Origin of the sequence: Rhodococcus sp. USK13, from assembly GCF_018343855.1 — a bacterium.
In the GTDB taxonomy this organism is placed as follows: Bacteria; Actinomycetota; Actinomycetes; order Mycobacteriales; family Mycobacteriaceae; genus Rhodococcus_F; species Rhodococcus_F oxybenzonivorans.
Genome location: NZ_CP069242.1, coordinates 6,259,933 through 6,716,163, shown reverse-complemented (window position 1 = coordinate 6,716,163; position 456,231 = coordinate 6,259,933). Strand labels below are relative to the sequence as shown.

Sequence of the window (456,231 nt, the reverse complement as noted above, 5' to 3'; positions counted from 1 at the left end):
CCGTGTTCTCCGATGGTGCCGGACAGCACCACCTTGTCGCCGGGCCGGACGAGGTCCGGCGACAACCGCCGACCGTCGGGGATCACACCGACGCCCGCCGTGGAGATGTACACGCCGTCGGCGGCACCCTTGCCCACCACCTTGGTGTCGCCGGTGACGATCTGCACTCCAGACAGAATCGCCGCCTCACTCATGTCGGCGACGATCTCCTTCAGCTCCGCGATGGGAAAGCCTTCCTCGATGACGAATGCCGCCGACAGCCACTGCGGCCGCGCACCCGACACCGCAAGGTCGTTGACCGTGCCATGGACGGCGAGGTGACCGATCGATCCACCCGGGAAGCGCCGCGGCTGCACCACGTAGGAGTCGGTGGAGAAGGCGAGCCGCTCACCGGAAGGCAGTGCCAGGGCCGCGGCGTCCCCGAGCTGTTCCAGTTCTTCGTTGCGGAACGCCTCCACGAAGACGGCATCGACGAGCGCGGCCGACGACTTGCCGCCTGCCCCGTGCGCGAGGGTCACCACCTCGTCCAGCAATCGCGGCCGACGCTGACGGAACTTGTCGATGCGTTCGAGTACGCGGTCTTCGCGCTGAGCCGAGGTGGCGGGTTCGGTGGTGCTCATGCATACGCTCCCGGTCTCGCGAGATGTTCCTGGGCGACGGACCACAACCGGTACCCGAGCATCGCGTGGCTTTCCTGAATGCGATGAATGCTCTGCGAGTGGATGGTGAAGCAATAGTCCAAGTAGTCGGCAACCGCCATCCGGCCGCCTTCGTGTCCCGCGAATCCGATGGTCAGAAGACCTCTGCTCTTCGCCTCGGTCAGCGCCGTCATCAGATCGTCGGAATTGCCGGAGGTCGACAACGCAATGGCCACGTCCCGATCCCGGGCGTGGGCGATGATCTGCCGCTTGAAGATCAGATCGAACCCGACATCATTGGCCAATGCGGTCACCACGGCCTGGTCGGCGGCGAGGGACCAGGCCGCGACGGGGCGTCCCCGCGCCGGACGACTGAACAGGGTCGCCAGGGTCGCGGCATCGGTGGAGCTGCCGCCGTTGCCGAACGTGTAAAGGCGGCCGCCGCGCCGAAACCTGTCGGCCATCTCGATGCCGGCCGCTGTCAGGCCTTCGCCGTACTCCTCGAGTGAGGCCCGTTGCAGCCGTGCGCTTTCGGCTGCTTTTCCACGCGCCGAGGCAGCCAGGTCGTCGAGGAGGCTCTTCGCGTCCGTCTCCTCGGAGTCGATGAAGGGGTAGAGAAAGTTGGTGCTCTCGGAGTCGTGCGTGGTCATCCTTCCCTCTCCTGCTCTGCTTGGCGGGGCTCTGTGCCGTCGAGTCGGGTGATAGCTGCGCCCGCATGGACGAGGACCAGGTCGTTCGGCCGCACGTCGGACAATACGCTGACGTCCACCCATTCCTCACCGGTGGCGGTGCGCACCAGGGCAGGGCCGAGTGCGTCAGCGGGCTCCAGCACCACTTCGCCGAGACGGCCCTCGTCGCTGCAGGTGACGCAGCCGGTCTGGGTGCACTCTTCGGTGGCGGGCTTCAGCAGCCCCGAGTGCTCGAAGCAGACGTGCGTGAGCTCCCACAACAGGTGGTACATCAGGACGAATCGCCCGGTGGCCGGGACCATCGGGTCGTCGGAATCGACCCACAGGATGTGGTTCGCCGCTCCGGCGGGTGGGCGCGGTCCCGCCCCGATCCACAGGGTTTCGACGCCCCACGCGGGGGCGCGGCGCATCGCGTCCACGACGGCCGGTTCGTCGGCCGACGCGACCGCCAGCAGGACGTCACCGGGCCGGCTCGCCACCCGGGACTGCGCCACGGGGTCGGGCTCGACGAGAGCGACCGACGGCAACGCGCGTTTTCCCATGATCACCGGGTGCACGAATTCGACCGCCACGTGGTGGGCGTGCGGCTCCCATTGAGGTGAGATGACCCAGAGCGTCGCACCGTCGTGGAATCTGCGCGCAAGGGCAAGTGATGCGGCGGCAAGGTCTGCCGACAGGTCCGTGTCGACGAGGTGGCCGCCCGCTTCGGTTGTCGTCATTGACTTCGCTCCCGTCCCCGGGCCATTCGGTCGGGGCTACCGACGTCACGGTCCGCGCATGGTCGCCGCGGCACCGATCACCGCCTGGCCGAGGGAGAGTCCTCCGTCGTTGGGAGGCACCCGGTGGTGGGTGAGGACTCGATAACCGCTGCTCTTCCAGTGTGCTCTCAACAGACCGAGGAATAAACGGTTTTGAAAGACTCCACCGGTCAGTCCGATCGTGGTAATGCCGGTGGTGGCGACGGCGAGGTCGACGAGCGTGGCGGTGGCCTCGGCCAGGGCATGGTGGAAACCGAGTGCCAGTTCCGCGGGAGGCGTCCCCCCGTGGACACCCGCGATCAGGCCCGACAGAAGTGAATGGATCCCGATCTGGTCGCCGTCCACGTCCATGGTGAGCGGGGCGGGGTGAGTGGTGGTGCGAGCGAGCGCCTCGAGTTCGATGGCGGCCTGCCCCTCGTAGGTGACGCGGTGACGAACACCCAGTAGGGAGGAGACCCCGTCGAACAGACGGCCCGCGCTGGTGGTCCTGACGCAGCCCCTGCCCGACACCAGTTGTGACGCGACCGCCGCGCGTTCTGCTGCCGGCAGCGCGTCCGTGCAGGGGAGTCCGTCGAGGTTCCCGATCCCGGCCTCGTGCAGGAGGGCGAGTGCCACCCGCGCCGGGTTGCGGACGGCGGCATCACCGCCGGGAAGGGAGAAGGGCTGTAGGTGTCCCAGACGCCGGGTGCTCAGCACTTCGGGGCCGACGCGGAGGATTTCACCGCCCCACACCGTGCCGTCGCAGCCGTATCCGGTGCCGTCGAAGGCCACACCCAGCACCGTTGTGCCCAGCAATCCCTGTTCCGCCATCAGTGACGCGACATGTGCGTGATGGTGCTGGACGGTGTGCAGAGGGGTGCCGGTCAGCTCGCTGTACCGCTGCGCCCAGTGATGGGTCGAGTATCCGGGATGCGCATCGGCGATCACTGCCTCGGGCGAGATTCCGTGGAGGTGCGTCAATTGCTGCACCGACGTCTCGAACGCCCGCAGACTTTCGAGACTGCCCATGTCGCCCAGGTGCGCCGAACAGAAGGCGTAGTCCTGCCGGGTAAGGCAGAAGGTGTTCTTGATCTCGGCACCGACCGCCAGCACCTCCGGACTGTGCTCCGGGAGTACGACCGGCAGTGGTGCATAGCCGCGGGATCGCCGGATCGGCAGGACGGTGTCACCGTCCACCGACAGCACCGAGTCCTCGCACGGCACGGCGATACGGCGGTCGTGCATCAGGAACACATCCGCGACACTCCGAAGCCGCGTGCGCGCATCGTCGTTGTCGAAGCACAGCGGTTCACCGCTGAGATTGCCGGAGGTCATCACCAGCGTCCGCGGTGGTGTCACCCGGCCGCCCGGGGTGCGCGCGAACAGCAGATGGTGCAGCGGCGTGTAGGGGAGCATCACACCGAGGTCGTCGATGCCGGGAGCGATGCCCTCGGACACGGAAGTCGAGTCGTGCTTGCGCAGCAGGACGATCGGCCGGGCCGGATGCTGCAGCAGGGCAGTCTCGAACTCGGAGATCCGGCACAGTTCCCGCGCCACGGAAAGGTCGGCCGTCATCACCGCGAACGGCTTGTCCGGCCGATGCTTGCGCTTGCGGAGGGTCGCGACCGCCGCGCTGTCGGAAGCGTCGCAGACGAGATGGAACCCGCCGAGACCCTTGACCGCGACGATTCTCCCGCCGTGCAGCGCCCGCTGCACGGCGAGCAGTACGGTGTCATCGCCCGTGAGACGTTCACCGTCCACTTCGGCGAACAGGTGCGGACCGCAGTCGGGGCAGCAGACCGGCTGCGCGTGGAACCGGCGATCACCGGGGTCGCGATACTCGGCCGAGCACCGCTCACACAACGGGAACTCGGCCATCGTCGTGTTGGGCCGGTCGTAGGGCAGGTCGGTGATCACGGTGAAACGAGGTCCACAGTTCGTGCAGTTGATGAACGGGTGGCGGTACCGGCGGTCCTGCGGATCACCCAGCTCGCGGAGGCAATCCGCGCACGTCGCCACGTCAGGTGAGACGAGCGTTCTCGCACCGGCGACGTGACGGCTGTCGATGATCCGGAACGAGTCGTCGCCCCGCAGCGGTACCGCTTCGACGGCCACGTCCACGATGACCGCCATCGGCGGCGCGTCCGCGCGGAGCCGGTGGGTGAACTCCGACAGCGACGCGGCGGGACCTTCCACCTCGATGAACACGCTGACGTCGTCGTTGCCGCAGTGGCCGCTCACACCGAGGTCATCGGCGAGGCGGGCGACGAATGGGCGGAACCCGACGCCCTGCACGACCCCGTGAACCGTGATGCGCGATCGTTCGACCGTCATCCTCGGATGATTCTCCGGTCGAGGTCCCGGGCGCAAGAGGCCTGCGTGGCGACGCCCGGCTACTCCTCTTCGGCGGCGCGAGCGCCGGTGACGATGTCGATCAACCCGTAGTCCCGCGCCTCGTCCGCGGAGAGGATTCGGTGTGCGCGCATGTCGTCGATCACCGTGTCGACGGGACGTCCACAGGATTCGGCGATACGACCCTGCAGTCGGCGTAGCTGCCGCGAGTGGTGTTCGGTGGCAGTGGCGATGTCCGATGCCGAGCCGGCACACGTGGTCCGCGGTTCGCGGAGGTGGAAGGTGGCATGAGGTGCTGCCGTCCGCCTCTCGGCGGGAGACAGGAGCGCGACCGCTACGCTCGCGACGGCGCCCTGGCAGTGGACGTGCAGCGGCACGCTCATCAGATCCAACGTGTCGAGCAGCGCGGCGGCCGCGTCGACATCGGCGTCGACGCTGCGCAGCCACACCTGTACCGGCCCGTCGTCGGATGCGTCGAGCAGGGCGAGTGACGCAGCAGCGCGGTTGGTGGCCTCGCTGTCGAGCCGGCCGGTCAACGTCACGATTCGTTGATCGAACAGGCGCTCGGTGAGCCAGTCGGAACTGGGAGCGGGGACCGACGTGACGTGCATCGGCGCGGGTGGCTGCCGCGGATCCGGTTGCCACGGTGTGTGGAACGGCGGGACGGGCGGCGGTGAGGGTGGTGGCCAGATCATGGTGATGACTCCCGTTGTGCAGAGATCGTCCAATCGACAGTCCGGCCGACGGCCGCTGCATACCGTTCGAGCGTCGAGAGCCGAGGATCGATGTCACCGCGCTCGAGGCGGGCTATCGCGGACTGCGACGTGCCCATCTGTGCCGCGATGTCGGTCTGGGTCAGTCCGTGCTCGAGCCGGGTGGCGACCAATTCGTCCAGGAGCGCTCGACGCCGGCCGGACAGGTGTTCCAATCCGGGAAAGGCAGTGCGCCGAGGTTCGGTCGACATACCATCGATGATATCTCGAATGCGGTATATGGAGGGGTGCTCATGGCGAAAGTTCGTGCGGCCGTCGTCGGCGGCGGCATCATCGGTCTGGCGGTCGCCCGGGAACTTCTGCACCGGATCGACGGCCTCGAGTTGACGCTGTTCGAGAAGGAGACCTGTGTCGCGGCCCATCAGACCGGCCACAACAGTGGAGTCGTCCACGCCGGTCTCTACTACACTCCCGGCAGCCTCAAGGCCCGGCTGTGTCTGCGTGGTGTCACCCTGCTCCGGCAGTATGCACAGGAGAAGGGTGTGCGCTACGAGGAATGCGGCAAAGTGGTGATCGCCCACGATTCCAGTGAGATCGCTCGTATGAACGCCATTTTCGAGCGTGCCGTTTCAAACGGGGTGCCGGACGTCCGGTTGCTCGACGGCGGCGCGATTCGGGACATCGAACCGCACGCACGCGGCGTCGCCGCAATTCATTCCCCGAGAACTGCGATCATCGACTACGTCGCGGTGGCGGAGGCGCTCGCCGGAGACGTCGGCGCGGCCGGTGGGCGGGTACGACTAGGGACCGAAGTGGTGGGGCTGGAAAGCCGGGCGCGGGAGGCCGTGGTCACCACCTCCCGCGGGACCGAGTCGTTCGATCTGGTGGTCACCTGCGCAGGCTTGCAGTCGGACCGAGTCGCGGTACTGTCCGGTGAGTCGCGATCACCGCGCGTGGTCCCGTTCTCCGGCGACTACTTCCTGTTGCAACCTGAGCGTTCGTCGCTGGTGAAGGGACTGATCTATCCGGTGCCGGATCCTCGCTATCCGTTCCTCGGTGTCCATCTCACGAAACGGATCGACGGCCGGATCATGCTCGGCCCGAACGCTTTCCTTGCACCCGGAAGGGAGGCGTACACGCGGCGGGACTGGTCGGTGCGCGATACCGCGTCGGCGATCGGATTCCCGGGGTTCTGGCGGTTCGCCCGAGGGAACGTAGCGGCAGCCGTGCGTGAAGCCCGCACCGTCCTCAGTGCGGAGGCGTTCGTGCGGGAGGCGCAGAAGTACGTGCCCGATGTGCGTCGCGCGGACGTCACCCGTGGTCCCCGGGGGATACGGGCCCAGGCCATGAACGCCGACGGAAGCCTCGAGGACGACTTCGTCATCACCGGGGCGCACCGCGTCATTCACGTCCGGAACGCGCCCTCCCCGGGTGCGACGTCCTCGCTTGCCATCGCGGAGTATGTCGTCGACGAGGCGCTCGCGCGCGCAACGGGGTGAGCTTGCCGGACCCTCCGATCGTCACACCGCGGCAGTCGGAGGGTCAGCGGCGTCGCAGCTGGAGCGTGAAGCCCTCGGGCATGAGGGTGAGCCGCTCGGCGATCTTCAACTGATAGTCCGGATCACCCACGATGTCATAGCGGCGCAGAATGGTCCCGAGAACGAGCACGGCCTCGTGTATCGCGAATTGTCTTCCGATGCAGGCACGCTCGCCGGTGCCGAAAGGCTTGTATACGTGCGCGGGACGCGACCGGATGCGTTCGGGCAAGAAGTTGTCGGGGTCGAAGGCCTCGGGATCGTCCCCCCAGACGGGGTCGCGGTGCAGCGCGGGGATGAGAACGAGGACCCAGTCGCCGACCTTCATCGGATACTTGCCGACGAGAGTGGTGTCGACGGTGGCCTCCCTGCCGTAGGCGGGCGCCGTGGGCCACAGGCGCAGTGACTCGTCGAGCACTCGTCGCACATATCGCAATTTGGCGATCTGCTCGAACTCCGGTGTCTCCTCGCCCCACACCTCGTCGACCTCGGCGCGGGCCTTCGCAAGCACCTCGGGGTGACGAGAGAGGTAGTAGAGGGCGAAAGACAGCGCGCCGGAAGTCGTCTCGTGTCCCGCGACGAGGAAGGTGACCACCTGATGACGGATGTTCAACTCGTCGATCTTGTCGGGGTGATCTTCCCTGGCCGCCCGCAACATCAGTTCGAGTAGGTCCTCAGGGCCTGCGTCGCCGCTGCCTCGGCGGGCCCGGATCACCTCGTCGACCACTTCGGCCAGATACTCCAGATTCCTCGCATTGCGGCGATCCGCCCGGCGCGTCAGGAGACGCCCGAGCGCGGACGTCTTCACGAACGTCGTCCGCTGCGAATGGCTGAGTGCGCCCACCATGGCCTGCACGAATGGGTGCGGACGTGGACGCTCGAACGAGTCGAACGAATAGCTGAAGCCCGTGCGGCCGATCGTCTCGAGGGTCAGCTTGGTCATGTCCGAAGACACGTCCACGGGTGTGCCGTCAGTGCGGCGGTCCCAGTACTGGGTCAACTCGTCGGCGACGTCGAGCATCGTACGGTGGTACGAGCGCATCGCCGGCTTCGTGAAAGCCGGCGCGAGCAGGTTGTGTGCCTTGCTCCAATTGGGCTCGTGGTTGTAGGCGGTGAACAGCCCGTCTCCGCCCAACTCCCGTAAGGAGGCGACGCCGGGAGCGAGGTGTTTGGCGAAACGGGACTCGTCCGACAGTTCCGCCACCATGTCAGCGCCCGAGGCGAACACGAAGCGGTTACCGAGGACGTCGCGTTCGAAGATGGGCCCGAGCGTCTTCCCGATCTCCATCGAATTCTGCAATGGAGTGCGGATGTTGATGCCGAGCACGTCACCGAGTACCGGTAGTCGCCAGCGGGGATGAGGAATGGCCGCGGTGTCGCGCTCGCGAAGTGATTCGACGCTCATATTGCCCCCGGTGTGTCACGCACTACTGAATTGATGTCTAGTACGCAAGGTACGCCTTACTGAATCGGTGTCAAGTAGTAGCGTGAGTCAGCATGACCAGTGCCCGCCGCCGCCTCGACCCCGAACAGCGGCGGACGCAGCTACTCGACATCGGCGCGCGTTTGTTCGCCGACCGGCCGTACGAGGACGTGTGGATCGAGGAGGTCGCCGAGCTCGCCGAGGTGTCGCGTGGGTTGATGTACCACTACTTCCCGACGAAACGAGACTTCTTCGCGGCCATCGTCGAGCGCGAGTCCGAACGGCTTCTGGCGGCCACTGCCCCCGACCCGTCGTTACCCGTCGAAGAGCAGGTGGCGGCGGGCCTCGACGCGTATCTCGAGCATGTCGCCAGCCATCGACACGGCGTGCGGGCGGTCAACTTCGGTGCCCTGTCGGCGGATGCCGACATCCGGGCCATCGTCGAGCGCGAACTCGACGCGCAGCAACGCCGGATCGTCGACGCCCTCGACCCACCGGCGGAGGACCGTGAGCTCATCGGTGTCGCGGTGCGCGGTTGGATCGCCTTCGTCCGGGCGGTGTGTATGGATTGGCTCGATCATCCGTCGATCCGCGAAAGCGAGCTTCGGGACCTCTGTCTGCGGTCGCTGACCGGCATGCTCGGTGGGAGGCCGGAATGAATCCCGTGATCATCGAGCGAGAATCGACTGTCGATGCACCCATGGACCGGGTCTGGGACCGGGTGGTGAGCCCCGAGGGCATCAACGACGAGTTGCGGCCCTGGTTGACGATGAGTCTGCCCCGCGGCGCCGGGTCGATCACCATCGACACTGTTCCCGTGGGCGACCCCATCGGCCGCGCCTGGCTCAGACTGTTCGGCATTCTGCCCTTCGACTACGACGCCCTGACCATCGCCGAGCTCGATCGGGGACGACGGTTCCACGAGAAGTCGACGATGCTCAGCATGCGTCGTTGGGAGCACGAACGCACTCTTGCTCCGTGCGAGGACGGTCGTACTCGGATTTCTGACCGGATCACGTTCGAACTTCGTACTCCGATGGCCGTGATGGCGCCCTTGATCGGTCGCGTGGTGCACGCCCTCTTCGGTCACCGGCACCGTCGCCTGCGGCGTCATTTCGACCGACCGATCACCAGTCGGTGAATCAGCCGTGCCGCGGTGCGTGCGGTGCGCTGGTCGATGTCGTAGACAGGATTGAGTTCGGCCACTTCGCAGACGGCGAGTTTTCCACTGACGGAAACGGTGTCGCAGATGAACTGCACCGTCTCGGCCGGAATGCCGAACGCGGCGGGCGCACTCACTCCCGGTGCGACTGCAGCGGGCAGAGCGTCGAGATCGATGGTCAGGTAGACGAGGTCCACGCCCGCCAGGAATTCGAGGACAAACGCTCGCAAAGCTGTCCGGTCGAACGAGTCGTCGTCCGACAGATAGCGCACACCGAGTCGCCGGGCGGTGTCGAACAGCGCTGTCGTGTTACTCGGCTGGGCGATGCCGATCACCGAGTACTGCACTGAGGTTCCGGCGGCACCTTCGCGCTCGAGTATCTGACGGAACGGCGTTCCCGACGTCGCCACTGGACCGGGGCGGAGATCGAAGTGCGCGTCCACGTTGAGGATTCCGATTCGCCGATCCGGGGTTCTCAGTGCGGACCGGGCCAGACCGAGGTACGTCCCGTACGCCATTTCGTGCCCGCCGCCGAGGACGACCGGGAAGTGACCCGCGTCGAGAACGGTGACGACGGCCGCCGCGAGCGCCTCCTGCCCGGCCTCGAGCCGATCATCGACGACTGCGATGGTGCCGACGTCGTACGCCCGAATCGGGTGGGGCAGCGCCATGGAGGAAAGTGCGGACCGCAACGCGTCCGGTCCGCCCGCCGCCCCCCGCCGCCCCTTGTTTCGTGCCACCCCTTCGTCACTCGCGAAACCGAGAAGCACGGTCGCCCCCGGTTCGGCTGCGGGATCGAACGGTGTGACCACCTGATGCCAGCGCAGGTGCTCCGACGTGGAGCCGTCCACTCGCCCCGACCAGGTCGGCGGGGGAGTGGACACCGGAATGGGCACGTTCACGGCCGGCACCGGGTGGCCGAGTATGCGAGGACGCCGCGGCGCCACACGTCGGTGACCAGGGGGACGCCCGGGCGATAGGCGAGATGCAGATACGACGGTGCATCGAGGGCCAGGGCGTCGGCACGGGCGCCGGGACGCAACACCCCGACGTCGTCTCGTCGCAGTGCCCGTGCACCCCCGGCTGTGGCAGCCCAGACGGCCTCGTCCGGTGTCATGTGCATGTCTCGCACCGCGAGGGCGATGCAGAACGGCAGGCTGGTGGTGTAGCTCGTCCCGGGATTGCAGTCCGCGCCGAGTGCCACTGTCACCCCGGCGTCGATCAGGGCGCGGGCGTCGGGGTACTTGTTCCGGGTCGAGAAGTCCGCTGCCGGAAGGAGAGTCGCCACTGTGGAACTTCCGGCCAGGGCGTCACGGTCGGACTGCGTGGTGTAGCAGACATGGTCGACGGACGCGGCTCCCAGCTCCACTGCCAACTGGACGCCCGGTCCCTGGCCGAGCTGATTTCCGTGTACCCGCGGGATCAGGCCTCTCGCCATCCCGGCAGTGAGGACCGCGCGTGCCTGGTCCCGGTCGAATGCCCCTCTCTCGCAGAAGACGTCGATCCACTTCGCCTCGCTTGCACACGCGTCGATCATCTCTGCGCACACCATGGTGACGTAGTCGTCGGTGCGCCCTTCGTATTCGGGCGGCGGCACGTGCGCGGCGAGCAATGTGACCTCGTCGGTGAGCGACGCCGCGATCCGGGTGCAGCGCAGTTCGTGTCCGACCGTCTGGCCGTACCCGGTCTTGCATTCGACGGTGGTGCTGCCCGACCGCAGCGCTTCGGCGAGAAGGCGACGCGAATTCGCCTGTAGTTCTTCGTCGGTCGCGGATCGTGTCGCTTCGATCGTGGTGCGGATCCCGCCCGCGGCATACGCGTGCCCGGCCATGCGCGCGGCGAACTCCTCGGCACGTTCGCCGCCGAAGACCAGGTGCGCGTGGCTCTCGACGAAACCCGGGAGGACGGCCCGGCCGCCGAGATCGTGTCCGGTATCGGCGCTCGGGGCGGTTCCCGAGGGCCCCACCCACGCCACTGTGCCACCGTCGAATACGACGGCCGCGTCGCGGATCAGTCCGAGCGGACCGGCTCCGGCGCCCGGGTCGTTGGTCACCAGCATGCCGATGTTGGTGAGGACCGTCGAGCGGGCGGCGTTCGTCGTCACGACGCACCCTCACCCTTCGGACATCGGTATGCGCACACCGCGCTCCCTGGCGATGTCGGCGGCGTGTTCGTACCCGGCGTCGACGTGCCGGACGATTCCCGTTCCGGGGTCGTTGGTGAGCACCCGCGTCAGTTTCTGCGCCGCCAGTTCGGTGCCGTCCGCGACACAGACCTGCCCGGCGTGGATGGACCGCCCCATCCCGACGCCGCCGCCCTGGTGGATCGACACCCACGACGCACCGGACGCAGTGTTGAGCAGTGCGTTGAGCAAAGGCCAGTCGGCGACGGCGTCGGAGCCGTCCGCCATCGCTTCGGTTTCGCGGTACGGCGAGGCGACCGACCCCGAATCGAGGTGGTCGCGGCCGATCACGATGGGCGCCGACACCTCACCGGAGGCCACCATCTCGTTGAACCGCACACCCGCGAGGTGCCGCTCGCCGTACCCGAGCCAGCAGATGCGGGCGGGCAGACCCTGAAAGGCCACTCGCTGCCCGGCCAGTGTGATCCACCGGCGCAGGTGCTCGTTGTCGGGGAAGAGATCGAGGATCGCGGAGTCGGTGACGGCGATATCTGCGGGATCACCGGACAACGCGGCCCAGCGGAACGGTCCCCGCCCCTCCTCGAACAGCGGCCGGATATACGCGGGAACGAATCCGGGGAAGTCGAATGCGCGGTCGTAACCGGCCTTGCGCGCCTCGTCCCGGATCGAGTTGCCGTAGTCGAACACCACGGCGCCCCGATCGAGAAACCCCACCATCGCGGCCACATGGCGGGCCATCGACGCCCTGGCGTCCTCGGTGAACGTCACCGGGTCCTTCTCCGCCATCCTCTTCATGTCACTGAAGTCCATTCCGAGCGGCAGATACGACAGCGGGTCGTGCGCGGAGGTCTGGTCGGTGACGATGTCGATCGGTGCCTTTCTGGCCAGCAACTCGGGGAGCACCTCGGCAGCATTGCCCTCCAGACCGATGGACAGGGGACGCCTCGCGTCGCGGGCTTCCACCGCGAGAGCCAGCGCCTCCGAGATGTCTGCGGCCTTGACGTCGAGGTAGTCGAGTGCGATCCGGCGATCGATGCGGGTGACGTCGCAATCGACGCAGATCGCCACGCCCTCGTTCATCGTGACCGCGAGCGGTTGCGCGCCGCCCATCCCGCCCAGGCCCGCGGTCAGGGTGATCGTTCCCGCGAGCGTGCCACCGAAGCGGGAGCGGGCCACCGCGCCGAAAGTCTCGTACGTGCCCTGAAGGATGCCCTGCGTGCCGATGTAGATCCAGGAACCCGCTGTCATCTGGCCGTACATCATCAGCCCGAGTGCCTCGAGCCGCCGGAACTCCTCCCAGTTGGCCCAGTCACCCACCAGGTTGGAGTTGGCGAGGAGCACCCGGGGCGCCCACTCGTGCGTGCGGAACACCCCGACCGGTTTCCCGGACTGCACCAGCATCGTCTCGTCCGACTTCAGGGTCCGGAGCGTCCTGACCATCGCCTCGAAGGCGTCCCAGCTGCGCGCGGCCTTGCCGGTCCCGCCGTAGACGACGAGGGAGTCGGGGTGCTCGGCAACCTCGGGATCGAGGTTGTTCATCAGCATCCGCAACGCGGCCTCCTGCGGCCAGCCGAGCGTGGTGAGTTCCGGCCCGCGGGGTGCCGACACCCGTCGTGGCCCGGCAGTCGAAGGCGTCGTCGTCACTGTCCACCCTCCAGCTTTCGATGGTCTCGAGTCAGTGTGGGTCTAGAAGCAGTGTGCTCCCGCTGGGCAACGAAGGGGACGGGTTTCTGCTGAGCGAGGCGGAACGCGCACGTGGCCGGAAGCGGGCATTTCGGGCGCCATCACCCTGACTTTGTCACGATTGAGTCACGGACCGCTACGGTAGGACATTGACGACGACGCCGATCATGAGAGAACAGATCCTTGTTACGAAGTGACTCGAAGTTCAGGACATATGGCTTTCACGCCGTCGCGGTCCTTGCAGCCGTCTTTTCGCTCGCGCTGGTGGCCTACCGCGAGTACGAGGCGGCGACGGGCTACCTCATGGATCTCTCCGTGTTCCGTGACGCCGGTTACGCATTCCTCAACGGCCTTCCGCTCTACTCTGCGGACTTCCCGAGCAGCTCCGGATTCCGATTCATCTACGCGCCTTTCGCGGCCATCCTCTTCGCGCCGATGGCAGAACTCGACCCGGCGGTTCTGCAGGTGCTGTGGTGCGCCCTGAATATCGGGCTCGTGTGGTGGATGCTGCGAGTGGTGTTCGCCAAGCTCGACATGCGGCGTCCGGACCTCCTCGCACTGATGTCGCTGGGTCCGGTCCTGCTGCTCGAGCCGATGCGCTCGAACTTCGGCTTCGGGCAGGTCAACATCATCCTGATGGCTTTGGTGGTCGCCGACTGCACCGGCGTGATCCCACGCCGATTTCGTGGCATCGCGATAGGTCTGGCGGCGGCTGTCAAGATCACCCCTGCGGCGTTTCTCCTGGTGCTCCTGGTCCGCCGGGATTACCGCTCCATCGCGCGTGCATTCGCTGCAATCCTCGCGACCATCGGCCTCGGCTTCTGGCTCCTCCCCCAGTCGTCGGTGTGGTTCTGGACCACCGAGTTCTTCGCTACCGGCCGCGCAGGCCCGCCGGACTTCTTCCGCAACCAGGCCCTCACCGGTCTGATCGCCCGGCTGGGAGTCGAGGGCCGGCTCGCCAGTGTCCTGTGGATGGCGTGCGTCGTCGTGGTGGTCGCAGCTGTCGCGTGGTCGGCTCACCGGTTCACCCGGTCGGGGGAACATGTGATCGCGTTGTCCATCGTCGCGTTGGGGTCCCTGCTCGCGGCGCCGTTCGCCGTCACTCATCACTGGGCGTACAGCATCCTTCTCATCCCGATCCTCGTCGCGCCGCGCTACCGCAGCTGGCGGCCGGTGGTCGGCACGGCAACCCTCGTCTTCTTGATCGGCCCGAATTACGTACTGCAGTCCTCGTCGTCGGGCTGGGTGGAGTCGGCCGTGCGTGAGGTGGTCGGAAGCTCGCAATGCCTCGCTGGGGTGGTCCTCCTCTGCGCCGCAGTCGTGGCGGCGCGGTCGCGTACCGCGGTCAGCCCGATCGCGACGGTCGAGCCCGCGTCCGAGGACGCGTTGGAACCCGCCCGGCCCTGAAGTCCCCTACCGACGGCGGGCGAATGTACCGTTCAGCGCCTCAGATGCGTCGAACGGTACATTCGCCCGGTGTCGAGGGCGCCGCGCTATCGTCGAAACATGTGCCGAAACATCACCGAACTGCGCGGACTCGAACCGGCAGCCACCGCGGAGGAGATCGAAGCGGCGGCGCGTCAATACGTACGTAAGGTCAGCGGGATTCAGAAAGTGTCGGACGCCAACCGCGAGCCCTTCGAGGAGGCCGTGGCAATAGTCACCGCTGCCACCACCACACTGTTGGCCGCGCTGCCACCTCGGAAGCAGCCGCCCCCCACCGTGCCGCCGCTGCGACGGCCGGAGGTCCGGGCGCGGATCGAGGCGAAGGCCGCGTCGGCCGGCTGATCCCTTCCCCCTTCACCTGCACGAACGGGACGTACGTTGCGTTGGATCGAACGAACGTCCCGTTCGTGCTGGAGCAGAGGCCGCCGCGTGCCGACGTCAGTAGCGCAGTGCGCCCAGGGCGTCGATGCGTTTGACGGCATCCGCAACGATGCCGTCGATGAGGTCCTTGCAGGTGGGCAGATCGTCCAGTAACCCCACTACCTGACCCGACGCCAGGACACCGGCGGCGGTGTTGCCGTCGACGAGCCCGGCCTTGAGCAGCATCGGCGTGTTGGCGGCCATGATGATCTGCTGCCAGGTGCGGTCGCTGGACTTCTTCATGGCGAGGCCGTCCTTGACGAGCGTCGACCATTTCATCCCGGTCATCGCCTTGAATCTGGACGCGTTGCGGGCTGCGGCCACGAGTCCGCGCACATTCCCGGAGTGCTCGAGGCTGTTGACCAGTTCGGTGTTGAGGACCCGGTGCGGCATGCCGTCGACCTTCCGCGACACCGTGGTGTCCTGCAGTCCCTTGGCCAGGTACTCCTGCTTCACGGAGTCGGGCACGGTCGATTCCTGGGTGAGGAGGAAGCGGGTGCCCATCGCGACCCCTGCTGCGCCGTAGGCCAGCGCCGCAGCCAGTCCGCGGCCGTCGTAGAAGCCGCCCGCGGCGACGACGGGGATGTCGACGGCGTCGAGCACCGAGGGCAGCAGCAGGGTGGTGGCGACCGGTCCGGTGTGGCCGCCGCCCTCACCACCCTGCACGATCACCGCGTCGGCGCCCCACGACGCCACCTTCTTCGCGTGCTTGGCCGCGCCGATCGACGGTATGACCACCACGCCGGCCGCTTTGAGCTTCGCGATCAGTTCCTGTTTGGGGGCGAGCGCGAACGACGCGACGCGCACCTTCTCCCGGATCAGCAGGTCGATGCGTTGCGGGGCGTCGGTGGCATCGGCACGGATGTTGACCCCGAATGGCTTGTCCGTCAACGTCTTGGTCTTGGCGATGGCCGCCTCGAGTTCCTCGTACGTCATGGTCGCCGACGCCAGAATTCCGAGTCCGCCGGCGTTCGCGGTACCGGCGACGAGCCGCGGTCCGGCCACCCAGCCCATCCCGGTCTGGACCACCGGATGTTCGACACCGACGAGTTCCGTCAACGCCGTTCGGAGCTTGCTCATACCGACACCTCCCGGTCGCGCAGGCTGCGAGGATCGAGGACCTCGCGGATCAGGTGCAGTTCTTCTTCGGTCGGTTCGCGCGTCACCCCGGCCTCGTCCAGTCCGGCCACCTCGAACGACGTGTTCTCCGCGACCTGGTCGGCGGTGACGCCCGGATGGAGGCTCAGCGCGCGGAACGTGTGGCCGGGTCCGCCGAAGTCGAACACGCCGAGATTGCTCACCACGCGGTGCAGGTGCAGGAAGCGGAACGCCGGGTTCTCGGGATCGACCCGGTCGTAGCCGACTCCGGAAACGATGTCGACCTTGTCGCAGAACACCCGGGACGAATGCTTGCCCACCCAGTAGCTCGTGGGGTGGTTGATGGTGTTGCCAGGTGCGCCGCGGACACCGAACATCTGGCGCGTGGGGTGTTGTAGCGGACCGAACGCCGACAGGTTCTGGTTGCCGTGCCGGTCGATCTGGTTGGCGCCCATGACGACGTGGCGTCGTCCGGATGCGACGACGTCGAACACCTTCCGGAACGGCATCCACCCCTCGATCGGAGCCTTGGCGCCGACAGCCGGAGTGTCGGCGAAGATCAGGGCTTCACCGTCGGTGATGAGCAGGTCGGGTTCGGTGGTGAGCCTGGCGAGCCGGGCCCCGATCAGTGGCAGCGTCGCCATGGGGCTGGCCATGATCTCTCCTGCACCGGAGAAGATTTCGGCGCAGGCGATGGCGCAGTATTCTGCGCGAGTCACCTCGGTGATCGTCTCGCTCATGCGTGTTCTCCAAACTTCTTCACGGCGGCCTGGTAGTCGTCCTCGCTGCCCGAGAGATAGGTCTCGACGAACTTCTGCCACGACTCCGGCGTTTTCGCCGATTCGGCGTAGTGCCGCTGGAACTTCTCGTCGCGCCCGTAACTGTCGCCGGCGAGCGTGAAGTGCGCACCGTTGGGTGCCTCGACGACACCGTCGACCATCATGCGGTTGAGGATGAGATTCTGCAGCGGAACGGTTTTCACCAGTTCCTCGGTTTCCACCACTCGCTCGACGGAGACGAACCGCTTCTCCGCCGCGGCGCAGTACAGGTCGTCGAAGTAGGGGTCGATACCGGTGTATGCGGCGTTGCCGTGCTTGTCGCCGAGATTCAGATGTACCAGCGCCGCATCGAGATTCAGTGCGGGCATCGCGATGAGGGTCTCGGACTTGCCCGAGGCGTCGGGGTAGGGGGAGGTGACGGTGCGTAATTCGTCGCCCCAGAAGGCGCGGACGTCGGAACCGAGACCCGCGCGGATCGGCAGAAACGGCAACCGTGCCGCCGCGGCTTCGAGACCACACTTGACCATGCCCTCGTCCATTTCCCGGACCTCGATCTCGCCGCTCGTGCGGGCCTTCGCGAACCAGGGGTCGTAGAACGGCGCCGAGTCGAGTGAGACGAATCCGTAGTACGCCTTCTTCACCTTGCCCGCTGAGCACAGCAGGCCGAGGTCGGGGCCGCCGTAGGTGACGATGGTGAGATCGGTGATATCCGAGCGAAGCAACGCGCGCACCAGAGCCATCGGCTTGCGCCGAGATCCCCAGCCACCGATGCCGATGGTCATTCCGCTGCGTAGTTCGCCGACGACGTCGTCCAGCGACACTCGCTTGTCACGCTTGGTGGCCATGTATCAGCCTTCCCTGTTGTTCGAGTTGGAGCGGGTCTTACCGGTCTCGACGAACTCGTCTCGATGTTCGTCGGAGACCCCCACCAGGTTGAGTTCGAAGGTGTAGCCCTGTTCGAGTCGATAACTGGTCTTCACGTCGACGGGGTCGATCCCGTTGATCGCCTCCTTGGCGCACCGGATCACGCGGGTGTCCTTGGCGGCGATCTTGCCGGCGATGTCGCGGGCGGCGGCGTCGAGCTTCTCGCGCGGTACCACCTCGTATACCGAGCCGAAGTGCTGCAGTTGTTGTGCCGTCACGTTCTGCGCCGTGTAGTACAGGGTGCGCATCATGTGTTGCGGGACGAGACGCGCCAGGTGTGTCGCGGCGCCGAGTGCACCGCGGTCGACCTCCGGCAGTCCGAAGACGGCGTCGTCCGAGGCGACGATCACGTCGGCATTGCCGACCAGGCCGACGCCCCCGCCGACGCAGAACCCGTTGACGGCGACCACCACGGGAACGGCGCAGTCGTAGACGGCGGCGAACGCGGCAGCGCACCCACGATTGGCGTCGACGAGGGCGTCGTAGCCGTCGGTGGCCTGCATCTCCTTGATGTCGACGCCGGCGTTGAATCCGCGGCCCTCGGCTCGCAGGATCACCACGTGCGTGTTCGGGTTGCGGCCCGCCGCCAGTACCGCGTCGGCCAGTTCGAACCAGCCTTGCGACGGGATGGCATTTACGGGCGGGTAGTCGACCGTCACTGTCGTGATGCCCCCGGGCTCGTCGTCAGTCCGGATTCCCATGTGTTTCCTCCATTTGAGCGGCCTCGCTACTGCACCAAGCAATTGCTTGGTAGGGTAACACGATGGAAACGCGTTTCACTATGGACAGAACGGTGGTGCTCGTGACCGGCGGCGTTCGCGGAGTAGGTGCAGGCATCAGCCGCACCTTCCTGCGCGCGGGCGCCACGGTCGTGACCTGTGCGCGGAGGCCGGCGGACGGCCCGGTCGAAGCGGACGGTCGCGTCGCGGAGTTCATCGCCTGCGACATCCGCGACCCGGAGCAGGTACAGGGCATGGTCGACCGGATCGTCGAACGGCACGGCCGCCTCGACGTTCTGGTCAACAATGCGGGAGGTGCGCCCTACGCACTCGCCGCGGAGGCCAGCCCGAAGTACCACTCCAAGATCGTCGAACTGAACCTGCTCGCGCCCTTGCTGGTGTCGCAGGTGGCCAACGCGGTGATGCAAAACCAGGATTCAGGCGGCGCGATCGTCAACATCTCGAGCGTCAGCGGTTCACGGCCCTCACCCGGTACGGCTGCCTATGGGGCGGCCAAGGCCGGTGTCGATCACCTCGGCCGCAGTCTGGCGGTGGAGTGGGCGCCGAAGGTGCGGGTCAATTCGATCGTCGTCGGGATGGTCCGCACCGAGCAGGCCCATCTGCACTACGGCGGTGAGTCGGGACTCGCGGCGGTTGCGGAGACGATCCCGCTGGGCCGCATGGCCTGCCCCGAGGACGTCGGCAACTGTGCGATGTTCCTGGCTTCACCACTGGCCGCCTACGTCAGCGGATCGACCTTGACCGTGCACGGCGGCGGCGAGCGCCCGGCCTTCCTGTCAGCAGCAGACCCCGATCCCGCCGGAGCGGCGGCGAATATCAACGAGGAGAGAACATGAGTGGACTGGTCGACGGTCGCGTCGTCATCGTGACGGGCGCCGGCCGCGGTATCGGACGCGCACACGCGCTGGCCTTCGCCGCGGAAGGTGCCAAGGTAGTGGTCAACGACATCGGCGCCGGACTCGACGGCTCGGCGACGGGAGAAAGTCCCGCCGAGCAGGTCGTCGCAGAAATTGTGGCCGCCGGCGGCGAGGCCGTCGTCAACGGTGACGATGTCGCGGACTGGGCCGGGGCGGAGAATCTGATCAAGGCCGCACTGGAGCACTTCGGCCGCCTCGACGTGCTGGTGAACAACGCCGGCTTCCTGCGCGACCGCATGCTCGTCGGGATGAGCGAGCAGGAATGGGACGCCGTGGTGCGGGTGCACCTCAAAGGTCATTTCGCCACCCTGCGGCACGCGGCCGCGTATTGGCGCGGTGAGGCGAAAGCAGGGCGTGCCGTGGACGCCCGGATCATCAACACCAGTTCCGGTGCCGGACTGCAGGGTTCGATCGGGCAGGGCAACTACGCGGCGGCGAAGGCGGGTATCGCGGAGCTGACCATTCAGGCGGCGGCGGAACTGAAGAACTACGGCGTCACCGTCAATGCCATCGCCCCGTCCGCCCGGACCCGGATGACCATCGGCGCCGGCGGGGCCATGGCCGAGGCGATGGCGGCGCCCGAGGACGGGTTCGATGCGATGGCCCCGGAGAATGTCTCCCCTCTGGTGGTGTGGCTGGGCAGCGCCGAGTCCAAGGACGTCACCGGGCGTGTGTTCGAGGTCGAGGGCGGCAAGATCACCGTCGCCGAGGGGTGGCGTCACGGTCCCACCCAGGACAAGGGCGCGCGGTGGGAGCCGAAGGAAATCGGCCCCGTCGTCACCGGCCTGCTCGCCAAGGCCGAAACCCCGGTCCCGGTCTACGGCGCCTGATCTGTAGCTGTACGAACGGGACGATCGTTGTGTCAGACGCAACGATCGTCCCGGTGCCAGCAGATCCGGAATCCTGTTTGGACACCTTGCTAAACAGGTGTCCAGAAGTTACTCTCCAAGAAGCAAATGCCTCCCGGCTTAGGAGATTTCGTGAAGTTCGGCATTACGTTGTTCACCAGTGATCGCGGAATCGGACCGGCCTCCGCCGCGCGGGGGGCCGAGGCCAACGGATTCGACTCTTTCTACGTGCCCGAGCACACGCACATTCCGATCAAACGTGATGCGGCCCATCCGCAGACGGGCGACGCTTCGCTTCCGGACGATCGCTACATGCGCACGCTGGACCCGTGGGTCGCGCTCGCGTCGGCCGCCGCGGTGACCCAGCGTATCGAGCTCGGGACTTCGGTGGCTCTGCCCGTCGAGCACGACCCCATCACGCTTGCCAAGACGATCGCCTCGCTCGACCATCTGAGCGGCGGCCGCGTCGTCCTCGGTGTCGGATACGGCTGGAATCTGGATGAACTCTCCGATCATCATGTTCCGCCGGGCCGCCGTCGCACGATGCTGCGCGAGTACCTCGAGGCCATGCGGGCCCTGTGGACGCAGGAGGAAGCCTCCTACGACGGCGAGTTCGTCACCTTCGGGCCGAGCTGGGCGTGGCCCAAGCCGACGCGTGTGCCGCCGGTCGTTGTCGGTGCGGCCGGCAACGAGAAGAACTTCAAGTGGATCGTGCGTTCGGCCGACGGCTGGATGACCACCCCGATCGAGCAGGACATCGACGATCGTGTCCGGTCTCTTCAGCGAATGTGGCGTGAGGCGGGCCGGGCGGGCGAACCGCGGATCGTAGTGCTCGACGGGAAGCCAGATGTCGACAAGCTGCACCGGTGGCGAGACCTCGGCGTCAGTGAGGTCGTCTACGGAGTTCCGGATCGTAGCGAGGAGGAGGTACTCGCGTACCTCGGGCGACTCGCCGGAAAGATCGAAGGTTTGCGCGAGTCGGCGGCGCTGCGCTGAGTAGTGCGGTTGGATAGGACGAGGACACTCAGATGTGAGAACGTGTTCTAGTATTGCCGTCTGCTGCTCGAGGAGAGGTCGGAGTCCGTGCGCATCGCACTCCTGTCGTATCGAAGTAAGCCCCACTGCGGTGGGCAAGGTGTGTACGTCCGTCATCTCAGCCGTGAACTGGTCGAACTCGGACACCAGGTAGAGGTGTTCTCGGGTCAGCCGTACCCGGATGTCGACCCCCGGGTCACCCTCACCAAGGTCCCGAGTCTGGATCTCTACCGCGAGCCTGATCCGTTCAGGACGCCGCACCCGCGGGAGTTCCGCGACAGCATCGATGTGCTGGAAGTGGCCACCATGTGGACGGCCGGCTTTCCGGAGCCGCTCACATTCAGCTTGCGTGCGGCGCGACTGCTGCGTGAGCGCGCCGACGAGTTCGACGTCGTGCACGACAATCAGTGCCTCGGCTACGGGCTGCTCCAGCTCCAGAAGGCCGGCCTGCCCGTCGTCGCGACCATTCACCATCCGATCACCCGCGACCGCGCACTCGACCTGGCGGCCGCCAAGTGGTGGCGCAAGGTCACAGTCCGGCGCTGGTACGGCTTCCTGAGTATGCAGAAGCGCGTCGCCCGCCGGATTCCCGTGCTGGTGACGGTGTCGCAGTCTTCGGCCGACGACATCAGCGCGGAGTTCGACGTGCCCGCTGCTCATTTGCGGACCATTCCGCTCGGCGTGGACACCGAGGTGTTCCAGCCGCGCGCCGATGCACGGGTCGCGGGGCGGATCGTGTGTGTCGCCAGCGCCGACATGCCACTCAAGGGCGTGTCGACCTTGCTCGAAGCCGTTGCGAAGGTGCACACCGAACGCTCCGTCGAGCTGGTTCTCGTCGCCAAACTGGCGGCCGGCGGGGTCACCGAGAAGCTGATCGACGAACTCGCCATCGGTGACGTGGTGCGCACGGTCTCGGGCATCGACGACTCCGAACTGGCTTCGCTGCTGGCCTCGGCAGACGTCGCCTGTGTCCCGTCCCTGTACGAGGGTTTTTCACTGCCCGCCGTTGAAGCGATGGCCTGCGGAACGCCGCTCGTCGCGAGTCGCGCCGGTGCCATCCCCGAAGTCGTGGGAACTCAGGAAGAAGCCGGTGTCCTGGTGACGCCCGGTGATCCGCAGGAACTGGCGGACGTGCTGGGCGCGCTGCTCGACGACCCGGAGCGGCGCGTCAGGCTGGGCGACGGCGGCCGTCGCCGGGCGCTCGAGCGCTACAGCTGGTCTGCGGTGGCGGCGAAGACCGCGGAGACTTATGCCGATGCCATCCAGCAGACCCGTGGAGGAGAACGACTGTGCTGACCGTGGACTTCGACCGGCTGGGCGTGAAGCCCGGCGACAAGGTGATCGACATCGGTGCGGGAGCCGGACGGCACTCGTTCGAACTGTATCGGCGAGGGGCGGACGTCATCGCCTTCGACCAGAACGCCGACGAGCTGGCCGACGTCGAGAAGATGTTCGTGGCCATGGCCGAAGTGGGGGAGGCGCCCGCGGGCGCCGACGCGCGTATTCAGGTGGGTGACGCGCTGAACCTGCCCTATGAGGACGGCACGTTCGACGCTGTGCTCATCTCCGAGGTTCTCGAGCACGTGCCCGAGGACGATCGCGCCATCGCCGAGTTGGTGCGCATCCTCAAGCCCGGTGGTGTTGCAGCAGTGACGGTTCCGCGGTGGTTGCCGGAAAAGGTCTGCTGGGCACTGTCCGACGCCTACCACGAGGTGGAAGGCGGGCACGTGCGGATCTATCGGGCCGACGAGTTGGCGGGCAAACTCACTGCGGCCGGGCTGAAAGTACAGGGCCGCGATCATGCCCACGCCCTGCATTCACCGTACTGGTGGCTCAAATGCGCGGTGGGAGTGGAGAACAACGACAATCCCCTCACCAAGGCCTACCACCAGGTGCTGGTGTGGGACATGATGAAAGCGCCCTGGCTCACTCGCACCGCGGAGAAGGTACTCAACCCCGTGGTCGGCAAGAGCGTGGTGTTCTATTTGGAGAAGCCGAACCGGCCGAGCGCGGTGAGGGCGCCGCGGTGAGAGCGGCCGACGTTCCGTCGGTGCCGAACGTGTTGTCGGAGAGCCAGGTACTGCAGACAGCGAAGTCGATCGCCGCTGCCCAGGAATCGTCGGGCGCGTTGCCGTGGTTCACCGGTGGTCACACCGACCCGTGGGACCACGTCGAATCCGCAATGGCGCTGGGCGCTGCCGGGTTGCGCGAGGAGGCGGAGGCCGCGTACGAGTGGTCGCGCCGTACTCAGCGGCCCGACGGTTCGTGGCCGATGGAGTTCCGGGACGGTGTGGTCCACAATGCCGACTCCGACAGCAACTTCTGCGCGTATCTCGCGGTCGGAGTGTGGCATCACTACCTGATCACCGGTAACCGGGACTTCGCCGTTTCCATGTGGCCCTCGGTGCGGGCAGGACTCGACTTCGTCGTAGAGATGCAGGAACCGAGTGGTGAAATTTTCTGGGCCCGGGGAATCGGCGGCGAAGCATGCCCCGAGGCGCTGCTGACCGGCAACTCCAGCATCCACCACAGCCTGCTGTGCGGGTTGTTGCTGGCGCGACTGGTCGACGACCCCCAACCGGAGTGGGAGTTCGCCAAATACACCCTCGGCCACGCGATCCGGCAGCATCCGGAGTCGTTTGCGCTCAAAGACGAATACTCGATGGATTGGTATTACCCCATTCTCGGGGGAGCCGTGCGGGGTGCGGCGGCGGCTGCGCGCATCGAGTCGCGGTGGGACGACTTCGTCGTCGAAGGTCTGGGCATCCGGTGTGTCGACCACCGGCCGTGGGTGACCGGAGCCGAGACGTGCGAGCTGGTGCTGGCCCTCGACGCGATGGGCGAGCGCACCCGCGCTCTCGAGCAGTTCGCGGCCATGCAGCATCTGCGTGATCCCGACGGGTCGTACTGGACCGGGCTCGTCTACAGCGACGGCAAACGCTGGCCGGTCGAACAGACCACATGGACGGGTGGAGCGATGATTCTCGCGGCGGACGCACTGTCGCGCACCACGCCCGGACACGGAATCTTCCGGGACGCGGCGGCGCCGGTGGGACTACCGATCGGTGCAGATCGGTGTGGCGACTACTGTCACGCCAGCGGGTCGCCCGTCTGACCGCCCACCCGTTCGAGAACGCGTAGTGACCCGGTGACGGACGTCTCCTTGAATTGACCTGTCGCCAGAGCACGTTCGTAGATCTCGAACGGCGGCCGTCCACCGTCCGCGGGGTCCGGGAACACGTCGTGGATGATGAGTGCACCGCCGACGACGACCCAGGGTGCCCACCCCTCGAGGTCGGCGTTCGCGGCCTCCGAGGTGTGTCCGCCGTCGATGAAGACGAAGTCGACGGGGGTGCGCCAGAATGTTGCCACCGTGGAGGAGCGGCCGAGCACCCCGACGACGTATTCTTCGAGCCCCGAGTCGGCCATGGTGTGGCGGAACCGGCCGACGGTGTCGAGCACACCGGTGTGGGGGTCGACGAAGGCCGGTTCGTGGTATTCCCAGCCCGGCTGGTGTTCCTCGGAGCCGTGATGGTGGTCGATGGTGACCACCCGAGCGCCTCGGGCCTTCGCGGCCGCCCCGAGGTAGATCGTGGAGCGACCGCAGTAGGTACCGATCTCGACTCCGGTCCCGCCCGGAGTCAGGTACTGCATCGCGGCCTCGTGGAGGGCGGTGCCCTCGTCCTCCGGCATGAAACCGGGCGTGGATTCGGCGAGTCGGAGAAGGTCTCGTGTCAGGTGTTCGGTGCTCATGTCGCCTCTGCATCCGGGGCGGCCGCTCTGGCTGCCTTCTTCCGCTTGTGTAGCACCCCACCGATCATGGCGTCGAGTTTCGTACCCAACGGCCACCCCACGTAGTGGCACAGAAACAGGGCGATCTCCCGCAACTGCTCCTCGTCGAGTTCCTCGTTGTGCAGGGCGGCGCCCACCTGAATCTCCGCGACATCGACCAGACCTTGCGCGGTGAGCGCACCGAGGAGGAGGAGCCTGCGGTCGCGGATGCTGAGCCCGGGCCTCGCCCAGATGTCGGCGAAGAGGTGGTCGGCGGTAACGGCGAAGTGCGCGCCGGGACCGTCCTGCATCTCGAATCCGTAGACCTTCTCCATCATGGCCAGGCCGCGGGTGCGGGTGTCGTCGGTCATCGCTGCTCCTTCGTCGCTGTGCTGTCCACGCCCAGCCCCGGCCCCAGTCCGGTCAGGGCGATCCGGGCGAGCGGCAGGGTGACGTCGAGGCGCTCGCCGAGGCCGATCGCCAGGAGAAGATCCTTCTCGCCGAGGTCTCGGACGTGGGACATGATCGGGTACCAGTTGTCGTTCTCGTCGAGGGCGGCGGTGTTGTCGCGGAGCATGATCGCGCCGACGCCACCGGTGATCGCGTCGGTGTGCCGGACCACCTTCCCGAGTTCGGTGATGTCGAGACCGGCGGCCTCGGCGAGTCGCTGCGCCTCGGCCGCGGCCGTGAAGGACACGAAGTGCAGCAGGTTGCGGGCGAGCTTCATGCGCGTACCCGCGCCCACGTCGCCCGCGTGCACGACGAGTTCCGCCCAGTGCCCGAACGGCTCCCGCACCTTCTCGAACGCCGTGTCACTCGCGCCGACCATCACGGCGAGCTTGCCTTTGTGTGCGCCCGGTGCGCCGCCGCTCACCGGGGCGTCCACCAGTTCGACGCCCTGCTCACCGCACAACTGCGCCAATTCGACGGCAGTGACGTCGCTGATCGTCGAATGCACCGCCACGACGGTGCCAGGCCGGGCCACCTCCAGCATCTGGACGACGACGTCCCGCACCTGTTCGTCGTTCAGCACGGTCACGGAGATAACGTCCGCGTACTCGGCCACCTCCCGCGGACTCGACGTCACCTTCGCGCCCGCCTTGCCGAACGGTTCCAGCGCCTCGGACCGGGTGTCGCACACGATGAGTCCGCCGGGGCGGTCCAGCAGCCGCTTCGCCATGGGCGCGCCCATGTTGCCGAGGCCGATGTAGCCGACGGACAGCAGGGCCGTGTTCTCCATCGCGCTCATGCCCGAAAAATCTGTCCGCCGTCGACGTTGAAGATCTGCCCGGTGATCCAGCTCGCCTCGTCGGAGAGCAGGAACAAACACGCCCCGACGAGATCTTCAGGTGTCCCCATGCGCTTGAGGGGCAGGGTCTTGACCATGTCTGCCACCATATTTCCTGGGGTGACGGTGCGGGTGGCTTCGGTGTCGATCGGTCCGGGCGCGATGGCGTTGACCCGAATGTTCATGCCACCCAACTCATGGGCGAGCTGCTGGGTGAGGCCGTTGATTCCGACCTTCGCGAGCCCGTAGAAGCCGGAGTACAACCAAGCCGCCGTGGACGATTGGTTGACGATGGAACCGCCGCCGCCGTTGTTCATGTGCGGCCACACCGCGCGGGTCACGTTGAGGGCGCCGTCGAAGTTCACGCTCATGAACTTCTTGTAGTAGTCCCACGGCACGGTAATGAGGAGGTCGAGTTTCATGCCCCCGTAGATGGCGGCGTTGTTGACCAGATAGTCGATGCCGCCGAACTTCTCGACGGTGAACTCGGCGAGTTGTTTCGCCGACTCCTCGTCGGACACGTCGACATCCTTGAATACCGCCGCCCCGCCGTCCGAGGTGATCTGTTTTGCCACGGTTTCGCCGAGTTCCGCGTTGAGATCCGCGACCACCACGTTGGCGCCCTCGGCTGCCAGCGCCCGGGCATATCCTTCGCCGATGCCCTGAGCGGCGCCGGTGACGATGGCTGTCTTTCCGTCGAAGCGTCCCATATCGTCTTGTCTCCCTGAGTTGAGTGCGGTGAAAGTGTGGTGATGGACTACAGGGCCGGTTCCGCGACCAGCTTGGTTTCGAGGTACTCCTCGAAGCCCGCGACACCCATTTCCCGGCCGATCCCGGATTGCTTGTATCCGCCGAACGGCGCATCGGCCGCGTACCAGATTCCGCCGTTCACGCCGAGCGTTCCGGTGCGCACTCCCTCGACCACGTGCTGCACGCGTGCGGGATCCGTACCCCAGATCGATCCGGACAGTCCATAGGGGGAGTCGTTGGCGATGCGAATGGCGTCGTCGTCACCGTCATGGGGGATGATCACGAGCACGGGACCGAAGATCTCTTCCCGTGCCACCCGCGCGCTGTTGTCGAGTCCGGAGACGAGGGTGGGTTCGATGAAGAAGCCGCGTTCGTGGTTGCCGGGGCGGCCGCCGCCGACCACGATGGTCCCGCCTTCCTCGACCGCGAGACGCAGATACGCCTCGACTCGCTCGCGTTGGCGTGCGGAGATGATTGGACCGCAAATGGTGCCGGGCTCGTCGGGGTCACCGGCAGGAAGACCGCGGAGGGTGCGCGCGGTGGCCTCGACTGCCTCGTCGTACCTTTCGCGCGGAACGAGTAAGCGGGTGGTGAGCGCGCAGCCCTGCCCGGCGTGGGTGCTCACGGTGAATGCCGCCATCGCGCAGGCGCCCGCCAGGTCGGCGTCGTCGAGCACGATGAAGGCCGACTTGCCGCCCAATTCGAGGAATACCTTCTTGAGGGTCTGGGCGGCGGCCGTCATGACGGCCTTACCCGTTTCGGTCGAGCCCGTGAAGGACACGAGGTCCACGCGGGGGTCGGTCGACAGCTGCGCACCGAGGGAGTGGTCGCTCGACGTCACGATGTTGACCACACCGGGCGGGAAATCGGTTTCCTGCGCGATCAGTGTGCCGACGAGCGCCGCGCACCAGGGTGTGTCGGGAGCGGGCTTGAGCACCACGGTGTTTCCCGCGGCCAGTGCGGGGCCGAGTTTGGCGAAATTGATTTGATGAGGAAAATTCCACGGCGTGATGGCGCCCACCACACCGACTGCCTCCTTCAGGACCCGCCTGTGCGACTTGATTCCCATCGTCGTCGACTCACCCAGGTCCTGTTCCCAGGAATAGCTGTCCGCCAGGCCCGCGAAGTATCCGAGATCGGCAACGGGTCCCTCGAGCTGCGGTCCGCTGGTGAAGAACCTCGGCGCGCCGACCTCGGCGATCGTGATCTCCCGGAATTCCTCGATGTGGGCGAGCAGGGCGTCGCGCAATTGCCGCAGGCACCGCGCCCGGAAGGCGTGGTCGCGGGACCAGGTCGTATCGTCGAAGGCTCGCCGGGCCGCGGCGATCGCGGCGTCCATGTCGGACGCGGTGGCGTCGGCGGCCCTCCCGAGTACCTCCTCGGTGGCCGGGTTGATCACCTCGAACGTGCCGCCGGAACCGGGAATCAGTTTGCCGTCGATCAGGAGAGCAGAGCTGTCGGTGGGGCGCAGAGTCATGGATTTTCGCTTCCGAATCGGGTGAGTGTCACAGCGATCCTAAAAACTGGACATGTGTCTGGACTATAGTTTGAACAACTGGATGCCGCAATGACAAGTTCGACGGAGGTGCGATGAATTCACGCGAGGAGAGACGGCTGGACGGGCGAGGCGCCGTCGTCACCGGCTCGAGCCGGGGGATCGGCCGGGCCGTCGCGCACGCGCTCGCCGCCGAGGGGGCCGGCGTGGTGGTCAACGGCCGTGATCCCGATGCGGCGGAGAAGGTGGCCGACGAGATCGTGCTCGGCGGTGGCCGGGCGATCGCGGTGGCTGGTTCGGCCGCCGCCGACGGCGTCGCGGAGGCGCTGGTCGACGCCGCGAAATGTGCATTCGGCCAGGTGGACGTGCTGATCAACTGCGCCGGCGTCGCGGAGCCTGCCGGGTCGTCCATCCTCACCGTCACCGACGAACAGTGGCGCGAACTCGTCGATGCGCACCTGACGGCGACGTTCCGCACGTGCCGGGCCGCGGCGCCCCTGATGGCCGAACGGGGGCGCGGAGCGATCGTGAACACGAGTTCGTTCGCGTCCCTCGGCGACTACGGCGGAACCGGATACCCCGCCGGCAAGGGGGCGGTCAACAGCCTGACCCTCGCCATCGCGGCCGAACTGGCCGAGTCCGGCGTCCGCGCCAACGTCGTGTGCCCCGGTGCCAAGACCCGCCTGTCCGTGGGAGCGGAGTACGAGCAGCACATCGAGGAACTGCACAGGCGCGGGATGCTCGACGACGCAACCCGCTACGGCTCGCTGCATCCGGCACCCGCCGACTATGTCGCCCAGCTGTACGTGTTCCTGGCCAGCAATCTCGCTTCCGGAATCACCGGCGGAATCTTCGCCGGATCAGGGTGTTTCGTCGGCAGATTCGACCGGCCGGCTCCGAAAGTCCTGGCCTACCGCGACCACGAGACCGAGCCGCCGTGGTCGCTCGACGAGTTGGCGGAGTTGGTGGGTTCGTCGCATCCAGGTAATCACACGAGCCACGACTTCGGCGTCGGGTACTCGTCGTAGTCGTCGGGCCAGTCGCTGGGGCCGACGGCGGCGGCACCCTTCGGCTCGGGTGGCGGAGCCGACGACGTCCAGAGCCAGGCGAAGTATCGCGAGTTCTTCAGTTCGGTGACTTCGGGCGGCAGCGGCCAGGCACGGTCGATCTCGGGCCAAGTGCATTCACCGTTGTAGACGCGTGCGGCGTACGTTTTCAGCTCGGGTGAGGAATGCGGCATCGCGGCCAACTCGAACATCAGGCCGTCGGTGACCGGGGTTGGTTCGTCGACAAGGTCTGCGACCTCTGTGCGTTCGGTACGGATGCGAACAAATTCCAGGCGATCGGCCGCGTCGGACAGCTTGCGGAATGCCGCTTCCACCGCGGGGTCCAGATCCCGTTCCTTCATACTCTTCCCCCCTGGCTGGATCGCGTAAATGATGTCGCAGCGTTACCGCGGCGCCGAAGCTTATCGTTACTTCCCTTGCTGCGGTATATGACTCGTACCGATGAGCGTTTCGTCTTGCGGTCACCCCGGCTGAGGCTGGGGACGTCGGGCAAACCCGTACAGGGTACCCTCCACCGGTGGTGGGATTCTTCAAGCTTCTCGAGAAGTACGGTGTGCTTAAACCGCTCAGGAACATCGTTCTGGCCGTCGCCGCGCTCGTTGCGGTCATGACCATCGTGATGTGGGTGGGCAACCCGTATGCCGACGACGCGCAGGCGACGGAAGAGGCGGCTTCGTCGTGGGCGCCGTCACCCCCGTCCGGCCCGAGCACGACGGTCGCGCCGCTACCGCCAGGCTTTCCGTCGATGGAATTCCCGCCGCCGATGATCGAAGCGCCCGACGGTCAGCCCCAACCGGTTCCCACCAAGTTCGGACTCACCTACACCGTCCCCGGCACCGACGACTGGCGTCCCAGCAACAGTTCGGTAATGAGCTGGAGCGACGACGATGGAACTATCGCCGGCTATGGAGCTGTCAGCGACTACGCATACAACTACTGCCCGGAGAACAAGGGTTCGACCTTGGCCGACGTGGGTGCTACCGGGCGAAACGGTGTCGGTCTCGATTCGGCTGCCCGTGATGCAGTCGGCAAGGCGGATCGGATCTTCTCGGACGAAGCCGACAACAAGCCGAAGGTTGAAATTCGGGGTCCTTTCAACTTCGAGGTCTCCGGCAGACCTGCCGTTCGTTACACCGCCACCGTCACCGACATCCCTCGCGACCACTCCTGCGACCCCACCCGAGCTGGGTTCGACGTCGTCGCCACTCCGGCCTATTCCACCGCAGAGGTGATGGTCTTCATGGTCAAGCACCACGTCGGACTGCCGAATTCCCTCTCCGAGAACGATGTCGACACGATCATCAAGTCAATGAACAAAACCGAATGACGGATGGGGGATGGAAAAGTCATGGGTGAGCAGCTCAAAGCAAGACCCGACCAGATCGCGGGTCTCGCCAAGTCTTTCGACGAGATCGGCGCGGACAGTCGGCGGATCGCCGACTTCGTCGGCAAGAACGGACCGCCGAGTGCGGACTTCTCGGGTGCGATCATCAGTTCCTTGCTGACTCCGTTCGGCGTACTTTCCGATGCCACCACAACGCGCATGGCCGATATCGCGCAGCAGAACGTCGACACCGGTGTCGAGCTGAACAAGGCCGCCTGGATGTACCACGACCAGGAAACGAGGAACTATGACGCGCTCAACGCCCACACCCGTTACGTAGGTGACGGAACGGTCGAATTCGGATCGTATGCCGAAATGCCCGGTATCACCGAGGCTTACGGTTCGCCGGTCAGTTACCCCCAGCCCGAGGAAGTCAAGCTGGACGATCCGGTGGCCAACAAGGAGGATGTCGGCGCGATCGTCACCGAGGCCGCGGGCTGGCTGGGGGATGTGAACGAATCCATCAAGAACGTCACCCGGATCGCCGGAAAGGAATGGAATCCGCTCGAGTACGTTCTGGCCCCGATCAGCGGTAACTGGAGCGAACTGAAACGAATCGGCGAGACGTACAAGATCGCCGGGAACGCTTTCGAAGCATCCGCCAGGAACATGGACGACGGGCTCAATCGCGTCGGTGAGTACTGGGACGGTAAGGCGGCTGTGGCATTCGACGACTATGCGCGCCTGCAGAGTACGGCGATGAAGTGGGAAGGCCCCGTCGGCCGCATCCTCGCCCTCGCCCTGGAGATGGTGGCCGACAAGATCAGGGATGCGGTGAGAACCGCGGTCGAGAAGCTGGCCGAGCTACTCGAGGCCGAGGTGAGCTTGGACGGTGTCTTGGACAAACTCAAATTCTTGGTGAAGAAGGTGCCGGTCATCGGCACTTCCGCGCAGGTCGCATCGATCGCACACACCATCTACAAGGTGGCCGATTTGGTGATGACTCTCGTGCGGGAGATCGAGGAGCTGACCAACCGGCTGAAGGAATACCTGGAGTTCTTGTCCGATCCCGCATTGAAGGCGAAGGAGAAGTTGGACGAGAAACTTTCCCCGATCACCAGTCGGGTCGACGACGCCACCAGGAGAACGGCCATCGCGAAAGACATGGTCGAGGTCGGTCAGGCCGACAAGACCCTGAACCGGCCGAAGCGCGGTTACGAGGTCGGGCAGGGAACCCAGCCGTGGCAGGACGCCTGACGGAACCGGACGTCGGGCCGTCGTCCGATCATGTTCAGGACGGTGTGCGCGTTCGCTCCGGCCACTCGATACTGGACAGTGCTCCCCGCAGCACGGATTCGTAGATCGAGTCCAGGTCCAGCTCGTCACCGAGGAAATCGGTATTCACCAGCATGACGAAGCCGTGCATGGCGGCGAAGATGCTGACAGCCGCATCGAGAGTGTCTTCGGGCGGCACACCGCACGACTCCAGCATCGTACGCAGTGCCATGTTGGCGTCGAGGGCTGCGGAGATGAAGGCGTCCCTGTCGACCGGGCTTGTGGTGAGTGTCCGGTACCGATGCGGGTGCTCGGTCGCCCAGGCGCGGTGCGCGTCGACGAGCGCCCGGAGGCCGTCGACACCGGTTCGGCCCATCGCGGTCTCGCGTAGGTGCGCGCCGAGTTCCGCCATGGTGCGCACCTGAACAGCGCCGCGGACGTCGTCGAGATTGCGGACGTGGTTGTAGAGCGACGCGGTGACGACCTCCAGTCGGGCGGAGAGGCTCGTCATCGACAGGGGGTCCCACCCGAGCTCGTCGATGATGTCGATCGCCGCATCCACGACCTTCTCGCGCGTCAGTGTGCGACGCCGGATCGGTTCTTTCTGCCCTCTCGCCATGGGTTCAGCATAAGGGCTTCCATAATAAATGAAAGTGTGTAGTTTGATACACATCACATTCATTTAGTCGATCGAGGAGCAGTGAATGACCGCGTCTCGGATTGATCTCAAATCCCCCGACCTCTACGCGGAGGGGGTGCCCTACGCATTCTTCGACCGCCTGCGTAACAGCGAGCCCGTCTACTGGCAGCCCGAGGAGGATGGCACCGGCTATTGGGCGGTGACGAAACATGCTGATGTAGTTGCCGTCTCGCGGGACAGCACCACGTTTTCCTCCGCGGTGGGCACCACGCAGATCGACGACTTCGACGACGAGACCCGGGCGAAGCAAGCGGCCATGCTCGTCAATCTGGATCCACCGGACCACACTCGGTTGCGTCAGTTGGTCAGCCGAGGATTCACGCCGCGCATGGTCAAGTCGCTGGAGGCGCACATCCGGGACATCTGCTCGCAGATTGTCGACGACCTACTCGACGCGGGAGAGGTCGATTTCGTGCGCCGCGCCGCGGCCCCCTTACCGCTCGAGGTGATCGCGGCCCTCCTCGGCGCGCCCTCGTCGGACGTCGACAGGCTCTACGACTGGTCCAACCGGATGATCGGCTTCGACGATCCCGAGTACGCCACCACTCAGGCGGACGGCGAGCTCGCGGCGATGGAGATCTTCCTGTACGCCAACGAATTAGCGGCCCAGCGCCGCATCGAACCGCGCGACGACATCATCACCAAGCTGGTCCAGCCGGACGAGAATGGTGACACCCTCACCGAGATGGAATTCAACATGTTCTTCGTTCTCCTCGTGGTCGCGGGGAACGAGACGACACGCAACGCCACCGCGGGCGGGATGCAAGCTTTCATCGAGCATCCCGAGCAGTGGCGCCGGTTGCAGGCCGAACCGGAACTTGCCGCGACCGCGGTCGAGGAGATCCTGCGGTGGGTCACGCCGGTGATGGACTTCCGGCGCACCGCCACCCGTGATGCAATGATCGGCGATCAACCGGTTGCCGCAGGCGACAAGGTGGTCATCTATTACCCGAGTGCCAATCGTGACGAGGATGTGTTCGACGCGCCATACCGTTTCGACATCGCCCGAACGCCCAACCCGCACGTCGCCTTCGGGGGTAGCGGAATCCACTTCTGCCTCGGCGCGCACCTGGCACGGCTGGAATTGCGGATCCTGTTCGAGACGATGGCCGCCCGCATCGATCGCGTGGAGCCGACCGGTCCCATAACGCGGCTGCGGTCGAATTTTATCAGCGGCATCAAGAAGATGCCCGTACGTATTCTCCCGCGCGAGCAGTAAATGCAGGGCTTTTCGTTGCCAGGCCGACCAAACTGTAGTAGCGTCCAGACACGTGTCCAGTAAGATGAATTTCGAGTCCACCCGCCGCCGTTTGACCGAAAAGCAGGCAGACACTGTCGAGCGTCTGACCAAGGCTGCAGTCGAGGTGTTGCGGGCAGAGGGATTCGCCGGTCTCACCGTTCGATCGGTGGCCGGACTCGCCGGCGTCGCCCCGGCAACGGCGTACACCTACTTCTCCTCCAAGGAGCACCTCGTCGCCGAGGTGTTCTGGCGCCGCCTCGCCGCTTCACCCGAGGAGGCGGACGCGGGTCTCGACCGGACCGGACGTGTGGTGGCCGTGCTGCGGCACATCGCACTGTTGGTCGCCGACGAACCCGAGTTGGCCGGCGCCGTCACCAGCGCACTGCTCGGCCGTGACCCCGACGTGGAGCACCTGCGCACGCGGATCGGCATCGAGATCCGGCAGCGACTCGCCGACGCGCTCGGCAGCGACCCGGATCCGGATGTACTCGAGGCGCTGGAGCTCTTGTACGCGGGTGGGTTGGTCCGCGCGGGAATGGGCTACGGGTCGTACACCGAATTCGCAGATCGACTGGAAACTTCCGCCAAGCTGATCCTGGAGTGAATGCACATGACCGCAGCGTCGATCCCCGGAGCGTCACTCGATCCGGTGACGTTCAATCCCTACGATTACGACTTTCATGAGGATCCCTACGTCACCTATCGCCGACTGAGGGAAGAGGCGCCGGTCTACTACAACCCGGAACTCGATTTCTGGGCTCTTTCGCGTCACGAGGACGTCGTTGCGGCGTTTCGGGACAGCACGCGGCTGTCGAGTGCCAATGGCGTGTCGCTCGATCCCGCGGCCTACGGACCGAAGGCGTACAAGACGATGTCGTTCCTGGCGCTCGACGATCCGCGGCACATGCGGATGCGCCAGTTGGTCTCCCGGGGATTCACTCCGCGGCGTGTCAATGAATTACACGGGCGTATCGAAGAATTGACGACGAAGTACCTCGACCCGGCCCTTGCATCCGGGGAATTCGACTGGATCTCGGAGTTCGCGGGCATGCTTCCCATGGACGTCATCTCGGAACTGATGGGTGTCCCCGAGACGGACCGTTCCGAATTGCGGCGACTGGCCGACCTGGTGGTGCACCGGGAGGAAGGGGTCCTGGACGTTCCCCAGGCAGCCATGGAGGCGTCGCTGTACCTCGTGGGCTACTACGCGGACATGATCGCCGAGCGACGTAAGAAGCCCGCGGACGATCTGACCTCGGCCTTGCTCGAGGCGGAGATCGACGGCGACCGGCTCACCGACGACGAGATCATCGCCTTCATGTTCCTCATGGTGGTCGCGGGCAACGAGACCACCACCAAACTGCTCGGCAATGCTCTGTACTGGGGTTCGAGGTTTCCGGACGAGGCGCGCAAGGTCCTCGGCGACCCGAGCCGGGTGCCGGAATGGGTGGAGGAGACACTCCGCTACGACACCTCGAGCCAGATGGTGGCGCGCACGGCGGCCGTCGACGTCTCCTTCCGCGACACGACCATTGCGGCGGGTGACAAGGTGCTCATCCTCATCGGTTCCGCGAACCGCGACCCCGCGGTATTCGAGGATGCCGACGAGTACCGGATCGGCCGAGACACCAGCAACAAGCTCGCCAGCTTCGGCGGCGGCACCCACTTCTGCCTGGGCGCGCACATGGCCCGTCTCGAAGCGAAGATCGCTCTGACGCAACTGGTCGAGAAGGTCGAAAGCTTCGAGGTGGACGAAAGCAGTTGTGTGCGTGTTCATTCGACCAACGTTCGAGGTTTCGCCTCGCTTCCACTGAAAGTGCAGGTCCGTCATGCCTAGGTTCGAACCCCATCCGCCGCGGCGTCCTGCGATCATCAGCGGTGCCTCTTCGGGGATAGGTACCGCCACCGCCTATGCGCTTGCGGAACTCGGTCATCCCGTGGCACTCGGGGCGCGGCGAGTGGCGGAATGCGAGGCCATCGCCGACAAGATCCGAAGTAGCGGCGGTGAGGCTTTCGCGCACTTCCTCGACGTCACGGACACGGCGTCCGTGAACGACTTCGTGACAGCGGCCGAGAGCACCTTCGGTTCGACGGAGATCGTGCTGTCCGGCGCCGGGGACCTCGAGTTCTCCACCGCCCACGAGATGGATCCGGATCAGTTCCTGAAGCAGGTCGATGTACACCTCGTGGGTGCGCAGCGACTCGCGCATCGGATCCTCCCCGGGATGATCGAACGCAAGCGCGGTGATTTCGTGCTGATCGGATCGGATTGCGCAGACTCACCACGGCCGCGGATGGGCGCCTACAACGCTGCGAAAACGGGCGTCGAGGCGATGGGCAGGCAGATGCGGATGGAACTGGAGGGCACCGGTATCCGTGCGTCGATCGTGCGTCCCGGGCCCACCCAGACCGCCATGGGGATGAACACCACCGAGGAGGTCATCGGACCCGTCCTCGAAGACTGGGCGAAATGGGGTTTCGCCCGCCACTCCTACTTCTTGCGTGCGTCCGCGATCGCTCATGCCGTCGTCGCCACCGTGAGTGTGCCCCGTGGAGCACATCTGGTGCTGATCGAGGTCCAGCCCGAGGCGCCACTGCGAAAGGATGCCTGATGAATCTGACTCAGCCGCCGAGGGTTTCCGGCGGAGAGCGCGAACACGGCCACCTCGAGGAACTGCGCACCGACCCCATCGCCCTGATGCGGCGGGTGCGCGAGGAGTGCGGCGACGTGGGCGCCTTCCAATTGGTGGACCGCAACGTCATCATGCTGTCCGGGGCGGAAGCAAACGAGTTCTTCTTCCGTTCGAGCGACGAGGACCTGGATCAGCAGGCGGCCTATCCGTTCATGAAGCCGATCTTCGGTGAAGGTGTCGTGTTCGACGCCAGCCCCGAACGACGCAAGGAGATGCTGCACAACCAGGCTCTGCGCGGCGAGCAGATGAAGGGGCACGCCGCCACCATCGCCCACGAGGTCGATCGCATGGTGTCGCGCTGGGACGACGAGGGCGAGATCGACCTCCTCGAGTTCTTCGCGGAGCTCACCATCTATACGTCCTCGGCCTGCCTCATCGGCAAGAAGTTCCGGGACCAACTCGACGGTCGCTTCGCGCAGCTCTACCACGAACTCGAGCAGGGAACGGACGCGATCGCGTTCGTCGACCCCTACGCAGATATCGACAGCTTCCGGCGACGGGACGAGGCCCGGGTGCAGCTGGTCGCCCTCGTCCAGGACATCATGACGGACCGGATCGCCCACCCTCCGCAGGGCAAGGAGGACCGGGACATGCTCGACGTCCTCGTCTCGATCAAGGACGAGAACGGCAACGAGCGGTTCAGTGCCGACGAGATCACGGGCATGTTCATCTCGATGATGTTTGCCGGCCACCACACGACTTCCGGCACAGCGGCGTGGACGCTGATCGAACTGCTTCGCCACCCCGACTACGCCAAGCAAGTCGTGGGCGAGCTCGACGATCTGTACGCCGACGGCTCCGATATCAGCTTCGGGGCGCTGCGGCAGATCCCGAAACTCGAGGCGGTGCTGAAGGAAACATTGCGTCTGCATCCGCCGCTGATCATCCTGCTGCGGGTCGCGCAGGCAGACTTTGAGGTAGGCGGATACCAGATTGCGCAGGGTGACCTCGTGGCCGCGACACCAGCGATCTCCAACCGCTTGGCCGAGGACTTCCCGAACCCGGACGCGTTCGACCCCGAGCGATACATCGATCCGAACCAGGAAGACATCGTCAACCGGTGGACGTGGATCCCGTTCGGTGCGGGCCGGCACCGCTGCGTCGGTGCGGCATTCGCTTTGATGCAGCTCAAAGCGATCTTCTCCATCCTCCTGCAGGACTGGGAATTCGAGATGGCGCAGCCGTCGGAGACATATCGCAACGACCACAGCAAGATGGTGGTTCAGCTGCAGCAGCCTTGTGCGGTGAGGTACCGGAAGCGCAGCAAGTGATGAAAGTCGAAGCCGACCTCGATCTGTGCCAGGGCCACGCCATGTGTGAGCTCGAGGCACCTGAGGTGTTCACCGTGCCGAAGCACGGGAAGGTCGAGATTGTGGATACCGCCCCGCCCGAGACGCTGCGCGCGAGTGTGGAGAGCGCCGTGCGCTTCTGTCCCACGCAGGCCTTGCGGATCGTCGAAGACAATGAAACTTCTGAAGGAGATTCCTGATGTCACAGTTCGATCGAAGGATCGACCCGGCGGTACAGTCCGATCGGAGGATCGACCCGGCGGTACAGTTCGATCGAAGAATCGACCCGGCGGTACAGTCCGATCGAAGCTCGGCGGTGCAGTTCGATCGCGCGGAGCTCGATGAGATGGTGCAGCGGTGGATCGACGAGAACAAGCGCTGCGAATCGCTCGGCGACTGGAAGCCGCTCGCCGAGATGTACACCGAGGACGCGACGTACGGATGGAACTACGGCCCCAAGGACGACTTCATGGCCGTCGGACGCGACGAGATTCGAGACCTCGCGCTCGGACAGGAGATGGAGGGGTTGGAGGGCTGGGAGTACCCCTATCAGAAGGTCGTCATCGATGACCGCAGCGGCGACGTCATCGGGTTCTGGAAACAGGTCTCCGATCGCACCCGCGAGGACGGCACCCACTACCAGGTGTACGGGATCGGTGGCAGCTGGTTTCGCTACGGCGGCAACTTCCAATGGTCCTGGCAGCGTGACTTCTTCGACTTCGGCAACGTCTCCGCCCTGTTCCTCGAGATGATCACGAACAACGCGATGTCCGACGGTATGAACGCGCGGATCGCGCGCTCGACCTCTGGCCGGCTTCCGGGGTGGTATCCGGTGGGTCAGGCCCCGGTTCCGTTGTGGTGAGTGCCGTGCGGGTCCCCACGTCGTTCGCGGACCTGTCCCGTGAAGATCTCGCGGTACTGGTGCCGGAACTGCTGCTGTGTGGTCATCTGATCGATCGCTCCGGCATGCCGCACCTGATCGGCGCGTTCGGACGCGAGGGGATGACGCAGGTCGCGATCGAGGAGTGGATGGCGGCGAGCCCGATCTACACCAAGCGGATGCAGCGCGCGCTGGCGTTCGAGGATGATGGCGTCGTGACCATCTTCAAGGGTCTGCAACTCGACATCGGCGCGCCCCCACAGTTCATGGATTTCCGCTACCGCGTGATCGACCACGATCACGGCGAATTCTGGCTGGACCACTGTGGGGCCCTCATGGACGTCGAACCGATGGGCGACGAGTACGTCACCTCCATGTGCCACGACATCGAGGACCCGACCTTCGACGCGACCGCGCTGGCCACCAACCCGCACGCGCAGGTGCGACCGGTCCACCGTCCGCCCCGGCGCCCGGCGGATCGCACGCCCCACTGCAAGTGGACCGTGACCATCGACGACGCACATACCCCACCGCCGGTGCCCGAGGGTCTGGTGACGCTGGGCAGGTCGAGGGCCGCGGCGGTCGAATTGTCGCCGATCGACACTCGCGGGCCCGGCCGCCACGACTACTCGGATGCGCTTCTGAGCGATCTGCGGTTCTCCGACTTCTCCCATTCGGCCCTCGTCCGGATGGCCGAGGAAGTGTGCCTGCAACAGCACCTGCTCACCCTCGGATTCCTGTTGGCAGTGCGGTCGCGTACCGATGAGGAGTCGGCGATGACCATTGCGCGCAGACAATTCACCGGTATCGCCGGACTCACCTCCGAGCGGATCCGGAACGCGCTCGGGCTGCCGGGCGACCTCGAGGGACTCGCAGCGGTGCTCGCCATCCACCCGGCGTTCAATCCTCGCCAGTACGTCGAGGTCACGACCACCCTCGTCGATCGCCTTTTCCTCACTATTCGGCGCGCCGGCGGTTCCGACGCGGACGGTGCCTGGCCCTCGATGATCGACGGCGCACATCCGGAACCGCTCGACGCACTGCTGCGCGGGGTATCGCCGCGGTTCTCCGCACGGGTGATCGAGGAGACGGACACGGCGCTCACCGTGGAAGTCGTCACGGGGGAGGCGCCCGCGAAGGAGGCGTCGGAGGTGGCGCTCACCCGATTCAGCACGGGTGCCGACTTCGCCTTCACCGACCGTGGCATACCGCTACCCCTCACTGTCGTCTGAAAGAGGACAAGTCCATGGCGTACAACCTTGCAGACCTCTTCGAACACTCCGTCGACGCCATGCCGGACCGGGTTGCGCTGATTGCGGCCGGACGGCGAATCACCTACCGCGAACTCGAGGACCGGGCCAACCGCTTGGCGCACAACCTACTCGAGGCCGGCCTGACCGCCGGCTCCCATATCGGTGTGCACCTGCATAATTCAATCGAGACGGTGGAAACACTGCTGGCCGCGTTCAAGATCCGGGCCGTTCCCATCAACATCAACTACCGCTACACCAGCGACGAACTCGCCTACGTCTACGGCAATGCCGACTTGGAAGCCGTCGTCCATCATCGGGTCTACTCGCCGCGGATCGCCGAAGTCCTGCCGTCGCTGCCGAAGATCCGGTACACCGTGGTCGTCGAGGACGACCTCGGCGGCGCCGGGGTGCACAGCGACTCGGTGCCGTACGAGGAAGCGCTGTCCGGCAGCGGCCGTAGGGACTTCGGCGAGCGCAGCAACGACGATGTGTTCATCATGTACACCGGCGGCACCACGGGACGTCCGAAAGGTGTCGTGTGGACGCACGAGTCGATCTGGCGAGTGCTCGCCGGCGGCCTCGACTTCTATACCGGTGAGGCCATCGAAGACGAATACCAGCAGTCCAGGGTGGGGTCCGACGGCGAGCCGACGTTGTGGTTCGCGTTGCCGCCGCTGATCCACGCCGCGGCGATGATGCCCACCCTCACCGCGCTGTTCAGCGGCAACACCGTGCTTTTGGAGTCGAAATTCGATCCGCACCGAACCTGGGAACTGGTCGAGCGCCACCGGGTGCAGATCCTCATCATCACCGGAGATGCGATGGGACGTCCCCTGATCGAGGCTCGTCAATCCTCGCGCACCGACACGTCGAGCCTCGCGGTGGTCGCGTCGGGTGCCGCGCTGTTCTCCCCGGTGATCAAGGATGCGTTCCTCGAGGAGTTCCCGAATCTGGTGGTGTCGGATTCCATCGGCGCTTCCGAAACCGGTTTCGGTGGAATCGGGTTCGCGACCAAGGGGCAGAAGCAAGTAGGCGGGCCGCGGGTACCCGCCGGACGTTATGCCATGGTGATCGGTGACGACGATCGCCCCATCGAGCCCGGATCCGGCAAGGATGGCTGGTTCGCCAAGGGCGGCTACGTCCCGCGCGGTTACTACAACGATCCCGAGAAGACGAGGGAAATTTTCCGGGAGGTCGACGGCAAGTCCGTCGTGGTCACCGGTGATCGTGCGCGCATCGAGGAGGACGGTTCGATCACCCTCCTCGGGCGCGGCAACATGGTGATCAACACCGGCGGTGAGAAGGTGTTCGCCGAAGAGGTCGAGAGCGCAGTGAAGGCATACCGAGACGTCTACGACGCCATCGTCATCGGTGTGCCGGACGAACGTTGGGGGCATCGCGTCTCCGCAGTCGTGCAGCCGCGCGACGGTGCCGGAATCGACTTCGACGGCCTCGAAGACCACGTGCGGCAGAGCCTCGCCGGGTACAAGATTCCGCGGCTCCTGTGGGTGGAAGACGCTGTGCAGCGAACACCCAGCGGCAAGCCGGACTACCGCTGGGCGCAGGGCGTCACCAAGCAGCGGGACCCCGACCACCGCGTCATGTCCGGCTGACCACGCGGATTGCGCCGAAGGTTTCCGGCCCGATGGTGGCACGGCGCGCGTGCGCGCTGTGCCACCATCGGTGCAGGGTCAGGCCGGTGCGCGAACCACCAGAACCGTGCCGGGGAACTCGGCGGCCAGTTCCTGCCTGCTGTGCTTCACGGCGGCGGTGCCGTACCCCTTCTTGCGGCACTCGGGTGCGACCCAGATGGCTACGTCGACTTCGCGTCCGGTGAGCTCACCGAAGACCAACCCGACGGAAGTATTTTCGGCGGTGTCCTCGCAGACGAACCACGCTGCGGACTCGTCGTCGATGCGCTTCAAACCCTCCGCGCGTTCCTTCTCGATCCGCTCCTGCGACCACGGAGTGCCGTCTTCCTCCTGTTCGGCGCAGCGGCGGCGGAACAACTCGGCGTCCTCGTCGGTGGGCGTGAACGGGCGCAGACGGAAATTGCGCCCGGTGCTCGCCGGGCGGTCGGACGCCGTCCACTCCAACTTCGCGTCGAGGTCTTCGAGTTCCGATTGGATGCGGAGGCGTTCCTCCTTGGTGAGGCGACGGAACGTCAGATTGAGGACGGCTTCCGCGTACGCCTCGGATGTGTCCAGGAGGCCGGCGACGGTGGTGAGCGCCTCGGCATGATCCTTGCTGTCGACGATGGCATCGAGGACTTCGTGTCGCCGTTCGAGCGCACGCAGAAGCGCTGCCGTGAGCTCCCGACGGTCGTGTATCCGATCTTGAACCTGTGTCGTCATATCTGCTTTCCTCGCCTCGGCCGTCGTACATCTTCCGTACGGGGTCAATACTGCAAGAAGTCTCCGGACATGGCATCCGTTACCCGGCGGTACATACAGTTTTATCGTGGGTTGCAGATGACGACGGGGATCGTTCGCTCGGTCCAGGCCTGGTAGTTGTCGAAATCGGGATACATGTCGACGAGCCGCGGCCAGAGTTGCGCGCGTTCCTCGGCGGTGGCCACACGCGCCGTCATCGGCAGCACGCGCGACTTCACCTGAACGGTGACCGCCGGATCGCTCCGCAGATTCAAGTACCACATCGGGTGCTTCGGCAGCCCACCCTGTGAGGCGACGAGGACGATGCGCTCGCCGTCCTCGAGGAACAGCAGTGGGTTGACCCGGGGTTCGCCGCTCTTGCGGCCGGTGGTGGTGAGCAGGCAAACGGGCAGTCCGCGCGGGAAGGCACTGCCCACCCGCCACTTGCTGCCCAGCCGCCCGCCGGTCCGCTGATACAGGACGACATTGGTCTTCGACATCCACTTGATGACGGAAACCGTCCACTTGGAGTCGAGGCCACGCGGTCGAGCTGGGGCAGGGGCAGGTGTGTTCATGGCTGATCCTAGATTCGCTCGATGATGGTGCCGGTGGCCAGCGCGCCGCCCGCGCACATCGTGATCAGTGCCGTCGACCCGTCGGTGCGCTCGAGTTCGTGTAGCGCGGTGGTGATGAGTCGGGAACCCGTGCTGCCCACGGGATGCCCGAGCGCGAGAGCGCCGCCGTTGACGTTCACCTTGTCCATGTCGGGACCGTGGACGGAAGCCCACGACAGAAGTACGGAGGCGAATGCTTCGTTCACCTCGAACAGGTCGAGGTCGCCGATTTTCATCCCGCTGCGTTCGAGCACGCGCGCGGTGGCCTGGACGGGACCGTCGAGGTGGAACTCGGGTTCCGACCCGACAAGGGCCTGGGCGACGATACGGGCGCGTGGTGTCAGTCCGAGCGCGCGCGCCCGGGACTCGTCCATCAACATCACCGCGGCCGCGCCGTCGGAAATTTGTGAGGACGTGCCTGCCGTGTGGATGCCGCCCTCGAGGACGGGCTTCAGCGTGGCCAGCGACTCCGCGGTCGTGTCCCGCAGGCCCTGGTCCCGGCTGACCACTCGGCTTTCGCCGGTGGCGTTGCCTTCCTTGTCGACGACGGGCGCCGTCATCGTCAGGACCTCGCGATCGAACCGGCCTTCGTCCCACGCCTGCTTGGCCCGTGCCTGCGAACGGACACCGAGTGCCTCGACGTCTGCGCGCGTGATCCCGCGGCGGCGGGCGATCCGCTCGGCTGCCTCGAACTGATTGGGCATGTCGATGTCCCAGTCGGCGGGTCGGCGGGGTCCAGCGTTCTCGCCGACGTTCGCGCCGAGTGGGACCTGGCTCATCGCTTCTATCCCGCAGGCAATTCCGACGTCGATGGTGTCGGTCGCGATGAGTCCGGCAATCAGGTGATTGGCCTGCTGCGCGGATCCGCACTGGCAGTCGATCGTCGTGGCGCCGACCTGCCAGGGCAGCCCGGCATGCAGCCACGCCGTGCGGGTGATGTTGTTGGACTGCGCACCGGCCTGGGTGACGCATCCACCGATCACTTGCTCCACCAATTCCGGGTCGATGCCGGAGCGGTCGAGGATTCCCCGCTGGACGGCCCCGAGAATCTCGGCGGCATGCAATCCCGACAGCCATCCACCACGCTTTCCGATGGGTGTACGCACTGCCTCGACGATTACTGGTGTGCCCACGGCGGGCTCCTTTCCTTGTCCTCAGAAAATAGAACAGGTTCTCCTATGGTGGCAAGGACCGGACCAGCTTTCCTTTGCCAGTCGCCTGGCTTGTGTTTCAATGTTAGTAGAACGTGTTCCACATCACGAAGTGGTGTATGGCCTAGGGCAGGAGACAGCAGTGGCGCAGCCCAATCTTCCAGAGGGTTTCGACTTCACCGACCCGGACATCTACGCAGAGCGCATCCCCTACCAGGAGTTCGCCGAGCTGCGTAAGACTGCGCCGATCTGGTGGAACCCGCAGCCGCCGGAGATCGGTGGCTTCCACGACGACGGCTACTGGGTGGTCAGCAAACTCGACGACGTCAAGGAGGTCTCGCGGCGCAGTGACGTATTCTCCACGCACGAGAACACCGCGATCGTCCGCTTCGCCGACGACATCCCTCGCGAGAACATCGATATGCAGCGGTTCATCCTCATCAACAAGGACGCACCCGAGCACACCAAGCTCCGCAAGCTGGTTGCCCGAGGATTCACGCCTCGCGCGATCAACAGCCTCCGGGACGAACTCACCGAGCGCGCCGAGAAGATCGTCAAGGAAGCCGCAGAATCGGGAGCCGGTGATTTCGTCACTCAGATCGCCTGTGAACTTCCCCTGCAGGCCATTGCCGAGCTTCTCGGCGTGCCGCAGGAAGATCGGCTCAAGGTATTCGACTGGTCGAACCAGATGACCGGATACGACGATCCCGAACTGGACATCGATCCCCAGGCAGCGTCGATGGAAATACTCGGCTACGCCTATCAGATGGCCGATGAGCGGAAGAAGTGCCCGGCCAATGACATCGTCACGACGCTGATCGAAGCGGACATCGACGGAAACGAACTCTCGCCCGAGGAATTCGGGTTCTTCGTCATTCTCCTGGCGGTGGCAGGCAACGAGACCACGCGCAACGCCATCACGCACGGCATGATCGCTTTCCTCGACCATCCCGATCAGTGGGAGCTCTACAAGAAGGAACGCCCGAAGACGGCAGCCGACGAGATCGTTCGCTGGGCCACCCCGGTCAACTCCTTCCAGCGCACCGCACTCGAAGACACCGAGCTGGGCGGCGTGCAGATCAAGAAGGGGCAGCGAGTCGTGATGCTCTACGGCTCAGCGAATTTCGACGAGGACGCCTTCGACAATCCCGAGAAGTTCGACATCCTGCGGGAGAACAATCCGCACGTCGGTTTCGGCGGAACGGGCGCACACTTCTGCCTGGGCGCGAACCTCGCCCGGCTCGAAATCGACCTGATCTTCAATGCCATCGCAGACCACTTGCCCGACATCAGTAGGCTGGGAGATCCGCGGCGACTGCGCTCGGGTTGGCTCAACGGAATCAAGGAGTTCCCAGTGGACTACAAGACGACGTCTGGCGGCTGCCCGGTCAAGCACTGACCCCCAAAAATTCAGCGGCGTCGGAGGGCACCCTCATCCTCTCCGACGCCGCTGTTCTATCTCCCGCTGTTTCCTAATTCGAATCGACGCACGACGAAGGCCCCGGTCCGTAGGTGAACCGGGGCCTTACGCGCGGGAAGTTCGAGCGTCAGAGTGTGCGCACAGTCTTCATCGCCCGCTCGACCTCCCAGAAGGCGCGGAGAGATGCGATCTTGCCTTCCTCGTTCACCCGGTAGATGATCACGCCCTCGGCGTCGATCTGTGCTCCGCCGACGACTGACCGTATCGTCCCGATGGTCACATTCTCGTTGCCGCACACCAGCGAGTCGGTGATGAGGAATTCGAGCGACTCGGTGGTCGCGATCGTCATGTCGTAGAACCGTGAGATCGCCTCGAGTCCACGATGCCCTTTGCCTTCGGGGTCGAAATGCGAGGGACCGACAGGGTCTTCCACGCAGGCGTCGTCGGCGAACAAGGCGAGCCACTCGTCCTTGCGTCTTCCGCTGGCGGCCTCTCGTGACGCTTGCCCCGCGAGGCGTGCCGGGTGGTCGGTGGTGGTGGTCATGTGCACCCCTAGTCGATGTACTGGTCGGCGAACTTACGCATGGAGTCCTGCTTGGCTTCGAGAGGTCCGTCGAACCCGATGCCGTCGAAGATCCACGGGACGACAATGGTGTCGGTCACTCCCGCCTCGGCCAGTTCCGCGTACCCCTCCTTGCCGAAGCGGTCGATGCAGACGGTCTGTATTTCGTACGGCAGTTCGGCCCGCCCGTACTCCTCGCGGAGTTCACGGAGGCGTGCGATCACCTGGACGAGATCGTCGAATTTGATCATTGCCGACGTCCAGCCGTCGCCCACCCTGGCAGCCCGGCGAAGTGCCACGTCGGTGTGCCCGCCGACGTAGAACGGCACCGGTTTCGTCGGGGCCGGGCTCATCTGCAGGCGGTCGAAGTCGTAGAACGCACCGTGGTACTCGACCATTCCGCCACCGAGTATCAATTTGATGACCTCGATCATCTCGTCGACGCGGGCGCCCCGTTTCGCGTACGGAACCCCGCACCATTCGAATTCCTCCGGAGCCCAGCCGATGCCGACCCCGAAGCCGAAGCGATTGCCGGTCAGATTCGCCACGGATCCCACTTGGCGGGCGAGAAGTACGGGGTTGCGGGATCCGAGTTTGAGGACCTGGGTGTAGAACTCGATCTTGGAGGTGACAGCGCCCATCGCCGCGGCGGCGATCAGTGGATCCACCCAGGGCGTTTCCTCGTTCCACATCCGCGAACCGTCCGGGGTGTACGGGTAGTCTGTGCTCTGCTTCTCCATGAAGAACAGCGAGTCGGGCAGCGCGATCGACGAGAAGCCACATTCCTCGGCGGTTTTCGCGAGGGCAGGTAGTTGGTCGAGGGGATTCATGGCAATGCCGACGGTGAATTTCATGATGGTGACCCCGCTATTGGTTGTCCGGCCGGTCGGATCCGACCACCCACATCGAGAAGTATTGAGAGCCGCCACCGTAGGCGTGGCCCATAGCCTTGCGTGCGTCTTTCACCTGGTGCTCACCGGCGCGGTGCATCACCTGCATGGCCGACTCGGCGAACCGGATCATTCCCGAGGCGCCGATCGGATTGGACGAGAGGACACCACCGGACGCATTGAGCGGAAGTCGTCCACCGATGGCCGTCTCGCCCGCTTCGGTCAGCTTCCACCCCTCACCCTCGGACACGAAGCCGAGGTTCTCGAGCCACATCGGTTCGAACCACGAGAAGGGGACATAGATTTCGGCGACGTCGATCTCGTCGAGGGGGTCCTTGATTCCGGCGGCCTCCCACAGGGCGGCGGCAGCATCCCTGCCAGCCTGCGGGTTCACCTGATCCCGCCCGGAGAACGTGGTGGGTTCGGTACGCATGGCCGTGGCGTGAATCCAGGCGACCTCGCGACCTTCTGCCGTCACCCGCTCCGCCGCCTCCTCGTTGCCGATCACCATGGCGCAGGCGCCGTCCGAGGACGGGCAGGTCTCGTCATATCGGATCGGATCCCACAACATCTGGGAAGCCTGCACGGACTCCAGGGTGATATCGGGTTGCTGCAGATGGGCGTACGGGTTGAGGCTGCCGTTGAGGCGGTCCTTCACCGCCACCATCGCGCCGATGTGCTCAGGCGCTCCCGACCGCCGAATGTAGGACCGGACGTGCGGAGCGAAATAGCCTCCCGCGCCGGCACCCACTGGCATGTTGAAAGGGATGGGGGTCGACAACGCCCACATGGCATTCGACTCGGACTGCTTCTCCCAGGCCACCGTCAGCACTCGCTTGTGTACGCCCGCCTTCACGAGGCTCGACGCCACGACAGCCGTGGATCCGCCGACCGACCCCGCGGTGTGCACGCGGAGAAGCGGTTTACCATTGGCGCCCAACGCATCCGACATCGCGAGTTCCGGCATCATCGAACCTTCGAACAGGTCGGGTGCCTTGCCGATCACGACGGCGTCGATGTCGTCCCAACCCACGCGTGCGTCTTCCATGGCGCGGTCGATGGCCTCGCGGACCAGGCCGGCCATCGACACATCGTGCCGCTTAGCCACATAGTGGGTCTGGCCGGTGCCGAGTACGGCGGCTAGTTGATTCGCCATCAGTTGCGTCCCTCCAAGACTGCGACCAGATTCTGTTGCAGCACAGCGCCACTCGTGGCATGCGCCAGCGTGCGCCCGGCGTTGCCGTCCATGATGGCCCTGGCTGCGTAACCTATGCGCTCCAGGCCCGCCGCGAACATCGGGTTCCCGCTGAGCGGACCTCCCGAGGGATTGATCGTCGTCGAATCGGACAGTCCGATGGCCTCGCGCAGGATCAGCTCCTGGTGGGTGAAGGGACCGTGCAGTTCGGCCACGTCTATTCCGCCGACGTCACCGCCGGTGGCGGCCCGGGCCGCCGACGTCGTGGAGGGCGACACCGTCAGGTCGCGGGCACCGAAGTTCGGGGAGTCGATCCGGTGTTCGATCCCGGTGATCCACGCCGGACGCTCACACAGCTCACGGGCACGGTCGCCGGCTGCCAGTACCACCGCGGCAGCCCCATCGGTGATCGGTGCGCAGTCGTGGGCGCGCAGCGGATCGGCGACGAACGGTGAGGCCAGCAACGTCTCGATGTCGACATGCCCGGACAGCTGGGTGTTCGGGTTGCTCTCGGCTGCCGCTCGACTGCGGGCCGCCACGGCCGCCATCTCCTCGGTCGTCCACTTTCCGGCATCGAGCCCGAGACGGGCCTGTAAGCCCGCGATCGACACCGAGTCGAGGGCGAGGGGTGTCACCAGATAGGGGTCGAGTTGCATCGACAGGACCTTGCGGAGATTGCCCGCCGACGACTTGCCGAAGCCGTACACGAGGGCGGTGTCGACCTCCCCGGTCATGATCTTGACCCAGGCTTCGTAGAAGGCCCATGCCGCATCCATCTCGACGTGAGATTCGTTGATCGGCGGAACCGCGCCGATCGAGTCGACCGCGGAGATGAACGAGAACGCCCGACCCGCCAGATAGTCGGACGAGCCGGAACACCAGAAGCCGATGTCCGACTTCGTGATCCCGAGTTGGTCGTACAGCTGCTGAAAGCAGGGGACCAGCATTTCGACGCCGTTGGTGGTGCCGGTGGTCTGACGCACGTGCGGTGCGTGCGCGAACCCGACGACTGCGATATCTGTCATTGTGCCGCGCCCTTACAGGTGGTGTTTGAAGGTGTCGTACTCGGCGTCGGGCTCACCCGTCGGCCTGAAGTACTCGATGTTCTCGAGGGTGTAACCCCACTCCTCGCGTGGTTTCCACTTGGCTTCCACGCGCATGCCCATCCGGACGTCGGCGGCGTCGCACTCGAGAATGAGGTGCAGGAATGCGATGTCGGCGCCGTCGAGCAGCACATACGCTGCGACGTACGGCGGCTTGATGCGCTGACCGAGGAACGGGACGTTGACGATGCAGAAGGTGGTGACGATGCCCCGGTCCGGCAGCTCCACCTGCTCCTTCGTCGGGATGCCGTCGGTGGGATTGGCGCTGCGGGGCGGGATGTACACCTTGCCGTCCGCGCCGGTGCGGCCGCCGATGAGCTTGCCTTCCTTCAGCCCTCGAAGGTAGTAGCTCTCCTCGGCCGACGCCGAATGCATGTAGTCGAGGTCGACCGGCGTCGTCACCATCGTGACCGGCTCCGAGTTCTCGGGCGTCCCGGCGTCGCCGGCCGACTCACCCGGTTCGAAGCACACGATGTCCTGAATGCGTCCGACGCGCTGCTCCGCCCACCGCGCCCGCACACGCATTCCCGTGCTCATCGCGGCGACGGAAGGCACGTCCACCGCGTGCACCAAGGCGGTGTCGGCGCCGTCCAACTTGATCAACGCCCACGCGAACGGCTCGGTGAGCGGCTGTCCGGCAATAGGATCCGGCATCCATGTCCAACTCACCACGGTTCCGGCGTCGGATATGCCGACGAAGTCGGTGAGCGGTTCCGCCGTGTCGGGGTCGAATTCGGGCGGCGGAACGTAGACCCGTCCGTCCGATCCGCGCGCGCCGATGACCTTGCGGTCGCGCAGCGCAGTCACGAAGGCTCCGATGGTCGGGCCCACCGACCGGGTGTAGTCGAATTGAAGTTTCAGCGGGGCGCTCAATGGAGTGTTCGAGAACTTTTCGGCCACCGCGCTCTTTCCCATGGTCACAACTTCGAGTAGAACAGGTTCTAGTGTTTGTGGCAAGGGTCACTTCTGACGACGGTCGATGCGGAGGCACACGATGAAGCTCGGGTTGCAACTCGGATACTGGGGCGCGCAGCCGCCGGCGAATGTCCCGGAGCTGATCGCCGCCGCCGAAGCCGAAGGATTCGACGCCGTCTTCGCCGCCGAATCATGGGGATCCGACGCCTTCACACCCCTCGCGTGGTGGGGCTCGAGCACCGAACGTGTCCGCCTCGGCACCTCGGTCGTGCAGATCTCGGCGCGTACCCCGACGAGCTGCGCGATGCACGCGCTCACCCTCGACCACCTCAGCGGTGGTCGGGCGATCCTCGGGCTCGGGGTGTCGGGCCCGCAGGTGGTCGAGGGGTGGTACGGCCAGCCCTTCGAGAAACCCCTGGCGCGCACCCGTGAGTACGTGTCGATCGTGCGCCAGGTGCTCGACCGTCGAGAGCCCGTCACCAGTGCCGGGCCGCACTACCCACTGCCGTACACCGGGCCGGGCAGCACCGGCCTGGGAAAGCCCCTCAAACCGATCACCCACCCCCTCCGGGCGGACATCCCGATCTGGCTCGGCGCCGAGGGTCCCAAGAACGTGGCGCTCACCGCCGAAATCGCCGACGGCTGGCTCGCGATCTACTACTCACCTCGCCTCGCCCCCATGTACAACGAATGGCTCGACGAGGGCTTCGCGCGGCAGGGTGCTCGTCGTACCCGAGAAGACTTCGAAGTGGCGGCCACCTGTCAGGTGATCATCACCGACGACCGTGCCGCAGCCATCGACGGACTCAAACCGATGACAGCGCTGTACGTCGGCGGCATGGGCGCACCCGAACTGAACTTCCACGCGCAGGTGTACACCCGCATGGGCTACGGCGAACAGGTCGAGGAAATCGGCCGGCTCTTCCGTGCGGGCCGCAAAGAGGACGCCGCCGCCGTCGTCCCCGACGACATGGTCACCGAGACCATGATCATCGGCAACGTCGACGAAGTCCGGGCCGACGTCAAACGCTGGGCAGACGCCGGAGTCACCACACTCCTCGTCTCGTGCCGCGACGCCCCGCACGTGCGGCAGCTCGCCTCCGCGGTCCTGGGCTGACCTCCCTGCCCCTGCCCCTGCCCCTGCCCCTGCCCCTGCCCTCGTCCCCCTTCCGCCGGGCGAATGTACCTTTCGGCGCCTCAGGTGCGTCGAAAGGTACATTCATCCGGCCGCTGTTTGCATCCGGACCTCCGGTCGGGGGCGGGACGACGCCAACTGGTAGTGGCTGCGGAGGTCGTCGATCACGCGGTCGGGGTGGTCGCGGACGGCACTAGGGAGCGTCGGAAGCACGATGATGCCGTGGTTCTGCATCCGGGTTCGGCGCTCGACGGTCGATTTGTAGGCCTTGGGCGCGAGATGCCAGTCGAGCGAGTCGATGTCCCAGGCGAACGCGACCTCGTCGATCCAACCGTCCGGCATGGCGATGAACTGCCCGTCGGCGTCGACGATCCTGCGGTTGAACACCATTCGGGGTAGGCCGCTCCGCGTCCACAAGCGGCGGGCTTCGGCTTCGGACACCGAGTGGACGTCGGCGCTCACCTCGCGTAGCACGGCACGGGGGAGTGCTGCGCCGCGGCCACTGCCCGCGTCCAACTCCGCGATGAGTTCCGGGACTCTCGCCCCGCCTCGCTGGATCACCTCGGCGATGAGGGATCGAGTGCTGTCCAGAGTGCGGCACCGTCGTGCCGCGTCGAGCAACGCGCGTGGAAGCGGGGCGCAGGGAAGCCCGTTGCGCATCACCGGCGCCGGCATCCGCGTCGTGCGTTCGACGAGGACGAAGCCCGTGGACTGGACACGCCGGTGCGTGGCGATCAGGACGTGGGCATCGCCGGAGTACGACGTTCCGTACCCGTACTCGTGTAGCGCTGCACGTCCGGTGAGGATGGCGTTGTCGCCGCTGAGCACGATCGCGGCCACAGCACGCTGACGTGCGGTCGGGTGGCCGTTGCCGAGCATCACGACGCCGGGAAGGATCCGTTGCCACGGCCCGCCCGGACGGCATCGGGCGTCGATCGCCGAGTTCGAGACTCCCCAATGCCTCAGTTCGGCGGTGCGGATGATCCCTGATCGGCTGATTCCGTACAAGTCTTCGAGCCGATGCCCCCATTGTCCCCGTCGCATGGACTCGATGATGACGCACCCGCTGCCAGCGGCAGGGTTGTTCACCAGGTGTTTTGGTGAGGCCTGTGGACAACTAGGGGTTGTGGATAAGCCTCACACCCTGGGGCGAATGTACCTTCCGGCGCCTCAGATGCACCGAAAGGTACATTCGCCCGGCTGGGGGTGGGTGGAGAGGTGAGCGGTGGGGTCGGGTCAGCGGCCCTCGAACTTCGGCGCACGCTTTTCGGCGAAGGCGCGGGGGCCCTCCTTCGCGTCGGCGCTGGTGAACACCGCGGTGCCGAGTGCGGCGTCGATCTGGAAGGCGTCTTCCTCGTGCATACCTTCGGTGTCGCGGATGGTCTTCAGGATGGCCTGGACGGCGAGGGGGCCGTTGGCGGAGATGAGGTCGGCGAGTTCGAGGGCCTTGTCGAGGGCGTGACCGTCGGGAACGACGTGTCCGATGAGGCCGATCTCCTTGGCTTCGGCGGCGGTGATGTGGCGTCCGGTCAGGAGAATGTCCGCAGCGATGGTGTACGGGATCTGCCGGACGAGGCGCACCGCCGAACCGCCGAGCGGGAAGAGCCCCCATTTCGCCTCGGACACACCGAATTTGGCGCTCTCGCCGGCGACGCGAATGTCGGTGCCCTGAAGGATTTCGGTTCCGCCTGCGATGGCGGGTCCCTCGACCGCTGCGATGAGGGGCTTGGTGAGGCGACGGCCCTTGAGGAGAGCCTCGATCTTCGACAGATCCCACGCCGGCTGGCTTCCCTCACCCCCTCCCGAGAAGGAGTCGCCTGGGTGCTGCACCGTCATGGCCTTGAGGTCTGCGCCCGCGCAGAAGGCTCCGCCGGCACCGGTGAGGATGGCGACGCGGATGTCCGGGTCGGCGTCGACCTGATCCCACGCGTCGCGCATGATCGCCATCATTTCACCGGACAGCGCGTTCTTCGCCTCGGGGCGGTTCATCGTGACGATCAGGACGTGCCCGCGCTTCTCGACGAGGCAGTGCGGCGACTGTGCTGAAACGTCGGATTTCTCGGTGGTGGTAGAGGACACTGAAGTCTCCCGAAGGGTGTGTGAGCTGGCTCTCAGATTGGGTCTTGCCAGAAACGGTAACACGTTCTACTTTGTTGACGTGGCCCTTAATATCGCAGACCTCGTAGAGCACGCAATCGACCTCGTTCCGGACCGCGTCGCGTTGGTGTCCGACGACCGGGAAGTGACGTACGCGCAGATGGAGGAGAGGGCCAATCGACTAGGCCATTACCTGCGCGAACAGGGTGTCCGGCCAGGCGACAAGGTGGGCATCTACAGCCGCAACACCCTCGAGGCCATCGAGGCCATGGTGGCGGTGTTCAAGATCCGGGCCGTGATGGTCAACGTCAACTATCGGTACGTCGAGAACGAGTTGCAATACATCTTCGAAAATTCGGACATGGTCGCGCTCGTGCACGAGCGTCGGTACGCCGACAAGGTTGCCGCTGTGCTGCCCCGCACGCCTCTGGTGAAGACCGTCGTCGTCATCGAGGACGGAACCGATCTCGACTACTCGTCGTACGGCGGCGTCGAGTACGAGACCGCGTTGGCGCAGGGTTCTCCGGAGCGCGACTTCGAGGAGCGCAGCAACGACGACATCTACATGCTCTACACCGGCGGCACGACAGGTAAGCCGAAGGGCGTCATGTGGCGTCAGGAGGATGTCTGGCGAGTGCTCGGTGGCGGTATCAATTTCATGACCGGTGAGTACGTCGAGGACGAGTGGGACCTTGCCAAGCAGGGTGCCGAGACCGCCGGGATGACCCGCTTCCCCATTCCGCCGATGATTCACGGCGGCAGCCAGTGGGCCACTTTCCAAAGCTTGTTCGGTGGCGGCAAATGCGTGATGCACCCGGAGTTCGACGGCCACGACGTCTGGCGCATCGTCGACCAGCACAAGGTCAATCTCGTCTTCATCACGGGCGACGCGATGGCGCGGCCCATGCTTGACGCCCTGATCGAGGGCAACCCGGCCACCGGTGAGCCGTACGACCTGTCGTCGCTGTTTCTGATGGCCAGTTCGGCGGCGCTGTTCTCGCCCAGTATCAAGGAGAAATTCCTGGAACTGCTGCCCAATCGGATGATCACCGATTCGATCGGCTCGTCCGAAACCGGCTTCGGCGGATTGAGTGTGGTGGAGAAGGGCAAATCGCACGGCGGCGGACCGACGGTGAAGATCGACGCCTCCACCTCGGTCATCGACGACGACGGGAACCCGGTGGAGCCCGGCTCGGGCAAGGTCGGCATCCTCGCGCGCAAAGGGCATATCCCGATCGGCTATTACAAGGACGAAGAGAAGACCAAGGCGACGTTCCGGGAGTATCACGGTGTCCGCTACTCGATCCCCGGCGACTTCGCGCAGGTGGAGGCGGACGGCACCGTCACGATGCTCGGACGTGGTTCGGTCTGTATCAACAGCGGCGGCGAGAAGATCTTCCCCGAAGAGGTGGAAGGCGCGCTGAAGTCGCATCCCGACGTGTTCGACGCCCTGGTGGTCGGTGTGCCTGACGAGCGATTCGGCCAGCGCGTCGCTGCCGTCGTCCAGACGCGCGGCGGGGCGCGTCCCGGCCTGCACGAGATCGCATCGGCCGCGCGTAAGGAAATCGCCGGATACAAGGTGCCGCGCAGCCTGTGGTTCGTGGACGAGATCAAACGTTCGCCTGCAGGTAAGCCCGACTACCGCTGGGCCAAGGAACAAACGGAATCCCGACCCGCCGACGACCACAACGGCAACGGTTCGGCCCAGAGCGACACCGTGACGAGCAAAGGCGCGTAATGCACACAGCTTTGAGTGAGAAGTTCGGCATCGAGTACCCCATCTTCGGGTTCACGCCGTCCGAGCATGTGGCCGCGGCTATTTCGCGGGCCGGCGGCCTGGGCGTGCTCGGCTGTGTTCGGTTCAACGACCCGGAGGAACTCGAGGACGTCCTGACGTGGATGGACGAGAACACCGACGGCAAACCGTACGGAGTCGACATCGTGATGCCGGCCAAGATCCCGACGGAGGGCACGTCGGTGGACCTGGAGTCGCTGATTCCGGCGGAACATCGTGCCTTCGTCAACCGCACCCTGGACGAGCTGGGTGTGCCGCCGTTGGAAACGGGCACCGAGCATGCGACGGGGGTGCTCGGCTGGCTTCACTCGGTGGCCCGCTCGCATGTCGATGTCGCGCTCAATCACCGTATCGCCCTGATCGCCAACGCACTGGGCTCGCCGCCCAAGGATGTCATCGATCAGGCCCACGCCAAGGGTGTTCCCGTGGCGGCGCTCGCCGGGGCGGTCGAGCATGCGCGCAGGCACGTTGCGAACGGGGTCGACATCGTCATCGCGCAGGGATATGAAGCGGGCGGGCACACCGGTGAGATCGCGTCGATGGTGCTGGTTCCGGAGATCGTGGACGCGGTAGGCGATTCCGCTGCTGTGCTGGCCGCCGGCGGCATCGGTAGCGGCCGTCAGGTGGCGGCCGCTCTGTCGCTCGGGGCATCCGGTGTCTGGATGGGTTCGTACTGGCTCACGACGTCGGAGTACAAGCTCGGCAGTGCGTCGGCAGACGGACCATCCGCAATCCAACGGGCCTTGCTCGGTGCGACTTCGGCTGACACGGTGCGGTCCCGCATCTACTCGGGTAAGCCCGCCCGCCTGCTGAAGACCAAGTGGACCGATGCGTGGTCGAAGCCGGAAGCGCCTGCGCCACTGCCGATGCCGTTGCAGAATCTGCTGGTCAGCGACGCTCATCAGCGGATTGCCGCTTCGGAGAATCCTGACGTCGTCGCGATGCCGGTAGGGCAGATCGTCGGCCGGATGAACGAAATCCGGCCCGTGTCCGAGGTGATGGACGAGCTCGTCTCCGGCTTCGAGGCGGCAGTGTCCCGGCTCGTTTCGTACAAGTAGCGGTACTGGGGTGGCGAAGTAGGCGGGAGCGTACTTCGCCACTCACAGGCGGGAGTAGCCGGTACCGTCGCGGACCCAGACAGGATCCGCGCAGTTCCATCGCTGCGCGCTGAGTGTGCGTGTGAGTACCTTGAACGTGGCCGTGCGGGGAAACTCGGAGCACACCCGCACCAAGGTCGGGCGCTGTTTCGGACCGAGATCGGCCTGAGCGTCGAGGAACTCCGCGAAGTCGACGGGATCGAATTCGCGGGTGGGCACGACTGCGGCCATCACCCGGTCGCCGACCTCGGCGTCGGGTACCGCATACACCGACACCTCCGCGAACCCGTGGTAGCGCAGCAGGATTCGTTCGATGGGCGCGGAGCCGAGGTTTTCGCCGTCCACGCGCAACCATCCAGTGCTGCGGCCGGCGAAGTACACGAATCCGTCGGCATCGCGGTAGGCCAGGTCGCCACTCCAGTACTTTCCGTCCCGGATCCTCTCCGCGTCGGCCTCCGGATTGTCGTAGTAGCCGGCGAAGGCGCCGGGACCGTTGACGTTGACGAGTTCCCCGGTGGCGGCCTCGGCGTTGACCAGGCGACCGGATGCATCGAATTCGGCAGGAGGGCAGGGCAGACCCGACTCCGGGTCGAGGATCGCGATTCCGTCGGGGAGCCGCCCGAGTGCGCCCGGCGGTGAGCCGGGAGTAGCGGAAATGGCCACTCCGCCTTCGGTGGAACCGAATCCGTCGACGACCTGCGTGCCGAAACGCCGGGAGAATGCGGCAACCGCGGGAGCGGATCCCTCGTTGCCGTACATCACTCGCAGCGTGTTGTCGGCGTCGTCGAGCTCCTCCGGCGTTGCCAGCACGTACGACAGCGGCTTTCCCACATAGTTGGCGTAGGTGACCCCGTACCGCCGGACCTCGGCGAGGAAGTGGGACGCGGAGAACCTGCGCCGCAACACGATCGAGCTACGGGCTGCGAGCGCCACAGACCAGGCGGCCATCATGGCGTTGGAGTGGAACATCGGCATAGACAGGTACACGACGTCGTCCGGTGACAGCGAGAACCGCTCGGCGAGCATCAGCCCGGGCCCGGTGATCTTCGCGTGCGTACAGCGCACGGCTTTGGGGTCGCCGCTCGTCCCGGAGGTGAAGATGAGCATGAAGAGATCGCCGGGCTCGGGCGTTACCTGTTGAAAAGATGGCCGCTGTACCGACAGCATGCCGGCCCACTCCGCGGAGTCCACGTTGATCACCGGGACCTCGAGCAGCAGTCCGTCGAGCAGATCCGAACGACTGTTCTCGGTGAAGATGACCTGGCAGTCGGCGAGCGCCGCATCGCGGGCCAGCGCGTCGCCGCGCCGGGTGGTGTTGAGGCCCACGAGGACTGCGCCGGAGAGTGCCGCCGCACCCGCGAGGAGCGAGAACTCGGGCACGTTGTCCATCAGGACACCGAAATGCCGCGGGCGTTCGGGATCGAGAAGATCATCGAGAACCGCGGCGCGCTGCAGGCTCGCCCGCAGGTGGTCTGACCAGGACAGGAAACGGTCCTCGAAGTACAGCCCCTCGGACTCGCTGTCGGCGACACCGCGAAGCAGGTCCGCCACCGTGCGTGCGAGTGTCGCCGTCATGCGGGGACGGTGGCCAGTTCGGCGCCGAGGGTCCGGAGCTGCCGGGTGGCGGAGCCGCGCCGGAACTCGAGGGCCTTTGCCGCGAGGAAGTACCGGTGCACGGGATGATCCAGGTCGAGCCCGACACCGCCGTGAATGTGAACCGCCGTGTGGGCCACCCGGTGACCGGCGTCGGACGCCCAGAATTTGGCGGTCTGGACGTCGCCCTCGCCGGGCAGTCCTTCGCTGAGCCGCCATGCTGCCTGCCACAGAGTGAGCCGGACGCCCTTGACGTCGATGTACGCGTCGGCGAGTCGCTGAGCCACGGCCTGGAAGCTGCCGATGGGCCTGCCGAACTGCACCCGTTCGCGGGCATAGGCGGCGGTCAGCGTCAGAGCCTGATCGAGAACGCCGTACTGGTACGCGCAGGCGCCGAGAGATCCTCGTTCGACGAGCCGATCGACGATCTCGCTGCCCTGCTCGACGGTGCCCAGGAGTCGATCGGAGCCGAGCACGACTCCGTGCAGCGCCACCTCGCCGGTGCTGGCGAAGTCGACGGTCTGCTGCCTGGTGACGGTCACCCCGTCGTCGTCGGGGCGGACGAGGAACACCGCCACGCCGTCCGGGGTCGTCGCCGGCACCAGGAACAACTCTGCCGACGGCGCCGCGTCGACGACGACCTTCGTGCCGTCGAGGGTCCAGCCGCCCGGCGCGGGTTTGGCGCGGGTGACCGGAGCGCCCGGGTCGTCGTTGAGTTCCTCGTCGAGGGCGACGGTGAGAATTTTTGCACCGGCCGCTGCGGGCGCCGCCCACTCCGCACGCTGTTGTTCGTTGCCGTATCGCGCGAGCGCATCCGCCGCCATGACGATGGACGAGAGGTAGGGGACCGGTGCGACGGCCCTGCCCAGTTCGACCAGGATGCTGCACTGCTCGAGAACGCCGAAACCGTCGCCGCCCACCGACTCCGGTAGTGCGGCGCCAAGGACACCGGACGAGCCGAGTGTCGACCACAGTTCGCGATCGAGGCGGTCTTCGGCCACATCGAGCTCCCGCAGGCGGTCGTTCGTGACGAGATCCGTGACGATGCTCCGGGTGAGACCGGCCAGATCCTGTTGCGCCTCGGTGAGGGTGAAATCCATGGTCGTGTCCTAACGCTTCGCAGGGGGCAGGCCGAGGGCCGTCATACCGATGATGTCGCGCTGCACCTCGTTGGTTCCGCCACCGAAAGTGAGGATGAGGGAAGAACGGTGCATCCGCTCGATGCGTCCGCGCAGCAGGACGCCGGGGGAGTTCTGCCGAAGCGTGGCCGACGGGCCGAGGACTTCCATGAGCAGTCGGTAGGCCTCGGTGGCGAACTCGGTTCCGTAGACCTTGTTGGCCGACGCCGCCTCCGGGCCCGGAGCGTGCGCTGAATCATCCCCTGTCGCTTCGCTTGCCCCGGTCGACGAGGCGATCTCCCAGTTCATCAACTTGAGGTACTCGGCCTTGGCATGGACCCGGGCCAGATTGATCTGAACCCATTCCTGGTCGATGACGCGGCGGCCGTCCGGCAACTTGGTGTTCTGCGCCCACTCCCGCACTTCCCGCTGTGCGGTGAGGATCGGTCCGGCCGAGGTGAGCGCGACACGCTCATGGTTGAGCTGGTTGGTGATCAACGCCCAACCACCGTGTTCGGGACCGACGAGTGCGGAGGACGGTACGCGCACGTCCTGGTAGTAGGTGGCGCTGGTGTCGGGACCGGCCATCGTGTGGACGGGTGTGTACGAGAATCCTTCGGCCGTGGTGGGCACGATCAGCATGCTGATGCCCTTGTGCTTCTTCGCCTCGGGGTCGGTCCGGCAGGCCAACCACACGTAGTCGGCGTATGCGATCAGGCTCGTCCACATCTTCTGGCCGTTGATCACATAGTCGTCACCGTCCTTGACGGCGGTGGTGCGCAGGCTTGCAAGGTCCGTCCCTGCCTCGGGCTCGGAGTATCCGATGGAGAAGTGCAGTTCGCCCGCGGATATCTTCGGCAAGAAGAACGACTTCTGCTCAGGTGTACCGAAGTGCATGATCGTGGGGGCTACGGAGTTGATCGTGAGGAATGGCACGGGGGCACCGGCGATGGCGGCCTCGTCGGTGAAGATCAGCTGCTCCATCGCCGAACGCTCCTGGCCGCCGTATTCCTTCGGCCAGCCGAGCGTCAACCAGCCGTCCTTGCCCATCTGCGCGACGACGTCGCGGTAGACGTTGCCCTCGCCGTACTCGCCGGTGGTGGCGGCGAGAGCCTCCCGCCGGTCCGGCGTCATCAACTGCGCGAAGTAGGCGCGCAGTTCTTCGCGCAGCGCCTGCTGTTGTGGCGTGTAGGTGATGTGCATCGAAATACCTCTCCAGTCCGAAGGCCCGGAACTCGTCTCAACTGGCACACGTTCCAGTCTCTACGGTGCGATGGCGGGGAGTCGGGCCCGACCGGCTGGGGAGCGCGCTCGGTGGGCCTGCTCGCAGTCGTGGAACGAATCATTGCACACGACTGGAACAGGTTCTAGTGTTATCGCAGGAACGGTGTGCGCCGCAGCCCGGCGGCGCCCGGGCCGACGAGCGACGTGACGAGGAGAAGTGAGGGTTGCCATGGAGGTCAGAGTCGATTTCGACCGGTGCGAGGCCAACGGTGTGTGCGTAGGGATTGCCCCCGACATCTTCGACCTCGACGACGACGATAATCTGCACATTTCGACCGCTCACCCACCCGCTGACCGGGAGGAAGACGTGCGGACTGCCATCGCGCAGTGTCCGAGGGCGGCGCTCACCGAACACCCTTGACCGTCGTTGCTCAAAACAAGAACACGTTCTACAGTGACGACGTCCACCGTGGCGCCGGGTGTGTAACCCGGCGGCGATTGCAGACGACCAGGAGTGCCGCTTCATGACTGATGTTGCTGACCGCGATGTGAACTTGGACGGCAAGGTAGGCGTCGTCACCGGCGCAGGATCCGGGCTCGGAAAGTCCGAGGCGATCGGTCTGGCGCGGGCGGGTGCGTCCGTCGTGGTCAACGACCTGGTGGCCTCCGATGACGTCGAAGAAACACTCGAAGAGATCCGAGGTCTGGGCGCCAAGGTCGAATTCGTCGCCGGCGACATCGGTGAACGGTCCACTGCCGACGCGATCATGGAAGCGGCGCGCGGCCAATTCGGCAGCCTCGACATCCTCGTCAACAATGCCGGGATAACGCGGGACCGCATGCTGTTCAACATGTCGGACGAAGACTGGGATCTGGTACTGAAGGTGCATCTGCGCGGGCACTTTCTGCTGTGCCGCTCCGCTGCCTCCTATTGGCGCGGAAAATCCAAGGAGGCGGGTGCGCCCGTGTACGGCCGCATCATCAACACGTCCTCGGAGGCAGGCCTGCTAGGGCCCGAGGGGCAGGCCAACTACGGTGCGGCCAAGGCGGGCATCACGGCTCTGACCCTCTCCGCCGCTCGCGGGTTGTCTCGCTATGGAGTACGGGCCAACGCGATCTGTCCCCGTGCGCGCACGTCGATGACGGAAAACGTCTTCGGTGAGGCGCCGGCCGAGGGGATCGACCCACTGTCGCCGGAGCATGTGGCGGCGTTGGTCACCTACCTCGCCTCGCCCGCGGCCGACACCGTCAACGGGCAGCTCTTCGTGGTCTATGGCCCGATGGTCGCGTTGATGGCAGCTCCGGTCGTCGAGCGCCGATTCGACGCGACGGACTCTCGATGGACGCCGGCGAGTCTGGCCGAGAGCCTCGGCAGCTACTTCGGTGAACGCGATCCGGCCGCGACGTTCTCCGCGTCGGCTGCCCTGCGTGAGCTGGGCTGAACGAGCCGTCGCGGCGCAGTCGACGACACATCCGGCGTTACCGCCCATTTTCCCAGGTAATACCCGCGTGATGGGCGATACTGGGTGAAAATACACAGCGACCGGCTGGGGTCGAGACGGTGCGACGGGGGAGGCAGCGATGTGCCTACACACGCTAGATCCTGTTCTAGTTTTACCGTCGATTTCGGCTTCGGCACCTCCATGGCGAGGGCTGAGTGACGTCCACGCAGCGGCGTGCAGGCGGCTCGGTCCGGGTTCGGTAGGGAGACGGCATATCGTGACCAAACATGCTGTGTGCTAACACTTTAGACGTACTCGATCGACGTTCGAGGTGGACGCATCGCGGCTCTTCTTTTGGACGAAAACGCCCTCCTCGAAGTGCTCGATGTGGGACGATTCTTGCTGATGATCGGCTATTTTTGACAGGTGAACACGTTCTAGTTAATATGACCTGAGTCACAGGCCGTTGGGGGGCTGGGCTCAATCAACAGTCGGTGCTGGGTGCGATCAGGGACGAGGAGGACGAATGGTAGACCTCCTCGAGGTGCCATTGCGCGCTGTCGGCGGGTTTTTCACGATGTCGGCCGAGACGCTCAGGGCGGTGTTCTCGAGGCCCTTCCAGCGTCGCGAGTTCGTGGACCAGGCGTGGTTCGTTGCCCGGGTATCGATGGTTCCCACGGTGCTGGTCGCCATCCCGTTCACCGTTCTGGTGAGCTTCACCATCAACATCCTCCTCCGGGAGATAGGTGCCGCGGATCTCAGTGGCGCGGGTGCGGCGCTGGGCACCGTGACCCAGGTCGGCCCCATCGTGACCGTGCTCATCGTGGCCGGGGCGGGCGCCACCGCGATCTGCGCAGACCTCTCGGCCCGCACGATCCGCGAAGAGATCGACGCGATGCGGGTGCTCGGTATCAACCCGATTCATCGGCTGGTCGTACCCCGCGTGCTCGCCTCGACCGTCGTGGCCCTACTGCTGAACGGCCTGGTCTGCACTATCGGGATTCTCGGTGGGTTCGTCTTTTCGGTGTACATCCAGGATGTGAATCCGGGGGCCTTCGTCAACGGCATCACCCTTCTCACGGGGTTCGGTGAGCTCGTGATCTCGGAGGTCAAAGCCGGTCTGTTCGGCATGATCGCGGGTCTTGTCGCGTCCTATCTCGGCCTCAACGTGAAAGGTGGCGCCAAGAGTGTCGGTGACGCCGTCAATCAGACCGTCGTGTTCTCCTTCATGGCGCTGTTCGTGGTCAACGTTCTCGTCACCGCCGTCGGCATCAAGCTGACGGCAGGGTGATCGACATGGTGGTGGAGTAGATGTCTCTCGCAGCGGCCGGGCGGTTTCCCCGCACACGCCGGCAATTCGCGTCGACGTCCCGTTCGATTGACCGGCTCGGCGAGCAGGCGCTGTTCTTTGCGCGCGCCATCGCCTGGGCCCCTCGTGCGGTGAGGCGGTACCCGAAGGAAACTCTGCGGCTCATCGCCGAGATCAGCATGGGCACGGGTGCGCTGGCGGTGATCGGTGGAACCGTGGTGATCGTCGGATTTCTGACGCTCTTCACAGGAGGCACCATCGCCGTCCAGGGATACAGCTCGCTCGGCAACATCGGTGTCGAGGCGCTCACAGGCTTCTTCGCCGCGTTCATCAACGTACGCATCGCGGCCCCGGTCATCGCGGGTATCGGACTCGCGGCCACGATCGGGGCGGGCTCGACCGCCCAGCTCGGTGCCATGCGCGTGTCCGAGGAGATCGATGCCCTCGAGACGATGGCGATCCCCTCGATCCCGTACCTGGTCAGCACCCGGGTGATGGCCGGAATGATCGCGATCGTTCCGCTCTACGCCCTTGCGGTGATCGCATCCTTCATCGCCAGCCGATTCGCCACCGTGGTTCTCTACGACCAGTCCGCCGGTGTGTACGACCACTACTTCTCGACCTTTCTGATACCGACGGACATTCTGTGGTCGTTCGCGCAGGCCATCGTCATGGCGATCGCCATCATGCTCATCCACACCTACTACGGCTTCACCGCGTCGGGTGGTCCCGTCGGAGTCGGCGTGGCCGTGGGCAACGCGGTGCGGTCGTCGCTGATAGCGGTGGTCACGGTTACCCTCCTCATCTCCCTCGCCATATACGGCGGTTCCGGCAACTTCAACCTTTCGGGATAGGAGTGCCGGTAGATGACTGATTCGGGCGGAAAGAAGAAGCTCGCGGCTCTCGTCCTCGTCGCGGGTCTGCTGGCGATCATCGCCTTCTCGCTGGCCATGTTCAACGGCGCTTTCACGGAATCGACACCGGTCACGGTCACCTCCGACCGGGCGGGCCTGGTCATGGAACCGGACGCGAAAGTGAAGCTGCTCGGCGTCGAGGTCGGTCGCGTCGGCTCCGTCGAGCACGTCACCGACGGTGCCGAACTGAAGCTCGACATGTACCCCGACATGATGTCGCTGATCCCTTCCAACGCCGCGGTGGAAATCAAGTCGACTACCGTATTCGGCGCCAAATATGTCAACTTCGTCATGCCGGAAGATCCCGCCACCACGCATCTCGAACCGGGCGCCGTCATCGCCTCCGACAACGTCACCGTCGAGTTCAACTCGGTCTTCCAGCATCTGACGGATGTGCTCGATCAGATCGAACCCGAGAAGCTCAACGCGACACTGGGGGCCATCGCCTCCGCGCTGCGCGGTCGCGGCGACGAACTCGGTGCACTGCTCGAGCAGAGCGACCGCTACCTCGCCAAGGTGAACCCCAGTCTCCCTCAGTTGCAGGAGGATCTGGCGAAGGCCGCCGTGGTTACGAACGTCTACGCCGACACCGCCCCGGAACTGCTGCAAACCCTCGACAACGTGACCGCCACCAGCCGCACGGTGGTCGAGGAACAGGACAATCTCGACGCAGTGCTGTTGAACGCCACGGGATTGGCCGACACGGCGAATACGGTGCTGACCGACAACGAGCAGGGGCTGACGGACACCCTCGACCTCCTGCTCCCCACCACGGATCTACTGGCGGAATATTCGCCGGAGATCTCCTGCTTCCTCGTCGGCCTCAACAACGTGATTCCCCTTGCCGAACAACTCATCGGCGGCAATCAGCCGGGAATCGCGTTGAGTGCGAGCTTCATGTATGGCCAGGAGCCCTACAGTTACCCGGAGGATCTGCCGAAGGTGAACGCGTCCGGAGGACCCAACTGCGCAGGCCTCCCGAATCCTGATCCGAACGTGCACGCCAAGTTCCTCGTCGCTGACACGGGTACTGTGCCGTTCGTGCCGTCGACCGAAGTACAGGTACACATGCCGAAGGTCTTCCAGATTCTGTTCGCCGGTGTCTACCCGGAGCCGGGTGGGCAGTGACCGTGAGAAGCACAACCGTCAAGCTGGCGATCTTCGCGACCGTGATGACCCTGATCTTCGTGGGTCTCGCAGTGGTGTTCAGCCAGTACCGTTTCAGCACGTCCAAGGACTACTCGGCGACGTTCGTCGATGTGTCCGGTCTCAAACCGGGTGACAAGGTGCGCATTGCCGGTGTGCCGGTCGGCGCGGTCAAGAACGTGAAGATCGACGACGACAACCTTGCCGACGTGGAGTTCGACGTGGAGTCGAAGTACTCGTTGTTCGAGGGAACGAAGGCTACGGTCCGATACGAGAACCTCGTCGGTGACCGCTACATGGAACTCCTCGAGGGTGCGGGGTCGGTGGAGCCGCTTCCGGAGGGCGGGTCCATCCCGGTGGATCAGACATCTCCCGCACTCGACCTGGACCTCTTGCTCGGTGGGTTCAAGCCGCTCCTGCGTTCGTTGAATCCGCAGCAGGTCAACGATCTCTCGGCGGCGTTGGTGCAGGTTTTCCAGGGGCAGGGCGGCACACTTGTGTCACTGCTGGGCAGTACCAGTTCGTTCACCAACACACTCGCGGACCGCGACCAGTTGATCGGTGAGGTCATCACCAACCTCAACGAGGTTCTCGGAACCATCAACAACCGCGGTGATCAGTTCAGGTCCACTCTCGATCAACTGCAGCAATTGGTGAGCGGCCTCGCACAGGACCGCGATCCGATCGGTGACGCCATCCCGAGGATCGCCGGCGGCACAGGAGACCTTGCGGAGTTGCTCGAAGGCGTCCGCCCGCCGTTGCAGAGCACCGTTGCGGAGGCGAATCGCACTGCAACGCAGCTGCAGATGGGCGAAGAGACTCTCGATTGGGTGCTCCAGAACCTGCCGGACGCCTATCGCCGACTCATCCGAATCGGCACGTACGGCAGCTTCTTCCAGATGTACGTGTGCACGGTCAAGTTCAAGTTCACCGGACCGGAGGGATCGGATCTGCTTCTCAACATGCCAGGCGGACAGACAGCGGGGAGGTGTGCACCGTAACCATGAGACAAGAACGCAATCCCGTCCAGGTCGGGCTGATCGGTGTGGCAGTCTCCGCCATGATCGTGATCGCCACCCTCCAGTACGACCAGCTCCAGTTCCTGTCGGGCGGAACACATTACAATGCCATGTTCGAGGACGCCGGTGGCCTGATGGCAGGTGACACGGTCACCCTGGCGGGGGTCGACGTGGGCAAGGTCTCCGACGTCGAGCTCGACGGGCAGCACGTCCTCGTCACCTTCACTGTCGAGGACGGCATAGCACTCGGTGATGTGACCGAGGCGGATATCAAGACAAATACCATTCTCGGCCGCAAGTCGCTTGCGGTCACTCCGCGAGGAACGGAGACGCTGCCGGTGGGATCGACGATCCCGCTGGACCGCACCAATTCGCCCTACTCGCTCAACGATGCACTCGGCGACCTCACCACGACGGTGTCCGAGCTCGACACCGATCAGGTCAACGACGCGCTGAACGCGATGTCGGGTGCGCTCGAGAACACCCCTCCGGAGCTGCGCACCGCGCTCGACGGGCTGACCCGGTTGTCGGAAAGCATCAATTCACGCGACGAAACGCTGAAGCAGTTGCTCTCTCGCGCCGAGAACGTGACGGGCATTCTCGCCGAGCGCAGCGGCCAGATCAACTCGCTGATCGTCGACGGCAACGAACTGCTGGGTGAACTCGACCGTCGCCGGGCCGCGATCAGCCAATTGATCGTGAACATCTCGGCGGTGTCGAGGCAACTGACGGGCCTGGTGCAGGACAACCAGGAGCAGATGAAGCCGACGCTCGACAAGCTGAACTCCGTGGTCGACATCCTCCAACGCAACAAGGACAACATTTCGCAGGCGCTCGACGGCCTCGCACCGTACGCGACTCAGCTGGGTGAATCTGTGGGGAGCGGGCCCTTCTTCATGGCGTACGTCTACAACATCGGCATCGGCAACCTGCTGCAGGGGCTGAACGACGCGATCCTGTGGCCGGAGCATCTGCCGAACGACCTGCAGGCCTACCTGCAGACCGGGCCGTCCCTCGAACTGAGGCCCCGATGACACACACAGAAGAAACCGGTGCGCGGAAGAAGTGGTGGATTCGCGGTGCGATCGCCGGCGTCGTGGTGGCCCTGATCGTCGGCGGCCTGGTCGTCTTTCTGCCGCGACTGTTCGAGAACACCGTCACCGCCTACTTTCCGACCACGACCGGCCTCTATTCCGGAGACGACGTGCGGGTGTTGGGCGTCAAGGTGGGCAGCGTCGGCAAGATCGAGCCGGGTCCCGACTTCGCCAAGGTCACCATGAGCGTCGACAAGAGTGTGGACATCCCCGCCGACGCCAAGGCGATCATCGTTGCGCCGAGCCTGGTGTCCGGCCGGTTCGTCCAGTTGACGCCCGTCTATGCCGGGGGCCCGACCATGCAGGACGGGGCAGATATTCCGGTGCAGCGCACCGCGGTGCCGGTGGAGTGGGACGAGATCAAGTCGGAGCTGAACAAACTGTCCGAAGCGCTCGGGCCGCAGGGCGCCGACCCGCAGGGATCGCTGGGAACGTTCATCGACACCGCAGCGAACAACCTCGACGGCAACGGTGAATCCCTGCGTAACACGCTGCGTGAACTGTCGGAGACCATGCGGACGCTGTCCGACGGACGGACCGATCTGTTCTCCACCATCCGGAACCTGCAAACATTCGTAGCAGCCCTCTCGTCGAGCAACGAGCAGATCGTGCAGTTCGAGGGCCGGCTCGCCTCGGTGTCGAACTTGCTCGCCACCAATTCGGACGAACTCGGCACCGCCCTGGTCGACCTGGATCTCGCACTGGGCGACGTCAACCGGTTCGTCGTCGAGAACAGGGCCGCGCTCACCGAGCAGGTCGGTCGCCTGGCCGATGCCACCCAGGTGCTCGCCGACAAGCGACCGCAGCTGGAACAGACGCTGCACGTCGCCCCCACGGCACTGGCCAACTTCAGCAACATCTACAAGCCGGCGCAGGGGTCCTTGGTCGGAGCCGTGGCATTCGCGAACTTCGGCAACCCCGTCAACTTCATGTGTGGGGCGATCCAAAGTTTGCAAGCCAACGATTCCCAGCGCAGCGCCGATCTGTGCACGCAATACCTGTCGCCGGTGCTGAACTCGCTCACGATGAACTACCTGCCCATTCTCAGCAATCCCACGACGGGTGTGAACGCGTTCCCGGATCAGCTTCAGTACAGTCCGCCGAGCCTGGCCGGATCGGTACCCCCGCGGTCCGCACCGCCGGCGACGGGTGCGCTGGCCGGAATACCGACCGTCGCGGTGCCGAGGGACTTGAACGACCTGTTGCAGCCGGGAGGTGGACGATGATCGGGTTCCGGGGCAGACGCGTGCGGGGTGGCGGGATCGCGGCCGGGGTGCTCGCCTTGTCGCTGACCATGACCGGCTGTGAGTGGGAGGGTCTCAATTCGCTTCCCCTTCCGGGAACGGAAGGCACCGGCGGTGACGCGTACACCGTCGAGATCGAGATGCCCAATGTCACCACTCTCTCGCAGAATTCACCGGTCCGCGTCAATGACGTCACCGTGGGAACCGTCACGGGAATCGACGTGAAGGACTGGCACGCGCAGGTCACCGTCTCGCTGAACAACGATGTCGAACTGCCCGCCAATGCGACCGCCAAGATCGGCCAGACCAGCCTCCTGGGCTCGCAGCATCTCGAGTTGGCGCCGCCCACCGACGCGGAGCCCCAGGGCAGGTTGGCGGAAGGGGACGTGATCCCGATCGAGCGTGCAGGGGCATACCCGACGACGGAGCAGACGCTGTCATCCTTGTCTGTGGTTCTGAACGGCGGAGGTATTGCCCAGATCCGGGACATCACCGAAGAATTGAACGCTGCACTCGGCGGGCGCGAGGCCGAGGTCCGTGACCTGCTTCCACAACTCGACCGGTTGGTCACGAGCCTGGACCAACAGCGCGGTGACATCATCGGTGCCATGGAGGGGCTCGATCGACTCTCCGTCACCGTCAACCAGCAGAAGCCCACGCTCGAGGCAGCGCTCGACGACATCCCACCTGGACTCGAAGTGCTTGTGGCGCAGCGTCAGAATCTGACGACGGCGCTGGTGGAGCTCGGCAAACTCAGCGACACCGCGACCCGTCTCGTCGACAGCAGCGGGGAAGAGCTGGAACAAAACTTGCGTAACCTCACACCGGTGCTCGCGGAACTCGCCAATTCGGGCAGCGCACTCACCGACGTCCTGACCCTGATGCTCACCTACCCGTTCCCGATGAGGACGATGGACAAGGCCATTCGAGGCGATTACGCGAACCTGATGATGACCGTCGACCTGAGTGCGGCGAGGGTCGACAGCAACTTCCTGACCGGTACGGCCCTGGGTGGATCACTCGGTGGAGTGGAAGGAGCTGTCGGTTCGCTCGCCGGTGTCGCCGGACAGTCCGGCGACCCGCTGCAGATTCCGCTGCTGCCCGCCCCGCCGCAGGCACCGAAACCCGCGCAGGCACCCGCTCTCCCCGGACTGCCGCAGATTCCCGGTCTCCCGCAGATTCCCGGCCTTCCGCCGCAACTGGGAGGGGCCCCGGCACCATGAGGAAATTCGTACGTATCCAGCTGATCATCTTCTCGATCCTCACGGTGATCGGCCTCGCGGTGATGTCGATCCAGTATGTGAAGGTGCCGGTCATGTTCGGCATCGGGCGCTACGACATCGTGGTGCAACTTCCGTCCACCGGAGGGCTGTACTCCCACGCCAACGTTGCCTATCGGGGAACCAACGTCGGTGTCGTCGATCGTGTCGCGCTCACCGACGACGGAGTCGAGGCCCAGCTGTCGCTCGACAGCAGCTACAAGATTCCAGCCGACGTCGACGCAGTGGTGAAGAGTGTGTCGGCCATCGGCGAGCAGTACGTCGACCTGATTCCGCGGACGTCGGAGGGCCCGGATCTCGCGGCAGGTGACGTCATTCCACTGGATCGGTCCGCCGTACCGCAGGATGTCGGCGAGATGCTCGATCAAGCCGACGTGCTGTTGGCCAGCATCTCCGATACTCGGTTACGTACCGTGATCGACGAGGCGTTCACCGCGTTCAACGGTTCCGGCCCCGACCTGCAGCGGCTCATCGACTCGGCCCGTCTGTTCGTCGAAGAGGCGGATGCCAACAGCGACGCGACGATAGACCTGATCGATCAGATCGGCCCTCTGCTCGATACGCAGACCGTCAGCAGTGACGCCATCCGATCCTGGACCCAGGACCTTGTCACCTTCACCGATCAGCTCCGGGCCAGCGATTCCGATATCAGGGGAGTGCTCGAGAAGGGTCCCGGGACGGCCGTCGAAGCCACCCAACTTTTCCAGGAGTTGCAGCCCACCCTGCCGATCCTGCTGAGCAACCTGGTGAGCGTCGGACAGGTCGGCGTCATCTACAACAAGAGTATCGAGCAAGTTCTCGTCATCTACCCACCGTTGACCGCCGCGCTCGTCACCGCCGCCAAAGGCGGACCGGTCGAGGACGGCGCGATCGTCGACTTCGCCCTGGAACTCCACGATCCGCCGGCGTGCACCACAGGTTTTCTGCCGCCGGATCAGCGGCGCACTGGCGATCAGACCGAACCTATCGCGACTCCGAACGATCTGTATTGCAAAGCGGCGCAGGATGATCCTTCGGTCGTCCGTGGTGCACGCAACCTTCCCTGCATGGAATACCCCGGCCGCCGGGCGCCGACCGTGCAGGCGTGCCGGGACGGGTGGGAGGCCGCGGGTAACAACCCGCCGTACGGGCCGATCATGCCGCCGGATGTACCCTCGTATACGGCCGTTCCTGTTATCCCCAGTTCCTACGAAGGATCACCGAGTGGGCCGGTCGCGGCCGTCCCGTACGACCCGGGAACGGGTAGCTTTGTCGGTTCGGATGGTAAGACGTACACCCAACCGGATCTGGCGTCAGGATCGCCGAGAAAGGACTCGACGTGGCAGACGATGATGACAGGTCAGCAGATTTGAGTTCATCGACACAAGAGCGTGCCGCTGACGCGGTGGGGGAGGCCTCCCCGGCACGGAAGGAGCGCAGCAGGCGGCGAGCGGTACGTCACGCAGGTCCACCGGTCGGTGAGACCGGAACGCCGCAACCGGTCGTATTGGCGAAGTCCAGCGACGCGCACCCTGCTACAGCGCCCCAGCCCGAGCGCGAACCGGTGGCAGAGACGATCTCGACGAAGAAGGCGGCCGCCGAGGGTGCCGTCAAGTCGGGCGGGGCGTTGCCACCGCCCGAAGACGAGAAGGGGACGCGTCGTTCGTGGAAGTCGCTGATCGGCTACGGTGCGGTCGCGGTCGTCGTTCTCGCCTTGGTCGTGGCCGCCGTCGTCCTGCTGCTCGACCAACGGTCGGCGCGCGAACGAGACGACCGGCGCCAGGCCTTCATCGACACGGCGCGACAGACCGTACTGAACCTGACGACGATCCATCCGGAGACCGCGAAAGAAGATGTCGACCGAATCCTAGCGGGTGCGTCAGGAGCCTTCCTGGCCGAATTTCAAGGCAGGGAAGACCCGTTCGTCGGTGTGGTCCGTGATGCAAACGTCACCACCGAGGGCGAAGTCCTCGAAGCGGGAATTCAGAGCGAGACAGACATTTCGGCCGACGTGCTCGTCGCGGCCCGCACCATGGTCACCAGCACCGAACAGCCGGAGCCGTCGCCGCGTGACTTCCGGATGCGGGTGACCGTCAGTGACGACAACGGGAAGTTGACCGCATCGAAGGTGGAGTTCGTCCCATGACCGACAACGACGTCGACACGTCCGCAGAACAACGGCGAAAGCTCCCGGTCGTCACCAAGGCGGCAGCGTTGAAGATCGTGACGGCGCTTGTGATCGTCGCCCTCGCTGTCGGCGTGGGATTCCTCTGGTACGGCCATCGCCAGGACCAATTGGCCGAACAGGCCCGCTCCGAGGCGGTCGACGCGGCGAGCAGGCAGGCCGTTGCGATGTTGGCGTACGACTTCGCCAATGTCGACAGCCAATTGGCTGCTGCGGCAGACGGAATCACCGGCTCCTTCCGCGACGACTACACCGCCCTGGTGGAGGAAACCATCGCCCCGGGGGCCAAAGAGAAGCAGCTGACGGTTCAGGTGACGGTGCAAGCAGCCGCACCGGTGTCGACCACTCCCACCGAGGCGGTGGTCCTGCTCTACCTCAACCAAACCACTACCAGTGCCGAAGCACCGGATGCTCGGACGTCGGGTAGCCGGGTGCGGGTCTCGCTGCAGAAGGTCGACGACCGCTGGCTCGTCGATCAGCTCACCCCTGTGTAGCGGTGTCGACGGCGTAGCGGTGATCCGCACCCGAGTCGCGCGGACCTTCACAAAGTGAAACATGTTCTAGTACTGTCGGGGCTTCCGGGCCGACTGCGACGCATCACGTTGTGTCGCAGGGCCACAACCGAACGGGGAGTCGTCGATGAAAGTTGCTGTAACCGGGGCCGCAGGATTCGTGGGCACCAATCTGCTCGATCTCCTGGTCCGATCCGGGCACGAGGTGACCGCCATCGACCGCATCCGTTCCGAGCACGCTCCCGGGGGAGTCACGTGGGTGAACGGCGACGTGCTCGACGTGGAATCGATGAAGAGGGCCCTGGACGGTGTCGAAGTGGTCTATCACCTCGTCGCCATGATCACCCTCGCGCAGAAGGACGACCTGGCGTGGACCATTAACACCAAGGGCGTCCGCACCGTGGCCGAGGCTGCGCTTGCCGTGGGTGTGCGGCGGATGGTGCATTGCAGTTCCGTGCACTCGTTCGATCAGAGCAACTGCGGCGGAGTGCTCGACGAGCAGTCGCCGCGATCAGTGGACGCGTCGATCCCCGTGTACGACAGGTCGAAATGGGCCGGTGAGATCGAACTGCGTGCGGTGATCGATACCGGTCTCGACGCGGTGATCTGTAACCCCACCGGGGTGTACGGCCCCGTGGACTATGGTCTCTCCCGCGTAAACAGCCTGCTACGCAACGCTGCTCGTGGCCGGGTGCCTGCCGCGGTGCAGGGAGCGTTCGACTTCGTCGACGTTCGCGACGTGGCCGCCGGGTTGATCGCCGCCGGGGAGAAGGGGCGGACGGGGGAGAACTATCTGATCTCGGGGCACATGCTGGGCATGCACGACGCCGTGCGGAAGGCCGCCCGAGCGGCAGGTCGGCGTGGACCGATGTATTCGTTCCCCCTCAGCGTGATCGAACGAGTGCTGCCCCTCGCGGAACCCATCGGAGCCAGGTTCGGTTCCGATGTGCTGTCCCGCTCGGCGATGGCGGCGCTGCTCGCGGCACCGGTCATCGACGGTGCGAAGGCGGCGTCCGAACTGGGGTACGTCCCTCGTCCCGCCGACGAGACGATCCGCGACCTCGTCGCGTTCCTGGTCACGTCGGGTCAGTTAGGACGCCGCAGTCAGTTGTCCTCGGTCGTGTAACCGGCCTCGTCGGCGTCGGTGATGTGGTCGGCGTACTCGGCCTCGTCGGCCTCGGCCGGCGCGATCAACGCCGGCCCGGCCGCACCGCTGTGCGACAGTGCGTCGAGGAATGCCTTCGCCCAGCGGTCGACGTCGTGCGCGAGCACCTGCCGACGCAGCGCACGCATGTGCCGGCGACCGCTTTCGTGCGGCTGGTTCAACGCCTGTTCCATCGCGTCTTTGACACCGTCGAGGTCGTGCGGATTGCAGAGGAACGCCTGCCGGAGTTCGGCCGCCGCCCCGGTGAACTCGCTGAGCACGAGGGCGCCGCCGAGATCGCTGCGGCACGCCACATACTCCTTGGCGACGAGGTTCATGCCGTCGCGCAGTGGCGTCACGAGCATCACGTCGGCGGCCACGAAGAAGGCGATCAGTTCTTCGCGCGGGATCGGGCGATGGATGTAGTGCACCACCGGCCGGCCGACCTCGCTGTACTCACCGTTGATGCGCGACACCTTCCGCTCGATGTCGTCGCGCATCTGGACGTAGCTGTCGACCCGCTCGCGGCTGGGCGTGGCCAACTGCACCAGCACGGTGTTCGCCGGGTCGACCCGGTGTTCGTCGAGGAGTTCGTGCAGCGCAGCAAGGCGGACGTCGATGCCCTTGGTGTAGTCGAGTCGATCGACGCCCAGCATGATGTGCTGCGGGTTTCCCAGTTCCTTACGGATCTGTCTCGCACGGTCGCGGATCGACTTGGAACGTGACTGTTCGTCCAGCTCGCCGGAGTCGATGGAGATGGGGAACGCTCCCACGCGGACCGTCCGGAAGCCGACCTGCACGACACCGAGCTTGGAGCGGACACCGACAGTGCCGCGCGACGTCGGCTGGCCGGCGAGGCGTCGAGCGAGGAACAGGAAATTCTGCGCACCACCCGGGAGGTGGAATCCGATGAGATCCGCACCGAGAAGTCCCTCGACGATCTCGGTCCGCCACGGCATCTGCATGAACAGTTCGACCGGCGGGAACGGGATGTGCAGGAAGAAGCCGATCGTGAGGTCGGGGCGGAGCATACGCAGCATCTTCGGCACGAGCTGCAGCTGGTAGTCCTGGATCCAGACGGTGGCACCGTGCGCCGCCGCCTTGGACGTTGCCTCCGCGAACCGCCGGTTCACCTCGACGTAGGCGTTCCACCAGTCGCGGTTGTACTCCGGCTTCACGATGACATCGTGGTAGAGCGGCCACAGGGTGGCGTTGGAGAAGCCCTCGTAATAGTCGCGGATTTCGGCGCCGCTCAGCGGGACGGGGTAGAGCTCGAGCCCGTCCTCGACGACCGGCTCCAGATCGGCGTCTGCGACACCCGCCCAGCCGACCCATGCACCCTTGTTACGGCGAAGGATCGGCTCGAGCGCGGTGACGAGTCCGCCGGGGCTCCGCTTCCACTTGGTGGTGCCGTCCGGCAGCCGCTCGAGATCGACAGGGAGTCGATTCGCCACGACGACGAAGGTGGCTTGCCCGGAGACAGGGTCAGATGTCGAACTCGATGACGAAACTGACGATTCCGAGCTGAGTGCCACGGGCTTCCTTCGCGGTCGAAGTGGATGAAATTATCAGTCGAGCTTGGCGGTGGGCCCGATTCCGAGCATCGAGAGCAGCATCCTGCACTCGTCGGCGTCCTCGGCGTATGCAGCGACAACGCGCTGTGCCTGGCGGGCGGTCTCGTCGGCCAAGGGTTCGAGATCCTCGTCCGCGATGTCGGTCTCGGCGGTCGTGTTCGCGGCCATTCTTGTCCTCTCGGGGCTTGCTGCTGCGTCAACGCAGTAGTTCGTATCGGCGACTCTATGAGAACCGGGCACGTCGACGCTAGTTGCCCTTCCGATAGTGTTCCTCTAGTTAGGGTCTGCTTACTTGTCGGGAACCGTCAGGGTGGGAGTTGTCTGCGTGAAGACTGGTGGCGCCGCAATTCTGCGTCGAGCTCTGGTGCGCAATCGTGTGCGCCTGGGTATCGGCACAGTTCTGGTCTGCCTGCATCAGGTGGCCGAAACGCTCGTGCCGATCGCAATCGGCGTCATCGTCGACCGCGCGGTGGCGACGGGCGATACGTCGGCGCTGGTGGTCTGGCTGTGTGCTCTTGCCCTGCTGTTTGTCGTTCTCACCACAGCGTGGCGGTTCGGTGCCCGATTCCTCGTGCTGGTGATGCAGAACGAGGGACACCGGCTGAGGATGGAGGTGGCGCACCGAATACTCGACCCCCGCGGCGTGCGCACCGACCTGCGCGCCGGGGAGTTGCTCTCGGTGTCCTCGACCGACGCAGATCGGTCCGCCTTCATCGCGGACATCGTGCCGCGCGCGGCCTCGGCCCTCACGGCAGCCGTCGGCTCGGCTGTCGCCCTGCTACTCATCGACGTCCCGCTCGGGCTTGCGGTCCTCGTCGGAACGCCCGTCATCCTGGGTCTCTTGCAACGTGCGGCCCCGCTCATCACCCGACGAGCCACCGACCAGCAAGCCGCGGTCGCGCGGGCCTCCGGCATGGCCACCGACCTGGTGAGTGGGCTTCGTCCCCTCCGCGGGATCGGCGCCGAGGACGCTGCGTCGCAGCGTTACCGCAGCGCGAGCCGGGATGCCCTCGACGCCACCCTCCACACCGCGCGAAGCTCGGCGGTGTTCACCGGCGTGTCGATGACCGTCAGCGCACTGCTCGCCGTCGGGATCGCGGGATTCGCGGGTTGGTTCGCTCTGGAAGGGCGGATCACGATCGGGGAACTGATCACCGTCGTCGGCCTCTCACAGTTCTTCATCGAACCGCTCGGCGTCCTGGCGGGTCTGCCGGGATCTCTCGCACTCACCCGGGCATCGGCAGATCGGGTGGCGTTGGTCCTGGACGCCGAACCGCTGTTGCCCGCGGGTTCCGGCCTCATCCCGGCCGGCAGCGAGCTGTCGTTGTCGGACGTGAGCTACCGGTCTCTCACAGCGCTGGACCTCCGGGTCGGTTCCGGTGAGTTACTCGGCGTCGTCGCCTACCGGCCGCAGGACGCCGAGGCGTTGGCCGCGCTGCTGTCCGGGCAGGTTCCGCCCGAGCGCTACCAGGGAGAGGTGACCGTCGGCGGCGTTCGACTCTCGGATGCCGAGCTGGGACACGCGCGACGGACTGTGCTGGTCGAACCCCACAACGGTGACCTGTTCTCCGGAACGGTGGCGTCGAACGTCACCGCAGGCCGGCCGGATGCGCCGGAAGCCGAGGTCCAGGCGGCCCTGCGGGCGTCTGCAGCGGTCGATGTCATCGATGCACACCCGGACGGTCTCGACCACGAGGTGACCGATCGCGGGGCGTCCTTGTCCGGCGGGCAACGCCAGCGCGTTGCGCTCGCCCGGGCGCTGATGAGGAGGTCTCCGGTGCTGGTGCTGCACGACCCTACAACGGCGGTGGACGCGGTGACCGAACACATGATCGCCGGAGGTATCGCCGACTCGAGGCACCGCGATTCCGCGGGAAGCGGCCAGACGACCATCCTCCTCACGAGCAGTCCTGCGTTGCTGTCGGTGACCGAACGCGTCGTCGTCCTCGACGAGGGAACGGTCGTCGCCGAGGGCACGCACGCACAGTTGGCCGCCGAGGACGCGCACTACCGGCGGGCGGTGCTGCGATGAGTGAACTGCTCCCCATCGCGTCCGCACGCGACACCTGGGTATGGCTGAGAACCGAGCTGGGCCGGCGGCGCGGACGAAGCCTGCTCACCCTGCTCGTGGCGGCCTCTGCCGCCGGGATGGCACTGGTGCCCGTCTACGTGTTCGGTGTCCTCGTCGACCGAGTGCAGGCCGGCGCCCCACCGTCGACGATCGGGGGGGTGGTCGCGGTGATCGCCTCGGCCGCTGTGATCGGCGGAGTCTGCGCCGGCTGTGCGTCGTTCCTCATCCGGAGTCTCGGGGAGGGGATCCTCGCGGACCTGCGGGAGCGGACCGTCGACCGGGCGCTACGGCTTCCGGTGCAGACGATCGAACGCGTCGGCAAGGGCGACTTGCTGTCCCGGGTGGGCGACGACGTGGCGGTGATCGGCAAGGCCGTGAGCGATGTGGTGCCCAACCTGGTGACGGCGATACTTCTGGTGCTGCTGAGCATCGTCACGATGCTGGGCATCGACTGGCGTCTCGGGCTCGCGGGCATGGTGGCCTTGCCGATGTATGCGCTCGCGATGCGCTGGTATCTCCCGCGGTCGGCCCCCGTCTACGCGAGCGAACGCGTGGCGATGGGCGAGCGCTCGCAAGCGCTGATCAGCAGCATGCAGGGTGCCCGCACGGTGCGGGCCTACGGTCTCGAAGACCTTCACCTCGGACAGATCGACGACGCCTCGCGGAAAACCCGGAATCTGTCCGTCGGCGTGTTCGCACTCTTCACCCGCTTCGCCGGTCGCGGCAACAGAGCCGAATTCGTCGGTCTGGCGACCATCCTCGCCGTGGGCTTCGCGCTGGTGCAACGCGACCTCGTGACGGTCGGACAGACCACCACCGCTGCTCTGCTCTTCCACCGATTGTTCAATCCGATCGGCATGCTCATGTACACCTTCGACGAGGTGCAGTCGGCGGGCGCAAGCCTCGCGCGGCTCGTCGGGGTGGTTGCTCGGCGAGACGAGGCCGGTGGCGTCGCAGGGGTCCCTGCTGCTGCCGAATCGACCCTCGAACTGGTCGAAGTCCGGCACACCTACGACGGCGAGCATGACGTGGTGCACGGCATCAGCCTGCGCGTCGAGGACGGCGAACGAGTCGCACTGGTCGGGTCGACAGGGGCCGGGAAGACCACTGTCGCAGCGATTGCCGCCGGGTCGATCGTCCCCACGTCGGGTTCGGTGCGCATCGGGGGCACCGCGCTGTCGGAGTTGTCGTCGCGCGAACTCCGCCGTCGGGTGGCCATCGTCAGCCAGGAGGTACACGTATTCGCGGGGCCTCTCATCGACGACCTGCGCCTGGCGGCCCCCGGTGCCTCCGAGGAGGACGCGGCCATGGCACTGAAGACGGTGGGTGCCGCCGACTGGGTGAACGCGCTCACCGATGGTGTCCGCACCGTCGTCGGCGAGGGTGGGCACGAACTGACTGCTGCGCAGGCACAGCAGTTGGCTCTGGCCCGCCTCGTCCTCGCTGATCCCGCGGTCGCCGTGCTCGACGAGGCAACTGCCGAGGCCGGCAGCGCCGGGGCACGGGACCTCGAGGCATCCGCCGAGGCTGCGACCCGCGGTCGGACCACGCTGATCGTGGCGCACCGGCTCACCCAGGCCGCCACTGCCGACCGCGTCGTGGTGCTCGAACACGGCCGGATCGTGGAGGAAGGACCGCACTCTGCACTCGTCGACGCAGGCGGCCGCTACGCGCAGCTCTGGTCGGCGTGGGAGGGGCGCTGACCCCCTGGAACATTACGGGCGAATGTACCTTTCGGCGCTCCTGAGGCGTTGAATGGCACTTTCGCCCTCGGATGGTGTCCGCGCGAGACGTTCAGCCCAGGTAGCCGCCGCCGTGGGGGAAGAACTCGGTGCCGGCCAGCTCGGTGCCGTCGTCGAGGCGGACGCGCCGGATCTTGAGTCCCTTGTTCCTGCCGGTGCGGGCGTCGGGTCCGGCGACGATGACCATGCCGTCGCCTTCGTGGATGAAGACACGCCCGGGGGTTCCGCCGTAGTTGCCCTCGGACACTGCGGCCTCGAGGATTCTGATGCGCTGGCCCTTGTAATGGGTGAAGGCGTTGGGATACGGGTCGGACTGCGCGCGAACCAGCCGCTCGATGGCGTCGGCCGGCCAGGTCCAGTCGATGCGACTGTCCTCGGGCGCCCGCTTGTGGAAAAAGGTGGCCTGCGAGCGGTCCTGCGGTGTCCAGTCGGTGCGGCCGGTCGCGATGAGGTCGAGGGCGTCGAGGGTGATCGGTCCGATCATGTCGACGGTGCGGTGGAACAGGTCGGTGACGGTGTCCGTGGGTCCGACCGGGGTGGCCCGCTGCAGGACGATGTCGCCTGCGTCGAGTTCCTCGTCCATGAGGTGCGCGGTGAGCCCGACCTCGTCTTCACCGTTGATGAGCGCCCAGATGAGCGGTGAGAATCCCGTGTACTTGGGCAGGAGGGAGTCGTGGATGTTGAGGGTGCCGTAGCGGGGCGAGTCGAACACGTCCCGCGGCAGCCATGTGCGCCAGTTGTTGGCGACGATGATGTCGGGGTCCGCTTGTTTCAGGGCCGCCTTGAAATCTTCGTCGGGCTTGTTCGCGATATGAACAGGGACGCCGTGCTCAGTGGCCAGATCTGCGACGGAGTCGGCCCACATCTGTTCGTAGACGTGCTCGCTCTTGGGATGCGTGATCGCAAGGACGACCTCGTGCTCCGACTCGAGCAGGGCCCTCAGGGTACGGTGACCCCAGGTTTGATATCCGAGTGTGGCGACTCTCAACGCGGTCCTCCTGGACGAGCTTGACGATCAGCGCCGCACAGAAGCGGCAGCAATGCGAGCTTAGGCTATCCAACCCAATTTGGGAGACCGCCCTTGGAAGGAAGGCAGACATGACGATCGCCACGATCAACGGAATATCCTTGAACTACCAGGTCAAAGGGTCCGGCGATCTCGTGGTACTCATCATGGGCACCGGCAGTCCGGGACGTGTGTGGGATCTCCACCAGACCCCCGCGCTCGTCGACGCCGGCTATCGTGTCTGCACTTTCGACAACCGCGGCATCGCTCCTTCCGCCGAGAGCGTGGAGGGCATCACGATGGATGACCTCGTTGCGGACACCGCGGCACTGATCGAACACCTCGGCGGCGGGCCCGCACGAGTTGTCGGCACCTCGATGGGTGCCCGGGTCGCCCAGGAACTCGCGTTGTCGCGCCCGGACCTCGTCTACAAGGCCGCCTTCCTCGCCGGTCATGCCCGCATGGACTACTTCCAGCAGACACTCACCGAGGGCGAGCGCGCGCTGCACGACAGCGGCGTCGAGCTTCCGGCCAAGTACCGGGCGGCGGTCACCGCGGTGATGAATCTGTCTCCGGCCTCGCTCGTCGACCCGCACACCGCCAGGGATTGGCTCGATCTCTTCGAGTTCAGTGGCGGCAGGACGTCCGCCGGTGTGCGCGCTCAGATGGAGATGGATCGCACGTTCGACCGCCGGCAGGCGTACCGGGCGATTACCACACCGTGTCTGTCGGTCGGGTTTGCCGACGATCGGATGATCCCGCCGTATCTCTCTCGTGAGGTCGCCGAGTCCATCCCGTCGGCTCGCTACTACGAGATCCCAGATGTCGGGCACTACGGCTACCTCGAGCAGCCCGAGGTCATCAACAAAGTTCTGCTGGAGTTTCTCGCGGACTGAGCGTTCCGGTCGACGTAGGGGGTTGAGCCGCCGGCGTTACAGTGATATTTGGCACCTGTGAAGAAACTGGGAATCGGTTGTTGCTGGTGGGTAGCCTAACCTAAACTCCGTCGGGTGCTGGTCGTGCGACGAGCACTCTCGACGGACGATCGGATCACCATGTCACCGGACCACTCGGCGGCTGCCCAGGCTCAGTTCCTCTCTGCAGAGAGCGCGCATACGTCTGCTTCTATGCCGACCGCGCTGCCCCTCACTGCCGCGCAGTCCGAGGTCTGGGTGGGGCAGGAGCTGCACCCGGGCAGCCCGGTGTACAACCTGTCGCTGGTCGTCGAGGTCGCTGGTCCGATTGATCTGAACCGCACGATCGCCGCTGTCCGGAAGACGGTCGAACGTGCCGAGGCGCTGCACGTGCGTTTCGAGCGGGGAGACGACGACGAGCTCCTGCAGGTGCCCACATCCCCCGACGATTGGTCCCTGAGCGTCGTCGACCTGCGCGCCGACGAGGATCCGGAGTCCAGTGCGCGTGCCTGGATGGACCGTGACATGCAGACCGTGGTCTCTGTAGGGAGCAAGGAGCCCTTGTTCCACCACGCCCTGCTGCGCACCGGGGACGAATCGTTGATCTGGTACCAGCGATATCACCACAGCATCATCGACGGCTATGGCATCACACGGCTGGTAGCGGACGTCGTCGAGCGCTACGACGACCCCGATCTCGAGACCGCCGCCGGCCCCTGGCCCCTCGACTCGCTGCTTGCCGCCGATCGCGAATACCGCGGGTCTGCGCAATTCGCAGCCGATCGCGAATTCTGGCTGCAGCAGGTGATCGACGCACCGGAACCCCCGCGGTTGCTCCCTCTTGTCGAGGACCGGTCGGAAGCACCGATTTCGGCAGTAGTCGAGATCGACGGGGAGGACGCCGACGCCCTCTACGCCTTTGCCGCCGACGCCGGAATCCGCCGCACGCGGCTCCCTCTCGCGATCCTGGTGGCGTACATCCACCGGATCACCGGCAGGCGCGACCTCACGTTGTCGCTGCCGATGGCGGCGCGGATTGGGCGCGACATGCGCCGGGTGCCCGGGATGGCCTCCACCATCCTGCCGTTGCGGATTCAGGTCGATTCCGGCATGACTGTGGGCGCGCTGGCCCGGCGAATCGACACGACACTCGTCTCGGTGCTGCGGCACGGCCGTTACCGCGGTGAAGATCTCGCCCGGGACCTGCGATCGATCGACCCGGACCGGCAGATTTTCGGACCAGGTATCAATTCGATGATGTTCGAGCATTCGCTCACGTTCGGCGGGTTCCCGGCGTGGGTGCGGAGTTCGGCCACTGGACCGGTATCGGACCTCGACTTCTCCATTCGCGGAGGACAGGATTCGGAAGCCATCGAAATCGATCTACGCGCGCCCTACGGCCTGGACGCCGAACTCGAGGAACACCGTCGCCGGCTCGAACACTTCGTCGGCCAGTTCGTCGCCGACCCTTCCGCGACCATCTCCACTCTCGACCCGTTGACCGAGGCCGAACGTCACCAACTGCTGACGGAATTCAACGACTCGGGGCGCGCACAGGAGTCGGCGACGATCCCCGAACTGTTCCAGGAACAAGTGCGACGCAGCCCGGATGCGGAGGCGCTGGTCGCCGGCGAGATCCGCCTCACCTATCGCGAGCTCGGTGAACGGGTGGCTCAGCTCGCCCAGCACCTGCGGCTTCGTGGCGTGGGATCCGAAGACGTTGTGGCCGTGGGGTTACCGCGCTCGGCCGAGATGGTGGTCGGGCTCCTGGCCGTGGTGTGCGCGGGCGGCGCCTTCGTTCCCCTCGACCCGTCGTGGCCGCAGGATCGTCGCGTTGCCGTACTCGAGGACGCGGGGGCGGGCCTCGTCCTCACCGGACCCGGCCGGGTGGCGGACGCCGGTGGCAGCGCCGTCCCGGTCGACCTGGCGGACTGGGCGTACGCGGGCTACTCCACCGACCTGCCAGCTCTCACCGTGCAAGGTGCCCGACTGGCGTACGTCATCTTCACCTCGGGATCGACGGGCCGGCCCAAAGGTGCGATGATTCGCCACGACGCGGTGTGCGCCCGCTTGCTGTGGCAGCGTGACGAAATTCTGCATTTCGGAACCGGGGACGCGTCGTTGTTCAAGGCCCCCTTGTCTTTCGACATCTCGGTCAACGAAATTCTGCTGCCCCTGGTGTCGGGTGGGCGGCTGGTGGTGGCCGAACACGGCGGGGAGCGCGACCCTCAGTACCTGCTCGACCTCATCGCGCAGGAGTCGGTGACGTTCGTCTACCTCGTCTCCTCGATGCTCGATGTACTTCTCGACCTGTCGCGGGGCACGGATCGGATGTCGGTACTGAAGCATGTGTGGTGTGGCGGTGAGGTTCTCACACCGGAACTGTTCGAACGTTTCCGCGCTCAGTTGTCGACGACGCTGTATCACGGTTACGGTCCGGCGGAAGCGACCATCGGTGTGTCTCACGTCGTGTACCGGGAAGACGCCGCACGGATCGCGACGTCGATCGGCCGCCCCAACCCCGGCACCCAACTCTATGTTCTGGACGGCCACCTGAACCCGGTACCGCTCGGTGCGAGTGGTGAGCTCTACGCGGGCGGATTCCTGCTCGGACGCGGGTATGTCGGAGCGTCGGCGCTGACGGCGGCACGCTTCGTTGCCAATCCCTTTGCCGCCGACGGTTCACGCCTCTACCGCACCGGTGACCTGGCCCGGTGGACCCCCGACGGTTCGCTCGACTTTCTCGGCCGCGCCGATAATCAGGTGAAGATCCGGGGGATGCGCCTCGAACTCGAGGATGTGGAGGCGGGACTCGCCGCGCATCCCGCCGTGCGGCACAGCGCCGTGGTGGTGCGGGAGACGCCGACCGGCGCCAAGTATCTCGCCGCCTACCTCGTGCCCGACTCCGGTTCGGCACTGGACGATTCCGAACTGCGGACGTGGGCGTCGTCGAGACTGCCCGAGTACATGGTGCCGTCGGCTTTCGTGATTCTCGACCGGTTTCCGCTCACGGCCAACGGCAAACTGGATCGGCGGGCCCTGCCGGAACCCGATTTCGGCGCGGCGGGGAACAGGGTCGCCCCGCGTACCGCCGTCGAGGAGTCGTTGTGCGCGTTGATGGCCGGAGTCCTCGGGGTGGAGTCGGTCGGGGTCACCGATGACTTCTTCGCCCTCGGCGGCGACAGTATCGTCGCCATCTCGTTGGTGAACCATGCCCGCAGGGAAGGGTTGTCGATCAGTCCGCGCGAGGTGTTCCAACTCCGCACCGCCGAAGCGCTCGCCCGGGCCGAGGCCGGACGCGAGGTGGCAGCGGTCGACACGGACGACATCGCGTTCGGCGCTGTCGCCGGCACTCCCATCCTCGCCCGCATCAGCGAGGCGGGGGACGAGATCACCCGGTTCCATCAGTCGGTGCTGGTGCAGACCCCACTCGAATTCGACGAACAGTGTGCGCGCGAAGCGCTCTCGGCCGTCGTCGAGCGGCACGATGCCCTGCGAGCACGGTTGGTTCGCGGGAAGCGGTGGGCACTGTCGGTGCCGCATTGGGATCCCTCCTCTGCACCCGACGTGCTGCGCGTCGTCGAGGTCGAGGGCAGGATGGATCAGCTCCTTTCCGAGCGGCTCGACGGCGAAACCGAGGCAGCTCTCAACCGGCTCGATCCTGACGCCGGCGTGATGTTGCAGGCCGTCCTCTTCCGGGCGGCCTCCGGTCCGGGCAGGCTGCTTCTGATCGGGCACCACCTGGTAGTCGACGGCGTCTCCTGGCGCATCATTCTCGAAGACCTGGCGCAGGCGGGAACTGCTCTCATCTCCGGTGCCGAGCCCGCCCTTGCGCCCGTCGGCACGTCGTTACGCCGGTGGTCTGCGCTGCTCGAAGAACGCGCACACACAGGATCTTTCGATGCCGAGCTACCGTTCTGGAAGGCAGTGACGTCGACTCCCGAACAGATGCTCGGATCCCGTCCACTCGACCCCGCGGTCGATCTGGCCGGTCAGGCCGAAACTCTCACGGTCGCACTTTCGCCCGAGTTCACCCGCCCGCTGCTTTCGGCCGTACCCGCGGCGTTCTCCGGATCGGTCAACGACGTGCTGCTCACCGCGTTCGCCGTGGCCGCTTCGAGGTGGCGGGCCGGTCGTCGAGCGGAGGCCGTGCCCGGTCCGGTCCTGCTCGATCTCGAAGGGCACGGACGCGAAGAAGACCTGGTGCGCACGCCCGGTGGACCGACGGTCGATCTGTCTCGGACCGTCGGCTGGTTCACCACGGTGTATCCCGTGGCGATCGACCCCGGTGGGGCAGACGGCGACGAGGCGCTGGCGTCGGCGCTGAAGGCCGTCAAGGAGCAGCTGCGCAGCATCCCGGGAGCCGGTTTCGGTTACGGGGCACTGCGTTACCTCGGTGACTCGGTGCCGGAACTCGGGCACGCGCCGACCCCTCAGGTGCTCTTCAACTACCTCGGCCGAGTCGCGGCCGGGGGAGAGGTCGACTGGTTGCCTCAGGCGATGGGCGGCGCCGACGACCCACGCATGCCGCTCGGGCACGTCCTGACTTTGAACGTGATTGCCGAAGACGGCGGGGACGGGCCGGTGCTGAGCACCTCCTTCACCTGGGCGCCCGGAATTCTCGGGCGGGACGACGTCGAGGCGCTCGCCGAAGAGTGGACCACGGCGTTGTCGGCCGTAGCCGGGATCGAACGCCTGGGCGGGCGCACACCCTCGGACTTCCCGCTGGTCGGATTGACACAGCACGACGTCGACGCGTTGTCGGGTCCGTCCGATGTGCTCCCGCTGACGCCGTTGCAGGAGGGAATCTACTTCCAGTCGGCGTTCGAGGACATGGATTCGGACCCCTACGTGGTGCAACAGGTCATCGAGCTGAGCGGCCCCGTCGACCCCAGCGCACTACACCGGGCCTTGCAGACCGTGGTCGATCGGCACGCTGCGCTGCGCACCGGAATCTCGTCCGTGTCGGACGGCCGGATCGTGCAGGTGATCCGCGACGGTGTCCGGGTACCGATGGACGTGCTGGACCTCACCGAAGTCGCGGACCCGTCCCAGCGGATCGAGGAGGTGCTTGCCGCGGACCGCTCTCGTGGCTTCGTCTTCGACCGGCCGCCGCTGCTGCGCTACACGCTCGCCCGACTGGAGTCGGAGAAGTATCTTCTGCTGCAGTCGATCCACCACGTGATCGCCGACGGGTGGTCGGTGCCGGTGATGCTGCGCGAGATGCTGGCCCTCTACAGCACGTCGGGTACACCGCCGGTGTTGCCGGCGCCCACCCCGTACCGCAGCTACCTCGAATGGCTGGCGGGGCGCGACCGGAACGCGTCCCTCGAGGTGTGGCGAGAAGCGCTCAGGGACCTACCGGAGCCTGTGGAGTTGCACCGCACCGCGTCCCCGAGCGAGTCCGGCATTCGCAGCGTGCAGGTGGCGTTGCCGGCCGCGGACACCGACGCACTCGTGGCCGTCGGCCGGGCCCGCGGACTGACCCTGAGCACGCTCGTGCACGGCACCTGGGGACTTGTCGTTGGCCGCCTCACCGGCACGGACGACGTGGTGTTCGGATCCACGGTGTCCGGGCGCGGCGGCGACCTGCACGGAATCGAAGCCATGGTGGGGTTGTTCATCAACACCGTCCCGGCGCGACTACGGTATCGGCCCACCGAAACGGTGGCCGAGGCGCTCACGCGATGGCAGGACGAGCAATCGGCGTTGCTCGACCACCAGCATGTCGGACTGGCCGAACTGCGCCGCGATGCCGGCTTGCACACCATGTTCGAGACACTCGTCGTCTTCGAGAACTATCCGCTGGGTGACGGCGCTGCCACCGACCCGTCCGGCTCCGTACACCTGACGAACGTGCGTTTCGACGAGCACCCGCCGTACCCGATGACGCTGATCGTCGTGCCCGGTGACACGGTGATCCTCGAGCTGAAATACGATGCCACACGCATCGATTCGGCGACAGCCGGCCGTTTCGCCGAATCGATGGTGGCTTATCTTCGCGAGGTCACTCGCGACGCCGACCAAGCAGTGTCGAGTGTGGTTCTGGCTTCACGTCGACCGGTCCACCCGGCCGTGCCCGATGCGCGTCCGGCGTTGCCCGACACGACACTCACCGCTCTTCTCGCGGAGCAGGCAGCCCGAACACCCGACGCGGTGGCCGTCGTGTTCGAGGACGAACAACTTACCTATGCCGAGTTGCATTCCCGGGCCAACCGTCTCGCGCGGCTGCTGATCGAGCGTGGCGTCTACCCGGGGTCCAGGGTGGCCGTGGCGTTGCCACGTTCACTCGGCCTGATGGTGTCGCTGCTGGCGATCGGCAAGGCGGGCGGAGCCTATGTGCCGCTCGACACCGGCTACCCCGCAGAGCGATTGGCATACATGCTCGAGGACGCGCACCCGGTGTGCGTGGTCACCGACAGCGGAACCGCCGCTCTCGTCACCGACGCAGGCGTTCCCCAGGTGCGTGTCAGCGAAGCGGACGACTACTCGTCGGCGCCGCTGCCCGAGACGGGCTCGCCGGGCCATCCCGCGTACGTGATCTACACGTCCGGTTCGACCGGTCGGCCCAAGGGCGTCGTCGTGCCGCACGCCGGTATCGTCAACCGACTGCTGTGGATGCAGTCGTTCCGGCCGATCACCCCATCGGACAGGGTGCTTCAAAAGACTCCGGCCAGCTTCGACGTCTCGGTGCCCGAACTCTTCGGCCCTCTCCTCGCGGGCGCTACCGTCGTACTCGCGCGGCCGGACGGACACAAGGATCCGGGCTATCTCACGGATGTAATCGTCGAAAAGTCGGTAACCAGAGTGCATTTCGTCCCCTCGATGCTCGAGGCGTTCCTCGCTGAGCCTGCCGCGGCCGGATGCACCGGGCTGCGGATCATCGCCTGCAGCGGTGAGGCATTGCCCGTGGCGTCGGCACGGCGGGTGGCCGAGGTGCTGCCGGGTGTGGAAGTGGACAACCTGTACGGGCCGACCGAGGCCTCCGTGGAGGTGAGCTACGCGGCGTCGGTGCAGAACATCGACGCTGCAGCGTCGTCGGTGCCGATCGGCTTCCCGACGTCGAACACCGGCTTGTACGTCCTGGATCGGTACCTGCATCCGGTGCCGCCGGGTGCATCGGGAGAGCTGTATCTGTCGGGTCCGCAGGTGGCCGACGGATACCTCGGCAGGGCAGCGCTGAGTGCGGAGCGGTTCGTCGCCGACCCGTTCTCACCTTCCGGTACCCGCATGTACCGCACCGGCGATATCGCACGGATCAATGCTGACGGAGCCGTCGAGTATGTCGGCCGAGTGGACGATCAGGTGAAGCTGCGGGGCTTCCGAATCGAGCTCGGCGAAATCGAGGCGCACCTGTCGGCCTGTCCCGGAGTGCGGCAGGCGGCCGCCGTCGTCCGTTCGGACCGGCCGGGCAGGCAGCAGTTGGTGGGCTACCTCGTGGGTGACATCGACCTCGACGACGTTCGTGCCCGGCTGAGTTCCGCTCTGCCCGAGTACATGGTGCCCGTCCTCTTCGTCATCCTCGACGCCTTCCCGCTCACCCCGAGCGGCAAGCTGGATCGCACCTCTCTTCCCGCGCCCGCCCTCCCGGCTCCGGCCGCGTCGGCACACGCCGGCGGCAACGACACCCCGGAAATGCTCGCCGCCCGTTTCGCCGAGGTCCTCGGGCTCGACGTGGTCGGGGTGGACGACGACTTCTTCATGCTCGGTGGAGACAGCATCCTGGCCATCCGGCTCGTCAATCTCGCACGGCGGGAGGGGTTGACGATCACCCCGCGCCAGATCTTCGAGCAGCGGACACCGGCTGCCCTCGCGAGGCTCGCAGGTGACACGCCGGCCGCCGTGGCCGAGGCCGCAGTGCCTGTCGAGTCGGGGACGGGGGCGCTGTTGCCGCTTCCCGTCGTCCACCGGCTGTCCGAGTGGAGCGGCGAGAAAGACCGCTTCAACCAGGCCGTTCTCCTGCACACACCGGCCGGCACCAGCAGCGACGTGCTCACTTCCGCGCTGCGCTCGGTGATCGCCCATCACGACGGGCTTCGCCAGCACCTGATCCGGCATGCGCCCGGAGTCTGGTCACTCGAGATCACGGAGACGGCGGAGGCGTCGATCCGCCGGGTCGACGCGACCGGACTCGACGACAAGGCACTGCGTCAGCTGGTGGCCGCGGAATCCGACGCCGCCACCGACCGGCTCGACCCCGACAGCGGGATCATGGTGTCGGCCGTCTGGTTCGACGCGGGACCGGACGAGCTCGGCAGGCTTCTGCTCGTCGCCCATCACCTGGTCGTCGACGGGGTGTCCTGGCGAATCCTCGTCGAAGATCTCGCCATGGCCTGGGTGGCCGCTGACAGCGGACAGGTCGCGGCACTCGATCCGGTGCCCACGTCACTGCGGAGGTTCTCGCGCATCGTCACGGAACAGGCGCACGAGCCGACACGTCTCGCCGAACTCGACCACTGGCTCGAGGTCACCGCACCGGGCGCCGACCTCGTCCCCGGTGTCTCCGATACCGCGGTGGTGAGCAGTGGCGCTCGTCGCACCGTGCGCCTGGACTCCGCGCTGACGAACGCGCTGCTGACCACCGTTCCCGCAGCGGTCGGCGCTGACGTCACGGACGTGCTGGTCGCCGCACTGCGGCTGGCCGTCGACCGGTGGCGCGCAGCGAGCGAACGCAACCAGGACCTCGTGGTGGACCTCGAACGGCACGGCCGCGAGGAACTGGTTCCGGGACTCGACCTCTCGCGCACGGTCGGCTGGCTGACCAACGTCGCCCCGGTGCGGTTGCCTAGCGCCGGCGGCCCACTCGACACCCTGAAGGCCGTCAAGGAACAGCTGCGTGCGGCGCCCGACGGCGGCATCGGATACGGCATGTTGCGGTACCTCAACGCGCGGACCGCTCGACTCCTCGGGTCGCGGTCCGAGTCCCAGGTGTTGTTCAACTACCTGGGCCGGATGCCACACGCGGTGTCCGGGCCGTGGACCCCGGCGGCCGAATCCGATTCCCTCCTCACGGACCCCGATTCCGATTTCGGCGCGCCCTACCGATTGGTGATCAACGCGCTCTGCGAAGACGGCGAACAGGGTTCGCAGCTGCACGCCGTCTTCGCCTGGTCGGGAGACGACCTGAGCGAGGACGACGCGATCGCGCTCAGCGAGGGTTGGGCGTCGGCTCTCGGCGAGTTGGCGGAGTCGGTATCCGAACATCGTGGGCCGGCGCTACTGACCCCGTCGGATCTGCCGCTGGTTCGCCTGACCCAGGATGAGATCGACCGCATCGCGGCGACCTGCCCTGCGGGCGTGGAGACGGTGCTCCCGTTGTCACCACTTCAGGAAGGGTTGTACTTCCAGGCAGGGTTCGCGGCAGGTTCGGACATCTACACGGCGCAGTTCTCGCTCGATTTCGCGCACCGACTGGACCCCGACCGCCTTGCCGCTGCGCTGCGCACCCTGCAACGACGCAACCCCACGCTCCGGGCGGGATTCGTCAGTGACGGGCTCTCGGCTCCGGTGCAATTCGTCAGCGCCGGGCTCGACGTGCCGATCACCGAATTCGATCTTCGGGATCTGGGTGACACCGAACGGGCCGACTACGCCGAGCATTTGGCCTCCCGCGACCGTCTGACGCCGTTCGATCTGACGGCTCCGCCGCTGTGGCGCGTGATGGTTCTCCATCTCGCCGACGATCACGACCGGTTGGTGGTCAACCGGCAGTTCCTGCTGTGGGACGGCTGGTCCAACGGCCTGGTGGTGAGTCAACTTCTCGCCCTCTACGATTCGGCGGGCGACGACTCGAGTTTCGGTTCCCCGGAGGGGACCTTCGAGGACTACCTGACCTGGCTGGCCGCACAGGACCCGGACGCAGCGCAGGCGGCATGGACGGAAGCCCTCCGCGGACTCGAGGAACCCACCCTGGTGGCCGCGGCAGCGGTGGACGACCCACAGCCGCCACAACGTCGGGACGCCGTGCTCGATGCGGACCTCAGTGAGCGCCTTCGTGCCGCCGCCCGCGGTGCCGGTGTCACCTTCAACGCCGTACTCAATGCGGCACTGGCCGTCGTACTCGGGATCGAAACGGGAAGAGCGGACCTGGTGTTCGGCACCACGGTGGCCGGCCGGCCCCCCGAGGTGCCGGGCCTCGACGCCGTCGCCGGCATGTTCCTCAACACGGTCCCGGTCCGCTTGACGTTGCGTCCCGGCGAGACCGTCACCGAGCTGCTGCGCCGGGCGCAGTCCGAGCGGCTGGCGCTGACCCCGTACGACTACCTCGGTCTTGCCTCGATTCAGCGCGTCTCGGACCATCGGCAGCTCTTCGACGTGCTGTATGTGCTGCAGAACTTCGTCGATGAGAAGCAGGTGTCGGCGCTCAACGCCGCCCACGACATCAGCGGCGGCGACAGCATCGACCACACCCACTACCCGCTGACCGTCGTCGTGACGCCGGGCGCCAGCGTGAAGGTGAAGTTCGAATTCCATCCTCATCGCGTGTCGCAGTCGCGGGTGGAAGCCATGCTGGCCCGCTTCGTGGACCTGCTCGCACAGTGGTCCACCGACATGTCCGGGATGGTGGGCAGTATTCCCGGTGGGGCCGCGGTCACCCCGCCGGCGACCAGAGCGTTGCCCGACGCGACCATCGCCGACCTGTTCGCGGACGCCGCCCGGCAGCGCCCGGACCACTCGGCTCTCGTCTTCGGGGACCGCACGGTGACGTATGCGGAACTCGACGCAGACATCAACCGCATGTCGCGGCTCCTGCTCGATCACGGCGCCGGCCCCGAGAAGATTGTCGCGCTGGCAGTTCCGCGGTCGGTGGAGATGGTCGTGGCGTTGTTCGCCGTGCTGCGCACCGGATCCGCCTACTTGCCGCTCGAACTGGACCACCCCGCCGAACGCCTGGTGGGCATGCTCGACGATGCACGCCCGGTCACCCTGGTGACCACCGCCGAGGTCGCGGGCACGCTGGCCGCGGCCCACGTCGACGTCCTCGCGGTCGATACCGCGCTTCTCGACACCGTGTCTTCGGAGCCGCTGTCCGATGACGAACTCGGAAGCTTCGTGCCGGGGACGCCGGGACGGCTGGACCATCCGGCGTACGTCATCTACACGTCGGGATCGACAGGCAAGCCGAAGGGTGTGGTCACCCCGTACCGCGGTCTGACCAACATGCAGTTCAACCACCGCGAGGCAATCTTCGAACCGGTGGTGAGCGCCGCGGGTGGCCGGCGTCTGCGCATCGCCCACACCGTCTCGTTCGCGTTCGACATGTCGTGGGAGGAACTGCTGTGGCTCGTCGAAGGCCACGAGGTCCACATCTGCGACGAGAACCTCCGCCGCGACGCCGAAGCCCTGGTGTCCTACTGCGACACCCATCGGATCGACGTCGTCAACGTCACACCCACGTACGCGCAACACCTGATCGAGGAGGGATTGCTCGACGACGGTGACGGACACCATCGGCCACCTCTCGTGCTGCTCGGCGGCGAGGCCGTGTCGGATTCGGTATGGAACCGTCTGCGGGACACCGAGGGAACGTGCGGTTACAACCTGTACGGCCCCACCGAGTACACGATCAACACCCTCGGGGCAGGCACCGGCGACAGCGTCACTCCGACGGTCGGAACCCCCATCTGGAACACCTCGGCGTATGTACTGGACGCCTGGCTGCGTCCGGTCCCGGACGGAGTTCCCGGTGAGCTGTACATCTCCGGTGTCGGGCTGGCGCGCGGCTACCTCGACCGGTTCGCGTTGACGGCGGAGCGGTTCGTCGCCGATCCGTTCGGCACATCCGTACGTATGTATCGGACGGGCGATCTGGTCCGCCGCCGTGAGGACGGGAATCTCGACTTCCTCGGCCGCACGGACGATCAGGTGAAGATCCGCGGCCACCGGGTGGAACTCGGCGAAATCGCGTCGGCGCTCGAAGCGTTGGACGACGTGCGCCAGGCCGCAGTGGTCGTCGATACCGGCCCGGGTGGTTTCAAGCGGCTCGTGGGCTACACCGTCCCCGTGAGTACTTATCAACCGCGGGATGTTAACAAGTACTCACGGGCGCTGCGCGCAACCCTGCCGGACTACATGATTCCGGCCGCGGTCATCGAGGTCGAGTCGTTGCCGATGACCGTCAACGGCAAGCTCGACGTCAAGGCGCTCCCGTCTGCGGAGGAGGTGCTCGGCGTCCACGCCGGTGCGCGCACCGAGCCGCGGGACACCACCGAACGGGTTCTGTCCGACCTGTTCGGTGACATCCTCGGCGTTCCGGCTCCGGGTGTCGACGACAACTTCTTCGACCTCGGCGGGCACTCGCTGCTGGCCACCCGTCTGATCAGCCGGGCCCGGGCCGCCCTCGACACGGACCTCGTCATGCGCGACCTGTTCGAGGCGCCCACCGTCGCGGAACTGGCCGACCGCATCCGGGGTAACACGGGGTCGACGCGTCCCGTGCTGACCGCGAGACCGCGCCCCCGAAATCTCCCGCTTTCGGCTGCGCAACAACGCTTGTGGCTTCTCCAGCAGATGGACCCGGGTTCGGCGGCCTACAACTTCCCGATCGTGCTGCGACTGCGGGACGGGCTCGATCCCGGGTTGCTGGCGCAGGCGCTGGCCGACGTGGTGGCGAGGCACGAATCGCTCCGCACCGTGTTCGGGGAGCACGACGGCGAACCGGTGCAGGTGATCCTCGGCGATGTGCGACCCGACGTCTGCGTGGTGGACGGCACGGATGCCGATCTCTTCCGACTGGTCGGTGACACGGTCGGGCGCCCGTTCGATCTGGCGACGGAGATCCCGATCCGAGCGGCCCTGATCCGGATCGGTGACGAGCAGGTGCTGGCGATCGTGTTGCACCACATCGCCACCGACGAATGGTCGGACCGGCCGTTCCTCCGGGACCTGATGACGGCCTATGCTTCCCGGGCGCAGAATGCGGCACCGGCATGGGAACCGCTCGACGTGCAGTACGCCGATTACACCCTGTGGCAGCGGGAGATGCTCGGCGATCCGCAGGACCCGTCGAGCCTGGTGAGCCGTCAACTCGACTACTGGGCGAAGACTCTCGACGGGGCACCCGAAGAACTGGTGCTTCCGGCCGACCGCACCCGCCCTGCGCGACCGAGCTTTTCGGGTGGTGCCATCGAAACGGTGCTGAACGCCGCCACCACGCGCTCGCTCCGTACCTTGGCGCGCGCCACCGGCACGACCATGTTCATGGTGATGCACGCGGCATCCGCGGCGTTGCTGCACCGGCTCGGTGCGGGGGACGACCTGCCGATCGGGGCACCCGTCGCGGGCAGAAGCGAGCAGGGTCTCGACGACTTGATCGGGTTCTTCGTCAACACCGTCGTGTTGCGGACGGACGTGTCCGGCAATCCGACGTTCGACGAGTTGCTGGGTCGGGTCCGCGGCATCGACCTGGCTGCGTTCGCGCACTCGGACGTGCCGTTCGAAGCGGTGGTGGAGAAGGTCAATCCCGGCCGCACCCTGGCCCGGAATCCGCTGTTCCAGGTGATGGTCGGCTACCACAGCCGGACGGCGGATGCTGCTCTCGCGCCTGGTCTTTCGGTGACTCCGGTGCAGTTCGAGGAGCGCACCGCCAAGTTCGACCTGGTGTTCAACTTCACCGAGTACCTCGACGAGGACCGGGTGGAACTGCGTCTCGAGTACGGCAGCGACCTGTTCGACCGCGACACCGCGGCGAAGATCGCACGTCGACTGATCTCCGTGTTCGACACGGTCGCAGTGCAGTCGGACGTTCCGGTCGGTGATCTCGACGTATTCCTCGACGACGAACGAGAACTGGTGGTGCGTGGGTTCAATGACACCGCGCTGCCCGTGGCGGAGGAAACGTTCTACGAGGCGTTCGCACGCCACGTGGATGCCGCTCCGCACGCCGTCGCTGTGGTCGACGAGCACGGTCAGGCGTCCTATGCGGAATTGAGTGCACGCGCCGACCGCATTGCGGCACTGCTGCATCGTCGCGGGGTGTCGGTCGAGAGCGTTGTCGGACTGGCTGTTCCGCGGTCGGCGGACATGGTGGCCGTGGTTCTCGCCGCACTGAAGCTGGGTGCCGCCTATCTGCCGCTGGACCTGAACCATCCGTCCGACCGCATCTCGTACATGCTCGCCGACTCCGGCGCGCAGGTACTCGTGACGACCGTGTCGGAGAGCCCGCGCATCGCGGAGGTCGACGGGCTGAGCCGCGTCCTCCTCGACGACGCATCGATTCTCGCCGAACTCGACACCGCGCACGGCGAAGATCTGCCGTGTCCGCCGCGAGGTGTGGACCACGCCGCGTACGTCATCTACACGTCGGGTTCCACCGGAAAACCGAAGGGCGCGATCCTCACCCACGACGGCATCCCCAGCCTGGTGGCCACGGCGCAGGAGCGGATGCGACTGGTGCCCGGTTCGGTGGTCATGCAGTTCGCATCGATCGGCTTCGACGTGGCGGTCTTCGAGCTGTCGATGGCCCTGTGCACGGGTTCACGTCTGGTCATCGTCCCGGACGACGCCAGGGTGGCAGGACCCGAACTCACCGACTTCATGGCCGAGCACGCGGTGACGCACGCGATCATCCCGCCGTCCCTGCTGGCGGCGCTTCCCGCAGGGTGCGTCGTCCCCGAGGGATGCACGGTGCTGGTGGGCACGGAAACGGTGCCGCCCGAGCTGATCGGCCGATGGGCGGAGAGGCTCAATCTCCTCGCCGCGTACGGGCTCACGGAGGCCACCGTCAACAACACTCTGTGGCAGGCCGAACCGGGCTGGACCTCGGCCGTGCCGATCGGCATCCCCGACCCCAATGAGCAGGCGTACGTGCTCGACGACCGCCTGCAGCCGGTCCCGCCCGGGGTGGCGGGGGAGTTGTACATCGCCGGGCGTGGGCTCGCACGTGGGTATCTGGGCCGGCCCGACCTCACCGCGGCACGCTTCGTGGTTTCGCCTTTCGGGGCCGCGGGTTCGCGGATGTACAGGACGGGTGACCGGGCGCGTTGGCGGGCAGACGGCAACATCGAGTTCCTCGGGCGTGTCGACGATCAGGTGAAGATTCGTGGATTCCGCATCGAACTCGGCGAGATCATCGCAGCGCTCGGGAGTCATCCGGGTGTCAAGCAGGCTGCTGTGGTGGCAGACAGAGAGGGCGACATCGTCCGGCTCGTCGGCTATGTGACCCCGTCGGAGGATTCCCTGTCCGACGCCGTGGACCCACGGGCCGTGCGCGAGCATGTGGCCACACGACTACCCGACTACATGGTGCCCACCCTGGTCGTGGTGCTCGACGGCGATCTGCCGTTGACGCCGAACGGAAAGCTCGACCGCAAGGCGCTTCCTCGGCCGGACTGGTCCGCGTTGACGGGGGACGGTACCCCCCAGACGCCGGAGCAGAAGGAGATCGCCGGGGCGTTCGCGGAGATACTGCACCTGCCGTCGGTGGGAATTCACGACAACTTCTTCGACCTCGGTGGAAACTCGATGGCGTCGATGCGGTTGGTGGGCAAGATCCGTCAGCGATTCGGCGTCGACATCGGCATCCGCGACATCTTCGACCGGTCCACGGTGGCCGAACTCTCGGCGATCGTGATCGCCGCAGGCGGAAGCGGGAGGCCGGTGCTCGCACCGGCGTACCCACGCCCGGACGTGGTGCCGTTGTCCGGGCCGCAACGCCGGTTCTGGAACCAGTTCCGCGCGGCTGGAAGCGACGCGACGGCCAGTCATGCACTGTCGCTGCAACTCCGCGGGACGGTCGATCCGGTGATCCTGGCGCAGGCGTTGGGCGATGTCGCGTCCCGTCACGAACCGTTGCGCACCGTGTATGTCGAGATCGACGGCACCGTGATTGCGCAGGAAGCGGTTCCGCCGACTCTCGACGTGGTCGACGTCGGCGACGGCGACGTGCATCGCACGGTCTTCGCGCTGGCCCAGAAGCCGATGGACCTCACCGAGGAGCCGCCGCTCCGTGCCCACCTCGTCGGCGGCGCGGACGGAACCCAGGCCCTGCTCCTCGCAATGCACTACATCGCGGTGGACGAGTGGTCGGTGGTGCCGTTGCTCGGGGATCTGCTGGGGGCGTACGCCTCGCGTTCGGACGGCAATGCCCCGGAGTGGGAACCGCTGCCGGTGAGTTACCCCGACTACGTCGTGTGGTCGCGGTCGCTTCTGGGCGACCCGGCGGACCCGGGCAGTCGGCACGCCCGACAGCTCGCGTACTGGCGGGAGCGGCTGGCCGGACTACCGGCGCAGTTGGAGTTGCCTTGCCCGGTTTCGCAGTCCGCGCCGCAGGCGGAGATCGTGCCCGTGGAGATCGACGCGGATCTGCACGCCGCGATCGATGCGCTGGCGAGCCGTACCGGAACCAGCCTCTTCATGGTGTTGCAGGCGGCGCTCGCGACCGTCCTGACGCGGCACGGTGCCGGTACGGACATTCCCATGGGTTCTCTGGTAGCGGGACGCCCGGAGGAGGCACTGGACCACCTGATCGGCTGCTTCTTCAACATCGTTGTGCTGCGGACGGACACGAGTGGAGAACCGGATTTCACGGAGCTGTTGCGGCGTATCCGTGCGAACAACCTCGATGCCCTGGACAATCAGGACATCGCCTTCGCCGAGGTCGTCGACGCCCTCGGCGAAGGCGACGCGAGGGTGATGCGTCCGCAGATCATGCTGGTGCATCACGAGCAGGCACGCCTGTCGCATCTCGGTGCGCTGGACGGGTTGATGCCGGTGCCGGTCGGAGTGCCGGATGCAGACCTGACTCTGAGCTTCTACGAGCCTGTCGGAGAGGGGGCGGTGCACGCCTACTTCTCCTTCTCCTCGGCAGTGCTGGAGTTCGACACCGTGGCGAGGTGGGCCGCGGAGTTGACGGCGCTCGTGGCGAACTGGAGCGGGGAGGTGGCATGACTTCACGTGATCCGGATCGCAGAGTCGGTGCCGAGATGGCTGTCCCAGAGGGGCTTTCTTCTTGGTACTGTGCTCGAAATAAGGATAGGCTTCACTACCTTCTAGGGCAGACGGCAGCTGGGTCGGGTGCGACGCGGCGTCGAGGACGGGACAGCGTGCTATGAACGATTCGCCGCAAATGGTCGATACGGATCTCCCAGTGCGAGATGTCGTGGGTGTCGGGTTCGGACCTGCGAATCTCGCACTGGCGATTGCCATCGAGGAACACAACGCGAACTGCGCGCCGGGGGAGCAGATCAGCGCGCAGTTCCTGGAGAAGCAGGATCGTTTCGGGTGGCATCCCGGAATGCTGCTCGACGGGGCGACGATGCAGATCGCTTTCCCCAAGGACCTCGTCACATTCCGCAACCCGCGCAGCGCGTACACCTTCTTCAACTACCTCTTCGAGCGCGGACGTCTCGTCGATTTCGTCAATCACCAGACGTTCTTCCCCACCCGGCACGAGTTTCACGACTACCTGCAGTGGGCTGCCGGACGTGTCGGCGCGGACGTCCGGTACGGCACGGCGGTGGAATCGGTGCGAGGAATCCGCAACAGCGAGGGAATGATCGACCGTTTCGAGGTCCGGGCGTCGGACGGCACAGCGGTGATCGCCCGCAACGTCGTGATGGGTGCGGGTCTGCGCGAGCGTATTCCGGAGTGGGCCACGCCCTCCATGCGGTGCTTCCACAATCATCAGTTCCTGTTCCGCATCGGTGAGTTGCCCACCCTCGCCCACCGGCGATTCGCCGTTCTGGGGGCCGGCCAGAGTGCTGCCGAAATTGTGCAGTACCTGCACGCCAACTACCCCGATGCCGAAGTCCACAGCGTCTTCTCGCGGTACGGCTACAGCCCGGCGGACGACAGTCCCTACGCCAACCGAATCTTCGACCCGGAGGCCGTGGACGATTTGCACGGCGCACCCGAGGTCGAGCGCCTGCGGCTGCTCGATGTCCATCGCAGCACCAACTATTCGGTGGTAGACATCGAACTCATCAACGAGCTGTATGCCAAGGAGTACCAGGAGCGGGTTCGTGGTCGCCGCCGCCTCTTCATGCGCCGCGCCTCCGAGATCGTCTCCGTCGAGGAAAGTTCGGACGGCATCGATGTTGCGGTACGCAGCGCCGTCGACGGCCTCACGGACACACTCGCCTGTGATGCGTTGATTCTTGCCACCGGGTTCACTCCGGCGCCTCTCGAACCGCTCCTCGGCGAACTCGCACCGGCTGTGCACCCGCCGCGTGAGGTGGGGCGCGATTATCGGCTGGCGGTTTCGCCGGACGTCACAGCGGGAATCTACCTTCAGGGCGGCACGGAGAAAACGCACGGAATCACGTCGTCGCTCCTGTCGAACGTTGCCGTGCGGGCGGGAGAGATCTTGACATCTGTCGTAACACGGCGTGGCCGGATCGGCACGCTTGCTAGTGTGAACGCACAGGACACGTATGCGACAAGCGAGGCGAGATGAGCACCAATCCATTCGATGACGAAGAAGGCCGCTTCTACGTGCTGGTGAACGACGAAGAGCAGCACTCTCTGTGGCCGACGTTCTCTGAGGTGCCGGCGGGCTGGCGTGTGGTTTTCGGCGAAGAGAGCCGCGCAGCATGCCTCGAGTACGTGGAGAAGAACTGGACGGACATGCGGCCGAAAAGCCTGCGTGAGGCCATGGAGGCCGACGAGAAGTCGGGTGGTCGTCACAGCGTCGACAAGAGCTGACCTGCTCGGAGCTGCACTGCGGTGACAGCTCACCGAGTCCACGACCGTTCGATCCGCCCCGGTTGGGACGGATCGAACGGTTCTGTGTCTTTCAGGCCGCCCTGGGCGTTTCCACGGGCTTCTGCCGCCTCGTCTTGATGACGGGGCGGCGGATGTTCTCTGTGTACCGCAGAATGCGCGGCCTCCGGAGGGTCCTGGCCAGCCATTCGCCGAGTGTGACGCCCGCCGCGAGTGCGCAGCCGATACCGAAGGCGGCGAGCAGTGAGCTCAGTCCGATCACTACCTCGTTGTTGAGCAGTGCATACAGCCCTCGATACAGCGAGAGGCCCGGAAGCAGTGGGGTGATGCCGGCCACGGCGACCACCAGAGGCGGTGTGAGCGCTCGGCGAGCCATCAGACCACCGGCAAAACCGACCACTGTCGCCGCGAGTGCGGAGCCGATGATGGGCCCCACTCCGAACTGATGCGCCACCATGTAGACCAGCGACCCGGCCGCACCGCCCATCCAGGCCGCCGTCAGCGCGCGCTGCTCGGCGTAGCAGGCGAGCGCGTAGAACATCGATGCGAACGCGCCCGACATGACCAGCACGGGCAGTTGGGTGAGTTCGTCGATCTCCACGTTGACCGGCGGAAGTGTGGAACCGAACAACCCGGTGACCCGCAGCGAGATGGCCACACCGGCGATGATGCCGCCGGTCATCATGACCACTTCGAAGAATCGGGCGGCCGCGGTGATGGGTGCGCCCGTGATGGCGTCCTGGACGGAGCCGACCAGTGACAATCCAGACAACAGCACCACCACGCCGGCCGCAATGATCTGCGACGGTCGAACTTCGACACCCAGCTGATCCTGGAACGTATAAAGAGTGGCGGCCGGGGCAGCGGCAACGAGACCGCCAGCCACCTGCTGGAAGAAGAACGGCAGCCCCACCCGGTTGAGGACGCGGTTGACCCGGTAGATCACCATCGTCGTGAGGAAGGCGACCGACGCCACCAGCACCCCACCACCCATCAACACGGAGATGGATGCGGCCATCGACGCCCACGCCAACGTCGCGATCCACCGGTTGTAGGGGTGCGGCGCCGTCGTGACAGCGGTGAGTGCCTCGTGGGCCTCGCTCGGAGTGACGGCCTCGCGGCGGATACGCCGAGTGAGGCGGTCGACCGCGGCGAGGCGGGTGAAGTCCATGGAGCGGTAGTGCACGATCCGCATCGTGCTCGCGGGGGGAAGAGTGGGCCCGCGGTAGGCGGAGAGGACGATCGAGTTGTAGGTGACGTCCACGTCGCACTGCGCGAGGCCGTAGGTCGCCGCGATGAACTGCACCTGTTCGGCGGTGTCCATCGCGCCCGTACCCGAGGCGAGCAGAACTTCACCGACCCGGACGGCGAGGTCGAGAACCTCGGCAACCACCGCGTCATCGGTGAGGTCGATCGGCTGGAGTGGTGTCGGCGCCGCCGTCACCGTGTCGACGGTGGCCCGGCGGTCGCCGGTCAAACGCTGGAGCGTGTCTGTGAGCTTTGCCATACCCTCTGTGAGCTTCGCCATACTACGTGTCTGAGACACGATCCTTCTCGGTCAAATCGGTTGCTTTCAACGCTGCATCGAGTGTCTCGTGGCGGAAAGTGGAGATGACCTGATCGTGGACTACTCGGAACGCGGACGCCACAATACTCGTCTCCTCGGGTGCGGTCGCCCACGTGGCCTGCTGTTCGACGACGATGACGCCGTCGTAGTAATACATTCGCTTCGGGATCAGCGTGATGTTCGCGGTCGACGCCCATTCCCGCAGCGGCGTCAGGCCCTGGGTCGCACCCTTCGGTCCACCCATCTCGATGTCGTCACTCGACAGCGACAGCAACGTGTCGATGTCGCCGGAGTTGAGGGCGTCGTGCCAAGCAAGGACAGTGGCGATCTCCGAGGTACTCATGGCATCAACGCTATCCAATATGGCCGGAGGACGACGGCGTTCTCCTTATGGATATGATGGGCGCGCGTGTCCGCCTCCTTAGCTCAGTGGTAGAGCACTCGCCTTGTAAGCGAGCGGTCGTCAGTTCAATCCTGACAGGAGGCTCTCCGACCGATCCTCGTGCCGAATGCGGCACGAGGATCCGGGGCCCCTACGGAATGAACGTGTCCCTCAGCAGGGCGGCGGGGTCGGCGCTTTCCCCTGAGTCCGCCGTCGACCCACGGTCGGGGCGGCTCGCGGTGTCGGTGAGGTCCTCGCGCCGACCACGTGCCCGGGCTCGTCCCTTGACCTTGTCGAGAAAATTGACCATCGGCACTCCTTTCATGTTGACCACAAATGCGTCATTCGAGCTTGGTTCGCAGATCCTTCAGTGTCTTGGCCAGCAGTCGCGAGATCTGCATCTGCGATACGCCCACCCGCGCGGCGATCTGTGACTGCGTCATGTTCCCGAAGAAGCGCAGCACGAGCACGGTGCGCTCGAGGTCCGGCAGCGCGTCCAGCAGCGGTTGGACGGTCACGTGATCTTCGACGCGGGACAACGCCGGATCGATATCACCGAGCGTCTCCGACAGCGGCCTTTCGTCGTCGGTGAGCGGGTAGTCGACCGACAGGGTGCTGTAGGCGTTAGCTACGCGCAGTCCCTCCAAAACCTCGCTCTTGTCGATGTCGAGTGCCTTCGCCAGTTCGCTTGCGGTAGGCGCCCGACCGAGCGTGGTGGTCAGTTGTTTGGTGGCTCCCGTGAGGGCGAGGTGAAGTTCCTGCATGCTGCGCGGCACGCGCATGGCCCACCCGGTATCCCGGAAGTGGCGGCGCACCTCGCCGGTGATGGTCGGGACCGCGAAGGACACGAAGTTCGCTCCGTAGCTTGCGTCGAATCGGTCGACGGCCTTGACGAGACCGAGCCGCGCCACCTGGATCAGGTCGTCCAGCGGTTCTCCGCGTTCGTGGAATCGGCGGGCGATGTGTTCGGCCAGCGGGAGGCAGCGTTCGATCAGCCTCTCGCGCAGCACTTCCCGGCGCGGATCCGAGGCGTCGAGCTGAGCGATGGCTTCGCATTGCGCCGGTACGTCACGGTATTGATCGCGGGCGCGGTGGGTGGTGTCCGGTGTACGCGCGGGGCGAGGATTCGGCGGGACATCGACGGAGGGCTGTGTCCGGGGCAGCTTCCGGCACGTCGTGGAGGAGATCGGGGTGGTGCGGCGGAGCTCGCGGGGTGCTTCGGCGAGCGGGATGGACATGGTCATGTACTCAGCCCTTCTCTGACCGGCCGGTATCAGCGGGAGCGCTGATGGTGTCGGCAAAAAGTCTTCGTTGCGGTGAAGCGGCGGTGCGGCCCTAGTCGACGAGTGCCGGGGAGTTGTCGACGTCCCGGGCCGCAAACATGGCCTCGATGCGTGCCTTGATCTCCTCGGTGCTCATCGCGCTCGCGCTCCGCCCGGCGGCGGATCGAGTAGGGGCGGAAAACGATGAAACAGTGGGCATGATCATGGCGTCCTGTCGTGTGGTCTGCATTGTTCTCATTCTCGAGCGGATCGGTGGGTAGCAGCGAAGAGGCCGGCGACCCCGAGGAGGGCTGTGCTGACCAACGCAGCAAGGGGAATCGAACCGGTCGCCGCGGCCGTGAACCCGGCAATGACCGACACTCCGATTACGCACTGGACGGCGACGGAGACGATCACGGACGGTCGCGTTATCACCCTGGTCTCTCTTTCGACGGCAATGTGAGTTGGTTCGAGTCGGGTCAGGTCGGAAGCGAATCGAGGACGGCGAGGGTGCTGAGGGCGAGCGTCGCGAGGAGGCCACTGACGATCGCTCCTCCGCTGCCCGCCCGAAGGACCAGAACCTCTCCGTCGTCGGGGGTCGCGTTCGCATGTCGGCTGGCCATCGTTTTCTCCTTTCCTCGCGCCCGGCAGTCTGTCGTGCGATGCCCGCTCGATGTCTGACCGAGAACTTATCTGCGTTGGTGAAGATAGATTTTGTTGTACAGCCCTGGAACTAGAAGTTCAAGCGAGCCGATCAGGAATTTTGTTCGTCGAGCGCCGCGGTATCTGCCGAGGAGGCTCGTCGGAGGATGGGGCGCACACGGTCTAATAGCGCGTTTAGCTGCGGTTATCGGCGAGATTGGGTGGTGCGGAACTTGCGGTCAGCGCAGACATGGGTCGCCCGAAAAAGTGGAATCCTGTCTAGCGGTTGCGGCGAGAGTGCGGGTCGTGAAGTTGTGTGGCACCGCGATCGTGACGAAGATTGTCGATGGTCTCCTCCACCGAGGGTCCACCTCGACCGAATTTGTACCCCCCGCGTCACATTGTGTCTGTCGATCCTTGATAGGATTGGTATTCCCTGAGAAGAAGGGAGATCCGGTGACGTCCTCTCAGATGCCACCTCGTTCGAAGCGAGGTGTCTACGGGATCTCGGTGACTTCGGAGCTGACGGGCATCGGGCCCCAGACTCTGCGGTTGTACGAACGGCGCGGATTGATCACGCCGACTCGTACCGGCGGCGGCACGCGCCGGTACAGCGAAGACGACATTGCGCGCCTCGACAAGATCACCGAACTCGTCGCCGACGGGGTCAATCTGATCGGTATCCGCCAGATCCTCGAACTGGAAGCGCAGAACGCGCTGTTGGCGGCGCGAAACGCCGAATTGGAACAGGCAGTCGAATCTCAGAACTCGCCCCACGCGGGGGTCTGAACACGCGTCACCCGCACGGCAGCTGCCGGCGGGTCACTTCTCGTCACGTCAGCTTGCGGTCTGATCGTCGTTCGTCGGGTTGAATTCGTCGTTCGTCGGGTTGAATTCGTCGAACGAGGCATCCGCAGCTTGCCACTTGCCGCTGGCACGAATGTCCGCGAAAGCGATGTCGAAAGCGTCGACCAGCCACGAATGCTCCGCGACCGCCAGCACTTCGTCGGCGGTGCCGTCGGCCGTACCCTGGTGGAGGCTCACCTTCCACAGAGCGGCGGCGTCGGTCTGGTCGACCAATCCGTCGGTTCCGTTCGATGCCAGCAGGTAGCGGTTGTACTCGAAATCGACGCGAATTGCGTAGCCTGCGCCGGTGTTGACGACGTTTGCCGGGCGCTGAGTTGCCGCAGCGAGCGCGGTGAGTGCGTCGCGATAACGTTCGGCGTGTTCCTGAGTGCGGGGCACCGTTCTCTCGTCTCTGGGCGCAGAGGCCGTGACACTCCCGGTCACGACACCTTCACGAACCTTTGCTCCAAGGCAAAGGTTCGTGTCGGTTCGCACCAAAGATTACGGCACTGGTTTCCCGGCCTGTCGCAGCCGGTCGGTCGATTGTCGACCCGTCGAGCGCGGCGAAGCTTCCTCGTAGGGTCCTGTCCCGTCAGTCGAGGAAGAGATCGAGCTGGGGGGCGTCCCCGCCGCCGTAGCGGGACAGGTCCGAGACGCCCAACTCCGCGAGCACGTCCGCATCGATGTAGCAGTGTCCGCTGGTCTCCTTCGCGGGCCGGGACACAATCTCGACTGCTGCGTCGGCCATGATCTCCGGACTGCGCGACGAGGAGAGCAGGGAGGTGCCGTCTTCCATGTTCGCGACCGCGGAGGTGGCGATGTAGGTCTGCGGCCACAGGCAGTTCGCTGCGATCCCGGCGTCGGCATACTCGGCCGCCCAGCCGAGCGACAGCAAGCTCATTCCGTACTTCGACAACGTGTACGACGGGTGTGCGCCGAGCCAGCGCGGGTTCAGGTTCACCGGAGGCGAGATGGTGAGCACATGCGGGTTGGGGGAGCTCCGAAGATAGGGAAGGCAGGCGCGGGTCAGCAGGAACGTCCCGCGGCAATTGATGTCCTGCATGAGGTCGTATTTCTTGGCTGACAGTTCCTCGGTTCCCTCGAGCGCGATGGCACTGGCGTTGTTCACGCAGATGTCGATGCCGCCGAACCGCTCCACCGCGGTGTCGGCGGCGCGCTGCACATCCTCCTCGCGGCGGACGTCACCGACCACGGCGACTGCTTTGCCTCCGACGGCCTCGATGTCCGCGACGGCGGTGTGGACCGTCCCTTGAAGGCGCGGGTGCGGCTCCGCCGTCTTGGCCAGCACAACCACGTTTGCCCCCTGCTTGGCCGCGGCGATCGCGATCGCCAGTCCGATCCCGCGGCTACCGCCGGAAACGATCATGGTCCGGTCATTGAGTGCGTTCTGCTGGCTGGACATCGTTCTCCCTGTTCCGACACTGTCGATCATTGCGTTCTCGACGATGATATTGGCATTCTCATTTTCTGCAAGTACTGTATCCATCGTGAACGACTTCGCTGAAACCTCTTCGGGCATCCCGCTGGAGCCGGTCTACGGGCCGACCGACAGGCGCGCAGAGCCGCCCGCCCCGGGCACCTTTCCCTTCACCCGCGGCAACTTCGCCTCCGGCTACCGGGGCCGGTTGTGGACGTTCCGCCAGTACTCCGGATTCGGCACCGCGGAAGAGTCCAACCAGCGCTATCGGTACCTGCTCGAACAGGGCGGCACCGGATTGTCGGTGGCACTGGACCTGCCCACCCAATGCGGTTACGACTCCGACGACCCCGAGGTCACCGAGGAAGTCGGCCGGGTCGGGGTCGCGGTCGACACCCTCGCCGACGCCGAAGTCCTCTTCGCCGACATCCCGCTGGACAAGATCAGCACCAGCTTCACCATCAACGGGACGGCGGCGATACTGCTGGCGTTCTATGTGGCCGCGGCCGAGCGGGCCGGCGTGCCGCGGGCGAAGCTCACCGGGACGATCCAGAACGACATCCTCAAGGAGTACGCCTCCCGGGGCACGTGGATCTGGCCGCCGGAGCCGTCGCTACGGCTGATTGCCGACACCATCGAATTCTGCGCGGCCGAGGTGCCGAGGTTCAACGCTATTTCGGTCGCCGGTGCGCACTTTCGCGACGCCGGAGCCACCGCGGTGCAGGAAATGGCCTTCACGCTCGCAGACGGAGTCACCTACTGCGACACGGTGGTCGAACGTGGGCGAATGACGATCGACGAGTTCGCTCCTCAGATCTCGTTCTTCTTCTATACGCACGGGGACTTCTTCGAAGAGATCGCCAAGTACCGGGCAGGACGTCGTCGATGGGCCACGATCGTGCGGGAGCGCTACGGTGCGGTGACGGACAAGGCGTCGATGTTCCGGTTCGGTTGTGTTGCCGGCGGCGCGTCCCTCTACGCACCCCAGGCACAGAACAATCTGGTGCGAGTGGCGTACGAGTCGATGGCTTCGGTGCTCGGGGGAGTGCAGTCGATGTTCACCGCGGCGTGGGACGAGCCGTTCGCCCTGCCCAGTGAGGAGTCGGCGACCCTGGCGCTGCGCACCCAGCAGGTTCTGGCCTACGAGACCGGAGTGACGCGTGTCGCGGATCCGCTCGGCGGCTCCTACTTCGTCGAAGCGCTGACCGATGCCACCGAGGCCCGCCTCATCGAGATCATGGACGATCTCGATCAGCACGGCGGCATGGTTCGCGCCATCGAGGACGGGTACCTGCAAGGCCTCATCGCCGACGAGGCGTACAAGCTGCACAAGGACGTCGAATCGGGGGAACGCCCGGTGGTCGGGGTCAACCGGTTCGTCTCGCCGGAGCCGCCGCCCGAAATCTCCACGTACGAGCTGAACGCCGAAGGGCGCGAGCTGCAGCTGAAACGGCTGGCGAAAGTGAAAGCCGAACGTGATCCCGAGGCGGTCAATGCCTGCCTCACCGCTCTGTCCCGCGCCGCGGAAGGAACCGAAAACCTCATGCACCCGTTGATCGATTGCGCCAACGCCTACTGCACTGTCGGCGAGATGGTATCCGCGCTCAAAGCTGTCTGGGGCGAATTCCAGCAGCCGGTGGTGTTCTGATGAGCGCCCGCATACTCGTAGCGAAGCCTGGACTGGACGGTCACGATCGCGGCGCCAAGATCGTCGCCCGCGCACTCCGCGACGCCGGTTTCGAGGTGATCTACACCGGTATCCGCAAGCGGGTCGAGGACATCGTGTCGATTGCCCTCCAGGAGGATGTTGCCGTCGTCGGTCTGAGCATTCTCTCCGGCGCCCATGTGGCGCTGACCACGCGAACGGTCGATGCGCTGCGCGCTGCGGACGCCGGTGACATCGCTGTGGTGGTCGGCGGCACGATTCCCCAGGAGGACGTTCCGCGCCTGCTGTCCGCGGGAGCTGCGGCGGTCTTCCCCACCAGCACCCCCCTGGAGGATCTGGTCACCGGAGTGCGCGCACTCACCGGCACTCCCACTCCCTCTTGACCTTTCGTCATAGAAGCCGAAAGGCGATTACACCGCGTCGACCACCCGGCCACGCGTGCGAGAACAATTTTCGGACCTGGAGGAACAGTGCGAATCGGAGTGATGATCGGGCCCGAGCGAGGGGACTCCGCGCGGAAGGTCGCCCGAATGCTGGACGACGTGGAGTGGGCGGAGAGCGCAGGGTTGGACTCCGTCTGGGTTCCGCAGGTCCCCACGGACTTCGACGCGCTGATCGCCGTGGCGTTGATGGGAACGAGGACGTCCCGCATCGAAATCGGCACGGCGGTAGTACCTCTGCAGGCGCAACACCCCGTCGCACTGGCGCGACAGGCGCTCTCCGCGCATGCCGCCACCGGAGGACGTTTGGCGCTGGGAGTCGGCCCCTCACACCACTGGATCGTTCAGGACATGCTCGGTCTCCCCTATGAGAAGCCGGCCGCGTTCACCCGCGATTACCTGGACGTACTGGACGCCGCGCTGCTCGCACCCGGCCCGGTCGATATCGAGAACAACACCTTCACCGTGCACAACCCGCTCGAGATCGGACCGGTGGCCCCGATGCCGGTCCTGGTAGCAGCCCTGGGCCCGGTGATGCTGACGATCGCAGGCGAGCGAACCGACGGGACCATCCTCTGGATGGCCGACGAGCGAGCGGTCGCCGACCATGTCGTCCCGCGAATTACCAAGGCTGCCGACAATGTGGGGCGTCCGGCTCCACGCATCATCGCGGGTGTCCCGGTCTGTCTTTGCCGGCCTTCGGAAGTCGACACCGCGCGTGAGCGCGCCAACCGGATCCTCGGGGAAGCGGAGATCTCCCCCAACTATCAGCGGCTCCTGGGATACGGCGACGCCGAGGACATCGGTGATCTGTGCGTCGCCGGAGACGAGGACGCCATCCTTGCGGGCTTCCGCCGATACGCCGACGCGGGGGTCACCGACCTGTCGATGCGCCTGCTGCCGATCGGCGACAACCGGGACGAGCTGATCGCTTCGAAGCGTCGTACCCGGGACGTCGTCGCCGAACTCGTCAAGGAGTTGCGGTGACTGCGGGGCCACTCGAGGGCATCCGGATCCTCGAGGTCGGCCATATCCTCGCGGGTCCGTACGCCACCATGATGCTCGCAGACCTCGGCGCAGAGGTCACCAAGATAGAACCACCGAGCGGTGACCTCTCGCGGCAGGTGAGCGACGCCTACTTCGCCAGCCTGAACCGGGGTAAGCGGAGTATCTGCGTAGACCTGACGACCGCCGAGGGACAGGCCCGTCTCGGAGAACTTGCGGCCGAATCCCATGCCCTGCTCGTCAACCTGAAGCCGTCCGCCATTCACCGGTACGGCCTGACCTACGACGCTCTGCGTCGATGGAACGACAAAATAGTCTGTGTCGCGCTCACCGGTTACGGTCTCGACGAGGGAGACGACCCAGCTTTCGACTACGTGATTCAGGCTGTCACGGGTGTCGCCGCACTCACCGGTGACCCGGCAGGGCCGCCGACGCTGCCCGGGTACTCCGCTGCCGACAACTCGACCGGAATGGCAGCCGCACTCGGATTGCTGGCCCAGATCATCTCCGGACGCGGCGGTCAAGTGGAGGTGTCGTTGCGCGACGTCATGCTGTCGCAACTCAACTACCGCGCGTCGGCGTATCTCAACGAAGGCACCGAGCCGCGACGTATGCCGTTCGGTGCCCATCCGTACTACGTGCCTGCGCAGTTGTTTCCGACTGCGGAGGGCCATCTCGCCCTGTTCATCACACATGACGCGTTTTGGCGGAAGTTCGCTACGGAAGCGGGGATCGAAGGATTTCCGACGATGGCCGAGCGCACGGAACGTCGTGACGAGGTCCTCGCAGTCGTGACCGCGGCTCTGGCGGCCGACTCCGCGACGGGCTGGGAGTTCCGGCTGCGACCGTTGGGAGTGCCTGCGGCAGCGGTGCGTTCACTGCCCGACGCACTCGCAGCCACACCGGAGATGATCGCCACTGCCGGTGACTTCCGGTTGGTCGGAAGCCCCATCCGCGTGGCCGGCTTCGACCCGGATTACGGGCCGCCGCCGCGCCTCGGTGAGCACGGCGGCCTGCCGGTTCACTCGTAGCGGACCTTGATCGACCCGGTGTCGGGCACGGCTTGGCAGGTGAGGACGTAGCCTTCGGCCACCTCGTCGTCGCTCAGCGCGTCGTTCACCCGCATGGTCGCGCTGCCCTCGGTCACGGTGGCGATGCAGGTGGCGCAGTTGCCTGATTCGCAAGAGAACGGTGGCGTGAGCCCGGCGCGCCGGGCGCTCTCCAGCAGGGTCTCGTTCGCTTTTCTGGGCACCGACACCTTTTTCCGTCCCAGAACGATCGAGACGGTTCCCTCGACCCCGGAATCGGGTGCGTCGGCCGATGGCGCCGTCGGGGCCGCGGCGCCGAACCGCTCACTGAAGATCCTGCCCGGCCCTGGCAAGGCCGACTCCACCAGAGCCATGAAGGGCTCGGGCCCGCACAGGTAGGAGTCGGCATCTCCTTCGGCGCCGACGAAGTGGCGTACGGCGGCAGCGTCGAGAAATCCGCCCCGGTCGTCGAGGTGCCGTACGAACGAGAACCGGTCGGGATAGCGCTCGGTGAGTTCGTTCAGTACCGCGTCGAACATCACCGATGCGTGGTCTCGGTCGGCGCACAGCAGCCGGACATGCCGGTCCGTGGTCGCCAGCGCGCTCTTCGCCAGCGACAGGATCGGGGTGATCCCGCTGCCACCGCTGAACCCGAGCAACGGCGCCGAGGTCGGACGCAGGCAGAAGGTTCCCGCGGGCCGTGTCAGTTCGACGGCGTCACCCTCGGCGACGTTGTCGTGCAGCCAGTTCGACACCTTGCCGCCGGGAACCCGTTTGACCGTCGTCATCAGCTCGCCATCGGTCTCCGGTGCGCTCGACATGGAGTAGGAGCGGAACAGCTCGGTTCCGTCCACGTCGACCCGGAATGTGCAGAACTGCCCGGCCCGATAGGAGAACGGACCGTCGTGCGGTGCGAGCACGAACGTGCGCGCGTCCGAGCTCTCCTTGACGATTCGCGTCACGGTCGCGCGCTGGAACAAGGGTGGTCTCGACATGCCCGTCGCCTCCTGATATTGAGATTCTAACTGTGAGAGAATATCATTCTCTCTAACGAGATAGGACTTCTCAATGGTGAATTCCCACACGAGAGACGGGGCAGGCATCGGATACCGGGCCCCCGACGAGGAAGAAGAAGCGACCGTGCTCGTGTTCGAGGAGCGCGAATACAGCCTCAGTGAACTCGACGCTCTGGCCGACGGGCTGGCTGCCGAAATGGCCGGTCGCGGCGTGAAGGCAGGTGACCGTGTTGCTCTGATGTCGTCGAACCGGCCGGAATTCGTCGTGGCCGTTCGAGCGATCTGGCGGCTCGGCGCCGCCGTCGTGCTGATCAGCCCGGCGTACAAGCATGACGAAGTCGCGCACGCGCTGGCGCTCACGAATCCGACGCTCGCGGTCGGGGACAGTCCGGTCCTGGCCGGACTTCTGCCGATGCTGAGCCTCGACGATCCGGTCGACCCCGCGCAATGCTCCTTTCCGCCACCCGATCCAATTGCCGAGGCCCTACTCGTGTTCAGTTCGGGCACCACCGGGATGCCGAAGGCCGTGCGGCACACGCACGCATCTTTCGGTGCCGCCGTGCGGCAGTGGTGTGACGCGCTGCAACTGTCGTCGGCGGACAGGATGCAGGTGCTTACTCCGCCCTCACACATCCTGGGCGTCCTCAACATCATGACGGCACTCGAGGTCGGCGCATGGGTGCGGCTGCACCGTCGGTTCGACGTGGACCGGATGCTGCGGCACATCGAGACCGATCGGATCACGGTGGAGATGGCCGTCGCGCCGATTGCGCTGGCCATTGCCCAGCATCCCGACCTCGAATCGTTCGACCTGTCGTCGCTGCGCTACATCATGTGGGGCGCCACTCCGGTCACGCCGAGCGTCGCCGAGACCGTCACCCGGCGCGCGGGGGTCGGCTGGGTACCCGCGTACGGCGCCAGCGAGTTACCGGTGATCGCCTGCAACCCGATCGAAGGGGCCCGTCTGGACAGTGTCGGACGCCCCGTTGCGGGCGTCAGCATCCGGGTGGTGTCGCTCGAGACCGGTGAGCCGCTGGGCGTGGGAGAACCGGGCGAGATTCAGGCTCGAGCGAATTCGCTTATGGCAGGTTACCTGCCCGAGGAGACGAATGCCGAGGCGTTCGTGGACGGGTGGTACCGGACCGGGGACGTCGGTTACCTCGACGAGGACGGCTGGCTTCGGCTCACCGACCGGTCGAAAGAGATGATCAAGGTCAAGGGGTTTCAGGTTGCGCCCGCCGAGATCGAGGCCGTGCTGCACGGGCACCCCGGCGTCGTGGACTGTGCGGTGTTCGGGGTCCCCGACCCGGTCAGCGGGGAAGCAGTGATCGCCGCGGTCGCACGGACCGGCACGACCGAAGCCGAAGAACTCATCACCCTCGTGGGAGACCGGTTGGCGTCCTACAAGCGGCCCAGCCGGGTGGTCTTCGTATCCGACATTCCTCGCCTGCCGTCCGGCAAGGTGTTGCGCCGAGAACTCAAGGAGCGCTATGGACGTACGTCTGACAAGTGAACAGCAACAATTGCGCGATGCCGCAGCCAAATTGGCCGACGATCTGGGACCGGGATCGGTCCAGGACCTCGCCGACGACACTCGGCTCGCACGGTTGGAGAAGGCGGTGGCCACAACAGGGTGGCGATCGCTTCGATCCGACGGGGCGTCGGGTGTGGAAGTCGCCATCGTCGCCGAGGAATTCGGCCGGGGCCTGGTCGATATTCCCTTCCTCGGACCCGTCCTCGCCGATGATTTACACCGGCACGTTTCCGATGATCAGCAGACATGGGCGGTGGCCCTCGACGGGGAAGCGACCGACGCGCGGGGACTCGAACGCGCCCTCGTTCTGAGCGGAAACCGGATCTCGGCCGGTCGAGTGGGAGCCGTTGTTCCGGGAGCGGACCTGACCAGAGGATTCGCGGACATAGTCGAGCCGTTCGAACCCCTCGGCGAACTGTCCGCCGAGCACGTCGAGCGCTGGCATGCCCTCGCCGTCCTCGTCACCTGCGCCGACCTGGTCGGCACGTCCCGCGGCGCCCAAGCGCTCGCCGTCGATTACGCAAAGATGCGCGAGCAGTACGGCAACACGATCGGTTCCTATCAAGCCGTGGCGCATCTGCTCGCGGAGAGTCAGGCGCTGATCGAGGGTTCGGTGAGCGTGCTCCGTCATGCAGCCTGGGCGCTCGACCAGCTGACTCCCGGCGAGGCGCAGCAGGCTGCGCGAGTCGCGAAGATCTACTGCGTGCGTGCTGCCCGAACCGTGTGCGAGACGGCGATTCAGGTACACGGCGGCATCGGCAACACCTGGGAATGCCTCGCGCACGTCTACCTTCGGCGGGCACTGACGTCCACCGAACTGTTCCCCGTACGCCTGGAGGAGATACACCGTGGACTTTCGTGACTCGCCGGAAGAAGCCGCCTTCCGGGACCGACTGCGGTCCTGGCTGGCGGACACGGCCAAGACGTTCCCGACTTCGGGTGACGAGTACTGGGAACGGCAGCCCGAATGGCACCGAGCGCTTTACGGCGCCGGGTTCTTCGGTTTGTCGTGGCCCGCAGAATATGGTGGTCAGGAGCTACCGCCCGTCTACGACGTCATCCTGGACGAGGAACTGGCCATCGCGGGCGCACCCGCCCGGCCGAGCCTCGGGTATCTGGTGATCGGACTCGGCAGGCATGGCAGCGAGAAACTCCGCCGCACCTTCCTGCCCGGAATGATCGACGGAACCGAGCGCTGGTGTCAGGGATTCAGTGAGCCGGGCGCCGGATCGGATCTCGCAGCACTCACCACCACCGCCACCCGTGACGGTGACAACTACGTCATTCACGGACACAAGATCTGGACGAGCTATTCGGATGTGGCCGATTGGTGTCTGCTGCTCGCCCGTACCGAACCTGACAAGCCCCGTCACCGCGGCTTGTCGGCGTTCATCGTCCCGATGAAGCAACCGGGAATCGAGCAGCGACCGCTGCAGATGATGAGCGGCGTCACCAAAGAGTTCGGTCAGGTTCTCTTCGACGGGGCTACGGTGCCCGCGGAGAACATGGTCGGTGCGCCGGGGGAAGGGTGGGCGCTGGCGATGACGGTGGTCGGGCACGAACGAGAGCCCTCCACGCTCGGTTTCGCCGCGAGGTACGACAAGCTCGTACGCGATCTCGTCGCCCGGTCGGAAGGGAGCCTCTCTGCGGAATTGGCATGGGCTGCAGTGCAGACGGAGATGCTGCGCCTGCATGTCCGTCGCAGGCTGTCCGAACAGCTCGACGGTGTGTCGCACGGTTCGGAGGGGTCGCTCGACAAGCTGCTCATGACCTGGGTCGAACAATCGGTCGGGCACGCAGCGGTGTCCGAGGCCGGCACTCGCGACACCGACATGCTGGGCGCCTACCTGTACAGCCGCGCACAGAGCGTCATGGGTGGAACGTCGCAGATTCAGAAGAACATCATCGCCTCGCGAATTCTTGGATTGGGAGTCTGACATGTACGACATGCCCGAGGAGATCGACGTCCGCTCGGACGGTGCCCTGCGCATCATCACGCTGAACCGGCCCGACGCGCTCAATGCCGTCAACGACGGCTTGCACACCGGACTGGCGCGGTTGTGGCCTCAGCTGAGCGAAGACCGGGATGCCCGCGCCGCGGTACTCACCGGAAGCGGCAAAGCCTTCTCTGCGGGTGGCGACTTCGCCTACCTCGCCGAGCTCGCGGCAGACCGCGAACTGCGCGCCCGGACCATCGCTCACGGCCGCGAACTCGTCCTCGGGATGGCACGCTGCCGTATTCCGGTGATCGCGGCGGTCAACGGACCGGCTGTGGGACTGGGCTGCAGCTTGGTTGCGCTCAGTGACATCGTCTACATGGCCGAGACGGCGTACCTCGCTGATCCTCATGTGCAGGTCGGGTTGGTCGCGGCCGACGGTGGACCGCTCACCTGGCCGCTGCAGATCAGTCTGCTGCAAGCCAAGGAATACGCCCTCACCGGCGCACGCATACCCGCGGCGAAAGCATGCGAGCTCGGATTGGCCAACCATATGGTTGCCGATCCGCTGAGCGAAGCCCTCGCTTGTGCCAAACGCATTGCCGAACAGCCCCGGCAGGCTGTCGAGAGCACGAAGCGGTTGCTGAACATGCATATCGAGCGGGCCGTACTCGCCACGCTGGACTATGCGATGACCGCCGAGGAGCTGACGTTCCAGTCCGACGACTTCCAGACCAACATCGCCCGGCTCACGGCGGGAAAGAGCTGAGAAGGGTATGGGCGACGACTTGGGAACCGGTGGCCTGCGGTTCGAGCGTGAGGGTTCGATCGGCTGGTGCGTCATCGATCGGCCGGCGGCGCGGAACGCGTTCACGCCGGCTATGTATTTCGGTCTGAAGCGGGCTGTCCGGCTGGTGAATTCCGATCCCGACCTTGCTGCGCTCATCATCACCGGTGTCGGCGACGTGTTCGCGCCGGGTGGTGATCTCGGCGGCCGAGCAGAGCCGGGCGACTCGCTCCCCGAGGGACTGGCGGGCAACGACGTGGTCCCGTTCCTCACGATCCGGGACAGTCGGGCACCGGTGATCGCGGCCGTCAACGGCATCTGTCAGGCGGGCGGTTTGGTGGTCGCGATGATGTCCGATATCGCGGTTGCCAGCGATCGGGCGACATTCCGGGTGCCCGAGCTCCTCCGCGGTATCCCCGATGCGACCTTTGCAGCGGCTCTTCCCGCGCACATCGGCATAGCCGCAGCGCGGGACCTCATGCTGTCCGCGCGCCGCTTCGATGCCGCCGAGGCGCAGCGCCTGGGGGTGATCTCCCGCGTGGTACCCCACGAGAATCTGCGGGCCGCCGCGTTGGAGGCTGCACGCGAGGTCCTGCAGACGTCCCCCGAGGCCCGCGCCCAAGTGAAGCGAATGTTGAACGAGCGTTACGGATTCATCGACTATCAAACGATGTTCGGTGCACTCGAAACTTCGCCGGAGCCTCGCGAGGGTATGCGGGCATTCATGGAGAAGCGCAATCCGAACTGGATCCCGGCGGATCTTCCGACCTGACTCGAGAGGAGGTCGGGGACCAGGCCTTCGTCGTGTGAGCCGTGACCCGGGAATTACCCGTCGGTGGTGGCCAGTTCTCGGAGAAGGTCCTTGGTGCGGCCGATCGACGCTTTCGCGTCGGGGCCGACGGGGAAGGCTGCAGCCCAGATGTCGGTGGCACCCGCGTCGAGGAGACCTTGCAGCTGGGTGCGCACCGACGTCTCGTCGCCGACGATGGCAACGTCGGCCGGGCTCGACGCACCGCCGACTTCCAGAATGCGTTGGTAATTCGGCATTCCCGCGTACATGGTGGCGGTTGCGGCAACGGCTTCGCGGGCTTCATCGGCGTCGTCGTGAACCGCCACGGGGAGCCCGGCGACAATCCGGGGAGTGGCACGGCCCGCGCCTGTCGCGGCGGCATGGATCGCGGGCGCGACGCGGGATTCGATCACCTTCGCGGAAGCCATCCACAGGATGGTGCCGTCGGCGTACTGCCCTGCCACCCGGAGCATGCGTGGTGACATGGCCGAAAGAAGGACGGGCACCTCGTGGACCAGGGGCACCATGCGGCCGGCACTCCGTGTGGTCCACTCCTGACCGCGGATGTCGACCTCTTCACCGTGGAGCAGTGCGGCGACGATCCGTATATATTCCTCGGTGTTCTGGCCGGGCCGCTCGTAGGAGAGTCCGTACACCTCGCGCACCAGGGACTCGTGTGAAGGGCCCAGACCCAGAGTGAATCCGCGACGGCCCATTGCTTCGGAAACGGCGGCTACCCGATTCGCCTGCAGGAGGGGGTGACACGGATAGGTCTGCAGGACAGCGGTTCCGAGTTCGATCGATGTCGTGGCGCGACCGGCAACCGTCACCGCCGCCAGCGGATCACCGGCGACGGTGCTGGCGTACCAGAGTGAGGTGAAGCCATCCGCCTCGGCTTGTACCGCTTGGTGCACGATCTTGTCGGTCGATGAGGCGCCGCCGGTCAATCCGATACGCATGTGAATCTCCTTGCCGCACGGCCCCAGCCGTGCCTTATGCCCTGTCGATCAAGTACAGATCTCTGTATGAGAGAACTGTAGTATCGAAATAGGAATATTGATAGCTTGATATGAGAATCATATTTCCAAGGAGGAACTGATGTTTGCCAATGTCACCCCCATCACCGATACCGTCGGTGTCGAAATCACGGGAATCGAGGGCAGCCGACTCGCCGACGCGCAGGCTGCCGCCCGGTGCCGAGCCTTGCTCGACATGCACGGTGTGGTGGTCTTTCGTGACGCCCACATCGCAGATGCCGACCTGGTAGCCCTGAGTCGCATGCTCGGCGACGTCGTCGTGGCGCCGGTAGGTGGTCAGGAGAACCACCCGGAAATCTCGGCCATCAGTCTGGATCCAGCCACCACTGTCCTGGCTTCCTACAACAAGGGCACCTTTCACTGGCACATCGACGGCGCCACTGACGCGGTCCCGCAGAAGTCGACGCTCCTCACCGCGCTCGAGGTATCAGAGGAGGGCGGTGACACCGAGTTCGCCAACACCTACGCCAGTTACGAAGCCCTTACCGAGGAAGAAAAGGCATCTTTCGCCGATCTGCGCGTGGTGCACAGCTTCGCAGCGGCGCAACTGCTGGCCAACCCTGATCCGTCGGACAAGCAAAGGGCAGCGTGGGCGCGGGTGCCGACGCGCGAGCACCCCCTGATCTGGACGCGTCGCAACGGACGGAAGTCGCTTCTGCTCGGCGCGACCGCCGCCCACGTGGTCGGCTGGCCCGAGGAGCAGGGGCGGGCACTTCTCGACCGTCTGCTCGACTGGTCGACGCAACCTCGATTTTCTCTGCGACATCATTGGCGTCGCGGCGACCTGGTCTTATGGGACAACACCGGAATGCTGCACCGCGCTGTCCCCTATGCGCCCACCTCACCCCGGTTGCTGCACCGGACCACCCTGATCGGCGAGGAAGCCGTCGCTTGAGCGCATGCAGCCGGCATGCATCGGCCACCATCCACACTCACCGGACCATCTTTGAAGGAGAGGCAGATGACCACCGACGATGTCGCAAGGCTCCAGCGTGACGTGCGGTACTTGATGGACCGCGGCGAAATCCTCGACTGCGTTGCCAGGCATTCTCGTGGCTGCGATCGCCACGATTCCGATCTCCTGTGTGGCACTTACCACGACGACGGAATCGACGAGCACGGCACCAGCACCAACAAAGGACCGGACTACGCGAACTGGGCGAATGCCGCACACGCGGCCACCTCTCTGGCGCATACACACAACATCACCACCCACACGTGCGAGATCGATGGCGATACCGCCCACTGCGAGAGCTACGTGTTGGTGGGATTACTCCTCAACGACGGGGTCACCGTGCAGCTACTCAACGGCCGCTATCTCGACCGACTCGAACGACGCGACGGTCGGTGGCGGATCGCGGTGCGGCGCTCGACCGTCGAATGGAGCGCGAAGGCAGACGCGTCGATGTTGCAATCGCGCTTCTTCACCGAGAAGGCGTTCCTGAGAGGCACGCGAGCCAAAGACGATCTGTCCTACCAGCGCCCGCTGCGCATCGACACACCGGCACCAGCACGCTGGTGACCGACGTGCGGCCGGAATGAGTGCGGCGGAGGTCTCGGGAACGACGGTTCCCGAGACCTCCGCCGCATTCGCACTTATTTCGGCGGGAATCGCAGGCCACCGTCGAGCCGGATGACCTCGCCGTTGAGATAGTCGTTCTCGACGATCGATGCGGCGAGAGTCGCGTACTCGGATGGCCGGCCCATCCGCTTGGGATGGGGAACCTGGGGCCCCCAGTAGGCCTCGAGTTGATCGCCGGCCTTGCCGTAGGCCGGAGTCAGGATGGTGCCAGGTGCAATCGTCACGACCCGGATACCGAGGGGGGAGAGGTCCCGGGCGGCCACGAGGGTCATGCCGACGATGCCGCCCTTCGCTGCGGAGTAGGGGAGTTGTCCGATCTGGCCTTCGTAGGCCGCGATGGACGCGGTATTGATGATTACGCCTCGGCCGCTGTCGTCGATCGGCTCCTGCTTGGCGATTGCGGCCGCGGCCAATCGCATGACGTTGAAGGACGAGATCAGGTAGGACTCGATGGTTGTCCGGAAGGCAGCAAGATCCATGGGGCTTCCATCCTTGCCGACGAGCCGCCCGCCCCCGGCTGGGCCGCCGTGTGTGTCCACCGAGATGCGCAGCGGCCCCAGCGACTCCGCCTCGGCGATCGCAGCCCCGACGGATTCCTCGTCCGAGGCGTCGGTACGCACGTAGCGGACTCCCAGCTCCTCCTCCAGTTCCTTGCCCTTGTCGTCGGCGACGTCGGCGACGACCACCTTGGCTCCCGCCTCATGGAGACGGCGAACGGTGGCTTGGCCCAACCCGCCCGTGCCTCCGACGACTATCGCGGAACAACCCATGATCTGCATCGCAATTTCCCTTCTTGCAAGTAAGCCTCTTGTACTGAGAGAATCATGTTCTCATGAACATCAACATGATTCTAGAGATGGCCGCGACCGACAGCGACAAGGCGGTTGTGACCGTCGACGAGCGCTCGTTGACCGCCGCGCAGCTCCTCGACCTCGCCCACCGCGCCGCCGACCGGTTCCGGGATCACCCGGCCGTGCTCTATCTCGGTGCCAATCATCTCGGCTATCCGGTCGCCCTGTTCGGTGCCGCCCTGGCCGGCGTCCCGTTCGTGCCACTCAACTACCGGCTCGGTGATCAGCAGTTGACTGCACTGCAGGATCGCCATGCCGGCGCCGTGATCCTCCGCCCCGAAGATCTCGACGCACTCGTCGATGTCGACGTGGTGCCGGACGCGCCCGCGGAAGCGCCTGCCGCGCAGTGGGACGGTGACAGCGTCGCCGTGATCATCTACACGAGCGGGACCACGTCCGATCCCAAGCCTGCTGTGCTGCGGCATCGGCACCTGCTGGCCTACGTCCTGAACACGATGGAGTTCGCATCCGCCGCGGACACGGATGCCGCGTTGGTGGCAGTTCCGCCCTACCACATCGCCGGCCTGACGAACCTCCTCTCGAACCTGTACACCGGGCGTCGCGTCGTCTATCTGGCCGGGTTCGACCCGACCGTGTGGCTTGACACCGTCCGGCGCGAGGGCATCACGCACGCAATGTTGGTGCCCACGATGCTGGCCCGCGTCGCCGCCGAACTGGGCGACGCCGACGCGGAAACGCCGACGCTGCAGAGCCTGGCCTACGGCGGATCCCATACTCCGAGGCCCGTTCTCGAGCACGCGCTGCGCGCATTCCCGGACACGGGGTTCGTCAACGCCTACGGTCTCACCGAAACGGCGTCGTCGGTGGCCGTTCTGTCCCCCGAAGATCACCGGGCGGCGTTCGCGACGAGCGATCCGGCTGTGCGGGACCGGCTCGGGTCGGTCGGGCGGCCGCTGCCCGGGATCGAGATCGAGGTCCGCACGGAAACCGGTGAGCCGGTCGCGGCAGGCGAGACCGGCCTGGTCTTCGTGCGGGGCGAGCAGATTTCCGGCGAATACGGCGGACGCAGTGTGCTCGACGCGGACGGCTGGTTCGCGACCCGGGACCTCGGTCACCTCGATGCGGACGGCTACCTGTTCGTCGAGGGCAGGGCTGACGACACGATCATCCGCGGCGGCGAGAACATCGCACCGGCAGAGATCGAAGACGTGCTGCTCCGCCACCCGGCGATTTCCGAGGCAGCAGTGATCGGAATACCCGACACCGAATGGGGACAGCGAATAGTCGCTGTTCTCGTCGGTGACGCCGACCCGGCCGAAATCAGGCAGTGGGTCAAAGACAGGCTGCGTTCCTCGAAAACCCCGGACACCGTCGTGTTCCGAGATGAACTCCCGAAAACCGAGACCGGAAAACTACTGCGCCGCACCCTTGTGGCCGAACTGGAGAACTCCCATGCCTGAAGCAGTCATCGTTTCCGCTCTGCGCACTCCCATCGGCACTGCCGTGAAGGGAACGTTGCGCGACACCACCGCTCACGACCTCGCTCACCACGTCGTCGCCGCAGCAGCGGAAGATATCGACCCGGGTCTGATCGACGATGTGATCTTGGGTGAGGGCCTGTACGGCGGCGGGGTGGTTGCCAGGCACGCCGCACTCACCGCAGGCCTGACCGAGGTTCCCGGGCTGGCGCACAACCGGCACTGCGCTGCCGGCCAGGCCGCGGTGCAGAGCGCGGCCGCGAGCATCCGGGCGGGTATGGACGAGCTGGTCATAGCCGGCGGAGTCAACTCGGCGTCCACCTCGCCGAAATCACTGTTCAAGGTGGACGGCGAGTGGGTGCCGTGGTTCCCGCCCACCCATCCCGAACAGGCCAACGCCCCCACCATGGATATGTCGATCACGGTCGGATGGAACGCGGCCGTCGAGGCGGGCGTGACCCGGCAGGAGATGGACGAGTGGGCATTTCGCTCACATCGCAACGCCGTACAGGCCATCGATGAGGGCCGGTTCAAGGAGGAGATCGTTCCCATCGACACGCCCCACGGACTCTTCTCGGTCGACGAGCATCCGCGGCGCGAGACGAGCTTGGAGAAACTCGCGTCACTGAAGCCGCTGCATCCGGAGATCGAAGGGTTCAGCATCACAGCAGGCAACGCGTGCGGTGGCAACGACGGCGCTGCCGTCCTGACGATTGCGAGTGACCGTCTCGGATTACCCGCGCTGGCCACCGTCCGGTCGTGGGCGTCCGTCGGGATCGACCCCGCACTCACCGGTCTGGCGCCGGTCAGGGCAATCCCGAAAGCCCTTAGCCGCGCGGGTATCTCCCTCGCCGATGTCGACCTGTTCGAAATCAACGAAGCTTTCGCCGCGATGTGCGTTGCCACTATCAAGCTGCTCGAGATCGAGCCGGACAGGGTCAATGTGAGCGGAAGTGGTTGTTCGCTCGGACATCCGGTCGCAGCGACCGGTGCCCGGATGCTGGTGACGCTGGTGCACGAACTGCGCCGCCGCGGTGGCGGTATCGGTGTGGCGGCAATGTGTGCGGGCGGGGGAATGGGGTCGGCGACGGTGATCGAGGTTCCAGCGCCGTGACTGTGAGCCGACCCGTCAGTGATTTCCTTGCGTCATCCAGTGTGTCGGACCTCGTCGCGGCAGCGCGTGCAGGATCCGTGCGTGCGGCGGGACGGTTGCTCAGCCTGGTCGAGAGTAACCGTCGCTCCGAAGTGCTCGACTCGCTGGCCGCGGTGGTCGACTCGCCGGCCGCGGCGCCCGCCCGGGTGGTCGGTGTGACGGGGCCGCCCGGTGCCGGAAAGTCGACGACCATCGGAGCCCTCGTCGCAGAGTATCGGCAGCGGGGCCTGCGGGTGGCGGTACTGGCGGTCGACCCGTCCTCGCCGTACAGCGGCGGTGCGCTACTCGGCGACCGAATCCGGATGGCTGCGCACATCAACGACCCGGGTGTGCTCATACGGTCGGTCGCAACGCGCGGCCACCTGGGCGGACTGGCCGCGGCGGTGCCCGCGGCCATCCGCCTGCTCGGGGCGCTGTCGTATGACCTCATCCTGCTCGAAACGGTGGGGGTGGGGCAGTCCGAGATCGAGATCGCGGCCATCGCTGACCCCACGATCGTGATACTCAACCCCGGTGCAGGTGACGCTATCCAAGCCGCGAAGGCAGGTTTGTTGGAGGTCGCAGACATCCTCGTCGTCAACAAGGCCGATCGCGATGGCGCCGACCAGACCGTGCGAGACCTCCGAGCCGAGTCCCACGTGCCGATTCTCACCCTCGTCGCCGCACGAGCCGAGGGCGTGTCCACGTTGGTGGAGGTGATCGAGGCCCACCGTCGCGCCGACACACTCGCGCGCCGGACAGCCCGGGCGCGGGCACAGGTGCTCTCCCTTGCACACACTCGCCTGCGGACTCATCCCGGCCTGGCGCACCTTGCCGCCTCGGTCGCGGCCGGCCGCCACGACCCCTACACGGCGGCTGATCTGTTGCTCGCTCCCGCGTCCGAGGCCGCCCACGACACACGGGTCTTCCGGTACGAGACGGAAGACCCGGCCTTCTGTGATGCGCGCGGATCAACCGAGTGAGGCAATGACCTGGGGAAGGTCGGTGGTCGAGCGGATTCCCGAGGCGGCAGCGCACACGAAGGGCACCGCGTTCACAGCGCGGTGTGCCGTGTAACCGGGCGCCACCGCACCCATCCGTTCGAGTGGCACCGGCATTGTGATGTCGATGTCGAGGGGTGCGTCCCCATCGACAGTGACATGCCAGCCGGTGGCGCGGACGTCCCAGGCCGGATCGACGTCGGCTGTGCAGTACCAGGTAGCGCGGAAGCGTAACAGTGCCCGGCCGCCCCGCATACCGGCGGCGGTAATTCGCTGGGCCGCCACCGTACCCGCCTCCAGGACCCCGGCGGCGATGTGGGTTCTGTGGCGGGCGGTGGCAACCTCGCCACTCGCCTCCACGGAATCGAGCGGCTGCCCGAGGGCGTCGGCGACGAGTTGGAGCGAGGGCCCGAAACTCGTTCGCGCATGTGATAACCGGGCTTCGCTGAAACCACCGGGAGCGCGTCCGAATCCCATGATGTTGAACAAGAGGTCGGGCGAATCCCTCTGCGACAGATCGGCATACTCGTCAATCGTCAAGTTGTCGAGCTGTCGCTGGATCGAGGTCAACACGAGCGGAACGGCTTCGGTGATGAAACCGGGACTGCTGCCGGTGCTGTGGATCGAGGTGTTGCCGAGCTCGCACGCGGCCTCGACCCGTGCGCGTACCTCGGGGTCCATGCCCGCCGGATAGTGGAACTCACCGCGGGTTGTCACGATATTGATCCCCGACGCCAGCAACCAGCACACTTCGTCGAAGTCGCACGCACGCGGCATGTACAGCACACAATCCGCTCCGGAGTCCACGACCTCCTCGATGCTCCGGGTGGCGGTGATGCCGGTAGCGGGCAGCCCGCACAGTTCGCCCGCGTCGCGGCCGATCTTGTCGTCTGCGTGGACGTACACACCGGCCAAGGTCAGCGTCGGGTGTTCGATCACCGCCCGGAGTGCACGGGTGCCGATGTTTCCTGTCGCCCATTGCACGACCCGATACGGCCGGGTGGCAAGAGTTGAGTCGACAGCGTTCTCGGACAAGGGATTTACACTCATGTCACACCTTTGATCGGTCGACGTGCCACCACGGAACGGGTGTCACGGGTGGATGCGGAGGAGGGCTTCTTGCGCATAGGACGCGACGAGGCTCCCGTCCTCGGTGAGAACATCGCCACGGCCGAAGCAGCGGCCGTGCGCCAGCAGTGGACTGTGCTGGCGAAGGAGGAGCCACCTGTCGGTGCGGAACGGCCGATGGAACCAGAGGCTGTGCGATGTGACGGCAGAGGTGAATGCCGTGCCGTTACCGAGTTGGCTGAGCCCGTGAAGTGGGCGCAGCGCCGTGCCGATAAGGTTCAGGTCGGTGGCGTATGCAGTGAGGGCCTGGGCCAGCTCGCCAGCGACTTCCGGTGTGCGCATCCAGAATTCGAAATCGGGTGTTGTGGCCGCCGTCGCGTTCAGGTCGGCGGCGGCGCGGGTTTCCCACGGGAGAAGGTCGAGGTGTACCCGGAATTCTTCCGGAAGGACGGCGGGAACCGCGGGGAGGCTCTGATGTTCGGGTCCGTCCTCACCGCAATGCAGGGAGATCGCGGCAGTCGCAACCACCCGTTCCGACTGCCGGGCGACGACCGCCACGGTTGCGAACGATCGGCCTTCGTGCTGAGTCGTGACCTCGTACCGGACCGGCTCGTCGGCGCGGCCCTCCCGTGCAAACAGCGCATGCATGGATTTGACGCTCTTGCTCGGACAGGTGAGACGAGCCGCCTCCAGGAACTGGCCCAGGATCTGTCCACCGAACAGTCGGTGGTAGTCCAGTTTCTGGTTGCTTCCCTCGAACACCGCGACCGTGGGGTCATCGGTGTCGGGTGGGTAGGGGCGCAGATCGAGGCAGGCGAGAAGGTCGTTCCATAACTCGGGCACACATCGACTGTAATCGATGTTTCTCTTGTTGAGAATACCGTTCTCGTCAGGAGTGTGCGAAACCCCGCGAGCAGAAAGCCCAGACCTCGTCGGCGGAAATGGGACGGACGGTTGCGTCGTCGTTGCCGCCACTCGACTGAGCGATGAACATGACCGTCTGCATCGTCATGGCGGCCATTCGGCGCGGGTTGATCTCGGCGCGCAGTTCACCTGCGGCTTCGGCCTGCTCCATCAGCTCGGTAAACAGCGAGAGCAGCGCCGAGTGCGCGACCTTCACCTCGGCGGGATGGGAAATCAGCAACTGTGGGGCAAAGTCGGTGAACAGCGGACGATGCGCCACCGGGTCGGGGCGGCACGACTCGAACAGCAACTCGACGGCGACGCGAAGCTGGTCGAGTGGGTCGGTCTCGTTGGCTGCCGCGGCGCGGATCTGATCGGCAGACCGGGTCAATGCTTCCTCGAACAGGGCGAGGAGAAGTTCGTGTTTGCCGTCGAATTGCAGGTAGAAGCTACGCAGCGACTGCTTGGACCGGTCGACGAGCTCCTGCACCGTGAAGTCGGTGCTGCCCTTTTCGGTAATGATCGCCTGCGCTGCATCGAGGAATTTCTGCACCCGCTGCTCGGCGCGGAGCTTGGCGGTTTTGATGGAGCGTTCGACTGCGCGCTGCTTCCAGGCCGGCTCTTCGCTGACTTCGGTCACCGCCGGACCCCCCCTCTGTGTGTAGCAAACATGTATCCACTGTACCGGAGAGGAGCATGACGTTGGGTCGCCAGCCTGCTGGCTTCGGGCAAAAGTGAAACTCTTACTTTCGTCTAGCGAGAATGTTATTCTCGCTAGACCATTCGCAGCTCTGGCAAGGAGGCAAGCCGGGATGCTTTTCGAGTTCGACTCCGATCAGCGGTTGTGGCAGAAAACCGTCCGAGAAGTCACGGCCAAGGAGTGCCCGCCCACCCTGATCCGCACGATCGTCGACGACGGCGGCGACCCCGGTCCTCTGTGGAAGGTGTACGTCGACCTCGGGTGGACCGAGCTGGCGGAAGCCGATGTCGCCGTCGAATTGGCGATCGTCCTGGAAGAGCTGGGCCGAGCTACCGATCCCACGCCCTACCTTGCGACGATGACCCAGTTCGCTCCTCTGGCCGTGGGGTGTGCCGATCCTGCGCAGTCCGGCGCGGCGGTATTCGACGGTGTGAGTGCCCACCGCGACGGTCGTGGCTGGCTCCTGAACGGCACCGCCCACCGAGTCATGGACGGAGATCGCGCAGATCTGCTGGCTGTGGTCACGGGCGCCGGCGTCTTCGTGGTTCCCGCGGAACGGGTGACCGCAACGCGCAGTCTGATCTTCGATCCCGTGTTGCACCTTGCCGAGGTGACCTTCAGTGGGGTTCGCGTGAGCGAAAGCGACCGCAGTGCCGCCGATCCGGAGCGCGCTCGTCAGCTGGCCCTGACCGGCATGGCGCTGACGATGGTCGGAGCCTGTCAGCGCATTCTCGACTCAGTGCTCGTTCATGTGAAGGGCCGCAATCAATTCGGTGCTCCGATCGGCTCCTTCCAGGCGGTCAAGCACAAAGCAGCGGACATGCACGTGGCCGTCGAACGTGCCCGCGTACTCGCCTACTATGCCGCCCTCACGATCGCCGCCGACGATCCCCGCCGCCGTGTGGCTGCGGCAATGGCCAAGGCCGCGGCAGGGGAGTGCCAGTCGCTGGTCTTCCGCAACGGCCTGCAGCTGTTCGGGGCCATGGGATTCACCTGGGAAAACGACCTTCAGTTCGCGCTCAAGCGCGCCAAAGCCGGCGAGCTCCTGCTCGGCGGCGCGGCCGAACATCGGGCGCTCATCGCCGAGGAGTACCGTGCAACTCAATTTTGATGCCGACGTCGAAGAATTCCGGGCCGAGTTCCTGGCTTTCCTCGCCGAACATCTGCCCGGCGAGGCCGAGGCGGGGGAACGACCCCGCTCCAGTGCGGATGTTCCGGAGTGGGCCCGCCGCTGGCAGCGGATGCAGTTCGACAACGGCTGGCTGCTCCCCGGAAACCCGCCCGAGTTCGGCGGCCGGAATGCCAGTATCCTGCAGCAGTACGTGCATCTCGAGGAACTTTCCCGGCGCCGGATCTATCACAGCTTCAATCCCCAGGGCCTCGGTATCATCGCCGCCTCGTTGTTGTCGTTCGGTACGCCGGAACAGAAGGAACGTTGGGCTGCACCCATTCTGCGTGCCGAGATCACTGCTGCGCTCGGCATGAGTGAACCCGGTGCGGGCTCCGACCTCGCGTCGTTGCGTACACGCGCGGTGCACGACGGTGACTCTTTCGTGGTGAACGGCCAGAAGGTGTGGACGTCCGGTGCCAACGAGGCCGACGTGTTGCTCACCTTCGTCCGCACCGATCCCGACGCTCCGAAGCACAAGGGAATCAGCGTGCTTCTGATTCCCACCGACACCCCGGGGGTCACGCGCCGTCCCTTCGCCTCCGTGTGTGCCGAGGACGACTTCGACTTCAACGAGGTGTTCTTCACGGACGTCAGGGTGCCCGCGGAGAACCTCGTCGGTGGGCTGAATCAGGGCTGGGGCGTTGCCAACGGTGCCCTCGGCCACGAACGCACCCTGTTGTGGCTGGGTTTTGCCGATCGACTGCAGGATCTCGTCGAGGATTTCCGGCCTGTCACGGCGCTCGACCGTGATCGCTATGCCACGCTCGCCATGGACAATCAGGCGCTGCGGCTGCTGGGCTCTGCGGCGCTGGCCCGTGCGGACCGGGGTGAGCAGGACGTAGCGGCCCTGTCGGTTCTGAAGATCCTGGGATCCGAGGCAGTGCAGACCGCTTCGGAGCACGCGCTGGACGGCGCCGGGTTCGACGGTCTGGTCCACCCCGCGCTGACGGCACCGTACACGCCCTGGAACAACGACCATTTCGCGTCGAGTTGGTTCGAACGCTATGCGCGGAGCTTCGCCGGCACCATTGCCGGCGGCACGTCCGAGATTCAGCGCACGATCGTCGCCGAGCGCGTGCTCGGCCTACCCCGAGGCTGAGGAGCCCGACATGTATATCGACTACGAGGTCGCCGACAAGATCGCGGCCATCACACTCAATCGCCCCGAGGCCGCCAATGCCCAGAACGGCGCGCTCCTCGATGAGCTCGACGCAGCCTGGACCAAGGCGGCGGAGGACCCTGATGTGGCGGTGATCGTCTTGCGTGCCGAGGGGAAACACTTCTCCGCCGGTCACGACCTCAACGATCGGTGGCCGGCTCCCGCGGAGATCACCCTGGAATGGATTTACGGGGCGGAGACCCGTCGCTATCTGGAGTACTCGCTGCGTTGGCGCAATGTTCCGAAGCCGTCGATCGCGGCCGTCCAGGGGCGCTGCATCGCGGGCGGACTGTTGTTGTGCTGGCCGTGCGACCTGATCGTCGCTGCCGAGGATGCTTCCTTCTCCGACCCGGTGGTGATGATGGGCATCGGTGGAGTCGAATATCATGGTCATACTTGGGAACTCGGCGCCCGCAAGGCGAAGGAAATTCTCTTCACCGGTCGTCCGGTGACGGCCGCGGAAGCCGAGCAGGTCGGCATGGTGAACAAGGTCGTGCCACGCGATCAACTCGACGCCGAGACTCGGGCACTTGCCGAACATATCGCCACGATGCCCTCGTTCGGGCTGCGCCAGGCCAAGCGCGCGGTCAACCAGACGCTGGACGTACAGGGCTTCTACGCTGCAATCCAGTCGGTGTTCGACATCCATCAGTCCGGACACGGCAACGCCTTGAGCGTCAGTGGCCACCCGATTCTGATGAAGCTGGACGAGATGAAAGCGAAAATTCAGTAAAAAGGATCCAGAAGAAGTGTCGACTCCGATGGTGGGTCCCGTAAGCGGGGCCCACCATCGGGCGGTAAGTCGTCAGACCTTTTTGGTTACGCCGCCGTCGACCCGGATGATAGCGCCGGTAGTGAAACTCGATGCGTCACTCGCGAGATGGAGTGCGAGTGGTCCGAGTTCCTCCGGCTTTCCCATGCGACGCAGCGGCACGAACGACGCTTCCTCACCTTCAGCCGGCGCCCACGACTTCGAGACGTCCGTCAGGAAGGGGCCCGGCAGGATCGCGTTCACCCGGACCTTCGGCGCGAACGCATCGGCCAGGCCGACCGTGAGTGCATTGACCCCTGCTTTGGCGCAGGCATAGGGCAACTGACGCGCGCTCGCCACCAGGGACCCCGCGGTACCGATATTGATGATGGAGCCACCGTCGTTTTCGGCCATGTGGGTGGCGGCTCGAACGGCGAGCCGAAATGGTCCCTTGAGGTTGACAGCGAACGTCTTGTCATACAGCTCTTCGGTGATGTCGTCGAGGTTCTCGTACAGCGGTGACATACCGGCGTTGTTCACCAGTACGTCGAGCCTTCCGAAATGTTCCAGGGTCTGTTCGATCAACTGGTCGCACTCGTCCCAGCGTCCGACGTGACAGGCTACGGGAAACGCTCGACTGCCGGTGGACGTCTCTACCTCCTTGGCCGCGAGCTCGCATGCGTCGAGCTTGCGCGAGGCGATGACGACGTCGGCCCCCGCCTCGGCGAGAGCCTGCACGATGGCTCTTCCGATGCCGCGGGATCCGCCGGTGACGACGGCAACCTTGCCGGTCAGGTCATGTAGGGATAGGGAAGCACTAGTGGTCATCCATGAATTATGCCCGAGTCGAGTGCCTTTGGAAAGAGCGTTCTGATATGCGAGAATCGCATTCTGCGGGCGGCGGAGTGCTTGTGTGGTGAGCTGGGTGCGGGTCCAATGAGCTTGTCGAGGGGTGAGGAACCACATGAATATGCAAGTGGTACAGGACAAGGCCGAGATTGCGGAGCTGATGTATCGGTACGCGCGAGCCGTCGACACGAAAGACTGGGCGCTGCTGACTTCAGTGTTCACGGAGGACGCTCACCTCGACTACAGCTCGGTCGGTACCCGCCCGGGCCGCGAGACGAGGTGGTCGCCCTTCTCCGGGATGCGCTGACCCAGGTTCCGCTGACGCAGCACTTCGTCACGAATATCGAGATCGATCTCGATGGCGCCACTGCGAAGGTGCGGGCAATGTTCTTCAACCCCATGCAACTACCCGGCGTGAGCGGCATGACCTACTGCGGGGGCAACTACCACCACGAAGTGGTGCGCACCCCGGATGGCTGGAGAAGCACCCGACTCCGGGAAGAGAGCCTCTGGTTCTCGAATCATCCCGGACCGAGCGGCCTTTGACGAGACCGCTCGGTCACAGCCGGCGTCAGAGCTGGACGAGGCGCGGCGCCGATCCTTCGGCCCGGATCATCGCGCCTGCTTCGCGGGTGAGTTCTCGCGCACTGCCGAGGAGGCCGTCGAGCACCAGCGCGCGCCGGATGTGCCGGTGTAGATCGTGTTCGGCCGTGAAACCTATCCCACCGAGCACCTGCTGGCAGTGACGAGCCGTAGTGAGCGCCGCCTGGCCGGCCGCAGCCTTGGCGAGCAGGGAGCCGAGGTCGTCGGTGGCGGCGGCCAGGGTTGCTTCGGCGCCCTCGATGGCGACGAGGGTCTCCGCGAGCCGATGCCGTACGGCCTGGAATGCGGCGACCGGCCGGCCGAACTGTGTGCGGCCCAGCGCGTGTGTTCGAGCAAGGGACAGCATGGCTCGGCTGGTACCGGTCAACCACCAACCGAGCGCTCGGCGGCCCGCAGCGAGCGGGACCGGACTCCCGGGGTCGACGATCGCCAGCGGTAGTTCACTGTCCAGTGCGCTGTGCTGCGGTGTGGTCGCCTTGTCGGTGCGGTCCCACAGAACCGAGGAGCCTCCGGTGTACGGCAGTGGGACGGCGCCACCGACGGGGAGTCCCGCCTCGTCCAGCACCACGTCATTGAGGAAGGGTCCGTGTGCGCCGGTCTCCCCGAGGAGCCGGAACACCATCGGCACTGCGAGGTCTGGCATTTCGGTGAGCATGTCGTGCCACCCGAGTTCGGTGAGGGCGGTATCGAGATCTGCACCCGATCGAATGGTCATCGTTTTGCGAAGTGTGTCCTCGAGGAGGGTGAGCTCCACGTCGTACACTGTCATTCCGCCCCCAGGTCGAGTAGCCGGCGCGCGATGATGTTGCGTTGTATTTCCGCGGTGCCGCCGTAAATGGTTGCGGCGCGGGAATACAGGAATTCCGTGCGCCACTCGTTCTCGCCGAGTTCGAGCACCCCGGGAAGCAGGTCTCGGGCGGTGTCGAACAGTCGCTGTTCGGCGGTGGCAAGCAATACCTTGTCGATGGAGGTCTCCGAGCCGAGTAAGGCTCCGTCCGCCAGCCGCTGCTGGGTGGCGTGGGAGCGGCACCGAGCGGTGTGGAGCGCAAGGTATGCCGCACCGAGATCGTCGTCGTCCGAAGCCTCGGCATCCGATTGCGTCAGCAAGCGATCGAGACGGGTGAACAGATAGGCGATTCGGTGCCAGAAGCAGGTGGACCGTTCGTGAGGGAGTAGGTCCATGGCCACCCGCCATCCGTCGCCCGGACGGCCGAGCATGCGATCCTCGGGAACGACCACATCGTCGAAGTACACCTCGGCGAACTCGTCGACGCCGTGCATCGTGCGCAACGGCCTCACGGTGATGCCTGGTGTGTTCATGTCGACGAAGAAGGCGGTGATACCGCCATGACCCGGCGCGGTGCGGGTGAGTAGGACACAGCGGGTGGAGTATTGGGCGAGGCTCGTCCAGACCTTTTGCCCGTTGATCACCCATGTGCCGTCACCGCGGGGGTCCGCGCGGGTGGTCAGCGACGCGAGGTCGCTCCCCGACCCGGGTTCGGAAAAGCCCTGACACCACTGCTCGCGGCCGCTGAGCAGCAAAGGCACCATCTCGGCCGCCAACTCCGGGCGCGCGTACGAGATCATGGTCGGAGCGAGCACTTCGATCATCGAATAGATTCCTGGCTCGGCCAGGTCGCGGGTCGCAACCTCCTCGCCGAGGACGGCGCGAAGCACCGCGGGCCCGCCTACACCGCCGACCTCGGTGGGCCAGCCGTAGCGCATCCAACCTGCGTCGTAAAGAGCGCCACGCACCCGGGCCAACTGCGCGACCTGTCCGTCGAGCGAATGATCGGGCCCGGCGGACAGGTCGTTGTCTTCGAGCCAGGCGCGCAGACCTGCCCGAAATTCTGTGACGTTCATGCGCCAGGACGTTCGAAGGCGTGCGGGCGCCCCGAATCATGCGCTCCACTACGGCGAATGAACGTCATGGCCCGTGTCCGAAGCCGCCAGCCGTCGGTGGTCCGGGCATAGGTGTCGTTGTAGTACCCGATTCGCATGTCGTGTGTCGCCTCGTCGACGAAGCACAGTGGTTGAGTCCCGGTTGCCGTGTCGCCGGACAACTCGATGAGGGGGGTACCGGTCATGAACAGGCCCTTGGGTGCTGCAGCAACCAGTTCGGGGAACTGATCGAGGGGAAATGCGTCACCGAAGGCGCTGTATGTGCCGTCAGCAGTGAAGACACCGACCACCCCCTCGACGTCGCCCTTGGTCATGTTCACCGCATAGCGGGCGAGCAACTGCTGAATTTCCATCAGGTCGTCATTTGTTGACATAGACTTTGCCGCCTTTCATGACGAACCGCACATTCTGGGTCACGGTGATGTCGTCCACCGGGTCACCGGGAACACCGATGATGTCGGCCAACAGGCCCTCCGCGAGCCGTCCACGGTCGGTCACGTCGATCAGATCGGCGGCCGTGGTGGTCGCCGCCTGCAGCACCGCCAGGGACGGCATACCTCGCTCCACGAGGGCGACGAGTTCGTCGGCGTTCTTCCCGTGAGGGATTGCGGGTGCATCGGTGCCGACGGCGATCTTCACGCCTGCCTTGTATGCCGCAAGCACCGAAGTGCGTGCGCGGGGGAACATCTCGGCGGCCTTGGCTTGCAGATCGGCAGGGGCGTGTGAGACGTCCATGGCATCCGCGAGCCGGGTGGTGGGCACCAGGTAGCTGCCGCGCTCGACCATGAGGTCGATGGCGTCGTCGTCGATGAGGAAGCCGTGCTCGATGCAATCGATGCCTGCTTCCACCGCCGCACGCACCGCATCCGCGCCGTGTGTGTGCGACGCGACGCGCAACCCGCGCCGATGAGCCTCGTCCACGATGGCCCGTAGTTCGTCATCCGAATAGTGCTGCGCACCGGGAAGTCCGGTATGTGACATGACCCCGCCCGAGACGCACACCTTGATCAGCTGTGCGCCGTGCTTGATCTGATAGCGGACGGCCTTGCGTACCTCGTCGACCCCGTTGGCGATCCCTTCCTCGATGGTGAGGTCCAGAACACCGGGGGCGAACGCCGCGAACATCGTGGGGTCGAGATGTCCACCGGTGGGGGTGATCGCGTGTCCGGCGGGCACGATCCGGGGACCGTCCACCCAGCCGGCGTCGATCGCCTTGCCGAGCGCGACGTCGAGTAGGTAGCCGCCCGTCTTGACGAAGAGTCCCAAATTGCGGACGGTGGTGAAACCGGCGTGCAGCGTGCGGCGGGCGTTGCCCACCGCACGCAGCATGCGCAGCGGAGGATCGTCCTGCACGGTGGAGTACACGGGCTTCTCTCCCCGTCCACCCATCAGGAGGTTGACCTCCATGTCCATGAAGCCGGGAAGGAGGATCAGGTCGCCGAGATCCAGTACCTCCCCTTCCACGTGGTCGCCGGCATTGCCGGCGTCAGAGCCGACACCGACAATGCGATCGTCCTCGATGCGGAGAATGCCGGGTCGGATGATCTCGCCGGAATCGATGTCGAGTAGCCCGGCCGCCTTCAGTGTCAGCATGATGTCAGACCACCGGTTCCTTGATGAGATCGACCCACGCCGCGCCGCTGTCGGGCACCCGGGCCTGCTTCCACACCTCGATCGGAAACGACACCATGACGAGCGACTGCATCAGGTGCACGAGGGAGCGGGCGTCGTCGGGCAGGTCGTCGAAGTCGAACTTGTCGCAATACGTGATCGCGTCTTCGAGGCGGCCGAACGCGGCGTCGTAGAACTCCTGCATCTCGGGCATGGTGGAGGCGAGGCGTTTTGCGTAGCGCTCGGGCTCGGTCTGCAGGGCCCAGCCGGCGTACGGCTCGAGGTCGGCGAACTCAGTTGGCAGAGCCATCACGGTACTCCTTGACGTAATCTTTGACGGTCTTGTGAAGGTGGCGGAGAAGAACTTCCTGATCGCAGAGCGGGAAGTCGGTGACGGTGCCGGTGGCAAGCATCGACTGGGTTGCCTCGAGGGTGTTGGCATCCTGGAGTGCGTACTCCTTGAAAGTCACCGCAGCCAGCTCCTGCGCGAGGCGTTCGCGCGTGTTCTTCGGGGGAACGAAGTAGAGGTTCGCCTCGAAGGTGTGGCGACCGACCTCTGTCGGCCAGTACTGGTACGTGAGGTACCAGCCCGGTGCCCAGAACAGGAGCGAGAAGTTGGGGAAGATCTCGAATTCGTCGATGCCCCATGGTTTTGCGCCGGCGGGGTTGATGCCGCGCGGCAACGGATCGAGGCCCTCGATGTCGGGACGATCCCACGGACCGAAGAGACCACTGCGCAGGACTCGCTCGATCGGCTTGACCATGTTGAGATCCTTCGGCGGCGACATGCCACCCCAGGAGGAGATCATCGAGTGGGGAGTCTGCAGCTCGTAGTGCAGTGCCTCGAAGCCGTAGCCGATGAGTTTGTCGGCCTCGTCCTTGGTTGCCTGCTTCTGGTGGAGCACAGGGGCGTGGTAGAACTCGGCAAACGCGTCGATGAACAGCTTCCAGTTGCTCGCGATGTCGGAGCGGTAGCTGTAGACCTCGGTCATCTCGTGGAAGGGGTAACCCTTGAGGCTCTGGCCGTAGTCGCCGAGGTATTCCTCCAGTGATACGGCTTCGGGATCGAGGTTGACGAAGATGAAGCCTTCCCAGACCTCGCAGCGCACGTCCTTGAGGCCGTAGTTGCTCTTGTCCAGGTCGAAGAACTCGCCCTCCTGCTGAACGAACGTGAGCTCGCCTTCGAGGCTGTAGCGCCACGCGTGGTACTTGCAGGTGAACTGACGGCAGGTGCCCGCCGTTTCTTCCTGCGGGAAGTCGTTCCACACCAGCTTGTTACCGCGGTGACGGCAGACGTTGTGGAAGGCGCGGATCGTGCCGTCGGCCCCCTTGACGATGATCAGTGAGGTGTCGGCGGCTTTCAGTTCTCTGGTGAAGTAACCACCGGTCTTCGGCACCTGTTCGACGCGCCCGACCAACAGCCAGGTGCGCTTGAAGATTGCGACCCGCTCGTCTTCGTAGAACTGGGGATCAGTGGAGTCGGTGTAATCGACCGGCTCGGTACCGAGTTGGGGGAAACTCTCTGTCCAGCTTCCCGCAGCTGGTTTCGCGAAGTGGGGCACGGGTCTACCTTTCCTGTTCGAGCTCTATGCCGAATGTGTTGAAAGCCATGGCCATCATGGTGTAGCCGCCGATCGTGAAGACCAGGTCCATTTGCTGCCGTTCATCGAGACGTTCACCGAGAGCGGCCCAGGTCCGGTCCGACAGGCGGGATGTCTCGTCGAGTTCGTCCACGGCCGCGAGCAACTTCTGCTCGAAGCCGTCGGCGGCTTCGCCGCGCTGCGCGGAGGCGATCTCGTCCTCGGACAGTCCTACTTCTCTGCCGAGTTCCGTGTGGTGTGTCAGCTCGTACGTGCAGTCGCGGCGATACGCGACCCGCAGGATTGCCAGCTCGCGCAGGCGTGCGGGCAGGGTCGACCGGTACAGCAGGTGAACGCTGAAGCCGAGAAATGCCTTTGTCAGGTCAGGGTGGCGAGCGAGTGTCGCCAACGCTGTGCCCGCCCCTTCCGGATTCTGCCGTTCCCTGGGAAGCATCCCGGCGAAGGCGAATCGTGCTTTGTCGTCCCAGCGGTCTGCGGGCAGCGGGGGCAGTAAGGGCATTCGTAACCTCCTCTCGATGAGAATAACATTCTCAAATATGAGCACTAGGTTTCCACGGGTTGCTCGGATAGTCAATCTCTGGCGTAAATTGCGCCGTCGGCCTCGGTCGTCGGCACGCCTCGCCGAGGGTCGGGCAGTGCGATCTCGGCTGACGTGACCGCCCGGCCGGCAGCTTCTTCGTCGAATGCATCCGACTGTGAATAGCTTGATTCTCTGTAATGGAGAGGATAGTTTCCAACTAGTAAGAGAGCGACCATCGTGGGGTGTCCCCGTCGGAAAGCGGAGACGCCCGGTGATGCTTCCGCTTCAAAACCTGCGGTCCCCATGTCCTCGACTTGCCCGCTGACCGCATCGTCGAAAGGGAGATTCATCGTGACCACATCAGCACCGCTGCGTCCCGGTGAGCAGCTCGCCAGTGCCGTCTGCTCCACTCGAGTGATCGTCGTGCGCGCCCCGGCCGAGGGTGCGCCGCTCATCGCCTGCGGTGGCACACCGATGCTCCCCGCTACCGGCGGCCGGCCTTCCACAGCCGGAATGACCGATCCCCGCACACTCCTCGGCAAACGTTATGTCGATGCGAGCGAGACCCTCGAGGTGCTGTGCACGTCCCCCGGCGTGGGAGAGCTGAGCTGCGACGGCGTCCCCATGACCATCAAGGCCGCAAAAGCCCTTCCCGCCTCCGACTGAGCGGAAACGGTCAGGGCACGCAGAGACGTGTTCGACGGTCCCGTCGGCGGTCGGCTGAAATGAGAGAGAGCAGAGTAATGGCTGTGCCCGGTGGCATGAGTTTCGAGCTGACCGAGGATCAGGAGTTGATCCGGAAATCGGTCGGCGAGTTGGTGAAACGGTTCGACGACCAGTACTGGATGGAAAAGGACCGCGCACACGAATTCCCCACGGAGTTCTACGACGCCATCGCGGACGGTGGATGGCTGGGAATGACGATGCCGCAGGAGTATGGCGGGCACGGGCTCGGCATCACCGAGGCAACCTTGCTGCTCGAGGAAGTCGCCCGGTCAGGCGGTGGTATGAACGCCGCGAGCTCCATTCATCTGTCGATCTTCGGAATGCACCCAGTTGTGGTGCACGGATCCGAGGAACTCAAGCAGCGGACGTTACCGCGCATCGCTTCCGGCGACCTCCACGTCTGTTTCGGGGTTACCGAGCCGGGGGCGGGGCTGGATACCTCGCGCATCTCGACCTTCGCGCGGCGGCAAGGCGACCACTACGTCGTAAACGGTCGCAAGGTATGGATTTCGAAGGCGATGGAGTCGGAGAAAATTCTCCTGCTGACCCGCACCCAACGCTACGACGACGTATCCAAGAAGACCGATGGCATGACGCTGTTTCTCACCGATCTCGATCGCAGCCGGGTGGACATCCGTCCGATCGCAAAAATGGGGCGAAATGCGGTCACCTCCAACGAGTTGTTCATCGACGATCTCCGTATTCCCGTCGAGGACCGCGTCGGTGAGGAAGGCATGGGCTTCAAGTATCTGCTCGACGGCCTGAACCCCGAGCGGATGCTCATCGCCTCCGAAGCGCTGGGGATCGGCCGGGTAGCGCTCGAAAAGGCAGTCAAGTACGGCAAGGAACGCGAAGTGTTCGGCAGGCCGATCGGAATGAACCAGGGCATCCAGTTTCCACTCGCCGATGCCTTGGCGCATCTGGATGCGGCCGAACTGGTTCTTCGAAAGGCCACCTGGCTCTACGACAACGGTCAGCCGTGCGGGCGTGAGGCGAACACCGCCAAGTATCTCTGCGCGGAGGCCGGGTTCGCGGCTGCGGACCGAGCGCTGCAAACCCATGGGGGAATGGGGTATTCGGAGGAATATCATGTCGCCCGCTACTTCCGCGAGGCCCGGCTGATGCGAATTGCACCGATCAGTCAGGAAATGATTTTGAACTATCTAGGATCACACACTTTGGGATTGCCGAGGAGCTACTGATGGCCGACAATATTGGGTTGTTCGATCTGACCGGACGGTCTGCGCTGGTAACCGGTGCCGCCGGGGGTATCGGTTCGGCAGTTGCGCAGGCACTCGCTACCGCGGGCGCTGCCGTGCTCGTCACGGACGTCGATGCCACCGCCGCCGCGTCTGTGGCCGAGAAGATTTCGGCGCGCGGAGGTAAGGCCGACAGCATCGCCTTGGACGTCCGCGACAAGGACTCCGCCGACGCGGCGGTGGCCAGGGCGGCCGGCTTTACCGAGGGTGTCCTCCACATACTCGTGAACAACGCCGGAGTGACTGCACCGGCCATGTTCGCCGATCTGCAGGAGGAGTCCTTCCAGCGGATGCTCGACATCCACCTGCTCGGAGCCTTCCACTGCGCCCAGGCAGCACTTCCGTTCCTTGCCACCGATGGAACCGGACGGATCATCAACGTGACCTCTTCGGCCGGAATCACCGGCACGCTCGGTCAGGTGAATTACTCCGCCGCCAAAGCCGGCATCATCGGCATGACAAAATCGCTGGCGCGTGAACTGGCCCGCAAGAACATCCTCGTCAACGCGCTGGCACCGCTCGCTGCCACCCCGATGACGGAAACCATACGTACGGACGAGAAGTTCGCCGCCCAGATGCTGAACCGCATCCCGCTGCGACGCTGGGCTGAACCCGAAGAGATCGCCGGTGCCTTCGTCTTCCTCGCCTCCGATGCCGCCTCCTTCGTCACCGGGCAGGTGCTGCCGGTGGACGGCGGCATGGTGATGTGATGGCCGAGCCTGCGGCGTCGGGCGGCCCACTCGAAGGCATCACGGTCGTCACGATCGAGCAGGCCGTGTCCGCCCCGATGTGCACCAAGACGCTCGCGGACTTCGGTGCCCGCGTGATCAAGGTGGAAAATCCGCGAGGTGGTGACTTCGCCCGCCACTACGACGACGTCGTCGGCGGCCTTGCGGCCCATTTCGTCTGGGCCAATCGCGGTAAGGAATCCGTGACACTCGACCTGAAAACCGACGACGGGATCGAGATGCTGCACCGGTTACTCGGCAATGCCGACGTACTGGTGTCCAACCTCGCGCCGGGGGCCACTTCCCGCCTCGGTATCGCGCCCGCAGATCTGGAAGGGCGTTACCCGGAGCTCGTCGCGGTCGAGATCGACGGTTATGGGTCGGGCGGGCCACTGTCGCACAAGCGAGCGTACGACCTGCTGGTGCAAGCGGAGTCGGGCGCATGCGCGGTGACCGGATTTCCGGGTGAGCCGGCCAAACCGGGTCCCCCGGTAGCCGATGTCAGTTCTGGACTGTATGCCGCGTTGTCGATCCTCGCTCTGCTGTGCGCGAAGGGGCGTCGCCCTGAACTGGGTGCTCGCTTCGGCGCGGTCACGGTCAGCATGTTCGACACGATGACGGAACTGATGGGCTACCCCCTCACCTACACACGGCACTCCGGGGTAGATCAGCAGCCGCTCGGAATGTCGTCGCCTGCGGTCGCGCCGTACGGCGCCTACCGGACGGCCGATGAACAGACCGTGGTACTCGGCACCACGAACGACGGGGAATGGCAGCGGTTGGCGCGGGACATACTGCAGCGCAGCGACCTTGCCGACGACGATCGATTCGGGACGAACTCCGGCCGGGTCACGCACCGTGCCGAGCTCGACGAGGCCATCGGTGCATGGTGTGCGCTCCACGACCTTGCCCACGTGCAGAAGATTGCCGACGCCGCGGGTATCGGCAACTCTCGGTACAACCTCCCGAGTGAGGTTCTGGGGCATCCGCAGCTCACTACGCGCGATCGCTGGCGGCAGATCGAGACACCGGCAGGGCCGATCCCCTCACTGCTGCCGCCGCCCATCATCGCCGGTTACGACCCTCCGATGGCGGCGGTGCCGGGTCTCGGGGAGCACACCGACTCCGTACTCACCGAGTTCGGGATCGCCGAAGCCCACCTTTCCCGGCTGCGGGAGCAGGGCGCCGTCGGGCCGGTCTACCGCTGATGTGCTCGTGAAGGGGAAACACTGTGACTGACAGTTCCATACTGTTGTGCCGGGACCGCGACGGCGTGCGAACTCTGACGCTCAACCGGCCGCAACGCAAGAACGCCATCAACGCGGAATTGTGGGCCGTATTGCGGGATGCGCTCGTCGCAGCCGGAACCGATCGTGCGGTACGTGCTGTGGTTGTCACCGGGGCCGGCGGGGCATTTAGCTCGGGCGCTGACATCGCTGTCCCGAGCGACGACCACCCGGCAGACAAGATGCGGCGCCTGACCGACGTAGCGATGCTGTTGCACGAGCTGCCGAAACCGACGATCGCCAAGGTGACCGGTGTGGCTGTCGGTGCGGGGTGGAACCTGGCACTGGGATGCGATTTCGTGATTGCCACGCCGGAAGCGAAGTTCTCCCAGATCTTTACGCGGCGTGGGTTGTCCTTGGATCTGGGCGGCTCCTGGCTGCTGCCGAAACTGGTGGGATTACAGCAGGCGAAGCGACTTGCCTTGCTGGCCGAGATGATCGACGCCGAAGAAGCACACGCCCTCAATCTCGTGACCTGGGTGGTGCCGGCCGCGGACATCGATGGTTTCGTCACCCACCTCGCCGAGCGACTGGTGGCAGGCCCGCCGGTTGCACTCGCGCAGAGCAAGGCGCTGCTCAACGAGGGAGCCGACCGAACGATGCGCGATGCGCTGGCGAACGAGGCCCGCGCGCAGATGGTCAATTTCGCCACCGCGGATGCTCCGGAGGCATACGCCGCTTTCGCAGAGAAACGCGAACCACATTTCACGGGTCGCTGGGCGGTCGCCCGTGCGCGCGACGCCACCGACCTTCGATCCATGGACAGACCGACAGTAGGAGAAGTCAATGCGTGAGGTAGTAATCGTCGAGGCGGTCCGTACCCCGGTGGGAAAGCGGAACGGCGGACTGTCCGGCGTGCACCCGGCAGACCTGTCGGCAATGGTTCTCACAGCGCTCGCCGAACGCACCCGGCTCGATCCGGGCATCGTCGACGATGTGATCTGGGGGTGCGTCTCTCAGGTCGGAGATCAGTCGAGCAACATCGGCCGGTACGCCGTACTCGCGGCGGGGTGGCCCGAAACCGTTCCCGGAACGACGATCAACCGAGCGTGCGGGTCGAGCCAGCAGGCGATCGATTTCGCGGTGCACGCGGTGATGTCGGGGCAGCAGGACGTCGTCGTAGCAGGCGGTGTCGAGGTCATGAGCCGGGTGCCGCTCGGAGCGGCGAAAGCTTCCGGCGCGCCGTACGGGCCCAAAGCGCTTGCCCGTTACGACAATTTCCAGTTCAACCAAGGTATCGGCGCGGAAATGATCGCCCAGAAGTGGGGTCTGTCCCGGAGCCGGCTCGACGAGTTCGCCAGTCTTTCACACGACCGCGCGGCAACCGCTCTGGACAACGGTGCCTTCGACACCCAGATCGTTCCCGTATCCACTGAGTCGGGCGTGATCGCCGTCGACGAGTGTGTGCGACGGGGAACCGACGTCGACAAGCTCGCTGCCCTGAAGCCGGTGTTCCAGGACGACGGTGTGATCCACGCAGGCAACTCCTCGCAGATCGCCGACGGGGCCGCCGCTCTGCTCGTCACGACACCGGACAGGGCGCGCGAACTGGGGTTGACGCCGATCGTGCGGTACTGCGCCGGTGCCGTCACAGGGGCAGATCCGGTCCTCATGCTGACCGGACCGATTCCGGCGACCGAGAAGGTGCTGAACAAGGCGGGCATCGACCTCCCGGAGGTCGGCGTTTTCGAGGTGAACGAAGCCTTTGCCTCGGTGCCGCTGGCCTGGCTCGCGGAGACCGGTGCCGATCCCGCTCTGGTCAACCCGTTGGGCGGCGCGATCGCGCTGGGTCACCCGCTCGGCGGATCGGGCGCCATTCTGATGACCCGCATGATTCATCACATGCGCTACAACGGAATCCGCTACGGCCTCCAGGCGATGTGTGAGGGCGGCGGCACCGCCAATGCCACCCTGGTCGAGCTGTCGGCGTAAGGGAAGGAATCGACATGCGCAGAGACGTTTTCACCGCAGACCACGAAGCTTTCCGAAAACTGGCCCGCGACTTCATCGAGAAGCGAGTGGTCCCCGACTATCCGATCTGGGAGAAGGCAGGGCGGATGCCACGTGCGGTCTTCGAGCAGCTCGGATCCCTGGGATTGCTGGGTACCGCCATCCCCGAGGAGTTCGGGGGAGCGGGGCTGCCCGACTACCGCTACAACGTCATCCTGCAGGAGGAGGCGGCCCGCGCTCTGGTTACGTTGAGCACGGTCCGTACCCAACTCGACGTCATCCTTCCGTATTTTCTCGCGTATGCCGACGACGCGCAGAAGAGCCGCTGGTTTCCCGGTCTGGCGGCAGGCACGTTGCTGACGGCCATCGCGATGACCGAACCGGGTACGGGGTCCGACCTCGCGGGGGTTCGCACCACCGCAGTGCGGGACGGCGACGAGTATGTCGTCAACGGTGCCAAGACGTTCATCACGGGGGGATTGCTCGCCGACCTCGTGATCGTCGTCGCTCGGACGTCGACCGATCCGGACAATCGGCGCGCGGGACTGACCCTGCTGGTCGTGGAGGACGGCATGCCCGGGTTCACGCGCGGTCGAATTCTCGACAAGATGGGCTGCAAGGTGCAGGACACCGTCGAGCTGTCGTTCGATGACGTCCGCGTTCCGGTGGCCAACCGGCTGGGTGAGGAGGGTGCCGCCTTCGGTTACCTCGGCCGAAATCTGCCGCAGGAGCGAATGACAGTGGCGGTCGGTTCGGTCGCCCAGGCGCGGGCGGCAGTGATGACGACGATCGAGTACGTCAAGGAACGTAAGGCGTTCGGCACGCCCGTCGCTTCATTCCAGAACACCAAGTTCGAGCTGGCGGCCATGTCCGCCGAGGTCGAGGCAGCACAGTCGATGATCGACCGGGCGGTGCTCGATCTCGTGGACGGCGAGTTGTCCGGTGCCGACGCAGCGAGGGTCAAGTTGTTCTGCACCGAGATGCAAGCGCGTGTCGTCGATCGGTGCCTGCAACTGTTCGGCGGCTACGGCTTCATGACCGAATACCCGATAGCCCGCCTCTACACGGATGCGCGCGTCGCCCGGATTTATGCGGGAACGAGCGAGGTGATGAAGGTAATCATCGCCAAGTCTCTAGGACTGTGACGACCGGATGTGACTGTAGCCACGCGTAACAACAAAAGAGATCCTTGTCACACCGGTCGAACTGACCTACTGTGTGTTCAGTAGGTTGGTCCAACGAAGGAGTCCGGTGTCGGAACCACGGCCGTATGACACGCTTCTGGCGAAGGGCGAGGATCGACGGCAATTGATCATCACCGCCGCTCAGCGGCTGTTGGCGCGGAACGGCTGGCGCAACACGACGTTGGCTCAGATCGCGAAGGCGGTCGGGGTCAGCCCCGCTGGACTGCTGCATCACTTCGAGTCGAAGGAGCAGCTGTTGCACGCGGTGCTCGACGCCCGCGATGCCGACGACGACGCTCACGCAGACCGCTCGGGTGATCTCATCGAGCAGATCGAGCGGGTCGCCGAGCGATTTGAGCGCTCACCGGAGCTGATCGGCATGTTCGCCGCCCTCCAGATCGAAAACCTCGATTCCAACGCGCCGCTGCACGACCGCCTACTCGGCAGAGCCAGGGCCTCTGTCGAGGCCGTGGCAGAAGGCATCCGGCGTGGTCAACGCGCCGGCCGATACCGAACCGATGTAGACCCGGCACTCAAGGCCGTAGAGATTGTTGCGTTTCTCAGAGGAATGGAGACCTCATGGCTACTCGACCCTTCGATCCCCGTGACCGACGTATTCAGGGAGTATGCACGATCGCTGACTCGACAGCTCGTGCCCGACAGCGGAGCCTGAGGTACCGGGTTGCTGTTGTCGCACCCAACGTGGTCGACGTAGTGAGGCTCGCCGGAGGGTGGCTGTTCGACCAGGCGATGGCAGGCTGGGATGTCTCGGCCATCGTCGCGGACCACTCGGACGCGCGGCCACTCCAGATTCTCGGAGCGATCACACTCGACCTGGAATCGGCGCTGGCTTCCCCTCACGGACCCTGTCCCCAGGTGATCGCAGTGTCGGCGGATCTGTACCAAACCGACTCCCGCGTGCGGCGGGGTGTACTCGACAACCTCGACGAGGGCCAGACCGAGGTCCTGTTGCTCGGCGATAGTTTCCCGGATGACCTCGACGAGAGATTCGGTGCCGGCAGCCACCGGTTGAGTATGGCCGCCAGAGCTTTCAAGGCTCATGCCCTCGCGGCGGCTACCGTTTCGGTCGATTCGATCGGTGCCACGGAGACCTTCCGCCACAACGAGCTGCTCAACTGGCCGTCCTGGTCGATATCCGACATAGCTTGACCGGCTGGGTTTTTGGTCATCGGTGTGACTCCTCCGACTGCATCGGAGGAGTCACACCGGACTACTGCTCGCAGTCGATGAGTACCTTGCCGATGGCTTTGCCGTCGGCGACGAGCCGGAGAGCGTCAGCCGTGCCCTCGAGCGGATAGGAGGCGCCGATGTGGGGGACTGCACGATTCTCGAGGAGCAGGTCGGTCAGTTCCTGTTCGTTGCGATGAAATTCGTCGGCTGGAATGTCCTTGAACTGGAATCCGGAAATGTGAATTCCTTTGACCAATACCAGATTGAGAGGGATGGACGGGATGACGCCGGAGGCGTAGCCGACCGTAACGAAGCGGCCGCCCGGGCGTAGCGCGCGGAGGGCGGGCTCGGAGAGGTCGCCTCCCACGGGGTCCACCACCACGTCTGCGCCCTGGGGAAGTGCCTCTTTCAGCCGGGTGCGCAGATCTCCGGATCGGTGATCGACGAGGTGGCCGGCTCCATATGAAGCAGCGACGACGAGCTTGTCGGTGCTCGATGCGACCGCGGTGACGGACGCACCGAGTGCGATACCGAGTTGAACAGCGGCGAGGCCGACTCCGCCGCCCGCTCCGAGAACGATCAGCTCGTCCCCAGGCCGCAGGCGGGCCACCGAGCGAAGTGTGTGGTAGGCCGTGCGGTGTGCGACGCCGAAGGCAGCGGCGACGCGTGCATCGATGCCGTCCGGGATCCGCTTGAGGGTGAGTTTGTCGGAGGCCACGACGATCTCCTCGGCGAAGGCACCGACAAACCCGGTTCCGGTGACCCGGTCGCCCACGGAGACTGCGCTGACTCCTTCGGCCACTTCCTCGACGACGCCCGCGAACTCACTCCCGGGTGTGAACGGTGGTGGGACACTGACTTGGTACTTGTCGGCGATCAGCAGCACATCTGAGAAGTTGACGGCTGCGGCTCCGATCTTGATCCGCACCTGACCCGCCTCCAACAGAGGTGAGGGAAGCGTTTCGACTTTCACAGCCTCGGGGGGCCCGTACGAGGAACAGACTGCGGCACGCACTCTCAGATCACCGGCCCTGCCAGATCGGTGCGCGCTTCTCGATGAACGCCGCGGCGCCCTCTTTGGCGTCTGCACTGGTGAATACGATCGACTGCCAGTCGGTGAGCCGTTCCGCGGCCCGGGCAGCATCGGAGACCGAGAGACGGACGAGTTCCTTGCAGGCAGCGAGTCCGAGGGGTGCATTGACGGCGATCCGCGCCGCGTACTCCAAGGCGGTGTCCAACACAGCATCAGCTTCGACCACAGCATTGATCAATCCGAGCTGGTATCCACGGTCTGCGGTGATGAAGTCGCCAGTGAGCGTCATCTCCAGCGCGGCGTGCAACGGGAGTCTCGTGCCGATGGTCGTTCCGCCGCCACCGGGGAACAAACCCCGCTTGACCTCCGGGAAGCCAAATTTGGCGGTCGACGAAGCGACGATGACATCGGCCCCGAGCAGCAGCTCGAGTCCGCCGCCGATGGCCGTGCCGTTTGCCGCACCGATAACCGGGAGGGTCAGTTGACCGGAAGCCAGTCGCGCGTAACCCTCGGAGTTGAAGCCACCCTCGCCTTCTTCCGCGAAGGAGCGCAGATCCATCCCCGAACAGAATGCGCGGTCGCCCGCGCCGGTGAGGACGATGGCGCGAATGTCCGGATCAGCTTCGGCCTCCACGACGACGGTGCCGAGGTCACGCATCAGCGTGCCGGTGAGTGCGTTCCGTGCCTCCGGTCGGTTCAGGCGAAGGACCAGAATGGCGCCGTGGCGTTCCTGTACGAGTTCTGCGGTGTCGGTCATGACTTGTACCCCGTCGTTTCGGCGAGCTCGGCGGCCGCAATCATGGACTGAACGACGATGGGCCCGAAGGCGAGGAGCTTCTCGTTGTCACCCGCACGCTGGTATCCCTGTTCGAGAATGATCGCCAACTTCCATTTGGCGAGGATCCGGTAGTAGTCGAGATCGTCGACCTGGCGTCCCGAGACGTCGGAATAGTGTCCTGCCAGCTGATCCATCGACGGCATCCCCTGCAGGTTGACGTAGCTGCAGGTGGCAGCTTCCGGGGTGCTGGTGTCCGCAGGCCAGCCCTCCAGCATCCAAGCCAGGTCGAGCTTGGGGTCTCCGACCGTGCCCATTTCCCAGTCGACGATCGCGGCCAGTTTCGCCGGTGCACCGTCCTGAAACATGACGTTCGCGAACTGATAGTCGCCGTGCATGATGCCGGGGACGAAATCGAGCGGCTTGTGGTTGCGCAGCCAGTCGGTAGCCACATCGAAACCGTCGAGTTCGCGGCCCTTGATCTTCGCGAAAAGGCCGGTCCAGCGGTCGACCTGGCGTTCGTGGAAGCCCTCGGGGCGGCCCAAGTCTTGGAGACCCCTGGACTTCCAATCGACCGCGGACAAGAGGGCGATGCCTTCGGCCAATTGGTAACCGAGTCCGGCGCGGGCCACGAGGTCGGTGTCGAAGGGGGTGGTCCAGTTCCTGTTCTCCATCGGTGACCAACCGTCGACGAATCCCATCAGGTAGAACGGCCGGCCGAGGACCGATGCGTCTTCGCACACGGCGACGGCCTCGGTGTGTGGCACGTCGGTGCCCTCGAGTGCCTGGATGATCTGCCACTCCCGCAGAATCCCCTTGTCGCGGTTCGCCGGAGCTTCGGGCGGTGGTATCCGGATCACGCAGCGGAGGTCTTCGCGGGTCAGTTCGTAGATGTCGTTCTGTGTTCCGCCGGAAAGGTATCGGTGTTCGAGCGGGGCACCCTTGCGAAGGCCCTGACCGTCCATCCAGTCCGACAGGCGTTGAAAGTCGATCACAAATTTCCTACTTCCAGTTCGAGGTACTCGGCGAACTTCGCCTTGGCGGCTTCTTGCTTCTTCGGGATCCATTCCGTGGGCCAGAGGTCGTCGGTGGGCTTGTAATCGCGAAGTACCTGTTTGGCCACTGTGGTCTTGTGCACCTCGGTGGGGCCGTCCGCGAGACCCATGACGGCGGCGCCGTGAATCATCTGGAACAGCGGCAGCTCGTTCGTCACACCCAGTGCTCCGTGTACTTGCATTGCACGCCAGGCAATGTCGTGCAGAACGGTCGGCATGATGACCTTGGCGGTGGCGATGTCTTTCCGAACCTTCTTGTAGTCGTTGTACTTGTCGATCTTCCAGGCCGTGTGCAACACGAAGAGCCGGAACTGGGCCAACTGGGCGTAGGAGTCGGCGATATAGCCCTGGACGAATTGCTTGTCCGCGAGGCGGCTACCTGAGGTTTCACGGCTGAGAGCGCGCTCGCACATCATGTCGAGCGCCTTCTGTGCGAGACCGATCGTCCGCATGGCGTGGTGGATCCTGCCGCCACCGAGGCGGGCCTGAGCGACGGCGAATGCCTGACCTTCTCCACCGAGCATTGCCTCTTCGGGAACCCGGACACCGTCGTAGTGGATGAGGGCGTGGGTACCGTCGTTCATGGCTTCCCCGTACAGGCCGACGTTGCGAACGATGTCGATTCCGGGCGTATCCGCCGGGACCAGAAACATGGACATGCCCTTGTAGACGCTGACATCGGGGTTCGTGACGGCCATGACGATCAGGAAGGATGCGGTTTTGGCGTTGGACGAGAAATACTTCCAGCCGTCGATGACCCAATGGTCACCATCCTTGACCGCTCGCGTGGTGAACTGGGCTGGGTCGGCGCCTGCCTGGGGCTCGGTCATCGAATAGGTGGAGAACAACTCGCCGTTGAGCAGCGGCTGCAGGTAGCGCTTTTTCTGCGCTTCGGTGCCGTAATGGGCGATGATCTCGGCGTTGCCAGTGTCCGGCGCTTGGCACCCGAACACGATCGGTGCCCACGAAGATCGGCCGAGTATCTCGTTCAGGAGCGCCAACCGGAGCGCTCCGTATCCTTGGCCGCCGAGTTCGGGTCCGAGGTGGGTGGCCCAGAGACCTTGTTTCCGAACCTGGTCTTTCAAAGGGTCGATCGCCTTGCGTCGGGCCCCGTCGAGGGGAACGAACTGTTGGTGCTCCCAGATGTGATCGAGTGGCTCGACCTCCTCGCGTACGAACGTATCCGCCCAGTCCAGTTTCGCTTGGTACTCAGCGTCCGTCTCGAAATCCCATGCCATTGCGCCTCCTTCGTCAGCATGAGAATATCGTTCTCGTGAACACAAATGCAATTCTTATTTTTCGGGGTTTGCTTCTTGAAGCCGCGCGGAGTTGGGCGAGAACGGCCGATGAAGGCTGAGGATCTCTTTCATCTCGGCATCGTCACCGACAAACCCGAAGCGACCCGGATGGAGCTACGCGCCCTGTTCGGGTACGAGTGGGGCGACGAAATAGGTGGTCCGATCGCGGTGACTGTGCCGGACGGTGACACCGTCGTCGATCTCAGCTGCGCATACTCCGTCACCACACCTCGAATCGAAGTGGTGCGAAGCGTCCCCGGAACTCTGTGGGAACAAGCGCCGGGCATTCACCACGCCGGTTACTGGTCCGACGACGTCGCGGCGGACGCTGAAAAACTTGTACGCTTCGGTTTCGTGACCGAGGCGACCCGGGTGGGTTCCGACGGGCAACCGTTCTTCACCTTCCATCGCAGCGCGACGACGGGCCTTCGGATCGAATTGGTGAGTCGTGTGGCGCAGCCAAGGCTTCAGCGGTGCTGGGCCCGCCCCGAGCGGCTTTCGCGCGGCCCAGCCGAAGCGCACTAGCGCGATGGAGGATCTTGCGAACCGTATTGCCCAGCGCGCGTTGGCCAAACGCGGCGCGATCTATGCCATGGAAATCCGTGGGTTGCTCGACGCCGCGCTCGAGGTGATGCGGGCGTGTGGAACGACCACCCGCCCGCGGGTCGCGGACATTGTCGCTGCGGCCGGCCTGTCGAACGAGGCGTTCTATCGTCATTTTCGGTCGAAGGATGCACTGGTGGCAGCGCTCTTCGAGGACGGAACGGAGCGGCTGCGGAAATACGTTGCGCACCAGATGAACAAGGAGTCCACGCCTGAGGCAAAGGTTCGTCGCTGGGTCGAGGGTGTGATCTCCCAGGCTGCCGGTGAGGTCGCGGAAACCACGCGCGCCGTCCTGTGGAATGCCGGCAGTCTCGGCGAGGACGCGGCGTCGGGCCTGCGGTCGGCCAGCGATCCGCTGGCCGGATTGCTGCACGAACCGTTCAGGCAGTTGGGAAGCGAGGCGCCCGAATTCGATGCCTCCCTTGCGGCGCACGCGATGATCGGCACGTTGTCGGACTACCTCTGGCGGCGGGTTCAGCCGACCGCTACCGACATCGATCGCGTCACCGTGTTCTGCCTGAGAGCCGGAGCAGCCGGGCGGTAATGCGCCGGCCGGCCGTGGCTCTCCGGTTCACGTCCGTTCGTCGTCGACGGGCCGCAGGCTGCGAAGAAAGAGCTGCACCACCGAACCGGTGTGGCGTGCCCGGTCCTCGGGGTCGTGCACGATGCCGAAGGACGCGAGGCGCGCCGGCGCGACCGAGGCCATCCCGAGGAAGTGTTCCGCGAGCAGGTCGGGGTCTTCGGCCACGATCGAGCCGTCTGCCGCGTGCCGGTTGAGTAGGTCGACCACGAGCTGCTTGCGCGGCCAGAATCCGGTACCGAAAGTCCGGCGGGCGAGCTCCGGGTAGTGCGAAGCATGGGCAATGGCGATCTGTTCGAGCCTGATCATCGACGGTTCGAGCGCCCGACTCAGCGCGGCGGACGCGATCGCGGTCAAGGCCTCCTCCAAGTCGTCGAGGCTCGGCGCGGGTGGTTCGGGAACTGGCCAGTCGGTGCGTTGTATCGCCCATTCGAGTACCGAGCGGAAGACTGCCTCCTTGGTGGGGAAGCGGGCGTACAGGGACGGTTTGGTGGTGCCGGCCGCCTCGGCGATCGCATTCATCGACGTGCCCTCGTAGCCGTACTGGAGGAAGAGCTCGAGCGCCCTTTCTCGGACGCTTCGATCGATCCGCGTGGCTTGCTCCCGGGTGGGACGGCCGCCGCGGTGTGGCGTGGGGTCGTCTGTACGAGAGCGGGACTTCGGCGACGTCATGCCGGTAAGTCTGCCAGCCGAGATCGGGACGGCGTGTGGACAGAATAACTATACCGTGGGTAAAGTTAAGAAAACTTGACCGAGGGTAAAGTTATTTTCGCTCACGACGCCGGAGGCACAATGTCAGGAACGACGAAACAGCGGAATGTCATCGAGACGCTGGATGCGCTTTTTCAGGAGCGGCGCCGGCAGGTGCCCTTTCTCGCGCAGCGGGCAGATGCGGAGGGAATCGAGAGAATCGCGTCCCGCGAGGACATGATTCCCCTGCTCTTCCCGCATACGGCCTACAAGAGTTACCCCGAATCGCTGATCGCGAAGGGCAATTGGCGGCAGCTCACTCGCTGGCTCGATTCCCTCTCGACCCACCGGGTCACCGACGTCGACCTGTCCGGCGTCGCGGACGTCGACGGCCTGATCGACAGGTTGGAAGCTGCCGGACATCTGGTGTCGAGTTCGAGCGGCACCAGCGGGAAGAGTTCCTTTCTGAACAAGTCTCCGCGCGACCGGGAAGTGTCGCTGCAGAACATGCTCGACGGCCTGACCGATCTCGGTCTACCGCCGGAACGCACGTGGCATTTCATTCCTGTCGGTCCGGAAACCGGGCTCAGCGGACACAATGCCATGCGCGACCTGCTCCTCGGCTCCTACGGCCGACCGGACGGCATCCCACCCTTTCCGTCCGCGCCCCCCGCCGCCGGGCACCACGCCTACATGGCGCGCCTGTCCGCTGTGCGCAAGGCGATGGCCGACGGGACCGCCACACCGGACGAGCTCGCGGCGCACGAGGCAGAGGCCGCGAAGCGGCAGGCGGAGAACGAGCGGCGTTTGCACTACTGGGCAGAGCAGATACTCGAACATCGTTCGGAGCGAATCTTCTTCAGCTCCCAGTTCGCAAGCCTGTTTCGGCTCACGGAGATACTGCGCGAGCTCGGAGCGAAAGACGGAGACATCACCGGCGAGAATGCGCTGACGGTGGGCGGCGGATTGAAGGGCCACTCCTTGCCTGCCGACTATCAAGCGCAGATCTACCGGATGCTGAATATCTCACCGAGCAGGTTCTTCCACTACTACTCCATGCAGGAGTTGAATCTGCGTCTTCCCCGATGTTCCGCCGAGCGCTACCACGTGCCGTCCGGACTCGTACTCTTCGTACTCGACAAGAACGGCGAGGCGCCGGCACCGGAATCGCACGGACAGGTCGAGGGTCGTGCCGCATTCTTCGACACGACCGTCGACGGGCGCTGGGGCGGGACGATCACCGGCGACAAGATCAGCGTCGACCTAGACGCGTGCGCCTGCGGCCGATCGGGGCCCTCGATCGCCCCCGACATCACTCGGTACTCGGATCTGGTCGACGACGACAAGATCACCTGTGCCGGCACCACGGATGCTTACGTCCGCGGATTCATCGAGGACTGAGGACGAAACCATGACGACGACAACCACTCTCACCCCGAGTACGTCCAAGATCCGTGTACCCCACTTCGTGCGCGGCAAGCTGATCTGGGGTGACGACACCGAATATCTCTCCCGCGACTTCGGCGTGCCGTTCGCCACGCCGCGCCTGAAGCTCGACGAACTGTTCGTTCCGCGCACCCAGCAGGGCCCGGCCTTCGGCGTTCCACTCTCGGAGATCATCGACTTTCTCGTCGAGACCGCGAAACATCTCACGCTCGAAACGAACGAATATCTGCAGGAGTCCCTCGAGATGACCCTGCAGGTCAGCGCGCTGCCCCGGCGGATCATCGAGAATACGTTCGCCAGGCCCGGGCAGTTCCTGACCAGGGAGGCGCTCGAGTACCGGCTCGACCGCACGTTCGGTGACCGGAATCTACTCGACGGATGGGTCGAGCGCACCGATCCGAACGGACGGGTGAGCCGGATTCGGGCCTTCCCGCCTCGGCTCGTCCACATGCTCGCAGGGAACTCACCGAGCGCAGCCATGACCTCGATCGCCGACGCGGCGCTTGTCAAGGCGGTGAACGTCTTCAAGATGCCCTCTGCTGATCCCTTCACCACGGTTGCCGTACTTCGAACCATGTCGGACATCGAGCCCGATCACCCGATTCTCCGATCGATGTCGGCTGTCTACTGGCGCGGGGGCGACGCGCAGGTCGAGAACGTGCTGTACCGCTCTCAGTACTTCGACAAGCTGGTGGCCTGGGGTGGCGGCTCCGCGATCGAGAACGCCGCGAAGTACGCCGGGCCGGGGTTCCAGTTGATCTCGTTCGATCCCAAGGTGTCGATGTCCATCGTCGGCAGAGAGGCGTTCGCATCGGAGGAGACCCTGCAGCAGGTGGCCGAACTCGCCGCAGCCGACGCCACGATCTTCAACCAGGACGCATGCGTCGCAGCTCGGCACATCGCGGTCGAGGGTGACATCGGGCAGGTCGACCGGTTCTGTGCCGCGCTCACCGCACGACTCGGTGTCGACCGGGACTTCGCGGAGGCAACCGGGCCGAAGACTCCCAGCGACATTCGTGAGGAGGTGGAGGGAATGCGCTTCCTCGAACCCGACTATCGGGTCTGGGGAGGTTACGACGGTAGCGGCCTGGTTGTGCGCTCGCCCGAGCCGGTCGACTTCCACCCGACGAACAAGACGGTCAACGTCGTGCCGGTCGCGTCGATGGGCGACGCCGCCGCCTTCGCGACGGTGGCGACGCAGACGGTCGGCATCTACCCGACACACCGGAAGGCCGAGGTGCGCGATCATCTTGCCACGGCGGGCGTGCAGCGTGTCGTGAAACTGGGTAGCGCACTCACCGGCAGCATGGGCAGCCCTCACGACGGTATGTATCCCCTCCATCGTTTTGTGAACTGGGTGGTGGACGACGATGCCTGACTCGGATCGCAGGAGGGGAATGGGGATGCGTGTGCTGGGCTCGTCCGGCCTTCGTGTCAGCGAGCTCTGCCTGGGTGCAATGACATTCGGGACGGAGTGGGGGTTCGGCGCGGATGAGAAGACGTCGCGGGAAATCTACAGTGCCTTCCGCGACGCGGGCGGCAACGTGGTCGACACGGCCAATAACTACACCGAAGGCGCGAGCGAGTCGATTGTCGGGCGACTGGTAGCGGGCGAGCGCGATTCTGTCGTCCTGAGTACCAAATTCACACTGCCGACCCACAAGGACGATCCGAACTCGGGCGGCAGCCACCGCAAGAGCCTGCGTCGCAGCGTCGAGACGAGCCTGCGACGGCTGGGCACCGACTATGTCGACTTGTTGTGGGTACATGCGTGGGACCAGTGCACTCCCGTCGAAGAGACATTGCGTGCACTCGACGACCTGGTGCGAGCAGGCAAGGTCCTCGCGATCGGCGTGACCAACACGCCCGCCTGGGTCGTCTCCCGATCGGCCGCTATTGCCGAGTTGAGGGGCTGGTCCGCGTTTTGCGGCATGCAGGTCGAATACTCGCTCGTCGCACGGACTCCGGACCGAGAGCTCCTGCCCATGGCGCGGGCACTCGGCCTGGCTGTCTACGCGTGGAGTCCGCTCGCACGCGGGATACTGGCCGGGAAGCTTCCCGGTGGTATGGAGCGGCTGTCCCTGTCTCACCAACGGGGTGTGAACGCCGCCGTCGAAATCGCGGAAGAACTCGGAACCACCTCCGCGCGCGTGGCGCTGGCCTGGGTGCTGCGCCAGGGGCTGATGCCGTCGATCGGCGCACGTACCGTGAACCAGATCCACGATAATCTCGGCGCACTGAGTGTCCATCTGGACGACTCACATATGGAGCGGCTCGACGCGGCCACACGTGTGCGGCTCGGCTATCCGCACGACTTTCTGCACGAGCGTCGGGCGATGTTCTCGTCGGATGCCGACAACGCAACCTGAGTGGGAAGGAACCACGATCATGGCGACTACACGGTCGTTCATCAATGGAGTATCTGTCGATTCCCCCGAGTGGTACGAGAACATCGACCCGTCCACGGGCCGTTCCCTGGGCACCGTCGCACGTGCCACGGCGCAGCAGGTCGATTCCGCGGTGTTCGCTGCCCGTGCGGCGAACAGGTGGTGGCGGCGCACCAAGCCCGAGGATCGTGCAAACATCCTCACCCGTATCGCACACCTGATCCTGCGCGACAAGGAACACCTTGCGCGGATGGAGAGCGAGGATTCGGGCAAACCTCTCAGCCAGGCGCGCAACGACGTCGACGTGTCGGCACGCTACTTCAGCTTCTACGGGCACGCGATCGACACCTACTACGGTCAGTCGATTCCGCTCTCGGCCGACCTGCACGTGTACACCCGGCGTGAGCCGTTCGGGGTCACCGCCCACATCGTGGCCTGGAACTACCCGATGCAACTCCTCGCGCGCGCGGTGGCACCCGCCATTGCAACCGGCAACTGCTCGGTGGCCAAACCGGCGGACGAAACACCCCGCACCGCGGTGGCGTTCGCGCAGCTGGCTATCGAGGCAGGCTTACCGCCCGGTGTGTTCAACGTCGTCACCGGGATCGGCGCCGAAACCGGTGCGGCACTGTCCACGCATACCGGGATAGACCACGTCGGGTTCGTCGGGTCCACCCGGATCGGCGCGGTGATCGCGCGTGCGGCCGCCGACCGTGTCGTTCCCGTGGTACTCGAGCTCGGGGGTAAGTCCGCGCAGATCGTCTTTCCCGACGCCGATCTGGACGCAGCGTCCACGGCGGTGGCGAAGGCAATCCTGCAGAACGCCGGGCAAACCTGCTCCGCAGGTTCGCGTCTGCTCGTTCACGAGTCCGTCCATACCGAAATGGTCGATCGGGTCGCCGAACGCTTCGCCCACGTCACCATCGGAGCCGGTGTCGACGACAAAGAGCTCGGTCCGCTGGTGTCCGCCAAGCAGCAGGGCCGGGTCAAATCCATGGTCGACGATCTCACCAAGGGTGAAGTCGTGTTCGGGGGCACCGTCCCTGACGACGAATCGCTCGCCGGCGGCGCATACTTCGCGCCGACCCTCATCGACAACGTGGATCCGGTCTCACCGATCGCTCAGGAGGAGATTTTCGGGCCCGTTCTCGTGGTCAATTCCTTCGCCGCCGAAGAGGAGGCGGTCGCACTGGCGAACGGCACCGAGTATGCGCTGCTCGGCTCGGTGTGGACCTCCGACCTTTCTCGGGCGCACCGGATGGCCGCGGACATCGAGGCAGGTCAGGTGTACGTCAACACCTACGGCGCAGGTGGTGGTGTGGAACTTCCCTTCGGCGGCTTCAAGAAGTCCGGATACGGGCGTGAGAAAGGGTACGAGGCCCTCGACGCCTTCACCGCTACCAAGACGGTTGTCGTCAAACTCTGACGTGAAGCGGATCGACCCTCTACGCATGATGCCCGCCGACTCCGGTCGGCGGGCATCATGCGTGTAAAAGGTTCCTGGCCTAAGAGTTCGCGAGTTCGTAGCGTCGGCGGTACTCCTCCTTGGACGTCTCACTCACGTCGACGTCCGTGGCGCGGGCACGCAGGGCTCCCACGGTGGCCTGCTCGCGAGGAGTGTGCTCGAACGGATCCCAATCGAAGAACCTGGCAACATTCTTCCAGGTGATTTTATCGATCTCCTCGTCGGTGCAGCGGGAGGCGGCGAGCTCCTCCATCAGCATCTCCGGCGAATTCGGCCAGGTGGAATCGGAGTGCGGGAAGTCGCACTCCCACGCGATGGTGTCGATGCCCAGCCGCTCACGGTTGTTCAGACCGCTCGGCTCGGTGATGTAACACGCCAGGAAGTTCTTTCGCCACACGTCCGTAGGGCCCATTCCTTTGGGAAGGAAGCTCATGCCCGTCCACGACTGGTTCTCGATATGCCGCTCCAGCCGGTCGAGCCACGGCGCCACCCAGCCCACACCACCCTCGCTCATGGCGACCTTGAGGTCGGGGAACTTCTGGAAAGCCCCGCTGAGCATCATGTCGTTGGCCGCGATGGTCGAGATGAGGGGCGTCAAGACCATCATGTCGTCGATGTTGAAACCCTCTGGCCGCTTGACGAGGCCGAAGCCGCCGCCGATGTGCAGGCTGAGGACGATGTTGTGCTCCACGCACGCTTTGAAAACCGGGTCCCAGTGACCCGATTTGAAGTCGGGAAACCCGACACCGTAGGGCGTTTCGGGAATGCTGATGGATCGACAGCCCATCGCGGCGAGCCGGTGGATCTCCTTGACCGACGCGTCCATGTCGAAGAACGGGATGATGCCGAGCGGGATGAAGCGGCCCGGGTAGGTGCTGGGGACCTCGCCGACGACCCAGTCGTTGAACGCCTGGCAGGCAGCGAGAGACAGCTTCTTGTCCGGCAGGCTGGCCAGATGGGTGCCGGCGAATCCCGGGAAGGTGGCGAAAAGTGTTGCGGCAAGGGTGCCGTTGGCATCCATGTCCCGTACCCGCATGCTCATGTCGTAAACACCGGGGCGCATCTCGGCGTAGCCCGTCGGATCCATTCCCCACTCGTTCTTGGGCCAGGAGACCACGGCGTTCAGCCCCGAGCTGCCGACCACGACGTCCTGGAACATCCAGGCCTGCACGTTGGGGTTCCGCGGGTGGGCTGTCAGCTTGGGAGCTTGGTCCATGAGACTCTTCGGGAAGTGCTTTTCGAAGATGTCGGCTGGTTCGACTACGTGGTCGTCGATGCTGACCATCACCATGTCGTCAATGTTCATTGGAAGTCCTCTCCTGCACTGCGCAGAAATATCCGGCAGTGGCGCCAGTCACTAATGAGAATAGTACTTTCATTTGTGAGAATCTAGATCCCGCGGTTGAATCGGCAGTTTGCGGTGGGGCCGGTCGTGGGCGGGAACCGAGCGACACCGTTCAGCGCAGGACAGTGCCGCCATCGACGTTGACGACCTGACCGTTGATCCACGCCCCGTCGTCGGACATCAGATAGGCGACCATTCCCGAGATGTCGCTCGGCCTGCCCGCGCGCGGGCTGCGGGATCGGGCGATCAAAGATTGCAGCAACTCCGGCGAGGCCCCCTGCTCGATCTCAGGAGTGAGGATCAATCCGGGAGTAATGGCATTGGCGCGGATGCCCTCCCGGCCCCAGCGAGAGGCAACGTGCCGCGCCATGGCATTGATACCCGCCTTGGTCGCGGAGTAGGCCGGGCGTTCGGGATCACCCGTGAAGGACGCGATGGACGAGGTGTACACGATGGTCCCACCGCCTCGGGCGAGAAGCTCCGGAATGCTGTGGCGGGTGACGAGCATGTGGCCGCGGAGATTGACGGCGATGGTGCGGTCCCATATCGCGAGGTCGATATCGACGATATTCGTGTCCTTGGACACCGCCGCCATGTCCCCGGCGTTGATGTGGACTGCGTCCAGGTGTCCGTAGGTCCGCACGGAGAACGCGAGCAATTCCTTGACGGACTCGTCGTCGGAGATGTCGAACTGTGCGGCGACCGCCTGACCACCGGCCTCGCTGATGGCTGCAGCGGTCTTCTCGGCACCGGGAAAATTCAGGTCACCGACCACGACCCGTGCGCCGCACTGTGCCAACCGGTGCGCAGAGGCGGCGCCCAGGCCGGTGGCCGCACCGGCGACGAGGATTACCTTGTTTGTCAGACCCTCCACGAGGACCTCCTTGGTGACGTCATTCCGCGGTCCATGGGGAGATCCGCGGCGATCGGGTGTGCGAAATGGGGTGCTCGGCGTCGTTCATCGACAACGCCTCCTGCCGCGCCGGCAGTACGGAAGTGCTCATCGGGGGTACCGCACCGGATGGCCAGCGCTGATGACTTTTTCGAGGATTCCGAGGTCACCGCCGAGTTCGGCGACGGTTGAACGGACTACGGCCACATCCTTGTCGAGGAACTCACCGACCGCGCTTCGGAAGGACCCCACCGAGCCTCTCTCCGCGACCCTGCCCATGACCCGACTGGCGGAGCTTCCGTGGGGAAGGGCCTCCAACAGCACGGACTCGTCTAGTCCGAGCTGCCTGCCGAGGTCGGCGGCTTCGGCGAGGAGTCCGATCTGTGCCGCGAACAGTGCATTGTTCACCAGCTTCACGCGTTGACCGTTGCCGCTGGGGCCGACATGGAGAATGGGATCGCCGTAGCTTTGCAGTATCGGGCGAGTTCGTGCCACAGCGCCCTCGGGTCCGCCGAGGAAAAGGGTCAAGCACCCGGCTGCGATATCGGGTGGCCCGCCGCTGACCGCGGCGTCGATCACGTCGATGCCGTGTGCCGCTGCACGTTCCGCGACGGTCTCGACCGTGCGGGGACTCACCGTGGTGTGGACCGCCAGGACGGCGCCGCTCGGCATGGCCGCCAGCAACGGGCTGTCGAGGCACACGTGCCGAACCTGGTCGTCGCTGAATACGCATACCGTCACGAGATCGGCTCCCTGGCCGATCTCGGAAAGATCGGAGAATGCCTCCGCCCCCGACGCGTAGATAGCGGCCCGGCTTTCGGGCGAGCGGCCCAGCGCGCGCACTTCGTGACCGGCTTCGGCGAGCTTGCGCACCATGGGGAGTCCCATGCGCCCGGCGCCGATGAATCCGACGCGACTCATCTCGGGTGGTCCATCAGGGTGAGCGTGGTGTCTGCGGCGGCCATCGCGATTCCCGTCGGGACCTCCGCCGCGGCCGCGAGACCGGCCACCAGCCCGACATCCTTCTGGAGCAGCTCGCCTGCGTGCGCCGCGATGCGATCGAGAGTGCCGCCGGCAGAGACGATTCGGCTGAGTGCAAAGCTGTCGGCTGTCCCGTGTGTGATGACTTCACCGAGTCTGGCGGGGTCGACACCCAGTGACTGCCCGAGGCTCAGGGTGCTGGCCGCCGTGGCGAGGTTGGCGGTGAAGAGCAGATTGTTGAGCAGTTTCGTGACCTGTCCGGCGCCCAGCGGACCTAGGTGGACGACAGGGTTCGCATACATCGAGAACACCGGCCGGCAGCGGTCGTAGTCGTCGACCGCTCCTCCCACCATCACCAGCAGACGCCCTTCGGTGGCCGCCGATCCGCCGCCGCTCACCGGAGCATCGACTACGGAGACCCCGCGCTCCCGCGCCTTGGCAGCCAGGTTGTGACACGTGTCCGGGTGCACCGTGCTGTGGATGGCGATCACGCCGCCGTCCTTCATTCCCTCGAGTACACCGTCCTCACCGGCGACCACCTCCTGGACGTCGTCGTCGCTGACCACGCAGATGCACACGAGATCGCTTGCTGCCCCGAGGTCGGCAGGGGAGTCGGCAAACGTCGCGGCGGTGTCGGCGAAGGGCACGAAAGCATCGGGACGGCGCGCCCACAGGGTGACGTCGTAGCCCGCATGAATGATGCGGCGTGCCATGGGCGCGCCCTGGCTACCGAGTCCGATGAATCCGACGCGCATCAGTGTTCCTCCGATTCGAGATTAGGAATCATGCGGCCACGACCTCTCGCGGCTGCGGTCGCCAGAACACTGCAAGCAGCCCCGCCGTCGATGCGACGCCCAGACCCAGTGCGGTGCCCCCACCGGCCCAGCCGGCGATGTCGATGCCTGCGATGGCGTCGATCGAGAACTCTCCCGGCCCGAGCATTGCCAACGCCAGAGCGGTCACCGACAGCACCAGGACGTATTCATAGCCTTCCTTGAAGACGAAGAACCCGTTGGGCCGGTGGGCGAGGATTCCCGCCACGAGCATCACCGAGATGACCGCCGCGCAGGCGAGTGGTGTGAGTAGGCCAATGACGAGAAGTAAGCCCGCACCGATTTCGGTGACAACACTCAGCCACGCCTGCAGCTTGCCCTGCCGCAGACCCAGTCCGCTGAACCAGCGGGCAGTCCCTTCGATACGGCCACCGCCGCGCCAATGGTTCAGTCCGTGCGCGATCATGGTCACTCCGACAACCAGTCTGACAAGTAGCAGTGCAACATCGACGGCGTGCATCAGTCGTCCTTTCCCGTTGTGCTGTGTGTGCAGTCCTCGACGAAGGACAACACCTTCGCGTAGTAGTCCGGGGCTCCATGGCCGAGACTGAGGTTGTGCCCGCTGCCGGCCTGTTCGTTGACAGTGACGCGGGGCGCAGCAGTGAACATGGCCGCGATGTCTTGCAGTGCAGCGGAGTCGATTCGCCACACCTTCTCGAACTCGGCGGCGGTGAAGTGGACGGGAACTCGTATCCGCGCCGCGAGCGCCGGAAAGTCGATTCGCGCCCAGGTCGCCAGGACACCTGACTCGTAACGGGGAGTCGATGAGGCGATAGGTGCGCCGCCGATCAGTTCGGTGGGGTACAGGTGGCTCGGTTGCCACAGCAACTCGCGCACGGCCTCCGGTGGTGCCGGCTGGTGCGGCGTGCCCAGGATTTCCGCCGCCACCGGCTGGTGTTCGCGACCGGTGCCGGCAAGCTCGATACCCAGTAAGTCGGTGCCTCGTTCGTCGGCGGCCATGCGGACTGCGAGCTCCGAACCGGCCGAATGCGCCCACACGAAGACGCCGGCGCCGCGCGGGCGCGACCCGAGGTGGTGGTCGATGGCCGCATAGGTGAGGTCGACGCGTCGTTGGTGGGGGGCGATCTCGACCGCGAACGGTGCAGAAGTGCCGTAGCCCGGCCGGTCGAGCGCGAGCACGGTGTACCCGAGCGCAGACCCGAACCGCAACAGCGACAGTTCGGGGTGGCCCGGGCAGTCGTAGTAGGCCGAGTTCGTTGCTCCGCCGTGCAGCGCGACGATCACCGCGCGCGGATTCGGGGCCTCGGACAACAACGCCGACATCGGGACTCCGTCGATGTCGGCCACGCGCGCGCACGGCGTGGTGGTTTCAGGTCCGTCGAAGTCGGCGGGCAGCGAGAGATCGCGATCCGTGGTGGTCATGCATCCGTCCTGAGGAGCAGGGCGCCGCCGGGGGAGAGGCCTCCGGTGGCGGTGACGGCGACGCGGGCGCCGGGAACCTGGCGTGCCCCGGCATCGCCGCGCAATTGGGTGACGGCTTCGTGGATCAGCCCCATGCCGTGGGTACGGCCGTGTGAGAGCTGACCGCCGTGCGTGTTGAGGGGGAGCACGCCGTCCCGGGCAATGTTCGTGCCGCCGTCGAGGAAATCTTTCGCTTCACCGATGCCGCAGAAGCCCAGGGCCTCTATCCAGGACAGGCAGTTGAACGTGAACCCGTCGTAGAGCTCGGCCACGTCGACATCACCGGGGCTCATCGAAGTCCGCGACCACAGGTGGGCGGCGGGGCCGAGAACCTGAGGTTCGTGCGTCAGCGTGCTCTGATCCCATTCGATCCGCTCGACGATCTGGGTGCCGACGGCCTCGACGAGCACGGGCGGCTTCGCGAGATCGTGGGTGGCGTCCACCGCCGAGACGATGACGGCAACCGAGCCGTCGCAGGGAACGTCGCAGTCGTAGAGACCGAACGGTGTGGTGATCGTCCGGGCAGACAGGTAGTCGTCCATCGTCATCGGATCGCGGTACACAGCAGTGGGATTGAGCGCGGCGTTGGCCCGCTGGTTCAGTGCGATCCAACCGAGTGTTTCCCGGGTGGTTCCATATCGGTGAAAGTGCCGCTGTGCGTTCTGGGCCAGCGTATGTGCTGCCGAGGTGGCCCCGAACGGCACCATCCAGCTGGGAGTGCGGCCGGTGGCCGGTGGGGGGATCTCGCCGCGACGCATCTGCTCGCTGTAGGTCGCTTCCCAGAGGGTCCGGTAACACAGCACATGACGTGCCAGGCCACTGGCGACCGCGAGCATCGCGGCGATCACGGATCCGCCTGGACCGAAGGTTTCGATGCCCCCGTTGTGCCATGTCGGCCGGAGTCCGAGGGCTGCCTCGACTCCGGACACACCGCCCTCGCCGAAACCGCCGACTTGGCCGGCGCCGGGATAACTTGCGAGGCCGTCGATATCGTCCATCGTGAGGCCGGCATCGGCCACCGCACGCTCGCAGGCCTGCAGTGTCAGCGCCATCGGCGACACCATCAGCCGTCGACCGATTTCCGACATCCCGATGCCGGTGAGAGCTACCTTGTCCTCGAACTTTTCGCGCGTCACCATGGGGCGCACGGACTTCCTGATCTGGCTCGGATCGACGTCGTCCGTAGGCAGGGGAAGAGGCGCAGGCTGTTCGGCCGCAGGCCGGAACAGCGGGAGCCACACATCGCCGTCCTGCGTGAAGACGACCTCCATCCGCATACCGAGTTCGAGCAGTGCAGGGTCGCACTCGACCACGTTGGTCGTCAGACGAACCCGCTGATCCTCGTCGATCGCGACCTGGGCCACCACGTAGGGCGCCGGCAACCCGGGCAGGCTGAAGCGGTGATTGACAGTGAATCCGATGAGAGTCGCGGAACCGGACACCACCCGGACACCCAACTGATGGCTTCGGCAGTACCGGCAGATCGGTTGTGGCGGATGGATGAGAGCCGAGCACGACTCACACTCCTGCAGCCGCAGGCGGCCATCCGCGCCGGACGTCCAGAAGAAGCGGTTCTGCGGCGTGATCTGGGGAAGGGGACGGCCGGACTCTTCGGCCGCCTTCCCCTCTACCACCGAATCGACCACCGTGGAATCAGCCACGTGCTTGCGCATCCTTACCTCGTGCCGTGATCGGTTCGGCGAGTCCCTGCTCGTCGCAGATCAGTTGGAGCTTGTCGAGCGTGTCATCCAGGCCGGCGCCCAAGCGGGGGCCGGGAGTGAACGTCGCCGGAAGATGACGCATGCCCTGAATGACACCGATGGAGTCGTAGTGCACGGTGCCCTCCGGGTCACAGCGGTAGTCGGGCATCCGGTCGAGCACGGCGACGAGCATCCGCTTGAACACGGTTCGTGCGACGTTGGATCCGATGCAACGGTGAATTCCCAGACCAAAACTGAAGTGGCGGTTTCCCTTGCGCTCGAGATCGATCTGGTTCGGCTCCGGAAACAGCGACGAGTCGCGGTTGGCCATCGCCCAGGACAGCCAGAGGCGGTCGCCCTCCTTCAACTGGATTCCGTCGTACTCGCAGTCGGCAGAGATCGTGCGCCCGTCGCCCGGTGCAGGGGCGAAGTAGCGCAGGAATTCCTCGGTCGCGGAGTTCAGCAGGGTGTCGCGTTCGCGGCTGAGAGTGTCGCGCTCCCCGGGATGCTGAGACAGCCACTCGAGCGAGTGCGCCGTAAGTGCCGTCGTCGTGTCGAACCCGCCGCCGATGAGGAGGCTGAGAATGCCGAGCAGTTCCATATCGTCCGGTGTCTCGCCGTCGACTGTGGCGCGTGCGAGCGCGTCCACCAGTCCTGGACGGGGATTCTCGCGGATCTCCATGAGATTGGTGAGAAGGTCCAATCCCATGGCGCGATGCAGTTCTCCGATCCGCGGGATGTCGGGGGAGTCCGGTGGTGTGTAGACCGCGGCGTGGACCGGCTCGTTGTAGATCGTCCATTTCTTGATGGGGATTCCGAGCATCGCCAGTGTGAGGACGGCGGGGACGATGTTCGCGAGCTCGTCTACGAAGTCGATCCTGCCCGTTTCGATTTTCTCGTCGATGGACGCGCGCACCACCTCGTCGATGAACGGGATCCACCTGTTGACTGCAGCGGGCGACAGGTACGGGTTGAGAAGCGAACGAAATTCGCGATGCTCGGGTTCGTCCATTTCGAGGATGCCGCCTCGGACGCCGCTCGCGCGTTCCATTGTGGGGATAGCTATGCCCTTGTATCCACGACGGATGCCTTTCAGGTCGTGATCGTTCGACACGTCGGCGGACCGGGCGAAGGTGAACACCTCGCGACCGCCCGCGGCGACCCAGTGGCCGCCATGGGTATCGGACCAGGCCATCGGACACTTCGCGTGCATTTCCTCCGTTATCGGTAGGAAATTGTCACGGTACTCCGGTGCGTGCCGGTCGAAGTCGTAGGTGTTCTTCTTCCGACTGTCGTCGTCTACGACGTCATCAACGCTCATCGCGTCGTCCTCTCTTGCGGTTCGGAGTGAATCGGCGAGTTCCGATCGGCAGCCGTGTCAGAAAAGGGAGATAGCCTGCTCTGGGCAGGAGTGGGCGGCTTCGCGCACCTTCTCTTCGTGTTCGGCGGACACCGATTCGCTGACGGCCGACGCGTGGCCGTCGATGTCGCTCAGTTCGAATACGTCTGGAGCTGCCATTGCGCACAGCGTGTGCCCTTGGCAGCGTTCTGGGTCGACCTTCACCTTCACGTTATTCCTCCTGATTGCAGGTGAATCAAATTCGAGCACATACTGTTTCGATTCCGTCGAGCCGCGCTCCGGCCGCAGGTCAGGTGTGGTAGTCGTACCACTTGAGGTAGCCGCCGCCGTCGACACGCATCTGCATGCCGGTGACGTATCGGGCTTCGTCGGAGGCGAGGAACAGGACGGTGTTGCTGATGTCCTCGGGCTCGACGTAGGGGATCGGCATGGCCTGTTGAACCCCGAAAGCGGGCTCGACGTCCGCCCGCGTCGGGTGTTCCAGATCTGGCCGGAACGATCGATACATCGGCTCGCTCTGCAGCATGTCGGTATTGCAGTTCGTCGGGTGCACGACGTTGGCACGAATGCCGCGCGGGGCGAGATGTGTCGCGAGTTCGTGGATGTATTGGGAAAGTGCACGTTTGGAGAAGACGTATGCGATTCCGCCGAGGTCCTTGCCGGGAACGTCCACCTTGCTCACGTCCATGAGTGCGGCGGTCGATCCGGTTGCGATGATCGAGGCACCGTCTCCGAGGTGGGGTAACGCGACCTGGACGGCATTCATGGTCCCGATCAGGTTGGTGTCGACCACAGCACACCAGGCGTCGATCTGTGGTTCACCCTTCATGCCCGCGACACCGGCTTGCGCGACCACTATGTCGAGAGAGCCGAGTTCGGCGATGCCACGCTCCACCGCGGCCCTCAACTGGTCGACCTGCCGAACGTCGGTCTGGACGGCGACGATGCGCCGGCCGTGCTTCTCGACCAGGCGGACAGTCTCCTCGAGATCCTCCGGGGTCGCCATCGGATAACCGATCGCCGCGATGTCGCTACACAGGTCGACAGCGATGATGTCGGCTCCCTCTTCGGCCAGTCGCACCGCATGGCTGCGACCCTGGCCCCGCGCCGCGCCGGTGACGAACGCGACCTTGCCCTCAACACGTCCCACTGAAAATCCTTTCATTGATAGGCGGCAGATCGGCTCGCGACGGAAGGGGCGAGCGTCGTGCCTCAGGTATTTCGGCCGCCGTTGACGCCGAGAATCTGGCCGGTGATGTATCCGGCTTCCTCGGAGATGAGGAAGGAGCAAGCGGCGGCGATGTCCTCCGGTTGGCCGACGCGCCGGACTGGGGTCTTGCTGATGTGCTGGTCGATCGAGCCGCCGAGGAGGCCCTTCTCCTCGGACCGGCGCAGCATGGGTGTGTCGATGAAACCGGGAGGCACCGCGTTGACCGTGATGCCGCTGGGCCCGTATTCCAGAGCCAGCGATTTGGTGAGCCCGTTGACCGCCGACTTTGCGGATACGTACGCCGACATGAACGGCTGCCCCGAGTGCGCGCTGGACGACGAGATATTGACGATGCGACCCCAGCCCGCATCGACCATGTCCGGAAGCACGGCTTGGACGCAGTGGAAGACGCCGTTCAGATTGACGTCGATCACTCGCTGCCAGTTGTCGGCGGCAATATTGCTGAAGCGCTTGTACAGCTCGAGTCCGGCCCCGTTGACCAGAATCGTGATCGGTCCAAGCTCGTTGCGAATCTTGGTCAGCGCGTCATCGATCTGTGCGCGGTCGGTCACGTCGACCTTGTACTCGAACTCGGATTCTGTGGGTGCGAGATCGAGTACGGCGACCTGGTAGCCGTCCTTGCGCAGGCGTTCGGCGATGGCGCGACCGATGCCGGAGCTACCTCCGGTGACGACAGCTGTTCTCACGACCAGGCCTCGTCGCCCGAGATCGTGGTGCGCCGCATCAGGCGTTCCGAGGACGGGTCGTACGGCAGCGCCCGGTGCAACATTCCGGTGTTGTCCCAGACCACTACGTCACCAACCTTCCATTCGTGGGTGTAGGAGAAGCGTTCCTGGGTGGCCCACCCCAGTAGTTCGTCCAGCAGTGCCCGGCTCTCCTCGGCCTGCATTCCGACGATGTGGTCAGCCGTGGCACCGATGACGAGTGACTTCCGGCCGTCGCGGCGCGTCCACACGAGCGAAGTTTCGTGTGTCGGAAGTTGCCGCCAGCGCGCCACCATCTCATCGGAAGGGTCGGGATGGGCCAGCCGCTGCGCGGCCTCGAAGCTGTGCACCACCCGAAGCCCCTCGTAGCGCTTGCGCTCGTGCTCGGGCAGATTCTCGTAGGCCGCGTAGGTGTTGGCGAACTCGGTTCCGCCGCCGACCATCGCGACGTGCCGGGCGGTGAGCATGGTTGCCTTCGCCGGCACATCGTTGGTGGTGTCGTCGATGTGCCAGTAGAAGGTGCCCTTCAGGTACTCGGCGGAGGGGGCTTTGGCCGGGTCGAGGGAGACCGTGAAGAGCTCTTGGCCCGCGGCTGCCATGCGCACCGTGCCGAGCTTGCGGCTGAACGCCAGCTGGGCGTCGTCGTCGAGGTGCAGGCCACGGATGAGTAGCACGCCCCGCCACTTCAGAGCTTCCAGGCACCGGGCGATCACCGCCTCGTCGTCCAGGTTCTCGACGCCGGTGACTTCCACTCCTAGTGACGGACCTATTGCCGTAGTCTGAATCACAAGAATCTCCCTTCCGTTTTTGAGAACCATACTCTCGGACGACAAGGTGTGGCAACAGTCGATCAGTAACCAGGTGGGGTGTGGCGCCGATCTCAATTGGGGGTATCCCCGCGGCTCACATGTTGTTACATTCTCTGCAGAGCCAATGCATAATTCTCAAATGCGAGAATTGTATTTTCACTTTGAGTGAGGAGAACGGATGTCATCTCAGGACACGGTGTCGGCCGCGAACGGTGGTCACGGAGGCCGTGAGGCCGCGACCGTGCTGGACGTCGACAAGCGCCTGCTGATCGACGGGCAGCTTGTTGCGACCGAGCGGACGTTCGCATCGATCAATCCAGCTACGGGTGACATCGTCGGATATGCGCCTGATGCCGGGGTCGCGGAAGCGGAAGCGAGTATCGCTGCAGCGCGGAGGGCCTTCGACACGACCAGCTGGTCTACCGACGTGGAGTTCAGGATCAAGTGTCTCGACCAGTTCCACCAGGCGCTGCTCGACAATCTCGAGGAGCTCCGCGAACTGACGATCGCTGATGTGGGTGCCACCGTCCAGCTCACACGCGCCAACCAGCTGGAGGCACCTATCCGAATCGTGCGCTACTACGCCGACCTCCTGCGCGAGTACCCGCTGAGCGAAGACCTCGGCGAAATCGACATTTCCGGACAGCGCCACAAGCGATGGGTGGAGAAGGAAGCGGCCGGCGTCGTCTCCGCGATCGTTGCGTACAACTACCCGACGCAGCTCGCGTTGGCCAAGATCATTCCCGCGCTTGCCGCGGGATGCACAGTGGTGCTCAAGGCTGCGCCTGACACGCCGCTCGTCACGCTGGCCCTCGGCGAGATAATCGCGCAACACACCGACATTCCAGCGGGCGTCGTGAACGTCATCAGTTCCTCCGAGATCGCCCCCGGTGAGCTGATGACGACGCACCCCGACGTCGACGTGGTCACCTTCACCGGGTCGACCCCGACCGGACGCCGCATCATGGCGGCGGCGGCAGACACGATGAAGAAAGTGTTCACGGAGCTCGGCGGAAAATCCGCGATGATCGTGCTGGAAGACGCCGATTTCGCGATGGCTGCGAAGTTCGCGGCCGGGACCGTCTGTTCGCACGCCGGTCAGGGGTGCGCTCTGACCACGCGGCTACTCGTGCCGCGAGCGCACCACGACGAGATCGCGAAGATGGTGGCGGGGATCATCCGCCGCATCCCGTTCGGCGATCCGACTGACCCACAGAATTATATGGGCCCTCTCGTGAGTGGTCGTCAGCGCGAGAAGGTCGACGCGATGGTGCAGCGCGCGATCGCTGACGGTGCCGAGTTGCTGGCGGGTGGCACGAACGTCGATCCAGGTTTCTTCTATGAGCCCACGGTCTTGGCGGGCGTGGACCCCAAGAGCGAGATCGCACAAGAGGAAGTGTTCGGACCGGTGCTCGCGATCATCCCGTTCGATGACGACGACGACGCTGTGCGAATCGCCAACGACTCGATCTACGGTCTGTCCGGCGCGGTGATGAGTGCGAGCGACGAACGTGCAATCGCGATAGCCCGGCGCATCCGCACCGGAACGATGGGTATCAACGGCGGGAATTACTTCGGTCCGGACGTCCCGTTCGGTGGTTACAAGCAGTCGGGTATCGGACGTGAATGTGGCCGAGAAGGACTGGAGGAGTTCCTCGAAACCAAGGCCTTCGCGGTCGTGGTGAAGCCGTGAAGCCGCTTGCGGGTATCCGCGTGCTCGAGGTCGCGATGTACGGCTTCGTGCCCTCAGCGGGTGCGGTGCTCGCCGATTGGGGCGCGGAGGTCATCAAGGTCGAGCACGCCGTCACCGGGGACCCGCAGAGGGGGCTCCGCCAGATCGGGCCCCTCCGGGTGGAGGGTGATCCCAATCCCAATGTCGAGCATGCTAATCGCGGCAAGCGGAGTATCGGACTGGACATGGGCCGACCGGAGGGCAAGGCGGTCCTCGACGATCTGGTCCGTCGGTCGGACGTCTTCCTGACCAGTTTCCTTCCTCAGGCCCGCACCAAATTCGGGATCGACGTGGACGACGTCCGCGCAGTGAACCCGAACATCATCTATGCGCGAGGTAGTGCCCTCGGTCCACGTGGTATCGAGGCAGACAAAGGCGGTTACGACATGACCGCTTTCTGGGCGAGGGGCGGCATCGCCGCAACGCTCACACCTCCAGGAGTGGAAGGCATGATCAGTCCGCCGGGACCTGCCTTCGGCGACACCATTTCGGGGACGAATCTTGCCGGGGGTGTCGCAGCGGCGCTCCTGGCCCGCGAGCGCACGGGCACACCGTCGATCGTCGACGTCTCGCTGCTGAGCAGTGGCGTGTGGGCCATGGGACACGGCATTGCGTTGTCAGCTCATCTCGGCAAGGCCATGGTGGCACCCGTCCCTGGTGCCCACGGCGCGCCGACCAATCCGCTGTCGGGGATATACGCCACCGGCGACGGCCGTTACCTGGCATTCGTCATGCTGCAGCCCGCAAAGTATTGGGCAGATGTGTGTCGCCACATCGACCGCCCCGAACTCGCGGATGATCCGCGCTTCGCCGACGCCGCTCAGATCGCCGCCAACACCGACAAGGCCGTCGCGATTCTCGGGGAGGTGCTCGCCACCCGCACCCTCGCGGAGTGGACGGAGCGCTTCGCCACGCTGTCCGGTCCGTGGGGGCCGGTGCAGGATTCACTCCAGGTTTCCGTCGACGCGCAGGTCCGCGCCAACGAATACCTGGTCGAGGCGGGCGAACTCGAACTTGCCGCCAACCCGGTGCAGTTCGACGTCGCTGCCCCCGAGCTTGGCCCGGGTCCCGAGTTCGCGGCCCACACCGACGAGATCCTGGCCGAGCTCGGCTTGGACTGGGATCGCATCATCGCGCTCAAAACGGCGGGCGCTGTTACCTAGATTGCTGGGAGTTCACATGTCATACATCACTTCGATAGGTACGTACCTGCCGTGCTGGGGAACACCCGGGCGCCGTGTGCCGGGTGACGACGAGGATGCGATCACCCTCGCTGTCGAAGCTGGTCGAGCCGCCCTCGACAGCGGCGGCTCGGTCGAGTGTGTCGTGCTCGTCAGCCGCGACCTGCCGTTGATGGAAAGCAGCAACGCTGCTGTGCTGCTCGCCGGCCTGGGGCTCGACCCTGAGCTCGAGGTGACGGAGCGCCTCGGTGGTGCACCGGCGACCCTCGACGCCCTGGGCTCGGCCCGTCCGCGCACGCTGGTCATCGGTGTGGACATCGATGCAGCAGGTGCGGCAGCGGCGCTGACCGCGGAGCGTGGACTGCAGGTTCGCACCGCTGCGCGTATCGCCCGCAGCCTGCCGGTCCGCACGCGCACCGCGAACGGTCTGGTACACGACTACGGTGACCCGCGCCTACTGAAGGAGCGCGGCTTCCTGGCTTCACTGGCAGCGGCGTGGGTGGACACTCCGGTCGCGGTGGCAGGTGTAGAGGAGAAGCAGGTTGCGGCTCTGTGCGCGGGCCCTCCACTGCCACTACCGACAACCGGAGCGAGTTCCGGACTGTTCGCACTCGCCGCGATGGTGGAGTCGGGGTCTACCGGCCCGCTCGTGGGGGTTGAGCAGGCCAGCCTTTCCGGCATCACGGTCGCCGACGGCGCGGCGCACATCAACCGCAGAGAACCGCGAGCGCGTGCCAAGCCGGAGTGTGCGTACATCCCCAGTGCGGACATCCCGATCTCCCTCGCCGCCTACGAGAGGGCATTCGAGGCGAAAGTCCGCTGGGAAGCCGGAAAATACTCCGACAGCGACGAGCTGGACTTTCCGCCCCGATACCGCGTCGACCGTGATGGAACGCTCAGGACCGACTACTCCTTCGTGCCCCTGCCCCGCACTGGAACCGTCTATACCGAGGTGACTGTGCACGTACCGGTACCCGGCCTCCGGACCCCGTACTCGCTGGTGATCGTCGAACTCGACGAGGTGGGCGTTCGCGCGTTGGCGAAGGTAACCGGTATCGAGCCTGGCACCGTCGACATCGGCGATCGCGGTCGCATGGTGCTGCGCCGGGTTGCCGTGCGGTCCGGGGTTCCGGACTACGGCTATGCATTCGAACCCGATCCCACATCCGATCGCGCCCTGGAGGCGGCAGCATGAGAAACGTTGCGATCGTCGGCGCCGGTATGACACCGTTCGCCGAACACTTCACTTTGGGAATCAAGGATCTTTTGCCGATGGCGTTCGCGGAATGCGCCGGCAGCATCGACAAAGGGCTGGACAAGTCCGATCTGCAGGCTGCGTGGTTCGGCTCGATGGGCACCACGGACGGATTTCCGTCCGGAATTCTCGCCGACACGCTCGATATCTCCGACATTCCGGTGACACGGGTCGAGAATTCCTGTGCCACAGGTCATGACGCCATCCGGAACGCCTTGTTCGGGATCGCCTCTGGAGCGTTCGACGTGGCACTCGTCATGGGCGCCGACAAGCTCCGCGAAACCGCGTCGAAGGACATGCTCTGGGAGTGGGAGGCAATGACGCGCGACATGGCCTGGGACTACCCACTGGGCCTCGTCGCACCGGCAGGATTCGCGCTCCACGTTCGCCGGTATCTGCACGAGTCACCCGCCACCCGTGAGCACATGGCGATGGTGGCGGTGAAGAACCACCACCATGCCATCAATAACCCCAAGGCACGGCAGCGCTTCGAGATCACCGTGGAGGAGGCTTTGAACGCGCCGACGGTGGTGACGCCCTTCGGGCTCTATGATTGCGCCCCGCAAAGCGATGGAGCTGCGGCACTCGTTCTCGTATCCGAAGACGTGGTCGACCGGTTCACCGATCGCCCGGTATGGGTTCGCGGCGTCGGCTCCGGACTCGATTCCGTGATGGCGCAACACAAACGGGACATGACGTCGTTTCCGTCGACGGTACGGGCTGCGAAGCAGGCTTTCGCGATGGCGGGACTGTCTCCATCAGACGTCGACGTCGCGGAGGTGCACGACTTCTTCACGGGCATCGAACTCATCAGCTACGAGGACCTCGGATTCGCGGACCGGTTCGAAGGCTTCAAACTCCTCGAGGCGGGCGTCACCAGCGTCGGCGGATCACTACCGGTGAACCCCAGTGGCGGGCTGATCGCCAAGGGACATCCGCCGGGCGCAACCGGTGTCGCACAGTGTGTGGAGTTGTTCGAACAGCTGCGTGGCAGCTCGGTCAATCAGGTCGACGGAGCACGGATCGGATTGGCACACAACGTCGGCGGTCCGACGGCGGTATCGGCAGTCACCATTCTCGAGGGTCCCGGAGGAACCAACCGATGACAGAAACGCTGTCAGATACCAGCTCGATAGAGGACGCCCACCGCGCCCTCTTCGACGCGGGCCTCGCCGTTCGCAGGGAGGTGCTCGGAGATGACTACGTCAACGCTGCGATCACCCGGAATGCGGGTTCCGACGGTGCACCACTGCAGGAGTATGTCAGCGAAACCGTGTGGGGCTCTGTGTGGACCCGTTCCGGTCTCGACCGTCGCAGCCGAAGTCTGATCACTCTTGGAATGCTGGTCGCGCTCAACCAACCGCGAGAGCTCGCCGTACATGTGCGCGCCGGCATCCGCAACGGGTTGACACGCGGAGAGATCACGGAAGCCGTAATTCACGGAACCGCGTATGCCGGTGTACCTGCGGGAGTCGCAGCGATGCGCGTCGTCCAGGAAGCGTTGGACGCCCATCTCGGTCCGTTGAACGCCGAAGACGAGGTGGACGCTCCGAGGATTCCGCTGCCACACCGCAAGGTGGGCTTCGTCGGGCTCGGGGCCATGGGCACTCCGATCGCACGCAATTTCGTCAGCGCCGGTCAGCCGATCGTCGTGCACGATGCCGACCCGGAGGCCCGTCGACGATTCATCGACGACAATCCCACCGCTACCAGTACAGAGAACACCGCCGAGCTGGCGGACTGCGACATAGTCGTCCTCGCCCTACCCAACAGCGACATCGTCGACCAGGTCGTACTCGCTGACGGGGGCTTGCTTTCCTGCCTGAAGCCGGGGAGCATCCTCGTCGACATGGGTTCGAGCGTTCCCGCCCGCACCCAGGCGATCGAGAAGGCCGCGGCAGTCCGAGGAATCGATGTCGTAGACGCTCCCGTCAGTGGTGGGGTGGCGCGCGCGAGAAACGCCGATCTCGCTGTGATGGTCGGAGGCGACCAGTCGGCGATCGACACCGTACTGCCGTTGCTCGAATCGACGGGTCGACAGATCATCCGTGTCGGGCCGGTCGGATCGGGGCACGCTGTGAAGGCGCTCAACAACCTCCTCGCCGCCAACGGTTTGGTGGCCGCCGGCGAGGCACTTCTCGTGGGACGGAAGTTCGGTATCGATCCCGCGACACTGCTGTCCGTGATCAACGCCGGCAGCGGTCGAAATCAGGCAACGGAGACCAAGTACGAAAACTTCGTCCTCTCCCGAACGTTCGCGTCGGGGTTCAGCGCCCGGTTGATGCGCAAGGACATCGGAATTGCCCTCGATCTGGCGCGGCAGCTCGATGCCTCCACGGTCCTCGGTGACGCGCTGGGTCGTGTATGGGGAGAAGCGGTCGAGGATCTCGATCCGGCAGCCGACCAAACGGAAGTAGTGCGCTATCTCGAAAAGCTCAGTGCGGTAACGCTGGACGAGAACGCCCTCCCTTCCCTGTCCGAAAGGTGAGTTCCATGGTTCTCACGGTTACGAAGCGGATCGGCCGCAGCGTGTCGGTGGTGCTACTGGTGACATTTGCCGTGGTGGCGCTCCTCGGGTTGGCGCCGGGGTCGGTGGCGGAGGTGATTCTGGGCGAGAATGCGACACCCGAGGCGGTGGCGGCGATGAATGCCCAACTCGGTCTCGATGCTCCGCTGTGGTCACAGTATGTGTCCTGGCTTTCCGACGCGGTGCGGGGTGACCTTGGAGCATCACCGTTGACCGGGCAGTCGGTGCGAGAGGCGATCGTGGAGCGGTTGCCGGTAACGTTGCAGCTCGCGGCGATGGGATTAACCATCGCGTTGACGGTGGCCCTCATCATGGGTGTTCTGTCGGCGTCGCGGCCGGGCAGTGCGCTCGATCGGGGCACGAATGCAGTGTCGGCGGTGTTCTTGTCGGTGCCCGCATTTATCGCGGGCCCGGTGCTGATCTACTTCTTCGCGATTCAGTTCCAGTGGTTCCCGGTGATGGGGTGGTCGCAGATCAGTGACGGGCTGGGGCCGAATCTGCGGAGCGCCATGTTACCCGCAATCGCAATCGCGTTGACGGAGATCGCATCGTTCCACCGGTTGCTGCGTACCGACCTGATCGGGACGTTGCGGGAGGACTTCATCGCCTCGGCGCGGGCGAAGGGAATGCCTCGCGGATACGTGATGTTCCGGCATGCGCTGCGGCCCTCCTCGTTCTCCCTGATCACCGTGGCGGGGATCAATCTGGGGCGGTTGATCGGAGGGACGGTCATCGTCGAGACATTGTTCGGACTACCGGGTTTGGGGCAGCTGGTGGCATCGTCGATCACCTCGCGTGACGTGATCATGGTGCAGGGCATCGTCGTGTTCATTGCGGTGGTCTACGTGGGGATCAACACGGTCGTCGATCTGAGTTACTCAGTGATCGACCCGCGGGTGCGAAAGGTGGCCGGAGCATGACCGATGTGGCGGTAGATCAGACAGTACGTACGGATCCAGGTCCGGCGGTGGACTTGCCGGCGGTTCCGGTAGTTCGCAAGCGCCGGTCGCTGCTGGTGTATCTGTCGGTGCTGTGGCTGGTGGTGTTGATAGCGGCGGCGTTGCTGGCCGCCGTACTGCCGTTGGCCCCGTTCGCCACTCCGGTGGCGGCACCGCGACTGGGGCCGCAATTCGGCTCACTCGAACTGTTGCTGGGCACGGACACGTTGGGTCGGTCGATGTTGTCACGCATCATCTACGGCGCCCGTGTCTCGCTCGTGGTGGGTACGGTAGCTGGATTGGTGGGATTTGTGATCGGGTCATTGATCGGACTGTTCGCCGGCTACTTCGGTAAGCGTCTCGATGCCGGCGTGTCGCTGGTGGCCGATGCGATGCTGGCGTTCCCGCCCTTGATCCTCCTGCTGGCGTTGGCGTCGATCCTCGAACCCAGCGTACCGACGATATTGCTGGGACTCACGTTGTTGGTGATCCCTGCTTTCATTCGGTTGTCGCGGGCCAACACGATGTCTTGGTCGTCGCGGGAATTCGTTCGTGCTGCCCGCAATATCGGCGCGGGTAATTTTCGGATACTTTTTCGGGAAATCCTGCCGAACCTGTTGGCTCCGTTGGCGGCGTATCTGCCGATCGTGATGGCGGCGTTGATCGTGGCGGAGGGATCGTTGAGTTTTCTCGGTCTGGGAATTCCTCCGCCGCAACCGAGTTGGGGCGGAATGATCAACGACGGCAAGGACGCGATCGCCACGTCACCACACCTTGTGTTCGTCCCCGCATTGGTCATCTTCTTCACCGTTTTCGCCCTCAACCAGGTCGGCGATCATCTCCGCACCAAGTTCGACCGGACCATGCACGACTGAACCGGCGAGGTCCTTCGCCACACCATATCTGCATTACCAGCTTCCACCTTCCCGAGAGGTCCATGATGTTTCGATCCAGACGTATTCTGACCGCGATGGTCGCGGCATGCGCCGGAGCACTGCTCTTCAGCGCCTGCGGTGGCACGGGTTCTGCCGCCGGCGGCAAGTCCGAGGGTGGTGAACCCATCGCCGGTGGTGTGGCTCGCGTCCTGCAAACCGGCGAGCCGCGGAACCTCGACCCCGCCAGCCTGTCCAATACCTGGGCCCACCAGCCCGTGCTCGGCAACGCTCTATACGGAACGTTGATGATCAACAATCTCGAGAACTTCGATCTCGAATACAAGATGGCGACCGGATTCTCCACCACCGACGGCGGAGCCACGTTCACTCTCACGCTGCAGCCGGGCCTGAAGTTCACCGACGGCAGTCCGCTCGACGCGGCAGCGGTCAAGTTCAACTGGGACCGGCTGCGCGACCCTGCCCTGGGATCGACGACCATTCGCCAGGCAGTCCAGGTGGCGTCGTCGGAGGTCATCGACCCCACCACGCTGAAGGTGACTCTGGTGGCGCCGAATCCGCACTTCGGCCAGTCCGTGGTCGCCGGTGCATTGAATTGGATTGCGTCACCGACGGCGCTTCAGAAGGGGCAGGCGTCTTTCGACGAGAATCCGGTCGGCGCGGGACCGTTCACTCTGGTCGATTGGGTCCGGCAGGACAAGATCGAGCTGCAGAAGAACCCCGGCTATTGGGATGCACCGAAGCCGTATCTCGAAGGCCTGACAATCAAGACGGTGAGTGACAGCAATCAGCGGGTCAACACGATCATGACCGGTGGTGCGGATCTGGCATCGGAGACGAACTGGGCTAATTTGAACAAGGCGGAAGGTGCTGGACTACAGACCGAGGTCGTACCCACCGGTGGCGGTCAGATCGTCGCCATGAACTTCCGTCATGCTCCGTTCGATGACGAGCGGGCACGCCGGGCGGTCGCACTCGCCGTGGACCTGGATGCACTGAACACGGTCGTCTACAACGGCGAGGGCGTCGTTCCCAAGACACTGTTCGAGGAATCCTCGCCGTACTACGCCGATATCCCACTGCCTACACCGGATAGTGACGAGGCGCAGAAATTGTTCGATGAACTGGCCGCCGAGGGCAAGCCGGTCTCGTTCACCTTCCTGTCCTACACGACGACGGAAAGCAAAGCCGTAGCCGAAGGTCTGCAGGCTCAGCTGAGCGCGTTCGATAACGTCGAGGCCAAAATTGAGGTCGTGGACTTCGCAGTGGCGACCGCACGCGCGGCCGCGCGGGACTTCGACATGATCATCTCCTCCGCAGTGGTACAGGATCCGGACTTCCCGTTATGGACCGCGTTCCACGGCGCCTCGCCTGGAAACTTCACGGGCATCAATGATCCTGAACTCAGCACCGCGCTCGACGCCGGTCGCACTGCCGAGAGTGTCGAGGAGCGCAAGGAGGCGTACGAGACGGTACAGAAGCGGCTTGTTCAATTGAATCCGGGTCTCTGGTACGTCCGGGCGGTGCCCTCCGTCGTCGTAGGAAAAGACATGAACGGTGTCGACTTGTACACCTGGGGTTCGCCGTTGCCCGAAGAGCTGTGGACCACGAAGTAGTCGGCAGCAGAGGGAAACAGCTGACAACCGAAGGGATGGAGCCGGACTCGTCATGAATACTCAGTCGTTGCTCGAAGTGAAGAATTTGCGCGCCTATATCGGCACGCCTCGTGGGACCGTGCGTGCAGTGGACGACGTGTCGTTCACGGTGGAAGCGGGACAGGCACTGGGGATCGTCGGTGAGTCCGGCTCTGGTAAGTCCGTCTTGGCCCGGGCCGTGATGGGGCTGATGCCGCCGCGCTCGGCCCGCTCGGGTGAGGTGACCTTCCAGGGCCGGGATCTGCTGGCTCTGAGCAAGAAGGAGAGTCTCGACATTTGGGGTAAGCAGATTGCCATGGTCTTCCAAGACCCCGGCCGATCCCTGAACCCGGTAGTGCGAGTGGAAAGGCAACTCACCGAAGGGATGCGCCGGCACCTGGGCATCACCCGATCCGAGGCTCACGGCCGGGCCCTCGATCTCTTGCGGGAGGTCGGGGTGCCCGACCCGGAACGACGGCTCCGCAACTACCCGCACGAAATGTCCGGTGGTATGCGTCAGCGGGTGATGATCGCCATCGCCTTGGCGTGCGAACCGGACCTTCTGATTGCCGACGAGCCGACCACTGCGCTGGACGTCACGATCCAGCGGCAGATCCTCGATCTGCTCCGCCGGATTCAGCGCGAACGCGGCATGGCGATGATGCTCATCAGCCACGATCTCGCCGTGGTTGCGGGCCGCACCGACCGCGTCTCGGTAATGTATGCAGGTCGGCTCGCCGAGATCGGCTCTACCCGTGAGATATTCGAGGACCCGAGGCATCGCTACACGGAAGCGTTGCTGGGCGCGACCCCCACCATCGACCACGAACGGCATGCGCCGCTGCGACTGATCGCGGGTTCACTTCCAGATCCCACACAACCCCCGGAGGGGTGCCGATTCGCACCCCGCTGCGAACATGCCGATGAGGAATGTCGAATCTCCGGTCCGGAGCGGCAGTCCGTGGGTGTGGACCATCACGTGTTCTGTGTGCACCCGGCTGCCACCGCGGCATCCGTACTTTCCGGAGGTGGAAAACATGGCTGGTAGCGGTAGCGCTCACCTCCGCGGCGAGCAGGCACTGCTCAGTGTGCAGGATCTCGTCGTGGAGTACCCGACAGGTGCGGGCACCGTGCAGGCAGTGTCGAAGATCAGTTTCGACGTGCTGCCCGGAGAAACCCTCGGCATCGTCGGAGAGTCGGGATGCGGCAAGTCCACTACGGGGCGGGCCGTGCTGCGGCTCGACCGCCTCACTGCGGGACGTATCCGATTCGGTGACGATTGGATCGAAGAAGTGGACGAGAAACGCATGCGCGCACTGCGACGCGACATGCAGATGATCTTCCAGGATCCGGTGGGCTCGCTCAATCCGCGCCGATCCGTCAAGGACATCGTGGTCGAGGGATTGGCAGTGGCCGGTGCACCATCGTCCGAGCGTGCCACCACCTCCGTTGCCGTCCTCGAACAGGTCGGCCTGGCCGGCAGTCGGTTCGCCGACATGCTGCCCCGTCAGCTGTCGGGTGGACAGGCACAGCGAGTTGCCATCGCCCGGGCGTTGGCCCTCAGCCCCCGGCTCCTGATCTGTGATGAACCGGTCTCCGCGCTCGACGTGTCAGTCCAAGCCCAGATTCTCAACCTGATCGAAGAACTGAAGGTCGAGTTCGATCTGACGGTCGTCTTCATCGCCCATGACCTCGGTGTCGTGCGGACCGTCAGCGACAATGTGATGGTCATGTACCTCGGCAAGATCTGCGAGTTCGGTGACTCGATCGACGTATACGACTATCCGGCGCATCCCTACACCCGCGCTCTCCTCGACTCCGTGCCACTGACCGACCCCGAAAAGGGGTTTGCCGGTCCGGCGTTGGAAGGTGACGTGCCCTCCCCGCTGGCGCCGCCGACGGGTTGCCGGTTCCGTACCCGTTGTCCACAAGCACAACAAAAGTGCGCCACAGAGGAGCCCGAGGTACGGGAAGTGCGACCCGGCCAGTTCGTCGCCTGCCATTATCCGTTACCTCCGCAGGCGCCGAAGAAATAGCTTTCGCATGACGTGCCGGCCCTCCGGCACCTGCCTTGATCACCGGGGCTGCGCGTGGCCACGCGTGGCGCGTGCAAGATCGACAATCGGACGCTGTCGGCCACCGTCGACAGCGTCCGATTGGGCACACCCTGTGACAACACGAAGTCGTTGTTTCCACCAGTCGACGCATGCTCCTTGATTGTCGATGCAGGGCGATTCCGTGCTCGCATCCCAGGTGGATGGACCGGCCGTATTCGGACGTGCGTGTCTCTTCGAGTCACGTAGCGGTGGCGATATCATCGAAGGACCCCGGGCGAGAGGTGAGTGCGGGCTGCCCAGGGCCGGGGGTCGCGAACAGATGAGTTGGCCGAGCTATGAACGAAGACGATCCAGTCGACACGCAGCGGTGTGTTGTTCCCACAGTAGCCGCCGAGCTCGAAGCGGCGGGGTTCGTCGACGTCCAGGAAATCGGGCGCGGTGGCTTCGGTGTGGTGTATCGCTGTACCCAGCCGGAACTGGACCGCACCGTCGCGGTGAAGGTACTTACCACCGATCTCGACGAGGAAAATCGGGCCCGCTTCTTCCGGGAGCAGCGCGCGATGGGCCGGCTGAGCGGGCACCCGAACATCGTCAATGTCCTGCAGGTGGGCGCAACCGAGCGCAACAGTCCCTACCTCGTGATGCAGTACCACTCGCAGGGGTCGCTGGAGACGCGGATCCGGAGGCGCAGTTCTCTTTCGTTGTCGGAGGTGCTGACGCTCGGGGTGAAGATGGCCGGGGCTGTGGCGGCGGTGCATCAGCTCGGCGTTCTGCATCGCGATGTCAAGCCCGCGAATATTCTTCTGACCGACTACGGTGAGCCGGCGCTTGCAGATTTCGGGATCGCGCACATCGCCGGCGGCTTCGAGACCCGCGCCGGCGTTGTGACCGGTTCACCGGCGTTCACTGCCCCGGAGGTCCTGAAGGGTGAACCGCCCAGCCAAGCCTCGGACATCTACAGCCTCGGTGCAACTCTCTTCAGCGCTCTGACTGGTCACGCGGCGTTCGAGCGGCGAAGCGGTGAGCAGGTGGTCGCCCAGTTCGTGCGGATCACCAAGCAGCCGATGCCGGACCTACGTGAGCGCGGCGTAGAGGACGACGTAGCCGCACTCATCGAACAAGTGATGTCACCGAATCCGCAGGACCGGCCGTCCGCTACACGACTGGGTGGTGAACTTCGTGAGATGCAGCGCAAGCACGGCTTTGCGATTGACGAAATGGCGCTGCCCGCCACGCCGGCCACACAGCCGCGAGAGGCCACCGTCCGCTCCGGCTTCGACTCCGTGGAGGAACCTGACCTTGCGCACTACTCGTCGTCCGCGAACGCCGTTCGGGGTATGAGGGGAAACCTTCCTCTCGAACTATCCAGTTTTGTCGGTCGCCGTACTGAAGCCGGCGACGTGAAGCACATGCTCTCGGTGTCACATCTCGTGACCTTGACCGGGGTAGGCGGTGTCGGCAAGACCCGTTTGGCGCGGCGCGTGGGCGAGAGGGTCCAACGTGCGTATCGCGACGGGGTGTGGCTGGTGGAGTTGGGGGAACTTGCCGACGACTCGCTGCTGACCGGGGTGGTGGCCGCCGCGCTGGGATTGCGCGATCACCCGGCACGGCCGTTGGGTGACGTGTTGGTCGAGTTCCTGGCGACGCGGGAGCTGCTGCTGATTTTCGACAATTGTGAGCAAGTGTTGGACGCGACCGCGGAGCTGGCGGAGACACTCTTGAAGAGCTGTCCGGATCTGCGGATTCTTGCGACGAGCCGCGAGCCTCTCGGGATCGGTGGGGAGGCCGCATTGCGGGTGCCGCCGCTGACTGTGCCGAGGGTGGATAAGGAGCCGTCGCTGCAGGGCCTGCCTCGCTACGACGCTGTCTCGCTGTTCGCCGACCGGGCCACCTCCGCGGTCCCGGGGTTCCAACTGACCGAGGAGAACAAGGCCGCTGTGGCTCAAATCTGTTACCGTCTGGATGGATTGCCATTGCCGATCGAGTTGGCGGCCGCCCGGTTGCGGGTGATGTCGCCGGAACAGATCCTGCAGCGGCTCACCGACCGGTATGCGTTTTTGACCCGCGGCAGTCGGGGGGCGCCGGCACGACAGCAGACGTTGCGGTTATGTGTCGATTGGAGCTTCGAGCTGTGTACTCGGCAGGAACAACGGGTGTGGGGACGGGCGTCAGTGTTCGCGGGCAGCTTCTCACTGGACGCCGCCGAGCAGGTGTGCGGCGTCGGCATGGCTTCGGAGGAGCTGCTCGAAGCCGTAACGTCGCTGGTAGACAAGTCAGTTCTGAATCGGGAAGAATCCGGGACGATGGTGCGCTTCCGGCTGCTCGAAACCTTGCGTGAGTACGGTCAGGAGAAGCTGCGGCAGAGTGGCGAGTATGTAGAACTGCGCCGACTGCATCGGGATTGGTGTGAGCGTCTGGCGCTGGCTGCGAAGGCCGACTGGATCAGTTCACGGCAAACAGAATGGATTGGCAGGCTCACGCGGGAGCAGCCGAATCTGCGGGACGCACTGGATTTCTCTGTATCCGACAACTCCGGCACTGGTCTGCGGATCGCCGACGCCATGTTTCCGTTCTGGAACTCACGAGCTATGTTCAGTGAGGGTCGGCACTGGCTCGGCCGACTCCTTGCTCATCCGTCCGGCCAACCGACGGTGGAACGAGCAGATGCGCTCTGCACGGGCATTGTGCTGGCCGGGTTGCAGGGAGACCTCGAGGCGGGAAATGCCCTTCTGGAAGAGGCGCGTGCCATAGCCAAACCGACGGACGACCCGAGGATGCAGGCCATCATCGGACGCGCCGAAGGCAGCCTCGCGTTGTACAGCGGGGACTTGGCCCAGGCTTGTGTGCATTTCGAGAGCGTCCTCGCATCGTTCGGCCCCAAGGATGATGCCTCACGAATAGGCGTTCTGCAGTTACTGGGGAGGGCGTATGGACAGCTCGGCGAGTTGCAGCGAGAGATCGAATGCTGTCAGCAGATACTCACGGTCACCGAAACCAGTGGCGAAGTGCTGTACCGGTCGTACGCTCTGAGGGCCATGGCCGTTGCCATCTGGCGGCAGGGAAATCCCAATCGTGCGGCAGAGCTACTCGAGAAGTCCTTACAGCTGACACGAAAGGGAAGCGGATTTCTTACTGCCGCAGCGTGTCTCGAGGTACTGGCCTGGACCGCGGAAACTGGGCCGGACGTGAAGCGAGCCGCAGTACTGATGGGCGCGGCCGAGGAGTTGGCGCGGTCGATGGGCAGCTTCACGGCGTTGTTCCCCGAGTTGCAGATACACCATGAGCAATGCAAGCGGACAGTTCGTCAGGCGCTCGGTGAACAGGCATTCGAGCTGGCTCGCAGCGAAGGCCGGTGCCTCAATTTCGACGCCGCGATCGCGTACGCGCTCCGCGAACAAGCTGCGGATAACGCTAAGGCGCAGGCTTCGGCCGCAACTTCACTCACACTGACGAAGCGAGAACGTCAGGTCGCCACACTCGTCGCCGAGGGTCTGACCAATAGGGCCATTGCTGCCCGCCTTGTAATTTCGCCACGCACGGCCCAGGGGCACGTCGAGCACATTCTGACCAAACTCGGGTTCACCTCCCGGACACAGATCTCGGCGTGGGTCGCGGATCAGGCCACTCGTGACCGAGATTGACGTGGGATGGGCCGACCCGTTCTGGTACATCAAACCAGGTATCGCGCAAGATTGTCCGCGACGCAGGCTGGGCGCTGCGCGCCCTCGGTGGCGATCGTGACGGTTCGTGCGACCTGCACACCGCCGGGGATGTCGGTGACGGAGGTGAGCACGACGGTACCGCGAACTCGGCTACCGACGGGCACTGGAGTGATGAACCGTGTCCTGCCGAGCCCGTAATTGAGGGCCATACGGGCGCCACTGACCGTCATGACCTGCTGGATGATCGGAGCAAGCAGAGAGAGCGTCAGAAATCCGTGTGCGATTGTGCAGCCGTAAGGACCGCTCGCGGCGCGCTCGGTGTCGACGTGGATCCATTGATCATCATCGGTGGCGGCCGCGAAGCGGTCGATACGTTCCTGGTCGACGGTGATCCAGTCACTGGTGCCGATCTCGGTCCCGGCGGCCGCGCGGAGCATGTCGAAGTTGGCGAAGTCTCTCATGTATGTCCTTTTCTGCGTCGCCCACATCATCCCGCTCGGGTCTGCGGCACATGCAATCTGCGGTCACAAATATCAGTCAGTTGTGTGACGAGGTGGGGCGTCAGCTGATGCCATCGGTGAGTGGACAGGAGCCGGCGCAGTCGGAAGAAGAACTGGTATGCGGGAATACCGAACTCGACGAAGATGTCCTCGTCGGGTCCGCCGTCCCAATGCCGCCACTTGATTGCGAATTCGATCATCGCGCTGTCGGTGTCCATTACGGTCCTCCTATGTCGAAGGGTGAGTTCTGCGTCTACGCCGGGTCCTGTCTTCGCGCGGCCGGCGTGGTTAAGGAGGGTGTTACCCCACCAGATCTTTCAAGTGCTCCTTCATGACCTTGCCGGTGGCGTTCAACGGGAGCGAGTCGACGAACCGAACGGTCCGCGGCACCTTGAACCCCGCCATTCGCTGACGGCTCCAGGCGATCAGATCCTCGGCGGTGACAGGGTTCTTCGCGACCACGAACGCCTTCCCTACCTGGCCGAGCCGCTCGTCGGGGACGCCGATCACCGCTACTTGGTCGACTGCGGGGTGCTCGAGCAGGAATCCCTCTATCTCGGCCGGGTAGGCATTGAAACCGCCGACGATGTACATGTCCTTCTTGCGGCCGATGATGCGCAACCGGCCCCCGTCGTCGAGGGTCCCCAGATCCCCGGTGTGCAACCAGCCGTCGGCATCGATGGCTTCCGCGGTCGCGGCCGGATCATCGAGGTAACCCTGCATGACGGTGTAACCCCGGATCAACACTTCGTTGTCGGCTGCGATCCGCAATTCGACTCCCTCGCAGGGTGTGCCGACGGTCGTCGCAATTTCTTCGAAGGTGTCGCCGGGTCGCGAGGCGGTTGCCGTCCCACCCTCGCTGAGGCCGTACCCGGTCATGATGGTCTCGAACGGCAGTTCGTCGTGAATTCGCCGGATGAGTTCGACCGGGATGTCCGCTGAACCGGTCACCGCTGCACGCAAGGACGAGAGATCCCAGTTCCCCTGTGCTGCCAGAAGCGACTGATACAGAGTCGGCGGACCGGGCAGCATGGTCACCTTCTCCTTCTCCACCAGTTCGAGTACCCGATCGACCTCGAGTACGGGCACGGGCAGGATGGTGGCGCCCCGAATCAGGGAGGCGATCACACCTGCCTTGTAACCGAACATGTGGAAGAACGGATTGACGATCAGATAACGGTCACCTTCCCGCAGATCCGCCAGATCGCACCACTCCGAGAAGAGGCGGAGCGTCTGGCGGTGGTTCATCATGACGCCCTTCGGACGGCCGGTCGTACCGGACGTGTACATGATGTCGGCGATGTCTTCGCCGCTGACCTCACATTCGAAGGGCTGGCCGTCCGAGAGAAAGGCCGATTTGAGATCGATCACGGGCACACCATCTGGTCCCGAGTACTGGACACCGAGGAAACCCTGCTCGACCAGCAGAAGTTTCGCGCCGCTGCGCCGGATGATGTCTTCGGCCTCGTCCTGCTTGTACCGGGTGTTCACGGGAACGAGCACGCCGCCGGCGGTCAGCAGACCGAACGCGGCGACGATCCATTCGGCCGAGTTCGGTGCCCAGAGGGCCACCCGGTCACCCTTGTCGATGCCGGCCGAAGCGAATGCCCCTGCGGCTCGCCGAACTCGGCCGGCGAGTTCGGCGAAGGTGATCCGAAGCGGCCCGTCGACGACCGCTTCGGCAGTGCCGAAGCGGTCGCCCGCGCTCAGGACCATCTGGGGGATGGTCTCCCACGTCATAGATTCATCAACCTCGCGAGGTTGCCACCCATGATCTTGGCCTGATCCTTCTCCTCCAGGTGTCCGAGCATGTCAGCGAAGTGCCGCGGTTGTGCCAGACCTTCCGGGTGCGGGTAGTCGGACCCGAACAGCACCTGGTCGACACCGATCAGTTCGATCAGGTCGGTCACGCCCTCCTCATAGAAGGGGCTGACATGGATGCTGCGCTTGATCGCCTCCACCGGATCTTGCATACCGAAGCCCTCGGGGGCCTTCTTGTACGTGTCGGCCAGGACGTCGAGCAGAGGCTTCAGCCAACTCGAGCCGTTCTCGATGACAGCGAGCTTGATATCGGGGAAGCGGAACAGCGCGCCGTGGCAGACCCACGAGGCCACCGTGTCCTGCACGGGCCGCCATTCGTTGACCATCCGGAACGTGTTCGTCTGGAACGGCAGCATTTCACCGTCGCTGCCCTCCCACTCTGCGTCGTGCCGGGCGTAGCCGCTGTCCGAGGAATGCATCGCGACCAGGATGTCGAGCTCGACGACACGCTTCCAGAAGGGGTCGAACTCGGGGAGGGCGAACGAGCGGGAACCCTTGTAGCCGGGGACCGGTGCGGGGCGGATGAGAATCGCCCTGGCGCCTCGCTCGACCACCCACTCCAACTCCTCGATCGCCTTGTCGACGTTCGGCAGTGTAATCACCGGTGTGGTGAAGATACGGTCCTCGTAGTTGAAATTCCATGTCTCGTACAGCCACTCGTTGAGCGCGTGGACGACAACATGGATCAGGTCCGGATCGTCACGCATGCGCTCCTCGACGAGGCTGGCCAGGGTCGGGAACATCAATGTCCGCTGCACGCCCAGCTCGTCGAGCAGCTCGAGGCGAGCGGCCGGCTCACGAAAGGCCGGGATCGACTTCATCGATTTGCCGAAGATCTCACGCCGGCTCTTGCCCTCGGGATTGCCGTTCTTGAAATAGTCCTCCATCGAGCCGGGCCGAGCGACCACGTCGAAGGTGGGGTTGGGGATGTAATCGCTGATCTGGCCGCGAATTGCGATCTTGGTGCGGCCGTCGACCTGCACATACTTGATCGCATCCTTGTACTTCTCGGGAAGGAACTTGGTAAGGGCCTCCTCGGTCTCGTACAGGTGGTTGTCCGCGTCGAACAGCGGATACGGCAAGTCGTTCACTGGCATGAGATCCTCCTTATCGATTTACGAGAATACTATTCTCTTGTGCCGAGTGCCGCAATGTCCTGCCGCACCAGAAACTTCTGGATCTTGCCACTGGCGGTCCGTGGAAAGTCGTCGACTCGGTGCAGTTCCTCCGGCCACTTCTGCCGCGCGATCTCGGCCCGCTCGAAGTGAGCGCGGACGGCGTCCATCGACGGCATGGCGTGTCCGGGCCGCAGGCGCAGTACGGCGGCCGCCCGCTCCCCGAGGCGGGCGTCGGGCGCCGAAACTACTGCCGCCTCCGCGACCTCGGGCATGGCGAGGAGAACCTCCTCGACCTCGAGGGCGCTGATGTTCTCGCCGCCGCGAATGATGATGTCCGCCTTGCGATCGGTGATCGTCAGGTAACCGTCTTCGTCGATCGTGCCGATGTCCCCGGTGTGGTACCAGCCGTCCGAATCGAACGCTGCCTCGGTCAAGGTGAGATCGGTATAGCCGACGCAGAGATCGGGGCCACGACTGAGGATCTCACCGTCGGCCGCCAACCGGACCTCCACTCCGGGCAGGGCGTCCCCGTCCGTGAACAGCCGTTTGTCCTCGGGTGCGGTGTACCGCGAGCCCGTGATCGACGGATGTTCGGTGCTGCCGTACGAGCGGAACACGGTAATGCCCAGATCTGCCAGCCGAGTGGTCACCGCCGAGGGGACCGAAGACCCGCCGAGGCCCGCGTACTTCATGTGCGGCAGATGCCGGGGCGCAAAATCAGGATGGTCGAGGAGGCTGGTGACGAAGTAGGTGGCCCCGCCGCCGACGGTGAGCCCGTCGCTCTCCATCAGCGCCAGCGCCTGAGCTGGATTCCACGTGTCGGTGAGATTGATTGCCGTGCCGTCCAGAACGGGGATCAGGAAGGCATTCACCATGCCGATGAAGTGGCCGACGGGAGCGGCAGTGAGCTGTCTGCCCCGGTCCGGCGGGTAGAGGCCCGCGAGCTGTCGCGTCTCGTGACCCAGTGTCTGATGACTGTGAATTACACCTTTGGGGGCCCTCGTGGTGCCGGAGGTGAAGGCAATCAGCGCCGGACCCGCCGGATCGGCTTCGACGGTACCCGGCATCGGGTGCTCATCGAGCAGGTCGTCGAAGTCGCGGCCCACGACACCCACGACGGGCACGTCCGAGCACAGATCGGCGTCGTACTCGGTCCGCCCGAATCGTTCGGCGGTCACGAAGACGTGCGGCTTGGTCTCGCTGAGGATGTATCCGAGTTCCTTGCGCCCGTAGAAGTGGACGATCGGGACCACGGTGGCGCCCAGGAAGGCCGACGCCCAGAACACAGCGGCCGCTTCCATCCAGTTGGGCAACTGGAAGGCGACCACGTCTCCGGGACCGACTCCGCGCGAACGCAATCCGCCCGCCAGCCGACGGGCAACGCACTCGACGTCACCGAAGGTTCCCGACCACGGACGAACGGTCGAGTGTATCCGGAATTCGGTGTCGGGGGCGGCCTCGAGACCGCGCCTGAGCAGGTCTCCGATGGTGTCGTGGGTCCACCATCCCTCCTCTTCGTAGCGTCTGATCAGTTCGGGGGGGACGTGCCGCATGTGAGAGCTCCAATACCCGTGGACGGAGCCGCGCCGAGGCCGGCACCGCGGCGTCGGGACTCGCTCCGGCCGGCGTCTGCCAGCTGTGAATATGATATTCTCGCTAAACAAGAATGCCAATATCGGAATGGAGAACAGCGCATGGTCGACCTCGAGCTGGAACAGGAGTTGGCGGTCATCACGATCGATCGACCACATGCTCGCAACGCCATCGCGCCGGAGACCATGGATCAGTTGGAGAAGGCGCTCGATGCGGCGGCCGGGGCCAAGGCGCTGGTGATCAGAGGAGCCGGTGACCGGGCTTTCGTGTCGGGCGGAGATCTCAAAGAGCTGAGCAAACTCAGAACCGAGGAGCAGGCGGCAGACATGGCGCGCCGGATGCGGACGGTCTGCGATCAGATCGCGGACTTCCCGGCGCCCGTCGTCGCCGCGCTGAACGGCCACGCTCTCGGCGGTGGGGCAGAGGTGGCCGTGGCCGCCGACATCCGGGTAGCCGCCGACGACATCAAGATTGGTTTCAACCAAGTCGCACTGGCGATCATGCCCGCGTGGGGTGGCGCCGAGCGGCTCGCCGCGCTCGTCGGCCCGGGTAAGGCCCTCATGCTGGCCGGCTCGGGTGCCGTACTCGACGCGGCAGAAGCCGAACGTCTCGGATTGGTGGACCTGGTCCTGCCAAGGGCGTCCTTCGAGGATGGTTGGCGTTCGCTGGCCCTGTCGCTGGCCAACAGCTCGGCTGGTGAAATCAAGCGTGTCATGGCGGGCGCCTCCGCAGCCGAGGCGGTCGCGGCGTTCGCGCGGCTCTGGGTTGCCGACGAACACTGGCAAGCTGCAGACCGAGTGATGAGCCGTAGCAGGTGAACCCATGACGTTCGTGATCACGCAACCTTGCTGCAGCGACGCGAGCTGCATTCCGGTGTGCCCCGTCGACTGCATCCGCCCGCGTCCCGGAGATCCGCAATACAGCACTACCGAAATGCTGTACATCGACCCGGACACCTGTATCGACTGCGGCGAATGCGTCAGCGCCTGCCCGGTGGATGCGATCTTCTCCGAGTTCGACCTCGCCGCCACGATGACCCGGTACACCGACGTCAATCGGGGCTACTTCGAAAGGCACCCACTCGATACGGACACCGCCCCCTTGTCAGGCAGAGAGAAGCGTCCGTCGAAAGAACCTGGCACACTGAGTGTTGCGATCGTCGGCACCGGGCCTTCGGCGTGCTACACGGCTGAAGCACTGTTGCGGCGCGGCGGGGTCGAGATCGATATGTTCGACCGGTTGCCCACACCTTGGGGTCTGGTACGCGGGGGTGTCGCACCCGATCATCCCAAAACCAAAGGCGTCGCGGACATGTTCGCGTCGGAGTTCAGGTCCGCCTCCCTGCAGTTCTTTCTCAATGTCGACGTGGGCAAGCATGTTTCCCTCGCCGAACTGCGCGAGCACCATCACGCCGTGGTGTATGCGGTCGGTGCATCCGGAGACCGGCGTCTCGAGATACCCGGGGAGGATCTGCCCGGCAGTCACTCCGCGACGGAGTTCGTAGCCTGGTACAACGGTCACCCTGATTATGTCGACCGGACATTCGATCTATCGGGGGAGCGCGCGGTAATCGTCGGTAATGGCAACGTCGCCCTCGACGTCGCGCGCATCCTCACCATCGATCCGGACGAGCTGGCCAAGACTGATATCGCCGATCACGGGCTGGAAGCGTTGCGTAGCAGTAATATTCGGGAGGTTGTCGTACTCGGGCGCCGTGGGCCCATGCAAGCGGCGTACTCGATGCCGGAGTTTTTGGCTCTGGGTTACCTGTCCGGGGTCGATGTCGTCATCGACGACGCCGAGTTGACGCTCGACCCGGTCAGCCAGGCGATATATGACGATCCGGACATCGAGCCATCGCGCAAGCTCGGACTGGACCTGGCTCGCGAGTACACACACAGCGCCCGCACGACCGGTAACAAACGCATCGTTTTCCGGTATCTTGTGTCCCCGCGCCATATTCGCGGCGGCGATCATGTGGAATCGGTCGAACTCGTCCACAACATTCTCGATGGCGACCTCAACGCGGTGGGCACGGAGTCCACCACGAATGTGGAGACGTCCCTTGTTCTGAGGTCGGTCGGCTACCGCGGCGAGCCTGTCGCCGACGTGCCGTTCGACGAGCAGCGCGGTGTCATTCCCCACGACCGTGGCCGCGTGACCGGAACGGTCGGTGTCTACACCGCCGGGTGGATCAAACGCGGACCGCGGGGCATCATCGGCACCAATCGGGGAGATGCCGAGGAGACCGTCGCGATGCTGCTCGAAGATTTCGAGGCCGGCATCCTTCCCGCGCCGAAAGCGGATCGTGCCGCGTTGGCAGAGTTGGTGACGCGGCGACGGCCACAGATGATCGACAAGGAGCGTTGGCGGGACATCGACGCCGCGGAGAAGGCTGCAGGAAGAATTGCAGGCCGGCCCCGCGTCAAACTTCCCCTCATCGACGTCGCTTTGTCGGACGATTGACGGGTGGCAACGCGTAGGCGAGCAGAAATCTATGCTCTCGGTCGCAGATTCATTTAATTCGTCTGTTAACATCGTGGGGTTCCTTGAGAAGAAGGGAGCCACTCGTGGTGTTCGACGTCATGCCCCGGTCGCGTCGCGGGGTGTATGGAATAGCGGTCACATCGGAGTTGACCGGAATCGGGCCGCAGACGCTGCGGCTGTACGAACGGCGTGGATTGCTGACGCCCGCGCGGACCAGCGGCGGTACCCGTCGTTACAGCGAGGAAGATCTGGTTCGTCTCGGACGCATCGCCGAACTTATCGAAGCCGGCATCAACCTGCCGGGCATACAGCGGATTCTCGACCTCGAAGCGGAGAACGCTGAACTTCTGGGTCGGCTGCACTCGGCCGAACATGGAGGCGACCGCCTGAAGGTCGAACGTGAAGAGGCAACCGCCTGAAAAGGCGGTACGCGATCGATCGCACCGACAACCAGTCATCATCACTGGACGGTTCTGTGGGCGCGTTTTCCGAGCGTCCAGCGTCCCTTTCGTTATGCGTGACACTGCAGATCACAAAAACATCTCGAACGTCAAGAGTTACGGGGCAGTCTATTTTGCCTGATCACGCAATGTTTTCGGAGTCGAGATCGGTCGGGCGTCGCGCCGGGTTTGCGTCGCAGGGTTGAACTTCTGTCGTTATCCGATACGATAAAATCTATACCCGCCGGAGCAGATAAATTGCTGAGCAACACTGCGTCGGTGGCGCAACAGCGACACGCCGGCCGTGCAGAAGGCCGCGGCCGGCGTCGCACCGGAAACGCCAGTTCCGGTGTGTCAGCCCGAAGACCTCTGGCCCAGACTCGACGCAAGACGGGACGTGAACCATGACTCTCGCCGCACATGACGTTTTCCGCCCTCATACTCCCCGGCACGCAAAGACTGCTAACGGAACGCCCGACCGGCGCTTCTCCGTGGGAACCGCGTTGACCGCAGGCCTCATCGCAGCCGTACCCGCGGCGACTGTGACTGGTTCGGTGGTACTTGCCGCCGCTACTGCCACCTCTGTACTGATTGGAGTGATTCTGGCCGCATTTCTCATCTCGAGCGTGATCTGACCGATATTCGTCCGCCACATCAGCTATCGAAGGAGAAATATATGACCAGCACCACCACCGCAACGCTGATCACTCAGTTGCGTGCCGTTCTCGACCTCACCAACACCGAAATCCAGGTAGCAGAGACTCGCATCGCCCAGGCGCGCACCGAGGCTGTTCGCCGCGAACTCACGGAGAACGCCGAAAACGGACGTCAGCGCGCCGAGGCCATCGAACGCGCAATCCGCGACCTCGGCGGTGTGCCTGAGGTTATCGGGCCCTTCCTCGGTCGGCTGGCCGCCGTGTTCAAGGCGATGGCCGAGCAGGCGCAGCCGTTCGACGAGGCACTGCTGGGCGACCTGGCGCTCGAACATCAACTCCTCGACCGCGCGCGTTACATCAAGGCACTCGCCACCGTCGCGAAGGAGCCGGCAGTCGTCGGTCTCGCGGACCGATTGATCACAGCGCATTCCGCAACCGTGGACTGGCTTTCGACCGTTCTGGCCGAGGATGCGCTCGGCGGCCCGGCAGCTCTGCGACGCACGCCGTTCCAGGCCGCTGCCGGAAGCACGATTCGGCTGCTCAACGTCCCGGTCACCTGGTCGGCGCGCGGAATCGATCGAGCATTGGACACGGCCCGCACCACACCGCCCCTGCTCAGTGCGTTGCTCAGCCGCGGCGCTCACGCCGGCGATGTCGCAGTCAAGACGTTGGCCGCCTCGCGGGATGCCGCCCTCGAAACTGCGGAGAGTGTGACCCGCCGGGAAGGCGCGGGCGGTGTCGCCGACGCCATCCATTCGGCTCGCGCCGCGGGTGGTGTCGTGGATCCGGGCGAGCTTCCGATCGATGACTACGACGACCTGAACGTCTCGCAGGCCGTCGCTGCGGTCAGGGAACTCACCGATCCCGCCGATGTGCGCACGGTCGTCGCCTACGAGGAAGCGCACAAGAATCGGCACGGCATCGTCTCCGCCGCCCAAACTCATCTCGCGTCCATCGCGCAGGAAGTCGCCGGCATCCGCTGACGATTCGTAGAAGAATTCCGCCGGTCCCCACAGGGGGCCGGCGGAATTGTCGGTGAGGTCAGCAGGTGCCGGTTTTGGCGGCGTCGTAGGCCTTGACCATCTGATCCTTACGTTCTTGCGGGGCGTCTTTCCATTCCGGGGTGAGGGCCGACTGGTCGAAGAGGTCGCTCAGAGCCTTCGTGCGGTCGAACGGTTCGCCGGTCTGCTGTGCCCGGGCTTCGGCACTGTTCGCGTACTGGAGCAGGCCGGCACACAGGTCGGCGACGGCGGGAAGGTCGGCGGCCGTCGCCTCCGCCGCCTCGGTGGTTGCGCTCACCTCGGTGTCGGTGTCGGTCGATTCGGAACTGCACGCTCCCAGGAAGAGGACGGCAGGGATCAGCAGCGCAACGATGGTTCGGGTCATGCGAAATACATACCAGAGCGGCCGACCACGCCGTATCGGCCGGTTCGCCACGATCGGGGAGGCGGGCGCGGGTCTTCCCCGGAAGACCTCGTGCTCAGCTGATCTTGCGCCGGTAGATGGCGGTCGCGAAGGCGAAGGCGACAACGAGGATGCCGACCAGCCACCCCAGAGCGATCCAGATGTCAGTGCCGACGGGTTGCTGGGCGAACAGTGCTCGGATGGTGTTCACGACGTAAGTCACGGGCTGGTTCTCGGCGAACCATGCGACCGGCCCGGGCATCGAGTCGGTAGGCACGAACGCCGAGCTGATGAACGGCAGGAAGATCAGCGGGTAGCTGAACGCGCTCGCGCCGTCGATCGTCCTCGCCGAGAGTCCGGCAATCACGGCGATCCAGGTCAGTGCGAGGGTGAACAGGACCAGGATGCCTGCGACCGCGAGCCAGGCAGCCACGGATGCTCCGGTGCGGAAGCCCATGATCAGCGCGACACCGGTGACGATCGTGACCGAGACCAGGTTCGCGGCCACGGACGTGAGCACATGCGCCCACAGCACACTCGACCTCGCGATCGGCATGGATTGGAAGCGTTCGAATATGCCGCCCTGCATGTCGAGGAACAGCCGGTACGCGGTGTACGCGACGCCGGACGCGATCGTGATGAGCAGGATGCCGGGGAGCATGTAGGTGCCGTACGACTGGTCGGATCCGGTGTTGATCGCGCCGCCGAATACGTAGGTGAACAGCAGCATCAGCGCGATCGGGGTGACCGCGGTGGTGACGATCGTGTCGGGGCTGCGGAGGATGTGCTGCAGCGAGCGGCCGGTAAGGACGCCGGTGTCGCCGAGGACACGGGTGGTCATCGGGCTTCCTTTCCTGCCGGGACGGTGGTGTCACCGACGAGGGCGAGGAAGACGTCCTCGAGGGAGGGCCGCTTCTCGATGTACTCGACCTTGGCGGGCGGAAGGAGCTGCTCGAGCTCGGTGAGGGTGCCGTTCTGAACGATGATGCCCTGGTGAAGAATTGCGATGCGGTCGGCGAGCTGCTCGGCCTCGTCGAGGTGCTGGGTGGTCAGCAGCACGGTCGTGCCGGTCCTGGCGAGTTCCTTGACCGTCTGCCACACCTCGATCCGGGCCTGCGGGTCCAGCCCGGTGGTGGGTACGTCGAGGAAGATTATCGGCGGGTTCCCGATCAGGCTCATCGCGATGTCGAGCCGGCGTCGCATGCCACCGGAGTACGTCGTCGCCTTGCGGTTCCCCGCTTCGGTGAGCGAGAAGCGGGCGAGCATGTCGTCGGCGATCGCACCCGGATTCTTCAGGTGGCGCAGCTTGGCGACCAGCACGAGGTTCTCCCGGCCGGTGAGCACTTCATCGATCGCGGCGAATTGGCCGGTGAGGCTGATCGACTCGCGTACGTCGTCGGGCTTCGCAGCGACGTCGAAGCCATGAATCGTGACGGTGCCCGCGTCGGCCTTCAGCAGCGTTGACAGGATTCGCACCAGCGTTGTCTTGCCTGCACCGTTCGAGCCGAGCAGCGCGAAGATGCTCCCCGCCGTTACGTCGAAGTCGACTCCGCGCAGCACCTGCAAGTCCTTGAACGATTTCACGATGCCCCGCACTCGGATCGCGGGCTCGAGCGCCTGATCGGTGGTCATGGCCGGTTCTCCGTTTCCGGCGCGTTCACGCCCTCGTCGGCGGCCTTGTCGAGGGCGTCCGTCAGGCGCTTGCGCTCCTTGTTGATCCATTGGCCGTCCGAGTAGTTCTGGATGAAAGTGTCTGCGAACTCGACTGGGTCGTCCCCGACGATGTCGCGGATCGGGGTGCCGTCGGCGGCGGCGCGCTCGATCAGGTCGGCAAGGTCCTCGAGCATCTGCATGAGCACATCGCCCTTGACGATCGATCCGGCGTACATGAAGTAGCGTTCGATCCCGTCGATCCCGGTTCGGTAGCTCGTGGGGAGCTGTTCCTTGCGAGCTTTGTACCGGCGCCAGCGCTTCTTGTCCTCGAATGAACCCGTGATCTGCGTGATCCATCGTGCGGCCACGATTACTCTCCTTCGCTCTGTGGGTGTTCGATGTGCTGGTGGAGCTGGTCGATCCGCTCTGCGAGGAACGTCCACGTCTTCCAGAATTCTTGGAGGTACCCGCCACCGTGTGGATTGAGCGAGTACACCTTGCGCGGCGGACCCTTCTCGGACGGGACCTTCTTCACGTCGACGAGACCGCGCTGCTCGATCCTGACCAGCAGGGCGTAGATGGTGCCCTCGGCGATCTCGGAGAAACCCTGCTCGCGAAGTCGCGCGGTGATCTCGTAGCCGTACGCCGGCCGCGCGGCCAGAATCGCCAGGACGATGCCCTCGAGCGTGCCCTTGAGCATCTCGGTCATCTGCTTGCCCATCGGACCTTCCTTCCGACTACTCAGTGTTAATGACTACCGCTAGATAGTAACGCTGAATACCGTTCGCGCAAGAGGGTTGATGCAACGAATTCAGAAGGGGGTTCGGAGCGTTGAGGTTCCGGCGGCTGCGGGCATTGACGTTCGACGCGCACAGCAGCCCGGCAATCGGGGCACCTGTCAGATGGCAGGGCGAGATGTATTCACGAACGCGTCAGGCAGGACCCAGCGTGTAATCGATGCCCGGTCGATCGCCCTTGCCCTTGAGCCAGCGTCCAGGAAGGCGGCCGGCGAGTTCCCCGAGGGGGCCGACGGCTGCGCTCAAAACCGCGACTGTGTCCTGTAGCAGATCGATGCTCGCGCTCATCCGCTCGAGATTCGGCGCCAGTGCTGTCAAGGTTTCCGAGAGTGCGACGATCTGGTCGAGCGGTCCGCCCTCGGCGATCAGCCGTTCGAAGGCGCCACCCTCGGACAGCAGCGTGTCGAGGATCCCGTTCTCGGCCAGCGCGCGATCCACGATGCCGCCCTGCGCGGTGAGTCGCTCGACGGCGCCGTCGGCGGCGGTGAGTCGTTCGAGGGGGCCTTGCTCGGCGGTGAGGCGGTCGAGCAGTCCATCCTTGGCGAGTAGACGCTCGAGCGTGCCGTCCTCGGCGAGAACGCGGTCGAGTGGGCCGTCTTTCGCGAGCACCCGGTCGAGCGGTCCGCCGGGTTCGAGGAGTCGTTCGAGGGTGCCGCCTTCGGAGGTCAGCCGGTCGACCGGGCCGCCCGGAGCGAGCAGTCGATCGAGGGGTCCTCCGGGCTGAAGTGCTTGTCCGAGCGGCCCGTCGTTCGCCGCCAGTGAGGACAGCTGACTGATCATCTGCAGCGGGCTGCCGGAGGCGCCCATACCGGTGACCACTCCGGTGCCTGCTACCGCTGTGCGCACCGTTGCCAAGGTGGCCTCGGCGATTCCGAGTCCGACATCGGCCGCCGCAAGTCCGGCGCGCACCGGGAGGGCCAGCAACGAGACCACGTTCATACGATTACTGTAACCCGCGACACACAAGCATTTCGCGGCTCGGGCGCTCAGTGCAGGACTTTGAGTCCCACGACGCACGCCACGATGGCAGCGACCAGCAGGATCTTGACGAGCGATGTGTTTTCGGCGCCGGTCACCATCGCGAAACCGACGGTAAGGGAAGCGCCGATTCCCACCCAGACTGCGTATGCCGTCCCGGTCGGCAGAGTACGCATCGCGAAGGCCAGCCCCGCCATGCTGAGGAGCAGCGCAATGACGAATACGACACTGGGACTAATTTTGCTGAAGCCCTCGGACCGACCGAGAGCGGTGGCCCAGACGGCCTCCAGCACGCCCGACAGCACCAGCACGATCCACGCCATGACAACTCTCCCGAGCACCGTCTTGTCGCTGGCCGGGTACGGTGCGCTCGTCCGGGTGTCGTATCGACGACCTTCACGGTACCGAAAGCTCATGCTGTGGTCTGAACGCAGTGGTCGGCGTTTGCAGGGAAACGCCGGATAAGCTCCCTCGTCTTGGCGGAGATTTCCTTTTTGTGACACGGCCGGGAAACGCATTGTTATCGGTTCAGGGTCACGCCGGCGAATGCGCTGAATAACTCTGCGGATGGCGGCCTGCTTGTTTATTGTCGAGCACAATGCGTGAATTCCGTGCGCACTCCACCGACGATGACGAGGCATATCATGATGCTCGGACTGCTTGCCGCAATCAACAGCGCGTTCACACTCGGGGTTGCCAACACTATCGGGACGTTCGGGGGAGTGGTTCTCAACCTGAACGTGGTCGGCTGAGAAACCGCTCGACGTGTCCTGCTGTCGGACCGACAGCAGGACACCTACTTTCACCACATCTGCGATCGACGGACCCGCCGCGTCTCCTGCGGCGGGTCGGCCGTGTACCCGGGGCGCCCAGCCCGCGGGAGACACAACTGTCCCATCTTCGCTCATCGCTCTCGAATCTCGGCTCTTTTCGCCGAAAAAGTCTCGGTGAGAAATTTTCGAAAAATCGAATGCGAGTGTCGCCACAGATTTGCGACGGTTCACCTATTGTTCTCGGCAACGTGCAAGCAACGCGCGTAATCGGCTCGACACGGAAAGTCCGCCCTGGCACAGGGGGAGATGATGGAGAACATGATGCTCGGATTACTCGGCGCACTCAACAGCGGTGTCACGCTCGGTCTGGCCAACACGATTCTGACGTTCGGTGGCGTAGTCCTCAACCTCAACATCGTCGTCAACTGACCAAGGGCTTCGTCGTCGTCTGCTGACGACGGGGCTGCACCGCCCGCCCGCTCGGTTCCCTGGGACGCTCACAGGAACTTCCCAGGGAACCGACAGCGATGATCCAGCGTTCCGCGTGATGATGGTTTCCGTGAATGCGAAGCCCGTCGAAGCCCGAATCCTCGTCGTCGATGACGAACCGAACATCCTCGAACTGCTGTCCGTCAGCCTGCGTTTTCAGGGTTTCGAGGTCGCGACGGCGTCGAGCGGCTCGGCAGGTCTCGATACGGCGCGCACCTTTCGGCCCGACGCCGTGATCCTCGACGTCATGATGCCGGGGATGGACGGGTTCGGGATGCTCCAGCGGCTACGCGCGGATGGTGTGCACGCGCCGGTTCTCTTCCTCACCGCGAAGGACGCGGTCGAAGACAAGATCAGCGGCCTCACACTCGGCGCCGACGACTACGTCACCAAGCCGTTCAGTCTCGAAGAAGTGGTGACACGGCTGCGGGTGATACTCCGTCGATCCGGCAAGGTGTCGGTCGAGGAGCAATCGGCGCGTATCACGTTCGCCGACATCGAACTCGACGACGACACACGTGAGGTGTGGAAAGCGGGCGAGCTGGTATCGCTGTCGCCCACGGAGTTCACCCTGCTGCGGTACTTCATGGTGAACGCCGGCACGGTTCTCAGCAAGCCGCGCATCCTCGACCACGTGTGGAATTACGACTTCGGCGGTGAGGTCGGGGTGGTGGAGTCGTACGTCTCCTACCTGCGTCGCAAGGTGGACACCGGGGAGACGCCGCTGATTCACACCCTTCGGGGCGTCGGGTACGTGATGCGCGAACCGCGGCAATGACCGCCCCACCCGCACTAGAGAATTCTGTCGCGCCGGCCGGGCACGCGGGTCGGCGGTGGGTGCGGTCGATGCCGTTGCGGGTCACCTTGGTAAGTGCGGTGCTGCTGCTCGCGGCACTCGGTCTGCTGGCGTCGGGAGTCGCGGTGACGTCGGCGCTCGAGAATTCTCTGACGAGCCGAATCGACCACCAACTCCGCGAGGCCGCTCAGGGGTGGGCCAAGCCGCGGGAATTGCGTCCGCTCCCGCCCCCGGGCGAGCCGAACCCGGGACGACCGCCCAGCCCGTTCTATGTGCGCACCGTGTCCCCGGACGGAACGGTGCTCTTCCAGATCAACGACGAGACCAGCGCGCCCGCAATTCCTGCCGATCCCTCTTCGGGTCCCATGACGGTCGGCTCCACCGACGGATCCGATGTCCGCTGGCGTGTGCTCACCACCACCACGGCGAGCGGCACCCAGACGACGGTGGCGGTGACACTCACCGAGAACGACGACACGGTGAACCAATTGGTGGTCCTGCAACTCGGCATCGGCACGGTGGTGCTCATTGCGTTGGGTGTCGTCGCCTACTTCGTCGTCCGCCGCAGCCTGCGTCCCCTCGGCGAAGTCGAGGAGACCGCCGCCGCGATCGCCGCCGGCGACCTCCATCGGCGTGTCCCCGCGCGCGACGACCGCACCGAGATCGGACGGTTGTCGGTTGCTCTGAACGGGATGCTCGCCCAGATTCAGCATGCCTTCGCCGCAACCGAGGCGTCCGAGGAGTCGGCACGCCGCTCCGAGGAGAAGATGCGGCAATTCGTCGCCGACGCCAGCCACGAATTACGTACCCCGCTGACCACGATTCGCGGTTTCGCCGAACTGTATCGGCAGGGCGCGATGACCGACACCGAGACGTTGATGAGCCGTATCGAGGGAGAGGCCTCCCGGATGGGTCTACTCGTGGAGGACCTGCTCATGCTCGCTCGGCTCGACGCCCAGCGGCCCCTCGAGATTCGGCCGGTCGACCTTCTGTCCGTGGTGTCGGACGCCGTGCACGCTGCCCGCGCGGTGGAGCCCGAACGCTCCTTCGCCCTGGAAGTGGGTTCCGGACCGGGAACCCCTGAAGTCCTCGGTGACGAGGCGCGGCTGAGGCAGGTGCTCGGCAACCTCCTTACCAACGCCGTCAAGCACACTCCCGCGACCGCGGACGTGACGGTTCGACTGCAGACCACGGAGAACCGGGTCGTGCTGGAGGTCGCCGACACCGGCCCGGGTCTCAGCGAAGACGATGCGGCGCGGGTATTCGAACGGTTCTACCGAGCCGACGCGTCCCGCACCCGAGAGAGTGGGGGAAGCGGACTCGGCCTGTCGATCGTGGCGGCGCTCGTGGCCGCGCACCAGGGCACCGTGACGGTCGACAGCCGGCCGGGCGAGGGCGCGACCTTCCGGGTGGAACTGCCCCGGGCGCTCTAGATCACATGTCTCAGTCGGGAACGTTGTTCGCGTATCCGAGATCGCGGAGGGCGCCGCGGAGCTTCGTCATAGCGTCGTCCTGCGACTCCTGAGACGGATCCGGGTTTGCATTGCTGATGTTGAAATCACCGAGGTCGTATGCCGGGAAGACGTGCACGTGCAGGTGTGGGACCTCGAGTCCGGCGATCAACAGTCCGGCGCGGGGGGCGTCGAACGCCGGGCGCACGGCCTGCCCGACGATGCGGGCCACATCCATCACCTTGGTCCACAGCTCACCGTCGACCTCCTGCCAGTGGTCCACCTCTTTCCGGGGCACGATGAGGGTGTGGCCTTGTGTGATGGGTGCGATGGTGAGGAACGCGACGACATCCTCGTCCTCCCACACGAACCGTCCGGGCAGATCTCCGTTGATGATGGCGCTGAATACAGATCCCATGGCCGCCATTATGCGGCTTCGCCGCCCGTGAGTACTTATTAACCGCCCGGTGTTAAGAAGTACTCACGGGGGGTGTTCCCGGCCACCCTCACCGGTGGCATTACGCGGCCCGTACGCTGACACCGTGCGCGTACTCGTTATCGGCTCCGGAGCCCGTGAACATGCCCTCCTCCTCGCCCTCGCTCGTGATCCGGGTGTCACTGCCCTGATGTGCGCTCCCGGGAACGCCGGGATCGCCAAGATCGCCGAGCAGCATTCCGTCGACATCGCCTCCGGGGAGGCAGTCGCCGATCTCGCGAAGAAGGTCGAAGCCGACCTGGTCGTGGTGGGCCCCGAGGTCCCGCTGGTGCTGGGTGTTGCGGACGCCGTCCGCTCTGCGGGAATCGCCTGCTTCGGCCCTTCGGCCGACGCCGCGCGCATCGAGGGTTCGAAGGCGTTCGCCAAGGACGTGATGGCCGCCGCCGGTGTGAAGACCGCGCACAGTGAGATCGTTGATTCTCCCGCCAAGCTGGACGAAGCACTCGACCGCTTCGGACCCAACTGGGTGGTCAAGGACGACGGCCTCGCGGCAGGCAAGGGCGTCGTGGTCACCACCGACCGGGACGCCGCCCGCGATCACGCCGCCGAATTGCTCGAGAACGGGCACCCGGTCCTCCTCGAATCGTTCCTCGACGGCCCCGAGGTGTCGCTATTCTGCGTCGTCGACGGCGACACCGTGGTGCCGCTTCTCCCGGCCCAGGACCACAAGCGCGTCGGCGACGGCGACACCGGACCCAACACCGGCGGCATGGGCGCGTACACCCCACTGCCGTGGCTGCCCGAGGAGATGGTCACGCAGATCGTCGACGACGTCGTCAAGCCGGTCGCGGCGGAGCTCGTCGCCCGGGGCAGCTCCTTCAGCGGCTTGCTGTACGCCGGCCTGGCCATCGGCAAGGACGGCCCCGCGGTGGTCGAGTTCAACTGCCGCTTCGGCGACCCCGAGACCCAGGCGGTCCTCGCCCTGCTGAAGAGTCCGCTGGGTGCGCTGCTGAACGCGGCGGCCACCGGCACGCTCGATCAGGTCCCGCCGCTCGAATGGCAGGACGGTTCGGCGGTCACCGTGGTGGTGGCGGCCGAACATTATCCGGCGACGCCACGCACCGGTGACGTGATCAGCGGAGCCGACGGAGAGGGCGTTCTCCACGCCGGCACCAAGCTCGTCGACGGACAGGTGGTGTCGGCGGGCGGGCGTGTGCTCAGTGTCGTCGGAGTCGGCGCGAACCTCAGCGAAGCACGCGAGGACGCCTACGCCAAGATCGCCGCAATCAAGCTGCCCGGCAGCCACTTCCGCAAGGACATCGGGCTGGCCGCAGTCGAGGGGCGTATCGCCATACCGTAGGCCTGTTCGTGATCGAGGACTGAAAGACGTGCACCCCTGAGTATTTCAGGGGTGCACGTCTTTTCGGACCGATTGGCTACCGTGCCGTCCACCCGCCGTCGATGGTGTACGAGGCGCCGGTGACCATGCCGGCGTCCGCTGAGGCCAGCCATCCGACGAGGGAGGCGACCTCGTCCGGTTCCACCAGCCGTTTGATCGCGCTCTCGGTGAGCATCACCTTCTCGACCACATCGGCCTCGCTGACGCCGTGCAGCTGTGCCTGATCGGCGATCTGCTTCTGCACTAACGGCGTCGACACGTAACCGGGGTTGACGCAGTTGCTGGTCACGCCGTGCGGGCCACCCTCGAGGGCGGTCACCTTGGACATGCCCTCGAGCGCGTGTTTGGCTGTCACGTACGCCACCTTGAACGCCGAAGCCCGAAGTCCGTGCACGGAGGACACATTCACTATCCGGCCGAATTCCTGCGCGTACATGTGAGGGAGCGCGGCACGGATGAGCAGGAACGGTGCCTCCACCATCAGTGTCTGGATCCGGCGGAAATCGTCGACGCTGAATTCCTCGATGGGGCTGACGGTCTGGATACCGGCGTTGTTGACGAGGATGTCCGTCTCCAGGCGTAGATCGGCGAGCTGATCGGTGTCGAGAAGGTCCACGTGCCAAGCTTTTCCGTCGATCTCCTCGGCGAGCGTCTTGGCCGCGACATCGTCGAGGTCTGCGACGGTGACCTGGGCTCCACGCGCGGCCAGGTGTCGCGCGCACGCCGCGCCGATCCCGCTCGCGCCACCGGTGACGAGGGCTGTGCGGCCGGAGAGGTCGCGGGCGGTCATGCCGGCGCTCCGGCCTTTTCCGCGGCCAGGTTTCGGGCGTCGGCTGCGTCGATCGATTCGAGGGAGATGCCCTTGGTCTCCTTGGCGACGATCACGGCGACGACGGTGACGAGCGAGGCGATCGCGAGGTAGATCGCGATGGGGACCGAGGAGTGGTACCTGTTCAACAGGCTCGCCGCGATGATGGGGGCCAGGGAGCCGGCCACGATCGACGTCACCTGGTAGCCGAGCGAGACGCCCGAGTAGCGCATCCGGGTGGGGAACATCTCCGCCATGATCGCGGGCTGGCCCGCGTACATGAAGGCGTGGAACACCAGGCCGATGACGATGGCGCCGAGAATGACGGCGTTGTGGCCGCTGTTCATCATCGGGAAGGCGAAGAAACCCCAGGTTCCCGCGGTCAGGGCACCGATCATGTAGACGGGGCGCCTGCCGATGCTGTCGGACAACCGTCCCACCAGCGGGATCACCGCGAAGTGCACCGCATGTGCGATCAGCATCCACCACAGGATCTGCGCGGTGTCGGTGTGGACCACGACCTTGAGGTAGGTGATCGAAAAGGTGACGACGAGGTAGTACATGACGTTCTCGCCGAAGCGCAGTCCCATCGCGGTGAACACGCCGCGCGGGTAGCGCTTGACCACCTCGAAGACGTTGAACGACGTCTCCTTGATCTTCTCGGCATCCTTCTGGGCCTGGAGGAAGATCGGCGCATCGGTCACCTTGGTGCGAATGTAGTAGCCGACCAGGACGATCACGGCGGAGAGCCAGAAGGCCACACGCCAGCCCCAGCTCAGGAAGGCTGCGTCCGGGAGGGTCGTCGTCAGGATGAGCAGTACGACGGTGGCCACCAGGTTGCCGGCCGGAACGCCGGCCTGCGGCCAGGAAGCCCAGAACCCACGCGACCGGCTGGGGCTGTGCTCGGCGACGAGCAGCACCGCGCCGCCCCATTCGCCACCTACCGCGAAGCCCTGGATGAAGCGAAGTGTGACGAGTAACGCCGGCGCCCAGTAACCGATTTGAGCGAAGGTGGGCAGGCAGCCCATGAGGAAGGTGGCGGTGCCCACGAGGACGAGGCTGAACTGCAGCAGCTGTTTGCGGCCGAACTTGTCACCGAAGTGGCCGAAGACGATGCCGCCGAGCGGTCGGGCGACGAAGCCGACCGCGTAGGTGACGAAGGCCGCGATGATGGCGTCGAGTTCATTGTCTCCGGCCGCGAAGAAGACCTTGCTGAAGACCAGGGTCGCCGCCGTGCCGTAGAGGAAGAACTCGTACCACTCGACCACGGTGCCGGCCATCGACGCACCGACCACCTTCTTCAGCCCCGACGGTGGGGTCTCTTCCGTGCGTAGTGTCTCGTCGACGCTCATCTGCCGCTCCTTGCTTCCCTGTGACTGGGGACACATCGGGTGTTGTCTGCCGAGTATTGATGCATATTTGTGCGCACACAATGGCGCATGATGCAACCCCCGTGTGCAAATATGCAGACATGACTTCCGAAACGTCCATGCCCAGCGCAGATGACCTGCTCGTGCTGTTGGCGGTGGGACGCACCGGCCGCTTCAACACCGCGGCCGACGACCTCGGTGTAAATCACACCACCATCTCCCGGCGCATCACAAACCTCGAGAGAACCCTCGGCGGTCGCGTACTCGTGAAGGCCGCCGGCGGATGGGAACTCACCGAACTCGGACAGCAGGCCTTGACCGCGGCCGAGCGGGTGGAAGCCGCTGTGCACGGCCTCGTCGCCGAGCCAGGCGGCGGTGATGGCCTCAAGGGCGTGGTGCGCGTGTCGGCGACGGACGGGTTCAGTGCGTACATCGCCGCACCCGCGGGCGCGTTGATTCGCCGCCGGCACCCCGAGGTGTCCGTGGAGATCGTTGCGGTCACACGCCGGGCCTCACAGCACCGTTCGGGTCTCGACATCGAGGTGGTGGTGGGCAAACCGCAGGTGCACCGCGCCGAGGCCGTCTGGCTGGCCGATTACACCCTCGGTCTGTATGCGTCGAGGTCGTATCTCGAGCGGAAGGGCACTCCGCGGACCGTCGTCGAACTCGCCGATCATTCCCTGGTGTACTTCATCGACTCCATGCTGCAGGTCGACGAACTGGACCTGGCGCGCCGGCTTACCGTGTCGATGCGGGAGTCGGTGACCTCAACCAACGTGTTCGTCCATGTGGAGGCCACCCGCGCCGCGGCGGGGATCGGGCTGTTGCCGTGCTTCATGGCCGACCGTCACGACGACCTCGTTCGCGTGCTGCCCGGACAGGTGGAGGCGACGCTCGCGTACTGGCTCGTCGCGCGCCCCGAATCGCTCCGCAGACCCGAGGTGGCTGCAGTCGTGGCTGCCGTCCGCGAGACGGTCGAGTCGCAACGGGACGCGTTGGCCGGGCGTTGACGGTGTCACGCTAGCGTCGAGGGGTGCGCTCCGAATCTCAGCGATCCGACATTCAGACCTTCCACGTGATGGACGTGTGGAAGGCCGCCGCCGAGCGCGAACGAACCCACGGGGACGTGCTGACTCTCGCAGCGGGTCAGCCTTCGACCCCGGCGCCGAAGCCCGTGCTGAGCGCCACCCGGCAGGTCCTCGACGGACACCTGCTCGGCTACACCGAGACGTTCGGAATCCTGGGACTTCGCGACGCGATCGCCGAGTACCACTCCACCAAGTCCGGTATCGACGTCGACGCCGAGGACGTGGTGGTGACCACGGGTTCCTCCGGAGCCTTCACGTTGCTGTTCCTCGCCGCTTTCGATGCGGGCGACACCGTGGTCGTCGCTCGCCCGGGTTACCCGGCGTACCGCAATACCCTCGCCGCCCTCGGTTGCCACGTCGTCGAACTCGATTGCGGTGCCGACACCCGATTCCAGCCGACGGTCGCGATGCTCGAGGCGCTCCCCGAACCCCCGGCCGGTCTGATCGTCGCGAGTCCCGCCAACCCCACCGGAACCGTGATCGATCCCGAAGAATTGGCGGGTCTCGCTCGGTGGTGCGACGACCACGGCACCCTCCTGATATCCGACGAGATCTACCACGGCATCGGATACGGCGGGCAGACGATGACGAGCGCCTGGGAGACGTCGCGGGAATCCGTCGTCGTCGGGTCGGTGTCCAAGTACTTCTCGATGACGGGCTGGCGGCTGGGGTGGATGCTGGTACCCGCCGGGCTGAGGGGTGCCCTGCAGCGCCTGGCGTCGAACATGACAGTGTGCCCACCGGCGATTTCGCAGTACGCGGCGATCGCGGCGTTCACACCGGAGTCGCGGGCCGAACTCGATTCGCACGTCCAGCGTTACGCCGTGAACCGCGAACTGCTTCTCACGGGGCTACCGGAACTGGGTATCACCGAGCTGGCGCCCGCGGACGGTGCGTTCTACGTGTACGCCGACATCGGTCATCTCCTCGGTGGGGCCCATGGGGACACGTCGACGCAGTGGTGCTCGCGACTGCTGCAGGACACGGGTCTGGCACTGGCACCCGGCATCGACTTCGACACCGTCCACGGGGACCGGACCATCCGGCTCTCGTTCGCCGGGTCCACCGCGGAAGTGCGGGAAGCGCTGATCCGGCTGCGGCGCTGGCTCTAGCGATCGACCGAAGTCGGCCTACACTATGACCAGGATTACAGTGTTGCGGCGCACGCGGGCAAAGGGCGAAACCATGAGCGAAATCAGCAACCCAGACCCCTCCACTCCGGGTGGACTCCGCATAGGAACCCTGGAGCGGGAGCAGGCCGCAACGGCACTCGCCGCACACTTTGCGGCCGGCCGCCTCGACACCGACGAGTTCGATTCCCGGGTCCGTCAGGCGTATCTCGCCAAGACCGCAGCCGACCTCGCACCTCTGTTCGCGGATCTTCCGGGCGAACAGCGCTTCGGGACCGAAGTCGAGTACGAGCCGGAGCCGAGCCGCCGGGATCCGGGACGTGAGGCCGCGGCCCTGCGCACGCTGCTGTTCGTGGTCGCGGTGCTCGCCGCGGTCCTGTGGGTGTTCGTTGTCCGCGTGCCGCCTCTCGTCTTCCTTCCCATCATCTGGCTCGTCCTCGCACGGCATCACCTCGGTCGCCGTTCGTGCCGAGCCTGGTGATTTCGCCCGGCGCAAACTTCGCGGTCTGTAGTCCAATCCGCTCTGGTGCGGCACCCCCGGCTGGCAGGATGAATTGGTGTCGACAGCGGCAACTCCCAAGGGCGAACGGCGCCGACAGGCGCTTGTCGACGCTGCCGCCGACCTGCTTCTGGAGGGCGGCTTCGAAGCGGTGCGGCACCGGTCGGTGGCCGCGCGCGCGAACCTTCCGCTCGCATCGACCACCTACTATTTCGCGTCGCTCGAAGAGCTGATCGCGAAGGCCGTCGAGTGCAACGGTGAACGCGACCTCACCGTCATGCGGGCGCGGGTAGGCGACGTCACCCACCGTCGTCGCGGTCGCGAGTCCACCGTCGACCTTCTCGTGGAACTACTCGTCGGGCCGGTACTGATCAGCGACGACAGTCGCGAACGCTTGATCTGCCGGTACGAGCGGCTCACCGCCTGCGCGCGGCGACCCGAACTACGCGAGGTTCAGCTGCGGTTGCGCGCGCAGCTCGACGACATCCTCACCGAGGCCCTGCGCCGTTCCGACCGCGACGTGCAGCAAGGACAACTGCGCCGCCTGGTCGCCACCGTGGACGGCGCCGTGGTGACTGCCCTCGGCGAGCACGACCCCGACCTTCGTGGGCTCGCCCGGGCCATGCTGCTCGACGTCGTCGACCTCGTCGCGCCGGCGCTGGACCGGCCGGACCACGTTCACCTCTAGCGCCGTCGTAAACTGAAGTCTCGTGACCCGCATCCCGAACGTCCTCGCCAACCGTTACGCCAGCCCCGAACTCGTCGAGTTGTGGTCGCCCGAGCACAAGATCGTGCTCGAACGCCAGCTGTGGCTCGCGGTGCTGCGTGCCCAGGCGGAACTCGGCATCGACGTGCCGGCCGAGGCGCTCGCCGACTACGAGCGGGTCATCGATCAGGTCGACCTCGACTCCATTGCCGCCCGCGAACGGGTCACCCGGCACGACGTGAAGGCCCGCATCGAGGAATTCAACGCACTCGCCGGTCACGAGCAGGTACACAAGGGTCTCACCAGCCGCGACCTCACCGAGAACGTCGAACAGCTGCAGATCCTGCGGTCGCTCGAGCACGTGTACGCACACGGTGTCGCGGTGGCCGCACGGCTGTCCGAGCGTGCCGCCGAGTACAGCGGCCTCGTCATGGCCGGTCGTTCGCACAACGTGGCGGCGCAGGCCACCACCCTCGGCAAGCGCTTCGCCTCCGCCGCCGACGAACTGCTCGTCGCCCTGACCCGGCTACGGGAACTGATCGACCGTTACCCGCTGCGCGGCATCAAGGGTCCGATGGGCACCGCGCAGGACATGCTCGACCTTCTCGACGGCGACGCCGCCAAACTCGACACCCTCGAGCGGAAGGTGGCGCAGCACCTCGGTTTCGCTCACGTCTTCACCAGTGTCGGGCAGGTCTACCCTCGGTCGCTCGACCACGACGTGCTGTCCACGCTGGTCCAGGTCGCCGCCGGGCCGTCGTCCTTCGCCCACACCATCCGCCTGATGGCCGGGCACGAACTGGTCACCGAGGGCTTCCAGCCCGGCCAGGTCGGCTCCTCCGCGATGCCGCACAAGATGAACACCCGCTCCTGCGAACGTGTCAACGGATTGCAGGTCGTCCTCCGCGGCTACGCGTCGATGGCCGCAGAACTCGCAGGCGCCCAATGGAACGAAGGCGACGTGTTCTGCTCCGTGGTGCGCCGGGTCGCCCTGCCGGACGCATTCTTCGCCATCGACGGACTGATCGAAACGTTCCTCACCGTGCTCGCCGAATTCGGCGCCTACCCAGCCGTGATCGAGAAGGAACTCACCCGGTACCTGCCGTTCCTCGCCACCACCAAGGTCCTCATGGCGCTCGTGCGGGCCGGTGTCGGCCGCGAAACCGCGCACGAGGTCATCAAGGAACACGCCGTCGCCGTCGCACTGGCCATGCGCGAGCAGGGCAAGGAACCCGACCTCCTCGACCGGCTCGCCGCCGACGACCGGCTGCCCCTCGACCGGGCAGCCCTCGACGAGGCGCTCGCCGACAAGAAGGTGTTCATCGGCGCGGCCGAAGCTCAGGTGGCCGCGGTGGTGACCGAGGTACAGAAGCTCGTCGACGCCAACCCTGAGGCGGCTGCCTACCAGCCGTCCCCGATCCTGTAGGCGGCTTCGCCGCCCGTGAGTGGTTAACGAGTGCAGGGACTCGTCAACCACTCACAAGCACCGGAGGTGCCTACCCCATGAACTGCACTTTCTGCGAAGTTGTCGCCGGTCGCGCCGAAGCGAGCGTCGTGTACGACAACGACGAGGTGATGGCGTTCATGGACATCCGGCCGTGGACCCCCGGACACCTGCTGGTGGTTCCCAAGCGGCACGCCACCGGACTGTCCGACCTCGACCCCGCCGATGGTGCCGCAGTGTTCACCGCGGGACAGCGGATCGCTACCTCGTTGCGGCACGGGTCGTTACGCGCCCATGGAGTCAACCTCTTCCTGGCCGACGGAATCGCCGCCGGTCAGGAGGTGTTCCATGTTCACCTCCACGTCGTTCCCCGCACGAACGGTGACGGTTTCGGGCTGCGCGGAATGCCGACGTCGCCCAGCCGGATGGCGCTGGAGCAGACTGCCGGCGTCATCCGATCGTCGCTTACCTGACCTGCGCCGAGTCGAACCGGACTTCGCCGGTGGCCCCGTTCGGGTCGAAGCGGCGTTCGGTGATGTCGTAGGTGCCGTCCGAGCGGACACGGAGGACGGTCGACGCCCGGGTGCCGTACTCGCCGTAGTGGATGAAACGCGACGACAGTGCCCGTTCGAGGTCCGGCCCGACCCCGGTGTCGGGCAGCGACTCCCACGGTGCCGGCTCGCTGTGTGCGAGGACGGCGAAATACGCCTCGAGGTCGGTGTCCGGCTTGCCGTCGTCGGCGGCGAGGGCGGCGCCGAACAGGCGTGTGCCCTCGGTGACCTTCGGCCATGGGGTGTCGAGTTCGGCGTTGGACAACCCGTGGATGCCGGGTTCGACACGGTGCCGGCGGCCGTGCGGCCGGTTGGTGGACCACCACAATTCGTCCCGGTCGGCGACGAGCAGGTTGAAGCTGCCGTACGCACTGCCGTCTGCGGCGACGCTGTCGGCATGAAAGGCCGCCGAGTCCTCGGAGACGAGGAAGTCGACGGGCAGCCGCCCGCGGGACAACGCCCCGGCCGCAGGGGACCCATCGCGGACGTTGGTGACGGCCGCGAACCGTAATCCGTCACTGATTCCCATCCAGGTGCCGCCCGCGAGGAGGTCCCGGCCGGCGACGAAACCCTCGTCCCAGCGGTGCAGCGGTTCGGTGGGGCGGGCGTAGAACTCGTCGCGGTTGGCTGCCACGACCAAGGGAAGGTCGGGGTGGGTATGCCATGCGAACAGGACCAGACACATGCTCTCGACAGTAGTGCGCGCTGGACCCAGAAGTAGTTCCAGCACGTTGTGCCAACACCTGCCATCGAGAAGCGAGGCAATACGACAGCGGAGACCTACGGTGTCACGAGCGTCTTCTCGAGGGCTCGGCGCAGTTCGGACTTGCTGATCTTGCCCACGCCTGTGACCGGGAAGTGTTCGACGAACATCACCTTGTCGGGCACCTTGTACTCGGCGAGGCCGCGGCCGCGCACGAACTTCTTCAGTTCTCCTTGCGTCGGTTGTTCGCCGAGGACGACGACGAAGGCGCAGGTGCGTTCGCCGAGGTAGGGATCGGGCATCGACACCACTGCGACGTCGGCGACGCGGGGATGTGCCAGGAGGTGGTTCTCTACCTCTTCTGCGGCTACTTTCTCGCCACCGCGGTTGATTTGATCCTTGGCCCTGCCTTCGACGACGAGGTAGCCGTCGTCGGTGAGGCGAACGATGTCACCGGTGCGGTAGAAACCGTCGTCGGTGAACGCCGTCGAATTGTGTTCGGGTGCTCGGTAATAACCGCGAATGGTGTACGGGCCGCGGGTGAGCAGGTGACCGGAGGTGGCGGCGGGAACGGGTACGTCGTGGTCGTCGACGACGAGCACCTCGTCGTCGGGGCTGATCGGCCTGCCCTGCGTGGAGACGAGGATACTCTCCGGGTCGTCGAGTCTGGTGTAGTTGACGAGGCCCTCCGCCATACCGAACACCTGCTGCACTGTGCATCCCAGTTCGGGCCGCACCCGCTTGGCCGCCTCGGCGCTGAATTTTGCGCCACCGACCTGTAACACCTCGAGACTCGACAGGTCGCGTTCGGTGCGGGCGGCGGCGGCCAACCATGCCAGTGCCAGCGGTGGGACGAGCGACGCCATGGTGATGCCTTCACGCTCGATGAGGGCGAAGGCCGTGTCGGGACTGGGATCCGGTGCCAGCACTACGCGACCGCCTGCGTGCAGGACACCGAGGATGCCGGGCGAGCTCATCGGAAAGTTGTGTGCAGCAGGCAGAACTACGAGCATGCGGGTGTGCTCGTCGACGCCACAGATGCGAGCCGATTCACGCACCGAGTACAGGTAGTCGGCGTGCGTGCGAGGAATCAGTTTCGACACCCCGGTGGTGCCACCCGACAGTTGCAGGAAGGCCACCGACTCCGCGTCGACCGGCGACTCGATGGTGATCGGCGCCGAGCCCCGCAGATCGTCGAGCGCAACGAATTCCTGCGCGTCTCCGGCGACGATCACCGTCGGCGGCTGTTCCGAAGACGACACCACCTGGCGGGCCAGGGCGCGGTAATCGAAACCGGCGTGCCGGTCGGTGACGATGTATGCCGCCGCGTCGGTGAAGCTGCAGAAGTAGGAGACCTCGTGCTCGCGGTGCGCGGGCAACGCGAACACGGGCAACGCGCCGAGGCGAAAGAGCGCGAAGACCACTTCCACGTACTCGACGATGTTCGGCAACTGCACGACGACCCGATCACCGGGGTGGATGCCCGACTCGAGAAGCCCGGCCGCCAATCGACCGGCGCGGTCGGTGAGTTGGCGGTAGGTGAGGCTCGTTTCGCCTCCGGTGGCGTCCGGCCCTACCACCGCAACTGCATCCTCGAACTCCGCTGCGCGTGCGCCGAGAAACTGCTGGAACGTCTCGTCCGTCCAGTAACCGGCCTGCCGATACCGCTCGGCGAAGGAGGCGGGATATCCGGTGGTGTCGGAGAGGGGAGCGCGCAGGCTCGTGGTCATCGAAAGTCCTTTCGCAACTTGCTGTTCGGTCTCACGCCCGGAGGGTGGCGCCCCCGTCGACATACAGGGCCTGCATGGTGATGTGCCGCGCGCGATCGGAGAGCAGGAATTCGACGGAATCGGCGATGTCAGCGGCGTCCGCGATCCGGCCCAGGGGGATGCCGACCTTGAACGATGCGAGATCGCCGTCGATCGCGGCGCGGGCCCCCTGGTCGTCGGCGGGGTCGGACCACAGCGACCGCTGCATGGCGGTGTCGGTCGAACCCGGTGCCACGATGTTGGCGCGGATTCCGTACTCGGCCAATTCGAGTCCGAGGACCCGGACGATCATCGCGACTGCGGCCTTGGATGCGCCGTACGCGCCCATTCCTGTGCGCGGCACGCCGGCAGCATTGGAGCCCACCACGACAATCGAACCCTTTCTGCGCTGGCGCATTTCGATTCCGACGGCCCTCAGCACGTTGACCAGTCCGGTGACGTTGACGTCGAAGACGCGTTGCCAGCTCGCGGGATCGGCGTCGAGTATCGAACCGGTTTCGAGTATTCCGGCCACGTGCGCGAGTGCGGTGACGGGGCCGTGCCGGTCCTCGATGCGTCGTACGGATTCTGTGACGGCGTGGGAGTCGCGGATGTCGACGACCTCGGTGTCGAGTGGCGACCGGTCCAGGAGGGTGGCAGTGCTGTGCAACCCGTCACCGTCGCGGTCGATTATCACCAGGCGATGACCTCGCCGGGACAGAGTGACGGCGGTGGCCTGCCCGATACCGTGGGCCGCGCCGACGACGAGGGTGACTCCGTCGCTCACAGCTCCACTCCCAAACCGGCCAGGATCGTCCCCAACTTCGTTGTCGTCTCGGCGAGTTCGTGGTGAGGATCGGATGCGGCGATGATGCCACCGCCCGCGTGCGCGACGATCGTGGTGCCCCGGGCGTCGATCTCGGCGCACCGGATTCCGACCATCCATTCGCCGTCCCCGTCGGAGTCGGTCCAGCCCACCGCTCCGGCGTAGAAGCCGCGGTCGCCCTCGAGTTCGGCAATCAGCCGGCGTGCGGCGTCGGTAGGAGTGCCACAGACGGCGGGTGTCGGGTGCACCGCTACGGCGAGGTCGAGGGCTGTAATTGAGCGGTCCCGCAACCGACCCGAGACGGGTGTGCCGAGGTGCCAGAGCTGAGGGGTGCGGGTGAGGGACGGACTGTCGGGGATCTCGAGTTCGGTGCACAGCGGTGCGAGGATCGCCCGGAGCGCGTCGACGACCAGCGCGTGTTCACGCAGATTCTTCTCGGACGCGGCGAGACCTTCGCCTGACCGACGATCCGACCCGGGGTCGCTGCGGCGCGGTGCGGAACCGGCCAGGGGGTGGCAGCTCACCACGTCTCCTCGGCGCCGGATCAGCACCTCGGGACTCGAACCGACGAGGTGCTTTCCCGACCAGGCGCTTCCAGCCGCGCCCAGAGCGACGCTGAAACCGTTGCCGCCCTGGTCGTGTGCGACCAGTCGGGCGAGCAATGCATGGGGGTGCAGACGTTCGTCCGCGTGCAGTGTGAGTGACCGGGCGAGGACCACCTTCTCCAGAGTGTTGTCCGCCGAACGCAATTCGCGTAGCGCGGCTTCCACCCGGGCGACGTGCTCGGCCTCCGCGGGGATCGCTGATCCGATCCGGATGCGCGGGATCCCGCCGTACTCGCCGTTCCAGCTCCCGGGTTCGTGGCTCAGCGACTGCGGCGTGACGAGTGCGGCCGGGTGTTCGGGGTCGAAGGGGAGTGCGCCGACTACCGCGGTGGCACGGCCGTCGCGCAGCGCCTCGGCCGCCGCGAGGGTGGAGTCGTACTGCGCGCGGATTCCCACGGCCACGACCGTGCCGTGGGGGCGGGAAAGGATGAACGGTGTGCTCGACGGTGAATCCGTTCCGATGTGGGCGGATTCGGCGACTGCCGTCGATTCCATGTGTGATCCCCTCTCGATAACCGGCGAACTCACGTCAGACTATATGGTTAGCCTAACCTTTGGTTCGGTGTCGATTGCGATGCTGGTCAACGTCACCCGCACGCGGCGGGGAGGGCGGGCTTCTGCAACGAGGGGCCCGACGCGACCGTCATTCGCCGGCGGGCGGCGCGGCACTCGGCGCAGGCGCAGCGGCGGACTTCTTCGGCATCGCCACGGCGGCGAGCACGAGAATCACGGCGGCGCCGAGGGCGGCTACGAAGACCAGGTGCAGGGCGTCGGCGAGATCGGCGCGGGCGGGGTCCTCGGTGCCGCCGAGGTGGGCGTTGACGAGGGCTCCGAAGAGGGCGACCCCGACGGCGCTGCCGATGGACCGGGCGAACATGTTGGTGGACGTGACGACACCGCGCTCCGACCAGTCGACGCTGGCCTGCGCGGCGATGAGGGTGGGGCTGGCGACGAGGCCCATCCCGCCGCCGATGACGAAGCAGCAGAGCGCGACCTGCCACACCGCCGACTCGATGGACAGGACGGTCGTGAGGGCGGTGCCCGCGACGACCAGCAGGCTGCCCGCCGTGGCCGTGACCCGGAAACCGAAGCGCAGGTACACACGCCCGGACAGCGACGCGGCGATCGGCCAGCCGATGGTCAGGGTGGCCAGTGCGAACCCGGCCACCAACGCGCCCGTCCCGAGCACACCCTGGGCAAAGGTCGGCACATACGTGGTGAGGCCCAGGACGATGGCGCCGACCAGAAGCGAGACGACGCTACTCGCGGCGAGGACTCGTCGCGTCAACACCCACAGCGGGAGGATGGGTTCCGCGGCTCGCCGTTCCACCAGGACGAAGACGAAAAGGAACACGGAGCCGGCGGCGAAGATGCCCAGACTGACCGGCGAACTCCACGCCCATACCTGGCCGCCTTCGAGGAGGCCCAGAATGAGGAGCGTTGCGCCCACGGCGAGCAGTCCGGCCCCCGTGTAGTCGATGGACCGGCGGGTCCGTGCCCGCTTCTCGTCGAAGTTGCGGATCAACATCACCGCGGCCAGGAGGCAGAGCGGAATGTTGACGAAGAAGATCCAGCGCCACGACAGATATTCGGAGAACACGCCGCCCAGCGTCGGTCCCACCACCGCCGACATTCCCCACACGCTCGCGAGGTAGCCCTGCGCTTTTGCACGTTCGGCGAGCGTGTAGATGTCACCGGCGATGGTCATGCTCATGGGTTGGACCGCGCCTGCCCCGAGGCCCTGCACGGCGCGGAAGGCGATGAGTGCCGGCATGCTCCAGGCGAGCCCGCAGAGGACCGACCCGAGCGCGAAGAGGCCGATCCCCAGGAGCATGACCGGTTTCCGACCGAAGATGTCGGCGAGTTTGCCGTAGATCGGCACGGACACGGCCTGGGTGAGTAGGTAGATGGAGAACAGCCAGGGGAACTGGGTGAATCCACCGAGATCGCCGACGATGGTGAAGACCGCGGTCGAGATGATGGTGGCGTCAAGGGCGACCAGGGAGGTCGTGAGCATCAGCGCCACGAGTACCGGACCGCGCTCCGACCGGAACCCCACATCGACGGGCGCTGTGTCGGTTGTCATTGCTCACCTGATTCGTACCTGGGATCACATCGTGTCGTAACCCACGGTAACGACCTGGCTCAGGAGTGCGTTCCGTGCGGTCGGCTCAGGGGCCTGACCTCACGGTAGAGCGCAACGATCGACCCCGGAACGCTGTGAGGGCCGCAAGGTCAGCGCCCGGGGTGTCCGGCAGGACCGATAGGCTGGCTCACCGTGCGCCCCTCACTCGATTCCTACGCCCATCTGGCCGGTGGCAAGGTCCGCGACCTCTACACGATCGACGACGAGCACCTGCTGTTGGTCGCGAGCGATCGGATCTCCGCCTACGACCACGTTCTCGGTACCACGATTCCGGACAAGGGCCGGGTACTCACCGCGATGAGTGTCTTCTTCTTCGGCGTGCTCGGGGGAAATAACCACCTGGCGGGTGAGCCCGACGACAGTCGCATCCCCGAGGAGGTCCGCGGCCGCGCGCTCGTGGTGCGCAAGCTCGAGATGGTTCCGATCGAATGTGTCGCCCGCGGTTACCTCACCGGTTCCGGCCTGATCGACTACAACGAGACCGGTTCGGTGTGCGGGGTGGCCCTGCCCGAGGGGTTGGTGGAGGCCAGCCGACTCCCTGATCCGATCTTCACCCCGGCCAGCAAGGCGGAACTGGGGGAGCACGACGAGAACATCACTTTCGACCTCGTGGTCGACAAGGTCGGTCAAGACCTGGCGATCAAGCTGCGGGACGACACCCTGGACATCTACGGCAGAGCAGCCAACTTCGCCGCCGACCGTGGGATCATTCTCGCCGACACCAAGCTCGAGTTCGGCCTCGACAAGAAGGGCAACCTCGTGCTTGCCGACGAGGTCCTCACGCCCGACTCGTCCCGCTATTGGCCCGCCGACGGGTACGAGGCCGGGAAGGTGCAGCCGAGCTTCGACAAGCAGTTCGTCCGTAACTGGCTCACCAGCCCCGAGTCGGGCTGGGACCGCGCGTCCGACACACCGCCGCCGCCGCTTCCCGCGGAGATCGTGGCGGCGACGCGGCAACGCTACATCGACGCGTACGAGCGCATTTCGGGATTGTCGTTCGCGGAGTGGGTGGGCTGAGCGATGACCACCGAGAACAAGGTTTTGACGCCGCCCGTTGCCAAGAAGGTTCCCACCGAGCGGGTCCATCACGGACACACCTTCGTCGACGAGTACGAATGGCTGCGCGACAAGGAAGACGCGGAGGTGATCGCCCACCTCGAAGCCGAGAATGCGTACACCGAGCAGGAGACTGCCCACCTGGCTCCCTTGCGCGACCAAATCTTTTCGGAGATCAAATCCCGGACACAGGAAACCGACATGTCGGTGCCCACCCGGATGGGGGAGTACTGGTACTACGCCCGGACCATCGAGGGTAAGCAGTACGGCGTGCAGTGCCGGACACCGATCGCGGGTCCCGACGACTGGACGCCGCCGGAGCTCACCCCTGGGGTCGAACTCCCCGGTGAGCAGATCCTGCTCGACGGCAACGCGGAGGCCGAGGGTCACGACTTCTTCTCCGTCGGAGCCTTCTCCCTCAGTCACGACGGCACGCTGCTCGCGTACTCGGTGGACGTGGTCGGCGACGAGCGCTACACGCTCCGGTTCAAGAACCTCGTCACCGGCGAATTGCTGCCCGACGAGATCACCGGCACCGCACCGGGAGTTACCTGGGCGATCGACCACCGGCATGTCTTCTACCTCACGGTCGACGAGTCCTGGCGCCCCGACACCGTGTGGCGTCACCGGCTCGGCACTGCCCGCGAGGAGGACGTCGCCGTCTTCCGGGAGCCCGACGAGCGGTTCTGGGTTTCCGTCGGATCCACCCGCAGTGAGAAGTACCTGATGATCTGGGTGGGTTCCAAGATCACCAGCGAAGCCCGGGTCCTGGAATCGGCGAACCCCGAAGGTGAGTTCCGGGTAATTCTTCCGCGGCGCGAAGGCGTCGAATACGGCGTCGAACATGCAGTGGTCGCGGGCGAAGATCGTTTCCTGATCATGCACAACGACGTCGTCGACGGTGAGAAGGCCGAGAATTTCGTGCTTGCCGAGGCGCCGGTGTCGGATCCGACGTCCTTGACCACTCTGATCTCGCATCGGTCGGATGTACGACTCGAGGAGGTCGACGCCTTCGCCGACCATCTGGTGCTCAGCTACCGGCGGGAAGCGTTGACCCGCTTGGCGATCTGGCCGCTCGGCCCGGAGGGGTACGGCGAGTTCACGGAGATCGTCTTCGACGAGGAACTGTTCAGCGTGGGCCTCGGCGCCAATCCGGAATGGCAGCAGCCGACTCTGCGGATGGCGTTCACCTCGTTCATCACGCCGGGGCAGGTGTACGACTACGTGTTGTCGACGGGCGAACTGGCGCTGCGGAAGTCGCAACCCGTGCTCGGGGACTTCGACGCGCGTAACTATGTGCAGCAACGTGATTGGGCCATCGCCGCCGACGGTACCCGGATTCCGCTGTCGATCGTGAGGCGTGCCGACGGTGCCCCGGACGAACCGGCGCCGACACTCCTGTACGGCTACGGCTCGTACGAGGCCAGCATGGATCCCGCGTTCTCCGTCGCACGGCTCTCGCTCCTCGATCGGGGAGTCGTATTCGTCGTCGCACACGTGCGTGGCGGCGGCGAGATGGGCCGGCATTGGTACGAGAACGGCAAGACGCTGACGAAGAAGAACACCTTCACCGATTTCGTCGACTGTGCACGTCACCTCGTGGACACCGGCCGCACCACTCCGAACCAACTCGTCGCGGACGGCGGCAGTGCCGGCGGTCTCCTGATGGGCGCAGTGGCCAACCTGGCTCCGGAACTCTTCGCAGGCATCCTCGCCAACGTTCCCTTCGTGGACCCGCTCACCTCCATCCTCGATCCGTCGCTTCCGCTGACGGTGATCGAGTGGGACGAGTGGGGTAATCCGCTCGAGAACCCCGAGGTGTACGAGTACATGCGTTCGTACAGTCCGTACGAGAACGTGGAGGCCAAGGATTATCCGGCCATCCTCGCGATCACCAGCATCAACGACACGAGGGTCCTCTACGTCGAGCCGGCGAAGTGGGTGGCCAAGCTTCGGGCCACCAAGACGGGCGACTCGCCGCTGCTTCTCAAGACCGAGATGAGCGCAGGCCACGGAGGCGTGAGCGGGCGCTACGAGAAGTGGAAGGAAGTGGCGTTCGAGTTCGCCTGGGTGCTCCACATCGTCGGGAGGGCCTGACGCCAGTTCCGCTCGACATGAGCGTCCTCGTGCCGGAACCATGGGCGAACTCGGGCCTGCCATTCGAGCGACAGGTTTAAGCTGATCGTCATCCTGGTTCCGATGCGACGAGGAGATGGCGCTCGTGACAGAGATGGCGATCGACACGGCGCTAGCGGTCGAGCATTTCGCGGCGATGCTCCGTATCCCCACGGTGTCCACCCGGGACGACGCGAACACGGACTGGACGTTTTTCGCGCGTTTCCGGAGTCTTGTCGACGAGTTGTACCCGCTGGTGCGGGAGAATCTCGACAAGGAGATCATTGCCTCGCATTCGCTCGTGTACCACTGGGATGTCGGGGTGCCCGACAAGCCGATCGTGCTGATGGCGCACCAGGACGTCGTGCCCGCACACGACGAGGGATGGACTCATCCACCGTTCGGCGGGGTCGTGGCGGACGACGCCGTCTGGGGGCGCGGTGCCATCGACGACAAGGGCGTGCTGGTCAGCATTCTCGAGGCGGTCGAAGGGTTGCTGCGCAGTGGTGTCGTCCCGGCCCGTGACGTCTATCTGGTTTTCGGCCACAACGAGGAGGTCGGAGGAGACGGTATTCCGCAGGTGGTGCGCACGTTCCGGGAGCGGGGGATCGTGCCGGGTGTGGTCATCGACGAGGGCGGTGGAGTCGCCGGCGACGCGTTCCCCGGAGTCGACGCGACGCTCGCGGTCCTCGGAACTGCCGAAAAAGGGATCCTCGACGTGCAGTTGACGGCGAAGGACCCTGGTGGTCACGCGTCGATGCCGGGGAGGAAGACCGCTACCGCCCGGCTTGCCCGCGCCATCACCCGCGTCGACCACCACAAGTTCCCGGCCCGGCTCACCGAACCCACCGTCGACCTGCTCACCAACGTAGGCGTCCATGCGAAAGGTCCGCTGGGCACGGTGCTCTCCCGGACCGACACGTTCGGACCACTGTTGGCGAGGGTCCTGCCGCGCGCCGGTGCCCTGATGAACGCCATATGCCGCACCACGGCAGTCGCTACCGTCCTGGAAGGCAGTTCCGCCAACAACGTGATGGCGGAGACGGCGCGTGCAGTGCTCGATATTCGCATACTGCCGGGCGACACCGTGAACGGCACCGTGGAACGGATACGGAAGACGATTCGCGACAACGACATACAGCTCGATGTCCTCGGCGCCACCGAACCGTCACCGGTGTCGCGGACGGACGACGAGGTGTTCGCCCGACTCCGGCAGGTGGTAGCCGATACGTTTCCCGGAGCGATCGTGTCACCGTTTCTCCTGGTCGGCGCCACCGACGCCCGACACATGGCCCGGATCAGTGAGTACGTCTATCGCTTCTATCCCTTCGAGCTCGACGCCCGGAGCCGGGCGCTCATTCATTCCACGGACGAACGCCTGTCGATTACCGGGTTACGGCACGGGATCGAGTTCTTCAGCCGGCTGATCCGCGACTGGCGTTAACGTTCCGGTGCGTCGGCTCGCCGGCCGGTCGAGGTCGCGTGGGCGAGCACGTCCTCGGCCATCGCCACGAGTTCGGCGGCCACCCGATCGAGCGCCTGAGTACTGCGTTGCGCTCTCGACAGCACGAGTGCGCCTTCGATCGCGGAGATCGACATGGTGGCGACCGATTGGGCACGGGACATCCGTACGCCGTGCTGCCAGAGTGAGGCAGCGATGGTGGCCTCCCAGGAACTGAAGGCTTCACCCGCCGCATCCTTGGCAGTGGGGCATCCGCCGCCCGACAATGCGCCGGCGGCGACCGGGCATCCGGACGAGAAGTCCGTCTCCACGAGTTCCCGGCGGAACAGATCGATGATCAGGACGAGTGTCTCGACGGGGCCCTTGTTCGACAGGCTCTCGCTGATGAGAGAGCCCATCAGGCCGCCGGCCCGATGCGTGGCCTCCTCGGCCAGCTGACTCTTACCGCCGGGAAAGTGGTGGTAGATGGACCCGCGGGGCGCGTCCGCGTGCGCGACGACGTCGGCCAGCGACGTCGCGTCCACTCCCCGCTTGCGGAAGAGGGTGACGGCACTCAGCAGCATTCGGTCGCGTGCTGTCGTTCGCTTACTCATTATGTCGACCAGCATAGCTCTTCGACCCGCTGTCGGAAGTCGTACTCGAACTTCCTCCCGGGCTTTGTGGGGTAACACCGCAAACTTCGCATTGACTGTAACTAGGCGTAACGCATATCCTCGCCGCAGGAAATATGCAGTCCCGCATAACAGCGACGAGGAGTCGATTCCAGTGCCACACACCACGGCGGTTCATCCAGCCGCGCCCCGAACTACCGACAGCGGCATGAGTCGTCGAGCGCGCTACCTCGCGCTTCTCGTCATCTGCCTGGCCGAACTGCTCGTCGTTCTCGACAACACCATCGTCAACGTCGCACTGCCCTCACTCGGCGTCGAGTTGCATACCGACATCAGCGGCCTGCAGTGGGTGGTGGACGCCTACACCCTGACCTTCGCGGGCTTGCTGCTCGCGTTCGGCCACCTCGGCGACCGGTACGGGCGGCGGCGGGTGATGATGATCGGGCTGGCCGGTGTCGCCGTCATGTCCGTGGGCGGCGCCCTCGCGAGCGATCTGGGGCAGGTGATCGCCGCCCGGGCTGCCATGGGTGTGTTCGCCGCCGCCGTGTTCCCGGCGACACTCGCGCTGATCATCAACATCTTCACCGATGTGAAGGAACGGGCGGTTGCCATCGCCGCCTGGACGGCAATGGCGGGAATCGCGATCGCGATCGGCCCGACCGCGGGTGGCTGGCTCCTCGAGCACTTCTCGTGGCATTCGGTGTTCTGGATCAACGTGCCGGTGGCAGTGGTCGTGCTGGTTCTCGCTCGGCTCCTGATTCCCGAGTCGAAGACCACACACGTCGGCAGGCTCGACCTCCTCGGCATCGCCTTCTCGCTGCTCAGTGTGACCACGTTGGTATGGACCATCATCGAAGCGCCGCACCAAGGATGGGTTTCGGCGATCAGCCTGTCCGGCTACGCCCTGTCGGTCGTGTTCTTCGCGGCGTTCGTGTGGTGGGAGTTGCGCACCGACTCTCCGGTCCTCAACATGCAACTCTTCCGCATCCGGCGTTTCTCGTTGCCGGCGTTGGCGATCGCGGTTGCCTACTTCAGCATGTTCGGATTCCTCTTCATGATCACCCAGTACTTCCAGGGCGTGATGGAACTGACGCCGCTGCAGTTCGGGATCCACTCGTTGCCCTTCGCCGCGGCGATCGCCGTCGGCGCCCCGCTGGCCACGCTGATCGCGCAACGGATCGGCACCACCGCAGTCATCGTGTTCGGTCTCGTCGTGATGAGTGTCGGAATGTTCATCGCCGGGCAGGTAAAGGTCGAAACCCCCTACCTGGGGGCGGTGGTCGTCTCGATGGTGTTGATGGGGCTGGGCCTGGCCATCGTGCAGGGGCCGGCCACCGAATCGATCATGTCCTCGGTGCCGCTCGAGGAGGCCGGAGCCGGTTCCGCTGTCAACGACACCACTCGTGAGGCGGGCGGCACCCTCGGCGTCGCAGTACTGGGGTCGATCGTCGCTTCGGTGTATACGACCAAGGTCGGACCGCGCATCGATGCCATCCCCGACTTCCTGATGACGCCCTACGAGAAGAGCTTTGCGCGCGAGACGGTGATCAGTGTGCTCGAAATCGTGAAGCGACCGACCGTTCCCGCGTTCGCGCAGCAGAAGGCCGACCTCGTCTACGCCATGAAGGCGGCGTCGCTGGAGGGCTTCCAACTGGCCTCCTACGTCACCGTGTCGGTCTCGCTACTCGTCGCTGTCGCGGTGGCCGTCTTCCTGCCGTGGAAGCCGGCCGCCGAATCCGTCCTGCTGGTCTGGAAAGAACCGTCCGCAAAGTAGTAGGGCCTCGAACAGAAGGAACCTCGTATGATCAACGACCCCACGGGAAAGAACATGAGCGCCGACCTGATCGACCCACTGGAGCTTCCTTGTGGTCAGCGTTTGCCCAACCGGCTGATGAAGGCGGCACTCAGTGAGGGACTCGCGAACAAGGACCACGGTCCCGACCCGCGCCTCGAACGCCTGTACACCCGCTGGGGCAGTGGCGGCTACGGACTGGTCGTCACCGGAAACGTCATGGTCGATCGCAGCCACCTGGGCGAACCGGGCAATGTGGTCCTCGACGACGACCGAGACCTCGACGGGCTACAAAAATGGGCCAAGGCCACCCAGGACGGCGGCGCACCCATCTGGATGCAGCTGAATCATCCCGGACGGCAGGCGAATCCACTCGTCACTCGCACTCGCCCCGTCGCTCCCTCGGCGGTGGCGTCGAACATCCCGGGAATGACCACACCACGTGCACTCACCGAATCGGAAATCGAGAACATCATCGATCGTTTCGCCGCGGCTGCGGGAATAGCGGAAACGGCGGGATTCGACGGTGTCGAGATACACGGTGCGCATGGATACCTGGTCTCGCAGTTCCTCTCACCGCTCTCCAATCAGCGCACCGACCGTTGGGGCGGCGATTCCGAACGGAGGATGCGGTTCGTTCTCGAAATTGTCCGTCGGATCCGGTCCGTCGTGGCACCGAGCTTCGCTGTCGGCATCAAACTGAACTCGGCAGATTTCCAGCGCGGTGGATTTACAGAAACGGAGTCACGCTCGGTGGTCGAGCAGCTGTCCTCGGAGAGCATCGACCTGATCGAAATCAGTGGCGGCAGCTACGAATCCCCGGCCATGATGGGCCGGAATGCGAGCGTATCCACCAGTACGAGGCAGCGGGAGGCCTATTTCCTCGACTACGCCGCGTCGGTGCGCAAGGCGGCGGGTGACGTACCGCTTGCGGTCACCGGCGGATTCCGGTCGCGCTCCGCCATGGCCCGTGCCGTCGATTCCGGAGTGTGCGACGTGATCGGTCTCGGCCGTCCGACGGTGACCACGCCCGACGCGGGATCGGCGCTTCTCGTGGCGGGCGGTGACCGAGTCGACGCGATCCCGGTCTCTTTCGGTCTGCGCGGCGGACTGTCCCGAATCGCAAACCTCCGGGCACTGGACGGCGCCCTGGATCTGCAATGGCACACCGACCAGCTGGAGCGGCTGGGTGCCGGCATGGACCCCGACGTCGATCGGCCGTGGTGGAAGACCGCGGCGTCGATGATCAACCGGAACGGCGTCGGCGCTCTCCGCAGCAAGCGGGGTGGCTGACGGAGGAGCACCGATACGGTTTCCTCAGCGCAACGCGTACCGAATCTGCGGTCGTCCCGCCCGGCCGTACTCCGTGTGCCGGGCGAGGACACCGTCGTCGGCCAATCGTTCGAGGTACCGCCATGCGGTCACGCGGGACACGCCGATCGCGGCGGCCACCTCGGCGGCAGTCAGGGGTCCTGCTGCGTCCCGGATGCACGCGGAGACGTGGTCGAGTGTCTGCGGAGCCACACCTTTCGGCACACTCGCGCGTTCATCGGAGGTGCGCAGGGCAGACATTGCCCGGTCGATGTCCTGCTGGCTCAACGCGTTACTGCCGGCCGGAAGCGCGTCCCGGAACTCGCGGTACCGTTCGAGTTTGTCGCGGAACGCGGCGAAGGTGAACGGCTTCAGCAGATACAACGCGATCCCGCGGGCCACTGCGGTACGCACCAACTCGAGGTCGCGGGCCGAGGTGACAGCGATGACGTCGGGGCTGGGCCGGATCCCGCTCAGCGCGGCCGCAACATCGAGACCACTCGAATCCGGCAAACCGAAGTCCAGCAAGACGAGGTCGATCGGATCCTCGGTGCTGCCGGCTTCCGCCACGGCGCGCATCGCACTGCTGCCGTCATGGACGACGGTATGCACGGAGAACCCGGGCACCCGCTCGACATACGCACGATGAGCCTCGGCGATCAGCGGCTCGTCCTCGACGATCATCACTCGAATCACGAAGCCGCTCCGGCGATCGGTATCTCGACGACGATCATCGAGCCCAGTGACGGTTCGGTGCGGATCGTTCCTCCGTGGCGTGTCACGACCTGCACGACGAGGGCGAGTCCCAGCCCACGCTGGCCGGATTTCGTGGAATAGCCACGGGTGACGGCCTTGTCGAACTCCTCCGCGGGAATGCCCGGACCACTATCCGCAACACGCACGACCATCAACGAATCCTCCTCGCATACAGTGACTTCCACCCAGGGTTCGTCGGCCGTCTGCTCCGCAGATCCGCGCGCGGCGTCGATGGCATTGTCCACGAGGTTACCCACCAGGGTGACCAGTTCCCGCGCAGTGAGCGGCGTGACGGGACCCAGTGCGGTGTCCTCGGTGACGATCAAGTCGACGCCCCGTTCCGCCGCAACGCCCACCTTGCCGAGCAGCAGCGCTGCCAGTGCCGGTTCGTGTACCGCCGTCATCAGCCGGTCGATCAGCTCCTGGGACAGGCGCAGATCATCCGTGGCGAACGCGATCGCGTCGTCGTAGCGGCCCAGTTCCACCATCGTAATGATGGTGTGCAGCCGGTTGGCCGACTCGTGGGCCTGTGAACGCAAGGACTCGGCGAACCCGCGCACCGAGTCGAGTTCACCCATCACGCTTTGCATTTCGGTGCGGTCGCGCAAGGTCAGCACCGTGCCGATGCGCTTTCCCTCCCATTCGACGGGTTCACGGCTGACGAGGAGAACGCGGTCGGTGGTCAGATGTATCTCGTCGCGCGGCTCGCCGGTGTCCGACGGGGCGGGGGCGGTGGCCGTACGCAGCGATGGTGGCAGGGCCGAAACGGGCACCGGGCCGTCGGGTAGGTCGAGTAGTCGGCGGGCCTCGTCATTCACCACCTCGGCGGTCGCGTCGTCGCCGTCGGTTCGACCGAGAACCACCAGACCCTCGCCGATCGAATGCAGAACGGCGGCGTGGTGCTCGTACATGCGGCGCAATTCGTCGGGCGCCATGCCGAGTGTCTGCCGTCGTAGACGCCTGCTGAGCAGGAACGAGCCGACCGCGGACACGCCCAGCCCGATAGCGGCGACGGCGAAGATGGTGGGCAGGCTCTTCGCCACCTGGCCGCCGATCTTCTCGCGGGTGACACCCACCGAGACGAGACCGACGATGCGGCCGCCGTCGTAGATGGGGGCCACCGCCCTGATGGACGGACCGAGCGAACCGGCGTAGGTCTCGGTGAACGTTTCCCCGGCGAGCGCACGCTCGATGTTTCCGGAGAACGTCCCACCGATGAGCTCCGGGCTGGTGTGCGTGAAACGCGTGCGGTCCGGGGCCATCACCACGATGAAGTCGGTTCCCGTGGCCGTGCGGATCCGTTCGGTCTGCGGTTGGAGAATCGCGCTGGGGTCGGGAGTGCGCAGGGCTGCGACGGTTCCGTCGGACAGGGCCAGCGCCGTGGCCACCGCCGTCACCGAACGCCGGGTGCTTTCGTCGCTGTCGCGTCGCTGATCGAGGACGGCAAGCAGAGTTCCCGCAGCAATCACCAGTGTCAAGACCACCAATTGCAGGAGGAAGAGCTGACGCGCCACGCTCATGGGCCGTCTCGGCAGTTGTCCTCGCACCGCAGCTCTCCTGAACGTAATGAACACAAACTTCTCCAACCGAGCGATCGCTTACAAGATTCTCTACAAGACGTGATCGCGGTCACTACCCGGCTTATCGATCAGCTTGCCATTCGAACTGGAGGACCACCCCATGAGTACTGCGACAGGGAAAACGAAGAAGCGGGACCGTACCCACTGGTTGTACATGGGGGTCATCGTCGCCGTGGTCGCGGGCGTACTCGTCGGATGGCTCGCGCCGGGGGCAGGCAAATCGCTCGGTGTCCTGGGCACGATGTTCGTCGACCTGATCAAGATGATGATCAGCCCGGTGATCTTCTGCACCATCGTGCTGGGAATCGGGTCGGTGAAGGCAGCGGCCAAGGTCGGGAAGGTCGGCGGGCTCGCGCTCACCTACTTCATCGGCATGTCGACCGTCGCCCTCGGCATCGGCTTGGTGGTGGGCAACCTCCTCGACCCGGGCAGCGGCCTGAACGTCAGCCCAGACACCGCCGGAACCGGTGCCCAGCTGGCCGAGAAGGCGCACGGCGCAGGCGGCACCGTCGAGTTCATCGGGTCGATCATTCCCACGTCACTGCTGTCCGCGCTCACCGAGGGCAACGTCCTGCAGACCCTGTTCGTGGCCCTGCTCGTCGGCTTCGGTCTGCAGGCGCTGGGTAAGCAGGGTGAGCCGATCCTGCGCGGGGTCGGTTACGTGCAGAAGCTCGTGTTCAAGATCCTGTCGATGATCCTGTGGCTGGCCCCGATCGGTGCATTCGGCGCAATCGCCAACGTCGTCGGACAGACCGGACTCGGCGCAGTCGTTCAGCTCGCGACCCTGATGCTGGGCTTCTACCTGACCTGCCTGATCTTCGTCTTCGGTGTTCTCGGATCGATCCTGCGCGTCGTCGCCGGAGTGTCCATCTTCAAGCTCGTCCGCTACCTGGCCCGCGAGTACCTGCTGATCTTCGCCACGTCCTCGTCCGAGTCGGCCCTGCCCCGCCTCATCGCGAAGATGGAGCACATCGGCGTCGAGCGCACCACCGTCGGTGTCGTGGTCCCGACCGGATACTCGTTCAACCTCGACGGCACCGCGATCTACCTGACCATGGCATCGATCTTCATCGCCGACGCGATGGGCCAGCCGCTGTCGCTTCCCGAGCAGCTGTCGCTGCTGCTGTTCATGATCATCGCGTCCAAGGGCGCCGCCGGGGTGAGCGGTGCAGGTCTCGCTACCCTTGCCGGTGGGCTGCAGAGCCACCGCCCCGAATTGCTCGACGGCGTCGGGCTGATCGTCGGCATCGACCGGTTCATGTCCGAGGCGCGCGCCGTCACCAACTTCTCCGGCAACGCCGTCGCGACGCTGCTCGTCGGTTCGTGGACGGACACCGTCGACAACGACCGCGTCCGCAAGGTCCTCGACGGGAAGCTGCCCTTCGACGAGGAGACCATGGTCGACGACGGTCACGGTGAAGTCGTCGAGCAGGAGAAGGTAACCCCTGCCCGCGAAGACGACTCCCGCGTGCTGCTCATCCACTGACACCACGAACGAACACGGAAGCGCTGTGCGCCCGGGCGGATCTCCGCTTGGGCGCACAGCGCTTGTTGTCGCTACGTTGGGTGTCATGACGACTCCTGTGCAGAACATTGCCATCAACACCCTGGGCGGCGTGCCCACCTCGCTCGGCGAATACGACGGGCGCGCAGTTCTCGTGGTGAACGTGGCCTCCAAGTGTGGGCTCACCCCCCAGTACAAGACCCTCGAAAAGCTGGCGACCGATTACGCCGACCGCGGTCTCACCGTCATAGGGATTCCGTGCAACCAGTTCATGGGACAGGAGCCCGGGACTGCCGAGGAGATCGAGACGTTCTGCTCCACCACCTACGGCGTCACCTTCCCCCTGCTCGAGAAAATCGAGGTGAACGGCGAGAACCGTCATCCGCTGTACGAGGAGCTGACCAAGGCTGCCGACGCCGACGGGGAGGCGGGGGACGTGCAATGGAACTTCGAGAAGTTCCTCGTCGCACCCGACGGCACCGTCGTGAACCGGTTCCGTCCGCGCACCGAACCCGACGCCCCCGAGGTCGTCGCCGCCATCGAGGCTGTCCTGCCGAAGTAGGCCCTTCGGGCTCGTGCGCCTTTCTGGTGGCCCAGGCGACCAGAAAGGCGCACGACCTTTGCCTGGCGTTCACCTTGGGCTGTCACCCTGGAAGCCATGACCGGACAGCTGCTCGTGTCGGTGTCAGGACTTCGACAGGAAACGCGCGACTTCGCCGCCGCGTTCGCCGACGAGATGGACGCGCGGGGTGTGCCGCTGTCGCTGCTGGTCGCTCCGCGCCTGAAAGACAAATACCGCCTGGTCAACGACTCGGCGACGCAGGACTGGCTGCGTCTGCGCCGTTCCCGGGGCGACGCCGTTGTCCTGCACGGCTACGACCAAGCCGCCACCAAACGTCGTCGCGCAGAGTTCGCGGCACTCCCCGAACATGAAGCCCGACTGCGGTTGATCGCCGCCGACCGCGTGATGGAGCAGACCGGCCTGCGCACCCGGGTGTTCGCACCGCCGCGCTGGCTGGCGTCGCAGGGTGCCGTCGCGGCCCTGCCTTCCGCGGGGTTCCGCCTCCTCGCGAACATGACCGCTATCCACGACCTCGAACGGGGGTCATCCGTACGGTCGCGCGTTCTGGGCATCGGCGAGGGGTTCCGGGCGGAACCGTGGTGGTGTCGGGCGCTCGTCCACGGCTCGGGGCGCGCGGCGAAGCGCGGGGGAGTGGTCCGACTCGCGGTCACGGCCAAACAGCTGGGTACCCCCGGCCCGCGGCAGGCGCTGCTCGACGCCGTCGACCTGGCCCTTCAGTACGGCGCGGAGCCGACGGTCTACCGGTGGCAGCCGCGACATCCCCGGGTGGGCGCCGCCTGACCCGTGAGTACTTCTTAACAGCGGGCGGTTGAGAAGTACTCACAGGGGCGTTAGGCCACCTCGACGCTCGACTCGCTGGGAAGGGTGCGAAATTCGGTGCCCGCCGGTGCCATGTCGGTGTAACGACCGTAGAAGATGCCGGTGGCCTGGTCGGCGATGATCGCCTGATGAATGGGCACGGCGACCCGCGGCGCGACGGCACGCAGGTAGTCGATCGCCTCGGATATCTTCAACCACGGCGCCGCGGCGGGCAGAGCCAGCACGTCGACCTTCTGTTCCGGGACGAACAGCGAGTCGCCCGGATGCAAGAGCTGTGCCGGATCGCCGGAGTCACCGAGTAGGTAAGCGGTGTTGTCGATCATCGGGATGTCGGGGTGGATCACGGCGTGCGTACCGCCGGTGCCGGTGACATGGACGTTGCCGATGTCGAACTCGTCGCCGGCATGCACCCCCGTCCATCTACCGCCGAGCTGCGCCGCGGTCTGTGGATCCGAATACAGGGCTGCGTCGGGGTTCGCCTCGACGAGAGCCGGCAAACGCTGCTGGTCGACATGGTCGGGGTGCTGATGCGTGACCAGGATTGCGTCGAGCCCGGTGAGACCCTCGAATCCGTGCGAGAAGTTGCCCGGATCGAACAGGATGGTGGAACCGTTCAACTCGACGAGGACGCAGCTGTGGCCGAAGTGAGTCAGTCGCATGGATTCGAGTATGCGCGCCCTCCGTCCGATGCGGGCTGCACACCGGTGGCCCGGTAAACTCCCTAGTGCCCGGTGTTCCACTCTGGGCTCGCGCACTACTAACGAGGAGCAGCACGTGGCCCGTGTCGTCGTCGAAGTCATGCCCAAGGCCGAGATTCTCGACCCCCAGGGGCAGGCCATTGCCGGGGCCCTGCCGCGGCTCGGGTTTGCTGGAATCTCGGATGTCCGCCAGGGGAAGCGTTTCGAGCTCGAGGTCGACGGCAGCGTCGACGACGCGCAGCTCGAAAAGATCGCCGAGGCCCTGCTGGCCAACACGGTGATCGAGGACTGGACCGTGAGGCGCGTCGAAGCATGAGTGCACGCGTCGGAGTCATCACTTTCCCCGGCACCCTCGACGACGTCGACGCCGTCCGTGCGGTGAAACTCGCCGGCGGCGAGGCCGTGAACCTCTGGCACGGAGACGCCGACCTCAAGGGCGTCGACGCGGTCATCGTCCCAGGTGGTTTCTCGTACGGTGACTATTTGCGGGCAGGGGCGATCGCGCGCTTCGCGCCCGTCATGGGCAAGGTCGTTCAGGCAGCTCAGGGGGGCATGCCCGTCCTCGGTATCTGCAACGGTTTCCAGGTGCTGTGCGAGGCCGGTCTGCTGCCGGGCGCACTCACCCGCAACGAAGGCCTGCATTTCATCTGCCGTGACGAGTGGCTCAGGGTGGAATCCACATCGACGGCGTGGACCTCGCGTTACGAGTCGGGTGCCGAGATTCTCATTCCGCTGAAGTCGGGTGAGGGCCGTTACCAGGCTCCCAAGAAAGTCCTGGACGAGCTCGAGGGTGAAGGCCGGGTCGTCTTCCGGTTCGCGGGCGACAACCCCAACGGGTCTCAGGGCGCAATCGCCGGCATCTCCTCAGCCAACGGACGCGTCGTCGGCCTGATGCCACACCCGGAGCACGCCACCGAAGCTCTCACCGGTCCCAGCGACGATGGGCTCGGCATCTTCTATTCCGTCCTCGACAGCGTCATTTCCGCCTGACCTGGACGTTTCGCCCTACGCCGATGCCTTGTCGCTCTCGATGAGCGACTCGGCGTCGGCTTCGGTGTGCAGGGCCGTCAACGGCGTCAGTGCACCGATCTCATCGATGATGCGTTCGGGAGCGTCGTGCACGCTGATGCACGGAATGCCTTCTCTGCGGACTCGCTGCAACATGGTGGCCTCGGAAGGAAGACAGAGGCCATCGAGAACGTCTTCGGTGGCGACCGCACACACCACCGGCCCGCCGGCGAACGTCCTGGTGGTTTCCAGCCCGTGGCCGGTCGCCCACACCCGCATCGCGGCCCAATGAATCACCTCGATGAACTGGGTGGGGTTGCCGATGAACAACAACCGCCGCACAGGATGCTTCACTCTCGACGTCACACGCCCCTCCGTTGTCAGTTGCGGCCCTCTGTCAGTTGCGGTTCTCTGTCAGCTACGGTTCTCGGGGGCTTCGTCCTGCGCGAACATCGCTTCGATACGTGATTTGATCTCTTCGGTACTCATCGACGACCTGCTTTTCGCCGGGGTCGCCGTTGCGGGCACGGTGTGCGTCTTCGGTCCGGTCATTGTCGGTATCGGCTCTCTCAACTTGCGTGCCGGTTGGCGAGCATGGGTGCCCAGGTCTCGTCCAGGGCGGCCGTCTCGGCGCCGTGGAGCCGACTGGCCTCTGCTACTGCGCGAGAATCCGTCGCCGCGAGATCGATGAGACGTTCCGCGGCGCGGCGAACATCGACGTGGTGCCTGCGCGCCACATCCATCAGTTCGTCGAACGCTGCGTCGCCGCTGTATCCGCGGCACTCGATCAGGATGTGCTCCGCCGTGGCCAGTACGTCACGTTCGGTGCGCTGCTGTCGTAGGGGCTGTGATCGTAGATCGACTACGTTGTGGGACATCGGTTCTCTCTTCAAGATTGGTTGCAATCGAGCGCCGATCGAGGAATTGCCTCGACTCGATGCCGAATCATCGTGTGATAGCAGTATTCCCACTGAATGTCCGGTTGAATCCGGACGGAGACAAGTACATCGAGCAGCGAATAGGGTGTGAGGATCCGACCGGACATTCCGGCCGATTCGCTGCAGGCGTCGTCGAGGTTGTTTGAGGGCAACATCGTCCACCGCGACACCCATGTGTGGTCCTACCTTGCCTCGGGAAGGAAGGCGCGAAAATCGCGGAAGCCGAGTGGGGTTGAGTCTTGAAATTCCCGCGCGGCGGCGAATCCCGGCGTCGGCTGCGTGCTCAACCTTCGCTCAGGATAGCGTGCCGTGCCTGTTTCGGCAATGAAAACTGCCGAGTAACGAGTGGAAATGTGTTGTTACTCAGCAACCGGCATGCCGGTTGCTGCCGACTGCTTCTGTCGCCGACTACTTCGCGGCTCGAAATACGACGATCTGCTCGCGGGACTGCCCGGGCTCGATGAGACCGCGCTCCTCGAGCATTTTCCGCCGTCCCTCGAGAACCGGCCCGAAGGGAATTTCTGCCGTGGCTGCTAACTCGACCCTCAAATTCTGCTCTTCGAGCATCGTCTGGGTCTTCTCGATCCCGCTGAGCGCGGACTGGGCGAGGAGGAGTACCCCACCGGGCGCCAGCACGTCCGGTGATTGGGCGCAGATCCTGTCGAGCAGGGCGCGACCGTTCTTGCCCGCGTCCCACGCCCGGGCAACACCGCGCGCGGGAAGGGCGTCGTCGTGTGCGGGAACGTACGGCGGGTTGGACACGATGAGGTCGAATCGCTCGGACCGAATCGACTCGGTGAGGTCGCCGCGGAGAACGCGAATCGGGAGTCTCCTCGTCAGCGCGTTGAGCCGGATGCTGAGCACTGCCCGGAGCGACACGTCCACCGCGGTGACCGATCCGGCACCGGCCTCAGCTGCCCGGACGCTCAGGGCGCCGGTGCCTGCGCAGAGGTCGAGAACGCGTAAGGAAGGCCCTAGCTCCTCGGCTGCGATCACGTCAGCCAGCATCTCCGTATCGTCCTGTGGGCGATAGACTCCAGGAAGACGTAGCAGCATCTGGGCTCCTTGGTCGGTGAGAGTACGAGGTGAGTCCGAACTCTGTCACCGGGCACTCTCGGCAATGTCGAGTCGAACGGCAGTGTCGATTGGGGTCCAATTACCCGGGACGCGTCCGAATCAATCAGTTCCGTGTCCACGGCGCGCGAGCGCACCGTCGACCTGGCACGATCGACAAGGTGAGCTACAGCCAGCAGTTGCGGAATCTAGCGGCCCGGCACGGCGTGGCGACGTCGTACGAGGGATGGGACGAGCAACGTCACGAGGTCGGGGACGAGACACTGCGCACCGTCCTCGCGGCGATGGATGTCCCGGCCGACACCGACGTCGAGGTCGAGGATGCGCTCGCAGAGTGCGAACTGGCTCCTTGGCGACGGGCACTGCCACCGGTCGTCGTCGGAGTGCAGGGCACCGAGACACGCTTCGTCGTCCACGTGCCGCACGGTGACCCCGTCACCGTCACGATCGTCACCGAATCCGGCGACGAGGTCGCGGCGCGGCAGCTCGACGTGTGGGTCGATCCGCGAGAGGTCGATGGCGCCCTGATCGGCCGGGCGACTTTCGCCGTCCCCGCCGACGTACCCTCGGGGTGGCACGAGATCCGCGCGTCGACATGGAGAGACGGGACGGAGCCGTCCGACGCTACGTCCGAGTCGTGCACGCTCGTCGTCACGCCGGCCCGGTTGTCGACATCGAATTCTCTCAGCGACCGGCAACGGTGGGGAGTCCTTGCCCAGTTGTACTCGGTGCGTTCCCGTCGTTCGTGGGGTCTCGGCGACTTGGGGGACCTGGGGGACTTGGCCACGATCTTCGGTTCCGTGCACGGCGCCGACTACGTTCTGGTGAATCCGCTGCATGCGGCGCAACCGCAACCACCGGTCGAGGCGTCTCCCTATCTGCCGACCACGCGCAGGTTCGTCAATCCGCTGTACATCCGCGTCGAGAACATCCGGGAGGCCGCGTACCTGCCCCGTTCGCACTACGCCCGTATGCGTGAGGCGGCGGCCCGTTTCGAGCGGGCCAACGGCAAGGCCGATCGGATCGACAGAGACAGGTCCTACCGCGCCAAACTCCGCACACTCGAGCGGGTGTTCCGAGTCGAGCGCAGCGCGAGTCGTCGGCAGGCGTTCGACGAATTCCGCCGCACCGAGGGGGACGGGCTCCGCGACTTCGCGACCTGGTGCGCCCTCGCCGAGAAATTGTCTCCGCGGGACCCGCGATGGCAGACGAAGGCTGCCTCGCCCGACACCGAATGGGTGCGAGCGCAACGCGACAAGCTCTCCGACCGGATCGAATTCCATTCTTGGTTGCAGTGGATCTGCGACGAACAACTCGCCGAGGCTCAGCACGCTGCCCGCGCGGCAGGCATGGACATCGGTGTCGTGCACGACCTGGCGGTCGGTGTCCAGCATGGCGGAGCGGACGCCTGGTCGCTCGGATCCGCTCTTGCGGAAGGCATTACGGTCGGCGCCCCACCGGACGACTTCAACCAGCAGGGCCAGTCCTGGGATCAGCCACCATGGCGGCCCGATCGGCTCGCCGAATTGGGCTATGCCCCCTACCGCGACATGCTGCGCACCGTACTCAAGCATGCAGGTGGGCTGCGCGTCGACCATATACTCGGTCTGTTCCGACTGTGGTGGATACCGAAAGGTGCGGCGTCACCGGCGGAGGGGACCTACGTCACCTACGACCACGAAGCCCTCATCGGGATCCTGGTTCTCGAGGCGGAACGCGCGGGGGCCGTCGTCATCGGCGAAGACCTGGGTGTTTTCGAGCCGATGGTGCAGGAGTATCTCGCCGAACGCGGCGTGCTCGGGACCTCGATTCTGTGGTTCGAGCGCGACGAGGACGGTCCCATTCCGCCCGAGAAATACCGTTCCCTGTGTCTGACTTCCGTGACGACGCATGATCTTCCACCGACCGCCGGGTATCTCGCGGGCGAGCACATCGAACTGCGTTCGCGACTGGGCCTTCTCGAACGAGACCTCGAATCGGAGAAGGAACACGACACGCGTCAGCGTGAATCCGTTCTGCAGATGGCCCGGAACCGCGGGCTGTCGGAGGACGGCGCGTCGATCGAGGACACCGTGAAGGCGTTGTACGCGTTGATCGGCCGGAGTCCCTCCATATTGCTGGGAGTTGCACTCGTCGACCTTGTCGGCGAGCACCGCATCCAGAATCAACCGGGCACGGGCGATGCCCAGTACCCGAACTGGAAGATTCCTTTGGCCGACGCCTCAGGTAAGGCGGTTTCTCTCGAGGACCTGGCGCGGGCCGACTACAGCTACGTCGAATGCGAGGCGGTCACAGCACAAGGGCACTCCTGACTCTGGCCTGCGTCAACACATGCGTTCCTTGACGGGGGCTGCGGTGATGCCTGAACGGGGGCCGCCTCGGCGGCTCGCGGGATGGTGAGAGCGACGGTCTTCGGCGACGGTCTCTGGTGACGAGTGTCCGGTGTGGACCGGTCATGCGTGCCCCGCTCGGGGCGCGGTACGCATCCGTGGGCGAAAACTCGTGAAAGGTTGGCGAACCTGCGATTGCGGCAGTGATTCAAATACCGGCGCCGGGGTATTCGGATTCTGTCACCGGTCGGTCAGGAAGTGCGCCGACGCCGAAAGAGAGGCGTTGGGTGCGTGTGCCGCCCCACGCCTCACCGCGGAGGAAGTGGGGTGCGGCCGTGCTGATAGACATCCCGCGGTTCGGCGTGGGGGTGCGACGATGAGCTTGCGACCACTCGACAGCGCACGATCGGACGTACCCGGCTCCAGCCGGGGTCCATCGGTCGGCGTGGAGGAAGAGTTCTTCCTCGTCGATGCGTCGACGAACCGAATGCTCGAGTGCAATCGGGAGGTCGTCGACAGTGCCCGAAGCCTGGGCGGCACGCTCGATCTGGAGCTCAAGACGAGCCAGGTGGAGACCAACACCCCGGTCTGCCGGGGAATGCGCCAGTTGTACGAGCACATCGCGGGGGCTCGCGCGGTTGCGGCGGCTGCAGCGACCCAGCACGGGGCGGCCCTGTTGTCCACGGGGGTGCCGCCGGTGTGCGGCGAGTTCTCGACGGTCACCGATGTACCCCGTTACCAGCGGATGGCCGAGCGATACGGGTCTCTCGTGTCCGAGCACGAGGTGTGCGGTTGCCACGTGCATGTGGCGATCAGTGACCGCGAGACCGCGGTGCAAGTGTGCAATTATCTGCGGCTCTGGCTGCCGACTCTCCTCGCGCTGACCGCGAACTCTCCGATCCATCGAGGCCGCGACACCGGATTCGCGAGCTGGCGGGCGGTGCTCGGAGGCCGGTGGGCGTGCTCGTGGGCACCCCCGTACTTCACATCGGCCGATCACTACGACTCGGTGGTCGGCGTGATGATCGAATCCGGGGGCATTCTCGACGAGGCGATGGTGTACTGGGACGTCCGCCCCTCCGCGCACCTTCCCACCGTCGAGGTCCGGGTCAGTGACGTGCCCGGCACCGTCGACGAAACGGTGGTCGTGGCCACGCTGATTCGTGCCCTGGTCGCAGCAGCGGAGCGTTCGGTACATGCCGGACGGCTAGCGCTTCCGGTGGCGCCCGAGGTGCTGCGGGCCGCATATCTGCGCGCCGCGCGCGAAGGCGTCAGCGGGCAATTGCTCGACGTCACCTCTTCGCGGTTGATCACCCCTGCGCGCCAGCTGTCCTCGCTGATCCGTCACGTGCAGACGGAACTCGACGAGTTCGGTGAGCGCAGCAGGGTGGAGAAGATGGTGAAGAAGATCCTGGCTCAGGGCAACGGCGCTACGCGGCAGCGGGAGGCGTTCTCTCGGCGACAGGACGCGGCTGACGTGGTGTCGGTTGCGGCTCGCCACATGCTCGCGGGTTCGTGGCCCGCTGCGATCCGCGAACCCGACACCGTTCATTGAAGACCGACACCGCACGCAATACACCACACGGTGACATCGGGGAAGGAAATCGACGTGGCCGAACGTAAAGCTTCCGTCTTCGAGGTGGAGCACGAAGTCGATGCCGACACGATCCGGAAGGCGCAGCGGGCGGTCGCGTCGCGTTCGCGCGATGCCCACGATTGCAAGGATCTGTTGTCGATCCTCGGGATCCTGCACATCACACCGGCTCCCGAGTGACCCTGCGGCTCGCGCAGGAGCCGAAAGCGTGTCGGTGAGCGGGGATAGGGTGCGCCCATGGCACTCGAACTCGGCATGATCACCTTCGACAGCACAGATCCCGGACCGCTGGCCACCTGGTGGGCGGAGCAGACTGCGGGCACGGTCGAGCAGGAGAACGACGGATGGTTCTATGTCGTCACGCTTCCGAACTCGCCGTACAAGCTCGCCTTCCAGAAGGTGGACGACCCCACGCCGGGGAAGAACCGCATTCACCTCGACCTGACGTCCGAGAATCTCGACGGCGAGGTGGGCAGACTGACCGCCGGGGGCGCGACGGAGGTGGCGCAACGCGAGATGGACGGATTCCGCTGGGTCACCCTCGCCGATCCCGACGGCAATCAGTTCTGCGTCTCGGGTCCACACAGCTAGCACCGCGTCCTGCATGATTGGCTCCATGCATTCCACTACGTGGGCCGACGCCCAGGGCCTGTGCACCTTCGTCGATGCGTCACCGTCGCCATTCCATGTGTGCGCGACGGTGTCGATGTTGCTGTCCGGCAACGGATTCACGGAGCTGCACGAGACAGACTCGTGGCCCGGCGAACCTGGCCGCTACTTCCTGGTTCGCGGCGGATCACTCATCGCCTGGAGCACCGAGCGGGTCGGGCGGACGGCGCCGTTCCGCATCGTCGGCGGGCACACCGACAGCCCGAACCTGCGCGTCAAGCAGCATCCCGATCTGTGGTCGGCCGGGTGGCAGATGGTGGGTCTCGAGCCGTACGGGGGTGCGTGGCTCAATTCGTGGCTCGACCGCGACCTGGGTATTTCGGGACGCTTGAGCGTGCGGGTCGGCAACGTGGTGGAACAGAAACTCGTCCGCATCGATCAACCGATCCTGCGGGTCCCGCAGCTCGCAATTCACCTGTCGGAGGATCGCAAGGGAGTGCACCTCGACCCTCAACGACACCTCAACGCGGTCTGGGGTGTCGGTTCGGAGCGTCGATCCTTCATCGACTTCGTCGCGGACCGGGCCGAGGTGCCCGCGGATTCGGTGCTCGGCTGGGAACTGATGACTCACGATCTCGCGCCCAGTGCGGTGGTCGGGACGGAGGAAGATCTCGTCAGCGCGCCGCGGCTCGACAACCAGGGCACCTGCTACGCCGGAACCCAGGCGCTGCTCGCCGCCGCCGAGTACCCGGCAGGTGATCACGTGCCCGTGCTCGCGCTCTTCGATCACGAGGAGGTCGGGAGCATGTCGGATCGCGGGGCGTTCTCGGACCTGCTCAACACCGTTCTCGAGCGCATCGTGCTCGGCCGGGGTGGCGGGCGCGAAGAATTCCTGCAGGCCATGGCCGGCTCGGTGTGTGCGTCGGGCGACATGGCGCACGCCACCCACCCCAACTATCCGGACCGCCACGAACCCGCACACCAGATCGCCGTCAACGCCGGGCCGGTACTCAAGGTCAATCAGAATCTGCGCTACGCCACCGACGCGGCGGGCGCAGGAGCGTTCGCGCTGGCGTGCGATCAGGCCGGCGTGCCGTTGCAGAGGTATGTGCACCGCGCCGACCTGCCGTGCGGGTCGACCATCGGCCCGATCACCGCCTCACGAACCGGTCTGAGCACCGTCGACGTCGGTGCCGCTCAGCTGGGCATGCACTCGTCGCGGGAACTGATGGGTGCCCGCGACGTGCGGGCATACTCCGACGCCCTTGCGGCGTTCCTCACACCGACAGCCTGACGCCGGGCAGGCCGGTGAGCGCCAGGTCGATGGCGGAAGAAGGTGCCGGATAGACTGACGTACGGCTCGTCGCCACCCGGCTCACCGGCCGGCCCTGACTCCGGCTTGCCGCTCTTGACTCCCGTAGGGAAGGGACCACACCTCCAGTGTCAGCACACCCGGTCGATACCGTCACCGCCGCCGCCGCGAACCCCGAAGTCGCGCAGCCTTACAAGGAGCTCGGCCTCAAGGACGACGAGTACGCCCGTATCAAGGAGATCCTTGGTCGGCGCCCCACCGAGGCCGAGCTGGCGATGTACTCGGTGATGTGGAGTGAGCACTGCTCGTACAAATCTTCCAAGGTGCACCTGAAGTACTTCGGTGAGACCACCACCGACGAGATGCGCTCCTCGATGCTCGCCGGTATCGGGGAGAACGCCGGAGTGGTCGATATCGGTGACGGCTGGGCCGTCACCTTCAAGGTCGAGAGCCACAACCATCCGTCCTACGTCGAGCCCTACCAGGGTGCGGCCACCGGTGTCGGCGGCATCGTCCGCGACATCATGGCCATGGGCGCGCGTCCCATCGCCGTCATGGACCAGCTGCGTTTCGGTGCGGCGGATGCACCCGACACCCGGCGCGTGGTCGACGGTGTGGTGCGCGGTGTCGGTGGCTACGGCAACTCGCTCGGGCTGCCCAATGTGGGCGGCGAGACCGTGTTCGACGAGTCGTACGCGGGAAATCCCCTGGTCAACGCGCTGTGTGCCGGTGCCATGCGCGTCGAGGATCTGCATCTCGCCTTCGCCTCGGGCGCCGGTAACAAGATCATTCTGTTCGGTGCCCGCACCGGACTCGACGGCATCGGCGGCGTGTCCGTGCTCGCGTCGGAGACGTTCGACGGCGACGAGAGCGGGGACGAAGCCGACGGCGGAGCATCGAAAAGCCGGAAGAAGCTCCCGGCGGTGCAGGTGGGCGATCCGTTCACCGAGAAGGTGCTCATCGAGTGCTGTCTCGAGCTGTATGCCGCCAAGCTCGTGGTCGGTATCCAGGACCTCGGCGGTGCCGGACTGTCCTGCGCCACGTCCGAGTTGGCCGCGGCCGGCGACGGCGGCATGCACATCGACCTCGAACAGGTCCCGATGCGCGCGACGGGTATGACGGCGGCGGAGGTGCTCTCCAGCGAGTCGCAGGAACGTATGTGTGCCGTCGTGACGCCCGAGAACGTGGATGCGTTCATGGCCGTGTGCAAGAAGTGGGACGTTCTCGCCACGGTGATCGGTGAGGTCACCGACGGTGACCGTCTCACCATTTCCTGGCACGGCGAAACCGTCGTCGACGTGCCGCCGCGCACCGTCGCCCACGAGGGCCCTGTGTACGAGCGTCCGGTGCAGCGGCCCGCGAGCCAGGATGCGCTGGTCGGGAACACCACGGCGGGGCTGAAGCGGCCCGAGTCCGCCGAGGAGCTGAAGGCGACGCTGCTGAAGATGATCGCGTCGCCGGCGCTGTGCAGCCGGAAGTGGATCACCGAGCAGTACGACCGTTACGTCCGCGGCAACACGGTACTGGCCGAAAATGCCGATTCCGGTGTCATCCGCGTCGACGAGAAGACAGGCCGCGGCATCGCCCTGGCCACCGACGCGTCCGGCCGCTACACCGCACTCGACCCGTACACCGGAGCGCAGCTGGCACTCGCCGAGGCGTTCCGCAACGTTGCCGTCACCGGAGCCACCCCGAAGGCCGTCAGCAACTGCCTCAATTTCGGATCTCCGGAAGACCCGGGCGTGATGTGGCAGTTCCAGCAGGCCGTGCGCGGTCTGGCCGATGGCTGCGCCAAGCTGGGCATTCCCGTCACCGGTGGCAACGTGAGCTTCTACAACCAGACCGGTTCCACACCGATCCTGCCCACCCCGGTGGTCGCAGTGCTCGGCGTCATCGACGACGTGCACCGGCGCATCCCCACGGGCCTCGGTCTCGAGCCCGGTGAAACGCTGATCCTGCTCGGCGAAACCCGCGACGAATTCGACGGTTCGATCTGGTCGCAGGTCGAGCACGGACATCTCGGCGGCGTTCCCCCGCGGGTCGACCTCGACCGCGAGCAGCTTCTCGCCGACATCCTCCTGGCGTCTTCGCGTGACGGCCTGGTGTCTGCCGCACACGACCTGTCGGAGGGTGGCCTCGCGCAGGCTGTCGTCGAGGCCGCGCTTGCCGGTGAAACCGGTTGCCGCATCCTGCTTCCCGACGACGCCGATCCGTTCGTCACCTTGTTCTCCGAGTCGTCGGGTCGCGTGCTCGTCGCCGTTCCGCGTACGGAAGAAACTCGCTTTACCGGAATGTGCACGGCACGTAACCTCCCGTGGGTGCGCATCGGTGTGGTGGACGAAGGCTCCGACTCCGTGGAGATCCAGGGACAATTCTCGATCACCCTTGCCGAACTGCGCGCGACGTCAGAAGCGACCCTGCCGGCGTTGTTCGGGTGATGCGTGGTCGAATCGGGGGCGCTGGACAGGATTGACACCGAGCCGCGGGAACGCCCGCGGCTCGGTGGATCGATCCGTCTTCGCGACTCCCGGCTCGAAAGATTGTGGCGTCTCCTGCGTCTCGACGTCACCGGCATCGCCTGTGCGACGCTGTTCTTCTGCTGGTCGCTCACGCCGTCGTTGCTGCCTCGTGACTGGTTGTTCCAGGGTTTGATCGGGGGGATCAACGCCGCGATCGGCTATGCGTTCGGTACGGCGCTGGGTTGGGCCGTGCGCCGGTACTTTTTGCGACGCAAGACGTGGTGGCCGCTGCCGGAATCACGGTCCACCACGATCACGGTATTCGTCACGGTCACCTCCGTGGTGGTGAGCCTGGTGATGCTCGGGTACTCGGCGGCGTGGCAGCGAGAGATCGCGGGCCTGATGGGCGCCGAGGGCACCACGACCACGGGATACATCCGCACCGGTGGGCTCAGCTTGCTGGTCGGTGGGGCCATCGTCTCGGGGTGGCGGCTGCTGCGCGAGTTGGTGCGATGGATAGCGGGCCGTCTGATCCGGCGCTGGCACCTCGCCATTCCCACCGCCACGACAGCGGGCATCCTCATCGTCACGGTGTTGTTTCTCCTCCTCGTCGACGGGGTTCTGGTACGCGGCATCTATTCCGTCGCCAATCTAGGGTTCAGCCTGCAGAATTCGTCCACCCGGGACGGTGTCGTCCAGCCGGTCGACCCCGAAAAGTCGGGCAGCCCGGCGTCGTTCGCGCCGTGGGACACGCTCGGGTACGAGGGCCGCAATTTCGTCTCCCGGGGGTTGGACGCAGCCGGTCTCACTGCAGCGAACGGCACACCGGCCGTAAACCCGATCCGTGTCTATGCCGGCCTCGAGACGGCCGAGGACGCGGAGGCCCGCATGGACATCGTCATCGACGAACTCGAGCGGACCGGGGCATTCCAGCGCGAGGTGCTGGTGGTCATCCCGACCACGGGAACGGGATGGGTGAATCCCACTGCAGCGCAGGCTATCGAGCTCGTCCACAACGGAAACACCGCGTTGGTGGCCAGTCAGTATTCCTTCCTGCCGAGTTGGGTGTCCTTCCTCGCCGACCGAGACAAGGCCGCCGAGGCGGGACGACAACTCATCGGCCGGGTTCACGAACGTTGGCTCCAGGAGCCCGAGGCGACCCGTCCCAAGTTGCTCGTCTACGGCGAGAGTCTCGGGACTCAGGCGGGGGAGGGTGCCTTCGACACGCTGACCGACATCCGGCAGACCGTCGACGGTGTGCTCTGGGTGGGCCCGCCGAATGCAAACCGCTTGTGGGGGCAGTTGATCGAGCGTCGTGACCCCGGCACTTCTGAGGTGGATCCGGAGTACGCCGCGGGTCTGGTGGTGCGATTCGCCGACGACGCCGCCGACATGGTCGACAACACCGGGGAGTGGCTTTCTCCCCGGATCCTGTACGTGCAACACGCATCCGATCCGGTGGTGTGGTGGTCGCCGGACCTCGCGTTCACCAGACCGGACTGGTTGAAGGAACCGCCGGGCGACGACCGCTCACCGTCGATGAAATGGTTTCCCTTCGTGACGTTCTGGCAGGTGTCGGCGGATCTCACCAACGCGGCCGGAGTACCGGACGGGCACGGCCACAATTACGGGACGCTGGTGCTCGACGGGTGGGTCACCGTTGCTCAGCCCGAGGGATGGACACCGCTCGACACCATGCGGGTCCGGACGGCTCTCGACATGCTTGCCGGTAGCGAGGGTCCCGAGAAGTGAGCAGATCGTCGTCCGTGTTGGTGGCAGCGGCGGTCGTGGTGTGGAACAACGGGATACTTCCGCGGTGCGGGTGGGGGCCGTACGGGCGCGCGGTCGCCGGCGCCGCAACGGCGCTGAATGCGGTGGGAGTGGCGCGCGCCGCCGGGTACAACCGGAACGAACTAGGGTTGTCCCCTTCCACAGTGCCTGCGGGACTGCGATACGGCGCGGCGGCGGCGCTGATCCCGGTGGTCGCAGGTGCCACGGCCGTAGTGGCGCAGCCGTGGCGAAGTGGGGTACGGCGCGCAGCGCATTCCGCGGACTTCTACGGCTGGGTCGGTTTTCGGATTCCCGTGGGCACGGTGGTCGCCGAGGAACTGCTGTTCCGCAGCGTCCTGAGCGCCGTTCTGCAACGGGTGTGGTCACCGCGGACCGCGCGTGCGTTGCACGCGGTGACGTTCGGACTCTGGCACCTTCGGGCTGCCCGACTCGCGCACGAGAGTGTCCTCGGCACGGTGATCGTCACCGCCGCATCGGGGGTGTTGTTCGAAGAGCTGAGGCGCCGGAGCGGCAGCGTCGTAGCGCCCGCACTGCTGCACCTTTCGGTCAACGTCGCCGGCGCGGTGGCCGCCCGGGCCGCGGAACCCGGACCAGTAGATTGAAGGCATGCCGCGTCGAGCCGTGAACCCAGCCGAGATGAGGGCGGCCGTCCTGGAAATCGGCCCGTGGTTACGCGAGGACACCGCCGAGAAGCCGTCCCGAACCGTCCTCGCTGCGGCGGTCCGGCTCAGCGCCCGAACTCTCGAGCAGGTGGCCCCCGGATCGAGTGTCGAGGTGAGGGTTCCCCCGTTCGTGGCGGTGCAGTGCATCGAGGGGCCGCGCCACACGAGGGGCACACCACCCAACGTGGTGGAAACCGACCCGCGGACCTGGTTGCTCCTCGTGACGGGCCTGATCGACTTCGATGAGGCGACTCAGGGCGGCGGGGTCACCGTGTCCGGAGCCCGCGCCGGCGAGATCGCCCACTGGTTGCCGCTGCTGCGGGTGTAGTCAGCCCAGCCACAACGAACGGGTGCGCGGCAGCCCGGTCGACCCAGGCGCGCAGAATGAGCGCGTAGTGCTCGCGCAGCGCCTTGGTGTCGCGGACTTCGAGTCCGGCGCGTTCGAATGCGTCCACCGTTCTGCTCAACGGCAGCGCCTCGCCGTCGCGCCCACGTATTCCGACATACCGATGCTGGAGATGGCGTCGTAGGGCCCGTCGGCGACGTCGCGATAATTCTGCACCCGAATCTCGATCCGGTCGGTCAGTCCCGCCTCCTCCACCCGCGCCCGCGCCCATTGGCACTGCTCACGGCTCAGCGTGATCCCGACGACGGACACGTCGTACTTCTCGGCGGCACAGAGCGCCATCGACCCCCAGCCGCAGCCGACGTCCAGCAGTCGCATGCCCGGTCCGAGTCCGAGCTTGCGGCAGACCAGATCCAGTTTGTCGATCTGCGCGTCGTCGAGCGTTCCGGTGTCGCCGGAACTCTCCGGCTGCCGGTCCCAGTACCCGCATGAGTACACCATCGTCGGGCCCAGGAAGAGCCGGTAGAAGTCGTTGCCCACGTCGTAGTGGTGTGAGACGGATGATGCGTCGCGCGCCTTGGTGTGCTTGGCGCCGCGGCGTCGCGACACCTCCACGGAGGGCGGCCGCGGTGGCAGGCCGGGACCGGCGAGGCGGAGGAACGTGGCCAGTGACCGCCCGGCGATTCCGGAACACGACGGTGAGGTCCGCATCGGCCCCCGCCTCGGAGCCGTCCCAGCATCGGACGCGCCCCGGAAGTGGTATTCCGATGACGCCAACGAAGGCGTCGAGGAGGCGTGTGGCCGCGGTCGAAGCCGTCGTGCGGACAGTCAACGGAAGACCCCCACTCTGTCGATCCGAGCGTTCGATCGGTATCGAAACTAACCGATGTCGGTCCGTCCATCCGGGATCTGCACACACGCATGGGGCACCGTGGCCGAGCCGACCGCCGAAGGCACGTAGACTGTGGGTGCCCCTCACACGCCCATCCCCAGGGAGCACCCCGGTGACCAGAGCCGATCTGTCGGTCAACAGTCCTAATCTCCTCTCTTCGAACCCGTCCGATGAGGACGAGAACGAACCCCGCGAAGAATGCGGCGTCTTCGGCGTCTGGGCGCCGGGAGAGGATGTGGCGAAACTCACGTACTACGGGCTCTATGCTCTGCAGCACCGTGGACAGGAAGCGGCAGGCATTGCCGTCGCGGACGGCTCCCAGGTGCTGGTGTTCAAGGACCTCGGTCTGGTCAGTCAGGTGTTCGACGAGCAAACGCTGGCCGCCATGCCCGGGCACGTCGCCGTAGGGCACTGCCGATACTCGACCACGGGATCGACCACGTGGGAGAACGCCCAGCCGATCTTCCGGACCACCGCCGCGGGCAGCGGCATCGCTCTCGGACACAACGGCAACCTGGTGAACACCGCGGAGTTGGCCGGACGGGCGCGGGAAGCCGGGCTGGTCAACGACAAGCGCCCGGGCGGCGCCACCTCCGATTCGGATGTCGTCGGTGCCCTCCTCGCGCATGCCGCCACGGACAGCACCATCGAGCAGGCGGCCATGAAGCTGCTGCCGACGCTGCGCGGCGCGTTCTGTCTCACCTTCATGGACGAGCACACTCTCTACGCGGCGCGAGACCCGCACGGCATCCGCCCACTCTGTCTCGGCCGCCTGGACCGCGGCTGGGTGGTCGCCAGCGAGACCGCCGCCCTCGACATCGTCGGTGCATCCTTCGTCCGCGACATCGAGCCCGGTGAACTTCTCGCCATCGACGCCGACGGAGTCCGCTCCTCCCGCTTCGCGAACCCCGAGCCCAAGGGCTGCGTGTTCGAGTACGTGTACCTGGCGCGCCCGGACAGCGTGATCGCCGGTCGTTCGGTGCACTCCACCCGCGTCGAGATCGGCCGTCGACTCGCCACCGAGCATCCGGCCGACGGTGACCTCGTCATTCCGGTTCCGGAGTCGGGCACCCCGGCCGCGGTCGGGTACGCGCAGGGGTCGGGTATTCCGTACGGCCAGGGGTTGATGAAGAACGCCTACGTGGGCCGTACCTTCATCCAGCCGTCCCAGACCATTCGTCAGCTCGGTATCCGGCTCAAGCTCAACCCGCTGAAGGAAGTCATCCGAGGTAAACGTCTCGTCGTGGTGGACGACTCCATCGTCCGCGGCAACACGCAGCGCGCACTCATCCGGATGCTGCGGGAGGCGGGTGCTCTCGAAATCCACGTCCGGATCGCCTCACCGCCGGTCAAATGGCCCTGCTTCTACGGCATCGACTTCGCCTCGCCTGCCGAGCTGATCGCCAACGGCGCCGGTGGCGGAGCCGAACCCGGAAGCTTCGACGAGATGCTCGAAGGCGTCCGCCGATCCATCGGCGCCGACACCCTCGGCTACATCTCCACCGACGGGATGATCGCGGCCACCGAGCAGCCCGCCACGCGGCTGTGCACGGCGTGCTTCACCGGCACCTATCCCATCGCACTCCCGACGGAAACGTCGATCGGCAAGAACGTCCTCGAGGGAATGCTCGAGAGCGCGGCCGGCGGTCCCGCCACCCGGGACAACGACAACGCGCACGCGCTCAGCCGACCCTAGGCCAGTACATCGGGTCGGCCGTCGAATGTGCTCCGGTACCGTAAGGGCGCAATCACAGCACTCGATTGCCCGACCGACACCACATTGACGAGCAACAGAAGGCTGGAGTAACAACCACATGACCGAGGATCCGACAAGTCGCCCTGGAGCGTCCTACGCCGCCGCGGGAGTCGACATCGCCGCAGGCGATCGGGCGGTGGAACTCTTCGCGCCCCTGGCCAAGAAGGCCAGCCGTCCCGAGGTTCTCGGTGGTTTGGGTGGATTCGCGGGTCTGTTCGCGCTCAAGGGTGATTACAAGGAGCCGCTGCTCGCGGCCTCCACGGACGGTGTCGGCACCAAGCTCGCCGTCGCCCAGGCGCTCGACAAGCACGACACGGTCGGACTCGACCTGGTCGCGATGGTCGTCGACGATCTCGTGGTGTGCGGCGCCGAGCCGCTGTTCCTCCAGGACTACATCGCTGTCGGAAGGGTCGTCCCCGAGCGGGTCGCCGAGCTGGTCAGCGGCATCGCCGAGGGCTGCATCCAGGCCGGCTGCGCGCTGCTGGGCGGCGAGACGGCAGAGCACCCCGGCGTGATGGCCGACGGCGACTACGACCTGTCGGCGACCGGCATCGGCGTGGTCGAGGCCGACCAGGTACTCGGTCCCGACCGGGTCCGGCCCGGCGACGTCGTGATCGCCATGGGCTCCTCCGGGCTGCATTCCAATGGTTACTCGCTCGCCCGCAAGGTGCTGCTCGAGATCGACCACATGAGCTTGACGGCACACGTCGACGAGTTCGGCCGCACGCTGGGCGAAGAAATGCTCGAGCCCACGAAGATCTACGCGAAGGACTGCCTGGCTCTCGCCGCCGAGACCGACGTGCGCACGTTCTGCCACGTCACCGGCGGGGGACTCGCCAACAACCTGGCCCGGGTCATGCCCAAGGGGCTCGTCGCGGAACTCGATCGCGGAACCTGGAGCCCCGCTCCCATCTTCGCGATGATCGCGCAGCGCGGTCGCGTCGAGCGCAGTGAGATGGAGCAGACGTTCAACATGGGTGTCGGCATGGTTGCCATCGTGGCTCCCGAGGACGTCGATCGTGCGCTGGCCGTCCTGACGGCACGGCACATCGACTGCTGGACGTTGGGCAGCATCAAGAAGTCGCACGACGCCTCGGAGCTGCGGGCTCAGCTCGCCGGGGACCACCCGCGATTCTGACGACGATCTGACAAAGCCGGACGGGGCGAGCTAGCGGCCCTGTCCGGCTGAAGATGTGGAAATGAGGGGGAGCCGGACTCGGCTCCCCCTCATTTCCTTGTCGCTACTATCAACGCCGCCAGTCGTCATCGTCCTCCAAGGAGTACCCCTCCCTGTCGGCACGCTGGTCAGCAAAGACCTCGTCCCGATGCGAGTTGGACGACCCACCTGAGAGCTCTCGTTGCAGGCTGTCAAAATCCGTGGTCGGTACGCTGTACTTCAACTCGCGTGCAACCTTGGTCTGCTTTGCCTTAGCCCGGCCGCGGCCCATGGCTGACCCCCTCGCGCTTTCGCGGGGCGGCCTGGGGAATTTGGCGGCCCCGTTTGAGTGTGTAAGTTCCTGCCCACACTCTAGCGTGGAAAAGTCGCTCGCGCTTCCATCCACCGCCTGTCGTGGTGTCTGTTGTGTCTCACCCAGTGCGCGAGCAGCCAGAATGCCGAAATTATTCGGCTCAGAACACTCCGGGAATCGCGCGGACCGTCCCCACCCGGACGCCGCCACCGAGCACGGGCTGCGAGGCGAGGGCAGCGAGGTCCTCCGTCCACTCCGCGCCCATCCTGTGCAGCAGGGCTGCCGCCAGCGGCAGGCGGGCCCGCTCGTGGCCGTCCTCGATCTTGAACGCGAACGCCGAACCGTCCGGCAGTGCTCCGGCGTAGACGCCCTCGGCGCCGGCCTTCGACACCAGGCCGGGCACCACCGGCATCAGCCGGGCGTCGTCCTTTCCGGTGCCCGAGATCAGATAGGGGTGCTCCCGAATGGCGTCGGCGACGGCGCGCTCCGGTGAATCGGGCTCGGCCGTGACGAGCCGCGCGAAAGCCCGCGCCAGATGTGTCAACGACAGCGGGACGATCGGGAGGCCGCAACCGTCGATCCCCAACTCCGCGTCGACCTCACCGCTGATCGACCCGAGGGTCTCGACGACCGCGAGTTGCAACGGGTGCGTCGGCTCGAGGTAGCTGTCCAGCGGCCAGTCGTTGACCAGGCAGGTGGCGAGCATCGCGGCATGCTTGCCCGAGCAGTTCATGTAGACCGGCCGGGGGAGTTCTCCGGCCGCCAGCAGTTCGGCGCGGGCGAGTTCGTTGGACGGAAGATCCGCGGGACAGCGGAGCTGATCCTCGTCGAGTCCGTGGCGGAGAAGTAGTTCCTCGACCAGCTCGACGTGGTCCGATTCCCCTTCGTGCGAGGCGGTCGCAATCGCGAGTTCCTCCGCACTCGTCGGCGCGAAGCCGTTCCTGAGGAGCGTCACCGCTTGCCAGGGTTTGTTGGACGAGCGCGGGTAGATCGGCGTATGCACCTCGCCGACCGCGACGGCAATATCGCCGTCCGGACGCAGGATCACCGCGGATCCTCGATGGACGCACTCGCGGAACCCTGATCGAACCACCTCGACGAGTTCGATGCTCACGTCGTCACCTTGTCCTCCGGTTCGGCGATGCCCGCTCGCTCGACGATGCGCCGGGCCATCTGGGCGGCGGCCGGCGAGAGGTCCTCCTGCTGCGCGAGCAGAGCGGCGCAGCGCTCGGAGTCGCGGCCGGTGAAGAGATCGCGCACGGTGACACCGTGCGCGGGTACGTGGTGGCGGTGCACGGTGTCACCGGCACTGATCGACCCTTCCGTCACCACCCGCAGGTAGGCACCCGTGTCCCCGCGCCGAGTGAAGCGCTTGACCCAGTGCTCCTCGCCTGCCCACACCGCAAAGGTGCGGCAGGGCGTTCGGGGGCTGTCGACTTCCAGGACGGTGGTGCCGATCCGCCAACGCTCCCCGATCACCGCGTCGCTCGTCGGGACGCCGCGTAGCCGCAGATTTTCGCCGAACCAGCCCGGTGGTAATTCGCGGCCGAGCTCCACCTCCCACCGCCGAGCCTCGTCTTCCAGATACGCGTACACGGCTTTGAACGGGCCGCCGTGGTACTTGGTGTCGCAGACGTAGTCGCCTGCCAGCCCCGTGGCCGTCACCCGTATCGGACCGTCCACGGGACGCTTGTCGATAGCCGTGCGTTCCACGCGTCGGACACCACTGTCCCGCTCGGTGTGCAAGACGCAGACGGCCAGCACCTCGCCGGCCGCCCCGGCGCCTGCGCTCACCGTCCGCGCAGCCGCTCGACGGCGGCCCGGCCGGCCTGCACGGTCTCCTCGGTGGGAACGGAGTCGGGATCGATGGAGGCGGCGCACGGTCCCGTGACCAACTCGGTGTCGACGGGAATGGAGCGTTTGATCAGGGCGAGGGCGATGGGACCGAATTCATGATGGTCGATCACCGTGCCCACACGGCCCACTGTGCGGCCGCCTGCGGTGACAGGGTCACCGGTTTCGGGGCGACCTTCGGCGCTCCCGTCGAGGTGCAGCAGCACGAGGTGTCGGGGCGGCTTGCCGAGATTGTGCACACGGGCCACCGTCTCCTGCCCGCGGTAGCAGCCCTTCTCCAGGTGGACGGCCCCATGCTCGGCAGGACCGCCGATCCACCGGACTTCGTGCGGGATGGTGCGTTCGTCGGTGTCGAGTCCGAGGCGGGGCCGCAGGGCCGCGACCCGGAGCGCCTCGAAGGCCCACGTTCCGGCTGGTGCGGCTCCCGCCGCCGTGAGCCGGGCCCACCAGTCAGTCAGCTGCTCGCGGGGAACCAGCAGGTCGAACGAGGAGTCGGTGGGCCATGGCATGCGGCGAACGAATCCGCCGCCCGCCAGTGCGACGGCGGCGTACGGCTCGGTGGGTGCGGGGGCTCCGGCCCCCTCGAGTGTGGCGGGAGCGTCCGGTCCGATCACGGTGAGGACCGCCAGCTCGTTCCCGTCGCGGGGTTCGGCCTTGGCCCAGAACACCATCTTGGTGAGGAACGACAGGAGGTCGGGTCCGCGACCGGTCTCGGTGTCGATCCAGGTGACGCCGGCGAGCTCGGTCTGCACGAAGTGGTGTTCGACGCGGCCGTTGACGTCGAGGCTGAGGTTCTCCGCGCCCTCACCGTCGGCGAGGGCGGCGATGTGCTGGCTGGAGATGGTGTGCAGCCAGGTCAGTCGTTCGGCACCCGCGACGGCGAGGACGAAACGGTGGGACCGATCGATGACCACGGCGGAACGCTCGGCGCTGCGCTGTTCCCCGAGGGGGTCGCCGTGGTGCCATGCGACCCCGGCGTCCGGCGAGTCGTCGGGCGCGCGGACAGCGCCCGGGGTCGTGAGAAGTGGACTGGGTGAAACGGGCAGTTTGTCGACCACGAACCCAGTCTAGGGACCACGGAGGGGGTGGGGCGGCAGGCAGGGTGGATAGGCTGGCTCCATGTCTGATGCAGTGCTGGTGACGCTGGACCACGAGGTACGCGATGCGAACGCCCCGCTCCTGTACGCGGACGATCTGGCGGTGGTGCGCGGCGACGGTGTCTTCGAGACGCTGCTCGTCCGCGGCGGCCGGGCGCTCAAGGTGGAACCGCATCTGTCCCGGCTCGTGACGTCCGCCCGGGCCCTCGCCCTGCCGATGCTGGATCTCGACGAGTGGCGCCTCGCCATCGAGCTTGCCGTGGAACAGTGGGGCTCCGAACGTGAGGGTGCGATGCGTCTGGTGCTCAGCCGGGGGAGGGAATCCGGGGGTGACCCGACGGCGTTCGTCACGATCGGTGCGGTGTCCGATCGCATTCTCGACGCTCGTCGCGACGGCGTGGCGGTTCTCACACTGGCGCGTGGGTACTCCGTGGACCTGTCGGCGAGTGCGCCGTGGCAGCTGCTCGGGGCCAAGACCTTGTCATATGCGACCAACATGGCGGCTCTGCGCTACGCGGCGACGTTGGGCGCCGACGATGTGATCTTCGTCAGTAGTGAAGGCAATGTGTTGGAAGGGCCACGTTCCACCGTCGTCATCGCCCGGGAGAAAACGCTCCTCACGCCGCCGCCGGAGCACGGCATACTGCCGGGGACCACGCAGCAGGCGCTGTACGACGTGGCGTCCAAGAAAGGCTTCCGCTGTGAGTATGCCGCGCTGCGTCCCGCGGATCTCATTACCGCAGAAGGTGTTTGGCTGATCTCCAGCGTCACCATGGCAGCGCGGGTGCGCAAGATCGACGGACTGGTGCTTCCGGAGCCCCCTCTCGCTGACGAGATCGTGAAGCTGGTGGACCTTGCGGTCGAGACCGCGGGCTCGGAGTCCGCCGAGGCTTGACAGGCCTACTACATTCAGTAGTAGCTAGGTCCCGTCGGGGAAGTCGTGCGAGGGAAGCGTCTCGCAAAAAAGGACTGCCTCGACAGGATCACGCGCACAGGGATCGAGCGGATGCCCACGCCTCGAACCCGAAGCCTGTCCTAGGGCCCAGTTTCGGAGTAGCCATGGATACCCTGGATGTCTCCCGGTGGCAGTTCGGCATCACCACCGTTTATCACTTCATTCTCGTCCCGCTGACGATCGGGCTCGCGCCTCTGATCGCTGCAATGCAGACGATGTGGGTGATCACCGGTAAGGCCCACTGGTATCGGCTCACCAAATTCTTCGGCAAGCTCTTTCTGATCAACTTCGCGCTCGGGGTCGCGACCGGCATTGTGCAGGAATTCCAGTTCGGCATGAACTGGAGCGAGTACTCGCGCTTCGTGGGAGACGTGTTCGGCGCCCCGCTGGCGCTCGAGGGGCTCGTCGCATTCTTCCTCGAGTCGACCTTCCTGGGGCTGTGGATCTTCGGCTGGGGCCGGCTGCCGAAGCTCGTCCACCTGGCGACCATCTGGCTGGTCGCGGTCGGGGTGAATGCGTCCGCGTACTTCATCATCGCGGCCAACTCCTTCATGCAGCATCCGGTCGGCGCCACGTACAACCCCGACACCGGTCGCGCCGAGCTCACCAGCATCTGGGCGCTGCTCACCAACAACACGGCGATGGCAGCCTTCCCGCATGCGGTGGCAGGGGCGTTCCTGACCGCCGGAACGTTCGTCGCGGGTATCTCCGGATGGTGGATGGTGCGCAACATGCGACGGGCGCGGACGGCCACCGCACCCGAGGCGGCGAAGCTCGAAGGTGACGCACGGAGCATGTTCCGTCCGGCCGCGCGCCTGTCGCTCCTGGTGGTGATTGCCGCCGGTGTCGGACTCGTCTACACCGGCGACGTGCAGGGCAAGCTGATGTTCGAGCAGCAGCCCATGAAGATGGCGTCGGCAGAATCGTTGTGTCACACCGCGACCGACCCCGACTTCTCCATTCTCACGGTCGGCACCCACAACAACTGCGACGGTGTGAAGCATGTGCTCGAAGTGCCCTTCGTCCTGTCGTATCTCGCCGAGGGCGAGTTCACCGGAGTGACGTTGCAGGGCGTCGAGGATCTGCAGGCCCAGTACGAGGAGCAGTTCGGTCCGGGCAACTATCGCCCCAACCTGTTCGTCACCTACTGGTCGTTCCGCGCGATGATCGGTCTGGCCGCCGGTTCCGCTCTGCTTGCGGTGGCCGGGTTGTGGCTCACCCGCGGCAACCGTGTCCCCGACCAGAAGTGGTTTTCGTGGCTCAGCATCGCCGCGATCCCGACACCCTTCCTCGCCAACAGTGCCGGCTGGATCTTCACCGAGATGGGCCGCCAGCCCTGGGTGGTCGCGCCCAATCCCACCGGGGTGGACATGATCCGGCTGACGGTCGACCAGGGCGTGTCGCATCACTCGGTGTGGACGGTGTGGTTCTCGCTGATCACCTTCACGCTCCTGTACGGCGCACTGGGTGTGGTGTGGTTCATGCTGATTCGTCGCTACGCCGTCGAGGGGCCACTCGAGCACGACGCCCATCCGCCGGGTGACGACGACGAGGAACCCGAAGAACCGGGCACGCCGAAGCAACTCTCGTTCGCCTACTAGGAGAGACGGTCATGGGACTGGTAGAAGTGTGGTTCATCCTGATCGCGGTGCTCTTCACCGGCTACTTCGTGCTGGAGGGATTCGACTTCGGCGTCGGGATGCTGATGCCGGTGCTCGGCAGGCGCAAGGATGCCGACAGCGACACTCGCCGGCGAGTCGTCCTCAACACCATCGGTCCTGTGTGGGACGGCAACGAGGTGTGGCTGATCACGGCGGGCGGTGCCTTGTTCGCAGCGTTCCCCGAGTGGTACGCCACCTTGTTCTCCGGTTTCTACCTGCCGCTCCTGCTCATTCTGGTGGCCCTCATCGTGCGGATCTGTGCCATCGAGTACCGCGGCAAGATCGACGACGACACCTGGCGCCGGCGTTGTGACTGGGGCATCGTCTTCGGGTCGTGGGTCCCCGCGGTGCTGTGGGGTGTGGCCTTCGCGAACATCGTGCGGGGAGTGGACATCAATGCCGAGAAGGTGGTCACCTCCAGTCTTCTCGATCTGCTCAATCCCTACGCGCTGCTCGGTGGTCTGACCACGGCGCTCCTGTTCGCATTGCATGGAGCCGTCTTCCTGGCGCTGAAGACCGCCGACGAGGTCCGCGTCGACGCCGTCGAACTGGCAGCGAAGCTGGCACTGCCCACACTTCCGGTGGCCGGGGCGTTCGTCTTGTGGACACAGTTGGCGCACGGCAAGGGGTGGACCTGGATCCTGGTGGCCGCGGCAGCCGCTGCTCTCGCCGGGGTGGTCGCGCTCACCCGGGCCGGACGTGAGGGCTGGGCATTCGCACTGACGTCGATCGCCATCATCGCGAGCGTGGTGCTGCTGTTCGGTTCGCTGTTCCCCGACGTCATGCCGTCCACCCTCGACGCCGCGTACAGCCTGACTGTCGACAACGCGTCCTCGACTCCGTACACGCTGACAGTGATGACCTGGGCGGCTGCCTTCCTCACTCCGGTGGTCCTCCTCTACCAGGGCTGGACGTACTGGGTTTTCCGGCAACGTATTTCGACCAAGCAGATCCCGCCGTCGATCGGTCTCCCACTCGGGCGCAGATGAGCGTCGACGCAGGAAGCGAACTTAGTCTCCCCGGTGAGCGTCTCACCGGGAAGGCCGGTTCACGGCCGCCGATCGACCCCCGGTTGTGGCGCTACTCCGCCGCGGCTCGCGGTTATCTCGTCCTGACCGTCGGCCTGTCGGTCGTCAACGTCGCGATGGTCGTCATCTCGGCCCTGGCCCTCGGGCGGATACTCGCGGGAATCATCGTCGACGACGTCACCGACGTTCGCCGATGGACCACCGAACTGTCGGTTCTCCTGTTGGCGATGGGAGTTCGGGTACTCGGCACCTGGTTGCAGTCGAGGTTCGCCCATCGCGCGGCCAGTCGGGTCGTGGCAGAACTGAAGGGTGAAGTGCTCGGTGTCGCCGCCCGGATTCGGCCCCGCGACCTCGACGTGCGTCGGGACGAGATCGCAACGGTACTGACGCGCGGGATCGACGGTCTGCTGCCCTATCTCACGGGGTATCTCCCCGCCCTGGTTCTGGCCGCCACGCTCACCCCGGCGACCCTGGCGGTCATCGCCTTTCAGGACCTGACGTCCGCGGCGATCATCTTCGTCACGTTGCCGTTGATCCCGATCTTCATGATCCTCATCGGGCTACTGACCCGAGGCAAGGCTGCGAAGACGCTGACCGCGATGACGGCACTGTCGTCGCAGCTGCTCGACCTACTCGCCGGTCTGCCGACGCTCCGCGCGCTGGGTCGTGAGCAGGGCCCCGCCGCACGCGTGCGCGAACTCGGTGACGCACATCGCCGCACCGCGATGTCCGCCCTGCGGGTGGCGTTCCTGTCGTCCATGGTGCTCGAACTGCTTGCGACACTGTGCGTCGCGTTGGTCGCCGTCAGTATCGGTCTTCGTCTGGTATACGGCGAGATGAGCCTGGAGGCAGGAATTGTGGCGCTCATCCTCGCGCCCGAGGTGTATCTTCCACTGAGGATGGTCGGAACACGCTTTCATGCCGCGGAAGACGGAATGGCGGCCGCCGACCGGGCATTCGCGGTGATCGATACCGAACGGCCCGGCAACGGTGGCGGCATCGGCCGCATCGACGCACGAGGGGCGAGCATCGAGTTCGACGGCGTCAGTGTGCAGTCGCGCCGCGGGATGGCGCCGCATGCCTTGTCGGGAGTGCTCGAGCCTGCTCGGGTCACCGCGCTGACCGGACCGAACGGCTCCGGGAAGTCGACGGCCGTGCAGGTACTTCTGGCCCTCACGGACGCGGATGCAGGTGAGGTGCGGGTGGCCGGAACGCCTGTCCCGCAACTCGACCGGACCGCGTGGTGGGCGCAGGTGGCCTGGTTGCCGCAGCGTCCCGTCCTGGTACCCGGCACCCTCGAGGAGAACCTTCGGTTGATCGGCGACGTGGTTGATATCGAGGCAGCCTGCGCGGCAACCGGTTTCGATGCGGTTCTCGCCGAGCTTCCGGACGGGTGGGCCACCCGTGTCGGGGCAGGCGGAGCCGGCTTGTCGCTGGGCCAGCGTCAGCGGCTCGCGCTGACCCGTGTGCTCGCCACCCGCCGTCCCGTCCTGATCCTCGACGAACCGACAGCGCATCTCGACGACAGGTCGGAAGACACCGTGCTCCACTCACTGCGCAGACTCGCGGCGGCGGGAAAGACAGTCGTCGTCATCGCGCACCGGGCCAGTGTGCTGGCAGCCGCCGACTCTGTGATCGAGGTGCGCGCCGATGTCGAATGACCCGCTCCTGCGAGCTCTCCCGCTCCTCGAACTCGAGCCGAAGAGAGTGCTGCGGGCCGTCGCCGCCGGCGTAGCCACCCTGGGAAGCGCGTTGGCACTCGCCGCGCTCTCGGCGTGGCTGATCACCAGAGCCTGGCAGATGCCGCCCGTCCTCGATCTGAGCGTCGCCGTGGTGGCGGTCCGTGCCCTCGGAATCTCCCGCGGCGTGTTCCGCTACCTCGAGCGGCTGGCCACCCACGACACCGCCCTGAGGGGAACGACGTCCGCCCGGAGTCGGCTGTACCAGCGGCTGGCCGCCGGCAATCCCGCAGCCGCGGCGGGTTTGCGCCGCGGCGACCTCCTTGCTCGCACCGGGGCCGACGTGGACACTCTCGGCGATGTCGTCGTGCGTGCGCTGGTGCCGATCGCTGTCGCGGTCGTCCTCTCGGTGGCCGCCGTGGGCATCCTCGCTGTCATCTCGCCCGCCGCGGCGCTGATCCTGGCGGTCTCGCTCGCCGTGTCCGGGATTGCGGCGCCGGTGCTGTCCGCCCGCGCCGCGCTGATGTCCGAAAGGGACAGCGCCGCAGCGCGGGCACGCTTCAGCGAAGAGGCCGTCACGGTGCTCGATCACGCCGCTGAACTGACAGTGGCAGGTCGACTCGACCGCACCGTCGACGGTGCGATCGCTGCCGAGCGGACCGCCGTCGCCGCGACCGACCGGGCCGCTGTGCCCGGTGCCTTCGCCGACGCCGCGACCCCGCTCGCGGTCGGGGCCAGCGTGATCGGGGCACTGCTGATCGGCATGACCCTGTACTCGTCGGGGACCATGAGCCCGATGGCCCTGGGCATCCTCGTCCTCGTGCCGCTGTCGGCGTTCGAGGCGACCAGCGCCCTTCCCGCGGCCGCTGTCGCGCTGACCCGGGCCAGGATCGCGTCACGTCGGATCCTCGCGCTGTTCGATGCCGCCACCTCCGACCCGCATCCCGGGAATCGGGAACTGGACGGGCCCGTGCACGTACGCACGACCGGTCTCCGATGCGGATGGCCCGGCGGCAGGACAACAGCACCGATCGACCTGGACCTTCCGCCAAGCGCCCGGGTCGCGATCGTGGGCGGCAGCGGCTCCGGTAAGACCACGGCGCTGATGACACTCGCGGGACTGCTACCTCCGGTGTCGGGGGCGATCGACGTCAACGGTGCCGCGCCGGCCGACATCCGGCCCGACTCCCTGCGGCGCCGGATCGGATTCTTCGCCGAAGACGCGCACCTCTTCGACACATCCGTCCTCGAGAATCTGCGCGTCGCACGCGGCGATCTCCAGGAGGATGAGGCGCTCGACGTCCTGGAGTCCGTGGGACTCGGTGACTGGGTTTCGCGGTTGCCGCAGGGCCTGGCCACCACGCTCGCCGGCGGCGCCCGGGCGGTGTCGGGCGGGCAGCGTCGCAGGCTGCTGCTCGCCCGCGCCCTCCTCTCACCCGCCGACGTGCTGTTGCTCGACGAACCCACCGAACATCTCGACGCGGAAAGCGGAGCGCAGCTGCTGCGGGATCTCCTCGCGCGGGACGCAAAGCTGGTGTCGGGAGAGCGCACCGTCGTCGTGGTCACTCATCAGCTGCCGGAGGATACCAGCGCTGACGTGGTGATTCACGTCGAGAACGCCGAGAGCGAAAATACGTTGCCGACGCTCTGAGGGCGGCGTACTTTCTTGAGTACACGAGGAAGGAGGTGGTCTGAAGTTGAATGACAAACGGACACGTGAGGTGGCTGCCAGCTAGCCGCTACCGCTGACGGAATTCACTGACCGCGCGAGCGGCGAGCGAATCCCAGGCAGCTACCCGGCCCCCGAGCCCCCGGTCTGGTCCAGATCGGGTCCGGTGCACCCGCACCGGAAGGCTCGGGGGCCGTTCTGCGCTCCGCGCCTGTGAGTACTTATTAACAATCCATTGTTAGTAAGTACTCACAGGCGGTTATCCACAACCTCACATCTATCCACAGGCCAGTTCCGATCGTCGGCCTTCGCCCGTAGCTCTGTCGGTGACGCTGCGCACCGTTCGGACCATGACCACCGCGACATCCGACTGCACACCCGAATTTCAGCGCGTTCTCGACTACCAGCACGGGGTCGTCACCGCCAAGCAGTTGCATGACCTGGGTCTTTCGACCCGCCAGATCCAGCATCGCGTCGAGTCGGGGCAGTGGCCGGCCGTGCTCCACGGCGTGTATGCGGTGACCAACGGCCCACTCGACCGCTCCATGACTCTGTGGGCGGCCCTGCTGTTCGGTGGTCCGAGGGCGGTCCTCAGCCATCGCACGGCGGCAGAGGAGTGGGCGCTCGAGTCCGTGGACGCCACTGCGCCCATCCATGTGACCGTGCCCTACGGACTGTCGGCGGAGTCGCAGGCGCCCACGTATCGGCAGGCCGGTAGCCGGTCCGAACGGCTCGTCCCGAGGGAGGGCGATCTACTCCATCCCGGTGTCGTCGTGCATCGCTCCCGAGCACATACCCACATCACTGTGCCGACAGTGCCACCTCGGACTTCGCGAGCGGACACCATCCTCGACCTCGCCGTTTCCGAACCGTCGGCAGCAACTGGTGCCCGGGTGGTCGTGGCAGCAGCGACGACTGGCGGTGTTCCGGTGCACGATCTGCTCCGACGGATCGAGGAGCGGCCACCGCGCCGATATCGTCGGACTTTGACCGAAGCACTCGTGTCCGTGTCGGACGGCGGTGTTCAATCGCTCCTCGAACACCGTTACGCCGCAGACGTGGAGAAGGCGCACGGGCTACCGGCAGCGCGTCGACAGTCACCCATTCTCGTCGACGATCGCACCCTGTACGAAGACGTGGACTACTCGGACACCGGTATTCCACTGATCGTGCGACTCGATGGATTGCGGTACCACTCCTCACGCGTGGTTGCTCTGCGCGACCGGCGCCGCGGCAACGCGGCGGAAATCGCAGGAAAGCCGACGCTGGTGTACGGCTGGGAAGAAGTGACTCGGCGTCCGTGCGTCGTCGCCGCGGAGGTTCGAACGGTGCTCGGACGCGGTGGCTGGAGTGCCCCCAACCCGTGCCCGCACTGTGCGCACTTATCAACCGCGGAGTGTTAACAAGTACTCACGGGTGGGGTCAGCCGATGTAGCGGGTAAGACGCGCCGAAAGGCGGGGAAGAAGTTCTCCGTCAGCGATGATGCGTTCCTCGACGTACGCCAGGTCGCCGCCTTCGACGATGCCGTACAGACGCTTGGCGCCGCCGACGAGGGCACCGGAAGTGCTGCGGATGACGACATCGGTGGCGAGTTCCCACGACGACTGCGTGAGGGCGCGACCGTAGAACAATTCGACGATGCCGGAGCTGTGGGTGAGAAGCAGCTCGACGACTTCTTCGTTGGTGCTGCCGGGTATGCCGTCCCCGCTGATGCGCCAGAAACCGGATTCGCGGAGATCGGGACGGACGTATTCACCTTCGCTGTCGAGCACCCAGGACTGGGACTCCCAGCTCAGGTAGTTGCCGCCGTTGTGAGAGACGATGATCTGCTGCCCGAATCGATAGTCACCGGTTTCGGGGTCGTGGCCTTCGCCTTCACCGCGCCACACACCCACGAGGGGCAGTACCGCCAGGAGTTCGTTGTTGAGGTCCGGCCCGAGCCGCAGATTCGCGGTGTCCTCGGGCAGCGGAAGGTCCGGAAGCAGGGGAATGTTGCGTGACGCCGTCGACTTGGAGCGCTCGATGGCGGCCGCGACAGCTGCGTCTCCACTTCCGCGACGCACGGTCGCGAAATCGCCGGCCTGCTCGTCGGAAGCCGGCCGGTCGGGAGACGGATCTGCGCCTGCGTCCGGGGAGGAACTCACGACTCGTCGGTGACCAGGCGGTAGATCGTGTACAGCGAGAACCACGTGATCAACACGGCGGCAAGGACAAGAAGTACCTCGAAGAAGATAACCACGCTGCCATCTTAAACCGACGCATTCGAACGGTCGAAACGGGAGCGGCGTTCGCGGACGGCTAGTACCGTTCTCGCGTCGCCGGCCTTCGTGGCCGGGATTCTCCTTTCTCTATCCGGCCAGGTCGTTCCGCAATATTCATGGAGGTTTCATGCTGCGCCCATGCCCTGATCTACTGATGAAAGGTGTGATCATCGCCACAGCAACTCTTCTCGCGTCGGCGATGCCGGTGGTCGCGGTGGCGGCGCCGGACACCGGAAGTGTCGGCTCGGGGAGTGCCGACACGAACCGGGTGGATCCGAACAACTACGCCACCGAGTGCCCGGACGTCCTGATCGTTGCGGTGTCGGGCGCCACCGATTCGACGGAGGACCGCAACCCGCTCACGGACGAGGAGCGACAGCTCTGGTCGAATTGGGTGGGCAACGTGACGGTTCCGACGGGGGCGCGCAACGCCGACGAACCGGGGAAGGTGGGATGGATGTACGTCCCCTATCCCTCCACCTACGGTGTCGGGCTCCTCGAACCCGTTCCTACGTACCAGGATTCGATGGCGGCGGGTGTTGCCGCGACCAATCGGATCCTCGACGAGAACAAGAAGAAGTGTGGTGACGCCACCGAGTACGTTCTCGTCGGGTACAGCGTCGGCGCCGAGGTGGTGGAAAGGGTGGCCCGCGAACTCGGTCACCGCGACTCCACCGCGCTGGTGACCGCGGACGACATCGTCGGCGTGGCCTTGATCGGCGACCCGTACCGGCCCGCGGGAACTCCGTCGCTCGGTGATACCGGCCCGGCGGGTGGGGGATTCATGGCGTCCGAGCCCGCCGACTACGGCGCGCTGGACGGGAAGATCACCTACGCCTGCAGGCCGTACGACATCGCGTGCGACGCGCCTCAGGACATCGCGGTTCTCGAGCTCGCGTTTGGAGTGCTCGGTCAGATGCACTTCACGGTGCTGAACCCGGGCCAGACGTTCTCCGACTTCGCGACCGCGGTGTCGGGCATGGCTGCGCGCTCCATCGTGCACATCATCACCCATGAGGACTGGTTCGCTTCGGAGGAATCATTTCTCGATGTGCTGCGAACGGTGGCCGACCTCAGCTATGACCCCGACGGTCCCGACCGTGACATTCAGCTGACCGACGAGCAGGTTGTCGAGGCGCTGAACTGGGCGACGGGGCCCGGCGCAGACGTGGTACAGGCCAAGCTGGCCGACGAAGGCGCCGGATTCCTCGAGGACAACAAGGACATCTTCGACCTGGTGGTCAAGCCGTACATTTTCCTGGGGTTCATCCAGCACTTGCTCTACTGGAACAACAATCCGAACGACCCCTGGTACTGGGAGAGCGAGAAACTGGTCGATTGGATCACCGACCTGGCCCACGCCGAAAAAGGCAGCGATACAGCAGCGCAGCCGGACACTGCAACCCCGGGCAGCTAGGCCCCCGCAGCCGAGAAAGGCCCCGCTCCGTGAACGGAGCGGGGCCTTCGTGGTGCGGTGAAACTACTCGCCGACGGTGACGTCGACGTTGTGAACGCCTGCGCCGCTCGGGCTCACCGTGGCGGTGCCGTTGCCGGAGCTGGACAGTGCACGCACGGTCCAGTCGCCGGGAGCGGCGAAGAAGCGGAAGTCGCCGGTACCCGAGGCAACGACCTCGGCGGTGAACTCGCCGCTGCCGTCGAGGAGGCGCACGAACGCTCCACCGATCGGCTGACCGTCAGTGGCGAGGACACGGCCGGTGATGACCGTTTCCTTCTCCACGTCCACGCCTGCGGGCAGGGTCTGGGTCTGTACGGGTGCTCCACACATGATCAGTGAACCTCCAACTCGATCGGGGCGCCGACGAGTGAGCCGTATTCGACCCAGCTGCCGTCGTAGTTCTTGACATCGGACTTGCCGAGGATTTCCTTGAGCACGAACCAGGTGTGGCTGGAGCGCTCACCGATGCGGCAGTACGCGATGGTGGGCTTGGACTCGTCGTAGCCCTTCTCCGAGTACAGCTTCTCGAGGTCGTCGTCCGACTTGAAGGTGCCGTCCTCGTTGGCGGTGGTGCTCCACGGGATGTTCAGGGCGCCGGGGACGTGTCCACGCTGCTGCGCCTGCTCCTGCGGAAGGTGCGCCGGGGCGAGGATCTTGCCGGAGAACTCGTCGGGGGAACGAACGTCGATCAGGTTCTTGTTGCCGATCGAGTCGATGACCTCGTCACGGAACGCGCGGATCGACAGGTCGGGGGCCTCGGCCTTGTACTGGGTGGCCGGGCGGCTGACGGTCTCCTTGGACAGGGGGCGTCCGTCGAGTTCCCACTTCTTGCGTCCGCCGTCGATCAGCTTGACGTCCTGGTGGCCGTACAGCTTGAAGTACCAGTACGCGTAGGCGGCGAACCAGTTGTTGTTGCCGCCGTACAGGACGACGGTGTCGTCGTTGGCGACGCCCTTGGCGGACAGGAGGTCGGAGAACTGCTGCTGGTTCAGGAAGTCACGACGGACGCCGTCCTGCAGGTCCTTCCGCCAGTCGAGGCGGATGGCACCCTCGATGTGGCCGCCGTCGTATGCGCTGGTGTCCTCATCCACCTCGACGAAAACGGTCTTGGGGGCATTGAGGTTCTGCTCAGCCCAGTCGGCGGAGACTAGGACATCGGAGCGAGCCATGGTGTTCCTTTCGATGTGTACTTACTCGGTTCGGGTGGATGGTGCAGTGGTGTGTGGCGGTCAGGCGCTGGCGCGCACTCGTGCGACCAGGGGATAGATCTGGCAGCCCAGACAGAAGCCGAACGCCGCGTTGAGGAACGCCGCGAACAGGGCGAAACCGGTGGCCACGGCGCCGACGATGCCGGATCCGGCCAGGAAGCCGATGGTTCCGACTGCTGCGAAGACGAAACCGACGAGCTGCGCGAATCGCAGCGGTGCGACGGGTTCCTTCTCGGTCACCGGGGCGAGCCGGGGAGCGACGAGTGCGCCGAAGATGCGGCCGTAAGGGCTGCGGCGCGGCCCGGTGGCCGCACCGACTGCGAAGACGACGGTCTGCAGGGCGAGCAGGACGCCCGCGGCGAGCAGCGAAAACGTAGAGAGAATGAACACGGCGACCAGGACGGCGGTGGTGACCCAGGCGGCGAACCGAGGGCCACGAACGTCGACCTGCTCGACTTCGAGGGTTGTGGACATGAGAAGTGCTCCTGCGGTGAGTGCTGAATGCTTGCCTGGCTCCGACGGGCGACGAACATCGTCGTCATCGGGTTTCGATCACGTGAGCGGAGTCCGCGGTGTCAGCAGAAAGTGACAGCCCTGGTGATCAGCAGCAGGTACAGCAACAAGCCCCGAGGCGGCACAGGTCAACCGTGCGGCGTCGGGTGAGCATGAGCTCGTGGCTGGATTGCACGTCGGTGAGTTTACCCGGTTCCTCAGGAATTTGAAGCGGGGGGCCGGGAGAGGGGTTCCAAGGCGGCGCGCAGGTCGGCTGCGGCAGGCACACCGGACACCCGAAAACGTTCGCGCAGGTCGCTGTCCAGAATGAACGTCGTCGGCAGGGACAGAACGCCCAGTTCCTTGGCGAGAGCGGGGTATTCGTCGATGTCGAGTTCCACTTCGGCCGGTGGGTGCGGCTCGTTGCCGAGGTCCTGGACGACCTGTCCCACCACCCTGCGCACGGCGGCGCAAGGGCCGCACCAGTCTGCGGAGAAATGCAGCACGGTCGCCGAATGGTGAGATGCTGCCGCTTCGGGGCCCACGCCGGCGGCCCCGAGGAGCCGTCGCCGTTCATCGGTCACGAGGGAATCAGTCGACCCGCTCGTGGTGCGAACCTTGCCTTGCCTGCGTTGCCACCAAAGCCCGAACGCGACGGCGACGAGCAGTGTGACGATCAACAATGTGATTCCGGTCATCTGTTCTGCAGTTCGTCGAGGTCGATCGTCACGTCGTTGCCCACGCCTTCGATGACAATCTGTGAACCCTCGGCGTATACCTCTGTGGGCTGGACCCCGAAGGGTAGTTCCCTGGGGTCGATCGTCCGGGTGAAGAGTCCGAGGATGGCGGGAGCCAGGGGATCGGGGATGCTGAAGTCGGCGTGACCTTCCGGTCCGAAGTAGAAGTCGCTGGCCACGATCTTCACCTGGCCGCCCTCGAGAACGAGGTCGGCCTGCACGCTGACCGTCGTCTCGATCGGCCCGACCGGAACCGTGCCCGTGAGGACCACGCCCCCCGCCGTGGGCATGCCCGAGCCGCCCGATCCGCCGGTGCCGTCCGATTTGCTCGCCGGCGGTGCCGACACCTGCAGGTCAGGTATGCCGAGGAATCTGCCCAGGTCGGTGGCGTCGATCAGCATCCGGCCTGTCAGGTGATCGACGGGAAGCGCCTGGACCGAGCCGTCCACCAGATCGGACAGCGGGGCCGAGACGCCCTGGAGGGTGGACTCGATCGTCACCTCGCCCACCACATCACTCTGTACCCCCTGTGCGCGGATTTCGATGTTGTCGTACTCGCCCTCCCAGGCCTGGGTGAGGAACGGGAACCCGTGAACGGTGACCTCCGGATCCGCCGTGAGCGAGGCGCCCGCCCGCAGCTCCCTCGACACCCGGTACTCCGCGTAGGCCGCCGCCCCGAAGTCGACGACGAGACCGAGGGCGACGAGGAAGACGATTCCCATGATGAGTTTCCGCACGGCCCCATTGTGACCGACACGGTGACCGTGGGCGCCGGTGCAGCCATCGGCGCCGGGCCGCGGGGGTTCGGTGCAACGAACAGCTCTGGTGGCGCGCTACTCTGTCACCGACAAAAGTGTCGATACCTTCAGGGTCGATCTACCTGCACCGGCTGTCTCACCAGTCGGCCGGTCGGGTACGACGGTGACGAGATGGGAGGCTGTGTGGAGCTACTGCTTCTTACCTCCGACCCCAACCCGGAGGCGGTCTTACCGGCCCTCTCCCTGTTGGCGCATTCGGTGCGGCCTGCTCCGACGGAGGTGTCTTCGCTTCTGGAAGCGAGCTCCGCTGATATCGCCCTGGTGGACGCGCGGACTGATCTTGCGGCCGCCCGTGGCCTGTGCAGGCTGCTGGGAAGTACCGGTTCTGCCGTACCGGTGGTCGCCGTGCTGACCGAGGGTGGCCTGGTGGCCGTCAATTCCGACTGGGGATTGGACGACATCCTTCTGCCCGGCACCGGACCTGCCGAGGTCGACGCACGGTTGCGTCTGCTCGTCGGGCGCAGCGGTGGAGTTGCCAGCCCGGAGGCCTCGGGCAAGATCACGCTGGGCGAACTCGTCATCGACGAGGGCACTTACACGGCCCGGCTTCGTGGCCGTCCCCTCGACCTCACCTACAAGGAATTCGAGCTCCTCAAGTACCTGGCGCAGCACGCGGGACGCGTCTTCACCCGCGCGCAGTTGCTGCAGGAAGTGTGGGGCTACGACTTCTTCGGCGGCACCCGCACCGTCGACGTCCACGTGCGGCGTCTTCGGGCGAAGCTGGGCAGCGAGTACGAATCCTTGATCGGTACAGTCCGCAACGTGGGCTACAAGGCTGTTCGACCCGCCAGGACCAAGTCGGGTACACCGGTCGTGCCCGTCGACGACATGGATGCCGACGACATCGACTTCGAGTCGGCCGAGGGGCCGGCGATCTGATGAGTGCTTCGGTGCAGTCCTGGCAGGATCGACTCGACGCGACGCAGGCCGTCGAAGTGTCCGCGCTGTTGGAGCGGGCAGCGGAGACGGATGGGACCGCCGCGGTGTCGGAGCAGGGAATCCACGCGCTGGCCGGTGTCGGCGAGGCGCGGCATCTCGTATGGACCGACGAACATCGTGTGGTCGGGTACGCGCAGTTGCAGCCGGGTCACGGCGAGCACCCTGCAATGGCGGAACTCGCGGTCGACCCGCAGGCCCGTGGCCGCGGGATCGGTGGCCGCCTGGTCGTCGAGGCGCTGGACGAGGGTGGCCCTGACTCGCGGGTCTGGGCTCACGGCAATCTGCCTGCCGCGCAGGCGGTAGCGCGGCGTCTCGAACTGACCGGTGCACGTGAATTGTTGCAGTTGAGGCGCCCGCTTAAGGGTGCCGATCTGCCGGAACTCGTTGCGCCGCAGGGTATTACGCTGCGCGCCTACCGTGGAGTCGAGGACGACTCCGAGGTGTTGCGGGTCAACGCCGCCGCATTCGCCTGGCATCCCGAGCAGGGTTCGTGGACCGCGCGCGAGATCGCGGAGCGTCGCGCCGAGGACTGGTTCGATCCCGCGGGGCTGTTCATGGCCTTCGAGGCGTCGGACGAGAGCACCTTGCTCGGATTCCACTGGACGAAGGTGCATCCGGCGCAGGGCGAGAATCCGGCGATCGGTGAGGTCTACGTCGTGGCGATCGACCCGTCGGCGCAGGGGCGTGGACTCGGCCGATTCCTCACGCTCGCCGGACTGCATTATCTGCGCGACCGGGGAATCGGTGCAGTACTGCTCTATGTGGAAGGCGACAACGCTGCTGCCCTCCATACCTATGAGCGTCTGGGCTTCGCGCCGTTCCACGTCGACGTGGCCTACGCGCGCCGCTGACGGCCTCCACTACGTTCCGCTCGGCCGTACGTCCGGGAAATCTGGGCGAATGCGTGGTCTGTTCACTTTCCGTTCACCGATCATGGTCCTACTGGACATTCACTACCCCTAGGTTTCTCCATGGGCAGCGCCGTGTTGCCTGGTGCAGGATTCAACCAGCGATCCGCGCCTCATGTCGCCGCCCGATCGTGGGCGAGACGATATTTCCGGAGGACTAGGTGAATTTCAAGCGCAATGGTGCCCTGCTCGGTGCAGTGGCCCTGGGTGCCATGACCTTGGCCGCGTGTGGCAGCGACAACAATGCCGCAACGAGCGGAGTCGACGTGTCGGCGTCCAACGCCACGTGCGAGGGCAAGGCCAACCTCTCTGCCGCTGGTTCCTCGGCGCAGAAGAACGCGATGGACCAGTTCGTGTCCACCTACATCTCCGTCTGCCAGGAAAAGGGCAAGACCGTCAACCTCGCGTACAACCCCAGCGGATCCGGTGACGGCCGTACGCAGTTCATCGCCGGCCAGATCGATTTCGCCGGTTCCGACTCGGCAATCAAGGCCGAGCAGGCCGAGCAGGCGAAGGCCCGCTGTGTCGGCGGCGAGGCCTGGAACCTTCCTCTCGTCTTCGGACCCGTCGCCGTCGCGTACAACCTGGACGGCGTCGAGGACCTCGTGCTGAACGGCGAGGTGACGGCCAAGATCTTCAACGGCACCATCAAGAAGTGGAACGACCCGGCCATCGCCGCGCTCAACGAGGGCGCCACCCTGCCGGATCAGGACATCACCGCGATCATCCGCTCGGATTCGTCGGGCACCACCGACAACTTCCAGCAGTACCTCACGGCCGCCTCGAACGGCGCCTGGACCACCGGTGCCGGCTCCGACTTCACCGGTGGTATCGGTGAGGGTGCGAAGGGTTCGGCCGGTGTCGCGCAGGCAGTGGCCTCCGCCCCCGGTTCGATCACCTACGTCGAGAAGTCCTTCGCCGACCAGAACAAGCTGTCGGCCGCGCAGATCGACAACGGCTCCGGCCCCGTCACGCTGTCCGACGAGTCCGCGGCGAAGGCGATCGAGGGTGCGCAGTTCAAGGGTGAGGGCACGGGCGACCTGACCCTCGACCTCGCTTCGATCTTCGGTACCCAGGAGTCCGGCGCGTACCCGTTGGTGCTCGCCACCTACGAGATCGTGTGCTCCAAGGGATACGACGCCGACACCTCGGCTGCGATCAAGTCTTTCCTGACCAGTGCCGCGAACGAGGGTCAGGCCGACCTGGCCGAGCAGGGTTACGTGCCGCTGCCCGACACGTTCAAGGAGAAGCTGAACGCGTCGATCGCCGCCATCGGCTGATAGCACGCAGTTCGTTCGGACCGCTCATGTCTCTATATCCTGACGAGAAAGAATGCGAGCGCAGATGAGTGAAGCGCCCACCGAATCAGCACCTCGCACCTCCGGCTCCGCTTCAGGCGGGGCCGGGGTGGGCGGTCCGAACGGCACCCCGGAGGCCGAGTTGAGTTCTACCCAGGCCGAGACCCCGACCCCGACTTCGGCGGGAGGGACCCCCGGCAAGGCGGTCACCAGGCCCGGAGACCGGGTCTTCCGCTCGCTCGCGACCAGTTCGGCGATCTTTGTCTCCGTTCTCATCGGGGCGATCGGCATCTTCCTCGTGTGGCGCGCGGTTCCTGCTCTGAGCCGGAACGAGGTGAACTTCCTCACCAGCCGTGAGTGGGTCACCGTCGACATCAATGCGATGGCGTTCGGTGTGCTCGACCTCTTCCAGGTGACCCTGCTGGTGTCGGTGTTCGCGCTGGTGCTCGCAATGCCTGTTGCTCTCGGAATCGCGATCTTCCTCACGGCGTACTCACCGAGTTGGCTCAAGCGCCCGCTGGCATACGTCATCGACCTGCTGGCCGCGGTGCCGTCGATCGTGTATGGGTTGTGGGGCCTCCTCGTCTTCGCCCCGGCCATCAAGCCGTTCGCCATCTGGCTGAACCAAAACCTCGGCTGGTTTCCGCTGTTCGCGACCGGCAGCGGATCCATCCTCGGCGGCGGCACCATCTTCACCGCGGGCATCGTTCTCGGTGTGATGATCCTGCCGGTGATCACCGCGGTCACCCGGGAAGTGTTCGTCCAGACGCCCACCGCGCACATCGAGGCGGCGCTCGCGCTCGGTGCCACCCGGTGGGAGGTCGTCCGGACCACGGTCATCCCGTTCGGCAAGTCCGGTTACATCAGTGGTTCCATGCTCGGCCTCGGCCGCGCTCTCGGTGAGACCATGGCGCTGTACCTGATCTTGCGGACCACCTCGCAGTCGTTCTCCTGGTCCTTGTTCGACGGCGGCGCCACCATCGCCTCCAAGATCGCTCTCGGCTACGCGGAGTTCAACAACGACATCCAGGCCGGCGCCTACATCGCCGCCGGTCTCGAGCTCTTCGTGCTCACCTTCGTCGTGAACGCCGCTGCGCGCGCCGTGATCGCAGGAAAGAAGGACTGATCCCATGACCGCGACCCTCGACAAGCCGGTCAAGGCGCCCACCTTCCGGGGTGTCGGTACCCGGCGCCGTATCACGGACGTCACCGCTACCGTGCTCGTCACGCTGGCCGTGCTCATAGCGTTGATTCCGTTGGTGTGGGTGCTGTTCACCGCGATCGCCAAGGGAATTCCCGCCCTGACCTCGGCCACCTGGTTCACCCACTCGCTCAGTGGCCTGACGTCCTCGGCGGCCGGCGGTGGCGTTTACCATGCGCTGATCGGCACGATTCTGCAAGGACTCGTCTGCGCGCTGCTGTCCATCCCGCTCGGCCTCTTCGTGGCGATCTACCTCGTCGAGTACGCCGACCGGCAGTCGCGGCTGGCCAAGCTCACCACCTTCATGGTCGACATCCTCAGCGGTGTCCCGTCGATCGTGGCCGCCCTGTTCATCTATGCGCTGTGGATCGCCACCTTCGGCTTCCCGAAGTCGGGATTCGCGGTGTCGCTCGCGCTGGTGTTGCTGATGGTTCCCGTCGTCATCCGCAGTACCGAGGAAATGCTCCGCATCGTCCCCCAGGACCTGCGGGAGGCGTCCTACGCACTCGGTGTTCCTAAGTGGAAGACGATCGCCAGGATCGTGCTTCCCACTGCGCTTCCCGGCATCATCACGGGTGTCATGCTGGCCCTCGCCCGCGTGATGGGAGAAACGGCTCCGCTGCTGATCCTCGTCGGCTACGCACCGTTCATCAACTTCGATCTGTTCGGTGGTGAGATGGGGACGCTGCCCGGCGTCATGGTGTCCGAGATGAACAACCCCACCGATGCGGGCACCAACCGCATCTGGGGCGCGGCGCTGACGCTGATCCTGCTCATCGCCATCCTCAACGTTCTGGCCAAGGTCATCGGCCACTTCTCACAGGTTCGTAGCAAGTGACACATACACATACATCAGTAGGGAGCCGGTAATGGCCAAGCGTCTGGATCTCAAGGACGTCAACATCTACTATGGCAAGTTCCATGCCGTCGCCGATGTCGGGCTGTCGGTTCCCCCGCGGAACGTGACTGCCTTCATCGGACCGTCCGGCTGCGGCAAGTCGACTGTCCTGCGCACCCTCAACCGTATGCACGAGGTGACTCCCGGTGCGCGCGTTGAGGGTTCGATCCTCCTCGACGGTGAGGACATCTACGGTTCCGGTACCGACCCGGTCGGTGTCCGCAAGACCATCGGCATGGTGTTCCAGCGTCCCAACCCGTTCCCGACGATGTCCATCAAGGACAACGTGGTGGCCGGTCTCAAACTGCAGGGCGAGCGCAACAAGAAGCGACTCGACGAGGTGGCGGAGCGCTCACTGCGCGGCGCAAACCTGTGGAACGAGGTGAAGGACCGTCTCGACAAGCCCGGTGGCGGCCTTTCGGGTGGCCAGCAACAGCGTCTGTGCATTGCCCGTGCCATCGCGGTATCGCCCGACGTGCTGTTGATGGACGAGCCTTGCTCCGCTCTCGACCCCATCTCGACGCTCGCGATCGAAGACCTCATCACCGAGTTGAAGAAGGACTTCACCATCGTCATCGTCACCCACAACATGCAGCAGGCAGCGCGGGTGAGTGACCAGACGGCGTTCTTCAACCTCGAGGCGACCGGCAAGCCGGGCCGTCTCGTGGAGATCGACGACACCGAGAAGATCTTCTCGAACCCGACGCAGAAAGCCACCGAGGATTACATCTCCGGCCGCTTCGGGTAGAGCTCGAAGACGAACGCCCCGACCGTAACTCGGTCGGGGCGTTCGTGTTGGAAAGGCTCTTACAGATCAGGGTAGGTGGTCAGGTTGTCGGCATCGGCCACAGGCCCGGTCTCGTCGGGCAGCTTGCCGGTGACCAGGAAGATGACGCGACGGCCCACCTCGACGGCATGGTCGGCGAAACGCTCGTAGAAACGGCCCAGCAGCGTGACATCGACGGCCGCGGCTACGCCGTGCTTCCATTCACGATCCATCAGGACGGTGAACAGGTGGCGGTGCAGGTCGTCCATCGCCTCGTCCTCCTCGCGGAGGCGTGCGGCCCGCTCGGGGTCCCGGGTCTCGAGAACCTCACGGGCTGCTGCACCGATGGAGACGGCGATGCGCCCCATCTCGGCGAAGTATCCGTTGACCTCTTCGGGCAGAACGTGATTGGGATGTCGGCGGCGCGCGATCTTGGCGACATGGAGGGCGAGGGCTCCCATGCGGTCGATATCGGCGACGATCTGAATTCCGCTGACGACGGAGCGGAGGTCGCCGGCAACAGGTGCCTGAAGGGCGAGGAGGGCGAACGCACGCTCCTCGCAGATGGTGCTGAGATCGGTGATCTTGTCGTGCTCTCCGATCACCTGCTCGGCAAGGGAGAGGTCGGCCTGGAGCAGTGACTGGGTGGCCCGCTCCATGGCGGCCCCCGCAAGCCCCGCCATCTCACCGAGCAGGTCGGCAAGCTCGGTCATTTGTTCGTTGTAAGCCACGCGCATGAGGTCACAGCCTACGGTGCACGGGAGTCCAAGTCACGATCGCAGGGTGAACGCGGGGTGAACGACGTGCCTGATCAGCGCTCAATCACAGGACGCGTCGCCGGCATTGACCACCGCAAGATCGGCGGGGATCTCGACGTCCTCCGGCTGGCCGACACGCACCCCGGACATGTCCAGCGGGGTGTCGATCGCGCTCGGTGCCTGCACGGTCCCGGAGAAGTTCGACCCGACGGCAACCTCGGTCACCGTGCCCAACCCGGAGGTCGACTCGAGGATCGCGCCGGGGAAAGCCGACGCGAGGGTGGCGGCTTCGGCTTCGTGCCCGGGGGAGAACCGGACGACCGTCTCGGCACTGGTGGCGGTGTAGTTTCCGACGTTGTAGATCTGAAAACCCTGCGCGGCCAGCGCGTCCGCGGTGGTCGCGGCCAGCCCCGATTCGCCGGAAGCGTTCGATACCTGCACCGACACGCTGGTCGGGTCGACCGCGAAAACGGAAAGTGGTGCGCTCGGCGTCGGAGTGGGGGCCGAGGCTGCAGCCTCGATCGGTTCGGCCCGCTTCTCCCCGGGAAGCGGGGCGTCGTCGATGATGGCGCGGAAGATGGCCTTGATGTCATCGGTACGGGGAATCTCGTTTCCCCAGTCGGTAGTTCCTGCGGTCGGGACCGTCAGGAAGGTGACCGCGCCGGCGTCGACGTTCTGTAGCGAACGGCCGAGTGTGACCAGGGACTTGGTGTCGATGTTCTCCACGAACGTGTCCCGCGTGAAGGCGTTGATGAACCCGTTGAGCTTGCCGGGGTTGAGGAGAACCTGACTGGACAGTGCTCCCCTGAGAAGCGCAGACAGGAACCGCTGTTGACGGTTGATGCGGCCGTAGTCACCGTTGCCCTCCGCCTCCACGTGGCGGGCGCGGACGAAGTTCAGCGCTGTCTTTCCGTCGAGCACTTGGGTGCCGGCCTCGGGAAGCACGGTGCCGAGGACGAAATCCTCGAGCGGCTGTGTGGTGCAGATCTTGACGCCACCGATCTCGTTCACCATCGACTCGAAACCGGCGAAGTCCATGCCGACGAAGTGGCCGATCTTCAGGCCCGACATCTTCTGGATCACCTTCACCAGACACTTCGGCCCGCCCAGGGCGTAGGTGGCATTCAGCTTGTCGCCCTCGGCGGAGGGGAACGTTTCCTCGGTGTACGTCCCGGTGGCGTTGTCCCAGCCCTGGCAGACAGGGCGCTCGACGTCGAGGTCGCGGGGAAAGGAGACCGCCACGACGCGGCTGCGATCAGCAGGAATATTGACGAGCATCACGGTGTCGGCGCGCGAACCCTCGGCGTCCTCGACCGTTCCGGCGCCGATCGTGCCGCTGGCACCGGCTCGGGTGTCGGTGCCGACGATGAGATAAGTCTCGTCACCGGTCTGCCCACCTGCGTCGACGATGTCCGTCGACTCGGTGTCGAGGGCGGCGATCTGATCGAACTTGCCTTCGGTGGAACGCAGGTAGCCCCACACGATTCCTGTTCCGGCGAGCGCGATCACTGCCACCAACGCGACGAACGCGCGCCCCACCGCCCGCAGGCGGCGGCGTCGACGGCTCTTGCTCAACGCCAGACGAGTCAATCCCGGATTACCGACCACCTGAGGAGTCGCGGTGGTCTCGGCGTCGACATGCCAGCCGGTCTCTGCGTCGCCGGTGGCGAGCTGTGAGGGCGGAGGACTGAACGTCGGCTCCGGTGGCGCGACGGCACCGGGTGGGGGATGTCGCTCGTCGACGGGGGCGATCGTCTCGGTCTTGTCCGGATCATCCGGTCGCTGTGGTTCGTCTCCGGCGACCTTCTTGACGAGGTCTGCAACGGAGAGGCCTTCGGTGGGTCCGCCGGCCGCGCGCCGGCCGATGCGCCCGCTGTCCTGGCGGATGGCGTCCGTGCGCTCGATCGGGGGACGACGGTCCGACGGAGCCGGACGTTCGGGAGGCCGCTGTTCCGGAGGTGTCTGGCGTGGAGGCAGCCGACGTTGTCGTCCCGACTGCGCTTCCCGATAGCGTTGATCGGCGAGAGGGCGTTCCCAGGGGGCGCGCGATTCGGGCGCCGGGGCGTCCGAACTGTGATCATCACCCACCGATACAACCTGCCCTTTCCGCCGACCCGGACCTCCGTCGGGGCCGACGGATTCCAGTCATAGTACTTATCGAACGTCGGCGCTCCACTCGGGAAGCGATGCGACTCGCCCCCTGCTGCTAACCGCCCGAGTGCATCATGTCCGCTCCAGCCGGAACCAGGCAGTCCTCGGGATCGTCGAGCCAGCCCTCGGGGAGGGCCACGGTTCCCGGCGAGCCCTGTCGGCCCCGGGGTCCCTCGGCGTCCTTGGGGAAGGGGATCGACGGATCGAGCTGGGCGAGGAGCCCGTCGAGTTCGGTGAGGGTGCTGACGAGGGCCATGGCCACGCGCAGATCGGAGCCGGCCGGGAATCCGCGCAGATACCAGGAGACGTGCTTGCGTAGCTCCCGGAGGCCTTTGTCTTCGCCGTGGTGAGCAGCGAGGAGTTCGGCGTGGCGCCGGATGATGGTCGCGACTTCACCGAGGGTGGGCGGCGTCGGCAGTGGTAGTCCGTTCAACGCGGCGCTCAGCTCGGCGAACAGCCACGGCCTGCCGAGGCATCCGCGGCCGACGACGACGCCGTCGCACCCGGTCTGGTCCATCATGCGGGCCGCGTCCCCGGCGTCGAAGATGTCACCGTTTCCGAGCACCGGAACGTCCGTGACGTGTTCCTTGAGCCGTGCGATCTCGTTCCAGTCGGCCGTACCCGAGTACCGCTGGGACGCGGTGCGCGCGTGTAAGGCGACAGCGGCGGCGCCCTCGGCCGCGGCGATGCGGCCGGCGTCGAGATGCGTGTGGTGCTCTGCGTCGATGCCGACACGAAATTTGACCGTCACCGGAATGTCGGTGCCCTCGGTGGCCTTGACGGCGGCCGCGACGATCCGGCCGAACAGGTTGCGCTTGTACGGCAAGGCCGCGCCGCCACCCTTGCGTGTCACCTTGGGCACCGGGCAGCCGAAGTTCATGTCGATGTGGTCGGCCATGTTCTCGTCCACGATCATCTTGGCCGCCGCGTATGTCGTGTCGGGATCGACCGTGTACAGCTGCAGCGACCTCGGCGTCTCCGTCGGCCCGAACGTGGTCATGTGGAGAGTTGCGGGTTGCCGTTCGACGAGTGCCCGGGCGGTCACCATCTCGCAGACGTAGAGGCCGGACGTGCTCCCCGCCCGCTCCGTCTCGAGTTCCCGGCACAGCGTGCGGAACGCGACGTTGGTGATGCCTGCCATGGGAGCGAGCACCACCGGGCTGCGCAGCTCGAGCGAACCGATACGAAGGGTAGACATTGACGACCTCTGGGAAAGTGCTGACAAAAAGCGTGCCCGGCACCGAATCCGGTACCGGGCACAGGATAGCTGTTTCGGCTAGGAAGCCTTCTGCTCGCGCTTCTTGGCCTCGCGAGCAAGCATGCGGTCACGCTGCTCCTCGAACTTGGTGGCCTGGCCCTCGAGGTTCTCGAGGAAGGCGCCGAGCGACTCGCGGATTTCTTCGCCACGTGCCGTGAAGTCGGACCGCTCGAAGATGTTCCACTTGCGCAGGACCGGCATGACGACCTCTTCGAGGTGCTGACGGAGGTCGTAGATGCCGTGCTTGGCCATGAGCACGCCGTTGCGGCGGAAGTTCGGCATTCCCGCGCCCGGCATCTGGAAGTTCTGGACGATCATGTTGATGGCCTCGAGTGCCTGGTCGGGCGCGAGATCGAGGGCTGCACCGCACATGTTGCGGTAGAAGATCATGTGCAGGTTCTCGTCGGCCGCGATGCGCTGCAGCATTTTGTCGGCGACGGGGTCTTTGCAGGCTTTACCGGTGTTGCGGTGGCTCACCCGGGTGGCCAGCTCCTGGAAGGTGACATATGCCACCGAGTGGAGGAAGCCGGCATCGACGTCGGCGGGGGAGGCGAAGCCGTTCGTCATGTGCTCCATGCGGAAGCGCTCGAGCTGGACGGGGTCGACGGCGCGGGTCACGACGAGGTAGTCGCGCATCACGATGCCGTGACGGTTCTCCTCGGCGGTCCAGCGGCCGACCCAGGTGCCCCACGCGCCGTCCTGGGAGAAGTTCTCGGCGATCTCACGGTGATACGAGGGAAGATTGTCCTCGGTGAGCAGGTTGGTGATCATGGCGGCCTTGGCGACCTCGTCGAGCTGTGACTGCTCCGGATCCCAGTCGATTCCGCCCATCGCAGCAAAGTTGCGGCCTTCGTCCCACGGAACGTAGTCGTGCGGATGCCATTCCTTGGCCATGGAGATGTGGCGGTTGACGTTCTCTTCTGCGACCGGCAGCAGCTCCTGCAGCAGCTCGAGTTGGGTCAGATCCCTCGCCATGTGTTTAGCCTCCATATAGCTCACTGTGACTGTCGTTCAGCCTACGGCACCGTAAGTACGTCGGTAAACGCTTTCGGTGCGCCGGAGACCGAGGAAGTTACCGATCCGTAATCGAATCTCCGGGGTCTGTCGCCGCGACACGGCCGACCGTTACAGACAGTGTACTGGGAGACGCCGATGGGCAGTGACCTGCGCGGTTATGCGGGAAAGGTCATCACGTCGGCTGCCCGGCACTGTGGGCGGTCACAGATTGCGGCGTTTGCCGAGGTCGTCGTTACGTGCCCGAGTCGTGGGCGATGCTCTCGTTGACCGTTCCGTGTCCGATTTCTTCGGTGTGTCGTGCCGTGATGTGAATCCCGACACGCCGTGCAGCTTCTCCATGAAACAACAGGCTTCGTCACGACGTCGGCGCACGTGGTTGCGCTGGACCCCGGCACAGCCAACAATCGGGTCATGGCAACTGTGCCGACGCAGGGGGACGAACGATGACGGCAGACATCAGCGGTTCCACCACACCAGCGAAGCCGGGCTTGCCCGCCTGGGCGAAGAAGGCTATCGCTGTCGCTGCGGTCGTCGTAGTCCTGGTCATCGCCTATTTCATTCTGGCGGCCTACCTTCCGCGGGCGTGGGCGCAGAACGTCGGTGGGCTGGCCGACGGCAGCTTCGGTGCCGGTATTCTCTGGGGCTTGTTGTTCGGCTTCCTGTGCACTCTCATTCCACTCCTGCTGTTCCGCGGAGCGTGGCGATTGTTCCGCCGGCGCCGATTCAAGCCGGTGCAGGTAATCATGCTGGTGGTCGCCGTGATCGTCGCGCTGCCCACTCTCCTGACTCTCAGCGTGGTGCTCGGCGGAAACAGCGCGGCACATGCGGGCGAACGGATCATGGATGTGGACGCGCCCGGGTTCCGTGGAGCGTCTCTGGCGGGCGCGATCATCGGCGTCGTCGTCTTCCTCGGCGTTATCGGCCTCACCTACACCTATCGCAAGCGCGGCGAGGATCTGGCCGAGCTCCGTGCCGATGCAGATTCGAAGGGCTCGGCGACTGGACCCGGCGAGGCGCCGTCCGCACCCTGAGGGTTGCCGATCACCACACCAGTACCGGTTTGACGATGATGCCGGAGGTCTGATCGGCCACGGCGCGATCGATGTCTGTGAACGGGTATCGGGTGACGAGCCGGTCGACCGGGAACTTCCCTTCCGCGTGCAGGGCGAGGAGCCGCGGAATGAAGGTCTGCACCGACGAGTCACCTTCGATGCACCCTCGCAGAGTCTTGCCCTTGCGCATCAGGTCCTGGATGTTCACCATCACCTCCGGTGCGCCGAGTCCCACCACGACGGCCGTGCCCCTTTCCCGCAGTGCCGAGACGGCGTGGCCGATCACTGTCGGAATTCCCGTCGTATCGAGCGTATGGGTGGCGCCGCCGCCGGTCAGTGCCCGAATCTCGGCGACGACGTCCTGGGTGGCCGGATCGAGGGCCATGGCACCGAATTCCTCGGCGAGTGCGCGTCGTGCGGGAACGGTATCTACGGCGCACAGCGTCGCAACTCCGCTCGCGCGGGCAGCGAGAAGGGCTGCGAATCCGACGCTTCCGGCGCCGAAGACCACCACGGTCGAGTCGTCATCCGGAGCAAGCACATTCAGAACTGTGCCCGCCCCTGTCTGGAAACCGCATCCGAAGGGCGCCGCAAGGGTGAGATCCACGGACTTGTCCACCACGACCACGTTGTCCGCCGTCGCCACCACGTACTCGGCGAAGCTGGACTGGCCGAAGAAGGCGGCCCGCACCTCTCCACCGTTCTGGGTGATCGTCGTCGATCCGTCCGGGCGGCGTCCCGAACTGTTGAGCTGTTGGGCGCGTTCGCAATAGGCGGGATGCCCGCCGCGGCATTGCCGGCAGGCGCCGCAGTGCCGATAGCTGAGCACCACGTGGTCACCTGGTGAAATGTCCTTCACCAGTGCGCCCACCTCCTCAACCACTCCGGCGCCCTCGTGCCCGAAGACGGCCGGCCCCATCGCGGCGGGATGCGTCGACTTGGCGAAGAGGTCGGTGTGGCACAGCCCGGTGGCAACGATGCGCACGACCACCTCGTCGGGACGCGCACGATCGAGCTCGACCGTTTCGAGCGAGAAAGACGACTGCGGGCCACGGGAGAGTGCGGCCTTCATCTGCATGGGGGCGTCCTCGGTGTCGAGGGGGCGATTCGTCGATTCGTCACCGGGTCAGTCTCTTTCGAGCACGAAGTAGTAGTGCCGGCCGCCATCGAGGACGAGTGCGGACTTGCCGTTCATGATGCCCATCAAGGTTGTGTCGTCGACCCGTTTGAAGTGATCGAAGATGGGCGCGCCGTCGTAGACCATGGTCGCGGTCACCTCACCCCGGAACTCGATGTTCCACAGGCTTGCCTCCCCGTTTCCGCTCGCGATGTCGGAGAAGAGGTTTCCGTCCGCGTCGCGGCAGATCAAGGGTTTCGCGTCTTCGAGCGAATTGAACGTCTTTCCGTGCCAACGGCTCGCGGCAAGTTTCTCGTGCAGGCGATGGCCGGTGGCGAAGTCGTCGCCCTTCCACTGCCCGAGGATCTCCTCGGCGCGTACCGGGTCGAGCGCTGCCCACACTGCGTCGAGGTCGTCGGGGGATACGCCGCTCTCGAGCCGGCGGAGTGTGCTGAAGGTGATGCGTGCCTCATCGATGTCCATGGAGAGTCCTCCGGAGAGTGCGTGGAGTCTGCGCTCGGCGTGATGTTCGCGAACCATTTGGTTCGCCAAGACGAAACCCTACGCCGAACCAAATGGTTCGGCAACGGTCAATTTAGGATGATCCGTATGCGTTCAGCCGGTGAAGCCACGAGGGAACGGATTCTCGCTGCGGCGAAGGAGGAGTTCGCTCGCCACGGAGTGGCCGGGGCCCGGATCAATCGCATCGCGGCGGCAGCCCGGGCGAGCAAGGATCGGTTGTACGCCTACTTCGACAGCAAGGAAGCGCTCTTCGACGCGGTCTCGCACCAATGGATTGTCGAAACGACCGAAGTGACCGCGCTGCGCGGAGACGACCTGCCCGGGTACGTCGGTCGACTGTTCGACAACTATCTGGCTCATCCCGAGAACGCGAGATTGCAGGAATGGGCCGATCTGGAGATGGGTGAGCTGGACGACGAGAACGACATGCGGATCCGCGCATTGCGGCCCAAGATCGCCGAGATTCGTCGCGGCCAGGAGGCGGGGTTCATAGACCCGTCTTGGAACCCCGCTGAGTTGCTGCTGGTCATCACCGACATCGCGCGCACGCTGGCGGCGACACGTCTCGCGTTTCACGACGGAAGATCGGGCCGGCGCGGCGCTGCCGAACGAAGACAGACGGCTGTCGAGGCCGTGCGGCGACTGATCGCGGTGCCGGGCGCCGAGCCTTGAACGGGCCGCTGACCCCTTACCCGGCGAAGGCGCCGAGTAAGGGGAGTGGTGGTGCCCCCAGTAGGGCTCGAACCTACGACCTGCGGATTAAAAGTCCGTAGCTCTACCAACTGAGCTATAGGGGCGCGGAGCCAGAGTCTAGTGCGCGGACGGCCGGGATGAGAACTGGACCCCCCGGTTCGCCGTCACCTGTCTCGAACCGACGGGTGGGCTCGGGTGCGCACCCCCTGCAGCGCACCCGAGCCGACCCAAATTATACCACTCGGTGTGTTTTTGGCAGAGGTCTGTTTAGCGCCCCATAAAAATCCTTGGGTCGGCTCGCGCGGTAGTTTTCATGGCGGACAGACTGTTGTGTCGGTTTTTTCAAAACGGGCATACTGTTATGTGAGACTTCGCGTCCTGGACGTCGGAGCCCGGAACAGCCGGAGAGGGATCTACCGCCATGGCACGTCAACAGGAGCGTGCGCGACGTACTCGCGCTGCACTGGTGGAGTCGGCCGCGATCGAATTCGCCAAGCGCGGTTACGCCGCTGCGTCGGTGAACACGATTCTCGAGGGCTCGAACGCCACCAAGGGGGCGATGTACTTCCACTTCCAGTCCAAGGAAGAACTCGCCCGAGCGGTTCTGCAGGCTGGGGTCGAGCAGTTCACCGCCCTGACGGAACGCTGGACGCGCCGCACCGACCTGGACCCCTTCGAGGCACTGCACTGCCTCGTCGTCGATCTGGCCGAGCTGTTCCGCACCAATGTGATCGTGCAGGCCGAATTCCGGCTCATTATCGAGCCCGAGTTCTACGCGGACGTGCAATCCGGTGGTTCGCAGGTGTGGGGCGCCACCGCTCGCCAGTTCGCCCTGCGCGCGCAGAAAGAAGGGCTGCTGCGGGAGGGTGTCGACACGGAGAAGTTCACCCGGGTGCTGGCGGCCTCGTTGGCCGGTCAGAGGTACATGGCGGATCTGACGGAGCTGAGGGGCGACCTGGCCGACCTCTTCGAGGAATCGCTCGAGGTGGTCCTCGCTGCGATGGCATCCGAGCAATGGCTCGAGAAGTTTGCCAGGCAGGGGTGGCCCGAATGTCGGTCCGATCTGCCCGAATTATAGTTTGACCTGGCGATTTGGGATTTTCTCGATCTGTGTCCTAAGCTATCCAAGCTCCCAACGGAACGCCGTTGAGGTACTGGTTCGGAGAAATCCGACGGGCCCCCTTCGTCTAGCGGCCTAGGACGCCGCCCTTTCAAGGCGGTAGCGCGGGTTCGAATCCCGTAGGGGGTACGTTTGACCGGTGTCGAGCATGCGGTATGGTTCGACAGCAGTAAAAGTGGGACAGCAGTAAAAGTGACATGCAGTATCGCTTCACTTGTGAAGCACAGCAGGACAAGCAAGGCCCTGTGGCGCAGTTGGTTAGCGCGCCGCCCTGTCACGGCGGAGGTCGCGGGTTCGAGTCCCGTCAGGGTCGCAGATGCGTATCCGATACCCGGTATCGGATACGCAATGCGATAGGCATTCGGTTCGGGTGCCGTCCGGCCAGGTAGCTCAGTTGGTACGAGCGTCCGCCTGAAAAGCGGAAGGTCGCCGGTTCGATCCCGGCCCTGGCCACACACTGTTTCTGCTGGTCAGGAACGTTCTTGCTGATCCAGCTCTCATTCGGGACACGTGGGGTCAGCTCTTATGGGGCCACTGACGAATGTGCCGCCGCGGTGACCGCGCCCCGCACCCGCAGATCCACCCATATCCAGCGCACGCATCGGCGTAAGTCCCCATCGCTCGGCCGGACCATCCGCCCGGTCGACGATGCAGGAAGTCGCATAAGATCCACCGATCGACCGAACCGACCGGTCGCGCATGGCACCGTTGATGTGTTAGATAGCGCTCGCTACACTTGGAGTATGTCAGCCAAAACCATGTCCCCGCGTGATCGCCTTTTGGCTGCCGCGGACGATCTGTTCTTCAAGGAAGGCATTCGCGCCGTCGGGATCAATCGCATCCTCGAGCAGGCGAATACGCCGATTATGACCCTTTACCGCCACTTCGGCTCGAAGGATGGGCTGGCAGCGGCATATCTGGAGCGTCGCGGTGAGAGACTTCGCGACGAGGTCGGCGGTGAAGTGGAGCGGCGCGCGAAATCGCCGCGGGAGGCGATTCTTGCCACCTTCGACATTCTTCGTGAGGGACTCGAGGAGGCAGATTTCCGGGGCTGCCCGTTCATCAACGCAACGGTGGAGATGGCGTCGCCGGATCACGAGGTCGCTCGAATAGCGCGTCGATACAAGGATGCCGGTCGACAGGGGTTCGCCGAACTCGCGGCGGAGCTCGGCGTGTCCGATCCGGCAGGACTGGCCATTCAGTTGACGCTGTTGCTCGACGGGGCCAGCGCATCCGCCGTCCTGTTCCAGGATTTAACAGGCGCAGTGCACGCCCGTTCTGCGGCTGAAATCCTGATCGACAGCGCCTTGGCTGGTCGCCCGCGCGACGCTGCCGAGACGCAGCAGGAAGCTGTGCAGCCATCGAATATTTCTGACGCCAACTCCGCTGCCTGACGCCTTCGGCTATTCGACGACCGCAGAAACCGGCTCGGTACAAGCTTCGAAATGGCCGCCCGGGGCAGGAGGAGGCGCTTCGGATGCGCGGCGGCCTCTTGGCCGCGCATGACCACGCGCTCGTTCGGCGCGACGACCATGAGCAGCGGGGTGGGTTGGCAGGACGCAGGGGGACACCTGCGGCAGGCGGCAGTGTCGACCGGCCGCGGCCAACCGCTCCGGATTTGGACCGATTGGCCGCCGGCTGTTGCTCGCGCAGCTCCCTGAGTTGGAGATGCGGCTCGCGTGGGTCTCGGGATCCAAGACAGATGAGATCGCGTGCCGGTGAACGAGTCGAGTTGTGAAGCGCTGCAGTGGAGGTGAGACCTGTTGGCGCGCTATCGTCGAGGACGACCCTGTCCAACCGTGTCTTTCTCGGGTAGCGGCAATAGGCGTGACGACTCGATATGTTCGGCGGGCGCGGACGGCGTGTGCTCGTATATTTCTGTGGCGTGTGCCGCGCTCTCGACCGAGAGCAATGCGCAGAGGCCGATGACAGTCTTCTTCGCGATCCCGGTGCGAGACCGATCGAGGCGTCGAACCAGCCCGGAGTCCACCGTGGTGGGGGATCTCCGAGCTGGTTCGTCCTCAGGCGCAGGTCACAGCTTGACAGCGCGAAATTCGTTGTCGATGAACATGTTCGAAGTTTGGCCTTCCCGATTCGAGGGGTCACGCCGACTTCGCTTCAGGCCTCCCAGGTACCGGTTGCGCGCCCTGCGAGTGGCTTCTGTCGATGGCGGCGAGGCGGCCGGCCGCGACATCGTCAATGGCTTGACCGATGGGGTGGCTCATCAACTCCGGTGAACACGCGAGGAGCTGTCGTAGGCGGGCGAAGAACACCGCTTCGGTGATTCCGAATTCCACCATGATGTCTTCGGGATTCCCGCCACCGAAGCGATACCACCGCTCCGCGAACGCCATCATCCGGCTTCGCTCGTTACTCACCGATCTGCGTGGCGCTGACCGTGTTACGAGCCTCGAAGGCGTTGAAGGCCGAGAAATACAGCGTCCAGAGGTTGCCGTGGTAGGGGAACTTCTCCTGCATGGTCGCGGTGAGTTCTTGCGCGTCCTTGGCGACTTCGTAGGCGGCGGCGAATTGTGTGATGTAGCCGCGGGTCTGCGCGATCATCGTCTCCACCGCGTAATCGTCGCCGTCGGGCCGGCGGTGGCCGGCGACGATGATCCGAGGGTTGAGGTTCTCTACGAGGTCCACGGTCTCGAGCCAGTCCTGCCACTCGTCGGGCGTCGCCAGGCCGAGCATGGGGTGGATCTCGTTGTAGATGGCGTCACCGGCCACGACGGCATCGATCGCCGGGATGTGCACGATTGTGGTCGGGCTGATGTCGGCCTGCTTGACCTCGATGATCTTCAGCGGTGAACCGTCAACGTAGAAGGTGTCGCCCTCGATCGGTTCGGGGAGCGCGTCGCCGGAAACGCTGGAGTCGCCGAACATCAGCTTCCACTGCTCAGCGTGCTCGTCCCTCGTCTCCTTGATCGCCTCGACGACATGGGGTAGCGCGACGCACTTTGCCTCCGGGAACCGCTCCATCAGGGGGCCGATGCCGAGGTAGTGATCGGGGTGCGCATGCGTGACGTAGATCGTGGTGAGGGTCTTGCCCGTGCGCTCGATGAGGTCGCCGAGGTCTCGGACGTCGTCCTCGAGGTACTGGGCGTCGATGAGTGCGACCTCGGTCGGGCCACTCACGATGGTGGAGGTGGTGGGCGAGAAGGTTCCGGTCTCCAGTCCGGGGAAAGGAGAGGGGATCTCGGGCCAGCGACCGACGTAGACCGTCGCGCGGATCGGCGGTGTAGCCGGTGTCGATTGTGAACTGACGCCGACGGAGTGAGCATCGATGGTCACGTGGTACCTCCAGGTTTGCGGGGTAGAAGCGCGTTGGCGCGGCCCGGTGTGGCCGACAGAAGTGCTGTGGAGAGAGTACTTTCTATCACACTCGAGGGCAAGGGTGTGGAGTGGATTTCCGACCCCCGGATCTTGTTATCCAGCTTCCTGTGGCGTCGTAGAAGTACTCGGATCAGGCTGACTACGACGACATCGGCGACTGCGAAGCGTGGCGACGCCGGTCGACGGACAACCCGCGGCGGGTGCGCCGTCGCGACGGCGGTGGCACGAGCCGCCCGACGGTTCAGTCATGGCGGTGGCGGTGGCGGTGGTGAGTGTTTGGGGTCGGCGGACGGTCCGTTAAGGGGGGAGTCTCTATTACAGGCAAGGTGGGAGCATGGAGCGACTGCCTAATCCATCAGCCCGACCGCCCCGGGGCGATCTGGCCGCAACGGGCCCCGGCCCTGCGCCTGACGAATTCGATGTGTGAAATAGTGCACGCTTTGATGTGTGAGATAGCGTTCGCTCGCTACTATCTTGGCATGACAGCAACGAAAATTTCCCCGCGCGATCGCCTCCTGGCGGCCGCGGATGATCTCTTTTTCAAGGAGGGCATCCGCGCTGTGGGGATCAACCGCGTCCTGGAAGAGGCGCGGACGCCGATCATGACGCTGTACCGCCACTTCGGGTCGAAGGATGGGCTGGCCGCGGCATACCTCGAGCGTCACGGCGAGCGTTATGCCGAGGAGGTCGCCGGCGAGGTCATGCGACGTGCGTCCTCGCCGCGGGAGAAGATCCTGGCGACCTTCGACGTCGTCGGTGAACGGCTGGAAAAGGGAGACTTCCGGGGCTGTCCCTTCATCAACGCGACGGTCGAGATGGCGTCACCGGATCATGAGGTCGCGAAGATCGCGCGCCGCTACAAGGAGGCCGGGCGGCAATGGTTCGCCGAATTCGCGGCCGAGGCGGGGGTGCCTGATCCGGGAGGACTGGCTATCCAGTTGACGGTGCTGCTGGACGGCGCGGCCGCGGCCGCGGCCCTGTTTCAGGATTCCTCGGGTGCCACGTACGCCCGCTCGGCTGCCGGGGCCCTGGTCGACGCCGCGCTGGTCGCCGCCTCGACCGGCGGCGACGCAGGCGATCCTCGGTAGCAGACTGATCCGGAGCAGGAGGTAGTCGCCGGGCACTTCGGACTGTTGCGCACCGGCGCGTCAGCAGCGGGGCACGGAGTGCGGGCCAGGATGCTGCAAGAACACCTCCAGCGCCACGATAGAACCGGAGCTGGTCGATCGCTGTGCGAATCAGGAAACCCGGGAGCACCTGGCACGAACAGTCTTACTGTCGCTGTGGAAGACCACGCCACGAACGTCACTACCGCGGGTGCGTACCGCCATCTCGATCGCGTCCGTGACGAGCTCGGTGCGCATGTGTTCGGCGATGGCCAGCCCACCACGCGCCGCGAGCAGATGTCGATCACCGTGGCCAAAAGCAACCACGAGGATCCCACCGGCACGTACCCGCGCGGGTCAGGTGTCAAGCAGCCGCCGGATGAGACGGGATCTGATGGTCGAGCAAGGCGGCGTGGTCGTCCCAGGGTCGTTGTGTTGCAGACACCACCACATGCGCCCGAGGAGCTTGTTGGCGAGGTTGCGCATCGCGGCGTTGTGGTGGTCGCCGGCGGCTCGGGGCTCGTCGCTTGTCATAGTCGGCCCGTGCGCCCGCTGATTTGGTGAGGGTTACGAACGCCCACCAGTGGCAGGCGTCGCCGAGTCGCTTGTTGCGGACCTTTCGCGCCTTGACGTAGTGCGATCGGCCCGAGGGGGTGGCTGTCGAATTCGCTACACAAGGCTTCCTCGAGGCTGTCCACGGACTGCTGCATCGAGGCGATGACGGCGAGCAGGCCGGTGACCGAGTGCCTCCTCGACCTGCGGCGGCTGCCGGAGCGCGGGCGTTTTCAACTCCCGCAGGATCCGCTCGACCAGGTTCGGGTCGTTGCGCCGGCTCCTGTGATGCAGGAGCGTCACTACTTTGCGTCTAGTCAGGGTACGACCCGATGCCGGGGTGGACTCCGCGGGAAGCACCGCAACGGCGGCGCGGTGCTTCAAACTCCGAAATGCTTGCAGTGCAGCAGGATAGAACTCCAAAAGCACAGAGCGTAGTCGGCTGATGGTTTGATGCAGGGCCCAGATCGCCTCCTGGTGCTGACGGGCGAGGGCCTTGATCGCCCGGCCGTGTTCGCTGATCGCCGGCGTCGGCCGGTGCATCGCTCGGTCGGTGCGCAGAATATTCGCCAGGATCGCGGCGTCACCCGGATCGGACTTGCCGCCGGCCTGTCCGTGGCGTTCGCGGTAGCGCCACCGCACGGCTATACGGGGAATCCTGCTTCCGCGAGGGCCACGACGAGGAGATTCTTGTCGGTTTCGATCGCGATAGGGGTGGTGTCCGGTGGGCCTCCGCTCTCGGCGATTATCTCCAGCAGCGCGGTCAACCCTGCCGTGCCGGTGCCGATGCGTTTCCGGAGGACGACGGGGCCGTTCTCGTCGACGGGGGAAACTTGTGATGGACTTCGGCCCAATCGATTCCGCAGTTGATGCTTAAGTAAAACCTCCTGTCCAGCGGCGGATTCTGCTGTAAGCACAGGGGGTTGTGCGGCGACCTGAATGAGGACCGCACCCACTGGATGCGGTCCCCACGTGGGTTGCGTCCACACTGCGACTTGCACGGAAGCAAGGTTATGGCGGTGCCCTGTCAGGTGTCCATGCCGAGATGCGCCCCGCCTGCGACGTCCACGGACAGTCCGGTCAGATATCGATTTTCACCAGCTGTCAAAAATGCAACCGTTCGCGCCCCACCTCATCGGGCTCCGCGAACCGCTGCATCGGGTACTCCCGTGCGCGAGCGTTTCGCGCAGCCCGCGCAGAGCCTGACTGTGCCGCGAGTTGTGTCCACATCTCGGTATTTACCGGTCCTGGACTGACCGCGTTGACGGAGATGCCGCTTGGACCGAGGATCTTCGCCATCGACCACATGATGTGCAGCACGGCAATTTTGCTCGCGTTGTTGCCACCTCACTAGCCGAGTTTGCCGAGGGGCGCTCTCGCGGATTCGTGCGCACCGCGCCGCGTCGGCCGCCGCGGCGCCTCGGCCGAGCAGGCGCGCACGAATTCGCGTGCATCAGAAGCGAAATAAGATGTATGAAGGGCGTATCGCCCGTTTCGACGGTCCCGGCAAGCCATTCACGATCGAGGAGGTGAGTCTGGCCGACGTAGGGCCGGGGGAGATTCTCATCAAGGTCACGCGCGCCAACATCTGTGGTTCGGATCTGCACGCGTGGCACGGCACGTTCGTGACCCGGGGCTCGGCGGCGAGCTGCCGACCGTTCTCGGACACGAGATGGTCGGAGTTGTCGCCGCACTTGGTGACGGCGTCATCGAGGATTCCAATGGCAACCGTTGGCGGAAGGCACCCGCGTGGCCTTCACTTATGACACCTTGTGCCACAAGTGCCGAGCCTGTCTGTCGGGCCGCCGCGTCGCCTGCCCGCACCTCACGATGGCGATGTTGAAGCGGCCGACAAGCCGTCGTACTTCGTCGGCGGTACGGCGACTATTTCGTTCTATCCGCTGGGTCGGTGGTGTACACCATCCCGGACGCAGTCTCGGATGAACTGGCCTAGGTGCCATTGTGCACTCTCACAGGTGATGCACGGACTGGAGACCGCATCCGAGCGTTCGGAAATCACCTCAGTGAAGGGTCTCGAGGAGTGCCGCGTCGTACGGTTCGGCGTCTTCGAGCCGCCCGTCGAGCGCCTTGCGGGCCCACTCGGGGTCGGCGATCAGGGCACGTCCTACCGCGACGAGGTCGAATTCATCACGTTCGGCACGGTCGAGAAGTTCTTCGATACTCGTAACGGCTGACCGGTCCGGACTTCCAGCCGGACCCACGAACTCCTTGTCGAGACCGACGGATCCGACTGTGACGGAAGCCCTCCCGGTGACGTTCTTGGCCCAGCCAGCCAGGTTGAGGTTGCTGCCTTCGAACTCCGGAATCCAGTACCGTCGAGTGGACGCATGGAAGACGTCGACACCTGCGTCGGAGAGAGGTGTTAGGATCGCCTCCAATTCCGCGGGTGTCTCGGCAAGACGGGCGTCGTACTGCCCGGTCTTCCACTGCGACAGTCGGAAGAAGACCGGGAAGTCAGGCGCGATGGATTCCCGGACGGCCGCGACGACCTCGGCGGCGAAGCGGACCCGGGAGGCGAGGTCACCGCCGTAGGAATCCGTACGCTGATTCGTCCGTCCCCAGAGGAATTGATCGACGAGGTAGCCATGGGCACCGTGCAATTCGACGCCGTCGAAGCCGAGCTCCTGCGCGGCGGCAGCGCCGGTCGCGAAAGCGCCGATGACATCGTCGATATCGGCGGTGCTGAGGGCAACCCCCGCCGGCAAGCCATCGAGGGCGAGGCCGGAGGGTCCGACGGGCGGCGCCGTACGGACGGGCCCGACCCCCTCGGTACGCGTGGAGCCGACATGCCAGAGCTGCGGAATGATCTTTCCGCCGGCCTCGTGGACGGCCGATGCGACACCGCGCCAGCCAGCGAGCGATTCTTCGCCCCAGAAACGCGGGACCCGGTCGCTGGAGCCCGACGAGGGGTGCTGGACCAAAGTCCCCTCGGTGATGATCAGGCCGACATTCGCGGCGGCCCGGCGTGCGTAGTACTGCGCCACGTCGTGGCCGGGAACTCCGTCTGGGGAGAAGAACCGTGTCAGCGGAGCCATGACGATGCGGTTGGGCACGGTGAGCTTGCCGACGCTGAAGGAGCGGCCGAGAACCTGCGCAGTACGTACCGCATCTGACGCGATGGACATTCGTTCCTCCTGGTTTCGGGGCGACTCGAGGTCGAAAGCGACGTGATGGTTCGGAAATCCCGATGCGCTTCTCGGCGTCGAACACGATGTAGGCCATTCTGCCACCACAAGAGAGAGATGGCTCGCTCTCTTGTGGTGAGTTTGCCCACTCGGCTTTTCGGCGAACGCGAACAGACGACTGGGCCGTGAATATCAAGTACCTCGAGCCGACTTTCACCGCGGTATTCCTCAACGCGCTGCGCGGTCTCGACCCGGACGGCCAGCCGGATGCCGCGTTTCGGGGTCGGGAATTGGCGCGCAACGCCGCGATCGGCGAGCCGGCCCTGTCCACCGGGCACAGGTTGCAGGAGTTCAGGTTCCTACTGGTCTATGAGATTCCGGCACTGCCGGCTCATCGCTCACCGTCGCCGATCCCGTTCCCAATGATGGTCGCCAGCGCGACAGCGCCGACCTGGCGGCAATGCGCGAGCCTTGCGACACCACAGCCCTGTACGGGGATAGGCGAGCAATGCGCCGCTCAAAAAAACGGCGGTCGGTCCGTCACAAAGGGTCGGGACCCGGGACCGTTCCGGCGGAACGGCGCGCCTCGATGTTGAATCGGACCGTTGGTCCGTCAAGGGACTTGTAGAGTCCCGGTTCGCTGTGAACTGTGTAGTTGATGCGTCGGTTGCGAGCGAATGGATGGAGAATGAACTCCTCATCGGCGCGGAGTCCCCGGTCGTCTGCGTCGGGGCCCGGACGGTGCGGCGCGGTGTGCACCCGCGCCGCACCGTCCGGGTCGTCACTGCCGTCCACAACAAGCGCACGGACAGGCTTCACGCTGCCGATCTCGCGGTCCGTCTCGAAGGAGTTTCGAACCTTTGAGCGTCGACGAGGGGTCAGCTGGGCGACTGTTGGCCGGAGGGCGCGCCAGCCGTGGTTCGCATCTCTATCGCACTGAAGGCCGAGAACGTCAGGGTCCATACGTTGCCGTGGTGCGGGAACTTCGCCGACACGATGCCGATGAGGTCTCGAGCATCCTTCGCTACATTGTACGCGGCCGCGAATTCTTTGATGTAGGAACGGGTTTGTTGAATCATCGTGTCGACTGCGTAGTCGTCGCCGTCGGGTCGACGGTGTCCGGCGACGATCATTCGCGGCTTTAGGTTCTCCACGACGTCGACGGTTCCGAGCCAGTCCGGCCATTCGTCGGCTGTCGACAACCCGAGCATGGGGTGGATCTCGTTGTAGATCGCGTCGCCGGCCACAACAGCGTCGATGGCCGGTATGTGCACGATCGTGGTGGGGCTGATGTCGGCTTGTTCCACCTCGATGATCTTCAGCGGCGAGCCGTCGACGAAGAACGTGTCACCGTCGAACGGGTCGGGAAGAGCGTTACCTGTCACGACCGTGTCGCCGAACATCTGTCCAAACTGTTCGGCGTACTCCTCTTGATTCTCTTTCATGGCCTCCACGATGTGCGGCAGCGCAATGCATTTCGCATCGGGGAACCGTTCCATCAGCGGGCCGATCCCGAGGTAGTGGTCGGGATGTGCATGGGTGACGTAGATCGTGGTGAGTGTTTTTCCGGTGCGCTCGATCAGATCGCCGAGGTCCCGGACGTCCTCTTTGAGATATTGGGCATCGATGAGTACTACTTCGGTAGGACCGCTCACGATGGTGGACGTGCAGGGCGGGAAGGTACCGGTTTCCGGCCCCGGGAACGGGCTGGGAAATTCGGGCCACCTTCCGACGTACACCGTCGCGCGAATTGGCGGTGCGACCGCAGTGGGGTGAGCGTCGATGGTCATGTGTCCTCCAGAGGTTCGGGTTTGGTTGCCTTGGCGGCCGTGGTCTGCCGGCCAGCGCTATGGATGAGAGTAATCTCTATCACACTCAAAAAGCAAGGGGCCCAGTCCTTTCGCATATCGCGGGGACCTGAGTACACACCGCTTTGATGTTGCGTCACAGTGCCCGTCGGACAGGATGGTGAAGGGCCACCGGGGGTGGAACGGCAGAACGAAACTGCCCTTCTCGGGTTGGAAGTCACCACCGGCACGACTCGTTCGTCGACGGGTGTTCGTGCGTTCAGCGTCGCCCCTCGTGCCGGGCACGTTTATGTCGAGTAGAGGTCGTCGATCTGAGTGGCGTACTTTGTCGTGATATTCCTGCGTTTGATCTTCATCGTGGGTGTGAGCACGTCACTTCCGGGCAGCCAGTAATCCTCGACCACCCTGAACTTCTTGATCTGCTCCACCCTGGAAAGTTGAGAGTTCGCAAGATCGACCCCGGCTGCAACCTCGGCGATAACGGCGGGATCGCTTGCCGATCTCCCGGCAGCCGCGTCGGGGTCGAGGGTGATCAACGCGACGTTGTATAGCCGTCCGTCACCGATACAGGCGACCTGCCCGATCAACGGGCTGCTCGACCGCAACCGTGACTCGATATTCGCCGGGGACATGTTCTTACCGGCCGCATTGATGATGATCTCCTTCTTGCGATCGACGATCCGCACGTAGCCGTCCTCGTCGACCGTCCCGATGTCACCGGTATGGAGCCACCCGTCTTTATCGATCGCCTCGGCGGTCTGGTCGGGCTTGTTCCGGTAGCCACGCATGACGGTCGCCCCACGGACGAGCAGCTCCCCGTCCTCGGCGACTTTCACCTCGATTCCGGGCAGGGGTAGCCCCACCGTGCCCTCCCGGATGGCGTCGCGCGGATTGACGGTGATGGCAAGGGACGTTTCGCTCATGCCCCACACTTCGCAGATGGGAATACCGATTGCCGAGAAGAACGCGAACACGTCGCGGGGAGTCGGGGCCGATCCAGACAGGACCCAGTCTATTTTCTCCAAGCCCAGCATTCGACGAAACCTGTCGCCGATGAGCGCGGCCGCGACCGATGCCTGAATGTCGAAGATCTTGCCGAGGGAACGGTTGTCGCGTGCGGCCTGTGCCTTCTTGATCCCGATGTCGATGGCCCAGCGCAGCAGTGCGCGCCGTGCCCAGTTGGGGTCGGCCTCGAGCTGAGCCTCCACTTTGGCCTTGGCCTTCTCCCAGATACGGGGCACCGGCTGGAACACCGTCGGACGCACCTGCTCCACGACGTCCAGTATCTCGCCGCCGACCGGATGTGGCGTGACTGTGAATCCCCAGATCATCAGAGCGCAATAGTGCGCACCCCACCGATCACCGATGTGCGCGGAGGGAAGGAAGGAGACGAAGCGACCGCCCGGTGTGGTGGGCATTGCCTGCTGGAGCGCGCGAACTTGACTCATCAGGTTGTGGTGAGTGAGTTCTACACCCTTGGGTGGGCCTGTGGTGCCTGAGGTGTAGATGAGTGTCAGGAGGTCATCAGGAGCGACCGCCGACCACGTTGCGTTGAAATCGAAGTCCGGGTCGCCCGCTGCTTCCACGTCCTCGAGGCTGAGCGTCCCCTCCGGTGCGCCGTCGACCACGACGATCAGGTCGAGCGGGGTGCCGCCATCGCGCACGGCCACGAGGCGGTCGACGAACGCTCGCTCGGTGATCACGATCCGGTTTCCGGCATCACCGAACAGATATTCGATCTGATTGTGTGCGGACGTGTTGTAGATCGAGAACGGCAGGGCACCGAGGTGCATGGCGGCCAGGTCGACGATGTGAAACTCCGGCCGATTCGTGAGCATGATACCGACGGTGTCGCCGCGCCGAACACCCAGCGCCGCCAAGCCGGCCGTCAGGCGTCGGACTCTCTCCGAGAGTGCGGCGAACGTCAGTGAGACGCCTCCGTCGACAGTGCGCAGAGCGACTTGGTCGGCCCGCGCGGCTGCGGTGATCTGGAACGCCTCGCACAGGGTCGCAGCGTGTAGTGCGCGAGTAAACGCCTCGCCGGGATCGTTGGCGACTTCGAGTACGTGCATGTGTGATTTCTGCCTCTCCATGTGATCACCTCTACAATAGAGAGCGATCCCTATCATTTTATTGCCAACTGTGTCATGCCCCCGCCAGCGCAAACGTCCGGGCTATCGACCATGCGATGTCCGATGAGCCGCCCGTAACGAGCATGCGCGGAGCCGGAAAATGTTGATCGGGTCCAACTTTCGCCTCACACTCGAACATCGGCCACGACCACGACCACGCAAGCGCACCAGTTACGGCCAGGTCGGCATCCTTGGTGGTCTCGGTCGTGAGCGGTTGCCTACCGGTGGCCGGGTTGAGGGGCACGTAAGGCATCGGTTCTCGCCTTCTGCAGTTGCTCGAACGGGCCGACGGCCCGGGTCTCTGGGTGGCACAGAAGACCCGGGCCGGGATTACGGAGCGTTGGTCAGACTGTGGGTCGCTAGGTATTCAGCCCCTGGGATCGACCAACCCCACGATCTGGCCATCCGCGCTGAGACCGACCATTTCGGTCCAGTCGTACGGGGATGATTTGTTGTCCTTCATCCACCGCTTCTCCGCCGGTGAGCGGAACGGCGGCGGGGTGAGCCCGTCGACCCTCCACAGCTCGGCCGGCATCTCCCCGATGCTTATTTCCCAGTCGTGTCCCCGGCCGTCGAGCCAAGGCCTGATGGTCTCGGTCAGCATGTCCATGATGAACTCCTGCATCACCTTGCCGTCTATCGCTCGTGCGATGTGTTCCACCTGGAGGCGAACAAAGTTGTCGACGGCCTCGCCACCCCTGAACGCGTTCCTCTTCTCCACCTCGTAGAAGAACACGTCGCAGTAGAAGGCCGGCATTTCTGCCGCGTAACGAGCTGTGATGGCCTTCGCGAAGTCCTCCTTGTCCTGGTCGGTGTAGGCCCCAACAGGGTGGTGGATTCTCCAAAACGGCATGACTATTTCTCCTTTTGATTGTGAAACGAGTGCTCACACTTGTGGTGGCCACGCCCAGATCGGACGAAACCTTGTAATTCGGGATGCCGACCGCGCTCGCCGCGACATCGCAAGACGCTGGGCATCTTGTCGAGGGCCTCATGCACCGATGTAGTTGCCGTCGCAGCGCTTGGGTTGTTTCCTACTGCCACAGCACCTCCGCGACGAGCGGAACGGCGGCGGGGAGAACCCGTTGATCTTCCGGATCGGCCGGCAACTCGCTGATGATCGTTTCCCAGCCGTAGTCCCGCTCCGTACCCGCTTATTGCCAGGACCGCAGCGGGGTAGACCCCTGATGTCAGACCGATGCTGGGGCGACCTTCTGCGCCAGGTGTTCGAGGAACCAGTCGCGTGCCGCGCCCGAGGAGAGCTCGAAGGGGTGACCGGTGTATACGTCGAAGTGGCCGCCGGGGATCGAGACGAGACGTTTGGGTTCGGCCGCGGTCTCGAACGCCTCCTTGGCCCACTCGGCCGGCGTCACAACGTTGTCGTCCTCGGCAACCACCATCAGCAGCGGGGTAGGAGCGACGAACTTGAGAAACTGGCCTGGCTCGTAGTTCAGCTCCAACGAGCGCATCGTCACTTCGTTGCGCCACGCGGTCCCCTCGTAGGCAGAGAAGAACGCGTAGGCATCGGGCGTCGGCAGGGCTGCCGGCTGCGTCGGGTCCGCGGTGACCACCGGAATCATCGCCGGTGCCTCTCCTCGGGCTCGCGCAAGGCGATCGGCGGCCTGCCCGTCCCACGCGGCCTGCCAGAACTCCTTCGGAACGTTCGCCTCGAAGGCGCGCCGCATCGAGACCCCAGGCACCTGACCGCACACGGCCTTCACGCGGCGATCGATCGCCGCGACCACGAACGCGTTCCCGCCCGAGTAGCTCGAACCCCACACCCCGATCCGCGAGGCGTCGACCTCGGGCCGGCCCTGCGCGTAGGTGATCGCGTGCTGGCAGTCGTGGATCTGGTCCCACGGGTCGATCTCCTGCCGCGGCTTGCCCGGAGCCGTGTCCGAGGCACCGAACCCCCGGTGGTCATAGACCACGCAAGCGAACCCCGCGGCGCTGAACGCCTCGGCGTAGGGTTCGAGACCCATTTCCTTGGTACACGAGAACCCGTGCGTCAAGATGATGCACGGCACCTCTCCGGACGCGTCGTCAGGTCTGTAGAACCAGCCCCGCAGCGTCACTCCCTCAGCGTCGAACTCGATATCTTCACGCATCGGCTTCTCCATTCCAGTAGGTTCTTGTGGATTGCCTATTCAGGCAGTCGCCACGATCAGTTCTTCGGCGCTGTACGACGAGCTCCGGTTCTCCTCGAACCAGCGCCGCTCGACGGCCGACTCAGGCGGCGGCGGGCCAAAAATTCAAATGGTTCCTTCAACGGTGCAGGCGTTCTCCGGGGTGAACAACTGCCACAGCGGCATTGGTGTGCTCCTTCTATCAGACGGGCGGAAAAGTGTGCAAAACCACATTGCGCTCTGGGCTCGAGCATGCCCGCTGGGCCTGCTGCGGCACACGCGGGTATATACCTAGGTAGGTACCTGTTCAAGGGCCCCATCGTCGCCACGGCCGCGAGGCGGTGCCGGTGCTGCCGTGCTGGAGTAACGGGTCATGGTCTGCAGAGAACGACGACGGGACGGGTGCGGCGGCTCGGTATTTAGTACTGCAACGACAGTTTGCGACCGGGACCGTTGTGGTAAGTGATCCAATGTGCAGTCAGAGGTGCTGGAGTGGTCAGTGGGGTTCACCGCGTTCTGGGCGATCGAGGAGTGCTTCCGAACCACCAAGAACGAGACCGGACTCGATCACTACCAGATGCGTGCGTACTCGGCCTGGTACCGGCACATCACTTTGTCGATGACCTCGGCTGCCTTCCTGACGATCCTGCGCCGCGGCGCTCAACAAGGGGGATCTCCAGTCGGTGCCCGAGATCTAATACCGCTGACAGTCAACGAAATCCGGCGATTGTTTGGGCCGCGTCGCCTGTCCGGTCGAACACGCCCTCGTGCATGGCTGGCACCGATCGAACTGGCGCCGCGCCAGCCAGGCCGGAGCGCGCGCCAGCCACCCCAAACACCCCAGGCGCTCGGCCATCGGCTTCGTCGACTTGCGGCGCCCGTCGAGCATCAATCCGCGTGCGTACACCGCTGCTGTCGTCCGCTGATCCTTGCGCGTGAGCGACGAGAACACCTCATCGACAAACGAATCGAGACGTTCACCGACATCTGTCAGGGCTGCGGTATCCACCGCGACATCATCTCGAGAATCATGTCGAAACTCGAGCCCTCACGCCGGTGTCGTTCGAACCGCGCCGCCGGCACGGTTGCGACCAGCTCGTCTTGTGGAGCCTCCGGACTGCCTATTCGACGACTGTCGGACGATCGCCGACGTGACGGTCACCGGCCGGTACGCCATTCGATGTGCGATCGGGGTCGGCCGGTGGGTCGGCGAACGTGGTAGACCGGCGGTTCGACATCTCTGGCTACCGAGCGCCGCATCGATCTCACGGGAGGCGGAAAGCGCTTGTGCGGGTACAGCTTCCCGAATCGGCGACGCGATCGGTGAGCATGCTGATCGCCGAGCGGGCGAGTTCGTCGATCGGAAGAACGCCAGCCAGCCGGCACCGTCCTTGGACGAGGTCACCTCCACGCCCAGGATCTCGCGGTCCTCGGCGTTCACCCCGACCGCGACGGCTACTATCTCGCCGGACATTGGCTTCTGCAGAAGGCCGTCGACGCAGAGATCATCACCTGGAACAAAGCGGTGTGGGGGCACCACCTGATGCTCGGGATCGAACCCGAGAATAAGGACGACCTACGTCCCCGCGAACTCGTGATCAGTTACATGGTCTCGAAGGACAGGCCGACGATCACCTCGCGGTACTCGTCGTAGGGCACGGGGGTGAGCGTCGGGAGGATCGTGAGGTTGACGCCGAACGGGCGGTCGGTCATGGTTCGGCAGCGCGCGATCTCCTTGGCCAGCGCCTCGGGAGTCGGTTGGGTCAGCGCCGTGAGGAACCCGAGGGCTCCGGCGTTGGCCACCGGCGCGATCAGGTCGGCGGTGCCGACGGCGGTCATTCCACCGCACACGATGGGGTGCTCGATCCCGAATTCCTCGGTGAACCGTGTCGAGAGCATGGCGTCCTTTCATTCGTGCCTGAGCCCGGCCGGGCCCGTGCGTCCTCACTCCAACCACCCCACGGCCGACCCGGCGGGGGGCGCTCCGACGACCCGATCCGCCACGAGACGGATTGCCAGGAACTGTCGACGGGACGAGATGAATCCGTCTTGGCGGCCACAGGAAGTCAGGCATTGACCAGTCCGTCCTTGTGCTGCGCCGGTCATGCGATGTGGTGCAGGCTTCACGAGGACAGGTGTACCGACCTGCTCGGCCCGGGCGACCGGTGATGTAGATCGCCTCGCAGCGTCCGCGCTCGCAGCGCGACTTCGAAAAGACAGGAGCCTCGGCGGTGCTGGCTGCCTGTGCGAGACGCGCCTGCCCTTCCATTGTTGCCATTCGCCGCTACGATAGAGAACGATAACTATCACACCAATATTGCAAGCCTTGCACTTGAACTTGACGCCAGATTCGACTATACAAAAAAGGGACGCGAGTCACAATGCACGGCGAAGGAGAGGGAGCCTCGTGAAGGTTGCACGGAAGGTCGCCATCGTGACCGGCGGTGGAAACGGGATCGGCGGAGCGATCGCCGAACGTCTCGCCGAACAGGGTGCCAAGGTGTTGGTGGCCGATCTCGACCCGAAAGCAGCCACCGAGGTTGCGGACCGCATCAATGAACGGCACCCCGGATCGGCTCTCGCGGAAGGTGCGGATATCGCAGATTCCGAGCAGATTCGGCGCGTCATCGAGCGGGCAGAGACCGACTTGGGTCCGGTCGACCTCTACTTCGCCAACGCCGGCATCGGGGGAGCGCCGGGCCTCGACGCCGACGACGCCGACTGGGATCGGGCCTTCGATGTCAATATCCGCGCCCACATCCGCGCCGCCCAGCAGTTGGTGCCCACGTGGATTGAGCGCGGCGAGGGCTACTTCGTCACGACGGCGTCTGCAGCGGGCTTGCTCACCCAGATCGGCTCCGCCACCTACTCGGTCACCAAACATGCGGCTGTCGCGTTCGCCGAATGGCTGTCCGTGACGTACGGCGACCGAGGAGTCCAGGTGAGCTGCCTCTGCCCGATGGGAGTGGAGACCACGTTGATGCGCTCGGGTGAAGACTCGGGGGACCCGCTCGGCGTTGCGGCCACCCGGGCCGTGATCTCTGCGGGAGACGTGCTCCAGCCGTCGGAAGTCGCCGACATTGTGCTCGACGCCGTCGATCGCGAAACGTTCCTGATCTTGCCCCACGAGAGCGTCCTCACCATGTACCGGCAGAAGAGTTCCGACTACGACCGCTGGCTGCGCGGGATGCGCCGCTACCAGAGCTCGCTGCTGGAACACGCATGACGGGCGCGCACGAGGATTTCGTGCTCGCCGAGCGCCGCGGACAGGTGCTGGTTCTGACGTTCAACCGGCCGTCGAAACTCAACGCCTGGACGAACGAACTCGAGGACCGTTATTTCGATCTCCTCGACGCCGCCGAAGACGACCCGGACGTGCGTGCTGTCGTCGTGACGGGGGCAGGCCGCGGGTTCTGTGCCGGTGCCGACCTGACGGATCTGCAGACGGTGGGTGATGCCACAGACCTGCTGGATCGTCGGCCGCGTGACGTGCCGCTGCAGCTCCGCAAGCCGCTCATCGGTGCGGTCAACGGCGTCGCGGCAGGGCTCGGCATGGTCGAGGCGCTCTATTGTGATGTCCGGTTCGCCTCACCGGCTGCGTGTTTCACCACCGCCTTCGCTCAGCGTGGGCTGATCGCCGAATACGGCATCTCCTGGCTGCTGCCACGGTTGGTCGGACGGAGCCGCGCCGCGGATCTGCTGCTGTCGAGTCGGATGGTCGACGCAGAGGAAGCGCTGCGGATCGGACTCGTCGATCACCTGATCACCGACGGAAACGTGCTCGCCGCGGCGATGTCGTACGCCCAGCAGCTGGCCACGCAGTGCTCACCGACCTCGATGGCCGTGATCAAACAACAACTACAGACCGACGCGGACGGCACCTACGCCGACTCCGTGTCCCGCGCGGAAGGTCTGATGTTCGACTCCTTCCGAGGCGAAGACCTCGTTGAGGGTGTACAGAGCCACCTCGACAAGCGCACACCCACCTTTCCCTCCCTACCTACAAGGAGTTCCCGTGTCCCTGTTCGACATCTCTGACCGCGCGAAGAAGTACCAGGCCGATCTACTGGAGTTCATGGACTCCCACGTGTATCCCGCGGAGGCGGTGTACGAAGAGCAGATGCGCGAATCGGGCGATCCGCACTTCCAGCCGCCGATCCTCGAGGAGTTGAAGGCGGAGGCGCGTAGCCGCGGGTTGTGGAACCTCTTCCACCCCCATCCCGACTCCGGGCCGGGGCTGACGAACCTCGAGTACGCCCCGTTGGCGGAGATCATGGGCCGCAGCCACATCGCCCCGGAGGCGTGTAACTGCAACGCACCCGACACCGGGAACATGGAAGTGCTCGAACTCTTCGGCACCGAGGAGCACAAGGAGAAGTACCTCAAGCCGCTGCTCGACGGGACGATGGCCTCGGCATTCGCGATGACCGAGCCTGCGGTGGCAAGTTCCGACGCCACCAACGTCGAACTCTCGATGGTCCGCGACGGCGACGAGTATGTTCTCAACGGCCGGAAGTGGTTCGCCTCCAACGCGTTGCACCGCAACTGTAAGGTGCTCATCGTGATGGGTAAGACCGATCCGTCGGCGGCCCCGCACCGGCAGCAGTCGATGATGGTCGTCCCGATCGATGCGCCCGGAGTCACGGTGATGCGGGGTCTGCCGGTGTTCGGTTACCAGGACCGAGAAGGGCACGCGGAGATCGACTTCGCCGACGTCCGGGTTCCGGCCAAGGATGTGCTGAAAGGTGAGGGCGAGGGTTTCGCGATCTCGCAGGCGCGACTGGGACCGGGCCGTATCCACCACTGCATGCGGTCGATCGGGATGGCCGAGCGGGCGCTCGAGCTGATGTGCCGGCGGGCGTCGTCGCGGGTGACGTTCGGGAAACCGGTCAGCGAGAACGCCAATATTCAGGATTGGATTGCCGAGGCCCGGATCGAGATCGAGATGATCCGATTGCTCACGTTCAAGGCGGCTCACCTCATGGACACGGTCGGGAACAAGGAGGCGCGCACCGAGATCTCGGCGATCAAGGTGGTGGGGCCGAACGTTGCGCTGAAGATCATCGATCGGGCGATCCAGGTGCACGGCGGCGCCGGGGTCACCGACGACTTCCCGCTCGCCATGGCCTGGGCGCACCAGCGCACACTGCGTCTGGCGGACGGCCCGGACGAGGTCCACAAGCGGTCCATCGCGCGCCAGGAACTCCGCCGGTACCGCGATTCGGCGCCGGCGTCCTCGACCAACGGCCACAAGGTTGCGGTGAGCTGACATGCCCGGACTCGACCTCACCGGACGCACCGCCATTGTTGCCGGCGCCTCCCGGGGCATCGGCCTCGCGGCCGCCCAGGCCATCGCCGCCGCCGGCGCGAACGTGGTGCTCACCTCTCGCTCGCAGGACTCGGCCGACGCCGCCGCAGCAACGGTCGGAGGAACCGCGATCGGCGTCGCCGCCCATGCCGTCGACGAGGACGCGGCCCGGCGGTGCATCGATCTGACCCTCGAGCGGTTCGGCAGCGTGGACATCCTCGTCAACAACGCGGGCACCAACCGTGCGTACGGTCCGACCATCGACCAGGACCACGAGCGCTTCACCAAGACCTTCGATATAAACGTGTGGGCGCCGGTGCTGTGGACTGGGCTCGCCACGAAGGCATGGATGGGTGAGCACGGCGGCGCCGTCGTCAACACCGCCTCGATCGGCGGGATGGCGGCCGAGGCGAACATCGGCGTGTACAACGCGTCGAAGGCGGCGCTCATTCACCTCACGAAACAACTGGCACTGGAACTTTCACCGAAGGTTCGGGTCAACGCCGTCGCCCCCGGCGTGGTGCGGACCAAGCTCGCCGAGGCACTGTGGAAGGAACACGAGTCGGCGGTGTCCGCCTCGACGGCCCTCGGGCGGATCGGTGAACCCGAGGACATCGGCTCGGCGGTCGCGTTCCTCGTCTCCGACGCCGCCAGCTGGATCACCGGCGAAACTCTGGTCATCGACGGTGGGCAGGTGCTCGGTGACGTTCTCCCGTTCCGGCAGGAGGTCCAGCTCGGTGTCTAGCGTGGGTATCGTCGGAATCGACACCGCCGCCGTGGCCCGATGGTTGCACACCACGGGCGTCGATTACACGGGCACACTGACTTTCGACCGGATCGGTCTCGGTCAGTCGAACCTCACCTACCTCGTTCGCGACAGCGTCGGTGGGCGGTGGGTGCTGCGGCGCCCACCGCTGGGGCACCTCCTTGCGTCGGCACACGACGTGGCCCGTGAGGCCCGAATACTCTCCGCACTGCAGGACACCGCGGTGCCGACCCCGCGGGTGTTCGGCTTCACCGACGACCCGGCGGTCTCCGACGTGCCGCTGCTGCTGATGGAATTCGTCGAGGGGCAGGTGGTCGACCGGACATCGGTGGCGCAGGCCCTGACACCCGAGCGGAGGCGATCGATCGGCCTGTCTCTGCCCCGCACGCTTGCGAAGATCCATGCGGTCGACCTCGAGCAGACCGGGCTGATCGATCTGGCCAGCCACAAGCCGTATGCGCAGCGTCAGCTGAAACGGTGGGCGGGGCAGTGGGAGAAGTCGAAGACCCGCGAGTTGCCCGCCCTCGACGATTTGACGCGTCGGCTCGTCGAGTCGGTCCCCGAACAACACGAGCTGACGTTGGTGCACGGAGACTTTCACCTGAGCAACGTGATCACGTCCACCGACACCGGCGAAGTCACCGCGGCACTCGACTGGGAGTTGTGCACCCTGGGCGATCCCCTCGCCGATCTCGGCAGTCTGCTCGCATACTGGCCCGAGCCCGGGGAGACGTTCGGTGGTGAATTGCCCGCTTCCACCCTCGACGGCTTTCCCGACCGGGCCGAGATCGCCCAGGTGTATTTCGACGAGACCGGGCGCGATCCGAAGGACCTCGGATTTTGGCATGCGCTCGGCCTGTGGAAGGTTGCGGTCATCGCCGAGGGTGTCATGCGCCGAGCGCGCGACGAACCGCAGAACAAAGCAGCAGCAGGAACGCCGACGGTGGAGCGTATCGACGCGCTCGTGGCAAAGGCGTGCGACATCGCCTCTCGAGCCGGAATTTGACTCGGGTTATGGGCTGGTGAGTGATGACTGCCAAGACCACGCCGTTGGTCAGCGGCGTTCTCGGCCAAGCACTGTTCACCTGCAGAAAACTGATTTCCGATTCACCTCAACAGGTTTGAGGAATCGCTCGGATGCTAGCCGTCGAGGTTGAGTGGGAGACCACCGAATGGAGTCGGTCCGCTGTTCAACACGGACCGACTCCATTCGTCAATCGATTAATTTCCACCGAACGACTACGACACGCGCTATCTTGAACAGCGCGCCCCACCGCCGCCTCGATACTCGAGATGGCCTGAATGAAGTCTCCACTTGATCCAGGGCGGATCAATCCGCATATCGGAAATCAGGGCGATCGCAGCTATGCACACATGTTTAGACGCCAACGCAGAGTGAGAAAGACGAATGACGAACCGGCACAACGTACCTGAAACGGACGAAGTAGCGAAAAGACGAAAAATACGCGGCCTGGCCGCCGCGTCCACGGGAACAATCGTCGAGTACTACGACTTCACCGTGTACGCCTATCTTGCAGTGGCAGTGGCTCCGTTGTTTTTCCCCGGAAGTGATCCGACTGCTGCATTGTTGGCCAGCCTGGCCGTTTTTGCGTCGGCCTACCTCATGCGTCCTCTCGGCGGCATCTTCTTCGGTCGAATAGGCGACCGCAGCGGGCGGAAGACGGTGCTGCTGCTGTCCGTGCTGCTTATGGGAGCATCAAGTCTCTTGATGGCCTTTCTTCCGACGTATGAGACCGCAGGCATTGTCGCGCCCATTCTGCTCGTGCTTGCCCGTCTCGCTCAGGGATTCTCGGCCGGCGGCGAATTCGGCGGCGCCATGACGTATGCCTACGAGATAACAGGACCGAAGCGGAAAGGGTTGGCGGCATCCTTCGTCTTCCTGGGTGTAACTGGGGGTTTTGCGCTAGCTGCAATCTGCGTTGGTTCGGTGTCGAGCCTGCTGTCCGCGTCGCAGATGGCGTCGTGGGGTTGGCGCATCCCGTTCCTGTTGGGCGTTCCCCTTCTTGCGATCTGTCTATGGGCTAGAAGCAAAATCGACGATAGTTCCGAGCACGAAAAGTCTATTCAGGATGGCGCGGTGGAGAACTCTCCACTTCTGACATTACTCAAGACACAGACCGTGAGAGTCCTTCAATCTCTCGGTATTTCGATCCCCGCCAGCGCCTGCCTGTATATGATTTTCACCTACCTCGGTATACATCTCGTGAGGGAAAATGATCTGGGGACCAGCGAAGTTGCATGGATCTCAGCAGGCATTATTGCCTGCATTACTATCCTGATGCCAGTGTACGGGTTGATCACCGACCGTATCGGGGCGCTCAAGGCCTATACAGGTGGGATTATCGCGTGCATCGTTTTGGTCTTCCCGGTTCTCCACCTGACAGCGACGGGAAGTCGAACTGTTGCGATCGGTTCCTTCCTGGTGTTTGGACTGGCAATGGCGATAGTGGTCGTAGCAGCATCGGCCGTCTTGCCATCTCTATTCGACTCGCGCACACGAGTAACCGGTGTCGCTCTGGCCAATAACTTCGCGAATCTCGTGACCGGCGGAACGGCGGCCTACGTATCCACATGGCTGATCCGAGAAACCGGTAGCGCTGTATCCCCTGGATTCTTTATCACTGCTTCCTGCTTCTTCGGTTTCGTTGCTCTGCTCTCGATCAGGAGAGCAGCATCGACGATCAAGAACTCCCAAGTCATGCGGTCCGTGCCTGCATCTTCGGTCGACTTATGACTTCTACACACCCTTCGTGCGTGGGGCGAAGGACGCATCTGTCTTCGACCGTCGAACGAGGAGAACAACAAAGGCAGTGACGAGTGTGGGACTGCCTTCGCCTCTCAGTGCGACAGGTGTTGATGAGCGGAAAGACAGATGCATGTGCTAATTAGTTGATGCGAAATGGTCGTGATTGATGTCCGTGAACGTACTTGCTCCGCCTGTCACCGGTAGTACCCGTAGCCCTGCTCTCATCACGGCGACGCTCGCCGGATGCGGCGTGGTCTGCTCGTTCATGCAGACGCTGATGGTCCCACTCGTTCCCGAACTTCCGCGGTTGCTCTCGACGAGCCCTTCCAATGCGTCGTGGATCGTTACCGCCACGCTCCTGGCGGGCGCCGTCTTCACCCCGATCTCGGGACGCCTCGGCGACATATTCGGTAAGAAGAGGGTGGCGCTCGTCCTGCTCGGCGCGATCTTGGTCGGCTCGCTACTGGCGGCAGTGACTACCACCCTTATCCCGATGATCGTGGGTCGAGCCTTCCAGGGTGCCGGCCTGGGCATGATTTCGCTGGGAATCGGCATGCTGCGCGATACCATCCCGCCCGAGCGACTGGGCCGGTCCGTTGCGTTGATGAGCTCCACACTGGGAGTGGGTGCGGCCGTGGGAATGCCGCTGTCGGCGTTCGCTACACAGCATTACAACTGGCACATGTTGTTCTGGATGTCGGGAGCGCTCAGCGTCCTCGGTGCGGGTGCGCTGTGGGTGATCGTGCCGGCGGGTCCACGGCATCGGGACATGCGCTTCGACGTTGCGGGGGCACTCGGCTTGGCCGTCGGGCTCACGGGACTGCTGCTGGCGGTCTCCAAGGGCAGTGATTGGGGCTGGACCGCCGCGCCGACCCTCGTCTGCGCCCTGGGAGGACCACTCGTGCTGGTGGTCTGGGGGCGATACCAATGGCGCTCACTTAGTCCGCTCGTCGATCTACGCGTCAGCATCCGTCGTCCGGTGCTGCTGACGAACCTCGCCTCGATCGCTGTCGGTTTCGGCCTGTTCGCGTCGTCGGTGGTGCTGCCGCAACTGCTCGAGATGCCCGCCGTCACTGGGGTCGGGCTGGGGCAGTCGATGGTGGTGGCGAGCTTGTGCATGGTCCCGACCGGTCTGATCATGATGGCCGTCTCGCCGCTCGCCGCACGGGTCTCCGAGGCCCGCGGGCCCCGCACCAGTCTGATCATCGGCGCTGCGACGATCGCGGCCGGATATGGTGTGGCACTAGTGTTGATGACGCAGGTGTGGCACATCGTGCTCGTCGGCTGCTTCATAGGGGTCGGGATCGGTTTCGCGTATGCGGCGCTGCCGACACTGATCATCCACTCGGTTCCAGAGCATGAGACTGGTGCCGCCAACGGCTTGAACACCTTGATGCGGTCGATCGGTACCTCCACCGCCAGTGCTGTCGCCGCCGTGCTCCTCGCGCAGAATGTGGTGGCGGTGGGCGGCCACGAGTACACCACCGCAACTGGTTTGCGCCTTGCTTTCGCGGCGGCTGGACTCGCGGCGTTGGGAGCACTCGCCATCGCCTGGTTCCTGCCGCGGCGCGAAAGGAGTATCCCGACGCAGGCGTAGCAGTCATCTCTTCTGTGCACAGAAACTTGCAGGTAAGCGGCGAAGTCGCCCGACTCTTGCTGGAATTTCCTGCGATGGGCTGGTGCCGAACTGCGCCGTGTCAACGGCGTATTGCGCGCGGCGAGCGCGTTTTTGCGTCCGAGATCAACCCGCGTCATCCCGGTCGTGGGGAACGCCCGAGATCTCACAACTGCCGAACACGCTACCAAAGACTGTCCGCCCACCACCCGGTGTGGAAGGCGGGAGCACCGTGGGGCTTGCATTCACCGAGGAGCACGACGACGTGCGTGAGTTCGTCCATTCCTCCTAGGCCAGCACGTAGGCGCCAACCAACTCGACGCACTCCCGAGGCGAATGGCTGTCAGCTCTTGTCGGTGGCTTCCCGCCTGGAGGGGTGATGCTCGATGCGCAACCCATTGCACCACAGCCGCGTCGCAGTGTAGACGAGCTCCTCGAAGTCGACTCTTTCGTTGAGCACGAAGGTGGAGAACGCAATCCTGCTCGTCATACCGGAGAGCGCGCGCGAGGCCATCACGGAATCGAGGTCGGGATCGGCAAGACCTCGCGCCTGGAGATCCTTGATCCCAGAAGCGTTGCGTTCGATGAAGACCCGGCTGCGAGCCTGCCGCAACTCCCGGACATTGGGATCGATGTTCGCCACCTGCTCGAGCAGCTGCATGAGCTTCGCGTTGCGGCGGTAACTCTCGAAATAGGCACGATTGCTCGCCTCGATGATCGCGGCCGGGTCATCGACCCCATCGACGTGCTCCATCCCGGGGTGGAGCATCTCGTTCTTCGTCGCTTCCATGACAGCGGCGAAGATCCCCTCCTTGTCGTTGAAGTACGTGTAGAAGGTCCCGGTGGAGCAGCTGGCTTCGGCGGTGATGTCGGTCAGCCGAGCGGCGAGATAGCCGTCGCGCTCGAAGATGACCCGCGCAGCGTCGACAAGGGCTTGGCGGGTGCGGATGCCCCGGCGTGTCACCGGTGGCCTACGAGCGGTGTCTTCGGTCACGGACGTCCTTGGTCGGTGTAGCCGCGCTCGTCGCCGCCGAAGAAGGTGGCGTGGTCCGGGGTGTTGAACGGTCCACTGGTGGTGAGGCGGGGGGTCGGGGTCAGCCAGGAACAGTCCGCCGAAGGAGATCATGTCAGTGGTGCCGTCCTCGATTAGTGACAGCTCGCTCGTACCTGTGACCGCGTTCGGGGTGGACGGGTTGAGGATGAACGTTCCGTTGAACCGTTTGCGCGGATCGAGAGTGAGGCCAACGATAGAGAACGATCACTTTCATGTCAATGATCGGCGGTGCCAGCACGTTGGCACTCAGGCAACGACAATCTGCTGAACCGGTCCAGCCGCATTGCCGAACCCGCCGGCGATGACGGAGATGAAGGAGCGGTTGGCGGACGCCACCGCGGGGCTGCTCTCCGGCGCAGCTCTCGCCAACTTCGGTGACAGCCATTCTCGAATCCTGCAGTCCAGCAGCACGTGTCAAGAAGGCTTGTCGAGGGGTTGCCGGTCGGCGCACCCGACCATTCGAAGGGCAAGTTCGACGTAGCGAGCCGCGATAATGCGTGGGTCGGAGTAGGCGCGGGAGGGGAACCACCTGCTGACATCGACGCCGAGGGACGTGATCGCCAGCGCGGCGGCCTCGATGTCGAAGGGGTGAAAGTCGCCTGCCGTTGCGCCGGCTTCGACGATCCGCTTGAACACCTTCGTGGTGGACCGGCGGATGTCCGCAATGATTGCGAAGTGCACAGGCGAGAGCGAACGTAGTTCGTACTGCGCGACTCGGGCGCTGGCGCGGTTGTCCGCGTGCCAGATCACGTAGGCCGTCACGGTCGACGTCAGCCGTTCGGGCGCCGCGACGTCGGGACTATCGGCGGCGGTGATGGCCGCCAGTACCGAATGGTGGCCCTCGAGGCTGATGGCGTAGAGAAGGGATTCCTTGGTCTTGTAGTGGGGGTATACGGCTCCTGGGCTCATGTCGAGGCTGGCGGCGATCTCCCGGGTAGTGGCGGCGCCGTACCCCTTTGCGGCGAACACCTCGATGGCCGCGGCGCGTATCCGCGCAGCGGCTTTCGAGGTACCCAGTTCGCTGACCGCTCCGGTTGGTGGTGCGTCCGTCACGCTGTTGCCTCTCGGTTGGCGGGGGTTGACATGTCTCCTCCGACACGGTCAGTATATGCAGACGCATAGTAAATATGCGTTTGCATATTTTTTGCTACAAGGCTTTCCCATCACGTCGCCATACGACCCGCACCCAGGAGTTCCTCATGCCCGAGGCTGTCATCGTTTCCATTGCCCGTTCGCCGATCGGTCGCGCCATGAAGGGATCGCTCAAGGGCATGCGCCCGGACGACCTGGCCGCGCAGATGGTGCAGGCGGCGCTCGACAAGGTGCCCGCCCTCGATCCCACCGACATTAACGACCTGCTTCTGGGTTGCGGGCTGCCCGGCGGTGAGCAGGGCTTCAACATGGGCCGCAACGTCGCCGTCCAGTTGGGCTACGACTTCATTCCCGGCACCACCATCACCCGGTACTGTTCCTCGTCTTTGCAGACCACCCGGATGGCGCTGCACGCGATCAAGGCCGGCGAGGGGGATGTGTTCATTTCCGCCGGTGTAGAGACGGTGTCCCGGTTCACCGCGGGCAGCGCCGACTCGCTGCCCGACACCCAGAACCCGCTCTACGCCGACGCCCAGTCCCGCACCGAGAAGCTCGCGCAGGGCGGCCAGCAGTGGGTCGACCCCCGGCAGGAGGGACTGGTCCCGGACACCTACATCGCGATGGGCCAGACCGCCGAGAACGTCGCCCAGATCACCGGCATCACCCGCGAGGAGCAGGACCGGTGGGCGGTGCGCTCACAGAACCGGGCGGAGGCGGCCATCAACAGTGGTTTCTTCGAGCGGGAGATCACCCCGGTCACCCTGCCCGACGGCACCGTCGTATCGAAGGACGACGGCCCCCGCGCCGGCACCACCTACGAGGCCGTGTCGCAGCTGAAGCCGGTGTTCCGGCCGGACGGCACCGTGACCGCCGGCAACGCGTGCCCGCTCAACGACGGTGCCGCCGCCCTGGTGATCATGTCCGACACCAAGGCCAAGGAACTGGGGTTGACCCCGCTCGCGCGGATCGTGTCCACCGGGGTGTCCGGGCTCTCGCCGGAAATCATGGGGTTGGGCCCGATCGAGGCCACCAAGCGGGCCCTGGCCATCGCCGGGATGGGGATCTCCGACATCGACCTGTTCGAGATCAACGAGGCGTTCGCCGTGCAGGTGCTGGGGTCGGCGCGGGAACTCGGCATCGACGAGGACAAGCTGAACGTCTCGGGCGGTGCGATCGCCCTCGGCCACCCGTTCGGCATGACCGGTGCCCGGATCACCGCGACCCTGCTGAACAACCTGCAGTCCAGCGACAAGCAGTTCGGCGTCGAAACCATGTGCGTCGGCGGCGGTATGGGCATGGCCATGGTCCTCGAACGCCTCAGCTGAGAAGAAAGACAGGAAACACGATGGGCAACATCACGTACGACTTCACCGGCAAATCCGTCATCGTCACCGGCGCCGCCCGCGGCATCGGCCAGGCCCTGGCCCGCCACTTCGCCGAGGCCAAGGCGACAGTGTTCATGGTGGACTTCGACAAGGACGAACTCGACAAGGCCGCCCGCGAAATCGGAGCCATCGGTATCCCCGCCGACGTCAGCGATACCGGTGACGTCGAGAACGTTGTCTCTACCGTGATCGCCGAGACCGGGCGGGTGGATATTCTGATCAACAATGCCGGGATCCTGCGCGACAAGGTGCTGTGGAAGCTGACCGACGAGGACTGGGACCAGGTCCTGAATGTCCACGCAGGCGGCACGTTTCGGTTCACGAGGGCCTGTGTTCCGCATTTCCGGAGCCAGGAATTTGGGCGGGTCGTCAACATCACCTCCTACACCGGGCTGCACGGCAACCGCGGGCAGGCCAACTACGCCACCGCGAAGGCCGGGATCATCGGGTTCACCAAGACCGCCGCGAAAGAGCTCGCTGCTTTCGGGGTCACCGTGAATGCGATCTCTCCGAACGCTGCGACCCGGATGACCGCCTCCATTCCGAAGGAGAAGATCGCCGAGGTCACCGGTCCGATCTCGCGGTTCGCCGATCCCGCCGAGATGGCCGACGCCATCTGCTTCCTCGCGTCGGAGGAAGCCGGCTACGTCACCGGCGTCGTCCTCCCGGTCGACGGCGGCATCTCCATCTGAGCGAGCTCACCTTTGAACGGAACTGATTCTCATGACTGATGTACTTTCTCGCCGCGATCTCGATTTCCTGCTCTACGAGTGGCTCGACGTGGTCGCGTTGACCTCGCGTAAACGCTTCGCCGAACATTCGAAGGACACCTTCGACGCGGTGCTCGACCTCAGTGCGGACCTCGCGCACAGGCATTTCGCCACCCACAACAAGAAGGCCGACGCGCACGAGCCGACCATGCGCCCGGACGGCACCGTCGAGATGATCCCGGAGGTCAAGACGGCGCTCGACGCTTACGCGGCGGCCGGTTTGATCGCCGGATCATTCGACGAGAGCGTCGGCGGGATGCAGCTGCCCACCACGGTGGCGCGAGCGGCGATGGCCTGGTTCCAGGCGGCTAACGCCAGCACCTCGTCCTATCCGTTCCTGACGACCGCCAACGCAAATTTGCTCGCCAAGTACGGCACCGAGCAGCAGATCGACGACTACGTCCGTCCGATGCTCGAGGGCCGCTGGTTCGGCACCATGTGCCTGTCCGAGCCGCAGGCCGGATCATCATTGGCGGACATCACCACCCGCGCGGTCCGCCAGGACGACGGCAGCTACCGGGTCACCGGAACGAAGATGTGGATCTCCGGTGGCGATCATGAACTCAGCGAGAACATCGTGCACCTGGTCCTGGCCAAGACCCCGGGCGGCGGCCCCGGCGTCAAGGGCATCTCACTGTTCATCGTGCCCAAATATCTCCCCGGCTCCGACGGCGGGCTCGGCGACCGTAACGATGTGACGCTGGCGGGTCTCAACCACAAGATGGGCAACCGCGGCACCACCAACACCCTGCTCGTCTTCGGTGACGGTACCCACACCCCCGCAGGCGATGCCGGGGCAGTCGGCTTCCTGGTCGGCGAAGAACACCGCGGCCTGTCCTACATGTTCCACATGATGAACGAGGCTCGGATCAGTGTCGGGTTCCTCGCGATCGCCCTCGGCTACGTGGGATACCGCAAGTCGCTCGAGTACGCGACGGTGCGGACCCAGGGCCGCCCTCTCGGAGCCAAGGACCCCTCCTCGCCGCCGGTGCCGATCATCGAACACGCCGATGTCCGCCGCATGCTGCTGGCGCAGAAGTCCTACGTCGAGGGCGCGCTCGCGCTCGGCCTCTACTGCTCGCGGTTGGTGGACGAACACGACACGGCCGACGATGCGGCCACCGGCGACCAGGCGACGTTGCTTCTCGACGTGCTGACTCCCATCGCGAAGAGCTGGCCATCGCAGTGGTGCCTCGAGGCGAACAGCCTCGCGATCCAGGTGCACGGCGGTTACGGCTACACCCGCGACTACGACGTCGAACAGTACTACCGCGACAACCGATTGAATCCGATCCACGAGGGCACGCACGGGATCCAGGGGCTGGATCTGCTGGGCCGCAAGGTCATCATGCAAGACGGTGCCGGGCTGCGGTTAGTCGGATCGAAGATCGCTGCCACCGTCGCGCGGGCTCGGTCTCTCGGTGGCGACGCCACCGGTTACGCCGACGCCCTCGACACCGTCTGGAACCGGGTCGTCGACATCACCGCCGCCTTGTGGGCGGCCGGTGACGCGGCGGCCGCGCTGGCAAACTCGTCGGTTTATTTGGAGGCGTTCGGACACACGGTCATCGCGTGGATGTGGCTCGAACAGCTCATCGCCACCGAGGGTAAGAGTGGTGACTTCTATAACGGAAAGCGCATGGCAGCCCGCTACTTCTACACCCACGAGGTACCCAAGGTCGGCCCGCAACTCGATCTGTTGGCCAGCGGAGACCGGACCACTCTCGACATGAACCCCAGCTGGTTCTGACCCAGGAGACATCACACATGAGTGTGCTCGAGAAATTCCGCCTCGACGGCCGCGTCGCCATCGTCACCGGCGCCTCGTCCGGCCTCGGTGTGGCCTTCGCTCAGGCCCTCGCCGAGGCCGGCGCGGACATCGTCCTCGCAGCGCGCCGCGTCGACAAACTAGACGACACAGCCGCACTTGTCCGTGCCACCGGCCAGCGGGCACTGCCGGTGGCTACCGACATCGCTGATCCGGATCAGTGCGCCGCTCTGGTCGACGCGGCAATGACCGAGTTCGGCCGCGTCGACGTTCTCGTCAACAACGCCGGCGTCGCCACCGCCCACCCCGCCACCCGCGAAACCCCGGACCAGTTCCGCTCGGTGATCGACATCAACCTGGGCGGCTCCTACTGGACCGCCCAGGCGTGCGGGAAGGTCATGCAACCCGGCAGTTCCATCGTCAACATTTCCAGCGTCCTCGGGCTCACCACCGCCGGTCTGCCCCAGGCCGCCTACAGCGCCAGCAAAGCCGCAATCATCGGTCTGACCCGAGATCTCGCCCAACAATGGGGCAGCCGCAAGGGAATTCGCGTCAACGCGCTCGCCCCGGGCTTCTTCGCCTCCGAGATGACCGACCAATATCACGACGGTTACCTCGACAGCCTCGCGTCACGGATGGTGCTCGGGCGCACCGGCGATGCCGCCGAACTCGCCGCCACCCTTGTCTGGCTCGCCTCCGACGCCGCCGGGTACGTAACCGGACAAACACTCGCCGTCGATGGCGGTATCACCATCACCTGATCGCACCGTACCCACAAGCCCATCGCGTCGAAAGTAGCCACCATGCCCACCACCACCGCAGTCGACGGGTTGAAGAGCCTCGTCGGCACCACACTGGACCCCAGTGATTGGTTCGAGATCACTCAAGGTCGAATCGCCACTTTCGCGGACGCCACCGACGATCACCAATGGATCCATATCGACCCGGAACGGGCCCGCAAGGAAAGTCCGTTTCGCGGTACCATCGCCCACGGTTACCTCACCCTGTCGTTGCTCAGCGTCATGTTCGCGCAGGTTCTTGAAGTTCAGGGCACGTCCCTGGCGGTGAACTACGGCCTGAACAAGGTCCGGTTTCCGGCCCCCGTCCCCGCGGAATCGAAGGTCCGGCTCGTGGCCGAGATAGTTTCGGCCGAGGACATCAGCGGCGGCGTCCAGATCGTGTCCGCAGTGACCGTGGAATGCAGCGCCACCGACAAACCCGTCTGCGTCGCCGAACCGCTGTTCCGATACTACCGTTAGCCCCATGCTGCAATGAGTGCCGCTGCCGTTCATGCCGAGTGTTGTTCAGCGCACTCGGCATGAACGTCCGCGGTTACCCGGTCACTATCATCCCTCGGTGGTGTTCCCGGGACACGCTCGTGGCGGCGGGATATTCCCGATGGTCATGGCGGGCCTGGGTTTCGCGCGACATGCAGTCACACACGGCAAGCCCGCCGCCATCGTCATCCGCGGCCGAACTCAGGCGACGACCTTGCCACCATCACCGTCGAAGTCGGGTGCGCGAGTGCTCTGACGACGCTGGCCGAATACCCTGACGGTGGCCCGTCTTCGGCGAGTTGCAGACGAGACGCGAAAGCGGCCCGACAAAAACCAACCATCAGACCCGCCGCTCGGTGGGCGCGGTATTGCTCCGGGAGCACCACCGAGTGTTGGACGTGGCCGGGATAATCCGGACGCTTACGGTCTGCTTCCCGTTAGAGGCCGAGATCGCGGCCGATGACTTCGCGCATGATTTCGTTGGAGCCCGCCCAGATCTTGGTGACGCGGGCGTCTTTCCAAGCACGCGCGACGCGATATTCGTTCATGTAGCCGTAGCCGCCGTGGATTTGTACGCAGTGGTCGAGGATGTCGTTCTGGACAGTGGAGCTCCACCACTTGGCCTTGGCGGCGTCGACGGCGGTCAGTTCGCCGGCGATGTGGGCGGCCACGCAGGCGTCGACGTGAGCCTGGGCGACGTCGAGTTTGGTAACCAGTTCGGCGAGCAGAAATTTATTCCATTGCATGGAGCCGATGGTCTTACCGAATGCCTTGCGTTCCTGGGCGTAGGTAACGGTTTCTTCGAGGATGCGGCGAGTGTGGGCGAGGTAGGCGACTGCGCCGCTGATGCGTTCCTGGGGGAGCAGGTTCATCATGTGGATGAATCCGCGGTCGAGTTCGCCGATAATGGCCGTGTCGTCGACGCGGACGTCTTCGAAGAACAATTCGGCGGTGTCGGATTCGGGTTGGCCGACCTTGTCGAGTTTGCGGCCGCGGGTGAAGCCGGCAGTGTCGGCGTCCACGGCAAACAAGGTGATGCCCTTGGAGCCCTTTTCCCGTGTGGTGCGGGTAGCCACGATGATCAGATCAGCTTGGGTGCCGTTGGTGATGAAAGTCTTGGAGCCGTTGATAACCCAGGTTGCGCCGTCTTTGACGGCGGTGGTCTTCAACGCGGCCAGGTCCGAGCCGGCCGATGGTTCAGTCATGGCGATGGCGGTGATGAGTTCGCCGGTGCAGAATTTCGGTAGCCAGCGTTGTCGTTGTTCTTCGGTGGTCAGGGAAACCAGATATGGTGCGACGACGTCGAATTGGATACCAAACGACGATGCGGCCGCGGCGCTGGAGCGGGCTAGCTCTTCGCCGAGTACGGCATTGAACCGGTAGTCGCCAGCGGCGCTGCCGCCGTACTGTTCGGGAACCTCCAAACCCAGGTAGCCGTTGGCGCCGGCCTCGAGCCAAATCTCGCGATCGATGTAGCGCTGCTCGATGAACTTCTCCTCGTTGGGCACCAGATGACGGTTGACGAACTCCCGTACCGAATCCCGGAACGCATCATGATCCGAATCGAACAAACTGCGCCGCATATGGAAGTACCTTTCAGGCGTGGTTGACAGTCATACGCCGGACCGTCGGTAATTAAGCTGCGCACGGCGTTGCACAGGTCGGCGGACACAAACAATCGCGAGCGGGGCCACACCCGGCGGGCTCGGCGAACCGCCGCCCATGAACGGAGTCAGACCGACCACCGTCTCGACAGCCCGAATCCCGCCGTCGGGCTTGCCACGATGAGATCACATGTCAGCGCGATTTCGAACGCCGTGGGCGATGTAAGAGATAGTACTCTCTATCAGAGGCAGGGCAAGAGTGTGGTGCGACTGCCCCATCCATCAGCCGGACCGCCCGGGGCGGTCCGGCCACGCACGGCAACGGCCCCGACACGTGCGCCACACGAATTCGGGGTGTATCACAGTGACGCGGAGCGAATCTCACCTTCGAGCGGTCACGACCGCATCACTTCGGGTGCACAGGCGCTGAAGCAGAGGTCTGGTCGGCGATCCAGTCGTTGTAGAAGTCTGGCATCTCGGAGGCGCGCCCGTGGAAGTCGGGTTTCCGTTTCTCGAGGAAGGCGGCGACGCCTTCCTTGCCGTCGCCGATGCTGGTCCAGAACATGGCGAGCGAGTCGATTCGGTGGGCCTGGTCGGGGTGCGTCAGAGTGGCGTTGCGTCGTACCATTTGCCGGCTCAGGGCCACGGCGACGGGGGAGCGGTCGCGGGTCCAGGCGTCGGCGACCGCGACGGCCCGGGTCAGCAGGTGCTCGCCGGGGTGGATTTCGTCGACGAGTCCGACGGCCAGCGCGGCTTCGGCGTCGAGGATGTCGGCGCGCAGGGCCAGGTCGAGCGCCGCGGAGGGGCCGACGAGTCGGGGTAGGTACCAGGTCGAGCAGGCCTCGGGCACGATGCCGATGCGGCCGAAGACGAGCCCGATGCGGGCGGAGGTGGACATCAGTCGGCGGTCCATCGCCAGTGTCATCGTGGCGCCGATGCCCACGGCAGGGCCGTTGAGGGCGGCGATGACGGGTTTGCGGCAGTCGTGGATGGCGAGTGTGCAGCGGCCGCCGGTGTCGCGGACCGCGGCGATGGCCGGATCGTCGAGGTCGGCCATGTCGCTCAGGCCTGGCGTGCGCTCCTCGTCGAGGCCGAACACGTTGCCCTCGCCGCTGAGGTCCATGCCGGCGCAGAACGCCCGACCGGCGCCGGTGACGATGACGGCGCGGACGGAGTCGTCGTCGTTGACGGTGCGGAACGAGTGCTCGAGTTCCTCGGCCATCGTGACGGTGAAGGCGTTGAGGTGTTCGGGTCGGTTCAGGGTGATCGTCAGGATGCCATCGGTGACATCGTGCCGGATTGTCTGGAAGTCCATGGTCAGACCTTCTGGGATGCGGTCGAGCCGGCTGCCGGGAAGGAGTGGCCGAGGCCGGCGATGATGCGGTCGGCCTCGTCGATGATGTCGTCGACGATGTCCTGGCAGCTTTGCACGGAGTCGATCAGGCCCTGGGCCTGGCCGGCCCACCACATGCCGTCGTGCATGTCGCCGTGGGTGAGGACGCGGTCGCGTCCGCGTGCTCCTGAGGCGAGGTCGGCGACGTCGGCGAAGGTGGCGCCGGGTTGTGCGGAGCGGCGGGCGATTTCCTCCGAGATCGTGTTGCGGGCCACTCGGGCGGTGTTGTTGAACTCGCGGAATACCAGTTGGGTCGCGCGTTCGTCGTTGGCGACGATTTGGTCTTTGACGTTCTGGTGGACGGGGGCTTCGGTGGAGGCGACGAAGCGGGTGCCCATGTTGACAGCGGAGGCGCCCAGGGCGAGGGCGGCGACCAGGCCGCTGCCGGTGGCGAAGCCGCCGCTGGCGATCAGGGGGATCTGAACCTTGCGGGCGGCTGCGGGGATGAGGACGAGGCCGGGGATGTCGTCGTTGCCTGGGTGGCCGGCGCACTCGAAGCCGTCGATGCTGATGGCGTCGACGCCGATCGCTTCGGCTTTGAGGGCGTGCCGCACGGCCACCGCCTTGTGGATGACTTTGATGCCCGCTTTCTTGAACGCGGCGACATGCTCGGCGGGGTTGGCGCCGGCTGTCTCGACGATGGTGATGCCGCTGTCGATGATCGCTTCGCGGTACTCGTCGTAGGGCACGGGGGTGAGCGTCGGGAGGATCGTGAGGTTGACGCCGAACGGGCGGTCGGTCATGGTTCGGCAGCGTGCGATCTCCTTGGCCAGGCCTTCGGGAGTCGGTTGGGTGAGCGCGGTGAGGAAGCCGAGGGCTCCGGCATTGGCCACCGGCGCGATCAGGTCGGCGGTGCCGACGGCGGTCATTCCACCGCACACGATGGGGTGCTCGATCCCGAATTCCTCGGTGAACCGTGTCGAGAGCATGGCGTCCTTTCATTCGTGACGAGCCCGGCCGGGCTCGTGGGTTGTTCGCGTCAAAGAACTGATCAGCCCACCCGGCGGAGCCACCCGAGCATTCGATGCACCGAGAGGTGCAGTGCGAGAAGGGTGTGCGAGACACGTTGGAACCGACCGGCGTCATGGGGAAGTCGCCATTTTCGCTCCCCATGCCTCCGCCGCTCTCATACGATAGAGAGTGAGTACTATCAGGTCAAGGATGCGTCTTGCTGAGCGTGATGCCGGCCGATGTCGCATCATTGACGTGAAAGCGAACGCTCTCTATCGTTTGAAATCGCCGACCGAATTGCGGGGTGCCCCGGTGCAACCTGCGTGACGAGCACTGGGTCGGCCCGCGAATCCAGCCTCGTCTGAAGGAGAGCACCACATGAATACGCTTGCAGGAGACCTGGCGCGTGCGCTGGGCAATGTCGAGGCGATGCAGGAACTGTATGCCGACGACATCAGCTGGACACTGCCTGTCACCCTGGGTCGGATCGGCGGTACCCACGAGGGCAAGGACGCCGTCCTGCAGTTCAACAAGATCTCCTTGGGGCCCTACAGCAAGTCCGCGGGCTTCAAGGTCGACATTCATCACGAGTTCGGTGACGGCGAATACAGCGTGGCCCGCTTCACCTGCAGTTCGACCGTCTCGGCGACCGATGAGGAATACGTGAACGAGTACGTGCTCTTCGCGCGTGGGCGTGACGGCAAGATCACCGAGGTCGTCGAGCACCTCGACACGCTCAAGGTCATGCACTACGAGGGACTGCGAACCTTCCTTCCGCGTATCTCGGGGGTCGTCGTCTCATGAGTGTGTTGAACCGGACGTGGCGCGTCGCGGGCATGCCCAGCGAACATCTGGAGACCTCCCACTTCTCGTTCGAGACCGCGGACCGGCCCGAGGCGGGCGACGGGCATGTGCTGTGTCGGGTGCTGTGGATCTCGATGGACGCGGCGCAGCGAGCCTGGTTCCAGGCGGCCACCTATCGTGCTGCGATCCAGGTCGGCGATGCCATGCCCGGGTTTTCGCTCGCCCAGGTCGTGGAGAGTCGCTGCGATGATTTCGCGGTCGGCGATATCGTCGCCGGTGATCTTGCATGGCAGGACTACGTCGTCGCCGAGCCGAGCGGCCTGCGTCGGATCGTTCCGAACCGGCCACTGTCCAACTACCTCAGCGTCTTGGGAATCACCGGCCTGACCGCCTACTTCGGCCTGCTCGACATCGGCGAGGCCAAGCCGGGGGAGACCGTCGTGGTCTCCGGGGCGGCCGGCGCAACGGGCACCCTTGTCGGGCAGATCGCGAAGCTACAGGGGTGTCGTGTGGTCGGCATCTGCGGGAGCCCTGAGAAGCAAGAGTGGCTCACGTCGGAACTCGGATTCGACGCGGCGGTGAGCTACCGTGACGAATCGTTCCGGAAATCACTGCGCGAAGCATGTCCCGACGGCATCGACGTCTTCTTCGACAACGTCGGTGGCACGACGCTCGACACCGTTCTCGGGTCCATGGCGTACCGCGGTCGCGTCGTCTGCTGCGGCGTCGTCTCGCAGTACGACACCACCACTCCCGTGCGCGGTGCGCGTGGTGTCCCCGGCGTGCTGATCATCAAGAGCATCACGATGCGCGGATTCCTGGTGATGACAGACTTCGCCGATCGGTGGGACGAGGGGCTGAAGGTGCTGGAGGGGTGGCTCGACGACGGTTCACTGAAGGTCCGCGAGGACATCCTCGAGGGACTCGAGAAGGCTCCGGAAGGCCTCATCGGGCTTCTCAACGGGAACAATGTCGGCAAGCGAATGATTCACGTGGCCGACCCGTCCTGACTTCGAGCAGGCGGCATCGGCGACACGATCGAGCGGTGGTTGAGCACCGCGAGCTTCGCGACGCCGAAACGCCGCGGCGGACTGGCGTCGGGACCGAGCCAGTCCGCCGCGGTGTTTCGGCCAGCCGGTCGTCGGCGCCGACCGTGTGCGCCGGATCGAAATCGGTTGGGCCCTCGCCTTCACACCTTGCGGTGGCGCGACCAAACAAATTGAATGGCCGCCCGCGGCCCGAGTAGATGGTTTCCATCCATGAATTCACACGAGCACCGCAGATGGCTGCAGAGGCGACATGCCGCGTGGGTCGAGGTCGACCGTAAGCACAAGCATCGCGACACCGACGCGGAGTTCCTCATCGAGTTCGCCAGTAGGTGGGCTCCATACGGGGGCCCTAGCGACGAAGAGATCCTCGTTCACTTCGGCCTGACAAGGCCCCGCTTCATCGAGCGTTTGTGGCAAATCGTTCCTGAATCCCACTGCGCTCACGAGGAGACACTTAAGTTTGCGAACGTATACCCGCGTCGGCGTCACCTGCGAACAAACACGCGTCCACGCTGAGTGGTGTGCAGTCCACTCTGGAGCCGTGCTCGTCGCACACGAACGGGGCGTGCACAACGGGTCATGCCGTAGACGCCGATGGTGACCGGATCGCGCTCGACGGCTTCCGCTTCGTTTGCGCCTGAACCACGAGAGCGTCGCCGCTAGGCAAGTAAGGACGAGGGCCGTCGCCATCCGACCGGGAGTGCGCCCAGGGCCGGCGTCCGTCGAGCTCACATCAGCATCGCCCATGCCCTGAGCCGGCAAATGGTGCGACGCAACGCTGACGCACCCCGACGAGGCCCACCGGATCGATTCGCTTGCCATGTTCTGGACCAGCATCGGCGACGGCGAGGAAGGCGTCGCCGCCTTCCTCGAGAAACGGAAGCCGGATTTTCGAGGACGCGCATCCGAGATGCCGCAGTTCTACAACGACTGGATCGCGAACCAACCCTGACCCCCGACTGCCCGCAACACCGAACTGACACCCCACCAAAACCGCACATGAGACCCGGGCGCTCGCCACTGAGTCTCATAACGCCAGGGCGCCACGACGCTCAGAATTCGGGCGACGACAACCCCGTGACTGCGGACGCCTTGATTCCGGGAAGTCCCCTCCGCATGGGTGGCGGGGTGATCGAGGATCGGCGCGGACAACGACGTTTCGAGATCATCGAAACGGTCTGCACCAAGACACGGTGGCGGGATCTCGACCGCGAAGGAAGGGCGCCCACTTTGCTGTCACCCCCTACCACTCACGGTATTGACGCGGTAGTGATCGCTCTCTATCGTAGCGGCCGTGGCATTAAGCGAGAGGCAGACATCACACATGCAGAAAACCAGCACCGCCGACACATCTACCGGTGAGGCGTTCGAACGCGCGCTGCACGCGAACACACTGTGCGAGGCGTTCCAGATCACCGCGGCCGCCCGCGCCGACCAGGTTGCCGTCCGCACCGCTGATGACAGTGTCTCGCTGACGTTCGGCACCCTCGCCGAGCGGGTGCGGCGGGTCGCGGCCGGTCTCGCGGCCCTCGGCCTCGAACGCGGGGACACGGTGGGCATCATGCTCACCAACCGGCCCGAGTTCCATCTCGTGGACCTCGCTGCGATGCACCTTGGCGCCCTTGCATTCTCGATCTACAACACCTCGGCGCACGATCAGATCGAGTACCTCTTCGCCGACGCCGGCAACCGCATCGTCATCACCGAGCGTGCCTTCGTCGACCGGCTGACCGCCGTCCGCGACGGCGGCACGCCGATCGACCACATCATCGTCGTCGACGGCGCGCCGGACGGCACCCTGAGCCTCGAGGAGGTGGAGGCTGCCGGCGACCCGCACTTCGACTTCGAGGCAGCCTGGTCTGCGGTCGGCCCCGACGACCTCCTCACCCTGATCTACACCTCCGGCACCACGGGTCCACCCAAGGGAGTCGAACTCACCCACCACAACATGATGACCAAGATCCGTGCTCTGCAGCAGATCTTGCCGGTCACGCCGGGGGGCCGCACCATCTCGTTCCTGCCCGCCGCGCACATCGGTGATCGGTGGAGCGGACACTATTCGCCGCTGGCGGTGTGGGGTTTCACCGTCACCACGTGCGCGGACGCACGCAAGGTGATGGAGATCGCGCAGCAGCTTCGCCCGACGGTGTTCCTGCCGGTGCCGCGGATGTGGGAGAAGGCGAAGGCGGCCGTGGAGGCGGACATCGACGCCGACCCCAACGTAGCGCGCCGCACGCTGACCCGTTGGGCCATCGACACCGGGATCAAGAAGGCCCGCACCGAGCAGGACGGCAGGTCCGTCGGCCCGATACTCGACCTACAGGCGAAAATCGCCGACACGCTCGTCGGCTCGAAGATCCGCCGCAAGCTCGGGCTGGACCAGTCCGAATGGTTCCTCACCGGATCGGCGCCCACCCCACGCCACGTGTTCGAATTCTTCGCGGCCATCGGAATCCCGATCTGCGAACTGTGGGCCATGAGCGAGACGTCCTGCGTGATGACCGTCAACCCGAAGGACCGCAACCGGGTGGGCACGGTCGGAGTACCGATCCCCGGGCTCGAGGTCAAGCTCGCCCCCGACGGAGAGCTCCTCGTGCGCAGCCAGACCGTGATGCGGGGCTACCGCAACAAACCCGAACAGACCGCCGAGGCCATCGATTCCGAGGGGTGGCTGCACACCGGCGACATCGGCACGATCGACGACGACGGCTACGTGCGGCTGGTGGACCGCAAGAAGGACATCATCATCAACGCCGCCGGCAAGAACATGTCGCCCGCGAACATCGAGACCTGGCTCAGATCCTCGAGCCCCCTGATCGGCCAGGCGGCATGCATCGGCGACGGCCGACCCTACAACGTCGCGCTGATCACGCTCGACCCCGACGGCGCCGCCGGGAAAGCGGCAGACGATCCCGCCACCATCGCCGAGGTCGCGGCCGGTGTGGAGCTCGCCAACAGCCACCTCTCCCGCGTCGAACAAATCAAGAAATTCACGATCGTCGCCGAGCCGTGGCTACCCGGCAGCGACGAACTCACCCCCACCATGAAGATCAAACGCAGAAACGTCGTCACCAAGTACGCCACACAGATCGAGGAACTCTACGCGAAGTAACCATCGCATCAGCGCGGAAACAGCTCCCACAACCCCACCGGTGAAAGCGCACGCCGGGTCCCACCACTGATCGTCGAGCCGCCCCGACCCAGGGCTCACAGATCAGCTTCTCCTGTGGGCGGAAGTAGTTTGCCAGAAACGACTGCAGCGCCCATACCAGTGGAGCTCCAACAGTTCTGTCTCGGTGTCGTAGCGGTGGTAGCCGATCACGGTCCGCACGATCGCCCAGCCCGTCTGCTCTGCGTGGCGGCCGTCATATCGATTTTCTCGGCCTCGGTGCGCATGCTGCGGTCCCGCCCAGTCCGGCGATAAGTATCGATGACGATCGGCGTCCAGACGATCCCCGGCGGTGTTGCCGTCGTCGTGGACACCGGTCGATCCCGAACAACCTCGGCCGCGCCGTCCCGGCCGACCAATTCGACACCGGCACATAGCTTTTCAGCAATACGCTCGGCCCGGTCAACCACGCCCTCACGCTGACGTTTCCTGCATTCGACAACCAGACGGCGGTCGCCGGCGGGCACCGACGTGTCTCACCGCAGCGCGGCGGTATCGTTGTCGATGCGAGTCCGTGGCGGCGCAGGATCCCCACCAGCTCGGGCAGAACCGAGGCCGGCCGCTTGCCCGCACACCCATCCGACACCAGTCACTAGAACATCAGTGCCGCAATCCCTTTCGGTTCGTACCGTGACGTGCGCGCGGCGGTCGGGGACGATTTTCGCCCAGCAGCGGACCCCCTGCACCTTGCCGCCAGTTACACAGGCCTTCTGTGATGAAATCCACGCACATCATTGACAAGAGAGATTGCTCACTCTACTGTCGAAAGTGTGCTGATCACGACGACTCCCGGTCAGACCCCACGAGGGAGCCTGACCGTCGACCCGATCACCGAATAAGCACACCCGCGCACCCCGCGCGATCCCGCAAAACGTTCACCCGGCGAAGAGTTCGAGGTCTGCGCCGCTGACGAACCGTTTGCATTTTTGGCCCACCAGATCACAAGGAGCTCACCAATGCCGCTGTGGCAGCTGTTCACCCCGGAGAACGCCTACACCTCCGAAGAGAAGGCCGATATGGCCCGGAAGATCGTCGACCTCTACTCGTCTGACTTCTCGCAGGAGAACTTCGGCTTCGTGCTGCCGAAGTTCTACACCTCGGTGATCTTCCACGAGATCAAGGCCGAGTCTTTTTTCGTCGGCGGGGAGCCGCGCGACCAGTTCCTCCAGATCGAGGTCGTCCACATCGCCCGTACGGTCGAGACGTCCGCCGCCAAGTTGGGCATCACGCCCGAGGAGACACTTCGGCGGTACTTCGAGCAGATGGACAAGGTGCTGAAGCCGTACATCGCGGACCGGGGGTACGAGGTGGAGTTCCACGCCGAGCCCGCGCCGTTCGAGACGTGGCGGATCGACGGCATGGTCCCGCCGGAGCCGTGGTCCGAGGACGAACTGCGCTGGGGCAAGGACAACAAGAGCTCGCCGTACGGGCATTACGCGAGGGCCTGATCACCCAGCCACATGCCCCGGGGTGCGTGCCGCGATGCGGCACGCACCTCCAACCATCCTGAGAAGCATTCACATGACGTTTACTGAAAGCGAGACGCCGATGCGCGAAGATATCGAGTTCGACGCTGAGGGTGTGACGCTGCGCGGCTGGTTCTACAAGCCCGAAGGCGTGTCCGGTGAGGTGCCGTGCGTGATCATGACGCACGGATTTTCGTGCACCAAGGAAATGGGGCTCGAACCCTACGCCGAGGCGTTCAGCGCCGCGGGGCTCGCCTGCGTGGTCTACGACAACCGCGGGTTCGGTGCCTCGGACACCGCCCCGGGCAAGCCCCGGCAGGAGATCGACCCGTGGGACCAGGTCCGCGACTACCAGCACGCGATCACCTACGCACAGGCCCGGCCCGACGTCGACGCCTCACGCATCGGGGTGTGGGGCTCGAGCTACGCGGGCGGCAACGCCTTCGTCGTCGCGGCGATCGACCGTCGCGTGAAGGCCGTGTGCGGTCAGGTGCCGGCGGTCGCAGGGCGGCGCACCTTCGAGGCGAACGTTCCGAAGGAGTTCTGGCCGGCCGCGTGGGACGGGCAGGCCGCCGATCGCCTCGCGCGAGCCCGAGGAGAGGCTCCCGCGATGATCCCGGTGGTCACCGCGGACCCGACACAGCCGGCCGTCATGCCGACGCCCGATGCCTACGCGTTCTTCTCGGCCTACGAGGGCACCGCGTGGCGCAACGAGGTGACGCTGCGCTCGACGGAGCTGGGCTACGAGGCCGGTGAGTTCCTCAAGTTCGTCGCTCCGACCCCGCTGCTCATGGTGATCGCCGAGGACGACAACGTTGTGACGCCGGCCGAGTGGGCCACGGAGGCCTACGAGACCGCGGCCGAGCCCAAGCGTCTCGTCTCGATCCCCGGCGGCCACTTCGACGCATACACCGGTCACCCCTTCGAGCTCTCCTCGGGCGCGGCACGCGACTGGTTCCTCGAACACCTGGCGCAGAAGGTGGTCCCGGCACCAGTCTGAGATCCGGGTCTGTCATCGCGGCGGCCTCACTTCGTTCCCCCGGCAAGGCGCGGGCACGAGGAGAGGTCGCCGCGATGCTGTCTGTGATCGACGCCGACCCCTGCGAGCTGTCTCGAGGCAGAGGCCCCCTCATCGGGCAGCCGGCGGCCCGCCGTCACCAGCCTGGCCTTCGTCGGTGGCCGGTTTCGCGGTGAGCGCGCGGCGTCGGAACGGTGCGCCGACCGTAATCTATGGCCTGCTCGTCGTCGCCGTCAGTGCCGGATCGCTTGTCCAGCACGGACGCAACCCGTCAAGGCAGGCCTACCCGCACGACGTGCCGATCGCGGCGCTGCTCGCCTACATAGCTGCTGACATCAAACATCACCTCGGCGTCTCCGGTTTCGCCACGCACGCTGTCGTCGACCAGCATTCGGTCGTACCCGTCGGAGACGACGTCCCACCCGACATCGCCGCCGTACTCGGGTGCGCCGTCCTCACTGGTGGCGGCGCGGTCATCAACGCCGGCCGCCCGACCCCGGGCCAAGCGGTCATGGTCGTCGGGCTCGGTGGTGTCGGCATGGCGGCGCTGATCACCGCGCTATCCCTCGGGGAGGGTGAGGTGATCGGCGTCGACTCGAATCCCGACAAGCTCACCCAGGCAACAAAGTTGGGTGCGTCCGCGACCTACACTCCCCAAGATGTCGCCGAGCTGAACATCCAGGCGCCGATCGTCATCGAGGCGGCAGGGCACCCACGTGCCTTCGAGACCGCCCTCGCCGCCACCGCCCCCCGGCGGCACCACCGTCACCGTCGGCCTCCCGGCCCCGGACGCCCGGTCGTCGATCTCACCGCTCGCACTGGTGGCCGGCGCGCGGACCATCATCGGCAGCTACCTCGGCTCCGCGGTACCGGCCCGCGACATTCCAGTCTTTGCGCAGCTGTGGCGCGACGGGAAACTCCCGGTCGAGAAGCTGATCTCGTCGCGGATCACGCTGTCGGACATCAACTCCGCCATGGACTAACTCGCCGACGGCAACGCAATTCGGCAAGTCATCATCTTCGACGAGAAGTGAGGAAACCTTGACCAGCACCCAGACCTCCCAGCAGGCGCTACTCGAGACCGTCCCGACCGGACTGTACGTCGGAGGGCGGTGGCGCCCGTCCGGCGGCAACCAGAGCGTCCCTCTGCAAGTTCATCGGTAGCGACGTCATCGTCGTCATCTGACGCATGTTTGGCCGCTGCGACTCAGCCGGTGCGGGAATCGTCGGACAGTGGGGAGCGGGCCAGGAGCGAGAACGGGGCTTCGGTGATTCGCTGCAGGCTTGGTCACGCTGTCAGTGGGAGACGAATCTGGTTCAACACCTTGATGTTACGCTCGCGCTCGGAGTTCTAGGCCGCAACTTGCTCCTCTGGTGGGATTGCGCAAGCGAGCGGGCGGTGCGAATGGCGAGATCGCCGCTACGTAAGGGCGGTGTGGAGTTCGTGGGAAAGTTGTAGCAGGGCGCGTCGCTGGGAGATCCAGCCGTCGGACTTCGCGAGTTTCATGACGGCCTTCTCGACGGTTCCGCGCTCGCCGATCAGGAATTCGACGGCCTTGGCGTCATCGATGACGTCGAAGTCGCGGCGGCCGACGTTCTCGATGACCGCCGCGGCGAGTAGGGTCTCCCAGTCCTTGGCGACCTCGTCCTTGACCTGACACTGTTAATGAAATCCTTGCTGACAAGGCGCTGTTCAATCATTTCATTACGCAACACACTTTCATTCCCCCCCACCCGTCCGCAACTCGTGCGGACCGACATGACGGAGAAATGAAGATGAGCGCTGAGGCAGTCGATGTACGCGAAAGTCCTACCGTGGCAGATTTCACGGTGCGTCGTGCGGCTACCACACGGTGGTCCGACAACGACATGTACGGTCACCTGAACAATGCCGTGTATTACCAGCTCTTCGATGCAGCGATCAACGGCTGGATCATCGAGCATTCCGGCCTCAACCCGATAGCGGCTCCGGCCGTAGGCGTCGTCGCCGAGTCCGGATGCCGGTATTTCGAGCAGCTGCAGTTCCCGCAGGCCCTGGAAGTGGGAATCCGTGTGGCCAGGCTGGGCCGCACGAGCGTCACCTATGACCTCGGGCTCTTTCCGGCCGGGCTGCCCGAGACGGCGGCGATCGCCGCGCGGGGCCGGTGGGTGCACGTCTATGTCGACCGTGACACCAGGCGCCCGGTGCCGATCCCGGACGTGCTGCGGCGGCTGTTCGAATCGGCCACCGGATAGCCGCGGCATCGCAGGGATGGTTTCGCGGCCACGGCATTGCTCTCCCTCGGCATCGACATCGCCCGCTGGTATCGGGGCGAGGGCCAGTGGAGCCCAGAAGACATCGCCAACCACGACGCCGAAATCGCCCTGCGCATCGTCGGTGCCTAGTGGTACGCGGTGCGGCCTGCGAGGCACGCCGTGGTGATCTTCGGTCGAACGGCCTACGCTGGCTCTTCACGGCAAGCGCAACCTGCCCTCACCGCTACGCGCAGAGGAGCTGATCGCTTGGCGGGGACTGTGGAGGCCACGTCAGATTGGTCTGCCACTTCAGTGAGCCGCGTTGTCGACGCGATAACCCGGGGGTAACGTGTCCGGCACCTGGTCGTTGCTCAGGTGGTGCGAGTGGAGTGTGTCATGGCAGTACGGTCTGGGAATGGACCGTCCGGTGTTCCAGCGGAGCTGACCAGTTTCGTCGGCCGCCGGACGGAGGCTGCTGAGGTACGGACACTCCTATCGACTGCGCGGCTGGTGACTCTCGCCGGCGTAGGCGGCGTCGGGAAGACGCGGCTAGCGCTGCGGGTGGCAAGCGACGTCCGCCGCGCGTTCCCCGACGGGGTCTGCCTGGTCGAACTGGCAGCCTTGAAGGATGCGGCCCTGTTGCCACACACCGTGGTGAACGCACTCGAGTTGCTGGAGCAGTCCACGAGGCCTCCCACAACCGTCCTGGCGGACCATCTACGCGGTCGGCAGATGCTCCTGATCATCGACAATTGTGAGCACTTGCTGCAGGCTGTCGCTGACCTCGCTGAGCTTCTGCTCAAGATGGCACCGGAATTGAAGATCCTCGCTACCAGCCGGCAAGCCCTCCGGATCACCGGCGAGCACATCTATCTTGTCCCACCTCTCCCAGTCCCAGACCCGAGAGCTCCGCACACACCTGGCATGGCTACCGGCTTTCCGGCAGTTTCTCTGTTCGCCGACCGAGCCTCGTCGGCAGTGCCCGGCTTCACCATCAGTCCTGCCAATGAAGCGGCAGTCATTCGCCTCTGTCACAGGCTGGAAGGTATCCCGCTCGCGATCGAGCTGGCCGCCGTCCGACTGCGCGTGCTGGATGTCTCGGACCTTGCAAATCGGCTGGACAGCAGGTTCGAGTTACTTCTTTCGGGGAGCAGGAGTGCACCGAAACGGCATCAGACCTTAAAGGCACTAATCGACTGGAGCTACGACCTCTGTGCCGTGCGCGAGCAGGAATTGTGGGCGCGTGCCGCAGTCTTCGCAAACGGCTTCGGACTCAGTGCCCTCGAAGCCGTCTGTGCGGACGAACAAATTCCCCCCGAGACCATTCTCGACACGGTTGCCGAGTTGACCGAAAAGTCAATCTTCGTGCGCGAGGAGCATGGGGGACGCGTCCGTTTCCGCATGCTCGAGACCATTCGAGAGTACGGGCAGGCTCGGTTACGTGAGAGCGGATCCGAACCGGTGTTTCGCCGCCGCCATAGGGACTGGTGCCTCCAGCTGGTGGAGCAAGCCGCCACCGAATGGTTCGGCCCACTACAGGAGGACTGGGCGAGTGTTCTTCAGGACGAGCACGCGAACCTGCGTGGCGCACTCGAATACTCCCTCACGGAGCCAGGCGAGATCGGCGTCGCCCTTCGCATGGCTGGTCTTCCTTGGTTCATGTGGATCGCTCTCGGATTCATGACTGAGGGTCGCCACTGGATCGAACGGGCCCTTCAAGCAGACAAGACGCCCAGCCACGAGCGCGCCTGGGCCTTAGCGACCTGCGGTTACATCACAACCCTCCAAGGGGATACGGAAGCCCAAGCAGCGCTTCTCGCGGAAGCCCATCGGCTTGCCGTCGAACTCGACGACGATGCCGCTCGCGCCTACGCGACGCACTTGCTCGGAATGCAGGGCAACTTCAGTGGAGAGCTCGCAGCCGGGATTCCGCTATTCGTCGAAGCCCTGGAACGCTACGCCGCCGTCAACGTACCCCAGGACTATCCCAATTCACTTCGCATTCCACTCGCCATCACGTACTTGCTGTTGGGCGAGTTGGACAAGGGCTCGGCCGTGGTCGACGAACTCGATCGGCTGTGCGACGTAGCCGGGGAACGCTGGCTCCTCTCGTATGCGAAATGTGTCCGCGCCTTCCTCTACTTACTGAGTGGCCGCCTAACGGAAGCAGAGTCACTTCTGCTTGATGCACTGAGAGTCCGACGGCCCATCCACGACAACTTCTGGCGTGCGATGGCTTTGGACTTCCTTGGTTGGGTCACCGTCGCGAAGGGCAATAGCAAACGCGCAGCAGTGATTCTGGGCGGCGCCGACACGCTCTGGCAGACTATCGGTGCGCCGTTATTCGGATCAATCCAACTCCAGGCCCGGCGCCGACAATTCGAGGCTACCGCAAGAAAGGCCATCGGCGACGACGCGTTCGACAGTGCCTTCAAGCGCGGACACGGCCTAGACGGAAACGCTGCGGTGGCATTCGCCTTGGGCGAACCCCTCCGCGAGCGGCAACGGGCCGGCGCAGGTCGCTCCGAAGCGGAGCCAGACCCCAGCGAGCTTACCCGGCGCCAGCGTGAGGTTGCCGAACTGGTGACGGACGGATTGACAAACGGTGAGATCGCCTCACGGCTCTTCATTTCGCCGCGTACCGCCGAAGGACATGTGGAAAATATCCTGACCAAGTTGGGCTTCACGTCCCGTGCGCAGATCGTGAACTGGGTGGCAGCACAGCGATTCGCATCGATCAACGACTCCCGCTAGCTGCTCGCGTAACCGCCCGCTGAATTGGCACCGGCACCGGGGGCGCGACGAGCGCACGCACTTAATACTGCAACGACAGATTGTGATGCCGATGTTTGGAGTGGCTGGCGCGCGCTCCGGCCTGGCTGGCGCGGCGCCAGTTCGATCGGTGCCAGACATGCACGCGGACGTGTTCGACCGGACAGGCGGCGCGGCCCGAACAATCGCCGTATCTCGTTGACTGTCAGAGGTATTAGTTGATCCGCTGCCACGCGGTCGGCGGTAGGTCGACGATCACGGCGTGGGCTCGGCGCTGACGCAACTCCATCGAGATCACCATCTGCGACTTCGGGACGGCGAGAACATGGGCCGCACCGCGGGATTCGAGCCAAAGCCGGACCTTGCCGACCTGCCCGTAGGCCCCGTCGCCGGTGAACCATCCGGATGGCACCCGGAGTCGAGTGTGCGTTCGATCATCGTCTGCGCCAGTTCGGGTTTCGTCGCGAAAGCCACCTCGTCGCCGATCCCGGCGGCCCGGCACTGATCGTGGTCCTCGGTCCAGGCCCTCGGCAGGTGCAACTCGCGATCGATCAGCGCCCGACCCCGGCCGGAGGCGTAGGCAAGAAATACCCGATCTGACTGTTCTCGATCCGCCCGGCCGTGCCGGAATACTGCCGGCCACCCCGGCAGAGCGGGTGCCCTTCTTCAAAAATGCTTTCTCGTCCACGATCAACACGCCTTGTCCGCGGCACCGGCCGCCTCTGCAGTGTTCATCCGTTCTTGCGTTCGACCTCACCGAGCAGTCCGCGCACAGAGGGATGGGTCGTACTGGTGACATGTCTGATCCTCGGGTTCTGGTTCGCCACTCCGGCGATTACCGGCTGACAACGCATCCACCGTCTGTCACACGGCTCGCGGCCGCAGAGCGACGTCTCCTCGCGAACCGACTCCTTCACAGCTTCTTCAGGCGCCTGCCAAGGAGTCGGTTCGCGTCGTAGACATGTTGCAGTGCTATGGATTTCACACCTTCGGGCGCTGTCGTGGCGATCCCGACGGGTCGAGCCCGCGGACCTCTGCATCCTCAAGACCTGACCGTCGCGCGGCGGTTGCGGCGCCGACGACCCCTTCCGATGATAGAGAGCGATTGCTATAGTGCGTTGATGACTACTTCCCCCCTGCCTCGAATCCGTCAAGCCGTACTTGTTGCACGTGACCGCGAATCTGCCGTCAAGGCGCTGCGGGCTCAGCTCCCACTCGGTGACCCGTTCAACGATCCCGAGGTCGAACAGTTCGGAGTCCACAACGCGGTGATGCCGCTCGGTGACACGTTCGTCGAAGTGATCTCGCCGTTCGAGGAGGGGACCGCGGCAGGCCGCCATCTCGATCGGCTCGGCGGTGACGGCGCCTACATGGTCATGTTCCAGGTCGACGACATCGCCGCCGCCCGTGCGCGAATCGACCAGCTCGGCGTGCGCACCGTCTACGACCTGGAACGCGACGGCGACACCGACATTCATCTCCACCCCGGCGACGTGCCGGGCGCGATCGTGGCGATCGACTCGATGAAGCTGCCGGAGTCGTGGCGCTGGGCGGGCCCGAAATGGATCGCAACGGCACCGACCGAGCTCGGTCCGGGGCGCGTGACCGGAGCGACGATGACCGCCCGCGAGCCCGCTGCGCTGGCGAAGACATGGGCAGCCGTCCTCGGCGTGGACGCCGATGGTGACCGGATCGCGCTCGACGGCGGCGAGCTCCGCTTCGTCCCGGGCGAGCGCGATGGTATCGCCGCCTTCCATATCGCCGGAGTAACTGCCGACACCTCGATCGGCGACTTCCGCTTCGTGTACGTGTAAACCCGGGCCCGGTGGGACAGTGGACCCGTCAGGAGCGGGCGGCCACGATGTGGAGTGCCATGTCGGCGTACTCCTTGCCGATCTGGTCGGGCGTCCAGCGGCCGCCCTCGCGGTACCAGCGGGCGAGGTCGATGCCGAGAGAGAGCAGGGCGGTCGCGGCGAGCCGCGGGTCGCGTGGGTGAAACTCGCCGGCATCGACCCCGCGCGCGACAAGTGCGCGGATCTCGTCGTCGATCTCCCGCCGCAGTCGGCGGATCACCGCGAGGTGGTCTGGTGTCAACGCACCGATCTCGTAGTTGATGACCCGCGCTCCTACGTGGTCGCGGGCGTGGTGGGTGGCGAAGTCGTACACCACTCTGCGGAGTGCGTCGACAGGGTTGTCAGTGGCCGCGATGGCTCCCCGGATGAGCCGCAGGGTGTCGTCGTGTCCCTCCTTGGAGATCAGGTAGAGCAACTCCTCTTTCGACTTGTGGTGCACGTAGAGCGCTGCCGGGCTCATGCCGGCTGCCGAAGCGATGTCACGCGTCGTCGTTCCGTGAAAACCCTTCTCGGCGAACGCAGTGACCGCGGCCTCGAGCAGGCGGGCGCGCGACGTTTCGGCGCGGGAGAGGGCAGTCTGTTCTGTCATCGCGATTCCATTGTCTCTGTCGGCAGGGGCGTCGTCGAGGTGGGCGTCGACGAGCGGGGGGCTTGGTGGCGCGGCTCACACAATTGCCGTCGGCTGCCCGGTTGACGGGCCGCCGTACCGTGCACCATAGTAGCGATTAAGCAAGCGCTTAGTCACTTACGTGCCAGTCGCTCAGGGAGGCTGCAACACCGATGCCCGAAGCCGTGATCGTCTCCGCCGTCCGCTCGCCGATCGGGCGGGCCGTCAAGGGTTCGTTGAAGGACATTCGTCTTGACGGCACGGTGACCGCGGGCAACGCATGTCCGCTCAACGACGGTGCCGCGGCGCTGAGCGTCATGAGCGACACGAGAGCCGAGGAGCTGGGTCTCACGCCGCTGGCTCGGATCGTCTCGACGGCGGTCACCGGCCTCTCCCTGGAGATCATGGGCCACGGGCCGGTGGGCGCAATCCCGGCTGCGCTGCGCAACGCGGGGTTGACCCTGGCCGACATCGACCTGTTCGAAATCAACGAGGTGTTCACGGTCCAGGCGCTCGGATCCGCGCAGCAGCTCGGTATCCCGCTGGAAAAGCTCAACGTCAACGGCGGCGCAATCGCCGTCGGCCACCCGTTCGGCATGATCGGAGCCCGCATCGCCACCACGCTCATCAACTCCCTGCAGTGGCACGACAAGCGCTTCGGCGTCGAATCCATGTGTGTCGGTGGCGGTATGGGCATGGCCATGGTCATCGAACGTCTGAAGTATGAGGAACTGACATGAACAAGCGTTTCGAGGGTAAGACCGCGATCGTCACCGGAGCGAGCCGCGGTATCGGCCTCGCCATCGCCGAGCGGCTGGTCGCCGACGGCGCCCGCGTCGTCATCACGGCGCGCAAGAAAGAGGCCCTGGACGAGGCCGTGACCCACCTCGGCGGTCCGGATGTCGCGCTCGCCGTCGCGGGCCGCGCCGACGACGCGGACCACCAAGGCGACGCGGTGCGGCAGGCGGTCGAGACCTTCGGCAGCATCGACTTCCTGGTCAACAACACCGGGATCAACCCCGTCTACGGTTCGCTCGTCGACCTCGACCTGGCGGCTGCTCGCAAGATCGTCGAGGTCAACTGCATCGCCGCGGTCTCCTGGGTCCAGCAGGTGCACAAGGCCTGGATGAAGGACAACGGCGGCGCGATCGTCAACGTCTCGTCGCTCTCGAGTATTCGTACGGCGCCCGGGATCGGGTTCTACGGCGCCAGCAAAGCCATGCTGAACTCGCTCACCGAATTGATGGCAGTCGAACTCGGGCCGGACATCCGGATCAACGGGGTCGCTCCGGCGGTGGTGAAGACGCGGTTCGCCACGAAGCTGTACGAGGGCCGCGAGGACACGGTCACCGCGGCGTACCCCCTAAAGCGGCTCGGCGTACCAGAGGACATCGGCAGCGTCGTCTCCTTCCTGCTCTCCGACGATGCCGCATGGGTCACCGGACAAACCGTCGTCGTCGATGGCGGCGTCAGCCTCCAGAGCATGGGTGAGTGAGCCGGTGCGAGAAATCGATGCGGTCCTCTTCGACTACGGCGGCGTACTCACCGGTCCGGTGCGGGACTCGATCGCGGCGTGGCTAGCCGCGGACGGAATCGAACCTGAATCGTTCTCACGTACGTTGCGTGCCTGGATGTCCCGTGATGCCGAAGACGGTACGCCGGTCCATCGGCTGGAGACCGGTGCGCTCCCGGCCGCGGCTTTCGAGGCGTTGCTCGCGGCAGAGTTGCAGACCACTGACGGGCGCGTAGTCACGCCGGAGGGAATGCTCAGCCGGCTGTTCGCGGGTATGCAGGCCGACTCGGCGATGTTCGAACTGGTCGAAGACCTGCGCGAAACCGGTCTCGAGGTCGGCCTTCTCTCCAACAGTTGGGGCAACACCTACCCGCGCGCACGAATTGACGAACTGTTCGATCCGGTCGTGATCTCCTGCGAGGTGGGACTCCGCAAACCCTACGCCGCCATCTACGAACTGGCCGTCGACAAACTCGGCGTACCCGCCGACCGGGTGCTCTTCCTCGACGACGCCGAGCCCAACGTGGTCGGTGCGCGGGCAGCCGGCCTCCAATCCATGCTGCACATCGACCACGCGTCGACGCGCGCCGCCCTGGCCGAACTGGTGCCAGGCCTCAATTCCCACCCCACAGGAGTTCCCGCATGACCACACCCACCACGACCCGGACCGCCATCGTGACCGGAGCCGCCCGCGGCATCGGAGCCGGCGTCGCACAGCGCCTCGCCGCCGACGGCCTCGCCGTTGCAGTCCTCGACCTCGACGAGACCGCCTGTAAATCCCTTGTGGCCGAGATCGAGACGGCCGGGGGCCGGGCACTTGCGGTCGGCGTCGACGTCGCCGACGAGGAGGCGGTCCAGGCCGCGGTCGAGCGGGTCGCCGCCGAGCTGGGCGAGCCGACCGTCCTGGTCAACAACGCCGGCATCCTCCGGGACAACCTGCTCTTCAAGATGACCACCACCGACTGGGACGCGGTGATGAACGTCCACCTGCGTGGCACTTTCCTCATGACCCGTGCCGTGCAGGGTTACATGACCAAGGCGAACTGGGGTCGCGTGGTCAACCTGTCGAGCACCTCCGCGCTCGGTAACCGGGGCCAAGTCAACTACGCCGCAGCGAAGGCCGGGATCCAGGGCTTCACCAAGACGGTGGCCCTCGAGCTCGGCAAGTTCGGCGTGACCGCGAACGCCATCGCGCCAGGGTTCATCGAGACCGAGATGACCAAGGCCACCGCGGAGCGGATGGGCGTGCCGTTCGACGACTTCAGGGCCTTCCTGGTCAAGGAGATCCCGGTCGGGCGCGCCGGCCAGCCTGCCGACGTCGCGCACGCGGTCTCGTTCTTCGCCAGCGAGGGCGCCGGCTTCGTGTCCGGTCAGGTGCTTTACCTCGCGGGCGGGCCGAAGTCATGAGGGTCTTCGACGGCATGCGGGTGACGATCGAACGGGACGGCAGCGGCACTCCGGCCTGCGTGGCCGACATGCTCGCGGTCGTGGTGCCGTGATGGAGACCGCACAAACACCCCTCGGCCTCGATCTCGACACACTCGGCGCGTGGTTCGCGTCCGAAATCCCGGGCTCCGGCAGCGATCTGCGGGCGACCCTGATCGCCGGCGGGAGATCCAATCTGACCTACATCGTGACCGACGGCCGGCAAGAATGGATCGTCCGTCGGCCACCGCTCGGTCACGTGCTCGCGACCGCCCACGACATGAACCGCGAGTACCGGGTCATGTCGGCGCTCCAGAACACCGGGGTACCGGTCCCCCGGACCTTCGCGTTGTGCACCGATTCTGCGGTGCTGGGCGCGGATTTCTATGTCATGGAGCGGTGCGCCGGTACGCCGTACCGCACCGCGTCCGAGCTCGAACTGCTCGGCACCGAGCGGACTCGTACGATTTCCGAACGCCTCGTGGATACGCTCGCCGCGCTGCACGCGGTCGAGCCGGCGTCGGTCGGGCTCGGTGATTTCGGGCGCCCGCAGGGGTTCCTCGGTCGCCAGGTGGCACGCTGGAAGAAACAGCTCGACGCCTCGTACACCAGGGACCTGCCCGCCGCCGACGAGCTACACCGCAGACTCGTGGAGTCAGTGCCGGCCGAGTCCGCCGCCGGCATCGTGCACGGCGACTTCCGGCTCGACAACGTCCTGGTCGGCGACACCGACCAGGTGGCCGCCGTCCTCGACTGGGAGATGGCCACCCTCGGCGACCCGCTGACAGACCTGGCGCTGATGCTCGTCTACTTCCGTCTCGACGCAGATGCAGATACCGGCAGCGACTCGGTGAGAAACGTGTCGGCTGCGCCCGGCTTCCTCGACGAGCGCGCGGTCATCGAGCGGTACTCCTGCGGCAGCGACCGCGACCTCTCCGGCTTCGGCTTCTATCTCGGCCTCGCGGCCTTCAAGCTCGCCGCGATCCTCGAGGGCATCCACTACCGCCACCTCCACGGCCAGACCGTCGGCGGCGGCTTCGACGGGGTCGGCGAATCGGTCCACCTGCTGCTCGACGCAGGCCTCAACGCACTGAAGGAGAACACCTGATGGGCAAGCTCGAGCAACGCTTGACGTGGGAATACCCGACGCACCTGTACCTGAAGAAGGTGAAGGCAGACCAGGCGTTCGGCACCGCAGGCGCACACCGTGCCGCGCTCGCCGGCCTCGTCGACCTCACGGTGGGGGAGACGCGATGATTGTCGGAGTGCTGAAGGAGGCGCGTGCCGGGGAGACTCGGGTCGCGGCAACGCCGACGACCGTCACCGCGCTGCAGAAGCTCGGTTACCAGGTGGTGGTCGAGCCCGGCGCCGGCGAACCTGCCGGCTTCACCGACGGCGCGTACGCCGAGGCGGGCGCCGAGCTGAGGGATCCGCTCACGGCCGACGTGATCATCGGGGTGAACCCACCGACGCTCGCGCAGCGGGACCGGTTGCAGCCGGGTGCCACGCTGATCGCGATGCTCAACCCGCGGCTCGACGACGGAATCGTCGCGGACCTGGCGCAGCGTCCGATCACGGCGCTGTCGATGGACGCCGTGCCGCGGATCTCACGCGCACAGTCGATGGACGTGCTGTCCTCGATGGCGAACGTCGCGGGCTACCGCGCCGTGGTGGAGGCCGCCCACGAGTTCGGCCGGATGTTCACCGGGCAGGTCACCGCGGCCGGCAAGATCCCGCCCGCGCGGGTCTTCGTTGTCGGAGCGGGCGTCGCCGGACTCGCCGCGATCGGTGCTGCGTCCGCCATGGGCGCGATCGTGCGTGCTTTCGACGTGCGCCCGGAGGTGGCCGAGCAGGTCGCGTCGATGGGCGCGGAGTTCGTCGAGATCGACTTCGAGGCCGAGGTCAGCGCCGACGGTTATGCCAGGGAGATGACCGCCGAGCAGGAGATCGCCACCGCGGCGATGTACGACGAGGAGGCGCGTGCGGCAGACATCGTCATCACCACCGCGCTGATCCCGGGTCGCCCCGCCCCGAAGCTGATCACCGAGGAGACCATCGCCGCCATGCGCAACGGCTCGGTGATCGTCGACATGGCTGCGGCCAACGGCGGCAACGCCGCGTTGACGAAGACCGATGAGCGCGTCGTCAGCGACAACGGCGTCCGAATCCTCGGCTACACCGATTTGGCAGGCCGGCTCGCCGCCCAGGCGTCACAGTTGTACGGCACCAACATCGTCAACCTGCTCAAGCTGCTCACGCCCGGTAAGGACGGGGAGCTCGTCCTCGACTTCGATGACGTCGTGCAGCGTGGCATCACCGTCGTGCGGGACGGCGAGTCGACCTGGCCGCCACCGCCCGTACAGGTCTCGGCCGCACCCCGCACGCCCGCCGCGGAAACTGTCCCCGCCGCCGAACCGAAGGAACCGATGAGCCCGGGCAAGCGGCTCGGCGTCGTCGCGGCGGTGGCTGCGGTTCTGTTCCTGCTGATCGGCGTCGCACCTGCGCAGCTCCAGCTGAACCTGACCGTGTTCGCGCTGGCGATCGTGATCGGCTACTACGTGATCGGGCACGTGCACCACGCGTTGCACACCCCGCTCATGTCGGTGACCAATGCAATCTCCGGGATCATCGTCGTCGGCGCCCTGCTGCAGATCGGCAAGGGCGACACCGCGATCACGGTGATCTCGTTCGTAGCAGTCCTGTTGGCCTGCATCAACATCTTCGGCGGGTTCGCGGTCACGCGTCGCATGCTCGCCATGTTCTCCAGGAGCTGACCGGCATGGACATACCTTCTGCATCCGTGGCGGCCTTCCTCGTCGCCGCCCTCCTCTTCGTGCTCACGCTCGCAGGGCTCGCTCGGCACGAGTCCGCCAAGCTCGGCAACTATTTCGGCATGCTCGGCATGGCGGTCGCTCTGGTCGCGACCACCGCGCTGGCCTTCGACGGCGGTGTCGACAGCCTCGGTGCCGTCCTGCTCGTGGTCGCGGTCATCCTCGGTGCCACCATCGGCCTCACGTTGGCCCGCAAGGTCGAGATGACAGGCATGCCGGAGCTGATCGCGCTGTTGCACAGTTTCGTCGGCCTGGCCGCCGTGCTCGTCGGCTGGAACGGTTACCTGCACGTCGAGAACCATCCCGGCGGCCACGAGTCGGCGGTGCTCGATGCCGCCGGACTGCTCGGCATCCACAGTGCCGAAGTGTTCATCGGCGTGTTCATCGGCGCGGTCACCTTCACCGGCTCGATCGTCGCCTATCTCAAGCTCTCGGCGAGGATCAAGTCGGCGCCGCTGGTACTGCCGGGCAAGAATGTGATCAACATCGGCGCGCTAGTGGTCTTCGCGGCCCTGACCGTGTGGTTCGTCATCGACCCGCAGCTGTGGTTGCTGATCGTGATCACGATCCTCGCGCTTGCCCTGGGCTGGCACCTGGTCGCGTCCATCGGCGGCGGCGACATGCCGGTCGTCGTCTCGATGCTCAATAGCTACTCCGGTTGGGCCGCAGCGGCTTCCGGGTTCCTGCTCAACAACAACCTGTTGATCATCGTCGGCGCACTGGTCGGCTCCTCCGGTGCCTACCTGTCCTACATCATGTGCAAGGCGATGAACCGCTCCTTCATTTCGGTGATCGCCGGCGGGTTCGGCGTGGTGGCCGGACCGGCGGACGACGTCGACTACGGCGAGCACCGCGAGATCCAGGCGGACGCCGTGGCGGAGCTGCTCGCCGGCGCGAAGTCGGTCGTGATCACCCCGGGCTACGGCATGGCGGTCGCACAGGCGCAGTACCCGGTCGCCGATCTGACCGCGAAGTTGCGGGCGAGGGGTGTCGACGTGCGCTTCGGCATCCACCCGGTCGCGGGGCGCCTACCCGGCCATATGAACGTACTGCTGGCCGAGGCGAAGGTGCCCTACGACATCGTCCTGGAGATGGACGAGATCAACGACGACTTCTCCGACACCGACGTGGTTCTTGTCATCGGCGCGAACGACACCGTCAACCCGTCCGCGGCCGAGGACCCGTCGTCACCGATCGCCGGGATGCCGGTGCTCGAGGTGTGGAATGCCAAGGATGTCATCGTGTTCAAGCGTTCGATGGCCGCCGGCTATGCCGGGGTGCAGAACCCCCTGTTCTTCCGAGACAACAGCCAGATGCTGTTCGGTGATGCGAAGCAGCGGGTCGACGACATCCTCAGTGTGCTGTGAACCTTCGGGACGTGTAGACGCCGCCGAACCGTGAATACGGGCCCCGCAATGGGCGCGTCTTGTTCGTGTCGTAGAGCGCGGCGGACAGCCGGGCTCCGGACAGCCGCCACCGCCGACGCCACGGCTGACTCGCTAGGCTGACCCCATGAGCACTGCTGAAGAGCCGTTGACCGCGGGCCGCGACGGGCTGCTGTCGTTGCTGCGGCACGGACAACTTCCCTCACGGGCAGCGAAGGCACCGCAGCGGGAGCGTTATCAGCGCATAGTCGCGGCGGCCATGGAGCTCGCTTCCGAGGGTGGTTACGACGCCGTGCAGATGCGAGCGATCGCAGATCGGGCCGGCGTGGCACTCGGCACCGTGTATCGATATTTTCCCTCGAAGAACCACATGCTCGTCATGGGGCTCCTCATGGTGTTCGAGGGAATGCGCGCCCGCTTCGAGGACGTCGTGATTCCCGGGGACACTCCCTCAGAGCGGATTCTGTTCGTTCTCCGGAAGAACACGGAAGTGCTGGAGAAGGACCGACCGCGATATGAGGCGCTGGTTCGAGCGTTCATGTTTGCCGACGCGTCGGCGTCGGCCGAACTCGATGCCTTCGGCGCGCTGATGACCGAGATGTTCGCCAAAACCATCGGTGTCGAGAAGATCTCCGACGACCAGTTGAACGCAATACGCGTGATCGGTGACGTCTGGATGTCGAGCCTGGTGTCGTGGGTGGCCGGCCGCATTTCGGTGGACGAAGTGATGTCGCACCTCACTCTTGCTGTCCGCCTCGTGTTCCGGCGACTGGGCGGCTGAAGGTACGCGCGAAGCTCGGACATCGAGGCCAGTGACGCCAGGACCGCTGCACCGGCTGTGCGGCGTCGTCCGGGTGTCCTCCGCGTCGGTCATATGCCTCCATTGCACATGGCAGCCTGTTACGCCGTGTATCCACCGTCGACATCGAGTTTCTGTCCGGTGATGAACCCCGCACGGTCACTCGCCAGGAAGCACACGGCCTCGGCGATGTCCGTGGCCGTGCCGAAACGGCGAAGCGGGATGCGGCTCATGGCCACGTCGAGGGCGCGCTGGTCGAGATCGGCTGACTGGATGAGGCGCTGCGCCATTCCGTCGGTGAGCATGCCCGGGCCGACGGAATTGAAGCGGACCCCGAAGCGACCCTCCTCGGCCGCGAACCCCTTGACCAGTTGCTCGACAGCACCTTTGGTACCTGCCGAGAGGCCGTCGCGGACGGGGTAGCGGCTGGTGGCAGCGGTCGTGACGGCGACCACGGAACCTGCGGATTCCCGCAGGGCCGGGAGCGCGGCGCGGACGACGGTGAAAAACGCGACAGCTTCCTGTTCGAGATGGACGGCGTATTCCTTCGGCGTGATCTGCGAGAGGTGGACCATCGGAATGTGCGGTCCCGCTGCGTGAATAAGGATGTCGAGCCCGCCGAAGTGCTCAACCGTCTGCCGGACGACCTCGGCGACGCGAAGTTCGTCGACGAGATCCGTGGAGAAGGCGGCGCAGGTGACACCGGTCTGCTCGAGTTCGGTCACCAGGTCGGCCGCGACATCGGCGTGGGACCGGTAGGTGATGGCCACGTGGTGCCCGAGGTCCGCGAGTTGGCGCGCCACGGCGGAACCGATGCCGCCCGTGCCACCGGTGACCAGAGCGGACAGTCGCCGCGGGGGAGCGCTGTTACGGGGTGCCGCCATAGGGACTCCAATGATCGGGGACGAGCCACATCATCAACCTAGCAACTGCTTGGTCGCGCTGTGAACCGAGCGGCAGCGCAGCGAACCGGGCGAGAGCGCAGCCTTGCCTCGCTATCGGGCAACGCAGCGCGGACCTAGCCTGAACCCATGTCCGCAGAACGCGCTGAGTCCTCGCATGCCGCCGTGGAACCGCACGGCCCCACCCTGGCCGGTCGCCTCAACTGGTTGCGTGCCGGGGTTCTCGGAGCGAACGACGGCATCGTGTCCACCGCCGGTCTGGTTGTCGGTGTCGCGGCAGCCACCACCGAGCGATCGGCGATCTTCACCGCAGGTTTCGCCGGTCTCGCGGCCGGGGCCGTGTCCATGGCTCTCGGCGAGTACGTGTCGGTGAGCACGCAGCGCGATACGGAACGGGCGTTGCTGTCGAAGGAACAACAGGAACTTTCCGAAACCCCGACGGCTGAATTCGAAGAGCTCGTGGCGATCTACGAGCGGAAAGGGTTGCGCGAGGACACTGCCCGCACGGTGGCCCGCGAACTCACCGAACACGATGCCTTTGCCGCGCACGTCGACGTCGAGTTGGGTCTCGATCCGGATGAACTGACCAATCCGTGGCAGGCGGCCGGGTCTTCGGCGCTGTCTTTCACTCTCGGTGCTGCCATTCCCTTACTGGCGATTCTTCTCACGCCGGTGCACCTTCGCGTCCCTGTGACTTTTCTGGCTGTACTGTTCGCACTCGCCCTGACCGGGTCGGTGAGTGCCACTCTCGGCGGCGCTCGGCGGACCCGCGCCGTCCTGCGGGTGGTGCTCGGCGGCGCACTCGCCATGGGGGTGACCTATGGCATCGGTCAGTGGGTGGGGACCGCCATCACGTAGCGCCGGACGAGTCTCAGCTTCGACAGATCATGACCGGAGTGGTGGCGTGGTGGAGCAGGTTCTGGCTCGTCGATCCCATCAGCGCGCCGAGCAGCGGTCCACGGCCATGGCTGCCCACGACGATCAACTGGGCGTCGGCGGCGTGCTGGAGAATGACGTCCGCGGCGGCGCCCTGCTGAGCCACCTTCGTCACGGAGACGTCCGGGTACCGCTCCGACTCTCCGGCCAAGCCCTCCGACAGGACGGCGGCTTCCTCCTGTTTCACCGCCTCCCAGTCGACGAGCATGCCGGTGCCGCCCGCTCCGAAAGTCGGCGAGCCCTGCCAGGTGTGGACCGCAACCAGGGGCGCGCCGAAGAAGGAGGCGAACTCGAATGCGTGGGACACCGCGTCACGGCTGAGTTCGCTTCCGTCGACTCCGACCACGACGGGACGACCGTCCGGCGCACTCGCCTCGCCGCGCAGCACGACGACCGGACACTCCGCACGGTTGGCCACGTGCAGCGCGGTCGATCCGAGAAGGACCGACCGGAACGCCCCTGCTCCGGTCGAACCCAGCACGATGAGCCGGGCCCAGTCGGCGGCTTCGAGCAGCGCCGTGCCCGCCGGTCCGGGACTGATCGTCGTCTCGATCGTGAGATCCGGGTAGTGCTGTCCCAGTAGCTTCTTCGCGGTGTCGACGATGGCCTCGCCGTCCTCTCTCAATTGGCTGAGAAACTGCGATTCCAGCATGATCGACGCCGGGCTGTACAGCGGGCCGTCCTGCGGCAACGCGTGGACGAGTGAGAGTGTGGCGCGCCATTTCGCTGCTACTGCGGCGCCCCACGTGGCGGCGGCCGTGGACGCGTCGGATCCGTCGAGGCCGACGACGACGGAATGGCTTGAAGAAGTGCTCACGTCTGGTTCCCTTCGTCGGGCTGTACTCGTCCGGTGTCCACAGTGCCTTATGTGCGTACTTTGCGGACCCACCTCCGGCAAGTAACGGACTCGTCACGACACGGCGACGGATAGGCGTCGAAACTCCGGAATTCCGAAGATTCACCTGTCACAACACAATAGTCGTACACCTGTACTTTACTTCTGCCTCAGAGGTATCGGGAGGAGGTCACAAAGGGGAGAAGCCGACCATGTCCGCCCAGCGCGGAGAGGAAGGACTCAGCATGACCACATGCCACATCGAGAGGCGCACCCTGGGCTGGATTGCCACGATCGGCGCAGCCGTGACGGTTCCACTGGGCCTGAGCGCCGGCGTTGCGTCTGCCGCACCGCACAACTGGGACGCCGTCGCCGAATGCGAAAGCGGCGGCGACTGGACGATCGATACCGGAAACGGTTACTACGGAGGCCTGCAATTTCTGCCCGAGACCTGGAAATCCCATGGCGGAAAAGGAGACCCGTCCGAAGCGAGTCGAGCGGAACAGATCCGTATCGCCGAAAAAGTGCTCCAGAGCCAGGGGGTCGGCGCCTGGCCGGACTGCGGCCAATACCTGACAGACCCCGTCGAGGTGCCGGAAACGGACGAGGTGCCGGAAACGCCGGAAGTGAGCGAGGTGCCCGAAGTGGCTCCGTCGTCGCCTGTGCCCGAAGTGGCTCCGTCGTCGCCTGTGCCCGAAGTGGCTCCGTCGTCGCCTGTGCCCGAAGTGGCTCCGTCGTCGCCTGTGCCCGAAGTGGCTCCGTCGTCGCCTGTGCCCGAAGTGGCTCCGTCGTCGCCCGAGGATCTCACACCCGCCGAAAAAGCGGCCACGGTGAAGGCGGCTGCCCAGGAGGCTCTCGACAGCGCCCGCCGCCTCGCCGAGCAGAACGGATCCGGTCAGGTTCTGGAGCAGAGGGTGGCGGCCTCGCAGGAGTAGTTCGACGTCCCTTCGCTGAGTGTCAGTGCGCCGGAGGGGTGGACGTCGGCCACGTCAGGGTCCGCTCACTGACGAACCGGCGGTGTGCACCCGACAAGGGATCGGTGAATTCCACCGAGCGTGCGAGTAGGCGCAACGGAGTCGAATAGTCGTCCCCGGCAACGTCATAGAAGTCGGGGTAGAAATTGTCACCGAAAATCGGGATGCCGAGTGCGCTCATGTGCAACCGCAGCTGGTGCGTCTTGCCGGTGTGGGGGAGCAGTCGATAGCGCGCGGCACTACCGCGGATTTCGAGCAGTTCGATGTGACTCTCGCTGTTCGCGGGCCCCTCCGTCTCGAAAGCCTTCAACACGCCGCGTTGCTTGACGATGCGGCTGCGGACCGTTGCCGGAAGGGTCAACTCGGGGTCGTAGCGGGCAAGTGCCTCGTACTCCTTGCGCACTTCCCGTCGATCGAACAGCGATTGGTAGTCCCGCCGGACCTCGCGTCGCACGGTGAAGATCAGAACTCCTGCAGTGAGACGATCCAGCCGGTGTACGGGCGTCAGGTCGGGAAGTCCGAGACTCCTGCGCAACCGTACGAGTGCGGACTCGACGATGTACGCGCCTCGTGGTGTGCTGGCCAGGAAATGGGGCTTGTCGACGACGAGCAGATTCTCGTCGCGATGCAGGATCTCGATCTCGAACGGCACCCGCGATTCCACCGGAGGATCCCGGTAGAGATAGACGTCTCTCCGCGGGACGAACGCCGTCGACTCGGTGACGGGGTGCCCCCGCTCGTCGACCACCTCCCGCTTGGCCACCTTCTCGCGGAGCCGTGTTTCGTCGTGGGGAAAGCGGCCGACGAGGTACTCGAGGACGGTGGGCCACGGTCCGTCGTCGGGCGTCCTCAGCCGCGTCGGGTTGAGGCCGTCACGAACGGGAAGCGGGGCGTCGGGCACACCGTCGACGGTAGTGCAGCTTGTCTGTAACTCGACGTTGACCTGGCGCGAACCCATGGTTACTATCCGGTAAGTTTGTGACGCGGGCCACCCTGGTCGCTGAGGCGCGTCATCGGAAAGTTCACGGGGGTTCTTAGGTGATCGTGCGTCGCTGGGCGTTTCGACCAGGTGTATTGGCAGTCGCGGTAGCAATGTCAATAGGGCTCGCTGTAGCGCCCACGGCGTCCGCTGACCCGACCGGAGGACCCGCGGCCGCACAGTGGCTGGCTGCCGTCGATGCACCGCCGGCCTACCCGGTCGTCGCCATCGACTGGGACGTGCCCATCACGATGAGTGACGGGACCGTGCTGAAGGCGAACGTCTATCGGCCCGCCGACGCGGCAGGCATTCCGGTCGACACCAAGATGCCCTCGGTTCTCAATGTCACGCCGTATACCAAGTTGATCGGCAACGTCGTCGACTCCGTGCTCGCGGTCCCGGGGCTCGAAGACACCGTTGTCGACCTGGTGAATTCCTACAACCTCGCCGGGACGCCGTTCGACGGCATCACCGAGGCCGCGAAGGTTCTGTCAGGTGGCGGCATGCGTGTTTTCGGTGTCAACCGCGACCTCGTGCAGAACGGATACACGCAGGTGGTCGTGGATGCGCGGGGCACCGGCTTCTCGCAAGGCGAATGGCAGGCACTCGGGCCGGTCGAGCAGCGCGATTCCGTCGAGGTGATCGATTGGATCAGCAAGCAGAGCTGGTCTGACGGCAGAGTCGGGATGGGCGGCGTGTCCTACTCGGGCATCAACTCCCTGCAGGCCGCGGGTCATCAGCCGCCTGCACTGAAGGCGATCTTCCCCACCGAACCCGGAAACGATCTGCTCCGCGACATCGTCGGGACCGGCGCCGGACTGGGTGTCGGTTTCATGCCCCTCTGGCTCTCGCTGGTGAACGGTCTCAAGTTCGTTCCGGACGTACAGGCGCTCGCGCAGGGCCGCTTCGACCAGACCTGGCTTCAGGATCGGCTTCGGGATCCCCTGACGCTGTTCCCGGCTCTCCTCGAGGCCATGACAGCGCCCACCGTGAACGACCTGGATCCCGGCACGCTGCGGGTAGCGCAGGATGGGGAGTTCTACGAAGAGCGCAAGGCCCGGGTGGACGACATCGAGGTGCCGACGATGCTCTACGGCGCGTGGCACGACATCTTCGCCAACAGCGAGCCCCGGGTCTACAACGACATCCCCCTGCCGCCGGGCGAGAAGCAGCTGATCATGAGCGACGCCTACCACATCAACTTCGGCGGTGGGTTCGGTGAGCCGGGCGCCCCGCCGCGCCTCGACGTTCTCGAACGCGCCTGGTACGACAAGTGGCTGAAGGGTGTCGACAACGGAATCGACGGCTACGGCCCGGTCACGCTGTATCAGCAGGGCAACGGATGGACCACTACCGATTCGTTCCCTCGGGCCGGCGTCGACTACCAGCGGATGTATCTGTCCAACGCGCCGAGCGGCACGGCGGGGCATGCTGCGCACGACGGCAGCCTCGTCCCGGCGCAGCCCGCCGATTCCGCGAATCTCACGGTGGCGCCGGGCCTGCGGGCGCTGTGCTCGCGTGACGGTGCCCAGGGCACGGCCGGGGCGGCCGTGATCTTCGGATCGGCATGCACCAAAGACTCGCGTTTCAACGAGGCCGAGGGACTCGCGTTCACCAGTGCCCCCGTCACCCGGCCCACGGAGTTGTCGGGACCCGTCAACCTGCATCTCGAGACGGTGCTCGACGCCACCGACGGCTTCTGGGCGGTCACACTCAACGACGTCGCGCCCGACGGTACGTCGACGACCTTGACCAATGGGGCGCTCACTGCGTCGATGCGTGCGGTGGACGATGCGCAGAGCACGAAGTCTCCCAACGGCGACTACACCGAACCGCATCACTACCTGACGGTGGCGGCGCGCCAGCCCCTCGTTCCCGGGGAGGTCACACCCGTGGACATCAACTTCGTGCCCACCGACGCCGTCCTGGCGCCCGGACACCGGTTGCGTGTCGACGTGTACGCGAGCAGCTTTCCGCGTTATCTGCCGCTCGGACCGATGCTCGCGGACAGCCAGTTGAAGCCGCAGCATGTCCGGTTGTCACCGGACAGGCCGAGTTTCGTCAACCTCCCGCTGGTCGGAGCAACGGCGTGGTGACGGGTGTTGGCCGCGTCCCGACTTCCGTAGGGTTGCTCTCATGACCAAGTGGACAGCAGCGGACATCGCGGATCAGCAGGGCCGGACGTTCGTCGTCACGGGCGCCAACAGTGGATTGGGGGAGGTGGCTGCGCGCGCACTCGCCAAGGCGGGCGCCCACGTCATCCTCGCCTGCCGCGACACCGCGAAAGGCGACGCGGTCGCGCGCACCATCGGTGACAACGCCGAGGTCCGCCGACTCGACCTCGCCGATCTGGCTTCGGTGCGAGACTTCGCCGCGGGCATCGGTTCGGTCGACGTGCTGGTGAACAACGCCGGAGTGATGGCAGTTCCCCGGCGTAAAACCGTCGACGGCTTCGAAATGCAGATCGGCACAAACCATCTCGGCCACTTCGCGCTCACCGGCCTGCTCCTCGCCAAGATCACCGACCGGATTGTCACGATGTCGAGCACCGCACACAAGATGGGATCCATCGACCTCGACGATCTCAACTGGGAAAACCGCAAATACAACCGGTGGAGCGCGTACGGACAGTCGAAACTCGCGAATCTTCTGTTCACCTACGAGCTACAGCGCAGACTCGCCGCGGCGGGGTCATCGGTCAAGGCTGTTGCCGCGCATCCCGGTTACGCATCGACCAATCTGCAGGCCCACACCGAGTCGGTACAGGACAAGCTGATGGCCGTCGGTAACCGAATCTTCGCGCAGTCAGCGGAAATGGGTGCGCTGCCCATGCTGTACGCGGCCGCCGTTCCCGATGTGGCGGGCGGGAGTTACCTCGGGCCGGACGGGCTGTTCGAGCAGCGTGGCCACCCGAAGGTGGTCGGTTCCACTACGAAGTCGCGGGACGAGAAGACCGCGGGTGCCTTGTGGTCGCTGTCCGAGAACCTGACGGGCGTCGAATACACATTCGCATAACCGACGCCCGCCGGTAGGTTCAGTCCTCGGTGACGTCGAGGGTGACCTCGACATTTCCCCGAGTTGCGTTGGAATACGGGCAGACCTGGTGCGCCTTCTCGGTCAATTCGAGGGCCTCGTCGCGCGAGAGATGGGGCAGGGACACCTCGAGGGTCACGGCGAGACCGAAACCGCCGCCGTTCGCCGAGCCGATTCCGACGCGCGCACCGACCGCCGAGTCGGTGATATCTGCCTTGGCCTGGCGGGCCACCATCTGCAGTGCCGAGTGGAAGCACGCGGCGTAGCCGGCGGCGAACAACTGCTCCGGGTTCGTGCCGTTGCCCGAACCGCCCATCTCGACGGGGATGGCAAGGTCGAGATCGAGTCGGCCGTCCGAGGTGCGGGCGTGGCCGTTGCGGCCTTCTCCGGTGGCCAGGGCTTCGGCGGTGTAGAGAATCTGCACGGGATTACTTCCTTTTCAGGGGATCGGTTGCGGTGTACTGGTGTAGCGATTCGGTGAGACGACTCAAGGTGTCGCGGAGGGCGACGAGCTCGTCGACGTCCATGCCCGTCGAGCCGGCCAGTGCGGCCGGAATGCCTACGGCGGAATGCCGCAGCTGGGTCCCGGCCTCGGTGAGGTGGATACCGACCCTCCGCTCGTCGGCCGAGTCGCGACGACGCTCGACCAACCCGAGCGATTCGAGTCTCTTGAGTAGCGGTGACAGGGTGCCGGTATCGAGATCCAGGGCGTCGCAGATGTCGCGCACGCCCCGGCCGTCCCGCTCCCACAGCACCAGCAGAACCAGGTACTGCGGGTACGTCACACCCAACTTCTCGAGCAGCGACCGGTAGGTCGCCGTCATGGCCCGCGATGCCGAGTAAAGGGCAAAGCACAACTGGCGGTCGAGGGTGAGAGGATCGGTCACCCCAGAATGGTTGCACACAACTTAATTGTGCGCAACAAAGACGGGTGCGGCTTTCTCTTTTCGCGGCAGCGCTTAGACTGTCGCCAGTGACACGGGGTGCTGCCCGGCGAAAGCTGCGCGGCTGAGAACACACCCGTCGAACCTGAACTAGGTAGTGCTAGCGAAGGGATGTCGCGCCGACCGCTGATGCGTGCGGTCGTCCGGCGTTCCTCGCGGCCGGACGAAAGGTGCGCAATGCAGATCGACAAGCAGATCGTTCTCGTGACCGGGGGTGGACGCGGCCTCGGTTCCGCCATCGTGCGCTCGTTCGCCGAGCAGGGCGCACGGGTGGTGGTGAACTACCGTCGTAGCCGAGACGCGGCCGAGGACCTCGCGGCGGAGGCGGGCGCCGGGCAGGCCATCGCGCTACAGGCCGATGTCACGGACCGCGAACAGGTTGACGCCCTGTTCGGCGCGGCGGCAGACCACTTCGGCTCACCGGTCACCACCGTGATCAACAACGCCCTCGCCGATTTCTCCTTCAACGGCGACGCCCGCGACAAGGCCGACGCCATCTCGTGGGACGCCTTCGACGCGCAGCTGCAAGGGAGTGTCAAGGCGACTCTGAACACCACGCAAGCCGCACTACCGGGCATGCGCTCAATCGGCTTCGGTCGCATCGTCACCATCGGAACCAACTTGTTCCAGAACCCCGTAGTTCCCTACCACGATTACACGGCGGCCAAGGCTGCAGCACTGTCACTGACCCGGACGCTCGCCGCCGATCTCGGTCCCGACGGCATCACGGTGAACATGGTGTCGGGGGGGCTGCTGCGCACCACGGACGCGAGCGCCGCCACTCCGGACGAGGTGTTCGACCTCATTGCGGCGAGTACGCCCCTGCAACGCGTCACCACTCCGGAAGAATTCGCCGACGCGGTGCTGTTCTTCGCCTCTCCGTGGTCGCGTTCGGTGACGGGTCAGAATCTCGTCGTCGACGGGGGATTGGTCAAAGACTGATGACAGCACGTAAGCAACTGCACCTCAACGCATTTCTTTTCGCCTGCGGACACCACGGCGCCGCCTGGCGGCACCCGGCGTCGCAGGTCGAACGGCTCACCGACATCGCCTACTACGAAGAGCTGGCGCAGACCGCAGAACGTGGCTGCTTCGACGCCGTCTTCTTCGCCGACGGACACTCGTTGCGAGAGCCCGCCGCCGGCGGACTGTGGTTTCTCGAACCGCTGACGGCGTTGTCGGCGATGGCCCGGGCGACGGAGCGAATCGGGCTGGTCACCACCGTGTCCAGCACCTTCTACACGCCCTTCCACGCCGCCCGGATGCTTGCATCGCTCGACCACATCAGTGGCGGCCGGGCCGGGTGGAACGTCGTGACCTCCATGTTCGACGCGGAGGCCCGTAACCACGGACTCGAGGAAATGCCGCCGCACGACGAGCGGTACTCGCGCGCCGCCGAGTTCGTCGACGTGGCACTCGCGCTCTGGGATTCGTGGGACGCGGACGCGTTGGAACTCGACCGAGGCGGGGTGTTCGCCGACCCGGCGAAGGTCGTCCCGATTCATCACCGTGGCAAGCATTTTCTGGTGGACGGCCCGCTGAACGTGCCGCGGTCGCCGCAGGGGCGTCCCGTCCTCTTCCAGGCCGGTGCCTCCGAGCAGGGCCGCGACCTGGCGGCCCGCTGCGCCGAGGGTATCTACGCCGTGGCGTACGACCTCGAATCCGCTCAGAATTACTACCGAGACGTCAAGCGGCGCATCCGAACTGCGGGCCGCGATGCCGACGCCGTGACCGTGATGCCCGGTCTCGTCACCTACGTCGGATCGACCACCGAGGAGGCACACAGGAAGAAGGCCGAACTCGACGCCCTGCTGCCGGTCGAACAGTCGATCGCGCAACTGTCCCTGTTCACGCATCAGGATTGCAGTGAGTGGGAACTGGACGCGCCCGTCCCCGACCTGCCGCCACTCTCCGAGTTCACCGGACCGCAGGGCCGCTACGACACCATCCTGCGCATCGTCGAGAAAGATCGGCCCACGGTCCGCGCGCTGCTGGGAACACTGGCCGCCGGTGGTGGGCACTGCACGATGATCGGCACGCCGGAGTCGATCGCCGACGACATCGAACGGTGGTTCCACGGAGGTGGCGCCGACGGCTTCAATCTGATGCCGCCGATCTATCCGGACGCTCTCACCGACTTCGTCGACGAGGTGGTTCCCGTACTGCAGAAGCGCGGACTGTTCCGGACCGAGTACAAGACGGCGACGTTGAGGGAACATCTGTCTTCGCCACCACAATGAACACAACCTTCTCTACGTCCGTAACAGTGACTGTGAGCGCCCGCTCGATCAACACTTGCTGTTGTCGCGATCACATTGCGACTTTTCAGGTGCGGACGAGGAGTGGCAATGCTGGTAGCACTCGGCTTTCTGATGGTGGCCGTGTTCATGTTCTTGATCATGTCCAAACGGGCCACCCCAGTGGTCGGGCTGATTGCCGTCCCGGTCGCGTTCGGTGTCGCGGCCGGGGCCGGCCTCGGTATCGGCGACATGATCACCGACGGGATCAAAGCGCTGGCCCCCACCGCGGCACTGCTGTTCTTCGCGATCATCTTCTTCGGGATCATGATCGACGTCGGGCTCTTCGACCCACTGGTGAAGGTGATTCTCAAGCTCGTCCGCAACGATCCCATGCGGCTCGTCGTCGGCACGGCAGTCCTGGCCATGGTGGTGTCGCTGGACGGTGACGGGTCGACGACCTTCATCATCGTCACCTCGGCACTGCTCCCGCTCTACCTGAAATTGAAGGTGAGCCCCGTCGTCCTCACCGTCGTCGCCGGGCTCTCGAACGGCGCGATGAACATCATCCCGTGGGGTGGGCCGACCGTCCGAGCTGCTGCGGCCCTCGGGATCTCCCCGTCCGACGTCTTCGTGCCGATGATTCCTTCGCTCGTTGCCGGACTCGTCATCGTGCTTCTCTTCGCCGTGCAGCTCGGCTACTCCGAACGACGACGCATCGGCACCCTGGTTCTCACATCCGAGCGTCTGCTCGTCGGCGCGGGATCCGGTCGGACTCGGCTTGGTTCCGGCGGCGCTGACGGTGGCAGCGGCAACGCAACCGGCGGTTCCGGAGATTCCGGGTCGGACGACGGGCTCGACGGCTTCGTCGACGGACTGGACCCCGAGCGGCCGACGCTGCGACCGAAGCTGTTGTGGTTCAACGCTGCTCTGAGCGTGGGTCTGCTGGCCGTGCTCGTGATGGACGTTCTGCCCATCCCGGTGCTCTTCATGGTGGCGGCATCGATCGCCTTGATGGCGAACTTCCCGCGCGTCAAGGAGCAGCAGGAAGCCATCACCCGGCACTCGTCGAGCATCGTCTCGGTGGTGGCGATGGTGTTCGCCGCAGCCGTGCTCACGGGAGTCTTCCAGGGCACGGGCATGGTCGAGGCAATGGCGCAGTGGTTGCTCGAGATCATCCCTGCATCGCTCGGACCGCACCTCGCCGTCATCACGGGTGTCCTGAGCCTGCCCTTCACGTTCTTCATGAGCAACGACGCTTTCTACTTCGGTGTGATGCCCGTGCTCGCCGAAACCGCGTCCACCTACGGCATCGAGCCCGTCGAGATGGCCCGCGCTTCGATCACCGGACAGACCTTCCACATGCAGAGCCCGTTGGTCCCGGCCATCCTGCTGCTCGTCACCCTCGCGGGGGTGTCCCTGGCCGACCACCACAAGAAGGTGCTGTGGCGAGCCGCGTTGGTGTCCCTGACCATGCTGGTGGTCGGTGTTGTCGCCGGTCAGATTCCCTGGTAGTCGTCAGTCAAAGTCGTCCGTGTCGGTGGCGGGCCCCTCCGGGGTCGCGCCACCTTCGCCGCTCCAGTCCGCACCCGAACCCTTGTCGTCCTCCGCGGGATCGGACACCACGTCTTTGTGGGCACCCGACTTGCCACTCTCCGTACTCGTCGTCGCCGGGCCGGGTGTGTTCTCGTGCTGCTCGGTGTCCTTGTGCGTCATGTTCGACGGTTACCCACACGGCTGCACGTTCAAAAATCGGGAGCTCGTCTGCCTCCAATTTCCGCGGCGGCCGGGCATACTGATCGAAACTCGATCCCTCCTGGTGAGGCGGTGTCTTCGTGGTGGATCCCGAGGTATTGGTGGTCGGAGCGGGTCCGGTAGGACTGACTGCGGCGATCGAACTGCGCAGGCGCGGCATCTCCTGCCGCATCATCGATCCGCTCCACGAGCCGCCGCAGTACGCCAAGGCGGTGGGCATCCAACCCCGGACCCTCGAAGTGTTCGAAGGTATGGGCGTGCTCGGACGAGTGCTCGACGCGGGGGTTCCATTCCGCGGGCAGATCCTCTACGTCGACGGAGTCGAGGTCGGGCGAATGGAATTGGCCTTGCCCGCGGATGTGCCGTTCGGGTTCATCGGACTGCCCCAGTACGAGACCGAACGCATACTCACCGAACACCTGGCCTCCCTGGGCACCAGGGTCGAGCGCGGAATCGGCCTCGTCTCGTTCGAACAGGACGAGGGCGGGGTGGTCGCCACGGTGAGCGGGGACGGCGGCGGCACCATCCGGTCGCAGTACCTCGCCGGATGCGACGGCGCGCACAGTGTGGTGCGCAAAGGTCTCGGTCTCACGTTCGAGGGCGGCGCCTTCGCTGAGCAGTACATGCTCGGTGACGTCGAAGTGGACTGGTCGTTGCCGCGCGGCTACAACATTCGTTCGGTCCGCCGCACCGAGGACGGACCCGACGATGTCCTCGTGTGCATTCCCTTGCCCGGTCGTCGTCGGTACCGGATGTCGATGCTGGTGCCCGCGGAACTGTCGAACACCGGCGCCTCGGCCGGCGACGACATCCGGCACGGATTCGAGTCGGGGCCCACGCCGCAACTCGGGCACATTCAGGCCGTACTCGACAGGCTGGCTCCCGAAACGGCCCGGGCGTCGAACCTTCGGTGGTCCTCCGTGTTCCGCATCAGCCACCGCATCGTCGACTCCTACGGACGTGGACGCGTGTTCGTTGCCGGCGACGCCGCCCATATCCACCCGCCCACCGGGGCGCAGGGTATGAACACCGGGATCCAGGACGCCCACAACCTGGCATGGAAACTTGCGCTCGCCGTGTCCGGAGTCGCGGTCCCCGACCTGACGGACAGCTACGACCTCGAGCGGCGGCCGGTCGGCGAGGAGGTCGTGGGTCGCACCATCCGCAGCGCCCGGGAAGGGATCGGCGCAGGTGCTTCGGACCCCGAACTGGTCATGCGCCGCGAAGCGCAGCTGCTCATCGACTACGGCGACAGCCCTATCGTGACCCGGACCGAGGACGCGACCACGCTGCGGCCCGGTCAGCGAGCGCCCGACGCGCGTGGGTTGACCCGCGCCGCCGTCGCATTCCCGATCCGGCTGTTCGGGTTACTGGGACGCGACCGGCACACACTGCTGCTGTACGCCGACGACCCGGTCGACGCGCGGGGTCTGGCCGTGCTGGAGGCTGCTGCGGCGTCGGCCGTGACCGCGGCCCACGGCCTGCTCGACACCTATCTGATCGCAACTTCGGGTGCCGAGGTCGGTGAAACGATTCTTCCGCTCGTGCGGGACGAGGCCGGCGAATTCGCCGCGGCCTATGGCGCCGAGGGTTGCGCGGCGTACGTGGTCCGTCCGGACGGCTATCTGGGTTTCCGGATGTCGCCCGTCTCGATCGAGGGTCTCGCCGAATACCTGAAGTCGACTTTCCGCTGACCCCGCCGGGAAGAGTGGGTCCATGTCCGGTGTTGTAGGGAGTCCCTCGCGCCGGGCAGCCGTCCTCGCATATGACGGCCATCACAATGAATGGACCCCGCTGCGGGAATTGATCGGAGCACTGGCACGTTAGTTGAGTGAGTAACGCTCAACTTCTTAGGAGGCTTCGGAATGCCAGCATTCTTCGGGCCGGAGGGCCCTGGTCGCATCGACATCAGCCGTCTCATGAGCCGCTCCACCCAGGAACTCATGGCAGCGGCCGCGCGGTTCGCCGCCGGTCGCGGTGACTCCGACCTCGATGCACTGCACGTTCTGCGCGTCATGGCCGAACAAGACCCGGCCAAGACGCTGATGCAGCGAGCAGGCGCTGACGTGTCAGCCGTGTCGGACGCCGTGGAACTGCGTCTTCCGCAGGGCCGGAACTCGTCCGGATTCGCCGTGCCCTCGCTGAGCGGTGCGCTCAAGACCGCGCTACTCGAGGCGCATCAGCTCGCCCGCGCTCTCGGGTCGACGTACATCGATCCCGAGCACCTGTTCCTCGCGCTCGCCGCAGATCAGGACCATGCCGCAGGCCGCCTGCTGGCCTCGGAGGGTGTCACCCCGGAACGTCTACAGACCGCCATCCAAGGCGGGTCGGCCGAGCAGGCGCCGGACTCCGACACTCCCACTCTCGACAAGTACGGTTTCGATCTCACCGAACGCGCCCGCAGCGGCGGCGTCGACCCGGTGATCGGCCGGGCCGACGAGATCGAACAGACCATCGAGATCCTGTCGCGGCGGACCAAGAACAATCCCGTCCTCGTCGGTGAGGCCGGCGTCGGCAAGACGGCGATCGTCGAGGGCCTGGCTCAGCGGATCGTCGACGGCGACGTACCCGACCGTCTGACCGGTAAGCGCATCGTGCAACTCGACCTGTCGAGCATGGTGTCGGGAACCCGGTACCGCGGCGACTTCGAGGAACGCCTCACCAAGGTGATCGACGAGATCGCCGCCCACAAGGACGAGCTGATCGTCTTCATCGACGAGGTCCACACCATTGCCGGCGCCGGTGGAGGAGCAGAGGGCGCGATGGACGCCGGAAACATCCTCAAGCCGAAGCTCGCCCGCGGTGAACTGCACATCGTCGGCGCCACCACCCTCGACGAGTACCGCAAGCACATCGAGAAGGATCCGGCGCTCGAACGCCGATTCCAGCCGGTCACGGTGGCGGAGCCGAGCATCGAGGACGCAGTGGCCATTCTGTCGGGTCTCCGCGACCGATACGAAGAGCACCACGGCGTGCGCTACACCGACGACGCCATCACCGCCGCCGTCGAGCTCTCTGCCCGGTATATCGGTGACCGCTTCCTGCCCGACAAGGCGATCGACTTGATCGACCAGGCCGGGGCCCGGCTACGGCTGCGCATGCCGAGCGTCGACGTGGAGGCTCTGCGGAAGCAGGTGGAGGAGTTGGAACAGGCCAAGAATCAGGCTGTCGCCGATGAGCAGTACGAGAAGGCGTCGGGACTGCGTGACCAGATCACGAAGCTGCAGGCCCGCATTGGTGGCAAGGCCGACGCGTCGGACCTCACACCGGACGTGACCGCCGAGCAGATCGCCGAGGTCGTGTCGCGGTCGACGGGTATTCCCGCAAGCCAGATGACCCAGGAGGAGAAGGAACGCCTCCGCCGGCTCGAAGACGAACTGCACCGGCGGGTCATCGGGCAAGACGACGCCGTGCGGGCCATCGCCCGGGCGGTGCGTCGCAGCCGGACCGGTATGAACGATCCCGACCGCCCCGTGGGCAGCTTCCTGTTCCTCGGCCCGACCGGTGTCGGCAAGACCGAACTGGCGAAGGCTCTGGCCGCCACCCTGTTCGGTGACGAGAACAAGATGCTGCGACTCGACATGAGCGAGTTCGGTGAACGGCACACGGTTAGTCGCCTGGTGGGTGCCCCTCCCGGATACGTCGGCTACGGGGAGGCGGGACAGCTCACCGAGCAGGTCCGGCGCAACCCGTACTCCGTGATCCTGCTCGACGAGATCGAGAAGGCGCACCCCGACGTGTTCAACACGCTGCTGCAGGTACTCGACGACGGACGGTTGACGGACGGTCAGGGCCGGACGGTGGATTTCAAGAACACCGTTCTGATCATGACCAGCAACCTGGGATCCGACATCATCTCCAGCAAGTCGGGCGGACTGGGCTTCACCACCGGTGACGCCGAGGCGTCGGAGAAGCCGCTGCGAGACCGGGTGATGGGCCGGCTGCGTGAGTCGATGCGGCCGGAATTCCTCAACCGGATCGACGAGATCGTGATCTTCCGCAAGCTGGACACCGAACAGCTGCACCGGATCACCGACCTGCTATTGGACGACAGCCGGAAGCGGCTCGAGGCCAAGGGCATCGAGATCTCGTTCAGTGACGCCGCGGTGGACTGGATTGCCGAACACGGACACCAGCCCGAGTTCGGGGCACGCCCGCTGCGCCGGTCGATCCAGCGTGCGGTCGACGACCGGATCGCGGACCTGCTGCTCGACGACATTCTGGTCGAGGGTGGCAGCGTGACGGTCGGTGTCAACGACGACGAGCTGGATCTGGTCGTCGGCTGAGCCCGTGTGAGTGGCACAGTATGCTTCGGCGTACTGTGCCACTCACGTGTGTGCTGGGAGCCCCTTTCCCGCCCTCGCCGTCTTGGATCGGCACCTGGTGATGAGCTGTGCGTCGTGCGCAGTCACCTGTGCAATGTGCTGGGCTACACTGTGATCCGGGTGTATGCCCGGGGTGCGCCGCCTACCATGCAGGAGGTGTGGCCGGATTGCCGCCGACCGCGGTGTGTGCCCGCCTCTGAAACGGTTACCTACTGCCCAGCAGAATTCAGTCGAGCAGCTCGACCTCCCAGTTCGCTTGCTGCACTAGGAGATCGACTTCCCGGATTTGCCGCGCCAGATCATCGGCAGTACGCCTGAGATCCCGAACCGGCAACGCCGCGACGAAGACGTGCTCCGAGCGTAGTTGTCGGCCGTACCGGTCCTGCTCACGACCGGAGGCGGCATCCGCGGCGGCGGACACCACCCGGTGCCGGATACGCAGCATGTCCCGGCGAGCCAGGGCGTCCGTGATGCTCTCATCACCAAGGGGCGCAGAGGTATTCGTTCGATTGATCCTTCGGACGAGAACTTCCAGGCGGTCCAGGACCTCCTCGAGTTCGGCGAGTAGCGCCGCGGCGTCCTCCGCCGGCGACTCACCCTCTTGGTGTCGCGCATTCGTGAGGATGCGCGATTTCAGGTGCTCCACCCGACGCGTCAGATCGCCGCGTTCGGCCAGTGCCGCTGCTAGTTTCATCTCTACCTCCCCGCCCTGTTCGATTGAATGTTCCCCTCGTCTGCGCGAATGTGCGCCAACGATTTCGAGCGTCGACGGACACGCAGGGTGGAGGGGTCACGACATCGGAGGGGTGCCGATCGAAGCGTGGGGAGCGGATCTCGGTGGGCGCTCATGCGCCTTTCGTCGAGTCGCGATTCAGCATCCTCAACAACTACCACATCCCGGCGCTCGGCGCGAGCAGCAATGTCCTCGGTGGGCGGTGGCGACTATCGTTGAGGCATGCGAGCGGAAGACGGCGAATTGACCTCCAAGCACCAACCGTTGCTGGTCTTGAGCAAGATCACGGAGATCCTCGATGCGTTCAGCCTGTCGCGTCCGTCGATGACGCTGGGCGAGATCCAGCAGGCGACGGGTCTGCCGACCTCGACAGTCCAACGGCTCGTCAGCAACCTGGTGGCGCAGGAATTCCTCGACCGGTCCGGCGACCAGATCCGGATCGGCGTGAAGATGGCGTTCTGGGCTGCTACGGCCACCAAGGGACTCGACGTGCTGGCTGTCGTCACGCCGGTGCTGAAGGATATCCGCGACGCCACCGGCGAGACCGCCAGCTTCTTCCGGGTCGAGCAGGGCTACCGCGTGTGCGTGGCCATCGCGGAGACCGAGCACGCGCTGCGCCGAAACATGTACGTCGGAAAGATCGTCCCCTTGCCCGCGGGATCGGCGGGCCGGGTGCTGCTCGCCTGGAACCCGGAACTCACCGAACAGGTCCTCGCCGGCCCCATCGAGCCGATGACCGAGGGCACTGTCACCGACACCGCGGTGCTGCGTGAATTGATCCACCAGGCCCGGGCCGACGGGTACGCCATCACCGCCGGGGAGCGGGAAGACAGCGCGTCGGGATTGGCTGCGCCCGTGTTCGATTCGTCCGCCGACGTGATCGGTGCTTTGGCGATCAGCGGGCCGACGCTCCGCATGCCGCGCGAACAGTGCGAGAAGTGGGTGGATCTGCTCGTCGGCAGCGCCGAGAAGGTCACCCGGACGCTGGGTGGCCGCTACCCGTCATGAGCTGCGCCGCGATCGCGCGGCCGGCTTCGTGCATGGCCACGGCGTCCGTGGCGACGAAAACGCCGGCGATCCGGGACCGGTAGTCGCCGCCGACGCTTCCGCGGCGAGGGTGTCGAAGCCGATCACGTCGAGGACGTACTCGGCGCCGGAGCGGAGTTCGGCGTCGTACCGTGCCCACATGCCGCCGGAGAACCCGCCTGCCGCGCCGGTGCCGTCGACTTCGGACGGGTCGCGGGGGCCGTCGTGCGGCGTGGTGATCCCGCCGGCGACGGCGTCGGCGACCTCGCCTGCGGTGTAGGTGCCCTTGAAACTGTCGGGGGCGATCAGAACCGTCATGGGTTCCACGCTTCCGGGTTGACCGGATGCGGGGGAATCCGGTTCTGCGCCATGGCCACAGCATTCTCGGCGCACAGCCTCGCCATCTCGGCGCGCACCGATACCGTCGCACTGCCGAGGTGGGGGAGCAGGACCGTGTTCGACTGTTCCGCGAGTCCCGGCGCGAGCGCGGGTTCGTCCTCGTACACGTCCAGCCCGGCGCCGGCGATCTCCCCGGACTTCAGGGCGGCGACGAGGGCGGCTTCGTCGACGACGGGACCGCGGGCCGTGTTGACCAGGATCGCGGAGGGTTTCATCGCCGCCAGCACGCCCGCATCGACCAGGTGGCGGGTCTGCGCGTTGAGGGGCACGTGCAGCGACAGGTAGTCGCTGGTGGCGACGAGGGTGTCCCAGTCGGTGTGGGTGACGAGTCCGGCGAACTCCCCGAGTTCCTCGTCCGTCACCGGCCGGTCGCCGGGAGGCCGCGGGCAGAACTGCACCTGCATGCCGAAGGCCAGTGCCCGTTTCGCGGTCGCCCGCGCGATCCGACCGAACCCGGCGAGACCGAGCGTGCGTCCCGAAACATCCTGACCGAGGAGCAGGTTCGGCTCCCATCCGGTGAACTTTCCGGCGCGGACGAACGTGTCGGCCTCCACGGCGCGGCGGGCGGTGGCCATGATCAGCAGCATCGCGACGTCGGCGGTGGCGTCGGTGAGCACACCGGGTGTGTTGCCGACGAGGATCGAGTTCGCGGTGGCCGCCCCGATGTCGACGTTGTTGAACCCGACCGCATAGTTGGAGATCCCGCGGATCTTCGCGGCGGCCAGGAGGTCGGCGTCGAACGTGTCGCGCAGCTGGGACACCACCACGTCGTAGTCCCCGGACACGCACGCGTCCCGTAGTTGCGCGGCGTCGGGCAACGCGTCGGGGACGTGGACGCTGCCCGCGGTGCGCAGCAGCGTGAGACCGGGTTCGGGGATCGGGGTGGTGACGTAGAACCGGGCGCCGCTCATCGGCCGCCGCCGATGACCCACTCGAACGCAGTGGCGTTGGAGCGTGCGCCCTGAGCGGCCTTGGACCGATTGGCCTCACCGAGTTCCGCGAGCGTCTTCTCGGACAGTTCCACCAGCGACCCGAAAACTGTGGGATTCAGCCAGTCCGGGCGGGTGGCGAACAGCAGGTCCTCGCTGGCGGTGTTGCCGCTGGCACCGGGCGCGAAGGGGCAGCCGCCGAGTCCGCCGAGGGCACCATCGACGGTCATCGCGCCGGCAGCAACCGCGGCGAGGCTGTTCGCGACCCCCATACCCCAGGTGTCGTGGCCGTGGAAGACGATTCCGCGCTGCGGGGTTTCGAGCCGGATCCGGGAGACGAGCGAGTACACCTGGGCGGGGACGGCCTGGCCGAGGGTGTCGCAGACGACGACGTCGACGGCGCCGTGGGCGCGAGGGTCGTTGGCGATGTCGATCACCCGCTGCTCGGGCACCCGGCCCTCGAACGGGCAGGTGAACGACGTCGCGATGCACAGTTGGATGCTGCCGCCGACCTGCTGGGCGAGTTCGATCGCTGCCGGCATCGAGGCGAGGCTGTCCTCGGTGGATCGTCCGATGTTCGCCTGGTTGTGGGAATCGGAGGCGGAGAAGCAGTACTGGAAATGTCGTGCGCCGGCCGCGGCGGCCTTCTCCACGTGCCGGGGCGTCGCCACCCACACCCAGCAGTGGTCCAGTTCCTCCTGGGTCAGTTCGGAGATGACCTCGACGGTGTTCGCCATCGGCGGGACGAGGTCGGGACGGGCCATCGACCCGATCTCGAGCGCGGGCACGCCGAGTTCGAGGAGCCGGCGGGCGATCTCGAGCTTCCGGGCGGTGGGCAGCATCTTGCCCGTCAACTGCAACCCGTCGCGCAGGGTGACGTCGCGGAGCAGGGTGCGTGATTCGAAGGACTGCGTCATGAGAGGCCACCTACTGTGTCGTTGACGATGGAGTCGATCTGTTCCGGGGTCTTGCCGAGCAATGTTTCCAGGACCTCCCGGGTGTGCTCGCCGAGGTCCGGTCCGACGTGGCGGATGGGCAGTGACGTGCCGCCGATCACCGGGACGATGCCGGGGAAACCGACCTGCTTCGGCTCGGCCTCACCGGTGTCGACGGTGAACTGCTGGATCATGTTGCGGGCGGCGTACTGCTCGTCGCTGCAGATGTCGGCGGCGGTGTTGATCGGACCCGACGGCACACCGGCGGTGTCGAGGATCTTCAGCGCCTCCTCGCGGGAATACTGCGCGGTCCATTCGCCGATCGCTGCGTCGAGTTCGTCGCGTCGCTCCCAGCGGCCCGCGTTGCTCTGCAGACCCGGGTCGGTGCCGAGGTCAGGTCGGCCGATCGTGTCCATGTAGCGCTGGAAGATGGCGTCACCGTTGCCCGCGATGATGATGCTGTTGCCGTCGTTGCAGAGGTACGCGTTCGACGGGGCGATGCCTTCCATCCGTCCGCCGACACGTTCACGTTTGACGCCGTACGCGAGGTAGTCGGGGATCAGCGACTCCATCATCGACAGGATCGATTCGTTGAGCGCGACGTCGATGATCCGATGCGGCAGGGACGGGCCCTGCGTTCCGGCGACTTTCGCAGTCTCCCGCTGGAACAGGGCCATGACCGCCCCGAACGCCGCGTAGAGGCCGGCGATCGAGTCGCCGATCGACACCCCTACCCGTACCGGTGGCCGGTCCGGGTCGCCGACGAGTTCACGGAATCCGCCCGCGGCCTCCGCGACCGCAGCGAACCCCGGCCGCTGTGACATCGGCCCGGTCTGCCCGAACGCCGAGATGCGGGTGATCACCAGGTCCGGGTTGGCCGCGTTCAACGCGTCCGGTCCGATGCCCCACTTCTCGAGGGTGCCGGGCCGGAAGTTCTCGAGCAGGATGTCGCACTTGGCGGCGAGGTCGAGGACGAGCTGTTTGCCTTCCTCGGTCCGCAGGTCCAGCACGATCGACTTCTTGTTGCGGTTGATCGTGCGGTACAGCATCGAGGTGTCGCCGGAGTAGAGGCGCCAGTTGCGCAGTTCGTCACCAGTTTTCGGACGCTCCACCTTGATTACCTCGGCCCCGAAGTCGGCGAGCATGCGTCCCGCGGTCGGGGCGGCGATGTAGTTACCCAGCTCGAGTACCCGTACGCCGTCGAGGGGGCGGATCGTGTTTTCAGACATGATGTTCCTTCAGGGGTGCGAGGGGCGGTCAGAAGAACAGGCTCATCGGAAGGATGAGCAGGATGGCGACCACCGACGCCACCGATACTCCTACGGAGCACGTCTTCAGCGTGCCACGTGTGGTCTGTCCCATGAGGGATTGCAGGAGCCAGAAGGTGTTGCTGGTGACGTGCACGGCGAACAGTGAACCGGCACCGGCCGCCAGCGCGATCAGGACGGGATCGAGGCCGATGATCGGTGCGACGGGGGCGAGGACGCCGGCGGCGGTAATCGCGGAGATCGTCACCGAGCCGACCGCGATATGCAAGGCGGCGGCCATCACCCACACCATGAGCAGCGGGGCGGCGTGGTTGGCGGCGAAGTACTGACCGAGAATGTCCCCGAGTCCGACGGCCGCGATAGTGGCGGCGAGCGAGCCACCGACTCCGGTGAGAATCAGGATCTGGCCGCTTTCGCTGAAACCACTGGCGATTGCCTTCTGCACGCGATGCTGGCCGATGGTGAGCCGTCCGATGAAACTGGTGCCGATCAGACCGATCAACAAAGCGATGAGCGGTTCGGACACGAAGTCGATAACCGGATTGCTGACTTTGGCGATATCCAGAATGGCGCCGGTCGCGATGAGAAGAAGTGACACGAGCAGCGGAGCGAGCAGGACGATGAGCCGGCCCTCGTGCCGGGTCACGACATCCTCGTTCGTGATCGGGCGCAGGCTGGTGCTGGTGCGCTCGGCCTGGGCGACGCTGCGACCGGGCACGGGCCGCGGGCTCGAGGCACCTACGCCGCCGTCGGGAGTCGCGTCCTCTTCCTCGTCGTCCACCACTGTCTGATGGAAGTGCTCCTCGTCCTTCTCCGGGTTCCACCAACCATGGGTGAACAGGAACGACATGATCGCCACCGAGATCGCCACCGTCGGGATCACCAGGATCAACCCTAAGATCAGCATCTTGCCGAGCGGCACACCGAGAAGTCCGGCGAGCGCCAGCGCGCCCACACCCGGGACCATGAGCACGATCCCGCACTCGAGCCCGATCGCCAGCGCGGTGGCCATCCGTGCGGTGCCCATCCGGCCGATCTTCGGGGCGAGGTTACGTGCGAGGGGTGCGGAGATGACCAGCAGTACGTCGAGAAAGATGGACTGCAGCAACGTCGCAATGGTCAGCGACAGCGCGTAGGGCATCCGCTTGGGACCGAAGACCCGCAGCAGCGTTCCCACCAGACGTTGGATCGCACCCATTTCCCGCAGCATGGCGCCCATCAGGACGCCGAAGGAAATCAGCAACCCGACTTCGGCCATGATGTCGCCGAAACCGGTGGCGATCGTCTCCACAGTCTTCGCCGTTCCGAGCCCGGAAGTAAGGCCGAGATAGGCGGATCCCACGACCAGCGACACCACCGGGTTGAACTTGAAACGCACGATCATCAGCACCACGGCCGACACGGCGATCGCAGTGTTGATCAGGATTGCGAGGTCTGACATTGACGCGTCCTAACGAGGAGGCGGATAGTGACTGCAGTCACAAGGTCACCCATATTATGAACACAGACTCACAATATAAGCAACGGACCGGACATCCTCAGGGGTGGGTGTGGCGCCGATCGGGGGTGGCCGCTACTGTGGGCGCCATGCAGCGCGTGTATTTCTGGTTTAGCAGGCCGGCCCCGGGTGGGTCGGTCGGCGTAACCACGCGCTGATCACTTCCACCCCAGAGCCGGATTACAGACCGGCTCGCGGGATTCTTCACAGTCTTCGAGGGTCGGCCTGAGAACAGGAACCCCAACCCATGACTGTCACTCTCGACACCGCGTCCCATGCTGATCGCCTCGACGACCAGCGCACGGTGAGCATCAGCCCCCTGGTCGCCCCCTCTGTCGTGCGCCGTGAATTCGCGCCCGACGATGTCGCGGCTGCGACTGTGCGTAGCGGCCGCGCCGACACGGTGAACGTGCTGAACGGCGACGACGACCGCCTGCTCGTCGTGGTCGGCCCGTGCTCGGTGCACGATCCGGCGGCTGCGATGGACTACGCGCGCCGACTCGCCGCGAAGGCGGAGGAACTGCGGGACGATCTGCACATCGTCATGCGTGTCTACTTCGAGAAGCCGCGCACAACCCTGGGATGGAAGGGCCTGCTCAACGACCCGCATCTGGACGGCACCTTCGACATCGACACCGGACTGCGGATGGGGCGGAAACTACTGCTCGACGTGTCTTCCCTCGGGCTTCCCGTCGGTTGCGAATTCCTCGACCCGATCATGCCCCAGTACATTGCCGACCTGGTCACCTACGGCGCAATCGGTGCGCGCACCGCCGCCAGCCAGGTGCATCGACAGCTCTGCAGCGCGCTGTCGATGCCGGTAGGTATCAAGAACTCCACGGAGGGTGACGTGCAGGTGGCGGTCGACGGAACGAGGGCCGCGGCGGCGAGTCATGTGTTCCCCGGCACGGATCTGGACGGTCAGGCCGCTCTGATCCGGACGATGGGCAACCCCGACTGCCATGTGATCTTGCGCGGCGGAACCGACGGACCCAACTACGACTCGGAGACGGTGTCCGACACACTCGCCCGGCTGCGGAAGTCGGGACTGTCCGAGCGGGTCGTGATCGATGCCAGCCACGGCAACAGCAGCAAAAATCACGAAAAGCAGGTGGAGGTGGTCGGCGACATCGCGGCGCGGCTCGAGGCGGGCGAGCGCGGCGTCGTCGGCGTCATGATCGAGAGCTTCATCGAGGCCGGCCGCCAGGACCTCACCCTGGGCCGCGCCGAGGACCTCACCTACGGGCAGTCCATCACCGACGCCTGTATCGACTGGGACACCACCGCCGCGCAGCTCGACCGGTTGGCGCAGGCGGTCGCGGCCCGGCGGGGGTGAGCGATCATCGGACTCCTCGCGTGCGGAACTGGACGCTGATGCGTGGCCCCACCGGGCGGCTGCTCTTCGGTACGCAATGCTCCCAGGTGCGTTGGCAGGATCCCCCCATCACCAGAAGGTCGCCGTGCCCGAGTGAGTACCGGATCGACTGCCCTCCACCGCGCGGCCGCAGCAACAGCGGTCGCGCGGTGCCGAGGGAGAGGATGGCCACCAACGTGTCCTCGGTGCGGCTACGGCCGGTGTCGTCGCCGTGCCAGGCCACGCTGTCGGAGCCGCCCCTGTAGAAGCAGAGACCCGAGGTCACGAACTTTTCTCCCAGTTCAGGCAGGTAATGCGTGCTCAACGCCTCGCGCGCCTCGACCAGGAGTGGATCGGGAAGCGGCTCGTTCTCCCCGTAGAAGCGGACGAGGCGCGGAACGTCGACCACGCGGTCGTACATCTGTCTGCGCTCTGCCCGCCACGGAACGGTGTCTACGAGCTCGGTGAACAGCTCGTCGGAGCCCGTCATCCAGCCGGGGCGCACGTCGACCCAGGCGCCGGCAGTGAGGGTCCGGCGAGTGACCGTCGATCCGAGTTCGCCCAGTTCGACACCGCCCGACGAGTCGTCGAACAGCGAAGCTTGGAGCGCGTACCGCGCGTCCGCGGAAGTCATGCGGTCATACTACCGCGATATTCGAACAAACGTTCCCATTATCTTCGGGCGTAGCGATCACCGCTCAGACGCACCTGATTTCTGTAGCTGCACTACTTTTCGGGCCCTAAAAGAAGTGCGGCTGCGAAGAAGGGGTGCGTCTGTGTACAAAGAGCGCGGCACCGGTCCACCGAGGCTGGACTGGACGGTGACGGCGAGTGGTGCTGGTGGGATCGTCACGACCATGATCGATTCGACGGCAATACTCGGGGTGGCGGCGATCGCGCTCGGATTGGTACTGACGCCGGGACCCAACATGCTGTACCTGGTCTCGCGCAGCATCACTCAGGGCCGAGGAGCAGGTTTGATGTCGCTGGGCGGAGTTACGATCGGATTTCTGGTGTATCTGGCAGCGACGACGCTGGGGATTTCGGCGGTATTCTCTGCGGTTCCGCAGGCATACACGGCATTGAAACTGGCAGGTGCGTGTTACCTCGGCTGGCTGGCGTGGCAGGCGCTCCGGCCGGGCTCGGCTACACCGTTCGCCCCGAGGCAGACTCTGCCGCGCGATTCGCCGGCCCGTCTGTTCACGATGGGACTCACTACGAACTTGCTCAATCCCAAAATCGCGGTGATGTACATGGCGTTGATTCCGCAGTTCGTCGACTCCGACTCCGGACCGGTGTGGTCGCAAAGTCTGCTGCTGGGGAGTGTCCAGATTGTCGTCGCTGTGGTCGTCAATGCCGCAATCGTCTGCCTTGCAGCGTCTGTCGCCGGCTTGCTGCAGGGGCGGCCGCGGTGGATCCGCGCTCAGAAACTCGTGATGGGCAGTGTGCTGGGCGGGCTCGCGGTACATCTTGCGTTCGATCGCGGTCGCCCCACGGTGGTCTGACGTCCGTCGTACAACTCCCGCGGTGTCGTACTCGCTTCAACCTGTCGGTACCTCGCTATACCGTCGGAACATGGGATACGAATTTCAGGTCACCGTCGATTCGGAGAACCCGCACAGCCTCGCCAAGTGGTGGGCGCAGACGCTCGGTTGGGAGGTGGAGCCGAGCAACGAGGAATTCATCCGCGGACTGGTTCAGGCCGGTCACGCGAAAGAATCCGACACCATGATCTTCGAAGGTGTTCTCGTCTGGCGGGAGGGTGCCGCCATTCGGGATCCGGCGCATTCGGAGCGGCCACGGGTGCTGTTCCAACTCGTTCCCGAGTCGAAGACGGTGAAGAACCGCCTGCATCTCGACCTGCGGGTGGGAGACGGGCGAGAAGACCTCGCCAGGGAACTCGAGGAATCCGGCGCGAAGGTGCTCCATCGGGGACGGCAGGGTCCGAACGAGTGGATCACCATGGCCGATCCGGAGGGCAACGAGTTCTGCCTCGCCTGACCGAGCAGGCCGGGGACGCAGTGGGCCGAAAACGCAGTCGGCCGAAAACACAGCGGGCCGAAAACACAGTGGCCGAGGTCAGCGGTACGTGCTGGGAGTGGTGCCGGTCCACCGCTTGAAGGCGCGCCGGAATGCGCTGGGCTCGGAGAATCCCAGGCGTGCGGACAGATCGTCGACCGTCTCACCGCGTCGCAGACCCGCGACTGCGGCGTCGCGCAGAACCTCCTCGCGGAGCTGATTGAGCGAGGTGCCTTCCTGCCGGAGTAGGCGCCGTAGGTGGGGCACGCTGATAGACAGCATCTCCGCGATCTCCTCGGCGGTGGACGTGCGGCCCTTCATGCCCAATTCGAGCACCCTCCGCACCTGGGATGACGCCGTGCTGTCGTAGTCGCGCTCGGACATCAGCAACGTCGGCGATTCGCGGAGGTACTCCTCGAGCGTGTCCTCGGTCTGGATGATCGGCAGCCGCAGCACTGCATTGTCGAATTCGATTGCGGGAATTGCGCAGTCGAATGTGACGGGGACACCGAAGATGTGGTCATAGTTTTCGGCGAGGCGTGGAAGCGGTGCGGGGTACGGCATGTCGACGGCGAGCAACCGGACGCGCTTACCCACCAGCCACGCTGCGAACCGGTGCAGGAGAATGAGGAGGAAGTCGGTGGTGACGCGCGCCGCCTCGAGCGACAACTGTGCGTCCTCGGCCGACTGGACCTTCGCGCCGGGACGGATATCGAGCGTCATGCGCGTTCCGCCGTGGTTGCCGGGGACGATGTGGAGAGCGGGAAGCGAGGGCAGCGCTCGGAGAATGTCTGCCATCCGCTCGAGCGCGGCAGAGAGGTCGGCGGTGTGGATCAACGCCAGACACACCAGCCGAAAGGTGCCGCGCGGCACCGGAGCCGGTCCGAGACCGAACAGTTCGTCGCCCGTGATCTGCCAGACCGCTTGCGTGAACGCGGTGACCTGGGTCGGTGTGAGCCTGGCCAATGGGTCCTGCAGCGATGCCGCCGTGATCCCTGCGACGGATAAGGCGGGGGAGAGGTCGACACCACTGCGAGCCGACAGTTCCAGTGATCGCCGGACGAAGTCGGCGGGGATGGTGCGAGCAGTCACGAGCGAGGCTTTCCGAGAGCCCGCAATCGCCGTGCGGCCTCGGCGAGCACGTGGTCTTGTTTGCAGAAGGCGAAGCGAACCAAGGGCTTCCACTGCTCGGGGTGGTCGGTGAACACGCTGACCGGCACACCGGCGACACCGATCCTCGCCGGAAGATTCCGACAGAACTCGATACCGTCGTGCTCGCCGATCCCCGTGATGTCGGCGCAGAGGTAGTAGGTGCCCCCGCCGGAACGGACTTCCAGGCCGGCCGCCACGAGAGCGTCGTAAAGAATGTCCCTCTTCGTTTGCAAGCTGTCGCGTAGTTGTGTCACCCACTGTTGTTCGTGCGTCAGCGCGTGAGCCACCGCCGGCTGGAACGGGCCGCCGCCCACGAACGACATGTACTGCTTCGCGGTGCGCACGGCGTCGATGAGTTCGGCGGGTCCGCATGCCCAGCCGATCTTCCACCCGGTGACGTTGAACGTCTTGGCGGCACTCGACACGCTGACCGTGCGTTCGTACATCCCGGGGAGGGTGGCGACGGCGGTATGGGTCCGGCCGTCGAAGACCAGGTGTTCGTAGACCTCGTCGCTGAGGACCAGCAGGTCGTGCTCGCAGGCCAGGCGAGCGATGGCCTCGAGTTCTTCGCGGGTGAACACCGTGCCGGTGGGATTGTGCGGTGTATTGAGGATCAGCATCCGGGTCTTGCTCGTAACTGCATCGCGGAGTCCGTCGAGGTCGACGGCAAAGCTTTCGCCCGCGGGAACGAGCGGCACGGTGCGGCGCACCGCGCCCGCCAGTGCGACGGAGGCCGCATAGGAGTCGTAGTACGGCTCGATCAACAGCACCTCCTCGCCGGGCTCCACGAGACCGAGAATTGCCGCGCTGATCGCCTCCGTGGCGCCAACGGTGATCAGCACCTCCGAGTCCGGGTCGTGGTCGAGGCCGTAGCGAGCCAGCCGGTCGGCGGCCACCGCACGCCGCAATACGGGCATTCCGGGCCCGGGCGGGTACTGGTTGAGGCCGTCGGCGATGGCCGCACGCGCGGTGTCGAGCATCGACGACGGCCCATCAGTGTCGGGGAAACCCTGACCGAGGTTGATGGCGTCGTGTTCCACCGCGAGTGCGGTCATCTCGGCGAAGATGGTCGATGCGAACGGCTGCAGGCGCGAGACGGTTCGATTACGCGGCGTAGCCGACAGGCGATTGCGCGGCGTTTCGGGCATTACTGCAGCGTAGTCGGTGTGCCACCGAACCTCGCACACGGCCGTGTCACGTTCTGCGGGGCTGTCTCGTCTTCTCTGTAGACGGCGCGCGAAGGGCGCCCGGTGACGATGGAGGACACAATGCCCCGCATTCCCGCAGTGGCCCCGGCGGACGCGAGCCCGCTGGTCAAGGTTGCGTACAAATTCGCTGCCCGCAAGTTCGACGAGGTGCCGGAGCCGTTCACCGTGCTCGCCCACCACCGCAAACTCTTCGTCGCCTCGGCCCGGCACGAGCTGGCGGTGCAGAAGGCGTCGACCGTGCTTCCGGCCAGTGTCCGGGAGCTGGCGGTATACCGCGTCGCCTGGACGATCGGCTGCTCATGGTGCGTGGACTTCGGCACGATGCTGCAACGCCTCGACGGGCTGGACACGGCGAGGCTCGAAGACATCGGCAACTACGCCGACTCCCCGGCGTACAGCGAGGACGAGCGTGCGGCCATCGCCTATGCCGACGCGATGACTGCGACGCCCACGACGGTCACGGACGAACAGGTGGCCGACCTCGAACGCCGTTTCGGCAGGGACGGTGTCGTCGAACTGTCGTATCAGATCGGGATCGAAAACATGCGGGCCCGGATGTATTCGGCACTGGGCATCACCGAACAGGGTTTCAGCACCGAATCGTGCCGGGTGCCGTGGGCCTCGGAAGCCCCCGCTGCTGACCACCGAGGTGACGACACCGAGGTCACGAAGGGTGGTCCTGGAGTCTGATCCCGACGAGCTTCTCCGGATTCGCGATGTCGTAGGCGGCGTAGACGAGTCCGTCCCGGACGGTGAACCCACCCACTCGCGGAGGCGAGCTGCGGTGGGTCCCGCCGCCGGCGATCCCGGCGCTGAAGAAGCCGAGCTGACCGTTGACAAGGACCGGCTGCATGGTGGTGAAGGCGGCGGCGCCGTACTTTCGGATGAGGCCGAGATAGAAGCGAGCGAACTTGTCCGCTCCCCGGATGACGTTGACGGCGGTACTGGTCGTGCCGTTGGCGTCGCCGATGACGAGGGCGTCGGGGTGCAGTGCCGACACCACCGCATCGATGTCGCCGGAGGCGAGGGCTCCGAGAAGTCGCTGCACCGCGCGTGAATGCTCCTCGTCCGGGACCGCGGGAGTGGTTGCTGCCGCGGCCTTACGGGCGCGGGACGCGAGCTGCCGCGCCGCCGGGACCGCGATCCCCAACAGGTCTGCCACCTCGTCGAATGGCACCCCGAACCCGTCGTGGAGCACGAAGGCGACGCGTTGCTGCGGAGTGAGCGTGTCGAGCACGATCAACGCCGCCAACCGATTGTCTTCCTCCTGTACGACCGCTTCGAGCGGATCCGGCTCCGCAGACGGTCCCAGCCCGGTGACGATGGGTTCCGGAAGCCACTGCCCGACATACTGTTCCCGTCGCACGGCGGCCGATCGCAGCCGATCGAGGCAGATTCTGCCGACCACGGTGGTCAGCCAGCTCCGGAGGTCCCGTATGCCGGTGGCATTCTCTTCGTCGAGTCGCAGCCACGATTCCTGCACGGCATCCTCGGCGTCGCTGACACTGCCGGTCAGCCGATAGGCCACCGACAACAGATGCCGCCGGTGGCCCTCGAATTCGTCTACCAGCGTCGCTGACGGCATGCCGACATCGTACGTCCGATCCAGACATAAAATCCGTGGTGCGCGTAACCGTTGACCCTGGTGGGGGCACCGGACGTACTGTGGGACAACCACACGACGTCAGGGAGTTCTGCCATGTTCCAGTGTTGTAGCTGTCGCAGCTGACCTGGCTTTTCTGCACCCCTTCTCTTCGCAGGCACCGCTCGATCCCGCGGGACCGTCCCGGTCTCCGGTCGAACGGTGCGCATCACCCGACCCGCCACCCTTTCTGTGCGCGGGCATCACCCTGAGGAAGATCCCGATGATTCGTCCACGTCTGGCGCGGACTCTGGCCGCCGCGGCCGCCCTGCTCACCTTCGCCGGCCTCACCGTCGCCTGCTCGAGTGACAAGACCGTCACGACCGCCGACGGTAAGACCGTCCTGCGCTACGAGGGAACCACCGGCCAGGTCTCCTTCTCGGAATTGGCGGCCGACCTGGGTTACTACCAGAAGGTCGAGCTGAACTGGATCGGCGACAGCACCAGTGGGCCCCAGAGCATCCAGAACGCCGCAACGGGACAGACCGATTTCGGTGGGGCGTTCAACGGGGCGGTACTGAAGCTGGCGGCCGCGGATTCACCCGTCACCTCGGTCGTCGGGTACTACGGCTCCGACAAAGAGACGTTCAACGGGTACTACGTGCTCGAGGACAGCCCGATTCGCACCGCCCGAGATCTCATCGGCAAGAAAGTCGGGATGAATACCCTCGGCGCGCACCACGAATTCCTGGTCCGTGAATGGCTGGCGCGAGAAGGGCTCACTCCGGACGAGATCAAGCAGGTGGAGCTCACCGTCGTACCCCCGGTGAACACCGAACAGGCACTGCGACAGGGGCAGATCGATGTCGGCACACTCGGGAGCGTGTTCCGCGACAAGGCCGTGGAGAAGGGCGGCATCCGCGCGCTGTTCACCGACGAGTCCATCTTCGGTTCGTTCACGTACGGCTCGCTGCTGTTCCGCAACGACTTCATCGCAAAGAACCAGGAGGCAGTGGCCGACTTCGTGCAGGGCACGGCCCGGGCGATCCGCTGGACACAGACCACGCCGCGCGATCAGGTGATCGCGAAGTACAAGGAGATCATCACCGAGCGCGGACGCAACGAGAACACCGACCTCGTCGACTACTGGAGGTCGCCCGGTGTCGCCGGCCCCGGTGGAGTGATCACCGACAAGGAGATTCAGACCTGGATCGACTGGCTCGTGCGCAATGGAGAACTCGAGGACGGCAAGCTCACGCCGGCCGATGTGTACACGAACGAGTACAACCCCTACGCCAATGGCACGTATCCGGCGGACAGCGGTCCGGACGGGCAGGCCCTGGCCACGAAATGACAGTACCGAGCAGAACTGACGGAGAAGTATCGGAAGGACAGACATGAGCACGACCGCTTCGGACCGAGGTCAGGTCACACCCCCCAAACTCCGCCTCGAACACGTCACCAAACAATTCGACGTGCGCGGGACGAGGGACAAGTTCACCGCCATCGAAGACATCGACATCGATCTCGCCGCCGGTGAGTTCCTCGTCCTCGTCGGACCCAGCGGTTGCGGAAAGTCGACGCTGCTGGACCTTCTCGGAGGTTTGAGCACGCCGACCTCGGGCCGCATTCTCCTCGACGGGAAGCCGGTGACGGGGCCGGGACTCGATAGAGGCATCGTCTTCCAGCAGTACGCGCTTCTCCCATGGCGCACCGCGCGGCACAACATCGAGTTCGGGTTGGAAGCCAAGGGGCTGCCCAAGAAGGAGCGCCGGAGCCTCGCCGAGTACTACCTCGAGTTGGTGGGCTTGCACGGCTTCGGTGACCGGTACCCGCACGAACTGTCCGGTGGGATGAAGCAGCGTGTCGCGATTGCCCGCAGCTTGGCCTTCGATCCCGAAGTGCTGCTGATGGACGAGCCGTTCGCCGCCCTCGACGCGCAGACCCGCGAATCACTCCAGGACGAACTTCTGCGCATCTGGAAGGCAACGGGAAAAACCATCCTGTTCATCACCCACGGCATCGACGAGGCCATCTACCTCGGGCAGCGGGTTGCGGTGCTGACCTCGCGACCCGGGCGGGTGAAGACGTTCGTCGACATCGACATCGACCGCAGCGTTGAGGACGTCCGATCCAACGAGCAGTTCCGGCAGTACCGGCACAAGATCTGGACGCTGTTGCACGGTGAAGTGGAGCGAGCACAGGTAATCGAGAAGGAGGAGGCTCATGTCTAGCGCACTTGCCACACCGACAGACCTCGACGAGGCACCTGTCGTCGCCGATCCACTACAGACCCGCGCAACATCGCCCGCACCGGAGGTCCGACCGGCGGCACCCAACGCCGCGAAGCGCGCCGGCGCGGTCGTGGGGCCCGTCGCCTGGCGAATCCTCAAGCCTTCCATCGCGATCGTCGCGTTTCTCGGGCTGTGGGAGTTCGCGCCCCGAATCGGGTTGGTGGACGAGGTGTTTCTGCCACCGTTCAGTACGGTGGTCGAAGCCTTTCTCGACCTGGCCGCCAGCGGTGAACTGTGGCAGCACGTGTCGGCGAGTCTCTCGCGGGCTCTGATCGGCTTCTTCGTGGCAGTCGCGATCGCGATCCCGCTGGGCATCGCGATCGCCTGGTACCGCCCGGTGTCGGACTTCCTGAACCCCATTCTCGAGCTCTTCCGTAACACGGCCGCGTTGGCCCTGCTACCCGTCTTCATCCTGATCCTCGGCATCGGTGAGGAGTCGAAGATCGCGCTGGTGATCTACGCCTGCACGTTCCCCATTCTCCTCAACACGATTTCCGGTGTGCGTACCGTCGATCCGCTGTTGATCAAATCGGCTTCGTCGCTGGGATTGTCGCCGGTGCGCCTGTTCCAGAAAGTGGTGCTGCCCGCCGCTGTTCCCACCATCTTCACCGGTATCCGCATGGCGGCGGCGTCGTCCATTCTCGTGCTGATCGCCGCTGAAATGGTGGGCGCCAAGGCCGGGCTCGGCTATCTGATCACCGCCTCCCAGTTCAACTTTCAGATCCCCAACATGTACGCGGGCATCGTCGCGATCTCTGTTCTCGGGCTGTCCCTCAACGCGATTCTCGTGTTGATCGAACGCAGGTTGTCGCGCTGGCGGGTCTGATCGGCCTGCTGCTCCTCTCGTAGAAAAGAAACTCGATGTCACAAGGTTCCCAGCACTTCCATCTCAATGCCTTTCTCATGGGCGTGGGTCACCACGAGGCGGCGTGGCGGCATCCACGCACGGAGGCCCACCGGGTTCTGGACGTGAAGCACTTCCAGGAACTCGGGCGGATCGCGGAACGCGGCAAACTCGACTCCGTGTTCTTCGCCGACACCCTGGCAATCGGTCCGCGGCTCGAGCACAACACGCAGGCGATCTTCGAACCCGTCACGCTGCTGTCGGCCATCGCCGTCGCCACCGAACATGTGGGACTGATCGCCACGGCGTCGACGAGTTACGGCGACCCCTACAGCTTGGCGCGGAAGTTCACCTCTCTCGACCACATCAGCGGTGGCCGGGCGGGGTGGAACATCGTGACCTCGGCGGGCGCGGACGAGGCGGCGAACTTCGGCGTCGACGGAATCCCGGCGCACAGCGGAAGATACGAGCGCGCAGCGGAATTCGTCGACGTGGCACTTGCGCTGTGGGACAGCTGGGAAGACGACGCCGTGGTACTCGACCCGGACACCGGCCTGTTCGCCGACCCGGCAAAGGTCCACACGATCGACCACGACGGTCCGCGCTTCCAGGTCAAGGGGCCGCTGAACTCCCCGCGATCGGCACAGGGGCGTCCACTGCTGGTACAGGCTGGTTCTTCGGAGAGCGGTAAAGAGTTCGCCGCCCGGCATGCGGAGGCGGTCTTCACTGCGCAACGCACCCTCGCGCAAGGGCAGGAGTTCTACCGGGACCTGAAGGCGCGGGTGGTGAAGTACGGCCGCAATGCCGGCGATCTGAAGGTGCTGCCGGGTATCGTCCCGTTCATCGCAGACACCCAGGAAGAGGCGGAGGCGCTCGAACGGTCCTTTACCGAGCTGATCTCACCCGCGTACTCGCTGCGTCAGCTGTCCACGATGCTCGGCGTCGACCTCACCGAGCATTCCCTCGACGCCCCGCTCCCACCCTTGCCGCCGCTCAACGAGATTCAGGGGAACAAGAGCCGGTACCAGCTGGTGAAGGATCTTGCCGAAGGCGGCTCGCTCACCGTGCGGCAACTGATCGGACTCCTCGGCGGCGGGCGTGGACACCGCACGTTCGCCGGAACCCCCGAGCAGGTGGCGGACGAGTTGCAGATCTGGTTCGAACAGGGTGCGGCGGACGGCTTCAACATCATGCCGCCGTACTTGCCGGGAGGTCTCGACGACTTCGTCGATCGGGTGGTTCCCATTCTCCAGGACCGCGGATTGTTTCGCACCGAGTACACCTCGACGACGTTGCGCGGTCACTATGGGCTGGGCGAGGTCGGCAACCGGTTCGCACCCGGTGACCCGCTGGGCGGTGCCGTCGGCGAAGCGAGCGCATGAGCGGTCCGACCGGCCTCAAACCCTTTGTCACCACGGTCTTCGTCCCGGCCGCAATCTTCGGGATCGGCCAGGGCGCCGCGGCGCCGGTCATGGCCCTCACCGCACGTGATCTAGGTGCGTCGGTGGCGGTGTCGGGACTGATCGTGGCGGTCGTCGGGCTCGGCGCCGTGCTCGGTGACCTGCCGGCCGGGCGGATCGTAGCCAGGTTCGGCGAGCGGCGGTCGATCATCGGGGGCAGCTCGGTCGGCGCCCTCGGCGTCCTGATCTGCTTGTTTGCGCCGACGCCGGGAGTGCTGGGTCTCGGCGCCCTGCTGACCGGGCTCGCCAACGCAGTATGGGGCCTGGCCCGGCAGAGTTATCTGGCCGAGGCCGTGCCGCTCGGGCTGAGGGCACGTGCCATGTCGTCGTTTGCGGCGATGTGGCGGCTCGGCTTCTTCGTCGGCCCGCTTCTCGGTGCCGCCGTGATCCTCGTTGTCGGCACGCGCGGCGGGTTCGTCGTCCAACTTGTCGGTGTCGTGCTGTCGGGGTGGCTGATGTCCCGCGTCCCCGATCCACCGAGCCGCACGGATGGCCCGGCGAAGTCGCATGTCACGCTGCCCTCCATTCTGCGAGGGCACCGAAAGCTGTTGTCCACCCTCGGCGCCGGCTCGCTGCTGATGGGTGCGGGGCGAGCGTCTCGGGAAGCGGTGCTGCCGCTGTGGGCCGCCCACCTCGGACTCGACGCCGCCCAAGTGAGCCTGGTGTTCGGTGCCGGAGCGGCCGTCGACCTGCTGTGTTCGTATCCGGCCGGCCACTTCATGGACCGGTACGGCCGGAGATTCATCGCCGTACCCTCCCTGCTGGTGATCGGGGTGTCGTACCTGGCGTTGCCGTTCTCACACGATCTCGTGTCGATCGGCCTGGTCGCCGTCCTCATGGGCATCGGCAACGGGCTCGGCAATGGCGTCATCATGACGCTGGGAGCCGACATCGCCCCACCCGCGATCCGCGCAGAATTCCTCGCCGCCTGGCGACTGACCCACGACACCGGTATGTTCGCCGGGCCGTTGGGGGTGGGTGCGCTGGCCGCGGTGGTCCCGCTCGGGTTCGCCGTCGGTGCGGTCGGCGGGGCTGCGCTGCTCGGTGCGGGCCTGTTGTTCCGCTTCATTCCCGTCTACTCGCCGTGGCCGCCTCGACCGAGCCGCGATCCGGGTTCCGTCGCCCTCGAGAAACAAAGGACCTAGAACTCGGCCGGGCTCGGTGAGGCGGCTCCGGGCAGCTAACCGGCCATGGCCGATATCGGCGAGGCCGCCCCCGCACGCCTGGCGGGAAGCAGTGCCGCAATCACCCCGCAGATCCCGCCGAGCAACACGATGGCGAAGAGCTGCACCCACGGGATTCCGCTGAGCACCACATCGTCGTAGCCGAAAACAGACGCAGTTCCGGCGGTTCCGAAGATGAGACCGAACACGACGCCCATTCCGGACGCCACACCGGCCACCAGGAGGGCTTCCCAGATCAACATTGCGCGTACTCCTTTTCTCGTCAGGCCGAGTGCTCGAAGCAGTCCCGATTCACGACGCCGTTCGAGGACGGACAGTGCCATCGTGTTACCGACGCCGATGAGAGCGATCAGCACGGCTACCGACAGCAGGCCCACGACCACCATGAGCATGGTGTCGAGCACCGAATCGATAGCCCCGCGCATCGCGATCATGCCTTGGACTTCGCTTCCGGGCGCCAGCTCACGGGCAAGCTCCGTCACCTGGTCGGTCGCGGCCAGCGACTGCTCGTCGGAGTTGCCCTCCGACAGACGAATCCAGTACGCGTCGATAACAGGGGACGATGCCGACACCGCCATATCGGTGTGATCGAGGAGAGCCGGCTGACCGTCCCGGCCCTCCACCACCGCGACTGTGACGTCGCCGCGATCACCTCGGACCGTCGCCGTGTCTCCAGGGCTCAGACCGCTGTCCCGCAGTCCGGCGGGAGAGAGCACCAGCCGTCCCGGTGAGGGAAGGGTGATCGGGGTACGCAGCACGGACTGCGCGGCACTGCCCGACACCCCGAAGGCCTCCAGTTCGCCACGTCCATCGATGACCAGGTCGGCCCGCTCGAGCGCCGAAACCCCCGACACGCCCGTTGTTGCCGTGATCCGCGAGCCCAACTCCGGTGGAAGTCCTCGGTTCCCTGCGCTGCTGACCATCACGTCCACCGGAAACTGCTCGTCCATCGCGGCGGGGGCCGACGATTTCACTGTCGCGATCCCCACCACCAAGGTGCTGGTCAACGCCACACCGATCAACAGAGCAGTGACTGTAGCGGCGGTCCGGCGCGGATTACGGCCTGCGTTGCCCGCGGCGAGCTCGCCGACCGGACCTGCCAGCCGTGCCAGAACGATGCCCGTCCGGCTGATCAGCGCAGGCACCATCGTAGTGCTCAGTGCCGCGATGCCGAGGAACGAGAGCAATCCGCCCACAGTGGCTGCCGGAACTTGCTGTGCGAGGACGCCTACCACGGTCATCGCGATTCCGGCGGCCAGCATCCCGAGGCCGAGAACCCTGCGGCCGAGTGATATTCGCGCACTCTCCGGCTTGGCCTCCATCGGTTGCAGCGCTGCGAGTGGCGACAGTCTGGTCGCCGCCCGTCCGGGGGCAGATGCTGCCACCATGGTCATCACGATCCCCACTGCCACACCGAGCGCGACCGCCAGCGGATCGACATGCAACGTTGACAGCGGGATCGGTGCATCCGCCGCCGTGGCCACCCGTCCGACCACCCAGGCCAACGCGACCCCGACACCGGCGCCGAGAACGGACGCGATGATCCCTACTGCGGCCGCCTCCGCCCGGATACTGCGGCGCACCTGCGATGCGGTTGCACCGACACAGCGCAGGAGCGCAAGCTCCTGGGTCCGCGCCGCGAGCAGCACTGCGAAGGTATTGGCGATCACGAGCGCCGCGACAACGACCGCGATCGCGCCGAAGGACAGGAGGATGGTACTCAGTACCTCGGCCTGACCGAGATACTGTCCTGCAGCGTCTTTCGTTGCTGCGGCTCCGGTAGTCACGGTCGAGTCGGCGGGCAGGGCCTCGCGGATACGGGTGGCCAGCTCCTGCTGTGACAGGGACCCGTCACCGGCAATGCGTACCTCGTGGGTGGCGGCGTCACCGGCCCACTGAATCAGCTGGGCAGGTGTCGCGAAGACCGTGGTGCCGCGCATTCGCTGCGCTGTTCCGGAGAGGTCGACCAGCCCGACGACCCGCACACTGGTGGTCACACCGTCGCTCGCGTCGAGTGCGGTCACCGTGATCTCCGAGCCGACAGGGATTCCGGCGTCCTTACTCACCAGCGCCTCGCCGAGTCCCCTGGGCAGTTCTCCGTCGGAGACCTGCTGCCATCGCAACACACTGTCGTCCGCGATCGACACGGCGTCACCGTAGGACTTTCCGTCGATCGCGGAATCGACACGGACAGAGGCACTCACGTCATCGGTCGTCGCGGCGACGCCGGGGATCCGGGCGAGGTCGGCCGCCCTGGCGCCCGGCCCGGAAGCGACCGCGTCGGTGCCCTGATACTGCACAGCGAGCGAGTTGTCGATTCCGGCGCCGACGGTGGAGTTCAAGGTCAGCGTCGCCACGATGTACCCGACGGCGATGACCACCGCGAGAATCGAGGCCACGTACCGGCCCGCGTGCGCCCGGGCCTGCGCCAAAGCCAGCTCCCTCATCGTCGCACCGCCGCGAGGTCGTTCGCGCCGAGTGCACGCATCGACGCGATCACGGAATCTACGGTCGGCCGGAGAATGTCACCGGCGATCAAACCGTCTGCGATGAGAACCACCCGGTCCGCATACGACGCGGCAACCGGGTCGTGCGTCACCATCACCACCGTCTGCGACGTCTCCCGCACGCACGTTCGCAGCAGGCCGAGAACCTCTGTGCCGGAGTGTGAATCGAGGTTTCCGGTCGGCTCGTCGGCGAAGACGACGTCGGGCTGCGGAAGCAGAGCGCGCGCCACAGCCACCCGCTGTTGTTGCCCGCCCGACAACTCGTGGGGGAGATGATCGAGCCGGTGCGTGAGCCCGAGCTTGGCGACCACTTCCGCCATCCACTGCGGCGACGGGTTGCTGCCCGCCAGGCGCATCGGCAACATCATGTTGGCTCGTGCGCTCAGAACCGGTAGGAGGTTGAATGCCTGGAACACGAATCCGATCCGCTCACGCCGCAGTTCGGTCAGCTCCCCATCGCCCAACCCGGTCACCTCGGTGTCGCCGAGAAACACGCGGCCGGCCGTCACCGTGTCGAGTCCGGCCAGGCAGTGCATCAGTGTCGACTTGCCGGAACCCGACGGACCCATGATGGCGGTGAATTCGCCTCGTGCGAAATCGACGTCCACCCCGCCCAGCGCCCGCACCGCTGTCTCACCCGTGCCGTATACCTTCGTTACTCCGCTCGCGCGGACCGCAGCCTGCATCGTCGTCCCCACCTCCGTGTTGGTCCTTGTCATCACGGAATCGACGTTATTGCAGGTGATGCGGTGTGCGCGTCGGAGCGCGGAGCCATCTTCCGGCCGCGGCCGTCATCCTCTGGTAGGACGACGTGGGCCCCCAGCGTCAGTCCTCGGTACCGAGAAGGTCCGAGCGGCGCACCAAACCGACCTGGAATGCGAACACCACCGCCTGCACCCTGTCTCGTGAGTGCGTTTTCGACAGAACGCGTCCCACATGCGTCTTCACGGTGGTCTCCGATATGTGGAGCTGCGCCGCGATCTCCGTATTGGACAGCCCATACGCCATGGCCTCGAGGACTTCCACCTCACGGGGTGTGAGTTCCTCCGGAAGCTGTGCGCGGTCCATCGAATCCTCGAGTAACGGCCCCACGTGCTGGAGTAGGCGGCGAGTGGCCCGTGCCTCGATCACGGCGTCGCCCCGGTGCACCGTCCGGATACCGTCGAGCAACTGTTCCGGTGGAACGTCCTTGAGGAGAAAGCCACTCGCCCCCGCCCGGATTGCGGACAGCACATACTCGTCGTTGTCGAACGTGGTGAGTACCACCACTTTCGGCGCATCTTCCGCGGCCAGCAGCTGGCGGGTGGTTTCGATGCCGTCCATGCGCGGCATCTGCACATCCATCAAAACGACATCGACGCGACGTGCCGCGAGTTCGGTCAGCGCTTGCCGCCCGTCCGACGCCTCGACTACCACCGACAGGTCCGGCTGCGAATCGATGACCATCCGGAATCCGGCGCGGACCAGTTGCTGGTCGTCGATCAGCGCAACATCGATGCGGCCGCCGTGTTCGTCCATGCACTCACCCTAGGTGTTTCCGTGAGGGAGGACGGCGCGGACCCGATAGCCGCCACCAGGTTTGGGACCAGCCGTCACCCGGCCGCCGTGGAGACGTGCGCGCTCCGTCATCCCGATCAAGCCCTGCCCACCTGCGGAGGGTTCGATGAGTGCCGCCGAAACGCCCCGGCCGTCGTCCACGACAGTGACAACCAGATCTTGCTCGGTCCAGCACATTTCGACGTCGGCGTGCGCCCCCGGCCCGGCGTGCTTGAGCACGTTGGTCAGCGACTCCTGCACGATCCGGTACGCGGTCAGACTCGTTCCCGGTGGTAGTTCCCGCGGGTTACCTTCGATCTGCAGGTGCACGTCCACCCCACTTCTGCGAAGGTCTGCGACCAGCGACTCGATATCCGACGCACCGGGGATCATGGCGAAGTCCCGGGGTCGGTCCTCCCGCAACACAGACAGCAGTGCCCGCATATCCGTCAGCGCTTGCCTGCCTGTGGCGGCGATCGTCTCCAGCGCAGCGACAGCCGCTGCGGGATCCTGGGCGGCACCGTACCGTCCACCGTCGGCCTGAGCGATGACCACGGTCAGCGAGTGGGCGACGATATCGTGCATCTCCCGGGCAATCCGTGTGCGCTCGGTGATGGTGGCGATCTCGGCTTCCTGTTCCCGTTCGAGTTCGAGGAGCCGAGCTCGCTCCGCCAGCCCGTCGAGTTCCTTCATCCGAACCCGGCGCAGGTCACCGAACGCCCACACCGCGAGGACGAAGACGACGAAGGCGAGGGAGTTGTACACGATTATCTCGGACGACTTGCTGTCGGAGAAGTACTTCACCGTCGCGCCCACAGCCCCGACCATGGCGATACCGAGCGCGGTGAAACTGCTCCACCGCGGACCGTAGGCGGCGAAAGCGTAGAGCGCGATGGGGACCGCGACTACGGACAGCAGGAGGGTGTGTGCGATCACGACAAGATGCAGCACGGAGAACGCGGCGATGACGAAACCCGACACCACCGTGTGCGAACGACGCCAGGCCAGCGGCACCGTCATCCCCAAGGAAACGACCACCGCGGTCACGCTCGCCTCCACCGCGGTGAGGAGACTGAGAACGGTGACGACGCCGGCAACGCACACGTCGATTCCGCGACTGTGTTTCGCGCTCCATCGGTACCACTGTTCGGTGGAAGGAAAGCGGGCCATGCTGTGACGGTAGCGCCTGTTCACACGATCGGGCCGCGGGTGGCGCCGCACCCTGCAGGACTACCTGGACTGTGGGTACATTCTTCTCATGCGCTTCGGATTGTTCGTTCCTCAAGGCTGGCGCCTCGACCTCGTCGGTATCGATCCTTCCGAGCAGTGGGCGGTGATGCGCGACTTCTCGTTGCGTGCCGACCGCGGCTCCTGGGATTCGCTCTGGGTGTACGACCACTTCCACACCGTTCCGGCGCCCACCGAGGAGGCAACCCACGAGGCGTGGACCCTGATGTCCGCTCTCGCTGCCGTCACCTCGCGGGTGCGGCTCGGCCAGATGTGCACCGCGGTCAGCTACCGCAATCCCGCGTATCTGGCCAAGGTGGCCGCCACCACCGATCTCATCTCCGGCGGGCGAGTGGAGATGGGCATCGGAGGCGGCTGGTACGAGCACGAGTGGCGGGCCTACGGATACGGATTCCCCTCGCCCGGTGAACGTCTCGGTCGCCTCGAGGAAGGCGTTCAGATTCTGCGCCAGGCCTGGATCAACGGCAGCGCGACCCTTGCAGGCACGCACTACCAGGTGGACGGGGCGATCGTGCGGCCACTTCCCCTCCAAGAGGGCGGCATTCCCCTGTGGATTGCCGGTGGCGGCGAAAAGGTGACCCTGAAGATCGCGGCGAAGTACGCGCAGTACACCAACTTCGACGGCACTCCCGAAGGGTTCGCCCACAAGTCCGAAATCCTCCGCAGGCACTGTGAGAACGTCGGAACCGACTTCGATGCCATCGTCCGGTCGGCCAACTACAACGTCGCAATCGGAACCACCGAGGCCGAGGTCGAGCAACGACTGGCCACGCTGGTCGAGCGGGTCACCCCCTATGTCGGCGCCGAGGCGGCGGAGGGAACTCTCGGCGCCTTCCGCGGAATGCCGGGCGTGGGTACCCCGGATCAGATCATCGAGAAGCTGTCCGCTCTGAAGGCGCAGGGCATGACCTACGGCATCTTCTACTTTCCCGAAGCCGCGTACGACACGTCCGGTATCGAGCTGTTCGAGAAGGAAGTCCTCCCGGCGCTGCGTTGATCGACGGCTCGCAGGCCTACAGTGGCAGCATGTTCGTCGTCACCCTGAACACCGGCACCGTGTGGCTGAGCCCGCCGGTCGTCAGCGACATCGACGCGATCTGTGCCGCCTGTAGCGACTCCGCGATCGCCGAGTGGACCACCATGCCCTCGCCCTACGCACGATCGGACGCCGAGCACTTCGTGTCGCGGACCGTCCCCTCCGGATGGGCGGATCGAAGCCCGGTCTGGGCAATTCGCGAGCGCGCCGACGGACCGGCGGTGGGGATGATCGGACTACTCGCCCGCGACAGCTCGTCGGCCGAAATCGGATACTGGCTCGCCGCCGGTGCCCGCTCTCGAGGTCTCATGGCATCCGCGGTGGAGGTGGTGTGCGACTTTGCGTTTCGGCCGGATGTGATGGGTCTCGAACGCATCGAGTGGCGTGCCTTCGTCGGCAACCACGACTCCGCGGCGGTGGCCCGCAAACTGGGATTCCGGTTCGAAGGAGTGCAGCGCCGTGGGCTGCTCCAACGTGGAGTCCGGCGGGATTCGTGGATGGCAGCGCTGCTGGCGGACGACCCGCGCACGCCGGCAGACGGCTGGCCCGACTAGTTCAGCGCAGGCTCTCGGGAAGCTCGTGCTCGGACACGGCCACTCGCTGATCGGGACTCGTGCGCACGTGTTCCGACTCGGGGATCTTGCCCTCCAGAAATTCCCACTCCGCCTGATCGATGGCTTCGGCTGCGCGGGCGCGCACCGAGGAGTCGCGCGTCCCCCAGGCGATGGGCATCGGACTGACCATCTCCCAGGTGTCGGCGGCGCTGTGCGTGTTGCGGTCGCTCAGAAGCGCGACGGACGGCACCCTGTCGCCGACGTTCTGCTTCTGGTGTGCACGGATCGGAACGTTCCGGGTGACCAGCACGTACGACGGCCGCCCTGCCGCAGGCTTCGCTGCGTCGATCAGCGACAGCAGCGTGAGCGCACGCGGGTGCACCTCCGAGATCACGGCCGGGACCAATGGACTCTTCGCATACAGGTCTTCGATGCTGCCCACCTTCTTGGGCACCCAGAACGCCACCCACACCGACGTGAGAGCGACGAGCGCCACCACGACGCCGAGGATGATCGACCACGGATGCCCGAGCAGGACCAGCCCCACAGCCGCGGCCGCGAACAGCAGGGCAACGATGACCGCGGACACCTGGAGGCGTCGCATATCGGCGAACGTCTGATTCACAGACTTCGCGTAGGCCCGATCGACGGTGAACTCGAAATGTCGCACGGCACCAGCTTAGAGTCCGAGGCTCCGCGGCGGCGGAGTCACCCGATGGCGGGCCCGAGGAGGTCGTCGGCGTCGGTGATCCGGTACGCATAGCCCTGCTCCGCCAGAAAGCGCTGCCGGTGTGCGGCGTACTCGGCGTCGAGGGTGTCGCGGGCGACGACGGAGTAGAAGTGCGCTTGGCCGCCGTCCTGCTTGGGGCGCAGCAGCCGTCCGAGCCGCTGGGCTTCCTCCTGCCGCGACCCGAACGTGCCTGAAACCTGTACCGCGACGGATGCTTCCGGAAGGTCGATCGAGAAGTTGGCAACCTTGCTCACCACCAACGTCTGGATGTCCCCTGCCCGGAAGCTGTCGAAGAGTTCCTCACGTTCCTTGTTCTTGGTGGAGCCCTTGATGACCGGTGCGTTCAACGCCTCACCCAGCTCGTCGAGTTGGTCGAGGTAGGCGCCGATGATGAGCGTGGGTGCATCGGTATGCCGCTCGAGGATCGATTTGACCACTGCGATTTTCGTGTGTGCTGTCGAACACAGCTTGTACCGCTCGTCGGGTTCGGCGACTGCGTAGGCCATGCGCTCGGCATCGGTCAACGTGACCCGCACCTCGACGCAGTCGGCGGGAGCGATCCAGCCCTGCGCCTCGATGTCCTTCCACGGTGCGTCGTACCGCTTGGGGCCGATCAGCGAGAAGACGTCGCCCTCGCGACCGTCCTCACGCACCAACGTGGCGGTGAGGCCGAGGCGGCGACGGGACTGCAGGTCGGCGGTCATACGGAACACCGGGGCCGGAAGGAGGTGGACCTCGTCGTAGATCACGAGGCCCCAGTCGCGGGAGTCGAACAGTTCGAGGTGCTTGTACTCACCTTTGGTTCGGCGCGTGATCACCTGATACGTGGCAATGGTGACGGGCCGAATTTCCTTGCGCTCACCGGAATATTCGCCGATTTCCTCCTCCGTGAGGGAGGTGCGGGCGATGAGCTCCCGTTTCCACTGGCGTCCCGCGACGGTGTTCGTGACGAGGATCAACGTGGTGGCTTTCGCCTTGGCCATGGCCGCGGCACCGACCATGGTCTTGCCTGCGCCACAGGGAAGGACGACGACACCGGAACCGCCCGCCCAGAAGGAGTCGGCTGCCATTTCCTGGTAGTCGCGCAGATGCCAATGGCCGTCCGCCGATCCGGGCGACGTGCCGTCGTAGTCGAGGTCGATCTGGTGGGCTTCACCGTCGACATATCCGGCGAGGTCTTCGGCCGGCCAGCCCACCTTGAGGAGGAGCTGCTTGAGTCGTCCGCGCTCGCTCGGATGAACTACGACGGTGTCGTCGTCGACACGGGCGCCGAGCATCGGGGCGATCTTCTTGTGCCGGGTCACCTCGGTGAGTACGGCGCGGTCCAGACTGACGAGAGTCAACCCGTGCGCGGGGTTCTTAACCAGCTGCAGGCGGCCGTACCTGGCCATGGTGTCGACGATGTCGACCAGCAGAGGCTGCGGCACGGCATAGCGGGAGAAGTTGACGAGGGCGTCGACCACCTGTTCGGCGTCGTGCCCGGCCGCTCGCGCATTCCACAGGGCCAGGGGAGTGATGCGGTAGGTGTGGACGTGTTCCGGCGCACGCTCGAGTTCGGCGAACGGCGCGATCGCCTGCCGGGCGTCGTTCGCGCGTTCGTGATCGACCTCCAACAGCAACGTCTTGTCGGATTGGACGATCAACGGTCCGTCGGTCACGGAAGCCTCCTTGTCACGCCGGATTCTGGCCAGCCTGTCCATTGTCCTGGTATGGGCGTCGGCGCGCCACGTCGCCACCCCTCACCTGGCTCGATACCAGCACATTCCGGGCGGTGGCCGCCTAAATTGAGAGGTGAGCCGGTGGTTCCCCCAGAGACGAGGCCTGAGATGACCCAGCCCCCGACCCCCACGTCCCGATCCGAACACCCCCGGCCAGCCGCCGAACAACCCGCAGCAGCCGTACCAGCAGAATCAGCCCTACCAGCAGGGCCAGTACGGTCCGCCGCCGGGACAGCAGGGCCAGTACGGTCCGCCGCCGGGACAGCAGGGCCAGTACGGTCCGCCGCCGGGACAGCCGGGTCAGTACGGTCCGCCGCCCGGACAGTACGGGCAGTACCCGCCCGGCGGTCAGTATCCGCCTCCGAAGAAGTCGCGCAAGGGCCTGTTCATCACCCTCGCTGTGGTCGCCGTGGTACTCCTCGCCGCTGTCGCCGCAGTAGGCCTGTTCGCCGTGCGTAGTGCCGACCAGAACAGCCTCGACGTCGGAGATTGCGTCTTCTTCGAGTCCGCATCGACCACGGCCGCCGAGACCGAGCACGAAAAGCGGGACTGCTCCGACGACGACGCCACGTACGAGGTGGCCACCAAGCAGGACGGTGACGTCCAGTGCGGTGACGACTACTTCTCCTACACGCTGGTGGGGGAGGACGACACCGTCGAAAGCACGCTGTGCCTCATCCCGAACATGGTGAAAGATTCGTGCTACCTCCTCGAGGACGACGGCAGAATCGTTCCGGGTGTCTGTTCCCAACCCGACACCGTCACAGTGGTCGAACGCGTCGACGGCCAGGACGACGAATCCCTGTGCAACCAGTTCGACGCCGCATTTCCCATCGCCTTCTCGGAACCGCAACGCACCTACTGCATCGAGGTGAACTTGACCGGTTAGCGACTTCGCAACCGTGAGTGCCGTTCCCGTCGCAACGAGGCCGTGCCGATGCGCTGTGGCGGGGAAAGTGCAGGCGTACCGTCGACGTCATGACCGACGACCAGGTTGCGCCGTGGGATGACATCTACCGAGGCAATGCGGAGAACTTTTCGGGACCGGTGCCATGGAACATCGGTGAGCCGCAACCCGAGATCGCCGGACTGATCGCCGAGGGCAAGTTCCGCAGCGACATATTGGACGCGGGCTGCGGACATGCCGAAACTTCCCTCCACTTGGCGGCGCAGGGGTACACGGTGGTCGGTCTGGACCTCTCGCCGACGGCCATTGGCGTGGCTCGGGCAGCCGCGGCGGACCGTGGACTGACGACGGCCACCTTTCAGGTGGCGGACATCAGTTCTTTCACAGGCTTCGACGGACGGTTCGCCACGATCGTCGACAGCACCCTGTTCCATTCGCTCCCCGTGGACCGTCGCCGCGACTACCTGCACGCCGTCGCCCGAGCGGCGGCGCCCGGCGCGCAGTACTACATCCTGGTGTTCGCGAAGGGTGCCTTCCCCGAGGGGCAAGGACCGAATCCGGTGACCGAGGAAGAGTTACGCGAGGCCGTCGCGGAGTACTGGAACATCGACGATGTTCGCCCCGCATTCATCCACGCGCTGCTCGGACCGGAGGAGGCCGCGAACTGGGAGCGCGACGACAAGGGCCGGGCCATGCTGCCTGCATGGCTACTGTCGGCTCACCGCGACTGATAATGGGTGGGGTGACACCGCGCGAGTCGTGCGGCGCAGCCAAGCGCAGCCCCTGCCAACGATCTATATCAGCTGGCAGGGGCGCTACACGGACAACCTGCTACGTGATGACGAGCGGCGCATGAGAAATTTTGGCGAGCACGGGTCTGGAAGTCCAGAGACTGTGATCCACGCCATGGCACAAATTTCAACCACCCTGAATGCCGGGCCGCGGCTGGCGCTTTCAGCCCTGTGAGTACTTGTTAACCGCCCGCGGTTAACAAGTACTCAGTGATACTGGAGCAGTCCGGCCGGTACGAGATCTGACTCGCAAGTACTCCGACGTCCACCGCGGACTGTCTTTGCTGTGATGTGTCGGCCTCGTATCGACCGGACCAGCCCCCGTGCCTGATACGGGCCGGCCGGGCGGGTGTGACCTGATAGGAGCCTGACGCGACCAAGTCCCATCACTGTGTTGTCCACCCAGCCTCGACCGGCACGTGGCCACCGCGATGAAGGGATGACCTGTGTCCAGCATGACCGATATTTCCACCGCTGTCAGCCTCGAGATCTTCGTCGGGGTCGACACCCACAAAGACACCCACCATGCCGCGATCATCGATCACCTCGGCCGCCCGGTCGCGGATCACCAGTTCGACGCCACCCCGGCCGGGTACCGGAAACTGTTGTCCTTCATCACCGATGCCGGAGTCATCGCCTCGGTCGGGATCGAGGGCACCGGCACCTACGGGGCCGGCCTGACCCGGGTGCTCACCGAGGCCGGGTTGCCGGTGGTCGAGGTCGACAAACCCGACCGCCGCGCCCGACGCGCCCGCGGCAAGTCCGATCCGGTCGACGCCTACGCCGCCGCCACCGCAGCCCTGTCCGGGCGAGCGACCACCATCCCGAAGACCCGTGACGGCGACAGCGAGGCCCTGCGCTTCCTCTCCAGGACCCGCGCATTGGCGGTCAAGGCCCGTGCCGAGGCGTTGACCGCCCTGCGCGCGATGATCGTCGCCGCACCGGAACCACTACGCGGACAACTCCGGCACCTGACCCGCACCGACCTGATCGGCACCTGCGCCGGCCTGCGTCCCGACCCGGTCGCCGCCGGCGGCATCCTCGCCGCAACCAAGACCGCACTCCGCTCGACCGCCCGCCGCATCACCGCGTTGAGCGAGGAGATCAACGCCCTCGACACCGACCTCGCAGTGCTGACCCGACGCGCGGCACCCGCACTGCTCGCCGCGCCCGGCATCGGGATCGTCACCGCCGCCGAACTTCTGATCTGCGTCGGCGACAACCCCGACCGGCTCCGCTCGGAAGCCGCCTTCGCCACCAGCTGCGGTGTCGCACCCCTGCCAGCCTCCTCCGGCAAGATCTGCCGGCACCGGCTCAACCGTGGCGGGAACCGGCAGGCGAACCGGGCCCTGCACACCATCGTGATCAGCCGCCTCAAAACCGACACCCGCACCCGCGACTACATGGCCCGCCGCACCGAGGAAGGCAAAACCAAACGCGAGATCATCCGCTGCCTCAAACGCTACGTCGCCCGCGAAATCTACCGAGTCCTACACCCCACCCAAGTTGACTCCTCATAGGAGCATCACAGGGGGTGTCAGGCGCCGATCGAGGCCTTCATCATCGGGAGCATGGCCCAGAGCTGATCCTGCCAGTAGCCCCAGGTGTGGGTTCCGGAGGCGGGGAAGTCGTAGTGCGCGGGGATTCCCAGTGTGTCGAGCCGTACCTGGAAGGCGCGGTTCTGGGCGAGGGCGATCGCTTCGAGGCCCATCGCCGTGCTGGTGTTGAACACGCCGATGGCGGAGTCCGGCCGGTCGTACGCACCGGGCAGCCCGCTTCCCGCGGAGATCCACATCGGTAGCCCGCGGAGCAGGGGGGCGACGACGAAGGGGTCGTTGCGGAGCCAGGCCGGATCCCACGGCGGCCCCCACATGGAGTCGGAGTTGTAGCCGCCGGAGTCGAGCATCGACACCCGAATGGCTTCGCGCATGCCCGGTGCCGACAGGTTGAGGTATCCGGACATCGAACCGGCGAACGTGAACTGGTCGCGGTGATATGCCGCCAGGATGAGGGCTGCGTTGCCGCCCATCGACAGGCCGGCCACGGCGTTGCTCGTCCGACTGATGCCGTACACGTTCGCGAGGAAGTCGGGCAGGTTCTGGGTCAGGAACGACTCCCACTTGTAGGTGTAGGGCTGTCCGTTGGTATTGCTCGGGGCGTACCAGTCCGAGTAGAAGCTGGACATCCCGCCGACGGGCTCGACCACGTTGATCCCGTGATCCGACAGCCACGCGGCGTTGGTCTCGTGCTCCCAGCCGCTGACGTCGTTGGGTGCGCGGAGGCCGTCGAGCAGGTACAGGGCCTTGTTGCTGCCGTTGTTCGCCAGCCAGATCCGTACCTTGATCTGCCCGACACCTCCCGGGGCGGCAACCCAGTGTTCACGCAGCCGGTCATACGGGTTCGCGGCAGCAGTTCCGCCTCCGGCCAGTATGAATGCCAACGGCAGAATGACCACAGCGACCATCAGACGTACGACTGCGCGCAGCATCGTCCGCCGGCCCGTTCCGGTAACACTCATGTTCCAGCCTCCTGGTAGTCGTCCCCGGCCAGGTACATACCCGTAACACGTTATTGCCCGGAAACCCTGAGTCCAGGTGTTTGCGCACAATCGTTATCCGAGGCGCCGTTCAGTCGACTCGTGCGACGGAGGTGATTCGGTGCAGTGTGAAGCGACGGACACTGCCACTCGCCGGGTCGAAAGCGTCGAGTTGACCACCGCCGACGCTCACGGGGTCGACGATGCGGTGCGTCGCGACGCCCTGCGCGTCGACGTAGCCGATGGACACGCTGCTCTTCTCACGGGCGGCAGTGCTGAGCAGTGCGACGGTGGCAGCACTGCTTGCTCGCGACCCGTCGGCGCGGATGCTGCCGCGGCCGTGAGCCGATGCGGCCAGATCACCCGCACGCAGGGTGCGGACCACTGCGTCGAGCTGCGCTTCGGTGGCGACAGCCGGTGCTCGAGACCCGGGGGCCTTGCGACGGGTCAGCACCCGCGCGCCCCGCGGACGGAGGTCGACCAGCGCTCCCGAAGAATCCTCACCCGCGGGCGCGAACCCGGCGGCGCGCAGTTCGTTCAGTACCTCCCGCAGCGGGGCCTGCGACACCGCCACCGTCGGCGCCAGCGCGCGGAGCGCCAATGACGCGGCCACGGGCGACGCCAGCACCTCGGCGAGCAGGGCGGGATCCTCACAGCGGACGAAGGACGAGGCGACTCCGGCCCGCAGCCGTCCGTGCCGCCGGGCAACGTCGTCGATCAGGTACGACAACGACTGCGGCACGGGGGTGCGCGACCGGGTCGCAAAGAGGCTGTGCAGCTCGGCGGCAGTCATCCCTGCGTCGAGTGCCCTGCGCACGCTGTCTTCGCTGATTCGGTACATGGACGCGGCGCCGGCCGACTCGATGTCCGCGACCAGCGCAATCTGCTCGAGCAGGTCGGGTGTGAGCGGTCCCGGGGCGACGACGGTGAGGTCGGCCTGCACGAGAACGTGGTCGACGGGCTCGGGGAGTGAGGCATGCATCTCCGCCTCGGCGTCACCGCCGTGGATAAGCGCACGACCGGCAGAGCTGAGGGCGCCGCGCGCGACCAGACCGAGAGTCGCGGCCTCGTCGAGGGTCCGCTCCACCGCATGGACGCGCAGTCGGGCACCCCACCGCGGGCGACGCCACGCGAGCAGTCGGCTCAATTCCGCGGGCGCGACGGACTGACCGCTCCCGAGTTCGGCGAGAAGCCCGAGTATCGTCTGCCGGTCGCGGGGTGCGGACGGCGCCCGCACCTCCTCCGACAAGGCGGCAACCGGTTTGTCGTTGGAATCGCGCATACCGATGAACCACGCCATGCGCGGCAACTCGAGCCATCCGGAGGCCAATGCGTGCCATCGCCGGGCGATTGGCGCATTCAGCCAGTTGTCGACGGCGGCCGTCGGAGCCCAGTAGCTGTCCCCACTGTCCGAGGGCGGAGCCGGATCAGGCGCGCCGCTCGCGATCAACCCGGCCGCCGAGAGAAGCTCGACCAGCAGACTCAGCCGGTTCTCGTCGATCCCGGACACCTTCGCGATGCGCCGTAGCTCCCGGACACCCAGACCGCCGGCCCGCAGGGCGGGCGCGGGTGCCTCTCCGAGAACCTTGACGACGTCCTCGCAGTGGCGGACCAGTTCGAGGGCCTCACCCGCCGCTGCGGCATTGATGTCGGCCGGTTTGTACTTACGGCCGGTCACGGCGGGCGGCGTCAGGGAGGTGGGGTCGAAAGCGGCTTCACCGCGCAGGACCTGACGCACCTGGAACGGCAGCTCCACCGTCTCTTCGTCGACCCAGCGCAGGAGTCCTGCAGCGAGAAGGCGCTGCACGGGCCGATCGGCAGGCGTTCCCGGGGCCGCGTCCCGCGTCCGACCGACGGACGTGGAGCGGGCGAGCGTCTCGAGGATGTCGCGTTCGACCGTCACCAGCTGTGCCAGAGCAGCGGTGATGCCGGCCTCGTCGAGCGTCTCCGTGGGCTCGGCGATACGTCCGACGCGCCACGGGATGGTCGCGACGACGGCGGGAACGATGCGGAGATTGTCGGCATCGCCCCACACCAGTGCCAGCGACCGCAGGGTATCGAGGGTGGCGTCGACCGTCTTCTTGTTCACCCTCGTCCCCACTGCACCCAAGAGTGTGGCGCGGGAGACAGGCATCTCGTCCGCTTTGTCGAGGGCCAGTAGTTCGAGGATGCCGAACTCGAGCGAGGTGAGATTGTCGGCGGCACGGGCCACCGACGCCCGCTGTTCGGCGCGTCCGGCGAGAACGACGATCGTGGCAGGCGGAGGGACCGCCAAGTCGGGGCGCGCACGAAGCAGCGCGATCAGGTGGGCGTCGCTGCGCGCTGCCAGCCAGTCGGCGAGACTTGCGCCGCCGGCGGTGCTCGTAGCGGTGCCGGGGGTCGTGACGGTGTCGTCGGTGTCGGTCATCGACTATCAGATTAGAGACCTGGGCTGTACGTCGCCGACCGCTCCTGTCAAAATGTCCCCGTGGCTAACAATTCTAAGAAGCAGTATGTGGATCCAGGGTGGCCCGAAACCGCCGATGGAGATCACGCCGTGACCGAACTGTCGTCGAGCCGGGCGGGCGGTCTGTCCCCGTTCGGCGAGGACACCGAGTTCCCGCTGCCGGCGGAGTCGTTGCCGTACGCGCATCCGCACACGGTGATCAACCGCTAGTACAACGGCAGAAGAGGGGCCCTGCACCGGAATGGTGCAGGGCCCCTCTTCGCTGTGCCGAGAGGACTTACTGCGGAAGCAGGGCCCGGTTGGCGTCGATGAGCTGCAGGATCTGGGGATCGATCTGGATACCCTGAGCCTTGACGGCCTCGATGGCCGAGTCGATGGCGTCCGCAGCCTGCGGGGCCGCATTGGTGCTTGGAACGCCGCTGGTGAGGTCGGGGAGCGCCGGGGCCTGCGGGACGTCGGGCACGGTGGCCGGCGCGTTGCGCTGGGTGGGGGCGCTGCTCAGGCCGAGGCTCGAGGAGCAGGACGGCCATGCGCCCCATCCCTGCGAGTCGAGAACACGCTCGGCAACGACGATCTGCTCTTCGCGTGAAGCCTGGTTGGCGGTGGCGGCGTACTGGCTACCGCCGTGTGCGTTCCACGTGCTTGGCGAGAACTGCAGGCCGCCCTGGTAGCCGTTTCCGGTGTTGATGCCCCAGTTTCCGCCGGACTCACACTGCGCGAGGCGGTCCCAGTCGGAATCGGGGGCTGCGTTGGCGGTGCCCGAGAAGGCTGCTCCGGCGACGCCCATGATGGCGCCGGTGACGGCGACCTTGGCGACGGTACGGCCGGTGGTGGTGGGCTTGCGATGACGTCCGCTCATAGTGGGTCGAGATCCTCTCCACACGCGCCTGCGAGGTCAGCTGTCGGGTTCGGGCTGAGAGGTCGCCCGGCCTCACCCCTCCTGGCTTGGAGAGGGTCTGGCTTCACCCCGAGGTCCGACTGTGCGTGGCACATTCGGACCGGTGTCCGCCTGGGAACTCGAGTTCCCTGGAGGACTTTGGGTCCCCCGTCCTCGTCCCTGGAATGCTTCGTCGGGACTCCGGTACCCGCGGGACGAGGCTTGGCGCGGCGGGCCGGATGTGGCCGATGTTTGCTCGACCGCTGACGACGGTAACGGTCCGAGGCCTCAGTGTCACCATTTGATAACGCCGCGTGTCCGTGCCTGATGCAGCCCACTATCCGGGGCCTCGCGGACTCTTCCCAGCTAGTAGCGGCGAGACGTGCCTATCGCCGACCCGTTGCTCTTCTGTTACCGGGCCGTTATGTGAGTAACGTCACATCAGCGTGGAGCGTCGACTATGTCCTTGCCGAGAGGCATGAGCGAGATCGGAATCATCTTGATGTTCGCCACGGCGAGGGGGATGCCGATGATGGTGATCGCCATGGCAACCGCGGTGACGACGTGGGCGATCGCCAGCCACAGACCGGCGATGATGAACCAGATGACGTTGCCGATCAGCGACGCCACCCCGGCCGTCGGTTTGTCGACGACCGTCTTCCCGAACGGCCACAGCGCGTAGACGCCGACGCGGAAGGAGGCGATCCCGAACGGAATGGTGATGATCAGAATGCAGCAGAGGATTCCGGCGACGAAGTAGCCCAAGGCGAGCCAGAGCCCACCGAAGATCAGCCAGATGATGTTGAGCAGAAGTCTCATGATCGTCCCGTCGTAGTGAGGGTCTGGATGTCGTCGCCGAGCGTGTGCACGATCAGCGTGTTCGTCGGCCCTGTCTCAGCGCCGCCACGATCCCGAGAAGGAAACCGATCGGGCACGCGAGCGCGATGAGATACAGGACGAGTCCGGGATCGCTGTCCGAGACCACCGGGGTGAGAAAGATCGCCACGATCGCGAGGAATCCGACCGCGAACAAGGCAAGCGCCACCCGCAGCAGACCATCGTGGGTGCGGGGGGTCCCGGGCGTGCTCGGGGGAGTCGATTCTGGGGGCACACCAGCAACGATAATGCCTGGAAACCCGAATGCCGGAGGCAGTGTGTGCAAGGTAGACTGTGGATACTGCGCGTCCCGCACCAAAGGTGGGGCGCGTTGTTTTGCATACCAATTGCACTTCAAGTGATGAGCGGGTGAACGCGGTGCCGACCGGCAAGGTGAAGTGGTACGACGTCGAAAAGGGCTTCGGCTTTCTGTCGCAGGAAGAGGGGGAGGACGTCTATGTGCGTTCGTCCGCTCTGCCCGAAGGCGTCGAGGGCCTCAAGGCCGGCCAGCGCGTCGAGTTCGGCATGGCCGCCGGGCGGCGCGGTCCTCAGGCGTTGAGCTTGAAAGTGCTCGACCCGGCGCCGTCGCTGCGCCAGAACGCCGGGCGCAAGGAACCTTCCGCGAAGAAGCACACGCCCGACGAATTGCACGGCATGGTCGAGGACATGATCACGCTCCTCGAGGCGAAGGTGCAGCCCGACCTGCGCCGGGGCAAATACCCCGACCGCAAGACGGCTCAGCGCATCTCCGAGGTGGTCCGCGCCGTCGCCCGGGAACTCGACAGCTGACAGAACGCTTTCCGAAAAAGGAACCCCGCACCACGACACGGTGCGGGGTTCCTTTTTCGCTTGCTGTCGAATCAGGCCGTCTTGATCGACCAGGCGGCCCGCGCCTGCGTCAGCCCCTGCTCGTCGATGACGGCGGAGGGCAACTGGATCTCGACTCCGGCCAGTTGTAATTCTTCCGTCGACGGCACGGTCACTGCACGGGTCTCACCCGCGCGGTGCGCCCTCTCCTGCACGACGACCTGCCCCGAAGGGTCCTGATAGACGACGACCATGCGCCACGGTGCGTCGACGATCTCCTGCGGCAGCGACAACTGCAGCGCGGATCCCGGGGGCACGTTCAGCTCGGCAAGCCGGCCCGTCTCGCAGTTCTCGAGGTACAGATTGCAGAACGCCAGTGGGGCCACTTGCTCCGCGTGGCCGTGCGCGAAGGCGGTGATCTCGGGCAGGCGGGGATCGGAGTCCCGAATGAGCGCGTACAGAACCCCGACGAAGGCCACGGCCGCCACGACCAGTCCCACGGTGATCAGTGCCAGGGTCTTCTTGGTTCGCGCCTGCATACTCACTTACGTCACATTTCCCGTCGATCGGTCGGCCCTGTGGGTCGAGATTGGCTGAGTTACTTCCTGTTCGGCGAGGTCGGGCCGCTTTCCGCCGAGCCCTGGCAGCAGCGTGCTGCCCCGGTAGGTGAGGACCGTCTGCACCAGCCCGACGGTCATGACCGCCGACACCACGGTGAATCCGATCCAGTACTCGGTGGGGAGCAGGACGCCCAGCGCACCGCCCACCACCCAGCTGAGTTGCAGCACCGTCTCGGAACGACCGAATCCCGAGGCGATCGATTCTTCCGGCAGATCGTGTTGCAAGGATGCGTCCAGCGACACCTTGGCCAGGGCGCTCGCCGCCGACCCGACGAGGGTGGCAACGGCTGCGGTGAGCAGGTTGTCGGTGACGGCAGCGATCACGGCCACCACCCAGACGGCGCCCGTGCAGCGCAAAACGATCAGAGCGGGACGACCGAGTTTGAGGCGGGCGCCGGCGGCGTTGCCGGTGAAGTTCCCGATGCCGGCAGCCGCCCCGACCAAGCCCAGCATCGCGGCCTGGATCAGTGGTTCGTGGTCGGTCCGGGACTTCGCCACGAACGCGATGTACAGGGTGAGGAACCCGGTGAGCACGCGGATCGTGCTGTTGCCCCACAGCCCGGTGATGACCGCCCGTCCCAGCGGCTGCCTGCGCTTACCCGACTTGATGCCGGCGTCCGCCTCCGGCATCACGCGGGTGCGGTCGATGACCTCGGTGCGCCGGTCGTCACCGTGGTAGGTGAGCGTGGCCGGGACCTCGCCTTCGGTCACCTCCACCCACGACGGGATACGCATGCTCAGGTAGGCACCGAGAACGGTGATCACCGCGGCCAGCCACAACGTCGCCATGGACGATCCGGTGACCAGTGCGAGAGCGCCCGCGAGAGCGCCCGCGCCGATGGTTCCGCCGAGGAGACCGAACACCGTGAGCCGGGAGTTGACCCGGACGAGGTCGATCTCGGGCGGTAGTACTCGTGGTGTGACAGCGCTCTTGAGGACCGAGAACGACTTACTGAGCACCATCATCCCGAGTGCGGCGGGATAGAGCACCCAGCTGTCGAAGTTGAAGACCAGGATGATCGCGAGCGCGGTACGCAGTCCGAACGACGACGCGAGGGCGATGCGCCGACCGTGCTGAAGACGGTCGAGCATCGGGCCGATCAGTGGGGCGATGACCGCGAACGGGGCGATGGTGATCAGAAGATATAGCGCGACCTTGGTCTTGTCCTCGCCCGTCGCCGCGGAAAAGAACAGGGTGTTCGCGAGCGCGACGGCGATGGCCGCATCGGTCGCGTTGTTGGTCATCACCGCATAGGTGAGCGCGGTGAGTCCCGATTTGTCCGCACCATCTGCCTTCGCTGCCCGGTGGAAAGTGGCGATCGTCCTGTTGGTCAGCTCGCGACTGCGCATGGCGGCTACCCGGGTGACCGTGAGCTTGCGCGGCATCGGCGGCGCCTTGGGTGCGTTCGCCCGGTCCTCCTCCGACCGGGATCGCTGCCCGCCGCCCACCGGATGCAGGGGCGGCAACGGCGTACGTCGTCCTCCGGAGCGGGCAGCCGGAGGATAATTGTCGTAGCCGGGATGAGCGGTGGGCCCGGAATTGCCGTGGGGCGCCCGACTGCTGTCGGAGTCGAAGGGTTCGCGCGGTCCGGTCACTCCCCAATTCTGTCCTAGTCGGCGGACATCCGACCACAGCAACCCCGGGCAAGCTGGTGGGACCGGCCTGTCAGGGAACGAATCGGACCTCGAACATGCGCGGCCAGTATTTTCCGGTGAGGAGGAATCGGTCGGTTCCGGGAATCTGGGCGACGCCGTTGAGGACGTCGACGTCCCGCGGCCCGGCCGGCAAGGCGTCGCGTAGTGCGCTCGCGTCTATCACCGCGATCACGCCGCCGTCGGCGGGATCGATACGGACGAGGGTGTCGGTGGTCCACACATTGGCGTAGATGGTGCCGTCGTCCGCGCACTCGAGTTCGTTGAGGTGCGTGACGGCAACCCCGTCCCGGCGCGCCTGGACGGAGCGCTGCGCTTCGAACGTTCGAGGGTCGCGGAAGGTGAGGGTCGACGAGCCGTCACTGGTTACGAGAGTGTCGGCAAGCGCGCATATGCCCCAGCCCTCGGCGTCCAGTGTGACCCGTCGCTGCTCGCTCAGGGTCTCCCGGTCCCGCGCGATGGCCACCCCGTCACGCCAGGTCAGCTGCCACACCGTGTCGTCGACGACCGTGATGCCCTCGCCGAACAGTGGGGGAGGGAGCTCGGCACGAGCGCGGACGGTCCCGCTGCCCAGGTTCGTCGCACGAACCCACGACTCGCCGCTTCGACCTGTCCCCTCGAAGAGATCGTCGCCGGCGATCTCGAGCCCCTGTGTGAACGCATTCGGGTCGTGGTCGAGGGTGCGCAGTATCTCGACACGCAGCTCGGCGTCGGGGGCATCGGCCGCTGTGGGTGCCTGCGCGGAGCAGGAGGTCACCATCATCGCGACCCCGAGGAGGGGCGCCGCGAGTGCGGGGACGAGGTGCCTTCCGCCGGTCATCGGACCAGCATGACAGCCCAGGTGGGCATCCACTTGCGGTGGTGCGGCAAACTGGTGGTGTGAGTGTTGCTTCTTCCGACGAGCGCGCAGTGTCGCGCCCCGTACTGACCGACGCCGTCGAGCTCGCCCGAACCGCGCTGGCCGAACTGCAGGACGGGGGAATCGGCGAGTACCTGGGTGTCACCACCGAGGACGAGTGCGCCGCGACTCACCGTTTCGTTGCCGACCTTCCGGGCTACCGGGGCTGGCAGTGGGCGGTGGTGGTGGCCGCTGATCCCGCGGCGGATCACGCCACCGTCAGCGAGATCGCCCTCCTTCCCGGACCCGATGCCCTCGTCGCCCCCGACTGGATTCCCTGGGATCAGCGCATCCGGCCAGGTGACCTGTCGGCCGGTGATCTGCTGGCACCCCCGGCCGGCGACCCCCGGCTCGTTCCCGGCTACGTCGCCAACGGCGACCCAGAGGTCGACGACGTCGCCCTCGAAATCGGGCTCGGCCGCAAACAGGTGATGAGCCTCGAGGGCCGTCTCGACGCCGCGCAGCGCTGGCACGACGGCGAGTACGGTCCGGATTCGGAGATGGCCAGGGCGGCCCCGTCCACGTGCTCCCTGTGCGGGTTCTATCTGCCGCTCGCCGGGTCGCTGCATCGAGCGTTCGGCGTGTGCGGCAACGAGTTGGCGGCGGACGGGCACGTCGTCGACGCCGACTACGGATGCGGGGCCCATTCGGACACCTCGCTGCCGTCGGGTGCCGGTTCGCCGCAGTTCGACGCCTACGACGACGGCGCCGTCGAGATGGTCGAGGGTCCGACCGGAACCGACTCCGGGAACGCCGACACCGACGCGGAGACAGTGACGGCCGAGGCGACCGCGGCCGGGAACTCCGACGTGGAGGATTCCGCATCGACCAGCTAGCCGATCCTTTCGGCACGGGTGCCCTTCGGGACTCGACGCTGCACGCGTGGCGCACCTCACCCACCCGGTTGAGGGAAGACGCCGCCGCGGAGTCCGATCTCGTCCATGCCGGTTACCGCGACCGGTTGCTGACCGAGCTGGCGCAGAACGCCGCCGACGCGGCAGCGCGCGCGGGCGTGCCCGGTGAGCTCTGGGTGCGTCTCGACGGACGCGTGCTGAGCGTCGCCAATACGGGTGCGCCGCTGGACGAGTCCGGGGTGCAGGCTCTCGTCGCCCTCCGCGCGTCGAACAAGTCGGCGGGCACGGTCGGCCGTTACGGGGTTGGTTTCACCGCGGTGTTGTCGGTGAGTGACGAGGTGGAGTTGCGCTCGTCGTCCGGTTCGGTCGTTTTCTCTTCGCGGCGCACGCGATCTGCGCTCGCGGAGTTCGACGGCGCCGATCCGGGTGCCGATGTTCCGGCGCTGCGCCTCGCGTGGCCCACCGCCCACCGTCCCGTCGCGGGGGCGACGTCCGAGGTCGTCTTGACCCTGCGCGACACCGTCGACGCGACCGCGTTGCTGGCCCACATGGCCCGCGAGGCGCCGGACCTGCTGCTCGAGCTTCCTGCCCTGGACTCGATTACCGTGGCGGGCAGGGAGTTTCGAAGACGGGAGCGCCCACTGGCATCCGGGCTGACCGACATCGCCATCGGCGACGACCACTGGTGGCAATTCGAGTCCGTGCGGGCCCGGTGGCTGGTCCGCGTGGTCGACGGCGTCGTGCGCCCCTCTGCCGACGACGTTCTGCGCGCCCCCACTCGCTCGGACGAGGAACTGTCGATCCCGGCAATGTTGATAGCGGACATTGCGATGCAGCCCGATCGCCGCCGCGTGCTGCCCGGCGCATCGCTTGCCGAGGTAACGGTCGGTTACGCCGACTTCGTGGCGGCATTGCCCCCGAAACAACGACCGGCGCTGGTCCCCTTGCCGGGTTTCGCTCGCAGCGAGGTCGATTCGGCTCTGCGGGAACGGCTGCTCACCGAACTGCGGGAGAAACCGTGGCTTCCCACAGTCGGTGGGAAGGACAGGGCGCCCAACCGGGCATCGGTCGTACCCGGACTCAGTGACGAACTCGCCGAACTCCTCGCCGACATCGTGGACGGCCTGGTGGTACCGGAACTGTCCGGACCGCGCTGGGCCCCCGCTCTGGCCGCCGTCGACACCCACAGGATCGGACTCGCCCGCATCGCCGAACTGATCAGCGGGATCGACCGCGAGCCGACGTGGTGGGCTCGCCTGTACGCCGCGCTCGAACCTTTGGCCATCGACGCACTCGCGGCCGAGGAACTGGCCTCCATTCCCGTGCCGCTGTCGGACGGCCGCACGGTGACCGGACCGCGAACGGTATTGCTGGGCCACGACATCGGAGATGTTCTCGGTGTCGACTGGACGCGGCTGGTCCACCCCGAGGCGGCGCACCCGCTGCTGTCGAGGCTCGGCGCCAAGACCGCGACCGCCGTCGACCTGCTGTCCGACCCGGCACTGCGGGCCGAGATCGAGGACCTCGATCACGACGACGTGGCTGCGGCCGAGGAATTGTCCACCGTGGTGCTCGCGCTCGCCGCACACGCCGAGCCCGGTGCCCTGCCGTCGTGGGTGGGCGAACTCCTTCTGCCCGACATCGACGGCGAGTTGCGCGGCGCCGACGAATTGCTCCTACCCGGTGCACCTCTCGCGGCGGTTCTGGTGAACGACTCGCCGTTCGCGTCGGTGGACCCGGCTTTCGCCGAGCGGGTGGGCGAGACTGCATTGCTTGCCGTCGGTGTGGGCTGGGGCTTCACCGTGCTGCGCGCAGAACTGCCCACCGGGCCCGATCACGACCTCGACGACGAGAACCGCTGGTGGGACACACTCGACGACGATCCCGAGACGATCGACGCCGTCCGTGACCTCGACCTCGTGGACGAGGATCGCTGGGCGACGGCTCTGACCATGCTCGCGACGGATCCGTCGACCCGCCCACTGCTCGCGGACCGCGGCGGCTACACGGCGTGGTGGCTTCGGCACAACGCCGAACTGGACGGCCAGATCCTGGGATTGCTCCGCGAACCGGGCGATGACACGTTCACCGGGCTACTGGACGCCGTCGATCATCCGGAATCGGGCGTGTTCGCCGCGGCGCTCGCCTCACCCGCCGTCGATTCTCCCGAACTGGCGCAGCTCCTCCTCGATCGTCTCGCCGACTCCCGACGGCAACCTTCCCCGGCGGTGATCGTGCGCACGCACACCCTGCTGGGCGCGGCCGCTGCTGCGGGGGTCCTCGACCTCGACGAACTACACCTGCCGGACCATGTGCGCGCCGTCACCGGCGCGGTGATCGACGCCGGCGCGGCGCTGGTGCTCGACAAGCCGTGGTTGTCCGCCGCAGTCCCGCACGACCGTCTGGTCGCGGGGGCCCTCGACACCGGTGAGGCACTGGCCGACCTGCTCGATGTCGCCACAGCCTCCGCGGCGGTGCGGAGCGTCGTGACCAGCACCGGCCGCCCGGTGTCGTGGGAGCTCGAACCGACGGCAGTGCTCGCCCACGTCAGCATCGGCCGGCCCCTGCCCCACGGCAAGGTCGTGGTTCATCCGCAGCTCACCGTATCGCTCACCGGTGCCCTCGATGCCGAAGTGACCGTTCCGTGGTGGGTGGACGAAGACGGCACCACACACGTCTCCGAGTCCTGGGCGGCAGCCACCTGGGGTGTGCCCGATGCTCGTTGACAGCAGTGTCCTGAACGGGGTGATCGAGGACCGGCCGGTGTGGCTGGTCGACGTCGTCACGGCGATCACGAACAGCGGGGGAACCGTAGCCGCGTGGATCATCTCGGTCGTACTCACCATCACTCTGCTGCGGCAGGACCGCCGACGGGACGCCCTGCTCGTCGGCGGCGCGATGCTGTCCGGCTGGGCGGTGATGAGCGGCCTGAAACAACTGTTCCGGCGCGACCGACCACCGCTCCCCGAACGGCTGGTGAACATCTCGACCTACTCGTTCCCGTCCGGCCACGCCATGATGACCGCCATCCTGGCCTGTGTCGTCGGCACCCTGGTCGTTCGCCTCGTCGTGCTTCCTCGTGTCCGCGCGGCAGCGCTGACCCTGCTCGGGCTCTACACGCTGATGGTCGGGCTGTCGCGGGTCTACCTCGCGGCGCACTGGATCACCGACGTCCTCGCCGGCTGGGTCTTCGGGGCACTGTGGGCGGCCTTCTGGATCCTGCTGACCCGCTCACCCGCCCGCACCCGCACCTAGAGCAGACCCTGCTGTGCCCCCCGACTGCCGCGCCTCGCCGCCCGCCGCTGCAGCGCGAACAATCCGTAGCCGAGGAATCCGACGACGACGCCCGCGATACACGTCGGCAGCGCATCCGCCCACCGGTCGCCCGTGACGATCACCACGACCATCGCCACAACCCACGCAAGCGTGCCCAGGATCAGTGCAGGTCGCGGGTCGGCGAGGCGCCGCGTGAGGGGCTGTCGGTCTTCGGTCTCGTTCACCGAAAGAACGCTACCCTCGTCATCGTGCCCTAATCTCCAGTAGCGACGCGCGACTTCTGGCGATGGGGATTGAGAACATGGGTGCAGCTCCGACACTGCTCGACAACTACTTCAAGATCACCGAACGTGGTTCGACGGTGGGCACGGAAATCCGCGGCGGTGTGGTCAGCTTCGTCGCGATGGCGTACATCGTGGTCCTCAACCCGTTGATTCTCGGCAGTTTCTCCGCGGACGACGCCGTCGCCAAGACGGACGTCCTCGGCAACATCCTCCCCGTCAACCAAGTGGCGGCGGTCACCGCCCTCGTGGCCGGGCTGATGAGCATCGTCTTCGGCATCGTGGCCAACTATCCCTTCGCGATCGCGGCGGGCCTCGGTATCAACAGTCTCCTCGCCGTCACCATCGCGCCGCAGGTCACCTGGCCGGAGGCGATGGGCCTGGTGGTGATCGACGGAATCATCATCGTCGTCTTGGCGCTCACCGGTTTCCGGACCGCGGTGTTCAACGCCATTCCGCCCGAACTGAAATCCGCGATCGCCGCCGGCATCGGAATGTTCATCGCGTTCATCGGCCTCGTGGACGCCGGATTCGTGCGACGCATTCCCGACGCTGCCGGAACGACGGTCCCAGTGGGACTCGGCATCAACGGATCTATTTCTTCCTGGCCCACAGTGACCTTCGTGTTCGGTGTCCTGCTGATGGGCGTTCTGGTAGTCCGCAAGGTGCGCGGTGGATTGCTGATCGGCATCGTCGTCACCACCGTGCTGGCGGCGATCATCGAGGCGGTCGCCGGAGTGGGCCCGTCGCTCGGAGTGAACCCGAACGGTTGGAACCTCAGTGTGCCCGCGGCTCCCGATGTCGTCGCAGAACTCCCAGACCTGAGCCTCGTCGGCGACGTCAGCCTCTTCGGCGCCTTCGTCCGCATCGGCGTGCTGGCCGCGAGCCTTCTCGTGTTCACTCTCGTGCTCGCCAACTTCTTCGACGCCATGGGCACCATGACCGGCCTCGGCAAGGAAGCCGGTCTCACCGACCAGGAGGGCAACCTGCCCAACATCGGGCGGGCGCTCGTCGTGGAGGGAACCGGCGCTATCGTCGGTGGTGGCGCATCCGCTTCGTCCAACACGGTCTTCGTGGAGTCCGCATCCGGCATCGCCGAGGGCGCGCGCACCGGCCTGGCGAATGTCGTGACGGGACTGCTCTTCCTGGCCGCGATGTTCCTCACCCCGCTGTACTCGGTGGTGCCGATCGAGGCGGCCGCCCCAGCCCTGGTTGTGGTGGGCGCCATGATGATCGGCCAGGTTCGCGACATCGACTTCTCGAAGTTCTCGATCGCGTTGCCCGCGTTCCTCACCATCGTCGTGATGCCGTTCACCTACTCGATCGCCAACGGCATCGGTGTCGGCTTCATATCCTGGGTGGTCCTGAACGCTGCGAGTGGCGGTGTCAAGAAGATTCACCCGTTGATGTGGGTGGTGGCACTGCTGTTCGTGGCGTACTTCGCAGTGGACCCGATCACCGACGCAGTAACGTAAACGACGGCCCATCGGTCCCGTATTGTCATTCCCGTGACCACGGATACGCGCGCACTCGCCAGCGACCTCTCTTTGGCCGTCGTGCGCCTCACGCGTCATCTGCGTGGGCGTCGCGTCGACGCCCAGGTGTCGCTCACCCAGCTGTCTGCGCTGGCCACCCTTGCGCGTGACGGAGCCATGACGCCGGGCAATCTCGCCGCCCGTGAGAAGGTACAGCCGCCGTCGATGACCCGGGTCATCGCCTCGCTCGTCGATCTGGGACTGGTCGAGCGCGCAGCGCATCCCACCGACGGCCGCCAGATCATCGTCACACTCTCCGATGCCGGTCACGCGTTGATCGCCGACGAGACGCACGCCCGTGAAGCCTGGATGAACGAGCGGCTGTCCGGACTCGACGAGGACCAGTTGAAAACGCTCCGCGACGCGGTCGGCATCATCACGGCCATTGTCGCCGACTCCGAGTAGCCGCACCGGAGCGCAGGTGCTTCGGCCGCCGGGAGCAAGATGGAACGGTGCCACCCGAACCTGACGCCGCCTCACCCGCCCGGCAGAAGACCGGAATGTTCGCCGCCCTGCATACCCGCAACTACCGGTTGTGGGCCTCGGGGCAGATCGTGTCCCTCGTCGGGACGTGGATGCAACGGGTGGCGCAGGACTGGCTCGTCCTGACCCTGTCGGACGGCAACGCCCTCGCGGTGGGCATCGTGATGGCACTGCAGTTCGGGCCGACCCTGTTCCTGTCCGTGTGGGGTGGCGTGCTCGCCGACCGCTACGACAAGCGGCGAATCCTGATCACCACTCAGGTGGCGATGGCGTTGTGCGGCCTGGTGCTCGGCCTGCTTGACGTGGGTGGGGTGGTCGTGCTGTGGCACGTGTACCTGATTGCCTTCGTGCTGGGTTGCGCGTCGGCGATCGATGCACCGGTCCGTCAATCGTTCACCATCGAAATGGTCGGCAGGGATTTCCTTCCCAATGCCATCGCGCTCAACTCGATGACCTTCAACACCGCGCGCATCATCGGCCCGGCGGTGTCCGGGGTGCTCATCACCCTCATCGGCACGGGCTGGGTGTTCCTCCTCAACGCAGCCACGTTCACCGGGGTGCTGGTCGCGCTGGTGATGATGAATACGCGGGAACTGTTCACAGCGCCGCCCGCGGAACGCGGTAAAGGGCAGGTGCGGGCGGGCTTTCGTTATGTGTGGGGCCGCGCCGATCTGCGGGTGCTCATGATCGCGGTGTTCCTGGTGTCGACGTTCGGGCTGAACTTTGCCCTCAGCCTGGCTGTGCTCGCCCGCAACACCTTCGGGCAAGGCGCGGACGCCTACGGGCTGCTCTCCACCACCCTGGCCGTCGGCACGCTCGCGGGCGCCACGATCGCCGCGAAGCGCCGGACACCGCCGCGATTGCGTACGTTCCTCGGTGCCGCGGCAGCGTTCGGCGCATTCGAGATTCTCGTCGGACTCATGCCCACCTACCTTCTCGTGGCCGTCATGCTGGTGCCCACCGGGGCGCTCACCCTCACGTTCACCACGGCGGCGATGAACATTCTCCAGATGTCGGTGCCGTCGGAGATGCGGGGCCGGGTGATGGGTATCTACATGCTCTGCTTCCTCGGTGGCACTCCGCTGGGCAGTCCCGTTCTGGGCTGGCTCGCCGACGTCCTCGACCCGCGTGCACCCCTCGTGATCGGCGGTGTCATCTCATTGGTCAGCGGCCTCGGCGCTGCCCTGTACCTGATGCGGCACGCGAAGGTGCGACTGAAGGTGCGCAGACCGGATGCGGGCCGCTACCTTCCGGTGTTCGAGCTGCATAACGTCGTCGACCCGCACCCGGTCGTGGTGTGCGACGCCACCGAGCAGGCGGTGGAAGCCGGCCGCGACTCGCGGCCCTGACGGCTGCCGCGACCGTTCAGACGCCGACCGCCGTCGCCACGGCCCGCCGGGTCAGCACTCTCGCGAGGTGGCTGCGGTAGTCGGCGTCGGCGTTACCGTCGGTGACCGGGTCGGTGCCCTCGGCCGCGTGCTCGGCGGCCGCCCGGATCAACTTCGGATCGGCGGCATTGCCGACGAGCGCGTCCTCGACGCCGCGAGCGCGCACCGGCACGGAGCCCATGTTGGTCAGCGCTACCCGGGCCTGGCGGATGGTGCCGCCGTCGACCTGAATCGTCGCGGCCACCGCCACGATCGACCACGCCTCCGCGACGGTGTTGAACTTCTCGTACCGCGCCTCCCAGCCGGTGTGCTTCGGGATCCGCACATCCGCAAGTATTTCGTCCGGGTGCAGTGCCGTCGTGTAGTAGCCCTCGAAGAAGTCGGCGACCGGAATGCTTCGCCTGCCCGCGGTACCGACCGCGGTCAGGGTGGCGTCGAGTGCCAGTGCCGGTGCGCACAGGTCACCCGCCGGATCGGCATGTGCCAGAGCGCCACCCAGCGTGCCGCGGTGCCGGATCTGCGGATCGGCGACCGTGCGGGTCGCTTCGACGAGCAGCAGCGCGTGCTCCTGGACGAGCGGGTCGCGGATCATGTCGTAGTACGTGGTCATCGCGCCGATCACGATGCTGTCGCCGTCCTCGCGCACACCGCGCAACTCGACGATCCGGCCGAGATCGACGAGAGCGCTCGGCGAGGACAAGCGCAGCCGCAGCACCGGCAGCAGGCTCTGACCGCCCGCGAGTATCTTGGCGTCGTCCCCGGCCTCGGCGAGTGCGGCCACCGCCTCTTCGACCGTGGTCGGGGCTACGTAGTCGAAGGTCGACGGAATCATCGGGCACCTCCCTGAGCGGACCGGATGGCGTTCCATACCCGCATCGGTGTACAGGGCATCGCGATGTCACGCACCCCGAACTGGCGGACGGCGTCGAGGACTGCATTGACGACGGCCGGGGTGGATGCGATCGTTCCCGCCTCACCGACCCCTTTGACGCCGAGCGGATTACCGGTGGCGGGAGTCTCGGTGCGGCCCGTGGTGAACCTCGGCAGATCCGCCGCGGACGGCACGTGGTATTCGGCGAAGGAACCCGACAGCAGAGTGCCGGACTCGTCGTACACCGCCTCCTCGTACAGGGCCTGCGCGATGCCTTGGACAAGTCCGCCGTGCACCTGACCCTCGACGATGAGCGGGTTGACCACGTGCCCGATGTCGTCGACGCACACATAGGACCGGATGCCGACCTTCCCGGTTTCGGTGTCCACCTCCACCGCGCACAGATGTGTGCCGTGCGGGAACGAGAAGTTCTCCGGGTCGTACGTGGCCTCGGAGTCAAGGTTCGGCTCCACCCCGTCAGGCAGATCGTGCGCGGCGAACACGGCGAGCGCGACGTCGGCGATGCCGACCGCCTTCTCGGTGCCCTTCACCCGGAACCGGCCCTCGGTGAATTCGAGATCGTCCTCGGCGCACTCCATCAGGTGCGCGGCGATGGGCCGGGCCTTCGCGATCACCTTCTCGGCGGCCTTCACCACCGCGATCGCCCCGACGGCCAGCGACCGTGAACCGTACGTGTCCATGCCACGTGGCGACGTCTGGGTGTCGCCGTGCAGCACCTCTACGTCCTCGAACGGAACCCCGAGCTGATCCGCGACCACCTGGCTCCACGCGGTCTCGTGTCCCTGGCCGTGCGCCGACGAACCGGTGACCACTTCGACCTTGCCGGTGGGCAGCATCCGGATCGCCGCGTGTTCCCACCCGCCGGCCCCGTAGGCCAGGGCGCCGAGGGTGCGCGACGGCGCCAGACCGCACATCTCGGTGAACGTCGACACCCCGATGCCGAGTTGCACCGGGTCGTTCCGCTCGCGGCGCTCCGCCTGTTCGCGCCGGAGCCCGTCGTAGTCGAACAACTCCCGCGCGCGCTCGGTGGCGGCCTCGTAGTTGCCGGAGTCGTAGGTCAGGCCCGCGACGGTGTCGAACGGGAACTCCTCGTGGGTGATCCAGTTCTTCGCCCGCAGTTCCAGCGGATCCATCGACAACTCGGTCGCGAGCTCGTCCATCATCCGCTCGATCGCGAACGTCGCCTCCGGCCGCCCCGCGCCGCGGTAGGCGTCGGTGGGCACCTTGTTGGTGAACACGTTGGTGCACGTGAAGTGATACGCCGGGAACTTGTAGATGCCGTTGAACATGAACGCGCCCAGGATCGGCACCCCCGAGGTGACCAGGCGCAGGTACGCGCCCATGTCGGCGAGCAGTTCCACCTTCATTCCGGTGACGGTGCCGTCGCGGCGGGCGGTCAGGGTCAATTTCTGGATCTGGTCGCGCCCGTGATGCGCCGCGACCATCGATTCGCTACGTGACTCGGTGTACTTGACGGGCTTGCCGAGTCGCCGCGCGACGAGCAGCGCGATGACCTCCTCCGGCGTCACCTGAAGTTTGCCGCCGAAACCGCCGCCGACATCCGGGGCGACGACGCGCAGTTTGTGTTCCGGTATGTCGAGCGTCATCGCCAGCATCAGCCGCAGGATGTGGGGGATCTGTGTGGCCGACCACATGGTGATCTGAGCGCCGGTCGGGTCGACCACCACCGAGCGGGGTTCCATGAACGCCGGGATCAGCCGCTGCTGCCGGAACGTGCGCTCGACGAGTACCTCGGCGTCGCGGATGGCCTGCTCGACGTCGCCGCCCGTGCCTGCCTCCGCAGAGTCGAAGGTCCAGGTGGCGCTGACGTTCGTCCCGAGATCCGGGTGCACGAGGTCGGTGCCGTCGGCGGCCGCGGCCGCGAGATCGAGCACGACCGGCAGTTCGTCGTACTCGACGTCGATCGCCTCGAGTGCGTCGTGCGCCTCGTACGCGCTGCGCGCCACCACAACCGCGACGGCCTCGCCGGCGAAGTTCACCCTGTCGACCGCGAGGGACGGGGCGGGCGGCGACTTCATGTCCGGTGTGATCGGCCAGGCGCACGGCAGGCTGCCCTGCTCGGCGGCGAGGTCGGCACCGGTCAGGACCGCGACGACACCGGGCATCTCGCGGGCGGCGGTGGCGTCGACACCGGTGATGCGGGCGTGCGCGAACGGGCTGCGCAGGATCGCCAGGTGCTGCATACCCGGTAGCACGAGGTTGTCGGTCCAGCGGGTACGGCCCGTGACCAGATGCTCGTCCTCCTTGCGCTTGCGGGCCTTGCCGATTTCCGGTTCGGCGGTGGCGGTCATCGCACACCTCCCTGCGCGGTGTCGGTCTTCGGTGCGTCCGCCGTCGTCGGTGTTTCGGTGGTGCTGCCGCCGCGCAACCGCTGCGCCGCATCCTGCACCGCGCTGACGATGTTCTGGTATCCGGTGCAGCGGCACAGGTTGCCTTCCAACCCAAGCCGCACGGTCCGCTCGTCCGGGTCGGGTTCCTCGGCGAGCAGGTCGAGGGTCTGCATGATCATGCCGGGCGTGCAGTAGCCGCACTGCAGGGCGTGGTTGTCGCGGAACGCCTGCTGCACGGGGTGCAGGGTGCCGTTCCGGGACAGTCCCTCGATGGTGAGGACGTCGGCGCCGTCGGCCTGCACGGCGAGCACCGAGCAGGACTTGACGCTGTGACCGTTCAAGTGAACGGTGCACGCCCCGCAGTTGCCGGTGTCGCAGCCGATGACGGTGCCGACCTTGCCGAGCCGGTCCCGTAGGTAGTGGACGAGGAGTAGTCGTGGTTCCACCTCGTCCGTGTATGCCGTTCCGTCGACGGTGACAGTGATGCGCATCGCGCCTCCAAAGCCGGGAGCCTCAGGTGATACGTCCTACTCTGCGCCGATGAAGCGCGAACAACACCCGAAATCGTGGAACCCGTTCCGTATCGGTCACGTTCGGCGCGCGACCTCGAGCAGTTCCTGCAGTGTCGCGAGACTGTGGCCGGCGAGCAGACGATCGACGTACGGCAGCGCGGCCGCGATCCCCGACTGCACGGGCTCGTAACCGTCCGCGCCTGCGTGCGGATTCACCCACAGCACGGTGCGGGCGAGTCTGCGCAACTGTGCCATCTGCTCTGCGAGCAGCGTGGGGTCACCGCGCTCCCAGCCGTCGGAGAAAATCACGACGACGGCGCCGCGGGCCACGCCTCGCCTGCCCCAGCGGTCCAGGAACGCGCGCAGCGTCTCACCGAGACGGGTGCCGCCCGCCCAGTCGGGCACGGCCCTGCCTGCCGCGGCGAGCGCCACTTCCGGGTCGCGGACCCGCAGCGCCCGGGACAGCCGGGTCAGGCGGGTGCCCAGCGAGAACACCTCGGTGCCGCCAGGGTTGCCGCGGGCGACGACGTGCGCGAAACGCAGCAGTGCGTCGGCGTACGGGCTCATCGATCCGGACACGTCGATGAGCAGCACCATCCGGCGTGGCCGGGTGGCTTTGCGGTGGAGGCTCGGCCGCACCGGTTCGCCGCCCGCCGCGAGCATGCCCCGTACGGTGCGCCGCGGGTCCACCGTCCCCCGGCGGGCCGGGCGCATCCGGATGGCCGGGCGGGTCGGGGGCCGCGGGCGCAGGGCGGCGATCAACTCGGCGAGGTGCGCGCGTCCGGCCGCGGTGAGGTCGGCGATGTCGCGGTGGCGCAATACCTCGGTATCGTCCGCGGCGACCCGCAGTTGCGGCGCGTCGCCACCGGTGTCGCCACCGTCCGTCGTGGTCAGGGCGGCGGTTCGGGCGCGGCGAGGCAGTTCCCCGGACCGCGGCACACGGGCGGGAACGGTACCGCCGAACCAGGCTGCGAACGCCGAGTCATACCGGGGGATGTCGTCGGGACCGCGGCACAGTGTCGCGCGACCTGCCCAGTACACCTGTTCGGGATTGCCCACTTCCACCTCGCGGAGTGCCCGGGTGAAGGCGGCGACAGCGTCCGACGCGACCGGCAGTCCCGCGGCTGCGAGGGCGTGGGCGAATCCGGCCAACCCCACCAGAGGATCGCCGGCGCCCTGTGCTGCGGGCATGCTTCTCACCCGGCCAGGAGGCGGTCCAGTCCGGCACGGGCGACCCGTTCGAGGTCCTCGCGGTACTTGAGGACGGCACCGAGCGTCGCGGCGGCTGTCTCCGCGTCCAGCACGTCCCGGTCGAGTTCGCGCAACGCGCGTGCCCAGTCCAGCGCCTCGGCCACCCCCGGCGGCTTGAGGAGTTCCATCTCCCGCAGGGAGTGGACGGCGTGGGCGACCTGCGTGGCGAGGGCGGGGCCGATGCCGGGGATGCGGCGTCGCAGGATCGCGACCTCCCGGGCCAGGTCGGGGTGCTCGAGCCAGTGGTACAGGCAGCGGCGTTTGAGGGCGTCGTGCACTTCGCGGGTGCGGTTGGAGGTGAGCACCACCAGCGGCGGTGTCGCCGCCCGCACCTCGCCGAGTTCTGGGATGGTGACCGCGTTCTCGTCCAATACCTGCAGCAGGAACGCCTCGAACTCGTCGTCGGCGCGGTCGATCTCGTCGACGAGCAGCACGCAGGGGGCTTCGGTGAGCGCCCGCAGCAATGGGCGGGCCAGCAGGAACCGCTCGGTGTACAGCGAGCGTTCGACGGTGTCGGCCTCGAGCAGGCCGGTGCTCGCCGCCTCGAGCGTCCGCAGGTGTAGCAGCTGCCGCGGGAAGTCCCAGTCGTAGAGCGCCTGCGCGGCGTCGATGCCCTCATGGCACTGCAGGCGGATCAGCGGCAGGTCGAACGCCTCCGACAACGCGGTCGCGAGCGACGTCTTGCCGGTGCCGGGTTCACCCTCGCAGAACAGCGGTCGTCCCATACGTATGGCGAGGAACGCGGCCATCGCGACGCCGTCGTCGGCGAGGTAGCCCGTGGCGTCGAGCGCCCGCGCCAGTTCCGCAGGCGAACCGACCGTCGGTGTGGAATCCCTCACCCACGCGAGCCTAGGTGAGTGCCCGCCCCCGGACACGCGACTCGGAGGAGCTTGCTGCCGTCAAGCGTCCGGCTCCACCCTGCCGCGGTCCTCGCTCAACCGCCGGAACATCGCGGTGGCGCCGAACCGCGCGGCCACCCGTTCGACCAGTCCCGGCGCGATCTGCCCCAGAGCGAGCAGCGGGCGGATCGGGGCTCCGCTCTCGACGATCTCGGGCCGGTCACGCTGGATTGCCCGGATCACGGCGGCGGCGACCTTGTCGGTGGTGGTCTCGCCCGTGATCCGGCCGGCCCTGATGCCGCGTTCCGTCATGCGTTGGTACATGCCGTCGCCGGCGATGAATCCGGGGCACACGACGGAAAAGCCGACGGGCGAGCCCGCGTACTCCGCCCGCAGCGATTGGGTGAGCCCGATCAGGCCCGCCTTCGTCGTGGCGTACGGCGCGCAGTACGCCGGACCGATCTTGGCTGCCAGCGACGAGATGAACACCACGTGTCCCCAACCGCGGTCGAGCATCCCGGGAACCACTCGGCGTGTGAGAAGCAGTGGTGCGGTGAGATTGACGTCGACCATTGCGGTGAGCTCGCCGGGGTCGAGTCGGGTGAAGGCCGAGACGTTCTCCACACCGGCGTTGTTCACCAGCAGGTCGAGGGGACCGACTGTGGCCTCGGTGCGTGCGATGAGCGAATCGAGCTGTTCCAGTCGGTTCAGGTCCCCGGGCACGGCCTCGGCGCGCACACCGAGAGCACGCAGTTCACCGACGACTTCCGCGAGTCGATCCTCGCGCCGGCCGGACACCGCGACGGTGACGCCTTCACGCGCCAGCGCCCGTGCGATGACGCGGCCGAGGCCGCCGGAGGCACCCGTCACCAGAGCTGTGCGTCCACGCAATTGCTTCATCCCTTCGAGCTTTCGCGTTCGGTGGTGGGGAGTCAACGGGGTGACTCCGCACATACGGCACGATGGACCAGTGGTTTCCGTCATCGACATAGCAGATCCGGCCGATTCGCGGCTGGACAACTTCCGCGATCTCAACTCCTCGGATCGCCGCCCGGATCTTCCCGAAGGTAAGGGCCTGGTGATTGCGGAAGGCGTGCTGGTGGCTCAGCGCCTGCTTGCCTCTCGTTTCGACCCGATTGCGCTTCTGGGCGTCGATCGCCGGCTCGGGGAACTCGCGGACGACCTGGCCGAGGTGGACGTCCCGTTCTACCGAACGACGGCGGATGTCATGGCCGAGGTCGTGGGATTCCATCTCAATCGCGGCGTACTGGCCGCGGCACGTCGGCCTGTGCCGCTCGACTTGCCGGAGGTGCTCGACAACGCGCGAACGGTCGCCGTCCTCGAGGGAGTGAACGATCACGAGAACCTCGGTTCCATGTTCCGCAACGCTGCCGGGCTGGGAGTGGACGCCGTCGTCTTCGGCAAGGGTTGTGCGGACCCGCTCTACCGCCGGGCGGTGCGAGTGTCCATGGGCCACGTTCTGCGCGTTCCGTTCGCACACGTCTCGGCCTGGCCCCGCGACCTCGACGTGTTGCGCGAGCGCGGGTTCCAATTGATCTCGCTGACGCCGAACCCCGAAGCGATCACCTTGGCCGAGGCCATGACGGGGGAGAAGGTCGCCGTCCTGCTCGGCGCGGAAGGCCCAGGCCTCACCGAACATGCCATGCGTGCCACCGACGTCCGTGCCCGCATCCCGATGGCCCCGGGGACGGATTCGCTGAACGTGGCCACCGCCGCCGCGATGGCGTTCTACGAACGCGTCCGGACGGGTCGGTGACGGTGCCGCCTGCACCACGGCCGGTGTCCGGCGCCGGGGTCCCGTGGTTCACCGGGCTACTCGTCACCGGATTCACGGCGGTCGTCGTGGCGACCGCGGTCATCGCCTTCGGCACCCAATTGGCCCGCATCAACGCGGTGCTCGCGGTCTTCCTGGAGCTGGTGGTGGTGGCGGGTGTCGCCCCGACTGCGTGGCGGTTCCGCCGGACGCCGGTGTGGCGGTGGGTGGTATACGGAATGGGCGTAGGAGTTTTCGTGGGATGGATCGCGGCTCTCGCGGGCGCAGGCTGACCGTTCAGAAACCGAAATACCTGCGCAGGCGTCCGGGCCTGCGGGTGGCGGAGGGTGGTGCGACGGCAACGGGGGCCGGTTCCAGCGCCGGTGCTGACACCGGTTCCGGCTCCGGCATTTCCGGCTGCTCCACGTCCGCGGCGGGACCTTCGCCCGGGCGGTGCACGGTGAAGGCGAGCACCGGGAGGGACTTCGGGTCGAGCTCGGAGTCCTCTCGGGGTCCGGTGTACCGGAATCCCAGCCAGTTCCGGTTGGCGCCTTCGGCGAACTGTTGTGGGTGGAACGGCAGCGACTGCGGATCGGGAAGAACCCCCGGCGGATAGCGCAGCGGGAACTCGCCTGCCCAGTAAGGCCTTTCCCATACCAGGGGTAGGCCGAGGTCTTCATGGATGTGCACCGGTGTCGCACTGAAGGATCGGGCCACTTTGCCGTTCTCCCACATTGCGAACGAACCCCACGCGAGGTCGGGCTTGGACGCCACATAGTAGATTCGCTCGAATGCCGAGACCGGCAACCGGCTTTCGGGCAGTGTCGACGGGCGGGGAATCGCCAGATCGGCACTGCACACGACGGTGACACCGGGGTAGCAACCGATATACACGGTGGCGTCCTCATCGACGGCGGCCGCCTCGGACAGCGACGCCGAACCGGTCCGCGTGGCCACCAGATCGGGGTAGAGCCGGCTGGCGAGTGCCTGGGCGGCATCAGGATCGGATTGTGGGTGTCCACGTAGGACGGTGACCGGATCGGGGGCGTCGACGTACCAGATCGTTGATACCTTCGCCCCCACGGTCATCCCTCTCTTTCGGTGCTTACCTGAAAGAGTACGACCACGACCGTGTTCCCGGCCTGTTCACCGCGCCGGTAATCAGCGTCCGCTGCTGCGAACGCCGAGCAAAACGTCGTCCCACGACGGAAGCGACGGCTTCCCGCGCTTGTCCCTGTTGGAGGTCTGGTGCGGAGCGACCTTCGGTGCGGTGGGCTCGGGCTCGGTGTCTTCGTCGACCGGCTCGGGCACGTCGGTTTCGGCTTCGACGATGCGCTCCGGCTCCGCCGCAGGCGATGTGGACTCCGCCGGGTAGTCGACGAATTCGAGTTGCTCGGGCTCGTCGGACGCTACGGGAGCCAATCCGCGCAGTGGACGGCCGAAGTCGGGATCGATCAGGTCGAACGCGGTGTCGTCGAGTGCGACGATGGTGCCGCCGTGGGCATCCGGCTGGTACCGCCAGTGCGCGGCGTTGGTGGTGCGGCCCGCCTGCCACTGCAGTTGGGCGACCCAGTGGTTGTCCTCGTCACGCCAGGCGTCCCACGTGGCGTCGTCGATGTTGTGTCCGCGCGCCCGGAAAGCCTGGGTGACGATCTCGGCCAGCGTCGGAACGGCAGGGCCGTTGTCGCGGACCGGATGTCCACCCTGCGCCATCTCGGCGGCACGGGAGCGTTCGAGTAGAACCGGGTAGGCGAAGCGTTCCACCTTCGACAGCGGAATACCGGCCTCGTCGGCCACCTGCTCTACGGAAGCACCGGCGCGAATGCGGGCCTGGATCTCACGGGGTCTGAGCTGACTGTCCATTTCGATCTCAATCTGGCCGAGTCGAGCGATGTCCCCGCGGGATGCTGCGCGGAGCTTGTCATCGGCGGGAAGCCGGAATTTTTCGCCGGTAGCAGCATCAGCGCACACGACGTGCGAACCATCTGGCTCGAGACCGATCACTCGAAGCTCTCGCACGTTGACCTCCTTATCGCGCCGGCTCGCGACGATGTACCGCGCCAACTGTAATTCATTCGTGACAGCCGATGCGGGAGGACACGCGCGGCCGTGGTCGCGGCACAGAGGATCATGTCCGCGTTACGCTTCGACGTTTCGGAGTCGCAATTCATCCGCTACACCCTCCATCACTCCGTCGGGATCGGCTCCCAGGACGTGGTCGTGGCGCGCATACTGATCGGCAGAGCCCGGGAACCGGGAAGTCGGAACAGAAGTGGATCCCCGACGATGAGCCATACCGATGTCGACGACACCGACCTCGCCCATCTGCGGCGCACAATCGAACTGGCCGATGAGACCGGAGACGCGGGCAACAGACCCTTCGGTGCGGTGGCCGTCGGCTCCGATGGACACGTCATCAGTGAGGGCGCCAATTCCGTCGCCACGTCCGGCGACGTCACCGAGCACGCCGAACTCGACGCGATCACCACGGCCTGCGCCGAGGGACGGACAGAGCAGCTCGTCGGCGCCACCATGTACGCCAGCGGTGAGCCTTGCCCGATGTGCAGCGCCGCCATGGTCTGGGCAGGGATCAGACGGGTCGTCTTCGCCGCGTCGTCCGACGACTTCGGCCGAATCCTCCCGGACGGGCCGCGGTTCGGCTTACGCTGCTCCGACGTAGTGGACTCCGCCGACGTCGAGATCGAGGTAAGCGGCCCTCACCTCGGAGACGAGGCTCTGGCTCCGTTCCACCGATTCCTCGCCACCGACTGAAACCGACACCGCCTGAAAACGACGTCAGCCCCCGGCAGCACATGCCGGGGGCTGACGTCGATTCAGTTCACTAGCCGAGCTGAGAGACGACCCAGTCGACGCACTTGGTGAGCTGCGTGACGTCCTCGGGGTCGACGGCCGGGAACATGCCGACGCGAAGCTGGTTACGGCCGAGCTTGCGGTAGGGCTCGGTGTCGACCACACCGTTGGCGCGCAGGATCTTCGCCACCTGGGCGGCGTCGATCTTGTCGTCGAAGTCGATGGTGCCGACCACCTGCGAGCGGTGCGCGGGATCGCTGACGAACGGGGTGGTGTACTCGGTCGCCTCGGCCCACTGGTACAGACGCGAGGACGAATCCGCGGTGCGCGAGGTGGCCCAGTCGAGACCGCCCTGCTTGTTCAGCCACTCGATCTGGTTGGCAAGCAGCAGGAGTGTCGCCACGGCCGGCGTGTTGTACGTCTGATCCTTCGAGCTGTTGTCCACGGCGATGGGCAGCGAGAGGAAGTCGGGGGTCCAGCGACCCGAGTCCTTGATCTCCGCCACCCGTTCGAGGGCCTTCGGGCTCATCAGCGCGATCCACAAACCACCGTCGGCCGCGAAGTTCTTCTGCGGCGCGAAGTAGTACACGTCGGCATCGGAGACATCGACCGGCAGTCCGCCGGCACCGGAGGTGGCGTCGATGGCGATGAGGGCGTTCTCCGACCCGGCGGGACGGGACACGGGGATCGCGACACCGGTGGACGTTTCGTTGTGTGCCCAGCCGATGAGGTCGACTGAGGGGTCGGACACCGGCTCGGGGGCGCTGCCCGGCTCGGCCGACACGACGATCGGATCACCGATGAACGGGTTGTTCTTCGCGACCGACGCGAACTTGGAGCTGAACTCGCCGTTCGTCAGGTGCAGCGACTTCTCCCGGATGAGGCCGAACGCCGCGGCATCCCAGAACGCGGTGGTGCCGCCGTTGCCGAGAACCACCTCGTATCCCTCGGGCAGGGAGAACAGGTCGGCGAGCCCGGAGCGCACGCTGGCGACGACGTCCTTGACGGGCTTCTGTCGGTGGCTGGTGCCGAACACCGAGGAGCCCACCTCCACCAGCGACTGAAGCTGTTCGGGGCGAACCTTGGAGGGTCCGCAGCCGAAACGTCCGTCGGCGGGCAGGAGGTCTGCGGGGATGATCGGTGTGGAGGTCATCGCTACTTTCTGTTCCTTACTGATATTTCCGGTGAGGGTGTTCAGCTGGTGTGGGCGATCTGGTCCCAGCCCTCGACGGACTCGGGGGTGCGGGGTGCGGGGCCGGTGTAGATGGCGGCGGGGCGGACGAGCTTGCCCAGACGTTTCTGCTCGAGGATGTGGGCGCACCAGCCGGCGGTGCGGCCGCAGGTGAACATCGCGGGCATCATGTGCGCGGGAACCTCGGCGAAGTCGAGGATGACCGCGGCCCAGAACTCGACGTTGGTTTCGATGGCCCGGTCGGGGCGGCGCTCGCGGAGTTCGGCGAGGGCGGCCTGTTCGAGGGCGGCGGCCGCTTCGTAGCGGGGGGCGTTCAGGCGTTTGGCGGTGGCGCGCAGCACGCGGGCGCGGGGGTCTTCGGCGCGGTAGACGCGGTGGCCGAAGCCCATCAGCTTGTCTTTGCGGTCGAGGATGCCCTTGACCAGGGCGCGGGCGTCGCCGGACTTCTCGGTGTCCTCGATCATCGGCAGGACGCGGGCGGGGGCGCCGCCGTGCAGCGGGCCGGACATCGCGCCGATCGCGCCGGAGAGGGAGGCGGCGACGTCGGCGCCGGTGGAGGCGATGACGCGGGCGGTGAAGGTGGAGGCGTTCATGCCGTGTTCGGCGGCGGAGACCCAGTAGGCGTCGATCGCTTCGACGTGGGCGGGATCGGGTTCGCCCTTCCAGCGGACCATGAATCGTTCGGTGACGGTCTTGGCCTCGTCGATCCGTTTCTGCGGGACGGCGGGCTGGTAGATGCCGCGGGCGGACTGGGCGACGTAGGACAGGGCCATCACGGAGGCGCGGGCGAGTTGTTCGCGGGCGGTGTCGTCGTCGATGTCGAGTAGGGGCTGGTATCCCCAGATGGGGGCGAGCATCGCGAGGCCGGCCTGGACGTCGACGCGGACGTCGCCGGTGTGCACGGGCAGGGGGAAGGGTTCGGCCGGGGGAGGCCGGGGCCGAAGCGTCCGTCGACGAGTAGTGCCCAGACGTTGCCGAAGGTGACGTGCTTGGAGACGAGGTCTTCGATGTCGACGCCGCGGTAGCGCAGGGCGCCGCCGTCCTTGTCGGGTTCAGCGATGTCGCTGGTGAAGGCGACCACGCCCTCCAGTCCGCTGACGAAATCCTCCGGTATTGCCGCGCTCGCTGACATAGCTCGTGGACTCTCCTCGTTCGAGTGCCCCCGGTCAGAGCGGCACTGCCTCGGCGTTTCGACAACTGCGCTGATCGTGCGTGCGGGATGGGCAGGCACTCGTTCGTCCGCGCAATCGGCCTCCCGCCCTCCTGGTGTCGCGCGGTGGAGGCGACGGTTCAGCAAAGGCGGGTTCGGTCCCCAAAACTTTAGCCGGTGTCACCGGAAGGGCAGTCAGTGCATACCCGGGAGTAGCGTTCTCCGCTGTGTCATCAGATGCAGAACAGCCGGGTCCGGCGAACCCCGACCTCGCGACGATGCGCGTCGGTTACGGACATCAGGGCATCGGCGGACGGTCCGAGGAGTCCGACCTGGACGCCGAGCAGCTGAATGACGGCTGGCTGCCGTTGATGCGTCGCTGGCTCGAGGACGCCGTGGAGGCGGGAATTCCCGAGCCCAATGCGATGACGCTGGGCACCGTCGACGAACACGGCCATCCCTGCACGCGCACCGTTCTCTGCAAGGGACTGAGCACGGCCGGAGTGCTGTTCTTCACCAACTACGAGTCGGACAAGGGGAGGCAACTCGCCGCCGTTCCGTACGCGTCGGTGACCTTCACCTGGGTGCCGATCGCCAAGCAGATCACCGTTCGCGGTCCCGCCGAACGGGTCAGCGCCGAGGTCACCGACGAGTACTGGCACAGCAGGCCGCGGGGGTCGCGGCTCGGTGCGTGGGCGTCGGAGCAATCCCGGCCGATCGGCTCGCGGGCCGAACTCGATGCAGCGCTCTTGCACGTCGCCGAACGCTTCGGCGTCGACGTCGACATCCCGGTCCGGCCGAACTGGGGTGGGATCCTCATCCGCCCCGAAGTGGTCGAATTCTGGCAGGGCCGGGCCAACCGGATGCACAACCGAATCCGGACTTCGAGGCACGGAGACCGGTGGACCGTCGAACGGCTGCAGCCATGACCGGACAGGTGACCCGGGATCGTCGGCCCCGAAGGTTCCTCGCAGATACGACCCCACTCGAGAACAAGGACTACCGGCGCCTGTGGACTGCCGGGATCGTCACCGTCATCGGGGGACAGCTCAGCGTGGTCGCGGTTCCCCAGCAGGTCTACGAGATCACGCGCAGCTCCGCGTACGTGGGCCTCACGGGAGCGTTCGCCCTGGTACCGCTGATCGTCTTCGGCTTGTGGGGCGGCGCCCTCGCCGACGTGATGGATCGGCGCACCCTGCTGACGATCACCACGGTGGGACTCGGGGTGACCTCTGTCCTCTTCTGGGTACAGGCGGCGCTCGGCCTGAACAACGTGTGGCTGGTGCTGGGACTCCTTGCTTTGCAACAGGCGTTCTTCGCCGTCAATCAGCCCACCCGCAGCGCGATCATCCCGCGGCTGATACCGATGGGGCAGCTGGCGGCGGCCAACTCGCTGAACATGACGGTGATGCAGTTCGGCGCGATTGCCGGACCCCTGCTCGCCGGGGTCATGATTCCTGCCGTCGGCCTGTCGACGCTGTATCTCGTCGATTCGATAGCACTCCTGGCCACCCTGTGGGCGGTACTCCGGCTGCCCGCCATCCCGCCGGTGGGGGAGTCGCGGCGCGCGGGATTCCGGGAAGTGTTCGACGGCTTCGCCTACCTGGCCACCCAGAAGGTGCTGCTCGCGTCGTTCGTGGTCGACATCATTGCCATGGTCTTCGGGATGCCCCGGGCGCTGTTCCCGCAGATCGCCCACGACACCTTCGGTGACCCTGCAGGCGGCGGTGTCGCTCTCGGTCTGCTGTTCGCGGCGATGTCCGTGGGGGCGGTCGCCGGTGGTGTGTTCTCCGGCTGGTTGCCGCGGGTGCGCCGACAGGGACTCGCCGTGATCGTGTGCATCGTGCTGTGGGGGCTGGCGATGCTGGGCTTCGGTCTCGTGGTGGGGGTTGCGTCCCCGGGCTCGAGTCCGGTCCTGTTGTGGGCGGCTCTCGCCTTCCTCGCTTTCGGTGGCGCCGTCGACATGGTGTCCGCGGCGTTCCGCAGCACGATGCTCCAGCAGGTGGCCACCGACGAGATGCGCGGACGGTTGCAGGGTGTGTTCATCGTCGTCGTCGCCGGCGGACCCCGCATCGGTGACGTCCTGCACGGCGCTGCCGCCGCTGCAGTCGGAACGAGCGTCGCCGCGGCCGGTGGCGGCGTCCTCGTCGTCGTCGGTGTGGTAATCGCCGCAGTGGCATTCCCGGCGCTGGTGCGATACAAGGTCGCTCGTTAGGTTCCTGTGCCCTGTCACAGATTTCGGGCACACTGTGGTGCATGGGTGAACCGCAGTCGTCGGAATCGAAGAGGTCCACAGCGGGCGGAGTGGAGATCCGAGGAGGCGGCTACCGGGCCGAGATCGCAATCACGGGGGCTGGGCTGCGACGCCTCGAATGGCACGGCCCGGACGGTCCGCGGGCGCTGACCGAAACGTGGGAACTCGGGTCCAGGCCGCCGCTGTCCGCGGGGTTGATCCTCGCCCCGTGGCCCAACCGGATCCGTGACGGTCATTTCGTATTCGACGGTATCGAACACCAGCTCGAGATCACGGACACGGAGTTCGGCAACGCCAGTCACGGCTTCGTCCGTCGCCGGGACTGGCGTGTCGTCAGCCGCGCCGAGAACCGTGTGGAGATGTCGATCGATGTGGGACTTCACAAGGGCTGGCCGTATCCGCTGCGGGTGACCGTCGAATATGCTCTCGACGCTTCGGGTCTGACGGTCACACACACCGCCACCAATACCGGGGCGATTCCGGCGCCGTTCGGCTTGGGAATGCACTCGTACGTCCGCGTCGGCGACGTTCCGCTCGACGACTGCACGCTCCGCCTGTCCGCAGGCACCCGGTTGCCGCTCGACGACCGCCGGTTGCCGAACGGTGGTTCGCAGGCTGTTGCCGGCAGCGACTACGACTTCACCAGTCCACGCCCCCTCTCCGGGGTGTCGCTCGACACGCCGTTCAGCGCGTTGGACGTCGACCCGGACGGTAGGTCCCGGCACGAACTGCGTGCCCCGGACGGCGCCGGAACCATGTTGTGGGCTAGCCGCGAGTTCGGCTGGCTGCAGGCTTTCATCGCCGATCCGGCGGACGGCAAGCCCTATCCGGGCCGCGGACGGGCGCTGGCCCTCGAACCGATGACCTGTCCACCGGATTCGTTCAACTCCGGCATCGACCAGTTGGTGCTCGCTCCCGGGCAGCATTGGTCCGGCCGGTGGGGCATGACCGCAGTGGGTTCCTGACGGTCCGGTCCGCGACGACATACGTCCACAGAGTGAGACGGTGTAACGCCGGCAGTGCATCGCTCGATAAGTTCCGCGGGGGTTCTTCTGTTGCCGTGACCGGATCCGGCGGAAGGCCGTATTACTACGGCAGGTCTCCTCACCGCTTTCCTGGCGTGATTGTGCGTTTGCGCATTGTCGACGCCATCGATGCAGGTAACGCCGCATCTTCTCACTCGGGCGGCCACCGGCCGTTAGTCTCGGCCGCTCGCACCGCACGAAATGTCTCATCCTCGTGGCGGTACTCCGCGCGTCGCCACCACGGTCTCGCCGCATTCGGCGGCGGGGGCGGGTTGCGGCCTTTCCGTGGACCCTCCTGCAGCATGCGGGCTGGAGTGGGACTAGTTTCTACCTGAATGAAGTTGTTACTCATTGGTTTGAGCTTGAGAGGGATGCTTCGTGCCTGACAATGACACAAAGCCCACGCTTACCTACCCTGGTGGTGAGCACACGATGTCCATTGCCAGGGCAACCGAGGGCAATGACGGTATCGAACTGGGCAAGCTGCTGGCCAGCACCGGGTACACCACCCTGGACCCGGGTTTCGTCAATACCGCCTCCACCAGCTCCGCGATCACCTATATCGACGGTGAGCACGGGATTCTCCGCTACCGCGGTTACCCGATCGAGCAGCTGGCCGGAAAGTCGACGTTCATCGAGGTCAGCTACCTGCTGATCTACGGTGAGCTGCCGACCGCAACGCAGCTCGAGTCGTTCACCGACCGGATTCGCCGGCACACGCTGCTGCACGAAGACCTCAAGAGGTTCTTCGACGGGTTCCCCCGCAACGCGCACCCGATGCCTGTTCTCTCCAGTGCTGTGAACGCGCTCTCGGCCTACTACCAGGACTCCCTGGATCCGGCCGATCCCGAGCAGGTCGAACTGTCGACCATCCGCCTTCTGGCGAAGCTGCCCACCATCGCGGCATATGCGTACAAGAAGTCCGTCGGACAGCCGTTCCTGTACCCGGACAACTCGCTGAACCTTGTCGAGAACTTCCTTCGGATGACGTTCGGCTTCCCCGCGGAGCCGTACGAGATCGACCCGGAGATCGCCAAGGCACTCGACATGCTGCTGATCCTGCACGCCGACCACGAGCAGAACTGCTCGACGTCGACGGTGCGCCTCGTCGGATCGTCGGACGCGAACCTCTTCACCTCCATCTCCGGCGGCATCAACGCACTCTGGGGCCCGCTGCACGGCGGCGCAAACCAGGCGGTCCTCGAGATGCTCGACGAGATCAAGGCCAGCGGCAGCAACGCAGGCGATTTCGTCCGCAAGGTCAAGAACAAGGAAGACGGGGTGAAGCTCATGGGCTTCGGGCACCGCGTCTACCGCAATTACGATCCGCGTGCGGCCATCGTGAAGCAGACCGCGCACACCATCCTCGACAAACTCGGTGGCGACGACGAGCTGCTCGACATCGCGATGGCACTGGAAGAGGCGGCGCTCACCGACGACTACTTCGTCGAGCGCAAGCTGTACCCCAACGTCGACTTCTACACCGGCCTCATCTACCGCGCCATGGGCTTCCCCACGCGCATGTTCACCGTCTTGTTCGCCATGGGCCGGTTGCCGGGGTGGATTGCACACTGGCGGGAGATGCACGAGGATCCCGCTACGAAGATCGGCCGTCCGCGCCAGATCTACACCGGCTACACCGAGCGCGACTACAAGGACGTCACAAGCCGCTGATCTGCGACCTGTGCCGAACAGACAGCCCTCACCGAGGAGGACACATGACTAAGCCCGAGATCGAGTTCCAGGAGGGACCCGCCCCGACCGACCTGGTCATCAAGGATCTGGTGGTCGGCGAAGGCGCCGAGGCCGTTCCGGGGGGCACCGTCGACGTGCACTATGTCGGCGTCGAGTTCGAGTCCGGCGAGGAGTTCGACTCTTCGTGGAGTCGCGGGGAGTCCATCCAGTTCCCGCTGCGCGGTCTCATCAAAGGCTGGCAGGACGGCATCCCCGGCATGAAGGTCGGCGGACGTCGTCAGCTCACCATCCCGCCGGAGCTGGCCTACGGCCCGGCCGGCGCCGGACACCAGCTGTCCGGCAAGACCCTGGTGTTCGTGATCGATCTGCTGGACGCCAAGGAATAGTTTTCCGCTTCACGTCACAAGTCCCGCTTCACCTCGGTGAGGCGGGACTTGTCGCATTCTGCGCCGGAAGGTGCGGCATCGGATGTGCGTCGGCCGAGTGCAGCTCCACGACCAACCGGGCGCCACCGAGCGGGCTGTCCTCGAAGTGCGCCCGCCCGCCGTGTAGTGCTGCCTGTTGAGCAACGAGCGCGAGGCCGAGTCCCGATCCGCTGCTGGTGGCGTTGGTGCCGCGGTGGAACCGCTCGAACACCTGAGTCCGCTCGGCGTCCGGTACGCCGGAACCGTTGTCGTCGACCGTGATGACGGTGGCGTCGTCCACGGCTCTCAGCGTGATCCGGACCGCAGTCGCACCCCCGTGCCGGACGGCGTTGGTGATCGCATTGTCCAGTGTCAGCCGCAGTCCGCCGGGCATCCCGCGGACGGTCAGCGGGACGGCGTCGACGGTGACCTGCAGTCCGGGATGGTGTCGCATCGCATCGTCGGCCGCCAGATCGCAGATGTCGACGAGGTCGCAGTCTACGAAGTCCTGGTCGGTGGACAATTCTCCGCGGGCCAGCCGCTCCAGGTCCGACAGGGTCGATTCCACCCGGCCCTGGGCGCGAATCAGATCGCGGAAAATTTCGTTCTGCTGCGCGGCCGTCAGCTGATGCGTGGTGAGCACCTCGAGGTCGGTGCGCATCGCGGTGAGCGGCGTGCGCAGTTCGTGGGCGGACACGGCGGCGAAGTCACGCGCGGTGGCCAGGGCGGCGGTGGTCGCGTCCTGCGCCTCGGCGACATCGCGCAACATCGACTCCGCCGCGGAGGCCAGTTCGTCTGCCTCGCGCACCCCTGAGGACGCGGGCGTCAACTCGGGGTCGCGGCGAACGATGCGGCCGGTGAGGTCGACCAGGGGTCGAACCGCCCGGCCACCGAACAGCCATCCGAGGCCACTGGCTGCGGCCACCGCCAGGACACCGACAAGGGCCACCTGGCGCTGCTGTTCGGTGGTGACGTCCTGGGCCTCCGAGTACGGGACGGCGAGTGAGATCCGGGTCCCCAGGAAGGGCGTCGTCGCCGTGAACGCCCGATACTTCGTGCCGTTGACGTCGACGGACTGCCACCCCGGTTCGAGCGGTGGCAGCCGGGTGGGGGTGCTCACCAGAACGGTGTCGCCGCCCGCGGACCGGATGGTGATCGCGAAGGCACCCTTGTCGCCCAGCGCGCCGAGGAACAGTCCCGCTGTCGCCGCGTTGGGAACCAGCACGTCGGACGCCGTCTCGAGCCGGCGATCGAGTTGGGACAAGTTGTTCCTGTTGATCGCGAGTGCCACCAGGATGCCCAACGCCACGACGATGATGGTCGCCCCGAGCGCGGTGGCCGCCGCGACACGGGTCCGGAGGGAGAACGAGCGCTTCACGACGGTTCCCGCAACACGAACCCGACACCACGCACGGTGTGCAGGATGCGCGGTTGGCCCTCGGTTTCGAACTTGCGCCGCAGATACCCGACGAAGACGTCCACCACATTGGTGTCGGCCACGAAGTCGTATCCCCACACCAGTTCCAGTAGACGTTCGCGGCTCAGGACGATGCCGACATTGCGGGCGAGGACCTCGAGCAGTTCGAACTCCCGCTTGGTCAGGGTTATTTCGTGGCCTGCGAGGAAGACTCGGCGCGCCGAAACGAATATCTCGAGGGCCCCGACGCGGATCGGCGGAGCCGCGGGGGTATCGGCTGCGGGGGGCGTGGTCGCGCCGCGCCGCCGGAGCATTGCCCGGATCCGGGCGATCAACTCCGCCAGGACGAACGGTTTGACCAGGTAGTCGTCCGCTCCCGACTCCAGCCCGGAGATGCGGTCGTCGACGGTGTCGCGGGCACTGAGCACACAGATCGGGATGTCGTTGTTCATTGCGCGGAGCGCGGTCACGACACCGGTTCCGTCGATGACGGGCATGTTCATGTCGAGGACCATCGCGTCGGGGCGTCGCTCGCTGACCACTCGGAGGGCGTCGGCTCCGTCGACCGCGGTGAGAACGGTGAATCCGGACAGGCGCAGACCACGTTCGAGCGAAGTCCGCACGTCCTCGTCGTCGTCGACGACGAGGACACTGGCTGAGTCGGTGGCGGTCACTCCTGCATTGTGCCGTGAGGAGGGGGTGGATGGCGGTGGTCCGGTCGTGTCCGTCCGTACACTCGGGTGCGATGTTTTCTTCGCTACTGGCATTCGAACTGACCGAAACCAACCGTGACTGGCTGATTCGCCGCCCAGCCGAGATCGCGATCTACGTCGTTCTCGCGCTGGCCCTGCGGTTCACCCTGCACCGGCTCATCGACCGAATGACCCGGCAGCGGACTGCCACCGACAAACCGGCGATGCTTCGCCCTCTGCGTGAGCGAGCGCCGAGAGGCATCAAGGAAGCGATGGCGAACGAACGCCGAGCGCAGCGTGCCACGACGATCGGGTCGGTACTCAAATCCGCTGTGTCGATCGTCGTCCTCATCTGGGGTGTGTTGCAGATCCTGGGGATTCTGGGGGTGAACGTCGCCCCGTTCATCGCGTCCGCCGGTGTGATCGGTCTCGCACTGGGATTCGGTGCGCAGAACCTCGTCCGCGACTTTCTGTCGGGCATGTTCATGCTGCTCGAGGATCAGTACGGAGTTGGCGACGTGGTCGATCTCGGTGAGGCCGTGGGAACCGTCGAGACGGTGGGCTTGCGGGTCACCACGATCCGCGACGTCAACGGCACGCTGTGGTACTGCCGCAACGGTGAAATCGTCCGGGTCGGCAACATGAGTCAGGGGTACGCGGTGGCGGTGGTGGATCTGCCGATCGCGCATGCGGCCAACGTCCAGCGGGCATGCGAGGTGGCCCTCGACGCCATCCTGGAGGCGTCGCGAAGTGACGCGATCGAGGCCGACGTGCTGGAAACGCCCGAGATGCTGGGTGTCAACGCCGTGACCGCCGAATCGGTGACGCTCCGCATCACCGCCCGCACCAAGCCGGGGCGGCAGTGGGCGGTGCAGCGCACGTTCGCGCGGGCGGCTCTCGCGGCGTTCGAGAAGTACGACATCGATGCGCCGTACCTGTCGATCGTGTCCGCGGCCCGCATGGACGCCTGACGGCGTTGCATTTCAGTACCGTGGCAGGCATGGACACGGCACTGGTCTGGTTCCGGCGCGACCTCAGGCTCGGCGATCTTCCGACCTTGCACACCGTCGCCGAGGCGGGGGCTCGCGCGCTCGGCCTGTTCGTGCTCGACGACAAGCTGCTCCACCCCGCGGGCGGTCCGCGCCGGGATTTTCTCTACCGCAGCCTGACTGCGCTCGACGACCAACTCGGGGGGCGGCTGCTGGTAGTGCACGGCAATCCTGCCGACGTGGTCCCAGCGGTTGCCGAGGCGGTGTCGGCGGGTGAGGTTCATGTGAGCGCCGACTTCGGTCCCTACGGCCGCGAGCGTGATGCTGCGGTTGCCGAGCGCATCGAACTGGTGGCCACCGGATCGCCCTATGCCGTGGCGCCGGGGAGGGTCACCAAGGCGGACGGCGAACCGTATCGCGTGTTCACCCCGTACTTCAGGCAATGGCTCGACCACGGGTGGCGTGCGCCGATCGACACCGGTGCCGCGACGGTCGACTGGATCGAACCGGACGACGTCCCCGTCCGGCGGGCAGCAATTCCCCAGCCGGAATCCGAGGGCGTGGCCGCGGGCGAGTCCGAGGCTTCGCGAAGGTGGGCGGAGTTCCTGGAGGACGAACTCGACTCCTACGACGACACCCGCAACCGTCCCGACCTCGACGCGACGAGCCGGATGTCGGTGTACCTGAAGTACGGCAACATCCATCCCCGCACCATGCTCCGCGACCTCTCGCGCCGCCGCGGTAAGGGGGTCGAAGCGTACCGGCGTCAGCTGGCCTGGCGAGATTTCTACGCCGACATCCTTTTTCAACGCCCAGACAGTGCGCGTGGCAATTACGACCGCAAGTTCGACGCGATCCGACTCGACTCCGGTCCCGACGCCGACGAGTCGTTCGCCGCGTGGTGCGAGGGAAGAACCGGGTTCCCGATCGTCGATGCGGGAATGCGTCAGCTCCGAGCCGAGGCGTGGATGCACAACCGGGTGCGCATGATCGTCGCGTCGTTCCTGGTGAAAGACCTGCACCTGCCGTGGTGGCGTGGAGCGCGCTACTTCATGGACCGCCTCGTCGACGGCGATCTGGCCAACAATCAGCACGGCTGGCAGTGGACGGCGGGAACGGGCACCGATCCCTCGCCCTACTTCCGAGTGTTCAACCCCATCACCCAGGGCGAGAAGTTCGATCCCGCGGCTCCTACGTGCGCAAGTGGGTGCCGGAGCTTCGCGGCATCCCGGGCCGCGCAGTCCATTCGCTGAAAGCCCTTCGGCCCGAGGGCTATCCGGAGCCCATCGTCGAACACGGCCTCGCGCGGCAGGAGTCCCTCGCCCGCTACGGCGAAATCAAGGCCCCGTGAGTACTTGTTAACAGCGGGCGGTTTGTTGAGTCTGGGGACATGTGAGACAGATGATGTCCACCCAGATGTGAGACACGCTGCTGTCGATTGAGGTGTGAGGCACCTGACTGGTCGTGGACTTGGTTCATGACCGGAACGGAAGCCGTCATGGAACTGCTACACGCCTTGCTGGTGGTCTCCCAGACCACCGGCGCCGACATGTTCGACGGGAACTTCGCCCGCTGGTGCGCCGACCACGGGATCTCCCGCGCCACCGCCTACCGGCACAAGAAACGGATCGAGGAGGACGGCCGGTGGACCGCCCGGTCCCGCCGGCCCTCTTCCTGCCCGCACGCCACCGCGTGGGAGGTGGAGGCCGAGATCGTGCGGCTTCGCCTGAACCTGCCCCATCACGAGCGCGGCGCCGACACCATCGCCTACCACCTGAACGCGGTCGCCGAGAAGCAACACTGGTCCGAGCAGGGCTGGACCATCCCGTCCCGGGCCACGATCAACAAGATCCTCTCCCGCTACCACCTGGTGATCCCCGAGCCGAAGAAACGCCCGAAATCGTCCTACCGCCGGTTCTGCTACCGCAAACCCCGCGACTGCTATCAGATCGACGCCACCGAACTCCGGTTGGCGACCGGGGCCAAGGCCACCGTCTTCGAGGTCCTCGACGACTGCACCCGCACCCTGGTCGCCACCCGGGTCGCGGACGCCGAGACCGCCGCCGGGGCGATCGCGGCGATCACCGCCGCGTTCACCGACTTCGGCGTCCCGGCACTGGTGCTCGCCGACAACGGCAGCGCGTTCACCTCCCGCCGCACCAGGGGCGGCACCTCGAGCTTCACCCGGGTCGTGGAGCGGGCCGGGGCCCGGCTGATCCACTCCACCCCGTACCACCCGCAGACCTGCGGGAAGGTCGAACGCCACCACCGCACCTTCAAGCAATGGTTGGCCACACACCCCACCCAACCGACCACTCTGATCGAACTGCAGCAGCTCTGCGACACCTACCAGCGGTTCTACAACACCGACCGCCCGCACAGTGCGGTCAAGATGCCGCCGCGGCAGGCCTGGCAGAACGCGCCGCTCCTCGGTGGGCCACAAGCACTTCCGATCCAACACGACGCCACCGTGCACGCCCTGATCGTCTCCTCCGCCGGCACCGTGTGCGTCGACTCCCACACCCGCCTGAGCGTCGGCCGGCGCAGAGCCGGGCAGACCATCACCCTGCTGCGCGACGACGACCACGTCACCGCCTACACCGCCGACGGCAACCTGATCGGACACCTACACCTCGACCACACCAAGCGCTACCAAGGACAACTTCAACCCGTCTAAAATCTGTCTCGCATCTACGTAGACACCCGTGTCTCACATCAACGTAGACAGCACATACAGCGGGCGGTTAAGAAGTACTCACAGGCGCTGGGCGCACAAGGAGGCCGAGGAAGGCTGCCCCGGCGAGCAGGATGACGAGTCCGCCGTAGAGGCGGGTGGTGTCGACCAATCCGACCTCGCCGACCAGGTAGCCGGCGAGGAGCGCCGGGACACTGTTGGCCAGGTAGGCGATCACGTAGATGGTCGACAGCAGGCCCGCCCGCTCGTGGGGCGCGGCCAGAGGCATCACGGTATGGATTGTGCCCTGGAAGCCGGCGCCGAAGCCGACCCCCGCGATGGCTGTTCCTGCCAGGACGATTGCTGCAGATGATGTTTCGGCGCCGACGAGTGTGACGGCGACACCGGCGATCAGGGCAGAGGTGCCGACGAGCAGCACTCGCCGCGCCGCCACGTTGCGTAGTACGAAGACGGCGATCGCCCCGGTTCCCGTCAGTGTCGCCACCATGATGGCGCCGATCAACGAGGTGTGGACGTCCAAGGCGCTGCGGGCGAGTGAGGGGCCGAGCGACAAGTAGAAACCGCCGAGTGCCCATACGGCGATCAGGCACGGCCCGGTGAGCAAGAGCATGCCGAGAGCGGGGGACGGTATCGCGAGCGTCGGGCGCATCGAGGCCAGTGCGCCCTGCTGCCGCACGGCCGTTTCCGGTGCTGCCCATATACCCAGGAGCTCGAGGACGAAGAGCGCGAGGAAGACGAGGAATACGGTGCTTGTCGGACGCGGAAGGTGCTCGCTGATCAGACTCGATCCGATGGCGCCGACCGCGAGACCCACCGTAGGCGCGATGCTGTTGACGGTGGAACCGCGGCCGGGTCTGCGCTCGAGGTCGATGAGGGTCGATCCGAGGGCGCTGATCGCGGCGCCGGTCGCAAAGCCTTGCACGACCCGGGCTGCCAGGAGAAGCCCGAGGCTCTCGGCTGAGGCGAACATGGCCATCGCGACCGCCTCGAAGGCCAGCGCGGTGACGAGGACGGGGCGTCGGCCGATGTAGTCCGAGAGAGAACCGACGGTGAGCAAGGCCAAGAGCAGACTTACGGCATAGATCCCGAAGACGAGGGTGGATTGCAGGGACGAGAAGCCCCAGTGGCTCTGGTAGAGCTCGTAGAGGGGCGTCGGCGCCGCTGACGCTCCGAGCAGGGTGGCGATGACCACGGCGACGAGCGTGAACGCAGCGGCGCGGCCGAGTGTGGGTCGCGACTTCGGTGGAGCATCGGGTGCGGCAAGGGTCGTCATGCGGTACTCCCAGCTTTAAAGCAAAGCGTTTGCTTTACGAACGTACGCCGCCGTTGTTCTTAATGCAAAGATTTCGCGTTAGTATGGGCTCATGAGCCCGGTCACAGGTCCACGCCCCGGTGGGCGCAGCGCCCGCATCCAGCAAGCGGTGCATGCGTCCACGCGCAAGCTGCTCGCCGAGCGCGAGCGAGCGGACATCACCGTCCCGATGATCGCGGCCGACGCCGGCGTCACCCCGTCCACCATCTACCGGCGCTGGGGCGACATCACCGAGGTATTCGCCGACGTGGCGATCGAGAGGCTGCGGCCCGAGACGCCCCCGCGGGAGACCGGCAGTGTGCGCGGTGACCTCGTGGCGTGGGCTCAGGAGTACCTGGAGGAGATGTCCTCGCCGGTGGGCCGGGCCGCGCTACGCGACATCGTGATGAGTGGTGACATGGGCCGCCCCGACAACGGCACCAACCAGTACAAGTGCGCGGCATTCTGCCGGAGTCAGATCAACGCCATTCTGGTACGGGACGCACAGTTTTCAGGGGCGCCGGGTGCCGTCGAGGGCGTGATCGACCACGTCGTCGCGCCGATCGTCTATCGCATACTGTTCGATCAGGATCCGCTCGCGGAGGACCGCATCGAGGCACTCGTCGATTCCGCCCTCGATGCGGTCGTTCACGCCTGACGCGCGCCTTTCCTGGAGACGTCAGTCCCGCAGCTGCTTCTCGAGCGCCTCGAGCACGGCGACATCCTCGATGGTGGAGGGCACGGTATAGGGCTCGTGGTCGGCGATCTGACGCATCGTCTTACGCAGTATCTTGCCCGAGCGCGTCTTCGGCAGGGCTCCCACGACGGTGACGTCCCGGAAGGTTGCGACCGCGCCGATCTGCTCGCGCACCATCGCAACCAATTCGGCGCGCAACGTTTCCGGGTCGATGTCGACACCGGCCTTGAGGACCACGTAGCCGCTGGGCCGCTGTCCCTTCAGCTCGTCGCGGATCCCGACCACCGCGCACTCGGCCACGGCCGGATGTCCCGCGACCACGGCTTCCATGCTGCCGGTCGACAGCCGATGGCCGGCCACGTTGATGACGTCGTCGCTGCGGCCGAGGACGAACACGTACCCGTCCTCGTCGATGTACCCGGAGTCGCCGGTGAGGTAGTAGCCGTCGAAGGTGGCGAGGTACGACTTCACGAACCGGTCCGGGTCGCGCCACAGCCCGGTGAGGGTTCCCGGTGGCAGGGGAAGTCCGATCACGATATTGCCTTCGGTGCCTGCCGGAACGACGTGACCCTCACCGTCGACCACCTCGACGCGATAACCCGGCACGGGCACGGTGGGGGAGCCGGCTTTGACGGGCATGGGTTCGAGCCCACGCAGATTGGCGCAGATGGCCCAGCCCGTTTCCGTCTGCCACCAGTGATCGACCACCGGGAGGTCGAGAACCCGGGTGGCCCACGCATAGGTGTCGGGGTCGAGGCGCTCGCCGGCGGCGAACAGCGTCTTCAACGACGAGATATCGTATTTGGCAATCTCTTTCGCTTCGGGGTCGGCCTTGCGGACTGCCCGGATCGCGGTCGGGGCCGTGAACAGTGCGGCTACCCTGTGGTCGGAGATCACCCGCCAGAACGCCCCGGCGTCGGGTGTGCCCACCGGTTTGCCCTCGTAGAGCACCGAGGTGGCACCGGCCAGCAAGGGGCCGTAGACGATGTACGAGTGACCGACCACCCAGCCCACGTCGGAGGCGGTCCACCACACATCACCCGGGCCGATGTCGTAGACGTTAGCCATCGACCAGGTCAGGGCCACCGCATGCCCGCCGTTGTCCCGGACCACGCCCTTCGGCTTGCCCGTGGTTCCGGACGTGTAGAGGATGTACAGCGGATCCGTGGCAGCGACGGGAACCGGCTGAGCGGGCGAGGCGTCGGCGGCGAGGGCGTCCCAGTCGAACCAGGAGGCTCCGTTGTTGCGGTAGTCGGCGGCCGATCCCGGTACCTGCTCGCGATTCTTGACGATCACCGTAAGCGGTGGAGTACTCGACAATTCGAGCGCCTTCGCCACCATCGGCAGGTATTCGACGGTGCGCCCCGGCTCGAGACCGCCCGATGCCGTGACCAGCACCACCGGTCCGGCGTCGTCGATCCGTGTCGCCAGCTCCTTGGCGGCGAAACCTCCGAACACCACCGAGTGGACGGCGCCGATGCGGGCGCAGGCGAGCATCGCGACGGCGGCCTCGGGAATCATCGGCATGTAGACGATCACCCGGTCGCCGGCCACCACACCCTGCCCGGCGAGGACGCCGGCGAACCGTGACACTTCGTCGAGCAGCTGTGCGTACGTGTATGTGCGGGAAGCCTCGGGTGCCATTGCCGAGTCGTAGATCAGGGCGTCCTGGTCACCTCGCCCGTCCCGCACGTGCCGGTCGAGAGCGTTGAAGCAGGTGTTCAGCCGCGCGTCCGGGAACCAGCGATACATCGGGGCGGACGAATCGTCGAGGGCGCGCGTCGGTTCTTCGACCCACTCGACTGCCGTTGCGGCCGCCAGCCAGAACTCCTCGGGACGTTCGACGCTCTCGCGGTAGACGTCTGCGTACGTACGTCCGGCGCTCGCTGTCGGGGAGCTCATCGATGTTCGTCCTCTCGCCGTTCACCTTGTGACCTGAAACACCCTATGCGATGGCGGGTGGACGTCGGTGGACGGCGCGGCGCGGGGTCAATCCATACCGCGCCAACCCACGACATCGGGGTCGTCGTCGGCTGGAGGTTCCGGATCCCGCGATTCTTCCGCGCGCGTGGGTGTGTTGCCGCGGATCATTCCTTCTGTCTCGTGCTTCATTTCGTCGTCCTGCCGAGGTCCGTGTTTGGCGCTCGCGCGTTCCATGTGCTCGTCCTTCCTCTCGGTCGGCGCCGGGTACCCGACGGGGCGAGAGGCAAAACGGTAGACCCGCCGGATCCGGCGCTAGATGCCGAGCGAGGACGCGATCATCGGCCAGGAGTTGTGCAGGTCGTCCTGCCAGTAGCCCCACGAGTGGGTGCCGGTGGGATGGAAGTCGAACGTGGCAGGGATTCCCAGTGAGTTCAGCCGGTCGGCCAGCCGGTAGGTGCACTGGTTGGTCCCCGCTTCGATGATTCCGCCCACGATCACCTGGTTGGCGAGGACGCCGACATCCCCGTTGACGTCCGGACCGTTCAGCGTGTCGTGGTGGCCGGGCAGTCCGGAACCGTTGCTGATGTAGAGGTCGATGCCCCGCAACTTTTCGGCGTTGACGACGGGGTCGTTGGCCACCCAGTCCGGATCGCCCGGGGGTCCCCACATGTTCTCGACGTCTCCGCCGCGGGCGCTGACCACGAAGGTAACGTAATCTCGGCCAGGCTGGGTGCTCGTCTCGGCACACCCGCTGTAGGAGCCGACCGCCCGATACACCGAGGGGGCGGACTGGGCGAGACTCAGCACCGAAGTGCCCGACATCGACAGTCCCGCAATGGCATTCTCACCGGTCGTTCCCAGTGTGGCGTCGACGATCGGGGGGAGTTCCTCGGTGAGGAAGGTGGTCCATTTGTTGACGCCGAGAGTGGGATCGGGCTTCTGCCAGTCGGTGTAATAACTGAACGCGCCGCCGACGGGGGTGACGACATTGACGTTCTTGTCGGCGAAGAAGCTGACCACGTCAGTCTTGGCCTTCCAGGTTGCCGAGTCCTGCCCGCCACCGGCACCGTTGAGTAGGTACAAGGTAGGGCGGGGCACGCTGGTGTCTGCGGGACGAATCACCTCGAGGAGAATCACTTTCTCCATCGCCGCCGAGTAGACGTACATGTTCAGTTGACGGCCGTCGATCTCCTCGATGCGGTCGAGAACAGATCCGTCCGCCGAGGCCGGCTTGTCGGTGGGAAGAGTTCGCCACTCGTTGGCCGACGCCACGGCCACCTGACCGAACAGACTCGACGAAGCGACGACGACGGCGACGAAGAGGAGCGCCCGACAGTGTCCGATCGCGCTCATGGCCGCTCCTCGTGCTCGACTGCAGTGCCCGACTACCGTTGGATCCTGATTCCCTCTCACGGTAACGGGGAAACATTCCTCTCGGCGGCCGAAACGGAAGACCCGATGTTCGCCGGCAACGGAAAGCTAGCCGTTCGGCAGGCCGAGGTTCCGGTAGCGGGCCAGCCGCGCCGCGAATCGCTCGGCGTCGGGCGCAGCGGTGAGCGTGCGCAGTTCACGGGAAATGGCCTCGCCGACCCGCTTCGAGAAGTCGACGGGTTCGTCGGCGGCGTCGGGTCGCTCCGGAATGATCGAGTCGATGACGCCGTCGCGCAGCAGGTCGAGGGAACGGATGCCCTGTGCGGCCGCCATCTCCGGGGCGTGCGTGGTGTCGCGGTGGACGATGGCACTGGCACCTTCCGGAGGCAGCGGCGCCAGCCAGCCGTTCTGTGCGGCGAGGACACGGTCCGCGGGAAGGAACGCCAGCGCCCCGCCGCCGGTGCCCTGCCCCAGCAGAACCGAGACGGTCGGAGTCTTCAGCGTCACCAGATCGGAGATGCAGCGCGCAATTTCCGGGGCCAGTCCGCGTTCCTCCGCCTCCTTCGACAGCGCCGCGCCGAGGGTGTCGATGACGAGGACCAGGGGTATCTGCAACTCCTCCGCGAGACGCATGCCCCGACGAGCCTCGCGCAGGGCGGCCGGTCCCATGGTGTTGAGCGCCGACTGTCCGGCGCGGTCCTGACCCAGGAGAACACAGGGGGCACCGCGGAACCGAGCCAGCGACAACAACACGGTGCCCTCGGTTTCCCCCTGCCCCGTTCCGCTGAGCGGTACCTGCTCCGTCGCCGCGTGCCGGAGGAGGTGACGGATACCGGGACGGTCGGCGCGCCGCGAGAGCATCACCGATTGCCAGGCAGGGACGTCGGGAATCTCGACGTCCGGGACCTCGACGGTGACCGTCGGTGTGGCAGGAGGGTCGATCAGCACGCGCAGGGCGCGATGTACCAGGAGCCGTAGCCGACTGGCGGGGACCACGCCGTCGATGACGCCGTTGCGGTACAGGTTTTCCGACGTCTGCACGCCGTCGGGGAACTTCTCGCCGTAGAGCGCCGCGTAGACGCGGGGACCGAGGAACCCGACCAGCGCACCGGGTTCGGCCACGGTGATGTGCCCGAGTGAACCCCAGGACGCGAAAACTCCGCCGGTGGTGGGATTGCGCAAATACACCAGATACGGCAGGTGCGCCGCCTTGTGGGTCGCCACGGCCGCGGCGATCTTGACCATCTGCACGAAGGCCACGGTGCCCTCCTGCATCCGCGTTCCCCCGGACGTGGGGGAGGCGAGCAGGGGCAGCCCCTCGCGGGTGGCCCGCTCGATGGCGCTGACGATGCGTTCGGCCGCCGCCACCCCGATCGAACCCGCGAGGAACGCGAACTCGCAGGCGATCACCGCTACCCGGCGACCACGAACCGTGCCGACTCCGGTGAGCACCGATTCGTCGACGCCCGACTTCTCGGTGGCCTTCATCAGGTCCGTTCCGTACTTGTCGTCGGGCCGCACGTCCACCGGGGTGGTGTCCCAGGAAACGTAACTGCCCTGATCCAACACTAATTCGAGGACGTCGTGGGCGGAGATCTTGGCGGCCATGGCCCTGAGAGTAGCGGTACGTCCACACGGAGCGATGCCTGCTACGGCGGGGTGACGGCAGTCCATTCGGGAGGAACAGCGCAAACAGCGCCGACACACCGTCGCCGGTGTCTAGAGTCGAAGACGTCGATGCAGGTTGGGCATGAGAACGACACCTTCCCCCGAGGGGAGCAGTCCCATGGATCTCCACACTGTCACGGACGTCGTTCGACGACCATCCGACAGGCCGGGGGAGGCGTGGCGTGACGGCGACGCCTGGCTTGCCGGGGGCACGTGGTTGTTCTCCGTCCCGCAGCCCGACGTCCGCCGCCTCGTCGACATCACCACCCTCGGCTGGGACGCGCTGGTGGCCGGTGACGCCGGCCTGGAGATCGGGGCCACGTGCACGATCCGGGAGCTGTATGCGCTGAAGCCGCCGGGCGACTGGCTCGCCGGCCCGTTGCTGGCCACGAGTTGCGAGGCGTTTCTGGCGTCGTTCAAGGTATGGAATTCGGCGACAGTCGGCGGCAACATCTGCATGTCACTGCCTGCCGGCCCGATGATCACGCTGACCGTCGCGCTGGAGGCGACGTACACGCTCTGGAATGCCGACGGATCCGAACGCACCGTCGATGCCGCCGACTTCGTGACGGGAGATCACCGGAACATCCTCGCGCCGGGTGACATCCTGCGGCGCATCGACATTCCGGTGAGTGCCTTGCGTAAGCGTCACACCCACCGTCGTTTCACCCTCACGCAGTTGGGTCGTTCCACGATCTTCCTGATCGCCACGCAGTCGCCCGGAACCGACGACATGCTACTCACCCTCACTGCGGGCACCACCCGTCCGGTTCGCCTGTCGTTCGACTCCATGCCCGATGCCGACGCGCTGCGCCGCAGCATCGACGACCTACCCGCAGACGTGTGGTTCGACGATCCGAACGGCACTCCCGACCACCGCCGTCACCTGGCGAAACACTTCGCCGAAGAGATTCGCAGTGAACTGGCACCGGGAGAACTGTCATGACGTACACCGTGAACGGCAAGACGTTCGACGAACAACCCGAGCCGGGCCAGTGCCTGCGCACCTTCGTGCGCGCACTGGGCCATCACGGTGTGAAGAAGGGGTGCGACGCGGGCGACTGCGGAGCGTGCACGGTATGGCTCGACGGCGTCCCTGTGCACAGCTGCATCACCCCTGCATTCCGGGCCGACGGCCACGAGGTGACCACCATCGAGGGGCTGGGCTCACCCGAAAACCTGCACCCGGTGCAGCGCTGCTTCCGCGATGCGCCGGGCTTCCAGTGCGGTTTCTGCACTGCCGGCATGATCATGACCTCGGCGACGTTCACGGAGGCGCAGAAGGCGGATCTGCCTCGCGCGCTGAAAGGTAACCTCTGCCGTTGCACCGGGTACCGGGCGATCGAAGACGCGATCAACGGTGTCACCGAAATTGAGGAAGCGCTGCCGGGCAAGGCCGTCGGCACCAGTGTGGGGGCGCCCGCAGCCACCGACGTGGTGACGGGCCGCGCCGAGTTCACCATGGACACCGAGATCGAGGGCATGCTGCAGCTGAAGGTGCTGCACTCCCCGCACGCCCATGCGCGCATCGTCTCCATCGACAAGACCGCGGCGCTCGCCGTTCCCGGGGTGCTGCGGGTGTACACGTGGCAGGACGTGCCCCGGAAGAGGTTCACGACGGCAATTCACACCGATCACCTCGTCGACCCCGACGACACCTACATTCTCGACGACACCGTGCGGTTCGCCGGGCAGCGGGTGGTCGCGGTACTCGCCGACACCGTCGCCGCCGCCGAGGAGGGATGCCGGAAGGTGGTGGTCGAGTACGACGAGCTGCCTGCGGTGTTCGACCCGGAGGAAGCGATGGCGGACGGGGCGCCTCGGCTGCACGGCTCGGACGACCCCTTCGTACGGGACCCCGACCACAACATCCTCCTCGAACTCCACGGGAACATCGGTGACCTCGAGGCGGGGCTGGCCGAGGCCGACGTGATCCACGAGGGCACGTACTTCTCCCCGCGCGTACAGCACGCGCATCTCGAGACGCACGGGTCGATCGCATGGATGGCGGACGGCCGGCTGCACGTGCGCACCAGCTCGCAGTCGCCGTCCATCGCCAAGGTCAAGCTGGCCCATCTCTTCGACCTGCGTCCCGATCAGCTGCGTGTGTTCTGCAAGCGTGTCGGCGGCGGTTTCGGTGGCAAGCAGGAGGTGATCACCGAGGATCTGGTGGCGCTCGCCGCCCTCGACACCGGGCGTCCGGTCTGCTTCGAGTACACCCGGGAGGAGGAGTTCACGACGGCATCGCCGCGGCACCCGATGACGTTGACGATCACCTTGGGAGCGCGGGCCGACGGAACGCTCACCGCGTTCGGGGTGCGCAACGTGTCGAACACGGGCGCGTACGGCAATCACGGGGGCGAGACCCTGTTCGCGGCCGGAGCCGCCATCTCGATGTACCGGTGCCGCAACAAGAAGTTCGACGCGTACTCCGTCTACACGAACACGGTGCCGAGTGGTGCGCTGCGCGGGTACGGCATGACTCAGCCGGCGTTCGCGGTGGAGTCCGCGATGCACGAACTCGCGATCGCCCTCGACATCGATCCGCTGGAACTGCGCAGACGCAACATCGTGCGCCCCGGGGATTCTCTCGTGGCTATCGACGACCGACCGGACGACGTCGCCTTCACCGAGGACGGCCTCGGCCAGTGCATCGACCTCGTCGACGCTGCCCTCTCGCGCAGTGCGGACGGGAAGGCGCTCGGTGACCACTGGCTGATCGGCACGGGTACCGCCAGTTCGGTGCACGAGACCGCCCCGCCCACGGAGCACATCTCGGAGGCGTGGCTGACCCTCGGCGACGACTGTGTCTACGAATTGGCAATCGGCACGGTCGAATTCGGGGAGGGAACGTCCACCGCGCACGTGCAGATCGCCGCCAACCAGCTCGGCACCACACCTGCGCGGGTGCGGCTCGTGCAGTCCGACACCGACCGAACCGGTTTCGACACAGGAGCGTTCGCGAGTGCGGGCCTGTTCGTCGCCGGCAACGCCGTGCTGCGGGCATCCGACGCCCTGCGCGACCGCATCCTGGCCTTCGCGGCCGCACACACCCGAGCCGATCTGTCCGAGTGCTCGATGGACGACGACGGCGTCGTCTGTGGTGGCGTCCGCGTTTCGCTCGGCGAACTCCTCGATGCGGCACACCGACGCGGCATCCGCTTCACCGCGGCGCGCAAGGCGTATGGCTCGCCGCGCAGCGTGGTGTCGAATACCCACGGCTTCCGTATCGCCGTTCACCGGATCACGGGCGAGGTCCGCATCCTCTACAGCGTTCATGCCACCGACGCCGGCGTCGTCATCAACCCGGCCCAGGTGCGCGGCCAGATCGAGGGCGGCGTGGCCCAGGGCGTCGGGTTCGCGCTGACCGAGAACTACCACGTCGACCACACCGGCACGATGATCAACCCGAGCCTGCGGAACTACCGCATCCCCACGTACGCCGACGTCCCGCGCACGGAGGTGTTGCTGGTCGACTCGACGGATTCTGTCGGCCCGATGCGGTCCAAAGGCATGGCGGAGTGCTGTATCAACCCGGTGGCGCCCGCTTTGGCCAATGCCCTGCACAACGCGACCGGTGTGCGCTACCGGGAGTTGCCACTGACACCCGAGCGCATCTACCGACGGCTCGGGGAGTCGACGAGCGTTGTGACGGCGCAGGGGTAGGGCGGAGGCGATGCGCGCGGAACGGATCGACAGCGGCGCCGCGACGGTGATCATCGGCCAGAAGGTCCGCGCCGGTTGCGAGCAGGCCTTCGAGACGTGGCAGGAGGACATGAATGCCGCCGCCTCGGATTACGCAGGGTTCCTGGGCGCCGAGATCACCGCACCGACCGACGTGCAACCCGACTGGGTGGTGGTCTACCGCTTCGATTCCATCGCTCACGTGCAGGCCTGGATCAACAGCGCCACCCGGCAGGAGCACCTCGACGCGGGGCAGCGGTACGTCGACGGTCCCGCCACCCAGCAGGTCCTCGGCGGGGACACCCGACCCCCCGACCCGCTCGTCACCGTCGTCGTGTCACATCGCGTCGCGCCCGGCAACGTCCCCGCCTTCCTCGAATGGCAGGAGCGACTGCGCCTGGAAGAGAGCAGGTTCCAGGGCTTCCGGGGCAGCGAACTCTTCCGTCCCGTCGAGGGCGTGCAGGACGAGTGGACCGCGCTGTACCGCTACGACACCGCGGCGCACCTCGACACCTGGCTCACATCGAAGAAGCGGCAGGAGCTGCTGGCGGAGGGCGAAGAGTTCTCCGATTTCGAGTTACGCACCGTCGACAACTCCTTCGGCAGTTGGTTCGCGTTCGACGAGAACGGCAAGGAGGCCCCGCCGCCGTCGGAGACCAAAACCTCCATCGCTGTCTGGGTCGGCCTGTATCCCACCGTCGTGCTGCTCACACTTGCGCTGTCGCCGTTGCGGATGCCGCTGTGGCTCGGAATGCTCGTCGGCAATCTGTTGTCCAGCTTCACCATGAGTTTCCTGACGATGCCCCACTACGTGAACCCGCTCCTGGGGCGGTGGCTGCGGCCCCCGGCGGGTGCGTCGAAGGTGAAGACCAACGTCAGAGGGATCGCGCTCGTCGCAGCCGCCAATGTGTTCTGGGTGCTCGTCTTCTTTCTGGTGACCACCCAGTTCTGGACGCTGCCCTGACAGCAGCGCCCCCGACACCGTCAACGGAAGGATCGATGATGACTGCGAAAACCGTTCGAGGTACGAGCCTGACCGCCCTTGCCATGGCATCGGCACTGCTCCTGGGAGGTTGTGGCTCGGACAGCGCTGACGACTCCGGTTCGCAGACAAGTGCCACGGCAGCCGCCACCACGACGGATTCGGCAACCACGACTGGCGCCGGCACCTCGCCCAGCGGGACGGCGGCCTCGACGGCGGTGGGCAAGCAACAGGCCGAACAGATCGCTCTGGCGACGGTACCCGGAGGCACGGTCGTCTCGTCCGAAGAGGTGAAGCGGGACGGTAAGACCGTCTGGCACGTGCATATTCGCGATGGCAGGGGTTGGGACTACGACGTGAACGTCGATGCTGCCAACGGCACAGTCGTATCCGAGGACCAGGACCAGGACCGGGACAACGACGACACTGCGACGACACCCACCGTGCCGGCCGCACCACAGGCGGTCACCCAGCAGCAGGCGGAGCAGACGGCTCTGGCGACGGTGCCCGGGGGCACGGTGGCGTCGTCCGAGGAACAGCAGCGGGACGGTAAAACGGTGTGGCACGTGCATATTCGCGACGGCAGGGGCTGGGACTACGACGTGAACGTCGATGCCGCCACCGGCGTGGTGGTACCCGACAACTGACGGACGATCTACCGCCCACCGAGCGGCACCGGTCCGCTCGGGGCGGGTAGGGGAGGCAGAGCGCCCAGTGGGGACGGCGCCAGGGTGCCGGCCTGCGGGTCGGTCCTGCCGAGCCCGAACTTGCGGACCTCGGCGCCGCCCGGTCCGGCACCACTGACGAGGAGATCTGCGCCCGTGGTGGTGCTCGTGGTGGCCACCTGCACGCCGCTGCCCGGGAACGGCACGAAATCGGCGATCTGCGTGAAGGTGACGGGCCCCGAATGATGGTCGGGGCTTTCGAGATACATCGCCGGTTCGCCGTCGAGTCGTGAACCGCTCGACCAGACGCGAACCGTGCCGTCGCCGCCGAGCATGCCGGTGACGATGCTCTGCGCGCCGCCCTCGGCGCCCGCAACCCACCCGGTCGACAGGGAGACGCCACCGGTATAGCCCTCGTCGAAGGCCAGGAAGTCCGAGGTGGTCACAGGTCCGGCAGCGTGGCCGGCATGCTCGTCCGCCGATCCGTTCGCCTCGGCCGCGCCGGTCGGGGTGTACAGGTCGTAGCGAAATGCCTTGACGCGGGGTGCTTCACCCGGACCGGGCGCGGTGACGATGCTGTCGCGGCCCGAGACGGCGTCGACCATGCCGGTGGCAACTGTGACACCCGATGTCGATCCTGGGTACGGCGTGAAGCGCCCGAACAACCCGGGGGCCGTGCCCTTCTCGCCGGGAAGGCCGAAAATCTTTACCTCCGACTCGATTCCGGGACCGGAGCCGACGATGATGTTGTCGGCCAGGGCGTTGCCGTCGATGTCCGCGCCTGCGACGGTGACACCACCGCGGAATTCCGAATCGAAGGGCGCGAAACGGGTGAGCTCTGAGAGGAACCCGTCTGCTCCGTCGTAAGCCACCACCTCGGGTGCCACCCCCGCACCCGTGCCGGCCACGAGGTCGAGCACCATGTCGCCGTCGACGTCGGCTATGGCGACGGTCGGCGTTCCCTCGAACGAGGGAAAGGGCGTGGCGGTCGAGACGAGCCTGTCACCGTTGCCGTCGTAGACCTGCACGGACGCCGCCCTGCCCGGTGATCCGGGTACCGCGACCGCGTACGTCGACACCTCGGGGATCACGTTGACGGTGGCCATCAGTCCGTTGTCCTCGTGGTTGAGGCGATGGCAGTGGATGACGAAGGTGCCGATGTACTCGGTGAACTTCGTGCGCAGCGTCACCGAGGCCGGTACGAGCGGATTCTCGTTCGCGTCGGTCACCGGGGCCGGCACGTTGACGTTGTCCTCACCCCACATCTGCACCCCTGTCCTCGTTCCGGCGACCGGGTCCACGATCTCGGTGACCTGAAAGTCGTTGACGTGGATGTGCATCGGGTGTTCGTCGTTGTTGAGATTGGTGATCAGCCACTCCTCGACGGAGTTCAGCCGCGGCTGAATCAAGGGAATGTTGGGGAAGGTGTTGTCGTCGAACTCGTAGGTGAATGCCTTGGGGTCGCTGTTGCTGGCTTTCTCGTTGCCGAAACCGCCCGAGACGGTGAGGGTGCGTTTCACGTCGGGCGTCATCGCCGACGTGTCGACGAAAGACGTGTAGGCGTCGAGTTTCTGCCCGGGTTCGAACGGTGTGGTCCGTCCCTGGCCGTCGTCCGGGGTGGCCTGGATGAGCTTCTGCGTGGGAAAGGTGAAGAACCCGTCGGCGTAGCTGATGACCGACGGATCGACGGTGACGGTGCCCAGAACGGCGGGCGGGTTCTCGGTGCCGTCGTTCGTGTACAGCACACCGGGATTGCTGACCGGCTGTGCGTTCTCCAAGGGCGGCATGTCCAGCACCAGGTCGCCGGTCTGCGGCATCGTCACGGCAATCGCGTACCGCGACGCCGGCGGGATGACGAGCCGGGTCCCGTCACCGCCGACGGGCCTCTCGACTCGAGGGAAGGGATTTACCGTCCTGGCCGACTACCGCAAATTTCGGGTGATTGCCGGTGGCCGTCTCGGTGAGGCGCAGCGGCATGTAGGCGAAGTCGCTGATGTTCGCGAGCACCCAAATTTCGGTCTGTCCCGGTTTCAGCTTCAGTTCCGGCTGGAACTGGCCGTTCACCGTGTACTGCACATCGCGCTGATTGTCCGGCAGGGACGGATCCGCGGGGATGTTTGTCTCGTCGCTGCTGAAACTCTGCAGGTTGCCGGGAACGAACTGGTTCTGTCCCCGGTGGTTGGCGGGCGACAGCGGTCCGGCGTACCAGTTCGTGAAGTACTGGGCGCCCTCCGACGTCTCAGAGAAGTTCACCGGGGCCAGGGTCGGCGAGTAGGTGCCGTCGGCAAGCTGGTCGCCTTCGGGAGGCGTCAGCGTGCTCACATACTGCGGCCAGTTCGGGTCGTTCAGCTGATGCCCGCCGCCCTTGCGGTCGAACACGAAGTTGTACTGCAACGCCATGTCCCGGATCGGGATGTCGTTCTCGGTCACCAGCGGCAGGTTGCCGTCGGGACGCCCGATTTCGAGGAGTCCCGCGAGCCCGAGATATGTCTGCTGCGCCGTGACCGTGTGGCGGTGGCTGTGATACCAGTACAGGCCGTTCGGCATGTCCTTCGGCACCGCGTAGTCGTAGACGTTGCCTTTGCCCGCCGGGATGTCGAGTAGGACGTTGTCGGCGTTGCCGTCCGGACTGGCATGGAGTCCGTGGGTGTGGAGATTGAGCGGCGACGACGTCAGAGGCGGCGGGTAGATCGGTACGTCCCCACCTGCGGGTGTGAAGGCGGGATCGTAGAAGTCTTCGATCGTCAGGTTCTGCAGGTCGTTGTCGTAATGGATGATCAGGCGCTCACCCGGATCGACCCGCAGTGTCGGGGCCGGGTAGACGCCGTCGGCCTCCGCCGAACCGTCGGAGGCCGTGCCTCGGAGAACCTCGTACCCGAAGAGCAGAAAATTCGATACCGGCGCCCAGGCGGTGTCGAGGTCGACGGTGCCCTGGCGGGCCGAGAGCCGCACTTCGAGGACCCCGCCGTCGCTCGTCAGCTTCACCGGCTCCTGGTACGCGACGGGTGTGCCGTCCGGCCCGGAATTGCCACCACCCACGGTGGTCGTTTCGGATGCGCAGCCGGCGAACATCAGCGTGAGCGACGTGACCATCGTGACAGCGACCAGGACGACGGGTCTTCTGCGACGGACGACCATGACGTTCCCCGTTCCACGCCGCACGTGAGCAGCGCCGATCGACATATCGAACGCTACACGGCACGCACGGCCGCAATCAGGGGATTCGCGCCTTCACCCACTCGCGGCCCAGCGCCACTTTCCACGGCAGGGCCTCAGCCCCTGTCGCAGTCGCGTAGGTACTCCGCCAGCGGAGCGTGCCGTTGTATCCGCGACACTGCGATCCGGCGCGCCACCACCCACATCAACGCGGAGATGACGACGGCGAGGACGACGCACAGCGCGAAAGCGGCGGTGTCGATCCGGGTAGGCGCATCCGCGGGTCGCACTGAGCGCCACAGCGCGACTGGGGCGACGGCAACCGCCACCGACAACGCCGGGAACACGCCGTAGGGAAGTACCAGTAGGATCAACCACCGGACGACGACGGTGCGCCACCGGGCGCGTTGCTCCCACCGCCACCGCAGGGACCGCTGATGGTAGGGGAAGAACACCCCCACCAGACTCGACCCGGCCAGCGGACCGAACGGACACAACGCCACAGCGACGATCACCACGGCAGTGAACATCCAGTCCCGCTCCACGAAACCGACAACGATCGCGATGGTCGCGCAGAGCGGCGCGATCAGCATCCACAACGCCACCGCCTTGGCGCCGAGAATCCTGCGCAGCGCGGCGCGGTCGTCGAGCGAAGCGAGAACTTTCTCCCGGTCCGGTGCCAGCACGTTGGTCGCGGTGACATCGGCGTACATCCAGCCGGCCAAGGCCAAGGCGAAACCCGACGGCCCGGTCCACTCGAACAACCAGTTCCGCGGCAGCAGGAACCAGGCCCCGATCATCAGGACGGCGTTGAACGCGACGGTCGTAAGGGTGTCTGCGGGGTTGCGCCAGATTCTGATCCACTCCGCGTGAAGAGCGGCCACGACGTTCAGGGTAGAGCGCACGCCGTCGGACGTAGGTCTGTTTCCCGTGCGTCGAGCGGTGGACGAAACCAACCGCAGTGAAGCGGAGTTCGGAGTACCGGGTACCGGCGCTCGAATATGGTTCTATTGATCTCGCACGTAGCCTGGTTTTCGTCGCGATGCCGAGAGCACCTTTCGAAAACGGACCGAACTGACGCGGGAGAACAAGCATGAGCGCCGATAAACAGTCGACCATCATCTACACGCTGACCGACGAGGCGCCGTTGCTCGCGACCTACGCCTTCCTGCCGATCGTGCGCACCTTTGCCGAGGCCGCGGGCATCGAGGTCGAGTCCAGCGACATCTCGGTTCCGGCGCGCATCCTGGCCGAGTTTCCCGAGTGTCTGACCGAAGAGCAGCGTGTCCCGGACAACCTCGCCGAGCTGGGTCGTCTGACACAACTGCCCGAGACCAACATCATCAAGCTGCCCAACATCAGCGCGTCTGTGCCGCAGCTCCTGGCCGCCATCAAGGAGCTCCAGGGCAAGGGCTACCAGATTCCGGACTTCCCGGACCCCCCGAAGACCGACGAGGAACGTGAGATCCGGCAGCGCTACGGCAGGATCCTCGGCAGCGCGGTCAACCCGGTCCTGCGTGAAGGCAATTCCGATCGCCGCGCACCCAAGGCGGTGAAGGAGTACGTCCGCAAGCACCCGCACAGCATGGGTGAGTGGTCGATGGCCTCGCGGAGCCACGTCGCGCACATGCGGCACGGCGACTTTTATCACGGCGAGAAGTCGATGACGCTCGACCGGCCGCGCACGGTCAAGATGGAGCTGGTGACCAAGGGCGGCGAGACGATAGTTCTCAAGCCCGGGGTGGAACTGGGTGAGGGCGACATCATCGACAGCATGTTCATGAGCAAGAAGGCCTTGCTCGATTTCTACGAGGAGCAGATGGAGGATGCGCGCAAGACCGGCGTGATGTTCTCCCTCCACGTCAAAGCGACGATGATGAAGGTCTCGCACCCCATCGTCTTCGGTCACGCGGTGAAGACGTTCTACAAGGACGCCTTCGCCAAGCATCAGAAGCTGTTCGACGAACTGGGCGTCAACGTCAACAACGGCCTCGCCGACCTCTACGACAAGATCGAGAAGCTGCCCAGCACGCAGCGCGAGGAAATCAGTCGGGATCTGCACGATTGCCATGAGCACCGTCCCGAGTTGGCCATGGTCGACTCCGCCCGCGGCATCTCGAACTTCCATTCGCCGAGCGACGTGATCGTGGACGCCTCGATGCCCGCGATGATCCGCTCGGGTGGCAAAATGTACGGCGCCGACGGACGGCCCAAGGACGTCAAGGCAGTGATGCCGGAGTCCACGTTCGCGCGCATCTACCAGGAGATCATCAACTTCTGTAAGACCAACGGCGCGTTCGACCCGACGACGATGGGCACCGTCCCCAACGTCGGGCTCATGGCGCAGAAGGCCGAGGAGTACGGCTCGCACGACAAGACTTTCGAGATTCCGGAGGAGGGTGACGCCAATTTCGTCGATGTCGACACCGGTGAGGTGCTGCTGACCCAGCACGTCGAGGCGGGCGACATCTGGCGCATGTGCACCGTCAAGGACGCGCCTATCCGCGACTGGGTCATGCTTGCGGTCACCCGGGCACGCAACTCCGGCATGCCGGTCCTGTTCTGGCTCGACCCGTACCGTCCGCACGAGAACGAGCTGATCAAGAAGGTCGAGCTGTACCTGCAGGATCATGACACCGAGGGCCTCGACATCCAGATCATGTCGCAGGTGCGCTCGATGCGGTACACGCTGGAGCGGCTCATCCGCGGGATGGACACCATCGCCGCGACCGGCAACATCCTGCGCGACTATCTCACCGACCTCTTCCCGATCCTGGAACTCGGCACGAGCGCCAAGATGCTGTCGATCGTGCCGCTGATGGCCGGCGGCGGCTTGTACGAGACGGGCGCCGGCGGGTCGGCGCCCAAGCACGTCAAGCAGTTGGTGGAGGAGAACCACCTGCGCTGGGATTCGCTCGGGGAGTTTCTTGCCTTGGCCGTCAGCCTGGAGGACCTCGGGATCAAGACCGGCAACGATCGGGCCAAGATCCTGGCCACGACGCTCGACGCAGCCACCGGCCGGCTCCTGGACACGAACAAGAGCCCGTCGCGCAAGACCGGCGAGCTCGACAACCGGGGCAGCCAGTTCTACCTCGCGATGTATTGGGCGCAGGAACTCGCCGCGCAGACCGAGGACGAGGAACTGGCACAGCACTTCGCCCCGCTTGCCGAGGCGCTGGCCGAAAACGAGGACACCATCGTGCGGGAACTCATCGAGGTTCAGGGCGAAGCGGTCGACATCGGCGGCTACTACAAGCCGGACAGCGACAAGACGGTCGCCGTGATGCGCCCGAGCAAGACCCTGAACACCACGCTGGCGGGCGTCCAACGCTGAGCCCGAACGCCCGGGCGGTACTTTCGGTTCAGGTCCGCTCTGCCACCGGTGGTGTGACCGCCAGGTCGTCGAGCAGCCCCAAGAATGCCCGGGCTCGGGGGAGGTCAGCGGTGACCGCCGCGACAGTGGGCCAGTCGACCTGCTCGCGTAGTGCGCGGGCCACCGGCAGCATCGGCACGAAGTTCCACCGATGAGCATCGAGATGACGAAGTTTGTCGATCATCAGATCTGTTGCGCTGAGGACCGGTGCGCAGATCTGCGCGATTCGCATCGTCTCGGCCCGTTCGAGGAGTCCGTGTCCGGTCCCGGTGGTACGGGACGGATACAGCAGGGTGATCCGGTGATCGCCGTCGACCAGCAGGCGTGACCCGAGCCGGGGGGAAACGAGGGGCCGCATCCCGCCCGTCGCCAGCGCAGCCCTTGCCCCGGCCAGGTGGGTGTCCGAGGCGATGATGGTCACCGGGTGCTCGGCCGGCGGTCCGCCGCGGGCGTACACCGCGCAGTCCCCGCCCACCGCGAACGGCACGTCGGCGGCCGAGAGCAGGGACACCACCCGCCCCAGCGTTCGCATCAGCTGGACTTCGCGGTTCGCAACCTTCCGAACGGTGGGGTGTTCCTTCGCCCACGGCACACGATGGCGCGACAGGTGTTCTGTGGTCATGACCCTGGATACCCGGCGCTCCGGACCTCAACCGTGCGACGGGTGTTCCCGGGAGATGCGCGACACTAGCGTCCCAGTGCCTCTTTCCACGACACGACCTTGCCGATACGCAGGATCGAGCGCTGGTAGATCTTGGCGGCCAGCACACTCAGCGCGGCAGTCACGGCGAGCATCAGTGCCACAGTTGCCACGACCTGCGTGGGTGATGCCACGCCGGCCGCGATCCGCAACGGCATCAGGATCGCGGAGAACGGCGGGATCCAGCTGAGTACGTTGCTCACTGTGCCGTCGGGGTCGCTCACCGAGGAGAACGCGCTGAAGAACATGATGACGATCAAGACCATCAGCGGTGACGCCGTGGCGTTGACGTCTTCCTGCCGGGACACCATGGAGCCTGCAGCGGCGTAGAGCACGGCGAAGAACGCGAAACCGAGGACGAACCAGCCGAGTGTGCCCACCAGGACCCCGAGTGCGGTACCGGTCACGGTGAGGGTGCCGGTGGCGAGGCCTGCGCCAACGCCGGCCACCCCGTACGCGGCCAGTTGCAGCAGACCGACGGCGCCGATACCGATGACCTTGCCCCACAACAACTGCAATGGCCGCAGGGTCGACAGCAGCAGTTCCACCACGCGGCTCGACTTCTCCTCGACGACGCCCATCGCGACGTACATCCCGAACATCATGATCTGCATGTAGAGCAGCACCACCACGGCAACCGACAATGCCACCCGCTGACCCTTCTCCGGGTCGGGCGGGTCCAGGGCGTCGACCGTCACCACGGCCTTGCCGGCTTCCTCCGCCAGTTGAGCGGGATCGACACCCTGCGCCGACAGTGCTTCGGCCTGTGCTCGTTGCATCACGGCGCCGTCGATCACGGCACGTAGGCCGGAGCCGATCTCCGATTCGGTGACCGCAGTGGCAGAGCCGTCGGCGCCCGGGATGAGGACCACGTCCAGATCACCGTTCTCGACGCGTTCGCGGCCGGCCTGTTCGCTGTCGATCGCCGACACCTCAACGGGGGTGCCCACAGCGTCCCCGGTCGCGACGAGCACCGGTGCGAGGGCCTGGTCGCCGACGACGCCGATCTTCGCCCGGTCGTCGCCGCCGCCCGAAAACAGCGAGTAGGCGACGATACCGCCGACGATCGCGAGGAGAATGATCACGTTGCTGATGACGAAACTCTTCTTGCCGACCTGTGTCAGAAACTCGCGGCGGGCTACCAAGCCGATGGCACGGACAGGACTCAGTGGGGCGCTCATGCCGTCACGACCTCTCGGAACATTTCGGTGAGGGACGGCCGGTGCAACGAGAATTCGTGCACCGGGCCGGTTTTCAACGCAGTGTGCAGTATCAGCTGATCGTCCACATGTGGTTCGAGCGACAGCAGGGTCCGGCCGTCGACGTGGCTGATCGTGGTCACGCCGTCGAGGTGGTGTGCCCACCCGACGGGAGCTTCCGGTGCATGGACGTCGAGTTGGACGTTGCCGGCGCCGCGTAACTCCTCGACGGTCCCGACCGCACGCATCTTCCCGGACGCGATGATGCCCACCCGGTGGCACAGGCGCTGCACCAGTTCGAGCTGATGGCTCGAAAAAATCACCGGCACACCGGTTCTCGATTTCTCCAGCAACACCTCGCTCATGACGTCCACGGCGACGGGATCTAGCCCGGAGAACGGCTCGTCGAGCACCAGGACCGCCGGATCGTGGACCAGCGCTGCCGCGAGCTGGACTCGTTGCTGATTACCCAGCGAGAGTGCATCCACGGTGTCACCGGTGCGGTCCGAGATGCCGAGGCGTTCGGTCCACCGGCCTACCGACTCGCGGGCGGCCGCGCGCGTGAGACCGTGCAGCTCCGCGAGATACGCGAGTTGCGCACCCACTTTCATCTTCGGGTACAGCCCGCGCTCCTCGGGCATGTAGCCGATGGTCCGTCGCACCTCGAGGTCCACGGGCTTGTTCCCGAGCCGCACCTCACCCGAGTCGGCGGACAGAACGCCGAGGGCGATACGCATCGTGGTGGTCTTTCCGGCGCCGTTGCTGCCGACGAATCCGAAGATCTCGCCGGGCCGCACGTCGAACGAGAGGTCGTCGAGTGCGACGACGTCACCGTACCGTTTGGAGATGCCGTCGATCGTGAGGGTGTGAGACATGGGTCCTTCCCATTTCGGAGGGCGAGAAGTTGTCATGGCGTCAGGTCTTCCGGTTCCGGATCGGGTTGTGTCCAGCCCAGAATCATGGCCGGGGTGCATCCGCCGACCATCAGCGCGGTGACCACGAGGAGACCTGCGGCGTACGGCACGTTGCTGTGATCGCCGTCCTGCGCGCCGACGAAGATCAGGTACAACCCGGGAACGAGCGTCAGCAGCTGGGTCACCGTGAGTCCGATCGACCGGGCGCTGTTCCGCTGCTGGATCTCCCACTCGTCGAGTGCATCACGGGGTGCGTCACCCTGCCGTCCGGAGACTATCTGCAACGTCGTCCACAGTGGGAAGAAGAAGAGGCAGGCGGGAAGCCACAGCAGTGGTCCCACCACCATGTCGAAGTGGCACACGATCCCCACTGCGACCATGAACACGAATGTGAGCGCAAGGAGCACGACGAGTAGCCGCCGGCGGCGCTGTGTCCGCCACCCCGGCAGCCACGTCCGATAACGTGCTTCGTTCTGCAAAAACCTTCGGGTGCGGAAACCCTGGTACCGCTCCAGCAGAGTCGTGTCAGGCAGAGTCGTGTCAGGCATCGGAACTCCTCTCGCTTCCTGTTTCGCGCGCCGGACGGGTGTTGCGGTACAACTCGGTGGACAGCGGACCGAATTCGGTCCGGGAGAAGATCGCCTCCACGGGTAGCTCGAACACCCACGCGATGCGGAAGGCGAGGTCCAGGCTGGGGTAGTGGTCGCCCCGTTCCAGCGCGCCGACGGTTTGCGGATTGACGTCGATGAGGCCCGCCAGCTGTGCCCGGCTCATCCCTCGCTCGGCGCGAAGAACTCCGATGCGGTTGTAGATGGGAAGAGACTCCCCCCGGCGAACTGGACTCACACAAAGAAGTGTTGTGAAAACCCAACGATTTGTCAATTGGGGGCAACGATCCGCGCGCCGAAGTCGACTTCGGTTGACCACGGGCAATTGAGTGGCAGAGTGGAGGCGATTCGCGCCGGACGGCAGGAAAGGCCAGGATTACTGACGTGACGTATACCATCGCCGAGCCCTGTGTCGACGTTCTGGACAAGGCATGCATCGAAGAGTGCCCGGTCGACTGCATCTACGAGGGTGGTCGGATGCTCTACATCCACCCCGACGAATGCGTCGACTGCGGCGCCTGTGAGCCCGTGTGCCCCGTCGAAGCCATCTTCTACGAGGACGATGTCCCCGATCAGTGGGTGGAATACACGAAGGCGAACGCCGACTTCTTCGACGACCTGGGGTCGCCGGGAGGTGCGGCAAAACTGGGCAAGGTCGACTACGACCCGCCGTTCGTCAAGGCCCTGCCGCCCATGGCCGAAGGCGACTGACCTACTCCTCGAACAGCCGGCCCGCATCCATCCGCCACCGGCGGGTGCTGCGGGTCGTCTCCAGCATCCGACGGTCGTGGGTGACGAGCAGCAGGGTGCCGTCGAAATTCTCCATCGCCTGCTCGAGTTGCTCGATCGCCGGAAGGTCGAGGTGGTTGGTCGGCTCGTCGAGCACCAGAAGATTGACTCCGCGGGCCTGCAACAACGCGAGCGCCGCCCGGGTGCGCTCGCCGGGGGACAGCGACGACGCGGAACGCAATACGTGGTGCCCCTTCAATCCGAATTTCGCGAGCAGTGTTCGCACGTCGGCGTCCGCCCAGTCCGGGACCTGGGCGGCGAAGGCGTCGGACACCTTCTCCGCGCCTTCGAACAGGCCGCGCGCCTGGTCGATCTCGCCGATCGCCACACCCGAGCCCAGCGACGCGCTACCCGCATCCGGAACGAGCTTGCCCAGCAGTACCTTCAGCAGCGTCGTCTTGCCCGAACCGTTGGCGCCGGTGATGAGGATGCGATCACCCCAGTCGACCTGGGTGGTCACGGGCCCGAATTCGAAGTCGCCGACGCCCTGGGTGATCGTTGCACCGTTCGCCGTCGCGACCACGGACCCGCTGCGCGGGGCAGCAGCGATCTCCATGCGCAGTTCCCACTCCTTGCGGGGTTCCTCGACCACGTCGAGTCGCTCGATTCGGCGCTGGGTCTGACGGGCCTTCGCGGCCTGCTTCTCGGTCGACTCGGTACGCAGGCCCTTTCCGATCTTGTCGTTGTCCTTCGCTTTCCGCCGCGCGTTGCGGACGCCGTGCTCCATCCAATTGCGCTGCATCTGCGCGCGGTCTTCCAGCTCCGAACGGGTGCCGGCGTACTCTTCGTAGGCCTCGCGGGCATGCTTTCTGGCGATCTCGCGCTCCGCGAGATACGACTCGTAGCCGCCGTCGTACACGGCGATCTGCTGCTGAACCAGGTCGAGTTCGACGATGCCGGTCACCGTGCGTGCAAGGAACTCACGATCGTGGCTGACCACCACCATCGCTGCCCTGCTGTCCGCGACGAAACGCTCGAGCTGTTCGAGCCCGAGAAGATCGAGGTCGTTGGTCGGCTCGTCCAGCAGAAGGACGTCGTAGCGGGACAGCAGCAGCGACGCCAGCCCTGCCCGCGCGGCCTGCCCGCCCGACAGGGCCGTCATCGGGGCGGTCAGCGGCACCCCTAGCCCCAGCTCGGCGACCACCTTCTCGGCACGTTCGGCGAGATCGGCGCCGCCCAGCGCCAGCCACCGTTCGAGAGCGGGGGAGTAGAGATCCTCCTCCGACTCGCCCAGGGTTTCGGCTGCGACGTTCATCGCGTCCTCGGCCACGGTGACACCGGTGCGCCGTCCCAGGAAATCGAGAACCGTCTCACCCGGCACACGCTCCGGTTCCTGAGCGAGGTAGCCGACCGCGGCGTCGGGTGGGCTGAGGATGATGCTGCCCTCGACGTCGGCCGATCCGACCCCGGCCAGAGCGGTGAGGAGGGTGGATTTGCCTGCGCCGTTGGCGCCGACCAAGCCGGTGACGTCGCCGGGGGCGACAGTCAGGTCGAGGCCGGAGAACAGTGTCCGCTCACCCCGCGAAGCCGACAATCCGCTGATGCGCAGTGTTGCAGTCACCTGGGCATTATCCCCCGTGCGCACTTGTGCACCGCGGGCGGTGGACAAGTGCGCACAGGGGTCAGCGCTTGACGAGGCGGAACCAGCGGGGGTCGGCCTTCTTCAGCGGCCCGGGCATGCCCGTGGTGTCGGCGTCCACGTCGGAAGTCAGCTTCCACGCCTCGAAGGTGCGCTCGACGTTGGAACGGGAGGCTCCGCGGGGGAGGGGCCCCCGGTGACCCGGGCCGAACGCGAACATCAGGAGAGTGGCTCCCGGTTCGGTGACGGTGGTGACGTTTTCTGCGTACGCGATGCGGTCGGCGTCGCTCATGCCGTGGTAGCACCCGACGTCGAGGACAAGGTGGTAGCCGCGGCCGACGGTGTGCTCGAGATCGGTGGCGTCCGCACGGAGAAACCGCGCGTCGACGCCCGCCTTTCGCGCTTTGGAGCGTGCCTTGTCCAGCGCCAGCTGGACGGTGTCGATTCCGGTCACGTCCCAGCCTCGCCTGGCCATTTCGATGGCATGGTCGCCCGTCCCGCAGCCGACGTCGAGGACTTTGCCCGGTGGGGTGTCGCACGGGTCGAGCAGTCCTTCGATCTGATCGCCGAAGATTCGGCCCGCTTTTACCCAGGGTGTGATCTTGAACCGATAGGCCAGTTCGTACCCGAGGCCCATGCTCGCCCCTTCCGATGGGTGCGTCCCCACCTGAACACACCACTGGCGACCGATTACCCGCTCGCCACCGGACGACACGCAACGTCCACATCCTGAGACAGCGGAACATCCTCGCCGGGTGTCCGGTTGGATTCACCTATGGGTTTCAACACTGCACAGAGTCCTGTACCTGTACCTACGGTCACGCTGAGCGACGGGAACAGCATTCCTGCGCTGGGCTTCGGTGTCTGGCAGGTACCCGACGACGAGAGCTACGGCGCGGTCACCGAGGCGCTGAAGGCGGGATACCGCAGCATCGACACGGCGCGCATCTACGAGAACGAGGCCGGGGTGGGCCGTGCGCTGGCCGACTCGGGCATTGCTCGGGACGAACTGTTCGTGACCACCAAGCTGTGGAACGACGATCAGGGCTACGACTCCACGCTCCGCGCTTTCGACGCGAGCCTGGGCCGGCTGGGCCTCGACTTTGTGGACCTCTACCTCATCCACTGGCCGGTGCCGTCGGCCGATCGATACGTCGAGACCTTCAAGGCTTTCCAGAAGATCAAGGCCGAAGGGCGCGCCCGTTCGATCGGCGTCTCCAACTTCACCCCGGCCACCCTCGAGCGCCTGATCGCCGAAACCGGTGAGGTGCCGGTTCTCAACCAGGTGGAACTTCACCCTCGATTCAACCAAGCCGAGTTGCGGGCTTTCCACACCGGAAAGGGAATCGCGACCGAAGCGTGGAGCCCCCTCGGGCAGGGAACCATCCTCGAGGACGAGTCGATCACCACCATCGCGGCGGCACACGGTAAGTCGACAGCGCAGGTGATTCTCCGCTGGCATATTCAGATCGGGAACGTGGTGATCCCGAAGTCGGTGACCCCCGAGCGCATCGCCGCCAACATCGACGTTTTCGACTTCGAATTGACCCCCGACGAGATCAACACCATCGGCTCTCTCAGCCGCCCGGACGGCCGTCTCGGCGGCGACCCGGACACGTTCGCCGGCTAGACCAGCCGAAAATCCTCGAAGTCGAAACCCGGGGCGACGACGCAACTGACGAGAGTCGGTTCGTCGCCCGCCGGAGTGGCGCGCTGCCAGTGTCGGGGCGGGACCAGTAGCTGTGGCTGCTGGCCCGCCGCGACGTCGGGTCCGAGAATGTGCGCTGCCGGGGCATCGGGTTCGCCGCCGTCACCACCCAGATCGAGGAGCAGTGGGCTGCCCCGGTGGTAGAACCAGATTTCGGCACTGCGCACCGTGTGCCACGCCGACTGCTGACCAGGCAGCAGGAGGAACAGGATCGCGGTGCCTGCCGACCGCGGTCCCGGATAGTCGGCGGGCAGACTTTCGGCGGGGACGGTGATGTCGCTGCGCCACGTCTCGCGATACCACCCACCCTCCGGATGAGGAGTGAG

The 456,231-nt window shown here is 65.6% G+C and carries 416 protein-coding genes, 5 tRNA genes, 20 pseudogenes and 3 riboswitches (2 of these 444 cut by a window edge); of the genes and pseudogenes, 238 read left to right on the top strand and 203 right to left on the bottom strand.

The window, feature by feature from the left end; genetic code table 11:
- The 6 genes from hypE to JQT59_RS33575 all read right to left on the bottom strand — a co-directional run.
- Positions 1–620, bottom strand: partial view of a hydrogenase expression/formation protein HypE gene (hypE, locus tag JQT59_RS33600; protein ID WP_213573811.1) — the 5' portion only. Its footprint begins 481 nt before the window's first position; 620 of the gene's 1,101 nt are visible here — the first part of the coding sequence; it begins with the start codon at positions 618–620; its stop codon lies off the left edge, out of view.
- Entirely contained in the window at positions 617–1,288 is a 672-nt protein-coding gene (locus JQT59_RS33595; protein WP_109326813.1) for a D-sedoheptulose-7-phosphate isomerase, read from the bottom strand. Before JQT59_RS33595 ends, hypE begins: the two co-directional genes overlap by 4 nt.
- On the bottom strand, positions 1,285–2,046 hold the full coding sequence (locus JQT59_RS33590; RefSeq protein ID WP_213573809.1) for a HypC/HybG/HupF family hydrogenase formation chaperone: 762 nt from the start codon (positions 2,044–2,046) through the stop codon (positions 1,285–1,287). The genes JQT59_RS33595 and JQT59_RS33590 overlap by 4 nt, the downstream gene beginning before the upstream one ends.
- A 45-nt stretch (positions 2,047–2,091) precedes the next feature.
- Positions 2,092–4,398, bottom strand: coding sequence for a carbamoyltransferase HypF (gene hypF, locus JQT59_RS33585; protein ID WP_213573807.1), 2,307 nt, complete (start codon positions 4,396–4,398; stop codon positions 2,092–2,094).
- Positions 4,399–4,457: 59 nt separating this feature from the next.
- Complete coding sequence (locus JQT59_RS33580) at positions 4,458–5,027, bottom strand: ATP-dependent Clp protease proteolytic subunit (protein WP_213578309.1); 570 nt, start codon at positions 5,025–5,027, stop codon at positions 4,458–4,460.
- Between the two features lie 80 nt (positions 5,028–5,107).
- Positions 5,108–5,380, bottom strand: a complete 273-nt coding sequence (locus tag JQT59_RS33575; RefSeq protein ID WP_208962680.1) for a helix-turn-helix domain-containing protein — start codon at positions 5,378–5,380, stop codon at positions 5,108–5,110.
- Positions 5,381–5,422: 42 nt separating this feature from the next.
- Here JQT59_RS33575 and lhgD point away from each other — a divergent pair, with 42 nt between their 5' ends.
- Positions 5,423–6,628, top strand: coding sequence for an L-2-hydroxyglutarate dehydrogenase (gene lhgD / locus JQT59_RS33570; protein WP_213573805.1), 1,206 nt, complete (start codon positions 5,423–5,425; stop codon positions 6,626–6,628).
- Between the two features lie 43 nt (positions 6,629–6,671).
- On the opposite strand, the gene JQT59_RS33565 is transcribed toward lhgD, so the two are convergent.
- A complete protein-coding gene (locus JQT59_RS33565; RefSeq protein WP_213573803.1) occupies positions 6,672–8,069 on the bottom strand; it encodes a cytochrome P450 in 1,398 nt (465 codons plus the stop codon).
- A 92-nt stretch (positions 8,070–8,161) separates the two neighbouring features.
- Here JQT59_RS33565 and JQT59_RS33560 point away from each other — a divergent pair, with 92 nt between their 5' ends.
- A complete protein-coding gene (locus tag JQT59_RS33560; protein WP_213573801.1) occupies positions 8,162–8,746 on the top strand; it encodes a TetR/AcrR family transcriptional regulator in 585 nt (194 codons plus the stop codon).
- A 5-nt stretch (positions 8,747–8,751) separates the two neighbouring features.
- The gene (locus JQT59_RS33555) at positions 8,752–9,228 is read left to right on the top strand and encodes an Rv1443c family protein (protein WP_213578308.1); all 477 of its coding nucleotides are present in this window, start codon (positions 8,752–8,754) and stop codon (positions 9,226–9,228) included.
- Here the strand turns inward: JQT59_RS33555 and hutG are convergent.
- The 3 genes from hutG to hutU are packed head-to-tail and all read right to left on the bottom strand — an operon-like array spanning position 9,198 to position 13,036.
- Positions 9,198–10,145: a formimidoylglutamase gene (gene hutG / locus JQT59_RS33550; protein WP_213578307.1), complete on the bottom strand. Its 948-nt coding sequence runs from the start codon at positions 10,143–10,145 to the stop codon at positions 9,198–9,200. The genes JQT59_RS33555 and hutG overlap by 31 nt on opposite strands.
- A 2-nt stretch (positions 10,146–10,147) precedes the next feature.
- Positions 10,148–11,353 (bottom strand): imidazolonepropionase, encoded by a 1,206-nt coding sequence (gene hutI / locus JQT59_RS33545; RefSeq protein WP_213573799.1) that lies wholly within the window; start codon positions 11,351–11,353, stop codon positions 10,148–10,150.
- 9 nt (positions 11,354–11,362) lie between these two features.
- Positions 11,363–13,036, bottom strand: coding sequence for a urocanate hydratase (hutU, locus tag JQT59_RS33540; protein WP_213573797.1), 1,674 nt, complete (start codon positions 13,034–13,036; stop codon positions 11,363–11,365).
- A 222-nt stretch (positions 13,037–13,258) separates the two neighbouring features.
- On the opposite strand from hutU, the gene JQT59_RS33535 reads away from it, so the two are divergent.
- Both JQT59_RS33535 and JQT59_RS33530 read left to right on the top strand, forming a co-directional pair.
- Positions 13,259–14,482 (top strand): glycosyltransferase family 87 protein, encoded by a 1,224-nt coding sequence (locus tag JQT59_RS33535; protein ID WP_213573795.1) that lies wholly within the window; start codon positions 13,259–13,261, stop codon positions 14,480–14,482.
- Between the two features lie 99 nt (positions 14,483–14,581).
- Entirely contained in the window at positions 14,582–14,863 is a 282-nt protein-coding gene (locus tag JQT59_RS33530; protein WP_109326834.1) for a DUF2277 family protein, read from the top strand.
- Between the two features lie 96 nt (positions 14,864–14,959).
- Here JQT59_RS33530 and ipdC read toward each other — a convergent pair whose 3' ends face one another.
- Genes ipdC through echA20 form a run of 4 tightly spaced genes read right to left on the bottom strand, consistent with a single transcriptional unit; the run spans position 14,960 to position 18,443 of the window.
- Entirely contained in the window at positions 14,960–16,021 is a 1,062-nt protein-coding gene (ipdC, locus tag JQT59_RS33525; RefSeq protein WP_213573793.1) for a (3aS,4S,5R,7aS)-5-hydroxy-7a-methyl-1-oxo-octahydro-1H-indene-4-carboxyl-CoA dehydrogenase, read from the bottom strand.
- Positions 16,018–16,779 (bottom strand): cholesterol ring-cleaving hydrolase subunit IpdB, encoded by a 762-nt coding sequence (gene ipdB, locus JQT59_RS33520; RefSeq protein WP_213573791.1) that lies wholly within the window; start codon positions 16,777–16,779, stop codon positions 16,018–16,020. Before ipdB ends, ipdC begins: the two co-directional genes overlap by 4 nt.
- Positions 16,776–17,663: a cholesterol ring-cleaving hydrolase subunit IpdA gene (gene ipdA / locus JQT59_RS33515; RefSeq protein WP_213573789.1), complete on the bottom strand. Its 888-nt coding sequence runs from the start codon at positions 17,661–17,663 to the stop codon at positions 16,776–16,778. The genes ipdB and ipdA overlap by 4 nt, the downstream gene beginning before the upstream one ends.
- 3 nt (positions 17,664–17,666) lie before the next feature.
- Positions 17,667–18,443 carry a (7aS)-7a-methyl-1,5-dioxo-2,3,5,6,7,7a-hexahydro-1H-indene-carboxyl-CoA hydrolase gene (gene echA20 / locus JQT59_RS33510; protein ID WP_213573787.1) on the bottom strand — a complete coding sequence of 259 codons (777 nt, stop codon included), beginning with the start codon at positions 18,441–18,443 and terminating at the stop codon, positions 17,667–17,669.
- A gap of 62 nt (positions 18,444–18,505) precedes the next feature.
- Between echA20 and JQT59_RS33505 the strand changes: the two genes are divergently transcribed.
- The 6 genes from JQT59_RS33505 to JQT59_RS33480 all read left to right on the top strand — a co-directional run bounded on the left by JQT59_RS33505 (position 18,506) and on the right by JQT59_RS33480 (position 24,397).
- A complete protein-coding gene (locus JQT59_RS33505; protein WP_213573785.1) occupies positions 18,506–19,318 on the top strand; it encodes an SDR family oxidoreductase in 813 nt (270 codons plus the stop codon).
- Positions 19,315–20,229, top strand: a complete 915-nt coding sequence (locus JQT59_RS33500; RefSeq protein ID WP_213573783.1) for an SDR family oxidoreductase — start codon at positions 19,315–19,317, stop codon at positions 20,227–20,229. The genes JQT59_RS33505 and JQT59_RS33500 overlap by 4 nt, the downstream gene beginning before the upstream one ends.
- Before the next feature lie 150 nt (positions 20,230–20,379).
- Positions 20,380–21,243, top strand: a complete 864-nt coding sequence (locus JQT59_RS33495) for an LLM class F420-dependent oxidoreductase (RefSeq protein WP_213573782.1) — start codon at positions 20,380–20,382, stop codon at positions 21,241–21,243.
- Positions 21,244–21,330: 87 nt separating this feature from the next.
- A complete protein-coding gene (locus tag JQT59_RS33490) occupies positions 21,331–22,578 on the top strand; it encodes a glycosyltransferase family 4 protein (RefSeq protein ID WP_213573780.1) in 1,248 nt (415 codons plus the stop codon).
- Positions 22,572–23,312, top strand: coding sequence for a class I SAM-dependent methyltransferase (locus JQT59_RS33485; protein ID WP_159919249.1), 741 nt, complete (start codon positions 22,572–22,574; stop codon positions 23,310–23,312). Before JQT59_RS33490 ends, JQT59_RS33485 begins: the two co-directional genes overlap by 7 nt.
- Positions 23,309–24,397 carry a prenyltransferase/squalene oxidase repeat-containing protein gene (locus tag JQT59_RS33480; protein WP_213573778.1) on the top strand — a complete coding sequence of 363 codons (1,089 nt, stop codon included), beginning with the start codon at positions 23,309–23,311 and terminating at the stop codon, positions 24,395–24,397. Before JQT59_RS33485 ends, JQT59_RS33480 begins: the two co-directional genes overlap by 4 nt.
- Here the strand turns inward: JQT59_RS33480 and JQT59_RS33475 are convergent.
- Genes JQT59_RS33475 through JQT59_RS33455 form a run of 5 tightly spaced genes read right to left on the bottom strand, consistent with a single transcriptional unit; the run spans position 24,373 to position 28,568 of the window.
- Entirely contained in the window at positions 24,373–25,035 is a 663-nt protein-coding gene (locus tag JQT59_RS33475; protein ID WP_213573776.1) for a class I SAM-dependent methyltransferase, read from the bottom strand. The genes JQT59_RS33480 and JQT59_RS33475 overlap by 25 nt on opposite strands.
- Positions 25,032–25,424 (bottom strand): carboxymuconolactone decarboxylase family protein, encoded by a 393-nt coding sequence (locus JQT59_RS33470; RefSeq protein WP_213573774.1) that lies wholly within the window; start codon positions 25,422–25,424, stop codon positions 25,032–25,034. The genes JQT59_RS33475 and JQT59_RS33470 overlap by 4 nt, the downstream gene beginning before the upstream one ends.
- On the bottom strand, positions 25,421–26,293 hold the full coding sequence (locus tag JQT59_RS33465; protein WP_213578304.1) for an NAD(P)-dependent oxidoreductase: 873 nt from the start codon (positions 26,291–26,293) through the stop codon (positions 25,421–25,423). Before JQT59_RS33465 ends, JQT59_RS33470 begins: the two co-directional genes overlap by 4 nt.
- Positions 26,294–26,298: 5 nt before the next feature.
- Entirely contained in the window at positions 26,299–27,051 is a 753-nt protein-coding gene (locus JQT59_RS33460; RefSeq protein ID WP_213573772.1) for an SDR family oxidoreductase, read from the bottom strand.
- Positions 27,052–27,098: 47 nt separating this feature from the next.
- Entirely contained in the window at positions 27,099–28,568 is a 1,470-nt protein-coding gene (locus JQT59_RS33455) for an aldehyde dehydrogenase (protein WP_213573770.1), read from the bottom strand.
- A gap of 113 nt (positions 28,569–28,681) precedes the next feature.
- On the opposite strand from JQT59_RS33455, the gene JQT59_RS33450 reads away from it, so the two are divergent.
- Positions 28,682–29,614: an SDR family NAD(P)-dependent oxidoreductase gene (locus JQT59_RS33450; protein ID WP_213573769.1), complete on the top strand. Its 933-nt coding sequence runs from the start codon at positions 28,682–28,684 to the stop codon at positions 29,612–29,614.
- Here JQT59_RS33450 and JQT59_RS33445 read toward each other — a convergent pair.
- Positions 29,575–29,994: a hypothetical protein gene (locus JQT59_RS33445; protein WP_249354020.1), complete on the bottom strand. Its 420-nt coding sequence runs from the start codon at positions 29,992–29,994 to the stop codon at positions 29,575–29,577. The genes JQT59_RS33450 and JQT59_RS33445 overlap by 40 nt on opposite strands.
- A gap of 176 nt (positions 29,995–30,170) precedes the next feature.
- On the opposite strand from JQT59_RS33445, the gene JQT59_RS33440 reads away from it, so the two are divergent.
- Entirely contained in the window at positions 30,171–30,980 is an 810-nt protein-coding gene (locus JQT59_RS33440; protein ID WP_213573767.1) for a DUF8017 domain-containing protein, read from the top strand.
- 21 nt (positions 30,981–31,001) lie between these two features.
- Positions 31,002–32,234 carry a hypothetical protein gene (locus JQT59_RS33435; protein ID WP_213573765.1) on the top strand — a complete coding sequence of 411 codons (1,233 nt, stop codon included), beginning with the start codon at positions 31,002–31,004 and terminating at the stop codon, positions 32,232–32,234.
- Positions 32,235–32,268: 34 nt separating this feature from the next.
- On the opposite strand, the gene JQT59_RS33430 is transcribed toward JQT59_RS33435, so the two are convergent.
- Positions 32,269–32,871 (bottom strand): TetR/AcrR family transcriptional regulator, encoded by a 603-nt coding sequence (locus tag JQT59_RS33430; RefSeq protein ID WP_213573763.1) that lies wholly within the window; start codon positions 32,869–32,871, stop codon positions 32,269–32,271.
- A gap of 85 nt (positions 32,872–32,956) precedes the next feature.
- On the opposite strand from JQT59_RS33430, the gene JQT59_RS33425 reads away from it, so the two are divergent.
- From JQT59_RS33425 to JQT59_RS33385, 9 genes are all read left to right on the top strand, one after another.
- Positions 32,957–34,171, top strand: coding sequence for a cytochrome P450 (locus tag JQT59_RS33425; protein ID WP_213573761.1), 1,215 nt, complete (start codon positions 32,957–32,959; stop codon positions 34,169–34,171).
- Between the two features lie 64 nt (positions 34,172–34,235).
- The gene (locus tag JQT59_RS33420) at positions 34,236–34,796 is read left to right on the top strand and encodes a TetR/AcrR family transcriptional regulator (RefSeq protein ID WP_213578302.1); all 561 of its coding nucleotides are present in this window, start codon (positions 34,236–34,238) and stop codon (positions 34,794–34,796) included.
- Positions 34,797–34,802: 6 nt separating this feature from the next.
- Entirely contained in the window at positions 34,803–36,029 is a 1,227-nt protein-coding gene (locus JQT59_RS33415; protein WP_213573759.1) for a cytochrome P450, read from the top strand.
- Positions 36,022–36,804, top strand: a complete 783-nt coding sequence (locus tag JQT59_RS33410) for an SDR family oxidoreductase (protein WP_213573757.1) — start codon at positions 36,022–36,024, stop codon at positions 36,802–36,804. Before JQT59_RS33415 ends, JQT59_RS33410 begins: the two co-directional genes overlap by 8 nt.
- On the top strand, positions 36,804–38,156 hold the full coding sequence (cyp51, locus tag JQT59_RS33405; RefSeq protein ID WP_213573756.1) for a lanosterol 14-alpha demethylase: 1,353 nt from the start codon (positions 36,804–36,806) through the stop codon (positions 38,154–38,156). Before JQT59_RS33410 ends, cyp51 begins: the two co-directional genes overlap by 1 nt.
- On the top strand, positions 38,156–38,374 hold the full coding sequence (locus JQT59_RS33400; RefSeq protein WP_213578301.1) for a ferredoxin: 219 nt from the start codon (positions 38,156–38,158) through the stop codon (positions 38,372–38,374). The genes cyp51 and JQT59_RS33400 overlap by 1 nt, the downstream gene beginning before the upstream one ends.
- Before the next feature lie 146 nt (positions 38,375–38,520).
- Positions 38,521–39,036: a nuclear transport factor 2 family protein gene (locus tag JQT59_RS33395; RefSeq protein ID WP_213578300.1), complete on the top strand. Its 516-nt coding sequence runs from the start codon at positions 38,521–38,523 to the stop codon at positions 39,034–39,036.
- Complete coding sequence (locus JQT59_RS33390; RefSeq protein WP_213573754.1) at positions 39,030–40,286, top strand: hypothetical protein; 1,257 nt, start codon at positions 39,030–39,032, stop codon at positions 40,284–40,286. The genes JQT59_RS33395 and JQT59_RS33390 overlap by 7 nt, the downstream gene beginning before the upstream one ends.
- A 14-nt stretch (positions 40,287–40,300) precedes the next feature.
- Positions 40,301–41,920 carry an acyl-CoA synthetase gene (locus tag JQT59_RS33385; protein ID WP_213573752.1) on the top strand — a complete coding sequence of 540 codons (1,620 nt, stop codon included), beginning with the start codon at positions 40,301–40,303 and terminating at the stop codon, positions 41,918–41,920.
- Between the two features lie 78 nt (positions 41,921–41,998).
- On the opposite strand, the gene JQT59_RS33380 is transcribed toward JQT59_RS33385, so the two are convergent.
- The 3 genes from JQT59_RS33380 to JQT59_RS33370 all read right to left on the bottom strand — a co-directional run bounded on the left by JQT59_RS33380 (position 41,999) and on the right by JQT59_RS33370 (position 44,426).
- Positions 41,999–42,661 carry a GNAT family N-acetyltransferase gene (locus JQT59_RS33380; protein ID WP_213573750.1) on the bottom strand — a complete coding sequence of 221 codons (663 nt, stop codon included), beginning with the start codon at positions 42,659–42,661 and terminating at the stop codon, positions 41,999–42,001.
- 101 nt (positions 42,662–42,762) lie between these two features.
- Entirely contained in the window at positions 42,763–43,254 is a 492-nt protein-coding gene (locus tag JQT59_RS33375; RefSeq protein ID WP_213573748.1) for a nitroreductase family deazaflavin-dependent oxidoreductase, read from the bottom strand.
- An 8-nt stretch (positions 43,255–43,262) separates the two neighbouring features.
- Positions 43,263–44,426: a steroid 3-ketoacyl-CoA thiolase gene (locus JQT59_RS33370; RefSeq protein ID WP_213573746.1), complete on the bottom strand. Its 1,164-nt coding sequence runs from the start codon at positions 44,424–44,426 to the stop codon at positions 43,263–43,265.
- 160 nt (positions 44,427–44,586) lie between these two features.
- Between JQT59_RS33370 and JQT59_RS33365 the strand changes: the two genes are divergently transcribed.
- Positions 44,587–45,843 carry a cytochrome P450 gene (locus JQT59_RS33365; protein WP_109326883.1) on the top strand — a complete coding sequence of 419 codons (1,257 nt, stop codon included), beginning with the start codon at positions 44,587–44,589 and terminating at the stop codon, positions 45,841–45,843.
- Positions 45,844–45,991: 148 nt separating this feature from the next.
- Here the strand turns inward: JQT59_RS33365 and JQT59_RS33360 are convergent, their stop codons facing one another.
- The 5 genes from JQT59_RS33360 to JQT59_RS33340 are packed head-to-tail and all read right to left on the bottom strand — an operon-like array spanning position 45,992 to position 50,529.
- On the bottom strand, positions 45,992–46,408 hold the full coding sequence (locus tag JQT59_RS33360; protein ID WP_109334863.1) for a nuclear transport factor 2 family protein: 417 nt from the start codon (positions 46,406–46,408) through the stop codon (positions 45,992–45,994).
- A gap of 8 nt (positions 46,409–46,416) precedes the next feature.
- On the bottom strand, positions 46,417–47,280 hold the full coding sequence (locus JQT59_RS33355; RefSeq protein WP_213573744.1) for a TIGR03619 family F420-dependent LLM class oxidoreductase: 864 nt from the start codon (positions 47,278–47,280) through the stop codon (positions 46,417–46,419).
- A gap of 13 nt (positions 47,281–47,293) precedes the next feature.
- A complete protein-coding gene (locus tag JQT59_RS33350; protein ID WP_213573742.1) occupies positions 47,294–48,472 on the bottom strand; it encodes a thiolase family protein in 1,179 nt (392 codons plus the stop codon).
- The gene (locus tag JQT59_RS33345) at positions 48,472–49,536 is read right to left on the bottom strand and encodes a thiolase family protein (RefSeq protein WP_213573740.1); all 1,065 of its coding nucleotides are present in this window, start codon (positions 49,534–49,536) and stop codon (positions 48,472–48,474) included. The genes JQT59_RS33350 and JQT59_RS33345 overlap by 1 nt, the downstream gene beginning before the upstream one ends.
- Positions 49,537–49,548: 12 nt before the next feature.
- Complete coding sequence (locus JQT59_RS33340) at positions 49,549–50,529, bottom strand: Zn-ribbon domain-containing OB-fold protein (protein ID WP_213578299.1); 981 nt, start codon at positions 50,527–50,529, stop codon at positions 49,549–49,551.
- A 79-nt stretch (positions 50,530–50,608) separates the two neighbouring features.
- On the opposite strand from JQT59_RS33340, the gene JQT59_RS33335 reads away from it, so the two are divergent.
- Positions 50,609–51,646 (top strand): LLM class F420-dependent oxidoreductase, encoded by a 1,038-nt coding sequence (locus tag JQT59_RS33335; RefSeq protein WP_213573738.1) that lies wholly within the window; start codon positions 50,609–50,611, stop codon positions 51,644–51,646.
- A 102-nt stretch (positions 51,647–51,748) separates the two neighbouring features.
- Here JQT59_RS33335 and JQT59_RS33330 read toward each other — a convergent pair whose 3' ends face one another.
- Positions 51,749–52,708 (bottom strand): hypothetical protein, encoded by a 960-nt coding sequence (locus JQT59_RS33330; protein ID WP_213573736.1) that lies wholly within the window; start codon positions 52,706–52,708, stop codon positions 51,749–51,751.
- A 192-nt stretch (positions 52,709–52,900) separates the two neighbouring features.
- The gene (locus JQT59_RS33325) at positions 52,901–53,743 is read right to left on the bottom strand and encodes a crotonase/enoyl-CoA hydratase family protein (protein WP_213573734.1); all 843 of its coding nucleotides are present in this window, start codon (positions 53,741–53,743) and stop codon (positions 52,901–52,903) included.
- Between the two features lie 79 nt (positions 53,744–53,822).
- Here JQT59_RS33325 and JQT59_RS33320 point away from each other — a divergent pair, with 79 nt between their 5' ends.
- Positions 53,823–55,499 (top strand): acyl-CoA synthetase, encoded by a 1,677-nt coding sequence (locus tag JQT59_RS33320; protein WP_213573732.1) that lies wholly within the window; start codon positions 53,823–53,825, stop codon positions 55,497–55,499.
- Positions 55,499–56,614, top strand: a complete 1,116-nt coding sequence (locus JQT59_RS33315) for an NAD(P)H-dependent flavin oxidoreductase (protein WP_213573731.1) — start codon at positions 55,499–55,501, stop codon at positions 56,612–56,614. The genes JQT59_RS33320 and JQT59_RS33315 overlap by 1 nt, the downstream gene beginning before the upstream one ends.
- Before the next feature lie 42 nt (positions 56,615–56,656).
- Here the strand turns inward: JQT59_RS33315 and JQT59_RS33310 are convergent, their stop codons facing one another.
- Genes JQT59_RS33310 through JQT59_RS33300 form a run of 3 tightly spaced genes read right to left on the bottom strand, consistent with a single transcriptional unit; the run spans position 56,657 to position 60,567 of the window.
- Positions 56,657–58,228: a long-chain-fatty-acid--CoA ligase gene (locus JQT59_RS33310; protein WP_213573729.1), complete on the bottom strand. Its 1,572-nt coding sequence runs from the start codon at positions 58,226–58,228 to the stop codon at positions 56,657–56,659.
- Positions 58,225–59,346 (bottom strand): acyl-CoA dehydrogenase family protein, encoded by a 1,122-nt coding sequence (locus tag JQT59_RS33305; RefSeq protein ID WP_213573727.1) that lies wholly within the window; start codon positions 59,344–59,346, stop codon positions 58,225–58,227. The genes JQT59_RS33310 and JQT59_RS33305 overlap by 4 nt, the downstream gene beginning before the upstream one ends.
- A 9-nt stretch (positions 59,347–59,355) precedes the next feature.
- Positions 59,356–60,567, bottom strand: coding sequence for an acyl-CoA dehydrogenase family protein (locus tag JQT59_RS33300; RefSeq protein ID WP_213573725.1), 1,212 nt, complete (start codon positions 60,565–60,567; stop codon positions 59,356–59,358).
- A 250-nt stretch (positions 60,568–60,817) separates the two neighbouring features.
- On the opposite strand from JQT59_RS33300, the gene JQT59_RS33295 reads away from it, so the two are divergent.
- The 13 genes from JQT59_RS33295 to JQT59_RS33235 all read left to right on the top strand — a co-directional run bounded on the left by JQT59_RS33295 (position 60,818) and on the right by JQT59_RS33235 (position 73,838).
- Entirely contained in the window at positions 60,818–61,009 is a 192-nt protein-coding gene (locus JQT59_RS33295) for a ferredoxin (protein ID WP_109326911.1), read from the top strand.
- 103 nt (positions 61,010–61,112) lie between these two features.
- Entirely contained in the window at positions 61,113–62,030 is a 918-nt protein-coding gene (locus tag JQT59_RS33290; protein WP_213573723.1) for a 3-oxoacyl-ACP reductase, read from the top strand.
- Between the two features lie 526 nt (positions 62,031–62,556).
- Positions 62,557–63,321: an MlaE family ABC transporter permease gene (locus JQT59_RS33285; RefSeq protein WP_109326912.1), complete on the top strand. Its 765-nt coding sequence runs from the start codon at positions 62,557–62,559 to the stop codon at positions 63,319–63,321.
- 20 nt (positions 63,322–63,341) lie between these two features.
- Positions 63,342–64,193: an MlaE family ABC transporter permease gene (locus JQT59_RS33280; protein ID WP_213573721.1), complete on the top strand. Its 852-nt coding sequence runs from the start codon at positions 63,342–63,344 to the stop codon at positions 64,191–64,193.
- 12 nt (positions 64,194–64,205) lie between these two features.
- Entirely contained in the window at positions 64,206–65,381 is a 1,176-nt protein-coding gene (locus tag JQT59_RS33275; protein WP_213573719.1) for an MCE family protein, read from the top strand.
- Entirely contained in the window at positions 65,378–66,400 is a 1,023-nt protein-coding gene (locus JQT59_RS33270; protein ID WP_159919305.1) for an MCE family protein, read from the top strand. Before JQT59_RS33275 ends, JQT59_RS33270 begins: the two co-directional genes overlap by 4 nt.
- 2 nt (positions 66,401–66,402) lie before the next feature.
- Entirely contained in the window at positions 66,403–67,452 is a 1,050-nt protein-coding gene (locus JQT59_RS33265; protein WP_109326918.1) for an MCE family protein, read from the top strand.
- Positions 67,449–68,738, top strand: coding sequence for an MCE family protein (locus tag JQT59_RS33260; protein WP_213573717.1), 1,290 nt, complete (start codon positions 67,449–67,451; stop codon positions 68,736–68,738). The genes JQT59_RS33265 and JQT59_RS33260 overlap by 4 nt, the downstream gene beginning before the upstream one ends.
- Entirely contained in the window at positions 68,735–69,979 is a 1,245-nt protein-coding gene (locus JQT59_RS33255; protein ID WP_213573715.1) for an MCE family protein, read from the top strand. Before JQT59_RS33260 ends, JQT59_RS33255 begins: the two co-directional genes overlap by 4 nt.
- Complete coding sequence (locus tag JQT59_RS33250; protein WP_213573714.1) at positions 69,976–71,388, top strand: MCE family protein; 1,413 nt, start codon at positions 69,976–69,978, stop codon at positions 71,386–71,388. The genes JQT59_RS33255 and JQT59_RS33250 overlap by 4 nt, the downstream gene beginning before the upstream one ends.
- A 191-nt stretch (positions 71,389–71,579) precedes the next feature.
- The gene (locus tag JQT59_RS33245) at positions 71,580–72,161 is read left to right on the top strand and encodes an Rv1363c family protein (protein ID WP_249354016.1); all 582 of its coding nucleotides are present in this window, start codon (positions 71,580–71,582) and stop codon (positions 72,159–72,161) included.
- Positions 72,158–72,694, top strand: coding sequence for an Rv1363c family protein (locus JQT59_RS33240; RefSeq protein WP_213573710.1), 537 nt, complete (start codon positions 72,158–72,160; stop codon positions 72,692–72,694). Before JQT59_RS33245 ends, JQT59_RS33240 begins: the two co-directional genes overlap by 4 nt.
- A 145-nt stretch (positions 72,695–72,839) precedes the next feature.
- Positions 72,840–73,838 carry an NAD-dependent epimerase/dehydratase family protein gene (locus JQT59_RS33235; RefSeq protein WP_213573708.1) on the top strand — a complete coding sequence of 333 codons (999 nt, stop codon included), beginning with the start codon at positions 72,840–72,842 and terminating at the stop codon, positions 73,836–73,838.
- Here JQT59_RS33235 and JQT59_RS33230 read toward each other — a convergent pair.
- Positions 73,817–75,391 carry an alpha,alpha-trehalose-phosphate synthase (UDP-forming) gene (locus JQT59_RS33230; protein ID WP_213573706.1) on the bottom strand — a complete coding sequence of 525 codons (1,575 nt, stop codon included), beginning with the start codon at positions 75,389–75,391 and terminating at the stop codon, positions 73,817–73,819. The two genes, JQT59_RS33235 and JQT59_RS33230, sit on opposite strands and share 22 nt — an antisense overlap.
- 33 nt (positions 75,392–75,424) lie before the next feature.
- The gene (locus JQT59_RS33225) at positions 75,425–75,598 is read right to left on the bottom strand and encodes a hypothetical protein (protein ID WP_201453505.1); all 174 of its coding nucleotides are present in this window, start codon (positions 75,596–75,598) and stop codon (positions 75,425–75,427) included.
- Positions 75,599–75,755: 157 nt separating this feature from the next.
- On the opposite strand from JQT59_RS33225, the gene JQT59_RS33220 reads away from it, so the two are divergent.
- Entirely contained in the window at positions 75,756–77,462 is a 1,707-nt protein-coding gene (locus JQT59_RS33220; protein WP_213573704.1) for an ABC transporter ATP-binding protein, read from the top strand.
- On the top strand, positions 77,459–79,204 hold the full coding sequence (locus JQT59_RS33215; protein WP_213573702.1) for an ABC transporter ATP-binding protein: 1,746 nt from the start codon (positions 77,459–77,461) through the stop codon (positions 79,202–79,204). Before JQT59_RS33220 ends, JQT59_RS33215 begins: the two co-directional genes overlap by 4 nt.
- 91 nt (positions 79,205–79,295) lie before the next feature.
- Here JQT59_RS33215 and JQT59_RS33210 read toward each other — a convergent pair whose 3' ends face one another.
- The gene (locus tag JQT59_RS33210) at positions 79,296–80,231 is read right to left on the bottom strand and encodes a methionyl-tRNA formyltransferase (RefSeq protein WP_213573700.1); all 936 of its coding nucleotides are present in this window, start codon (positions 80,229–80,231) and stop codon (positions 79,296–79,298) included.
- Positions 80,232–80,341: 110 nt separating this feature from the next.
- On the opposite strand from JQT59_RS33210, the gene JQT59_RS33205 reads away from it, so the two are divergent.
- From JQT59_RS33205 to JQT59_RS33190, 4 genes are all read left to right on the top strand, one after another.
- Positions 80,342–81,145, top strand: coding sequence for an alpha/beta fold hydrolase (locus tag JQT59_RS33205; protein ID WP_109326929.1), 804 nt, complete (start codon positions 80,342–80,344; stop codon positions 81,143–81,145).
- A gap of 159 nt (positions 81,146–81,304) precedes the next feature.
- Complete coding sequence (locus JQT59_RS33200; protein WP_213578298.1) at positions 81,305–98,050, top strand: non-ribosomal peptide synthetase; 16,746 nt, start codon at positions 81,305–81,307, stop codon at positions 98,048–98,050.
- A gap of 160 nt (positions 98,051–98,210) precedes the next feature.
- The gene (locus JQT59_RS33195) at positions 98,211–99,557 is read left to right on the top strand and encodes a lysine N(6)-hydroxylase/L-ornithine N(5)-oxygenase family protein (protein ID WP_213573698.1); all 1,347 of its coding nucleotides are present in this window, start codon (positions 98,211–98,213) and stop codon (positions 99,555–99,557) included.
- The gene (locus JQT59_RS33190; RefSeq protein WP_109326935.1) at positions 99,554–99,805 is read left to right on the top strand and encodes an MbtH family protein; all 252 of its coding nucleotides are present in this window, start codon (positions 99,554–99,556) and stop codon (positions 99,803–99,805) included. Before JQT59_RS33195 ends, JQT59_RS33190 begins: the two co-directional genes overlap by 4 nt.
- 91 nt (positions 99,806–99,896) lie before the next feature.
- On the opposite strand, the gene JQT59_RS33185 is transcribed toward JQT59_RS33190, so the two are convergent.
- Both JQT59_RS33185 and JQT59_RS33180 read right to left on the bottom strand, forming a co-directional pair.
- Positions 99,897–101,330: a threonine/serine exporter family protein gene (locus JQT59_RS33185; protein WP_213573696.1), complete on the bottom strand. Its 1,434-nt coding sequence runs from the start codon at positions 101,328–101,330 to the stop codon at positions 99,897–99,899.
- A 22-nt stretch (positions 101,331–101,352) separates the two neighbouring features.
- Positions 101,353–101,733, bottom strand: a complete 381-nt coding sequence (locus JQT59_RS33180; RefSeq protein WP_109326936.1) for a nuclear transport factor 2 family protein — start codon at positions 101,731–101,733, stop codon at positions 101,353–101,355.
- 72 nt (positions 101,734–101,805) lie between these two features.
- On the opposite strand from JQT59_RS33180, the gene JQT59_RS33175 reads away from it, so the two are divergent.
- Positions 101,806–101,877, top strand: a tRNA-Thr gene (locus JQT59_RS33175).
- Positions 101,878–101,923: 46 nt separating this feature from the next.
- On the opposite strand, the gene JQT59_RS33170 is transcribed toward JQT59_RS33175, so the two are convergent.
- From JQT59_RS33170 to JQT59_RS33160, 3 genes are all read right to left on the bottom strand, one after another.
- Entirely contained in the window at positions 101,924–102,082 is a 159-nt protein-coding gene (locus tag JQT59_RS33170) for a hypothetical protein (protein ID WP_213573694.1), read from the bottom strand.
- Positions 102,083–102,113: 31 nt separating this feature from the next.
- Entirely contained in the window at positions 102,114–103,016 is a 903-nt protein-coding gene (locus JQT59_RS33165; RefSeq protein ID WP_249354012.1) for a SigB/SigF/SigG family RNA polymerase sigma factor, read from the bottom strand.
- 91 nt (positions 103,017–103,107) lie between these two features.
- The gene (locus JQT59_RS33160; protein WP_213578374.1) at positions 103,108–103,284 is read right to left on the bottom strand and encodes a hypothetical protein; all 177 of its coding nucleotides are present in this window, start codon (positions 103,282–103,284) and stop codon (positions 103,108–103,110) included.
- A 63-nt stretch (positions 103,285–103,347) separates the two neighbouring features.
- Here JQT59_RS33160 and JQT59_RS33155 point away from each other — a divergent pair, with 63 nt between their 5' ends.
- Positions 103,348–103,497 (top strand): hypothetical protein, encoded by a 150-nt coding sequence (locus JQT59_RS33155; RefSeq protein WP_213573692.1) that lies wholly within the window; start codon positions 103,348–103,350, stop codon positions 103,495–103,497.
- 16 nt (positions 103,498–103,513) lie between these two features.
- Here the strand turns inward: JQT59_RS33155 and JQT59_RS33150 are convergent, their stop codons facing one another.
- Positions 103,514–103,657 carry a hypothetical protein gene (locus tag JQT59_RS33150; protein WP_204164875.1) on the bottom strand — a complete coding sequence of 48 codons (144 nt, stop codon included), beginning with the start codon at positions 103,655–103,657 and terminating at the stop codon, positions 103,514–103,516.
- Between the two features lie 490 nt (positions 103,658–104,147).
- Between JQT59_RS33150 and JQT59_RS33145 the strand changes: the two genes are divergently transcribed.
- Positions 104,148–104,465 (top strand): MerR family transcriptional regulator, encoded by a 318-nt coding sequence (locus JQT59_RS33145; RefSeq protein WP_159926889.1) that lies wholly within the window; start codon positions 104,148–104,150, stop codon positions 104,463–104,465.
- A 48-nt stretch (positions 104,466–104,513) separates the two neighbouring features.
- Here JQT59_RS33145 and JQT59_RS33140 read toward each other — a convergent pair whose 3' ends face one another.
- Both JQT59_RS33140 and JQT59_RS33135 read right to left on the bottom strand, forming a co-directional pair.
- Positions 104,514–104,921 carry a hypothetical protein gene (locus JQT59_RS33140; RefSeq protein WP_213573690.1) on the bottom strand — a complete coding sequence of 136 codons (408 nt, stop codon included), beginning with the start codon at positions 104,919–104,921 and terminating at the stop codon, positions 104,514–104,516.
- A 193-nt stretch (positions 104,922–105,114) separates the two neighbouring features.
- Complete coding sequence (locus JQT59_RS33135; protein ID WP_213573689.1) at positions 105,115–105,945, bottom strand: SDR family oxidoreductase; 831 nt, start codon at positions 105,943–105,945, stop codon at positions 105,115–105,117.
- Between the two features lie 85 nt (positions 105,946–106,030).
- Between JQT59_RS33135 and JQT59_RS33130 the strand changes: the two genes are divergently transcribed.
- The 4 genes from JQT59_RS33130 to JQT59_RS33115 all read left to right on the top strand — a co-directional run bounded on the left by JQT59_RS33130 (position 106,031) and on the right by JQT59_RS33115 (position 110,102).
- A complete protein-coding gene (locus tag JQT59_RS33130; RefSeq protein WP_213573687.1) occupies positions 106,031–107,608 on the top strand; it encodes a methylmalonyl-CoA mutase family protein in 1,578 nt (525 codons plus the stop codon).
- On the top strand, positions 107,608–108,009 hold the full coding sequence (locus tag JQT59_RS33125; protein WP_109326953.1) for a cobalamin B12-binding domain-containing protein: 402 nt from the start codon (positions 107,608–107,610) through the stop codon (positions 108,007–108,009). Before JQT59_RS33130 ends, JQT59_RS33125 begins: the two co-directional genes overlap by 1 nt.
- A gap of 87 nt (positions 108,010–108,096) precedes the next feature.
- Positions 108,097–109,053: an LLM class F420-dependent oxidoreductase gene (locus JQT59_RS33120; protein ID WP_213573685.1), complete on the top strand. Its 957-nt coding sequence runs from the start codon at positions 108,097–108,099 to the stop codon at positions 109,051–109,053.
- Positions 109,050–110,102: a CaiB/BaiF CoA transferase family protein gene (locus tag JQT59_RS33115; RefSeq protein WP_213573683.1), complete on the top strand. Its 1,053-nt coding sequence runs from the start codon at positions 109,050–109,052 to the stop codon at positions 110,100–110,102. The genes JQT59_RS33120 and JQT59_RS33115 overlap by 4 nt, the downstream gene beginning before the upstream one ends.
- On the opposite strand, the gene JQT59_RS33110 is transcribed toward JQT59_RS33115, so the two are convergent.
- A complete protein-coding gene (locus JQT59_RS33110) occupies positions 110,093–111,094 on the bottom strand; it encodes a ferredoxin--NADP reductase (protein ID WP_213573681.1) in 1,002 nt (333 codons plus the stop codon). The two genes, JQT59_RS33115 and JQT59_RS33110, sit on opposite strands and share 10 nt — an antisense overlap.
- A gap of 73 nt (positions 111,095–111,167) precedes the next feature.
- On the opposite strand from JQT59_RS33110, the gene JQT59_RS33105 reads away from it, so the two are divergent.
- Genes JQT59_RS33105 through JQT59_RS33085 form a run of 5 tightly spaced genes read left to right on the top strand, consistent with a single transcriptional unit; the run spans position 111,168 to position 116,145 of the window.
- The gene (locus JQT59_RS33105; RefSeq protein WP_213573679.1) at positions 111,168–112,628 is read left to right on the top strand and encodes a class I adenylate-forming enzyme family protein; all 1,461 of its coding nucleotides are present in this window, start codon (positions 111,168–111,170) and stop codon (positions 112,626–112,628) included.
- The gene (locus JQT59_RS33100) at positions 112,606–113,511 is read left to right on the top strand and encodes an acyl-CoA dehydrogenase family protein (protein WP_213573677.1); all 906 of its coding nucleotides are present in this window, start codon (positions 112,606–112,608) and stop codon (positions 113,509–113,511) included. Before JQT59_RS33105 ends, JQT59_RS33100 begins: the two co-directional genes overlap by 23 nt.
- Positions 113,498–114,586, top strand: a complete 1,089-nt coding sequence (locus JQT59_RS33095) for an acyl-CoA dehydrogenase family protein (protein ID WP_213573674.1) — start codon at positions 113,498–113,500, stop codon at positions 114,584–114,586. The genes JQT59_RS33100 and JQT59_RS33095 overlap by 14 nt, the downstream gene beginning before the upstream one ends.
- Position 114,587: 1 nt before the next feature.
- Entirely contained in the window at positions 114,588–115,355 is a 768-nt protein-coding gene (locus JQT59_RS33090) for an enoyl-CoA hydratase/isomerase family protein (RefSeq protein WP_213573672.1), read from the top strand.
- Positions 115,356–115,362: 7 nt separating this feature from the next.
- Positions 115,363–116,145: an enoyl-CoA hydratase/isomerase family protein gene (locus JQT59_RS33085; RefSeq protein WP_213573670.1), complete on the top strand. Its 783-nt coding sequence runs from the start codon at positions 115,363–115,365 to the stop codon at positions 116,143–116,145.
- Between the two features lie 53 nt (positions 116,146–116,198).
- On the opposite strand, the gene JQT59_RS33080 is transcribed toward JQT59_RS33085, so the two are convergent.
- Positions 116,199–117,122 (bottom strand): TIGR03564 family F420-dependent LLM class oxidoreductase, encoded by a 924-nt coding sequence (locus JQT59_RS33080; RefSeq protein WP_213573668.1) that lies wholly within the window; start codon positions 117,120–117,122, stop codon positions 116,199–116,201.
- A 139-nt stretch (positions 117,123–117,261) separates the two neighbouring features.
- Here JQT59_RS33080 and JQT59_RS33075 point away from each other — a divergent pair, with 139 nt between their 5' ends.
- Together JQT59_RS33075 and JQT59_RS33070 are read left to right on the top strand one after the other, a co-directional pair.
- A complete protein-coding gene (locus JQT59_RS33075) occupies positions 117,262–118,095 on the top strand; it encodes a TauD/TfdA dioxygenase family protein (RefSeq protein WP_213573666.1) in 834 nt (277 codons plus the stop codon).
- 66 nt (positions 118,096–118,161) lie between these two features.
- Complete coding sequence (locus JQT59_RS33070) at positions 118,162–118,722, top strand: nuclear transport factor 2 family protein (protein ID WP_213573664.1); 561 nt, start codon at positions 118,162–118,164, stop codon at positions 118,720–118,722.
- 74 nt (positions 118,723–118,796) lie between these two features.
- Here JQT59_RS33070 and JQT59_RS33065 read toward each other — a convergent pair whose 3' ends face one another.
- Positions 118,797–119,561: an SDR family oxidoreductase gene (locus JQT59_RS33065; RefSeq protein ID WP_109326970.1), complete on the bottom strand. Its 765-nt coding sequence runs from the start codon at positions 119,559–119,561 to the stop codon at positions 118,797–118,799.
- Between the two features lie 53 nt (positions 119,562–119,614).
- On the opposite strand from JQT59_RS33065, the gene JQT59_RS33060 reads away from it, so the two are divergent.
- Genes JQT59_RS33060 through meaB form a run of 3 tightly spaced genes read left to right on the top strand, consistent with a single transcriptional unit; the run spans position 119,615 to position 123,187 of the window.
- On the top strand, positions 119,615–121,054 hold the full coding sequence (locus tag JQT59_RS33060) for a class I adenylate-forming enzyme family protein (RefSeq protein WP_213573662.1): 1,440 nt from the start codon (positions 119,615–119,617) through the stop codon (positions 121,052–121,054).
- Complete coding sequence (locus tag JQT59_RS33055) at positions 121,047–122,186, top strand: thiolase family protein (protein ID WP_213573660.1); 1,140 nt, start codon at positions 121,047–121,049, stop codon at positions 122,184–122,186. Before JQT59_RS33060 ends, JQT59_RS33055 begins: the two co-directional genes overlap by 8 nt.
- Positions 122,183–123,187, top strand: a complete 1,005-nt coding sequence (gene meaB, locus JQT59_RS33050) for a methylmalonyl Co-A mutase-associated GTPase MeaB (protein ID WP_249354011.1) — start codon at positions 122,183–122,185, stop codon at positions 123,185–123,187. The genes JQT59_RS33055 and meaB overlap by 4 nt, the downstream gene beginning before the upstream one ends.
- Here the strand turns inward: meaB and JQT59_RS33045 are convergent.
- Genes JQT59_RS33045 through JQT59_RS33035 form a run of 3 tightly spaced genes read right to left on the bottom strand, consistent with a single transcriptional unit; the run spans position 123,176 to position 125,816 of the window.
- A complete protein-coding gene (locus JQT59_RS33045) occupies positions 123,176–124,255 on the bottom strand; it encodes an NAD(P)H-dependent amine dehydrogenase family protein (RefSeq protein ID WP_213573658.1) in 1,080 nt (359 codons plus the stop codon). The two genes, meaB and JQT59_RS33045, sit on opposite strands and share 12 nt — an antisense overlap.
- Before the next feature lie 42 nt (positions 124,256–124,297).
- Positions 124,298–125,116, bottom strand: coding sequence for an acyl-CoA thioesterase (locus JQT59_RS33040; protein ID WP_213573657.1), 819 nt, complete (start codon positions 125,114–125,116; stop codon positions 124,298–124,300).
- 46 nt (positions 125,117–125,162) lie between these two features.
- Positions 125,163–125,816: a TetR/AcrR family transcriptional regulator gene (locus tag JQT59_RS33035; protein WP_213573655.1), complete on the bottom strand. Its 654-nt coding sequence runs from the start codon at positions 125,814–125,816 to the stop codon at positions 125,163–125,165.
- Positions 125,817–125,988: 172 nt separating this feature from the next.
- Here JQT59_RS33035 and JQT59_RS33030 point away from each other — a divergent pair, with 172 nt between their 5' ends.
- Genes JQT59_RS33030 through JQT59_RS33020 form a run of 3 tightly spaced genes read left to right on the top strand, consistent with a single transcriptional unit; the run spans position 125,989 to position 128,939 of the window.
- Positions 125,989–126,987, top strand: coding sequence for an acyl-CoA dehydrogenase family protein (locus JQT59_RS33030; protein ID WP_213573653.1), 999 nt, complete (start codon positions 125,989–125,991; stop codon positions 126,985–126,987).
- Entirely contained in the window at positions 126,971–128,146 is a 1,176-nt protein-coding gene (locus JQT59_RS33025; RefSeq protein WP_213573651.1) for an acyl-CoA dehydrogenase family protein, read from the top strand. The genes JQT59_RS33030 and JQT59_RS33025 overlap by 17 nt, the downstream gene beginning before the upstream one ends.
- A gap of 10 nt (positions 128,147–128,156) precedes the next feature.
- Entirely contained in the window at positions 128,157–128,939 is a 783-nt protein-coding gene (locus tag JQT59_RS33020) for an enoyl-CoA hydratase (RefSeq protein WP_213573649.1), read from the top strand.
- 72 nt (positions 128,940–129,011) lie between these two features.
- Here the strand turns inward: JQT59_RS33020 and JQT59_RS33015 are convergent, their stop codons facing one another.
- Complete coding sequence (locus JQT59_RS33015; protein ID WP_213573647.1) at positions 129,012–129,785, bottom strand: SDR family NAD(P)-dependent oxidoreductase; 774 nt, start codon at positions 129,783–129,785, stop codon at positions 129,012–129,014.
- Positions 129,786–129,921: 136 nt separating this feature from the next.
- Here JQT59_RS33015 and JQT59_RS33010 point away from each other — a divergent pair.
- Positions 129,922–130,352 (top strand): annotated as a pseudogene (locus tag JQT59_RS33010) (nuclear transport factor 2 family protein).
- A 25-nt stretch (positions 130,353–130,377) separates the two neighbouring features.
- Here JQT59_RS33010 and JQT59_RS33005 read toward each other — a convergent pair.
- The 7 genes from JQT59_RS33005 to JQT59_RS32975 are packed head-to-tail and all read right to left on the bottom strand — an operon-like array spanning position 130,378 to position 136,022.
- Entirely contained in the window at positions 130,378–131,178 is an 801-nt protein-coding gene (locus JQT59_RS33005) for an acyl-CoA dehydrogenase family protein (RefSeq protein WP_213573645.1), read from the bottom strand.
- Complete coding sequence (locus tag JQT59_RS33000) at positions 131,175–132,272, bottom strand: acyl-CoA dehydrogenase family protein (protein ID WP_213573643.1); 1,098 nt, start codon at positions 132,270–132,272, stop codon at positions 131,175–131,177. Before JQT59_RS33000 ends, JQT59_RS33005 begins: the two co-directional genes overlap by 4 nt.
- Positions 132,269–132,685, bottom strand: a complete 417-nt coding sequence (locus JQT59_RS32995; RefSeq protein ID WP_213573641.1) for a nuclear transport factor 2 family protein — start codon at positions 132,683–132,685, stop codon at positions 132,269–132,271. The genes JQT59_RS33000 and JQT59_RS32995 overlap by 4 nt, the downstream gene beginning before the upstream one ends.
- The gene (locus tag JQT59_RS32990; protein ID WP_213573639.1) at positions 132,672–133,904 is read right to left on the bottom strand and encodes a metal-dependent hydrolase family protein; all 1,233 of its coding nucleotides are present in this window, start codon (positions 133,902–133,904) and stop codon (positions 132,672–132,674) included. The genes JQT59_RS32995 and JQT59_RS32990 overlap by 14 nt, the downstream gene beginning before the upstream one ends.
- A 4-nt stretch (positions 133,905–133,908) precedes the next feature.
- Complete coding sequence (locus tag JQT59_RS32985) at positions 133,909–134,232, bottom strand: hypothetical protein (RefSeq protein WP_159919385.1); 324 nt, start codon at positions 134,230–134,232, stop codon at positions 133,909–133,911.
- The gene (locus JQT59_RS32980; protein ID WP_213573637.1) at positions 134,216–135,484 is read right to left on the bottom strand and encodes an aromatic ring-hydroxylating oxygenase subunit alpha; all 1,269 of its coding nucleotides are present in this window, start codon (positions 135,482–135,484) and stop codon (positions 134,216–134,218) included. Before JQT59_RS32980 ends, JQT59_RS32985 begins: the two co-directional genes overlap by 17 nt.
- A gap of 4 nt (positions 135,485–135,488) precedes the next feature.
- Positions 135,489–136,022 (bottom strand): carboxymuconolactone decarboxylase family protein, encoded by a 534-nt coding sequence (locus JQT59_RS32975; protein WP_213573635.1) that lies wholly within the window; start codon positions 136,020–136,022, stop codon positions 135,489–135,491.
- A gap of 372 nt (positions 136,023–136,394) precedes the next feature.
- On the opposite strand from JQT59_RS32975, the gene JQT59_RS32970 reads away from it, so the two are divergent.
- The 9 genes from JQT59_RS32970 to JQT59_RS32930 all read left to right on the top strand — a co-directional run bounded on the left by JQT59_RS32970 (position 136,395) and on the right by JQT59_RS32930 (position 144,346).
- A complete protein-coding gene (locus JQT59_RS32970) occupies positions 136,395–136,709 on the top strand; it encodes a hypothetical protein (protein WP_213573633.1) in 315 nt (104 codons plus the stop codon).
- A gap of 95 nt (positions 136,710–136,804) precedes the next feature.
- Complete coding sequence (locus JQT59_RS32965) at positions 136,805–137,971, top strand: acyl-CoA dehydrogenase family protein (RefSeq protein ID WP_109334870.1); 1,167 nt, start codon at positions 136,805–136,807, stop codon at positions 137,969–137,971.
- On the top strand, positions 137,971–138,738 hold the full coding sequence (locus JQT59_RS32960; RefSeq protein WP_213573631.1) for an SDR family NAD(P)-dependent oxidoreductase: 768 nt from the start codon (positions 137,971–137,973) through the stop codon (positions 138,736–138,738). The genes JQT59_RS32965 and JQT59_RS32960 overlap by 1 nt, the downstream gene beginning before the upstream one ends.
- Positions 138,738–139,964, top strand: coding sequence for a CaiB/BaiF CoA transferase family protein (locus tag JQT59_RS32955; RefSeq protein ID WP_213573629.1), 1,227 nt, complete (start codon positions 138,738–138,740; stop codon positions 139,962–139,964). Before JQT59_RS32960 ends, JQT59_RS32955 begins: the two co-directional genes overlap by 1 nt.
- A gap of 23 nt (positions 139,965–139,987) precedes the next feature.
- Positions 139,988–140,836, top strand: a complete 849-nt coding sequence (locus JQT59_RS32950) for an enoyl-CoA hydratase/isomerase family protein (protein ID WP_213573627.1) — start codon at positions 139,988–139,990, stop codon at positions 140,834–140,836.
- Positions 140,829–141,974: a thiolase family protein gene (locus JQT59_RS32945; RefSeq protein WP_213573625.1), complete on the top strand. Its 1,146-nt coding sequence runs from the start codon at positions 140,829–140,831 to the stop codon at positions 141,972–141,974. Before JQT59_RS32950 ends, JQT59_RS32945 begins: the two co-directional genes overlap by 8 nt.
- A gap of 14 nt (positions 141,975–141,988) precedes the next feature.
- Entirely contained in the window at positions 141,989–143,137 is a 1,149-nt protein-coding gene (locus tag JQT59_RS32940; protein WP_208962623.1) for an acyl-CoA dehydrogenase family protein, read from the top strand.
- 106 nt (positions 143,138–143,243) lie between these two features.
- Entirely contained in the window at positions 143,244–143,849 is a 606-nt protein-coding gene (locus JQT59_RS32935; RefSeq protein WP_213573623.1) for a TetR/AcrR family transcriptional regulator, read from the top strand.
- Positions 143,846–144,346: a hypothetical protein gene (locus JQT59_RS32930; protein ID WP_213578294.1), complete on the top strand. Its 501-nt coding sequence runs from the start codon at positions 143,846–143,848 to the stop codon at positions 144,344–144,346. The genes JQT59_RS32935 and JQT59_RS32930 overlap by 4 nt, the downstream gene beginning before the upstream one ends.
- A gap of 61 nt (positions 144,347–144,407) precedes the next feature.
- Here the strand turns inward: JQT59_RS32930 and JQT59_RS32925 are convergent, their stop codons facing one another.
- The 4 genes from JQT59_RS32925 to JQT59_RS32910 are packed head-to-tail and all read right to left on the bottom strand — an operon-like array spanning position 144,408 to position 148,468.
- The gene (locus tag JQT59_RS32925) at positions 144,408–145,382 is read right to left on the bottom strand and encodes an NADPH:quinone oxidoreductase family protein (RefSeq protein WP_213573622.1); all 975 of its coding nucleotides are present in this window, start codon (positions 145,380–145,382) and stop codon (positions 144,408–144,410) included.
- A 7-nt stretch (positions 145,383–145,389) separates the two neighbouring features.
- Positions 145,390–146,157: an enoyl-CoA hydratase-related protein gene (locus JQT59_RS32920; RefSeq protein WP_213573620.1), complete on the bottom strand. Its 768-nt coding sequence runs from the start codon at positions 146,155–146,157 to the stop codon at positions 145,390–145,392.
- Positions 146,154–147,170 (bottom strand): phosphotransferase family protein, encoded by a 1,017-nt coding sequence (locus tag JQT59_RS32915; RefSeq protein WP_249354010.1) that lies wholly within the window; start codon positions 147,168–147,170, stop codon positions 146,154–146,156. Before JQT59_RS32915 ends, JQT59_RS32920 begins: the two co-directional genes overlap by 4 nt.
- Positions 147,167–148,468, bottom strand: a complete 1,302-nt coding sequence (locus tag JQT59_RS32910; RefSeq protein WP_213573616.1) for an acyl-CoA dehydrogenase family protein — start codon at positions 148,466–148,468, stop codon at positions 147,167–147,169. Before JQT59_RS32910 ends, JQT59_RS32915 begins: the two co-directional genes overlap by 4 nt.
- Before the next feature lie 108 nt (positions 148,469–148,576).
- Between JQT59_RS32910 and JQT59_RS32905 the strand changes: the two genes are divergently transcribed.
- The gene (locus JQT59_RS32905) at positions 148,577–149,053 is read left to right on the top strand and encodes a VOC family protein (protein ID WP_213573614.1); all 477 of its coding nucleotides are present in this window, start codon (positions 148,577–148,579) and stop codon (positions 149,051–149,053) included.
- Between the two features lie 4 nt (positions 149,054–149,057).
- Complete coding sequence (locus tag JQT59_RS32900) at positions 149,058–149,675, top strand: TetR/AcrR family transcriptional regulator (RefSeq protein WP_213573612.1); 618 nt, start codon at positions 149,058–149,060, stop codon at positions 149,673–149,675.
- 27 nt (positions 149,676–149,702) lie between these two features.
- Here JQT59_RS32900 and JQT59_RS32895 read toward each other — a convergent pair whose 3' ends face one another.
- Positions 149,703–150,383 (bottom strand): TetR/AcrR family transcriptional regulator, encoded by a 681-nt coding sequence (locus JQT59_RS32895; RefSeq protein WP_213573610.1) that lies wholly within the window; start codon positions 150,381–150,383, stop codon positions 149,703–149,705.
- A gap of 120 nt (positions 150,384–150,503) precedes the next feature.
- Here JQT59_RS32895 and JQT59_RS32890 point away from each other — a divergent pair, with 120 nt between their 5' ends.
- Genes JQT59_RS32890 through JQT59_RS32875 form a run of 4 tightly spaced genes read left to right on the top strand, consistent with a single transcriptional unit; the run spans position 150,504 to position 155,660 of the window.
- Positions 150,504–151,802, top strand: coding sequence for a hypothetical protein (locus JQT59_RS32890; RefSeq protein ID WP_213573608.1), 1,299 nt, complete (start codon positions 150,504–150,506; stop codon positions 151,800–151,802).
- 10 nt (positions 151,803–151,812) lie between these two features.
- Positions 151,813–153,225, top strand: a complete 1,413-nt coding sequence (locus tag JQT59_RS32885; RefSeq protein ID WP_213573606.1) for an acyl-CoA reductase — start codon at positions 151,813–151,815, stop codon at positions 153,223–153,225.
- Between the two features lie 19 nt (positions 153,226–153,244).
- Positions 153,245–154,216, top strand: a complete 972-nt coding sequence (locus JQT59_RS32880) for an aldo/keto reductase (protein ID WP_213573604.1) — start codon at positions 153,245–153,247, stop codon at positions 154,214–154,216.
- A 19-nt stretch (positions 154,217–154,235) separates the two neighbouring features.
- Complete coding sequence (locus JQT59_RS32875) at positions 154,236–155,660, top strand: aldehyde dehydrogenase family protein (RefSeq protein WP_213573602.1); 1,425 nt, start codon at positions 154,236–154,238, stop codon at positions 155,658–155,660.
- Between the two features lie 79 nt (positions 155,661–155,739).
- On the opposite strand, the gene JQT59_RS32870 is transcribed toward JQT59_RS32875, so the two are convergent.
- The 12 genes from JQT59_RS32870 to JQT59_RS32815 all read right to left on the bottom strand — a co-directional run bounded on the left by JQT59_RS32870 (position 155,740) and on the right by JQT59_RS32815 (position 166,955).
- The gene (locus tag JQT59_RS32870; protein WP_213573600.1) at positions 155,740–157,005 is read right to left on the bottom strand and encodes an amidohydrolase family protein; all 1,266 of its coding nucleotides are present in this window, start codon (positions 157,003–157,005) and stop codon (positions 155,740–155,742) included.
- Between the two features lie 151 nt (positions 157,006–157,156).
- Entirely contained in the window at positions 157,157–157,918 is a 762-nt protein-coding gene (locus tag JQT59_RS32865; RefSeq protein WP_213573598.1) for an SDR family NAD(P)-dependent oxidoreductase, read from the bottom strand.
- A gap of 126 nt (positions 157,919–158,044) precedes the next feature.
- Positions 158,045–158,857, bottom strand: a complete 813-nt coding sequence (locus JQT59_RS32860; RefSeq protein WP_213573596.1) for an NAD(P)-dependent oxidoreductase — start codon at positions 158,855–158,857, stop codon at positions 158,045–158,047.
- Complete coding sequence (locus JQT59_RS32855) at positions 158,854–159,672, bottom strand: NAD(P)-dependent oxidoreductase (RefSeq protein WP_213573594.1); 819 nt, start codon at positions 159,670–159,672, stop codon at positions 158,854–158,856. Before JQT59_RS32855 ends, JQT59_RS32860 begins: the two co-directional genes overlap by 4 nt.
- Positions 159,673–159,700: 28 nt before the next feature.
- Positions 159,701–160,210, bottom strand: coding sequence for a DoxX family protein (locus JQT59_RS32850; protein WP_213573592.1), 510 nt, complete (start codon positions 160,208–160,210; stop codon positions 159,701–159,703).
- Entirely contained in the window at positions 160,210–161,133 is a 924-nt protein-coding gene (locus tag JQT59_RS32845; RefSeq protein ID WP_213573590.1) for an alpha/beta hydrolase, read from the bottom strand. The genes JQT59_RS32850 and JQT59_RS32845 overlap by 1 nt, the downstream gene beginning before the upstream one ends.
- Positions 161,130–162,845: a thiolase C-terminal domain-containing protein gene (locus tag JQT59_RS32840; protein ID WP_213573589.1), complete on the bottom strand. Its 1,716-nt coding sequence runs from the start codon at positions 162,843–162,845 to the stop codon at positions 161,130–161,132. The genes JQT59_RS32845 and JQT59_RS32840 overlap by 4 nt, the downstream gene beginning before the upstream one ends.
- Positions 162,826–164,193: a cytochrome P450 gene (locus JQT59_RS32835; RefSeq protein WP_213573587.1), complete on the bottom strand. Its 1,368-nt coding sequence runs from the start codon at positions 164,191–164,193 to the stop codon at positions 162,826–162,828. The genes JQT59_RS32840 and JQT59_RS32835 overlap by 20 nt, the downstream gene beginning before the upstream one ends.
- A gap of 57 nt (positions 164,194–164,250) precedes the next feature.
- A complete protein-coding gene (locus JQT59_RS32830; RefSeq protein WP_109334874.1) occupies positions 164,251–164,442 on the bottom strand; it encodes a ferredoxin in 192 nt (63 codons plus the stop codon).
- Between the two features lie 79 nt (positions 164,443–164,521).
- Complete coding sequence (locus tag JQT59_RS32825) at positions 164,522–165,382, bottom strand: mycofactocin-coupled SDR family oxidoreductase (RefSeq protein WP_213573585.1); 861 nt, start codon at positions 165,380–165,382, stop codon at positions 164,522–164,524.
- A 62-nt stretch (positions 165,383–165,444) separates the two neighbouring features.
- Positions 165,445–166,149, bottom strand: coding sequence for an SDR family NAD(P)-dependent oxidoreductase (locus tag JQT59_RS32820; protein WP_213573583.1), 705 nt, complete (start codon positions 166,147–166,149; stop codon positions 165,445–165,447).
- Positions 166,146–166,955, bottom strand: coding sequence for a TauD/TfdA dioxygenase family protein (locus tag JQT59_RS32815; RefSeq protein ID WP_249354006.1), 810 nt, complete (start codon positions 166,953–166,955; stop codon positions 166,146–166,148). Before JQT59_RS32815 ends, JQT59_RS32820 begins: the two co-directional genes overlap by 4 nt.
- 199 nt (positions 166,956–167,154) lie before the next feature.
- Between JQT59_RS32815 and JQT59_RS32810 the strand changes: the two genes are divergently transcribed.
- The 12 genes and pseudogenes from JQT59_RS32810 to JQT59_RS32760 all read left to right on the top strand — a co-directional run bounded on the left by JQT59_RS32810 (position 167,155) and on the right by JQT59_RS32760 (position 182,834).
- Positions 167,155–168,669, top strand: coding sequence for an aldehyde dehydrogenase family protein (locus JQT59_RS32810; protein WP_213573579.1), 1,515 nt, complete (start codon positions 167,155–167,157; stop codon positions 168,667–168,669).
- On the top strand, positions 168,666–169,871 hold the full coding sequence (locus JQT59_RS32805; protein WP_213573577.1) for a CaiB/BaiF CoA transferase family protein: 1,206 nt from the start codon (positions 168,666–168,668) through the stop codon (positions 169,869–169,871). Before JQT59_RS32810 ends, JQT59_RS32805 begins: the two co-directional genes overlap by 4 nt.
- Positions 169,872–169,887: 16 nt before the next feature.
- Positions 169,888–171,084 (top strand): OB-fold domain-containing protein, encoded by a 1,197-nt coding sequence (locus JQT59_RS32800; protein WP_213573575.1) that lies wholly within the window; start codon positions 169,888–169,890, stop codon positions 171,082–171,084.
- Positions 171,081–172,250: a thiolase C-terminal domain-containing protein gene (locus JQT59_RS32795; RefSeq protein ID WP_213573573.1), complete on the top strand. Its 1,170-nt coding sequence runs from the start codon at positions 171,081–171,083 to the stop codon at positions 172,248–172,250. Before JQT59_RS32800 ends, JQT59_RS32795 begins: the two co-directional genes overlap by 4 nt.
- A pseudogene (locus JQT59_RS37400) lies at positions 172,247–172,678 on the top strand (carboxymuconolactone decarboxylase family protein); the annotation flags it as partial. The gene JQT59_RS32795 and the pseudogene JQT59_RS37400, both read left to right, overlap by 4 nt.
- 6 nt (positions 172,679–172,684) lie before the next feature.
- Positions 172,685–173,632, top strand: a complete 948-nt coding sequence (locus tag JQT59_RS37395) for an NAD(P)-dependent oxidoreductase (protein WP_283254097.1) — start codon at positions 172,685–172,687, stop codon at positions 173,630–173,632.
- Positions 173,633–173,637: 5 nt separating this feature from the next.
- Positions 173,638–174,591, top strand: coding sequence for an ABC transporter permease (locus JQT59_RS32785; protein WP_213573569.1), 954 nt, complete (start codon positions 173,638–173,640; stop codon positions 174,589–174,591).
- Entirely contained in the window at positions 174,588–175,484 is an 897-nt protein-coding gene (locus tag JQT59_RS32780; protein WP_213573567.1) for an ABC transporter permease, read from the top strand. The genes JQT59_RS32785 and JQT59_RS32780 overlap by 4 nt, the downstream gene beginning before the upstream one ends.
- Positions 175,485–175,579: 95 nt before the next feature.
- On the top strand, positions 175,580–177,118 hold the full coding sequence (locus JQT59_RS32775; protein WP_249354005.1) for an ABC transporter substrate-binding protein: 1,539 nt from the start codon (positions 175,580–175,582) through the stop codon (positions 177,116–177,118).
- A gap of 52 nt (positions 177,119–177,170) precedes the next feature.
- On the top strand, positions 177,171–178,184 hold the full coding sequence (locus tag JQT59_RS32770) for an ABC transporter ATP-binding protein (protein ID WP_213573565.1): 1,014 nt from the start codon (positions 177,171–177,173) through the stop codon (positions 178,182–178,184).
- Positions 178,174–179,172, top strand: a complete 999-nt coding sequence (locus JQT59_RS32765) for an ABC transporter ATP-binding protein (protein ID WP_213573563.1) — start codon at positions 178,174–178,176, stop codon at positions 179,170–179,172. The genes JQT59_RS32770 and JQT59_RS32765 overlap by 11 nt, the downstream gene beginning before the upstream one ends.
- Before the next feature lie 356 nt (positions 179,173–179,528).
- On the top strand, positions 179,529–182,834 hold the full coding sequence (locus tag JQT59_RS32760; RefSeq protein ID WP_213573561.1) for a protein kinase domain-containing protein: 3,306 nt from the start codon (positions 179,529–179,531) through the stop codon (positions 182,832–182,834).
- A 29-nt stretch (positions 182,835–182,863) separates the two neighbouring features.
- Here the strand turns inward: JQT59_RS32760 and JQT59_RS32755 are convergent, their stop codons facing one another.
- The 5 genes from JQT59_RS32755 to JQT59_RS32735 form a co-directional block, all read right to left on the bottom strand.
- Positions 182,864–183,316, bottom strand: coding sequence for a MaoC family dehydratase (locus JQT59_RS32755; RefSeq protein ID WP_213573559.1), 453 nt, complete (start codon positions 183,314–183,316; stop codon positions 182,864–182,866).
- A 26-nt stretch (positions 183,317–183,342) separates the two neighbouring features.
- On the bottom strand, positions 183,343–183,573 hold the full coding sequence (locus JQT59_RS32750) for a DUF3263 domain-containing protein (protein ID WP_213573556.1): 231 nt from the start codon (positions 183,571–183,573) through the stop codon (positions 183,343–183,345).
- 82 nt (positions 183,574–183,655) lie between these two features.
- The gene (locus JQT59_RS32745; protein ID WP_213573554.1) at positions 183,656–185,095 is read right to left on the bottom strand and encodes a FadD3 family acyl-CoA ligase; all 1,440 of its coding nucleotides are present in this window, start codon (positions 185,093–185,095) and stop codon (positions 183,656–183,658) included.
- Positions 185,092–186,273 (bottom strand): amidohydrolase family protein, encoded by a 1,182-nt coding sequence (locus JQT59_RS32740; protein ID WP_213573552.1) that lies wholly within the window; start codon positions 186,271–186,273, stop codon positions 185,092–185,094. Before JQT59_RS32740 ends, JQT59_RS32745 begins: the two co-directional genes overlap by 4 nt.
- Before the next feature lie 29 nt (positions 186,274–186,302).
- Positions 186,303–187,847 carry an AMP-binding protein gene (locus JQT59_RS32735; RefSeq protein WP_213573551.1) on the bottom strand — a complete coding sequence of 515 codons (1,545 nt, stop codon included), beginning with the start codon at positions 187,845–187,847 and terminating at the stop codon, positions 186,303–186,305.
- Positions 187,848–187,988: 141 nt separating this feature from the next.
- Between JQT59_RS32735 and JQT59_RS32730 the strand changes: the two genes are divergently transcribed.
- The 4 genes from JQT59_RS32730 to JQT59_RS32715 all read left to right on the top strand — a co-directional run bounded on the left by JQT59_RS32730 (position 187,989) and on the right by JQT59_RS32715 (position 192,453).
- Complete coding sequence (locus JQT59_RS32730) at positions 187,989–188,705, top strand: enoyl-CoA hydratase/isomerase family protein (protein WP_213573549.1); 717 nt, start codon at positions 187,989–187,991, stop codon at positions 188,703–188,705.
- 4 nt (positions 188,706–188,709) lie between these two features.
- Positions 188,710–190,353, top strand: a complete 1,644-nt coding sequence (locus JQT59_RS32725; protein WP_213573547.1) for an FAD-dependent oxidoreductase — start codon at positions 188,710–188,712, stop codon at positions 190,351–190,353.
- Between the two features lie 119 nt (positions 190,354–190,472).
- The gene (locus tag JQT59_RS32720) at positions 190,473–190,793 is read left to right on the top strand and encodes a MerR family transcriptional regulator (protein WP_109334879.1); all 321 of its coding nucleotides are present in this window, start codon (positions 190,473–190,475) and stop codon (positions 190,791–190,793) included.
- A 697-nt stretch (positions 190,794–191,490) separates the two neighbouring features.
- Entirely contained in the window at positions 191,491–192,453 is a 963-nt protein-coding gene (locus JQT59_RS32715; RefSeq protein ID WP_213573545.1) for a ferritin-like domain-containing protein, read from the top strand.
- A 58-nt stretch (positions 192,454–192,511) separates the two neighbouring features.
- On the opposite strand, the gene JQT59_RS32710 is transcribed toward JQT59_RS32715, so the two are convergent.
- The 7 genes from JQT59_RS32710 to JQT59_RS32680 form a co-directional block, all read right to left on the bottom strand.
- Entirely contained in the window at positions 192,512–192,856 is a 345-nt protein-coding gene (locus JQT59_RS32710; protein WP_213573543.1) for a hypothetical protein, read from the bottom strand.
- Positions 192,857–192,950: 94 nt separating this feature from the next.
- Positions 192,951–193,715: an ABC transporter permease gene (locus tag JQT59_RS32705; RefSeq protein WP_213573541.1), complete on the bottom strand. Its 765-nt coding sequence runs from the start codon at positions 193,713–193,715 to the stop codon at positions 192,951–192,953.
- Complete coding sequence (locus JQT59_RS32700) at positions 193,712–194,506, bottom strand: ABC transporter ATP-binding protein (protein WP_213573539.1); 795 nt, start codon at positions 194,504–194,506, stop codon at positions 193,712–193,714. Before JQT59_RS32700 ends, JQT59_RS32705 begins: the two co-directional genes overlap by 4 nt.
- Positions 194,503–194,895 (bottom strand): DUF1048 domain-containing protein, encoded by a 393-nt coding sequence (locus JQT59_RS32695; protein WP_249354003.1) that lies wholly within the window; start codon positions 194,893–194,895, stop codon positions 194,503–194,505. The genes JQT59_RS32700 and JQT59_RS32695 overlap by 4 nt, the downstream gene beginning before the upstream one ends.
- Before the next feature lie 2 nt (positions 194,896–194,897).
- Positions 194,898–195,248 (bottom strand): PadR family transcriptional regulator, encoded by a 351-nt coding sequence (locus JQT59_RS32690; protein ID WP_213573537.1) that lies wholly within the window; start codon positions 195,246–195,248, stop codon positions 194,898–194,900.
- Between the two features lie 211 nt (positions 195,249–195,459).
- Positions 195,460–196,263, bottom strand: a complete 804-nt coding sequence (locus tag JQT59_RS32685; RefSeq protein WP_213573535.1) for an ABC transporter — start codon at positions 196,261–196,263, stop codon at positions 195,460–195,462.
- Positions 196,264–196,310: 47 nt separating this feature from the next.
- Positions 196,311–196,625 (bottom strand): DMT family transporter, encoded by a 315-nt coding sequence (locus tag JQT59_RS32680; RefSeq protein ID WP_213578288.1) that lies wholly within the window; start codon positions 196,623–196,625, stop codon positions 196,311–196,313.
- 11 nt (positions 196,626–196,636) lie between these two features.
- Positions 196,637–196,701, bottom strand: a riboswitch (guanidine-III (ykkC-III) riboswitch).
- Between the two features lie 230 nt (positions 196,702–196,931).
- Between JQT59_RS32680 and JQT59_RS37835 the strand changes: the two genes are divergently transcribed.
- The 4 genes from JQT59_RS37835 to JQT59_RS32670 all read left to right on the top strand — a co-directional run bounded on the left by JQT59_RS37835 (position 196,932) and on the right by JQT59_RS32670 (position 199,793).
- Entirely contained in the window at positions 196,932–197,054 is a 123-nt protein-coding gene (locus JQT59_RS37835; protein ID WP_283254033.1) for a hypothetical protein, read from the top strand.
- 327 nt (positions 197,055–197,381) lie between these two features.
- Positions 197,382–197,504: a hypothetical protein gene (locus JQT59_RS37830; RefSeq protein WP_255965160.1), complete on the top strand. Its 123-nt coding sequence runs from the start codon at positions 197,382–197,384 to the stop codon at positions 197,502–197,504.
- A 121-nt stretch (positions 197,505–197,625) separates the two neighbouring features.
- Positions 197,626–198,342, top strand: coding sequence for a response regulator transcription factor (locus JQT59_RS32675; protein ID WP_213578286.1), 717 nt, complete (start codon positions 197,626–197,628; stop codon positions 198,340–198,342).
- A 68-nt stretch (positions 198,343–198,410) separates the two neighbouring features.
- Positions 198,411–199,793: a sensor histidine kinase gene (locus JQT59_RS32670; RefSeq protein WP_213573533.1), complete on the top strand. Its 1,383-nt coding sequence runs from the start codon at positions 198,411–198,413 to the stop codon at positions 199,791–199,793.
- 10 nt (positions 199,794–199,803) lie between these two features.
- Here the strand turns inward: JQT59_RS32670 and JQT59_RS32665 are convergent, their stop codons facing one another.
- Positions 199,804–200,229: an HIT family protein gene (locus JQT59_RS32665; protein ID WP_159919523.1), complete on the bottom strand. Its 426-nt coding sequence runs from the start codon at positions 200,227–200,229 to the stop codon at positions 199,804–199,806.
- 124 nt (positions 200,230–200,353) lie between these two features.
- Between JQT59_RS32665 and purD the strand changes: the two genes are divergently transcribed.
- Entirely contained in the window at positions 200,354–201,607 is a 1,254-nt protein-coding gene (purD, locus tag JQT59_RS32660) for a phosphoribosylamine--glycine ligase (protein WP_213573531.1), read from the top strand.
- A 76-nt stretch (positions 201,608–201,683) separates the two neighbouring features.
- On the opposite strand, the gene JQT59_RS32655 is transcribed toward purD, so the two are convergent.
- The gene (locus JQT59_RS32655) at positions 201,684–202,436 is read right to left on the bottom strand and encodes a 3-hydroxybutyrate dehydrogenase (RefSeq protein ID WP_213573529.1); all 753 of its coding nucleotides are present in this window, start codon (positions 202,434–202,436) and stop codon (positions 201,684–201,686) included.
- A complete protein-coding gene (locus tag JQT59_RS32650; protein ID WP_213573527.1) occupies positions 202,433–203,806 on the bottom strand; it encodes an MFS transporter in 1,374 nt (457 codons plus the stop codon). The genes JQT59_RS32655 and JQT59_RS32650 overlap by 4 nt, the downstream gene beginning before the upstream one ends.
- A 119-nt stretch (positions 203,807–203,925) precedes the next feature.
- Here JQT59_RS32650 and JQT59_RS32645 point away from each other — a divergent pair, with 119 nt between their 5' ends.
- The 6 genes from JQT59_RS32645 to JQT59_RS32620 all read left to right on the top strand — a co-directional run bounded on the left by JQT59_RS32645 (position 203,926) and on the right by JQT59_RS32620 (position 209,164).
- Entirely contained in the window at positions 203,926–204,834 is a 909-nt protein-coding gene (locus JQT59_RS32645; protein ID WP_159919567.1) for a LysR family transcriptional regulator, read from the top strand.
- A gap of 23 nt (positions 204,835–204,857) precedes the next feature.
- Positions 204,858–206,024: a pyridoxal phosphate-dependent aminotransferase gene (locus JQT59_RS32640; protein ID WP_213573525.1), complete on the top strand. Its 1,167-nt coding sequence runs from the start codon at positions 204,858–204,860 to the stop codon at positions 206,022–206,024.
- 73 nt (positions 206,025–206,097) lie between these two features.
- Positions 206,098–206,523 (top strand): DUF1707 SHOCT-like domain-containing protein, encoded by a 426-nt coding sequence (locus JQT59_RS32635; protein WP_213573523.1) that lies wholly within the window; start codon positions 206,098–206,100, stop codon positions 206,521–206,523.
- A gap of 76 nt (positions 206,524–206,599) precedes the next feature.
- Positions 206,600–207,229 carry a TetR/AcrR family transcriptional regulator gene (locus tag JQT59_RS32630; RefSeq protein WP_213573521.1) on the top strand — a complete coding sequence of 210 codons (630 nt, stop codon included), beginning with the start codon at positions 206,600–206,602 and terminating at the stop codon, positions 207,227–207,229.
- Between the two features lie 22 nt (positions 207,230–207,251).
- On the top strand, positions 207,252–208,673 hold the full coding sequence (gene purB, locus JQT59_RS32625; RefSeq protein ID WP_213573519.1) for an adenylosuccinate lyase: 1,422 nt from the start codon (positions 207,252–207,254) through the stop codon (positions 208,671–208,673).
- 77 nt (positions 208,674–208,750) lie between these two features.
- Complete coding sequence (locus tag JQT59_RS32620; RefSeq protein ID WP_213573517.1) at positions 208,751–209,164, top strand: HIT family protein; 414 nt, start codon at positions 208,751–208,753, stop codon at positions 209,162–209,164.
- On the opposite strand, the gene JQT59_RS32615 is transcribed toward JQT59_RS32620, so the two are convergent.
- The 5 genes from JQT59_RS32615 to JQT59_RS32595 form a co-directional block, all read right to left on the bottom strand.
- Positions 209,157–209,927, bottom strand: coding sequence for an NRDE family protein (locus tag JQT59_RS32615; RefSeq protein ID WP_213573515.1), 771 nt, complete (start codon positions 209,925–209,927; stop codon positions 209,157–209,159). The genes JQT59_RS32620 and JQT59_RS32615 overlap by 8 nt on opposite strands.
- A gap of 95 nt (positions 209,928–210,022) precedes the next feature.
- Positions 210,023–211,675, bottom strand: a complete 1,653-nt coding sequence (locus JQT59_RS32610) for a (2,3-dihydroxybenzoyl)adenylate synthase (protein ID WP_213573514.1) — start codon at positions 211,673–211,675, stop codon at positions 210,023–210,025.
- A gap of 31 nt (positions 211,676–211,706) precedes the next feature.
- Positions 211,707–212,480 (bottom strand): 2,3-dihydro-2,3-dihydroxybenzoate dehydrogenase, encoded by a 774-nt coding sequence (locus JQT59_RS32605; protein ID WP_213573512.1) that lies wholly within the window; start codon positions 212,478–212,480, stop codon positions 211,707–211,709.
- Positions 212,477–213,619 carry an isochorismate synthase gene (locus tag JQT59_RS32600; RefSeq protein WP_213573510.1) on the bottom strand — a complete coding sequence of 381 codons (1,143 nt, stop codon included), beginning with the start codon at positions 213,617–213,619 and terminating at the stop codon, positions 212,477–212,479. Before JQT59_RS32600 ends, JQT59_RS32605 begins: the two co-directional genes overlap by 4 nt.
- A gap of 148 nt (positions 213,620–213,767) precedes the next feature.
- Positions 213,768–215,210 carry an MDR family MFS transporter gene (locus JQT59_RS32595; protein ID WP_213573508.1) on the bottom strand — a complete coding sequence of 481 codons (1,443 nt, stop codon included), beginning with the start codon at positions 215,208–215,210 and terminating at the stop codon, positions 213,768–213,770.
- 192 nt (positions 215,211–215,402) lie between these two features.
- Between JQT59_RS32595 and JQT59_RS32590 the strand changes: the two genes are divergently transcribed.
- The 3 genes from JQT59_RS32590 (at position 215,403) to JQT59_RS32580 (ending at position 219,885) form a co-directional block, all read left to right on the top strand.
- Positions 215,403–216,287 (top strand): phosphoribosylaminoimidazolesuccinocarboxamide synthase, encoded by an 885-nt coding sequence (locus JQT59_RS32590; protein ID WP_213573506.1) that lies wholly within the window; start codon positions 215,403–215,405, stop codon positions 216,285–216,287.
- Between the two features lie 3 nt (positions 216,288–216,290).
- Complete coding sequence (locus tag JQT59_RS32585; RefSeq protein WP_213573505.1) at positions 216,291–218,423, top strand: S9 family peptidase; 2,133 nt, start codon at positions 216,291–216,293, stop codon at positions 218,421–218,423.
- Between the two features lie 115 nt (positions 218,424–218,538).
- Positions 218,539–219,885: a M20/M25/M40 family metallo-hydrolase gene (locus tag JQT59_RS32580; protein ID WP_213573502.1), complete on the top strand. Its 1,347-nt coding sequence runs from the start codon at positions 218,539–218,541 to the stop codon at positions 219,883–219,885.
- Here JQT59_RS32580 and JQT59_RS32575 read toward each other — a convergent pair.
- Positions 219,882–220,496 (bottom strand): TetR/AcrR family transcriptional regulator, encoded by a 615-nt coding sequence (locus JQT59_RS32575; RefSeq protein WP_249354001.1) that lies wholly within the window; start codon positions 220,494–220,496, stop codon positions 219,882–219,884. The genes JQT59_RS32580 and JQT59_RS32575 overlap by 4 nt on opposite strands.
- Positions 220,497–220,722: 226 nt before the next feature.
- Between JQT59_RS32575 and JQT59_RS32570 the strand changes: the two genes are divergently transcribed.
- Both JQT59_RS32570 and JQT59_RS32565 read left to right on the top strand, forming a co-directional pair.
- On the top strand, positions 220,723–222,288 hold the full coding sequence (locus JQT59_RS32570) for an MFS transporter (RefSeq protein WP_213573500.1): 1,566 nt from the start codon (positions 220,723–220,725) through the stop codon (positions 222,286–222,288).
- Positions 222,289–222,315: 27 nt separating this feature from the next.
- On the top strand, positions 222,316–223,599 hold the full coding sequence (locus JQT59_RS32565; RefSeq protein ID WP_249353999.1) for an NADH:flavin oxidoreductase/NADH oxidase family protein: 1,284 nt from the start codon (positions 222,316–222,318) through the stop codon (positions 223,597–223,599).
- Positions 223,600–223,623: 24 nt separating this feature from the next.
- Here JQT59_RS32565 and JQT59_RS32560 read toward each other — a convergent pair whose 3' ends face one another.
- The gene (locus JQT59_RS32560) at positions 223,624–224,313 is read right to left on the bottom strand and encodes a response regulator (RefSeq protein ID WP_213573499.1); all 690 of its coding nucleotides are present in this window, start codon (positions 224,311–224,313) and stop codon (positions 223,624–223,626) included.
- The gene (locus tag JQT59_RS32555; protein WP_213573498.1) at positions 224,310–225,893 is read right to left on the bottom strand and encodes a sensor histidine kinase; all 1,584 of its coding nucleotides are present in this window, start codon (positions 225,891–225,893) and stop codon (positions 224,310–224,312) included. Before JQT59_RS32555 ends, JQT59_RS32560 begins: the two co-directional genes overlap by 4 nt.
- A 160-nt stretch (positions 225,894–226,053) precedes the next feature.
- Between JQT59_RS32555 and JQT59_RS32550 the strand changes: the two genes are divergently transcribed.
- The 3 genes from JQT59_RS32550 to JQT59_RS32540 all read left to right on the top strand — a co-directional run bounded on the left by JQT59_RS32550 (position 226,054) and on the right by JQT59_RS32540 (position 228,820).
- Positions 226,054–227,439 (top strand): cation:dicarboxylate symporter family transporter, encoded by a 1,386-nt coding sequence (locus JQT59_RS32550; protein ID WP_213573497.1) that lies wholly within the window; start codon positions 226,054–226,056, stop codon positions 227,437–227,439.
- Positions 227,440–227,524: 85 nt separating this feature from the next.
- Positions 227,525–228,019, top strand: a complete 495-nt coding sequence (locus JQT59_RS32545; RefSeq protein WP_213573496.1) for a glutathione peroxidase — start codon at positions 227,525–227,527, stop codon at positions 228,017–228,019.
- Positions 228,020–228,115: 96 nt separating this feature from the next.
- Complete coding sequence (locus tag JQT59_RS32540) at positions 228,116–228,820, top strand: DUF2334 domain-containing protein (protein WP_213573495.1); 705 nt, start codon at positions 228,116–228,118, stop codon at positions 228,818–228,820.
- Between the two features lie 50 nt (positions 228,821–228,870).
- On the opposite strand, the gene JQT59_RS32535 is transcribed toward JQT59_RS32540, so the two are convergent.
- Positions 228,871–229,518 (bottom strand): MBL fold metallo-hydrolase, encoded by a 648-nt coding sequence (locus JQT59_RS32535; RefSeq protein WP_213573494.1) that lies wholly within the window; start codon positions 229,516–229,518, stop codon positions 228,871–228,873.
- Positions 229,519–229,633: 115 nt separating this feature from the next.
- On the opposite strand from JQT59_RS32535, the gene purS reads away from it, so the two are divergent.
- Positions 229,634–229,873 (top strand): phosphoribosylformylglycinamidine synthase subunit PurS, encoded by a 240-nt coding sequence (purS, locus tag JQT59_RS32530; protein ID WP_109327158.1) that lies wholly within the window; start codon positions 229,634–229,636, stop codon positions 229,871–229,873.
- Positions 229,870–230,547 carry a phosphoribosylformylglycinamidine synthase subunit PurQ gene (gene purQ, locus JQT59_RS32525; protein WP_213573493.1) on the top strand — a complete coding sequence of 226 codons (678 nt, stop codon included), beginning with the start codon at positions 229,870–229,872 and terminating at the stop codon, positions 230,545–230,547. Before purS ends, purQ begins: the two co-directional genes overlap by 4 nt.
- 15 nt (positions 230,548–230,562) lie before the next feature.
- Here purQ and JQT59_RS32520 read toward each other — a convergent pair whose 3' ends face one another.
- The 3 genes from JQT59_RS32520 to JQT59_RS32510 all read right to left on the bottom strand — a co-directional run bounded on the left by JQT59_RS32520 (position 230,563) and on the right by JQT59_RS32510 (position 232,559).
- A complete protein-coding gene (locus JQT59_RS32520) occupies positions 230,563–230,931 on the bottom strand; it encodes a hypothetical protein (protein WP_213573492.1) in 369 nt (122 codons plus the stop codon).
- A 203-nt stretch (positions 230,932–231,134) separates the two neighbouring features.
- Positions 231,135–231,443 (bottom strand): ANTAR domain-containing protein, encoded by a 309-nt coding sequence (locus tag JQT59_RS32515; RefSeq protein WP_213573491.1) that lies wholly within the window; start codon positions 231,441–231,443, stop codon positions 231,135–231,137.
- A gap of 468 nt (positions 231,444–231,911) precedes the next feature.
- Positions 231,912–232,559 (bottom strand): HemK2/MTQ2 family protein methyltransferase, encoded by a 648-nt coding sequence (locus tag JQT59_RS32510; RefSeq protein WP_213573490.1) that lies wholly within the window; start codon positions 232,557–232,559, stop codon positions 231,912–231,914.
- A gap of 179 nt (positions 232,560–232,738) precedes the next feature.
- Here JQT59_RS32510 and malQ point away from each other — a divergent pair, with 179 nt between their 5' ends.
- From malQ to JQT59_RS32465, 9 genes are all read left to right on the top strand, one after another.
- Positions 232,739–234,889, top strand: a complete 2,151-nt coding sequence (gene malQ, locus JQT59_RS32505) for a 4-alpha-glucanotransferase (protein ID WP_213573489.1) — start codon at positions 232,739–232,741, stop codon at positions 234,887–234,889.
- Between the two features lie 394 nt (positions 234,890–235,283).
- Positions 235,284–236,462: a carboxylate-amine ligase gene (locus tag JQT59_RS32500; protein WP_213573488.1), complete on the top strand. Its 1,179-nt coding sequence runs from the start codon at positions 235,284–235,286 to the stop codon at positions 236,460–236,462.
- Between the two features lie 54 nt (positions 236,463–236,516).
- Entirely contained in the window at positions 236,517–236,681 is a 165-nt protein-coding gene (locus tag JQT59_RS32495; RefSeq protein WP_213573487.1) for a hypothetical protein, read from the top strand.
- Positions 236,682–236,738: 57 nt separating this feature from the next.
- Entirely contained in the window at positions 236,739–237,092 is a 354-nt protein-coding gene (locus JQT59_RS32490) for a VOC family protein (protein WP_213573486.1), read from the top strand.
- 25 nt (positions 237,093–237,117) lie between these two features.
- On the top strand, positions 237,118–238,404 hold the full coding sequence (locus tag JQT59_RS32485) for a M18 family aminopeptidase (RefSeq protein ID WP_213573485.1): 1,287 nt from the start codon (positions 237,118–237,120) through the stop codon (positions 238,402–238,404).
- A gap of 146 nt (positions 238,405–238,550) precedes the next feature.
- The gene (gene purL, locus JQT59_RS32480) at positions 238,551–240,860 is read left to right on the top strand and encodes a phosphoribosylformylglycinamidine synthase subunit PurL (RefSeq protein WP_213573484.1); all 2,310 of its coding nucleotides are present in this window, start codon (positions 238,551–238,553) and stop codon (positions 240,858–240,860) included.
- Positions 240,861–240,863: 3 nt separating this feature from the next.
- Positions 240,864–242,633 (top strand): alpha/beta hydrolase, encoded by a 1,770-nt coding sequence (locus JQT59_RS32475; RefSeq protein ID WP_213573483.1) that lies wholly within the window; start codon positions 240,864–240,866, stop codon positions 242,631–242,633.
- Positions 242,630–243,274, top strand: coding sequence for a CPBP family intramembrane glutamic endopeptidase (locus JQT59_RS32470; RefSeq protein ID WP_213573482.1), 645 nt, complete (start codon positions 242,630–242,632; stop codon positions 243,272–243,274). The genes JQT59_RS32475 and JQT59_RS32470 overlap by 4 nt, the downstream gene beginning before the upstream one ends.
- 4 nt (positions 243,275–243,278) lie before the next feature.
- The gene (locus tag JQT59_RS32465; protein ID WP_213573481.1) at positions 243,279–243,662 is read left to right on the top strand and encodes a sterol carrier family protein; all 384 of its coding nucleotides are present in this window, start codon (positions 243,279–243,281) and stop codon (positions 243,660–243,662) included.
- Between the two features lie 34 nt (positions 243,663–243,696).
- Here the strand turns inward: JQT59_RS32465 and JQT59_RS32460 are convergent.
- Positions 243,697–244,512 (bottom strand): annotated as a pseudogene (locus JQT59_RS32460) (class I SAM-dependent methyltransferase); the annotation flags it as partial.
- A gap of 172 nt (positions 244,513–244,684) precedes the next feature.
- On the opposite strand from JQT59_RS32460, the gene purF reads away from it, so the two are divergent.
- Entirely contained in the window at positions 244,685–246,268 is a 1,584-nt protein-coding gene (gene purF / locus JQT59_RS32455; RefSeq protein ID WP_109327225.1) for an amidophosphoribosyltransferase, read from the top strand.
- A 118-nt stretch (positions 246,269–246,386) separates the two neighbouring features.
- Positions 246,387–247,466 carry a phosphoribosylformylglycinamidine cyclo-ligase gene (gene purM / locus JQT59_RS32450; RefSeq protein WP_109327226.1) on the top strand — a complete coding sequence of 360 codons (1,080 nt, stop codon included), beginning with the start codon at positions 246,387–246,389 and terminating at the stop codon, positions 247,464–247,466.
- A gap of 109 nt (positions 247,467–247,575) precedes the next feature.
- Here the strand turns inward: purM and JQT59_RS32445 are convergent, their stop codons facing one another.
- From JQT59_RS32445 to ygfZ, 4 genes are all read right to left on the bottom strand, one after another.
- Positions 247,576–247,776, bottom strand: coding sequence for a DUF3073 domain-containing protein (locus JQT59_RS32445; protein WP_109327228.1), 201 nt, complete (start codon positions 247,774–247,776; stop codon positions 247,576–247,578).
- A 181-nt stretch (positions 247,777–247,957) separates the two neighbouring features.
- Positions 247,958–248,911, bottom strand: a complete 954-nt coding sequence (locus JQT59_RS32440) for an asparaginase (RefSeq protein ID WP_213573480.1) — start codon at positions 248,909–248,911, stop codon at positions 247,958–247,960.
- On the bottom strand, positions 248,908–249,591 hold the full coding sequence (locus JQT59_RS32435; protein WP_213573479.1) for an MOSC domain-containing protein: 684 nt from the start codon (positions 249,589–249,591) through the stop codon (positions 248,908–248,910). The genes JQT59_RS32440 and JQT59_RS32435 overlap by 4 nt, the downstream gene beginning before the upstream one ends.
- Positions 249,588–250,709, bottom strand: a complete 1,122-nt coding sequence (gene ygfZ, locus JQT59_RS32430; RefSeq protein ID WP_213573478.1) for a CAF17-like 4Fe-4S cluster assembly/insertion protein YgfZ — start codon at positions 250,707–250,709, stop codon at positions 249,588–249,590. The genes JQT59_RS32435 and ygfZ overlap by 4 nt, the downstream gene beginning before the upstream one ends.
- 61 nt (positions 250,710–250,770) lie before the next feature.
- Here ygfZ and JQT59_RS32425 point away from each other — a divergent pair, with 61 nt between their 5' ends.
- The 6 genes from JQT59_RS32425 to JQT59_RS32400 all read left to right on the top strand — a co-directional run bounded on the left by JQT59_RS32425 (position 250,771) and on the right by JQT59_RS32400 (position 259,143).
- Entirely contained in the window at positions 250,771–251,643 is an 873-nt protein-coding gene (locus JQT59_RS32425) for an aminodeoxychorismate lyase (RefSeq protein WP_213573477.1), read from the top strand.
- 164 nt (positions 251,644–251,807) lie between these two features.
- Positions 251,808–253,304, top strand: a complete 1,497-nt coding sequence (locus JQT59_RS32420) for a cytochrome ubiquinol oxidase subunit I (RefSeq protein ID WP_213573476.1) — start codon at positions 251,808–251,810, stop codon at positions 253,302–253,304.
- 11 nt (positions 253,305–253,315) lie between these two features.
- Positions 253,316–254,353 (top strand): cytochrome d ubiquinol oxidase subunit II, encoded by a 1,038-nt coding sequence (gene cydB / locus JQT59_RS32415; RefSeq protein ID WP_213573475.1) that lies wholly within the window; start codon positions 253,316–253,318, stop codon positions 254,351–254,353.
- Positions 254,350–256,053 (top strand): thiol reductant ABC exporter subunit CydD, encoded by a 1,704-nt coding sequence (gene cydD, locus JQT59_RS32410; protein ID WP_213573474.1) that lies wholly within the window; start codon positions 254,350–254,352, stop codon positions 256,051–256,053. Before cydB ends, cydD begins: the two co-directional genes overlap by 4 nt.
- Positions 256,043–257,722, top strand: coding sequence for a thiol reductant ABC exporter subunit CydC (gene cydC / locus JQT59_RS32405; RefSeq protein WP_213573473.1), 1,680 nt, complete (start codon positions 256,043–256,045; stop codon positions 257,720–257,722). The genes cydD and cydC overlap by 11 nt, the downstream gene beginning before the upstream one ends.
- 368 nt (positions 257,723–258,090) lie before the next feature.
- Entirely contained in the window at positions 258,091–259,143 is a 1,053-nt protein-coding gene (locus tag JQT59_RS32400) for a type IV toxin-antitoxin system AbiEi family antitoxin domain-containing protein (RefSeq protein ID WP_213573472.1), read from the top strand.
- A gap of 19 nt (positions 259,144–259,162) precedes the next feature.
- Here the strand turns inward: JQT59_RS32400 and JQT59_RS32395 are convergent, their stop codons facing one another.
- On the bottom strand, positions 259,163–259,804 hold the full coding sequence (locus JQT59_RS32395; protein ID WP_213578283.1) for a heme-binding beta-barrel domain-containing protein: 642 nt from the start codon (positions 259,802–259,804) through the stop codon (positions 259,163–259,165).
- 325 nt (positions 259,805–260,129) lie between these two features.
- Between JQT59_RS32395 and JQT59_RS32390 the strand changes: the two genes are divergently transcribed.
- Positions 260,130–261,419, top strand: a complete 1,290-nt coding sequence (locus JQT59_RS32390) for a cutinase family protein (RefSeq protein ID WP_502939758.1) — start codon at positions 260,130–260,132, stop codon at positions 261,417–261,419.
- A 63-nt stretch (positions 261,420–261,482) separates the two neighbouring features.
- Here the strand turns inward: JQT59_RS32390 and JQT59_RS32385 are convergent, their stop codons facing one another.
- From JQT59_RS32385 to JQT59_RS32365, 5 genes are all read right to left on the bottom strand, one after another.
- The gene (locus JQT59_RS32385) at positions 261,483–261,788 is read right to left on the bottom strand and encodes a DUF1416 domain-containing protein (protein ID WP_159919651.1); all 306 of its coding nucleotides are present in this window, start codon (positions 261,786–261,788) and stop codon (positions 261,483–261,485) included.
- 2 nt (positions 261,789–261,790) lie between these two features.
- Complete coding sequence (locus JQT59_RS32380; protein ID WP_213573471.1) at positions 261,791–262,627, bottom strand: sulfurtransferase; 837 nt, start codon at positions 262,625–262,627, stop codon at positions 261,791–261,793.
- Positions 262,628–262,687: 60 nt separating this feature from the next.
- Positions 262,688–263,140, bottom strand: coding sequence for a DUF4395 domain-containing protein (locus JQT59_RS32375; protein ID WP_213573470.1), 453 nt, complete (start codon positions 263,138–263,140; stop codon positions 262,688–262,690).
- A gap of 236 nt (positions 263,141–263,376) precedes the next feature.
- On the bottom strand, positions 263,377–263,856 hold the full coding sequence (locus tag JQT59_RS32370; protein ID WP_213573469.1) for a thioredoxin family protein: 480 nt from the start codon (positions 263,854–263,856) through the stop codon (positions 263,377–263,379).
- The gene (locus JQT59_RS32365) at positions 263,853–264,632 is read right to left on the bottom strand and encodes an LmeA family phospholipid-binding protein (protein WP_109327246.1); all 780 of its coding nucleotides are present in this window, start codon (positions 264,630–264,632) and stop codon (positions 263,853–263,855) included. Before JQT59_RS32365 ends, JQT59_RS32370 begins: the two co-directional genes overlap by 4 nt.
- Before the next feature lie 204 nt (positions 264,633–264,836).
- Between JQT59_RS32365 and JQT59_RS32360 the strand changes: the two genes are divergently transcribed.
- The 6 genes from JQT59_RS32360 to pstB all read left to right on the top strand — a co-directional run bounded on the left by JQT59_RS32360 (position 264,837) and on the right by pstB (position 270,705).
- Positions 264,837–265,592: a winged helix-turn-helix transcriptional regulator gene (locus JQT59_RS32360; protein WP_109327247.1), complete on the top strand. Its 756-nt coding sequence runs from the start codon at positions 264,837–264,839 to the stop codon at positions 265,590–265,592.
- Positions 265,592–266,503, top strand: coding sequence for a mycothiol synthase (mshD, locus tag JQT59_RS32355; protein ID WP_213573468.1), 912 nt, complete (start codon positions 265,592–265,594; stop codon positions 266,501–266,503). The genes JQT59_RS32360 and mshD overlap by 1 nt, the downstream gene beginning before the upstream one ends.
- Positions 266,504–266,721: 218 nt before the next feature.
- Positions 266,722–267,840 carry a phosphate ABC transporter substrate-binding protein PstS gene (gene pstS, locus JQT59_RS32350; RefSeq protein WP_159919659.1) on the top strand — a complete coding sequence of 373 codons (1,119 nt, stop codon included), beginning with the start codon at positions 266,722–266,724 and terminating at the stop codon, positions 267,838–267,840.
- A 64-nt stretch (positions 267,841–267,904) separates the two neighbouring features.
- Positions 267,905–268,984 (top strand): phosphate ABC transporter permease subunit PstC, encoded by a 1,080-nt coding sequence (pstC, locus tag JQT59_RS32345; protein ID WP_213573467.1) that lies wholly within the window; start codon positions 267,905–267,907, stop codon positions 268,982–268,984.
- A 4-nt stretch (positions 268,985–268,988) separates the two neighbouring features.
- Entirely contained in the window at positions 268,989–269,897 is a 909-nt protein-coding gene (pstA, locus tag JQT59_RS32340; protein ID WP_109327250.1) for a phosphate ABC transporter permease PstA, read from the top strand.
- Between the two features lie 31 nt (positions 269,898–269,928).
- The gene (gene pstB, locus JQT59_RS32335; protein ID WP_109327254.1) at positions 269,929–270,705 is read left to right on the top strand and encodes a phosphate ABC transporter ATP-binding protein PstB; all 777 of its coding nucleotides are present in this window, start codon (positions 269,929–269,931) and stop codon (positions 270,703–270,705) included.
- A gap of 59 nt (positions 270,706–270,764) precedes the next feature.
- On the opposite strand, the gene phoU is transcribed toward pstB, so the two are convergent.
- The 4 genes from phoU to JQT59_RS32315 form a co-directional block, all read right to left on the bottom strand.
- Positions 270,765–271,460: a phosphate signaling complex protein PhoU gene (gene phoU, locus JQT59_RS32330; protein WP_109327259.1), complete on the bottom strand. Its 696-nt coding sequence runs from the start codon at positions 271,458–271,460 to the stop codon at positions 270,765–270,767.
- 81 nt (positions 271,461–271,541) lie between these two features.
- Positions 271,542–273,569 (bottom strand): LCP family protein, encoded by a 2,028-nt coding sequence (locus tag JQT59_RS32325; protein WP_213573466.1) that lies wholly within the window; start codon positions 273,567–273,569, stop codon positions 271,542–271,544.
- A gap of 118 nt (positions 273,570–273,687) precedes the next feature.
- Positions 273,688–274,830, bottom strand: a complete 1,143-nt coding sequence (gene dusB, locus JQT59_RS32320; RefSeq protein ID WP_109327263.1) for a tRNA dihydrouridine synthase DusB — start codon at positions 274,828–274,830, stop codon at positions 273,688–273,690.
- Between the two features lie 78 nt (positions 274,831–274,908).
- Positions 274,909–275,865 (bottom strand): acyl-ACP desaturase, encoded by a 957-nt coding sequence (locus tag JQT59_RS32315; protein ID WP_109327265.1) that lies wholly within the window; start codon positions 275,863–275,865, stop codon positions 274,909–274,911.
- 485 nt (positions 275,866–276,350) lie between these two features.
- Between JQT59_RS32315 and JQT59_RS32310 the strand changes: the two genes are divergently transcribed.
- Positions 276,351–276,938, top strand: a complete 588-nt coding sequence (locus JQT59_RS32310) for a hypothetical protein (RefSeq protein WP_213573465.1) — start codon at positions 276,351–276,353, stop codon at positions 276,936–276,938.
- 10 nt (positions 276,939–276,948) lie between these two features.
- Here JQT59_RS32310 and JQT59_RS32305 read toward each other — a convergent pair whose 3' ends face one another.
- Both JQT59_RS32305 and JQT59_RS32300 read right to left on the bottom strand, forming a co-directional pair.
- Positions 276,949–278,037, bottom strand: coding sequence for an NAD(P)-dependent alcohol dehydrogenase (locus tag JQT59_RS32305; protein ID WP_213573464.1), 1,089 nt, complete (start codon positions 278,035–278,037; stop codon positions 276,949–276,951).
- A gap of 48 nt (positions 278,038–278,085) precedes the next feature.
- Entirely contained in the window at positions 278,086–278,559 is a 474-nt protein-coding gene (locus JQT59_RS32300) for a DUF4334 domain-containing protein (RefSeq protein ID WP_213573463.1), read from the bottom strand.
- A 126-nt stretch (positions 278,560–278,685) separates the two neighbouring features.
- Between JQT59_RS32300 and JQT59_RS32295 the strand changes: the two genes are divergently transcribed.
- Positions 278,686–279,270, top strand: a complete 585-nt coding sequence (locus tag JQT59_RS32295; protein WP_213578281.1) for a TetR family transcriptional regulator — start codon at positions 278,686–278,688, stop codon at positions 279,268–279,270.
- Positions 279,271–279,319: 49 nt separating this feature from the next.
- Here the strand turns inward: JQT59_RS32295 and JQT59_RS32290 are convergent.
- Positions 279,320–279,395 (bottom strand) — tRNA-Lys (locus tag JQT59_RS32290).
- A gap of 317 nt (positions 279,396–279,712) precedes the next feature.
- Here JQT59_RS32290 and JQT59_RS32285 point away from each other — a divergent pair.
- The 5 genes from JQT59_RS32285 to JQT59_RS32265 all read left to right on the top strand — a co-directional run bounded on the left by JQT59_RS32285 (position 279,713) and on the right by JQT59_RS32265 (position 281,805).
- Positions 279,713–280,369, top strand: a complete 657-nt coding sequence (locus JQT59_RS32285; RefSeq protein WP_213573462.1) for a TetR family transcriptional regulator — start codon at positions 279,713–279,715, stop codon at positions 280,367–280,369.
- A 98-nt stretch (positions 280,370–280,467) separates the two neighbouring features.
- Positions 280,468–280,540, top strand: a tRNA-Glu gene (locus JQT59_RS32280).
- A 110-nt stretch (positions 280,541–280,650) separates the two neighbouring features.
- Positions 280,651–280,724 (top strand) — tRNA-Asp (locus tag JQT59_RS32275).
- 66 nt (positions 280,725–280,790) lie between these two features.
- A tRNA-Phe gene (locus tag JQT59_RS32270) sits at positions 280,791–280,864 on the top strand.
- A gap of 101 nt (positions 280,865–280,965) precedes the next feature.
- A complete protein-coding gene (locus tag JQT59_RS32265; RefSeq protein WP_249353997.1) occupies positions 280,966–281,805 on the top strand; it encodes a TetR/AcrR family transcriptional regulator in 840 nt (279 codons plus the stop codon).
- Positions 281,806–282,513: 708 nt separating this feature from the next.
- Here the strand turns inward: JQT59_RS32265 and JQT59_RS32260 are convergent.
- Positions 282,514–282,789, bottom strand: a complete 276-nt coding sequence (locus JQT59_RS32260) for a hypothetical protein (protein WP_213573461.1) — start codon at positions 282,787–282,789, stop codon at positions 282,514–282,516.
- Positions 282,782–283,705, bottom strand: coding sequence for an MBL fold metallo-hydrolase (locus JQT59_RS32255; protein WP_213573460.1), 924 nt, complete (start codon positions 283,703–283,705; stop codon positions 282,782–282,784). Before JQT59_RS32255 ends, JQT59_RS32260 begins: the two co-directional genes overlap by 8 nt.
- 521 nt (positions 283,706–284,226) lie before the next feature.
- On the opposite strand from JQT59_RS32255, the gene JQT59_RS32250 reads away from it, so the two are divergent.
- Positions 284,227–284,835 carry a TetR/AcrR family transcriptional regulator gene (locus tag JQT59_RS32250; protein WP_213573459.1) on the top strand — a complete coding sequence of 203 codons (609 nt, stop codon included), beginning with the start codon at positions 284,227–284,229 and terminating at the stop codon, positions 284,833–284,835.
- 189 nt (positions 284,836–285,024) lie between these two features.
- Here JQT59_RS32250 and JQT59_RS32245 read toward each other — a convergent pair.
- The 4 genes and pseudogenes from JQT59_RS32245 to JQT59_RS38515 form a co-directional block, all read right to left on the bottom strand.
- Positions 285,025–285,200 (bottom strand): annotated as a pseudogene (locus JQT59_RS32245) (DDE-type integrase/transposase/recombinase); the annotation flags it as partial.
- 322 nt (positions 285,201–285,522) lie between these two features.
- A complete protein-coding gene (locus tag JQT59_RS32240) occupies positions 285,523–286,047 on the bottom strand; it encodes an IS110 family transposase (RefSeq protein WP_213573458.1) in 525 nt (174 codons plus the stop codon).
- A gap of 2 nt (positions 286,048–286,049) precedes the next feature.
- A complete protein-coding gene (locus tag JQT59_RS32235) occupies positions 286,050–286,259 on the bottom strand; it encodes a hypothetical protein (RefSeq protein ID WP_213573457.1) in 210 nt (69 codons plus the stop codon).
- Between the two features lie 250 nt (positions 286,260–286,509).
- On the bottom strand, positions 286,510–286,704 hold the full coding sequence (locus JQT59_RS38515; protein WP_213573456.1) for an SDR family oxidoreductase: 195 nt from the start codon (positions 286,702–286,704) through the stop codon (positions 286,510–286,512).
- Positions 286,705–286,874: 170 nt separating this feature from the next.
- On the opposite strand from JQT59_RS38515, the pseudogene JQT59_RS32225 reads away from it, so the two are divergent.
- Positions 286,875–287,399 (top strand): annotated as a pseudogene (locus JQT59_RS32225) (alcohol dehydrogenase catalytic domain-containing protein); the annotation flags it as partial.
- Positions 287,400–287,426: 27 nt separating this feature from the next.
- Here JQT59_RS32225 and JQT59_RS37390 read toward each other — a convergent pair.
- Positions 287,427–288,551, bottom strand: a complete 1,125-nt coding sequence (locus JQT59_RS37390; RefSeq protein ID WP_249353995.1) for an NADH:flavin oxidoreductase — start codon at positions 288,549–288,551, stop codon at positions 287,427–287,429.
- Between the two features lie 681 nt (positions 288,552–289,232).
- Between JQT59_RS37390 and JQT59_RS32220 the strand changes: the two genes are divergently transcribed.
- On the top strand, positions 289,233–289,415 hold the full coding sequence (locus tag JQT59_RS32220) for a hypothetical protein (protein WP_213573455.1): 183 nt from the start codon (positions 289,233–289,235) through the stop codon (positions 289,413–289,415).
- Between the two features lie 14 nt (positions 289,416–289,429).
- On the opposite strand, the gene JQT59_RS32215 is transcribed toward JQT59_RS32220, so the two are convergent.
- The 4 genes from JQT59_RS32215 to JQT59_RS32200 form a co-directional block, all read right to left on the bottom strand.
- Positions 289,430–290,341 (bottom strand): MBL fold metallo-hydrolase, encoded by a 912-nt coding sequence (locus tag JQT59_RS32215; RefSeq protein ID WP_213573454.1) that lies wholly within the window; start codon positions 290,339–290,341, stop codon positions 289,430–289,432.
- A gap of 305 nt (positions 290,342–290,646) precedes the next feature.
- Complete coding sequence (locus tag JQT59_RS32210; protein WP_213578279.1) at positions 290,647–292,431, bottom strand: AMP-dependent synthetase/ligase; 1,785 nt, start codon at positions 292,429–292,431, stop codon at positions 290,647–290,649.
- A 427-nt stretch (positions 292,432–292,858) separates the two neighbouring features.
- The gene (locus JQT59_RS32205) at positions 292,859–293,344 is read right to left on the bottom strand and encodes a tautomerase family protein (protein ID WP_213573453.1); all 486 of its coding nucleotides are present in this window, start codon (positions 293,342–293,344) and stop codon (positions 292,859–292,861) included.
- A 337-nt stretch (positions 293,345–293,681) separates the two neighbouring features.
- Complete coding sequence (locus JQT59_RS32200) at positions 293,682–294,599, bottom strand: alpha/beta hydrolase (RefSeq protein WP_213573452.1); 918 nt, start codon at positions 294,597–294,599, stop codon at positions 293,682–293,684.
- 535 nt (positions 294,600–295,134) lie between these two features.
- Between JQT59_RS32200 and JQT59_RS32195 the strand changes: the two are divergent.
- Positions 295,135–295,315 (top strand): annotated as a pseudogene (locus JQT59_RS32195) (IS701 family transposase); the annotation flags it as partial.
- Positions 295,316–295,455: 140 nt separating this feature from the next.
- Here JQT59_RS32195 and JQT59_RS32190 read toward each other — a convergent pair.
- The 3 pseudogenes from JQT59_RS32190 to JQT59_RS32185 form a co-directional block, all read right to left on the bottom strand.
- Positions 295,456–295,626, bottom strand: a pseudogene (locus JQT59_RS32190) (transposase); the annotation flags it as partial.
- 347 nt (positions 295,627–295,973) lie between these two features.
- Positions 295,974–296,067 (bottom strand): annotated as a pseudogene (locus JQT59_RS37385) (hypothetical protein); the annotation flags it as partial.
- A 176-nt stretch (positions 296,068–296,243) separates the two neighbouring features.
- Positions 296,244–296,516: pseudogene (locus JQT59_RS32185) on the bottom strand (nitronate monooxygenase); the annotation flags it as partial.
- A gap of 508 nt (positions 296,517–297,024) precedes the next feature.
- On the opposite strand from JQT59_RS32185, the gene JQT59_RS32180 reads away from it, so the two are divergent.
- The 8 genes and pseudogenes from JQT59_RS32180 to JQT59_RS32150 all read left to right on the top strand — a co-directional run bounded on the left by JQT59_RS32180 (position 297,025) and on the right by JQT59_RS32150 (position 305,055).
- On the top strand, positions 297,025–297,843 hold the full coding sequence (locus JQT59_RS32180; RefSeq protein ID WP_213573450.1) for an SDR family oxidoreductase: 819 nt from the start codon (positions 297,025–297,027) through the stop codon (positions 297,841–297,843).
- A complete protein-coding gene (locus tag JQT59_RS32175) occupies positions 297,840–298,655 on the top strand; it encodes an enoyl-CoA hydratase-related protein (RefSeq protein ID WP_213573449.1) in 816 nt (271 codons plus the stop codon). The genes JQT59_RS32180 and JQT59_RS32175 overlap by 4 nt, the downstream gene beginning before the upstream one ends.
- Complete coding sequence (locus JQT59_RS32170; RefSeq protein WP_213573448.1) at positions 298,633–299,886, top strand: acyl-CoA dehydrogenase family protein; 1,254 nt, start codon at positions 298,633–298,635, stop codon at positions 299,884–299,886. Before JQT59_RS32175 ends, JQT59_RS32170 begins: the two co-directional genes overlap by 23 nt.
- 1 nt (position 299,887) lies before the next feature.
- Positions 299,888–300,670 carry an SDR family oxidoreductase gene (locus tag JQT59_RS32165; protein ID WP_213573447.1) on the top strand — a complete coding sequence of 261 codons (783 nt, stop codon included), beginning with the start codon at positions 299,888–299,890 and terminating at the stop codon, positions 300,668–300,670.
- Positions 300,663–301,697 carry a phosphotransferase family protein gene (locus JQT59_RS32160; RefSeq protein WP_213573446.1) on the top strand — a complete coding sequence of 345 codons (1,035 nt, stop codon included), beginning with the start codon at positions 300,663–300,665 and terminating at the stop codon, positions 301,695–301,697. Before JQT59_RS32165 ends, JQT59_RS32160 begins: the two co-directional genes overlap by 8 nt.
- A 2-nt stretch (positions 301,698–301,699) precedes the next feature.
- Positions 301,700–301,833 (top strand): annotated as a pseudogene (locus JQT59_RS38510) (IS3 family transposase); the annotation flags it as partial.
- A gap of 266 nt (positions 301,834–302,099) precedes the next feature.
- Complete coding sequence (locus JQT59_RS32155) at positions 302,100–303,446, top strand: MFS transporter (RefSeq protein WP_213573445.1); 1,347 nt, start codon at positions 302,100–302,102, stop codon at positions 303,444–303,446.
- Between the two features lie 178 nt (positions 303,447–303,624).
- Positions 303,625–305,055, top strand: coding sequence for an MFS transporter (locus JQT59_RS32150; RefSeq protein WP_213573444.1), 1,431 nt, complete (start codon positions 303,625–303,627; stop codon positions 305,053–305,055).
- 361 nt (positions 305,056–305,416) lie between these two features.
- Here the strand turns inward: JQT59_RS32150 and JQT59_RS32145 are convergent, their stop codons facing one another.
- Both JQT59_RS32145 and JQT59_RS32140 read right to left on the bottom strand, forming a co-directional pair.
- Positions 305,417–306,067, bottom strand: coding sequence for a TetR/AcrR family transcriptional regulator (locus JQT59_RS32145; protein ID WP_213573443.1), 651 nt, complete (start codon positions 306,065–306,067; stop codon positions 305,417–305,419).
- Positions 306,068–306,541: 474 nt separating this feature from the next.
- Positions 306,542–307,180 (bottom strand): TetR/AcrR family transcriptional regulator, encoded by a 639-nt coding sequence (locus JQT59_RS32140; RefSeq protein WP_213573442.1) that lies wholly within the window; start codon positions 307,178–307,180, stop codon positions 306,542–306,544.
- A 146-nt stretch (positions 307,181–307,326) separates the two neighbouring features.
- Between JQT59_RS32140 and JQT59_RS32135 the strand changes: the two genes are divergently transcribed.
- Genes JQT59_RS32135 through JQT59_RS32115 form a run of 5 tightly spaced genes read left to right on the top strand, consistent with a single transcriptional unit; the run spans position 307,327 to position 312,401 of the window.
- Positions 307,327–308,544, top strand: a complete 1,218-nt coding sequence (locus JQT59_RS32135; RefSeq protein ID WP_213573441.1) for an acetyl-CoA C-acetyltransferase — start codon at positions 307,327–307,329, stop codon at positions 308,542–308,544.
- A 20-nt stretch (positions 308,545–308,564) separates the two neighbouring features.
- A complete protein-coding gene (locus tag JQT59_RS32130) occupies positions 308,565–309,296 on the top strand; it encodes an SDR family NAD(P)-dependent oxidoreductase (protein ID WP_213573440.1) in 732 nt (243 codons plus the stop codon).
- A 31-nt stretch (positions 309,297–309,327) separates the two neighbouring features.
- Entirely contained in the window at positions 309,328–311,124 is a 1,797-nt protein-coding gene (locus JQT59_RS32125) for an acyl-CoA dehydrogenase (RefSeq protein WP_213573439.1), read from the top strand.
- Between the two features lie 17 nt (positions 311,125–311,141).
- Positions 311,142–311,903: an SDR family NAD(P)-dependent oxidoreductase gene (locus JQT59_RS32120; protein WP_213573438.1), complete on the top strand. Its 762-nt coding sequence runs from the start codon at positions 311,142–311,144 to the stop codon at positions 311,901–311,903.
- A gap of 42 nt (positions 311,904–311,945) precedes the next feature.
- On the top strand, positions 311,946–312,401 hold the full coding sequence (locus tag JQT59_RS32115; protein ID WP_213573437.1) for a MaoC family dehydratase: 456 nt from the start codon (positions 311,946–311,948) through the stop codon (positions 312,399–312,401).
- Between the two features lie 455 nt (positions 312,402–312,856).
- On the opposite strand, the gene JQT59_RS32110 is transcribed toward JQT59_RS32115, so the two are convergent.
- The 4 genes and pseudogenes from JQT59_RS32110 to JQT59_RS32100 form a co-directional block, all read right to left on the bottom strand.
- Positions 312,857–314,002 carry an acyl-CoA dehydrogenase family protein gene (locus tag JQT59_RS32110; protein WP_213573436.1) on the bottom strand — a complete coding sequence of 382 codons (1,146 nt, stop codon included), beginning with the start codon at positions 314,000–314,002 and terminating at the stop codon, positions 312,857–312,859.
- A gap of 132 nt (positions 314,003–314,134) precedes the next feature.
- Positions 314,135–314,250: pseudogene (locus JQT59_RS37380) on the bottom strand (enoyl-CoA hydratase/isomerase family protein); the annotation flags it as partial.
- Between the two features lie 179 nt (positions 314,251–314,429).
- On the bottom strand, positions 314,430–315,338 hold the full coding sequence (locus JQT59_RS32105; RefSeq protein WP_213573435.1) for a crotonase/enoyl-CoA hydratase family protein: 909 nt from the start codon (positions 315,336–315,338) through the stop codon (positions 314,430–314,432).
- Positions 315,339–315,340: 2 nt separating this feature from the next.
- Complete coding sequence (locus JQT59_RS32100; RefSeq protein ID WP_213573434.1) at positions 315,341–316,345, bottom strand: NAD(P)H-dependent flavin oxidoreductase; 1,005 nt, start codon at positions 316,343–316,345, stop codon at positions 315,341–315,343.
- A gap of 400 nt (positions 316,346–316,745) precedes the next feature.
- Here JQT59_RS32100 and JQT59_RS32095 point away from each other — a divergent pair, with 400 nt between their 5' ends.
- The 4 genes and pseudogenes from JQT59_RS32095 (at position 316,746) to JQT59_RS32080 (ending at position 321,332) form a co-directional block, all read left to right on the top strand.
- Positions 316,746–317,171, top strand: a complete 426-nt coding sequence (locus JQT59_RS32095; protein ID WP_213573433.1) for a nuclear transport factor 2 family protein — start codon at positions 316,746–316,748, stop codon at positions 317,169–317,171.
- A complete protein-coding gene (locus JQT59_RS32090; RefSeq protein WP_213573432.1) occupies positions 317,168–318,181 on the top strand; it encodes an NADP-dependent oxidoreductase in 1,014 nt (337 codons plus the stop codon). The genes JQT59_RS32095 and JQT59_RS32090 overlap by 4 nt, the downstream gene beginning before the upstream one ends.
- Positions 318,182–318,958: 777 nt before the next feature.
- Positions 318,959–319,172, top strand: a pseudogene (locus JQT59_RS32085) (enoyl-CoA hydratase); the annotation flags it as partial.
- 372 nt (positions 319,173–319,544) lie between these two features.
- Positions 319,545–321,332 (top strand): AMP-dependent synthetase/ligase, encoded by a 1,788-nt coding sequence (locus JQT59_RS32080; protein WP_213573431.1) that lies wholly within the window; start codon positions 319,545–319,547, stop codon positions 321,330–321,332.
- A 206-nt stretch (positions 321,333–321,538) separates the two neighbouring features.
- Here the strand turns inward: JQT59_RS32080 and JQT59_RS32075 are convergent, their stop codons facing one another.
- Entirely contained in the window at positions 321,539–321,856 is a 318-nt protein-coding gene (locus JQT59_RS32075; protein ID WP_213573430.1) for a hypothetical protein, read from the bottom strand.
- Positions 321,857–322,345: 489 nt separating this feature from the next.
- On the opposite strand from JQT59_RS32075, the gene JQT59_RS32070 reads away from it, so the two are divergent.
- From JQT59_RS32070 to JQT59_RS32045, 6 genes and pseudogenes are all read left to right on the top strand, one after another.
- Entirely contained in the window at positions 322,346–322,837 is a 492-nt protein-coding gene (locus JQT59_RS32070; RefSeq protein WP_213573429.1) for a tautomerase family protein, read from the top strand.
- 100 nt (positions 322,838–322,937) lie between these two features.
- Positions 322,938–323,855, top strand: a complete 918-nt coding sequence (locus JQT59_RS32065; protein ID WP_213578278.1) for an alpha/beta hydrolase — start codon at positions 322,938–322,940, stop codon at positions 323,853–323,855.
- A gap of 352 nt (positions 323,856–324,207) precedes the next feature.
- Positions 324,208–324,856: pseudogene (locus JQT59_RS32060) on the top strand (zinc-binding dehydrogenase); the annotation flags it as partial.
- Between the two features lie 793 nt (positions 324,857–325,649).
- The gene (locus JQT59_RS32055; protein WP_283254030.1) at positions 325,650–326,108 is read left to right on the top strand and encodes an acyl-CoA thioesterase; all 459 of its coding nucleotides are present in this window, start codon (positions 325,650–325,652) and stop codon (positions 326,106–326,108) included.
- Between the two features lie 30 nt (positions 326,109–326,138).
- Positions 326,139–326,258, top strand: a pseudogene (locus JQT59_RS37825) (TetR-type transcription factor C-terminal domain-containing protein); the annotation flags it as partial.
- Between the two features lie 246 nt (positions 326,259–326,504).
- A complete protein-coding gene (locus JQT59_RS32045; RefSeq protein WP_213573427.1) occupies positions 326,505–328,862 on the top strand; it encodes a LuxR C-terminal-related transcriptional regulator in 2,358 nt (785 codons plus the stop codon).
- Between the two features lie 232 nt (positions 328,863–329,094).
- Here the strand turns inward: JQT59_RS32045 and JQT59_RS38505 are convergent, their stop codons facing one another.
- Both JQT59_RS38505 and JQT59_RS38500 read right to left on the bottom strand, forming a co-directional pair.
- Positions 329,095–329,292, bottom strand: a complete 198-nt coding sequence (locus JQT59_RS38505) for a hypothetical protein (RefSeq protein ID WP_502939756.1) — start codon at positions 329,290–329,292, stop codon at positions 329,095–329,097.
- Positions 329,293–329,345: 53 nt separating this feature from the next.
- Positions 329,346–329,531: pseudogene (locus JQT59_RS38500) on the bottom strand (hypothetical protein); the annotation flags it as partial.
- 470 nt (positions 329,532–330,001) lie between these two features.
- Here JQT59_RS38500 and JQT59_RS32035 point away from each other — a divergent pair.
- Positions 330,002–330,694, top strand: a complete 693-nt coding sequence (locus tag JQT59_RS32035; protein WP_213573426.1) for a VOC family protein — start codon at positions 330,002–330,004, stop codon at positions 330,692–330,694.
- A 28-nt stretch (positions 330,695–330,722) separates the two neighbouring features.
- Here the strand turns inward: JQT59_RS32035 and JQT59_RS32030 are convergent, their stop codons facing one another.
- A complete protein-coding gene (locus JQT59_RS32030; protein WP_213573425.1) occupies positions 330,723–331,322 on the bottom strand; it encodes a TetR/AcrR family transcriptional regulator in 600 nt (199 codons plus the stop codon).
- Between the two features lie 266 nt (positions 331,323–331,588).
- Here JQT59_RS32030 and JQT59_RS32025 point away from each other — a divergent pair.
- The 9 genes and pseudogenes from JQT59_RS32025 to JQT59_RS31980 form a co-directional block, all read left to right on the top strand.
- A pseudogene (locus JQT59_RS32025) lies at positions 331,589–332,080 on the top strand (thiolase family protein); the annotation flags it as partial.
- The gene (locus JQT59_RS32020) at positions 332,077–332,835 is read left to right on the top strand and encodes an SDR family oxidoreductase (RefSeq protein ID WP_213573424.1); all 759 of its coding nucleotides are present in this window, start codon (positions 332,077–332,079) and stop codon (positions 332,833–332,835) included. The pseudogene JQT59_RS32025 and the gene JQT59_RS32020, both read left to right, overlap by 4 nt.
- Positions 332,828–333,499 (top strand): HAD family hydrolase, encoded by a 672-nt coding sequence (locus tag JQT59_RS32015; RefSeq protein ID WP_249353993.1) that lies wholly within the window; start codon positions 332,828–332,830, stop codon positions 333,497–333,499. Before JQT59_RS32020 ends, JQT59_RS32015 begins: the two co-directional genes overlap by 8 nt.
- Positions 333,496–334,260, top strand: coding sequence for a 3-oxoacyl-ACP reductase FabG (gene fabG, locus JQT59_RS32010; protein WP_213573422.1), 765 nt, complete (start codon positions 333,496–333,498; stop codon positions 334,258–334,260). Before JQT59_RS32015 ends, fabG begins: the two co-directional genes overlap by 4 nt.
- Positions 334,261–334,351: 91 nt before the next feature.
- The gene (locus JQT59_RS32000; protein WP_213573421.1) at positions 334,352–335,386 is read left to right on the top strand and encodes a phosphotransferase family protein; all 1,035 of its coding nucleotides are present in this window, start codon (positions 334,352–334,354) and stop codon (positions 335,384–335,386) included.
- A gap of 20 nt (positions 335,387–335,406) precedes the next feature.
- A pseudogene (locus JQT59_RS31995) lies at positions 335,407–335,535 on the top strand (acyl-CoA dehydrogenase); the annotation flags it as partial.
- On the top strand, positions 335,532–337,052 hold the full coding sequence (locus JQT59_RS31990) for a Re/Si-specific NAD(P)(+) transhydrogenase subunit alpha (protein WP_213573419.1): 1,521 nt from the start codon (positions 335,532–335,534) through the stop codon (positions 337,050–337,052). The pseudogene JQT59_RS31995 and the gene JQT59_RS31990, both read left to right, overlap by 4 nt.
- A gap of 5 nt (positions 337,053–337,057) precedes the next feature.
- Positions 337,058–338,476, top strand: a complete 1,419-nt coding sequence (gene pntB, locus JQT59_RS31985) for a Re/Si-specific NAD(P)(+) transhydrogenase subunit beta (protein WP_213573418.1) — start codon at positions 337,058–337,060, stop codon at positions 338,474–338,476.
- Positions 338,477–338,621: 145 nt separating this feature from the next.
- The gene (locus JQT59_RS31980; protein ID WP_159919768.1) at positions 338,622–339,275 is read left to right on the top strand and encodes a TetR family transcriptional regulator; all 654 of its coding nucleotides are present in this window, start codon (positions 338,622–338,624) and stop codon (positions 339,273–339,275) included.
- 119 nt (positions 339,276–339,394) lie between these two features.
- Here the strand turns inward: JQT59_RS31980 and JQT59_RS31975 are convergent, their stop codons facing one another.
- On the bottom strand, positions 339,395–340,177 hold the full coding sequence (locus tag JQT59_RS31975; RefSeq protein WP_213573417.1) for an SDR family NAD(P)-dependent oxidoreductase: 783 nt from the start codon (positions 340,175–340,177) through the stop codon (positions 339,395–339,397).
- A gap of 147 nt (positions 340,178–340,324) precedes the next feature.
- On the opposite strand from JQT59_RS31975, the gene JQT59_RS31970 reads away from it, so the two are divergent.
- Positions 340,325–341,053 (top strand): VIT1/CCC1 transporter family protein, encoded by a 729-nt coding sequence (locus tag JQT59_RS31970; RefSeq protein WP_213573416.1) that lies wholly within the window; start codon positions 340,325–340,327, stop codon positions 341,051–341,053.
- Between the two features lie 13 nt (positions 341,054–341,066).
- Here JQT59_RS31970 and JQT59_RS31965 read toward each other — a convergent pair whose 3' ends face one another.
- Positions 341,067–341,948 (bottom strand): universal stress protein, encoded by an 882-nt coding sequence (locus JQT59_RS31965; RefSeq protein WP_213573415.1) that lies wholly within the window; start codon positions 341,946–341,948, stop codon positions 341,067–341,069.
- Positions 341,949–342,211: 263 nt separating this feature from the next.
- Here JQT59_RS31965 and JQT59_RS31960 point away from each other — a divergent pair, with 263 nt between their 5' ends.
- Entirely contained in the window at positions 342,212–342,901 is a 690-nt protein-coding gene (locus tag JQT59_RS31960; RefSeq protein WP_213573414.1) for a transglycosylase family protein, read from the top strand.
- 22 nt (positions 342,902–342,923) lie between these two features.
- Here JQT59_RS31960 and JQT59_RS31955 read toward each other — a convergent pair whose 3' ends face one another.
- Positions 342,924–343,841, bottom strand: a complete 918-nt coding sequence (locus JQT59_RS31955) for a pseudouridine synthase (protein ID WP_213573413.1) — start codon at positions 343,839–343,841, stop codon at positions 342,924–342,926.
- A gap of 191 nt (positions 343,842–344,032) precedes the next feature.
- Between JQT59_RS31955 and JQT59_RS31950 the strand changes: the two genes are divergently transcribed.
- Together JQT59_RS31950 and JQT59_RS31945 are read left to right on the top strand one after the other, a co-directional pair.
- Positions 344,033–346,015, top strand: coding sequence for a CocE/NonD family hydrolase (locus JQT59_RS31950; protein ID WP_213573412.1), 1,983 nt, complete (start codon positions 344,033–344,035; stop codon positions 346,013–346,015).
- Positions 346,016–346,055: 40 nt separating this feature from the next.
- Positions 346,056–346,934, top strand: coding sequence for an oxidoreductase (locus JQT59_RS31945; protein ID WP_213573411.1), 879 nt, complete (start codon positions 346,056–346,058; stop codon positions 346,932–346,934).
- A 19-nt stretch (positions 346,935–346,953) separates the two neighbouring features.
- Here the strand turns inward: JQT59_RS31945 and JQT59_RS31940 are convergent, their stop codons facing one another.
- A complete protein-coding gene (locus JQT59_RS31940) occupies positions 346,954–347,376 on the bottom strand; it encodes an organic hydroperoxide resistance protein (protein WP_213573410.1) in 423 nt (140 codons plus the stop codon).
- Between the two features lie 4 nt (positions 347,377–347,380).
- Entirely contained in the window at positions 347,381–347,839 is a 459-nt protein-coding gene (locus JQT59_RS31935; protein WP_159919784.1) for a MarR family winged helix-turn-helix transcriptional regulator, read from the bottom strand.
- An 82-nt stretch (positions 347,840–347,921) separates the two neighbouring features.
- A riboswitch (TPP riboswitch) is annotated at positions 347,922–348,025 on the top strand.
- 48 nt (positions 348,026–348,073) lie between these two features.
- Here JQT59_RS31935 and JQT59_RS31930 point away from each other — a divergent pair.
- From JQT59_RS31930 to JQT59_RS31920, 3 genes are all read left to right on the top strand, one after another.
- Positions 348,074–348,838, top strand: coding sequence for a 3-oxoacyl-ACP reductase (locus JQT59_RS31930; protein ID WP_213573409.1), 765 nt, complete (start codon positions 348,074–348,076; stop codon positions 348,836–348,838).
- Positions 348,838–350,136 (top strand): LLM class flavin-dependent oxidoreductase, encoded by a 1,299-nt coding sequence (locus tag JQT59_RS31925; protein ID WP_213573408.1) that lies wholly within the window; start codon positions 348,838–348,840, stop codon positions 350,134–350,136. Before JQT59_RS31930 ends, JQT59_RS31925 begins: the two co-directional genes overlap by 1 nt.
- Before the next feature lie 108 nt (positions 350,137–350,244).
- Entirely contained in the window at positions 350,245–351,648 is a 1,404-nt protein-coding gene (locus JQT59_RS31920; RefSeq protein WP_213573407.1) for a CitMHS family transporter, read from the top strand.
- A gap of 3 nt (positions 351,649–351,651) precedes the next feature.
- On the opposite strand, the gene JQT59_RS31915 is transcribed toward JQT59_RS31920, so the two are convergent.
- Positions 351,652–351,849, bottom strand: coding sequence for a hypothetical protein (locus tag JQT59_RS31915; protein WP_213573406.1), 198 nt, complete (start codon positions 351,847–351,849; stop codon positions 351,652–351,654).
- 119 nt (positions 351,850–351,968) lie between these two features.
- Between JQT59_RS31915 and JQT59_RS31910 the strand changes: the two genes are divergently transcribed.
- Positions 351,969–353,582 carry an FAD-dependent monooxygenase gene (locus tag JQT59_RS31910; RefSeq protein WP_213573405.1) on the top strand — a complete coding sequence of 538 codons (1,614 nt, stop codon included), beginning with the start codon at positions 351,969–351,971 and terminating at the stop codon, positions 353,580–353,582.
- Positions 353,583–353,753: 171 nt separating this feature from the next.
- Positions 353,754–356,174 (top strand): ATP-dependent Clp protease ATP-binding subunit, encoded by a 2,421-nt coding sequence (locus JQT59_RS31905; RefSeq protein WP_213573404.1) that lies wholly within the window; start codon positions 353,754–353,756, stop codon positions 356,172–356,174.
- Between the two features lie 265 nt (positions 356,175–356,439).
- On the opposite strand, the gene JQT59_RS31900 is transcribed toward JQT59_RS31905, so the two are convergent.
- Complete coding sequence (locus JQT59_RS31900) at positions 356,440–356,907, bottom strand: DIP1984 family protein (RefSeq protein ID WP_213573403.1); 468 nt, start codon at positions 356,905–356,907, stop codon at positions 356,440–356,442.
- A gap of 261 nt (positions 356,908–357,168) precedes the next feature.
- Here JQT59_RS31900 and JQT59_RS31895 point away from each other — a divergent pair, with 261 nt between their 5' ends.
- Positions 357,169–357,954, top strand: coding sequence for an IclR family transcriptional regulator (locus tag JQT59_RS31895; protein ID WP_213573402.1), 786 nt, complete (start codon positions 357,169–357,171; stop codon positions 357,952–357,954).
- On the opposite strand, the gene JQT59_RS31890 is transcribed toward JQT59_RS31895, so the two are convergent.
- The 5 genes from JQT59_RS31890 to JQT59_RS31870 are packed head-to-tail and all read right to left on the bottom strand — an operon-like array spanning position 357,949 to position 362,944.
- Positions 357,949–358,290: a glycerate kinase gene (locus JQT59_RS31890; protein WP_397517663.1), complete on the bottom strand. Its 342-nt coding sequence runs from the start codon at positions 358,288–358,290 to the stop codon at positions 357,949–357,951. The genes JQT59_RS31895 and JQT59_RS31890 overlap by 6 nt on opposite strands.
- Positions 358,287–359,282 (bottom strand): 2-hydroxyacid dehydrogenase, encoded by a 996-nt coding sequence (locus tag JQT59_RS31885; protein ID WP_213573401.1) that lies wholly within the window; start codon positions 359,280–359,282, stop codon positions 358,287–358,289. Before JQT59_RS31885 ends, JQT59_RS31890 begins: the two co-directional genes overlap by 4 nt.
- Positions 359,279–360,217 (bottom strand): hydroxymethylglutaryl-CoA lyase, encoded by a 939-nt coding sequence (locus JQT59_RS31880; protein WP_213573400.1) that lies wholly within the window; start codon positions 360,215–360,217, stop codon positions 359,279–359,281. The genes JQT59_RS31885 and JQT59_RS31880 overlap by 4 nt, the downstream gene beginning before the upstream one ends.
- Positions 360,214–361,467, bottom strand: a complete 1,254-nt coding sequence (locus JQT59_RS31875) for a CaiB/BaiF CoA transferase family protein (protein WP_213578276.1) — start codon at positions 361,465–361,467, stop codon at positions 360,214–360,216. The genes JQT59_RS31880 and JQT59_RS31875 overlap by 4 nt, the downstream gene beginning before the upstream one ends.
- 25 nt (positions 361,468–361,492) lie before the next feature.
- Positions 361,493–362,944, bottom strand: a complete 1,452-nt coding sequence (locus JQT59_RS31870) for a GntP family permease (RefSeq protein WP_213573399.1) — start codon at positions 362,942–362,944, stop codon at positions 361,493–361,495.
- A gap of 304 nt (positions 362,945–363,248) precedes the next feature.
- Here JQT59_RS31870 and JQT59_RS31865 point away from each other — a divergent pair, with 304 nt between their 5' ends.
- Complete coding sequence (locus JQT59_RS31865) at positions 363,249–364,337, top strand: 3-deoxy-7-phosphoheptulonate synthase (RefSeq protein ID WP_159919809.1); 1,089 nt, start codon at positions 363,249–363,251, stop codon at positions 364,335–364,337.
- 4 nt (positions 364,338–364,341) lie between these two features.
- Here the strand turns inward: JQT59_RS31865 and JQT59_RS31860 are convergent, their stop codons facing one another.
- Positions 364,342–364,989: an alpha-ketoglutarate-dependent dioxygenase AlkB gene (locus JQT59_RS31860; RefSeq protein WP_213573398.1), complete on the bottom strand. Its 648-nt coding sequence runs from the start codon at positions 364,987–364,989 to the stop codon at positions 364,342–364,344.
- Between the two features lie 223 nt (positions 364,990–365,212).
- On the opposite strand from JQT59_RS31860, the gene JQT59_RS31855 reads away from it, so the two are divergent.
- Both JQT59_RS31855 and JQT59_RS31850 read left to right on the top strand, forming a co-directional pair.
- Complete coding sequence (locus JQT59_RS31855; RefSeq protein WP_213573397.1) at positions 365,213–365,860, top strand: LysE family translocator; 648 nt, start codon at positions 365,213–365,215, stop codon at positions 365,858–365,860.
- Positions 365,861–365,930: 70 nt separating this feature from the next.
- Positions 365,931–366,356, top strand: coding sequence for a VOC family protein (locus JQT59_RS31850; protein ID WP_109327342.1), 426 nt, complete (start codon positions 365,931–365,933; stop codon positions 366,354–366,356).
- Positions 366,357–366,434: 78 nt separating this feature from the next.
- On the opposite strand, the gene JQT59_RS31845 is transcribed toward JQT59_RS31850, so the two are convergent.
- On the bottom strand, positions 366,435–367,466 hold the full coding sequence (locus JQT59_RS31845; protein WP_213573396.1) for an AraC family transcriptional regulator: 1,032 nt from the start codon (positions 367,464–367,466) through the stop codon (positions 366,435–366,437).
- On the bottom strand, positions 367,463–368,650 hold the full coding sequence (locus JQT59_RS31840) for a pyridoxal phosphate-dependent aminotransferase (RefSeq protein ID WP_213578275.1): 1,188 nt from the start codon (positions 368,648–368,650) through the stop codon (positions 367,463–367,465). The genes JQT59_RS31845 and JQT59_RS31840 overlap by 4 nt, the downstream gene beginning before the upstream one ends.
- Before the next feature lie 144 nt (positions 368,651–368,794).
- Here JQT59_RS31840 and JQT59_RS31835 point away from each other — a divergent pair, with 144 nt between their 5' ends.
- A complete protein-coding gene (locus JQT59_RS31835) occupies positions 368,795–369,424 on the top strand; it encodes a carboxymuconolactone decarboxylase family protein (RefSeq protein WP_249353992.1) in 630 nt (209 codons plus the stop codon).
- On the opposite strand, the gene JQT59_RS31830 is transcribed toward JQT59_RS31835, so the two are convergent.
- The gene (locus tag JQT59_RS31830) at positions 369,399–370,319 is read right to left on the bottom strand and encodes a sigma-70 family RNA polymerase sigma factor (protein WP_213573395.1); all 921 of its coding nucleotides are present in this window, start codon (positions 370,317–370,319) and stop codon (positions 369,399–369,401) included. The two genes, JQT59_RS31835 and JQT59_RS31830, sit on opposite strands and share 26 nt — an antisense overlap.
- 280 nt (positions 370,320–370,599) lie before the next feature.
- Here JQT59_RS31830 and JQT59_RS31825 point away from each other — a divergent pair, with 280 nt between their 5' ends.
- From JQT59_RS31825 to JQT59_RS31805, 5 genes are read left to right on the top strand one after another with little or no spacing between them, the layout of a single operon-like run.
- Positions 370,600–371,670 (top strand): ABC transporter substrate-binding protein, encoded by a 1,071-nt coding sequence (locus tag JQT59_RS31825; RefSeq protein WP_213573394.1) that lies wholly within the window; start codon positions 370,600–370,602, stop codon positions 371,668–371,670.
- A 43-nt stretch (positions 371,671–371,713) separates the two neighbouring features.
- Positions 371,714–372,550 (top strand): ABC transporter ATP-binding protein, encoded by an 837-nt coding sequence (locus tag JQT59_RS31820; RefSeq protein WP_213573393.1) that lies wholly within the window; start codon positions 371,714–371,716, stop codon positions 372,548–372,550.
- On the top strand, positions 372,543–373,436 hold the full coding sequence (locus tag JQT59_RS31815) for an ABC transporter permease (RefSeq protein WP_213573392.1): 894 nt from the start codon (positions 372,543–372,545) through the stop codon (positions 373,434–373,436). The genes JQT59_RS31820 and JQT59_RS31815 overlap by 8 nt, the downstream gene beginning before the upstream one ends.
- 35 nt (positions 373,437–373,471) lie before the next feature.
- Positions 373,472–374,836 (top strand): LLM class flavin-dependent oxidoreductase, encoded by a 1,365-nt coding sequence (locus JQT59_RS31810; protein ID WP_213573391.1) that lies wholly within the window; start codon positions 373,472–373,474, stop codon positions 374,834–374,836.
- Positions 374,833–376,059, top strand: a complete 1,227-nt coding sequence (locus tag JQT59_RS31805; RefSeq protein WP_213573390.1) for an MFS transporter — start codon at positions 374,833–374,835, stop codon at positions 376,057–376,059. Before JQT59_RS31810 ends, JQT59_RS31805 begins: the two co-directional genes overlap by 4 nt.
- Before the next feature lie 35 nt (positions 376,060–376,094).
- Here JQT59_RS31805 and JQT59_RS31800 read toward each other — a convergent pair whose 3' ends face one another.
- From JQT59_RS31800 to JQT59_RS31785, 4 genes are all read right to left on the bottom strand, one after another.
- Positions 376,095–378,545, bottom strand: a complete 2,451-nt coding sequence (locus tag JQT59_RS31800; protein WP_213573389.1) for an ABC transporter permease — start codon at positions 378,543–378,545, stop codon at positions 376,095–376,097.
- Complete coding sequence (locus JQT59_RS31795) at positions 378,542–379,324, bottom strand: ABC transporter ATP-binding protein (protein WP_249353991.1); 783 nt, start codon at positions 379,322–379,324, stop codon at positions 378,542–378,544. Before JQT59_RS31795 ends, JQT59_RS31800 begins: the two co-directional genes overlap by 4 nt.
- Before the next feature lie 106 nt (positions 379,325–379,430).
- Positions 379,431–380,123 (bottom strand): response regulator, encoded by a 693-nt coding sequence (locus JQT59_RS31790; RefSeq protein WP_213573388.1) that lies wholly within the window; start codon positions 380,121–380,123, stop codon positions 379,431–379,433.
- 9 nt (positions 380,124–380,132) lie between these two features.
- The gene (locus tag JQT59_RS31785; RefSeq protein ID WP_213573387.1) at positions 380,133–381,311 is read right to left on the bottom strand and encodes a sensor histidine kinase; all 1,179 of its coding nucleotides are present in this window, start codon (positions 381,309–381,311) and stop codon (positions 380,133–380,135) included.
- Positions 381,312–381,399: 88 nt separating this feature from the next.
- Between JQT59_RS31785 and JQT59_RS31780 the strand changes: the two genes are divergently transcribed.
- Positions 381,400–382,386: an LLM class F420-dependent oxidoreductase gene (locus JQT59_RS31780; protein ID WP_213573386.1), complete on the top strand. Its 987-nt coding sequence runs from the start codon at positions 381,400–381,402 to the stop codon at positions 382,384–382,386.
- Between the two features lie 29 nt (positions 382,387–382,415).
- A complete protein-coding gene (locus JQT59_RS31775) occupies positions 382,416–382,979 on the top strand; it encodes a GNAT family N-acetyltransferase (protein ID WP_213573385.1) in 564 nt (187 codons plus the stop codon).
- Between the two features lies 1 nt (position 382,980).
- On the opposite strand, the gene JQT59_RS31770 is transcribed toward JQT59_RS31775, so the two are convergent.
- Positions 382,981–383,649, bottom strand: a complete 669-nt coding sequence (locus tag JQT59_RS31770) for a DUF3239 domain-containing protein (RefSeq protein ID WP_213573384.1) — start codon at positions 383,647–383,649, stop codon at positions 382,981–382,983.
- Positions 383,650–383,687: 38 nt separating this feature from the next.
- Entirely contained in the window at positions 383,688–385,367 is a 1,680-nt protein-coding gene (locus JQT59_RS31765) for a DNA repair helicase XPB (RefSeq protein ID WP_109327371.1), read from the bottom strand.
- Positions 385,368–385,827: 460 nt separating this feature from the next.
- Here JQT59_RS31765 and JQT59_RS37375 point away from each other — a divergent pair, with 460 nt between their 5' ends.
- The 3 genes from JQT59_RS37375 to JQT59_RS31750 all read left to right on the top strand — a co-directional run bounded on the left by JQT59_RS37375 (position 385,828) and on the right by JQT59_RS31750 (position 388,645).
- Positions 385,828–386,316, top strand: coding sequence for an LppU/SCO3897 family protein (locus tag JQT59_RS37375; RefSeq protein ID WP_249353990.1), 489 nt, complete (start codon positions 385,828–385,830; stop codon positions 386,314–386,316).
- 89 nt (positions 386,317–386,405) lie between these two features.
- Entirely contained in the window at positions 386,406–387,065 is a 660-nt protein-coding gene (locus JQT59_RS31755) for a class I SAM-dependent methyltransferase (RefSeq protein WP_213573383.1), read from the top strand.
- A gap of 515 nt (positions 387,066–387,580) precedes the next feature.
- Entirely contained in the window at positions 387,581–388,645 is a 1,065-nt protein-coding gene (locus JQT59_RS31750; protein WP_213573382.1) for an IS110 family RNA-guided transposase, read from the top strand.
- Between the two features lie 17 nt (positions 388,646–388,662).
- Here JQT59_RS31750 and JQT59_RS31745 read toward each other — a convergent pair whose 3' ends face one another.
- Both JQT59_RS31745 and JQT59_RS31740 read right to left on the bottom strand, forming a co-directional pair.
- Positions 388,663–389,643 carry an alpha/beta hydrolase gene (locus JQT59_RS31745; RefSeq protein WP_249353988.1) on the bottom strand — a complete coding sequence of 327 codons (981 nt, stop codon included), beginning with the start codon at positions 389,641–389,643 and terminating at the stop codon, positions 388,663–388,665.
- A 109-nt stretch (positions 389,644–389,752) separates the two neighbouring features.
- Positions 389,753–392,068, bottom strand: a complete 2,316-nt coding sequence (locus tag JQT59_RS31740) for a helicase-associated domain-containing protein (RefSeq protein WP_213573381.1) — start codon at positions 392,066–392,068, stop codon at positions 389,753–389,755.
- 60 nt (positions 392,069–392,128) lie between these two features.
- On the opposite strand from JQT59_RS31740, the gene JQT59_RS31735 reads away from it, so the two are divergent.
- Positions 392,129–392,317, top strand: a complete 189-nt coding sequence (locus tag JQT59_RS31735; protein ID WP_109327376.1) for a hypothetical protein — start codon at positions 392,129–392,131, stop codon at positions 392,315–392,317.
- Positions 392,318–392,384: 67 nt separating this feature from the next.
- Here JQT59_RS31735 and JQT59_RS31730 read toward each other — a convergent pair whose 3' ends face one another.
- The 3 genes from JQT59_RS31730 to JQT59_RS31720 all read right to left on the bottom strand — a co-directional run bounded on the left by JQT59_RS31730 (position 392,385) and on the right by JQT59_RS31720 (position 394,095).
- Positions 392,385–392,966, bottom strand: a complete 582-nt coding sequence (locus JQT59_RS31730) for a resuscitation-promoting factor Rpf1 domain-containing protein (RefSeq protein ID WP_213573380.1) — start codon at positions 392,964–392,966, stop codon at positions 392,385–392,387.
- A 9-nt stretch (positions 392,967–392,975) separates the two neighbouring features.
- Positions 392,976–393,190: riboswitch (cyclic di-AMP (ydaO/yuaA leader) on the bottom strand.
- A 235-nt stretch (positions 393,191–393,425) separates the two neighbouring features.
- Positions 393,426–393,803, bottom strand: coding sequence for a YccF domain-containing protein (locus tag JQT59_RS31725; RefSeq protein WP_213573379.1), 378 nt, complete (start codon positions 393,801–393,803; stop codon positions 393,426–393,428).
- Between the two features lie 52 nt (positions 393,804–393,855).
- Positions 393,856–394,095, bottom strand: a complete 240-nt coding sequence (locus JQT59_RS31720) for a hypothetical protein (protein WP_213573378.1) — start codon at positions 394,093–394,095, stop codon at positions 393,856–393,858.
- 143 nt (positions 394,096–394,238) lie between these two features.
- Here JQT59_RS31720 and JQT59_RS31715 point away from each other — a divergent pair, with 143 nt between their 5' ends.
- Complete coding sequence (locus tag JQT59_RS31715; protein ID WP_159926933.1) at positions 394,239–394,649, top strand: cold-shock protein; 411 nt, start codon at positions 394,239–394,241, stop codon at positions 394,647–394,649.
- Between the two features lie 71 nt (positions 394,650–394,720).
- Here the strand turns inward: JQT59_RS31715 and JQT59_RS31710 are convergent, their stop codons facing one another.
- The 3 genes from JQT59_RS31710 to JQT59_RS31700 form a co-directional block, all read right to left on the bottom strand.
- The gene (locus tag JQT59_RS31710) at positions 394,721–395,206 is read right to left on the bottom strand and encodes a DUF2771 domain-containing protein (protein WP_213578272.1); all 486 of its coding nucleotides are present in this window, start codon (positions 395,204–395,206) and stop codon (positions 394,721–394,723) included.
- Positions 395,207–395,212: 6 nt separating this feature from the next.
- Complete coding sequence (locus JQT59_RS31705; protein ID WP_213573377.1) at positions 395,213–396,883, bottom strand: MFS transporter; 1,671 nt, start codon at positions 396,881–396,883, stop codon at positions 395,213–395,215.
- A 70-nt stretch (positions 396,884–396,953) separates the two neighbouring features.
- Positions 396,954–397,760, bottom strand: a complete 807-nt coding sequence (locus JQT59_RS31700) for a glutaminyl-peptide cyclotransferase (protein WP_213573376.1) — start codon at positions 397,758–397,760, stop codon at positions 396,954–396,956.
- A gap of 38 nt (positions 397,761–397,798) precedes the next feature.
- On the opposite strand from JQT59_RS31700, the gene JQT59_RS31695 reads away from it, so the two are divergent.
- From JQT59_RS31695 to JQT59_RS31685, 3 genes are all read left to right on the top strand, one after another.
- On the top strand, positions 397,799–398,674 hold the full coding sequence (locus JQT59_RS31695; RefSeq protein WP_213573375.1) for a DUF3027 domain-containing protein: 876 nt from the start codon (positions 397,799–397,801) through the stop codon (positions 398,672–398,674).
- 176 nt (positions 398,675–398,850) lie between these two features.
- Entirely contained in the window at positions 398,851–401,418 is a 2,568-nt protein-coding gene (locus JQT59_RS31690; RefSeq protein ID WP_213578270.1) for an ATP-binding protein, read from the top strand.
- On the top strand, positions 401,408–401,947 hold the full coding sequence (locus JQT59_RS31685) for a phosphatase PAP2 family protein (RefSeq protein ID WP_213573374.1): 540 nt from the start codon (positions 401,408–401,410) through the stop codon (positions 401,945–401,947). The genes JQT59_RS31690 and JQT59_RS31685 overlap by 11 nt, the downstream gene beginning before the upstream one ends.
- On the opposite strand, the gene JQT59_RS31680 is transcribed toward JQT59_RS31685, so the two are convergent.
- The gene (locus JQT59_RS31680; protein WP_213573373.1) at positions 401,944–402,192 is read right to left on the bottom strand and encodes a DUF2530 domain-containing protein; all 249 of its coding nucleotides are present in this window, start codon (positions 402,190–402,192) and stop codon (positions 401,944–401,946) included. The genes JQT59_RS31685 and JQT59_RS31680 overlap by 4 nt on opposite strands.
- 77 nt (positions 402,193–402,269) lie before the next feature.
- On the opposite strand from JQT59_RS31680, the gene JQT59_RS31675 reads away from it, so the two are divergent.
- The 3 genes from JQT59_RS31675 (at position 402,270) to JQT59_RS31665 (ending at position 405,616) form a co-directional block, all read left to right on the top strand.
- Complete coding sequence (locus JQT59_RS31675) at positions 402,270–403,724, top strand: NCS2 family permease (RefSeq protein ID WP_213573372.1); 1,455 nt, start codon at positions 402,270–402,272, stop codon at positions 403,722–403,724.
- Between the two features lie 33 nt (positions 403,725–403,757).
- Positions 403,758–404,189 (top strand): Rv0880 family HTH-type transcriptional regulator, encoded by a 432-nt coding sequence (locus JQT59_RS31670; RefSeq protein ID WP_109327398.1) that lies wholly within the window; start codon positions 403,758–403,760, stop codon positions 404,187–404,189.
- Between the two features lie 95 nt (positions 404,190–404,284).
- Positions 404,285–405,616 (top strand): MFS transporter, encoded by a 1,332-nt coding sequence (locus JQT59_RS31665; protein ID WP_213578268.1) that lies wholly within the window; start codon positions 404,285–404,287, stop codon positions 405,614–405,616.
- Between the two features lie 16 nt (positions 405,617–405,632).
- Here JQT59_RS31665 and JQT59_RS31660 read toward each other — a convergent pair whose 3' ends face one another.
- From JQT59_RS31660 to JQT59_RS31635, 6 genes are all read right to left on the bottom strand, one after another.
- Positions 405,633–406,487, bottom strand: coding sequence for an FAD binding domain-containing protein (locus tag JQT59_RS31660; protein ID WP_213573371.1), 855 nt, complete (start codon positions 406,485–406,487; stop codon positions 405,633–405,635).
- The gene (locus JQT59_RS31655) at positions 406,484–408,859 is read right to left on the bottom strand and encodes a xanthine dehydrogenase family protein molybdopterin-binding subunit (protein ID WP_213573370.1); all 2,376 of its coding nucleotides are present in this window, start codon (positions 408,857–408,859) and stop codon (positions 406,484–406,486) included. Before JQT59_RS31655 ends, JQT59_RS31660 begins: the two co-directional genes overlap by 4 nt.
- Positions 408,856–409,389 carry a (2Fe-2S)-binding protein gene (locus tag JQT59_RS31650; protein WP_213573369.1) on the bottom strand — a complete coding sequence of 178 codons (534 nt, stop codon included), beginning with the start codon at positions 409,387–409,389 and terminating at the stop codon, positions 408,856–408,858. The genes JQT59_RS31655 and JQT59_RS31650 overlap by 4 nt, the downstream gene beginning before the upstream one ends.
- Before the next feature lie 96 nt (positions 409,390–409,485).
- Positions 409,486–410,601 carry a vWA domain-containing protein gene (locus JQT59_RS31645; RefSeq protein ID WP_213573368.1) on the bottom strand — a complete coding sequence of 372 codons (1,116 nt, stop codon included), beginning with the start codon at positions 410,599–410,601 and terminating at the stop codon, positions 409,486–409,488.
- 5 nt (positions 410,602–410,606) lie between these two features.
- A complete protein-coding gene (locus JQT59_RS31640) occupies positions 410,607–411,500 on the bottom strand; it encodes an AAA family ATPase (RefSeq protein ID WP_213573367.1) in 894 nt (297 codons plus the stop codon).
- A 60-nt stretch (positions 411,501–411,560) separates the two neighbouring features.
- Positions 411,561–412,400 (bottom strand): SDR family NAD(P)-dependent oxidoreductase, encoded by an 840-nt coding sequence (locus tag JQT59_RS31635; RefSeq protein ID WP_213573366.1) that lies wholly within the window; start codon positions 412,398–412,400, stop codon positions 411,561–411,563.
- A 70-nt stretch (positions 412,401–412,470) separates the two neighbouring features.
- On the opposite strand from JQT59_RS31635, the gene JQT59_RS31630 reads away from it, so the two are divergent.
- Together JQT59_RS31630 and JQT59_RS31625 are read left to right on the top strand one after the other, a co-directional pair.
- Complete coding sequence (locus JQT59_RS31630; protein WP_213573365.1) at positions 412,471–413,277, top strand: TrmH family RNA methyltransferase; 807 nt, start codon at positions 412,471–412,473, stop codon at positions 413,275–413,277.
- Complete coding sequence (locus JQT59_RS31625) at positions 413,274–413,567, top strand: DUF2537 domain-containing protein (protein ID WP_490000299.1); 294 nt, start codon at positions 413,274–413,276, stop codon at positions 413,565–413,567. The genes JQT59_RS31630 and JQT59_RS31625 overlap by 4 nt, the downstream gene beginning before the upstream one ends.
- Positions 413,568–413,571: 4 nt before the next feature.
- On the opposite strand, the gene JQT59_RS31620 is transcribed toward JQT59_RS31625, so the two are convergent.
- Positions 413,572–414,363, bottom strand: a complete 792-nt coding sequence (locus tag JQT59_RS31620) for a DUF6928 family protein (RefSeq protein ID WP_213573364.1) — start codon at positions 414,361–414,363, stop codon at positions 413,572–413,574.
- A 72-nt stretch (positions 414,364–414,435) separates the two neighbouring features.
- Positions 414,436–415,293: a septation protein SepH gene (gene sepH / locus JQT59_RS31615; RefSeq protein ID WP_213573363.1), complete on the bottom strand. Its 858-nt coding sequence runs from the start codon at positions 415,291–415,293 to the stop codon at positions 414,436–414,438.
- 267 nt (positions 415,294–415,560) lie between these two features.
- Between sepH and JQT59_RS31610 the strand changes: the two genes are divergently transcribed.
- Positions 415,561–416,046, top strand: coding sequence for a nucleoside deaminase (locus JQT59_RS31610; protein WP_213573362.1), 486 nt, complete (start codon positions 415,561–415,563; stop codon positions 416,044–416,046).
- Between the two features lie 70 nt (positions 416,047–416,116).
- Here JQT59_RS31610 and serC read toward each other — a convergent pair whose 3' ends face one another.
- Positions 416,117–417,238 (bottom strand): phosphoserine transaminase, encoded by a 1,122-nt coding sequence (gene serC / locus JQT59_RS31605; RefSeq protein WP_109327422.1) that lies wholly within the window; start codon positions 417,236–417,238, stop codon positions 416,117–416,119.
- A 41-nt stretch (positions 417,239–417,279) separates the two neighbouring features.
- A pseudogene (locus JQT59_RS31600) lies at positions 417,280–418,409 on the bottom strand (citrate synthase 2).
- Positions 418,410–418,705: 296 nt separating this feature from the next.
- Between JQT59_RS31600 and pdxH the strand changes: the two are divergent.
- The 5 genes from pdxH to JQT59_RS31575 all read left to right on the top strand — a co-directional run bounded on the left by pdxH (position 418,706) and on the right by JQT59_RS31575 (position 423,787).
- A complete protein-coding gene (gene pdxH, locus JQT59_RS31595) occupies positions 418,706–419,356 on the top strand; it encodes a pyridoxamine 5'-phosphate oxidase (RefSeq protein WP_213578265.1) in 651 nt (216 codons plus the stop codon).
- A complete protein-coding gene (locus JQT59_RS31590) occupies positions 419,353–420,642 on the top strand; it encodes an MFS transporter (RefSeq protein WP_213573361.1) in 1,290 nt (429 codons plus the stop codon). The genes pdxH and JQT59_RS31590 overlap by 4 nt, the downstream gene beginning before the upstream one ends.
- Before the next feature lie 41 nt (positions 420,643–420,683).
- Positions 420,684–421,646 carry an aldose 1-epimerase family protein gene (locus JQT59_RS31585; protein WP_213573360.1) on the top strand — a complete coding sequence of 321 codons (963 nt, stop codon included), beginning with the start codon at positions 420,684–420,686 and terminating at the stop codon, positions 421,644–421,646.
- Between the two features lie 438 nt (positions 421,647–422,084).
- Complete coding sequence (locus tag JQT59_RS31580; protein ID WP_109327430.1) at positions 422,085–423,380, top strand: citrate synthase; 1,296 nt, start codon at positions 422,085–422,087, stop codon at positions 423,378–423,380.
- A gap of 44 nt (positions 423,381–423,424) precedes the next feature.
- The gene (locus JQT59_RS31575; protein ID WP_109327431.1) at positions 423,425–423,787 is read left to right on the top strand and encodes an FKBP-type peptidyl-prolyl cis-trans isomerase; all 363 of its coding nucleotides are present in this window, start codon (positions 423,425–423,427) and stop codon (positions 423,785–423,787) included.
- A gap of 28 nt (positions 423,788–423,815) precedes the next feature.
- Here the strand turns inward: JQT59_RS31575 and JQT59_RS31570 are convergent, their stop codons facing one another.
- Together JQT59_RS31570 and JQT59_RS31565 are read right to left on the bottom strand one after the other, a co-directional pair.
- The gene (locus JQT59_RS31570) at positions 423,816–425,183 is read right to left on the bottom strand and encodes a sensor histidine kinase (RefSeq protein ID WP_213573359.1); all 1,368 of its coding nucleotides are present in this window, start codon (positions 425,181–425,183) and stop codon (positions 423,816–423,818) included.
- Positions 425,180–425,896: a response regulator transcription factor gene (locus JQT59_RS31565; protein ID WP_109327435.1), complete on the bottom strand. Its 717-nt coding sequence runs from the start codon at positions 425,894–425,896 to the stop codon at positions 425,180–425,182. The genes JQT59_RS31570 and JQT59_RS31565 overlap by 4 nt, the downstream gene beginning before the upstream one ends.
- A 71-nt stretch (positions 425,897–425,967) precedes the next feature.
- On the opposite strand from JQT59_RS31565, the gene JQT59_RS31560 reads away from it, so the two are divergent.
- The 3 genes and pseudogenes from JQT59_RS31560 to JQT59_RS31550 all read left to right on the top strand — a co-directional run bounded on the left by JQT59_RS31560 (position 425,968) and on the right by JQT59_RS31550 (position 429,580).
- Positions 425,968–426,885: a mechanosensitive ion channel family protein gene (locus JQT59_RS31560; protein ID WP_213573358.1), complete on the top strand. Its 918-nt coding sequence runs from the start codon at positions 425,968–425,970 to the stop codon at positions 426,883–426,885.
- 29 nt (positions 426,886–426,914) lie between these two features.
- A pseudogene (locus JQT59_RS31555) lies at positions 426,915–428,254 on the top strand (cryptochrome/photolyase family protein).
- Positions 428,255–428,380: 126 nt separating this feature from the next.
- On the top strand, positions 428,381–429,580 hold the full coding sequence (locus tag JQT59_RS31550) for a DDE-type integrase/transposase/recombinase (RefSeq protein WP_249353984.1): 1,200 nt from the start codon (positions 428,381–428,383) through the stop codon (positions 429,578–429,580).
- Positions 429,581–429,647: 67 nt separating this feature from the next.
- Here the strand turns inward: JQT59_RS31550 and JQT59_RS31545 are convergent, their stop codons facing one another.
- Entirely contained in the window at positions 429,648–430,871 is a 1,224-nt protein-coding gene (locus JQT59_RS31545; RefSeq protein WP_213573357.1) for an MFS transporter, read from the bottom strand.
- Positions 430,872–430,962: 91 nt separating this feature from the next.
- Here JQT59_RS31545 and JQT59_RS31540 point away from each other — a divergent pair, with 91 nt between their 5' ends.
- Positions 430,963–431,547: a TetR/AcrR family transcriptional regulator gene (locus JQT59_RS31540; protein ID WP_213573356.1), complete on the top strand. Its 585-nt coding sequence runs from the start codon at positions 430,963–430,965 to the stop codon at positions 431,545–431,547.
- A gap of 21 nt (positions 431,548–431,568) precedes the next feature.
- On the opposite strand, the gene JQT59_RS31535 is transcribed toward JQT59_RS31540, so the two are convergent.
- From JQT59_RS31535 to JQT59_RS31520, 4 genes are all read right to left on the bottom strand, one after another.
- Positions 431,569–433,488: a propionyl-CoA synthetase gene (locus tag JQT59_RS31535; RefSeq protein WP_213573355.1), complete on the bottom strand. Its 1,920-nt coding sequence runs from the start codon at positions 433,486–433,488 to the stop codon at positions 431,569–431,571.
- Positions 433,489–433,575: 87 nt separating this feature from the next.
- Positions 433,576–433,743: a hypothetical protein gene (locus JQT59_RS31530; protein WP_213573354.1), complete on the bottom strand. Its 168-nt coding sequence runs from the start codon at positions 433,741–433,743 to the stop codon at positions 433,576–433,578.
- 78 nt (positions 433,744–433,821) lie between these two features.
- Entirely contained in the window at positions 433,822–434,862 is a 1,041-nt protein-coding gene (locus JQT59_RS31525; RefSeq protein WP_213573353.1) for an alpha/beta hydrolase, read from the bottom strand.
- A gap of 126 nt (positions 434,863–434,988) precedes the next feature.
- Positions 434,989–436,488: an acetyl-coenzyme A carboxylase carboxyl transferase subunits beta/alpha gene (locus JQT59_RS31520; protein WP_213573352.1), complete on the bottom strand. Its 1,500-nt coding sequence runs from the start codon at positions 436,486–436,488 to the stop codon at positions 434,989–434,991.
- Positions 436,489–436,666: 178 nt separating this feature from the next.
- On the opposite strand from JQT59_RS31520, the gene JQT59_RS31515 reads away from it, so the two are divergent.
- From JQT59_RS31515 to JQT59_RS31500, 4 genes are read left to right on the top strand one after another with little or no spacing between them, the layout of a single operon-like run.
- Entirely contained in the window at positions 436,667–437,494 is an 828-nt protein-coding gene (locus tag JQT59_RS31515) for an FAD binding domain-containing protein (protein WP_213573351.1), read from the top strand.
- Positions 437,491–440,214 carry a molybdopterin-dependent oxidoreductase gene (locus JQT59_RS31510; protein ID WP_213573350.1) on the top strand — a complete coding sequence of 908 codons (2,724 nt, stop codon included), beginning with the start codon at positions 437,491–437,493 and terminating at the stop codon, positions 440,212–440,214. The genes JQT59_RS31515 and JQT59_RS31510 overlap by 4 nt, the downstream gene beginning before the upstream one ends.
- A gap of 10 nt (positions 440,215–440,224) precedes the next feature.
- Positions 440,225–441,196 carry an antibiotic biosynthesis monooxygenase gene (locus tag JQT59_RS31505; RefSeq protein WP_213573349.1) on the top strand — a complete coding sequence of 324 codons (972 nt, stop codon included), beginning with the start codon at positions 440,225–440,227 and terminating at the stop codon, positions 441,194–441,196.
- Between the two features lie 35 nt (positions 441,197–441,231).
- Entirely contained in the window at positions 441,232–441,861 is a 630-nt protein-coding gene (locus tag JQT59_RS31500) for a PepSY domain-containing protein (protein ID WP_249353982.1), read from the top strand.
- Between the two features lie 8 nt (positions 441,862–441,869).
- Here the strand turns inward: JQT59_RS31500 and JQT59_RS31495 are convergent.
- Both JQT59_RS31495 and JQT59_RS31490 read right to left on the bottom strand, forming a co-directional pair.
- Positions 441,870–445,017, bottom strand: a pseudogene (locus JQT59_RS31495) (multicopper oxidase family protein).
- Between the two features lie 134 nt (positions 445,018–445,151).
- The gene (locus JQT59_RS31490; RefSeq protein WP_213573348.1) at positions 445,152–445,919 is read right to left on the bottom strand and encodes a hypothetical protein; all 768 of its coding nucleotides are present in this window, start codon (positions 445,917–445,919) and stop codon (positions 445,152–445,154) included.
- A gap of 209 nt (positions 445,920–446,128) precedes the next feature.
- Between JQT59_RS31490 and JQT59_RS31485 the strand changes: the two genes are divergently transcribed.
- On the top strand, positions 446,129–448,369 hold the full coding sequence (locus JQT59_RS31485) for an NADP-dependent isocitrate dehydrogenase (RefSeq protein ID WP_213573347.1): 2,241 nt from the start codon (positions 446,129–446,131) through the stop codon (positions 448,367–448,369).
- Positions 448,370–448,397: 28 nt separating this feature from the next.
- On the opposite strand, the gene JQT59_RS31480 is transcribed toward JQT59_RS31485, so the two are convergent.
- The 5 genes from JQT59_RS31480 to JQT59_RS31460 form a co-directional block, all read right to left on the bottom strand.
- Entirely contained in the window at positions 448,398–449,030 is a 633-nt protein-coding gene (locus JQT59_RS31480; protein WP_213573346.1) for a nucleotidyltransferase family protein, read from the bottom strand.
- A gap of 65 nt (positions 449,031–449,095) precedes the next feature.
- Positions 449,096–450,289, bottom strand: coding sequence for an ABC transporter permease (locus tag JQT59_RS31475; RefSeq protein WP_213573345.1), 1,194 nt, complete (start codon positions 450,287–450,289; stop codon positions 449,096–449,098).
- Entirely contained in the window at positions 450,286–451,182 is an 897-nt protein-coding gene (locus tag JQT59_RS31470) for an ABC transporter ATP-binding protein (protein WP_213573344.1), read from the bottom strand. The genes JQT59_RS31475 and JQT59_RS31470 overlap by 4 nt, the downstream gene beginning before the upstream one ends.
- Positions 451,183–451,214: 32 nt before the next feature.
- Complete coding sequence (locus JQT59_RS31465; protein ID WP_213578259.1) at positions 451,215–451,754, bottom strand: hypothetical protein; 540 nt, start codon at positions 451,752–451,754, stop codon at positions 451,215–451,217.
- A gap of 7 nt (positions 451,755–451,761) precedes the next feature.
- Complete coding sequence (locus tag JQT59_RS31460; protein ID WP_109327481.1) at positions 451,762–452,067, bottom strand: helix-turn-helix transcriptional regulator; 306 nt, start codon at positions 452,065–452,067, stop codon at positions 451,762–451,764.
- Between the two features lie 146 nt (positions 452,068–452,213).
- Between JQT59_RS31460 and fdxA the strand changes: the two genes are divergently transcribed.
- Complete coding sequence (gene fdxA, locus JQT59_RS31455; RefSeq protein WP_005244047.1) at positions 452,214–452,540, top strand: ferredoxin; 327 nt, start codon at positions 452,214–452,216, stop codon at positions 452,538–452,540.
- 1 nt (position 452,541) lies between these two features.
- On the opposite strand, the gene JQT59_RS31450 is transcribed toward fdxA, so the two are convergent.
- Both JQT59_RS31450 and JQT59_RS31445 read right to left on the bottom strand, forming a co-directional pair.
- Entirely contained in the window at positions 452,542–454,179 is a 1,638-nt protein-coding gene (locus JQT59_RS31450; protein ID WP_213573343.1) for an ABC-F family ATP-binding cassette domain-containing protein, read from the bottom strand.
- Positions 454,180–454,240: 61 nt separating this feature from the next.
- On the bottom strand, positions 454,241–454,834 hold the full coding sequence (locus tag JQT59_RS31445) for a class I SAM-dependent methyltransferase (protein WP_109327485.1): 594 nt from the start codon (positions 454,832–454,834) through the stop codon (positions 454,241–454,243).
- Between the two features lie 138 nt (positions 454,835–454,972).
- Here JQT59_RS31445 and JQT59_RS31440 point away from each other — a divergent pair, with 138 nt between their 5' ends.
- A complete protein-coding gene (locus JQT59_RS31440; RefSeq protein WP_213573342.1) occupies positions 454,973–455,827 on the top strand; it encodes an aldo/keto reductase in 855 nt (284 codons plus the stop codon).
- Here JQT59_RS31440 and JQT59_RS31435 read toward each other — a convergent pair.
- A protein-coding gene (locus tag JQT59_RS31435; protein WP_213573341.1) for a cupin domain-containing protein crosses the window boundary here: on the bottom strand, positions 455,824–456,231 show its 3' portion. Its footprint extends 36 nt past the window's final position; only the last 408 of its 444 coding nucleotides appear in the window; the start codon falls outside the window, past its right edge; its stop codon occupies positions 455,824–455,826. The genes JQT59_RS31440 and JQT59_RS31435 overlap by 4 nt on opposite strands.

Bases quoted from the DNA above. Each gene is read 5' to 3' on its own strand.
- JQT59_RS33190 (WP_109326935.1), top strand. From the start codon at position 99,554: ATGAGCACCAATCCATTCGATGACGAAGAAGGCCGCTTCTACGTGCTG.
- JQT59_RS32655 (WP_213573529.1), bottom strand. From the start codon at position 202,436: ATGACCGCCCGCGACCTCTCCGGCCGCACAGCCCTCGTCACCGGTGGC.
- JQT59_RS31700 (WP_213573376.1), bottom strand. From the start codon at position 397,760: ATGACCGGCGGAAGGCACCTCGTCCCCGCACTCGCGGCGCCCCTCCTC.
- JQT59_RS32965 (WP_109334870.1), top strand. From the start codon at position 136,805: ATGAGTTTCGAGCTGACCGAGGATCAGGAGTTGATCCGGAAATCGGTC.
- JQT59_RS32580 (WP_213573502.1), top strand. From the start codon at position 218,539: ATGGCGCTCGTGACAGAGATGGCGATCGACACGGCGCTAGCGGTCGAG.
- JQT59_RS32610 (WP_213573514.1), bottom strand. From the start codon at position 211,675: ATGACCACGAGCCTGCGCGCTCCCCTCTCCGACACCACCGGATATCCC.
- JQT59_RS33160 (WP_213578374.1), bottom strand. From the start codon at position 103,284: ATGCAGACCACACGACAGGACGCCATGATCATGCCCACTGTTTCATCG.
- JQT59_RS31830 (WP_213573395.1), bottom strand. From the start codon at position 370,319: ATGCCGTCAGCGACGCTGGTAGACGAATTCGAGGGCCACCGGCGGCAT.
- JQT59_RS31505 (WP_213573349.1), top strand. From the start codon at position 440,225: ATGCGCGCGGAACGGATCGACAGCGGCGCCGCGACGGTGATCATCGGC.
- JQT59_RS31620 (WP_213573364.1), bottom strand. From the start codon at position 414,363: ATGACCGTGGGGGCGAAGGTATCAACGATCTGGTACGTCGACGCCCCC.
- JQT59_RS33465 (WP_213578304.1), bottom strand. From the start codon at position 26,293: ATGGAGAACACGGCCCTGCTGTCCGTCGGCTACATCGGCCTCGGCAAC.
- JQT59_RS33205 (WP_109326929.1), top strand. From the start codon at position 80,342: ATGACGATCGCCACGATCAACGGAATATCCTTGAACTACCAGGTCAAA.
- JQT59_RS32835 (WP_213573587.1), bottom strand. From the start codon at position 164,193: ATGAGCGTTGATGACGTCGTAGACGACGACAGTCGGAAGAAGAACACC.
- JQT59_RS31650 (WP_213573369.1), bottom strand. From the start codon at position 409,389: ATGCGCATCACTGTCACCGTCGACGGAACGGCATACACGGACGAGGTG.
- JQT59_RS33595 (WP_109326813.1), bottom strand. From the start codon at position 1,288: ATGACCACGCACGACTCCGAGAGCACCAACTTTCTCTACCCCTTCATC.
- JQT59_RS31980 (WP_159919768.1), top strand. From the start codon at position 338,622: ATGAGCACTGCTGAAGAGCCGTTGACCGCGGGCCGCGACGGGCTGCTG.
- JQT59_RS32390 (WP_502939758.1), top strand. From the start codon at position 260,130: ATGCTGCGCCCATGCCCTGATCTACTGATGAAAGGTGTGATCATCGCC.
- JQT59_RS31915 (WP_213573406.1), bottom strand. From the start codon at position 351,849: ATGACGCACAAGGACACCGAGCAGCACGAGAACACACCCGGCCCGGCG.
- JQT59_RS32765 (WP_213573563.1), top strand. From the start codon at position 178,174: ATGGCTGGTAGCGGTAGCGCTCACCTCCGCGGCGAGCAGGCACTGCTC.
- JQT59_RS32115 (WP_213573437.1), top strand. From the start codon at position 311,946: ATGCCCACCACCACCGCAGTCGACGGGTTGAAGAGCCTCGTCGGCACC.
- JQT59_RS32985 (WP_159919385.1), bottom strand. From the start codon at position 134,232: ATGGCTCTGCCAACTGAGTTCGCCGACCTCGAGCCGTACGCCGGCTGG.
- JQT59_RS31990 (WP_213573419.1), top strand. From the start codon at position 335,532: ATGATTGTCGGAGTGCTGAAGGAGGCGCGTGCCGGGGAGACTCGGGTC.
- JQT59_RS32750 (WP_213573556.1), bottom strand. From the start codon at position 183,573: ATGGACACCGACAGCGCGATGATCGAATTCGCAATCAAGTGGCGGCAT.
- JQT59_RS33005 (WP_213573645.1), bottom strand. From the start codon at position 131,178: ATGACAGTGTACGACGTGGAGCTCACCCTCCTCGAGGACACACTTCGC.
- JQT59_RS37835 (WP_283254033.1), top strand. From the start codon at position 196,932: ATGACGAGGCATATCATGATGCTCGGACTGCTTGCCGCAATCAACAGC.
- JQT59_RS32125 (WP_213573439.1), top strand. From the start codon at position 309,328: ATGACTGATGTACTTTCTCGCCGCGATCTCGATTTCCTGCTCTACGAG.
- JQT59_RS31950 (WP_213573412.1), top strand. From the start codon at position 344,033: ATGTCAATAGGGCTCGCTGTAGCGCCCACGGCGTCCGCTGACCCGACC.
- JQT59_RS31480 (WP_213573346.1), bottom strand. From the start codon at position 449,030: ATGACCACAGAACACCTGTCGCGCCATCGTGTGCCGTGGGCGAAGGAA.
- JQT59_RS32135 (WP_213573441.1), top strand. From the start codon at position 307,327: ATGCCCGAGGCTGTCATCGTTTCCATTGCCCGTTCGCCGATCGGTCGC.
- JQT59_RS33505 (WP_213573785.1), top strand. From the start codon at position 18,506: ATGGAAACGCGTTTCACTATGGACAGAACGGTGGTGCTCGTGACCGGC.
- JQT59_RS33455 (WP_213573770.1), bottom strand. From the start codon at position 28,568: ATGACTCTGCGCCCCACCGACAGCTCTGCTCTCCTGATCGACGGCAAA.
- JQT59_RS32700 (WP_213573539.1), bottom strand. From the start codon at position 194,506: ATGACCACCGATCAGGCGCTCGAGCCCGCGATCCGAGTGCGGGGCATC.
- JQT59_RS32860 (WP_213573596.1), bottom strand. From the start codon at position 158,857: ATGAGTCGCGTCGGATTCATCGGCGCCGGGCGCATGGGACTCCCCATG.
- JQT59_RS31815 (WP_213573392.1), top strand. From the start codon at position 372,543: ATGTCTAGCGCACTTGCCACACCGACAGACCTCGACGAGGCACCTGTC.
- JQT59_RS33110 (WP_213573681.1), bottom strand. From the start codon at position 111,094: ATGTCGAGACCACCCTTGTTCCAGCGCGCGACCGTGACGCGAATCGTC.
- JQT59_RS33590 (WP_213573809.1), bottom strand. From the start codon at position 2,046: ATGACGACAACCGAAGCGGGCGGCCACCTCGTCGACACGGACCTGTCG.
- JQT59_RS31945 (WP_213573411.1), top strand. From the start codon at position 346,056: ATGACCAAGTGGACAGCAGCGGACATCGCGGATCAGCAGGGCCGGACG.
- JQT59_RS32445 (WP_109327228.1), bottom strand. From the start codon at position 247,776: ATGGGCCGCGGCCGGGCTAAGGCAAAGCAGACCAAGGTTGCACGCGAG.
- JQT59_RS33045 (WP_213573658.1), bottom strand. From the start codon at position 124,255: ATGAGTGTAAATCCCTTGTCCGAGAACGCTGTCGACTCAACTCTTGCC.
- JQT59_RS32870 (WP_213573600.1), bottom strand. From the start codon at position 157,005: ATGAACATTGACGACATGGTGATGGTCAGCATCGACGACCACGTAGTC.
- JQT59_RS32215 (WP_213573454.1), bottom strand. From the start codon at position 290,341: ATGACCATCGACGCTCACCCCACTGCGGTCGCACCGCCAATTCGCGCG.
- JQT59_RS31895 (WP_213573402.1), top strand. From the start codon at position 357,169: ATGCGAGCGGAAGACGGCGAATTGACCTCCAAGCACCAACCGTTGCTG.
- JQT59_RS31575 (WP_109327431.1), top strand. From the start codon at position 423,425: ATGACTAAGCCCGAGATCGAGTTCCAGGAGGGACCCGCCCCGACCGAC.
- JQT59_RS31810 (WP_213573391.1), top strand. From the start codon at position 373,472: ATGTCACAAGGTTCCCAGCACTTCCATCTCAATGCCTTTCTCATGGGC.
- JQT59_RS33265 (WP_109326918.1), top strand. From the start codon at position 66,403: ATGAGACAAGAACGCAATCCCGTCCAGGTCGGGCTGATCGGTGTGGCA.
- JQT59_RS32150 (WP_213573444.1), top strand. From the start codon at position 303,625: ATGTCCGTGAACGTACTTGCTCCGCCTGTCACCGGTAGTACCCGTAGC.
- JQT59_RS32545 (WP_213573496.1), top strand. From the start codon at position 227,525: ATGACGACTCCTGTGCAGAACATTGCCATCAACACCCTGGGCGGCGTG.
- JQT59_RS33460 (WP_213573772.1), bottom strand. From the start codon at position 27,051: ATGGGACGCTTCGACGGAAAGACAGCCATCGTCACCGGCGCCGCTCAG.
- JQT59_RS32755 (WP_213573559.1), bottom strand. From the start codon at position 183,316: ATGAGAGACTTCGCCAACTTCGACATGCTCCGCGCGGCCGCCGGGACC.
- JQT59_RS33015 (WP_213573647.1), bottom strand. From the start codon at position 129,785: ATGACCACTAGTGCTTCCCTATCCCTACATGACCTGACCGGCAAGGTT.
- JQT59_RS32710 (WP_213573543.1), bottom strand. From the start codon at position 192,856: ATGACCCGAACCATCGTTGCGCTGCTGATCCCTGCCGTCCTCTTCCTG.
- JQT59_RS31585 (WP_213573360.1), top strand. From the start codon at position 420,684: ATGGGTGAACCGCAGTCGTCGGAATCGAAGAGGTCCACAGCGGGCGGA.
- JQT59_RS31805 (WP_213573390.1), top strand. From the start codon at position 374,833: ATGAGCGGTCCGACCGGCCTCAAACCCTTTGTCACCACGGTCTTCGTC.
- JQT59_RS33335 (WP_213573738.1), top strand. From the start codon at position 50,609: ATGAAGCTCGGGTTGCAACTCGGATACTGGGGCGCGCAGCCGCCGGCG.
- JQT59_RS32670 (WP_213573533.1), top strand. From the start codon at position 198,411: ATGCCGTTGCGGGTCACCTTGGTAAGTGCGGTGCTGCTGCTCGCGGCA.
- JQT59_RS32745 (WP_213573554.1), bottom strand. From the start codon at position 185,095: ATGACGTGGGAGACCATCCCCCAGATGGTCCTGAGCGCGGGCGACCGC.
- pstA (WP_109327250.1), top strand. From the start codon at position 268,989: ATGACCGCGACCCTCGACAAGCCGGTCAAGGCGCCCACCTTCCGGGGT.
- JQT59_RS33380 (WP_213573750.1), bottom strand. From the start codon at position 42,661: ATGACGACACAGGTTCAAGATCGGATACACGACCGTCGGGAGCTCACG.
- JQT59_RS33200 (WP_213578298.1), top strand. From the start codon at position 81,305: ATGTCACCGGACCACTCGGCGGCTGCCCAGGCTCAGTTCCTCTCTGCA.
- JQT59_RS31730 (WP_213573380.1), bottom strand. From the start codon at position 392,966: ATGAGCGGACGTCATCGCAAGCCCACCACCACCGGCCGTACCGTCGCC.
- phoU (WP_109327259.1), bottom strand. From the start codon at position 271,460: ATGCGCGTGGCTTACAACGAACAAATGACCGAGCTTGCCGACCTGCTC.
- hypF (WP_213573807.1), bottom strand. From the start codon at position 4,398: ATGACGGTCGAACGATCGCGCATCACGGTTCACGGGGTCGTGCAGGGC.
- JQT59_RS32850 (WP_213573592.1), bottom strand. From the start codon at position 160,210: ATGCACGCCGTCGATGTTGCACTGCTACTTGTCAGACTGGTTGTCGGA.
- JQT59_RS33355 (WP_213573744.1), bottom strand. From the start codon at position 47,280: ATGAAATTCACCGTCGGCATTGCCATGAATCCCCTCGACCAACTACCT.
- JQT59_RS31860 (WP_213573398.1), bottom strand. From the start codon at position 364,989: ATGACTTCCGCGGACGCGCGGTACGCGCTCCAAGCTTCGCTGTTCGAC.
- JQT59_RS33360 (WP_109334863.1), bottom strand. From the start codon at position 46,408: ATGACCACCACCACCGACCACCCGGCACGCCTCGCGGGGCAAGCGTCA.
- JQT59_RS32570 (WP_213573500.1), top strand. From the start codon at position 220,723: ATGAGTCGTCGAGCGCGCTACCTCGCGCTTCTCGTCATCTGCCTGGCC.
- JQT59_RS31545 (WP_213573357.1), bottom strand. From the start codon at position 430,871: ATGACGACCCTTGCCGCACCCGATGCTCCACCGAAGTCGCGACCCACA.
- JQT59_RS32385 (WP_159919651.1), bottom strand. From the start codon at position 261,788: ATGTGTGGAGCACCCGTACAGACCCAGACCCTGCCCGCAGGCGTGGAC.
- JQT59_RS31540 (WP_213573356.1), top strand. From the start codon at position 430,963: ATGAGCCCGGTCACAGGTCCACGCCCCGGTGGGCGCAGCGCCCGCATC.
- JQT59_RS33065 (WP_109326970.1), bottom strand. From the start codon at position 119,561: ATGCAGATCATGGGTTGTTCCGCGATAGTCGTCGGAGGCACGGGCGGG.
- JQT59_RS32095 (WP_213573433.1), top strand. From the start codon at position 316,746: ATGAATACGCTTGCAGGAGACCTGGCGCGTGCGCTGGGCAATGTCGAG.
- JQT59_RS32795 (WP_213573573.1), top strand. From the start codon at position 171,081: ATGAGAAACGTTGCGATCGTCGGCGCCGGTATGACACCGTTCGCCGAA.
- JQT59_RS31610 (WP_213573362.1), top strand. From the start codon at position 415,561: ATGAGCCATACCGATGTCGACGACACCGACCTCGCCCATCTGCGGCGC.
- JQT59_RS33250 (WP_213573714.1), top strand. From the start codon at position 69,976: ATGAGGAAATTCGTACGTATCCAGCTGATCATCTTCTCGATCCTCACG.
- JQT59_RS32105 (WP_213573435.1), bottom strand. From the start codon at position 315,338: ATGGACTTCCAGACAATCCGGCACGATGTCACCGATGGCATCCTGACG.
- JQT59_RS31740 (WP_213573381.1), bottom strand. From the start codon at position 392,068: ATGACCGACACCGACGACACCGTCACGACCCCCGGCACCGCTACGAGC.
- JQT59_RS31835 (WP_249353992.1), top strand. From the start codon at position 368,795: ATGCCCCGCATTCCCGCAGTGGCCCCGGCGGACGCGAGCCCGCTGGTC.
- JQT59_RS31780 (WP_213573386.1), top strand. From the start codon at position 381,400: ATGCGCTTCGGATTGTTCGTTCCTCAAGGCTGGCGCCTCGACCTCGTC.
- JQT59_RS32020 (WP_213573424.1), top strand. From the start codon at position 332,077: ATGAACAAGCGTTTCGAGGGTAAGACCGCGATCGTCACCGGAGCGAGC.
- JQT59_RS32500 (WP_213573488.1), top strand. From the start codon at position 235,284: ATGAGCTTGCGACCACTCGACAGCGCACGATCGGACGTACCCGGCTCC.
- JQT59_RS33020 (WP_213573649.1), top strand. From the start codon at position 128,157: ATGTATATCGACTACGAGGTCGCCGACAAGATCGCGGCCATCACACTC.
- JQT59_RS31745 (WP_249353988.1), bottom strand. From the start codon at position 389,643: ATGAGTGTTACCGGAACGGGCCGGCGGACGATGCTGCGCGCAGTCGTA.
- JQT59_RS31590 (WP_213573361.1), top strand. From the start codon at position 419,353: ATGACCGGACAGGTGACCCGGGATCGTCGGCCCCGAAGGTTCCTCGCA.
- JQT59_RS32730 (WP_213573549.1), top strand. From the start codon at position 187,989: ATGGTCGACCTCGAGCTGGAACAGGAGTTGGCGGTCATCACGATCGAT.
- JQT59_RS33260 (WP_213573717.1), top strand. From the start codon at position 67,449: ATGACACACACAGAAGAAACCGGTGCGCGGAAGAAGTGGTGGATTCGC.
- lhgD (WP_213573805.1), top strand. From the start codon at position 5,423: ATGGCGAAAGTTCGTGCGGCCGTCGTCGGCGGCGGCATCATCGGTCTG.
- JQT59_RS38515 (WP_213573456.1), bottom strand. From the start codon at position 286,704: ATGGCGAAGATCCTCGGTCCAAGCGGCATCTCCGTCAACGCGGTCAGT.
- JQT59_RS31960 (WP_213573414.1), top strand. From the start codon at position 342,212: ATGACCACATGCCACATCGAGAGGCGCACCCTGGGCTGGATTGCCACG.
- pdxH (WP_213578265.1), top strand. From the start codon at position 418,706: ATGCGCGTCGGTTACGGACATCAGGGCATCGGCGGACGGTCCGAGGAG.
- JQT59_RS33185 (WP_213573696.1), bottom strand. From the start codon at position 101,330: ATGGCAAAGCTCACAGACACGCTCCAGCGTTTGACCGGCGACCGCCGG.
- JQT59_RS31445 (WP_109327485.1), bottom strand. From the start codon at position 454,834: ATGGGCCTCGGGTACGAACTGGCCTATCGGTTCAAGATCACACCCTGG.
- JQT59_RS32735 (WP_213573551.1), bottom strand. From the start codon at position 187,847: ATGCGGCACGTCCCCCCCGAACTGATCAGACGCTACGAAGAGGAGGGA.
- JQT59_RS31440 (WP_213573342.1), top strand. From the start codon at position 454,973: ATGGGTTTCAACACTGCACAGAGTCCTGTACCTGTACCTACGGTCACG.
- JQT59_RS33090 (WP_213573672.1), top strand. From the start codon at position 114,588: ATGTACGACATGCCCGAGGAGATCGACGTCCGCTCGGACGGTGCCCTG.
- JQT59_RS32045 (WP_213573427.1), top strand. From the start codon at position 326,505: ATGGCAGTACGGTCTGGGAATGGACCGTCCGGTGTTCCAGCGGAGCTG.
- JQT59_RS31665 (WP_213578268.1), top strand. From the start codon at position 404,285: ATGTTCGCCGCCCTGCATACCCGCAACTACCGGTTGTGGGCCTCGGGG.
- JQT59_RS33565 (WP_213573803.1), bottom strand. From the start codon at position 8,069: ATGAGCGTCGAATCACTTCGCGAGCGCGACACCGCGGCCATTCCTCAT.
- JQT59_RS32555 (WP_213573498.1), bottom strand. From the start codon at position 225,893: ATGAGCGTGGCGCGTCAGCTCTTCCTCCTGCAATTGGTGGTCTTGACA.
- JQT59_RS32595 (WP_213573508.1), bottom strand. From the start codon at position 215,210: ATGACAACCGACACAGCGCCCGTCGATGTGGGGTTCCGGTCGGAGCGC.
- JQT59_RS31925 (WP_213573408.1), top strand. From the start codon at position 348,838: ATGACAGCACGTAAGCAACTGCACCTCAACGCATTTCTTTTCGCCTGC.
- JQT59_RS32995 (WP_213573641.1), bottom strand. From the start codon at position 132,685: ATGTCAACAAATGACGACCTGATGGAAATTCAGCAGTTGCTCGCCCGC.
- JQT59_RS32895 (WP_213573610.1), bottom strand. From the start codon at position 150,383: ATGACGTCGCCGAAGTCCCGCTCTCGTACAGACGACCCCACGCCACAC.
- JQT59_RS31675 (WP_213573372.1), top strand. From the start codon at position 402,270: ATGGGTGCAGCTCCGACACTGCTCGACAACTACTTCAAGATCACCGAA.
- JQT59_RS31930 (WP_213573409.1), top strand. From the start codon at position 348,074: ATGCAGATCGACAAGCAGATCGTTCTCGTGACCGGGGGTGGACGCGGC.
- JQT59_RS31975 (WP_213573417.1), bottom strand. From the start codon at position 340,177: ATGGCGGCACCCCGTAACAGCGCTCCCCCGCGGCGACTGTCCGCTCTG.
- JQT59_RS31500 (WP_249353982.1), top strand. From the start codon at position 441,232: ATGATGACTGCGAAAACCGTTCGAGGTACGAGCCTGACCGCCCTTGCC.
- ipdC (WP_213573793.1), bottom strand. From the start codon at position 16,021: ATGAGCAAGCTCCGAACGGCGTTGACGGAACTCGTCGGTGTCGAACAT.
- ipdA (WP_213573789.1), bottom strand. From the start codon at position 17,663: ATGGCCACCAAGCGTGACAAGCGAGTGTCGCTGGACGACGTCGTCGGC.
- JQT59_RS31750 (WP_213573382.1), top strand. From the start codon at position 387,581: ATGACCGATATTTCCACCGCTGTCAGCCTCGAGATCTTCGTCGGGGTC.
- JQT59_RS32550 (WP_213573497.1), top strand. From the start codon at position 226,054: ATGAGTACTGCGACAGGGAAAACGAAGAAGCGGGACCGTACCCACTGG.
- JQT59_RS33285 (WP_109326912.1), top strand. From the start codon at position 62,557: ATGGTAGACCTCCTCGAGGTGCCATTGCGCGCTGTCGGCGGGTTTTTC.
- JQT59_RS32110 (WP_213573436.1), bottom strand. From the start codon at position 314,002: ATGCGGCGCAGTTTGTTCGATTCGGATCATGATGCGTTCCGGGATTCG.
- JQT59_RS31485 (WP_213573347.1), top strand. From the start codon at position 446,129: ATGAGCGCCGATAAACAGTCGACCATCATCTACACGCTGACCGACGAG.
- JQT59_RS32955 (WP_213573629.1), top strand. From the start codon at position 138,738: ATGGCCGAGCCTGCGGCGTCGGGCGGCCCACTCGAAGGCATCACGGTC.
- JQT59_RS31795 (WP_249353991.1), bottom strand. From the start codon at position 379,324: ATGACAAGGACCAACACGGAGGTGGGGACGACGATGCAGGCTGCGGTC.
- JQT59_RS33135 (WP_213573689.1), bottom strand. From the start codon at position 105,945: ATGTCCAGCCAGCAGAACGCACTCAATGACCGGACCATGATCGTTTCC.
- JQT59_RS32420 (WP_213573476.1), top strand. From the start codon at position 251,808: ATGGATACCCTGGATGTCTCCCGGTGGCAGTTCGGCATCACCACCGTT.
- JQT59_RS33075 (WP_213573666.1), top strand. From the start codon at position 117,262: ATGTTTGCCAATGTCACCCCCATCACCGATACCGTCGGTGTCGAAATC.
- JQT59_RS33345 (WP_213573740.1), bottom strand. From the start codon at position 49,536: ATGACAGATATCGCAGTCGTCGGGTTCGCGCACGCACCGCACGTGCGT.
- JQT59_RS32645 (WP_159919567.1), top strand. From the start codon at position 203,926: ATGACTTCCGAAACGTCCATGCCCAGCGCAGATGACCTGCTCGTGCTG.
- JQT59_RS31865 (WP_159919809.1), top strand. From the start codon at position 363,249: ATGACTGTCACTCTCGACACCGCGTCCCATGCTGATCGCCTCGACGAC.
- JQT59_RS31880 (WP_213573400.1), bottom strand. From the start codon at position 360,217: ATGACGCAGTCCTTCGAATCACGCACCCTGCTCCGCGACGTCACCCTG.
- JQT59_RS32855 (WP_213573594.1), bottom strand. From the start codon at position 159,672: ATGCGCGTCGGATTCATCGGACTCGGTAGCCAGGGCGCGCCCATGGCA.
- JQT59_RS32070 (WP_213573429.1), top strand. From the start codon at position 322,346: ATGCCGCTGTGGCAGCTGTTCACCCCGGAGAACGCCTACACCTCCGAA.
- JQT59_RS32900 (WP_213573612.1), top strand. From the start codon at position 149,058: ATGGAGGATCTTGCGAACCGTATTGCCCAGCGCGCGTTGGCCAAACGC.
- JQT59_RS31820 (WP_213573393.1), top strand. From the start codon at position 371,714: ATGAGCACGACCGCTTCGGACCGAGGTCAGGTCACACCCCCCAAACTC.
- purQ (WP_213573493.1), top strand. From the start codon at position 229,870: ATGAGTGCACGCGTCGGAGTCATCACTTTCCCCGGCACCCTCGACGAC.
- JQT59_RS33430 (WP_213573763.1), bottom strand. From the start codon at position 32,871: ATGGCGAGAGGGCAGAAAGAACCGATCCGGCGTCGCACACTGACGCGC.
- JQT59_RS32295 (WP_213578281.1), top strand. From the start codon at position 278,686: ATGCGTTCAGCCGGTGAAGCCACGAGGGAACGGATTCTCGCTGCGGCG.
- JQT59_RS31800 (WP_213573389.1), bottom strand. From the start codon at position 378,545: ATGAGGGAGCTGGCTTTGGCGCAGGCCCGGGCGCACGCGGGCCGGTAC.
- JQT59_RS32650 (WP_213573527.1), bottom strand. From the start codon at position 203,806: ATGAGCGTCGACGAGACACTACGCACGGAAGAGACCCCACCGTCGGGG.
- JQT59_RS31515 (WP_213573351.1), top strand. From the start codon at position 436,667: ATGGATCTCCACACTGTCACGGACGTCGTTCGACGACCATCCGACAGG.
- JQT59_RS32920 (WP_213573620.1), bottom strand. From the start codon at position 146,157: ATGACCGACACCGCAGAACTCGTACAGGAACGCCACGGCGCCATTCTG.
- JQT59_RS31560 (WP_213573358.1), top strand. From the start codon at position 425,968: ATGTTTTCTTCGCTACTGGCATTCGAACTGACCGAAACCAACCGTGAC.
- JQT59_RS33030 (WP_213573653.1), top strand. From the start codon at position 125,989: ATGCTTTTCGAGTTCGACTCCGATCAGCGGTTGTGGCAGAAAACCGTC.
- JQT59_RS31970 (WP_213573416.1), top strand. From the start codon at position 340,325: ATGTCCGCAGAACGCGCTGAGTCCTCGCATGCCGCCGTGGAACCGCAC.
- fabG (WP_213573422.1), top strand. From the start codon at position 333,496: ATGACCACACCCACCACGACCCGGACCGCCATCGTGACCGGAGCCGCC.
- JQT59_RS33195 (WP_213573698.1), top strand. From the start codon at position 98,211: ATGAACGATTCGCCGCAAATGGTCGATACGGATCTCCCAGTGCGAGAT.
- JQT59_RS32845 (WP_213573590.1), bottom strand. From the start codon at position 161,133: ATGACCACCACGGATCGCGATCTCTCGCTGCCCGCCGACTTCGACGGA.
- JQT59_RS33215 (WP_213573702.1), top strand. From the start codon at position 77,459: ATGAGTGAACTGCTCCCCATCGCGTCCGCACGCGACACCTGGGTATGG.
- JQT59_RS33300 (WP_213573725.1), bottom strand. From the start codon at position 60,567: ATGCACATCACCTACACGCCACAACAGCAGGCGCTGCGCGAAGAACTG.
- JQT59_RS32485 (WP_213573485.1), top strand. From the start codon at position 237,118: ATGCATTCCACTACGTGGGCCGACGCCCAGGGCCTGTGCACCTTCGTC.
- JQT59_RS32600 (WP_213573510.1), bottom strand. From the start codon at position 213,619: ATGGAATCGACGGCAGTCGCCGAATCCGCCCACATCGGAACGGATTCA.
- JQT59_RS32585 (WP_213573505.1), top strand. From the start codon at position 216,291: ATGACCACCGAGAACAAGGTTTTGACGCCGCCCGTTGCCAAGAAGGTT.
- JQT59_RS32780 (WP_213573567.1), top strand. From the start codon at position 174,588: ATGACCGATGTGGCGGTAGATCAGACAGTACGTACGGATCCAGGTCCG.
- JQT59_RS32155 (WP_213573445.1), top strand. From the start codon at position 302,100: ATGACGAACCGGCACAACGTACCTGAAACGGACGAAGTAGCGAAAAGA.
- JQT59_RS33105 (WP_213573679.1), top strand. From the start codon at position 111,168: ATGGTGAATTCCCACACGAGAGACGGGGCAGGCATCGGATACCGGGCC.
- JQT59_RS32940 (WP_208962623.1), top strand. From the start codon at position 141,989: ATGCGCAGAGACGTTTTCACCGCAGACCACGAAGCTTTCCGAAAACTG.
- JQT59_RS31655 (WP_213573370.1), bottom strand. From the start codon at position 408,859: ATGACCGCCACCGCCGAACCGGAAATCGGCAAGGCCCGCAAGCGCAAG.
- JQT59_RS32575 (WP_249354001.1), bottom strand. From the start codon at position 220,496: ATGAGTAAGCGAACGACAGCACGCGACCGAATGCTGCTGAGTGCCGTC.
- JQT59_RS32130 (WP_213573440.1), top strand. From the start codon at position 308,565: ATGGGCAACATCACGTACGACTTCACCGGCAAATCCGTCATCGTCACC.
- JQT59_RS32905 (WP_213573614.1), top strand. From the start codon at position 148,577: ATGAAGGCTGAGGATCTCTTTCATCTCGGCATCGTCACCGACAAACCC.
- JQT59_RS32840 (WP_213573589.1), bottom strand. From the start codon at position 162,845: ATGCGCAAGCACGTGGCTGATTCCACGGTGGTCGATTCGGTGGTAGAG.
- JQT59_RS33295 (WP_109326911.1), top strand. From the start codon at position 60,818: ATGGAGGTCAGAGTCGATTTCGACCGGTGCGAGGCCAACGGTGTGTGC.
- JQT59_RS31775 (WP_213573385.1), top strand. From the start codon at position 382,416: ATGTTCGTCGTCACCCTGAACACCGGCACCGTGTGGCTGAGCCCGCCG.
- JQT59_RS33350 (WP_213573742.1), bottom strand. From the start codon at position 48,472: ATGGCGAATCAACTAGCCGCCGTACTCGGCACCGGCCAGACCCACTAT.
- JQT59_RS31475 (WP_213573345.1), bottom strand. From the start codon at position 450,289: ATGAGCGCCCCACTGAGTCCTGTCCGTGCCATCGGCTTGGTAGCCCGC.
- JQT59_RS32375 (WP_213573470.1), bottom strand. From the start codon at position 263,140: ATGTCCACAACCCTCGAAGTCGAGCAGGTCGACGTTCGTGGCCCTCGG.
- JQT59_RS33290 (WP_213573723.1), top strand. From the start codon at position 61,113: ATGACTGATGTTGCTGACCGCGATGTGAACTTGGACGGCAAGGTAGGC.
- JQT59_RS31635 (WP_213573366.1), bottom strand. From the start codon at position 412,400: ATGAAGCAATTGCGTGGACGCACAGCTCTGGTGACGGGTGCCTCCGGC.
- JQT59_RS33150 (WP_204164875.1), bottom strand. From the start codon at position 103,657: ATGGCCAGCCGACATGCGAACGCGACCCCCGACGACGGAGAGGTTCTG.
- JQT59_RS32785 (WP_213573569.1), top strand. From the start codon at position 173,638: ATGGTTCTCACGGTTACGAAGCGGATCGGCCGCAGCGTGTCGGTGGTG.
- JQT59_RS33170 (WP_213573694.1), bottom strand. From the start codon at position 102,082: ATGGTCAATTTTCTCGACAAGGTCAAGGGACGAGCCCGGGCACGTGGT.
- JQT59_RS33145 (WP_159926889.1), top strand. From the start codon at position 104,148: ATGCCACCTCGTTCGAAGCGAGGTGTCTACGGGATCTCGGTGACTTCG.
- JQT59_RS37390 (WP_249353995.1), bottom strand. From the start codon at position 288,551: ATGTCCATCGCGTCAGATGCGGTACGTACTGCGCAGGTTCTCGGCCGC.
- JQT59_RS33070 (WP_213573664.1), top strand. From the start codon at position 118,162: ATGACCACCGACGATGTCGCAAGGCTCCAGCGTGACGTGCGGTACTTG.
- JQT59_RS31525 (WP_213573353.1), bottom strand. From the start codon at position 434,862: ATGAGCGCGATCGGACACTGTCGGGCGCTCCTCTTCGTCGCCGTCGTC.
- JQT59_RS32315 (WP_109327265.1), bottom strand. From the start codon at position 275,865: ATGGCGAGGGATCTGACCCAACTCGAGCTGCTGCAGGAGCTGCTGCCG.
- JQT59_RS31905 (WP_213573404.1), top strand. From the start codon at position 353,754: ATGCCAGCATTCTTCGGGCCGGAGGGCCCTGGTCGCATCGACATCAGC.
- JQT59_RS33080 (WP_213573668.1), bottom strand. From the start codon at position 117,122: ATGCGTATCGGATTGACCGGCGGCGCCTCATCGACCGACAAGATCGTG.
- JQT59_RS32990 (WP_213573639.1), bottom strand. From the start codon at position 133,904: ATGCTGACACTGAAGGCGGCCGGGCTACTCGACATCGATTCCGGCGAG.
- JQT59_RS32910 (WP_213573616.1), bottom strand. From the start codon at position 148,468: ATGGCATGGGATTTCGAGACGGACGCTGAGTACCAAGCGAAACTGGAC.
- JQT59_RS33060 (WP_213573662.1), top strand. From the start codon at position 119,615: ATGAACATCAACATGATTCTAGAGATGGCCGCGACCGACAGCGACAAG.
- JQT59_RS31870 (WP_213573399.1), bottom strand. From the start codon at position 362,944: ATGTCAGACCTCGCAATCCTGATCAACACTGCGATCGCCGTGTCGGCC.
- JQT59_RS33275 (WP_213573719.1), top strand. From the start codon at position 64,206: ATGACTGATTCGGGCGGAAAGAAGAAGCTCGCGGCTCTCGTCCTCGTC.
- JQT59_RS32490 (WP_213573486.1), top strand. From the start codon at position 236,739: ATGGCACTCGAACTCGGCATGATCACCTTCGACAGCACAGATCCCGGA.
- JQT59_RS32080 (WP_213573431.1), top strand. From the start codon at position 319,545: ATGCAGAAAACCAGCACCGCCGACACATCTACCGGTGAGGCGTTCGAA.
- JQT59_RS32210 (WP_213578279.1), bottom strand. From the start codon at position 292,431: ATGCACGTACTCGAAGTCGCCAACGATCCCGGCGAGGCGTTTACTCGC.
- JQT59_RS32690 (WP_213573537.1), bottom strand. From the start codon at position 195,248: ATGGGCAAGCAGATGACCGAGATGCTCAAGGGCACGCTCGAGGGCATC.
- JQT59_RS33575 (WP_208962680.1), bottom strand. From the start codon at position 5,380: ATGTCGACCGAACCTCGGCGCACTGCCTTTCCCGGATTGGAACACCTG.
- JQT59_RS33280 (WP_213573721.1), top strand. From the start codon at position 63,342: ATGTCTCTCGCAGCGGCCGGGCGGTTTCCCCGCACACGCCGGCAATTC.
- JQT59_RS33055 (WP_213573660.1), top strand. From the start codon at position 121,047: ATGCCTGAAGCAGTCATCGTTTCCGCTCTGCGCACTCCCATCGGCACT.
- JQT59_RS31710 (WP_213578272.1), bottom strand. From the start codon at position 395,206: ATGCAGGCGCGAACCAAGAAGACCCTGGCACTGATCACCGTGGGACTG.
- JQT59_RS33000 (WP_213573643.1), bottom strand. From the start codon at position 132,272: ATGAACGTCACAGAATTTCGGGCAGGTCTGCGCGCCTGGCTCGAAGAC.
- JQT59_RS31755 (WP_213573383.1), top strand. From the start codon at position 386,406: ATGACCGACGACCAGGTTGCGCCGTGGGATGACATCTACCGAGGCAAT.
- JQT59_RS33580 (WP_213578309.1), bottom strand. From the start codon at position 5,027: ATGCACGTCACGTCGGTCCCCGCTCCCAGTTCCGACTGGCTCACCGAG.
- JQT59_RS32400 (WP_213573472.1), top strand. From the start codon at position 258,091: ATGACCACCGCGACATCCGACTGCACACCCGAATTTCAGCGCGTTCTC.
- JQT59_RS32035 (WP_213573426.1), top strand. From the start codon at position 330,002: ATGACTACTTCCCCCCTGCCTCGAATCCGTCAAGCCGTACTTGTTGCA.
- JQT59_RS32775 (WP_249354005.1), top strand. From the start codon at position 175,580: ATGGTCGCGGCATGCGCCGGAGCACTGCTCTTCAGCGCCTGCGGTGGC.
- JQT59_RS32620 (WP_213573517.1), top strand. From the start codon at position 208,751: ATGAACTGCACTTTCTGCGAAGTTGTCGCCGGTCGCGCCGAAGCGAGC.
- purM (WP_109327226.1), top strand. From the start codon at position 246,387: ATGACCGAGGATCCGACAAGTCGCCCTGGAGCGTCCTACGCCGCCGCG.
- JQT59_RS33400 (WP_213578301.1), top strand. From the start codon at position 38,156: ATGAAAGTCGAAGCCGACCTCGATCTGTGCCAGGGCCACGCCATGTGT.
- ipdB (WP_213573791.1), bottom strand. From the start codon at position 16,779: ATGAGCGAGACGATCACCGAGGTGACTCGCGCAGAATACTGCGCCATC.
- JQT59_RS32250 (WP_213573459.1), top strand. From the start codon at position 284,227: ATGACAGCAACGAAAATTTCCCCGCGCGATCGCCTCCTGGCGGCCGCG.
- JQT59_RS32725 (WP_213573547.1), top strand. From the start codon at position 188,710: ATGACGTTCGTGATCACGCAACCTTGCTGCAGCGACGCGAGCTGCATT.
- JQT59_RS33425 (WP_213573761.1), top strand. From the start codon at position 32,957: ATGACCGCGTCTCGGATTGATCTCAAATCCCCCGACCTCTACGCGGAG.
- JQT59_RS32300 (WP_213573463.1), bottom strand. From the start codon at position 278,559: ATGGACATCGATGAGGCACGCATCACCTTCAGCACACTCCGCCGGCTC.
- pstB (WP_109327254.1), top strand. From the start codon at position 269,929: ATGGCCAAGCGTCTGGATCTCAAGGACGTCAACATCTACTATGGCAAG.
- pstC (WP_213573467.1), top strand. From the start codon at position 267,905: ATGAGTGAAGCGCCCACCGAATCAGCACCTCGCACCTCCGGCTCCGCT.
- JQT59_RS33560 (WP_213573801.1), top strand. From the start codon at position 8,162: ATGACCAGTGCCCGCCGCCGCCTCGACCCCGAACAGCGGCGGACGCAG.
- JQT59_RS32890 (WP_213573608.1), top strand. From the start codon at position 150,504: ATGTCAGGAACGACGAAACAGCGGAATGTCATCGAGACGCTGGATGCG.
- cydC (WP_213573473.1), top strand. From the start codon at position 256,043: ATGTCGAATGACCCGCTCCTGCGAGCTCTCCCGCTCCTCGAACTCGAG.
- JQT59_RS33315 (WP_213573731.1), top strand. From the start codon at position 55,499: ATGCACACAGCTTTGAGTGAGAAGTTCGGCATCGAGTACCCCATCTTC.
- JQT59_RS31535 (WP_213573355.1), bottom strand. From the start codon at position 433,488: ATGAGCTCCCCGACAGCGAGCGCCGGACGTACGTACGCAGACGTCTAC.
- JQT59_RS31510 (WP_213573350.1), top strand. From the start codon at position 437,491: ATGACGTACACCGTGAACGGCAAGACGTTCGACGAACAACCCGAGCCG.
- JQT59_RS32120 (WP_213573438.1), top strand. From the start codon at position 311,142: ATGAGTGTGCTCGAGAAATTCCGCCTCGACGGCCGCGTCGCCATCGTC.
- JQT59_RS31850 (WP_109327342.1), top strand. From the start codon at position 365,931: ATGGGATACGAATTTCAGGTCACCGTCGATTCGGAGAACCCGCACAGC.
- JQT59_RS32960 (WP_213573631.1), top strand. From the start codon at position 137,971: ATGGCCGACAATATTGGGTTGTTCGATCTGACCGGACGGTCTGCGCTG.
- JQT59_RS33100 (WP_213573677.1), top strand. From the start codon at position 112,606: ATGGACGTACGTCTGACAAGTGAACAGCAACAATTGCGCGATGCCGCA.
- JQT59_RS32800 (WP_213573575.1), top strand. From the start codon at position 169,888: ATGTCATACATCACTTCGATAGGTACGTACCTGCCGTGCTGGGGAACA.
- JQT59_RS32720 (WP_109334879.1), top strand. From the start codon at position 190,473: ATGCCCCGGTCGCGTCGCGGGGTGTATGGAATAGCGGTCACATCGGAG.
- JQT59_RS31825 (WP_213573394.1), top strand. From the start codon at position 370,600: ATGATTCGTCCACGTCTGGCGCGGACTCTGGCCGCCGCGGCCGCCCTG.
- JQT59_RS31470 (WP_213573344.1), bottom strand. From the start codon at position 451,182: ATGTCTCACACCCTCACGATCGACGGCATCTCCAAACGGTACGGTGAC.
- JQT59_RS32065 (WP_213578278.1), top strand. From the start codon at position 322,938: ATGCGCGAAGATATCGAGTTCGACGCTGAGGGTGTGACGCTGCGCGGC.
- JQT59_RS32535 (WP_213573494.1), bottom strand. From the start codon at position 229,518: ATGCGACTGACTCACTTCGGCCACAGCTGCGTCCTCGTCGAGTTGAAC.
- JQT59_RS31645 (WP_213573368.1), bottom strand. From the start codon at position 410,601: ATGCCCGCAGCACAGGGCGCCGGCGATCCTCTGGTGGGGTTGGCCGGA.
- JQT59_RS32565 (WP_249353999.1), top strand. From the start codon at position 222,316: ATGATCAACGACCCCACGGGAAAGAACATGAGCGCCGACCTGATCGAC.
- cyp51 (WP_213573756.1), top strand. From the start codon at position 36,804: ATGAATCTGACTCAGCCGCCGAGGGTTTCCGGCGGAGAGCGCGAACAC.
- JQT59_RS32090 (WP_213573432.1), top strand. From the start codon at position 317,168: ATGAGTGTGTTGAACCGGACGTGGCGCGTCGCGGGCATGCCCAGCGAA.
- JQT59_RS32510 (WP_213573490.1), bottom strand. From the start codon at position 232,559: ATGCTGCTACGTCTTCCTGGAGTCTATCGCCCACAGGACGATACGGAG.
- JQT59_RS33415 (WP_213573759.1), top strand. From the start codon at position 34,803: ATGACCGCAGCGTCGATCCCCGGAGCGTCACTCGATCCGGTGACGTTC.
- JQT59_RS33225 (WP_201453505.1), bottom strand. From the start codon at position 75,598: ATGGCCGCGAACACGACCGCCGAGACCGACATCGCGGACGAGGATCTC.
- JQT59_RS32760 (WP_213573561.1), top strand. From the start codon at position 179,529: ATGAACGAAGACGATCCAGTCGACACGCAGCGGTGTGTTGTTCCCACA.
- JQT59_RS31920 (WP_213573407.1), top strand. From the start codon at position 350,245: ATGCTGGTAGCACTCGGCTTTCTGATGGTGGCCGTGTTCATGTTCTTG.
- JQT59_RS33180 (WP_109326936.1), bottom strand. From the start codon at position 101,733: ATGAGTACCTCGGAGATCGCCACTGTCCTTGCTTGGCACGACGCCCTC.
- echA20 (WP_213573787.1), bottom strand. From the start codon at position 18,443: ATGGGAATCCGGACTGACGACGAGCCCGGGGGCATCACGACAGTGACG.
- JQT59_RS32705 (WP_213573541.1), bottom strand. From the start codon at position 193,715: ATGACCACCCGTGTCCTCGGCGACACCGGCGTCCTTACCGGCCGCTCG.
- JQT59_RS33340 (WP_213578299.1), bottom strand. From the start codon at position 50,529: ATGGGAAAGAGCGCGGTGGCCGAAAAGTTCTCGAACACTCCATTGAGC.
- JQT59_RS33475 (WP_213573776.1), bottom strand. From the start codon at position 25,035: ATGAGCACCGAACACCTGACACGAGACCTTCTCCGACTCGCCGAATCC.
- JQT59_RS32635 (WP_213573523.1), top strand. From the start codon at position 206,098: ATGAGCGAAATCAGCAACCCAGACCCCTCCACTCCGGGTGGACTCCGC.
- JQT59_RS33375 (WP_213573748.1), bottom strand. From the start codon at position 43,254: ATGAACACACCTGCCCCTGCCCCAGCTCGACCGCGTGGCCTCGACTCC.
- JQT59_RS32665 (WP_159919523.1), bottom strand. From the start codon at position 200,229: ATGGGATCTGTATTCAGCGCCATCATCAACGGAGATCTGCCCGGACGG.
- JQT59_RS32380 (WP_213573471.1), bottom strand. From the start codon at position 262,627: ATGGCTCGCTCCGATGTCCTAGTCTCCGCCGACTGGGCTGAGCAGAAC.
- JQT59_RS32370 (WP_213573469.1), bottom strand. From the start codon at position 263,856: ATGACCGGAATCACATTGTTGATCGTCACACTGCTCGTCGCCGTCGCG.
- JQT59_RS31520 (WP_213573352.1), bottom strand. From the start codon at position 436,488: ATGGCCGCCAAGATCTCCGCCCACGACGTCCTCGAATTAGTGTTGGAT.
- JQT59_RS32030 (WP_213573425.1), bottom strand. From the start codon at position 331,322: ATGACAGAACAGACTGCCCTCTCCCGCGCCGAAACGTCGCGCGCCCGC.
- JQT59_RS32100 (WP_213573434.1), bottom strand. From the start codon at position 316,345: ATGCTCTCGACACGGTTCACCGAGGAATTCGGGATCGAGCACCCCATC.
- JQT59_RS32310 (WP_213573465.1), top strand. From the start codon at position 276,351: ATGACGGCAGACATCAGCGGTTCCACCACACCAGCGAAGCCGGGCTTG.
- JQT59_RS32165 (WP_213573447.1), top strand. From the start codon at position 299,888: ATGCCCGGACTCGACCTCACCGGACGCACCGCCATTGTTGCCGGCGCC.
- JQT59_RS31900 (WP_213573403.1), bottom strand. From the start codon at position 356,907: ATGAAACTAGCAGCGGCACTGGCCGAACGCGGCGATCTGACGCGTCGG.
- JQT59_RS33330 (WP_213573736.1), bottom strand. From the start codon at position 52,708: ATGCGACGGGGACAATGGGGGCATCGGCTCGAAGACTTGTACGGAATC.
- serC (WP_109327422.1), bottom strand. From the start codon at position 417,238: ATGACCTCCACACCGATCATCCCCGCAGACCTCCTGCCCGCCGACGGA.
- JQT59_RS31890 (WP_397517663.1), bottom strand. From the start codon at position 358,290: ATGACGGTTCTGATCGCCCCCGACAGTTTCAAGGGCACCTACACCGCA.
- JQT59_RS32885 (WP_213573606.1), top strand. From the start codon at position 151,813: ATGACGACGACAACCACTCTCACCCCGAGTACGTCCAAGATCCGTGTA.
- JQT59_RS33395 (WP_213578300.1), top strand. From the start codon at position 38,521: ATGGTGCAGCGGTGGATCGACGAGAACAAGCGCTGCGAATCGCTCGGC.
- JQT59_RS33385 (WP_213573752.1), top strand. From the start codon at position 40,301: ATGGCGTACAACCTTGCAGACCTCTTCGAACACTCCGTCGACGCCATG.
- JQT59_RS32680 (WP_213578288.1), bottom strand. From the start codon at position 196,625: ATGGCGTGGATCGTGCTGGTGCTGTCGGGCGTGCTGGAGGCCGTCTGG.
- JQT59_RS31885 (WP_213573401.1), bottom strand. From the start codon at position 359,282: ATGAGCGGCGCCCGGTTCTACGTCACCACCCCGATCCCCGAACCCGGT.
- JQT59_RS33305 (WP_213573727.1), bottom strand. From the start codon at position 59,346: ATGGATTTCACCCTCACCGAGGCGCAACAGGATCTGGCCGGTCTCACC.
- JQT59_RS32810 (WP_213573579.1), top strand. From the start codon at position 167,155: ATGTCATCTCAGGACACGGTGTCGGCCGCGAACGGTGGTCACGGAGGC.
- JQT59_RS31790 (WP_213573388.1), bottom strand. From the start codon at position 380,123: ATGGACGAACACGGCGGCCGCATCGATGTTGCGCTGATCGACGACCAG.
- JQT59_RS32945 (WP_213573625.1), top strand. From the start codon at position 140,829: ATGCGTGAGGTAGTAATCGTCGAGGCGGTCCGTACCCCGGTGGGAAAG.
- JQT59_RS33450 (WP_213573769.1), top strand. From the start codon at position 28,682: ATGAATTCACGCGAGGAGAGACGGCTGGACGGGCGAGGCGCCGTCGTC.
- JQT59_RS33435 (WP_213573765.1), top strand. From the start codon at position 31,002: ATGGGTGAGCAGCTCAAAGCAAGACCCGACCAGATCGCGGGTCTCGCC.
- cydB (WP_213573475.1), top strand. From the start codon at position 253,316: ATGGGACTGGTAGAAGTGTGGTTCATCCTGATCGCGGTGCTCTTCACC.
- JQT59_RS32305 (WP_213573464.1), bottom strand. From the start codon at position 278,037: ATGCAGATGAAGGCCGCACTCTCCCGTGGCCCGCAGTCGTCTTTCTCG.
- JQT59_RS33445 (WP_249354020.1), bottom strand. From the start codon at position 29,994: ATGAAGGAACGGGATCTGGACCCCGCGGTGGAAGCGGCATTCCGCAAG.
- JQT59_RS32880 (WP_213573604.1), top strand. From the start codon at position 153,245: ATGGGGATGCGTGTGCTGGGCTCGTCCGGCCTTCGTGTCAGCGAGCTC.
- JQT59_RS32770 (WP_213573565.1), top strand. From the start codon at position 177,171: ATGAATACTCAGTCGTTGCTCGAAGTGAAGAATTTGCGCGCCTATATC.
- JQT59_RS31725 (WP_213573379.1), bottom strand. From the start codon at position 393,803: ATGAGACTTCTGCTCAACATCATCTGGCTGATCTTCGGTGGGCTCTGG.
- JQT59_RS32425 (WP_213573477.1), top strand. From the start codon at position 250,771: ATGTCTGATGCAGTGCTGGTGACGCTGGACCACGAGGTACGCGATGCG.
- JQT59_RS33165 (WP_249354012.1), bottom strand. From the start codon at position 103,016: ATGACCATGTCCATCCCGCTCGCCGAAGCACCCCGCGAGCTCCGCCGC.
- JQT59_RS32875 (WP_213573602.1), top strand. From the start codon at position 154,236: ATGGCGACTACACGGTCGTTCATCAATGGAGTATCTGTCGATTCCCCC.
- JQT59_RS32175 (WP_213573449.1), top strand. From the start codon at position 297,840: ATGACGGGCGCGCACGAGGATTTCGTGCTCGCCGAGCGCCGCGGACAG.
- JQT59_RS32975 (WP_213573635.1), bottom strand. From the start codon at position 136,022: ATGCCCTTACTGCCCCCGCTGCCCGCAGACCGCTGGGACGACAAAGCA.
- JQT59_RS33470 (WP_213573774.1), bottom strand. From the start codon at position 25,424: ATGACCGACGACACCCGCACCCGCGGCCTGGCCATGATGGAGAAGGTC.
- JQT59_RS32465 (WP_213573481.1), top strand. From the start codon at position 243,279: ATGCCGCGTCGAGCCGTGAACCCAGCCGAGATGAGGGCGGCCGTCCTG.
- JQT59_RS33420 (WP_213578302.1), top strand. From the start codon at position 34,236: ATGAATTTCGAGTCCACCCGCCGCCGTTTGACCGAAAAGCAGGCAGAC.
- JQT59_RS32685 (WP_213573535.1), bottom strand. From the start codon at position 196,263: ATGAACGTGGTCTCGTTGCTGGCCCTCCCGGTGCGCGCCGGACTTGCG.
- JQT59_RS32220 (WP_213573455.1), top strand. From the start codon at position 289,233: ATGGAGAATGAACTCCTCATCGGCGCGGAGTCCCCGGTCGTCTGCGTC.
- JQT59_RS33125 (WP_109326953.1), top strand. From the start codon at position 107,608: ATGAGCGCCCGCATACTCGTAGCGAAGCCTGGACTGGACGGTCACGAT.
- JQT59_RS33410 (WP_213573757.1), top strand. From the start codon at position 36,022: ATGCCTAGGTTCGAACCCCATCCGCCGCGGCGTCCTGCGATCATCAGC.
- JQT59_RS33255 (WP_213573715.1), top strand. From the start codon at position 68,735: ATGATCGGGTTCCGGGGCAGACGCGTGCGGGGTGGCGGGATCGCGGCC.
- JQT59_RS32205 (WP_213573453.1), bottom strand. From the start codon at position 293,344: ATGCCGTTTTGGAGAATCCACCACCCTGTTGGGGCCTACACCGACCAG.
- JQT59_RS32615 (WP_213573515.1), bottom strand. From the start codon at position 209,927: ATGTGTCTGGTCCTGTTCGCATGGCATACCCACCCCGACCTTCCCTTG.
- JQT59_RS33530 (WP_109326834.1), top strand. From the start codon at position 14,582: ATGTGCCGAAACATCACCGAACTGCGCGGACTCGAACCGGCAGCCACC.
- JQT59_RS31785 (WP_213573387.1), bottom strand. From the start codon at position 381,311: ATGGCCCGCTTTCCTTCCACCGAACAGTGGTACCGATGGAGCGCGAAA.
- JQT59_RS33235 (WP_213573708.1), top strand. From the start codon at position 72,840: ATGAAAGTTGCTGTAACCGGGGCCGCAGGATTCGTGGGCACCAATCTG.
- JQT59_RS33240 (WP_213573710.1), top strand. From the start codon at position 72,158: ATGACCGACAACGACGTCGACACGTCCGCAGAACAACGGCGAAAGCTC.
- pntB (WP_213573418.1), top strand. From the start codon at position 337,058: ATGGACATACCTTCTGCATCCGTGGCGGCCTTCCTCGTCGCCGCCCTC.
- JQT59_RS31685 (WP_213573374.1), top strand. From the start codon at position 401,408: ATGCTCGTTGACAGCAGTGTCCTGAACGGGGTGATCGAGGACCGGCCG.
- JQT59_RS32675 (WP_213578286.1), top strand. From the start codon at position 197,626: ATGGTTTCCGTGAATGCGAAGCCCGTCGAAGCCCGAATCCTCGTCGTC.
- JQT59_RS32285 (WP_213573462.1), top strand. From the start codon at position 279,713: ATGGCACGTCAACAGGAGCGTGCGCGACGTACTCGCGCTGCACTGGTG.
- JQT59_RS32055 (WP_283254030.1), top strand. From the start codon at position 325,650: ATGAGCGCTGAGGCAGTCGATGTACGCGAAAGTCCTACCGTGGCAGAT.
- dusB (WP_109327263.1), bottom strand. From the start codon at position 274,830: ATGTCTACCCTTCGTATCGGTTCGCTCGAGCTGCGCAGCCCGGTGGTG.
- JQT59_RS31550 (WP_249353984.1), top strand. From the start codon at position 428,381: ATGACCGGAACGGAAGCCGTCATGGAACTGCTACACGCCTTGCTGGTG.
- JQT59_RS32515 (WP_213573491.1), bottom strand. From the start codon at position 231,443: ATGTCCCACAACGTAGTCGATCTACGATCACAGCCCCTACGACAGCAG.
- JQT59_RS33500 (WP_213573783.1), top strand. From the start codon at position 19,315: ATGAGTGGACTGGTCGACGGTCGCGTCGTCATCGTGACGGGCGCCGGC.
- JQT59_RS31660 (WP_213573371.1), bottom strand. From the start codon at position 406,487: ATGATTCCGTCGACCTTCGACTACGTAGCCCCGACCACGGTCGAAGAG.
- JQT59_RS31855 (WP_213573397.1), top strand. From the start codon at position 365,213: ATGATCGATTCGACGGCAATACTCGGGGTGGCGGCGATCGCGCTCGGA.
- mshD (WP_213573468.1), top strand. From the start codon at position 265,592: ATGAGTGCTTCGGTGCAGTCCTGGCAGGATCGACTCGACGCGACGCAG.
- JQT59_RS33085 (WP_213573670.1), top strand. From the start codon at position 115,363: ATGGGCGACGACTTGGGAACCGGTGGCCTGCGGTTCGAGCGTGAGGGT.
- JQT59_RS32740 (WP_213573552.1), bottom strand. From the start codon at position 186,273: ATGCCAGTGAACGACTTGCCGTATCCGCTGTTCGACGCGGACAACCAC.
- JQT59_RS32000 (WP_213573421.1), top strand. From the start codon at position 334,352: ATGGAGACCGCACAAACACCCCTCGGCCTCGATCTCGACACACTCGGC.
- JQT59_RS31530 (WP_213573354.1), bottom strand. From the start codon at position 433,743: ATGGAACGCGCGAGCGCCAAACACGGACCTCGGCAGGACGACGAAATG.
- JQT59_RS37830 (WP_255965160.1), top strand. From the start codon at position 197,382: ATGATGGAGAACATGATGCTCGGATTACTCGGCGCACTCAACAGCGGT.
- JQT59_RS32200 (WP_213573452.1), bottom strand. From the start codon at position 294,599: ATGCGTGAAGATATCGAGTTCGACGCTGAGGGAGTGACGCTGCGGGGC.
- cydD (WP_213573474.1), top strand. From the start codon at position 254,350: ATGAGCGTCGACGCAGGAAGCGAACTTAGTCTCCCCGGTGAGCGTCTC.
- JQT59_RS33310 (WP_213573729.1), bottom strand. From the start codon at position 58,228: ATGACGGCGACACTCGCACGCACGGTGGCGGACCTGCTTCGCGGTGTC.
- JQT59_RS32540 (WP_213573495.1), top strand. From the start codon at position 228,116: ATGACCGGACAGCTGCTCGTGTCGGTGTCAGGACTTCGACAGGAAACG.
- JQT59_RS32715 (WP_213573545.1), top strand. From the start codon at position 191,491: ATGACCAGCACCACCACCGCAACGCTGATCACTCAGTTGCGTGCCGTT.